Below are 459446 nucleotides of genomic sequence, written 5' to 3'. Positions count from 1 at the left end.
GCCGCCGGCGCGCGGCTGCTCGTCGGTCAGTGCCTGGAACTGGGCGAGGCCGGCCTGCCGTTCGCCCCGTTCGCCGCCGCGCTGCGCGACGTGCTGCGCCACGACGGGCCGGCCGCCTTCGCCGGCTACGAGTCGGAGTTCGCCCGACTGCTGCCGGAACTGGCCCGGATGCCCGCAGGTGTCGCCGCGCCCGCCGGGCCGGCCCTCGCCGACACCCCGCGCGGTTACCTGTTCGACCTGGTCGCCGACCTGTTCCGGCGGCTCGCCGAGGAACGCCCGCTGGTGCTGGTGATCGAGGATCTGCACTGGGCCGACCGGTCCACCCGCGATCTGATCGGCTTCGTGGTGCGGGCCGCCCGCGCCACCCGCCTGCTCGTCGTCTGCACCTACCGCACCGACGAGCTGCACCGCGGGCACCCGCTGCGGCCGTTCCTCGCCGAACTGGACCGGGTCCGCGGTGTGGACCGGATCGAGCTGGGCCGCCTCGACCGCGACGGCACCGCCGCCGTGCTGGCCGACCTGCTCGGCACCGAGCAGTACGCCCGGACCGTGGACGACGTGCACGAACGCACCCAGGGCAATCCGTTCTTCATCGAGGAGCTGACCGCCGCCGGTGGCCCGGTCGGCTGCGCGGCCATCCCGGAGACGCTGCGCGACCTGCTGCTGGCCCGCGTCGACCGGCTGCCCGAGCCGGCCCAGCGGGTGCTGCGGATCGCCGCCGCCGGGGGTACCCGGTTCGCCCACCAGCTGCTCGCCGAGGTGGCCGGCCTGCCCGAGGCCGAGCTGGAGGACGCGCTGCGCGCCGCCGTCGCCGGTCAGCTCGTGGTGGCCGACCCGGACGGCGACTACGAGTTCCGGCACGCGCTGGTCCGCGAGGCCGTGCACGACGACCTGCTGCCCGGCGAGCACGCGCGGCTGCACGCCCGCTACGCCGCCGCGATCGAGGCCCAACCGCACCTGGTCGCCGCCGGTCGCGCGCCGGCCGAGATCGCCCACCACTGGTACGCGGCGCACGACCACCCGCGCGCGCTCACCGCGGCCCGGTCCGCCGCCGAGGCGGCGGCCGAACGGTGCGCGTACGCCGAGCAGAGCCGGCTGCTGGAGCGCGTCCTCGAACTGTGGGAGCAGGTGCCCGACGCCGCCGACCGGCTCGGCGTGGACCACCTGCGGGTACTGGAGGACACGCTCACCGCGGCGGTCACCGCCGGAGACCTCAGCCGGGCGCTGACGCTCACCCGGGCCGCGCTGGCCGAGGTCGACTCCGACGCCGAACCGCTGCGCGCCGCCCGCCTGCTCGACCAGCGGGGCCGGCTGTTCGCGCTGCTCGGCAAGAGCGACGGCGCGCCGGAGCTGCGCGAGGCGTACCGGCTGGCGGCCGCCGCGCCGCACGGCCCGGAACGCCTCGGCGTGCTCGCCGACATCGCGTCGCACCTGATGAAGGTCGATCCCCGGGAGGCCGCCTCGGTCGCCGCCGAGGCCGCGGCCGGCGCGTCCGAGGTCGGCACCGATTTGGTGCTGCTGCCCACCCGGATCGCCCTGCTGCACCGCCTCGACGGCACCCCGGAGCGCGGGCTGGCCGAGCTGCGCGGGGTCGAGGCGCGGGCCCGCGCCGCGGGCGACTCCTGGGCCCTGGTCAGCGCGCTGGTCTTCCTCTCCGACGTGCTCTACGAGCTGGGCCGCTACGACGAGTCCGAACAGGCCGCCGCGGCCGGGGTGAGCGAGGCGCGCCGGGTCGGCATCAGCCGCTCGATCGGGGCGTACCTGCTGTCGAACCGGGCCGAGGCGCTGATCGCGCTGGGCCGCTGGGACGAGGCGGACGCCACCTGCGCCGAGGCGGCCCGCATCGACCCGCCCGGTGTGTCCGGGCTGCACTGGCTGCAGCTGCGCGCCGGGCTCCACCTGGCCCGCGCCCATCCCGCCGCCGACGAGGTCGTCGGGCGGGCGCTGGCGTTCCTGGGCCGGCCCTACCTCTGGCCGAACCACCGGCTGCCGCTGCACGAGCTGCGCGTGGAGGCCGCGCTCGCCGCCGACGACAAGCCGGAGGCGGTACGCGCGGCCCGCGCCGCCCTGGCCGACGCGCACCTGACCGACCTGCCCCGCGAGGGCTGGCCGGTGCTGAACGCGCTCGCGCGTACCGCCGCGCTGACCGGGGACGCGACGCTGGCCGCCGAGGTGTCCACGGTGGCCGCCGCGCTGCCCGCCCGGCACCCGGCCGAGCAGGCCCACGCCGCACACGTCACCGCGATCCTGGGCGGCGTGGCGCCGACCGCCGGCGCGCTCACCGCGTGGCGGGTGGCCGTGGCGGCGTGGCGGGCGGCCGGACAGCCGTACCCGTTGGGCCGGGCGCTGCTCGGGCTGGCCGAGGCAGCCGCGGCGGTGGGTGAGCGGGACGACGTGGCCGCCGCGGTACGGGAGACGGCCGAGTTGGCCGCCCGGCTGGGCGCCACCCCGTTGGCCGAGCAGGCGGCGACGCTGGCCCGCCGGGTCGGGCTGCGGGGCACCGGGCGACCCGGGCCGGACCTGCTGACCAGCCGGGAGCAGGAGGTGCTGCGGCTGGTCGCCGAGGGGCACAGCAACAGCCGGATCGCCGAGCGCCTGTTCATCTCGCCGAAGACGGCGAGCGTGCACGTGTCGCGGATCATCGCCAAGCTCGACGTGACCAACCGGGTGGAGGCGGCCGCGCTGGCCCACCGCCTCGGCCTGCTCGGCCGGCCGTCACCCGCCCCGGCCCAGCGTCGCGCCCGGTAGCGCGCCGGTCCGCGCCGGTCCGGTCCGCGCCGGCCGGTGACCGCGCCGGGTCCGGGTCAGCGGCGCGGCAGGTAGATCCGCCAGCCGGCCACCGCGACGACGTCGAGCGCCCCCGATTCGGCGCCGACGCGCTCGTCCAGCCGCGCGGCCAGCGGCGAGCCGACCGGTGCCACCCACGCCGCGTCCGGGTCGGCGGCCACCTCCCGCCGGTACGCGGGCAGCCTGTCGAAACCGGGGCTCAGGTCGTCGTCGACCACGGCGCAGACCACGTTCTCGCCGGTCGCGTAGGTGAGCCGGTTGCACGTCCAGTAGCCGCCGCGGACGTTCCGCACGTCGAGCGCGCCGAGCGTGTCCACGAGCGACCGGTGCCGGTCGGCCTCGGCGTGCACGGCGGGCGCGGTCCGCACCACGTCCACAGTGGCCGCCACCCCGGTGCCGAGCACCCCCGCGAGAACCGCCAGCGCCCCGACCCCCGCCATCCGGGCCCTCCTCCCGCCCGTCTCCTTGATCGACTCCACTTCGGGGGGATGGCGGTATCCGCCCTCCTCCGATGCCGCCACCTCGGCGAACTGGCGTTCGGCGGGTCGGTCCGATGCCGCCACCTCGGCGAACTGGCGACGCCCCGTCAGCCGGCGGGCGGCGAGCGGGCGGGCGGCCTGCCACAGTGGCCAGAGCAGGGCCGGCACGGCTACCGCCAGGCACGACAGGTAACGGCTGCTCTCGATCGGCGTCTGCCCGGCCGCGTTGCTCACCGCGTACGCGGCGAGGATCCCGGCCGCGCCGCCGAGCAGCGCCAGCCGCACCCCGGCCGACACCCGCTCCGCCGAGCCCGGACCGCCGGAAGGCCGGCGCAGGGTGTGCCACGCGGTGAGCGCGGCGAGCACCAGCAGCACCGGGAACGCGACAGCCCACCAGAGCTGCCAGGTGGCACACCGGCCGGGCGAGCAGAAACCCGTCGCCAGCGACGGACCGAGGACCAGCGCGCCGTGCAGCCGGTCCGACCAGTCCGCCGGCGCGTCCGAGCCACCGGCCGCCAGCACCGCGGTCGCCGGGTTGCGGCCGTGCCGGATGCTGTCCACGAGCATCGGCGCCGCGCCCAGCAGCAGCGCCCCGGTCAGCACCACCCCGGCCCGCCCGGCCAGTTCCCGGCCCCGCCGGGCCACCAGCAGCGCGCCGAGCGTCAGCACGTACGGCAGGATCAGCGGGTCCACCCAGAGCAGCACCCCGGAGATCAGGCCCCAGGCCGCCCAGCGGGGCAGCCGCGCACTCGCCCCGGTCACGCAGAGCCCGGCCGTCAGCAGCGCCAGCGCCGCACCGGCCGGGTTCAGCTCCGGATAGCCGCCACCGGCGATCAGCTGGTTCTTCACCACCCGGTCCGAGCCGAGCGCCAGCACGGCGACGACGAGCAGGGCGTACCAGCGGTCGCCGCCGAGCCGCCGGGTCAGCCGCCAGGACAGCAGCAGGAACAACGCGTACAGCGCCAGTGTGGGCAGCCGCAGCACGAGCACCGACGGCCCGGCCAGCGCGACCAGCGGCGCGGCCAGGTACGCCTCCAGCGTGCCCATGTACGCCTGGCCGTAGAACCACACCGGGAAGCCGTCGCCCCGGGCGATGTGCAGGGCGGCCAGCCCCATCGTCGCCTCGTCGCTGTTCGTGGGCGGAACGTCGGCGAACAGCAGCGCCAGCCGGTAGCCCACTCCGGCGAACCCGACGAGCAGGGCGAGCAGTGCCGGCAACGGCAGCCGCCGGGGCGTACGAGGGCGCGCTGTCTCGCGTGGCTCCTCGCGTACCCCGGCGGTCATGCCTGTGATCATGGCATCCGGCGGGTGGCCGACGGTGGGTGACGCGGCGGCCGGCGGGCCTCAGCCGGCGACGGCGACCTGCTCGCGGGCGGCGAGCGCCTGCTGGTAGAGCCGGCCCGCCCGGTACGACGAGCGGACCAGCGGGCCGCTCATCACGCCCGCGAAGCCGATCTCCTCGGCCTCGTCGCGCAGCTCGACGAACTCCTCCGGCTTGACCCAGCGGGTCACCGGGTGGTGCCGGGGGGAGGGCCGCAGGTACTGCGTGATGGTGATCAGCTCGCAGCCCGCCTCGTGCAGGTCGCGCAGCGCCTGGGACACCTCGGCGCGCTCCTCGCCCATGCCGAGGATCAGGTTGCTCTTGGTGACCAGGCCGTCGGCCCGCGCCTGGCGGATCACGTCAAGCGAACGCTCGTAGCGGAACGCCGGGCGGATCCGCTTGAAGATGCGCGGCACGGTCTCCACGTTGTGCGCCAGCACCTCGGGCCGCGAGCCGAAGACCTCGGCGAGCTGCTCGGGTACGGCGTTGAAGTCGGGGATCAGCAGCTCGACACCACAGCCGGACTGCAGCGCGTGGATCTGCCGGACCGTCTCGGCGTAGAGCCAGGCCCCGCCGTCGGGCAGGTCGTCGCGGGCGACACCGGTGATGGTCGCGTAACGCAGACCCATCGCCGCGACCGACTCGGCGACGCGCCGCGGCTCGTCGGCGTCGAACTCGGCCGGCTTGCCGGTGTCGATCTGGCAGAAGTCGCAGCGCCGGGTGCACTGGTCACCACCGATGAGGAAGGTGGCCTCCCGGTCCTCCCAGCACTCGTAGATGTTGGGGCACCCGGCCTCCTGGCACACGGTGTGCAGCCCTTCGCGCGAGACGAGCCCGCGCAACTGGGTGTACTCCGGGCCCATCTTGGCCTTCACCTTGATCCACGGCGGCTTGCGCTCGATCGGCGTCTCGGCGTTGCGTGCCTCGATCCGCAGCATGCGCCGCCCCTCCGGGGCGACCGTCGCGGGGCGCGCAGGCTGCTCAGTCGTCGGCGCGGATTGCTCGATCGTCACAAAACCGAGCGTACGCCGGTCGGCGCCGGTCGATGAACGGCGGGCGACGGCCGTCACGCCGGAATCGCTGTGACACCGGACACCAGGGGCGAAAAAACCCGGTCACAGCGTGGCGGGTGCGGTGCTAGCGTGCCGGGCAGAGCTGTGACGGAGCCGAGTAACGGGCCGATCCGCCAGTCGAGAGAGCCGCCGGTTGCTGCGAGGCGGTCTGGCGCCGGCCCGCGAAGACCCTCCCGAGCTGCGGGAAGAACGGCGCGTCGCGCCCAGTAGAGCCCGCCCGGCTGGCCCCGGAGAAAAGGCGACGAACGAGGCTCCCGCTTCGGCGGGGGCGAAGGTGTGGTGGCACCGCGAGGTTCCCGCTCGCCCACACCTCCCTGGGGATCGCGTTGCGATTGGTCAAGGAGGTAGTCGTCGTGCAACGCATCCTGTCCACCCAACTCCCCGCCCACGTGGGCGCCACCGTGCGGCTCGCCGGTTGGGTCCACCGCCGCCGGCTGCTCAAGTCGGTGGCCTTCCTGATCCTCCGCGACGCCGCCGGGCTCGCCCAGGTGGTGGTGGCCGCGCCCGCCGTGCGGGAGCAGATCGAGACGCTCACCGAGGAGACGGTCGTCGAGGTGGTCGGCACCGTGGTCGCGAACCCCGCCGCGCCCGCCGGGGTCGAGGTCGTCGAGCCGACGGTACGTCCGCTCGGGCCGCCCGCCGTCCCGCCTCCGTTCGACCTGTACCGGCCGGTGCTCGCCGCCACCCTGCCCACCCAGCTCGACCACGCGCCGACCGCGTTGCGGCACCCGAGCCGATCCGCCGCGCTGCGGATCTCGGCGGCGGCCGTGTCCGGCTTCCGGGCCACGCTCGACGGGCAGGGCTTCGTCGAGGTGCACACGCCGAAGGTGGTCGCCTCCTCCACCGAGAGCGGCGCGAACGTGTTCGCGCTGGACTGGTTCGGGCGGCCCGCCTACCTGGCCCAGTCGCCGCAGTTCTACAAGCAGCTCATGGTCGGCGTCTTCGAACGGGTCTACGAGGTGGGGCCGGTGTTCCGTGCCGAGCCGCACGACACGGTGCGCCACCTGGCCCAGTACACGTCGCTCGACGTCGAGCTGGGGTTCGTGGCCGACCACCGGGACGTGATGGCGGTGCTGCGGGACACCCTGGCCGGGATGGTGGCGACCGTCGGCGACCGGGCCGGCGGCGCGCTGGCCACGCTCGGCGTGACGGTGCCGGCGGTGCCGGCCGAGATCCCGGCGGTGCACTTCACCGAGGCGCTGAAGATCGCCGGAGCGCCGCCCGACGAACCCGACCTGGCGCCGGGGCACGAGCGGGCGCTGGGGGAGTGGGCACTCCGCGAGTACGGCAGCGACTTCCTCTTCGTCACCGGGTACCCGATGGCGAAGCGCCCCTTCTACACCCATCCGGACCCGGCCCGGCCCGCGTACTCGAACGGTTTCGACCTGCTGTTCCGGGGCGTGGAGCTGGTGACCGGCGGGCAGCGGCTGCACCGGCACGCCGACTACCTGGCCGCCCTGGCGGCGCGGGGCGAGCCGGTGGAGCCGTACGCCGGGTACGTGGACGCGTTCCGGCACGGCATGCCACCGCACGGCGGTTTCGCGATCGGGCTGGAGCGGTTCGTCGCGCGGCTGGTCGGCGCGGCGAACGTCCGGGAGGTGACCGCCTTCCCGCGCGACCTGCACCGCCTCACGCCCTGACGGCTGCGCGGCTTGCTCCGCGCCGGCCCCGGTGGCGGGCCTGCTCTGCCGGTCCCGCGATCTTGCACTTGAGGCCCTCACCGTCTGTATCGCAAGACAGGCATTCCGTTGTGTGGGATTCGTGGAGATCTTGGCAGGAAAAGGCCCATACAGGGGCCGTTTGGTTCCAAGATCTCTCCGAGCCGAGAGCCGGGAGCCGGCCGCGTGGTGCGGCGATCTTGGAGTTGTGGCGTCCTCCGGGAGCGGCTCGTTCTGGTCGCCGAGAGTTATGAGAGGTTGCTCAGCCCCGCGGCCACGCTCGGTGAGGATGGATCCGGGAGGGCTGGGATGCCCTGGGTGCCGGTGGATTGCGTTGAGCTGGGGTTATGGCGAAACGCCCCCGGGAGGGACGGAAGGGTGTCTCCGCACTTTGCTCTGCAGCCAAGAGCGCAACGGTCGACCGAGCGTGACCGTTGCGGATCCGGCTGCAGAGCAAAGTCGGCGCGAGGTTATCTGCCGCGGATGCGTGCCTTGTCACTCGCCGTGACCGAGGGTGGGGTGGGTGGTCGTGGTCCTGGGCCGGCGGCGATCCGGGCCGGACGGCCGCTGCGCACCGAGCGGATGCGCGGTGGGCGGGGGCGGGGGCACGCGGATGGACCAGGCGGCGGCGAGGAGAAGGGTGGGCGAGGACACGAGGGGAAGGGGAGCGGTCAGGCCGCGCCGAGTAGGTCCCAGGGGTTTCCGGCGATGTCGCGGAACACCGCGACCCGGCCGTACGGCTCGGTGCGGGCCGGCCGGACGAACTCGACGCCCGCGTCGAGCATCCGCCGGTACACCGCCTCGAAGTCGTCGACCTGGAGGAAGAAGCCCACCCGGCCGTGGGTCTGGTCGCCCACCGCGCCGGCCTGGTGCTCCCCGTCCGCCCGGGCCAGCAGCAGGCCGGTGCCGCCGTCCGGCGGGCGTACGACCACCCAGCGCTTGGGCCGGCCGTCGTTGGTCAGCGAGGGCTTGTCCTCGGCCAGCTCGAAGCCGAGCACCTCGGTGAAGAACGCGATGGCCGGGTCGTACTCGGCCACGACGAGCGTGACCAGGTCGAGCCGCACCTGGCTCAGACCCGCGTCAGCGTCGGCAGGTGCCGCTCGACCACGGGCAGCACGTCGGCGACGGTGATCGGCCGGCCCAGCTCGGCGCTCAGCGAGGTGACCCCGGCGTCGCGGATGCCGCAGGGCACGATCCGGTCGAAGAAACCCAGGTCGCAGTCGCAGTTGACGGAGAAGCCGTGCAGCGTGACCCCGCGGGCCACCCGGATGCCGATGGCGGCCACCTTGCGGGCCGGCCCCCTGTCGTCCTCCGGCACCCACACGCCGCTGCGCCCCTCGACCCGGCCGGCGGCCAGACCGAACTCGGCGCAGACGTCGATCAGCAGCTGCTCGGTGCGCCGGACGTACGCCACCACGTCGACCGGGTCGGGCAGCCGGACGATCGGGTAGCCGACCAGCTGCCCGGGACCGTGCCAGGTGATCTTCCCGCCGCGGTCCACGTCCACCACCGGGGTGCCGTCCATCGGCCGGTCCCACGGCTCGGTGCGCTTGCCGGCGGTGTAGACGCTGGGGTGCTCCAGCAGCAGCACCGTGTCGCCCTGCTCGCCGGCCACCACCGCCTCGTGCAGCCGGCGCTGCTCGTCCCAGGCGGCCTGGTAGTCGAGCAGGCCGGCGCGGACGGCGGTCAGCCCGGAAGTCGTCACGCTCACCCGTCCAGCCTAGTCCCGCCCTCCGGGAACCGGGCCCGTGAGCCTCGTCGCCATCGCGCCGCGGCGACGATCAGTCCGGCACCCGCCACAGCCAGACGTCCTCCACCCGCTCGGGCGGGCCGAGCAGCGCGGTGGCGGTGCGCCGCAGCGCCTCCTCGTCGACGTCGTACTTGGCGCCGTGCACCCGGTCCGGCAGCACGACCGCCCGTACCCCCCAGTAGCGCAGGTCCGCCCGGGACTGCTGAATGCTGCCGTCGGTGATGATCGGCACCAGCCCGGTCTTTCCGGCCTGGTCCATCAGCGAGTCGAAGGTGCGTGGCACCGGGCCGATCCGGCCCCGGCCCTCCGGCCCGCCCGGCCCGAGGAAGAAGCCGGCCGGGATGCGGAACTCACCCTGCCGGTGGGCGAGCGCGTACGCCTGCCACCGCTGCCCGTCCGGGTAGACGTCAACGGTCAGCGGCAGCGGGGTCAGCACCCCGTCGGGCGGGACGTAGCGCTGCCAGGCGCCGCTGGTGATGAACACCGGGATCGGTTCCCGGACGCTGGTCAGCAGCGGGGTGGGCACCAGCGGCAGCAGCGCGACGACGAAGCCGAGCGTCCAGGCGAGCCCGCCCACCCGGTGCCGTGGCGGCCGGGCGCGCAGCGTGTCGATCGCGTACGCCAGCAGCAGGCCGATGACCGGCGCGACGACGAGCGCCAGCCGGGACGGCAGTGCCGCGTTGATCACCGGCAGGTTGTCCAGCACCCCGAACGGCAGCGTCTGGTCGAGGCGGCGGCCGTTCCACTTCACCGTCGGCCCCCAGGACAGCACCGCGAAGACCACGGCGGTCACCCCGAGCGCGGCCAGCGTGGCCCGGAACGCCCGGTCCGCGCGCCACCACAGCAGCGCGAAGCAGGCGACGGCGAGCACGAGCAGCGGTACGCCGAAGAACGAGTTCTCCTCGGTCGGGTTGGGCGCCAGCGAGGTGCCCCACCCGGCCCAGCCGGCCAGCGACCGGCGCGGGTACGACCCGTACGCGGCGATGTCCTCGGAGTGGATCAGCGGGTCGAATCCGGTGCCGTGGAATCGTTGCGGTCCGAGGAAGTGCAGCCACAACGGGTACGCCAGCAGCGCCCCGGCGACGAGCGCGGTCACGCCGAGCCCGGCGGCCAGCCGGGGCAGCGCGGCACGTACCTCGGACCGGCGGGCCGGGTGCAGCGCCCACGCCACGAGGAACACGCCGAGCGCCAGCGCGGTGAAGAAGAGCCCCTCGGCGGCGATCGAGAAGGCGACCGCGACCAGCAGGCCGAGCACGATCCCGCCGGTGACCGCCCGGCCCGGACGGCGAAGCCGGAACACGCCCCAGACCAGCAGCGGCACCAGCCAGCCGGCGGTCCAGTTCAGGTGCGCGTTCGCGTGCGACACCATCGCCGGGCAGAAGGCGATGAACAGCGCGCCCACGCCGGCGGCCAGCCGGCTGCGCACCAGGTGCCGGCTGAGCAGCCAGTACCAGGCCACCGCCGTCGCGGCCAGGTTGAGCGTGAGGATCACCAGGAACGTCGCGGGCGGCCCGATCAGGTACGTCAGCGGCGCGAAGACCGCCGCGTACACGGTGATCGAGGTGTTGACCGCGAGGTTCACCCCGTCCGGGACGTTGATCAACGTGGTGTACAGCGGGTTCTGTCCGTGGGTCAGAGCGTGCCCGCCGAACGCCAGCAGCCACTCGAACAGCGCCTGGTCGCTGGAGTTGACGGTGATCGCGCGGCTGTTCGGATCCCGCCACATGCCACTCGTCACCCAGAGGGCCAGGGTCAGTGCGGCGAGCGTGACCAGCAGGTCGGCGCGCCGGTCGCGGACGCGCGCCGGCGCCGGGCCGGCGGCCGGGGACGGGGAGGAGGGCACGCAGCGGACGTTACCAACCGGACCTGGGCAGACCGCCCGGACACGGAACTCGCCGCACACTTCGGTGGCCGTGAATGTGTGAGTGGCGGCCATTCCGGTGTGACGAAACACAGCCGTAACGTCTCGGCAACTCGGAGGTGACTCAGTTCACATTCCACGATCGGGAGGTCCCCCGTGCCCCGCTCCTCATCCCTCATCGCCCGCGTCGCCGGGGCGGCGGCCGGGGTCGTGCTGGCCGCGGCCACCGCGCTGGTCGCCGCCCTTCCCGCCCAGGCCGCCTCACTGACCCAGGTCACCGGGTTCGGCTCCAACCCCGGCAACCTGGCCATGTACGCGTACCGCCCGGACGGCCTGCCCGCCGGTGCGCCCGCCGTGGTGCTGCTGCACGGCTGCGTGCAGAACGCCTCGACGTACGTCGCCAACTCCGGCTGGCAGAAGTACGCCGACCAGTGGAAGTTCACGCTCATCGCGCCGCAGCAGCCCAGCGGCAACAACGCCAACTCCTGCTTCAACTGGTTCGAGACCGGCGACACCGCGCGCGGCCAGGGCGAGGCGCTGTCGATCAAGCAGATGGTCGACTACGCCAAGAACACCTACGGCACCGACGGTGCCCGCGTCTACGTCAGCGGTCTCTCCGCCGGGGGCGCGATGAGCGCCACCATGCTCGCGACGTACCCGGACGTCTTCGCCGCCGGCTCGATCATCGCCGGCATCCCGTACCGCTGCGCCACCAGCATGATCAACGCGTTCAGCTGCATGAACCCGGGCGTGAACAAGACCCCGGCGCAGTGGGGCGACCTGGTCCGCGGCGCGTACTCCGGCTACTCCGGCAAGCGCCCCCGGGTGGCGATCTGGCACGGCACCAGCGACACCACTGTGGCCACCGCGAACGCCGTCGAGTCGCGGGACCAGTGGACGAACGTGCTGGGTGTCTCGGCCACCCCGACCAGCACGTCCACGCTGCCCGCCGGCACGAGCCTGGAGGTGTACGGCAGCGACCAGGTCCGCCTCTACCGGGTCTCCGGGATGGGTCACGGCACCCCCGTCGACCCGGGTTCCGGCGCGGACCAGTGCGGCGCCGCCGGGGCGTACTTCCTGGACACCATCTGTTCGACGTACCGGGACGCGGTCTTCTTCGGGCTCGGCGGTGGCGGCTCCTCGCCCAGCCCGACCCCGACGGCGACCGCGTCGCCCAAGCCGACCGCGTCGCCCACGCCTTCGCCCACGCCCACGCCGACCAGCGCGCCGGTCTGCGTCACCGCCAGCAACTACGCGCACGTCGTGGCCGGGCGGGCCTACCAGTCCGGCGGATACGCCTACGCGCTCGGCAGCGGGCAGCGGATGGGCCTCTACAACACCTTCTACACGAGCACGCTGAAGCAGACCGGACCCGCGTACTGGGTGATCGGCTGCTGATCCGCCACGCCGCGCCGCCCTCGCCGGGTCACTCGGCGAGGGCGGCGCGCAACGCGCCGGGCAGCTCCGGGTGCGTCCAGGAGAAGCCCGCCCTGCCGAGCACACCGGGCAGCACCCGCGCGCTGGTGAGCGCCTCCTGCGCGAAACCGCCGAGCGCCACCTTCAGCGCCACCGCCGGAATCGGCATGATCGCCAGGCGGTGCAGCTGCCGGGCCAGTTCCCGGGTGAACTCGGCGTTGGTGACCGGCGCCGGGCCGACCACGTTCACCGGGCCGGCCACGTCGCCGCGGGCCAGCAGGAACGTCGCGGCGTCGAGCCAGTCCCGCATCGAGATCCACGGCAGCCACTGCCGCCCGCTGCCCAGCTTGCCGCCGACGCCGAGCCGGAACGGCAGCAGTTGCGGCTTGAGCAGGCCGCCGTCGCGGTGCAGCGGCAGGCCGGTACGCAGCCGCACCACCCGTACCCCGGCGTCCTCGGCCGGCCGGGTCGCGGCCTCCCAGACCCGGCAGACGTCGGCGAGGAACCCCTCACCCGCAGGTGCCTCCTCGGTGACCGCCCGGTCGCCGGTGTTGCCGTACCAGCCGACGGCGGAGGAGTTCAGCAGCACCGTCGGCCGGTCGGCGGCGGGCAGGCCGGCGATCGTGATGGCGAGCGTGGTGGTGCTGTCCACCCGGCTGGTCCGGATCAGCTTCCGGTACTCGTCGTTCCAGCGCTTGTCGCCCACGCCCGCGCCGGCCAGGTTCACCACCGCGTCGGCGTCGGCGACGCACTGCGGGTCGAGCTGCGCGGCGGACGGGTTCCACTGCCGTTCGGCGGGGGTGCGTGGCGGGCGGCGGACCAGGCGGGTGACCTGGTGGCCGTCGCCGGTGAGGCGGTCGACCAGTCGGGTGCCGAGGAAACCGGACGCGCCGGCCATGAGGATCCGCATGCTCATATCTTCGAGTACGGAACGCGATTCGGATGCGTTGAGCGAAATCACTCACTCGTCACGCCCGACCGGTTGCGTACCGGCCGCCCGCCCTCAGCCGGTCGGCCTGCTGACCGGATGCAGGGTGATCAGACCGTCGAGCCCGAGGAAGTCGGCGGGGTTCGTGGTGTAGAGGGGAAGCGCGTTGGCGTGTGCGACGGAGGCGATCATCAGGTCGGCCACCCGGCGGCGCGTTCCCCGCCCGGCGGCGAGCACCGCCGCCGAGAACAGGCCGAAGGCCCGCGCCGCCTCGGCGTCGAACGGAAGCGGCTCGAACGTGGCCTCGACGTGTTGCAGGACGCTCATCCGGCGGGCGCGCTCGCGCGGATCGTCGGTGAGGTGAGGACCGGCCGAGAGCTCGGCAAGCGTGACCGCGCTGATGACCATCTCGTCGGGCAGTTGCGCCCCGTCGAGTCCGCCCAGATGGATGACGATGTTGGTGTCGATCAGTCCGCGGGCGGGGAGGTCACCAGTCACGGCTGGGCAGCTCCTGGTCGAGCGCGGCGTCGAGGTCGGCCCGGAAGCGTGCCTCGTCCAACCGGGGGGCGCTGGCGAAGGCCGCGAGAACCTCGGCTCGCGGCACGAACGTGCGCCGCCGGATCGGGATCAACCGCCCGATCGGCGTGCCGTTGCGGGTGATCGTGAAGGACTCTCCGCGCTCGACTCCGCGCATGATGGCGCCGGAGTCGTTGCGTAGCTCGCGTTGGGTGATCTCGCGGTGAGCGTGCTCGGCCACACCGGCAGCCTACCGCCTGTGTGCTACGAGGTGCTACAGGTCTGCGGTGGCTCGCCGGTGCGGCCGAGCCGATCAGGCGTCGGCCGGGGCGGTACGCAGGTCGGCGAGCAAGCGTTCCACCTCGGCGAACGCGTCCTGCGGCAACGGCCCGTACGCCAGCGCGCCGAGGTTCTCCTCCGCCTGCGCGACGGTGCGGCAGCCGGGGATCGGCAGGGTGTGCGGGCTGCGGGCGAGCAGCCAGCCGAGCGCGCCCTGGGCGAGGGTGCGGCCGTCGGCGGTCAGCGCCTCGCGGACCCGGGCCACCCGCTGCGCCCACTCGGCGCGCGGTACGCCACCGGTGAACCAGTCCAGCCACTCCGGGGCCACGCCGCGCACGTCGTCGCCGCCCCGGGCGGTGGGCGCGTCCTGGTACTTCGCGGTGAGCAGGCCCATCGCCAGCGGCCCCCGGTTCAGGGCGGCCAGGTCGAACTCCGCGCAGACCGCGAGCACGGCGGCGTTGTCCCGCAGCACCGACTGGTCGTGCTGGATCGCCGCGCAGTGCGGTCCCGCCTCGGCGAAGGCGCGCGCCGAGGCGGGGTCGTCGGTGCTCCAGCCGTACGCCCGGATCTTCCCCTCGGCGACCAGGTCCTCCAGGGTGCCGACGAGGTCCAGCGCCCGCGGCACCGGCAGGCCGCCCAGGTGGAGCTGGTAGAGGTCGACGTGGTCGGTGCCGAGCCGGCGCAGCGAACCCTCCAGGCTGCGCCGCGCGTAGTCCGCGGTGGCGTCCTCGCCGCGGGCCTGCCGGGTCTCCTCGTCGGTGGGGTAGCCGAACTTGGTGGCGATGACCGCCTGGTCCCGGCGGCCGGCCAGCGCCCGTCCGAGCACCCGCTCGCTGTGCCCGGCGCCGTAGTTGCTGGAGGTGTCGAACAACGTCGCGCCCAGCTCCAGGGCCCGGTGGACGGTACGCACCGACTCGTCGTCGTCCACCTCGCCCCAGCCGAGCGGTTGGGTGCCGTCCCAGAGCGGACCGCCGATCGCCCAGCAGCCCATGCCGATCGCGCTGACCTCGATGCCGCTGCGGCCCAGCCGTCGTGTCGTCGTCATGCGCCAAGTGTTCACTTTCGAGCGTGCTCGAAGTCCAGCTCTTTTCCCGCCAGTCGGGGCAGGAGCGGGGCGAGCGCCTCGACCGCTCCGGCGCGTACCACGAAGCGGGTGACGCCCCAGCGGCGCCGGTGCCCGGCCACCGCCGCGACGATCTCGTCGGGCGTCCCCGCCAGCACGAACGGGGTGGCCAGCACCTCCGCCGGGGTGAGCCCGGTCTCGGCAGCCGTCCCGGCGGCGGCCGCCCCCGCGTCGTCGGTGACGGCGACGTGCTGGACCAGCGCCTCCAGGACCGGCGGCGTCTCCCGGCCGGCCGCTCCGGCCGCCACCTGCGCGAGCTGCGCCTCGATCTGGTCGGCCCGCCACCTGACCTCGTGCTGGTGGCCGTCGGGCAGCGTACGGCCGAAGCCGGCCAGGCCGACCACGTCGGCGTGCCTCCCGGCCCAGCGCAGCAGCGTCGAGTTGGACGTGCCCACCGTCAGCGGGATGCGGTCCTGGACCGGCCGGGGCCGGTCGAGCCGTGCCGTGTACGCGGTCAGCTCCTCGGTGTCCACAGTGACCTCGTCACCGGCCAGCAGCGCCCGTACCGCCTCGGTCACCGCGACGCAGCGGCGGACCCGGCCGGCGACGTCCGGGCGCTCGCGCCCGACGGCCCGCCACTCGGCCGGCGTGTGACCGGCGCCGACGCCGAACCGGGCCCGCCCGCCGGAGACCACGTCCAGGGTGGCCACGTCGGCGGCGAGCAGGACCGGCTCCCGGACGCCGGCATTGGAGACGTACGAGCCGAGGCCCAGCGTGCTGGTCACCGCCGCCGCGGCGGCCAGCGCGACGAACGGCGACGCGCAGGCGCCGGGGTGGTCGGCCGCGAACAGCGCGTCGAAGCCGGCCGCCTCGACGGTGCGGGCCAGCTCGGTCCAGCTCGCCGCGTCGGTGGGCTGGGCCTGTACGGAGAAGGTCGCCATCGCCTCAGCATCGGCGCGCGTCAGGTCGCCGGCCACCCCGCACGCGCCGATTCTGCCGACGGCCGAACGGTAAGGAAGGGCCCCCTATTAACGCCTGAGGAGGTGAAAGGGCCCCTTCTTAACTCCTCACACGGCGTCGAGCCGGGCCAGGTCGGCGGGGGACAGGCGCAGCCCGGCGGCGGCGACGTTCTGCTCCAGGTGCGCCGGGTCGCCGGTGCCGGGGATGGCCAGCACGTTCGGGCCCCGGGCCAGCGTCCAGGCCAGCCGGACCTGGGCCGCCGTCACGCCGTGCTCCCGGGCCACCGCGTGCACCTCGGCGTGTTCCCCGCCGGTGGCGCCGGCCTCGCGGCCGCTGGTGACGATGGAGAAGAACGGCACGAAGGCGGTGCCGTGCGCCGCGCAGTCCCGGATCAGCTCGTCGTGCTGACGGCGGTAGCCCAGGCCGTACGAGTTCTGCACGCACACCACCGGCGCGACGGCGCGCGCCTCGGCGACCTGGTGCGGGCGTACCGCGGAGACGCCGAGGTGCCGGATCAGACCGGCGTCGCGCAGCTCGGCCAGCGCGCCGAAGTGCTCGGACAGCGGTTCCGGACCGTGCACCCGCAGGTTCACCACGTCCAGGTGGTCGCGGCCGAGCTGGCGCAGGTTCTCCTCCACCTGCCCACGCAACTGGTCCGGCCGGGCCGCCGGCAGCCACTGCCCGGACGGATCCTTGCCGGGGCCGACCTTGGTCACGATGACCAGATCCTCCGGGTACGGCCACAGCGCCCGGTTGATCAGCTCGTTGGCCGAGCGCAGCGGCGAGAAGTAGAACGCGGCCGTGTCGATGTGGTTGACGCCCAGCTCGACGGCGCGACGCAGCACGGCGACGGCCCGGCCCCGGTCCCTCGGGCTGCCGTCGGCGTTCGCGGTCAGCCGCATCGCGCCCAGGCCCATCCGGTTGACGGTCAGGTCGCCGAGCTGCCAGGTGCCGGCCGCGCCGGCGTGGACGGTGTCGATGGTCATGCGGTCCCCGTATCCCTCGTCTGCGGCCCCGGTGCGGGGCCGACAGGTACCACGGGGGCGGCGGGCGAGTGGTTCACCCGTTCTCATCGCGGTCCCCGGGTTTCTCGTGCCAGCGGGCCCGCCAGGCCGCCTCGTGCGCCTCGTGGCTGGTGCGCTCCTCGAAGACCAGCTTGCGCAGCGCCTGCCGGCTCTCGGCGAAGACGATCACCTCGACGGCCACCATACCCACGGTGACGGCGGTGAGTATGCCGAGCGCGGCCAGCCCCGGCACCCGTTCCGCGACCGGGATGGTCACGCCGAGCAGCAGCACCGTGCCGACCCGGGTCCAGCTCAGCGTGCGCAGGGTGCGGAGCTGGAACAGCATGTTGCCGCAGAGGTAGCAGATGACGCCGCCGTACAGCAGCGGCACGCCCGGACCGTGCGCCGGCTCGCCCGGCGGCACCTTCGGGTCGGCGATCTCGTGCACGATCGTCTCGGCGCCGAGCGCGAACAGGATGATGCCCGCGATCATCGGGAGGAACAGGTACGCGTACGCGTCGCGGGCCATCGCCACCCGGGGACCGTCCCGCGCCGCGTGCAACGCGATCCGGGCGGCGGGTCCGACCATGTCGTAGTGCGCCCACCAGAGCGCGGCGGTGAAGAAGATGCCGAGCACCGCCGCCGCCACGGCCGGCCAGGTGGGCGGCTGGCCGAGCAGATTGCTGCCCACGCCGACGGAGATGACCGATTCGCCCAGGGCGATGATCAGGATGAGGTCGTACCGCTCGGTCCAGTGTTCGGCCGACGCGACGCCCCAGCCCCAGGTGCCGGCGAGCATGCCGGTGCCGTACTGGAGCAGGACGACCCCGGCCCACAGCACGTCCCGGACCACCGCGGCCGAGAACAGGTCGTCGATCTTCGGTGGCAGCAGCGCGGCGACCAGCAGCAGCGCGGTGCTGCCGATCACCTCGGGAGCGAAGCGGATCAGTTGCCGGCGCTCGTTCGGGCTGTCCCGCACGGCGTGCCGGTACAGCAGCAGGTGCACCAGCCGCAGGACGGTGTAGCTGAGCGCCGCGACCATCGGCCCGGCCTCGTTGCCGCGCGGGTCGCGGAACGCGTGCGGCAGCGACAACGCGAAAGTGAACAGCGCGGCCATGCCGACGGTCATGAGCACCGGGACGAAGCCCTCGCCGAGGCGTACCCGGGTGGCGACCACGCTGTGCACCACCCACGACCACCAGAGCACGGCGAGGACCAGCAGCGCATGCAGCAGCGCCCCGCCGGTCACCTGGAGCGCGGTGGCCCGGGTGATGATGAAGAACGAGAAGACGAAGACCAGGTCGAAGAAGATCTCGAACCGGTCGACGCGGGCGCCCGGGGCCACCGGCACGGCCGGCCCCAGGCGCCCCCGCCACCCGTACGAGCCCACCGGCCGAGTCTGTCAGCGCCGGTCCGGGCCGGGGGCCGATTCCGGTCAGCCCGGCCGGTGCCGCAGCCCGTCCATCAGCAGGTCGAGCAGGCGTCCGGCCTGAGCGCGCTGGTCCGGCTCGCCGGCCACCAGGGAGATCCCGCTGAGGCTGGCGAGCACGTCGGTGGCGGCGACGTCGGCGCGTACGACGCTCGCGGCGGCGCCCGCCGCGAGCAGTTCCCCGAGCGCGGCGAGCAGCCGGTCGCGGCTCTGCGCGTACGGGTTGGCGCCAGAGGCGATGACCAGCCGCAGCGCGTCGGCCATGCCCCGCTTGGTGGCGAGGTAGCCGACGAACCGGTCCATCCAGGCGCGCAGCGCCGCGTCGGCGGGCTGGGCCGCGAGCAGTGCCGGGGCGGCGTCGCAGAGCTTCTCCAGCTCGTTGCGGTACGCCGCCTCGATCAGCGCCTCCCGGCTCGGGAAGTGGCGGTAGAGCGTGCCGATGCCGACGCCGGCCTCCTTGGCGACCCGGTCCAGCGTTATCTCCGGGCCGTCCTGGGAAAACGCCTGGACCGCGGCGTCCAGCAGCCGCTGCCGGTTACGCAGCGCGTCCGCGCGCAGCGGTCGGTCGGGCACTGGCCCTCCTCCTTCGACCGGGTCGCCGGCCCGGCACGGTGGTAACCGGAGGCTCCTCCGGTTGTGCTGGCGGAGTAACGGAGGATCCTCCGCTTCTCAGCGTAGCGGGCGGACACACCGGTCCGCGTCGCCGTCGACAAGGATGGACCATGACCAGCTCGACACCAGTCACCACCCCGTTCTCCGCCGAGACCACCGCCCTGGAGGTCGTCCGCGACCTGGACCTGACCGGCCGCCGGGCCGTCGTCACCGGCGGCGCCTCGGGGATCGGCGTGGAGACCGCCCGCGCGCTCGCCGCCGCCGGAGCGGACGTCACACTCGCCGTCCGCAACACCGACGCCGGTCAGCGCGCCGCCGACGACATCACCGGCACCACCGGCAACGACCGGATCCTGGTCGCGCCGCTCGACCTCGCCGACCTCGCCTCGGTGGCCGCGTTCGTCAGTACGTGGGACGGCCCGCTGCACATGCTCGTGAACAACGCCGGCATCATGGCGTCGCCCGAGATGCGCACCGAGCAGGGCTGGGAGATGCAGTTCGCGACCAACCACCTCGGGCACTTCGCGCTCGCCACCGGGCTGCGCCCGGCGCTCGCCGCGGCCGGCGGCGCGCGGATCGTCTCGGTCAGCTCGGCGGCGCACCTGCGCTCGCCGCTGGAGTTCTCCGACATCCACTTCCGGCAGCGGCCGTACGACCCCTGGCTGGCGTACGGGCAGTCCAAGACCGCGAACGTGCTGTTCGCGGTGGAGGCGACCCGCCGCTGGGCCGAGGACGGCATCTACACCAACGCGCTGATGCCGGGCGCGATCCGGACCAACCTCCAGCGCTACATCACCGAGGAGGAACTGGCCCGGATGCGTGCCCAGAGCGGCGGTGGCGCGGCGTCCTTCAAGACCCCGGAGCAGGGCGCGGCGACCTCGGTGCTGGCCGCCACCTCGCCGCTGCTCGACGGCGTCGGCGGCCGGTACTTCGAGGACTGCCAGGAGGCCGGTCCGAACCAGCCCGGCACGCGCACCGGCTGGGCCGTGTACGCCCGCGACCCGGAGGCCGCCGAGCGGCTCTGGACCGTCTCCGAGGATCACCTGCGCGGCTGACCCGCGGAAACGAGAAGGGGGCGCGCGGCCTGTCGCCGCGCGCCCCCTCGCCGTCTCGGATCTACAGACCCAGCTCGGCCTCGAAGTTGCCGCCCTCCAGCCGCTCCTTCACCGCGGTGAGGAAGCGGGCCGCGTCGGCGCCGTCGATCAGCCGGTGGTCGTACGACATGGCCAGGTAGACCATCGACCGGATCGCGACGACCTCACCCAGCTCCGCGTCGTTGACCACGACCGGGCGCTTCACCACGGCACCCGTGCCGAGCATCGCCGACTGCGGCGACGGCACGATCGGGGTGTCGAACAGGGCGCCCCGGCTGCCGGTGTTGGTGAGCGTGAAGGTCGCGCCGGCCATCTCGTCCGGGGTGATCTTGTTGGCCCGGGTGCGCTCGGCCAGGTCGGCGATCCGCTTGGCGATGCCGCCCATGTTGAGGTCACCGGCGTTGTGGATGACCGGCACGAGCAGCCCGCGCTCGGTGTCCACGGCGATGCCCAGGTGCTCGGCGGCCGGATAGGTGATCGTGCCGCCGTCCAGGTCCATGCTGGCCTGGATGATCGGGTACGTCTGGAGCGCCTCGATCGCGGCCAGCGCGAAGAACGGCAGGAAGGACAACTTCACGCCGTGCTTGGCCTGGAACGAGTCCTTGGCCCGCGCCCGCAGCTTGGCGACCTTGGTGACGTCGACCTCGACGACGGTGGTCAGCTGCGCCGTCTCGTGCAGCGACTGCTGCATCCGCTTGGCGATGGTGGCCCGGATCCGCGGCAGCTTCTCCGTGGTGCCCCGCTTGGCGCTCGGCTCCGGCTTGGCGGCCGGCTTGGCCGGGGCCTCGGCCTTGGCGGCCGGAGCGGCGGCGGGCGCCGCCTTGGCGGCCTTCGCCTTCTCGGCCGCCTCCAGCACGTCCTGCTTGCGGATGCGGCCACCCACACCGGTGCCCTTGAGCGAGCCCAGGCCCACGCCGTGCTCGGCGGCGAGCTTGCGCACCAGCGGCGTCACGTACCCGGCGGCGTCATCGCCGTGCTCGGCCGGGGCGCTCGGGCGCTGCTGCGGAGCGGTCGGCGCGGCCGGCTGCGCGGCCTCCTCGGCCTTGACCGGCTGCGCGGCCTGTTCCGCCTCGGCGGCCGGCTCGTTGTAGGACATGCCCGGGGTCGGCTCCTCGACCTTGGGCTCCGGCTTCGGCTCGACCTTGGGCTCGGGCTTTGCCTCCGCCTTGGGCTCGGCCTTCGGCTCCGGCGGCTCCGGCTTCGGCTCCGCCTTCGCGGGCGCGGCGCCGGCCACCCCGACGATCGCCAGTACGGCGCCGACGTCGGCGGTCTCGTCCTCGGCGACCTTGATCTCCTGCAGCGTGCCGGCGACCGGCGACGGGATCTCGGTGTCGACCTTGTCGGTGGAGACCTCCAGCAGCGGCTCGTCCACCTCGACGGTCTCGCCGACCTGCTTGAGCCAGCGGGTGACGGTGCCCTCGGTGACGCTCTCGCCCAGGGCCGGCATGGTCACCGGCGTGCCCTCGCCCGACGGCGCGGCGGGCTCGGCCGGCTCCTCGACGGCCGACTGCTCGGCCTCGGCGCCCGGCTCGGCGGCGGCCTCCTCGGCCTGCTCGGCCTGCTCCGGCTCGGGTCCGGTGCCCTCGGCGGCGGCCGTCGGCTCGGTGGCCGGCTCGGCCTTCTCGGTGGGAGCCGCGCCCGCGTCCTCGCCCTCGCCGGCGATGACCGCCAGCTCGCTGCCGACCTCGGCGGTCTCGTCCTCGCCGACCACGATCCGGCTCAGCACGCCCGCCGCGGGGGACGGGATCTCGGTGTCGACCTTGTCGGTCGACACCTCGAGCAGGGGCTCGTCGACCTCGACGGTGTCACCCTCCTGCTTGAGCCAGCGCGTGACGGTGCCCTCGGTGACGCTTTCGCCGAGCCGGGGCATGGTGACCGATACCGGCATGTTCTCCAGACTCCTTCATTCCCCTGGTGGGATCATCGCCCGTCGCCGGACGCCGCGGTTGTCGTGTCAGGCGTGCGCGTGCAGCGGCTTGCCGGCCAGGGCCAGGTGCGCCTCGCCCAGAGCCTCGTTCTGCGTCGGGTGGGCGTGCACGAGCTGCGCCACCTCGGCCGGGTACGCCTCCCAGTTGTAGATGAGCTGCGCCTCGCCGATCAGCTCACCGACCCGGGCGCCGACCATGTGCACGCCGACCACCGGGCCGTCGTCCACCCGGACCAGCTTCACGTGGCCGGCGGTCTTGAGGATCTGGCTCTTACCGTTGCCGCCCAGGTTGTAGTTGTAGGTCTTGATCTTGTCGGCGCCGTACTGCTCCCTGGCCTTCGCCTCGGTCAGGCCGACCGACGCCAGCTCCGGGTCGCAGTAGGTGACACGCGGGATGCCAGCCTCGTCGATCACGGCCGGGTTCTTCCCGGCGATCTCCTCGGCGACGAAGATGCCCTGCTGGAAGCCGCGGTGCGCGAGCTGCAGACCGGGCACGATGTCACCGACCGCGTAGACGTTCGGCACACTGGTGCGCAGCCGCTCGTCGGTCAGCACGTAGCCGCGGTCCATCTTGACGCCCTGCTCCTCGTAGCCGAGGCCGGCGGTGTTCGGGCCGCGGCCCACGGCGACCAGCAGCAGCTCGGCCTCGACCGTGTCGCCGCCGGAAATGGTCAGCTTCACGCCCTTGTCGGTCTTCTCGACCTTCTCGAACGGCTTGCCGACCTTGAAGTTGATCTTCCGCTTGCGGAACGCCCGCTCCAGCGCCTTCGACGACTCCTCGTCCTCGGCAGCGACCAGGCGGGGCAGCGCCTCGACGATCGTCACGTCCACGCCGAAGGACTTCCAGACGCTGGCGAACTCGACGCCGATCACGCCGCCGCCGAGCACGATCGCCGACGACGGGACGCGGTCCAGCGTCAGCGCGTGGTCGCTGGTGATGATCCGCTCGCCGTCGACGTCCAGGCCGGGCAGGCTCTTGGCGTACGAGCCGGAGGCCAGCACGACGTTGCGGCCGGTGTAGCGCTTGCCGTCGACCTCGACGACGTTCTTGCCGACCAGCTTGCCGGCGCCCGCCACGAAGGTGATCTTCTTGCTGCTGCCCACCAGGCCCTGGAGGCCCTTGTACAGACGGGAGATCACGCCGTCCTTGTACGAGTTGACCGCCTTCATGTCGATGCCGACCAGCTCGGCCTTCACGCCGAACTGCTCGGACTCACGGGTCTGGTCGGCGATCTCGGCGGCGTGCAGCAGCGCCTTGGTCGGGATGCACCCGTTGTGCAGGCAGGTCCCGCCCAGCTTGCTCTTCTCGATGAGGGCGACGGAGAGGTCCAGCTGGGCGGCACGCAGCGCCGCCGCGTAGCCGCCGCTACCACCTCCGAGGATGACGATGTCGAAGGTCGTGTCGTTCGGCTCGCTCACATCCAACTCCCAGGTCGCGTCACTGCATCGGGGGTTACGGCGAAGTAACAGGCACACCCCACCTCGGTCATCTTGTCACCACCACGGACCGAGCGCGTACCGAGGTGCCCAACGACACGTCGGCGACACGTACCCTTGGCACCGTCCTCGATGACGGCGGTGGGGGAGGAGTGGATTCGGTGGGGCTGTTCCGACGACGCAAGCGGGCGGTCCCGGCGAGCCGCGACCGCGCCGCCGACCGCGCCGATCTGGACCATCTGGAGAACTTCGTCCGGACCCGCAAGGGCGTCGAGGCGTACATCGAACCCCGCACGACGGTCACCGAGACCACGATCATGCTGATCGCCGACGACGGCGAGTGGACCCGGCGGCGCGTCGGCGGGCCGGACGAGGCCCGCCGCTGGGCGCACCGGATCGCCATCCCGATCTACGACGTGCGGCTGATGGGCTACCCCCAGCGCATGCGCGACTACAACGAGCGCCGCAAGCGCCGGCCCGAGCTGTTCTGAGCTACCTGAACCCAAGTGTTAAAAAGGGCCCCTTCTACAACGCCAGGCGTTAAGAAGGGGCCCTTCCTTACCCGTCAGCCGTGGGCGGCGACGTCCTCGACCAGGTGCAGCAGCGTCCGCACCGGCACACCGGTGCCGCCCTTGGTCCAGTAGCCGGTCGCCTCGCCCGAGTGGTAGCCCGGGCCGGCGATGTCGATGTGTGCCCACGCCACGTCGTCGGTCACGAACTCGCGCAGGAACACCCCGCCCTGGAGCATGTGCCCGGCCCGGTCCATCCCGGCGTTGACCTGCGAGATGTCCGCGACCTCCGACTCCATGCCCTTGCGCACGTCGTCCGGCAGCGGCATCGGCCAGGCCGGCTCGCCGGTCGCGTCACCGGCCACCCGCACCCGCTCGCACAGCTCCGGGGTACCCATCACACCGGCGATCCGCTTGCCCAGCGCGATCACCTGCCCGCCGGTCAGCGTCGAGGTCTCGAACAGGTAGTCCGCGCCGTCCGCGCAGGCCCGCGCCATCGCGTCGGCCAGCACCATCCGGCCCTCGGCGTCGGTGTTGAGCACCTCCACCTTCTTGCCGTTGAACATGCTGATCACGTCGCCCGGGCGGTAGCTGGTGCCCGACGGCATGTTCTCCGCCATCGGCAGGTAGCCGGTGACGGTCACCGACGGCTTGAGCGCCGCGACCGCCAGCATGGCCGCGCCGACGGCCGCCGCGCCGGCCATGTCCGACTTCATCTCCCACATGCCCTGCGCCGGCTTGATCGAGATGCCGCCGGTGTCGAACGTGATGCCCTTGCCGACCAGCGCGACCCGCTTGCCGTTGCCGCCGCCCTCGGGCGTCCAGGTGAGCTTCACCAGCCGCGGCGGGGCCTCGGAGCCCTGACCGACGGCGAGGATGCCGCCGTAGCCACCGGCCTTCAGCGCCGCCTCGTCCAGCACCTCGACCTCCAGTCCGGCCTCGCGGGCGGCGGCGGAGACGACGTCGGCGAACGCCGGGGGGCGCAGCTCGTTCGGCGCGGCGTTGACCCAGTCCCGGCTGGCCCGCACCGCGCCGGCCACCGCCTGCGCCCGCGCGATCTCGGCCTGGGCGGTCGCGTCGGCCGCGTCCGGCACCGCCACCAGCACCTCGGCCACCGGCTCGCGCCGGGCCGGCTGCGGCTTGGTCTTGTAGCCGGCGAACCGGTAGCCGCCCAGCAGCGCGCCCTCGGCGACCGCGCGCAGCGCGGCCGGGGCGTCGGCGTCGTCGGGCAGCGGCAGGGCCAGGGCGACGCGCGGGGCGCCGGCCAGCGCCCGCACCGCGGCACCGGCGGCCCGGCGCAGCGACTCCGGTGCCGGGGCGGCACCGGAGGGCTCCGGGCCGAGGCCGACTGCCACGACCAGCGGCGTGGACACGGTGCCCAGCGTGGCCAGCTTGATCACCTCGCCCGGGCCACCGGTCGCGCCGAGCAGGGCCAGCGTCTCGGTCAGCTTTCCGTCGAACGCGGCGGCGATGCTCTCCGCACCGCTCGCCAGCAGCAGGGCGTGGGCGGGTGCGCCGCTGCCCGGCTCGGTGGTCTGGCTGTGCACGCCGATCACGATCGCGTCGACTGCGAGTTCGGCGGGGTCGGTGTCGACCAGGCTGAGGGTGGTGCGGGGCGATGTCACGAAAGCTACTCCGGGCGGGCCGGGCCGGCCGCGTCGTCGCGTACCGGCGGTGAAGGTCTCTCCGGCGGCAACCTACCCGCCGGGAGACGTGGCTGTCCCGCCGATGCGTGCCGACGGGATCCCGCCGATGCTAACCACAGCGGTCCGGGCCGGTAAGTTGCCACCCATGACCGAGGTGACCTCCGACGCCGCCGAGACCCGGCTGCGCCGTTCCCCGCTGCACGAGCGGCACACCGCGCTCGGCGCGAAGTTCGCCCCCTTCGGCGGCTGGCAGATGCCGCTGGAGTACGCCGGTGGCGGCGTGCTCAAGGAGCACACGGCCGTCCGCGAGGGCGTCGGCGTGTTCGACGTCTCGCACCTGGGCAAGATCCGGGTCACCGGGCCGGGCGCGGCGGACTTCGTCAACTCCTGCCTCACCAACGACCTCGGCCGGATCGCGCCCGGCCAGGCGCAGTACACGCTCTGCTGCGACGAGGCCACCGGCGGCGTGGTGGACGACATCATCGCCTACCTGCACGCCGGCGACCACGTCTTCCTGGTGCCCAACGCGGCCAACACCGCCGAGGTCGCCCGCCGGCTGCGTGCCGGCGCGCCCGCGGGCGTGACGGTCACCGACGAGCACGAGGCGTACGCGGTGCTCGCCGTCCAGGGGCCGCGCTCGGCGGATCTGCTGGACGCGCTCGGCCTGCCCACCGGCCACGACTACATGAGCTTCTCCGCCGCCGGCCTGGACGGGGTGGAGCTGACCGTGTGCCGCACCGGCTACACCGGCGAGCTGGGCTACGAGCTGGTCGTTCCGGCCGAGCACGCGGTCGCCGTCTGGGACGCGATCTTCGCCGCGGCCGACGACGTACGGGCCTGTGGCCTGGCCGCCCGGGACACGCTGCGCACCGAGATGGGCTACCCGCTGCACGGGCAGGACCTGTCCCTGGAGATCACCCCGGTGCAGGGCCGCTCCGGCTGGGCGGTGGGCTGGGACAAGCCGGCGTTCTGGGGCCGGGACGCGCTGCTCGCCGAGAAGGCCGCCGGTCCGGCCCGTACGCTGCGCGGCCTCACTGCCGTCGACCGGGCCATCCCGCGCCCCGGCATGGCCGTGTACGCGGGCGACCGGCAGGTCGGCACCGTCACCAGCGGCACGTTCAGCCCGACGCTCAAGCACGGCATCGCGCTGGCGCTCGTCGACACCGACCCGAAGCCGGCCGACGGGGACGAGCTGGAGGTGGACATCCGGGGCCGCCGTGCCCGGATGCGCCTGACCAGGCCACCGTTCGTCGAGCCCTCGGTGCGCTGAGCCCGGAGGCGGGCCGGCTCTCGGCGTGCGGAAACCGCGCGGGTCAGTCCTCGCCGCGCTCACCGGCGTCGAGGACGGCCTGCGTCCAGCCGCCCTCCAGCACGCCGGTGCCGTCCAGCACGGCCCAGTCGACGACGTCCGACGCCTCCACCACCACGGGGGAGCCGATCCGCACACTCGGGTCGGTGTTGGCGTCGCTGGCGCTCGCGCCGACGATCCGTTCCGGGGTGTCCCACGAGGTCACCCCGGCCCAGACATACTCGGGGCCGTCGTCGCCGGGCAGGCCGTACTTGACCACGAGCTGGCTCTCCTCGGGCAGCCGCCCGGCCAGGAAGCGGGCCCGGATGTCGCCGAGCGCGGCGCGGGCGGTCTCCACCGCGCGGCTCATCGCGTCACCGGTGCGGGTGTAGCGCACGTCCGGCTGGATGCCGTTGAACAGCGTCGCGCAGGCGGCGGCGAAGTAGCGGCCGGGCGGCCCCGGATGCCCGGGCGGCGGGTTGAGGCTCAGGAACGAGTCGGCGTCCGGGTCGGTGGCCGGGTCCAGCTCCAGCCGCAGCAGCACCGGGGCGGTCGCGCCGTGCTGCTCCGGATTGCCGTACGCCACGGCGATGTCGTGCCCGGTCACCGTGGCCAGCACCGGAAGCTGCACGAAGGCGGGCACCTCCTCGCCGGCGAGCCCGTCGGTCCAGTCCCGCAGCAGCCGCCGGGCCGCGCCGGTCATCACCGCGCCCCACGCCCGGGTCAGGTGGTCCGGTACGCCCTGCGCCTGCAACTCCAGCAGCCCGAACCGGCGCAGCCCCTTCGTGGTGAACCACAGCCCGTCGGAGTCCGAGGAGTAGGGCACCAGCACCCAGTCGACGAGCCGGATCCGGCCCTGCTCGTCGGGCAGCGAGCGCAGCGCCGCCGCCGGGTCGAGGAACTGGAGCCCGAAGACGTCCACCACGTCCCCGCCGACCGTCTCGGCGACCGCCGCGGCCACCGCGCGGGCGGCCCACTCGTGCGCCGGCGGCCAGCCGGGCCGGTACTCGGCCTGCACCACGACCAGGTGGGTGGCGGCGGCCAGCCGGGCCAGCTGCTCCTCGGTCGCGCCGAACGCGGTGAGCAGGTCCGGCGGCAGCTCGGGGAACTCGTCGACGGTACGGGTGTCCACCGTCATCAGCGGGCTGTCGAGCATCTGCCGGGCCAGCCCGTGGACCGGTTCGGCGAGCCGGCCGGCCAGCCCCTCCACGGCGGTCTTCGGGCTCACCTTGGGTAGCCCGGTGATCGGTACCAGGTACGTCGCGTCGAGCGACTCGGGCACCGGTACCGGCAGGAAGTCGTCCGTGATGAGCATGCCGTCCCCCTCGACCGCGCCGGTGCACTCGCCCCGAACGCTACCCGCCCGGACCGGTGACGCTCAGCCGGTCAGCACCAGTCCCAGGTAGGACAGCGTGGTGACGATCTCCACGAGCGCCCCGAGCACGTCGCCGGTGATGCCGCCGAAACGGCGTACCAGGTGCCGGAGGAGCCCGGCCGCGACGGCGAGCGCGCCGAGCACGACGAGCGGCCCCTGCCACTGACGGTCCGGCACCGCGGGCACCGCCGCCAGCGCGACGGCGACCGCGCCGAGCGCCGGGGCGGCCCAGCCGACCGTGCCGGCGACGAGCGCGCCCAGGCCCTCGGGCCGGGCCGCCGGCACGCCGCGCCGGCAGGCCAGGCCGACCGCGAGCCGCCCGGCCGCGGTGGCCGCGACCACCGCGGCGAACGCGGCGAGGGCGTCCCGGCCGGCCAGCTCCGCGAGCACCGCGCTCTGGAGCAGGAGTACGACCACGAGCGCGACCACCCCGAACGGGCCGACGTCCGGCTGCCTCATGATCTCCAGCGCGGCCGGGCCGCGCCGGTACGAGCCGAGCGCGTCGACGGTGTCGGCCAGCCCGTCCAGGTGCAGGCCCCGGGTGAGCAGGGCGCCCAGCCCCACTGTCACCACGGCGGCGACGAGCGGTGGCGCGAGCGCGCCGGTGAGCAGCAGCACCCCGCCGAGTACGGCGCCGAGCAGCGCGCCGACCAGCGGGGCGAGCGCCATCGCGGTGCCGGCGGCGGCCCGGTCGACCCGGCCGGCGCGTACCGGGAGGGTGGTGAACGTGGTGAGCGCCAGCCGGATGCCGTCGGCGAGCCGCGCCTCAGTCGGCACGTCGGCCGGGGGGGACCGGCTCGTCGGCCCCGACGGTGGCCGGTCCCGGGCCGGTCGGCTCCGGCTCGGCGAAGTCCGGTCCGCCGCCGGTCCGGCCGTCGTCGGTGTCGCCGTCGTCGTCGGGCCCGCCCAGCGACGGGTGCACCGGCAGCGTGGCGGCGAGCGTCAGCGCGGAGCGCAGCAGCGGCAGCGCGGCCAGCGCGGTCGCCCCCTCGCCCAGGTCGAGCCGCAGGTCCACCAGCGGGGTCAGACCGAGCACGTCGGCGGCGAGCCGCACACCCGGACGGCCGCCGTGGTCGGGCAGCAGGCACCAGTGCCGGGCCTGGCCGGCCAGGTCGCGGCTGACCATGGCGGCGGCGGTGCCGACCGGGCCGTCCAGCAGCACCGGCACCTTGCGGGCGGTGGCGCCCAGCAGCACGCCGGTGGCCAGCGCGATGTCGCCGCCGCCCAGCTCGGCCAGCACGTCCTTGGCCTCCCGGGCGGAGCGCCGGGTGCGGTGCAGCGCGTCCCGTACCGTCGCGCAGCGGACCATCCACGCGGTGTCGTCGATCTCGCCCTGCTCGGTGACCACCCGGCCGAGCACGGTCGGCGGTTCCGCCCCCGCGGTGGCCGCGAGCACCGCCGCGGCGGCCGCCTCGGCGCCCGCGCCGCAGGCGGCGAGCACCAGCAGCTGCACCCCGGCGTCGGCGGCCTGTTCGGCGAGCCGCCAGCCGTAGCGCAGGGCCGCCTCGACCTCGTCGGCGGGCAGGGCCGGGCCGTCCTCCATCGGCGCCGAGACGGGCGCCTCGACGATCTGCAGGCCGGCCCGGTTCTCGGCGGCGAGCCGGGCCAGCGCGCCCCGGCCGGCGCGGGCCTGCCGGGCACGGCGGGCCGACTCGCCGGGCGTCGCGCCGGCCGACGCGCCCCCCTCGTGGTCGCCCCGGATCAGCAGGACGCGTACGGAGTCCCACGGACGCGGCGTCGAGGTGCTCTGGGTGGCGGCGGCGAAGCCGACCACCTGCTCCAGCACGCCGAGACCGGCACCGGGGATGTCGAGGGTGGCGAGCCGGTCGACCGCCTGCGGTCCGGTGTAGTCGTCGGGCATCGGCAGTTCCATGCCCGGCTGGATGACCAGGCCGGTGGCGATCATCGGCAGCGCCATGGTGGGTGCGGCCCAGTCGCCCGTACCCGGCGTGTCAGGGGTGGCCGGGGCGGGCACGGGGGCGGCGGCCGGGGGCAGCACCTCGGGGAGCGTCACGTCCCCGGCGCCGAGGTCGGCCGGTACGGCCTGAGCCGGCGCGGTCCGGTTCGCGGCGGCTCCGGTCGGCGCGGCCTGGTCCGGCGCGGGCCGGGGTGCCGTGGCCCAGGATGTCGCGACCTGGGGAGCCGCGTCGCGGCTCGGCTCGGCCTCGGGCGACGCGGCGGCGGGCGGCACGGCGTGGGCGGGGGCCGGAGCGGCCGGCTTGAGCCACGTGGTCTGACCGGCGACCACCAGCGCGACCGCGTCGCAGGCGTCGGCGACCGCGCGGTTGGCGGCGCCGAGCGCGTCGGTGAACGCCCGGCCGAGCGGCGTGGTGGGCACCAGGGACAGGCCCACCTCGGGGCTGACCAGCACCAGCCGGGCGGTGCTGGAGCGCACCGCCGCGGCCAGCTCGGCGATCGTGGCGGTGTCGTCGGCCGGCTGGTGGGCCGGGTCGAGCAGCACCGTCACCCAGCCGCCCAGGTCGTCCACGAGCAGCGTCTCGTTCGGCCCGGCGGCGGCGATCACCTCGACCAGTCGGCCCGGGTTCGCGGCCGTCTCCTCGGTGGTCCAGCTCCCCGGCCGGCGGGCGCGGTGCGTCGCGAGGCGGGCCGCCCACTCGGTGTCCTCGGGATCCCCGGCCGGGGCGGTCGCCACGTACCGGACTGTGGGCGCGTCGGCGACCAGCGACTCGGCGATCTCGGACTTGCCGGAGCGGATACCGCCGAGCACCAGGAGGGTGTGCCACCCGTCAACGGACATGCCCCGTACCTTAGATGCCGCCGCCCGGGCGGGGCAGTGAGAGGTGGTTCATCGCGGTCGGCGCTCGGGGGCCTCGAAGCGATAGTCGTTGGGATTCACGTCAACCGGCTTCGGATCCTCCTGCCAGGCTCCCTCGCCGGGGCGGGCGAGGAGCGCGTCGAGCAGCTCCTCCCGGTCCATCTCGTGGGCCGCCTCGATGCCGCCGCGTACCGCCATCGCCCGTACCTCCTCGGTGTCCATCTCCCGCAACGGCCGCATGGTGTCCTCCCTCGCCGACGACGTCCGGCGTGGATACCCCGCTGGTGACGGCCGAACCTTGCGGGCACCCGCGCGTCGGCCCGCGCCGGTCGAGGGGTGAAGCGTCGTGGGCGGGCGACTACGCTTGCGGAGGTTCGTCCCGGACGGGACGGCGGCGAGGGGAGACGCGCAGATGGCGTGGAGCTGGCGGTACGAGGGCACGAACGGCGACGCGGTCGACGGACCCGCCGAGTCGTTCACGAGCCAGGCGGACGCCGAGTCGTGGATCGGCCAGACCTGGCGGGAGCTCGCGGCATCCGGCGTCACCTCCGTCGCGCTGGTCGAGGACGACCGGGTGGACTACCGGATGAGCCTGCAACCTCCGGCCGAATGACCGGCTACGACCGACCGGGCGAGCCGCTGGTCCTCGGCGTTCCCCGGGTGGCGTTCCGGCCGAGCCCGATCTTCCTGGCCCTGGTGGCGCTCTTCGTCGCATCCGGGGTGATGACCTGGAACCGGTACGGCAACGTCGGCTTCGACGTGTTCCTCTTCGTCGTCTCGGGCTGGCTGGTCTCGCTGTGCCTGCACGAGTACGCGCACGCCGTGGTCGCGTACCGGGCCGGTGACCGGGACATCGCGCATCGGGGCTACCTCACGCTCAACCCGCTGAAGTACACGAGCCCGCTGCTGTCGATCGTGCTGCCGGTGGTCGTGGTGCTGCTCGGCGGCATCGGCCTGCCCGGTGGCGCGGTCTGGGTGGACCGGCACGCCATCCCCGGCCGGCTGCGCCACACGCTCGTCAGCCTGGCCGGGCCGGCCACGAACGTGCTGTTCACGCTGGTGCTGGTGGCGACGGTGGCGTGGGGGCCGGAACTGGGCGGGCCGCTGGAGTTCTGGGCCGGCGTCGGGCTGCTCGCGTTCCTTCAGCTCACCGCCAGCGTGCTCAACCTGCTGCCGGTGCCGGGCCTGGACGGCGGCAACATGCTCCAGCCGTGGCTCAGTCCCGCCTACCGGCGGATGTACGACCTGTTCGCCCCGTACGGCTTCATCCTGCTGTTCGCGCTGCTGTGGAGCCCGCAGATCAACCGGGTGTTCTTCGGCGCGGTCTTCGCCGTCGGCGACGCCCTCGGCCTGCCGCGCGAGCTGTACCAGATCGGCTACGCCCTGATCCGCTTCTGGGAGTAGCCGACCGGGTCGTTCCCGGGCCGGTGCGAGCCGGCCCGGGAACGGCACGACGTCACGGGCGCTGAGCCGGGCTCTCGGTCTTCGCCGGGTCCCGCTCGGTGACCGGCTCGACGATCTCGTCGATCGCCTTGAGCAGGTCGGCGTCGAGCTTCACGCCTGCCGCCTTCACGTTGTCGTGCACCTGCTCCGGCCGGGACGCGCCGACGATCGCCGAGGAGACGTTCGGGTTCTGGAGCACCCAGGCGACGGCGAGCTGCGGCATGGTCAGCCCGGCCTGCTCGGCCAGCGGCTTGAGCCGCTGCACGCGGGTGAGCACGTCGTCGGTCATGAACCGGGCGATGAACCCGGCGCCGGACTTCTCGTCGGTGGCGCGGGAGCCGGCGGGCGGCGGCTGGCCCGGCAGGTACTTCCCGGACAGCACACCCTGTGCCATCGGCGACCAGACGATCTGGCCGATACCCAGCTCCTCGCTGGTGGGGATCACCTCGGTCTCGATGACCCGCCACAGCATCGAGTACTGCGGCTGGTTCGAGATCAGCGGGATGCGCAGCTCACGGGCGAGCGCGTGCGCCTCGCGCAGCTGGGACGCCTTCCACTCGGAGACGCCGATGTAGTGCGCCTTGCCGGAGTGTACGACGTCGGCGAAGGCCTCCATCGTCTCCTCCAGCGGCGTGCTGTAGTCGTAGCGGTGGGCCTGGTAGAGGTCCACGTGGTCGGTCTGGAGGCGGCGCAGCGAGCCGTCGATCGACTCCATGATGTGCTTGCGGGACAGGCCGCGGTCGTTGCGGCCGGGACCGGTCGGCCAGTAGACCTTGGTGAAGATCTCCAGTCCTTCGCGGCGCTCGCCCTTGAGCGCCCGGCCGAGCACCGACTCGGCGCGGGTGCCCGCATACACGTCGGCGGTGTCGAAGGTGGTGATGCCGCTGTCGAGGGCGGCGCGGACGCACGCGACCGCCGCGTCCTCCTCGACCTGCGAGCCGTGGGTGATCCAGTTGCCGTACGAGATCTCGCTGACCATCAGGCCGGAGCGGCCCAGGTGACGGAATTCCATGCTCCCGACCCTAGACCCGCCCGGTCCCGGACGCCGTCCGGCGCTCACGCCCCCAGCAGCGCGTCGCGCATCCGGGCGGCGAGCCACCGCCGGAAACTCTCCTCCGGCCACCCGCACCGCTGCACCAGCGCCGCGTAGTGCGCCGGGTCGTTGTAGAACCACAGCGCGTCGACCGCGTGTCCGGTGCCCGCGTCCGGCCGGAGCGGGCCGTCCAGGGTGACTAGCCGGTCGACCACCATGGCGGCCCCCGCGCGGCGGTTGCGCAGCAGCGTCTCCCACAGCTCGGCCACCTCGGGCGCCTCGTCCGCAGCGCGGCGCACCGTCTCGAAGGCGCCGGCCGCGCGGTGGCCGATCAGCGTGCAGACCCCGGCGTACGCGTCGAGCACCGCGCCCTGGTCGGTCGCCTCCCAGACCGGCTGGAACCAGGGGCGGCGCGCCACCGGCACCGGCTCGTCGTCACCGGCGAGTGCCTCGTCGAGCACCTGGCGCAGCAGGGCGGCCTTGGAGCCGAACACGGCGAACACGGTGGGCCGGGCGACGCCCGCCTCGGCGGCCACGTCGGCCAGCGACGTCGCCGCGTATCCGCGCGTGACGAACAGGTCGGTCGCCGCCCGCACCACCGCCTGCCGGGTACGCCGGGCGCTCTCCTCGCGCACCGCCGAGCGGTAGGGGCGCGTCGGCTTGCCGTCCTTGACTCCAGCCATGACCTCGCGATACTAACAATATATTCACTAGACTCGTAGCTATCGAATGTTCTCGCATTCACTGAAATCGGAGGCCGCCCATGTCCGTCCGCCCTTACCTGCTCGGCCCCGACGACGGCGAGGCGTACTGGTTCCTCGGCAACCTGTGCACGTTGAAGGCCGGCGGCCGGCACACCCGGGACCGCCTCACCGTCGCCGAGTTCGTGAACCCGCCCGGCTTCGCCCCGCCACTGCACCGCCACCAGGTCGAGGACGAGATGTTCTACCTGCTCTCCGGCACCGCCCGGTTCCACTGCGACGGCGATACGCTCACCGCCGGTCCCGGTGACTTCGTCCTGCTGCCGGTGGGCCTGGCGCACACCTTCGTGGTCGGCCCGGACGAGCCGTTGCGCGCGCTCCAGATCACCACCCCGGCCGGGTTCGAGCGGTTCGCCGCGGAAGCAGGCGTACCCGCGCCGCACCGCCGGCTGCCCGACCCGGCGCCGATCGACCCGGCCGCGCTCGGGCACGCCGCCGCCCGCAACGGCATCGAGCTGCTCGGCCCTCCGCCGACGGCGTGAGCGGCCGGCCCGGGGGTGCCGGTCGCTGACGGGCCGGGTCGCCGCCGCTCCGGGGTGGCGCGCCGGGCGCGGGTCAGAGCACCGGGCTGGCGTCGGCGAGCAGCCGGTCGATCTCCGCGACGACCGCCGTGCGCCCCGGGTGCACCGGGTCGATGAGCGGCTCGCCGCGCCGGTCCAGCGCGCCCCACCGGCCCGACTCGGTGGCGACCAGGAACGCCACCGGGTGCACCACCACCGTCGGGTACGCCGGTGTCACCACCACCCGGCCGGCCCGGTCCACCACACCCCGGCGGCCGGCCAGCTCGACCACCGCCAGTCCGTCGGCGGTGAACCCGTCGACCTCCCGGCCGTCGGCCAGCGGCGTGCCGAGACGGTGGTAGCGGGTCGGCACCACCACCTCGCCGGTCAGGTCCACCGCGCCCCAGCCGCCGTTCTGCCGTACCGCCGCCAGGCCGTTGCGGAAGGGCCGCGCCTCCTCGTACCCGGGCGGGATCTTCACGATGTTCATCCGGTCGACGGCCATCCACCGGCCCTTGCCGTCCATCGACACCCAGGACAGCCCTTCCGAGAAGGGCACCACCGAGCGGTAGCCGTTGTTCGCCTCGATCAGCGCCGCGCCGGACGTGTCGATGAGCGCCCACCGGGAGGCCTCCGGCCGCCGTACCCAGGCCAGGCCCTCGTGGAACGGCTGCGCCTCGGCGTACCGGTGCGCGACGACCATCTCGCCGTCGGCGTTCGCGTACCCCCAGAGCTGCTGCTCCTCGTCGAACGTCGCCACCGGCAGGCGCGGGGTGCCGAGCACCTCCTCGGCTCGGCGCGGCGGCGGCCCGAAACCGTCCGCGGCGGCCCGCTCCGCGACCGCGTCCAGCGCCATCCCGATCCGGGCGTCGAGCTGCGCGTCCTCGCCGTGACGCAGGTCCAGCGCCCGCTCGAAGTGCAGGCACGCCTCGGTCAGCCGCCCCTGGTCGTAGCAGCACCGCCCGGCGTGCTCGTGCAGCAGCGCGCGCAGCCGGTCCGGCAGCTCCGGCGAGTTCGCCTCGGCGAAGAGCCGGTCCGCCTCCGCGTGGTCACCCCGCCACCGCAGCGCCTCGGCGAGGCGCGCGCGGGCCAGCGCGGTCCGCCGGAACTCGCCGGTGGCCTCCGCGTACGTGACGGCCAGCCGCGCGTCCCCGAGCGCGTCGTCCAGGTCACCGAGGATCCGGGACGCCACCGACCGCAGGCTGAGCAGCCGGGCCCGGCTCCGGTTGTCGAGCGTGGTGTCCAGTTTGCCGGTGAGCCCGTCCCGGATCACCCGCAACCGGGCCGGGTCGGGGGCCCGCTCGCGCAGCGTACGCGGATCCAGTTCCCAGCCGACCTCGGCGAGGGCCTGCTCCGGGTCCACCGGGGGCTGCGGTTCGGCGCCCGCCGCCGGGCCCGCGTCGTCGCCGGTTCCGGCGTCGGGGGTACGCGGTTCCCGCGCGTCGTCGGTGCCGGTCGGGGCCGGTCCGCCGTCGCCGGTGCGGGCCGGCGCCTGTCCCGGTTGCGCGGGCGTGGCGTGTTCAAGGTCGTCGGCGCGCTCTGGTCCGTCGCCGAGGGTGTCGCTGTGGCCGGTGCCGGTCGAAGGGATGCCGGCGAGCGGCTGTTCGGCCGGGGTGGTGCCGGTGCCCTCGGTGCCGGTCGGGGCGCTGACGTGCTCGGCGGGTGCGCTGCCGGGGACGGCGATCCCGTCAGCGGTGGGCGAGGGCTGCGCGGGCGCGGCGTCGGCCGCCGTGCCGACCTGCTGTGGAGCGGGCGGGGCGGACCCGGTGCGGTCGGCGCCGATGGTGCCGTCGATCGCTGTCGGTTCCTCGGCCGTGTGCTCGGCGGTGGTCTCTGGTGCCGTGTGGTCGGCGGTGGTCTGCGGTGCCGTGTGCTCGGCGGTGGTCTCTGGGGCCGTCTGGTCGGCGGTGGCCTGCGGTGCCGCGCTGTCCTGACGGACGTCGGCGGTGCCGGAGGAGGCGACATGGCCCGGCGCGTGTTCCCGGCCGGGACCGGGCAGGCCGGGCGTGGCCGCCACCGCGAACTGCGGCTCGGGATCGGCGGCCGACCTGTCTGGTTCGGCTGCGGGCGTGCCGGCCTCTGCCGTCGTCCGCTCGACCGCCGGGATGATCGGCGTGCCCACGGATGCGGCCGGTGAGCGAGTGGTCGCTGCAGCATCGGCCGCTGCGCCGTCGGCGGACGCGGTGACGACCCGTGCGGGTGCCGGTGCTGGTGCCGGGGCCGGGGCCGGCGGTGCGTCGAGGGTGCTCGTCGGTTCGCTGGAACTGGTGGGCGCGGGTGTGTCCGAGCCGGTGGCGGTGGCGGCTGCGGGGGTGGTGCCGGCGTTCGGCGCGGTCGACGTGCCGTTCGTGATGCCGGCGTCGAGTGGCGGGGCGGAGCCGGCCGGCAGGGCGGCGGCGCCGGTTGACGCGGCGGCCGGGAGCGGCGGGGCAGCGTCGCCCGGCGGGGTGGCGGTGAACGGCGCAGCTGCCGGAAACGGTCCGGTGTCGGGGAGGGGCGCGGCCGGGTCGGCGGTGGAGTCGTGGCCGGACAGAGATCTTGGTACGAAACGGCCCCCAGAGGGGCCGGAATCGTCCAAGATCTCCGGCGGCTCCGGTGCTTCTGGGGGCCGGGAGGGCTGGGCCGGCTGGAACCACGCCTCGGCGCCGGGGGAGGGCGGGTTGGCCTGCTCCGCCGAGTGGCCGTTCCCCGGCGGCTCGTCGCCCCGGTCCGGGGATGCCTCGGCTCCGAGACCGTCGGAGAGCGCGTCGGCTCCGGGGCGGCCGGTGTCCGTGTCCGGCGTGGGCCGGGTGGGCGCGTCGGCTCCGGGGCGATCCGTGCCTTGCGTGGGCCGGGTGGCCGCGTCGGTTCCGGGACGGCCGGCGTCCGTGTCCGGCGCGGGTCGGGTGCTCGTCCGGGGTGACGCGCCGACGTCGCGACGGCTGGCATCCGGGCCCGGGACGGGTCGGGTGCCGGTGGCCGGCACGGGTCCGGCGACCGTGTCGGTTCCGGGGCGGCCGGGCGTACCCGGTCGCGGCTCGTTGACGGACTGCGCGGCCGGTGCTTCCGGACGGGCGGGTTGCTCCGCCGGTTCGATCGGCGCGGTCGGCCGGGCAGGAGCGGGGCCGGGGTAGGCGGGCGGCGCGGGACGGGCCGGCGCTGCCCCGGTCGGCTGGACCGGAACGGCTGGAGCCGGGCCCTGCCGTTCTTCCGTCCGTCCCCGCGACGCCGTGGGGCGGGTGGGCTCCCCGCTTCGCTCCGCCCCTCCGGTGCCGATCGGAGTCTGCGTACCGTTGCTGGGCGTGCCGGCGAGCGGCGTGGCCGGACCGGGAACAGGCGCGTCGGCGCGCGGCATGCCCGGGACGGGCGCCCCGGAGACGGGCCTGCCGGAATCCGGCACGCCCGATACGGGTGCGCTGGTAGCCGGGCTCGCGGAAGCGGCCACGCCGGACGGGGAGTCCGAAGGTGTGCCGGCCGTCGGGCCCGCGGGCATGCCGGACGTCTGACCGGAAGGCGCATCGTACGGGTCCGGTGCCGGCCTCCGCTGCTGCTCGTCCGCATCGACAGGCGGCACGGGCCGCAGCGGGGCGTCGCCGGGGCGCACGGGCGGGCGCGGTGCAGCCGGCGGATCCGGCACCGCCGGGACGGGACGGGGACGGTCGTCGGCGCGCGGATGTCCGGTCGACTCGGCAGGGGCGGTGGCCCGGCTGTCGGTCCTGCGGACCGGACGAGCGTCGGGCCATTGCCCGGGCCGCGCCGTCCTCGGTGCGTCCGGCGGCGTTCGGCGCTCGTCCGGCCGCGCCGTCCCGGACTCGTCCGGGCGTGCGGCCGTCTGGTTCGGGGCCGCCGTGCGGGATCCGTCCGGGCGTGCGGCCGTCTGGTTCGGGGCCGCCGTGCGGGATCCGTCCGGGCGTGCGGTCGTCTGGTCCGGGGCCGCCGTGCGGGATCCGTCCGGGCGTGCGGTCGTCTGGTCCGGGGCCGCCGGCGGGCGCTCGTCGGGCCGTACCGGCCACTGCTGCGGCCGGGAATCCGGACGGGCGGCGTGTGGCTGAGTATGCGGACCGGTGCCGCCGGGCCGGGCGCCAGGACCGGCCGGCCGGGCGTCGCGCGGGTCCGGGCGAGGGGAACCGTCCTGCTCGGGACGGCGCGCGTCGGGGCGCGGCCCGTCGGCGGGCGGCATCGGGTGCCGGGACGGTACCGGCCGATCCACGGGCGGGCGGTGCCGCTCGTCCGGCCGGTGCGCGTCGGGCTCCGGCCGGGGGCGCGGCTCGACGATCGGCCACTCGCCTTGGTGCGGGCGGGGCCGGTCGGCCGGCGGGCGCTGCCAACGCTGGTCGGCGGCCGGGCCTGCCGGGGTGGTGGCTTGCGGGTCAGCCGGACGCTGTCCCTGCGGGACGTGGCGGTCGGGCTGCGCGGGCCGCCCGTTCTCCGGCGCCCGGCGCTGGGTGTCCGGGTACGCGGCGGCCTCGCGGCCCGGCGCGCGGTCGTCCCACCGGCCACCCGCCGGGTCACGCCGGTCCGCGGGGGGACGCGGGCCGGGCTCGCGCCAGCCGTCACGGCCGGGTTCACGCCGTCCGTCGCGGCCCGGCCCGGCCCAGCCGGGTTCCCGCCGGCTCGGCTCGCTCCAGCCCGGTTCACGCCGGCCCGGCTCGCTCCATCCGGCCGCGCTCCGCTCCGACGGTGGCACGGCGTCGTCGCGCCGGTCGAGGCCGGGACCACGCCGACCACGGCCGGGATCGTTCGGTGACGGCTCCACGACGGGGCGGTGGCGCCCCTCGGGCAGGGGTTCGCGACGCCCGCCGGGGGAGTGGTCCTGGTGATCGCCGGGCGGCGAGTCCCATCGTTCGCCGGAAGCCGCCGGACGACCGTCGGCCGGGGCGCGCCTGCCGCCCGCCGGGCGATCGGTCCAGCGCGGGGCCGGGTGCGGGGTCTCGTTCGGCTCCGGCATCCAGCCCGGCTGGGCGGCCCGGCGCGGGGGGCCATCGGGGTGCACCCAGCGTTGGTCGAGCCGCTCCGGCGGCGGACCGGCGTGGTGGGGCCCTCGGCCGTCCGCACCGGGGCCGTCGGGACGCCCGCGCCGCTCGCCCGGCCCCGCGGGGCGCTGTCCGCCGGGACCGGCGGAAGCGACCGGGTACGCCCCGCGCGAGGTGGCCGGCCCGTCCGAGTACGTGCCGCGTGGTCCTGCCGACCCGTCTGCGTGCCCGCCGCGTGGCCCTGCCGGTCCGTCCGGGTACGCGCCACGTGGCCCGGCCGGACTGGTCGGGTGTACGCCGGGCGGGGCCGCCGGGCTGGTCGGGTACGTGTCGCGTGGCGCCGCCGGGCCGGCCCGGCGCGCGTCGCGTGGGGTCGCCGGGCTGACCGGGTCCGCCCAGCGCGGACCGGCCGGGCTGACCGGGCGGGCGTCACGCGGACCGGCCGGACTCACCGGGTGCGTGTCCTCGCCGGGCGCGGGGCTGACCGGGCGTACCTCGGCGCGGCCGACCACGGCGCGCGGGCGCGGCGTCAGGTTCTCGATGCCGATGTCGCCGGGGTAGCGCTGCCCGGGGAACTGCGGCTGCCACTCGTGGGTGGGCTCGGCGGCCCAGGCCGGTTCGGCCGGCTCGCGCCAGCTGTCCCAGCCACTCATCGGCAACCCCTCCCGCCGCTCGCGTGGCACGGCCCCGGGGCCGGCTCGCGTCGCTCGCTCACGGCGGTGTCACCTCATTGGAAAATCTCGCGCTGGGCGCCGGACATGCCGGTACAGTCGCCCGGTCCAGCACGTCGTGGCTGCGGAAGGAGGGTAACGGCGTGGGCTCGGTCACCGCCACTGTGGCACCACCCACCGGCGCACACGTTACCCCATGGTTTCGGACATTCGGCGCGATCGTGGCGGCCGGGTTCCGGCGGCACGCGACCTACCGCCAGGCCGCCGTCGCCGGGCTGTGCACCAACACCGTGTTCGGCTTCATGCGCTGCTACATCTTCCTCGCGGCGACAGGCGCGGCGGGCACCGTGGCCGGGTACGACCGGGCGCAGCTCGCCACGTTCGTCTGGGCCGGCCAGGGTCTGCTGGCGGTCATCGCCATCTGGGGCTGGACCGATCTGGCCGACCGGATCCGTACCGGCGAGGTGGCCGCCGACCTGCTGCGGCCGGTGCACCCGGTGACCAGCTACCTCGCGACCGACCTGGGCCGGGCCGGGTTCGCGTCGCTGGCCCGGCTGGTGCCGCCGCTGGTGGTCGGCCCGTTCTTCTTCGCGGTGTACGTGCCCCGGCACTGGGCCACGGTGCCGCTGTTCCTGCTCTCCGCGCTGCTCGCGGTGGTGGTCTGCTTCGGCTGCCGCTATCTGGTCAACGCCACCGCGTACTGGTTGCAGGACGTCCGGGGCCCGATGATCCTGTGGACGCTCGGCTCGGGCGTGCTGGCCGGGCTCTACTTCCCGCTGGGCTTCCTGCCCGGCCCGCTGGAGGCGGTCCTGCGGTACGCCACGCCGTTCCCCAGCATCCTCCAGGTGCCGCTGGACGTGCTCGTCGAGCGGGAGCCGATGGCCACCGGTCTCACCCTGGTCGGGGTGCAGGCCGGCTGGGCGGTGCTGCTGCTGGCCCTGTGCCGGCTGGTCCAGCGCCGCGCCGAGCGCCGCCTGGTGGTCCAGGGTGGCTGATCTGGCTGAGTTGCGCGCGTACCGGGCGCTGCTCGGCGCGCAGGCGCGCTCGCAGGCGGCGTACCGCACGTCGTTCGTGGTGGACCTGGTCGGCAACGTGGGCGCCACCGTGTTCGACGTGGTCACCGTCCTGGTGATCTTCGGCGTGACGCGGGAACTGGGCGGCTTCACGCTGCGCGAGACGCTCGTCGTGGTCGGCCTGTCGTCGTGCGGCTTCGCCACCGCCGACCTGCTGGTCGGCAACATCGAACGGCTTCCCCGGTACGTGCGCACCGGCCTCTTCGACGCCGTGCTGGTCCGCCCGCTCGGGGCGCTGCCGCAACTGCTGCTGATGGATCTGCCGCTGCGCAAGCTGTCCCGGGCCGTGTTCGGGCTCGCAGTGCTGCTGTTCGCGCTCGTCTCGGCCGGCATCGAGTGGACACCGGGGCGGGTCGCGCTGGCGGTGGTCGCCCCGCCGGCCGCCGTGGTCTTCTTCGGCTCGGTCTTCGTCATGACCGCCACCGTGTCGTTCTACTGGGTCGATTCGGGCGAGCTGGCGAACGCGGTCACTTACGGCGGGCGCGACTTCACCACGTACCCGATCACCGTCTACGGCGGCTGGTTCCGCGCGCTGTTCGCGTACGGGATGGGGTTCGCCTTCGTCAGTTACCACCCGGCGCTGGCGCTGCTGGGCCGCGCCGACCCGCTCGGCCTGCCGTCCTGGACGGGCTGGGCCGCGCCGGGCGTCGCTGTGGTCGCGGCGGCGTTGGCCGCCCTGGCCTGGCGCGTCGGCGTCCGTCACTACCGGAGTACGGGGTCATGAGCGTCATCGAGATGGACGGGCTGCGCAAGGAGTTCACGGTCCGGGTGAAGGCCGGGCCGCTGCGGCGCGAGAAGCGGACGGTGACCGCCGTCGACGGGGTCGACCTGCGGGTGGAGCGCGGCGAGATGCTCGGCTACATCGGCCCGAACGGTGCCGGGAAGTCGACCACGCTGAAGATGCTCACCGGCGTGCTGACCCCGTCGGCGGGGCGGGCCCGGGTGTGCGGGCTGCGCCCGGTGGCCGACCGGACGCGGCTGGCGCTGCGCATCGGGGTGGTGTTCGGGCAGCGCTCGCAGCTCTGGTGGGACCTGCCGTTGCGGGACTCGTTCGACCTGTTGCGGCACGTCTACCGGGTGCGCGCCGGCGAGCACGCGGCCCGGCTGGCCCGCTGCCGGGATCTGCTCGACCTGGACGGGTTCCTGGACACCCCGGTCCGGCAGCTCTCGCTGGGTCAGCGGATGCGCGGCGAGCTGACCGCGGCGTTGCTGCACGGCCCGGAGGTGCTGTTCCTGGACGAGCCGACGATCGGCCTGGACGTGGTGAGCAAGCAGGCGGTACGCGGTTTCCTGGCCGAGCTGGGCCGGGCCGGGGACACCACGCTCGTGCTCACCACGCACGACCTGGCCGACATCGAGCGGCTGTGCCGGCGGCTCGTGGTGATCGACCACGGGCGGGTGGTGCACGACGGGTCGATCGCGGAGCTGCACCGCCGGTACGGCTCACGCCGGATGGTGATCGCCGAGCTGGACGCGGCGCTGCCCGAACCGCCGGTGCTGCCCGGCGCGCCGGTGCAGCGGGTGGAGGCGGACGGGCGGCGGCTGGTCTTCGCGCTGGAACGGGCGAGCGTCGCCGAGGTGGTGGCCGGGCTGGCCGGACTCACCACGCTGCGAGACATCTCGATCGTGGAACCGGATATCGAGGAGGTGGTGACCCGGCTCTACCGGGCCCCGGCCGAGACGTCCGCGGTCACGGGTGCTCCATGACGAGTACGGCGAAGGTGCCGGGGGCCAGCGCCTCGTACCGGTGCGGGGTGTCGCCCGGGAAGGTGGCGTAGTCGCCCGGCTCCAGCTCGACCAGCTCGGTCTCGGGGCCGACGCGCATCCGCCCGGCGGCGACCACGACGTGCTCGACGCTGCGCGGGGTGTGCGCCTCGGCGAGCCGTACCGCGCCGGGTTCCAGCTCCATCACGTAGACGTCCCGGCGGGCGTGCGGCGCTCCGGCGGCGAGCAGGGTGGCCGAGAAGTCGGCGTGCTCGGACCGGATCCGGGGTCCCTGCCCGGCCCGGACCACCCGGATCGCTGCGGTGGGCGGTTCGACCAGGCGGCTGAACGGTACGTCCAGCGCCACGCCGAGCGCCCAGAGCGTCTCCACGCTGGGATTGCCGGAGCCGGACTCCAGCTGGGACAGGGTGGACTTGGCGATCCCGGCGCGGCGGGCCAGCTCGGTGAGCGACAGGCCCGCCCGCTCGCGCTCGCGGCGCAGCGCGGCGGCGATGGTGGCGAGCGGGGGAGCGGGGTCGATCGCCATGTGTTCGCTCCATCGGTCGGTGTGTTCGGTTTGACGAACAGTGTGCTTGCGTTCAGGATAATGGACATGCGTACGGCATACCGAACGGGCGACGGCCGGGTGCTCCGCGACGTCGCCGCCATCGGCGCGGCGATGCTCGCCGTGGGCGCGTCGTTCGGCGCCGTGGCGGTGGCCGCCGGCCTGCCCGTCTGGGCCACGCTCGCCATGTCGGCGATCATCTACGCCGGGGGCGCCCAGTTCATGGCCGTCGGACTCGTCGCGGCCGGCAGCCCGCTTGCGGCGGTCCTCGCCGGCCTGCTCCTCAACGCCCGGCACCTGCCGTTCGGCCTGGCCCTCGGCGGCGCGCTCGGTCCGCGGCGCGCGCAGCGGCTGCTCGGCAGCCACCTGATGACCGACGAGGCGACCGCGTTCGCGCTGGCCCGCCCGGCCGGGCCGGAACGGCGGCGGGCGTTCTGGCTCGCCGGGGTGCTGCTGTTCCTGGCCTGGAACGCCGGCACCGCGCTCGGCGTGCTCGCCGGCGGCGCGGCCGGCGACCCGGCCGCCCTGGGGCTCGACGCCGCGTTCCCGGCCGGGCTGGCCGCCCTGCTGCTGCCGAGCCTGCGCGACCGGGAGACCCGCCGGGTGGCGCTCCTCGGCGCCGGCCTCGCCGTGCTGGCGACCCCGCTGCTGCCGGCCGGGCTGCCGGTGCTGCTCGCGCTCGCCGCGCTGACCCTGCCGCTGCTGGTCCGCCGCCGCTCACCCGCCGCGCCGGCCGACGTGAAGCCCGAGCCGCCCCACCGGGAAGCCGCCCCGGCCGGCCCCGACGCCGGGCCGCCCGATGCGGACGCCGCGCGGGGTGATGACCCCGGCCGCGGGCCGAACCCCGTGCCTGCCGGTTCCGGTGCCCCGCCGGAGGGGACCGGCGGACCGGTGGACGACGGCGGGGCCAGGCGGGGCGCGCGGGCGGGGGAGGTCTCGTGCTGATCGCCGTGATCCTCGCGCTGGCCGCCGGCACCTACGGCTTCCGGGTTGCCGGGGTGCTGCTACGGGACCGGCTCGACCTGCCGGAGTGGTCGCGCCACCTGCTGCCGGTCGGTGCCGCCACGCTGCTGGCCGCGCTCGCCGCCACCGCGGCGCTCACCGAGGCCGGCGGCTTCGCCGGCTACGCCCGGCCCGCCGGTGTGCTCGTCGGCCTGCTGCTTGCCTGGCGCCGGGTGCCGTTCGTGCTGGTCGTGGTCGCGGCGGCGGCCACCACCGCGGTGCTGCGCCTGCTCGGCGTGGCCTGAGTGCGGCATCGGCCCGCACCACATCGGCCCCTCACCGCCGGGGCGGGAGGGGCCGATTCGGGGCCGGTCCGGTCAGACCTGGTCGCCGATGTTCACCCGCGGCGCGGGCGCACGCATCCGGCGGAACGTGATCGACCGCATGATCGCGTAGAAGTAGAGCGAGCCGAGCTTCTCGGTGCTCTTCGGGAAGCGCTCGCGGACCAGCCGCTTGATCTTCCGAGAGATCAGGATCGAGTCGATCAGCACGCCGAGGGCCAGCGCACCCCAGAGCACGTTCGACAGCAGCCGCACGATCGGCGGCATGGCCTGGTTGGAGCCGAACAGCACGATCAGCGCACCGCCGAAGAACCAGGTGCCGATCGTCCGCCGGGAGTCGACCACGTTGCGGGCCAGCAGCCGCTCCGGGCCCCGGTCACGCGGGCCGCCCTCGCGGCGGAACTCCGCGGCGGCCTCGGCGCGGGCGGCACGGCGCTGCGCGCGGGCCTCCTCCTTGGTCAGCGGCTTGGCCGGCGCGGTCGGCCGGCGACCGGCGACCGGGCGCTTCGGCGTGACCTGCCCTAGTTCCTTCTTGCTGGGCGTGTAGCCCCGGGGGCGGGCGGCGGACTCCTCGTCGGTCGTCACAGTGGTGACGGACTCCTCGACGAGGTCGGCGGACTTGCGGCGAAACAGCGACGGCACGCGGCAAGGGTAGCCAACCGGCCGCGCCCGGTGCACATCACGGGTGCACCGGGCGCGGCCGATCGAAGGCGCGGAACGGTCAGGGGCGCTCGACGTGCGCGCCGAGGTCGGCCAGCTTGGCCTCGAAGTCCTCGTAACCGCGGTTGATCAGGTCCACGCCGTACACCCGGGAGGTGCCCTCGGCGGCCAGCGCCGCGATCAGGTGGCTGAACCCGGCCCGCAGGTCCGGGATGACCAGGTCGGCCGCGTGCAGCTTGCTCGGCCCGGCGATCACCGCGGAGTGCTTGAAGTTGCGCCGGCCGAAGCGGCACGGGGTGCCGCCGAGGCAGTCCCGGTAGACCTGGATGTTGGCGCCCATCGTGTTCAGTGCCTCGGTGTAGCCGAGCCGCTGCTCGTAGACCGTCTCGTGGACGATCGACAGGCCCCGGGCCTGGGTGAGCGCGACCACCAGCGGCTGCTGCCAGTCGGTCATGAAACCGGGGTGCACGTCGGTCTCCAGCGCCACCGCGTTCAGCTCGCCGCCCGGGTGCCAGAACCGGATGCCGCCCTCCTGGCCCGGGCTGCCGCCGCGCGGCGGGCGCAGGTCGGTGACCTCGTACTCGCCGCCGACCGACCGGAAGATGTTCAGGAAGGTCATCATGTCGGCCTGCTGGGCGCCCAGCACCTCGACGTGGCCGCGGGTCGCCAGCGCCGCCGCCGCCCAGCTGGCCGCCTCGATCCGGTCCGGGATCGGCCGGTGGGTGTAGCCGTGCAGCCTCTTGACGCCCTGGATCTCGATCACCCGGTCGGTGTGCACCTTGATGATCGCGCCCATCTTCTGGAGCACGCAGATGAGGTCGATGATCTCCGGTTCGACGGCCGCGTTGCGCAGCTCGGTGACGCCCTCGGCCATCACCGCGGTGAGCAGCACCTGCTCGGTGGCGCCCACGCTCGGGTACGGCAGCGCGAACTTCGTGCCGTGCAGCCCGTTCGGGGCGGACAGGTGCAGACCCTCCGGGGTCTTCTCGACGGTCGCGCCGAACTCGCGCAGCGCCTGAAGGTGGAAGTCGATCGGGCGCGGGCCGATGTGGCAGCCGCCCAGGTCGGGGATGAAGGCGTGGCCGAGCCGGTGCAGCAGCGGGCCGCAGAACAGGATCGGGATCCGGCTGGACCCGGCGTGCACGTTGATCTGGTCGGTGCTGGCGCTCTCGACGTTCGTGGGGTCGAAGACGAGCTCGCCCTCCTCGTCGCCGTCGCTGACCTTGACGCCGTGCAGGCCGAGCAGACCGCGGACCACCTCGACGTCACGGATGCGCGGCACGTCGAACAGCCGGCTGGGTGTGTCGCCCAGCAGGGCGGCCACCATCGCCTTGGACACCAGGTTCTTCGCGCCGCGCACGCGGATCCGCCCTTCAAGCGGAGTGCCTCCGTGTACGACCAGGACGTCGTCGGTCAACGCAACCTCCAGCGCGTTGGGTGCTGCCGTGTCTAGTGATGGGCGCACGAAGTTCATCGCTACCCGGAACGCGGTCATGGAAAAACGGGCCGCGTGTGTCGTCGCCCCGGCAGCATAGCCCTCCGTGACGGGAATGGAATCGGTCACATCGCCAGCGAGGGCACGAACCGGGGTGTCCGGTGCGTTCCCGTACCAGCGGGGTCACCGACGGTGATCAGGCTCCCGGAAGGGCGAGCATCTGGTCCAGCGCCGACCGGGCGTGTCGGGCGGTCTCCGGGTCGACGGTGATCTGATTGACGACGCGCCCGGCGACCAGTTCCTCCAGCGCCCAGACCAGGTGCGGCAGGTCGATCCGGTTCATCGTCGAGCAGTAGCAGACCGCCCGGTCGAGGAACATGATCTGCTTGTCCGGGTGGGCCAGCGCGAGCCGGCGTACCAGGTTCAGCTCGGTGCCCACCGCCCACGCCGAGCCGGCCGGGGCCGCCTCGATGGTCCTGATGATGAACTCGGTCGAGCCGACCAGGTCGGCGGCGTTCACCACCTCGTGGCGGCACTCCGGGTGCACGATCACGTTCACGCCCGGCACCCGCTCGCGTACGTCGTCGACGCTGTCGAGCGTGAAGCGGCCGTGCACCGAGCAGTGACCGCGCCACAGGATCATCTTCGCGTCGCGCAGCTGCTCCGGGGTCAACCCGCCGCCCGGCTTGTGCGGGTCGTAGAGCACGCAGTCGTCGAGCGAGAAGCCCATCTCCAGCACCGCGGTGTTGCGGCCGAGGTGCTGGTCGGGCAGGAACAGCACCTTGCGGCCCTGCTCGAAGGCCCAGTCCAGGGCCCGCTTGGCGTTCGACGAGGTGCACACCACGCCGCCGTTGCGGCCGACGAAACCCTTGATGTCGGCCGACGAGTTCATGTACGTCACCGGCACGGTCTCCGCCGCGATGCCCAGGTCGGTGAGCGTGTCCCACGCGGCCTCGACCTGCGTCAGCACCGCCATGTCGGCCATCGAGCAGCCGGCGGCGAGGTCGGGCAGGATCACCTTCTGCGCGTCCGAGGTGAGGATGTCCGCGCTCTCGGCCATGAAGTGCACGCCGCAGAAGACGATGTACTCCGCGTCCGGGCGGGCCGCCGCCTCCCGGGCCAGCTTGAACGAGTCGCCGGTCACGTCGGCGAACTGGATCACCTCGTCGCGCTGGTAGTGGTGGCCCAGGACGAACACCTTCGTGCCGAGGGCCGCCTTCGCAGCGGCGGCGCGGGCCACCAGATCGGGGTCGCTCGGCGCGGGGAGATCACCCGGACACTCCACGCCACGCTCGGTGGCGGGGTCGCTGCCGCGGCCGAGAAGCAGCAGCGCCGTGGCGGTGTTGGACGGCTCAACCCAGGTCGAAGTCACGCCCCCATGGTCCCACAACGCGACCATCGCGCAGCCGTCCGCGATGTGGCCTGCCACACTGCTGCGCATGCGCGTGCTGCTCTGCCCGGACAAGTTCGCCGGCACGCTGCCGGCCCCCGACGTGGCCGCCGCGGTGGCCGACGGCTGGCATGACGTCGCCCCCGGTGACGACCTGCTGGTCCGGCCGCTCGCCGACGGCGGGCCCGGCTTCGTCGACGTGCTCGCCGGGGCGCTCGGCGGGCGCCGGGTGCCGGTGCCCACGGTCGACCCGCTGGGCCGCCCGGCCGCCGGTGAGATCCTGCTCACCGACGACGGCACGGCGTACCTGGAGAGCGCGCAGGCGTGCGGACTGCACCTGCTCACCGCCGCCGAACGCGACCCCAAGGCCACCACCTCGTACGGGCTGGGGCTGCTCGTCGCCGCGGCGGTCGAGGCGGGCGCGCGGACGGTGGTGGTGGGGCTGGGCGGCTCGGCCACCAACGACGGCGGCGCAGGGATGCTCGTACCGCTGGGTGTCACGCCGCTGGACGGCGCCGGCCGGGCCCTGCCGTACGGCGGCGCGGCGCTCGCCGGGGTGGCCGCGCTCGACGGGGAGCCCCGGCTGCGCGGCGCGACGCTCGTCGCCGCCGGCGACGTGGACAACCCGCTGCTCGGGCTGCACGGCGCGAGCAGCGTCTTCGGCCCGCAGAAGGGCGCCGACCGGGCCGACGTGCTGCTGCTGGACGCCGCGCTGACCCGCTGGGCGGAGGTGCTGACGCAGCGGCTGCCGGGCTGCCCGGCCGGGCTGGGCGCGCTGCCCGGCGGCGGCGCCGCGGGCGGCCTCGGCGCGGCGGTGCTGGCGCTCGGCGGCCGGTGCGAGTCCGGCATCGGCCTGGTCACCCGCGCGGTGAGCCTGGACGCCGCGCTCGACGCCGCCGACCTGGTGATCACCGGTGAGGGTTCGTTCGACCACCAGTCGCTGCGCGGCAAGGTGGTCGCCGGTGTGGCCGGAGCGGCCCGGGACCGGGGCGTGCCCTGCGTGGTGCTGGCGGGACGGGTGAGCACCGGGCGGCGCGAGGCGGCGGCGGCCGGTGTCACCGAGGCGCACAGCCTCGTGGAGCACTTCGGCGGCGAGGAGCGCGGGGGAGTGGAGGCGGCGATGACCCGTCCGGCCGCAGGTCTTCGCGCGCTCGGCGCCCGCCTGGCGCGGCAGTGGAGCCGCTGACCGGTTCCGCTGGTCACGCCGCCGGGTGGTGACGCCGGAGGCGGCGTACGATCGAAAGACGGACCACACCGGGAATCACTGGCGGACGTGCGGCGTTGGCCAGGACGTCCGGACCTCATACCGCGCAGGGAGACTTCCACGTGACCACGCCAGCGCAGACCGAGTCGACCGAGGCCAAGGCCCCCAGCACCGTCGTCCTCACCGACGTCGCGGCGCAGAAGGTCAAGGCCCTGATCGAGCAGGAGGGCCGCGACGACCTGCGGCTCCGGGTCGCCGTGCAGCCGGGTGGCTGCTCCGGCCTGCGGTACCAGCTGTTCTTCGACGAGCGCTCGCTCGACGGTGACGTCGTCACCGACTTCGACGGTGTCGAGGTCGTCGTCGACCGGATGAGCGCCCCCTACCTGGCCGGCGCCACCATCGACTTCGCCGACCGGATCGACGCCCAGGGCTTCACCATCGACAACCCCAACGCGGGCAACTCCTGCGCCTGCGGCGACTCCTTCAGCTGAGTCGGCAGACCGACCGGAAGCGGCGGGCCGTCCCGGGTGGGGCGGCCCGCCGCTTCGTCGTACCCCGTGTCTGTGACGTCCGGATGTGCGCCGGCCGACCGGTTGGTGACCGACCGCCGTCCACCCGGCCCGGGGGCCGGTAGGCTGACCGCGCCGTGCTCCCGACCCCGAGGGTTGACATGAAGATCGCCGTGACCGGCTCGATCGCGACCGACCACCTGATGAGCTTCCCCGGCCGCTTCGCCGACCAGCTCATCGCCGACCAGCTCGACAAGGTCTCGCTGTCCTTCCTCGTCGACGAACTGGTGCTCCGGCGCGGCGGCACCGCGGCGAACATCGCCTTCGGCATGGCCCAGCTCGGGCTGCGCCCGGTGCTGCTCGGCGCGGTCGGCGCCGACTTCGCCGACTACCGCTCCTGGCTGGAACGCCACGGCGTCGACTGCGACTCGGTGCACGTCAGCGAGGTCGCGCACACGGCACGCTTCGTCTGCACCACCGACACCGACATGTGCCAGATCGCCTCCTTCTACGCCGGGGCGATGAGCGAGGCCCGCAACATCGAGCTGGCCCCGGTGGCGCAGCGCCTCGGCGGCCTGGACCTGGTGCTGGTCAGCGCCAACGATCCGGCCGCGATGATCCGGCACTCCGGCGAGTGCCGGGACCGCGGCTACTCCTTCGTCGCCGACCCGTCGCAGCAGCTCGCCCGCATGGACGGCGACGACGTGCTCGGCCTCATCGACGGCGCCGACTACCTGATGACCAACGAGTACGAGAAGTCGCTGCTGCAGAGCAAGGCCGGCCTCACCGACGAGCAGCTGCTGGACCGGGTCAAGGTGCGGGTCACCACGCTCGGCAAGCAGGGCGTGGAGATCGCCGGCCGGGAGATCGGCACGATCCGGGTGCCGATCGCGCGGGAGATCCAGGCGGTCGACCCGACCGGTGTCGGCGACGGCTTCCGGGCCGGATTCTTCGCCGCGCTCGACTGGGGCGTCGGCCTGGAGCGGGCGGCCCAGGTCGGCTGTCTGCTCGCCACGCTCGTGCTGGAGAACTTCGGCGGGCAGGAGTACGAGGTCCGCCGGGACCTGTTCGTGAAGCGACTCGCCGAGTCGTACGGTGACGCGGCCGCCGAGGACGTCCGGCCGCACCTGCTGTGACCGGCCCGGCGGTGCCGGCCGGCGGGGTGGACCCGGAGGTCCGCCCCGGCTCCGGCGGCCCGGTGCTCGTCGCGTTCGCCGGGCTGCCGGGCGTGGGCAAGACCACGCTCGCCGCCCGGGTCGGCGCCGCCCTGCGCGCCCCGGTCCTGCCGGTCGACCCGGTCGAGCGGGCCCTGCACCGCTACGGCCTCACCGGCGACGTACCCGGCATGGCCGCCTACGGCGCGGTCGCCGGGCTGGCCGAGGTGCAGCTCGGCCTCGGGCTCAGCGTGGTGGTGGACGCGGTGAACCCGGTCGCCAGCGCCCGGGGCCTCTGGCACGACGTGGCCGAACGGGCGGGCGTGCCGCTGCGGGTGATCGAGGTGCACTGCGGCGACGAGGAGGAGCACCGCCGCCGGGTCGAGGCCCGCCCGCCCGAGGAGCACGGCACCTGGGAGCAGACGCTGCGTCGCCGGGCCGAGTACGAGCCGCTGATCGGCCCGCGCCTGGTGGTCGACACGGCCGTGGCGACCGACCCGCTGCCCGGCATCCTCGCCTACCTGCGCTGACGCGCCGGGCGTTAACAGGGGGCCCTTCCTCTACCCGAGGCGTTAATAAGGGGCCCTTCCTTACACCCGGACGTCGTAGGCGGGGCCCTCGTGCGCGGCGAGGAACTCGTGGCCGCGCATCCGGCACCACGCCGGGATGTCCACCGCCGCGGCCGGGTCGTCGGCGAGCACCCGCACCACCGCGCCGGGCGGCAGGCCGGGCACCAGCCGGGCGAGATTGATCACCGGCAGCGGGCACCGCTGCCCCCGGCAGTCCAGCACCTCGTCCGGCTCGCTCACAGGTCGGTCACCCCCGCCTCCGCCCGCAGGTCCGCCACGATCCCGGGCAGCTCGGCCAGGAACCGCTCCACGTCCGCCTCGGTGGTCTCCCGGTGCAACGACACCCGCACGTTGCCGTGCGACAGCACCCCCATCGCCTCCAGCACGTGTGACGGGCGCAACGTCGAGGACGTGCAGGACGAGCCGGAGGACACCGCGAACCCGCGCCGGTCCAGCGCGTGCAGCAACGCCTCGCCGTCCACGTACAGGCAGGAGAACGTCACCAGGTGCGGCAACCGGTCCACCGGGTCGCCGACCACCTCCACGTCCGGCACCTCGGCCGCCACCCGCGCCCGGATCCGGTCCACCAGCGGACCCAGCCGGGCCGCCTCCGCCGCCGCCTCGGCCGCCGCCGCGCGCAGGCTCGCCGCCGCCGCGACCACCGCCGGCAGGTTGACCACGCCGGGGGTACGCCCCGACTCCCGCTCGTCGGCCGGGTACGGCGACTCCCACCGGGTGCCCTTGCGGACCACGAGCAGCCCGACGCCGGGCGGCCCGCCCCACTTGTGCGCGCTGGCGGTCAGCACCGACCAGCCCGCCGGCAGCGGAGCCCGGCCCGCCAGCTGCGCCGCGTCCACGTACAGCGGCACTCCCGCCTCGGCGCACAGCTCCGCCGCCGCGGGCACCGGCTGCACCGTGCCCACCTCGTGACTGGCCCCGATCAGGGCGGCGAGGGCCACGCCGGGCGCGGCCACCGCCGCCGCCCAGGCGTCCAGGTCCAGCCGGCCCGACCGGTCCACGGGTACGGACACCGCCGCGCCGCCACCGGCCGTGTGCCGCTGGGCGGCGTGCAGCACCGCCGAGTGCTCGATCGCCGAGTGCACGAGCGTCGCCCCGGCCCGCCGCCGCCCGGCCAGGCCACCGAGTACGGCGGCGTGTGCTGCCGCCGTACCGCTGGGGGTGAAGGACAGCTCGTCGGCGCGGCCGCCGAGCGTCTGCGCGGCGGCCTCCCGCGCGGCGTCGAGGAGCCGGCGGGCCCGGCGGGCCGGCGCGTACAGCCGGGCCGGGTCCGCCCAGCCGTCGTCCAGGGCGGCCAGCAGCGCCTGCCGCGCGACCGGATGCAGCGGCGCCGCGCTGGCGGCGTCCAGGTAGACCGGGGAGACGCTCATGAGGCTCCACGCTATCGCCCGGTTACGCCCATGATCCCCCCGATGGGGGTGGACAGCGACCCCAAGACGGCCTGGCCGGTCATGGTCGAGTAATCTGCGACCGTCGGTGACGCCTTTGCCGTCGGTGTCAGGGAGAACAACCGCCGCGGCGCGCTAGGGAGGCAGGACCAGGTGGTCGCAAGGAGTTCGGAGGTACGGCGCTCGGCCGTACGGCACAGCGCTTCCCCGGGGGCCGGTGGACGCCGGCGGCGTGGTGCTGGTCGAATCGCCGGGCTCGGTCTCGGCGCGGCGGCGCTGCTGGTCTCGCTCACCGGCTGTGACGTCGGCAAGACGTTCGGCGGCTTCGGCTGGCCGCAGGGCGGCATCACGCCCGAGTCGCACCGCATGTACGACCTGTGGATCGCGTCCTGCATCGCGGCGCTCGCCGTCGGCGTGTTCGTGTGGGGCCTGATCTTCTGGTGCGTGATCCGCTACCGCAAGCGTGGCAACGAGCTGCCGGTGCAGACCCGCTACAACCTGCCGATGGAGTTCCTCTACACCATCGCGCCGATCCTCGTGGTCTCCGTCCTCTTCTACTACACCGCTGTCGTGCAGACCGACGTGGTGAAGGAGTCGAGGAACCCGGACGTCACCGTCGAGGTCGTGGCGTTCAAGTGGAACTGGCAGTTCAACTACCGCGACGGCCAGGGCCGCGACGCCAACACCGTCGCCTCGGTGCTCGGCACCAGCGAGGTCATCCCGGTGCTGGTGCTGCCCAGCGGCCGCTCGATCCGGTTCGAGGAGACCAGCCGCGACGTCATCCACTCGTTCTGGGTGCCGGAGCTGCTGTTCAAGCGGGACGTCATGCCGGGCAACATCCGCAACACGTTCGAGGTCTCCAGCATCGACCAGGAGGGCGCGTTCGTCGGCCGCTGCGCCGAGCTGTGCGGCAGCTACCACGCCTTCATGAACTTCGAGCTGCGGGTCGTCTCGCCGGAGAAGTACGACCAGTTCCTGGCGGCCAAGAAGGCCGGCAAGTCGACCCAGGAGGCGCTCGGCGCCATCGGTGAGCCGGAGTACGCCACCGAGACCAAGCCGTTCGACACCCGGCGCGACGCGAACAACTTCAACCCGTCCGACGCGACGGCCGGCGCGGGAAGCTGAGGGGTTCGGCATGAAGACCGAGTGGAAGATCTTCACCGTCATTTCGGTGTTCCTGTTCGGCGCCACGATGCTCTACGGCCTGTGGACCTGGGGCGAGAGCGGCGCGGTCGAGTGGATCGGCACCGTGGCACTGATGCTCTCCGGCCTGCTCACCTCGATGTGCGGCGGCTTCTTCTGGTTCGTCTCCCGCCGTATCGACCTGCGCCCCGAGGACCGGCCGGACGGCGAGATCGCCGACGGCGCCGGGGAGGTCGGCTTCTTCAGCCCGGGCAGCTACTGGCCGTTCGGTCTGGCGCTGGCCGCCGCGATCGCCGGCCTCGGCCTGGTGTTCTGGCAGTTCTGGCTGCTGGGATTGGGCCTGGTGGCGGTCGTCTTCGCCACCTGCGGGCTGCTGTTCGAGTACTACTCGGGCACCCGCCGTACCGCCGAGCACTGACCCGAAACGCCGCCGCAGGCCCGCGCCCCGTATCCGGGGCTGCGGGCCTGTCGCGTCCCACCCCCGACGCGCTCTCCCGCCCTGGGCCTCGCCCCGCCGATCATGAAGTTGACGGCACCGGCGGTCCTTTTTGTCCCCGTCAACCTCATGATCACCGCCCGCGGGGTCGGCGCTCCGCCTCGGGGCGCGCGCCACTCGGCTCACGCCCGTTGGGCAGTTTCAATCACCGAGAGCGTCGTTCCACTTGCCGGGAGCGCAAGAGATCTTGGAAGGAAAGCGCCCCTATAGGGGCCGTTTCTTTCCAAGATCTCGCCCACTTGGCCTGCCGGCCCAGCGCCTGGCGCGTGCCGGCCGCCTCGTGCCCCCCGCCCCCGCCCAACCCTTGTTGATCAAGGAGTTTGGGGCAATTTCGCGCACCGTCAGAGACGCGAACTCCTTGATCACCGCCCCGGACGGAAGATCCCTCACCACCTCCCGACCACCAGGCGGTGATCAAGGAGTTCGTGTCCCCCGCGGTCGTCCAGGCGGACAGAAACTCCTTGATCACGAGCGGCGGACGGTTGGGCTGTCGGGCAGGGCGGGGCGGGGCGGGGCGGGGAGGGGAAGGGTGGGTGGCCGCGCGCGGCGCGGAGGCGCAAAAAGGCGCGGCGCGGCGCGGAAGGGGCGCGGCGGGAAAAGGGCGTCGCCGGGGGAGGGGAGCAGAGGTCAGGCGGCCCTGGGGTGGGACGGCCGGCGGGGCGCGCCGCGGGCGGCCAGGCGGGTCTCGCGGAACGCGAACGTGGCGATGACCACGGCCGCGCCGCAACCGGTGCAGATCAGTTCCGGGCAGTCGGCACCGTGCCCGTCGCCGCACGGCGGCGCCTCGAACAGCACGACGCCCTCGCAGGTGTCACAGTGCAGCTCGCGGTCAGACACGGGTGGCTCCTCTCGCTCCGGCACCGGCCGGGGCGGGGAGGCGCCAGCCGATGGACCAAAGACCGAAAACGGAAAATAACTCCCGTGTAGTTTGGCAGGCGGGTACGACAACCCCGCGCCAGGCCGTCGTCAGGCGGTGCGCGCCACCTCGAGCCAGCGCTCCAGCGCGGCCGCGGCGGCGCCCGAGTCGACCGCCTCGGCGGCCCGGTCCAGGTTGGCCCGCAGCACCTCGTACAGGTCGCCGTCGAGCGGGCCCTGGGTGGACAGCGCGACGGCGGCGTTGACCAGCACCGCGTCCCGTACCGGGCCGGTCTCACCGGCGAGCAGCCGGCGGACCACGTCGGCGTTGTAGACCGCGTCCCCGCCGCGCAGGTCAGCCAGGGTGGCCCGGGGCACGCCGAGCTCGGTGGCGTCCAGCACGGCCTCCGTGACGGTGCCCTGCTGCGCCACCCAGACCCGGGTGGGGGCGCCGGTGCTGAACTCGTCCAGCCCGTCCTCGCCGCGTACCACGATCGCGGAGTCACCCCGGGCCGCGAAGACGGCGGCCATCACCGGGGCCATCCGCTTGTCGAAACAGCCCACGGCACCTGCGCGGGGCCGCGCCGGGTTGGTCAGCGGGCCGAGGAAGTTGAAGGCGGTGGGTACGCCGATCTCGCGCCGGACCGGGCCGGTGTGCCGCATGCCGGGGTGGAAGCGGGCGGCGAAGCAGAAGCCGATGCCGGCCTCGGTCACGCAGCGGGCCACCTGCTCGGGTGCCAGGTCGAGGGGTACGCCGAGCTGCTCCAGCACGTCCGCGGTGCCGCAGGAGGAGGAGGCGGCCCGGTTGCCGTGCTTGACCACGCGGACCCCGGCCCCGGCGACCACCAGCGCCGCCATGGTGGAGATGTTCACCGTGTGGGCGAGGTCGCCGCCGGTGCCGACCACGTCCAGCGCGGTCGCGCGTACGTCCTCGGGCAGGTGCACCGGCACCGCGCGGGTCAGCATGGCTTCGACGAGACCGCCCAGCTCGGCGGGGGTCTCACCCTTTGTGCGCAGCGCCACGGCGAACCCGGCGATCTGCGCCGGGGTGGCCGAGCCGGCCATGATCTCGCCCATCGCCCACGCGGTGTCGGCGGTGGAGAGCTCCTCGCCGCGCAGCAGCGCGTTGAGCAGAAGCGGCCAGGTCCGTTCGCCCATGGCGGGCCTCCCGAGCGGCGTGAGGAAAGCGGTTGGGGCGCGCCACGGCCGCGTCGCCGTGGCGCGCGAAAGGCGGGCGGTCAGGCCGCGGCGTGGGTGCGGCGCAGCAGCTCCGCGACGGTGCTGCCGGCGATCACCGGGTCGAGCGGGTGGGTGAGCGTGGCGTCGACCTCGGCGTACGCGGCCAGCCAGCGGTCGGCGGCGCGGGCGAGCACCACGCAGGTCGGCGGCGCGTCGTCCCGGTCGTCCTTGATCTGGCGGGCGATGCCGATGCCGCCGCCCGGGGTCGCCTCGCCGTCGAGCAGGAGCAGGTCGATCTCGTAGTCGTCGACCAGCCGCACGCAGGCGTCGTAGTCGTCGGCCTCGACGAACTCGATCTCGATGCCGGGCGCCGGCCGGGTGCCCACGGCCAGCCGCATCCGGTCCCGGACCTTCGGGTCGTCGCTGTAGAGCAGGACGGTGCAAAGACGATCGCTCATCGTGACGTGACTCCCACCTCGTAGCTGCCCGCTGATCGTAGCGGTCGTCACATCCGGGTCGTCGCCCCGCCTGGGCGGGCTCGGGGCGTACCCGGACCGGGCCGTCAGGCGCTGGCCTCCGCGGCGCGCTCGCGGGCCTCCTGGCGGTCCAGCTCGCGGTCGAGCCGGCGGGCCTCGCGCTCGGACTGCTTCACCCACTGGACGACGAGGACGGCGAGCATGGTGACGCTGACGAACTCGCCGCCGGCCCACAGGATGCCGCCGGCCACCACCTGGTCGTTCCAGGGGTCGGACCAGGACAGGTTGAGCGACGGGTACCAGTCGCCGCCGAACAGCGTGGTGCTCTGCATGATGGTCAGGCCGAGGACGGTGTGGAACGGCACCGAGAGCAGCATGAGCAGCGCACGTCCCGGGTACGGCCAGCGGCCGGGCAGCGGGTCCAGGCCGAGCAGCGGCCAGAAGAAGACGCAGCCGGTGGCGATGAAGTGCGCGTGCACCAGTTCGTGCGCCCACTCGTGGCGCAGGGTGAACTCGTAGAGGTCGGTGAAGTACAGCGCGAACGGGTTCACCACGAAGATGGCGAACGCCACAAGCGGGAAGCTGTAGATCCGGATCACCTTGCTGTGCACGATCGCGAGCAGCCGCTTGCGGGGCCGCGCCGGCAGCGTGCGCAGCGCCAGCGTCATCGGGGCGCCGAGCGCCAGGAAGATCGGTGCGATCATCGACAGCACCATGTGCTGCACCATGTGCACCGAGAGCAGGGCGGTGTCGTACGCGCCGAGGCCGGTGAGCGTGACCAGCGCGATGCCGCCGAGGCCGGGGCCGAGGAACGACACGGTACGGACGACCGGCCAGCGGTCGCCGCGCAGGCGCAGCCGGTGCACCCCGTAGAGGTAGAGGCCGGCGGCCAGGACGATGCCCAGCGTGAGCCAGCTGTCCAGCCGGGTCTCGGTGAACACCCGGGTCACGGTGAACGGCGGCGGGGCGCCCTCGCCTCCCGCCGCCAGCGTCGCCGGAACAGCCGAGGTGACGGCGCGGATCTGATCGACGTGCAGCACGCTTTTCAGGGTAGGTCAGGCGAAGCGGACCACCACGATCGGGCCACGGAGAGGCCCGGTTTGGCACCCCGCTGATCGTCGGTCCCGGTCAGGGGCAATAATGACCGCGTGACTGCGGCCCCAGCCATTGACAAGAGCCGGATCCACTCCCTGACGCGGCCCAACATGGTCAGCGTCGGGACGATCGTGTGGCTCTCCAGCGAACTCATGTTCTTCGCGGCGCTGTTCGCGATGTACTTCTCCATCCGCGCGGCGGCGCCGGAGCAGTGGGAGAAGCACACCGAGGTGCTGAACGTCCCGTACGCGACCACGTTCACGGTGATCCTGGTGATCTCCTCGATCACCTGCCAGATCGGCGTGTTCGCGGCCGAGCGCGGCGACGTCCACGCTCTGCGCCGGTGGTTCACGATCACCTTCGTGATGGGTCTGATCTTCGTGCTCGGTCAGCTGAACGAGTACCGGACCCTGGTGCACGAGGGCGTGAAGATCAACGAAGACGGTTACGGGTCGATGTTCTACCTCACGACCGGCTTCCACGGTCTGCACGTGACCGGCGGTCTCATCGCCTTCGTGATCTTCATGATCCGTACCACGATGGGCCGCTTCACCCCCGCCCAGGCGACCTCGGCGATCGTCGTGTCCTACTACTGGCACTTCGTGGACGTCGTGTGGATCGGGCTCTACGTCATGATCTACTGGCTCCAGTGATCTTGGCGCGTCACGAACCGCGCCGCTGCTCCGTCCCCTGAGACAAGGTCCAACCGGTTAAGGACACAGGTCATGACTTCTGACAACGACCGCCGACGCGGTCTGCTCGCGCGCCTGCGCGGGCGGCCCGTTGCGCGCAGCAGGGGCCGCCGCCGGCTGGGTGCCGCGGTCCGGCTGTTCGCCGCCCTGATGCTGGCCGGCGGTGCCTACACCGTTTTCGCCCCCGGCGTGCAGGCGCAGGACAACCCTCCGTTGACCGCCGCAGGCAACGAGGGCAAGGCGCTGTTCGACGTGAGCTGTGTGACCTGTCACGGTCGCAACGCCCAGGGCATCGAGGGCCGCGGTCCGAGCCTGATCGGTGTCGGGTCCGCCTCGGTCGAGTTCCAGGTCGGCAGCGGTCGCATGCCGATGGCCCGCCAGGAGGCCCAGGCCATGCGCAAGCCGCCGGTCTTCACCGACGAGCAGGTGCGCCAGCTCGGGCAGTACATCCAGGAGCTCGGCGGCGGCCCGCAGGTCCCCGGCGGCGACCTGCGTGAGGGCGCCAACCTGTCCACCGGCGGCGAGCTGTTCCGGATCAACTGCTCGCAGTGCCACGCGTTCGGCGGTGGCGGCGGCGCGCTGTCCTCCGGCAAGTACGCCCCGAGCCTCGCGCCGGCCAGCGACCGGCAGATCTACGCCGCGATGCTGAGCGGCCCGCAGAACATGCCGGTGTTCGGCGACAACCAGATCACGCCCGAGGAGAAGGCGGACATCATCGCCTACATCCAGGAGACGCTGAAGCACGACGGCGACCCGGGCGGCTTCAACCTGGGCCGCTACGGCCCGTCGACGGAGGGTCTCGCGATCTTCCTGGTCGGCATCGTCGCGCTGGTCTTCGCGAGCCTGTGGATCGCGGGCAAGTCGTGACCGGACGAATCAACGCTTCCAGTGCTGTGGCGCCGACCCCCGGCGTCACCCGTAGCGAGGTGACGGCATGAGCACCCACACCGAGCACCAGGTCCAGCAGGGCCCGGAGCCGCTCGACGTGAACGACCCCCGGCTCTCCCGGTTCGACGTCGTCCAGGAGGGCGCGCGGCGGGACGACATCGAGATCGTCCACTACGAGCCGCAGGTGGCCCCCGGCAGCAAGGCCGAGCGCCGGCTGACCCGTACGGTCGCCCTGATGTTCCTGCTGACCGGCGCCTTCGCGACCGCCTTCCTGGTGGTCTACATCTGGTGGCCGTGGCAGTGGGAGCCGGGTACCGGCGGCGACAAGCTCTACACGCCGCTGCTCGGCGTGACCCTCGGCCTCGCGCTGCTGGGCATCGGCTTCGGCATCCTGACCTGGGGCAAGAAGCTGCTGCCCAAGGAGGTCTCGATCCAGGACCGGCACGACCAGGTCGACAACCCGGAGGATCGCAAGATCACCGGCGAGACCATGCTCTACCTGGCCGACGAGATGGGCGTACGCCGCCGGCCGCTGCTCGGCATCTCCCTGCTCGCCGGCCTGGCGCCGGTGGGCGCGGTGGCCGCGGCCCCGCTGATCGGTGGCCTGATCGAGCAGCCGCACAAGAACAACCAGATGTTCACCACCGGCTTCCACCCCGCCGAGGACGGCAAGAAGATCCGGCTGATCCGTGAGGACGGCCGCCCGATCCGCCCGGCCGACGTCAGCGTCGGCGGCCAGCTCACCGTGTTCCCGGGCATCGACGGCGGCGTGAGCAACCTGCACGCCGACTCGCCCACCCTGCTCATCCACCTGCGGGAGGACGACGCGCAGAAGTCGCGCGCCGCGAACGAGCGCGAGCGCCGCGGCGACTACATGTGGGGCAACTACGTCGCGTACTCCAAGATCTGTACGCACGCCGGCTGCCCGGCCAGCCTCTACGAGCAGCAGACCAACCGTCTGCTCTGCCCCTGCCACCAGTCCCAGTTCCTCATCACCGACAACGCCAAGCCGATCTTCGGCCCGGCGAACCGGCCGCTTCCGCAGCTGCCGATCGAGGTGGACGAGGAGGGCTTCTTCGTGGCGAGGTCCGACTACACCGAGACCATCGGTCCCGACTTCTGGGAGCGGCCATGAAGCGCCGAAAGTTTGATGCAGCAGCGCTGCCGGCCAAGAGCGCGCGGGCGGTGGACGACCGCTTCCAGGTGGCCACGCCCCTGCGCAAGCTGCTGAACAAGGTCTTCCCCGACCACTGGTCCTTCCTGCTCGGCGAGATCGCGCTGTTCTCGTTCGTCGTCCTGCTGCTCACCGGCGTCTTCCTGACGTTCTTCTTCGAGCCGGCGATGACCGAGGTCATCTACAACGGCAGCTACGCCCCGCTGCGGGGCACCCCGATGTCGGCCGCCTACGCCTCCAGCCTGGACATCTCGTTCGACGTCCGCGGTGGCCTGATCATGCGGCAGATGCACCACTGGTCGGCCCTGCTGTTCATGGCCGCGATCGTGGTCCACATGCTGCGGGTCTTCTTCACCGGTGCGTTCCGCAAGCCGCGTGAGACCAACTGGATCATCGGCTCGCTGCTGTTCTGGGTCGGCTTCCTGGCCGGCTTCACCGGCTACTCGCTGCCGGACGACGGCCTGTCCGGCACCGGTCTGCGGATCGCCTCCGCGATCATCCTGTCGATCCCGGTGATCGGTTCCTGGGTCAGCTCGTCGATCTTCGGCGGGGAGTTCCCCGGCACCATCATCATCAGCCGCTTCTTCATCGCCCACGTGCTGCTCATCCCGGGCCTGCTGGTGGCGCTGATCAGCGTGCACCTCGGCCTGGTGTTCAAGCAGAAGCACACCCAGTGGCCCGGCCCCGGCCGGACCAACTCCAACGTGGTCGGCGAGCGGATGTTCCCGCGCTACGCGCTCAAGCAGGGCGGCTTCTTCATGGTCGTCTTCGGCGTGATCGCGCTGATGGGCGGCCTGTTCCAGATCAACCCGATCTGGCTGTTCGGCCCGTACGAGGCGTGGGTGGTCTCGGCGGCCAGCCAGCCCGACTGGTACGTGATGTTCCTCGACGGCTCGACCCGGCTCATGCCGGGCTGGGAGATCAGCATCCCGATCGGCGACGGGTACGTCATTCCACCGTTGTTCTGGCCGACAGTGGTGCTACCCGGAATCCTGGTCGGCCTGTCGACGATGTATCCGTTCCTGGAGGCGCGCCGCCTCAAGGACTACAAGCACCACAACCTGCTCCAGCGGCCCCGGGACGTTCCGGCCCGGACCGCCGTGGGCGCCATGGCTGTCACCTTCTACATCGTGCTGACCCTCTCCGGCGCCAACGACGTCATCGCGGACAAGTTCCACATCAGCCTGAACGCGATGACCTGGGCCGGCCGGATCGGCCTGCTGATCCTGCCGCCGCTGGCCTACTACGTCACGTACCGGATCTGCCTGGGTCTGCAGCAGCACGACCGGGAGGTGCTGGCCCACGGCGTGGAGACCGGCATCATCAAGCGGCTGCCCGACGGCCGGTTCGTCGAGGTCCACCAGCCGCTCACCTCGGCCGACGGCCACGACGGTCACCCGCCGGCGCTGGACTACGTCGGCTGGGTGGTGCCGAAGAAGATGAACCGGCTCGGTGCCCTCGGCCCGGCGATCCGGGGCTTCTTCTACCCGATCGAGAAGCCGGCCGAGGCGCCGGTCTCGCCGGGGCACCCGCCGGTCGAGGCCCGGCCGGAGCGGGAGGAGATCGGCAGCGGCGAGAGCCGTCGCTGACCCTCCCCGGTACGACTGACAGTGGCGCCCGCCGGATCTTCCGGCGGGCGCCACTGCCGTTTCCGCCCCGGTCGTCCCGTTGCCTCCCGCGTGGGCCGGACGACCGGTGTGCCGACGGCCGTCGCCCCGGCACGGACGGGTGGGATCGCAGGAATAACCCCGGTCAGCCGGGTATCCGTGCGGTCCGACGTCTCATGGGGGAGGAACGAATGTTGGGAATCAAACGTCTGGGCCTGCTGGCCGCGCTGGTGGTCGTGGGGCTGGCGCCCGCCGCCGCGGCGCAGGCAGCGGCGCAGCCGTCGACGCAGGACACGCAGTACCTGCAGGCGGTGCACCAGGTCAATCTGTTCGAGATCACCGCCGGTAACCTGGCCCAGCAGAAGGGTCAGAACCAGCAGGTCAAGGACCTGGGCAAGATGTTCGTGACGGACCACACGCAGCTGGACCAGACGGTGCAGTCGACCGCGCAGCAGCTCAACGTGGAGTTGCCGGCCGACCCGACCGCCGACCAGCAGCAGGTCCTGGACGAGCTGAACAACCTCAGCGGGGCCGAGTTCGACAAGGCGTGGGTGACCGCTGAGCTCGCCGGCCACGTCCAGGCGATCCAGGCCACCCAGACCGAGATCTCGCAGGGCTCCGAGCAGTCGGTGGTGCAGCTCGCCCAGGACGCTCTGCCGGTCCTCCAGGCGCACTACGACGCGCTCGTGGCCCTGGCGCAGACCCTGGGCGTCCCGGTTCCGCAGACCAGTGCCAGCGGCACGCCCAGCCCGGGCGGCACCACGTCCCCGGGTGGCACCGAGTCGCCGGCTCCGGGCGGCACCGAGACCGAGGAGCCCGCTCCGGGCACCACGGAGACCCCGGTGCCCAGCCAGAGCTGACGTACCGCACGGTCGACGGTGGCCGGTTCGCCCGCGAGGGCGGGCCGGTCACCGGCTCGTGTCAGTCGGCGTTGGCCAGCCCGATCGCGAACGCCTCCTCCAGGTCGTGCTGGGAGTAGGCGCGGAACGCGATGTGCGACTCGGTGTCGAGCACGCCCGGCACCTTCGAGATGCTGCCGGCGATGACCTGGGCGATCTGCTCGAACTCCCGGACCCGGACCATGGCGATCAGGTCGACGTGCCCGGCCACGGAGTAGACCTCGCTGACACCGGGCAGGTTGGCCAGCGTCTCGGCCACCTCGGGGATGGAGTCGGTGGCGCAGTCGATCAGCACGATCGCGGTGATCACGGGACGGTTCTCCGTTCGTCGGCGACGAGGCCCATGCTAGAGCCCGCGCCCGTCAGCGCGCCGCCGGGACGGTCAGGTCGTCCCCGCCCCGGATCACCTCACGCAGGCGTTCCCCGGCCGCGACGGTCGCGCCCGGCCACACCACCGACCGGTCGACGTCGCCGTGCACCCGCGCGCCGGCGCCGACCACCGAACCGGTGACCCGGCCGGTCACCGTCGCGGCCGGGTCCACCAGGCCGCCCGGTCCGGCCGCGTGCAGGTTGGCGGCCAGGTAGTCGGCCGGGGTGCCGGTGTCGTAGAACGTGCCCCGGTAGGGCACCACTGTGAGCGCCCCGGCCGCCTCCGCCGGCCGCCACACCGCCCGCACCAGGTCGCCGAACGCGGCGGGCAGGTCGCGGACCAGCCGCCAGGGCAGCAGCGAGAAACCCACGAACTCGTGGCCGTCGAAGGTGCCGGGGGCGTCCGGGTCGCCGGCGGGCCGGCCGAGCAGGCGTACGCCGTGCCCGTCCCAGCCGTGCAGCAGCGCGGCGATGTCCGGCCCGGGCGGGGCCTGCGGGTCGGCCAGGTACGCGTCGGCGTTGCCGACCAGCACGCCCCGGCCGTCGATCCAGTCGCGCAGCCGGCCCACGCCCCCGGCGGTGCCCAGCGGAGCGTCCGGCTCGACCGACAGGTGGGCCCGGTCGCCCACCCGCGCGACCACCTGGCCGCCCAGGTAGCAGGCGTTCACCGCGACCCGCTCCGGGCCGGTCAGGCCGAGCCCGGCCAGCCGGGCCAGCGCCCGGTCCAGCAGCGGGACGTTACCGACCGGGCAGAGCGCCTTCGGCACCCGCTCGGTGAGCGGGCGCAGCCGGGTGCCCTCGCCCGCGGCCAGCACCACCGCGCACACCTCGACCCCCGGCGCCGGGCCGCCCGCGTACGGGGCGTTCACGGGGCCGGTGGGTGCTCGCCGGCGCGCGGGCCGATGCCGTAGTACCCGAGCAGGTTGGCGGTCGCGCGGCTGAGCCGGGGCAGGTCGTCGAGCGGATGGAACGCGGCCTCGAAGACCTCGGCACCGTCCACCTTCAGCTCGGTGGCCGACGCCGGCACCTCCGCCTCGAAGACCACGTCGACCCAGCCCTTGGCGTGCACCACCGCGTTCGGCACCGCCGGGCGCAGCGCGTCGGGGGAAAGGCGGACGCCGGATTCCTCGTACAGCTCACGGGCGGCGCCGACCACCGGGGCCTCGCCGCGTTGCAGCAGCCCGGCCGGCAGCGTCCAGCTGTAGCCGGGCGGCTGGCGCAGCAGCAGGATCCGGCCCGCGCCGGTGGCCTCCGCGTCCCGGACCAGCGTGACCGCGCCGACGATGTACTTCGGTACGGCCAGCCGGACCAGCCGCCGTCGCAGGGGGACCGGAAGCCGGTAGAAGATCTGGTAGCCGAGGGCCCGTCCGGTGGCACGCGCGCGGGGGATCATGCCGTCCAGGCTAGTGGTCCCGGCGCGGACCGGCTCCGTCTACTGCCGGTGGTCGACCAGATCGATCAGCTGCTGGACCACGGTGTCCGGCTCGACCGTGCGGTCGAAGACCGCCACCAGCAGCGTCTCCAGGTCGGGGTAGCCCAGTTCCTCGGACAGCCGCAGCAACGGCAGGTCGCTGGCCAGGCCCCGGTTGTGCTTGCGCAACGCCAGGCCGATCGACGCCCGGCCGAGCCGTACCTTGTCGGCGATCGAGATGCCCGGCTCGGTGTGCTCGGCGAACCAGCGGTTGATCTGCATCTGGGCGTGCGGGGACTTCACGAAGCCCAGCCACTCCCGGCGCGGGCCGCGCGGGGCCACGTCCGCCTCGAAGCCGCTCTCCGCGTCGTTCTCGGTGAAGATCTCCACCACGTCGCCCTCCTCCAGTTCGGAGGCCAGCGGCGCGAGGCGGCCGTTGATCCGGGCGGCCAGGCAGTGGTCGCCGCGCTCGGTGCCCAGCTCGTACGCGAGGTCGACAGGCGTCGCCCCGGCCGGCAGCACCACCTGCCGACCGTCGGCGACCACCTGGATCTGCGCCTCGGACAGGTCGCAGCGCAGCGACTCCATGAACTGGGTCGGGTCGACCGTCTCCTGTTCCCAGTCGAGCACCCGGCGCAGCCAGGCCAGCTCGTCCGCCCGGTCGGCGGCCCGCCCGGCGGCCCGGGGGAAGCGGTAGTGGGCGGCCACGCCATACTCCGCGGAGCGGTGCATCTCGGTGGTGCGGATCAGCACCTCGACGGTGCGGTCCTGGGGCCCGCAGACGCTCGTGTGCAGGGACCGGTAGAGGTTGTTCTTCGGAGAGGCGATGAAGTCCTTGAACCGGCCCGGCACCGGCCGCCAGAGCCCGTGCACGGCGCCCAGCGCGGCGTAACAGTCGGTCGCCGGACCGTCCACCACGATCGCGATGCGGGGCAGGTCGTACGGTGCGGCGTGGTCGCCCGCGACGGTGTCCTTCCAGATCGAGTAGAGGTGCCGGGGGCGGGGGGAGACGTCGGCGTCGACCCGGTTGCGGCGCAGCGCCGCCCGGGTGCGGGCCACCACGTCGGCCAGGTAGGCGTCCCAGCCGGGCCGGTCGTGCACGAACCGGGCGATCCGCGCGTGCTCCTCCGGCCGCAGGTGCAGCAGCACCACGTCGTCCAGCTCGCGTTTGAGCGTCTGGATGCCCAGCCGGTCGCAGAGCGGAACCAGCACCTCCTGGGTCTTGCGGGCGATCCGCTCCCGGGAGGCGGCCGAGCGGACGCCGAGCGTACGCATGTTGTGCAGCCGGTCGGCCAGCTTGATCACCAGCACCCGGACGTCCTTGCCGGCCGCCACGATCATCTTGCGGACGGTCTCCGCCTCGGCGGCCTTGCCGTAGAACGCCTTGTCGAACTTGGTCACGCCGTCGACCAGGTGGGCGACCTCGCGGCCGAAGTCCTCCTGGAGCGCCTGCAGCGTGTAGCGGGTGTCCTCCACCGTGTCGTGCAGCAGCGCCGCGACCAGGGTGATGGTGTCCATGCCGAGGTCGGCGCAGATCTGCGCCACCGCCAGCGGGTGGGTGATGTACGGCTCGCCGCTCTTGCGGAACTGGCCGCGGTGCATGTTCTCGGCGATCGTGTAGGCCCGGCGCAGCACCGAGGCGTCGGCGCTCGCGTGGATGCCCCGGTGGACCCGGACCAGTGCGGTGACCGGGTCGCCGTCGGAGGTCGGCCAGGTGAGCAGGGAACGCAGGCGGCGGGTGAGTGGCAGTTCGCCCTGGGCTGGAAGCGCGCCACCCAGGGCGGCGCCGTGTCCGGCGTCGACGTCCACCTGGGACACCTCCTCACCCCGGCCCTCGGCCGCCGGGAACCGGCGACCGGGAGCAGAGCCCGCGAATCGGGCAGGTCTGCACTCCTTCAACAGACTAAGGGAGTCGAGGTAGTCCGATCGGTCAGTTGGTCATGAGCGTTCGGTCGAGAGTTTGGCGGATCCGCCGTTCTCCGCCTTCGTCAGCAGGTCGCGGAAACGCCCGGCGCCCGCCACCGGGGAGGCCCATCCGTCGGTCGTCTCGACCAGCCGGGTCTCCGGTCGCTCCAACCAGGACAGGATCCGCTCGGTCTCCTCGGCGGTCGCGGCCGGCACCGGACCGTGCCCGGGCAGCACCGTCTCGGCGGTGGCGCGGATCGCGGTGATGGTGGGTCGCGGGTGGACACCCGGCGGGGACACCCCGGCCCCGGCCAGCCGGCCGTGCCGGATCAGCGCCAGCTCCCAGCCGCCCCGGGCGGCCGGCCGCGCGGCGGTCAGCTCGGCGATGCCGGTCAACGCGGCCAGCCGTTGCATCCGGACCGCCGCGCGCAGCACCGCCACCAGCCGGCCGCGCACCACCGCCGCCTCCTCGTACCGCCGGGCGGCCGACAGCACCTCGATGCGGGCGAGCAGCGCGTCCACCACCACACCGGGGTCGTCGCTGGTGGCGGTGCGGAACGGCGTCGCGGCGCGGTCGTCGTACTCCTCGGGGGTGATCCTGTGCTCGCAGGGCGCCGGGCAGCGACCCAGCTCGGCCAGCGCGCAGGCCGGCGTGGTGGTGCGCCGGGAGAGCCGGTGCGTGCACTGCCGCAGCGGCACCGCGTCGTGGAACCCGGCGGCGGCCAGCTCCGCCGCCTGCCGGGACCGGAACGGCCCCAGGTAGGCCGTGTCGGTGGGCGCGATGGCGCGCACGACCGACAACCGGGGGTACGCCTCGTCGGTGAGCTTCAGCCACACCTGGCGCTCCGGATACTTCGACCGGCGGTTGTACGGCGGCGCGTGCGCCGCGATCAGCCGCAGCTCGCGGACCTCCGCCTCCAGCGAGTGGGCGCACTCGACCGCCTCCACCCGCTCGGCGGCGGCGAGCATCTCGGAGATCCGGGCCCGCTTCTCCGCGGCGGTGAAGTAGCTGCGGACCCGGGTGGCGATGTCACCGGACGTGCCGACGTAGAGCGGCCGGTCGTCGGCGGCCCGGAAGATGTAGACGCCCGGCACCTTGGGCAGCCCGTCGGCGAGGTGCCGCTTGCGGCGCTGGGTGGGGGTGACCGCGCGGGCGAACTCGATCGCCTCGCCGACCGTGTCGACCCGGTGCCCGCCGAGGCGGCCGATCAGCCCGTGCAGCACGTCGACGGTGGCCTTGGCGTCGTCCAGCGCCCGGTGGGTGGGCTGGGTAGCGGTGCGGAAGTAGGCGGCGAGCGTGCCCAGCTTCCGGTTGGGCACCTCGTCGCGGGTGAGCACCCGCCGGGCCAGCGCGGCCGTGTCCAGCACCCGGAGGTTGGGCCAGCGGTAGCCGTGCTTCGCGCAGGCCGCCTTGAGGAAACCCACGTCGTACGGCGCGTTGTGGGCGACGAGCACGGCGTCGCTGACGAACTCCAGGAAGCTGGGCAGCACCTGCTCGATCGGCGGGGCGGGCAGCAGCATGGCCTGGGTGATGCCGGTCAGCACGGTGATGAACGGCGGGATCGGCACGCCCGGGTTGACGAGCGTGGCGAGCACACCCAGCTCCTCGCCGCCGCGGACCTTCACCGCGCCGATCTCGGTGATCCCGCCGCCGTCGGGCGCGCCGCCGGTGGTCTCCAGGTCGACCACCACGAAGGTGGTCGCGTAGAGCGGCAGCGCCGGGTCGACACCGCTGCCCGCCGGGTCCAGGCCGGCCAGCGACTCCTGGACGTACTCCGCTCGTGTCACCCGCGGGACGCTAGCGGCACGGTCCGACACTCCTGTCACTGCCGCCCCAGGAGATACCACGGGGGTACGATGAGAGATCGGCTCACTCACCGGGCGGTGGGCCCGTTCGGGGTGGGAGACTTGCCTCATGCCCCTCACCGAGCCGCACGACGACCGCTCCTCCGTGGAGGAGCCGGTGGTCGGCGTGCCCGCCGATGAGGACGCGCCACCCGCGATCGAGCCCGAGCCGGTGCTGCCCGAGCCGGTCCGGCAGCGGATCGTCACGCTGACCGCCGCCGTGCTGCCCGGCCTGCCCGCCGACGAGGTGCCGGTGCCGCTGCGGCGGGTCGCCAAGTTCGCCCCCAACCGCCGTGCCCGCCTCGGCGCGCCCGCGATCGCCGCCCAGCTCACCGCCGACCCGCTGTTCCGGCAGCGGATCACGTCCCGGGTGCTCGCCGACGCCGGTGACCTGGGCGCGGCGGTGGTCGAGGGCACCGCGCCGGCCGCCGCCGACCCGGTCGAGGTGGCCGCCCTGGCCTACCTGGCCCGGCCCCGCGGCTGGCGGGAACTGATCGAGGCCAGCGGCGAGGCGGTACGCGCCGAGGCCGACAGCGCGGTCGTGGCCGAACTGGTCCGCGAGGCCGAGCAGCGGGCCGCCCGCGCCGAGCACGACCGGGCGGTGGCCCGGGTCGAGGCGGAGAAGCTGCGCGACGAGCTGGCCCGGGTCCGGGAGGAGCTGGGTCAGCTCCGGGAGGAGGCGCGCCAGTTGGCCCGTACCCTGCGGGAGACCCAGGCCCGGGAGCGCAAGGCCACCGAGATGCTCGCCACCGAGCGGGGGCGGGCGGCCCGTGCGGCCGCCGACGCGGACGCGGAGCTGCGCCGCGCCCGGGCCCGGCTGGCCGAGGCGGAGTCCGCCGCCGGGGTGGCCCGGGCCAGCGCCAAGGAGGCCCGCTCGGTCGACGACGCGCGGCTGTGGCTGCTGTTGGAGACGATCGGCCAGGCCGCCGTGGGGCTGCGCCGCGAGCTGGCGCTCGACCCGGTGGACAAGCTCCCGGCCGACTTCGTCGCCGACGCGTTCGCCGAGCAGCCGGGCGCGGCAGCGGCCGGCCCGTCCACCCGGGCCCGCGACACCGACGACCCGGCCCGCCTCGACCAGTTGCTCGCGCTGCCTCGCGCGCACCTGGTGGTGGACGGCTACAACGTGACCAAGCGCGGCTTCGGCGAGATGTCGCTGGAGCAGCAGCGCAAGCGGCTCATCACCGGGCTGGGCGGGATCGCCGCGCAGACCGGGGACGAGGTCACAGTCGTCTTCGACGGGGCCGAGCGGATCCACGGGCTGCCTCCGGCGCCGCGTGGCGTGCGGGTGCTGTTCTCCCGCAAGGGCGAGACCGCCGACGAGCTGATCCGCCGGCTGGTCCGCGCCGAGCCGGCCGGGCGGCCGGTGGTGGTGGTCTCCTCGGACCGCGAGGTCGCGGACGGGGTACGCCGGCACGGCGCGTACCCGCTGGGCGCCGACTCGCTGCTGCGGCGCCTGGCGCGTTCCTGACGCCGTTCCTCCCGACCTGGGCAGCAGGCAGCAGGACCGTCAGGCGATCCGGCGGCGGGCGGAACGGCGGGGTGCCGGTGCCCGTGTCGGGGCGGGCGCCGCAGCCGGCGCGGGTGGCAGCACCTCCACCTCGAATCCGGCCCGCGCGAACACCTCGATCGCCCGGTGCTCGGCCGGGCCCAGGTCGGCCGGGTCGGAGTCGAGCAGGGCGGTCACCAGGCAGCCGGAGCAGCCGGCGCCGCGGTTGCCGCAGGTGTCGCAGTCGATGAGCATCAACGCCTCCTGACGGGTCGCCGGTGGCGGTCGGGGAAGGAGCACCACCGTCGGTCACCACGACGCTAACGCTGCGGTATGACAGAACCGGACAACGGGGCAGCACCCGTCCCGAAAACGAACCAGTACGCCGAAGTGGCGCGATCAGCACGTGCGCCTGCCGAGGTTCGGCTGACGACCCGAGGTCGTAGTGGCCGGGCGTGTCGCGACCGCCGAGATGCAAGCGGCGAGAGCGGTATGACTCAGAGTCATAGTTATGACCGAGAGGTATATCGATGTGCAGGTGGGTCATCCATTTGGGCCTCAGCCCTCAGCACCCGCCCGCCGGCGGCCACGGCCACCGACCGCACCGGACAACCGTCGAAACGTGCCGGCCGCCGCATAGCTGCGCCCGGAGCCGTGTCCGAGCGATGCCCGGCCACCGGCCGGAGTGCGGGTCGGGCACGGCCAACCCCGGCCGGGGCCGGGCAATAGGATGAGCGGTCACGGCGGGAGGGGATCGGCATGACGCGGACGCGGCACGACGGCGGGGCGGGCCGATGAGCCCGCGCGCCTGGACGCTGCTGACCCTGGGCGGCCTGGTGGTCGCGCTGCTCGTGGCGGTGGCGCTGCTGGTGCCCTGGAGCCGTCCGCCGGCGCCCCGCGCCGACCAGCTCGCGGCGCTGCGGGATCTCCCGGCCGAGCAGGTGACCCGGGGCCGGGCGTTCCACGGCGCGCTGCGCCCGGCGGCCTGGTCGGCGCTGGCGGTCGGGCTGGTGGTGGCGCTGCTGCTCGGGCTGACCCCGCTGGGCGGGCGCCTGGTCGAACTGGTCGGCCGGCCCTTCGGCGGGCACTGGGTCGCGCAGGCCGTGCTCGGCGGGCTGGTCGTCATGTTCCTCGCCGACCTGCTCACCCTGCCGTTCGCGGCCTGGCGCCGGACCGTGCTGGTCCGGTACGGACTCAGCACCCAGAGCTGGGGCGGCTGGGCGGTCGACCTGCTCAAGTCGTACGCGGTCAGCGCGGTGATCGGCGCGCTGGTCCTGCTCGGCTTCTACACGGTGGTCCGGCTCGCCCCGCGCTGGTGGTGGGCGTTCGGCGCGGCCGGGGCGGCGGCCCTGGTGGTGGTGCTGTCGTTCGTGCTGCCGGTGCTGGTCGAGCCGGTGTTCAACCGGTTCACCCCGATGGAGCCGGGTCCGCTGCGCAGCGAGCTGACCGCGATGGCCGCCCGGGACGGCGTACCGGTGCGTGACGTGCTCGTCGCCGACGCGTCCCGGCGCACCAGAGCGGTGAACGCGTACGTCTCCGGGCTCGGCCCGACGCGGCGGGTGGTCGTCTACGACACGCTGCTGCGCGAGGCGGAGCCGGCCGAGGTGACCAGCGTGGTCGCCCACGAGCTGGGGCACGCCAAGGACCGGGACGTGTGGACCGGCACGGTGCTCGGCGCGCTCGGCGCCGCCGCCGCCGTGGTGGCGCTCTACCTGATCGGCTCGTGGACGCCGCTGCTGCGGCTCGCCGGCGTCGACTCGATCGCCCAGCCGCGGGCGTTCCCGCTGCTGATCGCGCTGGTCACGGTCGCCGGCCTGCTCGCCACCCCGGTGCAGGCCCTGGTCTCGCGCCGGATCGAGGCACGCGCCGACGCCCACGCGCTGGCGCTCACCGGCGACCCGGCGACGTTCGAGGCGATGCAGCGGCGACTGGCCGGGGTCAACCTGGCCGACCCCGACCCGCCGCGCTGGGAGCGCCTCTGGTCGGCGACCCACCCGTCCACCGTGGAGCGGATGGCCGCCGCCCGCGCCTACGCCAGGGAGTCCGGCCGATGAGCCGTACCTTGCTGATCACCAACGACTTCCCGCCGCGCCCCGGTGGCATCCAGTCGTTCGTGCACAACCTCGCGGTGCGCCAGCAGCCCGGCTCGGTGGTGGTGTACGCGTCGAGCTGGCGCGGGGCGGAGAAGTTCGACGCCGACCAGCCGTTCGAGGTGGTCCGGGAGCGGACCCGGGTGCTGCTGCCCACCCCGCTGATCGCCCGGCGGGCGGCGCGGCTGGCGCGCGCGTACGACTGCGACACCGTGTGGTTCGGCGCGGCGGCCCCGCTGGGGCTGCTGGCCGGGGGCCTGCGGCGGCGGGCCGGGATCCGCCGGGCGGTGGCGCTGACCCACGGCCACGAGGTCGGCTGGGCAGCGCTTCCCGGCGCCCGGTCGGCGCTGCGCCGGATCGGCCGGGGCGTGGACGTGACCACCTACCTCGGCGAGTACACCCGGGCGCGGCTGGCCCGCGTGCTGGACGGGCTGACCGAGCTGCGGCGGCTCGCGCCCGGCGTGGACGTGGACACCTACCACCCGGACGTCGACGGCGGGCGGGTCCGGTCGCGGCTCGGGCTGGCCGACCGGCCGGTGGTGGTGTGCGTGTCGCGGCTGGTGCCCCGCAAGGGCCAGGACATGCTGATCCGCGCGCTGCCGGAGATCCGCCGCCGGGTGCCCGACGCCGCGCTGCTCGTGGTCGGCGGCGGCCCGTACCGCTCGACGCTGGAGAAGCTGGCCCGGCAGACCGGGCTGGAACGCGACGTGGTCTTCACCGGCTCGGTGCCCTCGGCAGAGCTGCCCGCCCACTACGCGGCCGGTGACGTCTACGCGATGCCGTGCCGCACCCGCAACCGGGGCCTGGACGTGGAGGGCCTCGGAATCGTCTATCTGGAGGCGAGCGCGACCGGGCTGCCGGTGGTGGCCGGCGACTCCGGCGGCGCACCGGACGCGGTCCGCGAGGGGGAGACCGGGTACGTGGTCTCCGGCCGGGACGTGGCCCAGCTCGCCGACCGGGTGGGCACGCTGCTCGCCGACCGGGATCTGGCCCGGCAGTTCGGCGCCGCCGGCCGCGCCTGGGTGGAGCGGGAGTGGCGTTGGGAGACGCAGGCGCAGCGGATGGCCGCCCTGCTGGCCGGCTGACCGCGCGCCGGCCGGGCCAGGGAGGCGGGGTCAGGAGGCCACGTCGACGTGGGCGGGCATCCGGCCCAGGTGCGGCGCGGCTGGGCCGGGACGGCCGAAGTGCCAGCCCTGCCCGGCGTCGCAGCCGATCGCGCGCAGCCGGTCCGCCTGGTCGGCCGTCTCCACGCCCTCGGCGGTGACGGTGAGGTCCAGCGCGTGCGCCAGCGACACGAGCGAGGCGAGGATCCGCTCGTCGGTACGGCTGCCCGGCGCACGCAGGCCGGTCACGAACTCGCCCGCCACCTTCAGCTCGTCGACCGGCAGATCCCGCAGGTACGCGAGGTTGCAGTAGCCGGTGCCGAAGTCGTCGATGGCGACCCGGACCCCGAGGTCGCCGAGCACCCGCAGGGCCCGCACCGGCTCGACCACCGTGCTCATCATGGTGCTCTCGGTGATCTCCAGTTGCAGCCGGTGCGGCGGCAGGCCGGTGCGCCCGAGCACACCGCGTACCTCGGTCACCAGGTCGGTGCGGTGCAACTGCCGGACCGCGAGGTTGACGCTGACGAACGGCGCGTCGCCGTCCGCGCCCGGCCAGGTGCCCGCCTCGCGGCACGCCTCGGCCAGCACCCAGCTGCCGAGCCGAACGATCAGCCCGGTCTCCTCGGCCAGCGGGATGAAGCTGTCCGGCCGCAGCACACCCAGCTCCGGGTGACGCCAGCGCACCAGCGCCTCCATGCCGAGCACCCGCCCGTCGCGCAACGACGTCAGCGGCTGGTAGTCGAGATAGAACTCGCCCCGGTCCAGCGCGGCGGGGATCGCCGCGGACAGCGCGTACCGGGCCAGGTCGCGGCGGTTGCGGTCGGCGTCGAACAGCGACCACCGGGCCCCGCCGGCGGCCTTGGCCCAGTGCAGCGTGCTGTCGGCCGCGCGCATCAGGTCCATCGGCGAGGTGCCCGTCACCGGGCGCTCCACGATGCCGACGCTGGCGGACACGGTCAGCTCGTGACCGTCGACGAGCGCCGGCTCGCGTATCGCGGCCAGCGCCGCCTCGGCGACCTTCACCGCGTCGTCGGTGCCGGCGGTGCGCTCGACCAGGATCACGAACTCGTCGCCGCCGAGCCGTGCGACCAGGTGTTCGCCGAGCGCCCGGTGCAGGCGCTGCGCCACTGTCACCAGCAGCGAGTCGCCGACCTGGTGGCCGAGGGAGTCGTTCACGACCTTGAACCGGTCCAGGTCGAGGAAGCAGACACCGACCCGGTCGGCGCCCCGCCCCGGCGCGGTGATCGCGGCGGTCAGCCGTTCGGTGAACAGCGTGCGGTTCGGCAGGCCGGTGAGCGGGTCGTGGGTGGCCTGGTGCCGGAACCGGGCCTCGCTGTCGCGCAGCGCCCGTTCCGCCTGCGCCCGGGCCATCATGGCGGCGCGGCGGATGGACTCCTGCTCGTCCAGCGTGCGGTCGCGCAGGGCACGGGCGTACCCGGTGGCGACGGTGGCGAGCAGCCGGGCCATCCGGTCCTCGACGTCGTCGACGACCAGGTCGAGATCGCGGACCAGGCGTAGCTGGATCACCTCGACGGTGCGGCCCAGCCCTTCCGCGGAGGCGATGTGCGCCTGCACCAGCTCCGCGCCGACCTGCTGGCCGATCCGCAGGTCGAACGGCTCGGCGCGCAACGCCTGGGCGAGCCGGTCGGTGAGTCGCTGCAGCATCTCCTCCAGCTGCGACTGCGTCATCGGCAGGTAGCTGGTGCCGGACACCGCCTTGGCCCAGGCCCGGGCGAAGACGCCGGGCCGGCAGCGGGTCGCGTCGTCACCCACCGAGCCGCCCGACCCCGCCCATGAACACGGCCCGCTCGGCGTTCTCCGCCTGGTCGGGGGAGTCCGGCCGCCACTGCGGCACCCACACCACACCCGGGTCGACCAGTTCGAAGCCGTCGAACAGTGCGGTCAGCTCGGATCGGCTGCGGACCCAGAGCTGGCTGTCGGTGCGCCGGTAGACCCGTTCCGCCTCGGCCCGTTCGCCGGTGCCGTCGCGGCCCTCATCGCTGGCCTGGGAGAGCACCAGGTGGCTGCCGGGTGCCAGCGCCCCGCGCAGCGTCCGGAGGATCTCCTCGGGCCGGTCGGCGTCCGGGACGAAGTGCAGCACCGCCACGATCATCACGGCGACCGGCCGGGTGAAGTCGAGCAGCCGGGTGACCTCCGGGTGGGCCAGGATCGCCTCCGGGTTGCGCAGGTCCTCCTGGAGCACCGCGGCGTGCGCGTTGCCGGCCAGGATCTCCTGGCTGTGCGCCACCGCCACCGGGTCCACGTCGACGTAGACCACGCGCGACTCCGGATCGATCCGCTGGGCGATCTCGTGCACGTTGCCGACGGTCGGGATGCCGGAGCCGATGTCCAGGAACTGGCGGATGCCGGCCTGGGCGAGGTACTGCACCGCCCGGCGCAGGAACGCGCGGTTGGCCTGGGCCATCAGCGGCGCCTCCGGCACCGCCTCCACCATCGCGCGGGCGGCCGCCCGGTCGGCGGCGAAGTTGTGCGAGCCGCCGAGGTAGTAGTCGTACATGCGGGCGACGCTGGGGCGCTCGATGTCGATGGTCTCGGGTGCCCAGTCCGGCCGCTGCATGTCCTGCCCCTCGGGTGTCGGCGACGCGCGGTCGTCACCGCCGCGCGGATCACCCGGGTATTCTGCCCCTCCGGCGTCGCGGTGCAAAGACCGCCGTCGCTGTGCGTCCGGCCGCTCGCCGTGCGCGACCACACCGGGGCCGGGAACGCCGAGAGGCCCGCGTCCGTGGTGGACGGGGCCTCTTCCGGCGGTACGCCTGTCAGAACTTCGGGGCGTCCGGGGCCTCCAGCAGCCCCAGCCGCAGCGCGGTCATCAGGGCCTGCGCCCGGTTGGCCGCACCCAGCTTCTCGTAGAGCTTCGAGATGTGGGTCTTGGCGGTCGACTCGCTGACGAACAGCTGCTTGGCGATGCCGGCCACGCTCATGCCGTCGGCGAGCAGGCGCAGCACCTGGCCCTCACGGGGGGACAGCTGCGGGCCGGACGGCGCAAGCCGGCGCTTCATCGCCTCGGCCAGGTCGGCGGCGGTGAACGCGCTGGGGGAGGAGGCGGCGTGCCGGGCGGCGGCCACCACCTCGTCGGCCGGGGCGGTCTTCGGCACGAACGCGCTCGCGCCCGCCTCCAGGGCGCCGAAGAGCTGGTCGTCGCCGGCGTACATGGTCAGCACGACGATGCCCATCGACGCGCTGGACTTGCGCAGGGCGCGGGTGGCCTCCAGGCCGCTGCCGTCGGGCAGGCGGAGGTCCATGATCACCACGTCGGGCTGGAGCGCACCGGCCTGGCGCACGCCCTCCGCCGCGGTGGCCGCCTCGCCCACGACCTCGAACTGGCGGTCCCGCTCGAACGCGTGACGCAGCCCTTTGCGGATGAGGTCGTGGTCGTCGACCAGGAGAACCTTGGTACGGGTGGCCGGTGTCGGACTGCTGGTCATCCTCGGGTTACTCCCCTTCTGCTGCTGCGGCGCTGCCGCGCACCTTATCGCGCCGGGGCGACGAACCGAGCACCACCGCCACAGTCGTCCCACTCGGCTGTCGCGGCCTGATCTCCAACCGGCCTCGGATACGTTCCGCCCTCTCGGCCATGATCGCAAGGCCATAGTGCCCGTCCGGGCGCTGGTCACCGATGCCGTGACCGTCATCCGACACTTCGATCCGGGTGTACGGGGGATCCACCTCGCACGTGACCCACAGGTTCGACGCGCCGGCGTGCTTGCGCGCGTTCGTCACCGCCTCCTGCGCGATGCGCAGCAACTCGGCCTCCGTGGCGGCCGGCAGCCGGGCGGTGGACTCGTCCAGCGACAGGTGCACCCGCAGGCCGCCGGACGCGCCGACGGTGCGGGCGTACTCGGCGATGGCGGCGGCCAGGCCACCGTGCCGGTCCACCTCGCTGCGCAGCTCGAACAGGCTCAGCCGCAGCTCGGTGATCACCCGGGTGACCTCCTGGCGCAACGTCCGCAGCGAGTCGGCGGTCTCCTCGGCGTCGTCGTGGACGGTGGCCAGCGCGTTGTCGATGCCGTACCCGACCATGACCAGCTCCTGGGCGACCCCGTCGTGGATCTCCCGGGCCAGCCGCTGCCGCTCCTCGTTCGTCGCCAGCGAGCGCACCTCGTCGAAGAGCAGCGCCGCCTCCAGCCGCAGCGCCGCCGGGCCGGTCAGCGCCGTCACCCGGGACACCACCGGCGGCGGGTACGCGGCGGCGGTGTCCGCCTCGATCACCACGAGGCCGACTGTGCGTACGCCCGCCACCAGCGGGACGATCAGCGCGGAGACCTCGCCGGAGTGCCGGGACCGGGCCTGCGAGCGGGCCGAGACGGTCGGCTGCTGGCTGGCCCAGGCGTCGGCGATGGCCGAGTCGGCGTCGAGCCTGGTCTCCCAGTCGATTCGGTCCGCGCCGATCTGCGCGAGCACCACGAGCCGTCCGCCGCCGCTGGCGGACAGCACCGCGCCCCGGTCGGTCTTGGCCACCACCCGCAGCTCCTCCAGCAGGTGCTCGGAGATGCCGCCCGGGTCCAGCGTGGCGCCGGGCAGCTGGCGGGCTACCGTACGGAGCTGGGTGAGCAGGCGGGTCGCCTCGGCGTACGGCTGGGGTTTGCCCTCGCCGCGCACCCGCATGACGCGCTGGAGCGTGCCGGCGGTGTAGAGGCCGAGCCCGGCGAGGATCAGCCACTGGGCGGAGATCGCGAGGTAGCCGACCTGGCCGAGCTGCGGCCCGCCGTCGACCTGGGTGAACGCGGCGCTGGCCAGCAGCGTCGCCGCCGCCACGGCGAGCAGCGCGGCGCCCTCGCGGAACCGGCGGCTCAGCGCGGTGACGGTGACCGGCACGGCGAGGTACGGCAGCACCGCCGAGGCGCCCACCCCGCCGGTGACGCCGGACAGGTGGGTGTCGGCGGCGACCTGGCTGGCGGCCAGCCCGAGCACCACCACCTCGGCGAAGCGGCTGATCGGGGCGAGCAGCCGGTGCTGGGGGGCGAGCACGGCGGGCAGGCCGGCGACGCCCAGCAGCGCGATCCACCAGAGCTGGGTGGCGTCACGGGTGGCGAACAGGGTCAGGGCGGCGACCAGCGCGAGGAGGACCGCGCGAGCCGCCGCGGCGAGGGGCTGCGTCGACGGCTGGCGGGATGTGGAGGCGGGCACGTGACGGATGGTAGTCAGCCCCGGTAGATCTCGGCGATCTCCGAGGCGTACGTCTTGTGCACGACCTGACGCTTGACCTTCAGCGACGGGGTCAGCTCGCCGGTGGTCTCGGTGAAGTCCTGCGGCAGGATCCGGAACACCTTGATCGCCTCGGCCTTGGAGACCGCCTGGTTGGCCTGGTCGACCGCGGACTGCACCTCGGCGCGCAGCGCCGCGTCCTCGCGCAGCTCGGCGATGCTCGTGGTCTCCGGGCGCCCCTGCCCGGCCAGCCACTTCGGCAGCGCCTCCTCGTCGATGGTGACCAGCGCGGCGATGAACGGCTGCCGGTCGCCGATGACCACGCACTGGCTGATCAGCGGGTGCGCCCGTACCTGGTCCTCCAGCACCGCCGGGGCGACGTTCTTGCCGCCGGCGGTCACGATGATCTCCTTCTTCCGCCCGGTGATGCTCAGGTAGCCGTCCTCGTCGAGCCGCCCGAGGTCGCCGGTGCGGAACCAGCCGTCGGCGGTGATCGCCTCGGCGGTGGCCGCATCGTTGTGCCAGTAGCCCTGGAAGACGATGTCGCCGGCGACGAGAACCTCGCCGTCGTCGTCGATCCGGATGGTGACGCCGGGCAGTGGGCGGCCGACGGTGCCGATCCGGGTGCCGGTGGGCAGGTTGGCGGCGGCGGCCGGGGAGGTCTCGGTGAGGCCGTACCCCTCGCAGATGGTCACTCCGACGCCGCGGAAGAAGTGCCCGAGCCGCGCGCCGAGCGGCGCGCCGCCGGAGATGGCGTCGCGGCACCGGCCGCCCATCGCCGCCCGCAGCTTGCGGTAGACCAGCTTGTCGAAGACGGCGTGCTGCGCGCGCAGCCTCAGGCCGGGCCCGCCGGGCAGTTCCTGCGCCTCGCTCCACGCGATGGCGACCTTCTCCGCGCGGTCGAAGATCTTGCCCTTCCCCTCGGCCTCGGCCTTCTGCCGCGCGCCGTTGTAGACCTTCTCGAAGACCCGGGGTACGGAGAGCACGAACGTCGGCTTGAAGTCCTGGAGCTCGGCGACCAGGTCCTTGGTGTCCGAGCAGTGCGCCATGGTGGCCCGGGCGTGCACCACGCCGACCTGGATGAGCCGGGCGAAGGCGTGCGCGAGCGGCAGGAACAGCAGGGTGGAGGCACCCTGACGGAACAGGTTCGGCAGCACCGGCACCGCGTTGGCGATGTCGGAGTAGATGTTGCGGTGGGTCAGCACGCAGCCCTTGGGCCGGCCGGTGGTGCCACTGGTGTAGATGATCGTGGCGACGTCGTCGGCCTTGAGCAGCGAGCGGCGCGTCTCCACCTCGGCCCGGTCCACCGCAGTGCCGGCGGCGACCAGGTCGTCGACCGCGCCCAGGTCGATCTGCCACACCTCGCGCAACTCGGGCAGCCGGTCCCGGACGCCGGCGACCAGGGTGGCGTGCGCGGTGCTCTCCACCACCACCGCGACGGCGCCGGAGTCGCCGAGGATCCAGGCGGCCTGCTCGGCGCTGGAGGTCTCGTAGATCGGCACGGTCACCGCGCCGGCCGCCCAGATCGCGTAGTCGAACAGTGTCCACTCGTAGCGGGTGCGGCTCATCAGGCCGACCCGGTCGCCGGGGGAGACGCCGGCGGCGATCAGGCCCTGCGCCACCGCCACCACCTCGTCGCGGAACTGGCGGCAGGTGACCTCCTCGCGCGCGTCCCTCCCCGCACCGGGGCGGACGAACTGCACGGTGTCCGGGGCGACCTCGGCGTTTTCCCAGACCGGGTCGGTCAGGGTGGCCGCGTCGCCGACGGTGACGATCGGCGGGACGGAGAACTCGCGCACCTGCACTCCCTCGTGCTCTACCGGCGGGGGCCGGCCTGGTCGGCTCTGTCGAAACCTACCCGCACACCCCGGGGGGCCTGCCAGGGAGGTTGCCCGCCCGGCTGGTGGGACGCCGTCCGGCGGGTGGTGCGGGACCGGTCGCGGGGCGGCCGGGTAGCCTCCCCCCATGGCGGACACCTCCACCCAGTCGATCATCATCGGCGCGTCACCGGACCGGGTGGCGGCGGTCATCTGCGACTTCCCGAGTTATCCCGAGTGGGCCGAGGCGGTACGCCGGGCCGAGGTGGTCGAGGAGTACGAGGACGGCTACGCCAGCCAGGTCCGGTTCACGCTCGACGCGGGCGTGATGGCCGACGAGTACGTGCTGGCCTACGAGTACGCCGAGGACGTCTCCCGGATCGAGTGGCACCTGGTCGCCCCGTCGAAGATGCAGCGCTCCCAGCGCGGGTCGTACGACCTGGTGGGCAACGCGGACGGGACGACCACGGTGACCTACACGCTCGAGGTGGAGCTGTCCGTGGCGATGCTCGGCATGTTCCGCCGCAAGGCCGAGAAAATGATCATGGATGCGGCGTTGAAGCAGCTCAAACGCCGGGTAGAAGAACCCGGTGCGGCGCAGGAGACCCGACCGTCGTCCCGGTAGTCACGCTGGAGGAGCCGAACCATGGGCACCACTGATCCGGGTTCGGCCCGGGAAGAGGCCGAGCGCCTCGTCGCCACACTGCTCGCCGGCGCGAAGATGGCCGCCGCCGCACCCGGCTCCGGTGCCTGGGGTCCGCTCGCTGGGATGCTCTCCGGTGTCCTCGGTCACACCCCGCCCGGCGCCGGCCCTGCCCCGGAGACGCCCGCGCCCGCCGGTTTCGCCACCGGCTCGCCGGAATGCTGTGTCTGCCCCGTCTGCCGCGGTATCGCCGCGTTGCGCGATCCGAGTCCGGAATTCGCCGAGCGGCTCGCCACCGGCGCCGGGGACCTGGCGGCCGGGGTGGCCAGCGTGCTGCGGGCGTTCACCCCGGCCGAGCCGGAGCGAACCGCCGACGCCGGCACCACCGCGCCGGACGGATCCGGGGACCACGTGTGGCGCGAGGCGACCCGTACCGGGCATGATTCTCAGCCGGCACCCGAGCAGGACGTGTGGTCCGCCGCCACCCGGGGGGAGGGCGCGGCCGAATCGGGTGCCGCCGCCGACGCCGCCGGGCCGCCGGAGCCGGCGACGAGCCGGCCACCGGCCGGCCGTCCCGTGGTGCCCGCCTCGCGGGCGTCCGGAGAGGTGGGCGCGGACGCACCAGGCGACGGGGCCTGACCACCGGACATCCCGGGACCGTACGGCCGGTTCGGCCGGTTCCCGGGCAGCACAGCAGAGGGGAGTGGCAGCGGTGACGCTGACCATCGGAGTCGACGTCGGTGGCACGAAGGTGGCCGGCGGTGTCGTGGACGACGCCGGCACGGTACTCGTGCAGACGCGACGGGACACCCCCGCCGACGACGTGGCCAAGACCCGCGACGTCATCATCGAGGTGGTCACCGAACTGGCCGCCGGTCACGCCGTGGAGGCGGTCGGCATCGGCGCCGCGGGCTGGATCGACGCCTCCCGCTCCACCGTGCTGTTCGCCCCGAACCTGGCCTGGCGGGACGAGCCGCTGCGCACGTACGTCGGCGACGCCACCGGCCTGCCGGTGATCGTGGAGAACGACGGGAACGTGGCCGCCTGGGCGGAGTTCCGCTACGGCGCGGCCCGCGACGCCGACGACTCGATGGTCATGTTCACCATCGGCACCGGTGTCGGCGGCGGCATCGTGCTCGGCGGTGGCCTGGTCCGTGGCGCCAACGGCATCGCCGCCGAACTGGGCCACATGCTCACCGTGCCGGACGGCCACCAGTGCGGCTGCGGCCGGCTCGGCTGCATCGAGCAGTACGCCAGCGGCAGCGCCCTGGTCCGCTTCGCCCGCGCCGCCGCCCGGCAGGAGCCGCACCGGGCGACCGCGTTGCTGGAGCTGGCCGGGGGCGAGGCCGAGACGATCACCGGCCCGATGGTGACCGCCGCCGCGAAGGGCGGCGACCCGGTCTCCACCGAGGCGTTCGCCCAGGTGGGCCGCTGGCTCGGCACCAGCCTCGCCGACATGGCGCAGATCCTCGACCCGCAGGTGCTGGTGGTGGGCGGCGGCGTGATCGACGCCGGTGACCTGCTGCTCGGGCCGACCCGGCGGTCGTTCGCCGACGCGCTGGCCCAGCGCAGCCGCCTGCCCGTCGCCGAGGTGCGTCCGGCCGAGCTGGGCAACACCGCGGGCGTGATCGGCGCCGCCGACCTGGCCCGGCGGATCTGACATGACTGATGCGGGTGTGCCGCTGCGGGTTCTGTCGTACAACATCCACAGCCAGCGTGACGACGCCGCCGCGCTGGCCGAGGTGGTCCGGACCGCCGCCCCGGACGTGGTGGTCGTCCAGGAGGGACCGCGCCGGTTCCGGTGGCGGCAGAAGTGCGCCGCGCTGGCCGAGTCGTTCGGCATGGTCGTGGCCGCCGGCGGCCTGCCGTCGCTCGGCAACGTGCTGCTGACCAGCCTGCGGGTGCGCGTCGTCGACACCAGGTGCCGGCGGTACCCGCTGACGCCGGGACGGCACATGCGCGGCGCCGCGTACGCGCAGTGCCGTGTGGGCGGCGTCGACGTGCTGCTGGCCGGGTCGCACCTGTCCACCGATCCGGCCGAGCGGCCGGCCCAGGCGGCGGCGTTCAAGCGGGAGCTGTCCGCGTCCACGCTGCCCGTGGTGGTCGGCGCGGACATCAACGAGGGCCCGGACGGGCCGGCCTGGCAGACGCTCGCCGAAGGGCTCACCGACACGGCACTCGCCGCCGACCGGGCCGACCGGCACACGTACTCCTGCGCCGACCCGCGCCGCCGTATCGACGCGCTGTTCGTCGACCCCCGGATCACGGTGGTCGACTACGACGTGGTGGACACCCCGGCGGCCCGCCGGGCCAGCGACCACTTCCCGGTCCTGGTCGACCTGCTGCTGCCCACCGCCTGACCGGCGCGGATCGCCGCCGTGGCCGGACGCCCGGACCGTGACGCACGGTCAGGTGCCGGGCGGCCGGCAGCGCCACCGCTTCGCCGCCTTTGCTCTGCCGCCACATACGCACCAGCTACCCGCCGTGACCGGCGGGTAGCGTCCCGGCCGGACTGCCGCGAGACATCCGCGCAGCTCGCGGTGGTGCTGCGTCCGTGGCGGCAGAGCAAAGGGCAAGCGAGGGTACGCCTCCGGCGCGGCCGGTCCACTCACGCTCGGTGATCGGCCCGGGGGTGACGCTGTGTGAGGCGGGCCGGGCGGGTGGGCGGCGCCGGATCCGGTGGCTGGACAACGGCGGGCATTCTCGGCAGGATTTCGCTCCGACCCGGCACGCGTGCCGCACAAAGGAGAATTCCCGGTGTCCTCCTCCACCGACCTCGGCCGCCCCGATCCGGACCGGACGGTCGCACCGAGCCGCGACGACCGCCCGGTCTCCGACCGGGGCGACACGGTCTGCGTCATCGGCGCCGGCGCCAGCGGCCTGACCGCCGTGAAGAACCTGCGTGAAGCCGGCTTCGGCGTGGACTGCTACGAGCGGGAGACGGGCGTCGGCGGCGCCTGGAACTGGCGGCACGACCGCAGCCCGGTGTACGCCAGCACCCACCTGATCTCGTCCCGGCCGTTCACCCAGTTCCCCGACTTCCCGATGCCGGACGACTGGCCGGACTACCCGCACCACAGTCAGCTGCTGTCCTACTTCGAGCGGTACGCCGACCACTTCGACCTGCGCCAGCACGTCTGGTTCGGCACCGAGGTGGTCCGCGTCGAGCCGGTCGAGGGGAACCGCTGGGACGTGACCACGCGCAGCACCGGCGGCTACGGCCCCGAGCGCACCTCCCGGTACGCCGCAGTGGTGCTCGCCAACGGCCACAACTGGTCGCCCAAGCTGCCCCGCTACGAGGGGCTGGAGGAGTTCCGGGGCGAGGTCATGCACGCCTCGTCCTACAAGGATCCGGCGCAGCTGCGCGGCAAGCGGGTGCTCGTGGTCGGGGCCGGAAACACCGGCTGCGACATCGCGGTGGAGGCGGCCCAGCAGGCGTCGCACTGCTGGCACTCCACCCGCCGCGGCTACTGGTACGCCCCGAAGTACGTCCTCGGCCGCCCCGCCGACCAGGTGAACGACACGCTGCTGGCGCTGCGGGTGCCGTTGCGCGTACGGCAGTGGCTCTACCACTGGACGCTGCGGCTGACCGTCGGCGACCTGACCCGGTTCGGCATGCCGAAGCCGGACCACCGGGTCTACGAGACGCACCCGATCGCCAACAGCCAGCTCGTCTACTACGTCGGCCACGGCGAGGTCACCCCGGTGCCGGACGTGGCCCGGTTCGACGACCGCGCGGTGGAGCTGACCGACGGCCGGCGGATCGACCCGGAGCTGGTCGTCTTCGCCACCGGCTACCTGCCGCGCTTCGAGTTCCTCAAGGGTCAGGTGCTCGGCGACGAGGACGGCTCCGGGCGGCCCCGGCTGTGGCTCAACGCGTTCACCGCCGGTCACCCCACCCTCGCCGTGGTCGGCCTGGTGCAGCCGGACTCCGGCATCTTCCCGATCTCGCACTGGCAGAGCGTGCTGTTCGCCCGGCTGCTCACGCTGCGCGCCACCCGGCCGGAGCGGGCCGCCGCGTTCGACAGCAAGGTCCGGGCCGGCCTCGGCGAGCGGTACTCGGCGAAGGTCAAGGACAGCACCCGACACTGGTTCGAGGTCGGGCACGCCGACTACCTGCGCGCCTTGCAGCGCGCGCTGCACGAGCTGGAGGGCACCAGGTGAGCGCGAGGAACGCAGCGCAGCGGAGTCCCGCAGTCGCGAACGAAAGGCAGGCACGGTGACGGCCGAGCGCGTGCGGGTGGTCCGGTCCTGGGAGTGGGCCCGGCCGGAGCGGCCCGCCCGCCGCGAGGTGCTCGCCGCCGTACCGGAGCGGGAGGAGGCGAAGCCGCCGCTGCTGTTCGTGCCCGGGTTCGGGCACGGGGCGTGGGCGTTCGCCGAGCACTGGCTCGGGCACGCCGCCGGTCGCGGCTTCCCGGCGTACGCGCTGAGCCTGCGCGGGCACGGCGGCAGCGAGCCGGCGCCGGAGGCGACGCTGCGGTCGTACACCCATGACGTGACGCAGGTGGCGGCGAGCCTGCCGCGGCAGGCGGTGCTGGTGGGGCACGGCGCCGGTGCCCGGGTCGTGGCGCACGCGATGGCCCGCTACCCGGCGCGGGCCGCGGTGCTGGTGGCGCCGGTGCTCGGCGGCTGGGCGACGTTCGGCACGGCGGTGCGGCGCAACCCGGCCGGTACCGTCCCGGCGGTCTTCGGCGCCGGGCTGCGGCTCAACCGGCGGCAGTTGTTCAGCCGGGAGCTGCCGGACGCCGACGCGCGGCGGCACCTGGCCCGGCTGGGCCGGGCCGGGCGGCGGGCGCAGTGGCAGCTGCTGACCGGCCGGGCACCGGAGCCGGCGGTCGGCCGGCCACCGGTGCTGGTGCTCGGCAGCCCGGACGACCGCGTGCTGCCGGCCACGGCGCTGACCAGGGCCGCCCGGCGGTACGCCTCGGCGCCGCTGCTGTTCCCCGGCATGGGGCACGACCTGATGCTCGACGCCCGCTGGCGCGAGCCGATCGACGCGATCCTGGACTGGCTGGACAAGGACCCGGCGCCCACCCACGGGTGAGCGCCGGGGCCCGGGTCACCGGGCGGCGGGGCGGCGGCCGGCGAGCGTTCCGCTCTCCTCCAGCGCGCTGAGGTAGGACGCCGCCCAGGCGTGGATGTCGTTGTGGGCCAGATGGTCCCGCATCGCGCGCATCCGGGCCGCGACGTCCTCCGGGCCGGCCCGCAGCGCGGCCAGCAACCCCTGCTTGAGGCCGTCGAGGTCGTGCGGGTTGACCAGGTACGCCTGTTCCAGTTCGGAGGCGGCGCCGGCGAACTCGCTCAGCAGCAGCGCGCCGGTGCCGTCGACGCGGGCCGCCACGTACTCCTTCGCGACCAGGTTCATGCCGTCGCGCAGGGGCGTCACCGCCATCACGTCCGCGACCCGGTAGAGCGCCACCAGCTCGGCGCGGTCGAACGGCTGCGTGAGGTAGTGGATCGCCGGCTCGCCGACCCGGCCGAACTCGCCGTTGATCCGGCCGACCTGGTGCTCCACCCGATCGCGCAGGATCTGGTACTGCGCCACCCGGTCGCGGCTGGGCACCGCCACCTGGACCAGCACCGTGTCACGGACCTTGATGTCGCCGTTGGCGAGCAGCTCCCGGTACGCCTTGAGGCGCTGCTCGATGCCCTTCGTGTAGTCCATCCGGTCGACGCTGAGGATCACGTGGTCGGGCCGGCCGAGATCCTGCCGCAGCCGGTGGGCCCGCTCGGCGACCTCGGGGCGGGCGGCGAGCGCTGACATCTCGGCGGTGTCGATGGCGACCGGGAAGGCGCCGATGCGCACCACCCGGCCGTCCACGCCGATCCGCCGGTCGGTGGCGGGCAGGCCGAGCACCTTGGTGGCGAGCTGGGCGAAGTTGTGGGCGGCCTGGGAGCGCTGGAAGCCGACCAGGTCGGCACCGAGCATGCCGCGCAGCAGTTCGGCCCGGCGGGGCAGCTGCATGAACAGTTCCGGCGGCGGGAACGGCACGTGCAGGAAGAACCCGATCCGCAGGTCGGGGCGCAGCTCGCGGAGCAGGCCGGGCACCAGCTGGAGGTGGTAGTCCTGCACCCAGACCAGGCCGCCCGGCTCGGCCACCTGGGCCGCGGCCTCGGCGAACCGCTGGTTGACCCGCTGGTACGCCTCCCACCAGCGGCGGTGGTACTCCGGCTGTTCGACGGCGTCGTGGTAGAGCGGCCAGAGGGTGGCGTTGGCGAAGCCCTCGTAGTGGTCGCGGAAGTCCTCGGCGCTCAACGGCACGGTGTGCATCCGGACGCCGTCCACGTCCGGCAGCTCGGGTGCGGGACCGGTGCCGCCGGCCCAGCCCACCCAGGTCGCGGGTGTGTGCCGCAGCAGCGGGTGCAGGGCGCTCACCAGGCCGCCGGGGCTGCGGCGCCATTCGAAGGCGCCGTCGGGCGCCACGCTGTCGTCGATGGGGAGGCGGTTGGCCACCACCACGAGGGGGCTCTGTCGCATCTCGGGCATTCCGCTCAGCAGGGGACCGGCGACCCGGAAGGAGACGCAAGCCGGACAGCCGGTGCGGGACGTGACGTTCGGCCTATTCCTACTGACTGTAAGTTACACGCTTGTTACGCCCCCGCCCAGGGCGGGCGGCGTCCCGCCATCCGGGCGGCGCCCCGGTGCGGCGTCAGACGACCGCGCCGTCGTCCGGGTCGTGGTCGTCCCGGTCGCCCGGGCGCAGTCGCCAGATCAGCATCACGAAGCCGGCCAGGATGCCGGTGAAGCCGAGCAGCGTGACCACCGACGGGTCGACCAGCGACACCACGGTGGGGGACAGGAACAGCAGGAAGCCGAGCACGATGCAGGCCACGCCGAGCACCGCGTACTTGGAGAAGCGGGGCAGCGGGGGCGGCGGGGGCGGGGTGTAGTGCTCCTCGTCCGACGCCTCGTCGGGCAGGTTCGTACCGAACGTGTCCAGGCCGTCGAGCAGCGAGGGCTCGTCGTGCCGGTCCCGGCTGAGTGAGACACCGGAGACGTCGGCGGCGTACGGCAGCCGGCGCACGTCGGTGGCGGTCGGGCCGGCGGGCTCCTCGGCCCGGCCGCCGGCGGCGGTGCCCGGCGCGGGCGGGTCGTCCACGTCCTCGGCGGCCGGCCAGGGGTTGCTGCCGGCGCTCGGCGCGGTGTGGAAACCGGCCACGATCTTCGCCCACTCGGCCTCGATGTCCGGCTCGTCGGCGCGCGGCGGGTCGCCCGCGCTCTCGTCGGCGAGCTGGGTGAGGTAGTCGCGGGCGGTGGTCAGGTGCGACCTGTCGACGTAGAGCCGGTCGACCGGGCGGGCCGGGACGGTGGTGGTGCGCGTCACCGGGTTCAGGTCGGCCGAGGGCTGGAGGTAGGCCGCGATGCCACCGGCGGCGAGCACGTCGAGCAGGTGCTCGCCGACGCGTGGATCGACGTCGCCCGCGACCGCGTACTCGGCCGCGTCGAGCCCGTTGTCCCGTCGTCCCCGACGGGGCCCGCCCCCTGACACCGGACACCCCCTTCGCCGATCCCTGCCCGTGCCCTGAATCGTGACACGTCCGCACCCGGTTCCGGGAGTGCGTTGTGGCGTGCCGCTCGTCGTTCGTACCCTCTTCCCGGACTCCCGTGTGCGCCGCCGGCGCCTCCGGGGCCACGCGGCGACCCGTCCGCCGCCACCGACACGGGAAGGACGCCGGTGCTGTACTGGCTGCTGAAGTACGTCGTTCTCGGCCCACTGCTGAGGTTGATCTTCCGTCCGCAGGTCGAAGGGCTGGAGCACGTTCCGGCCACCGGCCCGGTGATCCTGGCCAGCAATCACCTCTCCTTCTCGGATTCGATCTTCACGCCGCTGATCGTCAAGCGAAAAGTCACCTTCATCGCGAAAGCCGAATACTTCACCGGTAAGGGCCTCAAGGGCCGGCTCACCAAGATGTTCTTCGTCGGCTCCGGCACCATCCCGGTCGACCGCACCGGCGGGCGGGCCGCGCGCGCCGCCCTCGACACCCAGCTCTCGGTGCTGCGCGCCGGTGGCATCGCCGGCATCTACCCGGAGGGCACCCGGTCGCCGGACGGCCGGCTCTACCGGGGCAAGACCGGTGTGGCGCGGCTGGCGCTGGCCAGCGGCGCCCCGGTCGTGCCGATGGCGATGCTCAACTCCGACGCGATCCAGCCCACCGGCCAGATCATCCCGAATCTGGGCCGGGTGCGGATCCGCTTCGGACCGCCGCTGGACTTCTCCCGCTACGCCGGGATGGCCGGCGACCGGTTCGTCGAACGGGCGGTCACCGACGAGATCATGTACGAGCTGATGGAGCTGTCCGGCCGCGAGTACGTCGACACGTACGCCCAGAAGGCCAAGAGCGCCGCGGCACCGCAGCCGGTCCCGGTCTGACCCTCAGCCCGCCCCGGCGATCCGCAACAGCCCACCGGCGGCGTGCCGGCCGGCGAACGCGCGTACCCGGTGCAGCGTCGCCGCCGCGGCCGGCGGGTCCGCCTCGGTCAGCGGCCCCACCGCCAGCGCGGACGCGATCATCTGGTCGGTGACGTCGGTCATCTCCGCGTACCCCTCGGCGGCGGCGGTGAGCAGCCGGCCCGCCCGCCCGGCGTCCCCGTCGCCCCGGGCCAGCGCCGCCTCGGCCGACCGCCCGGCCTGCCGCGCCCACCGGGTCACCCGTGGCGAGTGGGCCAGCAGATCGCGCACCAGCACCGCGGCGTCGCCACCGAGCAGCGCGGCGACGTGACCGACCGCCGGCACCCACTCGGCGAACGGGATCATCGTGGTCTGCCGCCAGTCCTCGTCCAGCTCGGTCAGCAGCGCCATCGCCTCGTCCCGTCGGCCCTGCACCGCGCGGCAGAGCGCGGCGTGCGCCAGCGTGGAGCGCAGCACGCGCTGGAACCCGCTGCGCCGGGCCGCGACGAGCGCCTGATCCACCAGGTCCTCGCCGGTGCCCGGGCCGGCCGGGCCGTCGCCGAGCGCCCGGATCCAGCCGGACACGGCCACGATGTGCAGGTCCCACTCGTCGGTCGGGCGCCGGGTCGACCCCTCGGCCATCCGCAGCGCCGACGTCCAGTCCCCGCTGTAGTAGGACCGGGCCCACTGGTCGCTGAAGCTCACCGTCAGGGCGTGCTCGCCGGCCAGGTCCAGCGAGCGCTGCTCGTCGACCAGCCGCGCCGAGCCGGTCAGGTCGCCCTCCTCCTGGAGCACCCAGGCCAGGTTGTGCACCGCGCGGCGGCGGCTGGTCAACCGCTCCACCCGGCACTCCTCGGTCACGTCGGCCAGCTCGGCGTACGCCTCCTCGGCGCCGGCCTGGTAACGGACCACCGCGAGCGTGATGCGCGCGTTCGCCCGGGCCTCCCGCAGCTCCAGCCGCTCGGCCAGCTCGGCGGCGGTGCGCGCCGCCACGCACGCCGGCTCGGTCTCGGCGTCGAGCATGTGCGCCCGGGCCAGCTCCAGCAGCACGCCCACCTTGTCCTCGCTGTCCGGCAGCGAGGCGTGCAGCCCGATCGCCCGGTCCAGGCAGCGCATCAGCTCCGAACGGTCGGCCCGCGCGAACGCCGCGGTGGCCAGCAGCCGCCACGCCTTCGCCGCACCGGGCCGGTCACCCGCGTCGGCCAGCCGGCCGGCGAGCGCCGTGAGCAGCGCCGTGCCGCCGCCGTCGAGGAAGCCGTCCCGGTCCCGGTAGAACGCCAGCTCGGCCTGGAACAGCTCGAGCGCGGGGTCCGGACCGCACTCCACGCTCAGCGCGCGGTCCACCAGCGTGGCCGCGGTCTCCAGCGCGTGCAGGTCGTACGCCCGGCGCGCGGCCCGGTGCAGCGCGGACCGGGTCGCTGCGGCGTGCGGTGCCTGGTCCAGCCCGACCGTACGGGCGATCTCGTGCGCCGCCCACCTGTGGTTGGCCAGCACCTCGGCCAGGTCGTGCTGGCGGCCGTCGGCGAGCTGCTCCAGCCAGTCGGCGGTGCGCTGGTGCCGGGCGACCCGCTCGGCCCGGGGCAGCCGCTGATAGCAGACGTCCCGGACCAGCACGTGCCGGAACCGGTATTCCGCCTGGCCGGGCATGGTCGACACGGGCAGCTCGTAGACGAGGTCACGGCGCTGGAGGTGGTGCAGCGCGCGGTCGACCCACTCCGCCGGGCGGCCGAGCGCCAGCGCCACCGGCGCCGCCCAGAACTGCACGCCGACGACCGAGGCGGCCTGGAGCACCGCGCGGTCGGCCGGGTCGAGCAGGTCCAGCCGGTTGGCGATGACCGCCTGCACGGTGCGCGGCATCCCGGCGCCGCCGACGGGGTCGACGAGCGCGAGCGCGGCGGTCCGCTCGGCCAGCCCGCCGTCGAGCAGCATCCGCGCGTACTCCTGGGCGTAGAGCGGGTTGCCGTCGGCGAACTCGATCAGCGGTGCCCGCGCGTCCTGCGGCAGCGTGGCCTGGCCGAGCAGCAGCGAGTAGAGCGTGTCGATGTCCCCGTCGTGCATCGGCGGCACCGAGATGGACATCGCCCCGCTGATCGTGCCGGTCCAGGCGGGGTGCCGCTCGCGCAGTTCCGGCCGGGCGGTCGCGACGACCAGCAGTGGCACGTTGCGGGCCGCCGCGCCGAGCTGCTCGACGAAGGACAGCATCGCCTCGTCGGCCCAGTGCATGTCCTCGAAGACGAGCACGGTGGGACCGGTCGCGGCCAGGGTGAGCAGGAAGCGCCGCCACGCCGCCTCGGTCTCGGCCGAGGTGAGCCGTTCGCCGGAGACGCCGACGAGCGGGCCCAGCGCCTCGGCCAGCCGTACCGCGTGCGGGTCGGTGAGGTGGCCCAGTCGCTCGCGCAGCCGGTCCCGGATGGTGGCCGGGTCGTCGGCGCCGGTCAGCCCGGCCCAGCTCCGGACGATGTCGGCCAGCGCCGCGTAGGTGACGTTCTCCCCGAACGGCGGGCACTGGCCGGTCAGCCAGGTGACCCGGGTGCCGGGCAGGCTGGCGGCGTGCCGGGCCAGCTCGCGCAGCAGCCGGCTCTTGCCCACCCCGGCCGGGCCGAAGACGGTGAGCAGCTGCGAGGTGCGCTCGGTCAGCGTGCGGTGCAACGCACTGACCAGCAGGCCGCGCTCGTGGTCCCGGTCGACCATCGGGGTCAGCTCGGCGGTCTGGCCGTCGCGCCGGGGCCGGGCCCGTACGGCCAGCCAGATCCGGCTCACCGACGACCGGCCGCGCAACGTCACCGGTGGCTGGTCGTCGTACTCCATCTCGCGCCGGGTGGCCGCCCAGGTGCTCTCGTCGACCACCACGCCGCCGACCGGGGCGAGCCCCTGCAACCGGCTGGCGGTGTTCACCACGTCGCCGGTGACGAACGCCTGGCCGCCGTCGCGCGCCGCGGCCAGGTCGACCAGGGCCTCGCCGGTGGCGATGCCGACCCGGAACCCGAGCGGCGGATGCGGTCCGGCCGGCTGGCGGGCCAGGCTGCGTTGCAGCTCCAGCCCGGCGCGTACGCAGCGCAGCGCGTCGTTGTCGGTGGCCACCGGCGCGCCGAACAATGCCATGACGGCGTCGCCGATGTACTTCTCCACCACGCCGCCGTACTGGTGCACCAGCCGGCGCACCGTGGCGAAGTAGGCCTGTTGCAGGCTGCGGGCCTGCTCCGGGTCGGCCCGCTCGGCGAATGTCGTGAAGTCGACGATGTCGATGAAGAGCACGCTCACCTGGCGGCGGTCCTCCTGCACCGTGGCCGCGTGGTCGCGCAGCGGCTGACCGCAGTTGGTGCAGAAGTTGGCGCCGGTGTCGTTGGCGTGGCCGCAGCCCGGGCAGGCAGCCGCCAGCGGACGGCCGCACCCACCGCAGAAACGGTCGTCCGGCCCGGCGGTCCGGGAGCAGTGTCCACAGGTGAGGTCGATGTCCGGCTCCGTACGCGTGAGGTCCCCAGTGTCCCGCGCGGCCGTGCAGTCGGGTACCCGACGGGTCGGCGGGACGTCACGGCTGTTCGGCCGGGTCTAGTCTCCCCTAGCAGGAAGTCCCGTCGACAGGGAGATTGCCGTGCACGTCCGGCTGTCCGCCTCTTGGACCGATCCACGGGGGACGGTGTGGGCCGTCGGTGACACGGTCGACGTGGACGCTGTCACCCTCGCCGAACTGGAGGAAAAAGGCATGGTGGAGCAGCCCGCGGGTAGCGGATCGACCGAGACCACGACCACCACGACGACCCCGAAGAAGACCGACCCGTCGAAGATCGGCCCGTCGAAGATCGGCCCGGGTCCGAGCGCGCCCCCGGCCGACACCGAGAACGACTGACCGGGCGTACGACGAACTCGGCGGGGGCCGGCGGGACGACCGCCGGTCCCCGCCGTCGTCGGGTCAGCGGTCGTTCATGCCGGCCCGGCGGCGCAGCGCGGCCACGTCGGTGACCACGATGCGGCGCCCCTCGGTACGCAGCCAGCCCCGGCTGGCGAACGAGCCGATGGCCTGGTTGACGCTCTGCCGGGAGCCGCCCGCCATCTCGGCGAGCTGGCTCTGGTTCAACTCGATGGTGATCATCGGGGCCTGGCTCTCGCCGGCCAGCCGGACCAGCGTCTTGGCCACCCGGCCGGGCAGGTCGAGGAAGACGTGGTCGGCGTTCTGCTCGGTGAGCCGGCGGATCAGCTGGCCCAGCGAACGCATCACCGCGTCCAGGATGCGCGGGTTGGAGTGCACCAGTTCCATGAACGCGGGCCGCGACAGCGCGAGCGCGGCGCAGTCCTCGATCGCCTCGGCCGACGCCGAGCGGGTGGAGGCGTCCAACAGGGACACCTCGCCGAGCACGTCCGGGGGTCGGATCACCGACAGCACCGCGCGCTCGCCGGTCGGTGCGGTGCGGAACACCGCCACCGCGCCGCGGCGCAGTACGATCAGCGACTCGCCGGGGTCGTTCTCGACGAAGAGCAGCTGGCCCTTGCGGTACGTGCGCGGCACGGCCGCGGCGATGACACGCTGCCGCACCTCCGGCTCAAGCCCGGCGAACATCTCCACACCCGTGAGCGCGTCACCCGGCTCCGGCAGGCGAGACTCCACGGCTCAACCCCTCCCCGGTCAGAAGTCACGACTCGCACACCGGGTGAAGCTGTCAGTCCCGGTACGAGGCAGCTCAACCGGTTCGGCGCCCGACGGCGGTACACATCAGATCATGACGGTCTCGTCGCGTGCTGTACACCCCCGGAAACACTTCCGTGACCATGCCCGGCCGTCGCCGGCACGGCCGCCGACCTCGGCGGACGCCCCGGCGACCGGCCCGTGCCGGCGATGGGCGAGGATGGGGGCGATGGTCTACCGCTATTTCTACGACTGCGAATTCATCGAGGACGGCCGCATCGTCGACCTGGTGTCGATCGGCGTCGTCGACGAGTACGGCCGCGAGTTCTACGCGGTCTCCACCGAGTTCGACGACTCCCGGGCGGTGCCCTGGGTGCGGCGCAACGTGCTGGACAAGCTCCCGTCGCCGGCCGACCGGGCCTGGCGCTCCCGCGCGCGCATCCGCGACGACCTGCACGAGTTCCTGCTGGAGCCGGTGCGGGACCGGCCGGGCGAGCAGCTGGAGCTGTGGGCCTGGTACGCCGCCTACGACCACGTCGTGCTGGCCCAGCTCTGGGGCGCGATGCCGGCGCTGCCCCGGGAGATTCCCCGCTTCACCAAGGAGCTGCGCCAGCTCTGGGACGACCGGGGACGCCCCCGGCTGCCGGACGCCGAGGCCGATCGGCACGACGCGCTCGTCGACGCCCGGCACAACCTGGCGCGGTGGCGGGCGATGACGGCGCGGGAGGTTTGACCGGTTCCGCCCAGGGCACGGGAGCGGCATCTACGCCGATCCGAGACAGGAGTGCCCCATGAGCAATGAGCCGACAAACGCCACGGACGCCCGCCGCCGGGTCACCGAGCTGATCCGGGACGCCCGGATCTGCCTGCTCACCACCACCGGCGTGGACGGGCGTCTGGTGAGCCGCCCGATGGGGTTGCAGGAGGCGGACTTCGACGGCGACCTGTGGTTCTTCGCGTACGCCGACTCGGCGAAGGTGCGGCAGATCCGGGTGAACCCGCAGGTAAACGTCGGTTTCTCCGACCAGCGCCACCACGCCTGGGTGTCGGTCGCCGGCACCGCCACCGAGGAGTGGGATCCCGACCGGGCGAAGGAGTTGTGGAACCCGCTGCTCAAGGCGTGGTTCCCGGACGGGCTGGACACGCCCGGGATCACGTTGATCAAGGTGCACGCCGGGTCGGCGGAGTACTGGGACTCGCCCGGCAGCACCGTGGTCAACCTGCTCGGCTTCGCCAAGGCGGCGGTGACCGGCAAGCCGCCGAAGGCGGGGGAGAACCACGAGGTCAGCTACTGACGGGTAGCCCGTCCGCCGTCCGGAACGGCCCGGGGTGCGGTGTCGGCGGACGCCTGTGCCGACTACAGTGCGCAGTGACGGCCCGCCCCGGGCCGGCAACGGCGCCGATGGTCTGATCTGACACATATCCTGGGGCTTATCCGGGCTTTACCTGATGCTCCAGGAGGATGAGCAGATCATGCGTATCGGCGTGCTCACCGGCGGCGGCGACTGCCCAGGTCTCAACGCGGTGATTCGGGCGGTGGTCCGCAAGGGCGTCGCCACCTACGGTCACGAGTTCGTGGGTTTCCGGGACGGCTGGAAGGGCCCGCTCGAGGGCCTGACCAAGCCGCTCGGCATCGCCGAGGTGCGTGGCATCCTGCCCCGCGGCGGCACCATCCTCGGCTCGTCCCGCACCAACCCGTTCAAGATCGAGAACGGCGTGGAGCGGATCAAGGAGAACCTCGCCGCCCAGGGCGTGGACGCGCTGATCGCGATCGGCGGCGAGGACACGCTCGGCGTCGCCACCAAGCTGCACGAGCTGGGCGTCCACGTCATCGGCGTGCCGAAGACGATCGACAACGACCTCGGTGCCACCGACTACACGTTCGGCTTCGACACCGCCGTCAACATCGCCATGGAGGCGATCGACCGGCTGCACACCACCGCGGAGAGCCACCACCGCACGCTCGTGGTCGAGGTCATGGGCCGGCACGCCGGCTGGATCGCCCTGCACGCCGGTCTCGCCGGTGGCGCCAACGTGATCCTGCTGCCGGAGCGGCAGTTCGACGTCGAGCAGGTCGCCGGCTACGTCGAGAAGCGCTTCCAGCACCAGTACGCCCCGATCGTCGTGGTCGCCGAGGGCGCCCAGCCGCTGGACGGCCAGATGGTCCTGCACAACCAGGAGCTGGACGCGTTCGGTCACGTCCGCCTCGGCGGCATCGGCCAGTGGCTGGCCGAGCAGCTGGAGGCGAAGACCGGCAAGGAGGCCCGCACCGTGGTGCTCGGCCACATCCAGCGCGGCGGCACCCCGACCGCGTTCGACCGGGTGCTCGCCACCCGGCTCGGTCTCCAGGCGATCGACGCCGTGCACGAGGGCGACTGGGGCAAGATGGTCGCGATGCAGAGCACTGACATCGTCCGCGTCCCGCTGGCCGACGCCACCCGCGAGCTGAAGACCGTCCCGCTGGAGCGGTACGCCGAGGCCGAGGTCTTCTTCGGCAGCTGAGGTGTAAGGAGGGGCCCCTGCTTAACGCCTCGTGCAGAGCAGGGGCCCCTTTTAACAGTCGGAGAAGGGGGCACGGGTGGGCGGGCACACGGTCGCGGTGATCGGCGCGGGCAAGATCGGTGAGCTGATGCTCTCCGGGTTGCTGCGCTCCGGCTGGCCGGTGGAGCGGCTGCTCGCCACCGCGCGCCGGCCGGTGCGCGCGCAGGAGCTGGCCGACCGCTACGGCGTACGGGTGGTGGACAACCTGACCGCCGTGACCGAGGCCGAGGTGCTGGCGGTGTCGGTCAAGCCGCAGGACGCCGCCGCGCTGCTGGACGAGATCGGCCCGAAGGTGCCGGCCGACAAGCTGGTCATCTCGCTCTGCGCCGGTCTGCCGACCGCCTTCTTCAACCGCCGGCTGCCCGAGGGCACCCCGGTGGTCCGGGTCATGACGAACACCCCGGCGCTGGTCGACCAGGCGATGAGCGCCATTTCGGCGGGCGCGTACGCCACCGGCGAGCACCTGGCCCTGGCCGAGGAGATGTTCTCCCCGCTCGGCGCCACCGTCCGGGTGCCCGAGTCGCAGCAGGACGCGGTCACCGCGCTCTCCGGCTCCGGCCCGGCCTACTTCTACCTCCTGGTCGAGGCCATGATCGACGCGGGCATCCTGCTCGGCCTGCCGCGGCAGGTGGCGCACGAGCTGATCGTGCAGACCGCGATCGGCTCGGCGGTGATGCTGCGTGACTCCGGCGAGCACCCGGTGAAGCTGCGCGAGGCGGTCACGTCGCCCGCGGGCACCACCATCTCCGCGATCCGCGAGCTGGAGAACCACGGCGTACGCGCGGCCATGCTGGCGGCGCTGGAGGCCGCCCGGGACCGGGCCCGGGAACTGGCCGCCCAGGCCGACTGACGCTCAGCCGGGCCGTGACGCCGGTGCTGGGCGAGCGTGCCCCGTCGCCGCAGCGAAATGCGCTGTCCGGTCGGCCGGGCGCACTGGTAGAAAGCCGTCGTGCACAAGACCTTGACGTTCTCCGATCATCTGCGGCTCATCGACGAGCGGTCGACCGCCTTCCGCGCCGCGGTCGCCGCGGCGCCCAGCCTCGACATGCAGGCACCGAACCATCCGAAGCGGACGCTGTTCGACCTGGTCCGGCACGTGGGTACAGGCCGCCGCAAGACAGCCGCGATCGTCGCCGCCGGGCCCGCGGACGGACCCCCGGACAAGTCGGCCTGGGAGGACGGCACGGGCGCGCCCCGGGAACGCGAGGAACTGCTGACCTGGTGGACCGAGTCCGTCGATCTACTGACGAGCACGCTGCGTGAGGCCGGCCCGGATCGCCGTTGCTGGACGTGGTGGGACGACTCGCCGTCACCGCAGACCTCCGGTGCGTGGGCGCGGCGACAGGTTCCCGAGATCGCGGTGCACGCCTACGACGTCCAGCTCACGGTGGGCGCCCCGCAGCCACTGTCGGAGGAGGTCGCCCTCGACGGTTTCGACGACTGCCAGTTCACCCTGTGCGCGACGACTGTCGCCTGGCCGCACCAGCCCGCAGTGGTCGACTACCACGCCACCGAGGGCCGCTCCTGGCGTCTCCGGTTGTCCGCCGACGGGGCGCAGGTCACCCGCCTCACCTCCGCTGCCGCCCCGGACACGGCCGACGTCTCCGCCCGGGGCACGGCCAGCGACCTGGTCCTGTTCTTCTACGGCCGCATACCGCTGGATGCTCTGGAGTTCGAAGGCGACCGTCGCATCTTCGATCAGCTCATCGCCTGGGATCCGTCCGTGTAACCGGTCCATCGCCGTCTCGACCATCGAACAGCTCACCGACCGTCTTCGTGTCGATGAGCTGGCCGGCGCCGACGAAACGCTGTGCCACCAGGATGCCCGCCTCGTGTGCGGCCTGACCGCCGTGGCTGGCCGACGAGTCCGTGACCATCCATGGCGTCAGATCGCGCTCGAATGCGTCCACCGTTGATTTCAGCACGCAACTCTCGGTGGCCACGCCGCAGAACACCAGATCGGTCCAGCCCTCCCGAGCAGTCAGGTCCGTGCCCTCGCTCGTGAAGTACGAGTAGATGGGCTTGTCGAGAACGGCTCGTGCGCGAGCAGCGTGTCGGCGCAGTTCGGGCACAATCTCTGTCTCCGGCGCGTGCTGCATCTTCGACCAGTGGATCAGCCTTTCGAAAGGGCTGTCCGGATAGTTGTGGTAGCGCGTAAAGACGACCGGCCTGCCCGTGGCCTCCCACCGTTCGACCAGCTCCACGACCTTCGGGATGACATGCCGGCTTCGGTCGTTGATGAAGCCGTTCTGCATGTCGATGACGATCAGGGCCGCTCGCTTGCCGCTCATACCCCGACTCTTCCAGCCGTCGTTTCTGCTTCGCGAAGCGCCGCCTGGGCCTGCGTCAGGCGTTCGGGTAGGCCGCTGGTCGTTACGGCTGCCTGACGCATCATGCAGTGTTGCGCGGTCTCCTGCACACGTGCGGTGGTGAGTCGGGAGTGGGCAGCTCTCAGGAACCGCCAGCCGAAACCCGGGGATATCACCGGGTCTCGGCCGTTCTCCACCACGCGCTGGACTTGCCGACAGTAGGCCCAGAGCATTTGCACTTCGATCTCAAGCGAGACCAGTTCGTCGGCTGTAAGGGCTCGCTCCGGCGAGATTGCGTGGTAGGCGAGCCCGGACCAGGTTGCGAAGCCGACGGATACTCCGGCGATTCCGAACGGCACAGCTGCGGGCTCGTCGAATCCCTTGGTCAACAACGTCCGCTCGACGTGCTCGGGAACAGGCTGTGGTCGGGGTGCCGCATGACGGTTCACCAGCACTGACGGGAGACTCAACAAGCGGACGGCGTTGTTCAGTTCCTCGTGGCGGCACCCCATGTCCTGGGGAAGGTACATCGACATCACGTACTCCGGGACCACTTCTCGTCGGTCAAACTGATCCGACAGCAGCCGTTCGAGCTGCCGGGTCGCCCACGGTAGGTCGTCCCCGTAGCTGGCGTACCGCCAGGCGGCGAGTTCCGCCAGCCTTCTGAAGGTGAGTTCCTGCTGAAGGTGCAGCACCACCACGCCGCAGGCGAAGACGTGCGCTGTGCACTGTCCGTCTGGATGCGGCACATTGGTCGTTGATACGTGCAGCCACTCGTGCGGGCGGGGCTTCACCCGCGGTAAAGTGGCCAACTCCCGTGCTGCAGCCGCCCCGACGTGCGCCGGGATGAACTTGTGGGACTGAATGCGGTAGCCGGAAGTCACCGAAGCAACAGGGCCGGGAGAATCGTTCCCCATTGCTTGGCAGAACCTGGCTACCGCCTCATCGCTGGCTCTGACCAGAGCGGTGTCGAGCGCGGCCTGCATCTCCGGTCGAGGTTGCACCGCATCCCGGCCGGCCTCCCACTTCGAGACGGTGCGCTCGCTGACGCCGAGGTGTTCGGCGAAGTCGCGGATGCTCATTCGCAGCGCGTGCCGCAGCATCCGGGTTTCCCGCCCGGTCCACTTCTGCACGGTCGTCATCGGCTCGCCTCCGAGTGCGTCGAGACCGGCCGCCAGCAGCTTAGCGGCTCGACTTCAGAGCTGGTACAGCGCAAGTGCAGAGCGTAGTCGTACCCCGTGAGCCGCGAGCTGGCGAGGGTGGACGCATGGCCCGGGGCGGGTGCTGGGCTCCGGCGGGGCGTCACCCGAGCGCGTCCGCCGACCCCGCCCGCCCCGGTGCCGCTCAGAATCTCGACGGAAGGGCTCTTCATGGCGGCGGTGCTGGACGACTTCCCGGTGCTCACCCCGGTCAGCGACGAGGACGTGGCGCTTGCCGTACGCGCGGTGGCGGTGCATGTGCCGGAGCGGTGGCCGGCGGGTCCACTGTGCCGCAGCGAGCGGGTGCCACATCCGTGCCGGCTGGCCCGCTGGGGCCGCAGCACATTGCAGGCGGCCGGGCTCACGGAGGAGCGCGTGGACGAGTTGGTCGCCGCCGGCGACCCGGGCGCCTGGCCGTGGGCGTGACCGGGCTCGGGGCGTACCCGACGAAGAGCTGGCCCGGGTCGGCGGCGGTGCGCGAGGCGGTGGCCCGGTGGCTGCGGCTCGTGGCGGCGGACGCCGATCTGGCGCCGTACCTCGTCGGGGTTGATCAGGTCCGGCTCGCCGGACACCTGGCGCTCACTCTCACGGTTGCGCTCGGCGGGCCGGCGGGCGACATCGCCCGCCCGGCGGCCGGGGCGTGGCGCGGTCTGGGCCTGACCGAGGCGCAGCACCGCCGCGTGGCCGACTACCTGGCCGGGGTGCTCTGGGCGCTGGAAGTGCCGGCGGCCTCGGTGACAGCGGGCCGGCGGGCCTTCTCGGACGAGGCCGGCTCGTGACCGCCGCCCTGGCCGCGTCGTGGTCCGTCACCATGCGGTACGCCCGCGAGGCAGCCGACCACTTCTGGTGTGCGGTCGAGGACCGCTGCCCCGGAACGCTGCCGGAGCGGGAGGCGGCGGTGTTCCTCGCGGCATTCGGACGGCTGGTCAGCGGTGGCGACGATCTCGCCGGGCGGGCGGCGCTGTTGGCCGTGCTCGGTCGCGCCTGCCGCCGCTACCGGCTGGTGCCGCACCTACTCACCGTCGAGGCCGCGCTCGTCGCCACGGTGTCCCGGCAGGTGAGGTGGACACCGGAGCTGGCGGCGGCCTGGGCTGGGGCCGCCCGGCGGGCCACGGCGGCGGTGAGCCGTGCGGTCGAGCAGGCCGACGACGGCCCGCCCTGGTGGCCGGCGCAGGTCGTCGACCACGACCGGGTGGCCGACGGCATCGCCGTGGTGACCGTGCGCCCCTGGCGCCGTCTGGCGTTCCGGCCCGGTCAGGCGCTGCCCGTCTGCACCGAGCGCCGGCCCGGCCGGTGGCGTTGGTACTCGCCGGCCAACGCTCCGCGCGCCGACGGCACCGTCGAACTCCACGTCCGTGCCGTCGCCGCCGTCTCCCGCGCGCTCGTGCACCGGGGACGCCCCGATGATCGGATCTGGCTCGGTCCGCCCCGGTCGACCGGCCTGACCCTCGATCCGGCGTCGGATGCGGACCTGCTGCTCGTCGCCGGGGGCACCGGGCTGGCGCCGCTGCGCGCCCTGGTCGAGCAGGTCGCCACCGCGCCGGCCGGTCGCCGGGTCACACTGGTTGTCGGCGCCCGCACCTTCGCCGACCTCTACGATCCGATCACCCTGGACAAGCTCCAGAGCAGCAACGACTGGCTGAGCGTCGTGCCCGCGTTCTCGCACGATCCGGTGGCGGAGGCGGGCGAGCAGGGCGACGCGCTCACCGTCGCGCTGGGTCACTGGCGACCCGGTCAGGAGGTCTACCTGTGCGGGCCACCGTTGATGGTGGCCGGATCGCGGCTGCGATTGCTCGCCGGTGGGGTGCCGGCGGAGCGGATCCACCTGCAGGACGGGTTCGGCGTCTGATGGGCGTCTACCGCAGCCGCAACGCGCTGGCCAGCCCGCTCACCGCGGACCGGCTCAGCGCCGTCGAGCTGCCCCGCACCTCACTGGGCCGGCGCGGTTACCGGACCGAGGACGTCGATGCGCTGCTGCATCGGCTCGTCTACGAACTGGGGGAGCGGACCCGGCTGCTCGACGACACCCGGGGCGAGAACGACCGCATCAAGCGGGCCCTGCGCGCCTGGCAGGCCGAGGTGCGGGAGACTGCCGGCGTCGTCTGGTCTCCCGCGGCCATTCCAGACTCTCGTTACGGCCCTGACGGCCGACGTGCGGGGTGAGCGGTGACCCGGACGACACGGGTCGTGCCGCATACTGGCCCGGTGTTCACTCTCGCCCAGGCGCGACACCTGGTGGCCACGCTGCGGCCGCGCGTCGACGAGCTGATCCGGCTGCGGGCCGACCTGGCCGAGCTGCGGGTCGATCTGGCCGACCACGGCGTCAGCGCGCTCGGCGGGCTCGCCGAGGTCAAGGCGCTGGAGGCGCGGCTGCACGTGGTGGTGGACGAGTTCCACCAGCATGAGATCGCGGTCAAGGGGATCGCCCCGGTGCTGCTCGACTTCCCCGGTGAGCGCGACGGCCGGGCGGTGCTCTGGTGCTGGCTGGAGGGGGACACCGACATCAGGTGGTACCACCGGGTCGAGTGCGGTTTCGCCGGCCGCCGTCCGGTCTGATCCCGCGCCGTGGGTGATGTGCGCCGGGCGGTGCCGTCCGACGCCGGCGAGCTGGTGCGGTTGCGGGGGCTGATGCTCGCCGGCATGAGCGGGGCGCCGACGCCGCCGGGCCGCTGGCAGGACGTCGCCCGGGACAATCTGCGGACCTGGCTGGCCGAGCCGGACCCGTGGCTCGCCGCGTTCGTGGTCGACGCGCCGGGCGGCGCGTCACTGGCGGCCTGCGCGGTGGGCACTGTGGAGCGGCGGCTCGGCGGGCCGGACGACCCGAGCGGCCTGGTCGGGTACGTCTTCAACGTCAGCACCGACCCGGCGTACCGCCGGCGCGGCCACAGTCGAGCCTGCCTGACCGCCCTGCTGGTGTGGTTCCGGGACCGGGGCGTGCGCCGGGTGGACCTGCGGGCGTCGGCGGCCGGCCGGCCGCTCTACCGGGCTCTGGGCTTCCGGGAGACCGCTGACCCGGCGATGCGGCTGACATTGCCGGCGGAACAATCCTTCATCCCGCTAGGCGAAACCGGCAACGATTTGTCGGCGTAAGTCGCTATGCGCGCCCGGCCGCAAATCGGTGATCTTCCGTGCGCTGTGATCTTATTGATATCTATCTCTCACCACCACTTCACGCCCCCAGGAGTGCGACGTGCGGAGATCCCGTCTTGCCACCCTCGCCCTGACTCTGGCCGCTTCGGTCGGGGTCACTCTGTCTCTGGCCGCCCCCGCCCAGGCGGCCCCGTCCGACCGCTACGTCGCGCTCGGCGACTCGTACGCCTCCGGCGTCGGCGCCGACAGCTACACGTCCGAGAGCGGCAGCTGCCTGCGCAGCACGAAGGCCTATCCGGCGCTCTACAACACCAACATCAAGCCCGCGTCGTACCGGTCGGTCGCCTGCTCCGGCGCCACCACGGCCGATGTCATCAACAGCCAGCTCTCCGCGCTCTCCTCGACCACCACGCTGGTCAGCGTCACAGTGGGCGGCAACGACGTCGGCTTCGCCAACATCATGAGCACCTGCGTACTCCAGGGGGAGACCCAGTGCGTGGCGGCCGTGCAGTCCGCCATGAACGTGGCCCGCACCTCGATGCCGGGCCGCCTCGCCAACGTCTACAACGGCATCAAGAGCCGCGCGCCCTCGGCTCGCGTCGTGGTGGTCGGCTACCCGGTGTTCTACCAGCTCGGCACCACCTGCATCGGGCTCAGCGCGACGTCCCGGGCGAAGATCAACGAGGGCATCAACCTGCTCGACGACATCACCCGCACGGCCGCCGTCTCGGCCGGCTTCACCTTCGCCGACGTCCGCTCCATCTTCGTCGGCCACCAGCTGTGCAGCTACGGGACCAAGTGGCTGCACGCGCTGAACGTGCTGAGCCTGAGCAAGTCGTACCACCCGACGGCCGCCGGGCAGTCCGGCGGCTACTACCCGGTCTTCCGGGCCGCCGCGGGCTGACCCGGTCCACGGCAGCGGCACGCCTCCCGCGGAGGCGTGCCGCTGCCGCGTGCCCGGCGGCGGGTGCCGGTCAGGCCGGCAGGGCCTTCTCGATCGCCGCGCGCAGATCGGGGTCCTCGGGTGTGACCTGCGGGCCGAACCGGGCGGCCACCGTGCCGTCCGGCGCGACGAGGAACTTCTCGAAGTTCCAGCGCACGTCGCCGGTGTGCCCCTCGGCGTCCGGCGTGGACACCAGCTCCGCGTAGAGCGGGTGCCGGCCCGGCCCGTTGACGTCGACCTTCTCCGTCAGCGGGAACGTCACCCCGTAGTTGACCTGGCAGAACTCCTCGATCTCGGCGGCGCTGCCCGGCTCCTGGCCGGCGAACTGGTTGCACGGCACACCGAGCACCGTCAGCCCGCGTCCGGCGTACGTGTCGGCGAGCTCCTGGAGGCCCGCGTACTGCGGGGTGAGGCCGCAGCGAGAGGCCACGTTGACCACGAGCAGGGCGCGGCCGCGGTAGTGGCCGAGGTCGGCCGGGCCGCCGGTGAGGGCGTCGATCTGGACGTCGAAAACGGTCATGGGACGAGGGTACGGGCCTCCGGGGGTTCGGCGCTGCGACGACGAGCAGGTCGCGAACCGGTTGAGCCCGCAGGACAGAACTGTCTACGACGAACGGTAACGGCGCATCGACGCCGCCGAACGCGACGGTTAGGAGCCCGGTCGGGAGGCCGAGGCCGCCGAGGTCTGTGGTCTGACCCGCGGGCAGTCAGCGGAGATCACCGCGATCGACCGGGACGGGCGCCGGCAGAGCAGCGAGCAGGTGAAGCGAGTCAACGAGCTGAAGCACGGCGGCGGAGACGTCCTGCACCCGGTCCTGCCGCCGCCTGCTGGAGCAGCAGGCGGCGCTGGTGCGCGGGCTGACGCCGGCCGGCTTCGAGTCTTGGTCGACAGCTGTCCTACCTGGAGCCTCGCACCCATCGATCACCGGGCCTGCCACACCCGCCCCGAGCTGCAAGATCAGTTTGGAAAGGCTCAATGGACGAAAGCTGACGAGTCGCCCGCTCAACGCTGCCGCAGGTAGATGAGGGCTGCGACGCCGCCACCGCAGATCGCGTAGCCCAGCGATGCCGTGATCTTGACCCACTGCGACAGATTCGTCTGCCCGAGCAGCCAGCCCAGCGTCAGACCACCTACGCCGAACAACACGATGAACAGGAACAACATCTGTCCTACCCGCCTACGACTTACCGCCATGAGAGAACTCCTTCCCCGGGTTGCGGGACCAGCGAAGCTGGTCCCGCAACCTCACCTTAAGCGAAGAACAACGGCCCTGATTCGAGAGGAAGAACCAACCGAGCTCGGCCAGTACGAACAGTCTTAGGCCGCCAGCATCTGACTAGGGCGTGTCCTGCCGATCTTGTATTGGTTGGTCGTTGACGATGTGCCGGTGGTGCGTCGTGGTGAACTGACTGACGAGGCGTGGGCGGTGATCGCGCCGCTGCTTCCGGAGCCGGGTGGTGCGCGTGGGCGGTGGCGGGATCATCGCCAGGTCATCAACGGGATCCTGTGGAAGCTGCGTACGGGTGCGCCGTGGCGTGACCTGCCGGAACGTTTCGGGCCGTGGAAGACCTGTCACGAGCGGCTGCGCCGCTGGACTGCCGACGGGACGTGGGATCGGATCCTCGCTGCGGCGCAGGTCCATGACGACGGCACACCGGTGCAGTGGACGATCAGCATCGACTCGTCGATCGTGCGGGCACACCAGCATGCAGCTGGCGCCCGTAAAAAAGGGGCTCCCCAACAAGTCCGGCGACGCCTGGTGCGCAAGATGGCGAGGCCATCGGCCGATCCCGCGGCGGACTGAGCACGAAAATCCACCTGGCTGTCGATGGGCGTGGCCGGCCGCTGTCGATCCTGCTCACCCCGGGCCAGGCCGGCGACAACCCGCAACTCCTCGCGCTGCTGGACGCGATCCGGGTCAACGAGCCCGGACCGGGCCGGCCCCGCAAGCGGCCCGACGTGCTGATCGCTGACAAGGCCTACGCGCACGATTCCACCCGCCGAGCGCTGCGCCAACGCGGAATCCGACACGTCATCCCGGAACGCTCCGACCAGGTCGCCCGCCGCGCCGCCAGGGGCAGCGCCGGCGGGCGACCACCGGCCTTCGACAAGCAGGTCTACCGCAAGCGCAACGTCGTGGAACGCTGCTTCAACCGGCTCAAGCAGTGGCGTGACCTGGCCACCCGCTATGCGAAACGGGCATCTCTCTACCAGGCCAGCCTCGTCCTCATCGCCGCCATCATCTGGCTTCCATGATCGACAGGACAGGGCCTAGTCGCAGCAACAGCGAGTGAGCCCGCGATCCGCAGCGACCGAAGCACCAGGTGCCTGACCTCGGCGATTTCAGTCTCCCGCAAGGCAGAAGCCGAGTCCGGCCAGAGCGAGAACGCCGGCAACCGCACCTGTGCCCACGAGAACCGCGCCCATCCAAACTCCCATCCTTAACTATTCCGCAATTTGCCTCAGCTGCACATTGCACCCGGCACCCGTGCTCGCGCCGTCGTCCACTTCGCAGGAAGAGGTTTCACGGGCTTCACTACTTCTTCGTATGTAGTAGGCCGAGCACAGCCAGAAGAGCCAATCCGAGGAGAAAAACAAAAAGAAACGCAGTAGCGCGGGCCGACGTCGAAAGATTCTGGGTCGAGAGGAAAAAGACTCCCGTGCCGACTAGCCCAGCTAATGCCGCAGCGAGATATCTTTTAGCGTTCACAGACACGATAAACCCCTAAACGAAGCTTCCCGCGACTCCGAAGAATCCGCCTGTCATTCCTCCGAGCAGACCGGATTCCGCGTCTCCGCCTGTTACGAGAGCGGTAGCCCCCCAGCGAGTCCTCCGAAGGTCGCACCAGCAACCGCCCCGCCGAGCGCGCACACAGCCAGGGTAACGACGTTACCTGCGAGACACATTCCGATCACAGCGGCGGACGTGGTAGCACCGACTACCGCACCGACGGCCCCAGCGGCAAAGTCACCCGCTCCGTAGGCCAAGCCGGTGGGATCAATGAAGTTGACTGGGTTGCCGCCAGCGTAGGCGTAGCGGTTGCCGTGCCTAGGGTTGCCGATGAAGCTGAGGTTGTCCTGTTGGGTGAAGCGGCCCTGTTGGGGGTTGTACCAGCGCTGGCCGAGCTTGGTGAGTCCGGTGCTCTGGTCGTAGATGCCGCCGGTGTAGCGGACGATGTTGTTGGCGCCGAGGTTGTACTCGTCGGTGGTGGTGGCATTGCCGTAGGGGTCGTACTTGTAGGTGGCAGCGAGGGTGCCGTTGGCCTTGACGGCGGCGACGGGGGTGCCGAGTCCGTCGAGGACGAAGGCGGTGTCGGTGCCGTTGATCCGCAGGCCGAGTGGGGTGCCGAGGCCGTCGCGTTCGACATAGACGGTGGTGCCACCAGCGGTCCAGGACTGCAGCCACGGCATGCCGTGCTGGTCTTCGTAGCCGTACTGCAGGGTGGTGGTGCCGGCGCGGGTGAGTTCGACCTGGTCGGTGCCGGCGTAGGCGTAGGTGCCGGAGTTCGCGCCGGTCATCTGGTTGGCGCCGTTGTAGGTCATGGGGTTGACCGAGGGGTGGCTGGTTCGGGTCTGGTTGCCGCGGTTGTCGTAGGTGTTGTTGGTGGTGGTGACCTGGTTGGCGGTGTTGTAGGTCAGGGTCTGGGTGGTGGTGCCGTCGACCTTGACGGGTCTGCTGCACCGATAGGTGACAGGTTCAGTCACGCGGCCTGACTGGCCGGTGGGGTCATGATGGTCTCGTACTCGATGGGGGTCAACCGGGACAGGGATCGTTGGCGTCGGCGGCGGTGGTAGGTCCGCTCGATCCAGGTCACGATCGCGGTCCTCAGCTGCTGCCGGGTCGTCCAGGTTCGGCGGTCGAGGACGTTGTTCTGCAGCAGGCCGAAGAAGGATTCCATGGCAGCGTTGTCGCCGGCGGCGCCGACCCTGCCCATCGACCCGGTCATGTTGTGCTGGTTGAGGGCGTGGACGAATTTCCGGCTTCGGAATTGGGCGGATTCAACCGGTCCTCGCAACACCTCGTCGGAGAGGTGAAGCGATGGCTTATGGGCCGGGGCAGAAACGGGTTCGGGAGTATCGGGGGCAGATACCTTCGCCGGGACGGCCGACAGTGGCGTGGCGTCAGGACCGGGTCAAGTTCTGGGCTGCGATCCGTTCCGGTGTGATGACCGAGGACGCGGCCGCGGTGGCGGGTGTGTCGTCTCCGGTGGCCTTCCGGTGGTTCCGGCACGCTGGCGGCGTGAATCCTGCGTTGCCGCCGACGGTGTCGGGCCGCTATCTGTCGTTCAGCGAACGAGAGGACATCGCCCTGGCGCGAGCGCAGGGCTTGGGCGTGCGTGCGATCGCACGCCAGCTCGGGCGGGACCCGTCGACGATCTCGCGGGAGTTACGGCGCAACGCCTCGACCCGGACCTACCGGTTGGACTACAAGGCCACGACCGCGCAGTGGCATGCGGAACGCCGAGCCCGCCGGCCGAAGACCGCGAAGCTGCTGGCCAATGACCAGCTGCGAGAGTACGTCCAGCAACGGCTTGCCGGCGCGATCCGGACCCCGGACGGTCGACCGGTCACCGGCCCGCAGGGCCCGCAGTGGAAGGGCCGCAACAAGCCCCACCGGGCCGATCGGGCATGGACAACCGGGTGGAGCCCGGAGCAGATCTCCCGCAGGCTCAGGGCCGAGTTCCCGGAGGATGAGTCCATGCGCATCAGCCACGAGGCGATCTACCAGGCGCTCTATGTCCAGAGCCGGGGCGCCCTCAAGCGAGAACTCGTCACCTGCTTGCGGACCGGCCGGGCGCTTCGTGTTCCCCGAGCCCGCGCGAAGCAACGCGCGTGGGCCCACGTCACCAGCGGCACCCTGATCAGTGAACGGCCCGCCGAAGTCGCGGACCGGGCTGTCCCTGGGCACTGGGAAGGAGATCTGATCATCGGGTTGCAGCGCTCCGCGATCGGGACACTGGTCGAGCGGACCACGAGGTTCACGCTGCTGGTCCACCTGCCTCGTGAGGCCGGCTGGGGCGTGATCCCGCGGACGAAGAACGGCCCCGCCCTCGCCGGATACGGGGCTATCACGATGAGCAAAGCCCTCGCCGAGACGATCACCCAACTACCCGAACAACTGCGCCGGTCACTGACCTGGGACCGCGGCAAAGAGCTGTCCGCGCACGCACGCTTCACGGTCGAGACCGGCGTGCCGGTGTTCTTCGCCGACCCCCACAGCCCCTGGCAACGCGGCACCAACGAGAACACCAACGGCCTGCTGCGGCAGTACTTCCCGAAAGGCACCGACCTGTCCCGATGGAGCGCCGACGAGATCAACGCCGTCGCCCACGCCCTCAACAGCCGACCCCGGAAAACCCTCGACTGGAAGACACCAGCCGAAGCCCTCGATCAACACCTACAATCGCTCCAACAAGCTGGTGTTGCGAGGACCGGTTGAATCCGCCTTGCGACCCGCGGTCGGTGTGCAGCACGCAGCCGGCCACGTCACCGCGGCGGGCTACGGCGTTGTGCATGGCGTTGACGGCCAGCCTCGACTTCATCCGTGAGTCGATGGAGTAGCCGACGATCCGGTGGGACCACACGTCCTTGATCGCGCACAGGTAGAGCTTGCCCTCGCCGGTTCGGTGTTCGGTGATGTCGGCCAGCCACAACCGGTTCGGGCCGTCGGCGGTGAAGTCGCGGCGTACCAGATCGTCGTGCACTGGCGGACCGACCTTGCCGCCCTTGCCCCGACGCTTGCGCTTGCTGAACGCGCTCCACCAGCCCATGTGGGAGCAGATCTTCCAGGCGGTGCGTTCGACCATCGGCTGGCCGGCAGTGCGGGCCTCGTCGGCCAGGAACCGGTAGCCGAACTCCGGGTCGTCGCGATGCGCGTCGAACAACGCGTCCGCCCGATACGCCGCCACCAGCTCGGCGTCTGTGACACGGCGGGCAAGCCACCGGTAGTAGGGCTGACGAGCGATGGTCAATACCCGGCACGTCACCGCCACGGGGACCCCGTCAGCGGCCAGCTCGCTCACGAGCGGGTAGAGCCTTTTCCCGGCAGATGCGCCTGCGACAGGTAAGCCGCAGCCCGGCGCAGGACCTCGTTCTCCTGCTCCAGCAGCTTGATCCGCTTACGGGCCTCACGCAGCTCGGCTGACTCGCCGCCGCTGACACCCGGTCTGGTTCCGGCGTCGACGTCAGCCTGGCGCATCCACTTGAACAACGTCATCGGGTGGACTCCGAAGTCCTTGGCGATCTGCTCGACCGTCACGCCCGGATCGCGGTCACGGGCCACCCGCACGACATCGTCGCGGAACTCTCGGGGATAGGGCTTGGGCACAGCGACATCCTTCCAGCTCGCCGTCAGGGCAAGCCATCTCAGATGTCACCTATCGGTGCAGCAGACCCCGGCTTGATCAAGCGGAGCGGTCACCGAGCTGGCGTCGAGCCCACGGTGAAGCCCGGCGGTGGCCAACCTGGGCCGCGTCCGCCGGGCTTCTTCCGATAGCCGGGTCGCGACTCTCCGTCAGTCCGGTCGCCGGGCCACCACCGCCAGCGCCATGCCGAAGAACTTCAGCGGCGACCGCTCGATCGCGTCGGTCACCGGGCGGATCCGCTGACCGAAACCGGACCGGTCGAACGGCGGCATGATGTAGTCCACCGCCACCGTCTCCAACCCCGCCCGGCGAAGCTGCCCCGACAGGCCACGAGCGGTGAAGGAACGGGCGTCGGCCAGTCGCCGGTGCAGCGGGACGATCCACGGCAGGAACGGACCCCGCGCGGGCCGGTACCGCTTGCCGCGGATCAGGAAACCGTGGGTCTCGAACGGGAACCACCGGTTGGGAGTGGTCAACGCGAACCGGCCACCCGGCACCAGCACCCGGTGCACCTGCCGCAACGCGGCATCGAGATCATCGATGTGCTCCACCACCTCGATGGCGGTGACCAGGTCGAAACTCTCATCCGGGTAGTCCAGTTCGGTGGCAGACAGCTCCCGCACGTTGATCTTCTGCGCCGCCGCCGGGTTCTCGGCCAGCCGCTCCCGGAACAGCTCCAACCGGTCCTGCTGGATGTCGACCGCCTCGATCTGCTCGAACGCGTCGATCAGCCGCATCGTGTACGTGCCGTCCCCACAGCCGATCTCCAGCAGTCGCCGACCGCTGAGCGATGTGTACCGGCCGAGCGTTCCCAGTCTCTTCGCTACCCCTCGCTCGCCGAAAGCGCTGCCATGTCCCAGTCCCAGTTGCCGCGTGGCTTCAGTCACGGTCGCCGACTCTATCCACACCGGTCGTTGCGGTGGGGGCAGGACTGCAAGCCCTGCGTAGCGCAACCCTGGCTCGGGTCGCCGAGACTCGCCGACCTTGCGCCCGCCGCCTCAGTGTGTGGTGGTCGTGCACCGGCCGCCTGAGCCACCCAAAGCGCCCACCGTCGTGAGTAACCCAGGAAATCGATGCACTTGCATCTTGACGAAGTGGTGACGGCGTGAGTAGCGTCTCAGCAATCAATTTGGAAAGTTTCCTAACTATTGGAGGGACGCCGTATGAAGAGATCGCTCCGCCGGGCCCTGTGGGCCACCGGCGCCGTGGTCGCGCTCGCGGTCGCCGCGGTGCCCATGACCACCGCGTCGGCCGCCGGCAGCGTCACCGCCACGTTCGCCAAGGTGCAGGACTGGGGGACCGGCCACGAGGGGCGGGTGACCGTCACCAACGGCACCAGCTCCACCGTCAACGGCTGGCGCATCGAGTTCACGCTGCCCTCCGGCACCTCGATCAGCAGCTCCTGGGACGCCGACATCACCCGCAGCGGTGACCGCTACGTGGCGGTCAACAAGAGCTGGGCCGCGACGCTCGCCCCCGGTGCCAGCTTCAGCTGGGGCTACAACGGCACCGGCGCGTACAAGGCGCCGGTGAGCTGCACGATCAACGGCGGCACCTGCACCGGCGGCGGCACGCCGACGACCACCGCGCCGACCACGACGCCGCCGACCACCACGCCGCCCACCACCACGCCGCCGACGACCACCCCGCCGACCACGCAGCCGCCCACCACGCCGCCGCCCGGTGGCAAGAAGATCGTCGGCTACTTCGCCGAGTGGGGCGTCTACGGCCGCAACTACCACGTCAAGAACATCCACACGAGCGGCTCGGCCGCGAAGCTGACCCACATCCTGTACGCCTTCGGCAACACCACCGGCGGCCGGTGCAGCATCGGGGACAGCTACGCCGACTACGAGAAGGCGTACACCGCGGCGGACAGCGTCGACGGCGTCGCCGACACCTGGGACCAGCCGCTGCGCGGCAGCTTCAACCAGCTGCGCAAGCTGAAGAAGATGTACCCGAACCTGAAGGTGCTCTGGTCCTTCGGCGGCTGGACCTGGTCCGGCGGCTTCACCCAGGCCGCGCAGAACCCGGCCGCGTTCGCCGACTCCTGCTACTCCCTGGTCAAGGACCCGCGCTGGGCGGACGTCTTCGACGGCATCGACATCGACTGGGAGTACCCGAACGCCTGCGGCCTCCAGTGCGACAGCAGCGGCCCGAACGCGTTCAAGAACGTGATCTCGGCGCTGCGGAGCAAGTTCGGCGGAAGCTTCCTGGTCACCGCGGCGATCACCGCCGACGGCAGCAACGGCGGCAAGATCGACGCCACCGACTACGCCGGCGCCGCGAACAACCTCAACTGGCTGATGCCGATGACGTACGACTACTTCGGCGCCTTCAACGCCCAGGGACCGACCGCGCCGCACTCGCCCCTCTACTCGTACCCGGGCATCCCCCAGCAGGGCTTCTGGTCGGACGCGGCGATCCAGAAGCTGAAGTCCAAGGGCGTGCCGTCCAGCAAGCTGCTGCTCGGCGTCGGGTTCTACGGACGCGGCTGGACCGGCGTGACCCAGTCCGCACCCGGCGGCAGCGCCACCGGCGCGGCACCGGGCACCTACGAGGCCGGCATCGAGGACTACAAGGTGCTCAAGAACAGCTGCCCGGCCACCGGCACCGTCGGCGGCACGGCGTACGCCAAGTGCGGCAGCAACTGGTGGAGCTACGACACCCCGTCGACCATCGGCGGGAAGATGAGCTACGCCAAGAGTCAGGGCCTCGGTGGCGCGTTCTTCTGGGAGCTCTCCGGTGACACCAGCAACGGGGAGCTGATCGGCGCCATCAAGGGCGGTCTCGGCTGAGCCGAGGGCCGACGCACCACCCACCCGGCGGGGAGGGGCCGCACCGGCCCCTCCCCGCCCGCGTGCCGTCCTGGCCGTGCGCGCCGATCCGGGTCAGGATGGGGAGTCACCCGGCAACGCGGGCCGGGTGTGGCACACTCGCCGCTCGACGAGTCCACGACGGGAGGACAGATGGGTCGCAGCCACCGGGGCCGGTTCGCCGGGCTCGCCCTCCTCGCGCTCCTGCCGGCGGCCCTGGCCGCCTGCGGCTCGGGCGGCCAGGACGGCGGAGACACGCCGCCCAGCGGGAAGGCGCCGGCCGAGGAGGCGGCGGCCAAGAGCCGGGACCGCGTGCAGGCGTACCTGGACGCGCTCACCGCCCGCGACGCGGCCGCCGGTCGCAGCCAGCTCTGCGCGCCCATGCACGCCGCCTTCGACTCCGCCGCCACCGGCCCGAACGGCGACTTCGCCGACCACTTCACGGTGCCGCAGGCGACCATCACCGAGGTCCGCTCCGGGCCGAACGGCCAGGAGGTCAGCGCCTCGATCACTGTTGCCGCCGGCTCGCGCAAGGCCGTCCGGGCGCTGCTGTTCACCGTCACCCGTAGCGGCGCGGACTGGTGCATCTCCGGCGAGGTGCCCGGCGACGGGACGGTCGATCCGGACGTCAGCCCCTCGGGGCCGCCGCCGGTGCCCTCCCAGTGACCGGAACCATCCCCCTCGGCGGCGAGTGATCGCGACGGTCGCCGTACGCTTTCCTTCATGCGCCATGAGTGGCATCAGCTGAGTCACCCCGCCGTGGGCAGCCCTGGTCTGCAGACCAGCCGCCCGACCGCCGACTCCGCCGAGGACGCTGCCCTCGGTCTCGACCGCTGGCGGGAGCTGCCGCGCGCACAGACCCCACCCTGGGACGACCCGGCCCAGGTGGCCGAGGTCTGCCGGGTGCTCGACACGGTGCCCTCGGTGGTCGCGCCCTACGAGGTCGACCAGTTGCGGCAGCGGCTCGCGCTGGTCTGCGAGGGCAAGGCGTTCCTGCTCCAGGGCGGCGACTGCGCGGAGACCTTCGCCGACAACACCGAGAGCCATCTGCTCGCCAACGCCCGCACGCTGCTCCAGATGGCCATCGTGCTCACCTACGGCGCGTCGCTGCCGGTGGTCAAGGTCGCCCGGGTCGCCGGCCAGTACACCAAGCCCCGATCCCTGCCGACCGACGCCCGCGGCCTGCCCGCCTACCGCGGCGACATGATCAATTCCCTGGAGGCCACGCCGGAGGCGCGGGTCGCCGACCCGCAGCGCATGATCCGGGCGTACGCCAACTCGGCCGCCGCGATGAACATGCTCCGGGCGTACCTGGCCGGAGGGCTGGCCGACCTGCACGCCGTGCACGACTGGAACAAGGACTTCGTCCGGCGGTCCCCGGCCGGCGAGCGCTACGACGCGATCGCCCGCGAGATCGATCGGGCGCTCGCCTTCATCCGGGCCTGCGGGATGACCGACGACGAGGCGCTGCGCACCGTCACGCTGCACTGCTCGCACGAGGCGCTGGCGCTGGAGTACGACCGGGCGCTGACCCGGATCTCCAACGGCAGGGCGTACGGCCTGTCCGGGCACTTCCTCTGGATCGGTGAGCGGACCCGGCAGATCGACGGCGCGCACATCGACTTCATCTCCCGCATCGCCAACCCGATCGGCGTCAAGCTCGGCCCGACGACCACCCCGGACGAGGCGATCGAACTCTGCGAGAAGCTCAACCCGGACAACGTCCCGGGCCGGCTCACGCTGATCAGCCGGATGGGCAACCACCGGGTCCGCGACGCGCTGCCGCCGATCGTCGCCAAGGTCACCGCCGCCGGGGCGAAGGTCGTGTGGCAGTGCGACCCGATGCACGGCAACACGCACGAGTCCTCGAACGGCTACAAGACCCGGCACTTCGACCGGATCGTCGACGAGGTGCTCGGCTACTTCGAGGTGCACCGGGGCCTGGACACCCACCCGGGCGGCCTGCACGTCGAACTGACCGGCGAGGACGTCACCGAGTGTCTCGGCGGCGCCCAGGGCATCGAGGACCTCGACCTGCCCGACCGGTACGAGACCGCCTGCGACCCCCGGCTGAACACCCAGCAGTCGCTGGAGTTGGCGTTCCTGGTGGCGGAGATGCTCCGTGGGTGAGGTCATCGATCTGCGGACGGACACCGTGACCCGGCCGACGCCGGGGATGCGGGAGGCGATGGCCACCGCCGAGGTGGGCGACGACGTCTACGGCGAGGATCCGACGGTCACCGCGCTGGAGATCGAGGTGGCCGCGTTGTTCGGTCACGAGGCGGCGCTGTTCGCCCCCAGCGGCTCGATGGCCAACCAGATCGCGCTCCAGTTGCACGTGCCGCCCGGCGACGAGCTGCTCTGCGACGCCGACGCGCACGTGGTCACGTACGAGGTCGGCGCCGCCGCCGCGTACGGCGGGATCTCCTCGCGGACGTGGCCCGCGGTGGGCGCGGAGCTGGACCCCGACGTGGTCGCCGGGATGATCCGGCCGGACGGCTACTTCGCGGTGCCCACCCGGGCGATCGCGGTGGAGCAGACCCACAACCGGGGCGGCGGCGGGGTGATCCCGCTGCCGACGCTGCACCGGATGCGCGAGGTCGCCGACGAGCACGGGGTGGCGCTGCACTGCGACGGCGCGCGGATCTGGCACGCGCACGTCGCCGACGGGGTGCCGCTTGCCGAGTACGGCGTGCTGTTCGACACGCTCTCGGTCTGCCTCTCCAAGGGCCTCGGCGCGCCGGTCGGCTCGCTGATCGTGGGCGGCGCGGAGAAGATCGCCCGGGCGCGGTTCCTGCGCAAGCGGATGGGCGGCGGCATGCGGCAGGTCGGGGTTCTCGCCGCCGCGGGCCGGTACGCGCTGGCGCACCACGTCGAGCGGCTCGCCGACGACCACGTGAAGGCGGCCCGGCTGGCCGAGGCGGTCGCCCCGCACGGGGTGCTCGCATCGGTGGTGCGGACCAACATCGTGCCGCTGGACCTGACCAAGCACCCGCTGGACGCGCACGCGCTGGCGGCGGCCGCGCGGGCGGAGGGGCTGCTGATCTCGGTGCTCGGCCCGCGTACCGCCCGGCTGGTCACCCACCTGGACGTCACCGACGCGCAGATCGACCGCGCCGCCACCATCCTGGACACCGCCCTGCGCGCCTGACCCGCCCATCTCGGCGGTGATCAAGGAGTTCGTGTCCGGATCCGCGCCGTAGCGGGACGCAAACTCCTTGATCAACGGAGCCGTGCGGGGAGGGGAGTGGCGGGCGGAGCCGTCAGGGGTGGAGGCGCTTCAGGGTGGCGATGTCGGCGGCGTGGCCGATGTGCTTCTCCGTGGGGGTCTCCACCAGCACTGGCACCCCGGCGGTCGCCGGGTGGCGCATCAGCTCGGCGAACGCCGGCTCGCCGATGGTGCCCTTGCCGATGTTCTCGTGCCGGTCCCGGGTGGAGCCGCACAGATCCTTCGAGTCGTTCGCGTGCACCAGCCGCAGCCGGTCCGCCCCCACTGTGGCGACCAGCGTGTCGAGCGTGGCGGTCATGCCGCCCTCGGCGGCCAGGTCGTGACCGGCCGCCCAGGCGTGACAGGTGTCGAAGCAGACCCCGAGCATCGGGTGCCGGTCGACCGCGTCCAGGTAGGGACCGAGGTGCTCGACCCGGGACGCCAGTGACCGGCCGCCCCCGGCGCTCGGCTCGACCAGCAGCATCGGCCCGCCGGTGGCCGCGATCTCGTCGAGCAGCGGGAGCAGCGCCTCGCGGACCTGCCGCAGCGCCGCCTCGGCGTGACCGGCGTCGACAGAGCTGCCGGCGTGGAACACCACGCCCTCGGCGCCGATCGCCCGGCCCCGCCGCAGCGCGTGCGCCAGCGTCTCCGCCGACCGGGTCACCGTCGCCGGGGTGGGGGAGCCGAGGTTGACCAGCAGCGACGCGTGGATGAACACGGGCAGTCCGCGCTCACCGCACCCGTCGCGGAACGACGCGTCCTGCGCCGGGTCGCCGGCCGGCAGCGCCCAGCCGCGCGAGTTCGACACGTAGACCTGCACCACCTCGGACTCGGCCGCGTCCGCGTACGGGAGGGCCGCCCGGCCCAGGCCGCCGGAGGTGGGGGTGTGCGACCCCACCCGCCGGCGTCCGTCACCTGCGCTCACAGGCACGTCACAGTGACGGTCGTACCCGGTGGCACCGGCGTGTTCTCGGCCGGGTTCTGCAGCCGGGCGATGCCGTTCGGGTTGAGCTGGACGTTGACCGGGAAGCCCTGGCTCTCCAGCGTCTGCTTGGCCTGCTGGCAGGGCATGTCGATCACCCGAGGGACGGCCACCTGCGGCGGGCCCTTGCTGATCTCCAGCTTGACCTGGGCGCCCTTCTCCACACCGGTGCCGTCGGCCGGGCTCTGGCCGAGGATCTCGTCCTTCGGCTTGTCGGAGTCCTTGACGTTCTCCACCGGCTTCAGCCCGAGCTGCGCGAGGATCGTCCGCGCCTCGGCGAGGCTCTTGCCGACCAGGTCGGGCACCGTGACCGGTGCGCGACCCTTGCTGAGGATCACCGTCACCTTGGCCCCGGGCTTGACCACGGTGCCCACCTTCGGGTCGGTGGCCAGCACCACACCAGAGGGCAGCGTGTCGTCGTACCGGGAGGAGCCCTTGGCCACGACCAGGTTGGCGCCCTCCAGCTCGGCCTGGGCCAGCGCGTAGTCCTTGCCCACCACGTCCGGCACCGGCAGCCGCTCCGGACCGAGCGACAGGGTCAGCGTGATCGTGCCACCCTTGACGATTCGCGCGGCCGAGCCCGGAGACTGCCCGAGCACGGTGTCCTTGGGGACCTGCTCGTCGTGGCGCGGAGTGGCGTACTTCAGCGTGAAGCCGCCGCGCTGGGCCTGCGCCTCCGCGTCGGCCTTGGTCAGGCTCACCATCTGCGGCGCGACCGTGTAGCGGCCGACGCCGAACCACCAGCCACCCACCGCGGCGACCAGGCCGAGCACCACGACCGCCGCGGCGACGGCCAGCCGTCCGCGCGGCGAGCCCATGATCCGGGTACGCAGGGCGGCGAACCCGGTCCCCGGATCGTCCTCCTCCACGGCGCGGCGCCGGTGCGGGCGCTGCGCGGCGCCGCTCTCGGGCAGCCGGGCCCACGCGGGGCGCTCGACCGGCTGGAGCGCGGCCACCATCTGGGTCGGCTGGCTCAGGACCGCCGTGTCGTCGCTGAGCTGCGGCAGCACGGTGGTGTGCGCGTGCGGGTCGCCCAGCTGCTCGCGGGCGGCCTGCACCTCGCCCAGCAGCGCCGCGGCGTCGGCCGGGCGGCCGGACGGATCGCGCCGGGTGGCCCGGGCGACGAGCGCGTCGAGAGCCGGCGGCAGCGTCGGCACCAGCGTCGACGGGGCCGGTACGTCCCGGTCGACGTGCTGCCACGCGACCTCCACCGGACGGTCGCCGTCGTAGGGCACCCGGCCGGTGAGCATCTCGAACAGCACGATGCCGGCCGAGTAGACGTCGGTGCGCGGGTCCGCGTGGCCCTGGGTGACCAGCTCCGGCGCCACGTACGCCACAGTCGCCATGAGCTGGTTGCCGTTCTCGTCCTCGGCGCTGGCCTCGACGGCCCGGGCCAGCCCGAAGTCGGCCACCTTGACCACGCTGTCGACCAGGTTGCGGCTGCCGCCGGTGGGCACCTCGGCGACGAGCACGTTCTCCGGCTTGACGTCGCGGTGCACCAGGCCCGCCCGGTGCGCGGCGGCGAGCGCGGCGAGCATCTGCTCGGTGATCGCGAGTGCCTCGTCCGGGTTCAGCCGGCGGCGCTCGGCGAGCACGTCGCGCAGCGTGCGGCCGCGGACGTACTCCATCACCAGATACGGCAGGCCGGCGTGGATGCCCTGGTCGTAGACCGCCACCACGTTCGGGTGGGTGAGCCGGGCGATCGTCTTCGCCTCGTCGGTGAAGCGCTCGACGAAGCCGGCCATCCGGGCCCTGGCCTGCGGCGCCTGGGTCGGGTGAATGATCTTGACCGCCACGGTGCGCTCCAGGCGCTCGTCGGTGGCGGTGTACACGGTCGCCATGCCGCCGCGGGCGACGCGCCCGCGAATGCGGTAGCGCCCCTCGATCAGCGAGCCCAGCAACGTGTCGGCGACCTGTGTGTCCATCGGCAGGCAGTCTATGTGTCGGAAGGGTGAACGGAGAACAGGATGCTACCGCCGGGTCCGGACACGGGTGGACCGGCGCGCTGCGGGGGTGCCGTGCGCCGGTTCCGGCGGGCACGTGGCAGGGTGGTCGGGTGACCGATTCCGTACCCGCCGACACCGGCCCCGACCTGGCCGGACCGGCCGACCCGGCCGGCTGGCTGACGCTGCCCGACGTGGCCGAGCGCCTGGACCTGTCGATCAGCAAGGTGCACCAGATGATCCGCGACCGCGAGCTGCTCGCGGTGCGCCGCGACGGCGTCCGCCGGATCCCGGCCGACCTGGTGGCCAACCGCACCGTGCTCAAGCACCTGCCCGGCGTGCTCAACCTGCTCGCCGACGCCGGGTACGACGACGAGGAGGCGCTGCGCTGGCTCTACCGGGACGACCCCAGTCTTCCCGGCACCCCCGCCGTAGCCCTCGGCGGCGACCTGGCCCGAGAGGTCAAACGCCGAGCCCAGGCCGTCGCCTTCTAGCCCGCCCCCGCCCCCGGCTCCCGTTTTCGTCGATCATGAAGTTGGCGGCGAAGTCGATCTCCGAAAGTGCCGCGAACCTCATGATCGACCGCCGTGGGGGCGGACGGGGGCGGGGGAGGGGGAAGGGGGGTCAGGCGGGGCGGCGGGTGGCGGCGATGGCCAGGTCGACCAGGGCCTGGCGGGCCTCGGTGTCCAGGTCGACAGCGGTGAGCGCGGCCAGGGCGCTCTCGGTGAGCGCGGTGATGTGCCGCTCGGCCCGCTCCAGCGCGCCGCTCGTGGTGATCAGCTCACGCAGCCGGTCCACCCCGGCCGCGTCCAGGTCCGGTACCCCGAGCCCGGCCAGCAGCGCCTCCCGGCCGGCCGGGCCGAGCGTCTCCAGGGCGGCCGCCACCAGGTACGTCCGCTTACCCTCGCGCAGGTCGTCGCCGGCCGGCTTGCCGGTGCGCTCCGGGTCGCCGAACACCCCCAGCACGTCGTCGCGGAGCTGGAACGCCTCACCCAGCGGCAGCCCGTACGCCGAGTACGCGGCGTGCACCTCGGGCGGCGCGCCGGCCAGCGCGGCGCCCAGCAGCAGCGGGCGCTCGACCGTGTACTTCGCCGACTTGTACCGGGCCACCTTCGCGGCCCGGTCCAGCGAGGTGTCCCCGGTGGCCTGGGTCAACACGTCCAGGTACTGCCCGACGGTCACCTCGGTGCGCATCTCGTCGAAGACCGGCCGGGCCCGGGCCACGGTGGCCGGCGGCAGGCCGGAGGAGTGCAGCAGCTCGTCGGACCAGACCAGGCACAGGTCGCCCAGCAGGATCGCCGCGGCGTCGCCGAAGGAGTCCGCGTCGCCGCCCCAGGCGGCCGTGCGGTGCCGGGCGGCGAACCGCCTGTGCATCGCCGGCTCACCGCGCCGGGTGTCCGACCGGTCCATCAGGTCGTCATGGATCAGAGCGCTGGCCTGCACGAACTCCAGTGCGGCCAGGGTGGCGACCACTTGGTCGGAGTCGACCCCGCCCGCGCCCCGGTAACCCCAGTAGCCGAACGCCGGGCGCAGCCGCTTGCCGCCGCCCAGCACGAACGCCTCGATCGCTTCGGCGACGGGCAGCAGGCCGTCGTCGACGGCGGTCAGCCAGCCGCGCTGGCCGGCGAGGAACTCGGTGAGCGCCTTGTCGATCCGCTGGCGCAGGCCGGCACGGTCGACGGGGGATACGGGAGCAGCGTGGGTCACGCCACGACGCTAGCGGTTCACACCCGTTCCCGTCGTGCCCGGCGTCCCGGCGTGCCTCGTGGCTCACCCGCGCGGACGGTCGCGCAGGTGGCGGGCCACGCCGGACGGCAGGTACGGGCGGGCCGCGGTGAGCAGTCGCGCGTACCCCCTGGTGGCCGGACCGGGCGGCGCGTGCGCCAGGCCGCGGCGGAACGCGGTGAGCTGGCCGACAGCCCGGGGAGAGCCGGACCGGACCGCGTCGAGCAGCGCCTCCCCGGCCACCGCGCACGCTTCGGGCACCGCGCCCAGGCCCAGGTGACAGCGGGCCAGCCAGCCGCCGTACACGGCCGACCGGCGCGGGCGGCCCCGCGCGTCCACCACCGGCGTCAGCAGCGGCACGGCGGCGGCCGGACGGCCCAGCGCCACGAGCGTGCGCCCGGTCATCGCCGCCAGTTCGGCCGCGTCGACCCAGTAGAGCCAGGGCGGCTCCCGGCCGGGCTCCGGCGTGCCGGCCCGATCGGCACCGGCCAGCGCCTGCCCGGCGGCACGGGGACGCCCGGCGAGCGCGGCGGCGAGCGCCACCCGGTGCAGCAGCAGCGCGCGCAGACCGGGCGAGGCGGTGGCGCGGCCGGCGGCGTACCCGATCCGGGCCAGGACCAGCGCGCCGGCCGGGTCGCCGGCGTCGGCCAGCAGGTGACTGGCCGACGCGAGCACGTACCCGGCCAGCGGCGGCTGACCGGCGGCCACCGCCGCGCGCAGCGCCAGCCGGTACGCGTCCAAGCCCCCGCCGAGGTCGCCCGCGTCGGCGGCCAGCCACCCGGCGAGCTGCGCCGACTCGGCGAGCGCGGGCAGCATCGCACGCCGGCCGGCGGGCCCGGCGCGCCGGTAGCCGCGGACCGCCCGCCGCAGCCGGCGGGCACCGTGCCCGGCGAGGTCGCCGCCGCCGAGCAGGTCGTCCCAGCGCCGCAGCGTGGCGAGCGTCACCCCGTCGACCGGGAGGTCACGACCGGCACCGGCGGGGTCGTCCGGGCCGCGCGGGACGTCGAGCGACACGGGCTCGTCCGCGACGGGCCCGTGCTCGGCGTCCCGTCCGGGAGGGCCGGGCAGCGGCGGTGCGGCGGCGAACGGGCCGGCCGGCATGCGGCCGCCCGGGTCGGCCGCCCAGCGGTACGCGAGGGTGAGCAGGGCCAGCCGGGCACGGGATCCGGCCGGGCCGACCGCCGCGGGCACCACGCCCAGCCGGCGGCTGCGGGCGGCGGCCTCGGCCAGCAACTCGCCCGGCACCCCCAGGACCGTCGCCAGCCAGGCGGACCAGAAGTCGCCGGGAAGCCGCAGCTGGCGCTCCCAGCGGGACACCTCGTTGCGCGTCAGCGTGGGCACGCCGGAGGCGGCGCACAGCTCGGCGGCCAGCCGCTGCTGGCTCCAGCCACGGGCGGCCCGCAACTGCGCCAGCAGCGGCCCGAGCAGGCACGGGCCCGGTGGCGGGGACGGGATCATCGGAACCTCCGGGGCGACGGCGCGGATGGCGACGCGGACGCCCGGCCAGGTGGTGGCGCCGGCGCGTCGCCGTCGTGGCGACCCCCGCGCGGGCCCCCGGAACGGCCGTCGGCCGCCCCACCGCGCTGCCGTCTTTCTACCCCCGGGGTACGACGTCGCGGCGGGGCAGGTGTTCGCGGGCTGGGAAGATTCCCGATGCGGCATGACGTCCCGGTTACAGTCGGTCCGTGGCGCTCGGTCTTCCCTCGGTCCTTCCCAATCCCCAGCCGGCCATCGGGGAGCTGATCCGTGACGGCCGTCCCACGTTCTCCTTCGAGTTCTTCCCGCCGAAGACCCCGGCCGGGGAGAAGCTGCTCTGGCAGGCCATCCGCGAGCTGGAGTCGCTGCGCCCGTCGTTCGTGTCGATCACCTACGGCGCGGGCGGCTCGACCCGCGACACCACAGTCGCGGTGACCGAGCGGATCGCCACCGAGACGACGCTGCTGCCGATGGCGCACCTCACCGCGGTGAACCACTCGGTGGCCGAGCTGCGGCACGTGATCGGCCGGCTGGCCTCGGTCGGGGTGCGCAACGTGCTGGCCGTGCGGGGTGACCCGCCGGGCGACCCGGGCGGCGAGTGGATCGCCCACCCCGAGGGTGTCCGGTACGCCGAGGACCTGGTCCGGCTGGTCCGTGACAGCGGCGACTTCAGCGTCGGCGTGGCCGCGTTTCCGTACAAGCACCCGCGCTCGCCGGACGTGGACAGCGACACCGCGTACTTCGTCCGCAAGTGCCGGGCCGGCGCGGAGTTCGCGATCACCCAGATGTTCTTCGACGCCGACGACTACCTGCGCCTGCGCGACCGGGTGGCCGCCGCCGGCTGCGACACGCCGATCCTGGCCGGGGTGATGCCGGTGACCCAGATCGGCACCATCGAACGCTCGGTGCAGCTGTCCGGCGCGCCGTTCCCACCGGCGCTGGCGCAGCGGTTCGAGCGGGTGGCCGACGACCCGGAGGCGGTCCGCCGCCTGGGCGTGGAGCAGGCGAGCGAGATGTGCGAGAAGCTGCTCGACGAGGGCGTGCCGGGGATCCACTTCATCACGCTCAACCGGTCCACGGCGACCCGGGAGGTGTGGCAGCGGCTGCGCGCCGCCGCCCGGGTGTGACCACCCGCCACACGACACCCGCGCCGTGCTTCTACGGTTGAGCCGTGGTGGGCACACAGCTGAACTGGGACCAGTACGCGACCGCGTGGGCGCGGCTGCACGGCGGCTTCGACCCGCGTACCGCCGCGCCGGTGGTGCGTGCCTGGCTGCGCTTCGCGTACCACGTGGGCTACGTGCTGGGCCGGCTGCGCGTCGGCCCGACCCCGGTGACCGTGTTCGGGGTGCTGCTCTGCTTCTGCGTACCCCTGTTCGTGGAGCGGCCCGGCGACGGGCCGTTCCTGGGCGCGTTGTTCGTGCTGCTGGCGGCCGTGGCCGACAGCGTCGACGGCGCGGTGGCGGTGGCGACCGGCCGCACCACCCGGCTGGGCTACGTGTACGACTCGGTCGCCGACCGGCTCGGCGAGGTGGCCTGGCTGGTCGCGTTCTGGCTGCTCGGCGCGCCGGGCGCGCTGGTCGCGGCGGCCGGCGGCCTGTCCTGGCTGCACGAGTACGTGCGGGCGCGCGCGGTCTCGGCCGGGATGCGCGAGATCGGCGCGGTGACCGTGGGGGAGCGGCCCACCCGGGTCTGTGTCGCGCTGGTCGGGCTGCTGGTCGCCGGGCTCACCGGCCTGATCGACGCCGACCTGACCGCCGGCACGATCACCATGGCCACCACGGTCTGGGTGCTGCTCGCCGGGTTCGGCCTCGGTCAGTTGCTCTCCGCCGTCCGTCGCGCCCTGGTCGACGCCGACTGACCGCCGCGCGCTCGCGCAGCGGCCGCGCGGCGGTCAGCGCGGCGTTAAGAAGGGGCCCTTCCTCTACCGGAGGCGTTAAGAAGGTGCCCCTCCTTACACCATCACCAGGCCGGGCCGACCGCCTCGGCGACGATCTCCGCGGACAACGTGACCATGGGCAGGCCGCCGCCCGGATGGCTGGAGCCGCCGACCAGCCAGAGCCCGGCCGCCGGGCCCCGGTTGGCCGGGCGCAGCAGTCCGCCCGCGGTGCCGTAGATCGCCCCGCCCGGCGCGCCGGTGGCCGCGTCCAGATCGGCCGGGGTGCGGATCTCCCGGAACACCAGCCGGTCCCGCACGTCGGCCCCGCGCTCGGCCAGCACGTCGAGGATCCGGTCCGCGTACGCCTCGGCCAGGCCGGGCCGCCGCCAGTCCACAGCGCCCGCGGCGGTGCCGTGCCGGGGCGCGTTGACCAGCACGAACCACGCCTCGTGACCGTCCGGGCGGACCGCCGGGTCGTCGGCGGCGGTGACGAACACGGTCGGGTCGGGCGCCGGGCGGGCCCGCACCCCGCGACCCGGGTCACCGAACACGGCGTCGAACTCGGCGTCGTAGTCGCGGGGGAAGAACACGGTGTGGTGGGCCAGCCCGGAGTCGCCGCGTACGCCCAGCAGCAGCACGAACCCGGCCAGGCTGCGGTCGGTGAGCGCGGCCAGCCGGCGCGGGTCGGGCAGCAGATCCCGGTAGACCGTGAGCGCGTCCACGTTCGCCACCACCACGTCGGCCGGAACCGGCGTGGCCGACCCGGCCACGCGTACCCCGTGCACCCGCCCGCCCGCGGCGTCGATCCGGGTGACGGTGGCGTCGGTGCGTACCACCACGCCCAGGTCCAGGCAGCGCGACAGCAGCGCGTCGGCGAGCGTGCCCAGCCCGCCGCGCAGGTACCAGCCGCCGTACGCCAGCTCGGCGTAGGGGACGGCGACGAGCGCGGCCGGGGCGCGGCGCGGGTCGGCGCCGGTGTACGTGGCGTACCGGTCCAGCAGCATCCGCAGCCGCGGGTCGGACAGGTGGCGGCGGCCCAGCCCGCGCAGACTGCGGCCGGGACCGATGGCGGCCAGGTCGCCCAGCCGCCAGGCCAGCGCGGCCAGGTCGCGGGGCGAGTCGACGGTACGGCGCAGGATGTCCCGGTGCGAGGCCGCCCACACCCGGCCGGCGCGCCGCCACAGCCCGTGCCAGTCGGCGGCGGACCGGTCGCCGAACGCGGTGCCGATCCGGGCGGCGAACTCGTCCGGGTCGGCGCAGGAGTCGAGCGCCTGCCCGCCGCCGGGGAAGACGTGCCGCACGATCGGGTCCAGCGGGACCAGGTCGAGGTATTCGTCGAGCTTCGCCCCGGTCGCCTCGAACAGGTCGTGGAAGACCTGCGGCAGCGTGAACAGGCTCGGCCCGGTGTCGAAGTGCCACATCCCCTCCGGGGTGTGGTGGGCGTACCGGCCGAGCTTGCCCCCGACGGTGCCGGCCCGTTCGAGGACGGTGACCTCGTGCCCGGTGACCGCGAGCCGGGCGGCGGCGGCGAGCCCGCCCACCCCGGCGCCGATGACCACGATGCGCGCCATGGCGTGCCCCTCCTAGGTGACCGGGCGACCCCGCCAGGTGAGCCGGTGTCGCTTCCGCAGATGGTACGACCGGACGGTCAGCCAACCCAGGACCACGACCGACACGGGGTGGCCGAGCGCGTCGGGCCACGCCCGCCCGCCGGTGGCGCGGGCGCTGACCACCCGCCCGGCGACCCCGGCCAGGTAGGCCAGGAACGCCACGGCGGCCACCGCCGGCGCGCCGGCGAGCAGCGCCCCGAGAACCAGCAGCGGCGGCGCGACGTAGAGCGTGAACAGCAGCGCCAGCACGGCGGCCGCGGCGGCAGGGTGCCCGAACGTCGCCCACAGCGACTTGGTGTAGCCGTCGCGCAGCTGCGGCCAGGTGTCGTACATCCGGCAGGACGCCAGCCGGGATCCGTCGGCCAGCGCGATCCGGCCGCCGGCCCGCTTCACCGCCCGGGCCAGCTCGATGTCCTCCAGCACCTTGTCGGCCACCGCCGCGTGCCCGCCGGCCCGCAGGTAGCCGGCCCGGTCCACGACCAGGAACTGCCCGCCCGCCGCGGCCAGCGACGGCCGCCGCGAGCGTTCCATCGCGCGCAGCGGCAGGAACGTCAGCCACAACCACTGCAACAACGGCTGCACCAGCCGGTCGGCCGCCGTCCGCACCACGATCCGGGGGTACGGCGACAGCAGCGCCGCGTCAGCCGCGCGCAACTCGGCCACCGCCGCCGCGACCGCGTACGGGGTGAGCACCACGTCGGCGTCGACGAAGGCCAGCACGGCCGGTTCCGGGCCGGTCCGGGTGGCGAGCTGCCAGCAGGCGTGCGGCTTGCCCAGCCAGCCGGGCGGCGGGGCGACGCCGGTGAGCAGCGTGACCCGGGGATCGGCGCCGGCCACCGCGCGGACCACGTCGGCGGTGCCGTCGGCCGAGCCGTCGTCGAGTACCACGATCCGCAGGTCCGGCACGCCGCGCTGGGCCAGCAGCGCGCGCAGGCACGGGGTGACCCGCTCGGCCTCGTCGCGCAGCGGCAGCAGCACCGCCACCGGCTCGGTCACCTCGGCCGGGCCGGCGGTGGGACGGCGCAGCCAGGCGTACGCGTTGACGAGCGTGTGCCCGGTGAGCGCGGCGACCGCCACGACCAGCGTGAGGGCGGCGATCATGCCGGGGCGTCGACGCGCCGCGCCGGCTCCGGCGTGCCGGCCCGGTCCTGACGGGCCCGCCACAGCGTCACCGCCAGCGGCACCGCCGCCACCGCCATCCCGGCCGCTCCCCACAGCGCCGACGCGGGCAGCCGCAGGAACACCGCGTGCGCCAGCACGCTGGAGGCGTACGTCCAGAGGTAGAGCGCGAACATCGGGGCGTCCCGGCCGTCGACCCGGTCCGCCGACGGCCCGGCGAGCGGGCGCAGCGCGACTGCGAGCAGCACCGCGAAGCCCAGCCAGCCGAGGTAGTTGCTGACCGGGATGCCTGGTAGCCCGGGCAGCGCCGGGGTGGCGTCGAGCCAGGTCCAGTAGCCCTCGGCCACCATCTGCGGGTCGAGGAACAGGTCCCAGGCGGCCAGCCCGACCGCCGAGAGCGCGATCCGCGCGACTCGGGAGCGGACCAGCCGGACCGCGGTGAGCCAGGCCGGCCAGGCCATCCAGGTCCAGGCGAGCGGGATGATCAGCGGCACCCCGGCCAGCTTCGGGCCCAGCTCGCCGGAGTAGTCGTAGCTGCCGAACGGGAACCCGGTGGCCACGCCGATCGCCTCCACCGCGAACCCGCCGCCGGTGACGACCGCGACCAGTGCGACGGCGGTACGGACGCCACGGGTGAGCAGCGCGTGGCCGACCGAGAGCAGCCAGCCGAGCACCACGGTGGCCACGGTGAGCCCGGCCCGGGTCGCGCCGCCGGTGAGCGGGTAGCAGATCTGGGCGAGCACCAGCACGGCCAGCAGCGCCCAGGGCAGCCGGCCCTTCACTGCGCCGCCTTTCGTACGCGACTGCGGGGCTCGCAAACCCGGCTCACTCCTCGCGCTCACTGTGTCGCCCTTTCGTTCGCGACTGCGGGGCTCGCAAAACCGGCTCACTCCTCGCGCTCACGGGGCGTCCGGCGGGGGGAGCGGCAGGTCCCGGCCGAGCACGCCGAACGGCCGCTCGTCGCCGGGGAAGTGGAAGTGGCGCAGGACGTCGACGAAGCCGAACCGGCGGTACAGCCGCCAGGCCCGGGACTTCTCCTCGTCGGCCTCCGGGGTGGACAGCAGCGTGGTGTCACCCTCGGCCACGGCGAGCAGCGCGCGCAACTGGCGGGCGCCCAGGCCGTGCCCCTGCGCGGGCGGGCGGACGTGCAGCTCGACCACCTCGAACGGGTGGGTCAGCCAGCGCTGCCGGTCCTGCGCGTTCAGCGCCCGGTGCACCTGGTCGTGCCACCACTGCCCGGTGGCGCCCCGGTAGCCGTACCCGAAACCGGCCAGGTGCCCCTCGCTGGTCAGGCTGGCGACGGCGCGGAAGCCGGGCCGGCGGACGTGGGTGGCGATGTAGCCGCGGCGGGCCTCCAGCAGGTCGGGCCGGTAGCCCATCGCCTCGCCGTAGACGGCCACCACGTCGTCCAGCCGCCGGACCAGGTCGTCCGGTGTCCAGCGCACCAGCCTCATGCGTACCCTCTCGATGTTTCCGGGTCGCCGTCGGCGGCGGCCCAGCCGAGCACCGTACGGTCGCCGACCACGTCGCCCACCGCGAACCGCGCGAACAGTTCCTCCGCGTACCAGCCCTCGGCGGGGGTACGGGTGATCGCGGCGCGGTGCTCCGGGGAACGGTACGCGAACGCGACCAGGTCCGTCGGGTCGCGCCACACGCTCACCGTGCCCTGCCAGCCCAGCGGCGCCTCGCCGACGCCGAACCGGGCGAGCAGCCCGGGCGCGGTGTGCAGCGCGGCGGCGACCGGCGGGATCGCGCGCCAGAACGTGGCCGCGCGGCGGGCCCGCAGCCGGGCCCGGGTCAGCGCCAGCACCGGCCCGGTGACCCGTCCGCCGGACGGCGCGCCGAACGGCTCCCGGCCGGACCACTGGCCGCGGCTGGTCAGCGGGCGCAGGTCCACCCGTACCGCGGTGCGGGCGATCCGGGCCCAGGAGCGGGCGACCGGTGAGGTGTCGAAGCCGGCCGCGTCGGCGGGGGAGTCCCAGACCACGAGCGCGGCCCACCGGGTCAGGTCGGCGTCGCCGGGGCCGAAGCCGGTGCCGGTCCCGGTGCCGAGCAGCTTGGCGAAGCGCACGCCGGGCAGGCGGCGCAGCCGCGCCGGGTGGGTGGCCATCCGGGCCGGCACACCGGGTACGGCCCGGCGGGGCACACGCCACACGTGCAGCGTGACGAGTCCGGGGTTCACGCCACCTCGGCCGGGGTGCCGGTGGTGATCCGCAGCAGTTCCGCGTACGTGGTGGGGAACACCGCCCGGGGCACGCCGCCGGCCGCCCACACCTCGTCGTACCCGGCCAGGGCGGTGTCGACGACGGTCCGCAGCGGCGCGGGGTGGCCGACCGGGGCGACGCCGCCGATCACCTGCCCGGTGTGCCGCTTGACGAACTCCGGGGTGGCCCGGCGCAGGTGGGTCACGCCCAGCGTGGCGGCGAGCCCGGCGGTGTCCACCCGGTGCGCGCCGGAGGTGAGTACCAGCAGCGGCGCGTCGTCCGCGTCGAAGACCAGCGAGTTGGCGATGGCGCCGACGGCGACGCCGAGCGCCTCGGCCGCCGCGGCCGCGGTGTGCACCGCCTCGGGCAGCAGCCGGACGAGGCCGGCCCCGCCCGATCCGTTCCGCGCGCCCGCGTCGTCGAGCGCGCGCTGCACCGCCTGCACGTTCGGGTGTGGCTGCATGCACCCATTCTTCCCCCACCCCGGTACGGCCCCGCCGGGGGCCGTCGCCCTCCCGTGCGTCCCTGGCGCGTCACACGTTGCGTTTTCGTCGGTGGGGAGGTGTACTGTCAGGGTAGTTAGAACGAGTGTTCGATTCTGGTTCGGAGCCGATTCTGGTTCGGAGCCGATTCCGGCTCGAAGGGCAAGGCTCAGCTCCCCGGCTGGCCCGGCCTGATCCGAGCCGGTCGCGCACCCGTCGAACGCTCCGGAAGCGGTGTTTCGCGGCACCGGCTTCCGGGAGGTGCGGCACCGCGGGCCGCACCGGGTCTCGGACAGTCGCGAGTCCGGGCCCGTCAGGCAGGTCGTCGCCCGCCGCCCACGACCCCCGGGCGGCGGGCGACGGACCCGCCGGCACGCCGGCCGGGTGTGGGTGTGGGGAAGCGTCCACATCCGGCCGGCCGCCACCAAGGTGCGTCTTCCTCCGCACCGACCGCTCCGGGCGACCGGGCGACGTTCCCCGTCGCGCGACCGCCCGCCCCGGCCATACGCGGAGGAGAGACCCATGCCGACCAGTCCGGCCCAGGCGCCCACGGTGCCCGCGCACGTGCTGCCGCACCGCACCCCCGCCCAGTTGCTCGCGGTGGCCCGCGACGGGCTGGCCGAGGCCGCCCGCACCCGTCCCGACGGCCTCCGGTACGCCGCCGCCCACCTCGCGGCGCTACGCGCCGCCGCCGCCGTGCTCGCCGCCCGGGCCCGCCCCGCGCCGACCCGCCGGCACCGGATCACCAGCGTCTGGGTGCTGCTCGCCACCGTCGCCCCCGAACTGGACGAGTGGGCCGCCTACTTCGCCGCCGGCGCGAGCAAGCGGGCCGCCGCCGAGGCCGGCATCCCCCGCGTGGTCACCGCCCGGGAGGCCGACGACCTGCTGCGTGCCGCCGAGGAGTTCGTGACGGTGGTGGAGACGGCACTCGGCCTGGCACACCAGCCGGCGCTCGACGGCCTGCCCCGCCCGCTGCGGCTCGGCGTCTCCGGCACCCCGCCCGGCCCCGGAGCAGCCGCCGCCTGATTCGTGGCGCCCGGCCACCACCGGCGGGACCCCGGGTGGCCGGGCGCCGCACCCACGGCACACGCGTGCCGCGCACGACACGATCCACACAGCACCATCCACGGGCGAGGCCCGTGGCGAAACACGACGGGGGGTTGGTCCGATGGCGGGCCGCATGGTGGTCGGTTCCGCCGCCCTGGCCGACCTGGTCCGACCGGCGAGCGCGCCCGACCCGGCCGGCGGCCACCGGGTGCTGCCCGTCCGGGCCGAACTGACCGGGCTGCTGCCCAACCGCGGGCTGCGACGCGGCAGCACCGTCGCGGTCGGCGCCGGCCAGCCCCGGCGCAGCGGCGCCACCTCGCTGATCCTCGCGCTGCTCGCCGAGGCGTCCCGGGCCGGCTCGTGGTGCGCCGTGGTGGGCGTACCCACCTTCGGGGCGGGCGCTGCGGCCGAGGCGGGCATCGCCCTGGACCGGCTGGCCCTGGTGCCCGACCCCGGGCCGGAGTGGCCCACTGTGGTCGCCGCGCTCATCGACGGGGTCGACGTGGTGGTCACCGCCGTGCCGGCCACCGTCTCCGCCTCGGTCGCCACCCGGCTGGCCGCCCGGGCCCGGCAGCGCGGAAGCGTGCTCGTCCCGTACGGGCGGTGGGACGGCGCGGACGTCACGCTCCAGGTGGTCCGGGGCGTCTGGCAGGGGCTCGGCCCCGGTCGCGGCCGGCTGCGCCGCCGCGAGGTGACCGTCTCGGCCCGGGGCCGGGGCGCCGCCGCCCGCCCGAAGGAGATCAAGGTGTGGCTGCCCGGCGACGATCTGACCCGGGTGATCCCCCGATCGGCCGGGCTCGGTGCCCCGTCCGCCGCGCCGTCGCGCCGGCTGCGCGTGGTCGCCCCACCCGCCCGTACGCTCGCCGCGGCCGGTCCGGCGTGAGCGGCGCACCGCAGCGGACGCTGCTGCTCTGGTGCCCGGACTGGCCGGTCCTCGCCGCCGAGATCGTCGACGGGGTGCCCGCCACCGACCCGGTCGTGGTGCTGCACGCCAACCGGGTGATCGCCTGCTCCGAACGGGCCCGCGCCGAGGGGATCCGGCGCGGGCTGCGCCGCCGCGAGGCGCAGGGGCGCTGCCCGCACCTGACGGTGGTCGACCATGACCCCGGCCGGGACGTACGCGCGTTCGAGCCGGTGGTGGCCGCCGTGGAGGAGGTGGTCGCCGGTGTCGAGGTGATCCGGCCCGGCGCCTGCGCCACGGCGGCCCGGGGGCCGAGCCGCTACCTCGGCGGCGAGGAGGCGGCGGCCGAGCGGATCGTGGAGCACGTCGCGCAGGCCTGCGCGGTGGAGAGCCAGGCCGGCATCGCCGACGGGGTGTTCGCGGCCGGGCTGGCCGCCCGGGAGGGGCGGATCGTGGACCCCGGCGGCACCCGCGAGTTCCTGGCCGCCCGGCCGGTCGAGGCGCTCGGCCGGCCCGCCCTGGCCGACCTGTTGCGCCGGCTCGGCGTCCGCACGCTCGGCGAGTTCGCGGCGCTGCCGGCCGGGGACGTGCTGGCCCGGTTCGGCTTCGACGGGGCGCTGGCGCACCGGCTCGCCGACGGCCGGGACGACCGCCCGCTGGCGGTCCGGCAGCCGCCCGCCGACCTCACCGTCACCGCCGACCACGACGAGCCGATCGACCGGGTCGACGCCGCCGCGTTCGCCGCCCGCACGCTCGCCGAGCGGCTGCACGAGCGGCTGGCCGGGTACGGGCTGGCCTGCACCCGCCTCGGCATCGAGGCGGTCACCGCGCACGGCCAGGAGCTGCACCGGGTCTGGCGGCACGACGGCCTGCTCACCGCCACGGCCATCGCCGACCGGGTCCGCTGGCAGCTCGACGGCTGGCTCTCCGGCAGCAACGGCCGGGGCGGGACGCGCGCGGCCCGGCCCACCGCCGGGATCGTCCGGTTGCGACTGGTGCCCGACGGGGTGCTCGCCCAGGCGGGCCTGCAACCCGGGCTGTGGGGGGAGACCGGTGCGGAGCGGGAGCGGGCGCACCGGGCGCTGAGCCGGGTGCAGGGCATCCTCGGCCCCGAGGCGGTGGTCACCGCCGTGCTCGGTGGCGGGCGTTCCCCGGCCGACCAGGTGCGCCTGGTCCCGTGGGGCGACGAGCGGGTGCCCGCGCGTCCCGGCCCGCCACCCTCGCCGCCCGCCGCTTCCGCTCCGGGCGCCGCGTCCGCCTCGGTCGTCGTACCCGCTGGGGGTGGTGCGCGGCGGCGGGCCGGCCGGGGCCGGGCGGTGGCCGAGCCGCCGTGGCCGGGGCGGATCCCGCCGCCGTCGCCGGCCGTGGTGCTGCCCACCCCGCTGCCGGCCGACGTGCGTGACTCCGCCGGGGAACCGGTCGTGGTGAGCGCCCGGCTGGCGGTCAGCGCGGCGCCGGCCCGGCTCACCGTCGGCGTCGGGCGCCCGGCCGAGATCACCGGGTGGGCCGGCCCGTGGCCGGTGGACGAGCGCTGGTGGGCGCCGGCCGAGGCGCGCCGCCGGGCCCGGTTCCAGGTGAGCCTGGCCGACGGAGCCGCCCTGCTGCTCGCCGTCGAGGGCGGGCAGTGGCTGGTGGAGGCGATCTATGACTGAGCGGCGGGCCGCTGCTGGAAGATCTTGGTACGAAAGTGTCCCTCCGAGGGCCGTTCCGTACCAAGATCTCGGGCGGGGGAGGCGCCGGTGAGCTTCCACAACCCGAAGATGCCGTGGTCGAAGCTGGAGCAGGTGCTCTGCGGGCGGGCCAAGGGCGAGCGGCACCTGCACGTGGTCGACCCGCTCGCGGTCGACGCGGACGGGGGTGACTCACCGGCCTGGAGCCGCAAACGCCAGGAATACCAGCCGCCGGAGCTGGCCCGCCCGGACGGCGTGGTGCCCTACGCGGAGCTGCACGCGCACTCCAACTTCAGCTTCCTCGACGGGGCCAGCCACCCGGAGGAACTGGCCGAGGAGGCGGCCCGGCTCGGGCTGACCGCGCTCGCCGTCACCGACCACGACGGCTTCTACGGCGTGGTGCGCTTCGCCGAGGCGGCCCGCGCGCTGCGGCTGCCGACGATCTTCGGCGCGGAACTGTCCCTCGGGCTGCCCGGACCGCAGAACGGCGAACCCGACCCGCTCGGCCGGCACCTGCTGGTGCTCGCGCACGGCCACGAGGGGTACGCCCGCCTCGCCGCCACCATCTCCCGCGCCCAGCTGCGCGGCGGGGAGAAGGGCCGCCCGGTCTACGGCGAGCTGGAGGAGATCGCGGCGGAGCTGAAGGACCACGTGCTGGTGCTGACCGGCTGCCGAAAGGGGCCCGTGCCCGCGGCGCTGCTCACCGAGGGCGTCGACGCGGCGGCCCGGGAACTGGACCGGCTCACCGCGCTGTTCGGCGCGGAGACGGTGGCGGTGGAGCTGACCGACCACGGCCACCCGGTCGACGCCGACCGCAACGACGCGCTCGCCGAGCTGGCCGCCGCAGCCGGGTTGCCCACGGTGGCCACGAACAACGTGCACTACGCCACCCCGGGACGGCGGCGGCTGGCCACCACCGTCGCCGCGGTCCGGGCCCGGCGCAGCCTCGACGAGATCGACGGCTGGCTGCCCGCCGCGGCCACCGCCCACCTGCGCAGCGGCGCGGAGATGGCGGCGCGGTTCGCCGCGTACCCGGGCGCGGTGGCGCGGGCCGCCGAGTACGGGGCGGAACTCGCCTTCGACCTCCAGCTCGTGGCGCCGAAGCTGCCGGCGTACCCGGTGCCGCCCGGGCACACCGAGATGAGCTGGCTGCGCCGGCTGACCATGGACGGCGCCCGCGAGCGCTACGGCCCGCCCGAGGCGCACCCGGAGGCGTACGCGCAGCTGGAACACGAGCTGCGGATGATCGAAGACCTCGGTTTCCCCGGCTACTTCCTGGTGGTCTACGACATCGTCGCGTTCTGCCGCGCGCAGGACATCTACTGCCAGGGCCGGGGGTCGGCGGCCAACTCGGCGGTCTGCTACGCGCTGCGCATCACCAACGTGGACGCGGTCCGGCACCGGCTGCTGTTCGAACGGTTCCTCGCCCCGGAACGCGACGGCCCGCCCGACATCGACGTGGACATCGAGTCCGGCCGCCGGGAGGAGGTGATCCAGCACGTCTACGCCCGCTACGGCCGGGAGCACACCGCCCAGGTCGCCAACGTCATCTCGTACCGGCCCCGGTCGGCGGTGCGGGACGTGGCCAAGGCGTTCGGTTTCTCGCCCGGCCAGCAGGACGCCTGGAGCAAGCAGATCGACAGGTGGGGCTCGGTCGCCGCGGTCGACGTGGCGGACATCCCGGAGCAGGTGGTCGCGTACGCCAACGAGCTGCAGACGTTCCCCCGGCACCTGGGCATCCACTCCGGCGGCATGGTGATCTGCGACCGGCCGGTGATCGAGGTGTGCCCGGTGGAGTGGGGCCGGATGCCCGGCCGCAGCGTGCTCCAGTGGGACAAGGACGACTGCGCCGCCGTCGGCCTGGTCAAGTTCGACCTGCTCGGCCTCGGCATGCTGTCGGCGCTGCACTACGGCTACGACCTGATCGGATCCCGCCTCGACCTGGGCGACATGGACCTGGACGACCCCGAGGTCTACGACATGCTCTGCCGGGCCGACTCGGTGGGCGTGTTCCAGGTGGAGAGCCGCGCCCAGATGGCCACGCTGCCCCGGCTCAAGCCGCGCGAGTTCTACGACCTGGTGGTGGAGGTGGCGCTGATCCGGCCCGGCCCGATCCAGGGCGGCTCGGTGCACCCGTACATCCGGCGTAAGAACGGCCAGGAACCGGTCACGTACGCGCACCCGCTGATGCGTAACGCGCTGGAGAAGACGCTCGGCGTGCCGCTGTTCCAGGAGCAGCTCATGCAGCTCGCCATCGACCTGGCCGGGTTCGACGCGGCCGGCGCCGACCAGCTGCGCCGGGCCATGGGGGCGAAGCGGTCGGTGGAGCGGATGGCGCAGATCGCCGATCGGCTCTACGCCGGGATGGCCGAGCGGGGCATCAGCGGCGAGCTGGCCGACGACGTCTACCGCAAGCTCACCGCGTTCGCCAGCTACGGCTTCCCGGAGAGCCACGCGATGAGCTTCGCCTACCTGGTGTACGCCAGCTCGTGGCTCAAGCGCTACCACCCGGGCCCGTTCCTGGCCGCGCTGCTCAACGCCCAGCCGATGGGCTTCTACTCGCCGCAGACGCTCGCCGACGACGCCCGCCGGCACGGCGTGGAGGTGCGCCGGCCGGACATCAACGCCAGCGGCGCCAAGGCGGTGCTGGAGTCGACCCCGCAGACCCGGTGGGGCAGCGTGCCGGGCGAGCCGCCGCACGCCTGGGGGCTGAACGGCCCGGCGGTGCGGCTCGGGCTGGGCAGCGTCCGTACCCTCGGCGACGACGTGGCCGAGCGGATCGAGGCGGAACGCGCGGCGCACGGGCCGTACCGGGACATGCCGGACCTGGCCCGCCGCGTCGGTCTCACCGCCGCGCAGCTGGAGGCGCTGGCCACCGCCGACGCGTTCGCCTGTTTCGGGCTGACCCGGCGGCAGGCCCTCTGGGCCGCCGGCGCGGCGGCCCAGGACCGGCCCGGCCGGCTGCCCGGCACGGTGACCGGCGCGGACCCGCCCACCCTGCCCGGCATGGCCGCGGTGGACCGCCTGGTGGCCGACGTCTGGGCCACCGGCCTGTCCCCGGAGAGCCACCCGGCCCGGTTCATCCGGGATCGGCTCGACGAACTGGGCGCGGTGCCGATCGCCCGGCTCGGCCAGGTGCCGCCCGGGCAGCGGATCCGGGTCGGCGGGATCGTCACCCACCGGCAGCGCCCGGCGACCGCCGGCGGCGTCACGTTCCTCAACCTGGAGGACGAGACCGGGATGCTCAATGTCACTTGCTCCCCGGGGCTGTGGCAGAGATACCGTCGGATCGCCCGCACCAGCGGAGCACTTGTGGTGCGGGGGCGGCTGCAGCGGCACGAGGGCGTCACGAACCTCACCGCCGACCGGCTGGACGCGATCGAGCCCCCCGTCACACCGGCATCCAGGGATTTCCGTTGATGGAGTGATCCACATTACGGTTTCCGCGAGCCGGAGACGGGAGACTCCCGACGCGGGTGGGCAGAGTGGCTCACCCGGGGTATGGGGGATGAACGATGACCTTTCACCGCACGTACGCCGGTGGCGTGGCAAACGCCCGACGGACCCGCCTCGGCGCCGACTGGGCGCCCACCCACGAGGCCGAGCCGCGGGAATACCAGGTGACCGACGGCCCGGTGGCGAACGACCAGCGCTCCCGCGCCGAGGACGACCCCGCCGGCGGCGGCGAGTCCTGAACCCGGGCCGGGGGGTGACTAGGCTCGGCGCGTGGAGCAGATCCGAACCCTCACCCCCCGCACCGCCGTCATCTGGTCGGTGCTCCGGGCAGAGCTGGACCGGCGGGCCGGCGACCGACTCTCCGTGCTCGACGTCGGCGGCGGGACCGGCGGCTTCGCCGTCCCGCTCGCCGAGGCCGGTCACCGGGTCACAGTGGTCGACGCCAGCCCCGACGCGCTCGCCGCGCTGACCCGCCGGGCCGCCGAGGCCGGGGTCGCCGATCGGGTACGCGCGACCCAGGGCGACGCCGACGCGCTCACCGGACTGGTCGAGCCGGCCACCGTGGACCTGGTGCTCTGCCACTCCGTCCTCGAAGTGGTCGACGACCCGGAACCGGTGATGTCCGCCCTGGTCACCGCGTTGCGCCCCGGTGGCGCGGCGAGCGTGCTCGTCGCCGGGCGGGCCGCCGCCGTGTTCGGCCGGGCGATGAACGGGCAACTGGACGCCGCCGCCGCGCTCGCCGCCGACCCGCACGGAACCACCGGCGGCCGGGACACGCTGCGCCGCCGCTACGACGCCGCCGACGCGAGCGCGCTGCTCACCGACGCCGGCCTCGTCGTGGAGGAGATCCATGGGGTACGGGTGCTCGCCGACCTGCTTCCGGCCGCCGTGGCCGACGGACAGCAGGCCGCACTGGTGGAGCTGGAGCGCGCCCTCGCCGCCCGGTCCCCGTACCGCGATCTCGCCGCCCAGCTGCACCTGTTCGCCCGCCGCCCGGCATGACCGGCCCGGCTCCCGATCCGATTCCCGGCCCGGCTTCCGATCCGATTCCCGGCCCGGCTTCCGGCCGGGCTCCCGGTCCGCTCGACCGGGTGGCGCCGCGCTACGACGGCGGCAACCTGGCCGACGTGCTGCCCAGCGCGCTGGCGCTGCTCGGCGTACCGGGCGCGGCCGACCGGCTCGGCCTGATCCCGCGCCTGGCCGGGGTACGCCGGATCGCGGTGCTGCTCGTCGACGGCCTCGGCTGGTACCAGATCCCCACCGCCGCCCCGTACGCCCCGATGCTCGCCGGCCTGACCGCCACCGCCGGCCGGTCGCTCACCACCGGCTTCCCGTCCACCACCCCGACCAGCCTGGTCAGCCTCGGCACCGGCACCGGATCCGGCGCGCACGGCGTGCTCGGCTTCACCGTCCGGGTGCCCGGCACCGACCGGGTGCTCAACCACGTCGACTGGGCCGGCGACCCGGACCCGGCGAGCTGGCAGCCGGTGCCCACCTGGTACCAGCGGGCGCGCGCCGCCGGGGTCGCGGTGACGGTGGTCAGCCGCCCCGAGTTCGCCGGCAGCGGTTTGACGCTCGCCGCCAACCGGGGCGGCGACTACCGGGGCGCGGCCGGCGTCGACGCGCTCGCCGCCCGGATGCTGGCGTCGCTGGCCGCCGGGGACGGACCCGCGCTCGTCTCCGGCTACCACCCCGACCTGGACCGGCACGGGCACCTCAGCGGCGTGGACTCCGCGCCCTGGCGGGCTGCCGCCGCCGCTGTGGACACCCTGCTGGCCCGGCTCGTCGACGGGCTGCCGCCGGACGCCGCGCTGCTGGTGACCGCCGACCACGGCCAGCTCGACGTGCCCGCCGGACATCGGATCGACCTGGACGCCGACCCCCGCCTGCGGGCCGGGGTACAGGTGGTCGCCGGCGAGCCCCGGGTCCGCTACCTGCACGTCGAGCCGGGCGCCGAGGCCGACGTGACGGCCGCCTGGACCGAGGTGCTGGGCCCGGCCGCGCACGTGCTGACCCGGGCCGAGGCGGTGGCGACCGGCTGGTTCGGGCCGGTGCCCGAGGCACACCTGACCCGGATCGGTGACGTGGTGGCGGTCTGCCGGGACACGTACGCGGTGGTCGCCACCCGCTCCGAGCCGCCGATGGCGTCGCGGCTGGTGGCGTACCACGGTGCGGACACCGCCGCCGAGATGACAGTCCCGCTGCTGGTGGTCCGGGGCTGACCCGCTTCGTCAGTGCCCCTGCGTTGCCGTTCCGGGCCGGGCCCTGCCTCGTCCGGGGGCTGCGGGCGGTGGCTGCGGGCCTGGCCCTCGTCCGGTGCCGGGGTCGGCGGCGGGGTCGGGCCGACCCTGGCTCGTCCGGGTCCGGCGGGCGGTCGGCTGGGCGGCCGGGTTGTCGGACCGGCGGGCTAGCCTGCTGTCATGGGCCGTAGCCATTCGTTGCCCCGAGGCGGTGACCCGCGCTTCGGGCCGGACGCCGACGACACCGGCTGCACCATCCTGCACGTCGACATGGACGCGTTCTACGCCTCGGTGGAGGTGCGCCGCCGCCCCGAGCTGCGCGGCCGGCCGGTGGTGGTGGGCGGCGTCGGCCCGCGCGGCGTGGTCAGCTCCGCCAGCTACGAGGCCCGGCGGTACGGCGTCCGCAGCGCGATGCCCACCGCCCGCGCCCGGGCGCTGTGCCCCGGCGCGATCTACCTCCCGCCCGACTTCAGCGCCTACACCGAGGCGTCCCGGGCCGTCATGCGGATCTTCCGGGACGTCACCCCGCTGGTCGAGCCGCTCTCACTGGACGAGGCGTTCCTCGACGTGGCGGGCGCCCGCCGGCTGTTCGGCCGGCCCGCCGACATCGCCGCGCTGATCCGCCGCCGGGTCGCCGGGGAACAGCAGCTGACCTGTTCCGTGGGCGTGGGACCGAGCAAGTTCGTGGCCAAGCTCGGCTCCACCCGCGCCAAACCCGACGGACTGCTCGTGGTCCCGGCCGCCCGGGTGCTGGACTTCCTGCACCCGCTGCCGGTGTCCGCCCTGTGGGGTGTGGGGGAGCGTTCCGCGGACGCGCTGCGCCGCCTCGGCCTGCGTACCGTGCGCGACCTCGCCGAGGCGCCGTCCGGCCTGCTGCGCCGGGCGGTGGGTGAGGCGTCCGCCGCCCACCTGCACGAGCTGGCCTGGGGGCGAGACCCGCGCGGGGTCACGCCCGAGCAGGTGGAGAAGTCGATCGGCGCGGAGGTCACGTTCGACACCGACGTGAGCGACCCGGACGAGATCCGGCGGTCCCTGCTCGCACTCGCCGACAAGGCCGGCGTTCGGCTGCGGGCGGCCGGACAGGTGGGCCGTACCGTGTCGCTCAAGGTCCGCTTCGCCGACTTCCGGACGATCAGCCGCTCCCGCACGCTCGCCGTGCCCACCGACACCGCCCGGGAGATGTTCGACACGGCCTGGGCGCTGTGGGGCGCGCTCGCCCCCGGCGAGCCGGTTCGGCTGGTCGGTGTCCGGATGGAAGGTCTTGCTCCCGCGGGGGAGACTCCGCAGCAGCTCACCCTTGGCGCGCCCGAGCGAGGCTGGCGGGAGGCGGAGGCGGCGGCCGATGCGGCGGCTGCCCGATTCGGGCGGTCCGTCATAGGTCCGGCCAGTCTTCTCGGCCGTCGTGATACACGACAAGTCGAAAAACCGACCCGGCCATAGGTCGTCCCGCTTTCCGACGCGCGGGGGCCCTCGTAGACTTGCGGGTAAGCAGCCGGTTGGCTGCCACGGTCTGTCGGCCCGACCGGGCCGACCAACGTGACCGGGGAGGAGTGCCGTGCCGCTCTCGGAGCACGAGCAGCGGCTGTTCGAGCAGATCGAGCGGTCGCTTGCCGAGGACCCCAAGTTCGCCTCGGCCGTGCGCGCCAGCGACCCGCGTTTCCACGCGCGGCGTCGCGTGCTCGTCGCTGCCGGCGTGGTCGTCGCTGGTCTGGCCCTGTTGGTCTATGGCGTGGTGATTACGACTCCACTGCTGTCGGTGGCGGGTTTCGTCGTCATGCTGGCCTCGTTGGGCTACGCGGTGCAGTCGCACCGCCGATCCCAGTCGCCCGACCTGCACGTGGTCGGCGGCACAACGAGCCGGCGTCGTCCCCGTGGCCGCAGTGGTGGTGGTCGCCGGGGCTCCTTCCTCGACCGGATGGAGGACCGCTGGCGGCAGCGCCCGGAGGGCCACCGCTGACCGCGCCCCGCCCCTGACCCGGGGCGGGGAACCAGCGGCGCCTCCGTGACACCTCGGCGAGCGCCGCCGGGGTGACCTGCTGCCGGGGCGACGTGCCGCCGGTCGCCGTGGCAACGCGGGCGATGGCGCGCGCTCAGTCGTGCCCGCGATTCAAGTCGCCGTACCGCCGTCCGGCGCGCCCCTCGGTCCGCCTTCCTGCACACCGCACGTGCCTCGTCAGCACGTGCCGCCCGCGCCGCCCCGCACGTGAGCATGTGCACCGCGCCCGAGTCGCGGTAGAGCAGCTCACCCCGTCGTGCCGCCACGGCGAGCGCCTCCTCCTCGCTCACCAGCCCGTCCCTCCCGTCCCTCCCGCCCCTCCCGCGCGATCTTGCACTTTCGGCCCGAGGGGTGCCCCTAATGTCCCATTGGCCCGGGCACAAACTGCAAGATCGCCGGGGCGGGTGCGCCCAGCCTGTTTCTCGTCGTAGATCTTGGAGGGAAAGTGCCCCTGTGGGGGCTGTCATGTCCCGGGACATGTGTCAATGGGAAGTCCCGATAGATGTGTCATGGGTTGTGGATCATGGGGTGGGGGTGAGGGGGATGTAGTTCTTGTCGGGGTCGAGGTGGAGATAGCCGATGGGCTGGCCGTCGGGGTGGTAGATGGTGACGTGGTTGTTGTCGCGGATGGCGGTGACGGTGGTGCCGGTGTGGGTGGCGCCGACGCTGGTGCGGTGTCCGGCGATGGCGATGGCGCCGTTGCTGGCCACGGGGCAGTGGTGCAGGGTGGCGTCGGTTTGCAGGGGTGCGCTGGTGGGTCCGCCGAGGGTGGGTGCGTGGGTCCAGGCGTGGGCGGGTGTGGTGCGGCGGGGTAGGGCGCTGTGACGGCGTTGGGTGTTGTAGTAGCGGCGGTAGGTATCCAGGAGTGCTTGCAGGGCGGTGAGGGTCTGCGGTGGGGGTTGGGTGCTCAGCCATTTTTTGAGGGTTTGGTGGTGGCGTTCGACCTTGCCGCAGGTTTGTGGGTGGTAGGGGCTGGAGTTGATCGGGCGGGCGCCGTGGTCGATCAGGGTCTGCACGAAGGTGGAGATTGATCCGGGTCGGGTCCGGCGGCTGGTGAACGCGATGCCGTTGTCGCTGAGCACGATGGCTGGCACGCCGTAGGCGGTGAACGCCTGTCTGATCGCGGTGATCGCGGCTCGGGCGGTCTCCGCGGCGGCGGCGTGGCAGGCGACCAGGGTGCGGGTGCAGTCGTCCAAGACGTCGAAGACGACGACAGTGCGGCCGTCGGCGAGTTTCACTTCGGTGGCGTCGATCTGATAGCAGTCGCGGGGCCGGGCATAGCTGAAACGCCGCCACGAACTACGCGGTCGTTTAGCCGGAGTAACCACGAGCAGGTCATGTCGGGCCAGCACCCGGTTGACCGTCGAGCGTGACGGCACCGACCAGGACGCGTCGATGCGCCGGCGCACATCGCCCAACGCGTCTCGGATGAAGTCCGCCCCGTTGTCCGGGCCCAGTTCAACGCGCAGTTTGCAGATCCACGCGTCCACCTCCGGCGGCGTGACCCGCGGACTACTACGCGGACGCCGGGATCGTTCCTGCCACTGACCCTCGGCCCGGATACGTGCGCGGTGCCGGTACACCGTGCGCACCGACACCCCGTGCTCACGCGCGAACTCGGCCGCGTTCACCCGGACCCCCGCCGCCAGCTGCGCGTCCAGCAGGTTCATCACATGCCGCCGTGAAGCCATGCCCGGCAGCACATACCACCCGACCCAAGATCCCTACCACCTGACACATGTATCGGGACTTCAACACTGACAGATGTCATGGGACTGAACAGCCCCTGTGGGGGCCATTTCGTACCAAGATCTCGCGCGCACCCGGCCCAGAAGCGGTGATCAAGGAGTTTGTGTCTTCAGCGGGGCTGGATTCGGACACGAACTCCTTGATCACCGCCGAGGGCCGGGCGGGGAAAGGGCGGGGGTGGGGAAGGGGTGGGGGTGGGGAAGGGGCGGGGGTCAGCGGGCGGGGCGGTGGGCCAGGAAGCGGCGCGGGCTCCAGCGGGTCAGACGCTGCCGGACCTGGCCGCTCGTGGTCACCACCCGTGCCGACCGCTCAGCCAGGCCGGTGCGCCAACGCTGCAACACCGACGGGGGCAGCAGCGCGGCCAGCAGGCGGGTACGGCGGTCCGCGCCCGCCGCCAGCGCACCCCGGACCGTGCGCAGCGCCGGCTGCAACTCCGCGTCGGTCAGCGGGTCGCGGGCGTAGCGGGCGCGTTCCTCGGCGCGGCCGAGCAGGCGTACCCCGGTCGCGGCGTCCCCCTTCCCGGCGAGCGCCTCCCGGGCCAGCCGCTCGGCGGTGGCCCGGGGGTCTCCGTGCGGTCCACCCGGACGTGGAAGTCGACGAGCGTGTCGAGCAGCTCGTCCCAGGCGGCGTGCGCGTCGGCGCGCGCCGCCTCGGCGTCCACACCTACCACGACCTGCCGTGCCTCGCCGCGCTGACCCGGCACCGGCAGCGCGGTGGCTGCGGGCGTGACGGTCCGGACGCGCCGGCGGCGGCGCAGGGCGGAGCGGCGCAGGGCCGGTACGGCGAGCAGCGCCAGCAGCGCCAGCGCACCGGCCAGCCACCACGGCCAGACCGGGTTCTCCTCGGCGGGGCCGCCCTGGTCCAGGGTCAGGCCCTGGTCGGTGTCCTTGTCGAGCCGGTCCGCCTCGTTCGGTCCGGCCGACGGGCCGGCCGCGTCGGGCGCGCTGGTGCTGTCGGCCGAGGGGGTGACCTCCTCGGGGGCGTCGACGTCCGGCGCCCAGGCCGAACGGACCGAGCCCGTCACGGCCGCCGCCGGGGTGGCGTCGAACGGCACCCAGCCGATCCCGCTGAAGTTGACCTCGGTCCAGGCGTGCAGGTTGCGGTTGGTCAGCACGTACGTGCCGCCGTCGGCCTTGCTGCCGTTGGTGAACCCGACAGCGACCCGGGCCGGGATGCCGGCGGCCCGGACCAGCCAGGCCATCGCCGCGGCGTACTGCTGGCAGTAGCCGACCTTGGTGGCGAGGAAGTCGGTGATGTCCTCCCCGCTGCTGCCGTTGCGGGTGGACAGCGCGTAGGTGAAGCCGTTCTCCACGGAGAAGTAGTCGTAGATCGCCCGGACCTTGTCGTAGTCGTTCGACTTGCCCTTGACCAGCTCCGCGACAAGTTCCTCGACGGCCGGGACGGACGGCCGCTCGGTCTGCTGCCGCATCACCGGGCTGTCCGAGGGCAGCGACGGGGCCGCGCGCAGCGCCGCCGGGCTGAAGGTGGACCGGACGTAGTCGAACGAGTAGCTCTTGCCGCGGGCGTTGTCGCGGTTGGAGAAGACGACCTGCTGGTTCGGGTCGTACAGCCAGTTGCCGTTGAGGTCGTCGGTCTTGACCGGCTCGGCGTAGACCGGCAGCAACGGCATGTTCAGGTTCTTCGTCACCTCGACGGAGGCGCGGTAGCGCTGCTGGTCGACGCCGCGCGGGGCACGTTCCCCGGGATCGGGCAGCGGGCGGGTGACCGGCCGCCCGGTGGGCACACGCGCCTGGAAGCCACTGGGCCGCAGGTCGTCGACCACGCCCAGGCGCAGGTAGAACGGGGCCGTCTCGTCGGTGCTGACCTTGACCAGATCGGTCTCCTCGCTCTGGTTGAGCTGGCCGCTGAGCGCCGCGAACAGGTCCACCCGGCCCGAGTTGCCGCCCTGGCCCGGCCGCCCGTTGCCGTCGCCGGGCCCGGCGCCGACGTTGTTCAGCAGCCCGCCGGTCATCCCGGGCACGGCCAGCGGCAGCGCCACCGCCGCGATCACGCCGACGACGGCGAGCCGCCGTCCGGCCGCGGCGAGCGGAGACGCCTCCCAGACGTCCACGTCGCGGCCCTCGCCGGTGAACCGGCGGCCGAACCGGCGTACCCGGTCGACGTTGTCGGTGACCAGCAGCCAGAGGTAACCGGCGGCGCCCACCACGAACGGGGTGGCCGGGACGCTGTCCACGTACACCGCGACCGGAACCGAGTAGATGGCGAGCATCGGCAGGCCGGCCAGCGCCGGCCGGCGCAGCCCGACCGCGAGCACGTCCACCACCACAGCGACCGCGCCGATGCCGAGCACCGCGAGGAACAGCAGCGAGTCGACGTCCGGCACCTGCACACCGTACGAGCGCATGTCCTGCAACGACGCCTGGAGCAGGTCGCCGAAGTGGCCGAACGTGGCCGGGGTCGGCACGAACGCGAGCAGTTCGGTGCCGCCGGGGAAGACCCAGGTCAGGCCCAGGGTCAGCCCGGCCAGCATGGCCAGCACCTGCCCCCACAACGGCAGCCGGCCCAGCCGGCTCAACGCGGCCGAGCCGGCCACCACGGCGACCACGACGGCGGCCTGGATCAGCCAGGTCCAGCGTTCGAAGATCGCCGACAGCGGGGCCGCCGCCAGCAGCGTCGCCGCCGCGGCGACGAATCCGATGTTGCGGTGCGGGGTCACAGGACCATCCCTCCGGTCATCGTCGTCCGCCGGCCACCGTCTCGGCCATGGCCGCGCGCAGCGCGAAGCCCTGCGAGCCCCGTCCGGCCTGCGGCCACAGCACCGGCAGGCGGGTGCCGTGCTCCACCCCGATGACCCGCCAGCCGCTCTGCAGCAGCGCGAGCGCTGCGGCGCCGTGTGCCCGCTCCGCCTCGGTGCGGGCGTTCGGCGGCAGGTTGAGCCAGGTGTTGCTGTCGAGCAGGAACGCCACGCAGGTGGCGCCGTTGCCGCGCAACCCGGCCAGCAGCTCCGCCTCGGCGGTGCCGAGCGTGCCGAGCAGCGCGATGATCAGACCACCGTCGGCCCGCTGCCGGACCTGCTGCACCAGCGTGGTGATCTCGCCGCGCCGGTCGAGGTGCACGTCGGCGAGGTGGTCGAGCAGCAGTCCCTCGCCGCCGGCCTCGGTGGCCCCGACGTCGGCGCCGTTGCCGGTGACCAGGCGCAGCTTGTAGCCGGCCTCGCGCAGGTGCACGGCGATGCTGGCGGCGGCCGAGACCGCCCACTCGAAGCTGGCCGTCGGGCCCTCGCCCCGGTGCCCGGCGGCGCGGGTGTCGAGCAGCACCGTCGCCCGGCTCTCCCACGGCTGTTCCTCGCGGCGCACCATCAGCTCACCGGTGCGGGCGGTGGACTTCCAGTGCACCCGGCGCAGGTCGTCGCCCCTCCGGTACTCCCGGGTGGCGGCGTCGTCCTCGCCGTGCACCGCCACCGAGCGGGCCCGGCTGTCGCCGCTGCCGGCGTACTCACCCGGCAGCCGGACCGACGGCAGCGGGGTGACCTGCGGGATCACCGTGAGGTGGTCGGTGCTGGGGAACGACCGGGTCAGCTCGCACAGGCCGAACGGGTCGGTCAGCCGGATCACCAGCGGCCCCACCTCGTAGCGGCCGCGCACGTCCGCCCGGACCGTGTACGCCACCGAGCTGGCCTGGTGCGCGCCGAGCCGTTCCAGCACCACCCGGGGCCGGCTGCCCAGCGCGTACGGCAGGCGGTCCTCCAGCAGCAGCGTGCCGGTGGGCAGCCGGGACAGGTTCTGCAACCGGAGCACCACCCGGGAGCTGGCGCCGACCGGCACCCGGTGCGGCTCCAGCGACCGGTTACAGGCCAGCTTGTACCGGCTGCGTCCGACGTACGCGGCGGCCAGCAGCGGCAGCACGGCGAGCAGGACCGCCACCCGGAGCAGGTCCTTCTCGCCGAGGATGCCGGCGGAGATCGCCGCGGCCACCGCGGCCGCCAGGAAGGAGCGGCCGCGGGTGGTCAGCCCACGCAGGCCGTCACGCACGTCACGGCCTCCGCGGCTCGTACGGCCCGCGGCCGTTGTTGCCGCCGCCGGGCCGGGTGTCGTACGGCGACCGCTGCCGGTCGTGCGGCAGCGGCAGGCGGTGCACCAGCTCGGAGACGATCGCGTCGGTGGTGCGCCGGGCCAGCTGGGCGTCGGCGGTGGGGATGATCCGGTGCGCCAGCACCGGCACCGCGAGTACCTGGAGGTCGTCCGGCAGGACGTAGTCGCGGCCCTCCAGGGCGGCCACCGCGCGGGCGGTGCGCAGCAGCTGGAGCGTGGCGCGGGGGGACGCGCCGAGTCGCAGGTCGGGCGCCTCCCGGGTGGCGGTGACCAGGTCGATCGCGTACTGCTTGACGGCGTCGGCGACGTGCACCTGCCGGACGTGACCGATCAGCCGGCGGACGGTGGCGGCGTCGGAGACCGGCCGCAGCCCCGGCAGCGGGTCGACGCCGCCGTGCCCGTCGAGCATGGCCAGCTCGGCGCGCGGGTCCGGGTAGCCCATGGCGATGCGGGCGGTGAACCGGTCGCGCTGCGCCTCGGGCAGCGGGTAGGTGCCCTCCATCTCGATCGGGTTCTGCGTCGCGATCACCATGAACGGCGTCTGCAACTGGTAGGTGACCCCGTCGACGGTGACCTGCCGCTCCTCCATGCACTCCAGCAGCGCCGACTGGGTCTTCGGCGAGGCCCGGTTGATCTCGTCGCCGACGACCAGGTTGGCGAAGACCGCGCCGGGGCGGAACTCGAAGTCGTGCGTCTCCTGGTTGTAGACGCTGACGCCGGTGACGTCGCTGGGAAGCAGGTCGGGGGTGAACTGGATCCGCCGGACCGAGCAGTCGATGGACCGGGCCATCGCCTTGGCGAGTTTGGTCTTGCCGACGCCGGGCACGTCCTCGATGAGCAGGTGACCCTCGGCCAGCAGCACCGCCAGGGCGAGCCGGACGGTGGCGGTCTTGCCCTCGATGACCTGCTCGATGTTGGCCACGATGGCCTCGCTGGCGGCGCGGAACTCGTCGTGCGGCAGCAGACCGCCCACCTCGTCCCAGGTCTGTTGTGTCACGGGCCTCCTCCTCGTCGCCTGGACGGCAGCTCTTTATAGAGCACCTGGACCCGCCGTTGGGTTCGCGACGCCGAGCCTCGTCTGCCGCAGAAATCTCACTGGCCTCTCAGGCTAACCATGTTTGTCGTTACTGCCGACTCCCGCAGGTGGTCGGTCGGTTACGCCCGGAATATTCGCCGGACCGGGGGACCGGCCGCCGGGGACGGAACGGGCGCGCCACCGCCGATGGGTGCGAGGTACACTGCCTGCATGGCCGGGTTCTTCCTGCTTCTTACCGAGCCGTGTTGATGCGCTGAACGCGCGACAGCACGGCCGCCCCTCCTGCGCGAGGGGCTTTTTTGTGCCCGCAGCAGACCGCCCACAATTTTCGAATCGATCCGCGCCGAGGAGACGCCATGAGTGAGGCAGCCGCACCGGCGACCGACATCCCCCCGTTCCGGTACACCGCCGCCCTGGCCGACGAGATCGAGCACCGCTGGCAGGACACCTGGGCGCGGGAGGGCACCTTCCACGCGCCGAACCCGGCCGGTCCGCTGGCCGACCCGGGCCACCCGCGCGCGGGCGCCGAGAAGCTGTACGTGCTGGACATGTTCCCGTACCCGTCCGGCGCCGGCCTGCACGTCGGCCACCCGCTGGGCTACATCGGCACCGACTGCTACGCCCGCTACCAGCGGATGGCCGGGCGCAACGTGCTGCACGCGATGGGCTTCGACGCGTTCGGCCTGCCCGCCGAGCAGTACGCGGTGCAGACCGGCACCCACCCCCGGACCACCACCGAGGCGAACATCGAGCGGTACCGGGCGCAGCTGCGCCGGCTGGGGCTGGGCCACGACGAGCGGCGGTCGGTGGCGACCATCGACACCGAGTTCTACCGCTGGACGCAGTGGATCTTCCTGCAGGTCTTCAACTCCTGGTACGACGCGGACGCGCGCAAGGCCCGGCCGATCGCCGAGCTGATCGCCGAGTTCGAGGGCGGCACCCGGGCCACCCCGGACGGGCGTCCGTGGGCCGAGCTGTCCGTCGGGGAGCGGCGGCGCGTCGTCGACGACCACCGCCTGGCGTACGTCTCGGAGGCGCCGGTCAACTGGTGCCCGGGGCTGGGCACCGTGCTGGCCAACGAGGAGGTCACCGCCGACGGCCGGTCCGAGCGCGGCAACTTCCCGGTCTTCAAGCGCAACCTGAAGCAGTGGATGATGCGGATCACCGCGTACGGGGACCGGCTGCTGGAGGACCTGGACACACTGGACTGGCCGGAGCCGATCAAGCTGCAGCAGCGCAACTGGATCGGCCGGTCGACCGGCGCGCACATCGACTTCCCGACCGACGCGGCCCCGGTGCGGGTGTTCACGACCCGGCCGGACACCGTCTTCGGCGCCACCTACATGGTGCTGGCACCCGAGCACGAGCTGGTCGACGTGCTGACGCCGGCCGCCTGGCCGGAGGGGACGAAGGACGCCTGGACCGGCGGGCACGCCGGCCCGCGCGAGGCCGTCGAGGCGTACCGGAAGGCCGCCGCGGCCAAGACGGACGTGGAGCGTCAGGCGGACAGCAAGGAGAAGACCGGCGTCTTCGTCGGCGCCTACGCCACCAACCCGGCGACCGGCGGGCAGATCCCGATCTTCATCGCCGACTACGTGCTGGCCGGCTACGGCACCGGCGCGATCATGGCGGTGCCCGCCCAGGACGAGCGGGACTGGGACTTCGCCGAGGTCTTCGAGCTGCCGATCGTGCGGACCGTGGCGCCGCCGGAGGGCTTCGACGGCAAGGCGTACACCGGTGACGGCCCGGCGATCAACAGCGCCGCGCCGGAGCGCGGCATCGACCTGGACGGCCTGGGCGTGGCCGACGCGAAGGCCCGGATCATCGAGTGGCTGGAGGCCAACGGGCACGGCGCCGGCGCGGTCACCTGGCGGCTGCGCGACTGGCTGTTCTCCCGGCAGCGCTACTGGGGCGAGCCGTTCCCGATCGTGTACGACTCCACCGGCGCGCCGATCGCGCTGCCCGAGTCGATGCTGCCGGTCGAGCTGCCCGAGGTGGAGGACTTCTCGCCGAAGACGTTCGACGCCGACGACGCCGGCAGCAACCCGGAGACCCCGCTGTCGCGGCGGCGCGACTGGGTGGAGGTCGAGCTGGACCTGGGCGACGGGCCCCAGCGCTACACCCGCGAGACCAACGTGATGCCGCAGTGGGCCGGCTCCTGCTGGTACGAGCTGCGCTACCTGGACCCGACCGACTCGCAGCGCTTCGCCGACCCGGCGAACGAGGCGTACTGGATGGGGCCGCGGCGTCCGGGCGACTGCGGTGGCACCGACCTGTACGTCGGCGGCGCCGAGCACGCCGTGCTGCACCTGCTGTACGCGCGCTTCTGGCACAAGGTGCTGTACGACCTGGGTCACGTCTCGTCGTTCGAGCCGTTCCGCCGGCTGTTCAACCAGGGCATGATCCAGGCGTACGCGTTCGTCGACCCGCGCGGCGCGTACGTGCCCGCCGAGGAGGTCGTCGAGGTCGACGGCCGCTGGTTCCACGGCGAAACCGAGGTCCGGCGCGAGTACGGCAAGATGGGCAAGTCGCTGAAGAACGTCGTCACCCCGGACGACATGTGCGCGGCGTACGGCGCGGACACGTTCCGGGTGTACGAGATGTCGATGGGCCCGCTGGAGGTGTCCCGCCCGTGGGAGACCCGGGCGGTGGTCGGCTCGTACCGGTTCCTGCAGCGGGTCTGGCGCACCGTCGTCGACGAGCAGACCGGTGAGCTGCGGGTCACCGACGAGCCGGCCGACGAGGCGACCCGGCGGCTGCTGCACAAGGCGATCGACGGGGTCCGCTCCGACATGGACGGGATCCGGTTCAACACCGCCATCGCCAAGCTGATCGAGCTGACCAACGGTCTGACCCGGCTGGCGCGTACGCCGCGCGAGGTGGCCGAGCCGCTGGTGCTGATGGTCGCCCCGTTCGCCCCGCACATGGCCGAGGAGCTGTGGCGCAAGCTGGGCCACGAGACCTCGCTGGCGTACGCGGACTTCCCGGTCGCCGACGCGGCCCTGCTGGTGGCCGAGTCGGTGACCTATCCGGTGCAGGTCAACGGCAAGGTCCGGGGCCGGGTCGAGGTGCCGGCCGGCGCCGCCGAGGAGACCGTGCGCGCGGCGGCGCTGGAGGCGGTCGCCGGCGCGCTGGGCGGCAAGGAGCCGCGCAAGGTGATCGTGGTGAAGGGCCGGATGGTCTCGGTCGTCGTTTGAGGCCGGCAGGTGGGCGTGTCCACTTCGGGGGCACGCCCACCGGCGGTCAGGGCGCGCGGCGTCGCCGTTCGGCCCGCCACCAGCGGTGGATGAGCAGCGCGCTGGCGATCAGGCCGAGGCTGGCCGGTGCGGCCGCGTACCAGTTGATCGAACCGGGCGTGGTCACCGCCGCGCCGATCGCCGCGTAGCCGATGGCGGTGGGGGCGGAGGCGATCACGCTGCCGGCCAGGAACGGCATGACCCGGGCGGCGGTGGTGCCGTAGCCGTAGCTGACCAGTCCGAACCCGGCGATCGGCAGCAGCCGTACGGTGATCACGCCGAAGACGCTCTGCCGGGCGAACCAGCCGTCGAGGCGGGCCAGCCGGCCGCGTACCCGCTCGGCGACGAAGTCGCGGCCGAGCACCCGGCCGATGGTGAAGCCGATGGCCGCCGCGAGCAGCGCCGCGCCGAGCGCGTACGCGGCGCCCTGCACCGGACCGAAGATCGCGCCTGCGGCCAGCGTGACGAACGTCCGCGGCACCAGCGCCACCAGCAGCAGCGCGCCGCCGATCACCGCCGCGGGCGGGCCGTAGCCGCCCAGCGAGTCGGCGAGCCGGGGCAGGTCGGCCGGGTCCGGCCGGGGCACCAGCAGCAGCGTCACGCCGAACCCGGCGAGCAGGAGCAGGAGCAGCCCGAACCGGCGCGCCGAGGGCTGCCGCAGCAGCCCGGCGAGCCGGCGGGCCACCGGTCGCCGCCCCGGCCGGGCGGCGTCGGTCACGGCCTCGGTGCGGCGGCCACCGCGGTGCGGCGCTCGGAGCGGAGGCGGTCGGCCCAGGTGTCGTCGAGCGGCGGGAACTGGTGGATGCCGGTCGCCCAGCGCAGCAGCAGGTCGGCCAGGTCGGGGTTGCGCGCCAGTGCCGGGCCGTGCGAGTAGGTGCCGAGCAGCTTGCCCCGCCACGCGCCCTCGGTGGCCCCGTCGTTGCCGACCCCGGTGGTGACCCGGGCCAGCGGGGACACGCCCGGGCCGAGGTGGGTGCGGCCGCCGTGGTTCTCGAACCCGGACAGGTGCGGGATGCCCAGGCGCGGGTCTACCTCGCCGGCCAGTTCGCCCACCGCCCGGGTGGGGCCGCGGTCGGAGGAGAGGTCGAGCAGCTCCAGGCCGGCGCACCGGGTGCCCTTGGCGAAGAAGGAGGTGCCGAGCAGCTGGTAGCCGGCGCAGACGCCGAACACCACCGAACCCTGGGCCACCGCCCGGTGCAGGCCGCCGTCGGCGATCAGGCGCTGGGCGCCGAGCGCCTGCGGGCCGTCCTCGCCGCCGCCGATCAGGTAGATGTCGGCGGTGGCGGGCAGCCGCTGGTCGGAGCGGACCTCAAGCACCTCGACCGGCATACCGCGCAACTGGGCCCGGCGGGCCAGGATCAGCGCGTTGCCCCGGTCGCCGTACGTGGACAGCAGGTCGGGATAGATCCAGACGATGCGCAGGCTCTCAGTTGACACGGTCCAGCTCCGCTCGGATGTCCTGGAAGGCGGTGTAGTTGGCGATGACCTCCAGCCGGCCCGGCGGCACGGCGCGGACGGCCTCGTCGAAGCTGCGGACGTGCTGGAACGGCACGCCGTTGACCTCCAGCCGCACCGCCAGGTCGTACGCCCGATCGCCGGTGATCAGCACCTGCCGGCCGGTCAGCGGCGAGAAGTCCACGTCGAACAGCCAGGAGGTGTCCAGCCCGTCGGGGTCGCGGGCGTTGATGGACAGCAGTGTCGGCGCGACGTCGGCCATGTCGAACGCCTCCAGCCAGCTCGCCGGGTTCTTCGCCAGCAGCAGCCGGATGTTGCGCCCGTCGCGGTCCACCTGGGCGTAGCGGCCGGCCACCGAGGTGACGGTGCCGAGCCGGGACACCGCGTCCACCGGCCGTACGCCGAACTCGGCGGCGACGGCCAGCGCGGTGGCCGCGTTGCCGAGGTTGACCTTGCCGGGGAGCTGGAGCTGGATCTTGTGCCACGCGCCGGTGGGGTCCAGCACGCCGTCGTCCTCGACCGTCCAGTTCGGCTCGGGGCGGCGCAGCGGGCAGCCGGTGCACCACCACTGCTCGCCGGAGCGCTGGATGGTGGAGCCGCACTCGGGGCAGACCCAGGAGTCGTCGTGCCAGCGCTGCCCGGCGCTGAACCAGGTGACGTGGGGCGGCACGTGGCCCTGGGCCGGATCGGCCGGCGGGCAGGCGGCCCACACGACCATCGGGTCGTCGGCGTTGGCGACCACCCGTATCCGCGGATGCCGGACCAGGGCGGCGCGCCAGAGCTGCGCCATCATGGCGACCTCCTTGGCGCGGTCGAGCTGGTCGCGGGAGAGGTTGAGCAGCGCCACCACGTGCGGCTCGGTCGCCTCCAGCACCTGGGCCAGGTAGTGCTCGTCGACCTCCAGCACCGCGTACGGCGTGCTGCCGGCCTTGGCCAGCGCCGAGGTGTGGCCGGTGGGCATGTTCGCACCGAAGGAGTTGGTGGCGACCCGGCCCAGTACGCCGACCGCGGCGGTGGTGAGCCGGGTGGTGGTGGTCTTGCCGTTGGTGCCGGACACCAGGGCGATGGCGCGCCCGGCCGAGAGGTGGGCGAGCAGGTCCGGGTCGATCTTGAGGCCGATCCAGCCGCCGATCACCGAGCCGTCGCCACGGCCCGCGGCCCGCGACAGCGCCGCGGCGGTGCGCGACACGGAGCTGGCCACCTTCGCCCGCAAGGGCATCTTCGCGTCCGTCACTCGAGCGAGGTTACCGGACCACCACCTCCGCCAGATCGCCGCCGACGGCGAACCGTTCGGCCGGGGACGACCCGGCGGACGGCCGGAGCGCGCGGGGCCGGACGGCGGCGGTCGATGTCGGGTAGCGGACGCTGCGGGGGGCGCCCCACCCCCTCCACTCCGCCCCACCCGCGTTGACGTGCGGTTTTGCGCGCGGAAACGCCACGCCGCGCGGGCGATTCTGGTTGCAGGTGGAGGGAAGTGGAGTAGAGTGGGGCGCGATGGTGAGGCCGGGAGGGCCACACCGGCCCGGGGGGTCAGCGGCGCCGCGAACGCCGCTCAGGGCGAGGGGGTTGGGCCGATGTTCCTCGGCACCCACACTCCGCGCCTGGACGACAAAGGCCGGTTGATCCTGCCGGCCAAGTTCCGGGACGAACTGGCGGGGGGTGTCGTGATCACCAAAGGGCAGGAGCGCTGCCTCTACGTCTTCCCGATGCCCGAGTTCCAGCGGATCGCCGACCAGTTGCGCGCGCAGCCGATGACGAGCAAGGCGGCCCGGGCCTACAGCCGGGTCTTCTTCGCCAGCGCGCACGACGAGGTGCCGGACAAGCAGGGGCGGGTCACCATACCCGGCCACCTGCGGTCGTACGCGGCACTGGACCGGGATCTGGTCGTGATCGGAGCGAGCACCCGGGTGGAGATCTGGGACAAGGCGGCCTGGGAGGCCTACCTCGCGGAGAGCGAAGACGACTTCGCCGACATCGAGGAGGGGGTGCTGCCCGGCGGTCTGTAGGGCGTGACGGCGCCCGACGTACTGCGAGATCTCCAGCCGCTTTCGAGTTCCTGGCACCCCTTCCCCGGTGCCAGGCGCACGATCCGACACGGAGGGCCGCGGCCTCCGGCGGGCGGGAGCGGATGGGGATCTGGCGGTATGGCGAGGCGTCGTGGCGACGACGGACACGTGACGGAACGGTTGGCGAACGGGGTGGGGGTCGAGATGGGGGAGCTACGCGGCACGCACGTGCCGGTGCTGCTCGAGCGGTGTCTCGAGCTGCTGGCCCCCGCACTGGGCCGGCCCGGTCGCACCGTGCACGTCGACGCCACGCTCGGCCTGGCCGGGCACGCCGAGGCGGTGCTCTCGGCGCATCCGGACACGGTGCTGATCGGCCTGGACCGGGACACCGAGGCGCTCGCCCACGCGCGGGTCCGCCTGGCTCGGTTCGCCGACCGGATCCACCTGGAGCACGCCGTCTACGACGAGCTGCCCGAGGTGCTCGACCGGCTCGGTTACCCGGCGATCGACGGGGCGCTGTTCGACCTCGGCGTCTCGTCCCTGCAACTGGACGCGCCCGACCGCGGGTTCGCGTACGCGCAGGACGCGCCGCTGGACATGCGGATGGACCAGACCCGGGGGGTGACCGCCGAGGAGGTGGTCAACACCTACTCCCACCCGGACCTGGCCCGCCTGCTGCGGGTGTACGGCGAGGAGAAGTTCGCCGGGAAGATCGCCTCGGCGATCATCCGCGAACGGGAGCGCACCCGGATCACGTCGTCGGCCCGGCTGGCCGAGCTGGTCCGGGATGCCATTCCGGCACCCGCCCGACGAACCGGCGGACACCCGGCAAAGAGAACGTTTCAGGCTTTACGGATCGAGGTAAACAGAGAGCTGGCAGCGCTGGAGACGGCGCTGCCGGCTGCTCTGGACAAGCTCACAGTGGGCGGCCGCATGGTGGTCCTGTCCTACCACTCGCTGGAGGACCGGCTCACCAAGCAGGCGCTCGCCGACCGGGTCCGCAGTAAGGGCCCGGTCGACCTCCCGGTCGAGCTGCCCGGGTCAGGCCCGACGTTCCGGCTGTTGAGCCGGGGCGCCGAGCTGCCCGGGGAGGCGGAGGTGGCCGCGAACCCGCGTGCCGCCTCGGTGCGGCTGCGGGCAGCGGAACGGCTCGACCCGGAGGCGGCCCGGCAGGGGCGTACCGACCGCGAACGGTACCGCCGCCGGGTGAAGGCGATGCACCAACCGGGGACGGGGTCACCGGGATCCGGCAAGGATCCCGCGTCGGCCCCGGGGGACGCGAACGGGACGGACGAGGAGGGGGAGGGGACATGAACGTCGAGAAGCGCGACGGCCGGGGAGCCGTCGGGCAGCGCGCACCGCGGTCGGGGGGCCGGACCGCGGCGCAGCGCACCACGCGGGACACGACGGCGACCGGCCGCCGGGAGGCAACTCGCGCCCGGGGGGCGCGCGAGTTCCCGACGCAGGGCAGTGCCGCTCTGCGGCCGGCCGAGCGTACCCGGGTGACCGATGCGCCGGCGCCGCGCCTGCGGGTCGCCCCGCCGGCGCCGATCCGGGTGCCCCGTGCTCCGTTCGTCGCGCTGATCCTGGTGCTGGTGGTCGGAGGGGTGCTGGGCATCCTGGCGGTCAACACCAAGATCAACGAGAACGCGTTCAGGCTGGAGAAGCTCCAGCAGCAGCAGGCCAAGCTGGACGTGGACGAGCAGGAGCTGCGCAAGGAGATCGCCAAGCAGAAGGCGCCCGGCAACCTGACCGCCAACGCCAAGCGGCTCGGCCTGGTCGAGTCCGAGGACCCGGCCTACATCCGGCTGCCGGACGGGCAGACCATCGGGGTGCCGCACCCCGCGCAGGGCGCCCCGTCGGTCACCAGCCGGCAGGGCAACGGAGGCTGAGCGATGCCGCCGAGATCGGAGGATCCGCGCCGGGACGCCACGGGCTCCCGGCGCGGCTCGTCGCGGGGGTCGGAGCCGCGCGAGCCGGGCCTCGGCGGGATCTCCGACGCCCGCGCGTACACCCCGCGCGGGCGGACCGTGCGCGAGGGCGGCGGGGCCGAGCAACGGCGTACCCCCCGCAGCAACCGGTCCGGCGACCCGTTCCGGCCCGCGTTGCAGGTGCTCGACGGCGGCCGGGCCGGCCGCGCCGGCACGCGCGAGCCCGCGACCGACGGCGCCCGCTCCGGCCGCCGGTCCACCGCCACGGCCGGCCGGGCCGGCGTGGTCCGGACCGTCTCGTCCCGGCCCGTGCACGAACCGTTCGACGACGACGACGACGAGGACGCGCCGCCGCCGCGCCGCCGGTCCCCGCCGCGCCGCCCCGCCGCGCCGCCCCGCCGGCCGGTACGCAAGCCGCGCCGGCCGCCGCGACTCGGCGACCCGCGCCGGCGGCTGCGGCTCGGCACCGTACTGGCGCTGGCGCTGTTCGCCAGCATCGGCGTCCGGCTTGTCTACCTCCAGACCGCGGACACCCCGGCGTACGCCGACCGCGGCCTGCCCGACCGGCTCGCCGTGGTCGAGCTGCCCGCCCCGCGCGGGGCGATCCTCGACCGCGACGGCGAGCCGCTGGCGCACAGCGTCGAGGCCCGGTACGTGTTCGCCGACCCGACCCGGGTCAAGGACCGGTTCGCCACCGCGCGCCTGCTCTCCCCGCTGCTCGGCCTGCCCGTGTCCGACCTGGCCGAGAAGATGCGCAAGCGCACCCTGCCCGGCACCGACACCCCGTTGCAGTTCGTCTACCTGGCCCGGGGCGTGGAGATCGGCACCGCCAAGCGGATCATGGCGCTCGACCTGGCCGGCATCAACGTGCACCGCGACGAGCGGCGCGAGGTGCCCGGCGGTGACCTGGCCGCCAACCTGATCGGCTTCGTCAGCCAGGACATGAACGGCCTGGAGGGGCTGGAGGCCAAGTACGACGACGTGCTGCGCGGGCAGGCCGGCAAGCGGACCTACGAGGTGGGCCTCGGTGACCTGGCCGCGCCCATCCCGGGCGGCTTCAGCCTCACCACCCAGCCGAAGCCGGGCAGCTCGCTGAAGCTCACCGTCGACCGGGACCTCCAGTTCATGACGCAGCGGATCCTGGCCAAGCAGACGGCCAAGGTGAAGGGCAGCGTCGGCGCCGCCGTGATCATCGAGGTGCCGAGCGGCGAGGTGCTGGCCCAGGCCAGCCAGCCGACGTACGACGCCGCCAACCCCACCAAGGTCGGCTCCCCGTCGGACCGGGACGACGCGGCCACCACGTTCGTCGTCGACCCCGGCTCGATCCACAAGGCGATCACCTACGGCGCGGCGCTCCAGGAGGGCGTGATCACGCCGGACACCGCGTTCCCGGTGGCCAACACGATCGTCCGCGGCGGCGTGACATTCCGCGACACCCACCCGGTCGACGGCCGCACCATGAGCATCCCCGGCATGCTCGCCTTCTCGTCGAACGTCGGCACCATCGAGATCGCCGAGAAGCTGGGCAAGGACCGGCTGTTCGACTATCAGAAGCGGTTCGGGCTGGGCCAGGCCACCGGCGAGGGCATGCCCGGCGAGGCGGCCGGCCGGTTGCTGCCGCCGGACCAGTGGAGCGGCTCGGCGTACGGGTCGGTGCCGATCGGGCACAGCGTGGACGCGACGCCGCTGCAGATGGCCGCCGCGTACGCCGCCATCGCCAACAACGGCACGTACGTGCAGCCGCACCTGGTCAAGGAGACGATCGGCGCGGACGGTGAGCGCAGCCCCGCCGCGGCGCCCACCACCCGCTCGGTGCTCAGCCCGGCCAACGCGACCGCGCTGCGCCGGATGATGGAGGCGGTCACCACCGTCGACGGCCCGGACGGCCAGGCGACCGGTCTGGCCGCCGCCGTGCCCGGCTACCGCGTCGCCGGCAAGACCGGCACCGGTCTGCGCTACGACGGCGGCAAGCAGCAGCCCGGCGAGGTCGGCTCGTTCATCGGCATGGCACCGGCGGAGAACCCCCGGTACGTCGTCGCGGTGTTCGTCTGGAGCCCCGGCGGCGGGGGCGGTGCGGTCGCCGCGCCGGCGTTCCGGGAGATGATGGGCTTCACTCTCCGCCACTACCGGGTGCCGCCGTCGCTGACCGACAAGTCCCCGAAGTTCGAGGTCTTTCCGCGCTGAGCGGGGACGGCGGGACATCATCGGTGAGTGGCGACGAACCACCGGGGCGGCTGTGCGGTCGGAACCGGACGACCGGGTAGGGTCTGACGCCGTGCCCGGCAATCCACGTCCCACAACCGTGCGTCCCGTACGGCTCGGCGACCTCGCCGCCCGCGTGGCGGCGACCCCGCCGGAGGAGGCCGCCGAACTGGCCGTCACCGGCGTGACCCACGCCAGCCAGGAGGTACGCCCCGGCGACCTGTACGCCGCCCTGCCCGGCGCGCGGCGCCACGGCGCGGAGTTCGCCGCCGCCGCGGCGGAGGCGGGCGCGGTCGCCCTGCTGACCGACCCGGCCGGCGCGGCGCTGGCCGCCGGGACCGGCCTTCCCGTGCTCGTCGTCGACGACCCGCGCGACGCGCTCGGCGAGGTGGCCGCGACCGTTTACGGCGACCCGACCGCCGGCCTGACCGTGATCGGGGTGACCGGCACCGCCGGCAAGACCTCCACCAGCTACCTGGTCGAGTCGGGGCTGCGGGCCGCCGGCCACGTCACCGGGCTGATCGGCACCGTGGAGACCCGCCTCGGCGACCTGGTGATCGACAGCGTCCGGACCACCCCGGAGGCCACCGACCTGCACGCCATGCTCGCGGTGGCCCGCGAGCACGGGGTGGACACGGTGGTGATGGAGGTGTCCAGCCACGCCCTCGCCATGGGCCGTGTCGGCGGCGTCCGCTTCGACGTCGGCGGCTACACCAACTTCGGCTCCGACCACCTGGACTTCCACGCCGACGAGGCGGACTACTTCGCGGCCAAGGCCAAGCTGTTCGACGGCCGCTGCCGGGTCGAGGTGCTCAACCACGACGACCCGGCGCTGCGCCCGCTGTACAAGCCCGGCACCGTCACCTACTCGGCGGCCGGTGACCCCGCCGCGACCTGGTGGGCCGACGGCATCGACGGCGAGGGCTACGCGCAGCGGTTCACGCTGCACGGGCCGGACGGGCTGACGCTGCCCACCGGCGTGGCGCTGCCCGGCCGGCACAACGTGGCGAACGCGCTGCTGGCCGTCGCCCTGCTGGTCGCCGTCGGGATGGACCCGGAGACCGCGGCGCGCGGCGTCGCCGCCTGCGGCGGCGTGCCCGGGCGGCTGGAACTGGTCAGCGGCGACGCCCCGGTACGCGGGGTGGTCGACTACGCGCACAAGGCCAACGCGATCGAGGCGGTCCTGACCGCGCTGCGCGGCCTGACCGGGGGCCGGCTGATCTGCGTGCTGGGCGCCGGCGGCGACCGGGACCGGGGCAAGCGGCCGGTGATGGGCGGCGTGGCCGCGCGCGGCGCCGACGTGGTGCTGGTGACCGACGACAACCCGCGGACCGAGGACCCGGCCGCGATCCGGGCCGAGGTGCTCGCCGGCGCGTACGCCGCAGCGACCCCGGCCCGCGTCATCGAGGTGCCCGGGCGGCGGGCGGCGATCGAGGAGGCGGTCCGGGTGGCCGAACCGGGTGACGTGGTGGCGGTGCTGGGCAAGGGCCAGGAACGCGGACAGGAGATCGGCGGCGAGGTGCTGCCGTTCGACGACCGGGTGGAGCTGGCGGCGGCGCTGCGCGCCCGCTTCGGCGACCTGGTGGGTCAGCGGTGATCCCGCTGACGCTGGCCGAGGTGGCCGCCGCCGTCGACGGCCGGCTCGTCGGCGCCGACCCCGACGCCCAGGTCACCGGCACCGTCGAGTTCGACTCCCGCAAGGTGAGCCCCGGCGGGCTGTTCGTCGCCTTCCCCGGTGAGCGGGTGGACGGCCACGACTACGCGGCCGGCGCGGTCTCGGCCGGCGCGGTCGCGGTGCTCGGCACCCGGGAGGTGCCGGGCGTGCCGATGGTGCTCGTCGGTGACGCGCTCGACGCGATGGGCCGCCTGGCCCGCACGGTGGTGGACCGGCTGCCCGGGCTGACCGTGATCGGGCTGACCGGCTCGTCCGGCAAGACCACCACCAAGGACCTGATCGCCCAGCTCGCCGTCCGGCTCGGCCCGACCGTGGCGCCGCCCGGATCGTTCAACAACGAGCTGGGACACCCGTACACCGCGTTGCAGGCCACGCCGGAGACCCGCTACCTGGTGATGGAGAAGGGCGCCCGCGGGGTCGGGCACGTCCGCTACCTGTGCGACGTGGTGCCGCCGCGGATCTCGGTGGTGCTCAACGTCGGCGTGGCGCACCTGGGCGAGTTCGGCTCGGTGGAGGCCATCGCGCTCGCCAAGGGTGAACTGGTCGAGGCGCTGCCCGAAGACGGGCTGGCGGTGCTCAACGCCGACGACCCGCGGGTGGACGCGATGGCGTCGCGTACCCGGGCCCGGGTGGTGCGCTACGGCGAGTCGGAGCGTGCCGACGTGCGCGCCGTGGACGTGACAGTCGACGGCCGGGGACGGCCCTCGTACACCCTGGTCACCCCGGAGGGCAGTGCGCCGGTACGGCTCGGGCTGACCGGTCGGCACCAGGTCTCCAACTCGCTCGCCGCCGCGGCGGTCGGCCGGGAGCTGGGCCTGCCGCTGTCCGGCCTGGCGGCGGCGCTGAACGAGCTGGGCCTGGTCTCGACCCGGCGGATGGACGTCTTCGAACGTCCCGACGGGGTGACCGTGATCGACGACTCGTACAACGCCAACCCGGCCTCCACCGGCGTGGCGCTGCGGGCGTTGGCCAGCATGCGCGGCGACGGGCGTACCGTCGCGGTGCTCGGCTACATGGCCGAGCTGGGTGACTTCGAGCGGGAGGGGCATCAGCAGGTCGGCCGGCTCGCGGCCGAACTGGGAGTGGACCGGCTGCTCGTGGTGGGCGAGCCGGCGGCGCCGATCCACGAGGGCGCGACAGCGGTAGGTGACTGGGGAGGAGAGTCGGTGCTGCTCACCGATCAGGCGGCGGCCGTCGAGGTGCTGCGGAGCGAGCTGCGTCCGGGAGACGTGGTGCTGGTGAAGGGCTCCCGGTACCGGACCTGGGAGGTGGCCGACGCGCTGCGCGCGGACGCCCGGGAGGGTGCGACGGAGGGCGGCGCCGCATGAGGGCGGTCATCGTCGCCATCGGGGTCGCGTTCCTGATCTCGCTGTTCTGCACCCCGATCGCGATCAAGGTGTTCGCCCGGCTGAAGGCCGGCCAGCCGATCCGATCGAACCTCGGGCTCGCGAGCAACGAGGGCAAGAAGGGCACGCCGACGATGGGCGGTGTGGTCTTCATCCTGGCCACGGTCATCGCGTACGTCGCCGGGCACCTGGCCCTGACCACGCTGCCGGACGCGCAGATCGCCCAGGTCGAGCCGACCATCACGGCGCTGGTGCTGCTGGGGCTGATGGTGTTCTCCGGTGCGGTCGGCTTCATCGACGACTTCCTGAAGGTCCGCAAGCGGCACAGCGGCGGCCTCAACAAGCGGGGCAAGCTGGCCGGGCAGATCCTGGTCGGTGCCGTGTTCGGCGCGGTGGCCGTCTACTTCCCGTCGAGCATGACCGACGCCGGCGGCAACGCGACGAACACCGAGACGGTGGGCAGCACCACGCTGAGCTTCATCCGGGACATCCCGGCGCTGGAGATCGGCAAGATCGGCGCGGTGATCGTCATCATCATGGTGGTCATGGCGGCCACGAACGGCGTCAACCTCACCGACGGCCTGGACGGCCTGGCCACCGGCGCCTCGGTGATGGTGCTGGCGGCGTACGCGCTGATCGCGTTCTGGCAGTACCGGCACTGGTGCGCCGACCCGAACTACACCGAGTCGTACTGCTACACCGTGCGCGACCCGCTGGAGATCGCGCTGATCGCGGGCGCGGCGGCCGGTGCCTGCGTGGGCTTCCTGTGGTGGAACACCTCCCCGGCGCGGATCTTCATGGGTGACACCGGCGCGCTCGGGCTGGGCGGCCTGATCGCCGGCATGGCGATGTCCACCCGGACCATCCTGCTGCTGCCGATCCTCGGCGGCCTGTTCGTGATCATCACGATGTCCGTGGTCATCCAGATCATCTCGTTCCGCACCACCGGCAAGCGCGTGTTCCGGATGTCACCCTTGCAGCACCACTTCGAGTTGGCCGGCTGGAGCGAGGTCAACATCGTGGTCCGGTTCTGGATCATCGCCGGTATCGGCGTGGCCATCGCGCTGGGCCTGTTCTACAGCGAGTTCCTCGCCGCGGTGAGCTGACGCCCCGGGTGTAAGGAAGGGCCCCTTATTAACAGACGTCTGTTAATAAGGGGCCCTTCCTTCAGATCCGACACGCCGACCGGGCGGTTGCGCCACGGGCGGGCGGGTCGAACGGCCATGATGGGCCTGTGGGGGAGGGACGAGACATCCAGGTGACCAGCGACCCGCCGGCCCGTCGTGCGCCGGCGGCCACGCCACTGGCCGACCCGCCGGGGGCGCGCTGGGACCCGGCGGGTGGCCTGGCCGCGCTGCGCGGCCTGCTGGCCCGGCCGCTGGCCTCGTACTACCTGCTGCTGTCCAGCGCCGGCCTGCTGCTGCTGATCGGCCTAACCATGGTCTTCTCCGCCACGAGCGTGAAGGACTTCGCCGAGGGCGGTGACGCGTCCGCGTCGCTGACCAAGCAGGCCGTGTTCGCGGTGATCGGCATCGGCGCGTTCTGGGCCTGCCAGCGGCTGCCCGCGCGTACGTTTCGGGCGGTGAGCCGCCCCGCGCTCGGCGTGGCGGTGGCGCTGCTACTCACGCTCAACCTGTTCGTCGCGCTGAACTCGCTGTTCGGGGTGACGTCGATCGGGCCGCTGCGGGCCGAACTCCTCTCGCTGTCCCTCGGCCCGATCTCGCTGCAACCGGTCGAGGTGGCGAAGTTCGCGCTGGTGCTGTGGGCGGCGCACGTGCTGGCCCGCAAGGGCGCCGCGCTGGGCTGGTGGAAGGAACTGGCCACGCCGCTGTTCCCGGTGGTGGGCCTGCTGTTCGTGCTCGTCGGCTACAACGACCTGGGCAGCATGCTCTGCCTGCTCGCCCTGGTGGTCGGGATGCTCTGGGCGGCCGGCGTGCGGGCCCGGGTCTTCGCCGCGCTCACCGCCATCGGCCTGGCCGGCGTCGGCCTGCTGGTGGCAGCGGCCTCGCTCGGCGCCGGCTCCGGCTCCCGGGGCGCCGAGAACTACCGGCTCGGCCGTCTCACCATGTGGCTCGATCCGCCGGACCCGAAGACCTGCTTCGAGCTGGAGCTGCCGAACTGCTACCAGCTCGTGCAGGCCCGCTACGCGATCGGCAACGGCGGCTGGTTCGGCGTCGGCCTGGGCCAGAGCTCGCTGAAGTGGAACTACCTGCCCGAGGCGCACAACGACTTCATCTTCGCCATCGTCGCCGAGGAACTGGGCGTGGTCGGCTGCACCGTGGTCCTGGTGCTGTTCGCCGTGCTCGCGTACACCGGGATGCGGATCGCCCGCCGGGTCGAGGATCCGTTCCGCCGGCTCGCCGCCGCCGGCGTGACCGCCTGGCTGGTCGGCCAGGCCGTCATCAACATCGGTGGCGTGACCGGGCTGCTGCCGCTGACCGGCGTACCGCTGCCGTTCATCTCCGACGGCGGCAGCGCCCTGGTGGTGACGCTCGCCGCGATCGGCATGCTCGCCTCGTTCGCCCGCGCCGAGCCGGACGCGGCGCGAGCGCTGCATGCCCGTCCGCCCGCCCGATGGGTCCGACTAGTGTGGGCCCCGTTGCCGCCGCTTCCCGGCCGGCGCCGCAGACCGGCGCCGCCCCCGGCCGACCGAGGGTCCGTGCCCCGGTCCCGGCAGCGGCGGCAGGACGACCAGGCCGCGCCCCGAGGCGCCCGGCCCGACCGGGCGCGCGCCGGCGCGGCGAGCGAGAGGAGACGCTGATGGGTCCGCTGCGTTCGGTGGTGCTCTGCGGAGGGGGTACGGGCGGGCACATCTACCCGCTGCTCGCCTTCGCCGACTGCCTGCGCCGACACGACCCGAGCGTCCGGATCACCTGTCTGGGCACACCCAAGGGGCTGGAGAACGAGCTGATCCCGCCGGCCGGCTACGACCTGCGGCAGATCCCGGCGTACCAGCTTCCCCGGTCGGTGAACATGAGCCTGGTGCGCACCCCGGACCGGATGTGGAAGGCGGCCCGCGCCGCGGGCAAGGTGATCGACGAGGTCCAGGCCGACGCCGTGGTCGGCTTCGGCGGGTACGTCTCGGTGCCCGGTTACCTGGCCGCGTGGCGGCGGGAGCTGCCCATCGTCATCCACGAGGTCAACGTGCCGCCGGGCGTGGCGAACCGGCTCGGGATGAAGTTCACCAAGAACGTCGCGGTGGGCTTCCCGCACCAGCCGGCCCAGGCCGAGGCGCTGCGCGACGCCCGCGTGGTCGGCGTGCCGCTGCGCCGGGGCATCGCCGGGCTGGACCGGGCCGCGCTGCGCGACGCCGCCCGCGCCCACTTCGGACTGCGTCCCGACCTGCCGGTGCTGTTCGTCGCGGGTGGCTCGCAGGGCGCCCGCTCGATCAACCTGGCCGTCTCCGGCGCCGCGAAGGAGCTGGCCCGCAACGGCGTTCAGGTGCTGCACGTCATCGGCGCCCGCAACGAGCCGATCTCCGTGCCCACCGACCTGCCGGTGCCCTACGTCACGTTGCCGTACCTGTCCGAGATGGAGCTGGGTTACGCCGCGGCCGACCTGATGCTGGCCCGGGGCGGCGCGATGACCTGCGCCGAGGTGGCCGCGATCGGCCTGCCCACCGTCTACGTGCCCTACCCGCACAGCAACCAGGAGCAGAAGCGCAACGCGCTGCCGGTGGTGGAGGCGGGCGGTGGCCTGCTGGTCGACGACGCCGAGATGACCCCGGCCTGGGTGGAGCGGACGGTGATCCCGCTGATCCGGGATCCGCAGCGGCTGTACGCGATGAGCCACGCCGCAGCCGGCTACGGCCGCCGCGACGGCGACGTGGCGTTGCTGAACTTCGTCTACGAGGCGGTCTCCCGCTGATGAGGGAAATCGCGACGGGAAGGTACGTCTGATGAACACCGCGCAGTTCACGCCCGCCGGCACCATGACGGCGGAGGACCTGGGCCGGATCCACCTGATCGGGGTGGGCGGGGTCGGGATGGCCGGGCTGGCCCGGCTGTTCCTCACTCGGGGTCTGCCGGTCTCCGGCAGCGAGCTGCGGGAGTGGCCGTCGCTGGCCGGCCTGCGGGCGCTGGGCGGCACCATCCACTCCAGCCACGAGGTGTCCAACCTCGACGGGGTGGACACGGTGGTCTACTCCTCCGCCATCCCGCAGGACCACCTGGAGATGGTCGAGGCGCGCCGGCGGGGCCTGCGGGTGCTGCACCGCTCCGAGGCGCTCGCCGCCGCGATGACGGGCCGCCGTACGGTGGCGGTCGCCGGCACCCACGGCAAGACCTCGACCACCTCGATGGTCACCATGGTGCTCCAGCAGGCCGGCACCGACCCGTCGTTCGTGATCGGCGGCGAGATCTCCGAGGTGGGTTCCGGCGCGCACCACGGCACCGGCGAGCACTTCGTGGTCGAGGCGGACGAGAGCGACCGCTCCTTCCTCATCTACCGGCCGTTCGTGTCGATCGTCACGAACATCGAGGCGGACCACCTGAACACCTACGGCGACCTTGCCACCCTGGAGGCGGCGTTCGCCGAGTTCGCCCGGCTCACCGATCCGGCCGGTTTCGTGATCACCTGCGCCGACGACGCGGGCGGGCGCCGGCTGGCCGAGACGCTGCGCGCCGAGGGCCGCCGGGTCTGGACGTACGGCGAGTCCGCCGACGCGGACCTGCGGATGAGCGAGGTCGTGTCGTCCGCGCACGGGGTGCGCTTCCGGGCCGAGGTCGAGGGCCGGCCGCTCGGCGAGATCCGGCTGCCCGTACCGGGCCGGCACATGGCGCTCAACAGCGCCGCCGCGGTGCTCGCCGCGTACCTGCTGGAACTGCCGGTGGCCGCGGCGGAGGCCGCGCTCGGCGCGTTCCCCGGCGTGCGGCGCCGCTTCGAGCGCAAGGGCGCGGCGGACGGCGTGCTGGTCTACGACGAGTACGCCTACCACCCGACCTCGATGACGCTGGCGTTGCAGACGCTGCGCGAGGTGGCCGGCGACGGCCGGCTGATCGTGGTGTTCCAGCCGTACCGGCTCTACCGCACCCGGGACAACCAGGCGGAGATCGCCGCCGCGCTCGGCATCGCGGACGAGGTGGTGTTACTGGAGGTCTTCGGCCCCGGCGAGACGCGCCGTCCCGGCGAGGGCTCCGCCGCGCTGATCCAGGAGGTGCCGCTGCCGGCCGAGCGCAAGGTGTTCGTCGAGGCGTGGGACGACGTGCCGGGTGAGGTGGCCAGGCGGGCGCGGACCGGCGACGTGGTGGTGACCATGGGTGCGCCGCCGATCTCGCTGATGGGTGACCAGTTGCTCGACGCCCTGCTCGCCCGCTCCGCCGGGGGCGCGGGGCTGGGCGCCGGCGTCGACCCGGACGGCGCGACGACCCCGGCCGGATGAGTCCCGGTCCGGCCCGCGGCCGTACCCCCGGACCGGACGGCGGTGCCGGGCGGCGCAGCCCGTCCCGGCGCTGGCAGCTCGTGCGGGCGAACGCGGACGCCGTGCCGCCGTCGACCCGCCGGTTCATGGCCCGGGCCCGGCAGCGGCGGATGCGGGCCGCGCTGCCCTGGGCGGTCGCCGCCGCGGTGCTCGCCGTCGCGGGCCTGGTGGCGTGGACGGTGCTGGGCACCGGCCTGTTCGGTGTCCGCGAGGTACGGGTGGTCGGCGCGCGGCTGGTCACCCCGGTGCAGATCCGTGACGCCGCGGCGGTGCCGGACAACGCGCCGCTGGCCCGGGTCGACCTGGACGCGACCGCGCGCCGGGTCGGCACGCTGCCGCCGGTGGCGAACGCCACGGTGGAGCGGGAGTGGCCGGACACGCTGGTGATCCGGGTGCGGGAGCGCACCCCGGTGGCGGCGGTGCCGCAGGGCGACGGCTTCGTGGTCGTCGACGGCGCGGGCGTCGTCTTCCAGCGCCTGGACCGGGCGCCGGACGGGTTGCCGCAGGTCCGGGTCGCCCGGCCCGGCCCCGACGACCCGGGTACGCGGGCCGGGCTGGCGGTGCTGGCCGCGCTGGGGGAGAAGCTGCGCGCGGAGCTGGTCGCGGTGGACGTGGCCGGCCTGGCCCGGATCACGCTGCTGCTGCGCGGCGAGCGTCAGGTCTTCTGGGGCGACGCCTCCCGCGGCACCGACAAGTCGACAGTGGCCACCGCGCTGCTGAGCCGTAAGGCGGACCGGATCGACGTCAGCGCGCCGGACGTGGTCACGTTCGAGTGACCCGCGGCTCAGCGAGCGGGCGATGTGTCCCCTGTCGCTCGGTCGGCGACACGCCGGAACGGGTCCTTGGCTCCTGGCGCGGCGGCGCATACGTTGCCCCGAAGAGATCAGTGGTTGACATAACTCTAAGCCTCTAGTAGAGGGTGAGGGTTCAGCCGTCGGAGGCCGCTGATCCGGCCAAGCCGTGTGGGGTCGGCCCATGCCAATCTCGAAGGGAAAGGACCGGAGATGACACCTCCGCACAACTACCTGGCGGTCATCAAGGTCGTCGGCATCGGGGGCGGCGGCGTCAACGCCGTCAACCGGATGATCGAGGTTGGGCTCAAGGGCGTCGAGTTCATCGCGATCAACACCGACGCGCAGGCGTTGCTGATGAGCGACGCCGACGTCAAGCTCGACGTGGGCCGGGAGCTGACCCGGGGACTGGGCGCGGGCGCCAACCCGGACGTCGGCAAGAACGCCGCCGAGGACCACCGCGACGAGATCGAGGAGGTCCTCAAGGGCGCCGACATGGTGTTCGTGACCTGCGGCGAGGGCGGCGGCACCGGCACCGGCGGCGCGCCGGTCGTGGCGAACATCGCCCGCAAGCTCGGCGCGCTCACCATCGGTGTGGTCACCCGGCCGTTCTCGTTCGAGGGCAAGCGCCGGCAGGTCCAGGCCGAGGCGGGCATCGAGGAACTGCGCAACCAGTGCGACACGCTCATCGTGATCCCGAACGACCGGCTGCTCGCGCTCGGCGACCGCAACATCTCCATGATGGACGCGTTCCGCACCGCGGACCAGGTTCTCCTCTCCGGTGTCCAGGGCATCACCGACCTGATCACCACGCCGGGTCTGATCAACCTGGACTTCGCCGACGTGAAGAGCGTGATGAGCGGCGCCGGAAGCGCGCTCATGGGCATCGGCAGCGCCCGGGGCGAGAACCGTGCCGTCGAGGCGGCCGAGGCGGCCATCTCCAGCCCGCTGCTGGAGCAGAGCATGGACGGCGCGCGTGGCGTGCTGCTGTCCATCGCCGGCGGGTCGGACCTCGGCCTGTTCGAGATCAACGACGCGGCGCAGCTGGTCACCGACGCGGCCCACCCGGACGCGAACATCATCTTCGGCGCGGTCATCGACGACGCGCTCGGCGACGAGGTGCGGGTCACCGTGATCGCGGCGGGCTTCGACGGGGGCGCGCCGGCGTACAAGGCGGTCGAGCCGCCGCGCAAGAGCAACCAGAACCCGCCGGCCCAGCCGAGCGCGCCGGTGAACCCGCCGGCCACCATGCCGGCGCCGCAGCAGCCGTCGCGCCGGGTGCTCTTCGACGACGTCGACGTGCCCGACTTCCTCAAGAACGGGTCCTGAGCCGCGCCGATGACGGAGTCACAGACGGCGGTGCGGCCCGAGCGGCGTGACGAACTCGCGGCCGGCCTGGCCCGGGTGCGGGCCCGCATCGCCGACGCCTGCGCGGCGGCCGGGCGGCAGCGCGACGAGGTCACCCTGGTCGCGGTGACCAAGACGTACCCGGCGGCGGACGTGGTCGCGCTGGCCGGGCTCGGCGTGACCGACGTCGGGGAGAACCGCGACCAGGAGGCGGCGCCGAAGGCGGAGGCGGTGGCAGGCGCCGGCGCCGCGCCGCGCTGGCACTTCATCGGCCAGTTGCAGCGCAACAAGGCCCGCTCGGTGGTCCGGTACGCCGACGTGATCCAGTCGGTGGACAGCGTCCGGCTCGCAGCCGCGCTGGACGCCGCCGCCGGCGCGGTCCGGGACCGTCCGCTGGACGTGCTGGTGCAGGTGAGCATCGACGGCGACCCGGCGCGGGGCGGGGCGCTGCCCGGCTCGGCCGATCCGCAGCGAGGGCTCGACCCGGTGGCCGCGGCGGTGGCCGGCGCCGACGGTCTGCGGCTGGCGGGCCTGATGGCGGTGGCTCCGCTGGGCTGGGAGCCGGACCGGGCGTTCGCCCGGCTGGCCGAGGTGGCGGCGGCGCTGCGGGCCGACCATCCGGGCGCGACGGTGCTGTCAGCGGGCATGAGCGGAGACCTGGAGAGCGCTGTCGGTCACGGCGCGACACATGTCCGTGTCGGCAGCGCGTTGCTCGGAATGCGCCCTGCGCTGCGGTAGCCTCACCACGACGGAAGCAAATTACATCAGTGTTGTTCAGGACGGCGTTCCCGTAGCCGGGGGCCGTGACGGGCGGACCGCGAACCGCGCGTCAGGGGATTGCCGATCCGGTCCGGTGGGCATGATCGTCCACTCGTGATCAAGCGACACGGCACGGGGGCGCGTGCCGCACGGCGGACGGAAGGGCGCGGGGATGGGTGCACTGCGCAAGGCGGGGGTCTGGCTCGGTCTCGTCGAGGAGGACGACGAGCGGGCGTACGAGGACGGTGGCTACGACAAGGGTGGCTACCGGGACTCGTCGCGCTACCGGTCGAGCCGGTACGCCGAGGAGTTCGCCGACGAGGACGACGACGAGACCGAGGAGCCGCCGACGACGCGGAGCCGGATCGGCGACCGGGGCCGGCTGTCGGAGCGTGCCTCCAGCCGCGCGGTCGACGCCGACCGGGCCGAGTCCGAGCGCCCGGAGCGGGCCGAGCGGTCCAGCGTGCGGTCGATCACCCGGTCCTCTGCCGGTGACACCTCGGGCGCCCTGACCTACCACACCCGGGACAACCTCGCGCTCGCGCCGCAGGCCCAGCCGCGCGAGCGGGAGCGCATGGCCCCGGAGGACGAGCAGCGTTACCAGATCACCACGCTGCACCCGACCACGTACCGCGAGGCGCGGACCATCGGCGAGCACTTCCGCGACGGCGTACCGGTGATCATCAATCTCACCGAGATGGACGAGGCGGACGCCCGCCGGCTCGTCGACTTCGCCGCCGGGCTCGCGTTCGGTCTGCGCGGTACGATCGAGCGCGTGACCAACCGGGTGTTCCTGCTCTCACCGGCCAACGTCCAGGTCACCGCGGAGGACAAGGCCAAGATCGCTGAGGGCGGCTTCTTCAGCCTGAGCTGAGCCGCACGACCGAGGGACGTCGCCTGCCGTGTTGTCGATCCTGTTCCAGGTGCTCTACCTGCTGCTGTATTTCTTCCTCATTGTCCTTTTGGCGCGATTTGTTCTCGGGGCGGTGCTGGCCTATGGTCGCCGCTGGCAACCGGGACGGGGAGCGTCGGCCGGACTGGAAGTCGTGTGGAGCGTCACTGATCCGCCCCTGCGAGCGTTGAGGCGTGTGATCCCACCACTGCGAATTGGTACCGTGAGCATCGACCTGGCCTCCCTTGTGCTCCTGGTTATCCTGTTCGTGCTGATGGAGTTCGTGTTTAGGCGCCTGATCTTCGCGTTTGCCTGACCAGAGCGCTTTCGCGGCCGCAACTGACCCGAGGAGTTTCGATGCCGCTGACCCCGGCCGACGTCCACAACGTCGCCTTCAAAAAGCCGCCGATCGGCAAGCGGGGGTATGACGAGGAGGAGGTCGACGCCTTCCTGGACGAGGTCGAGCGTGAGCTGGCCCGTCTGATCGAGGAGAACAACGAGCTGCGCGCCCAGGTGGAGCGCGGCGGTCGGGGTGGCGCTCCCGCCGGCCCCGGCGGCGACGCCCGCCTCGCGGCGGAGCTCAACGACGTCAAGGCCCAGCTCGACCGCGTGCAGCGCGACAAGGCGGCCGCCGAGCAGGCGGCCCGCGCGATGCAGGCCGAGCTGGAGCAGGTCCGCGCGCAGGGCGGCCCGGCCGGCGTGACCGGTGACGGCGAGCAGCAGGCGCTGCGGGTGCTCATGATGGCCCAGCGCACCGCCGACGACCACGTCTCCGACGCCCGTCGCGAGGCCGACCAACTGCTCTCCGAGGCCCGCTCGAAGGCCGAGGAGGTCACCCGGGAGGCGCGCGCCAAGGCCGACGCCCTGGAGCGGGACGCCCGCCAGCGGCACCAGGAGGCCATGGGCGGCCTGGACGCCAAGCGCACCGCGCTGCAGAAGCACATCGAGGAGCTCAAGCAGTTCGAGCGCGAGTACCGCACCCGCCTCAAGGCGTACCTGGAGAGCCAGCTGCGTGACCTCGACGGTCGCGGCCAGGGTCTCGAGGTGGAGATGAACCGCGCCGAGGGCACCCGTGCCACCGGCAGCAACGGTCTCGCCGCGGCCGGTCTCGCCGGCTCCTACGGCGGTGGCCGCGCGGGCTCGCTCGAGTCCGGCCGCTGATCCCGCGTCGGTGGCCGTCCCCGTGACGGCCACCGGCCGCCCAGACCGACACGACGCGGCCGGGGGTGAGCCGTGGTAGCCGCCAGCATCCTGCTCATCCTCGTCGCGGTCGTGCTGCTGATCGCCGGCCTCGCCGGCGGATCCAGCCTCCTGCTCATCGTCTCGATCGCGGCCAGCCTGCTGTCCGCCGTCGCCTTCGTCGCGTTCGCCCGCCAGGCCGCCGCGGCGCGGGCCTCGGCCGGCCGGGAGGCCGGGCCGCGAACTCGGACCGCGCACACCGTCCCGTCCCCGGACGAACCGGTGAGCCCGGTCCCGCACCACACGTCCACGGTCGGCGCCGGTGGATCCGGGTGGCGGCAACCGCCCGGATCGCCGGTGACCGAGCCGGACGACGCCCCGCCGCCGGCCGCGTACTCGCCGCCGGCCGAGCCGTTCGACGCCGGGCCGTACACGACGGTGTCCGCCGGGCCGTACGGCACCGAGCCCGCCGGGCCGTACACGGCACCGGAGCCGGTGGTCGCGGACGCGGTTCCCTACTCGCCGCCGGGCCCGCGCGTACCGGAGACCGCCCGGCCCACCTCGCCCGCACCCGGCGAGGCGTTCGACGACGATCCGCCGGCCGAGTTCCTCTCCACCGGTGAGGTCGCCCGCCTGGTCCGGCTGCCCGGCGAGGTCGTGGTGATCGACGGCCGTCCCCGCTTCCACCTGCCCGGCTGCCCGCACCTGGTGGGCCGGGAGGACGAACCGCTGCCGGTCGCCGAGGCGGTCGCGCTGGGCTTCACCCCGTGCGCGCACTGCGCCGCCGCCACCATCCTGCTCGCCGAGGCCGGGCCGCGCTGACCATGACGATCGCGGACACCACACTCACCGTCGCGGTGCGGGTGAAGCCCGGGGCGGCCCGTGCCCGCGTGGGCGGGCGGTTCGACGGGCCGTACGGTCCCGCGCTCGTCGTCGCGGTGCACGCGCCCGCCGTTGACGGCCGGGCCACCGAGGCGGCCCGGCGCGCCCTCGCCGAGGCGCTCGGCGTCCGGCCGGTGACCGTGTCGCTGCGGTCCGGCGCGGCCAGCCGGGACAAGCTGTTCCTGGTGGAGCGCCCGCACGACGGGCTGCCCGAGGTGCTGCGCCGGCTGCGCGACGGCAGCACGGCGTGAGGCCCGGTCGGGCCGGCCGGCGATGACCCCGGGGCTCGACGTCGCGTTGCTCGTGGGCGCCGGCGTGCTGCTGGTCGCGGTGGGCGCGGTGCGGTTCTCCACCCGGCTCGGCGTACCGAGTCTGCTGGTCTACCTGGCGCTCGGCGTGCTGCTCGGCGAGGCCGGCATAGGCATCCGGTTCGACGACGTCGAACTGACCCGGGTGCTCGGCTTCTGCGCGCTCATCGTGATCATCGCGGAGGGTGGCCTGACCGCGAGGTGGAGCATGCTGCGGCCGGTGCTAGGCCTGGCCGCGGCGCTGTCCACGGTCGGCGTCGTGGTCAGCATCGTGGTCGTCGGCGTGGTGGTGCACCTGCTGCTCGGCCTGGACTGGCGGCTGGCGCTGCTCTACGGCGCGGTGCTCTCCTCCACCGACGCGGCGGCCGTGTTCGCCACGCTGCGCCGGCTGCGCCTGCCGCCCCGGCTGGTGGCCACGCTGGAGGCGGAGTCCGGCGTGAACGACGCACCGGCCGTGCTGCTCGTGTTGCTGCTGTCCCGCGCCGGGGTCGAGGCGGCCCACCCCTGGTGGTACGAGGTGCTGCTGCTCTGCTACGAGCTCAGCGCCGGTGCGGCGGTCGGTGTCGGCGCCGGGCTGGCCGGCCGGTACGCGCTGCGCCGGGCCGCGCTGCCGTCGGCCGGCCTCTACCCGATCGCGGTGGTCGGCTTCACCGTGCTGGCGTACGCGGCCGGCTCGGTGCTGCACGCCTCGGGCTTCCTCGCCGTGTACGTCGCGGGCGTACTGCTCGGCAACTCGCGGCTGCCGCACCGCCAGGCCATCCTCGGTTTCGCCGACGGGCTGGCCTGGCTGGCCCAGATCGGCCTGTTCGTGCTGCTCGGCCTGCTGGTCTCGCCGAGCCGGCTGGACGCGGCGGTGCTGCCGGCCGTGATCACCGGGCTGGCGCTGTTGCTGCTCGCCCGGCCGCTGTCGGTGGCGGTGTCCGCGCTGCCGTTCCGGGTGAAGCTGCGCGAGCAGCTCTTCCTGTCCTGGGCCGGGCTGCGTGGCGCGGTGCCGATCGTGCTGGCGACCATTCCGCTGTCGCTGCGCGTGCCGGGGGCGGACCGGCTGTTCGACGCGGTCTTCGTCCTGGTGGTGATCTTCACGGTGCTCCAGGCCGGGACGCTGGCGCCGGCGGCCCGCCGGCTGGGGGTGACGGCACCGGCCGAGGCGAGCGAGATCCTGCTGGAGACCGCCCCGCTGGAGCGGATGCGCGCGGACCTGCTCCAGCTGGAGGTGCCGGCCGGGTCGCGGCTGGCCGGGGTGCACGTGGACGAGCTGCGGCTGCCGGTCGGCGCGGCGGTGACGCTCGTGCTGCGCGACGGCGTCGGTTTCGTGCCGGGCGCTGACACCCGGCTCAAGGTCGGGGACAGCCTGCTCATCATCGCCACCGCCGGGGTGCGGGACGAGACCGAGCGGCGGCTGCGGGCGGTGAGCCGCCGGGGCCGGCTGGCGAGGTGGTTCGGGGAGTACGGCGAGGAGCCGGCCCACTGATCTGCTACCGTTCCTTTTGCCCCGATTGATGGCAGTCCGGGGTGGATACGTGGGATGACGGTGCGGCACGTTGTCGGACGCCTGTACGTTCCGTATCCTTGCCAACCTCCGGAGTGCACGGCGGGCCCGCTCGCCGTGCACCCTTCCGTACGCGGACGACGCCGACGACGGTGTCCCGCCCACGCACCGCTGACCGCCGCGCCACGCGGCTGAGGGAGCTGACGATGGCGAAGCCAGCCGACACCAGGACCGCCGGTCGCAAGCCGGTGGCGAAGGCCACCCGCAGCGCGGCGGAGACCGAGAAGATCCGGGCCGCCCTGGCGGCACGGCGGGACGAGCTCAACGCCGAGTACGATCAGACGCTGAGCGAGATCACCGAGCTGCAGCGCGACCGGCTGACCGACTCGGCCGGGGACGACCAGGCCGACACCGGCACCAAGACGTTCGAGCGGGAGCAGGAGATCTCTCTCGCCAACAGCATCAAGGAACGGATCACGCAGGTCGAGCGCGCGCTGGAGCGCCTCGACGAGGGTGGCTACGGCTGGTGCGAGCGGTGCGGCAACCCGATCCCGGTGGAGCGGCTCGCCGCGTTCCCGTCGGCCACCCTCTGCGTGACGTGCAAGCAGCTGGAGGAGCGGCGCTGATCACCGCTCCCCGGCGGCCGTACGGCAGACGGTGACCACGCCGTCGCGAGCGTCGATGGGGAGCAGATGACCGCAGCACCGCCCGCCGGGTCCGACACCACCGAGTCGGGTGCCGGCGCGCCCCGCCGCAGGGCCGTCGGCCTGCTGCTCGGCGTGTCCCTGTTCTCGCTGCTGGCGGATCTCGGCACGAAGCAGCTCGCGCTCGCCGAGCTGACCGGCCGGGAGCCGGTGTCGGTGCTCGGCGGCGCGGTCTACTTCAGCCTCACCCGCAACAGCGGCGCGGCCTGGAGCATCGGCTCCGACCACACCTGGATCTTCCCGATCATCACGTTCCTGGTGATCGGGTGGATCGCCTGGATGGCGCTGCGGCTGCGTTCGCTGCCGTGGGCGGTGTCGCTGGGCCTGGTGCTGGGCGGCGCGCTCGGCAACCTGATCGACCGGATCTTCCGCGCGCCGGGTCACTTCGTCGGCCACGTGGTCGACATGATCAGCCTCTTCGACCCGTACGGCCAGGTCTGGCCGGTGTTCAACCTGGCCGACAGCTCGCTGGTGTGCGGCGTGGTGCTCGCGGTCTTCCTGGAGCTGACCGGACGGCAGCGCGACGGCTCCCGGCTGCGCGACGAGAAGCGCGACGACGCCGCCCCGGCCGAGCAGCGGGAGAGCGCGTGACCTCCGCCTTCGCCGCCGGCGGCGACACCCGTTCCCTGCCCGTGCCGGACGGCCTCGACGGCATGCGCCTGGACCAGGCCGTGTCCCGCCTGTTCGGGCTCTCCCGCACGGCCGCCGCCGGCCTGATCGACGGCGGTGACGCGCTCGTCGACGGCGTGGCCCGGCCCAACTCGCACAAGGTCAGGGCGGGCGCGTGGCTGGAGGTCACGCTGCCCGCGCCGGCCGCGCCGCCCACCGTGGTGCCGCAGGCCGTGCCCGGCCTGACGGTGGTGTACGCCGACGACGACATCGTGGTGGTGGACAAGCCGGTCGGGGTGGCGGCGCACCCGAGCCCGGGCTGGACCGGCCCGACGGTGATCGGCGGGCTGGCCGGCATCGGCCACCGGATCTCCACCAGCGGCGCCGCCGAGCGGCAGGGCGTGGTGCACCGGCTCGACGTCGGCACCACCGGCATCATGGTGGTGGCCAAGAGCGAGCGCGCGTACACCGCGCTGAAGCGGGCGTTCAAGTTCCGCGAGGTGGAGAAGCGCTACCACGCCGTGGTGCAGGGCCACCCGGACCCGCTGCGCGGCACCGTCGACGCGCCGATCGACAGGCACCCGCACCACGACTACCGCTGGGCCGTGGTGTCCGGCGGCAAGCCGAGCATCACGCACTACGACACGATCGAGGCGTTCCCCGCCGCCAGCCTGCTCGACGTGCGGCTGGAGACCGGGCGTACGCACCAGATCCGGGTGCACCTCTCCACGCTGCGGCACCCCTGCGTGGGCGACCTGACCTACGGCGCGGACCCGACGCTGTCGGCCCGGCTGGGGCTGTCCCGGCAGTGGCTGCACGCCCGCTCGCTGAGCTTCGCGCATCCGGGCAGCGGCGACGAGGTGACGTTCGTCAGCGAGTACCCGGACGACCTGGCCCGGGCGCTGGAGATCCTGCGCGACTGACGTGAGCGACGATCCCGCGCCGCCGCGCCGGTCCCGGTCCGCCGCGCTGACCTGGCTCGCGCTGGTCTGCGCGCTCGTGGTGCTGGTGGCGGCGGTGGCGCAGCGCCGGGACACCCCGGTGAGCGACCGCACTGTGGGCGAGGTGACCCGGGTCGGCGTGACCGGCGGCGCGAGCATCCCGGCGTACCTGCGCGCCGCCGGGGAGGAACTGGCCCGCCTCGACGCGCCCGGCGGCTACGCGCTGGTGTCGTTCGACGGCTACCTGACCCCGGCGCGGACGGCCGCCGCGCTGGACGGCACGCGGGTCTCGGCGGTGGTGGCGCGGGTGCCGCTGCCCGGCCGGCAGACCGAGATCGTCCGGATCGCGGCGCTGCGCCTGCCGCAGGACGCGGTGGCCGGGATGGCCGGCGTCGCGACACGCAAGGACCGGGAGGCCGCCGACTACCGGTCCCGGGCCGCCGCGGCCACCGCCGACCCGGAGCTGCGCCGGGTGTACGACAGCGGCGCCGAGGTCGCCGCCCGCGAGGCGGAGGCGTACCGGACGGGCTGCGCCTGCGTCTACGCCGCGGTCGTCACCGCCGCGCCGGACGCCCTGCGCGCGCTCGCCGGTCGTCCGGGTGTGCGGGTGGTGGACCCGGCGCCCGAGGTGACCCGTCTGGACCGGACCGTGTTCACCCCGCCGCTGCCCGAGCAGCGTGACGTGGTCCGGCCGCCGGCCGACACCGGGCCGGCCCAGGCAGGCGGAATGGGCGATTCGTCGGAAGCCGCACGGACGGTGAGCGGACCTTCACCCACCGCCCCCGCGACCGTCGCCGGCTCGGGGGTGCCCAATCCCGCTCCCACCTCCTGAGACATCGGGGCAGGCGGCGACCGGGCCGATCCCATGGTGCGGCGGACCACCGGGCGATGTGCGGCGCGGGGAGTGGTCCGAATAGGGTTTCGTTCGTAGCCTGTCAGGCGGAGATCGATGGGCTGGGGGAGGGGCGAATCCTTGGACGGCAGCGAGACCGGCTGGGGTCGGCAGGGCGAGCCGGCACCGCGGTGGCGGGCGCTGCTCGACCGGGCCCGGCTCGGCGGTCGCGGCGCGGAGCACGCCGACGCCGACCGGCACGTCGAGGAGCAACCGGCGCCGCCGCCCGACCCGCTGCCCCGCCGTGGCGCGGGCACCGGGTGGACCGGCCGCGCCACCGCCGTCGGCCGCGCCCCCGACGGGTCGTACGGCGCCGAGCCCGGATACCGGGCCGAGGCCACGTTCCGGGTCGACCCGGCCTTCCGCGCCGATCCCCGGCACGACGGCGAGCCGGCCTACCGGGCCGAACCGGCGTACCGCAGCGATCCGGAGCCGTCCTGGCGTGCCGGGCAGACCTACCCGCCCGACCCGTCGTTCGCGCCCGAGCAGCCCTTCACCGCCGAGCCACGCCCGGAACCGTCCTGGCGGCCCGAGCCGGCCCGTCCGGAGCCGCGCGGCCGGGCCGAGGCGCCCGCCGAGTCCCGGTACTCCCTTCTCGACGGCGGCTACCGGCCCGCGCCGCCCCCGCCGGAGTCCCGCTACGCGCTGCTGGACCGGGGCCGCTACCGGCCGGAGACGCCGCCCGTCCCGGAGCCGGTGGTGCCGGCGCCCCGCCGCCCGCTGGAGGGCCGCTCCGGCCGGGTCGACGCGGCCCAGGTGCAGTGGCGCGCCCCGGAGCCGGACCCGGAGCTGGAACGGGCGACCAGCGTGCTGCGCCGCGAGCTGGGCACCCCGAGGGTGCTCGCCTTCGCCAACCCCAAGGGCGGGGTGCACAAGACCACCGCGACAGTGCTGGCCGCCGCGACGGTGGGCAGCGTACGCGGGCGTGGCGTGCTCGCCTGGGACGACAACGAGCTGCGCGGCACGCTCGGTCTGCGGGCCGGCAGCGCCCGGCACGCCCGCACCATCCGGCACCTGGTCCACGACCTGGCGCAGATCGAGATCCTCGAGGGCGACACGCTGCTGTCGCACCTCGACGACTACCTGCGGCACGCCTCCGACGGCTCGTACGACGTGCTGGCCGGCGAGGAGAGCCCGCGCTTCGCCCAGCGGCTCGACCAGTTCACCGTGAAGCGGGTGCTGGAGCTGCTGCGCCGCACCCACGAGGTGGTCTGCGTGGACACCGGCAACAACGTGGAGAGCCCCAACTGGCGCACCGTCATGCAGGCCGCCGACCAGCTCGTGGTGACCACGGTGCCGCGCGAGGACGCGGCGTTCAGCGCGGACTGGATGCTCGACCTGCTGCACGAGGTGGGCATGGGTGAGCTGGCCGACAACGCGGTCACGCTGATCTCCTGCCCCACGCCCGGGCGTACGTCGTTGCAGGACGACCTGGAACGGCACTTCGCCACCCGGACCCGGGCCGTCGCCGTGGTGCCCTACGACCCGGCGCTGGAGACCGGCTCCTCGATCGAGTACCACCAGCTCCAGGCCGAGACCCGCGACGCCTGGCTCAAGGCGGCAGCGGTGATGCTGGAACCGTTCGCGCGCTGAGCGGCGACCACCGCCCCGCGCCGTGCCCGGGCCTGAGAGGATCAACGGGTGAGTCCGGACACCCCTGAGCCCGAGCGGGCGCGCGAGCGCACCGACGGCACCGACGCACGGCCCGGCGAGGCGCTACGGCCGGGCGATGCCCCGCGTACCGGCGGCGCGTCGCCCGAGCGTGAGCAGCCGCCCGGCTGGCCCGGTGGCCTGCCGGTACCCGCCGGCACGCCGGTCACCGCGCCCGGCGCGGACCCGCTCGCCGGGCATCCCGGCGTGGTGGCGGAACTGCCCGGTGCCACCCGGTCCGGCCGCCCGCTGCTCACCGCGCTCGGCGTGGTCGCGCTGCTCACCGCGCTCGGCGTGCCGCTGGGGCTGCTGTGGGCATGGGCGGCGCCCGCCACCCCGGTGCGGCAGACCCCGGCCGGCGCGGTCTACGCCACCACCCAGCCGGAGCAGCCGATCGCCGCGGACGGCTGGTTCAGCCTCCTGACGCTCGGCTTCGGCGTGCTCGCCGCGGTCGCCCTCTGGGTGCTGCTGCGTCGCCGGCGCGGCCCGGCCGGCCTGCTCGCGGTGACGCTCGGCGGTCTCGGCGCGGCGGTGGTGGCCTGGCAGGTCGGCCGCCGGATCGGGCTGTCGGCGTTCCAGCGGCTGGTGGAGACCGCGCCGCCGGGCACCGCGTTCACCAAACCCGTCGACCTGCGTGCCGGTGGCGTCGACTGGTACGGCCCGCTGCCGGTGCCGCACGGGAACCTGCTGCTCGCCGCGTTCGGCGCGGCGGTCACGTACACGCTGCTGGCGGGCTGGTCGCGGTGGCCGTCGCTGCGGCCGGAGCCGGAGCCCGACGCGGCCTGGCCGCCTCCGCCCGGGTTCAGTTCGGCGCCGGGGGACCAGCCAGCTCGCTGAGCGGCACCGGCACCGCGCGAACCTGCCGCAGCAGCGCCGTCTCCCGGTTGAGCAGGCGCAGCTCGGCGCGCAGCCGGCCGGCGGTGTCGTCGACGGCGAGCAGCCGCTGCCGGTCGGCGACGGTCAGCGCGGCGGTCGCGGCGACCAGGTGCGACAGGACCGTGGGATCCTCCGGCAACTGCTCGGTGATCTCCTGCTGGTCCGGCCGGATCAGGCCGAGATACTGCCGGAACACCGAGATCACCCGGGCCGCCAGCAGGTCGGCGACCTCGTCCGGGCCGTCCGGCTCCGGCAGCCACTCCACCTCGGCGGTCAGGTAGGGCTCGGCGGAGTCGTCGACCTCGGCGACCCGGAAGCGCCGCCGCCCCACCGTGACGATGTCGAAGCCGCCGTCGGCCAGCTCGGTGACCTGCCGCAGCTCGGCGGTGCAGCCGACCTCGTGCAGCGTGACCTCGCCGGCGGCCGGCCCGGAACGCCCCGGCGGCCCGGCCGGCGCGACCTCCCAGCCGGCCTGGATCGCCACCACGCCGAACTCGCGCGGCGCGCCCTCGGGCAGCTCCACGAGGTGGCGCACCAGCGCCTTGTAGCGCTCCTCGAAGATGTGCAGCGGAAGGACCAGCCCGGGGAAGAGGACGGTCCCGAGCGGGAACACCGGCAGCCGTGCGCTCACGTGATCGAGCGTATCCCCAACCCGCCCGCCCGTGCGTGTCCCGGCTCACCGTCCCGGCGCGCGGGCGGGCCCGGCCGGTGGCACCGGCGGCGGCCTAGACTCGCAGGCGTGCTGAATCGGATCGACCTGCGCGGCGGGGCCCGTGACCCGCGCCGCCTGCTGCCCCGTGCCCAGCTCGACGTCTCCGTGGCGGTCGAGCGGATCCGCCCGCTCGTGGAGGCGGTCCGGGACCATGGGTACCCGGCGATCCGGGAGGCGAGCGAACGGTTCGACGGCGTCTCCCCGGAGCGGCTTCGGGTGCCGGTCGAGACGATCCGCGCCGCCGAGGGCGAGCTGGACCCGCAGGTGCGCGCCGCGCTGCTGGAGTCGATCACCCGAGCCCGCAAGGTGCACGCCGACCAGCGCCGTACCGACCACACCACCACCGTGGTGCCGGGTGGCACGGTGACCGAGCGGTGGGTGCCGGTCGACCGGGTCGGTCTCTACGTCCCCGGCGGCCTGGCCATGTACCCGTCGACAGTGGTGATGAACGTGGTGCCGGCCCAGGCGGCCGGGGTGCGCTCCCTGGTGGTGGTGAGCCCGCCGCAGAAGGACAACGACGGCCTGCCCGACCGGCGGGTTCTCGCCGCCTGCGCGCTGCTCGGCGTGGACGAGGTGTACGCGGTCGGCGGCGCCCAGGCGGTCGCCATGCTCGCGTACGGCGCGAGCGCCGACCCGGCCGGGGACGAGCGCTGCGAGCCGGTCGACATGATCACCGGTCCGGGCAACATCTGGGTCACCGCCGCCAAGCGGCTGCTGCGCGGCGTGGTCGGCATCGACGCCGAGGCCGGCCCGACCGAGATCGCGATCCTGGCCGACGACACCGCCGACCCGGCGCACGTCGCCGCCGACCTGATCAGCCAGGCCGAGCACGACCCGCTGGCCGCGAGCGTGCTCGTCACCCCGTCCACGGCGCTGGCCGACGCGGTCGACGCGGAGCTGGCCCGGCAGGCGCCGGCGGCCAAGCACGCCGAGCGGATCGGCACCGCGCTGCGCGGCGAGCAGAGCGGCGTGGTCCTGGTCGACGACCTGGAGGCGGGCCTGCGGGTGGTCGACGCGTACGCGGCCGAGCACCTGGAGATCCAGACCGAGAACGCCCGCGAGTGGGCGCTGCGGGTCCGCAACGCCGGGGCGGTGTTCGTCGGCGCCTGGTCGCCGGTGTCGCTCGGCGACTACTGCGCGGGCTCCAACCACGTACTGCCCACCGGCGGCTGCGCCCGGCACTCCTCCGGGCTGTCCGTGCAGTCCTTCCTGCGCGGCGTCCACCTGGTCGAATACACGCAGGACGCGCTGCGCGAGGTGGCGCCCCACGTGGTCACGCTGGCGACGGTGGAGGACCTGCCCGCGCACGGCCAGGCGGTCAGCGTCCGGTTCGGCGAGGGCGGCGCGTCGTGACCACGCTCGACGACCTGCCGATCCGCGACGACCTTCGCGGGCGGACGCCGTACGGGGCGCCGCAGCTCGACGTGCCGGTGCGGCTGAACACCAACGAGAACTCCTACCCGGTGCCGGAGCCGGTGGTGGCGGCGATCGGCAAGGCGATCGCCGCCGAGCTGCGCGACCTCAACCGCTACCCGGACCGGGACGCGGTGGCGCTGCGCGCCGACCTGGCCGCCTACCTCGGTCACGGGTTCACCGCCGACCACGTGTGGGCCGCGAACGGCTCCAACGAGATCCAGCAGCAGCTGCTCCAGGCGTTCGGCGGTCCCGGGCGCACCGCGCTCGGCTTCACCCCGGCGTACTCGATGCACCCGCTGCTGGCGCTCGGCACCGGCACCCGGTGGGTGCCCGCCCGGCGCGGCGATGACTTCGGGCTCACCGCAGGCGAGGCGGTGGCCCAGGTCCGCGAGCACCGGCCGGACGTGGTCTTCCTCTGCTCGCCGAACAACCCGACCGGCACCGCGCTCGACCCGGCCGTGGTCGCCGCCGTGCTGGACGAGGCGCCCGGCATGGTGATCGTGGACGAGGCGTACGCCGAGTTCGCCCGGCCCGGCACGGTCAGCGCCCTCGCGGTGCTGCCCGGCCACCCGCGGCTGGTGGTGACCCGCACCATGAGCAAGGCGTTCGGGTTCGCCGGCGGCCGGCTCGGTTACCTGGCCGCCGACCCGGCGGTGGTGGACGCGGTGCAACTGGTCCGGCTGCCGTATCACCTGTCCACGCTCACCCAGGCAGCGGCTCGCGCGGCGCTGGCGCACCGCGACGCCCTGCTCGGCACCGTGGCCGCGATCATGCAGCAGCGGGACCGGATCGTCGCCGAGCTGCGCGCCCGGGGCCACCGGGTGGCCGACAGCGACGCCAACTTCGTGCTGTTCGCCGTCGAGGGGGACCAGGCGGTGGCCTGGCGTACCCTGCTCGATGCCGGCGTGCTGGTGCGCGACGTCGGCCTGCCCGGCTGGCTGCGCGTCACCGCCGGCACCCCGACCGAGACCGACGCCTTCCTCACCGCGATGGAGACAGTTTCATGAGCCGGATCGCCCGGATCGAGCGGGTCACAAACGAGACGAAGGTGCTCGTCGAGATCGACCTCGACGGCACGGGCAAGGCCGACATCTCCACCGGCGTCGGTTTCTACGACCACATGCTCAACCAGATCGCCCGGCACGGCGGCTTCGACCTGACCGTGCACACAGTCGGCGACCTGGAGATCGACGCGCACCACACGATGGAGGACACGGCGCTCGCGCTGGGCGCCGCGTTCGACCGGGCGCTCGGCGACAAGGCGGGCATCCGGCGGTACGGCTCGGCCACCGTCCCGATGGACGAGGTGTTGGTCCGGGCCGCCGTCGACCTGTCCGGGCGACCGTACGTGGTGCACGAGGAGCCGGCGCTGGCCCCGTACATCGGGCCGGTCTATCCGACGAGCATGACCCGGCACATCTGGGAGTCGTTCGGCCAGTCGGCCCGGATCACGCTGCACGTGGACGTGCTGCGCGCGGCCCGTCCCGGCGGCCACCCGGACGCCCACCACGTGGTCGAGGCGCAGTTCAAGGCCGTCTCCCGCGCGCTGCGCGAGGCCACCGCGCTCGACCCGCGCAACGCGGGCGTGGTGCCTTCGACGAAGGGCGCTCTGTAATGAAGGTGCTGCCCACACTTCTGCTGATCCTGGCCGGCCTGCTGGTCGGCGGGACGTGGTCGCTGCTCAAGCAGGGCGCCCCCCGCGCCGCTGTGGTGATCACCGGCCTGCTGGCCGTGCTGGCCACCGTCGCCGGGGTGCTCTGGCTGCTGCCGGGGGAGAGCTGATGGCACGGGTGGTGGTGCTCGACTACGGCTCGGGCAACCTTCGCTCGGCCGAGCGCGCGGTGGCGCGCGCCGGCGCCGACGTGACCGTCACCGACGACCTGGACGCCGCCGCGTCCGCCGACGGCCTGGTGGTGCCCGGCGTCGGCGCGTTCGCCGCGTGCATGGCCGGGATCGAGGCGCTGGGCGCCGGGCCGGTCATCGCCGACCGGGTCGCCGCCGGGCGGCCGGTGCTGGGCATCTGCGTCGGCATGCAGATCCTCTTCGGGCACGGCGAGGAGCACGGCGTGGTCACCAAGGGGCTCGGGCTGCTGCCCGGCGGGGTGACCCGGCTGCCCGCGCGTCGGCTGCCGCACATGGGCTGGAACACGGTGCGGCCGCCGGCCGGCTCGGCGCTGTTCGCCGGCCTGCCCGAGGGCACCCGGTTCTACTTCGTCCACTCCTACGGGGTGACCGACCCGGCGGCGCTGGCCGAGGCGGGCGCCACGGTGACGACAGCGCACCACGGCGCGGACTTCGTCGCCGCGGTGGAGCGGGGGCCGCTCTCGGCCGCGCAGTTCCACCCGGAGAAGTCCGCCGACGCCGGTGCCGCGCTGCTGCGCAACTGGCTCGGCACGCTGTGACCGGCACGCGGGCGTCCGGGTGAGCAAGGAGCGGGCCCGCCGCCGCGCGGAGCGCGAGGCCGAGCAGGAGCGGGCGCGCGCCGTCCGCGCCCGCCGGGTGGCACGCCGGGAACGCCGTCGTTCCCTGGTACGCCGGCTGACGCCGTCGCCGCGGCGCGGCCGTACCGGCCGGTTGCGCCGGCACACCCGCCGCGAGCGGGCGACGATCCTGGTGCTCACCGCCGTGGCGGTGGTGGCCATCTGGAGTCTGGTGGACGACCTCGCGCTGCGGCTGGTGCTGGTCGTGTTGTTGTTGCTGGTCCTGCCGGCGATCGTGGTGATCGCGCTGGACCGTCGTTGAGGATCCGAGGAGAGAAGCGTTGAGCCTCACCCTGTTGCCCGCCGTGGACGTCGCCGACGGCCAGGCCGTCCGGCTCGTGCAGGGCGCCGCCGGTAGCGAGACCGCGTACGGCGACCCGCTGGACGCGGCAGTGGCCTGGCAGTCCGACGGCGCGGAGTGGATCCACCTGGTCGACCTGGACGCCGCGTTCGGGCGGGGCTCCAATGCCGCGCTGCTCGCCGAGGTGGTCGGCAAGCTGGACGTGAAGGTGGAGCTGTCCGGCGGCATCCGCGACGACGAGTCGCTGCGGGCGGCGCTCGGCACCGGGGCGGCCCGGGTCAACATCGGCACCGCCGCGCTGGAGGATCCGCAGTGGTGCGACCGGATCTGCGGCGAGTACGGCGACCGGGTGGCGATCGGGCTGGACGTGCGCGGCCGTACCCTGTCGGCGCGCGGCTGGACCCGCGACGGCGGTGACCTCTACGAGGTGCTGGCCCGGCTCGACGCCGCGGGCGCGGCGCGGTACGTGGTCACCGACATCACCAAGGACGGCACCATGCGCGGGCCGAACCTGGACCTGCTGCGCGAGGTGTGCGCCCGTACCGACGCCCCCGTGATCGCCTCCGGCGGCGTGTCCACGCTGGACGACCTGCGGGCGCTCGCCTCGCTGGAGCCGGTGGGGGTGGAGGGCGTGATCGCCGGCAAGGCGCTCTACGCGGGCGCGTTCACAGTCGCCGAGGCGCTGGCGGCGCTGCGGGCCGGCGCGTGACGGCCGAGCCGGCCGGAACGCCGGTGGACGCCGGGGTGGTGACCCGGCTCGGCTCGGGCGGCCCGTGGGAGGCGCTGTACGGCTACTCCCGGGTGGTCCGGGCCGGCACGACGGCGATCACGGCCGGCTGCACCTCCACGGTGGACGGACGGGTCGCGCACGCCGGCGACGCGGCGGCGCAGACCGCGCAGGCGATCCGGATCGGCCTGGACGCGCTGGCCGAGGTCGGCGCCGGGCCTGGTGACGTGGTGCGGACCCGGATGTACGTGACGGACCGGATCTACGCCGACGAGGTGGGCCGGGCGCACAACGCGGTGTTCGGCCCGGTGCGCCCGGTCGCCACGATGGTGGTGGTGGCCGGGCTGATCGACCCGGATCTCCTGGTCGAGGTCGAGCTGGAGGCGTACCTGCCGGACCGCTGAGCGGGCCCGCACTGGCCGGCGTCGTTCCGCGGCCCGATAAGTTGTGCACAACTTGATTGCGCGCTACGGTTCAGGACGTGACCGAGGATCTGGTACTGGGCCGTCAGGTGTGCTTCGCGCTCTACGCGGCGTCGCGCGCCCTGACCGACGTCTACCGGCCCATCCTCGACGAGCACGGCCTGACCTACCCGCAGTACCTGGTGCTGCTGGTGCTCTGGGAGCACGACGACGACGCCCCCACGGTCTCCGAGCTCGGCGCCGCGCTCCGGCTCGACTCCGGCACGCTCTCCCCGCTGCTCAAGCGGCTGGAGGCGGCCGGTCTGGTGGTGCGTACCCGCTCGGCGGCGGACGAGCGCCGGGTCGAGGTGGGCCTCACCGGCCGGGGCCGGGCGCTGCGGGAGCGGATGGGCGACGTGCCGCGCCGGGTGGGTGCCGCCACCGGGCTCACCGAGGCCGAACTGGTCTTCCTCCACGGCATCCTCACCCGGGTCACCGACACGATCCACCGACAGAAGGAGCAGTGACATGCAGGTGCACTACACCGCCTCCGCCCGCGCCACCGGCGACGGCCGCGACGGTCACGTCCGGACCTCCGACGGCACGGTCGAGGTGGACCTCGCCGTACCGAAGGAGATGGGTGGCGCCGGCGGCGCGGCCAACCCGGAGCAGCTCTTCGCGGCCGGCTACGCGGCCTGCTTCCACTCCGCGCTGCGCGTGGTGGCCCGCCAGGCCAAGGCGGACGTCTCCGGCTCCGTCGTGGAGGCCGAGGTGGGCATCGGCCCGAACGGCAGCGGCGGCTACGGCCTGGCCGTGACGCTCGTGGTGGACCTGCCCGCGGTCGAGCGCGCCGCCGCCGAGCAGCTCGTCGACGCGGCCCACCAGGTCTGCCCCTACTCCAACGCGACCCGTGGCAACGTCGAGGTGACCCGCACGGTCCGCGAGGCCCGATGAGCGGGGTGAACCGGGAGATCCACCTGGCGTCCCGGCCGGAGGGCTGGCCGACGCCGGAGAACTTCCGGCTGGTCACCACCGAGGTGCCGACGCCGGGCCCGGGACAGGTGGTGGTCCGCAACCGGTTCATGTCCGTCGACCCGTACATGCGCGGGCGGATGAACGACGTCAAGTCGTACGTGCCGCCGTTCGCGCTCGACGCCCCGCTGGACGGCGGCGCGATCGGTGAGGTGGTGGCCGGCGAGGCCGGGGGCGTCAAGCCCGGCGACACGGTGCTGCACGGGCTCGGCTGGCGCGAGTACGCGCTGGTGGACGCCAAGGGCGTACGCACTGTCGATCCCGGCCTGGCGCCGGTCACCGCGTACCTGGGCGTGCTCGGCATGACCGGGCTGACCGCGTACGCCGGGCTGCTCGACGTGGCGGCGATGAAGCCGGGGGAGACCGTGTTCGTCTCCGGCGCGGCCGGCGCGGTGGGCAGCATGGTCGGCCAGATCGCGAAGCTGCGCGGCGCCGGCCGGGTGATCGGCAGCGCCGGCTCCGCGGCGAAGGTGGAACGGCTCGCCGCGCTCGGCTTCGACGCCGCCTTCGACTACCACGACGGCCCGGTGTACAAGCAGCTCAAGGCCGCTGCCCCGGACGGCGTCGACGTGTACTTCGACAACGTCGGCGGCGACCACCTGGAGGCCGCGATCGGGGCGATGAACCTGCACGGCCGGGCCGCGATCTGCGGCATGATCTCGCAGTACAACGCCACCGAGCCGCAGGCCGCGCCGCGCAACCTGGCGCTGGTGATCGGCAAGCGGCTGACGCTGCGCGGGTTCCTCGTCGGTGACCACGGTCACCTGCGGGAACAGTTCGTGCAGGAGATGGCGGGCTGGCTGCGCGAGGGCCGGCTCTCGTACGACGAGACGATCGTCGACGGCATCGAGCAGGCACCCGAGGCGTTCCTCGGCCTGCTGCGCGGCGAGAACCTCGGCAAGATGCTGGTCCGTCTCTGACCGGCGCGAACGCATCCCACCGCGGGCGGTGGTGACCGGCCTCACCGGCGGGTCACCACCGCCCGCGCGTTCGTTAGGCTCGGGGCATGACGGTGGCGGTACGGGTCATCCCGTGTCTGGACGTGGACGCCGGGCGCGTGGTCAAGGGGGTCAACTTCCTCGACCTGCGCGACGCCGGTGACCCGGTGGAGCTGGCGGCGGCGTACGACCGGGCCGGCGCGGACGAGCTGACCTTCCTCGACGTCACCGCCTCGTCCAGCGACCGGGGCACGATGCTCGACGTGGTACGGCGCACCGCCGAGTCGGTCTTCATCCCGCTCACCGTGGGCGGCGGCGTCCGCCGGGTCGCCGACGTCGACACGCTGCTGCGTGCCGGGGCGGACAAGGTCGGCGTGAACACCGCGGCCATCGCCCGGCCGGAGCTGATCGCCGAGATCGCCGACCGGTTCGGCCGGCAGGTCCTGGTGCTCTCGCTGGACGTTCGCCGCGCCCCGGACGGCACGACGCCGAGCGGCTTCGAGGTGACCACGCACGGGGGCCGGCGGGGCACCGGCCTGGACGCGGTCGAGTGGGCGGCGCGCGGCGCCGAGTTGGGCGCGGGTGAGATCCTGCTCAACTCGATGGACGCCGACGGCACCAAGGCCGGGTTCGACCTGCCGCTGATCCAGGCGGTCCGCGAGGTCGTCGACGTGCCGGTGATCGCCAGCGGCGGCGCGGGCGCGGTGGCCCACTTCCCGCCGGCCGTCGGGGCCGGGGCGGACGCGGTGCTCGCGGCGAGCGTCTTCCACTTCGGGGAACTCAGCGTCGGTGAGGTCAAGGACGCGCTGCGCGGCGCCGGGCACCCGGTGCGCTGAGGCGGCGGTCACTGCCGCCCGGAGTGCCCCTCGGGGGAGCGGCGCGGCATCGGGATCGACCGGACCACGTACTCCTGCACGGCGGCGGCGTGGTCGTCCTCGCCGAGGCGCCACTCGGACTCGGCGGGCGGGTGCCGCCGGGTCAGCACGCCCTGCACCGTGTCCACTGTGGTGCCGAGACCGGCGCTGGGCCGGGTGCGCCAGAGCCGTTCACCGTCCGGCGTGACCCGGAACCAGCCGTCGGCGACGCTGACCAGGCCCGCGCCGACGAGTCGCCGGACCGCGCCCTCCACCTCGTGCCGCTCCGGGATGGCCTGGTTGAGGTGATCGGCGGTGGAGAGGACGTCGGCCAGCCGGACGCCTTCGGGGCGGCGTGTCGCGGCGGCCCGCCGGTGCCGGCCGGCGCCACTGGCGATGACCAACGCGACGAAGATCCAGGCGTCGCTCCAGCGCCATCCGTTCTCCCCCATGCAGGAATGATGCCCGCCCGCGACCGCGGAGGAAACACCTGGTTTTCCGCTTGTGCGTCGTCGCAGCTCAGCGCGTCGCGGTAGGGGGCCGGGTCGTGGCGGTCGGCCCGGCCGCGGTCACGTTGCGTACGCACCGGCCGCCGGACGTGCGGGCAGCGCGAAGACCGGGATGAAGAACTGGGCCAGCGGGCCGATGGTCAGCGCGTAGGCCACCGTGCCGAGGCCGACGGTGCCACCGAGCAGCCAGCCGAGCGCCAGCACGGTGATCTCGATGACGGTGCGGACCAGCCGGACCGAGAACCGGGGTTGGCGGGCGACGAAGCCGGTCATCAGCCCGTCGCGCGGGCCGGGGCCGAGCCCGGCGCCGAGGTAGAGGCCGGTGGCGGCGCCGTTGGCGACGATCCCGGCGACGAGCAGGGCCACGCGCGCCGGCATGCCCTCGCCGGGCGGCAGCACGGTCAGTGTGGCGTCGACGACCAGTCCGATCACCACGACGTTGCTGACCGTGCCGAGGCCGGGCCGCTGCCGTAGCGGGATCCAGAGCAGCAGCACGAGGGCGCCGACGGCGATGGTGACGGTGCCGAAGGACAGTCCGGTCTGCCGGGCGAGCCCCTGGTGGAACACGTCCCACGGGTCCAGTCCCAGCCCGGACCGGATCATCAGCGCCATGCTCACGCCGTACAGGACCAGCCCGGCGTAGAGCTGGGTGAGCCGTCGCACCGGTCGGTGCCGGAGATTGCCAAGCTGTGCCATGCATGCCACCCTAGAGGCCAATCGTGGGCCTCAAGGGTGCCAATTTCGGAGGTGTGGCCATGACCAGCCAGGTGCGCGGCGTCCAATTGGCGCGACTCCTCGGCCAGTGGCATGCCTTGCCGGGCCGTCGGCGCAGCCCCGACTACGCCGCGCTCGCCGGCGCCGTCCGCGGGTTGCTCGCCGACGGGCGGCTGCCCCTCGGGGTACGCCTGCCGGCCGAGCGGGAGCTGGCCGAGGCGCTGCGGATCAGCCGGACCACAGTCACCGCCGCCTACCGGGAACTGCGGGAGAGCGGCCACCTGGCCAGCCGCCGGGGCGCGGGCAGCTGGACCATGCTGCCCGGCGGGCACCGGGTGGCCAGCACCGGGCTGTGGACACCGCTCGACGACCGCGACATGATCGACCTCGGGGTGGCCGCGCTGTCCGCGCCCCCGCAGCTCGTCCCGGCCGCCCGGGCCGCGGCCGAAGACCTGCCCCGCTACCTCGGCGGCGCCGGCTACCACCCGACCGGCATCATCGAGCTGCGCGAGGCGGTGGCCCGCGCCTACACCGGACGCGGTCTGCCCACCAGCCCGGAGCAGATCATGGTCACCAGCGGCACCCAGCACGCGCTGGACCTGGTGCTGCGGCTGGCCCTGTCGCCCGGCGGCGGCGTGCTCGTCGAGTCGCCCACCTACCCCAACGCGCTGGCCGCGCTGTCCGCCCGGCGGGCCCGGATCGCCACGCACGGCCTGTCCGAGGACGGCTGGGACGCCGAACTCCTGCTCGGCAGCCTCCGGCAGACCCGGCCGAAGCTCGCGTACGTGATCCCCGAGTTCCAGAACCCCACCGGCCACCTGATGGCCGCCGATCTGCGCGAGCGGCTGGTCGGCGCGGCCCACGCGGCCGGCACCGACCTGGTGGTCGACGAGTCCTTCGTCGACCTGCCGCTGGACGACACCACGCTGCCGCCACCGGTGGCCGTCTTCGACAGGCACTCCCGGGTGATCAGCATCGGCGGCATGAGCAAGCCCTACTGGGGCGGGCTGCGGATCGGCTGGGTACGGGCCTCCGCGCCCCAGGTGCAGCGGCTGGCTGCGGCCCGGGTCGGGGTGGACATGGCCAGCCCGGTGCTCGACCAGCTCGTCGCCGTGCACCTGCTCACCGAGGCGCCGGCCATCGTGGCCGCCCGCCGGGCCCAGCTCGTCACCCAGCGGGACGTCCTGGTCGCCGCGCTCGCCGACCGGCTGCCCGACTGGCGGGTACGGGTACCGAGCGGCGGTGTCACGCTCTGGGCCGAGCTGGACGGCCCGATCTCCAGCGCGCTGGCCCGCGCGGCCGAGGAGGTCGGCGTACGGCTGGCGCCCGGACCCCGGTTCGGCCTGGACGGGACGCTGGAACGCTTCCTGCGGCTGCCCTTCACCCTGCCCGCCGACGAGCTGGTGGAGGCGGTCGGGCGCCTCGCGGCGGTCCGCTACGACCTGGACCGCACCAGCCGCCCGCAGTGGCGGGAGCCCAGCGTCATCACCTGAACCGGCCCGATCCGGTGGTGAAGGGTCCGAACCCCGGCACCGGCCGGACCGGCGCCCGCACACTGCCCGGGTGGGGAACGGAAGCGGTGTCCGACGGTCGTGGACCGTGCGGTCCGCGGCCCCGGGTTCCCGCACCACCCGGCTGGAGCTCTTCTACGACCTGGTCTTCGTCTTCGCGTTCCTGAGCGTCACCACGCTCACCGCATCGGAGCTCACCCCGGCCAACCTGTACCGCTTCCTGCTGGTGCTGGCGCTGCTCTGGTGGTCGTGGACCGGCTTCGCCCGGATGGGCAACTTCTTCCGCGCCGACCAGGGTGTGCTGCCGCTGGTCGGTGTCGTCACCGTGGCGGCGACGTTCCTGCTGGTGCTCAGCGCGCCCAGCGCGTTCGAGGACCTTCCCGGTGGGCTGCCCGGCCCGCTGATCTTCGCCGGCTGCTACTTCGTGATCCGGATGGCCCAGCTCACGGTCTTCGGCTGGGTGGACCGCGCCGACCTGGCCCGGCGCCGCCGGCTGCTGCTGCGGGCCGCGTTACCGGCCGTCGCCACCGTCCTGCTGGTCATCGCCGGAACCGTGCCGTCGTGGCTGCCGCACGAGCGGTTCGCGATCCCGCTGCAACTGTCGCTCTGGACGCTGGCGCTGCTCGTCGAGTACGTCGGCGGGGTCACGCTCGCCCGTCAGTGGTGGGTGGTCGTCTCGGCCGGGCACTGGGCCGAACGGCACGCGTTGATCGTGCTCGTCGCGCTCGGTGAGTCGATCATCGCACTCGGTCTCGGCCCCAAGCGCGGACTGCCGCTCACCGGCCCGGTGGCGGTGTCGGCTCTGCTCGGCATCGTGATCGTCGCGGCGCTGTGGTGGGCCTACTTCGACACGCTCGCCTTCGCGCTGGAGCAGAAGCTGCACCACGCCCGGGACGAGGCCACCCGGGTCCGGATGACCCGCGACGTCTACACGTTCATGCACCTGCCGATGGTCGCCGGGGTCATCCTCTACGCGCTCGGCCTGAAGGACCTGCTGGCCGAGGCCGCCGACCCCGAGTCGCCCTCCTGGGGCCTGCCACTGGGCGGCTTCTGGGGCGCGATCCTGTTCGGCGGGGTGGCGTTGTACCTGCTCAGCCTCGCCGGCTGCTGGTGGCTCGCGCTGCGCGAGGTGCACCGGCCGCTGCTGCTCGCGGTGCTGGCGCTGGCCGTGGTCGGCCCGTTCGTCTTCCGTGTCCCGGAGCTGATCGCGCTCGGTGTGCTCGCGGTGATCACGGGTGCCGGTGTCGCCTGGGAGACGCGCCGCGAGGACGGCCTCCGGCGCCGGGTCCGCCGGCTCGCGCTGGAGGAGCAGGTCGCCGCCGAGGCCGAGCAGAGCCACTGGCGGCAGCAGCACCTGTGACCGGCGCCGACGCGACCGGCCGTGCCCCGGGACGGTGGGGCACGGCCGGCGCGACCGTTCGGCGGTGCGGGTCACAGCTCGGCGAGCGTGCCCTCGTACATCTTGTCGATCTCGGAGGCGAAGTTCGTCTCCACGCTGCGGCGCCTGATCTTCAGCGACGGCGTGACCTCGCCGTCCTCGATGGTGAGGTCGCGGGGAAGGATCGTCACCTTCTTGATCGTCTCCCAGCGGTTGAGCTTGGCGTTCAGCTCGGCCACGTAACCCTCGACCATCTCCCGCGCCTGCGGCGAGGTGACGATCGTGGTGTAGTCGCTGCCCTCCAGCGGGGTGCCGGCGGCCCAGCCCTTGATCGCGTCCGGGTCCAGCGTCACGAGCATGGTGCAGTAGTTGCGCGCCTGCCCGATCACCACGGCCTGCGAGGTGTACGGGCACACCGCCTTGAACATGCCCTCGATGTGTGACGGCGCGACGTACTTGCCGCCGGACGTCTTGACCAGATCCTTCTTCCGGTCGGTGATGCACAGGTAGCCGTCTTCGTCGAGCGTGCCGATGTCGCCGGTGCGGAAGAAGCCGTCCTCGGTGAACGCGGCGGCGGTCTCCTCGGGCAGGTTGTGGTAGCCGCGCATGACCGGCTTGCCGCGCATCAGGATCTCGCCGTCGGTGTCGATCCGGCACTCCAGATCGCCCATGGCGCGGCCCACGCTGCCGATCTTCAGGCCGTCGGGCGGGTTCACGAACGCTCCCGCGCTGGTCTCGGTCAGCCCGTAGCCCTCGGAGATGGGCAGGTTGGCGGCGGCGAAGAAGGTGGCGATCTCCTTGCTCAGCGGTGCCGCGCCGGAGACCAGCACGCGCATCCGGCCGCCGAGCCGGGCCTGGAGCTTGCTGAACACGAGCTTCTCGGCCAGCGCGTACTTCATCCGCAGGCCGGCCGGGACCGGCTTGCCGGCCTGCTCCAGCGCGACCTTCTCCTTGCCGACCGTGACGCCCCAGGCGAAGATCTTGGCCTTGGCGCCGCCCGCGCCCTGCGCGGTGGTGACCGCCTTGTTGTAGACCTTCTCGAAGACCCGGGGCGCGCCGCACATGAGCGTCGGCTGCACCACGCCCAGCAGGTCGACGAGCTTGTCCACCCGGCCGTCGACGTAGGTCGGCAGGCCGACGTGGGTGGCGCCGCAGAGCAGCGTCTTGCCGAACGAGTGCGACAGCGGCAGCCACAGGTACTGCAGGTCGTCGACGCGCAGCAGGCCCAGCTCGGCCTGCGCCACGCCCTCCCAGCACCAGCCGCCGTGCAGCAGCTCCACGCCCTTCGGGCGGCCGGTGGTGCCCGAGGTGTAGATCAGCGTGGCCAGGTGGTCCGGGCCGATGCCGGCGACGAGCATGTCGATCAGGTCCGGCTCGGCGCTCAGCGCGGCGGCGCCGCGCTCCTCCAGCTCGGCCAGGGTGAGCTGCGGAACGGTCGCCGCCGGGTCGGGCGTGCCGTCGAAGAGCACCACGTGGGTCAGCGCGGGCAGGTCCGCCCCGGCGATCTTCGCCGCCTGGGCCGGGTTCTCCGCGAACAGCACCTTCGAGCCGGAGTCGGCGATGATGTAGACCGCGTCCTCGGGTTCGGTGGTGGGGTAGACGGTGGTGGTGGCCCCACCGGCGCACATGATGCCGAAGTCGGCGAGCACCCAGTCCAGGCGCGTATTGGCCAGGATCGCCACCGGGTTCTCCAGGCCGACACCGAGCCCGTGCAGCCCGGCGGCGATCGCCTTGGCGCGCTGCCCGACCTGCTCCCACGTCAGCCAGACCGGGCCCGAGTCGTCGGGTGCGGGGTGGGCGAAGGCGTGCCGGTCGGGGGAGTCCGCCACGCGCTTGAGGAACATGTCCGGTACGGAACGGTACGGTACATCGAGAGCCATCGCTGTAGCCGCCTTCAGGGGTGGAGGGACGTGACGGGGGTCACGCCGGTCTGCGGTTACCGAAGGGTATTGCCTGCACCCGGCCAGCGGCTAGCCCCGATCGGCCGAGTCGCCACCGGTCCCGCCTGCTGGAACCGGTTCAGGCGTACCGGCCGGCTGCGCGGGACCAGTCGTAGGTGGCCCGGATCCAGTCCCGGCGGGTGTCCAGGAACGCCCGCATCCCCTCGTCGGCCACGGCGCTCAGCGCCGCGTCCCGCTCCGCGTACGTGGCGAGGGCCTTGTTGAACCGGTCCGCCGCCGCGTGCAGCGCCGCCGACTCGTCCTGCCCGGTCTCGCCCGCGATCGTGGTGACCAGGTTGTGCGCCTCCGGGACGGTGCCGCGCTCCTTGCTGCCGCGCTCCTTGCCGTAGGAGAACAGGTCGTTGCACCAGCAGACCAGGTCGGTGGCGAGGGCGTCCAGCACGGTGAGCGCCGGCGCGACCCGCTGGTCGGCGCGGGGCGCGGACGGGCGGGCCAGGTCGGTCACCGTGAAGCTGGGACGCACCCCGCCGGTGTGGCGGCGCATCTGCATGTACTCGGCCACGCCCGGCACCCGCCGGCGCTCCCGGTTGGCGGCCTCCCAGAGCAGCGCCAGCAGGTACTCCCGCAACTGGCTGACCAGGCGCAGCAGATGCGCCGGCCGGCCCCGGTTCCGGGCCCGGCGGATCAGGTCGTGCAGCGCCACGGCGATCGGGCCGCCGTCGGCCGGCACGGGCACCTCCGGGTCGCCGTGCCGGTCGAGCACCGCCAGCAGGCCGGCCAGCGTGGGCGCCAGCAGTGTGGGCGCGGCGCCGAGCCCGTCGTCGTCGCAGGCGTCGTCCACCACGAACAGCCAGTTGATCAGGTCGGTGAGCAGGCGCAGGCCCGACGGCGACGCCTCGGGGCAGGCGCGTGCGGCAAGCTCCGCGGCGTGCGCCCCGGCCAGCCGCCGGCGTCCGGCCTGGTCCCCCACCAGGCCGAAGTCGCGTACCCAGGCGGCGCTCTGGGCGGCCGTCAGGTCGACGGCGGGGTGGCGCCGGGAGGGAAAAGGCGGCTCGTGCAGTGCCGAGAGGGCGAAGTCGCGCATCGTCGTCGTCCCCTGTCCGCCGCCCGCGAGGTGGGGCCGGTGCGCAGGAGCGTACGGGAGGATGTAACCGCTATCGATGTGCGGGTGTCCACTTTCCACTGTCCGGCCGCAGCCGGTCACACACTCTCGGTCACAAGCCCAGTCCGGCGGTACGCAGACGTTCGGCGGCGTCCGCCGGACCGTCCACCTGGACCCGGGCCACCCGCTGCCGTCCGCTGAGGAACAGCAGAATCTCGCCCGGCGCGCCCACCAGCCGCAGTCGTTCGCCGCCACCGCCGGCGCGCAGTTCGCCGTATTCCGGCGCCTGCACCAGCACCTCGGCCGGGAAGCGCCGCAGCGCCATCCGGGCCAGCAGGGCGACCCGCTTCCAGAGCACCGCCTGCTGCCCGGCCGGCAGGTCACGCGGCTGCCAGCCCGGCCGGGCCCGGCGGACGTCCTCGTGGTGGATGAAGAACTCCATCCCGTTCGCGATCTCGTCGGTGAGCGGGTTGCTCACCGGGCTCCACACCGGGGGACGGCGGACCCGGGCGATCAGGTCGGCGTACGGCCCGGCGGCGATCCGCTCGCGGACCGACTCGCCGTATCCGCGCAGCGGCGGCAGCAGGATGCCACCCGCCGCGTCCGGCCGGCGCTCCCGCACCAGCAGGTGCGCCGCCAGGTCGCGGGTGGTCCACCCCTCGTTCACGGTCGGCGCGTCCGGTCCCAGTTCCAGCATCAGGTCGGCGAGCGCCTCGCGCTCCGTTCGGGCGTACCGCGGCATGGCCCGATCGTAGGCCCGATCGGGCGGATCGGCGCGCCACGCCCGGCGGGATCGCGCCGCCGGGCCGCTTCCGGCCGCCCTCGGGCCCACGCGCGGCGGGAACGTGACGGCGGACATATCCCGGCCGGGTCGGCGGGAGCGGCGGCGAGCGGTAAGGATGGGGGAGAAAACTGTGGCTTACGGCGGGGGAGAGCGTGGCGAGCGGGACAAGTCGGGACGTGCTCGGCAGGGGGCTATGGGTGCTCGGCCGGGCCATCCGGGAACAGCCACGGATCTTCGCGGTCGCGGTCAGCGGCAGCGTGCTGTTCGGCCTCCTGGTGATCGCCAGCGCGTACGTGGTCGGCGCGGTGGTCGGGGAGGTGGTCGTGCCGGCCGTGGAGCGCGGCGAGGTGGCCGGCGGGGCGCTGGCGCTGGCGGCGACGGCGCTGTTCGGCATCAGCGTGCTGCGGGTCGTCGGCATCTTCGGCCGGCGGCTCGGCGCCGGTTACATGCAGTACCGGCTCCAGGCCGCCTACCGCCGCCGGGTCACCCGCCGCTACCTGGAACTGCCGCTGGCCTGGCACCACCGCAACTCCACCGGCACGTTGCTCTCCAACGCCAACTCCGACGTCGAGGCGGCCTGGTACCCGATCGCCCCGCTGCCGTTCGCGGTCGGCACGCTGGTGATGCTCGTCGGCGCGGTGGCCTCGCTGTTCTTCACCGACTGGGCGCTGGCCCTGGTCGGCCTCGCCGTCTTCCCGGCGCTGTTCGCGCTCAACGTGGTCTACTCCCGCCGGATGGCGCCCCGGCAGGCCCGGGCGCAGCGGCTGCGGGCCGAGGTCAGCGGCATCGCGCACGAGAGCTTCGACGGCGCGCTGGTGGTCAAGACGATGGGCCGCGAGGTGCAGGAGACCGCCCGCTTCGCCGCCCGCGCCGGCGACCTGCGGGACGCGCTGATCTCGGTCGGCCGGCTGCGCGGCGTGTTCGACCCGATGCTGGAGACGCTGCCCAGCCTCGGCACGCTCGCCGTGCTGGTGGTCGGCGCGATCCGGCTGCGGCAGGGCGCGATCACCGTGACCGAGCTGGTCAGCGTCGCGTTCCTGTTCACCGTGCTGGCCTTCCCGGTGCGCGCCATCGGCTGGGTGCTGGCCGAGCTGCCGCGCAGCGTCGCCGGCTGGGACCGGGTCCGCCGCGTGCTCGACGCCACCGGCGAGATGCCGTACGGCACGAGGACGCTCGACCCGGCCACCCGCACGCCGGCCACGCTCGCCTTCGACGACGTGCACTTCGCGTACGAGCCGGCCGAGGCGCACCTGCCCGGCGCCCAGGTGCTCGGCGCTGTGACGTTCACCGTGCCGGCCGGGAAGACGGTCGCCCTGGTGGGGCCCACCGGCGCGGGCAAGTCCACGATCGCGTCGCTGGCCGTGCGCCTGGTCGACCCGGGTGCCGGGCGGGTCACGCTGGACGGCGTGGACGTGCGGGAGCTGACCGCCGCCTCGCTCGCCGGCACGGTGGCGCTGGTGGCGCAGGTGCCGTTCGTCTTCGACGACACGGTCCGGGCCAACATCGCGCTGGACCGCGCCGGCATCGGCGACGACGAGGTGTGGGCGGCGCTGCGCCTGGCCGAGGCGGACGGCTTCGTGGCCGCGCTGCCGGACGGGCTGGACACCATGGTCGGCGAGCGGGGCACCTCGCTGTCCGGTGGGCAACGCCAGCGGCTGACGCTGGCCCGGGCGCTCGCCGGCCGCCCCCGGCTGCTGGTGCTCGACGACGCCACGAGCGCCGTCGACCCGCGCGTCGAGGCGGCCATCCTGGCCGGGCTGCGCGCCCCCGCCGACGGCGGCGCGCCGGCGTCGATCCTGGTGGTCGCGTACCGCCGGGCCACCATCGCGCTCGCCGACGAGGTGATCTACGTGGAGCAAGGCCGGGTGGTCGCCCGCGGCACCCACACCGAGCTGCTGGCCACCGTGCCCGGCTACGCCGACCTGGTCACCGCGTACGAGCAGGCCGAGCAGGAACGCGAGCAGAAGCAGACGTACGACGAGGTCACGCCGTTGCCGTCGGGCTTGGAGATCGAGGTGGACCGGTGAGCGCGAGGAGTGCAGCGCAGCGGAGCCCCGCAGTCGCGAACGGAAGGCGGGACCGGTGAGTACGACCACGGGTGAGACCGCCGAGGCCACCGAGTCGACCTGGCGGACGTTGCGGCGCGGGCTGGCGCTCTCCCCGGAGCTGCGCACCGGCTTCGCCGGCACGCTGGCGCTGGCGCTGGTCTACATGGTCGGCCGGGTGGCGGTGCCGGTGGCGGTGCAGCGCGGCATCGACCACGGCATCGTCGGCGGGCTCGACCTGAACGTCATCTCGCTGACGGTGGCGATCACCGCAGGCGTGCTGGTGATCACCACCGCCTGCGGGTACCTGATGATGCGCCGGCTGTTCACGGTGAGCGAGACCGCGCTGGCCGGGGTGCGTACCCGGGCGTTCCGGCACGTGCACGACCTGTCCATGCTGCACCAGCAGTCCGAGCGGCGCGGGTCGCTGGTCTCCCGGGTGACGAGCGACGTCGACCAGATCACCCAGTTCCTCCAGTGGGGCGGCGTGATCCTGATCGTCAACCTGGGCCAACTGGTGGTCACCACGGCGGTGATGCTCGCGTACTCCTGGCAGTTGACGCTCGTGGTGCTCGTTGCGTTCGCGCCGGCGGTGCTGGTGATCCGGCAGTTGCAGCGCCGCCTGGCCGGGGCGTACGGGCTGGTGCGGCAGCGCACCGGCACGCTGCTCGGCGCGATCGGCGAGAGCGTGGTGGGCGCGCCGGTGATCCGGGCGTACGGGATCGCCGGGCGGACCGCGCGGCGGCTGGACACGGCGATCGACAGCCAGCGGGTGGCCCAGCAGCGGGCGATCCGGATCAGCATCATGGGCAGCTCGGTGGGGGAGCTGGCGGCCGGGCTGGCGCTGGCCGGCGTGGTGGTGGTCGGGGTGAGCCTGGGCGTCGACCGCACGCTGTCGATCGGCCAGCTCACCGCGTTCCTGTTCCTGGTCACGCTCTTCATCCAGCCGGTGCAGATCGCCACCGAGGTGCTCAACGAGGCGCAGAACGCGATCGCCGGCTGGCGCCGGGTGCTGGACGTGCTGGACATCGAGCCGGACGTGGCCGATCCGGGCGAGCAGGGGCGGGACCTGCCCGCCGGCCCGCTCGACGTCCGGTTCGCCGGTGTGACGTTCGCCTATCCGGGCGGCCCGCCGGTGCTGCACGACGTCACGCTGGACATCCCGGCGAAGAGCCGGGTGGCGGTGGTGGGCGAGACCGGCAGCGGCAAGACGACGTTCGCCAAGCTGCTCACCCGGCTGATGGACCCGAGCGAGGGTGCGGTGCTGCTCTCCGGCGTCGACCTGCGGCAGGTGCGGTTCGACTCGCTGCGCGCCCGGGTGGTGATGGTGCCGCAGGACGGCTTCCTGTTCGACGCCACGGTGGGGGAGAACGTCCGCTTCGCCCGCCCCGACCTGACCGACGGGCAGCTCACCGCCGCCTTCGGCGAGCTGGGCCTGGCCGACTGGCTGGACGGGCTGCCGTCCGGGCTGGACACGCCGGTGGGGGAACGCGGGGAGGCGCTCAGCGTCGGCGAGCGGCAGCTCGTGGCGCTGGCCCGTGCGTACGTCGCCGACCCGGACCTGCTGGTGCTCGACGAGGCGACGAGCGCCGTCGACCCGGCCACCGAGGTCCGCCTGCAACGGACCCTGGACGCGGTGACCCGGGGCCGGACCACCCTCGCCATCGCGCACCGGCTGTCCACCGCGCAGGCGGCGGACGAGGTGATCGTGGTGGACCGGGGCCGGATCGTGCAGCGTGGCCCGCACGAGGAACTGGTCCGCGACGCCGACTCGGTCTACGCGCTGCTGTACGCGTCCTGGCTGGAACAGACCCGCTGATCTTGGCGGGTCCGCCAGGGCTGGAGCAGACCCGGTGAAGGGTCAGCGGGAGTAGAACTCCACCACCAGTTGCTCGTCGCACACCACCGGCACCTCGTCCCGGGCCGGTTCGCGTACCAGCGTGGCGCGCAGCTCGCCCGGCTGCGCCGACAGGTACGGCCGGGGCTGCGCGTCGGCGTGCGCGCCGGCGGCGGCGAGCTGGAACGGTGGCAGCGCGCGGCTGCGCTCGCGGACGCCGACCACCTGGCCGGGACGCAGCCGGTACGACGGCCGGTCGACCTTGCGCCCGTCGACTGTGATGTGGCCGTGCGCGACGAGCTGGCGGGCCTGGTAGACGCTGCGCGCCAGCCCGGCCCGCAGCACCACCGCGTCGAGGCGCCGCTCCAGCAGCGCGACGAGCGTCTCGCCGGTCTTGCCGGCACCGCGGGCGGCCTCGTCGAACAGCCGCCGGAGCTGGGCCTCGCTGACGTTGTACTGGTGGCGCAGCCGCTGCTTCTCCAGCAGCCGCACCTGGTAGTCGGAGGTGGTGCGGCGGGACCGGCCGTGCACGCCCGGGGGATAGGGGCGCCGCTCGAAGTACCGCACGCACTTGCGGGTGAGCGGGATACCGAGGGCGCGGGAGAGCCGGGCCTTTGGCCGGGGGTGGTTCACGTCGACGTCTCCGATCGTCTAGCCTGCTACTTAGGTAAGCCTAACCTATATTGAGGAGGTCGGGATCATGCGGCCCAGCCCGGCGGAGATCGTGCGAACCCTGGTCGCGGGCCGGTTGCCCGCCCTCGTCCACCTGGCCCGGCATCCCGGCCCGCACCAGGTCCGGCACGCCGTCGACCCGGACGGGCGGGTGCTGCTGCTCGTGCCGGTGGTCAGTGACCTCGCCGCGGCGCTCGTGCCGCCGGCTGACGACACCGACGTGGCGACAGTGCTCGACGTGCTCGACCTGCCGCCGGCGGCCGGGGCGCCCTCGCTCGGCCGGGCCTGGGTGTCCGGTTGGGCCGAGCGGCTGGACGGGGACGAGGCGCGCGACGCCGCAGTCGACTTCGCCGCCACCGACCCGGCCGGCGACCTGCTCGACGTGGGCAGGCGGTTCCACCTGCACCGCTTCGAGGTGGCCGAGGTCCGCTGGGAGCGCGCCGGGCGCACGCGCCGGATCGACCCCGAGGCGTACGCGGAGGCCGAGCCGGACCCGCTGCACCCGGTCGAGGCCGACCTGCTGGCGGACCTGGCCGACCACCACGCCGAGCAGGTCGGCGACTACCTGCGGCGGCGACTGGACCTGCCCGGCGACCAGATCCCGCGGGTGGTCCGGATCGACCGGTACGGACTGCTGGTCGCGCACGGGCGGCCCGGCGCGACCCGGCGGGCCCGGCTCGCCTTCCCCCGGCCCGTCGCCGACGTGGCGGAGCTGTCCCGCCTGCTGCACCCGATGCTCTGCCCGCGGGCGGCGGCCTGAGCAGCGCCGTCGCGGCCGTCGGAGGCCCGGGGACGGCTCAGGTGATGTCGCCGGTGAGGTAACGCTGGACCGTCGGGCCGATGGCGGCCACCAGCGTCGCCGGCTCGGCGGTGGCGACCGCGTCGAGGCGGAGCACGTACCGCATCATGGCCAGCCCGGCGAGCTGCGTGGCGACCAGGCCGCCGCGCAGCGCGCGCTGCCCCGGGTCGATGTCGAGCTGGTCGAGCACCCGGCGCAGCACCTGCGTGACCAGGAACTCGCGCAGCAGCCGGGCGGTCCACTCGTTGCTCACCGCCGAGCGCAGCAGTGCCACCGCGGCCGTGCCGGTGGGGGAGTCCCAGACCTCCAGGAACACCCGGACCATCCGCTCGCCGGCCGCGTCCGGGCCGCCGGCGAGCACAGCCGGCAGCAGCCGTTCCGGGTCGGCCGGGAACGCCGTCGCGGCCCGGAACAGCTCCTCCTTGCCGCCGAAGTAGTGGTGCACGAGCGCCGGGTCCACACCGGCCGCGGCGGCGATCGCCCGGATCGACGCGGCGTCGTAGCCACGCTCGGCGAACGCCTCCCGCGCCGCAGCGAGGATGGCCTCGCGGGTGTCCGGGCTGCCGGGCCGCCGCCCGGTGCGCCGCGCGTTCACCCGCTGCGCCGGCGCAGCGTCGCCGCGGCCAGCACCAGCGCCGCCACCGCCGCCCCGGCCACGATCGCCAGGTCCCGCCACATCGTCGCGGTCGGCTCGGCGTGCGCGCCGACCTCCTGCAACGCCTCGACCACGTACGACAGCGGCAGCGCGTCGCTGACCGCCTGGAGCCAGCCGGCCATCTGGTCGCGCGGCACGAACAGGCCGCACAGCAGCAGTTGCGGGGCCACCACCACCGGCATGAACTGGACCGCCTGGAACTCGGTGCGGGCGAACGCCGAGCAGAACAGCCCGAGCGCCACCGCGAGCACCGCGTTCACCCCGGCGATCAGCACGACCAGCCACGCGCTGCCCGCGGTCTCCAGGCCGAACACCCGGTACGCGACGATCGAGGCCACTGTGGACTGGAGCACCCCGGCCAGGCCGAACGCGATGCCGTACCCGAACAGCAGGTCGAGCTTGCCCAGCGGCGTGGTGAGCAGGCGCTCCAGCGTGCCGGTGGTGCGCTCGCGGAGCATGGCGATGCTGGTCACCAGGAACATGATGATGAACGGGAAGAAGCCCAGCATGATCAGGGCCACCCGGTCGAACGTGCTGGGCGCGCCGGGCGGGGCGGGCTGGTCGACGTACATGAAGTAGACGAGTGTGAGCAGCACCGACGGCACCAGCACGAGCAGCGCCACGGTCCGCCGGTCGTGCCGGAGCTGACGCAGGATGCGCCCGGTGGTGGCGGCCAGGATCCGTCCGTTCATCGCGCCTCTCCCTCGGCGTCGCGGATCAGGCGCAGGAACGCCTCCTCCAGGTCGTCGGTCCCGGTGGCGGCGCGGACCGCGGCCGGGGTGTCGTCGGCGACCAGCCGGCCCTCGCGGATGAGCAGCAGGCGATCACAGCGGGCGGCCTCGTCCATCACGTGGCTGGAGACCAGCAGCGTGGTGCCGTTCGCGGCCATGTCGTGGAACCGGGCCCACAGGTCGGCCCGCAGCACCGGGTCCTGGCCGACAGTCGGTTCGTCGAGCACCACCAGCTCCGGTTCGCCGACGAGTGCGCAGGCGAGCGAGGCGCGGCTGCGCTGGCCACCGGAGAGCGTGCCGACGAGCTGGTCGGCGGCGGTCGCCAGGCCGACGTCGGCCACCGCGCGGTCGGCCTCGGCGCGGCCCCGGCCCTGGAGCACCGCGAAGTAGCGGGCGTTCTCCCGCACCGTCAGGTCGGCGTAGACGCTCGGCGCCTGGGTGAGGTAACCCACCCGGCGGCGCAGGTCGGCCGAACCGGCGGAAAGGCCGAGCACGTCGACGGTGCCGGAACCGACCGTCTGCACGCCGACCACCGCGCGCATCAGCGTGGTCTTGCCGCTGCCGCTGGGCCCGAGCAGCCCGGTGACAGTGCCCCGGGGCACCCCGCAGCTGATGCCGTGCAACACCCGCCGCCCGCCCCGGTCGACCACCAGCTCGCGGACCGACACCGCGTCGTCCATGCTCGCCTCCGTCAATTCATCACTCGTTGAACTCAACGGTAGGTGAATTGTGCGCGAGTGGCAACGGGGACTTGACTTCGAGTGCGCTCGAACTGGAAGCCTGGGAGCGTGGACATCAGCACGCGGGAGACGAGCCTCACCGTGGGTGAGGCGGCGGAACGGGTCGGCCTGACCACCTACACGCTGCGCTGGTACGAGCAGGAGGGGCTGGTGGGCCGCGTCGGGCGGGACTCGTCCGGCCGCCGGCGCTACACCGAGTCCGACGTCAACTGGCTGTTCCTGCTCACCCGGCTGCGCCGCACCGGGATGCCGGTGCGCGACATGCGCCGCTACGCCGAACTGGCCCGGCACGGCGACAGCACACTCGGCGCGCGACGGGCGCTGTTCGAGGCGCACCGGGCCCGCGTACTGGCCCGGATGGCCGAACTGGAGGAGGACCTGAAGGTCCTCGAACACAAGATCGACGCGTACCGGCGGGCCGAGGAGGAATCAGCCTGAACGCCCCAGCGGCGGACAGTGGGTCCGGCAACGGTCATTGCGGTGAAGATCGGATTTGGGCACCATGACGCCGTGGGTCCAGCGCAGTTGCCCGACACCGCATTCCTCGACGACTGGGCCGCCCGCCTGCGGCAGGCCGCCGACCGGCCGGTCGTCGGGATCATGCTGCGCGGCAGCCACGCCCGGCGGGCCGCCACCGAGCACAGCGACGTGGACGTGGACGTGCTCGTGGTCGCCGACGACGGACGGGCGGTCGGCGCGGGGATCCGGCAGGCCACGTCCCGCCGCGGTACGCCGTACGCGGCCCGGCGGGCGTACCTGACCGAGTTCGCCGGCCGTCTCGTGCACGTGTCGGTGGCCGCCCGCGACGTCCGCTCCTGGGTACGCCGCCTCGGCCAGCCCGCCGACTGGGCGTTCGGGCTCCCGGTCACCGCGCCCGCCCGGCTGCTGTGGGCCGTACCGGAATGGCGTCGCCGGATCGACCTGCCGGTGCTCTGCCAGCCCGCCGGCGAGCCGCGCCTGGAGGAGCTGGTCGCGACGCTGGGCAAGGTCGCCGCGGCCCGCGTGGCCGACGACCCGGTCGGGGTCCGGCTCGCCGCGGCCGACCTGGCCCGGCTCTGCCCCTCGGTGCTGCGGCCGGCCAATCCGTCGGTACGCGTGGTGTCCCGCCGGGCCGCACTGACCGCCGCGCTGGACCTGCCGGTCGCTCCGCCCGGCTACCGCCACGACATGCTGCTCTGCCTCGGGCTGCGCGCCGGTGACCCGGCCGAGGTCGGCGCCGCCGCCGGACGGCTGGTCACCGGCATCCTCCCGCTGATCCGCCCGTACGCGGACGAGATCGCCGCCACCCACGGCGCGGACCTGGCCGAGGCGCTGGTCGACGGCCGGGTGGCCCGCTACCTCGGCGAGTTGGGCCGGGTGCTGAGGACGGTGACGCCCGCCTCCCGGGACACGTCGGCGGTGCCCGGGCCGCGTGCGGGAGAATGGTCAACCGTGCCCGCCCCTGACGCGCCGCTGACCGGCGCCCCCGCACCCGGACCGGCCCGTCCGTCCCGGCTCGACCCGGCCGTCGCGGCCAAGCTCCGCCGGACCCCGGACGGTCTCGTCGCCGCCGTGGTCCGCGCCCACGACTCGGGCGAGGTGCTGATGGTCGCCTGGATGGACGACGAGGCGCTGCACCGCACGCTCACCACCGGGCGGGCCACCTACTGGTCGCGCAGCCGCGGCGAGTACTGGGTCAAGGGCGCCACCTCGGGCAACCACCAGTACGTGCGCTCGGTGGCCCTCGACTGCGACGGCGACGCGTTGCTGGTCAGCGTCGAGCAGGTCGGCGCGGCCTGCCACACCGGGCAGCGCACCTGCTTCTTCACCGAACTGCCGGTCAGCTCCCCGGAGGCGACCCCGTGACCGACGGCACGGTCAGCCCGGACCGGTCCACCTTCGCCGACCTGGCCGCCCGCTGGCGGGTCGTACCGGTGACCCGGCGGCTGCTCGCCGACGCGGAGACGCCGGTCGGGGTCTACCGCAAGCTGGCCGGCGGTCCCGGCACGTTCCTGCTGGAGTCCGCCGAGCAGGGCGTCGGCTCGGCCGGCACGGCCTGGTCGCGCTACTCGTTCATCGGCGTCCGCAGCAGCGCCACGCTCACCGAGCACGACGGCGCGGCGAGCTGGACCGGCACACCACCGGCGGGCGTGCCCACCGGCGGCGACCCGGTCACCGTGCTCCGCGAGACAGTCGCCGCGCTCGCCGGTCCGGGCTGGGATCCGGCCGGTGACATGCCGCCGCTGACCGGCGGCCTGGTCGGCTACCTCGCCTACGACCTGGTCCGCCGCTTCGAGCGCCTGCCCGAGCTGACCGAGGACGAGCTGGACGTGCCCGAGCTGGGCATGATGCTCGCGACCGACCTGGTGGTCCTCGACCACTACGAGGGTTCCGCGATCCTGATCGCCAACGCGGTGCTGCCGCCGCTTGACGACAGCGGCCGGGCCGAGCGGGTCGAGGCCGCGTACCACCACGCCGTCGGCCGCCTCGACGCGATGACCACCGCGTTGTCCCGGCCGATTCCGCCCATGGTCTCGACCGTCGGGCGCCCCGGCGTCGGCGAGGTGGTCAGCCGCACCCCCGACGGCGGCTACCCGGAGGCGGTGGAGGCGGCCAAGGAGGCGATCCGGGCCGGCGAGTGCTTCCAGATCGTGCTCAGCCAGCGCTTCGAGCGCCCCACCGACGCCGACCCGCTCGACGTCTACCGGGTGCTGCGCACCACCAACCCCAGCCCGTACATGTACCTGCTGCGCTTCGACGGCTTCGACATCGTCGGCTCGTCACCGGAGGCGCACCTCAAGGTCAGCGCCGGGCCGGACGGGCGGCGGCGGGCGCTGCTGCACCCGATCGCCGGCACCCGTCCGCGTGGCGGCTCGCCGGACGGCGACGCCAAGCTCGCCGCCGAGCTGCTCGCCGACCCGAAGGAACGCGCCGAGCACGTGATGCTCGTCGACCTGGGCCGCAACGACCTGGGCCGGGTGTGCCGGCCGGGCACCGTCGAGGTGCCCGAGTTCGCCACCATCGAGCGCTACAGCCACGTCATGCACATCGTCTCCACAGTCGTCGGGGAGCTGCGCGACGACCGCACCGCGTTCGACGCGCTGGCCGCGACGTTCCCGGCCGGGACGCTCAGCGGTGCGCCAAAGGTGCGCGCCATGGAGATCATCGAGGAGCTGGAGCCGGTGCGGCGCGGCGTCTACGGCGGCACCGTCGGCTACTTCGCCTTCGGTGGCGACCTGGACATGGCCATCGCGATCCGGACCGCGCTGATCCGCGACGGCCGCGCCTACGTGCAGGCCGGGGCCGGGATCGTGGCCGATTCCGACCCCGCCGCCGAGGACCAGGAGACGCGGAGCAAGGCCGCCGCCGTCCTCGCCGCCATCGCGGCCGCCGAGACGCTGCGGGCGGCCCGGTGAACGCGCCCGGCACCACCGCGCCGGCGGCCCGCGGGCGGCGCGAACTCGCGTACGCGGTGCTGCTCTGCCTGGCCGGCGCGGGCCTGGCCTGCTGGGCGGTGACCCGGACCTGGGCGGTCGAGGTGACCGCGCGGGGGTCGCTGCCGTCCGAGCGCACCGGCACGGAGCTGCTGCCCTGGGTGCTGGCGCTGACCTACGTGGGACTCGCCGGCGGTGGCGCGGTGCTCGCCACCCGGGGCCGGCTGCGCCGGCTGCTGGGTGTGCTGCTGGTCGGCGTCGGCGTGGCCGTGGCGGCCGGCGGCGGGATCGGCCTGACCGAGGCCGGGGTGAGCCTCCAGTGGCCGGCGCTGGTGCTGGCCGGGGGCCTGGCCCTGGCGGCCGGCGGCGCGTCCACCGCGCTGCGCGGCGACGGCTGGCCGGCGATGGGCGCCCGGTACGAGCGGCGGTCCGCCCCGGCGGACGAGCCCGGCCGGCCGGCGGTCGAACGTGGCACCCGGGACGCGTGGGACGCGCTGGACCGGGGCGAGGACCCGACGGTCAGCTGACCGGCTGCGCCTCGCGGGCGTCGCGACGCTGCCGGGCCGCGGCCCGTGCGGCGGCCAGCTCCGCCACCAGCCGCTCCAGCTCGCGGCGCTGGGCGGCGCGGGCCCGGTCGGCGCAGACCGCCTCCCAGGCGTTGCCCCGGGCGGTACGCATCCGGCCGTCACCGGCCGCCGCGCGTTCGAGCGTGTGCACCACGCCGACGGCGAGCGAGGCGACGGTGCGGGAGATGGTGGTCAAGCCGATGGTCTGGGTCGGCCCGTTGGCGCTCATGGTCACCCCATCCGAGATCGTTGGCGACGGTCGGCAGCCGCCGGCGTCGAGTGTGCCCGACGGCGATGCTTCCGGGCGGACGTTTCGCCGCCGTGAAGCACAGGTCAACGCTGTCGCACCGGGGGCGACCTGGGCAGGGCCGGAGGTCCTTGAGCTTGGTCACAGCGGCCGCCGGAACCCGTCCTGCGGGCCCGGAACGATCGTGGTGAGATAGGGGATGGGTGACGGTCGATGCCAGCGGTGGCGCTGCGTGACATGGCGTTCACCGGAAGTCGGCCATCATGCCACAGCCCATGTCGTGAGGTGCGCCATACCCCCCGGCACTCGTCGCCAGGTGGCGCCCCCTAGCATCGGCCCATGACGCCCGGAGAGGGGAGTCCGTTGGTGACTGCTGAGCATGCGCACGCGGAGGGGGACGACGCCGCAGCGGCGCCGTCCGCAGGGGTGCTCGACGAGATCCTGGCCGGCGTGCGGGAGGACGTCGCCCGGCGCCAGGAGCAGGTTCCGCTGGAGCGGATCCGGGAACTGGCCGCCGCCGCGCCGCCGCCGCTCGACGCGTACGCGGCCCTGCGCCGCCCCGGCGTCGCAGTGATCGCCGAGGTGAAGCGCTCGTCGCCGTCGAAGGGACGGCTGGCCGAGATCGCCGACCCGGCCGACCTGGCCGGGGACTACGCGGCTGGTGGCGCGCGGGCGATCAGCGTGCTGACCGAGGGCCGCTGGTTCGGCGGGTCGCTCGACGACCTCGCCGCGGTGCGGGCCGCGGTGAACGTGCCGGTGCTGCGCAAGGACTTCGTGGTCTCCAGCTACCAGGTGCACGAAGCCCGCGCGCACGGCGCCGACCTGGTGCTGCTGATCGTGGCCGCGCTGGAGCAGAACGTGCTGGTCGGGCTGCTGGAGCGGATCGAGTCGCTCGGCATGACCGCGCTGGTCGAGGTGCACACCGAGGAGGAGGCGGACCGCGCCCTGGAGGCCGGTGCGCAGGTGATCGGCGTGAACGCCCGCGACCTGCGTACCCTGGAGGTCGACCGCTCGGTGTTCGAGCGGATCGCGCCGGGCCTGCCGAGTAGCGTCGTCAAGATCGCCGAGTCCGGGGTGCGCGGTCCGCACGACCTGATCCGGTACGCCTCCGCCGGCGCCGACGCCGTGCTGGTGGGCGAGGGCCTGGTCACCCAGAAGAGCCCGCGCGAAGCGGTCGCCGAGCTGGTCAACGCCGGTAACCACCCGGCCACGCCCCGCCCGGTGCGCTGAGCCGCCGGGCACCCGATCCGAGAGGACGCCCGCGATGAGCGCCGCACCCGCAACCGGCCAGGTTCCCGACGCCGCCGGTCACTTCGGCCGGTTCGGCGGCCGGTTCGTCCCCGAGGCGCTCGTCGCCGCGCTCGACGAGCTGGACGCGGCGTACCGGAAGGCGATGGGCGACGAGGACTTCCTCGCCGAGTTCGACGCGCTGCTGCGCGACTACGCCGGCACGCCCTCGCTGCTCTACGAGGCCCGGCGGTTCTCCGCGCGGGTCGGCGCGCGGGTTCTGCTCAAACGGGAGGACCTCAACCACACCGGCGCGCACAAGGTCCGCAACGTGCTGGGCCAGGCGCTGCTCACCAAGCGGATGGGCAAGCGGCGGGTCATCGCGGAGACCGGCGCCGGCCAGCACGGCGTCGCCACCGCCACCGCCGCCGCCCTGTTCGACCTGGAATGCGTCGTCTACATGGGCCAGGTGGACACCGAGCGGCAGGCGCTGAACGTGGCCCGGATGCGGATGCTCGGCGCCACAGTCGTCCCGGTGACGACCGGCTCGCGCACGCTCAAGGACGCGATGAACGAGGCGATGCGGGACTGGGTCGCCAACGTCGAGGACACCCACTACCTGATCGGCACCGCCGCCGGACCGCACCCGTTCCCGGAGATGGTCCGGGACTTCGTGCGCGGCATCGGCGAGGAGGCCCGCCGGCAGTGCCTGGACCTGACCGGCGCGCTGCCGGACGCGGTCGCGGCCTGCGTCGGCGGCGGCTCCAACGCGCTGGGCATCTTCCACGCGTTCGTGCCGGACACCGGGGTCCGGCTCTACGGCTTCGAGGCCGGCGGCGAGGGCGTCGGCACCGGCCGGCACGCCGCCAGCATCACCGGCGGCTCGTCCGGCGTGCTGCACGGCACCCGCACATACGTCCTCCAGGACGCCGACGGGCAGACCATCGAGTCGCACTCGATCTCGGCCGGCCTGGACTACCCGGGTGTCGGCCCGGAGCACGCCTGGCTGCACGACACCGGCCGGGCCACCTACCTGCCGGTCGACGACGCCGACGCGATGGCCGCGTTCGAGCTGCTCTGCCGCACCGAGGGCGTGATCCCGGCGATCGAGAGCGCACACGCGCTCGCCGGCGCCCGCGCGATCGCCCCCCGGCTCGCCGAGGAACTGGGCCGGGAGCCGGTGATCGTGGTCAACCTGTCCGGCCGGGGCGACAAGGACGTGCACACCGCCGGCGCGTACTTCGGCATCCTCGACAAGGAGTGACAGCGTGAGCCGCATCGGGGTCGCCTTCGACAAGGCGCGGGCGGACGGGCGGGCGGTGCTGGTCGGCTGCATGCCGGCGGGCTTCCCGACCGTCGAGGGCAGCATCGCCGCCATGAAGGCCATGGTCGAGGCGGGCGTGGACGTCATCGAGGTGGAGATCCCGTACTCCGACCCGGTGATGGACGGCCCGGTCATCCAGAAGGCGAGCGACATCGCGCTCGCCGGCGGCGTCCGCGTCGCCGACGCGCTGCGCGTCGTCGAGGCGGTCGCCGCGACCGGGGCGAGCGTGGTCACCATGACCTACTGGAACCCCATCGAGCAGTACGGCGTGGACGCGTTCGCCCGCGACATGGCCGCCGCCGGTGGCACCGGCCTGATCACGCCGGACCTGATCCCGGACGAGGCCGCCGAGTGGCTGGCCGCCTCCGACGCGCACGGCCTGGACCGCACGTTCCTGGTCTCGCCGTCCTCGACCGACGCGCGGCTGCGGATGACTGTCGAGCACTGCCGCGGCTTCGTCTACGCCACCGCGATCATGGGCGTCACCGGCGCCCGCGCGCAGACCTCCGAGGCGGCACCGGTCCTGGTCTCCCGGCTGCGCGAGGTCACCGACATCCCGGTCGGCGTGGGGCTGGGCGTGGGCACCGGCGCGCAGGCCGCCACCGTCGCCGGGTACGCCGACGCGGTGATCGTGGGCAGCGCGCTGGTGCGTTGCGTGCTGGACGCCCCGGACCAGGCCGCCGGCCTGACCGCGCTGCGCAAGCTCAGCGCCGAACTGGCCGACGGAGTCCGCAACCCGGCCCGCTGACCGCCGGCTCGCCATGCCCTTGATCGACTCCATTGCGCCGAGCTGACGTGGTCATAGACGCCAGGACCCCGCCACTTCGCCGAACTGGTGTCGATCATGCGTGAGCGGGAGGGTGGTCAGCGGCTACTGCTGTCGGCCTGCTCGGATGCGCGCTGGCCGGGCGGGGTGGGCGGCCCGTCGCCGGGTTCCGCAGCCGATTCGTCGGCAGCCGTGGTGTGGCGGAGCACGCCGGCGTGGCCGGCGAGCGCGTCCGCGATCGCCGCGCGCGTGGTAGGGGTCAGCACGTCGGGCAGTTCCTGCGGCGGCCACCACCGCGGCAGGCACCCGGCCGACGGTTCGCCGGGCGGCTCGACGCCGCCCGGCCCGGCGCGGAACACGTGCACCAGGACGTCCGGCCGCCCGCCGCACCGCCCGGCCGGCGGCGAAGGCGCCCGCGGGCCGGTGACCCGGTAGAGGCCGACCAGGCCGGTCAGTTCCACCGCCCAGCCCGTCTCCGCACGGACCGCCCGGACGGCGGCGTCCGCCGGGCTCTCGTCGTGGCGCAGCCGCCCGCCCGGCAACCCCCAGCGGCGGGCCCCCTCGGACCGGCGGCAGAGCAGCAGCCGGCCGGACCCGTCGGTGACGACAGCGGCGACAGCCCAGGTGAGCGGGCTCATGGACAAAGAGCCTACGACCGTGCAAACCAGAAGTCATCCGACCCGCGCGGCAGGCGGCCCGGGGTGCCGCACACACGGTCCGCACCGGTACCGTGTGCACCCGTGACCCTCGCCCCGATGACCCCACTGGCGGCCATGCCCAGCCCCAGCACCGCCGTCTGGCAGCTCGGTCCGGTTCCGATCCGGGCGTACGCGCTCTGCATCATCCTCGGCATCGTGGTGGCCTGCGTGGTCACCGAGTACCGGCTGCGCCGGCGCGGTGTGGCGCCGGGCGCGGTGCTCGACATCGCCGTCTGGGCCGTGCCCGCGGGCATCATCGGCGCGCGGATCTACCACGTGATCACCTCGCCGGAGAAATACTTCGGCGCCGGTGGTGAGCCGATCAAGGCGCTCTACATCTGGGAGGGCGGTCTCGGCATCTGGGGCGCGGTGGCCGGTGGCGCGGTCGGCGCGTGGCTCGCCGCGCGGCAGCTCGGCATCCCGTTCGCCGTCGTCGCCGACGCGCTGGCGCCGGGGCTGCCCCTGGCACAGGCCGTCGGCCGCCTGGGCAACTGGTTCAACAACGAGCTGTACGGCGGCCGGACCACGCTGCCGTGGGGACTGGAAGTGCACGTCATGGACCCGGACAACCCGGGTCACGCGCTGCGCGACGACGCCGGCAACCCGGTGCTCCAGCCCGGGCTCTACCACCCGACGTTCCTCTACGAGGCGCTCTGGAACGTCGGTGTCGCCGCGCTGGTGCTGTTCCTCGACCGCAAGCTGCGGCTCGGCCGCGGCCGAGCGTTCGCGCTCTACGTGATGGGCTACACGGCGGGCCGGTTCTGGATCGAGCTGATGCGCACCGACGAGGCGAACCTGATCCTCGGCGTACGCCTCAACGTCTGGACCGCCGCGCTGGTCTTCCTCGGCGCGCTCGCCTACTTCATCCGGGTCCGCGGGCCCCGCGAATACCTGGTGCCGCTGGGCGAGCCGGCCACCCCGGCCGCCCCGGCCGGCGACGTGTCCCAGGTCGACCTCTCCGCCCGGGAGGCCGCCGCACGGCCGGCCGCGCCCGAGGGCTACCGGGTGGTGACCGAGGAGCAGTTCGACGCGTACCGGACGACCGGTGTGCTGCCCCCGGCCGACGACGAACCGGCGCGGGCCGAGTCCGGCGGCGACGACGCGCCGGGCGGTGCGGACGGCGACGACAGCGCGAACGCCGACCGCGCGGACCGCGACGACACGGAGCCGGGGCGGGCGGACGCGGAGCGCACGAACGCCGGCCGGGCCGACGGCGGCGGGCGCCCGGCGGACCGGGACAGCTGAGCGGGGGAGTCATGCGCAGCGCGGTGGTGGTCGGCGCCGGCCTCGGCGGAATGGCGGCGGCCGGTGTGCTGGCCCGGTCGGGCTGGCAGGTCACGCTGCTGGAACGCGCCGACCGGGTCCGCCCGGAGGCGACCGCCGTGGTGCTCTGGCCCAACGGGGTACGCGCGCTGCGCGCCCTCGGGCTGGGCGACGGGCTGGACGCGATCGCCACCCCGCTGCCCGACGGCGGCGTGCGCCGACCGGACGGCCACTGGCTGGTGCAGGCCCGGTCCACGCCCGCCGAGCGGATGCCGGTGGTGGTGCACCGGGAGGACCTGCACGACGCGCTGATAGCGGGCCTGGGTGACCGGGTCGAGCTGCGGACCGGCGTGACAGTGCGGACCGTACGCGCGGTGTCGGGCGAGCGTCCGGCGGTGGGCGACGGCCGGCACACCTACGAGGCGGACCTGGTGGTGGCCGCCGACGGCACGGACAGCGAGATCCGCCGGCACCTCGCCCCGGAGACCGCGGTGGTCAGTTCCGGGTGCGCCGCCTGGCGGGCGGTCATCCCCTGGTACCGGGCTCCGCAGCTGCCTGACGACCAGCCGGTGCACGGCGAGACGCTCGGCGCCGGGTACCGCTTCCTGGCCGCCTCGCTCGGCGAGCGGGGCACGGCGGGCGCGTCCCGCCGGGGCGGCGTCTACTGGGTCGCCACGGCCGCCGGCGCGCCCCGCCCGGAACCGCCGGAGATCCAGCTCGCGCTGCTCAAACGCTGGTTCGCGGGCTGGCCCGCCCCGATCGGCACGCTGCTGGAGGCGACCGACCCGGAGGACGTGGTGCAGCAGGAGATCCGCGAGCTGCGCCCGCTGCCCAAGGCGTACGGCTTCCCGGCCGGCCCGGGCGGCGTGGTGCTGCTCGGCGACGCCGCGCACGCCATGCCGCCGCACCTCGGGCAGGGCGCCTGCCTGGCGTTCGAGGACGCGGCGACGCTGGCCGGGCTGCTGCGGGAGTCGCGGCTGCCGGACGCGGTGACCGCGTACGACAGGTTGCGCCGCCCCCGCGCGGCCACGATGGTCCGGCAGACCCGGCGGATGTCGGCGGTCCTCCAGGCCCGGGGCCGGCTGGCGCTGCGCGCCCGGGACGCCGCACTGGGCACGATCAGCCCGCGCCTGCGCAACACCGCCGCCGCGGCGGCCGCCGCCTGGCAGCCGCCGTCCTGACCGTGCCGCCGCGATCCGGCCTCTCGGCGGCCCGGTCTCCCGGCGGCCCGGTCTCCCGGCGGCCCGGCCCCGGCGGCGCGGGCTCGGGGGCACGTGGGCCGGGCCCGCGCTCAGATGACGGCGGTGGGCTCGGCGATGCAGGCGGTGCCCACCCGGCGGAACCCGACCCGCAGGTAGACGCGGGCGATGTCCTCGCTGCCGGCGCTCAGGAAGATCAGGTCGGTACCGGCGGCGCGCAGCTCCCGGGCGAGGGTGGCGGTCACCGCCGCGCCGAGCCCGCGCTGCCGGGCGGACGGCAGCGTGGCCACGCCGGCGATCTCCGCCACGTCGTCCACCCGCATCGCCATCCCGCTGGCGAGCGCGCCCTCCCCGGGCGCCTCGGCGAGTACCGAGATGCGCCGCCCGTCGGCGACCCGGGTCGCCTCCTCCTCCAGCGCGGCCACGTCCAGCTGGGCGAGGGCGGCGTCCCGCTCGGCCGGTCCGGCGTCGCCGCGCGCGGTGCCGCCGTTGGCGAAGCCGACCGCCGCGACGGCCCGCCGCAGCGCGATGTCCGCCGCGAAGCCGGGGTCGGCGGGGTCCAGCACCCGCACCGGTACGTCGGTGAACGTCCCCGGCTCGGGCAGCCGCTCCGGCTCCAGCAGCATCAGCGGCGCCTCCAGCACGCTGAGCCCGGCGGAGCGGGCCACCGCCAGCAGGTCGGGCTGGTGCTCGTGCACCCACTCGAACGCCTCCGGCAGGCCCAGCTCCCGCTGCCGGGCGCGGACCGCCGTCACGTCGGCGAGCGTGGGCGCCTCGGTGGCGTCGTGCCGGGGCCGGGCGTAGAACGGCCAGCCCGCCCCGTCCCGGACGAACAGCACCAGGGCGCCGTAATCCTCGGTCCGGGCCCCGTCGCGGGGCACCGCGTCGTAGAACCGCTCCAACCGGTCGAGTGCGTCAGCGCGTGCGAGATCCACCGCGCGAGACTACACGTCCCAGCATCTGGAAGTGTGATCAATCTGAACTGGCCTTGCGCCGGAAGCCCTAACGTAGACTCAATAAACCGCAGAGGGCCGACGTCGTCCCCATCATGATCCAACCTGAGTGACGACAGGAGGCCCGGTGGCCTTTCCGTACCCTCACAGCCCGCAGCCGGCCCCACAGGCGACCGGGCTCTACGACCCCGCGTACGAGCACGACGCCTGCGGTGTGGCCTTCGTGGCCGACCTGCACGGGCGGCGCTCGCACCAGGTCGTCGCGAACGGCCTCGGGGCGCTGTGCCGCCTGGACCACCGGGGCGCCCGGGGCGCGGAGCACAACACCGGAGACGGCGCCGGGATCATGATCCAGGTGCCGGACGCGTTCCTGCGCGCCACCGTCGACTTCCCGCTGCCCCCGGCCGGCCAGTACGCCACCGGCCTGGTGTTCCTGCCCGACGACGACGCGGCCGAGGCCCGCGCCCGCCAGGTGGTCGACAAGTACGCGCTGGTCGAGGGCGCCGACGTGCTCGGCTGGCGGGAGGTGCCGACCGACCCGTCCGGCCTGGGCGAGACCGCGCTCGCGGCGATGCCCCGGGTCCGGCAGCTGTTCGTGGCCGCGCACCGGCTGACCGGCTCGCCGGACGGCCCGGCCGGCTCCCCGCTGACCGGGCTCGACCTGGACCGGGTGGCGTTCTGCCTGCGCAAGCAGGTCGAGCGGGAGACCGCCGAGCGGGGCGTGCCGGCGTACTTCCCGTCGCTGTCGGGCCGCACGATGGTGTGGAAGGGCATGCTCACCCCGGACCAGCTCCCGGCGTTCTACCCGGAGCTGACCGACGAGCGGGTGGTCAGCGCCATCGCGCTGGTGCACTCGCGCTTCTCGACGAACACGTTCCCGTCCTGGCCGCTGGCGCACCCGTACCGGTTCATCGCACACAACGGCGAGATCAACACGATCCGTGGCAACCGCAACTGGATGCAGGCCCGCGAGGCCCTGCTCCGCAGCCCGAGCATTCCCGGCAACATCCGCCGGGTCTTTCCGGTCTGCACGCCCGCCGCGTCCGACTCGGCCAACTTCGACGCGGTGCTCGAACTGCTGCACCTGGCCGGGCGGAGCCTGCCGCACGCGGTGCTCATGATGATCCCCGAGGCGTGGGAGAACGACCCGGACATGCGCGCCGACAAGCGCGCGTTCTACCGCTTCCACGCCAGCCTGATGGAGCCGTGGGACGGCCCGGCGTCGGTCGCGTTCACCGACGGCGAGATCGTCGGCGCGGTGCTGGACCGCAACGGCCTGCGCCCGGGCCGCTGGTGGCACACCACCGACGGCCTGGTGGTGCTGGGCAGCGAGGCGGGCGTGCTCGACCTGGACCCGGCCACCGTGGTCGCCAAGGGCCGCCTCCAGCCGGGCAAGATGTTCCTCGTCGACACCGTCAACGGCCGGATCGTCTCCGACGACGAGATCAAGACCGAGCTGGCGGCCGAGCGGCCGTACCAGGAGTGGCTGCACGCCGGCCTGATCGAACTGGACGACCTGCCGCCGCGCGAGCACATCGTCTACACCCACGACTCGGTACGCCGCCGCCAGCAGACGTTCGGCTACACCGAGGAGGAGCTGAAGATCCTGCTCGGCCCGATGGCCCGCAGCGGCGCGGAGCCGATCGGCTCGATGGGTACCGACACCCCGATCGCCCCGCTGTCCACCCGGCCGCGGCTGCTCTACGACTACTTCCATCAGCTGTTCGCCCAGGTCACCAACCCGCCGCTGGACGCCATCCGGGAGGAGCTGGTGACCAGCCTGGCGTCCACCATCGGGCCGGAGGGCAACCTGCTCGACCCGGGCCCGGCGAGCTGCCGGCAGATCGTGCTGCCGTACCCGGTGATCGACAACGACGAGCTGGCCAAGATCCTGTCCATCGACGAGGACGGCGACCTGCCCGGCTTCAAGGCGGTCCGGGTCTCCGGGCTCTACCGCCTGCGCGACGGCGGCGCCGGCATCAAGGCACGGCTGACCGAGATCTGCCGGCACGTCTCCGAGGCGATCGAGGACGGCGTGCGCATCCTGGTGCTCTCCGACCGGGACTCCAACGCCGACCTGGCGCCGATCCCGTCGCTGCTGCTCACCGCCGCGGTGCACCAGCACCTGGTCCGCGAGCAGACCCGTACCCAGGTGGCGCTGGTCGTCGAGTCCGGCGACTGCCGCGAGGTGCACCACGCGGCCGTGCTTATCGGGTACGGCGCGGCGGCGGTCAACCCGTACCTGGCCTTCGAGTCGGTGGAGGACATGATCTCCACCGGCGTATTGACACGTGTGGACCAGGCTGAGCCGGATGAGCCGCCGTCAAAGATGGCGGCCAGGGCCGTCCGCAACTACGTCAAGGCGCTCGGCAAGGGCGTCCTGAAGATCATGTCCAAGATGGGCATCTCGACCGTGTCGTCGTACTGCGGCGCGCAGGTCTTCGAGGCCGTCGGCCTGGACACCCGCCTGGTCGACAGGTACTTCCGGGGCACGCCGAGCACGATCGGCGGCATCGGGCTGGCCGAGATCCACGCCGAGGTGGCGGCCCGGCACGCGCGGGCCTGGCCGGCGCCGGGCGTGCCGGCCGGCGCCCGGCTGGAGGTCGGCGGCGAGTACCAGTGGCGCCGCGAGGGCGAGCTGCACCTGTTCAACCCGGAGACCGTCTTCCTGCTCCAGCACGCCACCCGCAGCCGCCAGTACGACGTGTTCCGGCAGTACACCGCCAAGGTCGACGAGCTGGCCGCGCAGGCGGGCTCGCTGCGCGGGCTGTTCACGCTGCGCACCGGCGTACGCCCGCCGGTGCCGCTGGACGAGGTCGAGCCGGCCACCGAGATCGTCAAGCGGTTCGCCACCGGCGCCATGTCGTACGGGTCGATCTCGGCGGAGGCGCACGAGACGCTCGCCGTCGCGATGAACCGGCTCGGCGGCAAGTCCAACACCGGCGAGGGCGGGGAGGACGTCGAGCGGCTGCACGACCCGGCGCGGCGCTCCGCGGTCAAGCAGATCGCCAGCGGCCGGTTCGGCGTGACCAGCGAATACCTCGTCAACGCCGACGACCTCCAGATCAAGATGGCGCAGGGCGCGAAGCCCGGCGAGGGCGGGCAGCTGCCGGGCAACAAGGTCTGGCCGTGGATCGCCCGGACCCGGCACGCCACCCCGGGTGTCGGCCTGATCTCCCCGCCGCCGCACCACGACATCTACTCCATCGAGGATCTCGCCCAGCTCGTCCACGACCTGAAGTGCGTCAACCCGGCCGCCCGGGTGCACGTCAAACTGGTCAGCGAGGTGGGCGTGGGCACCGTCGCGGCGGGCGTGGCCAAGCTCAAGGCCGACGTCATCCTGATCTCCGGGCACGACGGCGGCACCGGCGCGTCCCCGCTCAACTCGCTCAAGCACGCCGGCACCCCGTGGGAGATGGGCCTGGCCGAGGCGCAGCAGACGCTGCTGCTCAACAAGCTGCGCGACCGGGTGACGGTGCAGGTCGACGGCCAGCTCAAGACCGGCCGGGACGTGCTGATCGCGGCGCTGCTCGGCGCCGAGGAGTTCGGCTTCGCCACCGCGCCGCTGATCGTCGAGGGCTGCGTGATGATGCGGGTGTGCCACCTGGACACCTGCCCGGTCGGCATCGCCACCCAGAACCCGGTGCTGCGCGAGCGCTTCACCGGCCGCCCCGAGTTCGTGGAGAACTTCTTCCTCTTCCTCGCCGAGGAGGTCCGCGGCTACCTGGCCGAGCTGGGCTTCCGTAGCATCGACGAGGCGATCGGCCACACCGAGCTGCTCGACGTGGCCGGCGCGATCGACCACTGGAAGGGCCACGGGCTCGACCTGAGCCGCGTGCTGCACCTGCCGGAGCTGCCCGAGGGCGCGGCCCGCCGGGGCGTACGCGCCCAGGACCACGGCCTCGACGTGGCGCTGGACAACCGGCTCATCGAGCTGGCCGGGCCGGCGCTGCGCGACCGTACGCCGGTCCGGGTCGAGGTCGAGGTCCGCAACGAGCACCGCAGCGTCGGCGCGATGCTCGGCGGCGAGGTGACCCGCCGCTTCGGCGGCGGCGGCCTGCCCGACGACACGGTCGAGTTCCTGCTGCGCGGCACCGCCGGCCAGTCGTTCGGCGCGTTCCTGCCGCGCGGTGTCACGCTGCGCCTCTACGGCGACGCCAACGACTACGTCGGCAAGGGACTGTCCGGCGGCCGGATCGTGGTCCGGCCGGACGCCGCCGCGCCGTTCGTCGGCGTCGACGCGGAGCCGGGCCGCCGCGCCGAGGACCAGATCATCGCCGGCAACACCATCCTGTACGGCGCCACCGGCGGCGAGGTGTTCCTGCGCGGCCGGGTGGGGGAGCGGTTCGCGGTCCGCAACTCCGGCGCCGTGGCGGTGGTCGAGGGCCTCGGCGACCACGGGTGCGAGTACATGACCGGCGGCACCGTCGTGGTGCTCGGGCCGACCGGGCGCAACTTCGCCGCCGGCATGTCCGGTGGCACCGCGTTCGTGCACCGGCTCGACCGGCGGCTCGTCAACGCGGAACTGGTCGACCTCTCGCCGCTGCGCGACGAGGAACGCGACCGGCTGCACGAGCTGGTCCAGCGGCACTTCGCCGAGACGGACTCGGCGGTCGCCGAGGACCTGCTCAAGCGCTGGCCGCAGGCGGTGGAGGAGTTCACCGCCGTGGTGCCCCGGGACTACCGCCGGGTCATGGAGATCATGCGGGCCGCCGAAGCCGCCGGCCGAGACGTCGACGACGCGGTGATGAGCGCCCTCTCCCCGGCGCCGTCCGCGCCCCTGCCGCCCGCGCCCCGGGCGGTCGCTCAGGAGGTGGCTCGTGCCTGACCCGAACGGTTTCCTGCGTTACGACCGGCGGCTGCCGGCCCGCCGTCCGGTGCCGGTGCGCATCTCCGACTGGCGGGAGGTGTACCCGCCGGCCGGCGAGGAGCTGATCCGCGAGCAGGCCACCCGGTGCATGGACTGCGGCATCCCGTTCTGCCACGACGGCTGCCCGCTGGGCAACCGCATCCCGGACTGGAACGACCTGGTCCGCACCGGCAACTGGGACGCGGCGGTGGAGTCGCTGCACGCCACCAACAACTTCCCCGAGTTCACCGGCCGGCTCTGCCCGGCGCCGTGCGAGGCGGCCTGCGTGCTCGGCCTCGGCGGCCAGCAGCCGGTCACCATCAAGCAGGTCGAGGTGGAGATCGCCGACGCGGCGGCGGCCCGCGACGGCCTGCGGCCCCGGCCCGCCTCCACCACGACCGGCCGGTCGGTGGCGGTGGTCGGCTCCGGTCCGGCCGGGCTGGCGGCCGCGCAGCAGCTCGCCCGCGCCGGTCACACGGTCACCGTGTACGAGCGCGACGACGCGATCGGCGGCCTGCTCCGCTACGGCATCCCCGACTTCAAGCTGGAGAAGCAGCACATCGACAAGCGGCTGGCCCAGCTCACCGCCGAGGGCGTGCGCTTCCGGACCGGTGTGCACGTCGGCGTCGACGTGACCGCCGAGCAGGTGCGCGCCGAGCACGACGCGGTGCTGCTGGCCTGCGGCGCGTTGCAGGGCCGGGATACGCCGGAGACGCCGGGCCGGGAGCTGCGCGGCGTGCACCAGGCGATGGCGCACCTGGTCGCCGCGAACCGCGTGGTGGCCGCCGCCGGGGACGGTCGGCCCGCTCTCGCCACGCTGCCCGACGGTACGCCGATCGACGCCGCCGGCAAGCACGTGGTGATCATCGGCGGTGGCGACACCGCCGCGGACTGCCTCGGTGTGGCGCACCGGCAGGGCGCGGCCGGCGTACACCAGCTCGACCTCTACCCGCAGCCGCCGTCGGAGCGCGACGCGGAGCGCGACCCGTGGCCGACCTGGCCGTGGCTGCTGCGCAACTACCCGGCCCACGAGGAGGGCGGCGAGCGGGTCTTCGCGGTCGCCGTGCAGGAGTTCGTGGACGACGGCACCGGCCAGGTCCGCGCGGTCCGGATCGCCGAGGTGACTGTGGAGAAGGTGGACGGTCGCCGCATCGTCACCCCGCTGCCCGGTTCCGAGCGGGAGATCCCGGCCGACCTGGTGCTGCTCGCCATCGGCTTCGAGGGCACCGAGGAACAGCCGCTGCTGGCCCAGTTCGGGGTGACCCGCAACCCCCGCGGCGCGGTTGACGCCCGGCCGGACTGGCAGGCTGCCGACGGCGTCTTCGTCGCCGGTGACATGCACCGGGGCGCGTCGCTGATCGTGTGGGCGATCGCCGAGGGACGCGCTGCCGCGGCGGCGATCCACACGTACCTCGGTGGGGTGGGCGACTTGCCCGCCCCGGTCGACCCGGCCCGCCAGCCACTCGCCGCGCGCTGAAAGGAAGGGCCCCCTCTTAACGCCTCGGGTAGAGGAGGGGGCCCTTCTTAACATCGCCGTCCGTGCGGCGGTCACGCCGCGCGCGCCGCACGGCGGTCGCGCCGCACGGCGGTCGCGCCGCACGGCGGGGCGCGCTCCGGCGTCGCCGGCAACCTGATCGACACGTGTGAACGAATCTTCCCCTGCTCGCCGAGCTCAGCTGTTCTATTTCTGCAAATGTTTCGATAGCATTACCGACCAGTAACAGCACTGATCCCTCGGCCACGCGCGCGGTCAACGGGCTCCACCACCCCTGCCCCGTGGAGGCTCTGCCATGTCCCGTCGCGTCCGTACCGCGCTCGCCGCCGTCCTGGCGGCCGTCCTCGGCGCCGTGCTCCTGCCCGGCGCCGCCCGGGCGGCCACCGTCAACTACGTCGCCCTCGGCGACTCCTACTCCTCCGGTGTCGGCGCCGGCCCGTACGACCTGTCCACCTGTCTGCGCAGCCAGAAGTCGTACGCCCCGCTGTGGGCCGCCGCCCACTCGGTCACCAGCTTCAAGTTCCCGGCCTGCGGCGGCGCGGTCACCGCCGACGTGCTGAACAACCAGGTCGGCCAGCTCAGCAGCAGCACCACGCTCGTCACCATCACCATCGGCGGCAACGACGCCGGTTTCGCCGACGTGATGACCAGTTGCCGGTTCGGCAGCACGTCCAGCTGCGAGAGCGCGGTCAACGAGTCCAAGGCGTTCGCCACCGCGACGCTGCCGGGCCGGCTCGACGCCACGTACACCGCGATCCGCAACCGGGCGCCGAACGCCCGGCTGGTGGTGCTCGGCTACCCCCGGCTGTTCGAGACCGGCTACTGCGGACTGTTCGCCATGAGCAGCTACAAGCGCACCATCCTCAACCAGGCCGCCGACACGCTCAACGGCGTCATCGCCGGCCGGGCCGCAGCGGCCGGCGGCACGTTCGTCGACGCACGGCCGGTCTTCACCGGTCACGGCGTGTGCGCCGCCGACCCGTGGATCCGTGACGTCAGCGGCGTCATCGAGGCGTACCACCCGAACGCCAGCGGCTACCGCTACGGCTACCTGGCCGCGCTGACCGCCGCGATCGGCTGATCCGCACGCGAGGGCCCCGCTCGACACCCCGTGTGTCCAGCGGGGGCCCTCGCGCCGGGTTGCATCGAGCGTCGACAATGGTGCGACACCCTGTGCCACCCGGAGGTGACGATGCGCGAACCGGTGACCCGGCCGCGGCCGGTCCGCGAGCAACTCCCGTCCGGCGGCCCGGAACTGCTCACCCTGCTGGCCCGGCTGCTGCGCCGACCACGCCGCGGCGACCGCCGGCTGCCGCTGCTCTGGCTGGTCCGGCCCACCGGGGACGGCGCGATCGCGGCCCTGCTGCGGCGTTTTGCGGCGCGCCGGGCCGGGCGACGGGTGCCGCACGCCGTGCTGGACCTGGCCGGCCGGCCCGCCGGCGACGACGTCGCGGCCGTCCTGCGCGAGCTGCACCGGCAGCTCTCCGTGGAGGCGTTCGGCGCTCCCCGGCTGCGGTTCCGGCACTACCCGCTGGCCGACTGGCTGATGCACCAGACGCTCGCCGTGGACCTGGACGCCGCCGACAGCGGCCGGGCCGCGCTGGTGCGCCGCCTGCGGGACTGGCGGGGACGGCGGGCCGGTGACGACCCCCAGGTCGGCGGCGACTCCGGCCTCGGCACCGCAGTGCATCTGCTGCTCTGGCTGCTGTGGCGGGCCGTGCCCAGCGTCGTGTTCCGGATCGCCGTCTCCGGCCGGGTGCCGCTCGTGGGCCGGCAGTACCGCTGGTTCATGCGCCAGCAGTACCTGGCGCCCCGGCAGTCGGTGACGTTCCTCGGCTTCGCCGAGCGGCTCACCGCCGGGTGGCGCGACGGCGAACACCCGGCCCAGGTGGAGAAGCTGCTGCTGCACGCGTTCCTGGAGGACCTGCGCCTGGCGTACCGGCGGCGGTTCTGGCGGCCGGGAGACTGGCGCCGCACCGCCTATCCGATGCTGGTGCTCGACGGCGCGCGCCCGGACAACGTCGGGCACACGCTGGTCCGGCTCGTCGACGAGGTGCGCAACGAGACCGGCCGCAACGACCCGCTGCTCGTCGTCGCGGTCGCCGCCGACCCGCCGCCGGAACCGGCCGCGGCCCGGCCGCTCACCCAGGCCGAGGAGGCGTACGAGGAGTGGGTGGAGGCGCTGCCGGAGAACCGCCGGCTGCGCCGCCCCGGCGCCTGGCTGATGCTGCTGGCGGCCGACGACCGGGACGTCGACGTCCCGGTGGGAGGCGTCCCGCCGGCCCTGGTCGCGCCCGACCCGCCCTGGTGGGCGCGGCGGTTCCTGCCCGCCGCGGTGGCCCTGGCGCTCGTCGCCGGGCTGGGCGTCTGGGCGCACGGGCGGTGGGCGCCGGACTGCCGTCCCTGGCCCGCCGACCGGGTCTCCGTCCGGCTCGTGGGCGGGGAGTGCGTCGGCTACAGCGACACCGCCGGACAGGTCTTCAACAGCGAGCCCGGGCAGGACCGGCTGCGCGCCGTGCAGCGGCGCATCTTCGCCCAGAACCGGGCCGCCGAGGAGGTGTGGCGGCGCAGCGAGCACCGCCGTCCCTACCTGACGCTGGTCTACCTGGGCAGCCTCACCGGCAACCGGACCCGGGCGGACGAGGAGTCCTACGTCTCCGAGCGGGAGGAACTGGAGGGCATGGCCACCGCCCAGTACGCCCTGCTTCAGGAGTCGGCGGCGGCGGACGACGCGGCGCTGCTGCACATCGTGGTGGCGAACGCCGGGCGGCAGATGCGGCACGCCGGCGAAGCGGTACGGATGCTGGAGGGGCTGGCCCGCGACGACCCCACGGTGCTGGGCGTGGTCGGGATGGTGGACAGCCGCGCCAGCACGGCGGCGGCGCTGCGCGAACTCAACCGGGTGGGCCTGCCGGTGCTCGCGCCCACCCTGTCGGCCGACCGGATGGACGCCAACTCCAGCCTCTACCTGGCCATGTCCGCGCCCAACCGGGATCAGGTCACGATGGTCGAGGCGTACGCCCGGCAGGTGCTGCGCGTGCGGGAGGCGCACGTCTACTGGACCACCGGCGAGGGCAGCTCGCTGACGAAGGACCTGTACGTCGCCACCCTCGTCGACGGGCTGCGGGAACGCTTCGGTGACCGGATCACCCGGCTCGAGGAGTGGCGCAGCGGACGGCGGCTCACCCAGGAGTGCGGCTACCCGGGGATGCTCTTCTTCGCCGGCCGCTGGTCGGAGTTCGACGGGTTCATGCGGGCGCTCAAGGAGTGCGGCGCGAATCCGCCCCGGCACCTGGTCGCCGACGACTCGGTGAACCGCTACATGGCCAACCCGGGGCTGCGCGCCAGCGCGCCGGGCAACCTGCCGGTCACGTACGTGTCGAAGGCCGCGCTGGCCACCTGCGCGGCGCTGCGGACCGCGCAGGCCGGGCGGGACGACGCCCGCGGCAGTTTCCTCACCTGGATCGGCGCGGACGGCCTGCTCGACCCGCCCCGCTGCCGCGCCGGGGCCGGCCCGCCGGTCGGCGAGCGGGTCAGCCTGGCCTACGACGCCACCATGATGACGGTGCGCGCGCTGGAGAGCCTCGCCGCCCGGCTGCGGCACGCCGACACCGGCCGCCGCTGGGAGCCCCGCTCGGTCAACCCGGTCGGGGTGCACGCCGAGGTGCTGCGGCAGAACGCCGCCGGCGGCTACCCGGGGGTCAGCGGCCTGATCCGGTACGCCCCGGACTCCGGCGAACCGGTGGCGAAGCGGCTGGCGCTGCTCACCGTGGCGAAGGTGCCCGACGTGGACGCCGCCCCGGTCGAGGTGTTCCACTGCGGCGTGGCCGACGCCGGCCCCGACCCCGGCTGCCGCGTCGCCCCACGCTAGGGCAGATCTTGGTACGCGCACGCCCCGCGAGGGGCGCGCCCGTACCAAGATCCTGAAAGGTCAGCGGTGCCCGTTGCCCGGCCGGCCCCACGGGCCGGTGATCGCGAAGACGTACCCCGGGGACTGGATGTTGGCGAACAACGTCCGCCCGTCCGCGCTGAACGTCGGCCCGGTGAACTCGCTGTCGTTGAGCTCGTTGCGGGCCAGCGGGTACGTCTTGCCCTGCTCGGTGACGCCCACCAGGTGCGACACGCCCTCGCCGTCCTCGGCCAGGATCACCCCGCCGTACGGGGAGACGGTGATGTTGTCCGGCCCGTCGTAGTTGCCGTTGTCGGCCTCCGGGTCGGTGTTCACCCCGAAGATGGTCTTCAGCGTCACCGTCTGCCGGCGCGGGTCGTAGAACCACACCTGGCCGTCGTGCTCGTTGGCGCTGCCGTCGTCGAGCCGGGCGTAGCTGGCCACGAAGTACGCGCCGCCGTCGCCCCACCAGGCGCCTTCCAGCTTGCGGCTGCGGGTCACCTCGGCGTCGGTGAACTGCTTGCGGACCGACACGGTCCGCGCGTCGCGGTCCGGCACCTCGACCCACTGGACCCGGTAGCGGGTGCCGGGCGTGGTGGCCTCGGACAGGTCGGCCACGTGGTCGTCGCCGCGCAGGCAGCGCATCGCGGCGAGGCTGCCGGCGGTCGCGCCGTCGGGCCGCTGGGCGAGCGCCCGCAGCGCGCCCTTGCCGGCCCGGAAGCCGGGCGGCGGCGTCCACCGGAAGTACAGGCCGTTGGGCCCGCTCGCGTCCTCGGTCAGGTAGATCGAGTGGGTGTACGGGTCGACCGCCACCGCCTCGTGGGAGTACCGCCCGAGGAACGTCAGCGGCACCGGGTCGGTGTTGGCGGACCGGTCGTGCGGGTCGACCTCGAAGACGTACCCGTGGTCCTTCAGGTACCGGCCGCCGGCCCGCTGCTCGGTCTCCTCGCAGGTCAGCCACGTGACCCACGGGGTGATCCCACCGGCGCAGTTGTTGTGCGTGCCGGCCACGCTGACGTACTCGCGCAGCCGCCGCCCGTGCTTGTCCACCTCGATGGTGGTGGTGCCGCCGCGGGCGCCCGGGTCGTAGGTGAGGCCGGGAAGCGCCGGCACCGGGTACGGCTCGTCGCCGCCGATCTCGTGGTTGTTCACCAGCACCGAGCCGCGCGGGCCGCGGAAGCAGCCGGTGCCGTCCGCGTCGCTCGGGGTGGGCTGCCCGGATTCCAGCAGCGTCGCGCCCGCCTGCGCGACGACCGTGTACGAGAAGCCCGGCGGCAGCGCCAGCAGGCCGGCCGGGTCCGGCACCAGGTCGCCGTAGCCGACTGCGGGGCGGCACGCGGGCCGGGCCGCGGCCGGTCCGGCGATGGCCTCCAGGCTGCCGGCCACCACGATGCCGAGTCCGCCGGCCACGCCGCCGCGCAGCAGGGACCGCCGGGGAAGAGGTGAGGTGGTCACGTCGTCGCCTTCCTGTGCACACGATTGCCTGGGGGAAGGCAAGCCGGGCCGGGGGAACGGCGGGCGGCGCGCCCGCCCGCCGGCGCGTGAACAGCTGACGAATCCCCGGTGCGGAACGCCCCGTGCCGGTGCGGCGCGCGTCCGTTAGGGTTCCCCTCGATCGCAAACGTCGGAGGGCGGACGGTGGGCAGACTCGCTGCGGCGTACCGGCAGGCGGTCGATCGGCATCGACGGGCGGTGCGGCACTGGGAGGCGGCCCGGCGGCTGCTGGGCGCCGCCGGCCCGGCGCCGGTGGGCAGCCCCGAGCTGGTCGCGCGGCTGGCCCGCCTCGGCGGTGAGCTGGCCGCCGCGGTGCCCGGCACCGCCCGCGTCGCGACCCACCCCGTTCCGGTACGCCTCGGCGCAGCGACCACAGTCGACGGAGCGTTTCCGGTGCTCGTGCCGGTGGGGGCGGGCGCGCACCTGGCCGTCGACGCGGACGCCCGCGACCCGCGCGTCGGCGAGCTGCTGCGGGCGGTGGTGGTGCGGCTGCTGACCGCCGCCCCGGCCGGCGCGATCCGGGTCGCCGGCATCGACCAGGCCGCCTTCGGCGCGGCGTTCCTGCCGCTGCGCCCGCTGCACGACGCCGGTGTGCTCGCCGCGACGGCGACCACGGAGGCGGAGACGACCGCCCTGCTCGACGCGGCCGAGCGGCACGCGCGTACCGCCCAGCGATCCGCGCCGGAGGACCGCGAGCTGCTGGTGGTGGTCGCCGCGTCCGCGCCGCCGCCCCGGGAACTGGCCCGCCTGGCCGCGCTCACCCATGCCGGCCCGGCCGCTGCGGTCTGCGTGCTGCTGGCCGGTCATCCACCGGCCGGGCCGTCCGCCGCGCCGCCGCTGGGCGCCACCACCCAGCTTCGCGTCACCGAGCGCTACACGCTCGTCGGCGACCCGCCCGGGCGCCCGTTCAGCACCGACGGCAGCGGGCTGGCCGCGCCCGTGGTGCTCGACGGCGACCCGTCGCACGCCACTGTGACCGCGCTGGCCCGCCGGTACGCCGAGGCCGCCGGCCAGGACGGCGTCACGTTCGCCGACCTGCTCCCGGCGCAGCGCTGGGCCGGGTCCGCCGCCTCCGGGCTGCGTACCGTCCTCGGCCGGGCCGGACGCCGTCCGCTGAGTGTGGCGTTCGACGACGTGACCCCGCACTGGCTGATCGGCGGGCGTACCGGCGCCGGCAAGACGGTCCTGCTGCTCGACGTGCTCTACGGGCTGGCCGCCCGCTACTCCCCGGCCGAGCTGCGGCTGATGCTGCTCGACTTCAAGGAGGGCGTCAGCTTCACCGAGTTCGTGCCCACCGACCGTGACCCGTCCTGGCTGCCGCACGCCGACGCGGTGGGCATCGAGTCCGACCGCGAGTACGGCGTGGCGGTCCTGCGCGAGCTGCGCGCCGAACTGGGCCGCCGCGCCGACCTGCTCAAACGGCACGGCGTCAGCCGGCTGGCGGACCTGCCGCCCAACGCCCGGCCGCCCCGGATCGTCACAGTGGTCGACGAGTTCCACGTGTTGTTCGCCGGCAACGACGCGCTCGCCCGGCAGGCCGTCGACCTGATCGAGGAACTGGCCCGCAAGGGCCGCTCGTACGGCCTGCATCTGGTGCTGGCGAGCCAGAGCACCACCGGCATCGAGGCGCTCTACGGCCGGGCCGAGGCCATCTTCGGGCAGTTCCCGCTACGCATCGCGCTGTCCGGCGGCGACGCCGTGCTGGACCCGCGCAACGACGCCGCACGCGGGCTCACCGTCGGCGCCGCCGTGGTGAACACCGGCGCGGGCGCGCCCGGCTCGGACGTCGAGGTGCGGTTCCCCGACGCGCACGCCGCCTCGGCCGACCTCGCCGCGCTGCGCCACGAGCTGCACGCGGCCCGCCCGGCCGGAGCGCGCCCGCCTGCCGTCTTCCGGGGGCACGAGACGCCGCTGCTCACCGACGACCCCGCCTGGACGGCGCTGACGCCCGGCGCCGACCCGCCGTACGCGCTCGTCGGCCGCGTGGTCGACGTCCCCGGCAGCCCGGCCGGGTTCGGGCTCGACGCCGGGCCGGGCCGGCACCTGGCAGTGGTCGGCACCGCGGCGGCCGGCGCGGACGTGCTCCGGTCGGCCACCCTGTCCCTGGCCCGCCAGCACGCCCCCGGCACCGCCCGGTTCCTGTTCGCGCCGCTGGCGCCGGGCACCACCGACGCCGCCGACGACCTGGCCATGACGCTCGCCGCCGCCGGGCACCCGGTCCGGCGCCTCGACGCCGGCGCGCTGCGCGCCCAGCTCGCCGAGGCCGCCACCGGCGACGCCCCGGCCTCCGGGCGCACCTACCTGGTGGTGTTCGGGGTGGACGCCGCCGCCACGACGCTCGCCGCCTCCGACCCGGCGACGTTCCGCTCCGGGTACGACGACCTGCGCGCCGTGCTGCGCCAGGGCCCCGCCCGTGGCGTGCACGTGCTCGGCTGGTGGCGCGGGCTGCGCCGGCTCGCCGACGACCTCGGCGGCAGCGGGCACCGCGACGACGTGACCGGCCTGGTCGCGCTCAACGTCCCCGCCGCCGACCTGGGCCTGCACCTCGGAGTGCACGACCTCGCGTACGTCCCGCGCGACGGCCGCGCCCTGCTCGTCGACCGGCACGAGCACCGCACCGCGCTGATCGTGCCGTTCGCCGCCGGGAGTGATATCACGTGAGCGCGAGGAGTGAGCCGGGTTTGCGAGCCCCGCAGTCGCGAACGGAAGACGGCTTTGTGAGCGCGAGGAGTGAGCCGGGTTTGCGAGCCCCGCAGTCGCGAACGGAAGACGGCCCAGCATGAGTGGATTCGACGAGTACGCGGCGCTGCTGCGGGAGCTGTCCACCCGGCAGCGGGGCGGGGAGCGGGAGATCGCCGCCGAGGCGGAGCGCCGCCGCGGCCTCCAGAGCGCCGTCGACTCGCTCGGGCAGCGCCTCGCCGCCCAGGGGCAACACCTGGACCGGCTGGGGCAGGCGATCGGCGTGCCGATGACGTCGGTCCCGGCGGAGGCCCCGGCGCCGGCGATGGTGGCCGGTGGGGGAGCGCCCGGACCCGCGCCCGGACCGGGGGACGGGGCGACTGGCGGCGCAGCCGGCGCGCCGGGGCGGCCGGAGGTCGGGGCGTACCCCTCGGGGGTTGTTCCGGCGCCGCGGGCCGGCGACCCGGCGGCGGAGCTGGCGGCGGCGGGCCGGCTCGCCGAGGAGGCCGACGGATACGGGCAGCAGGCGGACGTCTTGGCCCGCACGCCGGTGTTGCTGCCCACGTGGTCCGCGCCGGCCCGGGCGGTGGCGGTGTACGCGGGCTGCGCGCTCGCCGGTTCGCTGCTGATGCTGATCGCGATCGTGGGTTCGTCGACGCCGGTGTCCGGGCTGGACCTGGTGGCGGCGCTGTCCTGCGCGGGCGTGCCGCTGCTGTCCTTCGTGGCCGGTCAGGTCGTGCTCGCCCGCTGGGGCCGCCCGGCGCTGGAGGGCGACGCGCCGCCGCCCGGGCGGTACGTGCCGCTCGGCTTCGTGATCTGCGCGCTGGTGTCCCCGTCCTTCTTCTGCCTCTACCTCCTCCTGTTCCGCCTCCTCCGCTGACGCCGCCCCGCCTTCGCCCCCCCCGGGGCCCCACTCCGTCGATCATGGAGTTGCGGCCCGGCGAGTGCGGTATTCGTGGCTTTCGGACGGGCGGAAAGTGCAAGATCGCGAAGGCGGTGGGGCGGGACGGGGCGGTAGGGTGCGGGGGCGGGTGAGCTGGGGGAGGGCGTGTGAGCGCGGCGGAGATCATCGCCAGGCTGGCGGCGGCGGCACAGAAGCTGGACGAGGCCAAGGCGCGCACCGCCGCTGCCGCGCAGGACGCGGCCGAGGCGCGGGCGCTGGTGGCGGGCGCGCTGGAGGGAGCCACGGCGGGGCCGCTGATCGGGGTCATCGACTCCTACCGGCAGGCGCTGGCGCAGGCCGCGCAGGGCGGGGAGCCGGCCCGGCAGCACGTGCAGGAGACCATCGCGAAGGTTCAGGCGCTGGGCAACTGAGCCCGGTCCGGCATGCCGGTTTGCGCGCAGGGCGCGACAAGGGTTACCGCCGCGTAACTTTCCATTGACGTGTGTGAAATCGGACACGCATCATCGTGTCCACGATCGATCGGATCCCACCCGTCCCCTCCCGGGCCCGCCCGGGTGCCTCCCCCCGGAGGTGCAGCCCATGCTGCTCCGAACGATCCTGGCCGTCACCACCGCCGCCACCGTCCTGCTCGTACCGGCCGCCGCCCAGGCCGCCGCCGCGCAGCCCTCCGCCCCGTCGAACACGGCCGCCGCCGCGCAGCCCTCCGCCCCGTCGAACACGGCCGCCGCCGCCACCGCGGCGCAACGGGCCGCCGCCGCGGCCGCCGACCCGGTCATCGTGGTCGGTGGCCTGAGTGGAATCGCCATCGCCTACGGGCCGATCGCCGCCCGGCTGAGCGCCGACGGCTACCGGGTCTCGATCTTCCAGTTGCCGAACCTCGGTCTCGGCGACATCCGCGAGTCGGCCCGAGCGCTCTCGTCCTACGTGGACCGGGTGCGCGCCAGCACCGGCGCGGCCCGCGTCGACCTGGTCGGCCACTCCGAGGGCGGCCTGGTCAGCCGCTGGTACGTCAAGTACCTCGGCGGCGCGGCCACCGTCGACCAGTACGTCAGCCTGGGCAGCCCGCAGTACGGCACCTACGTCGCGAACCTTCTCGCCGTCCTGGGGCTGGGCAGCTGCGCCGGGGTGATCGCCTGCCAGCAGATGACCATCGGGTCGAGCTTCCTCGCCGACCTCAACGCCGGGGACGACACCCCCGGCCCGGTGCGCTGGGCCACCGTACGCACCTGGCAGGACGAACTGGTCCGGCCGGTCGACAACGCCGTGCTCGCCGACGGCGCCACGAACATCCTCGTACAGGCGTGGTGCCCGCTACGGGTCGTCGGCCACCTCGGGCTGGTGCTGGACGGCACCACGTACACGGCGGTGCGCCAGGTGCTCGCCGGTGCCCCGGTCCGGCCGAACTGCTTCGCGGTCTGACGTACGTGCCCGGGCCCGCCGTCGCGCGGGTCCGGGCCCGTCCGGCCGGGTGGTCCGGCGTCGGCCGGTTCCGGCACGCGCCGGTCAGCCCGCGTCCCTGATCACGTCGGCGGCCCGCCAGGCCAGCGCGGTCACCGGCGCGCTGGTCCAGCCGGCCACCATCACCGGCAGCACCGACGCGTCGACCACCCGCAGCCCGTCCACGCCGCGGACCCGCAGGTGCGGGTCGACCACGTGGTCGTCGCCGGTGCCCATCGCGCAGGTGCCGATCGCGTGGTAGCCGCAGTAGCCACGCGCCACCGCCGCCTCGACGATCTCCGCGTCGGTCGTGGTCGCCGTCCCGGGCACCGTCTCGGCCTTGATCCGCCTCGCGATCGGCCCGGTGCCGAAGAACTCCCGCATCCGGCGGAACAGGTCCACCGCCACCCGCCGGTCGTGCTCGGTGGTGAGGTAGTTCGCCACAATGGCCGGCGGCGTACGCGGGTCCGCGCCGGTGATCGTCAGGCTGCCCTCGCTGTCCGGCCGGGTGACGGTGCCCAGACACATCACGCCCGGCTCCCGTTCCAGTTCCAGCGCCTTGCCGGGGCGCGGCGGGGCGGCCGAGAACGGCGCCATCAGCAGGTGCGCGTCCGGGCGGTCCAGCTCCGGGCGGGACTTGAGGTGGGCCGCCACGTCCAGCACCGGCAGGGCGAGCGGGCCGCCCCCGGTGAGCAGCCAGCGCAGCGTCGCCCGGGCCTGCCCGAGCGGGCTGCCGATGGTCATGTTGTGGCCGCCGGGTTCGGCGAGGCGGTACTGGAGCACTATCGACCGGTGCTCGCGCAGCCCGGCGCCGACCCGGGGCCGGTCGAGCAGCACCGGCACCCCGGCGGCCCGCAGTGTGTCCGCCGGCCCGATGCCGGAGACCTGCAACAGGTGCGGGGTCGCGAGGGCGCCCGCGGCGAGGATCACCTCGCCGGCCGCCCGGTACTCGGTCTCCCGGCCGCCGTGCGCCACCCGTACCCCGGTGGCCCGGCCGCCCTCGACGAGCACCCGCAGGACGACGGCGCCCACCTCGACGGTCAGGTTGGGCCGGCGCCGGACCGGGTGCAGGAACGCGTCGGCGGCGCTGACCCGGCGTCCGGCGTGGATGGTGGCGGTGGGGTAGCCGATCCGCTCGTCGTCGTGGGCGTCCAGGTCGTCGGCCCGGCGCCAGCCCAGCTCGGCGCCGGTGGCCACCATCTCCTCGGCGAGCGGGTCGGTGCCGGTGGCGACGGACAGCCGCACCGGACCGCCCGTGCCCCGGTGCGGCGCTGGCCCGAGCGGGTGGTCCTCCAGTTGCGGGAACACCGCCCGCATCGCCGACCAGCCCCAGCCCAGCGGTTCCAGGGCGTCCCAGTCCCGGGCCGCGCCGCGGCTCCAGATCATGCCGTTCACCGACGTCGAGCCGCCGATCATCCGCCCGCGCTGCCAGATCTCCTGGCGGCCCGGCCCGGTGGTGGCCGGGTAGTGCCAGGCGGTGCGCTTGTCGTCCATCAGCCGGGAGAACGCCTTCGGCACCCGCACGTACGGGCTGCGGTCCCAGCCGCCCGCCTCCAGCAGCAGCACCCGTGTCCCCGGATCCTCGGTGAGGCGGTTGGCCAGCACGCACCCCGCCGCGCCGGCCCCCACGATGACGTAGTCGAACTCCTCCACAGCGGACCCCCACTCGCGAGAATCCCTCTGACAGTAGTTGCTCGATCACATTCCGCGAAAGGGCCGGGCGGCGTCCGGGTCAGGCGGCTTTGGCCAGCGCCTCGAACTCGTCGTCGGTCAGCTCCACCTCGGCCGCCGCCACGTTCTCCTCCAGGTGCGCCACCGACGACGTGCCGGGGATCGGCAGCATCACCGGCGACCGGCGCAACAGCCCGGCCAGCGCGAGCTGCGCCGGGGTGGCGCCGTGCGAGGTCGAGATCGCGTCGAGCGGGCCGCCGGGCCGGGCCAGGTTGCCGGTGGCGATCGGGAACCACGGAATGAACGCCAGGTCGTGGCGCTCGCAGTGCTCCAGCACGTCCTCGGCGCCGCGGTCGGCCAGGTTGTAGAGGTTCTGTACGGACACGACCGGCGCGATCGCCCGGGCCGCCTCGATCTCCTCGACGCTGACCTGGGACAACCCGATGTGCCGGATCTTGCCCTCCTGCCGCAGCAGCGCCAGCTCGCCGAGCTGGTCGGCCAGCGGCACCTTCGCGTCGATGCGGTGCAGCTGGTAGAGCGGGATGCAGTCCAGGCCCAGGTGGCGCAGACTCAGCTCGCACTGCTGGCGCAGGTACTCCGGGCGGCCCACCGGCCGCCAGTCGTCCGGGCCGGAGCGGGTCAGCCCGGCCTTGGTCGCGATGACCAGGTCGTCGGCGTACGGGTGCAGCGCCTCACGGATCAGCAGCTCGCTGACGAACGGCCCGTACGAGTCGGCGGTGTCGATGAACGTGGCGCCCAGCTCGTACGCACGGCGCAGCACCCGCACCGCCTCGGCCGGATCCTTCGGGTCGCCCCACACGCCGGGGCCGGTGAGCTGCATCGCCCCGTAACCGAGGCGGTCGACCGGCAGGTCGCCACCGATCCGGTAGCTGCCCGACGCCTTGGCGGGCTGAGTGCTGGTGCCCATTCGCGGTCCTCCTGTGCTCGTGCGTGCCTCGCGGAGCGGTGCTGCGCCCCGACCTCAGGACATTCCCCGAATCGTGACGGCGAAGCACTGTCAGTTGCGGCGAGCGGCCCCGGCGCACCGGGCCGCCGTGGGAGGCTGGGCGGGACGGTGGTCAGGAGGTGCGCATGGCCGCGACGCCACGGCTCGACTTCGCGCTGGACACGTACGAGTGCATCGTGCTCTACCCGGGGCCCTCGGGGCGGGCCCTGCCGGACGAGACGGTGCAGCGGTTGCAGGCCGAGCACCTCCAGCACATGCGGGCGCTGCAACGGCGCGGCATCGTGCTCGTGGACGGGTCGGTGGACGGCCCGGCCCGGGAGCCCGACCCGCCGATCGGCTTCGGCCTGGCCCGGACCGGCTCGGTGGACGACGTCCGCAGCGTCATGGAGGCCGACCCGGCGGTGCAGGCCGGGCTCTACCGGGTCGAGGTGCTCACGTTCCTCTGCCCGGCCGGCTCACTGGAGTTCCCGCTGGTGAAGACGGAGAGCTGAGCTCCGCGCGAGCCCGTGCGACGGCGTCGTCCGCTGCCGCGTACCCTCTGCCCGCCCACGGCCGTACGGCCGGGCGCGGCGGCCCGGCCCTGCCCCCGGCGGGCCCGTGACGGCGAGCGGTACGATTTCTCACCGCGCGGTCGCCGATGCCCGCCACACGACGTTCCGGTGCGGTACGCCTGACGCCCGCCCACGCGGTTGACGCGCGTCGTTGGACAACTGTTCCGCAGTCCGCAAGGGGTCGGCCGGGAGGCCGATCCGGAGGAGAGACTAGCCTGATGGGCGTGACACGCCGCGCGAAGATCGTCTGCACTCTCGGCCCCGCAACCGCGTCCCCGGAGCGTATCCGCGGGCTTGTCGAAGCCGGCATGAACGTGGCGAGGCTCAACTTCAGCCACGGCAGTCACGCCGACCACGAGTCGGTCTACCGGCTGGTCCGCGAGGCGGCCGAGGCGGCCGGCCGGCCGGTCGCCGTGCTCGCCGACCTCCAGGGGCCCAAGATCCGTCTCGGCCGGTTCGCCGACGGCCCGCACGAGTGGCGTACCGGCGACTCGGTCGTGATCACCGGCGACGAGGTGACGGGCACCAAGGAGCGGGTCTCCTGCACCTACCGCAAGCTGCCGCAGGAGGTGAAGCCGGGCGACCGGCTGCTGATCGACGACGGCCGGGTCGCGGTCGAGGTCAGCGACGTCACCGGCAACGACATCCGATGCCTGGTCACCGAGGGCGGTCCGGTCTCCAACAACAAGGGCGTCTCGCTGCCGAACGTCGCGGTGAGCGTCCCGGCCCTGTCCGACAAGGACGCCGAGGACCTGCGCTTCGCCCTCGGCCTCGGCGTCGACCTGGTCGCGCTCTCCTTCGTCCGCTCGCCGGAGGACATCAAGCTCGTCCACTCGATCATGGACGAGGAGGGCGTGCGCCGCCCGGTCCTGGCCAAGGTCGAGAAGCCGGAGGCGGTCGACCACCTGGAGGCGATTGTGCTCTCCTTCGACGGCGTCATGGTCGCCCGCGGCGACCTCGGCGTCGAACTGCCGCTGGACCAGGTGCCGCTGGTGCAGAAGCGCGCCGTGCAGCTGTGCCGGGAGAACGCCAAGCCGGTCATCGTGGCCACCCAGATGCTCGACTCGATGATCGAGAACTCCCGCCCGACCCGCGCCGAGGCCTCCGACGTGGCGAACGCGGTGCTCGACGGTGCGGACGCGGTGATGCTCTCCGGCGAGACCAGCGTCGGCAAGTACCCGGTCCTCACCGTCAGCACCATGGCGAAGATCATCACCACCACCGAGGCCGGCTCGATCGCCGTCCCCCGGCTGCAGCACGATCCGCGTACGCACGGCGGCGCGCTCACCGTCGCCGCCTCGTCGATCGCCCGGGCCATCGGCGCCAAGGCGATGGTCGCGTTCTCGCAGACCGGCGACACCGTCAAGCGGCTGGCCCGGCTGCACTGCGACCTGCCGCTGCTGGCGTTCACGCCGGTGCCGGAGGTGCGCAACCAGCTCGCGCTGTCCTGGGGCGTGGAGACGTTCCTGATGCCGTTCGTCGAGCACACCGACGACATGTTCCGCCAGGTCGACCAGGCGCTGCTCGGCCTCAACCGGGCCAACCCGGGCGACTACGTGGTGATCGTGGCGGGCAGCCCGCCCGGCACCCCCGGCTCGACAAACACGCTGCGCGTGCACCAGCTCGGTTCGCTGGTCGACGCCGCTTCGGCGCGAGCCCTCCAATGAGTGCTGTGGCGACCGGGCAGGCGGCGGTCGATCAGCTCCTGGAGGTGCTCGACCTCGCCCGTACCGGGGAGATGACCTTCCGGGGGATGAGCCCGCCGGTGGGCCCGCAGCGGGTCTACGGCGGCCAGGTCGCGGGCCAGGCCCTGGTCGCGGCCGGCCGCACCGTCGACGCGGAGCGGGCCGTGCACTCGCTGCACGGCTACTTCGTGCGCCCCGGCGACCCGGCCGAGCCGATCGAGTACCAGGTGGAGAACGTCCGCGACGGCCGTTCCTTCTCGGTTCGCCGCTCGGTGGCGTTGCAGCACGACAAGCCGATCTTCTTCATGTCGGCGTCGTTCCAGCGTCAGGAGGAGGGGCTGGACCACCACGCCCCGCTCCCGCCGGACGTACCGGGCCCGGACGACGTGCCGACCATGACCGACCGGCTCTCCCGCTACCCGGAGCGGCTCGGCATCTGGGGGATGATCCCGCGCCCGATCGACGTGCGCTACGTCGGCGAGCCCGGCTGGGTCCGCCCCGGCGACCGCCCGGCCGAACCGCACCAGCGGGTGTGGATGCGCCTGGACGGCAAGCTGCCGGACGATCCGCTGCTGCACGCGTGCGCCCTCACGTACGCCTCCGACCTGACGTTGCTGGACTCGGTGCTGTCGGTGCACGGCGAGGTGTGGGGGCCGGGCGGCGTGGTCGGCGCGAGCCTCGACCACGCGCTGTGGTTCCACAGGTCGTTCCGCGCCGACGAGTGGTTCCTGTACGACTGCTGGAGCCCGTCCGCGTCGGGTGCCCGCGGCCTGGCCACGGGCCGGATGTTCACCACCGACGGCCGGCACATCGCGAGCGCCGTCCAGGAGGGGCTGCTGCGGCGCGTCGGCGGCTGAACGCCCGATCGCTGATCGTCCGGGCGCGGGTCGGCGGGCCGGTCCGCGCCGCAGCGGACTAACCTGGCCCCATGCGTCTCTCCGCCCGGGTCGACTACGCGCTCCGCGCGGCCGCTGAGCTGGCCTCGGTCGCGGACGGGGGGACCACCGGGCGGAGCCGGCCGGTGACCGCCGAGCAGATCGCCCGCGCGCAGGACATCCCGCCGAAGTTCCTCGAGAGCATCCTGCTGCAACTGCGCCGGGGCGGCATCGTGCACGCCCAGCGTGGCCCCGAGGGCGGCTACTGGCTGGCCCGGCCGGCCGGGGAGATCTGCCTGGCCGAGGTGATCCGCGTCATCGACGGTCCACTCGCGCACGTGCGCGGGCAGCGCCCCGAACAGCTCGGCTACCAGGGTGCGGCCCGCGCGTTGCAGGACGTCTGGATCGCGTTGCGGGCCAGCGAGCGGGAGATCCTCGAACTGGTCACCATCGCCGACGTGGCCACCGGCGCGCTGCCCGGCCGGGTCAACGAGCTGGCCGCCGACCCGCGCGCCTGGAGCTGACCACACCGTCCGGCGTCTCCTACCAACCGGATGGGGGACTTGACCCGGGGCGCCTTCGTGCCGCATTGTCGACCAAGTCGATAGGAGATGCCGAAAAGTCAGGGGGCGCTCGTGCGCAAGCTGCTGATCCTCGCCCTCGTCGGGCTCGCCGCGCAACTCGTCGACGGCGCGCTCGGCATGGCGTACGGGCTGACCTCCTCGACGCTTCTCCTGTTCGCCGGCGTGGCGCCGGCCGCCGCATCCGCCTCGGTGCACCTGGCCGAGATCGGCACGACGCTCGCCGCCGGGGTCTCGCACTGGCGGTTCGGCAACGTCGACTGGAAGGTGGTCGGCCGGATCGCGCTCCCGGGCGCGATCGGTGCGTTCGCCGGGGCGACGTTCCTCAGCTCCATCTCCACCGAGGCGGCGGCACCGTGGATGGCCGCCATCCTGTTCACGCTCGGTGCGTACCTACTGGTGCGCTTCTCCCGGCCGCTGCGCGCCAACCGCGCCGCCGGCCGCCTGCGCAGCCGCTTCCTCGCCCCGCTCGGCCTGGTCGCCGGTTTCGTCGACGCCACCGGCGGCGGCGGCTGGGGGCCGGTCGCCACCCCGGCGCTGCTGGTCTCCGGCCGGATGGAACCCCGCAAGGTCATCGGCTCGGTGGACACCTCCGAGTTCGTGGTGGCCGGCGCGGCCAGCATCGGCTTCCTCATCGGCCTGGGCTCCGAGGGCTTCCTGCTGCCGACAGTGGCCGCTCTCCTGGTCGGCGGCCTGATCGCCGCGCCGATCGCGGCCTGGCTGGTCCGCATCGTCCCCGCCCAGCTGCTCGGCGCCGTGATCGGCGGTGTGATCGTGCTGACCAACGCCCGCACGCTGCTGAGCGCCGGCGGCGTGGGCGGCTCGGTGCCGGCGGTGGTGTACGTGCTGCTCGCCGGCGCCTGGCTGGTCGCCGTCGGGCTGGCGGTGCGGGCGCTGCGCCGTACCCGCCGGGCCCGCGCCACCGTCGACGCGGCCCTCGCCTCCGGTTCTGGCCCGGCGGGAGACCCTGCCGAGCCGGCGGAGCCCGCGGCGTCGAGGGATTCCGCCGAGGCGGCGGAGTCGCGGAAGCTCGCCGCCGCCGTCGAAGGCTGAGCCCTCGGGCTTCCCCGCGGGCGCGCCCCGCGCCCGCGAGGGGTGTTCCCCGGCGTGTCGCCCTCCGGCGACACACGACCTCCAACCGATATGCCTCTCGGTCATAAATATGACCGAGAGGCATATCGGTTGTCGGCTGTCTCTTTTCGCCGCCCGCCGCGACTCTGCCGTGCCGACCGCCGCCGCCCGCGACTGTGTCGCCGACCCGCCGACCCGCCGTGCCGCCGACCCGCCGTGCCGCCGACCCGCCGTGCCTGTCGCTGACCGCCGCGATGCCGGCCGCCACTGTGTCGGGACGGGATGGAGGCGTGCGACGTGCCTGGCGAGCGTCGGCGCTTGTGGGGGTGTCCGGCGTTGGCCTAGGCTGACGGAGCGCGGAGCCGAATCACCGACGTCGATGCGTTGACGTCGCCCCGTCGCGTCAGGGCACGTGTCCGCCGGTCCGGGCAGACCGGCCCCGCTCGCGTGCCTGACCTCCGCGAAAGGCATTCCCCGTGCACCCCATCATCCCTCGCCGCCGGATCGCGCTGTTCGCCGTGGCCTCGGCGGTCACCCTGTCGGCCGGCGCGCTCACCACGATGACGGCGGCCGCGGCGGCGGTCGCCTGCCGGGTCGACTACCGGATCACCAACCAGTGGAGCGGCGGCTTCGGCGCCGACGTGACAGTGACGAACCTCGGCGACCCGGTCGACGGCTGGACCGTCGGCTGGAGCTTCGCCGCCGGCCAGCAGGTCGTCCAGGCGTGGAACGCGACTGTCAGCCAGTCCGGCGCCCAGGTCAGCGCCCGCGACGCCGGCTACAACGCGGCCATCGGCACCGGCGGCACCGCGAACCTCGGCTTCAACGGCTCGTGGAACAACACGTCGAACCCGGTCCCGGCCGCGTTCACGCTCAACGGCACCGCCTGCACCGGCGCGCCGTCCACCACCCCGCCGCCGTCGACGCCGCCCCCGCCCACCACACCGCCGCCGACCACCCCGCCGGCCGGCGCGAAGCAGATGGAGGACCTCGACCGGGGCCTTGTCAGCGTCCGCTCCGGCAGCGGGAACCTGGTCTCCTGGCGGCTGCTCGGCACCGAGACCACGGGGGTGGCGTTCAACCTCTACCGCGGCGGCACCAAGGTCAACGGCAGTCCGATCACCGGGGCCACCACGTACCTGGACAGCGGCGCGGCGCCCGGCTCGCCGTACACCGTGCGGGCCGTGGTGAACGGCGCGGAGCAGGCGGCGTCGGCCCCGGCGCTCCAGTTCGCCAACGGCTGGCTGGACGTGCCGATCCAGCCGCCGCCCGGCGGCACCACCCCCGCCGGGGAGGGGTACGGCTACTCCGCGAACGACGCGAGCGTCGGTGATCTCGACGGCGACGGCCGCTACGAGTTCGTCCTCAAGTGGGATCCGTCGAACGCCAAGGACAACTCGCAGTCCGGCTACACCGGCAACGTCTACGTCGACGCGTACACGCTCACCGGCACCCGGCTGTGGCGCATCGACCTCGGCCGCAACATCCGCGCCGGGGCCCACTACACCCAGTTCCAGGTGTACGACTACGACGGCGACGGGGACGCCGAGGTGGCCATGAAGACCGCCGACGGCACCCGCTCCGGCACCGGCCAGGTGATCGGGAACGGCTCGGCCGACCACCGCAACTCCAGCGGCTACGTGCTCGCCGGCCCGGAGTACCTGACCATGTTCGACGGCCGCACCGGCGCGGCGCTGTCCACCGTCGACTACGATCCGCCGCGCGGCACCGTCTCGTCCTGGGGCGACTCGTACGGCAACCGGGTCGACCGGTTCCTCGCCGGCACCGCGTATTTGGACGGGCAGCGCCCCTCGCTGATCATGGCGCGCGGCTACTACACCCGGGCCGTCGTCGCGGCGTGGGACTTCCGCGACGGCACGCTGCGCAGGCGCTGGACGTTCGACTCGAACGCCTCCGGCAACGGCGCAGCCGCCGGCCAGGGCAACCACCAGCTCTCCGTGGCCGACGTGGACAACGACGGACGCCAGGAGATCGTGTACGGCGCCGCCACGATCGACGACAACGGCCGGCTGCTGTACTCCACCGGCAACGGCCACGGCGACGCCCTGCACGTCGGTGACCTCGACCCCTCCCACTCCGGCCTGGAGGTGTTCAAGGTCGACGAGGACGGCAGCAAGCCCAGCTCCTGGACGGCCGACGCGCGTACCGGGCAGATCATTTGGCAGACCGCGCCGAGCGGCGACAACGGCCGCGGCGTCTCCGCCGACGTCTGGGCCGGCAGCCCGGGTGCGGAGTCCTGGTCGTCAGCGGTCAACGGGCTGCTCGACACCCGGGGGCGGAACGTCGGGCGCAAACCGTCGTCGGCGAACTTCCTGATCTGGTGGGACGGCGACCCGGTCCGGGAACTGCTCGACGCCACGAAGATCGACAAGTACGGCACCGGAGGCGAGACACGGCTGCTCACCGGCAGCGGCGTCGCCTCGAACAACGGCACCAAGTCCACCCCGGCGCTCTCGGCGGACCTGCTCGGCGACTGGCGGGAGGAGGTCGTCTGGCGCACCTCCGACAGCACCGCGCTGCGGATCTACAGCACGCCCGTGACCACCGGCCTGCGGCTGCCGACGCTGATGCACGACCCGCAGTACCGGGTGGCGGTGGCCTGGCAGAACACCGCCTACAACCAGCCGCCGCACCCCGGCTACTTCCTCGGCGACGGCATGAGCACCCCGCCCGCGCCGAACATCTACCTGCGCTGAAACGGCAGGCACCGGGTCGCCGGCCGCGGAATCCGCTCCGCCGGCGACCCGGTGCACCACACCGCAGCATTCCCGACCCGTCCCGACCGGGAATGCCGTACCACCACCGGGGACAAAGTTATGCGTCCCGCGCGACGGCGCGGTGACGTGGCTATGAAGAGCGTGTTTCAGCCCTCCCGGCGCAGCCCGCCCGCCACCTTCTCGGCGATCAGCTCGAACGAGCGGACCCGGTCGGCCACGTCGTACACCATCGTGGTGAGCATCAGCTCGTCCGCGCCGGTGCGCTCCAGCAACCCACCGAGCTGCCGGGCCACCGTCTCCGGCGAACCGGTCGCCTGGCCGTCGCGGCGCTGGGCGACGAACTCCCGCTCGAACTCCGAGTACGGGTACGCCGCCGCCTCTTCCGGCGTGACCAGCGGCTCCGGCCGCCCCGACCGCAGCTTCAGGAACGACAGCCCGGCCGGCCCGGCCAGCCACTGCGCCCGCTCGTCGGTCTCCGCGCAGACCGCGTTGACCGCCACCATCGCGTACGGCCGGTCCAGCCACTGCGACGGCCGGAAGTTCTGCCGGTAGAGCTGCAACGCCGGGATCGTGTTCTGCGAGCTGAAGTGGTGCGCGAACGAGAACGGCAGCCCGAGCAGACCGGCCAGTTGCGCGCTGAACCCGCTGGACCCGAGCAGCCACACCTGCGGCGACTGGCCGCGGCCCGGCGTCGCGGTGATCGGGCCCGGCTCGGCGCCGGAGAAGTAGTTCATCAGGTCGGCCAGCTCACGCGGGAAGTGCTCCGCGGACAGGCCCTCCATGGTGCGGCGCAGCGCCAGCGCGCTCACCTGGTCGGTGCCGGGCGCCCGGCCGATGCCCAGGTCGATCCGGCCCGGGTGCAGGGCCTCCAGCGTGCCGAACTGCTCGGCCACCACAAGCGGCGCGTGGTTGGGCAGCATCACGCCGCCCGAGCCGAGCCGGATCGAGCTGGTGTTCGCCGCCAGGTGCGCGAGCAGCACCGCCGGGGCGGAACTCGCGATCGCGGGCATGTTGTGGTGCTCGGCCACCCAGAACCGGCGGTAGCCCAGCTCCTCGGTGCGGCGGGCCAGCTCCGTGGTGCACCGCAGCGCCTCACCGGCGTTGCCGGTCGCCGCCACCGGGGCAAGATCAAGAACAGACATCGGTACGTCGATCACAGCGTGGTGCAACAGGCCACGTGCCGGAATTGTTCCGCCGGGTGCGCTACCCCATACCCCGGGCCTGCTCGAAGATCAGGCTGGTCTGGGTGTGCTGCACCGCCGGATCGACAGCGAGATGATCGAGCACGAAGTCCCGCAGCGCGTCCCCGGAGGCGGCCCGCACGTGCAGCACGTAGTCCTCCGCGCCCGCCACGTGGAACACCGACACCACCCCCGGCAGCCGTACCGACCGGGCCCGGAACGCGTCCACGGCGGCCCGCTCGTGCGCGGTCAACCGCACCGAGACCAGCGCCTGCAACGGCAGGCCCACCGCCGCCGGGTCCACCTCGGCGTGGAACCCGCGGATCGCCCCGCACTCGCGCAGCGCCCGGGTACGCGTCAGACACGTCGACGGCGCCACCCCCACCCGCTCGGCCAGCGCGTTGTTCGGCAGCCGACCGTCGGCCGCCAGTTCGGTGAGGATCGCGCGGTCGGTGTCGTCCAGGCCGGAGAACGGCCGTACATCATTCGGTGCGGCAGGCATCGGACCATCCTTCACCGAATCGGAGCCGCACGGAAGTGCATCTTCCAGAATCTTGTTCGCTGCTCTTGCCTCCCGCCATCGTCATGTTCGACGCTTCCGGCATGACTTCCGTGGACACCGCAGCCGTACACGCCGGGCGCGCCGACCTCGCCGGGCTCGGCGTCCACGTCCCGCCGATCGACCTGTCCACCACCAACCCGCTGCCCTCGGTCGCCGGCGGCGGGGACGACTACGAGACGCTCGCCACCGGCGGCACCCTCCCGGCCGGCGGCAGCGCCGTCTACCAGCGCCTCTGGAACCCCACAGTGGCCCGGTTCGAGACCGCGCTCGCCCAGCTCGAAGGCACCGCCGAGGCCGTCGCGTTCGCCAGCGGCATGGCCGCGCTCACCGCCACCCTGCTCGCTGCCACCCGCGACGGCAAGCGGCACGTCGTCGCCGTCCGTCCCCTCTACGGCGGCACCGACCACGTCCTCGCCACCGGGCTGCTCGGCACGGAGGTCACCTGGGCCACCGCCGCCGACGTGGCCGCAGCGATCCGCCCCGACACCGCCCTGGTCGTGGTCGAGACGCCGGCCAACCCCAGCCTCGACCTGGTCGACATCGCCGCACTCGTCCACGCCGCCGGTGACGTCCCGCTGCTCGTCGACAACACAGTCGCCACGCCGGTGCTCCAGCAGCCCGCCCGCCACGGCGCCGCGCTCGTGCTGCACAGCGCCACCAAGAGCATCGGCGGCCACGGCGACGTCCTCGCCGGCGTCGTCGCCTGCGCACCCGAGTGGGCCGCCCGGCTGCGTCAGGTCCGCGCCGTCACCGGCGCCGTCCTGCACCCGCTCGGCGCGTACCTGCTGCACCGCGGCATCCAGACCCTGCCGCTGCGCGTCCGCGCCCAGCAGGCAGGCGCCGAGAAGCTCGCCGCCTGGCTCGCCGGGCACCCTGCCGTCGAGCGCGTCCACCACCCGTCGCTGCACGACCCGGCCGGGCTGGTCGGCCGTCAGATGTCCGGCACCGGCAGCCTGCTCGCCTTCGAGGTGCGCGGCGGCGCGCCCGCCGCGGCCGAGGTCGCCGGCGCCTGCGAGCTGATCACCCACGCGGTGTCGCTCGGCGGCGTCGACACGCTGATCCAGCACCCGGCGTCGCTCACCCACCGGCCGGTCGAGGGCGACGCCAAGCCGTCCGGCGGGCTGCTGCGCGTCTCGGTCGGCCTGGAGGACCCGGAGGACCTGCGGGCGGATCTCGCGCAGGCGCTGTCGCGGATCTGACGCCCGGCCGAGTCAAGACTTCGGGCCGACATGCCGGTCCAGCGCGGCGACGGCCTCCCGACGGGCTACGGACAGCGACCACGGCAGGTTCATCCGCCACGCGATGCCGAGCAGGTCGAGGGACCACTGGCACAGCGCCATGATGTCGGTGGAGCGGTTGGAGAACATGTAGCGGGGATAGACGTATTCCTTCCCGCGAACGACGACCCGGTTGGCGAAGCGGCAGCCGTCGGAGTGGAACAGACCCCGCAGCAGGTCGCCCGGCTGGGCCTCGACGATGGTGCGCTGCCAGTCGGCCAGGACGATCGGTCGCTCGTGTTTCTTGCCTGGCCCGTGCTGGGGAAACAGGCACGGCCAGTGGGCGGCGGTGCTCTGTACGGCGACACAGCCCCGCTTCTGGATGCGCTGCACCTTGTTGGCCAACACCGCCCGCATCGCGGCGTCGCACTTATCGATCAGGTTCGGCCAGGCGTCGGCACAGTAGACGCGGAGCACCGGCGTTCGGTCGGTGGTAACCAGGTGCCCGTCACCGAGATAGAGCCCGAGCAGGTAGGCGTAGGCGGCGGGATCAGGCGGCCCCTCCTGGTCGGGGCGGCAGCGGAAGCAGCGGACCGCGCTGCCGAAGACTGCCGGCTGGGGCCGGTCGACGCACCAGTGCCAGACCGTGGTGTAGGGCAGGGAAAGGCTGCGGGCCACCGAATGGATGTTGTGACCCCGGGCGCGAAGGGCGCGGGCTCGTGCCCGCATTTCGGGAGGATGCACAGCAACATCCTCGAACACGTGTATGACAAGAAGTGCCGGGAGCGGGATTCGAACCCGCAAGCCCTTTCGGGCAGAAGTGTTTGAGACTTCCGTGTATTCCGTTCCACCATCCCGGCGGGGTGCGGTAACTGTACCCGACTAGGCTCATGCGGGAGCATGGGTGGTGACCGTGCCGGGATCGATGGTGGGAGTGGCTCGTGGGCGAGATGCAGGCGGACGCCGAGCGCAAGCGCGTTCTGATCGCCGAGGACGAGGCGCTCATCCGGCTGGACCTGGCCGAGATGCTCGTCGAAGAGGGCTATGAGGTGGCCGGCGAGGCCGGTGACGGTGAGACCGCCGTCAAGCTCGCCGAGGAGCTCAAGCCGGACCTGGTCATCCTCGACATCAAGATGCCGATCATGGACGGGCTGGCCGCCGCCGAGCGGATCGCCGGCGCGCGCATCGCCCCGGTGATCATCCTGACCGCGTTCAGCCAGCGTGACCTGGTCGAGCGGGCGCGGGCGGCGGGCGCGATGGCGTACCTGGTCAAGCCGTTCCAGAAGAGCGACCTGGTGCCGGCGGTCGAGATCGCGCTGTCCCGCTACTCGGAGATCGCCGCGCTGGAGTCGGAGGTGGCCGGTCTCACCGACCGGCTGGAGATCCGCAAGACCGTCGAGCGTGCCAAGGGCGCGTTGATGACCACGTACGGGATGAACGAGCCGCAGGCGTTCAAGTGGATCCAGCGCACTGCGATGGACCACCGGATGACCATGAAGGAGGTCGCCGAGCGGATCCTCGCCGAGACCGCCGGCGGCGAGGTGGAACAGCCCACGCCCTGACCCGCCCGGGAGGCGTCCGATCGATAGGATCGGATCCATGTCTCCCGCGCGCGTCCGGCCGGTCCTCGTCGCCGCTGCCGCCGCGCTGCTGCTGGCGGCCTGTCACGCCACCCCGCGACCGCTGCCGCAGCCGGCGCCGGTGAGCCCGCGGTGGCAGCCCGTGGAGCTGGCCCTGCCCGCCGGCGCCACCGGACGGCCGGTGCCGCGCGACGCGGCGCGGTGCGCCGGCCGGTGGTACGTGGTGGGCGGGCTCGTCGACCCGGCGGGGGAGACCCGCCCGGCGGCGTGGTCCTCACCGGACGGCGTGACCTGGGCGCCGATTCCGGTACGGGCGCAGACGTTCTACGGCCGCCAGCACGTGCTGTACGCGGTGGCCTGCCGCGACGACGGGATGGCCGCGCTGGGCGCGAAGACCGGTGGCGTGCACGGCAATCCGCGTACCGGAACGTGGGTGTGGCGTGCTGGTGGGCCGCTGCGGGAGGTGCCGGCGGCGTTCGAGTCGTTCGGCGGCCCGCGCGCGGTGAGCGCGTCGCGGCTGGCGGCGGGTCCGGGCGGCTGGCTGGTCGCCGGGGCGCGCGCGGACGGTGCGGCGGTGTGGTCGTCGCCGGACGCGGAGGGGTTCGTCCTGCGCGAGGGGGTCGCGGAGTTGGCCGGTGACGGCCGGGGCCGGACGGCGGCGTACGACGTGGCGGCGGTGGGGCCGGGCTGGCTGGTGGTGGGGTCGCTGCTGCCGCCCGGCGGGACGGCCCGGACGCCGCTTTCCTGGTTCTCGGCAGACGGCCGGGTGTGGCGGCGGGTGGCTCTGCCGGTGCCGGCGGGTGCGGCCGGGGCGGCGGAGCGGGTGGTGGCGGCCGACGGCGGGCCGATGGCGGTCGGCCCGCTGGGTGACCGCTTCGCGGTGTGGCGCGGGCGCGACGACTGCGGCTCGCCGTCGGCCGGTTCGGCGGGTACGGGGCAGGGGTGGCGGCGGGTCGGCGGGTTCGGTTCGGCGGGCCCCGGGGTGTCGTCGGTGGACGCGCTCGCGGCGTCGGGTGGGCGGCTCGTCGCGGTGACCGGCGACGGGGCTCAGCGACGGCTCTGGATGTCGGGTGACGGCGGCGAGTCGTGGCTTCCGGTGATCACGCCGGTGCCGGTGCCGGACGGGGGTGACGCCGCGCTGGCGGTGGCTGTCCGCGACGACGGGCTGCTCGTGGTCGCCGATGACGGGAAAACGTCCCGTGCCTGGTGGGGGGCGTTGCCAGCCGTCGATCGGTAGCGGGTAAGACGGGCATCGCCCGTTACCGAGGAATAGTCGGCGAAAGCCTTGTCACGCCTACGGTTCTTACGGCGATCGGCTTGAATCCGCCACGGCGTGTAACGGTTCGGTCAACCAAGCTTTCCAGGTCTTACGCCACCGCTCGCGGTGGGATAACGTCCCGCCCCAGACCGGCGACGACGGTCTTGGTTCGTCCACCCCGCAAGGGCCAATCAGCGGCGGGTGGTTCGGATCATGGACGGAGGAGGGTTCGGGCCTTGAGGCAGAAGCTCGCACGCGTGATCGGCGGGGTCGCCATGCTGGCGCTCGTCGCCGGTGGCACCGCTTGTTCCAGCGGCAGCGACGATGAGGGTTCCGGGGGCAGCGCCTGCGGGAGCAAGATCGCTTTCTTCGGCGCGCTGACCGGTAGCTCGGCCGCGCTGGGCATCAACGAGAAGAACGGCGTCAAGCTGGCCGTCGACAAGTACAACAAGGAGAACCCGGACTGCAAGGTCGAGCTCGCCGAGCTCGACTCGCAGGGCAGCCCGGACCAGGCGCCGGGTCTGGCCCAGAAGGCGATCGACGACACCAAGATCCTGGGTGTCGTGGGTCCGGCCTACTCGGGCGAGTCCGAGGCCGCCGGTCCGCTGTTCAACGAGGCCGGCCTGGTCACCATCACCCCCTCCGCGACCCGTCCCAGCCTCGCCGAGCAGGGCTGGAAGACCTTCTTCCGCGCGGTCGGCAACGACCTGAGCCAGGGCCCCGCCGCCGGTAACTACATCAAGAACGTGATGAAGGCCGACCGGGTCTACGTCATCGACGACCAGTCCGCGTACGGCGCCGGCCTGGCCGACGAGGTCAAGAAGGTTCTCGGCGCCTCGGTCGTGGGCAGCGACAAGGTCCAGGGCGAGGGCAAGCAGACCGAGTTCTCCGGTGTGGTCACCAAGGTCAAGGCCGCCAACGTCAAGGCGGTCTTCTACGGCGGCTACTACCAGGAGGCCGGCCTGATCCGTAAGCAGCTCACCGCTGCCGGGGTCACCGCTCCGCTGGTCGCCGGTGACGGCGTGAACGACGGCGCGTACATCACCTCCGCCGGTGCGGCCGCCGCCGAGGGCACCATCCTCACCTGCCCGTGCCAGCCGTCCACCGAGGCCCGCGGCACCTTCGCCGCCGACTTCAAGGCGCTCAACGGCACCGACCCGGGCACCTACAGCGACACCGCCTACGACGCGGCGAACATCCTGCTGGCGGGCATCAAGGACGGCAAGACCACCCGCGCCGACCTGCTGGAGTTCGTGAAGGGCTACAGCGGCGAGGGCGTGGCCGCCACCTACAAGTTCGTCGAGGGCGGCGAGCTCGACCCGGCGCAGGTCAAGGTCTGGGCGTTCAAGGTGCAGGGCGGCAAGGTCGTCCCGGACCAGGAGATCCCCAAGTCCTGATCGGTCGATCGCTGGACTGGCGATTTGAGTAGTGATCGCGGGTGCGGCCGGGAGCTGGCTCCCGGCCGCACCCTCTTTTTCTCTTGAGCGACGGAGCGTCCCTCCCTTGGACTTCGACGGATTGTTCTCCAACTTCGGAGAACTCACCACGACCGGCTTGACGCAGGGCGCCATCTACGCCCTGGTCGCGCTCGGCTACACGCTCGTGTACGGCGTGCTAAGGCTCATCAACTTCGCCCACTCCGAGGTCTTCATCGCCGGCGCGTTCGCCGCGATCTGGACCTGGAACGGCTTCGGGCTCGACCAGAACTCGCAGGTCAGCGGCATCGGCTCGATCCTGTTCTACCTGCTGGTGGCGATGATCGTGGCGGCCATCGCCTCGGCGGGCACCGCCACGGTGATCGAGCGGGTCGCGTACCGGCCGCTGCGGAAGCGCAACGCGCCGCCGCTGGCGTTCCTCATCACGGCCATCGGTGCGTCGATCGCCATCTCCGAGGCGTTCGGCGTCTACACCCGCCGTCTGCCGGAGGGCGCGCCCATCCTGGTCAGCTCGAAGCCGCTGTTCCACATCGCCGGGGTGCCGATCGACGCGGTGCAGCTGCTCACCGTCGGTTCCGCGCTGGTGATGATGTTCGCGCTGGACCAGTTCATCAACCGCAGCCGTACCGGCCGCGGCATCCGCGCGGTGGCCCAGGACGCCAACACGGCGGCCCTGATGGGCGTCAACAAGGACCGCATCATCCTGATGGTCTTCATCGCCGGTGGCACCATGGCCGGCGTCGCGGGCCTGCTCTACGACGTGCGGATCCAGACGCTCACCTACAGTGTCGGCTTCCTGCTGGGCCTCAAGGCGTTCACCGCGGCGGTGCTCGGCGGTATCGGCAACCTGCGCGGCGCGCTCGTCGGCGGTCTGCTGCTCGGCGTCGTGGAGAACTACGCCGCGGGCCTGTTCGGTAGTCAGTGGAAGGACTTCGCCGCGTTCGCGGTGCTGGTCGTGCTGCTGATGTTCCGGCCGACCGGTCTGCTCGGCGAATCACTGGGGAGGGCACGCGCATGACGACCACCATCGACCCGCCGGAGCGGCGGGAGACGGCGGCGGACAAGCTGCGGCAGGGCCGGCACGCGATCTCGGAGCGCTGGCACCACGCGCCGCGCTGGGTGCGCTGGGTGTTGCTCGTCGCGGTCATCGCGTTCTTCTACGCGCTGCCGAACAAGGAGTTCTACCAGTACCTCGGGCCCATCCCGACTCCGGGAGCGAACTTCACCCAGGTGATGTTCACGGTCTCGATCTACGTGCTGCTGGCGGTCGGGCTCAACATCGTGGTCGGCTTCGCCGGGCTGCTCGACCTCGGCTACTTCGGCTTCTTCGCCGTCGGCGCGTACACGGTCGCGGTGCTGACCTCGCCGAGCAGCGACATCAAGACGCTGTGGCCGTGGCTGCTGGTGGTGCCGATCGCGATCGCCCTGACCATGGTCTCCGGCGTCATGCTCGGTACGCCGACGCTGCGCCTGCGCGGCGACTACCTGGCGCTGGTGACGCTCGGCTTCGCCGAGATGATCCGGATCGCGGCGGTCAGCTCCGAGTTCCTCAAGGGACAGCGCGGCTTCAACCAGATCCCGCACCCGCCCGGCGAGTACGCCGACGGCCGGCCGTGGTTCGGCGTGCTGGACGCCCGCCCGTACTACTGGCTGGTGCTCACGCTGATCATCCTGGTGGTGATCGGGGTGCGGAACCTGACCCACAGCCGGGTCGGCCGGGCCTGGATCTCGATCCGGGAGGACGAGGACGCGGCCCAGCTGATGGGCGTGCCGACGTTCAAGTTCAAGCTGTGGGCGTTCGCCTCCGGCGCGGCGATCGCCGGCCTGGCCGGCGCGTTGTTCGCCGGTAAGCAGAACTTCGTCAACTCGCAGAACTTCGAGCTGCTCAACTCGATCATCATCCTGGCCGCTGTCATCTTCGGTGGCTCGGGCAACATCGTCGGCGCGATCGTCGGCGGCGGCCTGGTGGCGTACATGATCGAGCGGTTCCGCGGCATCGAGCTGTTCGGCGTGGAGCTGTACGAGTACCGGTTCCTCTTCTTCGGTCTGGTGCTCGTGGTAATGATGATCTTCCGGCCGCAGGGCCTGATCCCGAACCGGCGACGGGCGGCGGAGTTCAAGGACCGCCGCAAGGAGGTGATCGTCGGTGAGTGACACCGAGCAGACCCCGGCCGTTCCGGCCCAGGCGGCGGCCCCCGCCGTCGAGACGGTCGACGAGCGGGAGCCGTTGCTGGAGGTCGACCACGTCACGCTGCGGTTCGGTGGCGTGGTGGCCCTCAACGACGTGGACTTCACCCTCTACAAGGGTGAGATCCTCGGCCTGATCGGCCCGAACGGCGCCGGCAAGACCACCTGCTTCAACGCGATGACCGGCATCTACCAGCCCAGCGAGGGGCAGATCCGGTTCCGGGGCCAGAAGATCAGTGGCAAGAAGCGCCACCAGATCACCCGGATGGGCATGGCCCGTACGTTCCAGAACATCCGCCTCTTCCCGGAGATGACCGCGCTGGAGAACGTCCAGGTCGGCGCGGACGCGCACCACAAGACGAGCGTGATCTCCGCGCTGCTGCGCCTGCCGCGGCACTGGAAGGAGGAGCGCGAGGGCCGGGAGAAGGCCGAGCGCCTGCTGGAGTTCGTCGGCATCAGCAACCGGATGCACGAGTTCGCCCGCAACCTGTCCTACGGCGAGCAGCGACGGCTGGAGATCGCCCGTGCGCTGGCCACCGACCCGGCGCTGCTCTGCCTGGACGAGCCGGCGGCCGGCTTCAACCCGGCGGAGAAGGAGGAGCTGCTCCAGCTCATCCGGCAGATCCGGGATCAGGGCGTCACGGTGCTGCTGATCGAGCACGACATGCGCCTGGTGATGGGCGTGACCGACCGGATCGTGGTCCTGGAGTTCGGAAAGAAGATCGCCGAAGGGCTGCCCGCCGAGGTGCGGGACAACCCGAAGGTGGTCGCGGCGTACCTGGGGGTGCCGGACGATGCTGCTTGAGATCGAGGACGTGAGCCTGCTCTACGGGCGGATCCAGGCGCTGCACGGCATCAGCCTGACCGTGGACGAGGGGGAGATCGTCGCGCTGATCGGCGCGAACGGCGCCGGCAAGTCCACCACCATGCGGGCGATCTCCGGCATCCGGCCGGTCGCCTCCGGCACGATCAAGTTCGCCGGTGAGGACATCACCAAGCTCCGGGCCGACCTGCGGGTCCGGCGCGGGCTGTGCCAGGCGCCCGAGGGCCGGGGCATCTTCCCCGGCATGTCGGTGCTGGAGAACCTGGACATGGGTGCCTACACCCGGCGCGACAAGGCCGGTATCGCCCAGGACCTGGCCCGGGTGCTGGACCTGTTCCCGCGGCTGGCCGAGCGGCGCAAGCAGGCCGGCGGCACGCTCTCCGGCGGCGAGCAGCAGATGCTCGCGGTCGGCCGGGCGCTGATGAGCCGGCCGAAGCTGCTGCTGCTCGACGAGCCGTCGATGGGTCTCGCGCCGATGCTGATCCAGCAGATCTTCACGATCATCACGGAGATCAACCAGCAGGGCACCACCATCCTGCTGGTGGAGCAGAACGCCCAGCAGGCGCTGGCGCGCGCCCACCGGGCGTACGTGCTGGAGACCGGCCGGATCGTCAAGAGCGGCACCGGCACGGACCTGCTGCACGACCCCTCGGTCAAAGAGGCATACCTCGGCGTGGCCTGACCGACCGACCCCTCGCACCTTAGGAGTACAGCCATGTTCCACCCCAACCCCGGACGGCGGGCGGCGCTCGGCGTCGCCGGTGCGGCCGTCCTGCTGCTCTCCCTCGCCGCGTGCGGCGAGGAGGAGAGCACCACGCAGCCCGGTGACGGCCCCAGCGTCTCGTCGTCGGTCGACGCCGCGCTGGCCGCGAAGGTCCCGGACGCGATCAAGTCGGACGGCAAGATCGTGGTGGGCACCGACTCCACGTATGCCCCGGCGGAGTTCCTGGACACCGACGGCAAGACCGTGATCGGCTTCGATGTCGAGCTGTTCACCGCCGTGGCGGCCAAGCTGGGCCTCGAGGCGGAGTTCGTCTCGGCGCCGTTCGGCGACATCATCAACGGCGTCAACTCCGGTAAGTACGAGGCCGGCGTCTCGTCGTTCACCATCAACGACGACCGCAAGGCCCAGGCCAACATGGTCAGCTACTTCCAGGTCGGCACCCAGTGGGTGACCAAGAGGGGCAACCCGGCCGGGGTCGCACTGGACAACGCCTGCGGCAAGAAGATCGCGGTCCAGAAGGACACGGTCCAGGTCGAGGACATCCGGAAGCGGTCCAAGGCGTGCACCGACGCGGGCAAGCCGGCGATCACCATCGACCAGTTCCCGGGTCAGGACGCCGCCACCGCCGCCGTCGTGTCCGGCAAGGACGACGCCATGCTCGCCGACTACCCGGTCGGCGTGTACGCGGTGACGCAGTCCAACGACGCCCTGGAGCTGCTGGACAAGCAGTACGAGGCGGCACCGTACGGCTACGTGCTGGCCAAGGAGCAGACGCAGCTGGCCGAGGCGGTGCGCGACGCGACCAAGGCCGTGATCGCCGACGGCTCGTACAAGCAGGTGCTCGACAAGTGGAAGGTGGGAGACGGCGCGATCACGGACCCCGCGATCAACCCGTGACGACATGACCACCGAGGAAGCGACAACCGCACGGGCACGGCCGGAACCGATCAAGGCCGTGCCCGTGCGGCACCCCGGACGATGGGTCGCGGTGGCGGTGCTCTCCGTCCTGGCCGCGATGTTCGTCCACCTGCTGGTCACGAACGAGGCCTTCAACTGGTCCTTCATGGTCGGCAGAATGTTCCGGCCGCCGATCATCGAGGGGCTGCTGCGCGGCACCGTGTTGATGACCGTCAGCGCAATGCTGATCGGCGTCACGCTCGGCGTGGTGATCGCGGTGATGCGGCTGTCGGACAACCCGATCCTGCGCGGCGTGGCCTGGCTCTACACCTGGTTCTTCCGGGCCGTGCCCCGGCTGGTGCTGCTGGCCGTCTTCGGCAACATCGGCATCCTGTGGAGCCGGGTCGAGTTCGGGGTGCCGTTCGACACCCAGATCGGCCAGCTGTTCGGCATCGACAACCTGCAACTGCGGCTGTTCGGGTTCTCGTCCCGGGACATCCTCACCGGCTTCATGGCCGGTCTGCTCGGCCTCGCGCTCTCCGAGGCCGCGTACATGGCGGAGATCGTCCGGGCCGGCATCCAGTCGGTGGACCCCGGCCAGACCGAGGCCGCCCAGGCGCTCGGCCTGAGCCGCGCCCAGCTGCTGCGCCGGGTGGTGCTGCCGCAGGCGATGCGGGTGATCATCCCGCCGACCGGCAACGAGACCATCGCCATGCTCAAGGACACGTCCCTGCTGCTCTACGTACCGGTGAGCGTGGAGCTGTTCTTCCAGCTCGACGCCGTCGGCAAACGGACTTTCCAGATCTTTCCGATGTACGTCGCGGCGTGCCTGTGGTACCTGTTCCTGACCAGCATCCTGCTGGTCGGCCAGTACTACCTGGAACGCCACTTCGGCAAGGGCTACGGCGTGAGCGGCCGGGCCCGGCTGAAGCTGCGGGGGATGACGGCCGAGACCGGCGGCGGCGCGGGGGTGGTGAAGTGAGCGAGCTGATCGTGCCCACGCAGACCACCGTGCCGGCGGCCGAGTCCGGGCTGATGGTGCGGGCCGAGCAGGTGCACAAGTCGTTCGGGCCGCTGGAGGTGCTCAAGGGCATCGACCTGGAGGTCCGCTCCGGCGAGGTGTGCTGCCTGCTCGGGCCCTCCGGCTCCGGCAAGTCGACGTTCCTGCGCTGCATCAACCACCTGGAGAAGATCGACGCCGGCCGGATCCGGGTCGACGGCGACCTGATCGGCTACCGGGAGCGCGGCGGCAAGCTCTACGAGATGCGGGACAAGGAGGTGGCCGCGCAGCGCCGCGCCATCGGCATGGTGTTCCAGCGGTTCAACCTGTTCCCGCACATGACGGTGCTGCAGAACGTCACCGAGGCGCCGGTGCTGCTGCGCCAGGCCAAGAAGGCGCAGGCCCGGGAGCACGCCGCGCAGCTGCTGGACCGGGTGGGGCTGGGCGACAAGCTCGGCGCGTACCCCGGTCAGCTCTCCGGCGGCCAGCAGCAGCGGGTGGCGATCGCCCGGGCGCTGGCCATGCGGCCGAAGCTGATGCTGTTCGACGAGCCGACCAGCGCGCTCGACCCCGAGCTGGTGGGCGAGGTGCTGGACACGATGAAGGACCTGGCCCGCGACGGCATGACGATGATCGTGGTGACCCACGAGATCGGCTTCGCCCGGGAGGTGGGCGACCATCTCGTGTTCATGGACGGCGGCGTGGTGGTCGAGCAGGGCGACCCGCGCGAGGTGATCTCGGCGCCGCAGCACGAGCGGACCAAGGCGTTCCTGGCCAAGGTGCTCTAGTCATCTCAGGGCGGACTGGTGAAATTCCTCCCAGTCCGCCCTGAGGTCAACTCTATCCGAACACTAAACTAGTTGATGGTGCAGACAGCCCCAACTCGCTGTTCCACGCAAGTTGCTGATTGGGCGTCTGTTATTTTCGTCCAGACATTGGCGCTTCGCTTTGTCCCGCCCGTGTAGTACCATCCGCTACTGTTTGTGTAGCCGTCGGCGTCCGCGATTCCAATATCCTTGCTCGATTTGTTGCTAGGCAGGCTGTATATGGTGCACTTCTGGGTGCCGGCGTTCCAGGTGGCACAACTGGATGTGCCGACGCCGAAACGCGCAACCTTGATGGAGTAGTAGCTGGGAAGGAAGTTCCAGACCGTCCCGCAAACGACGATCAGGGTGCATTCGCCGTACGGCCTGACGGATGAGTCCGGCGTCGGCATCACCGACGAGATCTCCGCCCTTCCTTGAAGCTGCTGTTCAGCCGCAGTTGCTGGAGTGCTCTGCAGTGACACTGCAAGTAAGCCTGCAATACTTGCGATGGCCAACTTTCCCCGCATGTTTCCTCCACTTCCTGGTGGTTGCTGATGAAGGTAGGGCGAGGTATTGGCCGGAGTCAACCTTGGGGCAGGGTTGTTGTTGAGGCGGAGATGCGGTATCCGCATTGCTATGGGCGCGAGTGGAGGGCAGCTCCGGTGGTCGTGCGGCCCAGAAAGCTGGGTGACGGAGTGTCACGTGTCGGGCCTTGTTGTTGTCAGCTCTGTCGGGCGTACGGACTAGAGTCGCAGCCGTGACAGCTACGACGCCGCGCCTGCTCCTCGTCGACGGACATTCCCTGGCATACCGGGCGTTCTTCGCCCTGCCTGTGGAGAACTTCTCCACCACCACGGGGCAGCCGACGAACGCCGTCTACGGCTTCACCTCGATGCTGATCAACGTGCTGCGCGACGAGCAGCCGACGCACATCGTCGTGGCGTTCGACGTCTCCCGCCGCTCCTTCCGCACCGAGAAGTACTCCGAGTACAAGGCCGGCCGCAGCGAGACCCCGACCGACTTCAAGGGTCAGGTCAGCCTGGTCAAGGAGGTCCTCGCCGCGCTGCGCGTGCCGGTGGTCGAGAAGGAGGGCTACGAGGCCGACGACGTCATCGCCACGCTCGCCTGTCAGGCCCGCGACCAGGGCATGGACGTGCTGATCACCACCGGCGACCGGGACGCGTTCCAGCTCGTCGGCGAGCGGGTCACGGTGCTCTACCCGCGCAAGGGCGTCTCCGACCTGGCCCGGATGGACCCGGCCGCGGTCGAGGCGAAGTACGGCGTCACCCCGGACCGCTACCGCGACCTGGCCGCGCTGGTCGGCGAGACCAGCGACAACCTGCCGGGGGTGCCCGGCGTCGGCCCGAAGACCGCAGCCAAGTGGATCAACCTGTACGGCGGCGTCGAGGGCGTGGTGGCCCGCGCCGACGAGATCAAGGGCAAGGCCGGCGACAGCCTGCGCGAGCGGCTGGCCGACGTGATTCGCAACTACGAGATCAACTGCCTGGTCTCCGACCTTGAGCTGCCGGTCCGCCCCGAGGACGCCCGCTGGCAGGGCTGGGACCGCGAAGCGGTGCACCAGGTCTTCGACACGCTCCAGTTCCGCATCCTGCGCGACCGGCTCTACCAATACCTCGAAGCGGTCGAGCCGGAGGCCGAGGCGGGCTTCGACCTGGCCGGCGAGGTGCTCACCGAGCCGGGCGCGCTCGCGGGCTGGCTCGGCACGCACGCACCGGCGGGCGCACCGGTGGGCCTGGCGGTGACGCTCGACACCGGCCCCAACCGCCGGCACGCCGCCACGGTGACCGGGATGGCGCTGGCCACCGCCGCCGGCGCGGGTGCCTGGTTCGACCCGAGCCGGCTGGACGCCGACGACGAGGCCGCGCTGGCCGGGTGGCTGGCCGACGCCGAGCGCCCGAAGGTGCTGCACGACAGCAAGCCGGCGGTGCTGGCGTTCGCCGCCCACGGCTGGGAGCTTCAGGGCATCGCCCGCGACACCCAGATCGCCGCCTACCTCGCCCGCCCCGACCAGCGCTCGTACGACCTGACCGACCTGGCGCTGCGCTACCTGCACCGGGAGCTGCGCGTCGACGCGCCGGAGACCGGTCAGCTCACCCTCGACGGGCTCGGCGACGAGGGTGTGGCCGAGCAGAACCTGATGCTCCAGGCCCGCGCGACGCTCGACCTGGCCGACGCGATCGACGCCGAGCTGTCCCGCGACGGCGAGCAGTCGGCGCGGCTGATGGCCGGGGTGGAGCTGCCGCTGATGCGGGTGCTCGCCACCATGGAACGCACCGGCATCGCCGCCGACACCGACTACCTCTCCGAGCTGGAGGCGCACTTCGCCGCCGAGGTGAAGGCCGCCGCCCAGGGCGCGTACGAGGTGGTCGGCCGGGAGTTCAACCTGGGGTCGCCGAAGCAGTTGCAGGAGATCCTGTTCACCGAGCTGGGTCTGCCCAAGACCAAGCGGATCAAGACCGGCTACACCACCGACGCCGACGCGCTCCAGTGGCTCTACGCGCAGACCGAGCACCCGCTGCTGCACCACCTGCTGCGCCATCGCGACGTGGCGAAGCTCAAGTCGACTGTCGACGGGCTGCTCAAGTCCGTCTCCGACGACGGCCGGATCCACACCACGTTCAACCAGACGGTGGCGGCGACCGGGCGGCTGTCCTCCACCGAGCCGAACCTGCAGAACATCCCGATCCGCACCGAGGAGGGGCGGCGGATCCGGCGCGCGTTCGTGGTCGGCGAGGGCTACGAGTGCCTGCTGACCGCCGACTACAGCCAGATCGAGATGCGGATCATGGCGCACCTGTCGTCGGACGACGCGCTGATCGAGGCGTTCAACTCCGGGCACGACTTCCACGCCGCCACCGCGTCCTCCGTCTTCACCGTCGAGGTCGGGGACGTCACCGCCGACCAGCGCCGCAAGATCAAGGCGATGAACTACGGCCTGGCGTACGGGCTCAGCGCGTTCGGCCTGTCCCAGCAGCTCGGCATCAGCGCCGAGGAGGCGCGCGGGCTGATGGAGAACTACTTCGCCGGGTTCGGCGGGGTCCGCGACTACCTCCAGGAGGTGGTGGCCCGCGCCCGCCAGGACGGCTACACCTCCACCATCCTGGGCCGCCGCCGCTACCTGCCCGACCTGGTCAGCGACAACCGGCAGCGCCGGGAGATGGCCGAGCGGATGGCGCTCAACGCCCCGATCCAGGGTTCGGCGGCCGACATCATCAAGGTCGCGATGCTGCACGTCGACAGCGCGCTGCGCGACGCCGGGCTGCGCTCGCGGATGCTGCTGCAGGTGCACGACGAACTGGTCTTCGAGGTCGCCCCGGGCGAGCGGGAGACGCTGGAGGCGCTGGTGCGCAAGCAGATGGGCGAGGCGTACCCGCTGTCGGTGCCGCTGGAGGTCTCGGTGGGCGACGGCCGCGACTGGAACAGCGCCGACCACTGACCCGTCCTGCTCGGTCAGAGACCGAGCAGGGCGGGCATCGCGTTGAGCGCCCCGTGCACCACGAGCAGCGGCCACATCCGGCGGTACCGGGACCACAGGTAGCCGAGGAACAACCCGAGCACGCCGTGGTTGACGACCACAGTGGCCAGGTCGACTCCGGGCCGTCCGGTGCCCTGGATGGCCACGTGCCAGGCCGCCCATACCAGCGACACGAGCACGATCGCCGGCCAGCGGCCCAGCAGCGACTCCCACCGGGTCTGCAGCCACCGCCGATAGAAGACCTCCTCCAGCAGCGCGTTCACCGCGAAGCCGGCCAGCAGGATGACGACGAGCGTCACCGGTCGGAACGTCCGCCCCCAGTCGCTGGCCGGCACGGCCAGCGGCGTCGCGTAGCTGAGCACCAGCCACACCGCCACCGGCAGTGCCGGACCCCACCGGTGGGCGGCGTCCGCCGGGGCCGGCCCCGGCCGCCACCGCGGCGGCCACCGGCGCGCGGCCAGGAACACCACCGCCGGTACGCCGAGCAGCAGCGCCAGCTTCACCACGGTGTACGCCGGTTCGCCGCCCAGCATCGGCATGACGGCGGCGAACGCGATCCCGGCCAGCAGCAGCGGCACCGCCTCGCGGTACGGCGCCACCGGGTCCGGCCACCTCGGATCGGCCGCGGGTGGGATCAGCCGGATCAGCGCGATGCCGGCCACCGCCGGGATCCACCGGCTCCACATCGGTACGGTGCCGTTGTGGTCGGCGCTGTACCTGATGCCGATGTTGCCGGTCGCCACCAGGAGGACCGCCGAGACGACGACGATCCCGAGGCCGGCCAGGAGGACCACCTGTCCGGCGCGGGGATGACGGCCGGCGGTCGAGACGTCTGTCGTCATCGCCGGCACGGTACCAACGCGCGGCGAACGGACCGGCGGCTCAGCCCTTGAGCGGGTCGTGCCCCCAGTTCATCAACGACCAGCGCCACCTGGTCTCCCGGACGTCGCCGGAGGGGCGTTGCGCCAGGTGGCGGTGCACGTACCCGATCACCTTGCGCATGTGCTTGTAGTCGGCGGCGGTGAGGTCGGCGCGCTTGCGGCGCAGCAGGTCGACGATCCGGCGGCCGGAGTCGTGCCCGACCGACTCGCCGCCCTTGGTGCCCTTCTTGTGCCAGCCGACGTGCTTGGACTCCTCGGTCTCCAGCCAGCGGGTCAGCTCGCCCGGCTTCATGTTCACCGCGTCGGTGAACTCCCGGTACGTCTGCTGCGGGTCCTCAGCGCGACTCATGGCGAAGCACCTCCGGGCGGTGGGCGACGTCGCGGCCCGAGTCGTCGTTGGTGATCCGGTACTGCGGCTGCTCGGGCGAGGCGTTCACGGTGTGCCCGCGTACGTGGGTGCGCTCGGTCAGCTTCTCCTTGACGACGCCGTACGCCCGGCCGCTGTGGCTGGCCCAGGAGACGTGGTCGCCGGCGCGGAACTCCTTCTCGGCCATGCCGCCCGGTTACCCGGAGTGGATACCGAGTAACGGCGTGGTCAGGGCCGGATCTCCGCGACCGGCAGCTTGATCGCGAAGGGCTCGGACAGCTCGATCACCTCGCTGCCGTCGTCCACCAGCTCGTACTGCCGCTCGCCGCCCGGGCCGATCCGATCACCGAGGCGGTACGCGTAGAGGTGCACCGGATCCTGCTCGATCCGCCAGTAGAACGGGATCCCGGCGGCGGCGTACTCGCCCGGCTTGGCGAACCGGTCGACCCGCCGGGTGCCGGGGGAGACGATCTCGACGGCCAGGACGACGTCCGCCGGCCGTAGCAGCCAGCAGTCGGACGGCAGTTCGGCGCGGTGGAGCAGGACGTCCGGTCGGCGGCTGGCGTCGACGTCCAACCCGACGCTCACCGCCTGGGTCGCACGCAGATGCGCCGGCACGTGGGATCGTAGCCACCAGGTCAGCAGGCCGGCGATGTCCTGGTGGTGGAGAGTAGGCAAGGGCGTCACGTGGATGACGCCGTCGACCAGTTCGACGCGGGGTGCGTCGGGCGGCAGCGTCAGCAACTCCTCCACCATGTGGTCGGCACACTGTTGCCGAAGCGGGTCCGGACGCCATGGAGAGGTTGGTGTGGCGATCGGCTCGGCGCTCACCAGGGCAGCATGGGGGCGTCACCGCCGGCCAGATCGCACCGCGCGTCCGTCCGGCGTCAGCGGGCCGGCTTCTCGGCCACGAAGATCGCGGTGCCGGGGAACAGCCTCCCGCGCAGCGGGCTCCACTGGCCCCAGACCCCCTCGTGCCCGGCCGGCCACTCCGGCTCCACCAGGTCCAGCAGGCGGAACCCGGCGCCGACCAGCTCCCGGATCCGGTCGCCCAGGGTGCGGTGCTGCTCGACGTACGTGGCCACGCCGTGCTCGTCCTGCTCGACGTAGGGCGAGCGGTCGAAGTACGAGTGCACGGCGGTCAGCCCGCCCTCGCCCGGGTCGTCCAGGAAGATCCAGCGCATCGGGTGGGTGACCGAGAAGACCCACCGGCCGCCGGGGCGCAGCACCCGGGCCACCTCGCGCATCGCCGCCGCCGAGTCGTCCACGAACGGGATCGCGCCGAACGCCGTGCAGACGGTGTCGAACGCCTCGTCGGCGAAGGGCAGCGCGAGCGCGTCGGCCTGCACCAGCGGCACGCGTACCCCGGTGCGGCCGGCGGCCTCGGCGGCGTGCCGCAACATGCCGGCGGACAGGTCCAGCGCGACCGGCCGGGCGCCCTGGGCGGCGAGCCAGCGGGCGGCGGCGGCCGCCCCGGCGCCAAGTTCGAGGATCCGCCGCCCGGCCACGTCGCCGAGCAGCCGGGCGTCGGACTCGCGCAGCCCTTCGGGGCACCAGACGAAGTCGGCGTCGCCGAGGAACGCGCCGTGCTCGGCCTGGTACGCGTCGGCGTCGGTGTCCCACCAGCCGCGGTTGGCGCGGCGGATCTCGCGCGCGTCGACCCGTCGGCGGGTCACCCTGTCGTCGTCCACCCGTCCACGCTAGGTCCGGCGGCGCCGGCCCGGTCGGGTGGGGTGGCGGTTGGGGCGCATGTGACGGACGAGACAGCTGTGGCACCTTACCGCGCAAAATCTCCGCTTTCGCAGCGGATGAGTTCGCACGGACCCGGGAGGGCTTGCACGCTGTGGTAATGCAGCGGGTAGGCTAGACGATGCGCTCGCGGATCGTGTGCCTCGGCAGGGAGCAGGTGCGCGGTCACCGGAGCCACTAATGATCTTCTTGCGTCGATCGTTCGGTGTGCCCGGCGACGGATCCGCTGGCGCGGAAGAGTCACCGCGACACCCATGCCCGCTGTGACAACCCATCCGACCGGAGCAACCGCCCACATGACGAGCAGCATCGAGGCCACCTCGAGCGCCAACAAGGTCACCCACGACGACCTCGGCTCTGAGGAAGCTTTCCTCGCCGCGATCGACGAGACCATCAAGTACTTCAACGACGGCGACATTGTCGAAGGCACCGTCGTCAAGGTCGATCGGGACGAGGTCCTGCTCGACATCGGCTACAAGACCGAGGGTGTCATCCCCTCTCGGGAGCTGTCGATCAAGCACGACGTGGACCCGGCCGAGGTCGTTTCGGTGGGTGACCACATCGAGGCCCTCGTCCTCCAGAAGGAGGACAAGGAGGGTCGGCTGATCCTCTCCAAGAAGCGGGCGCAGTACGAGCGGGCCTGGGGCACGATCGAGAAGATCAAGGACGAGGACGGTGTCGTCCGCGGCTCGGTCATCGAGGTCGTCAAGGGTGGTCTCATCCTCGACATCGGCCTGCGCGGCTTCCTGCCCGCGTCGCTCGTCGAGATGCGGCGTGTGCGTGACCTGCAGCCGTACGTCGGCCGCGAGCTCGAAGCCAAGATCATCGAGCTGGACAAGAACCGCAACAACGTGGTCCTGTCCCGCCGTGCCTGGCTGGAGCAGACGCAGTCCGAGGTGCGCACCGAGTTCCTCAACAAGCTCCAGAAGGGGCAGGTCCGCAAGGGCGTCGTCTCCTCGATCGTCAACTTCGGCGCGTTCGTCGACCTGGGCGGCGTGGACGGCCTCGTGCACGTCTCCGAGCTGTCCTGGAAGCACATCGACCACCCGTCCGAGGTCGTCGAGGTGGGCCAGGAGGTCGAGGTCGAGGTCCTGGACGTCGACCTGGACCGCGAGCGGGTCTCGCTGTCGCTGAAGGCGACGCAGGAGGACCCGTGGCGTCAGTTCGCCCGCACCCACGCGATCCAGCAGATCGTGCCGGGTAAGGTCACCAAGCTGGTGCCGTTCGGTGCGTTCGTCCGCGTGGACGACGGCATCGAGGGCCTGGTCCACATCTCCGAGCTGGCCGAGCGCCACGTGGAGATCCCGGAGCAGGTCGTGCAGGTCGGCTCCGAGGTCATGGTCAAGGTCATCGACATCGACCTGGAGCGCCGCCGGATCTCGCTGTCGCTCAAGCAGGCCAACGAGGGCTTCGTCGAGGGCGAGGAGCACTTCGACCCGACCCTCTACGGCATGGCCGCGACGTACGACGACCAGGGCAACTACATCTACCCGGAGGGCTTCGACCCGGAGACGGGCGAGTGGCTCGAGGGCTACGACAAGCAGCGCGAGACCTGGGAGCAGCAGTACGCCGAGGCGCGTCAGCGCTGGGAGGCCCACACCAAGCAGGTGCAGACCTCCCGCGCCGCCGACGCCGAGGCCGCTGCCAACCCGGCTCCGCCCGCCACCGGCGGCACCACCACCTCGACCTCGGCCCCGAGCCGTCAGGCCGAGGAGCCGGCCGGCACGCTCGCGACCGACGAGGCGCTCGCCGCGCTGCGGGAGAAGCTCGCCGGCGGCAAGTGACCGGACGCTGACGCCCGTTCGTCCCACCGGACGAACCGGCGACCGCCTCTGACGACGGGCCCCGTCCCCGCGTTCCGCACCAGCGGAGCGCCGGGGGCGGGGCCCGCGTCGTGTGCCGGGCGGGTTTGGCATGCGTGCGTCGGATCCGGTTGACTGTCCGGGTGCTGAAGGTGGGGCTGACCGGCGGAATCGGATCGGGCAAGAGCGCCGTGGCGAGCCGGCTCGCCGCGCTGGGCGCGGTGGTCGTCGACTCGGACCGCATCGCCCGCGAGATCGTCGCGCCCGGCACCGACGGGCTGGCCGAGGTGGTCGCCGCCTTCTCCGACAAGGTCCTGGACGCCGACGGGGCGCTGGACCGGGCCGCCCTCGGCGCGCTGGTCTTCGGCGACGAGGCCGCCCGCCGTACGCTCGAAGGGATCACCCACCCCCGGGTACGCGCGCGCAGCGCCGAACTGGTCGCCGCCGCCCCCGCCGACGCGATCGTCGTGAACGACGTACCGCTGTTGGTCGAGGTGGGACTCGCGCCGACGTACCACCTGGTGATCGTGGTGCAGACGGCCGTGCCGATCCGGATGGCCCGGCTGACCCGCGACCGGGGCATGGCCCCGGAGGAGGCGCAGCGGCGCATCGCCGCGCAGGCCGACGACGCCACCCGCGGCGCGGCCGCCGACGTGCTGCTGACGAACGACGGCGCACTCACCGAGCTGCACGCCGCCGTGGACGCCCTGTGGCGGGACCGTCTGCTGCCCTACGAGCGCAACGTCCGCGAGGGCCGCGCCGTCCCGCCTGACCCGGCGGCGCTCGGCGAGCCCGACCCGACGTGGCCCGAGCAGTACGCCCGGCTGGCCGCCCGGATCCGCCACGCCGCAGGCGGCGACATCCGGGTCGACCACGTCGGCTCCACCGCGGTGCCGGGGCTCGCCGCCCCGGACGTGATCGACATCCAGGTGACGGTGTCCTCGCTCGACGAGGCGGACGGGCCACTGGCACGGCGGCTGGCCGAGGCGGGCTTCCCGCGCCTGCCGGGCAAGTGGTGGGCCGCCCCGCGGCAGCCGGATCCGGTGCGCTGGGCCAAGCGGCTGCACGGCGGCGCGGACCCGGGACGTCCGGTTCGCCTGCACCTGCGGGAGGCCGGTTCGCCCGGCTGGCGGTACGCGCTGCTGATGCGCGACCACCTGCGCGCCGATCCGGCGCGGCGGGCCGACTACCTCCAGGTGAAGCGGGATCTGGCGGCGGCCGCGCCGGAGCACGCCGCCTGGGGCACGGTGACCGATCCCTGGTTCGACGAGGAACACCTGCGCGCCGAGGAGTGGGCCGCGCAGACCGGCTGGCGGCCCTGACCGGGCCGTCGGGACCGCGCCGAGCCCGGTTCAGCGGGCCGTCGAGGCCGCGGATCCGCCGCTGCCCGCCACGCGCCCCGGGGAGAGGCCGAGCCGGATCCACACCCCCGGCCCGGTCCGTAGTTCCAGCCGGTGCGGCAGGCCGCCCCGGTCCAGCCACCAGCGTCTGCCGCCCGGCACCTCGAACACGTCGATCGTCCGGTCGCCCAGCCGGTCCTCGCGGACCCGGACGGTGTCGCCGGCGGGCGCGCGCCGGGCCGCCCGCAGTGCCGCGTCGAGCAGCCGGTCCAGGTCGTCGCCGGGCGGGCGCGCGGGAGCCGCGAGCAGCGCGGCCGGCACCGGCGCCGGGGGCGTCGCGGGCCCGTCGGGGGAGCTCTGCACCTCGGCCACCCGGCCCGGCCGGACCCACCGCAGGGTACGCCGGCCGCTGCCCTCCTCGATCACCGCGAGGTACGCCGACGGGCTCGCCCAGTTCACCGTGCCGGTGGCCCGCAGGTTGGCCGACGGGGCGAGCGGGGCGTCCACCGCCACCGTCGCGCCGCGCAGCGCCCGGAGCCGGGCGGGCAGCGCGGCCAGGCGGGCGGTCTCGTCGTCGGTGAGCGCCCGGGGCTGCCCGGGCCGGCCGCCGAGGGCGTCCACCGGGTGAACCGTGGCCCGGTCGGCGCGGGTCAGGTCGACGGTGACGGGGGTGCCGTCGGCCAAGCGCCCGGTGAGCCGGTGCAGCCGGGCGTCCGCGTCCACCCACAGCGTCGGGCGCGGGTCACCGAGCGGTGCGAGGGGTGCCTGGACCACGTCCACCGGGACGCCGCCGGCCCGGTCGCCGCGGAGCCACCGGCCCTGGGTGGCGGGCGGATCGACCCGGTCGGCGCCGAGCCCGATCAGCAGGTCGCGTACCGCACCGAGGCTGTGCCCGCCGGCCGGGGACCGCATCCGCCACCGGTCCGCCGGCGGCACCGCCGGGGGCCGGGCCGGGGAGGGGAGCGCGCCGGGGTCGGGCCGCACCAGCAGCGCGGACGCGGTGGCCTGGACCAGGCCGCGGTCGCCGCCCGCGCCCGGACCGCCGACGTCGAGGTAGACCAGAGGGCGAGCCCAGTCGACCCAGCCGACCAGTTCGGTACGGGCGGTGCCGGCGCCGACGGTGACCCGGACGCCGGCGCGTACGTCGCGCAGGTTGGTGACCCGTAGCGCGGCCACCCGGTCGGCCTCGGCGGCGGTGAGCGGGCGTGCCGTCCTGGCCTCGCCGGTCCGGCCGGGGATCCAGGTGAGCAGGCCGGCGACGAGCGTCGCGGCGGAGATCGCGGCCGCCGCCACGAGCGCGGCGAGCGCGATCCGGCGCCGGTGCGGCCCGTCCGGTGGGTCGTCGGCGCCGTCCAGTTCGGGATCGCCGTCCGGCCGGGTGGTGAGCGTGGGGCGGCGGTCGGCGAGCAGGCCGGCCCGTCGGCGCCGGCCGGCCACGGTGGCGGGACGGGTCGGTGTGCTGGTGCGGCCGCGCCGGTGACCCCGGCCCGGTTCGCGGGGTACGGCCTGGTCGCCGTCGCCTCGCGCGGAGAGCCGGTGGGGGCGGCTGACGCCGCGCCGGCCTCCCGGCTCGTCGGCGGGCGGGGGCGTGCCGGTGTCGGGCTCGCGTCGCGGCCGGCGCTCGGGAGAGATCCCCACGAGTGGAGAACGCGAGAGCGGGGTTTCGGTGACGAGCAGGGGCGCTCGCGGCGGCCGGTCAGCGCTGCGCGCGACCACCGTCGGCGCGCACGCCGGTCGTCCCGGGTGCTGCGGCCCTGGCGCCGGGGGCGACCGGCCCCGCGTGGGGCGATCACCGGCCCGGTCGGCCGCCGCGAGCGGCCTACGGTACGAGGGTAGACCGGTGAGATGAACCACACAATGGGAATATCGAAGCTGATCACGGGCGGTCCGTGGTCGTGGCCGGAAGTGTCGGACCTCGGGCGTACCGTTGGTGTCATGGCGCTCGACATTCCCCGGCTCGACGGCCGCTTCCAGGTCGTCAGTGAGTTCCAGCCGGCCGGTGACCAGCCGACTGCCATCGACGAGCTTGAGCGTCGCGTGCGGCGCGGTGACCGCAACACGGTGCTGCTCGGCGCGACCGGCACGGGCAAGAGCGCCACCACGGCGTGGCTGGTCGAGCGGCTCCAGCGGCCGACCCTGGTGCTCGCCCCCAACAAGACCCTCGCCGCCCAGCTCGCGAAGGAGTTCGGCGAGCTGCTGCCGCAGAACGCGGTCGAATACTTCGTCTCCTACTACGACTACTACCAGCCCGAGGCCTACATCCCGCAGACCGACACCTACATCGAGAAGGACTCCTCGATCAACGAGGAGGTCGAGCGGCTGCGGCACTCGGCCACGATGTCGCTGCTCACCCGGCGGGACGTCATCGTCGTCGCCACCGTCTCGGCGATCTACGGCCTGGGCACGCCGGAGGAATACCTCGACCGGGCCGTGCGGGTCAAGGTCGGGCAGGAGCTGGACCGCGACCAGCTGCTGCGCCGGCTGGTCGACATCCAGTACACGCGCAACGACATGGCCTTCCAGCGCGGCACCTTCCGGGTCCGCGGCGATACGCTGGAGATCATCCCGGCGTACGAGGAGCTGGCGGTCCGGATCGAGCTGTTCGGTGACGAGATCGAGAAGCTCTACTACCTCAACCCGCTGACCGGTGACGTGGTCCGCGAGGTCGACAGCCTGATGATCTTTCCGGCCACGCACTACGCCGCCGGCCCGGAGCGGATGGAACGGGCGATCCGCGACATCGAGGCCGAGCTGGGCGAGCGGCTGGCCGAGCTGGAACGGCAGGGCAAGCTGCTGGAGGCCCAGCGGCTGCGCATGCGCACCACCTACGACATCGAGATGATGCGCCAGGTGGGCTTCTGTTCCGGCATCGAGAACTACTCCATGCACATCGACGGCCGGCTGCCGGGCAGCCCGCCGCACTGCCTGCTCGACTACTTCCCCGACGACTTCCTGACCGTGGTCGACGAGTCGCACGTGACCATCCCGCAGATCGGCGGCATGTACGAGGGCGACGCCTCCCGCAAGCGGATGCTCATCGACCACGGCTTCCGGCTCCCCAGCGCGGCTGACAACCGGCCGCTGCGCTTCGACGAGTTCCTGGAGCGGGTGGGCCAGATGGTCTTCCTCTCCGCCACCCCCGGCCCGTGGGAGCTGGAACAGGCGCAGGGCGAGTTCGTCGAGCAGGTGATCCGGCCCACCGGCCTGATCGACCCCGAGGTGGTTCTCAAGCCGACCAAGGGGCAGATCGACGACCTCATGCACGAGATCAAGCTGCGTACCGAGCGGGACGAGCGGGTGCTCGTCACCACGCTGACCAAGAAGATGGCCGAGGATCTCTCCGACTACCTGCTGGAGAACGGCATCCGGGTGCGCTACCTGCACTCCGAGGTCGACACGCTGCGCCGGGTCGAGCTGCTGCGCGAGCTGCGCAAGGGCGACTACGACGTGCTGGTCGGCATCAACCTGCTCCGGGAGGGTCTCGACCTGCCCGAGGTCTCCCTGGTGGCGATCCTCGACGCCGACAAGGAGGGCTTCCTGCGCAGCGGCCGGTCGCTGATCCAGACCATCGGCCGCGCGGCCCGTAACGTCTCCGGCCAGGTCCACATGTACGCCGACAAGATCACCCCGTCGATGGCGAGCGCCATCGACGAGACCAACCGGCGCCGGGCCAAGCAGATCGCGCACAACGAGGCGAACGGCATCAAGCCGGAGCCGCTGCGCAAGAAGATCCACGACATCCTCGACGACATCTACCGCGAGGCGGAGGACACCGAGAACAGCAACGTCGGCGGGGCCGTGCGGCAGCTCTCCCGGGGCAAGGCGCCGGTCAAGGAGACGCGCAGCCGCCGGGGCGCCGCGGCGACCCCGTCGCGGGAGGGGATGGCCCGGGCCGACCTGGCCAACCTCATCCAGGAACTCAACGACCAGATGCTCGCCGCCGCGCGCGAGTTGCAGTTCGAGCTGGCCGCGCGGATCCGCGACGAGGTCGCCGACCTCAAGAAGGAGCTGCGCGGGATGGACGCCGCAGGGGTCCGGTGACCGGCGCGACGGCCGAGGCGGCGCGATGCTGACCGAGGTCGTCATCGCGCGCCCCGATCCGCGGCTGCGCCAGTGGGTGGACCGCTACCTCGGCTACCGCGAGGAGGTGCCCGTCCCGCTGGTCCGGCGGGAGGCGGCGGGCGCGTTCGTGGTGCTGATCCTCGGCTGGGGCGACCCGCTGGACGTGACCGACCTGCGTGACCCGGCCCGGGGCGCGTACGCGAACGCCTTCCTGGCCGGCCCGTTCGACAGCTGGTGCGCCACCCGTACGACCGGGACCGGCACCGGTGTGCAGGTGCTGCTGACCGCCCCGGCGGCCCGTCGCCTGCTCGGGCTGCCGCTGGCCGAGCTGGCCAACCGGGCGGTGCCGGTCGACGCGGTGGCGAGCTGGCTCGTGCGGCTGCGCGACGAACTGTCCGGCGAGCCGGGCTGGCCGGAACGCTTCGCCCGGATCGACGCCGCCCTGGCCACACGGCTGGCGGCGACCGCGCCGGTGGATCCGCCCCTGCTGGCGGCCTGGCGGCGCCTGGACGGCAGCGGGGAAGGCGTCGGCGTGGCCACGCTTGCTCAGGAACTGGGGTGGTCCCGCCGCCACCTGTCGGTCCGGTTCCGGCGGGAGTTCGGCCTGCCGCCCAAGACGGTCGCCCGCCTGCTGCGCTTCGAGCGGGCGTACGCGAGCCTGGGCCGGACGCTGCTCACCGCGCAGGCCGCCGGGCCGGACGGCACCGGGTGGGCGGAACGGGCCGCCCGGTGGGGCTACTACGACCAGTCACACCTGATCCGGGACTTCCGCGAGTTCGCCGGTGCCACCCCGGCCGCGCTGGCCGGGCCGGGATCCCATTCGTCCAATCCGGCCTGACCGCCCCGGCGGCAGACTGACGGCATGCAGAGCGTTTATCCCGTCTTGCGGTATCCCGACGTGCGAGCCGCCGTCGACTTCCTCTGTTCCGCGTTCGGCCTGACCGTGCGGGAGGTGCACGAGTTGCCCGACGGCACCGTCGTCCATGTCGAGCTGGAGTTCGCGGGCGACTTGGTGATGCTCGGCCCGGGGCCGGCGCCGCGGTCCCGCCCGACCGACGACGACTACGTCATCTACCTGGCGATCGACGACGTCGACGCGCATCACGAGCGGGCCCGGGCGGCCGGTGCGGACATCGTCCGGGGGCCGTTCGACACCGACTACGGCTCCCGTGACTACGCCGCCCGCGACCTGATCGGGCTGGTCTGGTCGTTCGGCACCTACCGCCCCTGACAGGCCCGCCCGGGCGGTTGCGCTGTGTGGGCAAGGTATTGCCGAGCGTGACGGCGATGCGTACGCTCCCTCCCGGGAGGCGTGCATGCCGTTGTCAGCAAGTCCCGTGGTCCGGAGGGCGAGGCTCGGCGTGGAGCTGCGCCGGCTGCGCCGTCGCGAGTCGCTCACGCTCGAACAGGTCTGCGCCCGGCTGGGCTGGGCGTCCACCTCGAAGCTGTCCCGCATCGAGCTGGGGCAGAGCCGGCCCGACCTGGCCGACGTGCTCGACCTGCTCGACGTCTACCAGGTGCCGTCGCCGCAGCGCGACGAGCTGATCGTCATCGCCCGCGACGCCGCCACCGGCCGGGGCTGGTCGAAGGCGCTCGGCGAGATGGGGGAGCGCCAGCGGGCGTACGCCGAGCTGGAGGCGGGCGCGGCGCGCATCGTGGAGTACCAGTGCGTGCTCGTGCCCGGCCTGCTCCAGGCCCCGGCGTACGCCCGCCTGCGCGTGTCAGCCGGCGCGGCGCTGACCGGGGAGGTGGACGTGGAGGCCGACGTCCGCGCCCGCGTCGCACGCCAGGAGCTGCTGATCCGGCCGGATCCGCCGCACTACACAGCGCTGCTGGACGAGCGCGTCTGCGACCCGGACGGCCTGCCCGCCGACGTGTGGCGCGACCAGATGCGGCATCTGGCCGCGCTCGCCGAACGGCCTCGCGTCACGGTCCGGGTGTTGCCGTCCGCGGCGTCGGGCGGCGACGGGCCGCACCCGCTGGCGCCGTTCTCGTACTACGCCTACCCCGACCCCGAGGATCCGCGCACCGTACTGGTGGAGACGCTCACCACCGACCTGCGTCTGGTCGCCGAGGCGGAGGTGACCCACTACGAGCGCGTCATCGAACGGCTGCTGGCTTCGGCGCTGCCGGCGGACGCCTCCGCCGAGCTGGTGGCCCGGCGGCTCGGCGCGGCGCCGGTGCCCCGGCCGCGGGATCCGCACGAGCTGGAGTGAGCCGCGCGGTCCCGCCGCCGGCGGGCGCGACCACCGGGCCCGGCGCCCCCGATGCCCGTCGGGACCGGTGACCGCGCAGCGCGCAGGCTACGGCAGGGGTACGACAGTTCAGGCCGGAACGTCGATGAAGTGCTCGACCAGCGGCGGGCCGGCGAAGTGCGGCCCGATCAGGCCGCGCCACTGCGCGAACCGCTCGGTCTGGCGGAAGTTCACGTCGTGCGCCTCGACCGAGTCCCACTCGACGAGCAGCACGAACCGGGTGGGCGACTCCACGCCGCGGGTCATCCGCACGGAGCGGCAACCTTCGGCGCCGGCGAGGATCGGGCGCGCCTGCGCGTAGGCGGCGGCGAACTCGTCCTCGTGTCCGGGCGTGACATCGATCAGCGCGACCTCAAGAACCATGCTGGCAGCCTGCCATGCCGTCGCCCCGCGGGTACGTCTCGGGTGGCGTCCCGGACGGCGACGCCGAGGCGGATGGCTAGCCTCCTAGGACGCCCAGCGGGACGTGAGCCGGAGCACGTCGAGAGATCGATGAGCGGCCCGGAGATGCGCCATCTTGGTGCGATGGTGAACAATGGCGACCGAGGAGGGGAGTATTCCCCCGCGACGGAGTCGTCAGCACGGAAGAGCGCCGGCACCCCCGGTTGCCCGACCCGGCTCCGCGGTCGGGACCGGTCACCCGGGCTCCGGCGGAAGAGACCTCCGTCAGTCACCCCTTGTCAGTGTCGACGCACCCCGGCACCCCACCCGGCGTACGGTGTGTTCCGACGCAGCGTGTCTGCCGGAGGATGGATTTGAACGTGTCCGCATTGGTGTGGGCGGTAACGCTGATCGCGATGATCGCGATCCTGCTCGCCGACCTGTTCATCATCGGCCGGCGGCCCCACGAGCCCAGCGTCCGTGAGTCCAGCCTGTGGGTGGGCTTCTACGTCGGCCTGGCGTTGATCTTCGGCGGCGTGCTCTGGCTGACCGCGGGCGGCCGCGTGGCCGGCGAGTTCTACACCGGCTGGCTCACCGAGTACAGCCTCTCGGTGGACAACCTCTTCGTCTTCGTGATCATCATGGCCCGGTTCGGGGTGCCCCGGCAGTACCAGCAGAAGGTGCTTCTCGTCGGCATCATCCTGGCCCTGGTCATGCGCGGTGGTTTCATCGCGGCCGGCGCGGCGCTGATCTCCCAGTTCTCCTGGGTGTTCTACATCTTCGGCGCGTTCCTCATCTACACCGCGGTGAACCTGGCCCGGCAGGGCGAACCGGACGAGGACGAGTTCAGCGAGAACGTGCTGATCCGGTGGAGCCGCCGGGCGCTGCCGCTGTCCCGGGACTACGACGGAGCGAAGATCACCACCCGGGAGCACGGGCGGCGCCTGTTCACCCCGATGCTGATCGTCATGATCGCGATCGGCACGACCGACCTGATCTTCGCGCTGGACTCGATCCCGGCGATCTTCGGCATCACCCAGGAGCCGTACCTGGTCTTCACCGCCAACGTGTTCGCGCTGATGGGGCTGCGGCAGCTCTACTTCCTGCTCGGGGGCCTGCTGGACCGGCTCATCTACCTCAGCTACGGGCTGGCCGTGGTGCTCGGCTTCATCGGCGTGAAGCTGGTGCTGGAGGCGCTGGCCGACAACAAGTTGCCGTTCATCAACGGCGGGGAGCACGTCGGGTGGGCCCCGCACATCCCGATCTGGCTCTCGCTCGCCGTCATCCTCGGCACCCTGGCCGTGGCCACGGCTGCCAGCCTGGCGAAGTCGTCCCGGGACCGGCGCCGGGAACTGGTCGAGGCCCGCCGCTGACCCACCGGCACCGTCGGGGCGCTCCCGTTGCCGGGGGCGCCCATCGGCGCGTCCGAGGTCAGACGCGGTGGACGCCGACGAGGGTGGCGGTCCGGTCGGCCGGCAGCTCCTCCTCGACCACCCGGCGGGTCAGGTAGCAGGCGTGCAGCATCCGGCGCCGGCCGCCGCGCGGCTCGGCCGACACGATCCCGACGTGGTGGATGCGCCGGCCGGGCCGGGCGAAGAAGTAGAGGTCTCCGGGGCGTTCGGCGTCCAGCGGCACCCGCGAGGTCGCCGCCGCCTGGTCGTCGGCGTCGCGTGGAAGCGTGATCCCGTACCGCCGCCAGGCCAGGTGCACCAGCCCGGAGCAGTCGATGCCGTCGGTGGACATGCCGCCCCAGACGTAGACCAGATCGCGCAGCCGCTCGGCGACCGCGAGCACCTTCTCGGCCTCGGGGCGCTCGGCGGGCAGCGGCACCAGGTCGTCCTCCGTGGCCCAGAGCGGGTCGGGCCGCCCGGGTACGCGGACCGGACGCCTGCCGTCCACCGGAGGCCCGGCGGGAGTGAGCCGGGTGCCGAGGACCACGCCGGTGAGCGTGGCGTCGCCGTCCGGCTCGGCGCGCAACGCGGTACGGGCGACGTCGACGGTCAGCGGGCCGTCGGCGGCCGCCGAACCGGAGCCGAACGGACTGGTAGCGGCCGGACCAGGACCGGCCGGACCGGAGCCGGACGGGCTCGAACCGGCCGGACCAGGACCGGATGGGCCGATACCGACCGGCCCGGACGGAGCGGTGCCGGACGGAGCGGAGCCCGCTGAGGCGACGTCGGCCGGATCAGGGGAGGACGGGTCGGCGTCGGCCAGGTGGGCCGCGCGCAGCCAGCCCGGATAGCCGTCGGCGCCGAGCTTCGCCGCGGGCTGGCCCAGCGCCACCACCCGCACCCAGCCGTCCGGGCGGGTCTCGGTGACGCGCACCGGCTCACCGAGCAGCAGCTGGGTCAGGACGCAGTCACCGACGAGCTGGTCGCGGTCCATGCCGGCGATCCAGGCGGCGACGTCGGGGGAGCCGGCGAGGGCGGGGCAGTCGATCGGGCGTACCGCCTCGGGCGCGGTCCAGAGGGTCGCCACCGGTACCCGTACGACGGCCCGGCGGCCGGGCTGAGGCGCCACGCGTACCCCTCTCTGCGGTGGTCGTCGGGGCGACCATATGAAAAATTCTGACGATGCTCAAGCGCGTGTCTGAATTTTAGCTTCACGCGGGCCGGTGACGCCCAGACCCGGCGCGTCCGGCAGCAGCACGCTCGCACCCTCGTACCGGATGCCCCCGGCGACCGGCGACCAGGCCAGCCACCAGGCGGCGTCGAGGTCCGACACGGCCGTGGTGCCGTAGGCGGCGACCAGGCTGGCGGCGGCGCCGACCCCCACCGGGCCTTCCATCATCGAGCCGACGATGGTCCCCATGCCGTGCGCGGCGGCCAGGTCGAGCAGCGTGCGGGCCGGTTGCAGGCCGCCGCACTTGGCCAGCTTCACGTTGACCATGTCGGCGGCCCGCCGCCGGATCACCTCGACCAGGTCGCGCACGTCGAAGACGGACTCGTCGGCCAGGATCGGCAGGTCCACCCGCTCGCTGACCCAGGCCAGCCCGTCCAGGTCGCGGCGGTGCACCGGCTGCTCGACCAGCTCCACGTCGAGCCCCGCGTCCTCGATCGCGCGGATCACCCGCACCGCCTCCCGGGGCGTCCAGCCCTGGTTGGCGTCCAGCCGGATCCGCACGTCCGGGCCGACCGCCGCCCGCACCGCACGGACCCGGTCCAGGTCGCCGCGGGCGTCGGTGCCCACCTTGAGCTTGAGCACGGTGAACCCCTCGCCGCCGCGCCGCGCCGCCGTCGCGGCCAGGTCCACCGCGTCGCCGGCGGCCAGCGTGACGTCGGTCGGCACGCGCAGCGCCGTGCCGCCGAGCAGACGCACCAGGGGTACGCCGAGCCGCCGCGCCGCCAGGTCGTGCAGCGCCACGTCGACCGCCGCCTTCGCCGACTCGTTGCCCACCACGGCGCGGCGCACCAGGGCACAGGCGGCCTGGAGGTCGTCGGCGTCGCGGCCGATCAGCAGCGGCGCGAGCAGTTCGCGTACGCACGCCTCGGCGCCCGCCACCGACGCGCCGGTGACCTGCCAGACCTGCGGCGCCTCCCCGAAACCCGGGCGCCCGTCACCGTCGATCACTTCCACGACCAGCGTGTCCACGGCGGTGGTGTGGCGCAGCGCGGTGACGAACGGGGTGTGTAAGGGGGCCGAGAGCCGGTGGGTGCGTACCGCGGCGATCGTCATGTGGGGCACCCTATAGCCAACTGGCGGCGAGCAGGGGAGGGCCGATGGCCGGGCGGGAATGGAAGCTGGTGGGCGCGCCGAACGCGCGTGACCTGGGTGGACTGCCGACGACCGACGGGCGGCGGGTACGGGCGGGGCGGCTCATCCGCACGCCCGCGCTGGGCCGGCTCACCGACGAGGACCTGCCGGTGCTGGACAAGCTCGGCCCGGCCTGCGTGGTGGACCTGCGCGACGCCCACGAGCAGGCGGTGGCCCCGCCGGACCGGCTGGTGGGGGAGCCCCGCACGGTGCACCTGCCGGTCTACGACGCGGCCCACCCGGTGTTCACGTACGTCTCGGCGGTGTTGCAGGGCCACGACCTGGACGCGTACGCGGCACTGGCCCGCGAGGGCATGCCGGGGGCGATGACGGCGATCTACCGCTGGTTCGTCACCGGGGAGCCGGCACGGGCCGGGTTCGGCGCGGCGGTGCGGCTGGCCGCCGACGGGCCGAACCTGCCGCTGCTGTTCCACTGCTCGGCTGGCAAGGACCGTACCGGCTGGCTGTCGGTGGTGCTGCTGACCGCGCTGGGGGTGCAGGAGGAGGCGATCCGCGCCGACTACCTGGTGCACAACGAGCTGACCGAGAGCCTGCGCGAGGTGCTGCTGTCCGCGATGATCCAGCGCCGGACGGACCTGGACCCGGCGGTGGCCCGGCCGCTGCTGGAGGTGCGCCCGGAATACCTGGACGCCGCCTACGACGAGGTGCGCCGCGCGCACGGCTCGTTCGACGCGTACCTGCGGGACGGTCTGGGGGTGACCGACGCGGACCGCGCGGCGCTGCGTGAGCGGCTGCTGGAGTAGCCGGGTCAGCCGGCCAGCTCGTGCCGCGCGGCCCAGACCCGCTCGGAGACGTGCGCGATCAGCCGACAGGCATCGTCCTCGATTCCGTCGCCGTCCGCGCCGCCGTCGGCCAGGTCGGTGGTGGTGCAGACGACGATCGTGTACGGCGGCGCGTCGTCCGGGAACACCACGCCCGCGCCGTGGCGTACGCCGCGTACCCAGCCGTTCTTGTGCGCGATGCGGGTGCCGTCGGGCAGCCCGGCGGCCAGATCCTCGCGGTGCTCCTGGGCGACGAGCACGTCGAGCATGGCGGCGCAGCCGGCCGGTGAGGCGAGCGGGCCGGGCCGGGTCGCGCCGAGCGCCAGCTCACCGAGCAGGACGGCCAGGTCGGCGGCGGTGACCAGGTTGTCGACGCCGGAGTCGCGGGCGGCGAAGTCCTCGATGCCGCGGCCGGTGACGCTGTGCCGCGCCCCGGCGAGCGCCCACGCCTGTGCCACGGCGGGCAGCCCCACCTGGCCGATGCAGATGTTCGTGGCGAGGTTGCTGGACCGGATGATCATCCGTTCGGCCAGCCAGCGCAGCGGCGCCTCGCCGCCGACGCGGTCCCAGACCGCCTCGTCGTTGTCGTAGTCGCGGTCGTTGGCGAACCGGGGCGCGCCCGGCAGCGCGGAGTCGAACGAGTTGCGCACCGGCACCGGCGCGTCCAGGTCGAGCCGGCCGGCCTCGGCGGCGCGGAACAGCGCCACCAGCACGGCGAGCTTCATGGTGCTCGCCGCGTAGTGGGTGGCGTCGGCCCGCCGCGTCCACGCCTGCCGCGCGCCGGGGTGGCCGACGTACGCGGAGACGGTGCCGGGCACCCGGTCCAGGTGCGCGTCGAGGTCCTCCCAGATCATGACCGCACCGTAGCCGATCTTCGGGGCGTACGCGGGGCAGCGGCGACCACGGGTGCGGGGCTAGCGTGCGGAGATGACGACGCCGTTGTACGACGACATCGCCGACTGGTACGAGGAGTACGCCAGCGAGACCTCGTCGGTCTACATGGACCGGATCCGCTCCGTGCTGGCCGACCTTTTGGGTGACGGCCCGGGCCGGTGTGTGGACCTGTGCTGCGGCACCGGGGCGCACGCGGCCGAGCTGCGGCGTCTCGGGTGGACGCCGCTGGGAGTGGACCTGTCCGGCGGGCAGCTACGCCACGCCCGCGCCCGGCTGCCGGTGGCCCGCGCCGACGCGACCGCGCTGCCACTGGCCACCGACGCCGTACCGGCGGTGGTGTGCGTACTCGCGCACACCGACATGCCGGACTATCCGGCGGCGATCGCCGAGGCGACGCGGGTGCTGGCACCCGGCGGCCGGCTGGTGCACGTCGGGGTGCACCCGTGTTTCGTGGGCGCGTTCGCCGACCGGTCCGAGCCGGAGCGGATCGTGATCGACGGCGGGTACGCCTCGCGGGAGCGCACGGTCCGCTCGTGGAACGCCACCGGCGTCCGGGCCCGGGTCGGCGCCTGGCACCTGCCCCTGGCCGGCCTGCTGGACGCCGTGGCGGCGGCCGGCCTGCGGCTGACCCGGGTGGTCGAGTCCGGCTCCGGTCCGGTACCCGACGTGCTGGCCCTGGAAGCCACCAAGCCCCACTGACACCCCGGCCGTCCCGCCGCTTCGCGTCCGTCCCGTGGCGCCGTCTCGCGCCCGTGGCGCCGTCTCGCGTCCGCGGCGCCGTCTCGCGTCCGCGGCGCCGTCTCGCGCCCGTCCCGCCGTCTCGCGTCCGCGGCGCCGTCTCGCGCCCGTGGCGCCGCTTCGTGTCGGTCTGCCTCGTGTCCGTCTGGCTGCCGCCGGGCCGTGGCACTGCCGCGTCCGTAGCTCCGGCTCGTGTCCGTCGCGCCCGTTCCGCCGCTTTGTGCCCCGTCCCGCGTTGCCGGGCAGCCCTCCCCTCTCGCCCCCGGCCCACCGCTCCTGGCCCCGGCCTAATCCCCGCCCGTTCCCGAGAGTCGAGATCCCGCGTCCGTAAAACGGGACGTCCTGAAGATCTTGGAAGAAGCGCGCCCCTATGGGGGCCATTTCGTACCAAGATCTCGCACCCATCCCGTCGATCATGAAGTTGGCGGCGGATTTGATCTCCCGAACCGCCGTCAACCTCATGATCGACCGGCGTGCGGCGTGCGGCGTGCGGCGTGCGGCGTGCGGCGTGCGGCGTGCGGGCGGCCGGGTGACCGGCGTGCGGCGTGCGGGCGGCCGGGTGACCCGGGGACGGGTGGCGGGAGGCGGGAGGCGGGTGAGCGGGAGCGGTGACGACGGGAAAGGGGGAGCCCGGTCCGCCTGAGGGCGGGCCGGGCTCCGGGTGGGGCTGGTGAGCGGCTGGGTCAGCCGGCGTGCTTGCGGCGGGCGGCCATCCGGCCGCGCTGGGTCTGGTCCAGCACCACCTTGCGGATGCGCACCGCGGCCGGGGTGACCTCGACGCACTCGTCCTCGCGGCAGAACTCCAGCGCCTGCTCGAGGGACAGCTTGCGCGGCGGGATCAGCTTCTCGGTCTCGTCGGCGGTCGACGAGCGCATGTTGGTGAGCTTCTTCTCCTTGGTGATGTTGACGTCCATGTCGTCGGAGCGGGAGTTCTCACCGACGATCATGCCCTCGTACACCTCGGTGCCCGGCTCGACGAAGAGCTGGCCGCGCTCCTGGAGGTTGGTCATCGCGAACGCGGTGACCGACCCGGACCGGTCGGCGACCAGCGACCCGTTGTTGCGGGTGCGCAGCTCGCCGAACCACGGCTCGTACGACTCGAAGACGTGGTGCAGGATGCCGGTGCCCCGGGTCTCGGTGAGGAACTCGGTCCGGAAGCCGATCAGGCCGCGCGCCGGGACCAGCCACTCCATCCGGATCCAGCCGGTGCCGTGGTTGACCAGCTGCTCCATCCGGCCCTTGCGGGTGGCCAGGAGCTGGGTGATCGCGCCGAGGTACTCCTCCGGGGCGTCGATGGTCAGCCGCTCGACCGGCTCGCAGGTCTTGCCGTCGATCTCCCGGGTGACGACCTGCGGCTTGCCGACGGTCAGCTCGAAGGACTCGCGGCGCATCTGCTCGACCAGGATCGCCAGGGCCAGCTCACCGCGGCCCTGCACCTCCCAGGCGTCCGGCCGCTCGGTGGGCAGCACCCGCAGCGACACGTTGCCGACCAGTTCCTTGTCGAGCCGGTCCTTGACCATCCGGGCGGTGACCTTGGCGCCCTTGACCCGGCCGACGAGCGGCGAGGTGTTGGTGCCGATGGTCATCGAGATGGCCGGCTCGTCCACGGTGATCAGCGGCAGCGGCACCGGGTTCTCGGCGTCGGCGAGCGTCTCACCGATCATGATCTCCGGGATGCCGGCGACGGCGATGATGTCGCCCGGCCCGGCGGACTCGGCGGGCTTGCGCTCCAGGCCCTCGGTCATCAGCAGCTCGGAGATGCGTACCCGCTGGGTGCTGCCGTCGGTGCGGCACCAGGCCACGGTCTGGCCCTTGCTGATGGTGCCCTGGCGGACCCGGCACAGCGCGAGCCGGCCCAGGAACGGCGAGGCGTCGAGGTTGGTGACGTGCGCCTGCAGCGGCGCGCCCTCGTCGTACGCGGGCGCGGGGATGGTGTCCAGCAGCGTCCGGAACAGCGGCTCCAGGTTGCTGCTGTCGTCCGGGACCGCGCCGTCGGCGGGCTGGGTCAGCGAGGCGATGCCGTCGCGGGCGCAGGCGTAGACGATCGGGAAGTCGATCTGCTCCTCGTCGGCGTCCAGGTCGAGGAACAGCTCGTACGTGTCGTCCACGACCTCCTTGATCCGGGCGTCCGGACGGTCCACCTTGTTGATCACCAGGATGATCGGCAGCCGGGCGCGCAGCGCCTTGCGGAGGACGAACCGGGTCTGCGGCAGGGGGCCTTCGCTGGCGTCGACCAGCAGCACCACACCGTCGACCATGGTCAGGCCGCGCTCGACCTCGCCGCCGAAGTCGGCGTGACCGGGGGTGTCGATGATGTTGATGGTGACCGGTTCCGAGCCGTCCGCCGGCAGGTACCGCACGCCGGTGTTCTTGGCGAGGATGGTGATGCCCTTCTCGCGCTCGAGGTCCATCGAGTCCATGACCCGCTCGGTGGTCTCACCACGGGCGCCGTAGGCGCCGGCCTGCCGCAACATGGCGTCGACCAGGGTCGTCTTGCCGTGGTCGACGTGGGCGATGATGGCGACGTTGCGGAGGTCGGTGCGTAGCTGCATACCCTCCATACTCCTGTCTGCGGTTGCCGGGGCACGCCTCGGGGTCACCCCGAGATCGCCCGGATCTGCGTCGAAAGTGCTGTGCCGACCGTTCCAGCGACTGGCATGCTGACACCCGTGCGGGGTGTCCGATGCCTGACCTGCTGAGCTGGCTGCAGGAGCTGCCGCCCCTGCTGATCTACCTGGCCGCCGCGGCGATCGTCGCGGCGGAGACCGCGGTGATCGTCGGGCTGCTGATGCCCGGCGAGGCGACCCTGCTTCTGGTCGGCTTCCTAGCGTACGCGGGGACGCTGCGCCTCGCGCCCGTGCTGGTGGCGATGACCGCCGCCGCCGTGATCGGAGACACACTCGCGTGGCGGGCGGGCCGCCGGTACGGCCCCCGTCTGCGTGCCTCTGGCGTCGGCGCCCGGATCGGCGCGCACCGGTGGCGGCGGGCCGACTCGCTGCTGGAGCGCCTCGGCGGCCGGGGCGTGCTCGCGGCACGCTGGATCGCGTTCGCCCGCACGCTGGCGCCCCGGCTGGCCGGGTCGGCGGGGATGCCGTACCGGCGGTTCGCGCCCTGGAACCTGGCCGGGGTGGCGAGCTGGGTCGGCGCCTCGGTGCTGGTCGGCTACCTGGCCGGTGAGTCGTACGAGCGGGTGTCGAAGCTGCTCGGCCGGGCCACCGGGGCGGTGCTGGCCCTGCTGCTGTGCCTGCTCGCCGTGGTGCTCGCCGGCCGCTGGCTGGGGCGCAACCCGGACCCGGTGCGCGCGCTGGCCGCACGGGCCGCCGCACTGCCGCCGCTGCGCTGGCTGCGGGCCCGGTACGGCGTGCTGTTCTTCCTGGTCGCCATGCGCGCCGGCCCGGCCTGGAGCCTGCTGGTCAACCTGGCGCTGGGGCTCGCGCTGCTGTTCGTCGCCGGGCTCGCCGTGGCGGTCCTGCTGGAGGCGGTCGTCGCGCACAGCGGGCTGGGTGTCCTCGACGGGCTGGTCGCCGACTGGTTCGCCGCCCGGCGTACCCCAGGGGTGGTCGACACGGCGTTGCTCGCGGTGTCGGTGCTGCGCGGCTGGGTGCTGATCGCCGCGGTGGCGGTGGTGGCCGTGGTGGTGGCGCGGCGGGGGCGGGCGTGGCGGGCCGATCCGCTCGGGGTGCTGGGCACTGTCGGCGCCGCCGTGCCGCTGGTGTTGCTCGTCGTCGTCGCGGAGCTGACCGGCCCGGGTGGCCCGGACCGCCCCGGTGACCTGTTCCCGACACAGAACGCGGTGGTGACCGCGAGCTTCGGCACACTCGCCTGGCTGCTGTCGCGAGGCGCGCGCTGGCCGGTGGGCGCGGCGGTCTGGACGGTGGCGTCGGCGGCGGTGGTCACGGTCACCGGCGCGCGGCTCTACCTGGGTTTCAGCACGGCCAGCGGCACCGTCACGGCGGTACTGCTGGGCCTCGCGTGGACCACCGTGTTCGTGGTGGCGTGGGCGACCCGGGACCGGCTGGCGGACCCGGACGAGCGGCCGGCCGGCGTGGCCCCGGCGGAGTCGCCGCCCCGGCCCCGGCGGCGCCGGTCCGCGTCGGGGGTACCCCGCGAACCCGTCGATCCTTGCTAGGGTGCGCCGACGGGGGAAAACGGGGAGGTTCGATGCGGCGAGGACGCGCCCGCTGGGCCGTGACGGTGGTGGCGTTGCTCGCGGCGGCCACGCTCACGGCATGCGGCGAGCAGGAGCAGCCGGTCCGGGAGGTCGCTGTGGAGTTGCCCACGGCGGCCCCGGTGGACCAGCCACCGGAGGCGCCGGCCGACGCGCCGAGCGAGGAGCCGCCCGCGGTGGCGGCGATGGGCGTGCGGCCCAGCCCGAGCGCGTCGGCGAAACCGAAGCCGCGGGCCAAGCCGACCCGGACCTCCACGGCGCCGCTGGCCCGGCCGAAGCCGCCGACCGAGACCCAGGTGCCGCCGGCGCCGCCGAAACCGGCGGACGAGGGCTGCAAGCCGAGCTACCGGGGCACGAAGGCCAGCCAGAGCCAGGTGAAGGCGGCGCTCGCCGACGCCGCGGCGCGTACCTACTGGCCGACCTCGGCGCCGGACATCCGCATCCCGTCGGCGCTGCTGAAGGCCACTGCCTGGCAGGAGAGCGGGTGGCAGTCCAACATCATCGCCTGTGACGGCGGGGTCGGGCTGATGCAGGTCATGCCGGCCACGGCGGAGTGGATGAACCAGCGGTTCGGCCAGTCGTACGACATCGACGCCTACCGGGACAACGCCTACCTGGGCGGCACCTACCTGGCCTGGCTGACCAAGTACATCGGCGACATGTACTTCGAGTCCGACTACCGGCTCGACGCCTCACTGTGCACCGCGGAGCTGAACTCCTGCCTGCTCAACGCCGTGATCGCGGCCTACAACTACGGGCACGGCGCGGTGGCGCGGGAGGGTCAGCCGCTGACCGTCCCCAATCCGCAGTACGTGCGCAACGTGCGGGCGCTCATGACCGAGTGCGAGTGCTTGAGCTTCTGAGCGACCGGACGAAGGGGCGGGGGCCCGCGTGCGCGCGGGCCCCCGCCCCTTCGGTTCAGTCCCGCCTGGTGGGAGCGGGCTCGGTCGGCGTCGCGGTGGGCGCGTCGGCGTCCCGGGCGATCCGTCCGGGCCACCAGAACCGGTCACCGAGCAGGAACGCCAGAGACGGCACCAGGACGGTACGGACCAGCAGCGTGTCCAGCAGCACGCCGATGCAGACGATGATTCCGATCTGGGTGAGCGTGATCAGCGGCAGCACGCCGAGCACGGCGAACACCGCCGCCAGCAGGATGCCCGCACTGGTGATCACGCCGCCGGTGACCCGCAGCGCCGACAGCATGCCGTCGCGGGTGCCGGTGCGCCGGGCGTCCTCCCGGGCCCGGGTGACCAGGAAGATGTTGTAGTCGACGCCGAGCGCGACGAGGAACACGAACGCGAGCAGCAGCACCCCGCTGTCCAGCGCCGGGAAGTCCAGCACGTGGTCGAAGAGCAGCCAGGCCGCGCCGAGGCTGGCGAAGAACGACGCGATCACCGTCAGCACCAGCAGCAGCGGCGCCAGGATCCCGCGCAGCAGCAGCACCAGCACCGCACCGACCAGCAGCAGGATGAGCGGCAGGATCAGCTGGAGATCCTTGGTGTTCGCCTCGTTCGAGTCGTAGGTGGCGGCGACCGAACCACCGACCAGGGCGCCGTCGGGGGCGTCCGCGCCCGCCACGGCAGGCGGCGACGAGTCCGGTACGGCGGACACGGCGTCGCGCAGCGCCACCACGGCCCGGTCGGACGCGGCGCTGCCCGGCTCGGCGGTGAGCACCACGTCGATCTGGGCGACCCGGTCCCCGGCGGTGCCGGGGCGCGCCGAGGCGATCCCGTCGACGCCGCTCGCCGCGGCGAGGACCGCCTGGGCGGCCTGCGGGTTGGTGAGCACCGCGACCGGCTGGGTGCTGCCGGCCGGGAACGCCCGGGCGAGCGTCTCCGCTCCGGCGACCGCCTCGGGCTTCTCGCTGAACTGCTCGGTCTCGGACAGCCCGGTACGGATGCCCAGGCCGCCGAGCGCGAGGCCGGCGAGCAGCAGGACCGCCAGCGCGGCGACGGGCAGCGGCCGGCGGACGACCAGCTCGCCGAGGCGGCCCCAGATGCGGCCCTCACGGGCGGCGCTGCCGACGCGGGGGACGAACGGCCAGAACAGGCCCCGGCCGAACAGCAGCAGCGCGGCGGGGAGCACGAACAGGGCGGAGAGCATGGCGAGGATGACACCGGTGGCGCAGGCCAGGGCGAGCGCCCGGTTGGTCTCCTGCTGGGACAGCAGCAGCGTGAGCACACCGAGGACGACGGTGCTGCCGCTGGCCAGGATCGGCTCGGCGGTGCGGCGCAGCGCCGAGCGCATGGCGGCGAACCGGTCCTCCTCACGGCGCAGCTCCTCCCGGTAGCGGGCGATGAGCAGCAGCGCGTAGTTGGTGGCGGCGCCGAACACCAGCACGCTGGCGATGCCCGTCACCTGCCCGCTGGGCAGGTAGATGCCGAAGGCGGGGACGAGGGACTCCACCACGCGCAGCGTGATCTGCTCGGTGGCGCCCACCACCAGCAGCGGCACCAGCCACAGGAACGGGCTGCGGTAGGTGACGAGCAGCAGCACCGCCACCACGGCGGCGGTGACCAGCAGCAGCGTGGTGTCCGCACCCTGGAACACCTTGCCCAGGTCGGCGGTGAACGCGGGCCCGCCGGTGACCTCGACAGTCAGCTCGCCGGGCAGGTCACCGACCGCCTCGCGGAGCTTCTCCACCTCGTCGACCACCGCCGACGGCCCGCCCTCGGTGGACAGCGGCACCGCGACCAGTGCCACGGTGCCGTCGGGGGAGACCTGGGCGGGGGAGACCCTGCCGCCCACGGCGAGCGAGCCGAGTTCGCCGGAGATGCCGTCGAGCGTGCTGCGGTCCGCGCCGCTGAGCGGGGCCCGGTCGGCGCGGCTGACCACCACCAGGGCGGTCTGGGCGTCCTTGGAGGGCAACTGCTCCTGGAGCCGCTCGACCTGGGTCGACTGCCACTCCACGGACAGGCCGGTGTCGGAGACGGGCTCCGGATTGTCCGGCTTCGGTAGCCCGAAGGCGACCACGCCGACGACGAGTGCGGCGGCCAGCGTGAGCCAGGCGGCCAGCCGGCCCCGGACGACGCGGGTGAACAGAGACATCTGATGCCCTCACATATTGGTCGCGGGGGATTCTCTCTTGGCGAGTATCTTGATGAGCGAGATTATCCGGGGTGGTTCTATGCTGCAACCGGAACTGTTCGACAGGGGGTGGCGGCAAGCGTGGCGGCGCACAGGATGTATCGGCGACGCGACGACCCACGCGGTCGCATGGTCGCCGACATCACCAACGACCTGCGTCGTTACTCGGCCGACGCGCAGCACATCGGGCATGCGTTCGCCGGGCTGCACGGGCTCAACGCCACCGACCTGCACGCCCTGATCGCGGTCATGGAGGCCGAGCTGGTGGGCGACCCGATCACCCCCGGGCGGCTCGGCGAGGCGCTCAACCTCTCCTCCGGCTCGGTGACCGCGCTCGTCGACCGGCTGGAGCGCGGCGGCCACATCCGCCGCGACCGGGACACCGGCGACCGTCGCAAGATCCTCCTGCACTACGCCGACCGCGGCGCCGCGCTGGCACAGAGCTTCTTCGGGCCGCTGGGTCGCCGTACCGACGAGGTGATGGAGCGCTTCAGCGACGACGAGCTCGCCGTGGTGCACCGGTTCATGGCCGAGATGGTGCACTCCATGCGGACCCACCGGGACGAGATGCGCGCCGCACCCCGCCGCGGCGCCGCCTCCGGCCCGGCCGACTGATCATGCGGCTGGTCACCCGGGCCGCCACCGCGGCGCTGCGCCTGCCCGCCGCCCGCACCGGGCGGGTCACCGTCACCCGGGACATCCCGGTCCGCGTACGCGACGGGGTGACGCTGCGCACCGACCACTACGCGCCCGGCCTGTCCGCCGCGCCGTGCGTGCTGATCCGCACCCCGTACGGGCGGGGCGGGCCGATCCGGCTGCTGGGCCGCCTGATCGCCGAGCGGGGTTTCCACGTGGTGATCCAGTCCTGCCGCGGCACGTTCGGCTCCGGCGGCGAGTTCGCGCCGCTCGTGCACGAGCGTGACGACGGCCTGGACACGCTGGACTGGCTACGCCGCCAGCCCTGGTGGACCGGCACGTTCGGCATGTTCGGCGCCAGCTACCAGGGCTTCGTGCAGTGGGCGCTCGCCGCCGAGGCGGGCGAGGAACTGCGCGCGATGGTCGCCGTGGTGACCGCGTCGGCCACCCGCGACTCCACGTATGCAGGGGAGTCGTTCGCACTGGACACGGTGCTCACCTGGGCCGAGCTGCTCCAGGCGCAGACCGTGCCCTGGCTGGCCCGGCAGTGGGAGCTCAAGCGCGGCCAGCCCCGGCTCGCCCGCGCCCTGGCGCACCTGCCGCTGGCCGAGGCGGACCGGGTCGCCACCGGCGTGACGGTGCCGTTCTTCCAGGAGTGGCTGCGCCATCACACCCCCGACGCCGGCTACTGGCGTACCCGGGTCTTCGGCGACCGGATCGCCGAGGTCCGCGCGCCGGTCGCCATGGTCAGCGGCTGGCAGGACATCTTCCTGCCGGCCCAGCTCGACGACTACGCCCGCCTGCGGGCCGCCGGGGTGCGTACCCGCCTGGTCGTCGGGCCGTGGACGCACGGCAGCCCGGGGCTGCTCCTGGCCTCGCTGCGGGAGGGCCTGGACTGGCTCGACACCCACCTGGCCGGGCGGCCCGGGCCGCGGCGCGCGCCGGTGCGGGTGCACGTCGGCGGCGACGGCGGCGGCTGGCGTGACCTGCCGGAGTGGCCGCCACCGGCCACGCCCACGCGGTGGCACCTGCGAGCCGCCGGCGGGCTGTCCCCGCAACCGCAGGAGCACGGCGAACCGGACCGGATCTGGTACGACCCGGCCGACCCCACCCCGTCGCTCGGTGGCCCGCTGCTGGTCGCCCAGCGGGCCGGGGCGGTGGACAACCGGCCGGTCGAGGCCCGCCCGGACGTGCTCACCTACACCGGTGAGCCGTTGCGCGACCCGGTCGAGGTGGCCGGGCCGGTACGCGCCGAGATCCACCTGCGCAGCGAACTGTCGTACCTGGACGTTTTCGTGCGTCTGTGCGACGTGGACCGGCGCGGCCGATCCTGGAACGTCTGCGACGGCCTGGTCCGCGTCGAACCGGGGCGGTTCCCGCGTGATCCGTCCGGAGTGGTCACCGTGCCGGTGACGCTCTGGCCGACGGCGTACCGCTTCGCGCCCGGGCACCGGTTGCGGGTACAGGTCTCCGGTGGCGCCCACCCCCGCTACGCGCGCAACCCGGGCACCGGCGAGCCGCTCGGCACCGCTGTGACCCTCCGTGCTGGATGGCGAGAAATCATCCACGATCGTGAGCATCCTTCGGCGTTGGTGCTGCCGCTGGTGCCAGCACCGTCCACAGCGGGCTGATAGTTCAAAAAAGCGCTCCTGAGCTGGGCACTTGAGCCTAACAGTGGTTAAGCTCGGAGCAAGTGCCCGGTGCCGTGCAGTTTCCGGCGGGGCGCGTCCGCGGATCGCATGTCATCACGCGGTGTGATTGTCGTGTCCTCGCCGGTCATCGATCGGAGGGGGATCTGCCATGACGTCGGCCCCGGCGAACCTGCTGGCCGTTCGGAACCTGTTACTCACCTACCTCAACGTCGACAAGAAGGCCGTACGCGCCGACGACCTGGAGCCGGCGGAGGTGGGCATCGTCGGCGACGTCAACCACCGCGGCGGCTACCACTGCGGCTCCGACCGGGTCGTCAGGAACGACTACTCGGTGGTGGAGTCCAGCCGGGACCGGTCCGGGCTCACGCTGTACGCGTCAGCGCTGGACGTCGGCATGTTCTCCGTCCGCTCCGGCGGTGGCACGCACAACCTGCGCACCTTCTCCACCTGGATGGTGGCGCAGTGCGCGGCGAACGCGGCCGACACCCGGGACATCCGGGAGATCATCTACTCCTCGGACGGGCGGACGGTGCGCCGCTGGGACCGGCTGGGACGGCGGACCAGCGGTGACAGCAGCCACCTGTTCCACACCCACTTCAGCTTCTTCCGCGACTCCACAAAGGCGGGGCGGGACCAGACCCCGTTGTTCCGCCGCTACCTCACCGCGATCGGGATGATCGCCGTCGTGAAACCGGAGGACGACATGGAACAGACCGACAAGCTCATCAACGACACCGGCTCGAGTAACCGTACCGTCGGCAACGTCCTGGCCGACCTGCAGAACCTGCGCAACTGGCTCATCTCGCCGGTCGGCACCAGCGGGCTGGTCGGCCCGCCCATGCCGAACTCGCCGTTGCAGCAGATGCTGGCGATGCTGCGCGCCTGGCCGGCGTTGGTGGCGCAGGTGAACGAGCTGTCCGGCAAGGACTTCACCGACGAGGAGCAGATCGTCTCCGGGGTGCTGGCCGGGCTTCCGCCGGAGAAGATAGCCGAGGCCATCCCGCCGCAGATCGCCCGGGACGTGGCCGACGAACTGTCCCGCAGGCTGACCGCCTGACCACCCCGGCGCCGCGGCCGCCGTGTCGCGGCGCCCCGGTCCGGCCTATTCGGCAAGAGCTGTTGCGCAATACCTCTTGCCGATGCCAGACTCGCCGCATGGAACAGCATTCGGTCCGGCAGGTCACCGACTCGCGGGTGCTCGCCGCGCTCGCCCACCCCCTGCGCCGCCGGCTCATGGACGTGCTCAAGGTGTACGGCCCGTGCACGGTCGGCATGCTCGCCGAGCACACCGGCCAGGCGCCGGCGAACGTGAGTCACCACCTCAAGGTGCTCGCCGCCGCGGACCTGCTGGTCGAGGCGCCCGAGCTGGCCCGCGACCGCCGGGAACGCTGGTGGAAGCCGCGAAACCGGGGCGTGCGCTGGTCCGAGTCCGACTTCGGCGACGACCCGTCGACCCGGGTGGTCGTCGAGGCCGCCGGCTCGCTCAACCTGGAGCGGCACACCGAGCTGGTGCGGGCCTGGCACACCGCCTCCGACGAGACGCACGCCGCCTGGAACGACGCCCCGTTCAGTACCGACCACTGGCTGCACCTGACCCCGGACGAATTGGACGCGCTCGGCCGAGAGGTGATCGCCCTGCTCACCCGCTGGTCGGAACGGCCCGTTCCGGACGACGGACAGCGCCGCGAGCCGGTCTTCGTGTTCGCCCACGGCGTCCCGGGCCGGCCGTGACCGCCGGCCGCGTTCCGGCAGCCCCCGCGAGCGCCTCACCGGGACGCCCGTCGTGACCGCCCCCGCGCGGACGTCCGGACCGGTCGGCGCGCCGCCCGGCGGGCTGCTCCGGCACCGCGACTTCCGGCTGCTCTGGACCGGCCACACGGTCAGCGCCGTGGGCAGCAACATGACCGTCGTGGCGCTGCCGCTGGTCGCGGTCGCGGTGCTCGACGCGACCACGTTCCAGGTGGCGGTGCTCACCGCGGCGGCGTGGCTGCCCTGGCTGCTCGCCGGCCTGCCGGTCGGGGCGTGGGTCGACCGGGTCCGCCGCCGGCCCGTGATGATCGCCGCCGACCTGGTCGCCGCCGCGCTGTTCGCGAGCGTGCCGGTGGCCGCCCTGCTCGGACTGCTCACCGTCGGCCACCTGCTCGTCGTCGCGCTCGGCGCCGGGCTGGCCCGGGTCTTCTTCGAGACCGCCGACCAGGTCTACCTGCCCACGCTGCTGCGTCCCGAGCAGGTGCCCGAGGCCAACGCCCGGCTGCACGCCACCCACACCGCGAGCTACCTCGTCGGGCCCGGCCTCGCCGGTCTGGTCGCCCAGCTCGTCGGCGCGGTGACCGCGGTGGCGCTGGACGCGCTGAGCTTCCTGCTGTCCGCGCTGTGCCTGCGCCGCATCCGCGCGGCCGAACCAGGGCCGCACCGTCCCGCCGGGACGACGTCGCTGCGCCGGGAGGTCGCCGCCGGGCTGCGGTTCGTCGTCCGCGACCCGTACCTGCGGGTGCTGACGGTCTTCGGGGCGGCCAGCAACATCGGGCTCACCGGCTACCAGGCGGTGCTCGTGGTGTTCCTGGTCCGCTCGGCCGAACTGCCCGCCGGGCTGGTCGGCCTCCTGATCGGACTCGCCAGCCTCGGCGGGGTGATCGGCGCCGCGCTGGCCGCGCGCCTGTCCCGCCGGCTCGGCAGCGCCCGAACACTGCTGGTCGCCGGCGCCCTGACCGGCCCGCCCGCGCTGCTGATCCCGCTCGCCGGCCCTGGCGCGCGCACCGGCTGGCTGGTGCTCGGCGGGGTGCTGGTGAGTCTCGGCGTCGCCGTCGGCAACGTGGTCAAGGGCAGCTTCCGGCAGACGTACACGCCGCACCGGCTGCTCGGCCGCGTCACGGTGAGCATGCATCTGCTCAACTACGGCACGATTCCGCTGGCCGCCCTGCTCGCCGGGGCGCTGGGCGCGGCGTGGGGGCCGGGCGGCGCGATCCGGGCGATGACCGCCTGGCTGGCGCTGACCCCGCTGATCCTGCTGGCCGGGCCACTACGGAAACGGCGCGACCTGCCGGCCGCGCCGTCCTGATGATGCACTGCGGCGGCGGTCGGAGCCCGACCGCCGCCACCGGCACGCGTTACATCGGACGGACGTTGTCCGCCTGCGGGCCCTTCTGGCCCTGGGTCACCTCGAACTCGACCTTCTGGCCCTCGTTCAGCTCGCGGTAGCCACTGCTCTGGATGGCCGAGTAGTGGACGAACACGTCCGGGCCTCCGCCGTCCTGCTCGATGAAGCCGAAGCCCTTTTCCGAGTTGAACCACTTGACCGTGCCGGTTGCCATGCGTCTCTCCCTGTTCCAATGCGGGCGAGCATCGGCTCCACGGCCGGTGATCGCCCTGTACCACCCCGACAGTAACCGTCCGGACCGGAATCCGCTGCCGGAAGCGCGCGGCGCGCCCGTGAATACGTGCGCGACCGGAAAAAGACCCCGCCGTCGGGCCGGGCACGGCATGCTTGCCCCGATGAGCAGGCAGACGGCTCTGGCCGACCTGGAGCAGGAGATCGCGGCGCCCGGCGGGGGCCCGGACCGCCTGCGCCTGGTCGGCACGCCGTTCGTTCCGGAGGTGCGCCTGCACCTGGCCGAGGACGCCATCCTGTGGTGGGCCCGGATGGAGGCCGCCGCCGGACGGTCGCTGCCGCCGCCGTACTGGGCCTCGGTCTGGGCCGGTGGCCAGGCGCTCGCCCGGCACCTGCTGGACCACCCCGAGCTGGCCGCCGGGCGGCGGGTGCTCGACCTGGGCGCCGGATCGGGCCTGGTCGCCATCGCCGCCGCGCTCGCCGGCGCCGACGAGGTGGTCGCCAACGACATCGACCCGTACGCGGTGGCCGCGGTCACGGTCAACGCCCGGGCCAACCGGGTCCGGGTGACCGCCGACGGCGCCGACCTGCTCGACGGGGTGGCGGGCGCCGACCTGCTGGTGGCCGGGGACGCGCTCTACGACGCGGGCCTGGCCGCCCGGGTTCTGCCCTACCTGCGACGGTGCGCCGCGCACGGCGTGCAGGTGCTGGTCGGCGACCCGGACCGGGGTCACCTGCCGGCGGACGGGCTGGAACTGGTGGCCAGCTATCCGGTGCCGACCACGGAACCCTCGGTCGACTCCCCGGTACGCCGGGTGCAGGTGCTCCGGCCCCGGTGACCCGGCTGACCCTAGGGCCTGTTTCATAAGAACTGGCCCTAGGGGTCGCCCCGGCCGGGTGTCGGGGACCACTGGGGGATCATGCCCGATGTGCCGGCGTGCCGCCGCCGCATAGCGTGCAGCTCATGAACGAACTCGTGGCCGCCGCCGGTGAGCTGCCCACCACCCTGCTGATGGGGCTGCTCGGCGTGGTCATGCTCGCCGACGCCGTACCCCTGATCGGGGTGCTGGTGCCCGGCGACGCCGCGGTCCTGGCCGCGGTCGGCGCGGGTCGTCCGGCCGGAGGGGCGCTCACCGTCGCGGCGGTGGTAGCGGGCTGCCTGGCCGGCTGGTCGCTGAGCTTCTTCGCCGGCCGGCGCTGGGGCGGGCGGCTGCGGGACAGCCGGGTGGGCGGCTGGATCGGCGAGTCGCGCTGGGCCGCCGCCGAGACGCTGTTGCACCGCGGTGGCGGACGGATCGTGCTGGTGGCGCCGTTCCTGCCGGTGTTCAACGCGCTGTTGCCGCTGGCCGCGGGCGGGCTGCGGATGTCGTACCGGCGGTTCCTGGTCTGCGCGGCGGCCGGGGCCACCGCGTGGGCCGGGCTCTACGTGGCGCTGGGGCTGGCCGCGCGGGCGCTGACCGGCCTGCTGCCCGGGGCGCTCAACCCGACGGTGCTGACCATGGCGGTCGGGCTGCTGCTGGCCGGTCCGGTGCTGCTCGCCACCCGGCGCCGGCTGCGGGCGGTCACGGGCTGACCGCGCCCGGCCCGGCCGTCACGGGGGAGGCCGGACCGGGCGTGCTCACCAGCCGCGGGCGCGCCACTGCGGCAACGCGGGCCGCTCGGCGCCGATGGTGCTGTCCTTGCCGTGACCCGGGTAGAACCAGGTGTCGTCCGGCAACCGGTCGAAGAGCTTGGCCTCGACGTCGTCGACGAGCCGGCCGAAGCGCTCCGGGTCCTGGTCGGTGTTGCCCACGCCACCCGGGAAGAGCGAGTCGCCGGTGAACAGGTGCGGGATGCCGGCCGGGTCGCGGTAGAGCAGCGCGATCGAGCCCGGCGTGTGCCCGCGCAGGTGGATGACCTCCAGCGCGCAGTCACCGACCGGCACCGGGTCGCCGTCGCCGAGCCGCTCGGCCTCGATGGGCAGACCCTCGGCGTCGTCGGCGTGCACCAGCGCGCGCGCCCCGGTCTTGGCCACCACCTCCTCCAGCGCGACCCAGTGGTCCATGTGCTGGTGCGTGGTCACCACGGCGGCCAGCCCGCCGTCGCCGACCAGCTCCAGCAGGCGCGGCGCCTCGTTCGCGGCGTCGATCAGCACCTGCTCGCCGGTGGCGTGGCAGCGCAGCAGATAGGCGTTGTTGTCCATCGGGCCCACCGACAGCTTGGTGACGGTGAGCCGGTCGAGCTCGCGCACGGCCGGCGGACCGCCGGGCGTGACGTCTCCGGTGTAGGTCATGACGACGTTCAGATCCATTCCGGTGGGTTCGGCAGAGGGCCGTCGGGTTCGACGGTGAGCAACTCGCCCGCGCCCCGGCCGGTCAGCCAGGCGGCGAGTTCCGGCGCGGGGCCGGTGACCGTGGGGGCCCCCTCGGGGTCACCCACGACGAGTTCGGACGCCGCGCCGTCGAAACGCAGCACCATGGCCGGCGCGGCCGGGTTGCCGGCCAGCCCGGTCACCACCTCGTGCAGCAGCCGCTGCGCGAACGCCTCCGGCCAGTCCGCCGGCCGGTAGCCGGCCGCCAGGTCGACGTGGTGCACCTCGACCTCGCGCAGCCGGCCCCAGACCAGCATCGCCGCCGGCCACGGGCCGCGCCGGGTCTGCACCGTGGCGCCCCAGGCGTCCACCGGCATCGCCGCGACCGCCGCGTCGAAGCGCTGGCCGCTGCGGCGTACGTCGTCGAGCAGGTCGGCCGGGCCGCGCCCGGCGCCGGCGTCGATGTCGTCGGCACGGGCCTGCGCCGAGGCGTACATCGGGATCTCCTCGCCGGTGCGCGCCGAGGTGAGCAGGTTGACGAACCCGTCGGCGTTGCGGGCCAGGTGGGTGAGCACGTGCGCGCGGGTCCAGCCCGGCAGCAGCGAGGGCGCCGCGACGTCCGCGGCGGTCAGGCCGGACACGGTACGCAGCAGCCGGTCGTTCGCCTCGGCCAGCGCGCCGGTCAGCAGCAGGGGGTCGGCGGTCATCGCGTTCTCACGCGTCCGACCCTAGCGGGCCGGACCCGGCCGTGCCCGGGGGGAAATCGCTTTCGGCGCGTCGGCGTGCCACCTACCGTCGGGGCCGACGACATCGCCGCCGGCGCCGGACGCGCCCGGGTCCACGTCGTCGCGAACGCGGCACCGGGAGTCGGAGGGGAGGTGGTGCGCATGCCGGTCGCAGCGCGTGTGTTCCGCCGTACCTCCCCTCGACACCGATGAGGACACCATGACTCTCGATCTGACCGCCCTCGGCTGGGACGCCTGCTGGGCGGCCCATCTCGACCGGCGCGCCGGCCACCGTCACGGGCGGGTCGCCCGGGTGGACCGGGGCGTCTGCACCGTGCTGTGCCCGCAGGGGCCGGTGCGGGCCAGCCTCGGCGGCGGCGTGCTGTCCGCCGCCGCCCGCGACCTGACCGCGCTGCCCTGCGCGGGTGACTGGGTACTGCTGTCCACCTGGCCGGACGGCCCGGTCACGGTGGAGGCGGTGCTGCCGCGGCGTACCGCGCTGGTGCGGCGCACCGCCGGCAAGGACTCCAGCGGCCAGGTGCTGGCCGCCAACCTCGACGCCGCCGCGGTGGTCGAGCCGGTGCACCCGGAACCGGACGCCGCGCGGATCGAACGTCTGCTCTCCCTGGTGCACGAATCCGGGGCGGAGCCGCTCGTCGTGCTCACCAAGGCCGACCTGGCCGCCGACCCGGCGGCGGTGGCCCGGCAGCTGGCCGACCTCGCGCCCGGCGTGCCGGTGCTGCCGGTCAGCGCCGAGCGGGGCACCGGCCTCGCGCCGCTGCGCCGGCACGTCGCTCCGGGACGCACGCTCGGCCTGCTCGGCCCCTCCGGGGCCGGCAAGTCGAGCCTGGTCAACGCGCTGGCCGGGGCGGACGTGATGCGCACCCAGGTGATCCGCCGCGTCGACGGCAAGGGCCGGCACACCACCACCTGGCGGTCGCTGGTGCCGCTGCCGGGCGGGGGAGCGGTGCTGGACACCCCGGGCGTACGGGCGGTCGGCCTGCTCGACGGGGCGGCGGGCCTGGACCGGGCGTTCGCCGACATCACCGAGCTGGCCGCCGGCTGCCGGTACGCCGACTGCGCCCACGACGCCGAGCCGGGCTGCGCGGTGCGGGCCGCGCTGGACGAGGGCGCGCTGCCGGCCCGCCGCTGGGAGAGCTGGCGCCGGCTCCAGCGGGAGATCGAGTACGAGGGCGGTCGCCGGGCGGCCCGCCTGGCGGCCGAACGGCGGGGCGGCCGGCGCGGCGGGCGGCGACGCACCGGGCGTCCGGCGACCCCGCCTGCTCCCGGGGCATTCTGAGCCGGCCCGGGCCGGTCGGGTGGACCTGCGTGGTTCGCGCCCGACCGGCCTGAGCTGGGGGAATGTTCGCGCGACGGAAGTTGTCATACGTCGGGGCTAGAGTTGCCGGGGCGTCTTTTCTGCGCCCCGACAACCTGTGAAAACCACCCAGACCCGGCGTCTGGTGCACAGATCCGCCTCATATTCTTCTTCCGGGAGCACACGCACCGTGGCCGACCGACTGATCATCCGTGGCGCGCGCGAGCACAACCTGCGTGACGTCAGTCTCGACCTGCCCCGGGACGCCCTGATCGTCTTCACCGGGCTCTCCGGTTCGGGCAAGTCGAGCCTGGCGTTCGACACCATCTTCGCCGAGGGTCAGCGCCGCTACGTCGAGTCGCTGTCGTCGTACGCCCGGCAGTTCCTCGGCCAGATGGACAAGCCCGACGTCGACTTCATCGAGGGCCTCAGTCCCGCCGTCTCCATCGACCAGAAGTCCACCTCGCGCAACCCGCGCTCCACCGTCGGCACCATCACCGAGGTCTACGACTACCTCCGTCTGCTGTTCGCCCGCATCGGCGAGCCGCACTGCCCGATCTGCGGCGAGCGGATCTCCAAGCAGAGCCCGCAGCAGATCGTCGACCGCGTCCTGGCCATGGCCGAGGGCACCCGGTTCATGGTGCTCGCGCCGGTGGTGCGCGGCCGCAAGGGCGAGTACGTCGACCTGTTCGCCGAACTCCAGGCCAAGGGCTACGCCCGCGCCCGGGTCGACGGCGTCGTGCACCCGCTGACCGAGCCGCCGAAGCTCAAGAAGCAGGAGAAGCACACCATCGAGGTGGTGATCGACCGGCTCAGCGTCAAGCCGAGCGCCAAGCAGCGGCTGACCGACTCGGTCGAGGCCGCGCTCGGCCTGTCCGGCGGCCTGGTGCTGCTCGACTTCGTCGACCTGGCGGAGGACGACCCGGCCCGCGAACGCCGCTACTCCGAGCACCTGGCCTGCCCGAACGACCACCCCCTCGCCATCGAGGATCTGGAACCCCGGGTCTTCTCCTTCAACGCCCCCTACGGCGCGTGCCCGGAGTGCACCGGCCTCGGCACCAAGAAGGAGGTGGACCCGGAACTGGTCATCCCCGACCCGGAGCGCACGCTGCGCGAGGGCGCGATCCAGCCCTGGGCCACCGGCCACAACCTCGAATACTTCCTGCGGCTGCTGGAGGCGCTCGGCGAGGCCGAGCACTTCGACATCGACACGCCGTGGCGGGCGCTGCCGTCGCGGGCGCAGAAGACGATCCTGCACGGCTCCGACGACCAGGTGCACGTGCGCTACCGCAACAAGTACGGCCGCGAGCGCTCCTACTACACCGGCTTCGAGGGCGTGGTGCAGTGGATCGAGCGCCGGCACACCGACACCGAGTCGGAGTGGTCCCGGGAGAAGTACGAGGGCTACATGCGGGACGTGCCCTGCGCGGCCTGCGGCGGCGCCCGGCTCAAGCCGGAGGTGCTCGCGGTCACGCTGGCCGGCAAGAGCATCGCCGAGGTCTGCAACCTCTCCGTCGGCGAGGCGGCCGACCTGCTCGCCGGCATCGAGCTGACCGACCGGCAGAAGATGATCGCCGAGCGGGTGCTCAAGGAGATCAACGCCCGGCTGAAGTTCCTGCTGGACGTCGGCCTGGACTACCTCTCGCTGGACCGGCCGGCCGGCACGCTCTCCGGCGGTGAGGCCCAGCGCATCCGCTTGGCCACCCAGATCGGCTCCGGCCTGGTCGGCGTGCTCTACGTGCTCGACGAGCCGTCGATCGGCCTGCACCAGCGCGACAACCACCGGCTCATCGAGACGCTGCTGCGGCTGCGCGGCCTGGGCAACACGCTGATCGTGGTCGAGCACGACGAGGACACCATCCGGGTGGCGGACTGGATCGTCGACATCGGCCCGGGCGCGGGCGAGCACGGCGGGAAGATCGTGCACAGCGGGTCGGTGCCGGCGCTGCTGGACAACACCGAGTCGGTCACCGGGGCGTACCTGGCGGGGCGCAAGGCCATCCCGACTCCTGCCACCCGCCGGCCGCAGACCCCGGACCGGGAACTGGTGGTGCACGGCGCGCGCGAGCACAACCTGCGCAACCTCACCGTGAGCTTCCCGCTCGGCCAGCTCATCGCGGTCACCGGCGTCAGCGGCTCGGGCAAGTCGACACTGGTCAACGACATCCTCTACACCGTGCTGGCCAACCAGATCAACGGCGCCCGGCTGGTGCCCGGCCGGCACACCCGGATCACCGGCCTGGAGAACGTGGACAAGGTCGTCGGCGTGGACCAGTCGCCGATCGGGCGGACACCGCGCTCCAACCCCGCCACCTACACCGGGGTCTGGGACCACATCCGCAAGCTGTTCGCCGAGACCACCGAGGCCAAGGTCCGGGGGTACGGCCCGGGCCGGTTCTCGTTCAACGTCAAGGGCGGGCGCTGCGAGGCGTGCTCCGGTGACGGCACCATCAAGATCGAGATGAACTTCCTGCCGGACGTCTACGTCCCCTGTGAGGTGTGCAAGGGCGCGCGTTACAACCGCGAGACCCTTGAGGTGCACTACAAGGGCAAGACGGTCGCCGAGGTGCTGGACATGCCGATCGAGGAGGCGGCCGAGTTCTTCTCCGCCATCCCGGCCATCCACCGGCACCTCAGGACGCTCGTCGACGTCGGCCTCGGCTACGTCCGTCTCGGCCAGCCCGCGCCGACCCTGTCCGGCGGCGAGGCGCAGCGCGTCAAGCTCGCCTCCGAACTCCAGAAGCGCTCCACCGGCCGCACCGTCTACGTGCTCGACGAGCCCACCACCGGCCTGCACTTCGAAGACATCCGCAAGCTGCTGATGGTGCTGGAGGGCCTGGTCGACAAGGGCAACACGGTCATCACCATCGAGCACAACCTCGATGTGATCAAGACGGCCGACTGGCTCATCGACATGGGCCCCGAGGGCGGCCACCGGGGCGGCACCGTGCTCGCCACCGGCACGCCGGAGGAGGTCGCCGAGGTGCCGGAGAGCCACACCGGGCAGTTCCTGCGGCCGATCCTCAAACTCGACGGCGAGGCCAAGGGCGCCAAGGCGGCCACCACCCGGGCGGCCAAGGCCAACGGCAGCGCCAAGTCGCGGCCCCGCAAGGTCCCCGCCGGGGCGCGCTGAGCCATCCGGTACGCGTACTCGCAGGGCGGACCGACGGTGCCCGGTCTGTGACGCGCCAGTATGAACCGTGCGCCACGCTGGTGCGTGTTTCCGCAGTAAGCCGAGAGAGAGGCCGGACATGAGTGATGATCAGGCGCTGACCCGACCGGTCACCCAGAGCCGCCGTACCCTGCTCGCCGGAGCCGGGGCGATCGGCGCGGCCGTGGTGCTCGCGGGCTGCGGCGACGACGACGCGTCCCCGGGGCTCGCCCCGACCAGCGGCGGCCCACCCGGCGCGACCGCTACCGGCGACGCGGGCGGCGGTGACCGGGACGGCGGCAGCGCGCTGGCGCGCACCTCGGACATCCCGGTCGGCGGCGGCGCCGTCTTCGCCAGCCAGGGCGTGGTGATCACCCAGCCCGAGGCCGGCCAGTTCAAGGCGTTCGACCCGATCTGCACGCACCAGCGGTGCCCGGTGTCGAACGTCGACGGCGGCACGATCAACTGCACCTGCCACAACAGCCGGTTCTCCATCACCGACGGCTCGGTGAAGGGCGGCCCGGCCACCAAGCCGCTCGCGGCGAAGGAGATCACGGTCGACGGCGACCAGATCCGCCTGGCCTGACCGCGTCGACGCCCCCGCCCGGCGCTGCCCGGCGGGGGCGCGGCTACGGCCGGGTGTCAGGGGTGCGGACTAGGCTTGACACCGTGGCTGACCCCTCGACCTACCGTCCCGCGCCCGGCACCATCCCGGAGTCGCCAGGGGTCTACCGCTTCCGCGACGGCACCGGCCGGGTGATCTACGTCGGCAAGGCGCGTAACCTGCGCAGCCGGCTCAACTCCTACTTCGCCGACCCGGTCGGCCTGCACCAGCGCACCCGGCAGATGGTGTTCACCGCCGAGTCGGTCGACTGGATCACCGTCGCCACCGAGGTCGAGGCGCTCCAGCAGGAATACACCTGGATCAAGCAGTACGACCCCCGGTTCAACGTCCGCTACCGCGACGACAAGTCGTACCCCTATCTCGCGGTCACGCTCGACGAGGAATACCCCCGGTTGCAGGTCATGCGCGGCGTCAAGCGCAAGGGCGTGCGTTACTTCGGGCCGTACTCCCACGCCTGGGCGATCCGCGAGACGCTCGACCTGCTGCTGCGGGTCTTCCCGGCGCGGACCTGCTCGTCCGGGGTGTTCAAGCGGGCCGGCCAGGTCGGCCGGCCCTGCCTGCTCGGCTACATCGGCAAGTGCTCGGCGCCGTGCGTCGGCAGCGTCAGCGCCGACCAGCACCGGGCGATCGTCGACGGCTTCTGCGACTTCATGGCCGGCCGCACCGACACCATGGTCCGGCGGCTGGAGAAGGAGATGCTCGACGCCAGCGAGCAACTGGAGTTCGAGCGGGCCGCCCGGCTGCGCGACGACGTCGCGGCACTGCGCCGGGCGATGGAGAAGCAGACGGTGGTGCTCGGCGACGGCACCGACGCCGACGTGGTCGCCTTCGCCGACGACCCGCTCGAAGCCGCCGTCCAGGTCTTCCACGTCCGCGGCGGCCGGGTGCGCGGCCAGCGCGGCTGGGTGGTGGAGAAGACCGAGGAACTGACCACCGGCGACCTCGTGCACCACTTCTGCACCCAGGTGTACGGCGGCGAGCAGGGCGAGGCCGACGTGCCCCGCGAGCTGCTCGTGCCCGAGCTACCGGGCGACGCCGAGGCGCTCGCCGACTGGCTCTCCGCCCGCCGGGGCAGCCGGGTGTCGCTGCGGGTGCCGCAGCGGGGCGACAAGCGGTCGCTGCTGGAGACCGTCGGGCGCAACGCCAGGGACGCGCTGGCCCGGCACAAGCTCAAGCGGGCCGGTGACCTGACCACCCGCAGCCAGGCGCTCGACGAGATCGCCGACGCGCTCGGCATGGACACCTCGCCGCTGCGCATCGAGTGTTTCGACGTGTCTCAGATCCAGGGCACCGACGTGGTCGCCAGCATGGTCGTGTTCGAGGACGGGCTGCCCCGCAAGAGCGAATACCGCCGGTTCATCGTGCGTGGCGCCACCGACGACCTGTCGGCCATGTCCGAGGTGCTGCGACGGCGCTTCGCCCGCTACCTCGACGCCCGCGCCGAGACCGGTGAGCTGGGCGAGGAGACCGCCTCCGACCCGGACCGGCCCGGCATCGACCCGACCACCGGGCGGCCGCGCAAGTTCGCGTACCCGCCGCAGCTCGTCGTGGTGGACGGCGGCCCGCCCCAGGTCGCCGCCGCCGCGAACGCGCTCGCCGAACTGGGCATCGACGACGTGGCGCTGTGCGGGCTGGCGAAGCGGCTGGAGGAGGTCTGGCTGCCCGACGACGAGTTCCCGGTGATCCTGCCGCGCACCTCCGAGGCGCTCTACCTGCTGCAGCGCGTCCGCGACGAGGCCCACCGCTTCGCCATCACGTTCCACCGTCAGCGGCGCTCGAAGCGGATGACCGAATCCGCGCTGGACGACGTCCCCGGTCTCGGCGACGTACGCCGCAAGGCCTTGCTGCGGCACTTCGGCTCGCTGAAGCGGCTGTCGTCGGCCACGGTGGAGGAGATCACCGAGGTGCCCGGGGTGGGCCGGCGTACGGCCGAGGCGATCCTGGCCGCGCTGGACGACTCCACTACGACCGACGCCGCCCCGCGTCCCTGACTCTCCCTGCGCTCGTCCGCTGCTCGGCTTGCTCGGTGACGGGACGCGGCTGAGCTCGGAGGAGGGACACCGCGAGATCTTGGTACCGAATGGCCCCTATAGGGGCACTTCCGTACCAAGATCTGCCCTGGCATTCCGCGATAGCCCGGACCGGGCGCGTCGGGCGAGAGTTTCGGGGTTCGTGTCCGGTTCATGCCGCACTGGGATGGTGGTGGGGGCCACTGTCATGACGGAATCCGGGCCGGGCGTCGGGCGTTGTACATGGCTGACGGCCCGGGCGCCGGTTCGAGCGACGAGTCAGTGAGCAGGTCAGGGAATCGCCCCGGCCCGCCGGTCGTTACACCCCCGAACGCCGGAGCAACCCGTGGCTGGGTCGCCTGCTCCCGGGAATGACCCCGGCCCGGTCGTCGTTACACCTCCGAGCCGCGGAGCAGCCCCCCCGGGCCGCCCGCGCGCCAGCCCTGTTTCGACGGGCACCCCTCAAGACTTTCCCCCCTTTCGCGGCACCCCCGCCGCGTCATCCCCCATTTCAGGGAGGCAACCATCATGGCTACCACTCTGCTGCGCAAGACCGTTCTGACCGCTGCCGGTATCGCCGCCACCGCCGGAGGCATCGCCGGCCCCGCCATCGCCGCCCACGCCGCCCCCACCACCGGCACCACCAGCGTGGTGGCCGACCGTAAGGGGCACGGCGAGCGGGAGCTGGACGTGCGCTACGAGGCGCAGCCCAACTTCTACTTCTGCGGCCCGGCCGCGGCCCGTAACGCGCTGAGCGTGCAGGGCAAGAACATCGACGTGCACGCCATGGCCGAGGAGATGGGCACGACCGAGGCCGGCACCAACTCCATCAACGACATCACGCCGGTGCTGAACAAGGAGACCGGTAAGGACGTCTACAAGTCCACCGAGATCCCCGTGGACAAGGCCCGCGACCGCGACAAGGTCGAGAAGCTGCGCGCTGACGTGGTCAAGGCCGTTGACGACGGCCGTGCCGTGGTGGCCAACATCGCCGGCACCGCGACCGACACCGACGGCAACACCCACGCGTTCGAGGGTGGCCACTACATCAGTGTGGTCGGCTACCGCGACGGCGGGAAGGTCGTGACGATCGCCGACTCGGCGAACCCGGACCAGGCCTCCTACCGAATGGACGTGGACGAGCTCGCCCGCTGGATCGCCAGCCGCGGCTACAGCTCCTGACCGGACACCGAAAGGGCCCGACCCCACCACGGGGTCGGGCCCTTTCGCGTGCGTCAGGACTCGGCGAGGACGGCCAGGATCGCCTCGCCGTACTTGGCGAGCTTGTTCTCGCCGACCCCGTTGACCCGGGACAACTCGGCGAGGGAGGCGGGCGGCTCGGCGGCGATCTGCCGCAGCGTCGCGTCGTGGAAGATGACGTACGCCGGGACGCCCTGCTCCTTGGCGGTGGCCGCGCGCCACGCGCGGAGCCGCTCGAAGACGGGCGCGGCGGCGGGGGAGAGGTCGGCGACCACAGTGGCCGCGCCACGGGGCTTGGCGGACCGGCCGGCCGCCGGGCGCTCCGGCTCCTTGCGCAGCGTGACCGTACGGCGGCGGCCGAGCACGTCCGCGCTGGCCTCGGTCAGCGCCAGCGTGCCGTAGTCGCCCTCGACGGCGAGCAGCCCTTCGGCGAGCAGTTGCCGCACCACGCCACGCCACTCGGCCTCGCGCAGCTCGGTGCCGATGCCGAAGGTGCTCAGCGCGTCGTGGCCGTACTGGTCGATCTTGTCGGTGTGCTTGCCGAGCAGGATGTCGATGCTGTGCCCGGCGCCGAACCGCTGGTTGCGTTCGCGGTCGAGCCGGTAGACCGTGGACAGCAGCTTCTGCGCGGCGACCGTGCCGTCCCAGGACTCCGGCGGGTCGAGGCAGGTGTCGCAGTTGCCGCAGTCGGCCACCCCGGTCTCGCCGAAGTATTCGAGCAGCTGGGCGCGGCGGCAGCGGACCGTCTCGCAGAGCGCCAGCATCGCGTCCAGGTGGGCGGCGAGGTTGCGCCGGTGCGCGAGGTCGCCCTCCGACGTCTCGATCATCTTGCGCTGCTGCACGACGTCCTGGAGCCCGTACGCCAGCCAGGCCGTGGACGGCAGCCCGTCGCGACCGGCGCGGCCGGTCTCCTGGTAGTAGCCCTCGACCGACTTCGGCAGGTCCAGGTGGGCGACGAAGCGGACGTCGGGCTTGTCGATGCCCATGCCGAACGCGATGGTGGCGACCATGACCAGGCCGTCCTCGCGCAGGAACCGCTGCTGGTTGGCGGCGCGGGTCGCGGCGTCCAGCCCGGCGTGGTACGGCAGCGCGGCGATGCCGTTGGCGACCAGGAACTCGGCGGTCTTCTCCACCGAGGCCCGGGACAGGCAGTAGACGATGCCGGCGTCGCCCGGGTGCTCGTCGCGCAGCAGGCTCAGCAGCTGACGGCGGGGCTCCCGCTTGGGGACGATGCGGTACTGGATGTTGGGCCGGTCGAAGCTGGCCACGAAGTGCCGGGCCTCGGTGAGCCGTAGCCGGGTGGCGATCTCGGTGCGCGTGGCCCGGGTCGCGGTGGCGGTCAGCGCGATGCGCGGTACGTCCGGCCAGCGCTCGTGCAGCATCGACAGGTTGAGGTAGTCGGGGCGGAAGTCGTGCCCCCACTGCGAGACGCAGTGCGCCTCGTCGATCGCGAACAGCGCGATCCGGCCGCGTTCCAGCAGGCCCAGCGTGGACCGCACGGCGAGCCCCTCCGGGGCGAGGTAGAGCAGGTCGAGCTCACCGGCGAGGTAGGCCGCCTCGACCCGGCGCCGCTGCGCGGGATCCTGGGTCGAGTTGAGGAACCCGGCCCGCACACCGACCGCTGTCAGCGCGTCGACCTGGTCCTGCATGAGCGCGATCAGCGGCGAGACCACCACCGCCACGCCGTCGCGGACCAGCGCCGGGATCTGGTAGCACAGCGACTTGCCGCCACCGGTGGGCATGAGCACCAGCGCGTCGCCGCCGGCCACCACGTGCTCGACGATCTCCTGCTGGAAGCCGCGGAAGGCGTCGTACCCGAAGACCCGGCTCAGCACGTCGAGCGCGTCGCCGGTCGGTGGGGAGGTGGTCCGCTCGTCGGTGGGGGAGACCATCCGCGCAGTCTACGAGCGTCCCCCGACACCGCCTGCCCCGGCGAGCCGTCGTGAGCGCGGCGAGATGTTCCGGTCGTCACCCCGTGGAATCCCACGCCGGGTCGAAGCCGTTAGAGTCGCAGATTGACCATGCGCGGCCGACCGGCCGCGGCGCCACGGCTGGGGGTAGCGGGTGAGCGAGGCGCGTACAGCGGGTGACCTGGGGCCGACCGAGGCGGAGACGACGCCGGTACGACCGGTGGCGGCCGAGTCGGACACCTCCCTGGTGGTGGTGACCGGACTGTCCGGCGGCGGGCGCAGCACCGTGGCCCGGGCGCTGGAGAACGTCGGCTACTACGTGGTCGACAACCTGCCGCAGGCGCTGCTGCTGGACATGGCCGAGCTGGCGTTCAAGGCCGGCGGGGCGGCCCGGCGTACGGCGATGGTGCTGGACGTGCGCTCGCGCGCGTTCTCCACCGACCTGGCCGGGGCGATCCGGGAGCTGCGCGAGCGCGGCTTCCAGCCCCGGGTGGTCTTCGTCGACGCCGACGACGAGGTGCTGATCCGGCGGTTCGAGAGCGTGCGCCGCTCGCACCCGTTGCAGGGCGACGGGCGGCTGGCCGACGGCATCGCGGTCGAGCGGGCGCTGCTGGAGGAGGCCCGCGAACAGGCCGACGTGATCATCGACACCAGCCACCTGAACGTGAACCAGCTCCGGCGCCGGGTCGAGGAACTGTTCGGCGGTGAGGACGCCCGCCGGCTGCGGATCACCGTGATCTCGTTCGGCTTCAAGTACGGCCTACCGCCGGACGCCGACTTCGTGATGGACGCCCGCTTCCTGCCGAACCCGTACTGGGTGCCGGAGCTGCGCGAGCACACCGGCCGGGAGGAGGCCGTCAGCGCGTACGTGCTGGGCCAGGAGGGGGCCGACGCGTTCGTGGCCGGCTACGCCGACCTGGTCAACGCCACCACCGCCGGGTTCGAGCGGGAGGGCAAGCGCTACCTGACCGTGGCGGTCGGCTGCACCGGCGGCAAGCACCGCAGCGTGGCCATCGCCGAGGAGCTGGCCTCCCGGCTGCGCCACTCCGGCATCGCCGCCAACGCCCAGCACCGGGATCTGGGGCGGGAGTGACCCCGACCAGGGTGGTCGCCTTCGGCGGCGGGCACGGGCTCTCGGCGTCGCTGCGGGCGCTGCGTCACTGCGTACCCGAACTGGACCTGGACATCACCGCGGTGGTCACCGTCGGTGACGACGGCGGCTCCAGCGGCCGGTTGCGCGCCGAGCGCGGCGGCCTGCCGCCGGGTGACCTGCGGCAGGCGCTGGTCGCGCTGGCCGGTGACCACCCGGCCACCCGGCGCAGCGCGGCGTTGTTCCAGCACCGCTTCCCCGCCGCCGTGCCGCAGCCGCCGACGCTCGCCGCGCCGGTTCCGGTCGCGCTCGGTGACTCGCTCGCCGGCCACGCGGTCGGCAACCTGCTGCTGCACGGGCTCACCGAGCTGCTCGGCGACCCGGTGGCGGCGCTCGACCACGCCGGGGCGATGCTCGGCGCGGTGGGCCGGGTGCTGCCGATGTCCCGCCAGCCGGTGGGCATCGAGGCCCGGGTCCGCGGCGCCGACCCGGAGCACCCGGACGAGGTGTCCACGGTGCGCGGCCAGCACCAGGTCGCGGTCACCCCGGGCACCGTCGAGTCGCTGCGGCTCAACCCGTCCGCACCGGCCGCCTGCGCCGAGGCGGTGACGGCGGTACGCGCCGCGGACTGGCTGATCTTCGGGCCGGGGAGCTGGTACACGAGCGTGCTGCCGCACCTGCTGGTGCCGGGCCTGGCCGACGCGATCGTGTCCAGCCCGGCGCGGCGGCTGGTGACGCTCAACCTGGTGGCCGAGAAGGAGACCTCGGGGCTCTCCCTGCCCGACCATCTGGACACACTGCGCCGCTATCTGCCCGAGCTGAAGGTGGACCGGGTGCTCGCCGACTCCACGGCGGTGGGTGATCCCGCGGCGGTCGAACGTGCGGCAGAATCGCTGGGTGCCCGGCTGGTCCTCGCTCCCGTCGCCGTCCTGGACGGCACGCCCCGTCATGATCCAGCCGCACTGGGCGCCGCGCTGGTGCCTGTCCTGCGCGCCGATCGTTAGACACGTACGTAATCACCGGCGACACGCCGGAACCGGTCCGTGAGGGGGCGCACTATGGCGATGACGGCTGCGGTCAAGGACGAGCTGAGTCGGGTCGACGTGCCCAAGCCCTGCTGTCGCCGGGCGGAGATGGCCGCGCTGCTGCGTTTCGCCGGCGGCCTGCACATCGTGTCGGGTCGCGTCGTGGTCGAGGCGGAGCTGGACACCGGCGCGGTGGCCCGCCGGCTGCGGCGGGAGATCGCCGAGGTGTACGGCTACCCGAGCGAGATCCACGTGCTCGCCTCCGGCGGGCTGCGCAAGGGCAGCCACTTCATCGTGCGGGTGGTCAAGGACGGCGAGGCGCTCGCCCGGCAGACCGGCCTGCTCGACGTGCGGGGCCGCCCGGTGCGCGGCCTGCCGCCGCACGTGGTGGCCGCGAACGTCTGCTGTGCCGTGTCGGCCTGGCGGGGCGCGTTCATGGCGCACGGCTCGCTCACCGAGCCGGGCCGCTCCAGCGCGCTGGAGATCACCTGCCCGGGTCCGGAGTCGGCGCTGGCGCTCGTCGGCGCCGCCCGGCGTATCGGCATCACCGCGAAGAACCGCGAGGTGCGCGGCGTGGACCGGGTGGTGGTCAAGGACGGTGACGCGATCGCCGCGCTGCTCACCCGCATCGGCGCGCACTCCAGCGTGCTGGCCTGGGAGGAGCGCCGGGTACGCCGGGAGGTGCGCGCCACCGCGAACCGGCTGGCCAACTTCGACGACGCCAACCTGCGCCGCTCCGCCCGCGCCGCGGTCGCCGCCGCCGCCCGGGTGACCCGCGCGCTGGAGATCCTCGCCGACGACGCCCCGAACCACCTGACCTCGGCCGGGCGGCTGCGCCTGGAGCACCGTCAGGCCTCGCTGGAGGAACTGGGCGCGCTCGCCGAGCCGCCGCTGACCAAGGACGCCATCGCCGGCCGGATCCGCCGGCTGCTCGCGCTGGCCGACAAGCGTGCCCGTGACCTGGGCATCCCGGATACGGAAGCGGCAGTCACGCCGGACATGCTCGTGGTCTGATAGGACTCGGGCGGCAGCGCACCGCGAGCGGTATCACCACCCGCCGCAGCGCGACGCCGCGCGCTCGGATATGGTCGCTGCGTACGGCAAGGGGGCCGGAACAGGCGCTCCTCGCCGTGCTCACCGCCTCGGGCGGTCAGGTCTCCGTGACCGCGGCGGGGTGGCCGAGATGACATGTCGACGGCCGGCTCCAACGGTCGGCGCACACACCTCCGCCGGCCGCGGTCTGACGCCGGCGGACCAGAACGCGAGGAGATGGGACCTGTGACCATCCGGGTTGGCATCAACGGCTTCGGCCGGATCGGCCGCAACTTCTTCCGGGCAGTGCTGGCGTCCGGCGCTGACGTCGAGGTCGTGGCGGTCAACGACCTGACCGACAACGCGACGCTCGCCCACCTTGTCAAGTACGACAGCATCCTGGGCCGCCTCCCGCACGAGGTGAAGGCCAGCGCCGACGAGATCACCGTGGGCGGCAAGGCCATCAAGGTGTTCGAGGAGAAGGACCCCGGCAAGCTGCCGTGGGGCGACCTCGGCGTCGACGTGGTCATCGAGTCCACCGGGTTCTTCACCGACGCCACCAAGGCGAAGGCGCACCTCGACGGCGGGGCCAAGAAGGTCATCATCTCCGCTCCGGCGAAGAACGAGGACGTCACAGTGGTCATGGGCGTCAACCAGGACCAGTACGACCCGGCCAAGCACAACATCATCTCGAACGCGTCCTGCACCACCAACTGCCTCGCGCCGATGGCGAAGGTCCTGCAGGACACGTTCGGCATCAAGCAGGGTCTGATGACCACCATCCACGCGTACACGCAGGACCAGAACCTGCAGGACGCGCCGCACAAGGACATGCGCCGGGCCCGGGCCGCCGCGCTCAACATCGTGCCGACCTCGACCGGTGCCGCGAAGGCCATCGGGCTGGTCCTGCCGGAGCTCAAGGGCAAGCTGGACGGCTACGCGCTGCGCGTGCCGATCCCGACCGGCTCGGCCACCGACCTGACCGTCGAGGTCGGCCGGGAGACCACTGTGGACGAGGTCAACGCCGCGCTCAAGGCCGCCGCCGAGGGCCCGCTGCGGGGCATCCTCACCTACAACGAGGATCCCATCGTCTCCGCCGACATCGTGACCGACCCGGCGTCGTGCATCTTCGACGCGCCGCTGACCAAGGTGATCGGCAACCAGGTCAAGGTCGTCGGCTGGTACGACAACGAGTGGGGCTACTCGAACCGCCTGGTGGACCTGGTCAAGCTGGTGGGTCAGTCCCTGTGAGTGCGAGGAGCGAGCTTGCGAGCCCCGCAGTCACGAACGGAGGGCTAGCTCTGTGACGATCCGCAACCTCGACGACCTGCTCGCCGAGGGGGTGTCGGGTCGGCGCGTGCTGGTGCGCGCCGACCTGAACGTCCCGCTCGACAAGCAGACCGGGGACATCACGGACGACGGCCGGATCCGGGCCGTCCTGCCGACGCTGAGCGCGCTGGTGCAGGCCGGCGCGAAGGTGGTCGTCTGCTCGCACCTGGGCCGCCCGAAGGGCGCGCCGGACCCGCAGTTCAGCCTCCGCCCGGTCGCCGGGCGGCTCGGCGAGCTGCTCGGCGCCCCGGTGCACTTCGCCGAGGACACCGTCGGCGACTCCGCGCGGTCCACCGTGGCCGAGCTGGCCGACGGCCAGGTCGCGCTGCTGGAGAACCTGCGCTTCAACTCCGGCGAGACCAGCAAGGACGACGCGGAGCGCGGCGCGTTCGCCGACCAGCTCGCCGCGCTCGGCGACGCCTACGTCGACGACGCGTTCGGCGCGGTGCACCGCAAGCACGCCAGCGTGCACGACGTACCGGCCCGGCTGCCGCACTACGCGGGCCGGCTGGTGCTGCGCGAGGTCGAGGTGCTCAGCCGCCTGACCGGCGAGCCGGAGCGGCCGTACGTGGTCGTGCTGGGCGGTTCGAAGGTCTCCGACAAGCTGGCCGTGATCGAGGCGCTGCTGCCGACCGTCGACCGGCTGCTCATCGGCGGCGGGATGTGCTTCACCTTCCTCAAGGCCCAGGGCCACGAGGTGGGCACGTCGCTGCTGGAGAAGGACATGGTCGAGACCTGCCGCAACCTGATGGAGCGCGCGCCGGGCAAGATCATGCTGCCGGTCGACGTGGTGGCCGCCGACGCGTTCGCGCCGGATGCCGCGCACGACACCGTGCCCGCCGACGGCATCCCCAGCCACCGCCTGGGCCTGGACATCGGCCCGGAGACGGTGGCCGGTTTCGCCGCCGCGCTGTCGCAGGCGAAGACCGTCTTCTGGAACGGCCCGATGGGCGTGTTCGAGATGGCGGCGTTCGCCAACGGCACCCGGGGCGTGGCCGAGGCGATCACCAAGACCGACGCGTTCAGCGTGGTCGGCGGCGGCGACTCGGCCGCGGCGGTGCGCGCGCTGGGCCTGGACGAGTCCTCGTTCGGGCACATCTCCACCGGTGGTGGCGCCTCCCTGGAATACCTGGAGGGCAAGACCCTCCCCGGCATCGCGGCCCTGGAGAACTGAATGGCGAGCACGACCCGCCGGCCACTGATGGCCGGCAACTGGAAGATGAACCTGAACCACCTCGAGGCCAACCTGCTGGTGCAGAAGCTGGCCGCGAGCCTGAACGAGAAGCAGCTCACCGACGTCGAGTGCGTGGTGCTGCCGCCCTTCACCGCCCTGCGTACCGTGCAGACCGCCGTGGACGGCGACAAGCTGCTGATCGGCTACGGCGCGCAGGACCTGTCGCCGCACCCGTCCGGCGCGTACACCGGTGACATCGCCGGTCCGATGCTCGCCAAGCTGGGCTGCGGCTACGTGGTGGTCGGTCACTCCGAGCGGCGGCAGTACCACAAGGAGGACGACGCCCTCGTCAACGCGAAGGTGTCGGCGGCGCTGGCGAACGGGCTCACCCCGATCCTCTGCATCGGCGAGGGCCTGGAGGTCCGGGAGCAGTCGGGTCAGGTGCGGCACTGCTGCGACCAGCTCGACGGCGCGCTGAAGGGGCTCACCGCCGAGCAGGTCACCAAGGTCGTCGTGGCGTACGAGCCGGTCTGGGCGATCGGCACCGGCAAGACGGCGACCCCGGAGGACGCCCAGGAGGTCTGCGGCGCGGTGCGCAAGCGCATCGCCGAGACCTACGACGAGGGCACTGCCGAGCAGGTCCGGATCCTGTACGGCGGGTCGGTCAAGGCGTCGAACGTCGCCGCGATCATGGCGCAGCCGGACGTGGACGGGGCCCTGGTCGGGGGCGCCAGCCTGGACGCGGAGGAGTTCGCGCAGATCTGCCGGTTCCCGGAGCACATCGCCCGCTGATCGCTCGCTATCCTTGACGCTGCCCGTCCACCGGCCGGTGCCGCAGTGCCCGACAGGTCCGGGCAGTGATCGCAACGAGAGGACTGACCCCCGCCATGCCGATCTGGTTCGCCTACACGATGATCACGTTGCTGGTCATCACCAGCGTGCTGCTCGTCCTGCTGATCCTCCTGCACCGCGGCAAGGGCGGCGGGTTGTCGAGCATGTTCGGCGGCGGCGTCAGCTCCAGCCTGGCCGGTTCGTCGGTGGCCGAGAAGAACCTCGACCGCTACACCGTTCTGGTAGGAATCGTCTGGTTCGCGTGCATCGTCGGGCTCGGGCTCTGGCTGCGGCTGCAGATGGCCAGCGGCACCTGAGTCGGCGCTGAGAAGCGTACAATCTGCGCGCGGTCCGTCACGGACCGCGCGCAGTTTTGTTTCTCCGCACGTCGCCCGCCGCCCACCCCCTCCGGCGGCGGTCCCCTCCGACGACAGGGAGCGAGCAACCGTGCCCAGCAACAACGTCATCCGCGGCACCCGGATCGGGTCCGCCCCCGAGCGGTTCGACCAGCGGGTCGAGCCCGCGCCGCGCCGGCCGGTCGTCTACTGGTGCCGCCACGGGCACCGGGTCGAGTTCCTGATCGCCGCCGAGGCGGAGACGCCCGCCACCTGGGAGTGCCCCCGCTGCGGCGAGCCGGCCGGCCCCGACCCGGGCGACCCGCCGGGCCGCCAGCGCGCCGAGCCGTACAAGACCCATCTGGCGTACGTGCAGGAGCGGCGTACCCCGGAGGAGGGGGAGGCGCTGCTCGCCGAGGCCCTCGACGCGCTGCGCCGGCGTCGCGGCCGCGCCTGAGCCGAGGTGTTAAGAAGGGGCCCCTGCTCTACCGGAGACGTTAAGAAGGGGCCCTTCCTTACCGCTCAGCGGAGGCTGCGCAGGCGCGGCGGCACGTTCGCCGCCGCGGCCCGGTCGAGGAGCCAGAGAGTACGGGAGACACCCCGCACCCCGGCGGCCGGCAGCTGGACCGGCCCGGCCCCGGCCAGCGCCATGCCCACCGCCCGGGCCTTGTCCGCCCCGGCGGCGATCAACCAGACCTCCTCGGCCGTGTTGATCGTCGGCAGCGCCAGCGTGGTCCGCACCGGCGGCGGCTTCGGACTGCCCCGCACGGCGCTGACCGGCCGGTTGTCGTGGTGCACCGGGTGCTCCGGGAACACCGACGCCACGTGGCCGTCCTCGCCGACGCCGAGCATCAGCACGTCGAAGTGCGGCACGATCGCGTTCCCGGGCCGGGCGGCGGCGGCCAGCTCCCGGGCGTACCCGGCGGCAGCCGCCTCCGGGTCGTCACCCGCCGGGCCGTCCGACGCCGGCATCGGGTGCACCCGGGCCGGGTCCAGCGGCACCGTGTCCAGCAGCGCCGCCCGCGCCTGCGTCTCGTTGCGTTCCGGGTCACCGGCGGGCAGGAACCGCTCGTCCCCCCACCACACGTCGACCCGGGACCAGTCGACGGCGTCCCGGGCGGGCAGCTGCCCGACCGCCCGGTACACTGCCGCGGCGATCCGCCCGCCGGTCAGCACCACCGACGCCTGGCCGCGCTCGGCCTGCGCGTCGAGCAGCTTCACCACCAGCCGGGCCGCCACCGCCTGCGCCAGCAGGTCGGGGTCGGCGTGTACGGCGACACTCGCCTCAGTCATCCGTCGTGCCCTCGTGTTCCTGTGCTCCCGGCCGCCCGGTCCGGGCGGTCACTCGTTCGCGGTCGCGCCCGCGTGCGCGGTCACGCCGGCCTCGGCCCGCTGGGCGGTCGCCGGATCCTTCCACACGTGCACCCGCTGGGCCTGACGCTGGTCGAGGCCGGTGATCCCGGCCGCGGCGCCGAGCGCCTCCGCGTACACCTGGTCGGCGTCGAGGCGGCGCAGCTCCTCGGCCAGCTCGTCGCCGAGCGGCCGGCGGACCAGCGGCAGCGTGCGGTCCTCCTGTCCGGTACGCCGGAACACCGCGATGCTGTCGTCCCGGGTGAGCGTCAGCTCGTCGCCGTTGGCGCAGCGCAACTGCACCTGGCGCATCCGCGGGAACTCGTCGGTGGCGACCAGGACCGGGTCGATACCGAGCCGGGCGTTGAGCCAGCCGCGCATCAGCGCCGCCGTCGGGTCCGACGGGGGAGCCACCACACTCGCCTCGGTGACCCGGGCCTGGGTGGTGTCGAACGCGCCCGCCACGAGCGTGCGCCACGGGGTGATCCGGGTCCACGCCAGGTCGGTGTCGCCCGGGGCGTAGTCGCGGGCCCGCTGGCGCAGTGCGGCGATCGGGTCGGCGGCCTGCGCCGAGTCGGTGATCCGCCGGTCCGCCACCACGCCGAGGAAGTCGGTGGAGATCTCCTCCGGCGGCTCGCCGTGCCACCACGTCACCACCGGCACGTCCGGCACCAGCAGCGGCATCACCACCGACTCGGCGTGCAGCGCGAGCCGTCCGTACATCCGCGTCACCACCGCCTCGCACGGCCCGAGCCGGCCGCCCACGACGATCTCCGCGTCCAGCCGGTTGCGGTCGCGCTCCACGTCGGAGCGGACCACCACGAGCAGCCGGCACGGGTGTGCCGCCGCGGCGATGGTGGCCGCCGCCTCGGCCTCGCGTACCCGCTTCTCGTCCACCACCACGATCAGCGTGAGCGCCATGCCGCTGGCCACCCCGCCCGCGCTGCGCCGTTCCGCGGCCAGCGCCTTGACCACCTCGTTGCCGGTGGTGTCCCACAGCCCGATCAATGGAGCCTCCTGGTTCGCTCGCAGTGCTCGCTCACGCTCTTCGCCAAGCCCGGCCCTCGCGGGCCAGCATCTCGTCGGCGGCCCGGGGCCCCCACTCACCGGCCCGGTACGGCTCCGGGGTCGTGCCCTCCCAGGCGTGCTCCAGCGGGTCGACGACCTGCCAGCTCTGCTCCACCTCGGCGGCGTCCGGGAACAGCGTCCGGTCGCCGATCAGCACGTCCAGCACCAGCCGCTCGTACGCCTCGGGGCTGGACTCGGTGAACGCCTCGCCGTACTGGAAGTCCATCGCGATGTCGCGGACCTCCATCGTGGTGCCCGGCACCTTGGAGCCGAACTTCAGCACCACGCCCTCGTCCGGCTGCACCCGGATGACGAGCTGGTTGGGGCCGAGGGACTCCATGTCGGCGGCGTTGAACGGCAGATGCGGCGCCTTCTTGAACATGATGGCCACCTCGGTGACCCGCCGGGGCAGCCGCTTGCCCGCCCGGATGTAGAACGGCACCCCGGCCCAGCGGCGGTTCTGGATGCCCAGCCTCACCGCCACGTACGTCTCGGTGGTGGAGCCCTCCGGGACGCCCTCCTCCTCCAGGTAGCCCTTGGCGCGCTCGCCGCCCACCCAGCCGGGCAGGTACTGGCCGCGCACGGTGTCCTCGGAGACGTCGCGCGGCACGGTGATCGCCTTGAGCACCTTGAGCTTCTCGGCCCGGATCTCGTCGGCGTCGAAGCTCGTCGGCTCCTCCATCGCGACCAGGGCGAGCAACTGGAGCAGGTGGTTCTGGAGCACGTCGCGGGCGGTGCCGACGGAGTCGTAGAACGCCGCCCGGGTGCCGATGCCGACGTCCTCGGCCATGGTGATCTGCACCGAGTCGACGTACGTGGAGTTCCACAGCGGCTCGAACAGGTTGTTCGCGAAGCGCAGCGCCAGGATGTTCTGGACCGTCTCCTTGCCCAGGTAGTGGTCGATCCGGAACACGTCCTGGCGGGTGAAGACGTCGTCGACCAGGTCGTTGAGCGCCTTGGCCGAGGGCAGGTCGTTGCCGAACGGCTTCTCCACCACGACCCGCCGCCAGCCGCCGGACTTGGCGTTGTCCGCCATGCCGGTGCGGGCCAGCTGCTTGAGCACCACGGGGAAGGCCGCCGGGGGGATGGAGAAGTAGAAGGCGGCGTTGCCGGGGATGCCGTGCGTGTCGCGCAGCTCGTCGAGCGTGGCGGCGAGATGGTCGAACGCCGCGTCGTCGTCGAACGAGCCGCCGACGAACTTGATGTTGCCGGCGAGCCGGGCCCACACCTCCTCCCGCCACGGGGTACGGGCGTGCTTCTTGGCCGCGTCGTGCGCCACCGACTCGAAGTCGCCGTCACCCCAGTCGCGCCGGGCGAAGCCCAGGACCACGAAGCCGGGCGGCAGCAGCCCCCGGTTGGCCAGGTCGTAGACCGCCGGCAGCAGCTTCTTGCGGGCCAGGTCGCCCGTCACCCCGAAGATCACCAGGGCACACGGCTCGGGGATCCGGGGTAGCCGCCGGTCCTGCGGATCGCGCAGCGGGTTCACCGGGCCACCTCCTCCTGCGTCTCGGTCCGCTGATTCCAGGTCATTGATCGTCACGTGCGTGTCCGTCCGGCCGTGTCCAGGAGCTGGGCGACGCCCGCCGCCCGCTCGGTCAGGTGCAGTCGCAGCATCGGTCGCTCCCGGCCGGCCAGGGCCCGCCGGTCGCCGGCGGCCTGGGCCGCCTGGAGCTGCGCGAAGGTGTACGGACGGCCGGGCACCTCCAGATCATCGGTGACCGCACCGGTGATCTGGAGGTGCCGGCCGTGCGGGTCGGTGTGTTCCGGCCTGCGCGGTCCCCAGCCGAAGGTGACCGGGCGTCGGGCGGCCCGCACCAGCAGCGGGCGCAGCCCGGCGACCGCCGCGTCGGCGTGCCGGTCGAGGTACGCGGTCACCACGAGGTGCTCCCGTTCGCCCAGCCCGTCGAGCAGCCACCGCAGCGCGCCGGTCAGGTCGGCCGGGACGCCGCTCGGGGCGTACACCTCGATCGCGCCCTCGGACGACGACGGCGGCCCGCCCTCCGGCTCGTCGTCGGCCGGCGCGGCGGCGGGCGCCGCGAACGGGTCGGCCCGCAGCGTCACCGCGGCGGTCGCGGCCGCGTAGGCCCAGGCGAGCAGGTGCGCGCCGAGCGGGCCGTTCACCGCGACGTCGGCGGCCACGACCGGCCCGACGCCGGCGCCGAGGGCTCCGCCGAGACCGACAGTCAGCACGCCCGGACCGGTGGCGCCGGGCGAGCCGGGGGACTCCGCGACCACCGGCAGCAGCCGTCCACCGGTGGCGTCGGCGAGCAGCGCGCCGGCCCAGCGGCCCAGGCCGTCGAGGCCGGTGCCGTCGGGGACCAGCGCGACGGTGTCCCGGCCGGCTCCGGCCGCGGCGCCCAGGGCCGCGCCGAGCGCCAGGGCCGGGTTGTCCCGGTCCCGGTCCAGCGCGCCGGTGAGCGCCTCGGCCTCGTCCAGCACCTCGGCCACCGGCGCGCCGGCCAGCGCCGCCGGAACCAGTCCGAACGCGGTGAGCGCGGCCCACGGCCCGGCCACGCCCGGTTCGGCCGGGATCACCACCGCGCCCAGCTCGTCGGCGCGTGCCGCCGGTTCCGAGCCGGGCTCGGTGACCACCACGACGTGCCGGGCGGCATCGGGGCCCTCGTCCGCCCACGCCCGCCGGTAGGCGCGCAGGTGGGCGTCGGTGGTCCGGTCGAGGCCGTGCCGTGCGGCGAGCACCAGGAGGGTACGCGCCGGGCGGTCGGCGAGCGCGGCCCGCACCGGCCCCGGATCGGCGGTGTCGAGCACTGTCAGCGGCCGGCCCAGGCACTCGGCCAGCACCTCGGCGGCGAGCGTGTCGCCGCCGGCGCCGGCCAGCACCACGTGGTCCAGGTCGCCCAGCTCGGCGGACAGTTCGGCGAGCTGGGGGAGCAGGTCCCGGCTGCGCCGGTGGGCGTGCAGCCAGCCCAGCCGGGTGAGTGCCGCCGCCTCGGCGGCGGGGCCCCAGAGGGCCGGGTCCGCGGCGGCGAGCCGGGCCGGTACGTCGTGGGCGACGAGCGCGGCGCGTGCGGACCCGCCGACCGTGTCCGCGCCGCGCACGGCCAGCCCGGCGGCCATGTCCGCCCGCCCGGCCAGCAGATCACTCACGGCGCCAGCCCCGGCTCGCTCACGGCAACCACCTCACCCGTTCCACTCCTACGGCGCGACGCGTCCCGGGGCCGGGCCCCGGGACGCGTCGGACGCCGTCGGTCACGCGTTGCCGCCGGCCTGCTGCGCCGCCTGCGCGTTCTCCCCGGCGGCCCGGTGCGGGCTGCCCGAGCCCTTGGCCGCCTCGGTGAGGGACTTCTTGACCCCCTCCAGCAGCTCCACCCAGCTCGCCTCGAACTTCTCCACGCCCTCGCGCTCCAGCGTGGCGATCACGTCGGACAGGTCCACACCCACCGACTGGAGGTCGGCGAAGACCTGGCGGGCGTCGTCGTACGCGACGGTGACGGTGTCCGCCTTCGTCTCGCCGTGCTCGGCGTACGCGTGGATGACCGGCTCCGGCATGGTGTTGACGGTGCCGGGGGCGATCAGCTCCTCGACGTAGATGACGTCCCGGTAGTCCGGGTTCTTCGTCGAGGTGGAGGCCCACAGCGGGCGCTGCGGGTGGGCGCCCGCGTCGGCCAGCTTCTGCCAGCGTGCCGAGGAGAAGACCTCGCTGTAGCGCTCGTACGCCAGCCGGGCGTTGGCGACCGCGGCCTTGCCGCGCAGCGCCTTGGCCTGGTTGGAGCCGATCTTCTCCAGCCGCTTGTCCACTTCGCTGTCGACCCGGGAGACGAAGAACGAGGCGACCGAGCCGATCTTCGACAGGTCGTGCCCGTTCGCCTGCGCCTGCTCAAGGCCGGCCAGGAAGGCGTCCATCACCTGCGAGTACCGGTCCAGGCCGAAGATCAGCGTGACGTTGACGCTGATCCCCTCGGCGAGCGTCGCGGTGATCGCGGGCAGGCCCTCCTCGGTGGCCGGGATCTTGATGAACAGGTTCGGCCGGTCGACCAGCCACCACAGCGCCTTGGCCTCGGCGACGGTCTTCGCCGCGTCGTGCGCCGAGCGCGGGTCCACCTCGATCGACACGCGGCCGTCCACGCCGCCGCTGACGTCGTACGACGGGCGCATCACGTCGCAGGCCCACCGCACGTCGTACGTGGTGAGCATGCGGACCGCCTCCTCGACGTCCACGCCGCGTACGGCGAGGTCACGAAGCTGCCAGTCGTACTCGTCGGCGTCGCTCAACGCCTTCGCGAAGATCGTCGGGTTGGTGGTCACCCCCGCTACGTGGTTCTCCCGGCGCAGCTTGTCCAGCCCGCCGGAGCTCAGTCGTACCCGGGAAAGATCGTCCAGCCAGATCGCCACACCGGCGTTCTGGAGCTCACTCAGCCTGTCCGTCATGACGTCCACGCTCCCCTCAGTTGCCGGTCGTGAAACCGGTGATGTCGCCCACCCGGGTCAGCGCCGCGTGCGCGGCGGCCACGATCCGGTCGGGGGTGAACCCGAACTGCTCGAAGAGCACGGTGTGCGGGGCGCTGGCGCCGTAGTGCTCGATGCTCACGCACTCGCCGCTGTCGCCGACGATCGCGCGCCACGACATCGCGATGCCCGCCTCCACGCTCACCCGTGCCTTTACCCCGCGCGGCAGCACCGACTCCCGGTACGCCTCGTCCTGGGCGAAGAACCACTCCTGGCAGGGCATGGAGACGACCCGGGTGGGGGTGCCGTCGGCCTCCAGCCGCTCCCGCGCGGTGAGGCAGAGCTGCACCTCGGAGCCGGTGCCGACCAGGATCACCTGCGGCTTGCCGGTCGACGCCTCGGCCAGCACGTACCCGCCCTTGGCGACGCCCTCGGCACCGCCCAGGTCGGTGCGGTCGAACGTCGGCAGCGCCTGGCGGCTGAGCGCCAGCGCGGTCGGCCGGTCGGTGTGCTCCAGCGCCTGCCGCCACGCCCAGACCGTCTCGTTGGCGTCGGCCGGACGGACCACGTCCAGGCCGGGGATGGCGCGCAACGCGGTCAGGTGCTCGATCGGCTGGTGCGTCGGGCCGTCCTCGCCGAGGCCGATCGAGTCGTGCGTCCAGACGTACGTCACCGGCAGCTTCATCAGCGCGGCCAGCCGCACCGCCGGGCGCATGTAGTCGCTGAACACCAGGAACGTGCCGCCGTACGGGCGGGTGCCGCCGTGCAGGGCGATGCCGTTGAGGATCGCGCCCATGGCGTGCTCGCGGATGCCGAAGTGCAGCGTGCGGCCGTACTCGTCACCGGGGAAGTCCTTGGTGGCGTGCGCCGCCGGGACGAACGACCGCTCGCCCTTCATGGTGGTGTTGTTGCTCTCGGCCAGGTCGGCCGAGCCGCCCCACAGCTCGGGCAGCACCGGCGCGAGGGCCTCCAGGATCTTGCCGGAGGCGGCGCGGGTGGCGATGCCCTTGGCATCCGCGCCGAAGGTGGGCAGCGCGTCGGTCCAGCCGGTCGGCAGGGTACGGGTGGCCATCCGGTCCCACAGCGCCTTGCGCTCCGGGTCGGCCTGCGCCCACGCGTCGAACCGGGTGGTCCACTCGGCCTGCTCCTGCGCGCCGCGCTCCATCACCTGACGGGCGTGCTTGAGCACCTCCTCGTCGACGGCGAAGGTGCGCTGCGGGTCGAAGCCGAGGATCTCCTTGGTGGCCTTCACCTCGTCCGCGCCGAGCGCCGAGCCGTGGATCTTGCCGGTGTTCTTCTTGTTCGGCGCCGGCCAGCCGATGATCGTGCGCAGCGCGATGAACGACGGCCGGCCGGTCTCCGCCTTGGCGGCCAGCAGCGCCTCGTACAGCGCCTCCACGTCCTCGTGGTAGTCGCCCTGGTCGGCGTCGCCGCGGCGCCAGTCGACGGTCTGCACGTGCCAGCCGTACGCCTCGTAGCGGGCCGCCACGTCCTCGCTCTTGGCGATGCGGGTGTCGTCCTCGATCGAGATCTCGTTGTCGTCGTAGATCACGCAGAGGTTGCCGAGCTGCTGGTGACCGGCGAGCGCGCTGGCCTCGTGGGTGATGCCCTCCTCGATGTCACCGTCGGAGGCGATGCACCAGATGTCGTGCCGGAACGGGGAGTCGGCGCGGTCCGGCTCGGGGTCGAACAGGCCGCGCTCGCGGCGGGCGGCCATGGCCATGCCGACCGCGTTGCCGAGGCCCTGGCCGAGCGGCCCGGTGGTGGTCTCGACGCCGGGGGTGTGGCCGTGCTCCGGGTGGCCCGGGGTGAGCGAGCCCCACTGGCGCAGCGCCTTGAGGTCGTCCAGCGCCAGCGGGTAGCCGGAGAGGAAGAGCTGGATGTAGAGCGTCAGGCTGGAGTGGCCGGCGGACAGCACGAACCGGTCGCGCCCGGCCCAGTTCGGGTCGGCGGGGTTGTGGCGCATGACCCGGTTGAAGAGCAGGTACGCCACCGGGGCGAGGCTCATCGCCGTCCCCGGGTGGCCGTTGCCGGATTTCTCCACGGCGTCCATGGCCAGCACGCGGACCGTGTCGACGGCCCTGCGGTCGAGGTCGGACCAGTTGAGAGCGGGAAGCTCGGGTCGGTTGACAGCCACGATGGTTGTGCTCCTCGGCAGATGGGCGGAACCCTCACTGATGACCCTATCGAGCGGTGCTAAACGTCCGCCCGGGGATCTCAGCATGCTGTTCTGTACGGATCGTCGGCGTCCGGTCGTTCAACCCCAGGTGTGACGGCTCGCACCGTTGCCGGGTCCACGGGGCAGCCAAAACGACGCCGCGTAGTGTGTGGGGCGGTGTGTGGACCGGCAGCGGTCCGGGCCGAACGACCTCCCCCGCCGATGCCGGAAGGTGGCAATCCGTGAGCATGATCACCGAGCGCCCCGTCAGCAGTCCTGCCGGGCAGTCGCCGGTGGGCGCGGTGGCGGAGGCGCCGGCGGGCGGCCGGCGGGACGTACGCGCCGTGGTGGCGGCGTACGTGACGCTGACCAAGCCGCGGATCGTCGAGCTGCTGCTGGTGACCACGGTGCCGGCGATGATGCTCGCCCACGGCGGGATGCCGTCGCTGTGGCTGGTCGCCGTGGTGCTGGTCGGCGGGTCGCTGGCGGCCGGCGCGGCGAGCGTCATCAACTGCTACATCGACCGCGACATCGACCAGCTCATGCGGCGAACCAAGCGCCGCCCGCTGCCCGCGCACACCGTGTCGCCGCGCAACGCGCTGGTCTTCGGCCTGGTGCTGGCCGCCGTCTCGGTGGCGCTGATGGCGGCGGCGACGAACTGGCCGGCGACACTGCTGACGCTGGCCGCGATCGCCTACTACGACCTGGTCTACACGCTGTGGCTGAAGCGGACCACGGCCGCCAACACGTTCTGGGGCGGCATCTGCGGCGCCGCGCCGGTGCTGATCGGCTGGGCCGCTGTGACCGGCACGCTGGCGCCGGCCGCGTGGGGCCTGTTCGCGGTGGTCTTCTTCTGGCAGATGCCGCACTTCTACGCGCTGGCCATCAAGTACAAGGCCGACTACGCCCGTGCCGGGGTGCCGATGCTGCCCGTGGTGGCCTCGGTCCGGCGGGTCAACGCCGAGATCATCGGCTTCTCGTGGCTGACGGTGCTCTCCTCGCTGGCGGTCTGGCCGCTCGGGATGAGCCCGATCTACGGGGTGACCGCGCTCGTGGTCGGCGGGATCTTCCTCGTCGAGGCGCACAAGCTGTGCCGGCGCGCGACGCGTGGCGAGGCGGTCAAGCCGATGCGGCTGTTCCACTGGTCCACCACGTACCTCACGATCCTCTTCGCGGCCGTCGCACTCGACGCGCTCATCTGACCCGCCCGTCCGGCGGTTCATCAGAAGTTTTTTTCGGGATTTCCCGGGGGCTCAACCCGGACAGATTGTGACGATCCCCCCTGTCTGCTTCGCCCAGATATAAGCGACATGTACGGACTATTTACCTGTGGTTCTCCTTAAACCGGCGGGTAATTGGCATCACATTCAGTTCATGGTTCTCGCACATCCGGGTGGAACTCTGCTTAGGCTTCGCGTCATGGCAGATGGTTCCGATACGACGCTGACGGCTGACAAGACCGCCGAGCAGGCCCCCAACGGCCTGGTCGCGGGCATCAAGTCGTTCGCCGCCGGGCACGGCGGCGCGAAGGCGGTCATCGAGTACGTCGGCAAGCGCGGCGCACGGATCGTCCTCGTGGGTTCCGACGGGGTATGGGCAGACCAGTTCGCCGACGGCACGGACATCGCGCGGCAGGCCTGCGCGAAGGCCGGGGTCGACGTCGAGAACGCCTGGGAGCGTGAACTGATGGACCAGATGCGTCCGAGCAACGACCTGTGGCGGTCGATGGCCCGGCGCACGATGGCCCGTTGACATATACCGAATGACCGACCACCACCAGTCGACCCGGGGAGACCCCGGGTCGCTTTCGTCACCTGCGCCGAACTGCCCGGCCTCGACCCGGACGACCGGCTCGCGCTCGGCCCGCTCGCGGCCCGCGGCGTCACGGCCGAGATCGCGGTCTGGGACGACCCGGCCGTCGACTGGCCCGGGTACGACCTGGTCGTGCTCCGGTCCCCGTGGGACTACGCGCGGCGGCGGGGCGAGTTCGTGGCCTGGGCGCGTACCGTGCCGGCCCTGGTCAACCCGGCCGACGTGGTCGCCTGGAACACCGACAAGCGCTACCTGTCCGAGCTGGCCGCCGCAGGTGTGCCCACCGTGCCGACTCAGTGGGTCGAGCCGGGGCAGGCGTGGGCGCCGCCGGCCGGGGGCGAGTACGTGATCAAGCCGGCGGTCAGCGCGGGCAGCCAGGACACCGGGCGCTACGACCTGACCGACCCGGAGCACCGCGAGTTGGCGGTGGCCCACGTACGGCGGCTCTCCGGCGCCGGGCGCGTCACCATGGTCCAGCCGTACCTCGACGCGGTGGACACCGCCGGGGAGACCGCGCTGCTGTTCCTGGCCGGCCCCGGCGGCCTGACGTTCAGCCACGCGATCCGCAAGGGTCCGATGCTGACCGGGCCGGACCTGGGCGAGGCCGCGCTCTACAAGGAGGAGCGGATCGACGCCCGCTCCGCCACGACGGCGCAGCGCGCCGTGGCCGAGAAGGTGCTCGCGGTGGTGCCCGGCGGCCCGGACCGGCTGCTCTACGCCCGCGTCGACCTGATCCCCGGCCCGGACGGCGAGCCCGTGCTGGTGGAGCTGGAGCTGACCGAGCCGAGCCTGTTCGTCGGGTACGCCGACGGCGCCCCGGAGCGGCTCGCCGACGCGGTGCTCACCCACCTGGCCCGCCGCTGCTGACCCGTCCCGACTGGCTGTGGCTGTGGCTGTGGCTGTGGCGAGCGTGCCGGCCCTGGCGGCGTCCTGGCCTTGGCAGCGGGCCCGGGACCGCGACCCGCCCGGCCGCTGACGCAGCTCGCCGACCCCGACCGGCTGCCCGCCTGAGCGCCATGCCACCCACCCCGACCAGACAAAACACCCACCCGACGCGGTGCATGCAACGCCAGGCTGTCTCGGGGCTGTCCGAGGCACTCATGGTGTTCCACTCGCTGTCTGGCGGTGCCCCGGGTGGAACGGTATGGGTGTCTTCGGGGTGTCCAGGCACCCATGGTGTTCCACTCGCGGTCCGTCCGTGCCGTGAATGGAACGCCATGGGTGTCACGAGGTGGGGGCGTGTTCCACCCGGGCTGGCGGCGCGTTTGCCGCCCGTCGCCGCCATCGTGCTGTCAGCGGCTTTCGCCGGGGCCCACCCGGGCCGCGTCTTCGACGCCGTCAGCGCGCTGCTCGGCCTGCACGTCACCTGGCTGCTGCATCGCGACCGCGATCTCTGGTGCTGATCGTCGCGCACGCGGTCAGCACCGGCAGCCCGGTCGTGCTGCCGTCGCCACCGACGCCGGCCCGGCTGAACCGGAGCCGCCCGAGCGGCCGGGAGGTCAGTCGCGGTCGCTGTGGTTGCGCGCCCAGCGGCCGCCGATCGGCGGCGTGTCCAGCCGCATCGCGGCCTGGGTGCCGGCCAGGTCGTTGTCCTCGAACGCGCAGGAGACGCAACTGCCCGCCTCGGTGACCCAGATCCCGTAGGCCTGGGTGTCGGCGTCCCGGTGCCAGATCCGGTTGCCGCGCACGGTGGCCGAGTCGAACGGCGCGGCGATCGTGATGCCGCCGCACGCAGGCGGACCATCAGGCAGCTCGTACGCCGTGCCGGGCCCCGGTGTGGCCGCGTTCCACCCGGTGGAGCCGTCCGGGCGTACCTCGGCCAGGGAGAGCCGGTCGGCGCTGTTGTCGGACACCACGGCGTCGCGGGAGCCGACCCGCACCACCTTGCCCCGGTGCCCGCCGGCCGGCCAGTCGGCGTTGCCGTCGGTGACCTCGCGCGGGCCGTAGCGCACCGCGTCGCCGGAGCCGGAGGCGGCCGGCGCGGAGCGGTGACCGTTGTCCCGGATCCGGTTCCCCACGATCGACGTGTCGAGCATCGGGCGGTCGATCCGGATGCCGTCCAGTGCGTTCTCCCGGATGTCGTTGTCCTGGATCACCACGTCGGCCGCCGCGCCCCGGTAGCCGTGGCCCAGGTCGTGCTCGTGGTAGCCGAAACCGCCGTTACGGCTGATCCGGTTGCCCTGCACCGTGTACGGGCCGGGGGTGTTGCCCATGCTGATGCCATCGCCGACGTTGGCGTCGATCACGCAGCCGGTGAGCAGGCCGCCGCGCCCGGCGACCCCCGCGGTGCCGTTGCCGGACACGTCGAAGCCGGCCTCCAGGTTGTTGGTCATGGTGCAGCCGGAGACGATCAGCCCGTCCGCGCCCCAGTCCGAGATGCCGAACCGGTTGGCCTGGCTGTGGCAGCCGATGATCCGGAAGCCGCGCGGCGGGGTCCAGTAGTCCTTCTGCAGCTCCAGGAAGATGCCGTTGGTGCCGTTGCCGATGGTGGTGCAGTTGGCGATGGTGAGACGTTCCACGTCGCCCCAGCCGCCGATGCCGACGCCGATCCCGGCGCCGCCCATCTGGTCGCCGTTGTCCAGCCGGCCGCACCCCACCGCGACCACCCCGTCGATCAGGCCGTCCTGGAGGAAGTCGCAGCCCAGGCCGGTGGCGCCGGTGTGGTGGATGTAGAGGTTGCGGAACACGCCGCGCACCACGTACTGCAGGCCCAGCCCCTTGGCCAGGTAGTCGTAGGCGGTCTGGGCGACGCCGGAGCCGTCGATCTCGAAGTCGGCGAACGTGCAGTCGGCGATGTGCCGGTCCCGGTCCGCGCCGTGCTGCACCGTGGTCCAGAAGGCGAGCGGGACCGGTGCGCTGCGGTTGCCCTCGTTGCTGAGCAGGAAGCGGGTCGCCGCCGGCCCGGCGCCGAGCAGCGAGACGCCGCTGCGCCAGACAGTGCCGGCATCGCGGATCGAGTACAGGCCGGGCGGGCAGTAGATCACCCGGGCCCGGCCGTCGGCGTCGTACCCGGCGCCCAGGTGGTCCACCAGCGCCGCCAGGGCCGGCTGGTCGTTGGTGACCCCGTCGCCGGTCAGGCCGTGCTCGCGGGCGTCGCACCACAGCGGCGCGCCGGCGACCGGGGTCAGCCGTTGCGGGGTGGTGGTGGAGAGGCTCTTGCGCGACACGGGGATCTCCCTCGGGCGGGCGGTCGGTGGCCCGGACCGCTTTCCCGCTCCCGCCGCGCGGTAACGCCCCCGGTCAGGCGGCGGCGCCCACCCGTTGCGCGGCTGGCGCGGCCGGGGCCTCCGGGGTGGCCGGCAGCCGCTCCCGGGTCGCCCACAGCACGCCCAGGGTGGCCAGCAGCACCAGGCACGAGCCGAGCATGTGCGCGCCGACCAGCACGGCGGGCAGATTGGTGAAGTACTGGACGAAGCCGATCACGCCCTGACCCAGCTCGACCGCGATCAGCACCGCGGCGGCCCGCGCCGCCCGCGCCGCGCCGACCGCCCGGAACGCGAAGTACAGCGCCACCGACAGGCCGATCAGCAGGAAGACGCCGTCGGCGTGTACCTGGGAGATCGCCGCCGGATCCAGACCGTTGCGGGCCGCGCCGTGGTCGCCGGCGTGCGGTCCGCTGCCGGTCACCCAGGTGCCGACCACCAGCACCGAGGCGCTGACCGCCGTGGTGATCCAGGCGAGGGTACGCAGCGGCGCCGGCACGGTCGGCGTGACCGGCCCGTCCGGCTCCTTGATGCGCCGCCAGAGCGCGTACGCGGCGGCGATCACCACCATCGAGGCGAGGAAGTGCAGCCCGACCACCCACGGGTTGAGGTCGGTGAGCACGGTGATACCGCCGAGGACCACCTGCGCGGGGATGCCGAACAGCACGCCCACGGCCAGCGGCAGCGTCCCGCGGCGGCGGGGGCGGTGGGCCAGCACGGCCAGCACCACGGCGAGCGCGATGATCCCGACCGCGAAGGTGAGCAGCCGGTTGCCGAACTCGATCACCCCGTGCACGCCCATCTCGGCCGTGGTGGTGTAGGAGTCGTCGGTGCACCGCGGCCAGGTCGGGCAGCCGAGGCCGGAGGCGGTGAGCCGGACGGCCCCGCCGGTGACCACGATCGCGACGTTCGCGATGATCGAGGCGAGCGCGAGGCGGCGCAGCAGCGTGGCGGAGACCGGAAACCGGACGGATCGCTTCACGGAGCGAATCCTACGCACCGTAGTTGATCCCGATCGGGTGACTCCGGCGCCCCGGTGGTCGGAATCACCGGACCCGGGTTTGCGGGCCCTCCGCGAATTACGTAACGTTGCCGTTGTGAAAAACGCGGCGGCGCTCTCCCGAACGCCGGTGACCAGTCCGGTCGCCGGTGGTTCGCGCGCACGTCGCAGCGTACGGCGTGGGGAGCAGGAGGCCGCGCCGGCCGACCTGTCGACCCGCGACCGGGTCACCCAGCTGCTGCTGGAGCGTGGCGCCACCACCGCCGCGCAGCTCGGCTCGGCGCTCGGACTGAGCCCGGCCGCGATCCGCCGGCACCTCGACGCGATGCTCGCCGACGGTGACGTGGTCGCCCGCGACCAGACCGTGCGCGGCAGCCGCGGGCGTGGCCGGCCGGCCAAGGTCTTCGCGCTCACCGAAGCGGGCCGCGGTCGCTGCGGCACCCACCACTACGACAACATGGCCACCGCCGCGCTGCGGTGGATCGCCCGCACCGGCGGCACCGAGGCGGTCGCGGCGTTCGCGGCCGAGCAGGTCTCCGCGCTGGAGGCCCGCTGCCAGGCGGCCATGGAGGACGCCGGAGACGCCCCGCTCGCGCGGGCGGAGGCGCTCGCGGGCGCGCTGACCGCCGAGGGTTACGCTGCGAACGCGTCCACGATCGCCTCCGGCGGCCAGCTCTGCCAGCACCACTGCCCGGTGGCGCACGTGGCCGCCGAGTTCCCTCAGCTGTGCGAGGCCGAGACCGAAGTGATCTCCCGTCTGGTCGGCACTCACGTACAGCGCCTTGCCACCATCGCGCACGGCGACGGCGTGTGCACCACGCACATTCCCGCCCAGTCCGGTTCCACCGTCACCACTGTGAGGACAGATAGATGACCGAGCAGATCGTCCAGCCCCTGACCCAGGAGGAGCAGCTCGCGGCCCTCGGTCGTTACGAGTACGGCTGGGCCGACCCCGACGTCGCCGGGGCGTCCGCCCAGCGCGGCCTCAACGAGGCGGTGGTCCGGGACATCTCGGCCAAGAAGAACGAGCCGGCCTGGATGCTCGACCTGCGGCTCAAGGGCCTGCGCCTGTTCGACCGCAAGCCGATGCCGAACTGGGGCGCCGACCTCACCGGGATCGACTTCGACAACATCAAGTACTTCGTCCGGTCCACCGAGAAGCAGGCCACCTCCTGGGAGGACCTGCCCGAGGACATCAAGAACACCTACGACAAGCTCGGCATCCCGGAGGCGGAGAAGCAGCGCCTGGTCGCCGGCGTCGCGGCGCAGTACGAGTCCGAGGTGGTCTACCACCAGATCCGCGAGGACCTGGAGGAGCAGGGCGTCGTCTTCCTCGACACCGACACCGCGCTCAGGGAGCACGAGGACCTGTTCAAGGAGTACTTCGGCACGGTCATCCCGGTGGGCGACAACAAGTTCGCCGCGCTGAACACCTCCGTCTGGTCCGGTGGCTCGTTCATCTACGTGCCGAAGGGCGTGCACGTGGACATCCCGCTGCAGGCCTACTTCCGGATCAACACGGAGAACATGGGCCAGTTCGAGCGGACGCTGATCGTCGTCGACGAGGGCGCGTACGTGCACTACGTCGAGGGCTGCACCGCGCCCATCTACTCCTCCGACTCGCTGCACAGCGCCGTCGTGGAGATCATCGTCAAGAAGAACGCCCGGTGCCGGTACACGACCATCCAGAACTGGTCGAACAACGTCTACAACCTGGTCACCAAGCGCGCCGTGTGCCACGAGGGCGCGACCATGGAGTGGGTCGACGGCAACATCGGCTCCAAGGTCACCATGAAGTACCCGGCGGTGTACATGACCGGCGAGCACGCCAAGGGCGAGGTGCTCTCGGTGGCCATGGCCGGTGAGGGCCAGCACCAGGACGCCGGCGCCAAGATGGTGCACGCCGCGCCGCACACCTCCTCGACCATCGTGTCGAAGTCGATCGCCCGGGGCGGCGGCCGCACCTCGTACCGCGGTCTGGTGCAGGTGCTGGAGGGCTCGACCAGCAGCAAGAGCACGGTGAAGTGCGACGCGCTCCTGGTCGACACGATCTCCCGCTCCGACACCTACCCGTACGTCGACATCCGCGAGGACGACGTGTCGATGGGGCACGAGGCGACCGTCTCCAAGGTCAGCGACGACCAGCTCTTCTACCTGATGAGCCGGGGCCTGAGCGAGGACGAGGCGATGGCGATGATCGTGCGCGGCTTCATCGAGCCGATCGCCAAGGAACTCCCGATGGAGTACGCGCTGGAGCTCAACCGCCTGATCGAGCTCCAGATGGAGGGTGCGGTCGGCTGACCCGGCCGCCCTCCGGTTAATGACACCGTCGTCGTATAACAGACCAAGGAAGAGATGACTACCCAGGCTTCCGCGCCGCCCACGACAAACAAGTCGCAGGCGCTCCGCTCGTACGACGTCGCCGACTTCCCGGCCCTGACCGGCCTGGAGGAGGAGTGGCGCTTCACCCCGCTCAAGCGCCTGCGCGGCCTGGCCGCGCACGCGCAGGGCGCGACCGGCGCGGTCCGGCACGAGTACGGTGACCTGCCCGAGGGCGTCACCGTCGACCGGATCGGCCGGGACGACCCCCGGGTGGGTAGCGTCCTCACCCCGTTCGACCGGGTCAGCGCGCTCGCGTACGGCGGGGCCGACGGCGCGCTGCTGGTGCGCGTCGACCGCGACGCGGTGGTGGAGCGGCCGGTGCGCCTGCGGGTGGTCGGCGAGAACGCCGAGGCGCTCGCCTTCGGCCACACCTTCGTCGAGGTGGACCGGTTCGCCGAGGCCACCGTGGTGATCGAGCACGTCGGCTCGGCCACGCTCGCCGACAACGTCGAGGTGACTGTGGGCGACGGGGCGAAGCTGACCCTGGTGACCGTCGCCGACTGGGCCGACGACGCGGTGCAGGCGCAGCACCTCAAGGTGCGGCTGGGCCGCGACGCCCGGATCCTGCACGTTCAGGTCAGCCTCGGTGGCGACCTGGTCCGGCAGTACACGTCGGTGGAGTACACCGGCCGCGGCGGCGAGGCCGAGCTGTACGGCGTCTACTTCGCCGACTCCGGTCAGCACCTGGAGCACCGGCAGCTGGTCGACCACACCGTGCCGGACTGCCGCAGCAACGTCGGCTACCGGGGCGCCCTGCAGGGCGACGACGCCCACACGGTCTGGGTCGGCGACGTGCTGATCCGCGCCGAGGCGACCGGCACCGACACGTACGAGATCAACCGGAACCTGCTGCTCACCGACGGCGCGCGGGCCGACTCCGTACCCAACCTGGAGATCGAGACCGGTGAGATCGCCGGCGCCGGGCACGCCAGCGCGACCGGCCGGTTCGACGACGAGCAGCTGTTCTACCTGATGGCCCGGGGCATCCCGGAGGCCGAGGCGCGGCGCCTGGTGGTGCGCGGCTTCTTCGCCGAGCTGATCAACAAGATCCCGGTCGACGACCTGCGCGAGCGCCTGGGCGACGCCATCGAGGCCCGACTGGCGAAGGCCGGCGCCTGATGCTGAAGATCTGCTCCGCCGAGGACGTGCCGAAGGGCACCGCGATCAGCGCCGACGTGGAGGGCGTGCAGGTCGCGATCGTGCACGGCGAGGACGACGTGTTCTACGCGGTGCACGACGAGTGCTCGCACGCCGCCGTGGCGCTGTCCGAGGGCGAGGTCGAGGGCTGCACGCTGGAATGCTGGCTGCACGGATCCCGTTTCGACCTGCGTACCGGTGAGCCCACCGGGCTGCCCGCCACCGAACCCGTACCCGTCTATTCCGTCGAAGTCCGCGACGGCGACATCTACCTTTCCGTGGACGGCGACGGCCGTCCGCTGCCGAGCAATGGAGTGACCCGCTGATGAGCACCCTGGAGATCCGCGACCTGAAGGTGTCGGTCAAGCTGCCCGAGGGTGAGCTCAAGCCGATCCTGCACGGGGTCGACCTGACCGTGCGCTCCGGTGAGACGCACGCCATCATGGGCCCGAACGGCTCCGGCAAGTCGACGCTGGCGTACTCGATCGCCGGTCACCCGAAGTACGAGATCACCAGCGGTGAGGTGACCCTCGACGGCCAGGACGTGCTGTCCATGTCCGTCGACGAGCGCGCCCGCGCCGGTCTCTTCCTGGCCATGCAGTACCCGGTCGAGGTTCCCGGCGTGTCGGTGGCCAACTTCCTGCGTACCGCCAAGACCGCCCTCGACGGCGAGGCGCCGAAGCTGCGTACCTGGGCCGGCGAGCTGCGCGGCGCCATGGAGAAGCTCCAGATGGACCCGGCGTTCGCCCAGCGCAACGTCAACGAGGGCTTCTCCGGCGGTGAGAAGAAGCGGCACGAGATCGTCCAGCTGGAGCTGCTCAAGCCGAAGATGGCGATCCTCGACGAGACCGACTCCGGCCTGGACGTGGACGCGCTGCGCGTGGTCAGCGAGGGCGTGAACCGGGTGCGCGACACCGGCGACACCGGCCTGCTGCTGATCACCCACTACACCCGCATCCTGCGCTACATCAAGCCCGACTTCGTGCACGTCTTCGTGGCCGGCCGGATCGTCGAGCAGGGCGGCCGGGAGCTGGCCGACAAGCTCGAGGAAGAGGGCTACGAGCGGTACGTCGCCGGGGCCGGCGCGGCGCGGGCCTGAGACTCGACATGACCTCGATGGCCATCCCGGCGGGCATGCCGCAGTACGCCGACGTGCCCCGCTTCGACGTGGCGAAGGTGCGGGCCGACTTCCCGATCCTCGACCGGGAGGTCAACGGTCACCCGCTCGTCTACCTGGACAGCGCGAACACCTCGCACAAGCCGCGGCAGGTGCTCGACGTGCTCGCCGAGCACTACGCCCTGCACAACGCCAACGTGTCGCGCTCGGTGCACACGCTGGGCACCGAGGCGACCGAGGCGTACGAGGGCGCACGGGCCAAGATCGCCGCGTTCGTCAACGCGCCGAGCGTGGACGAGGTGGTGTTCACCAAGAACTCCACCGAGGCGATCAACATCGTGGCGTACGCGTTCTCCAACGCCTCGCTGCGCGCGGACGGCGACCCGAGGTTCCGGCTGGGCCCCGGCGACGAGATCGTGATCTCCGAGATGGAGCACCACTCGAACATCGTCCCGTGGCAGCTGCTGGCGGAGCGCACCGGCGCGACGCTGCGCTGGTTCCCGGTCACCGACCAGGGGCGGCTCGACGAGTCCGGCCTGGACGACCTGGTCACCGAGCGGACGAAGATCGTCTCGCTGGTGCACATGTCGAACATCCTCGGCACCGTCAACGCCACCTCGCGGATCACTGCGCGGGTCCGCGAGGTCGGCGCGCTGCTGCTGCTCGACTGCTCGCAGTCGGTGCCGCACCTGCCGATGGACGTGGTCGGCTACGACGCCGACTTCATCGTCTTCACCGGGCACAAGATGTGCGGCCCGACCGGCATCGGCGTGCTCTGGGGCCGGGGCGAGCTGCTCGCCGCGATGCCTCCGGTGATGGGCGGCGGCTCGATGATCGAGACGGTGACGATGGCGGGCTCGACGTTCGCCGCGCCGCCGGCCCGGTTCGAGGCGGGCACCCCGCCGATCGCCGAGGCGGTGGCGCTCGGCGCGGCGGTGGACTACCTCACCGCGATCGGCATGCCGGCGATCCAGTGGCACGAGAAGGAGCTGACGGCGTACGCGCTCGACGCCCTCGCCACAGTGCCCGGTCTGCGGATCTTCGGTCCGACGGTGCCGGTGGGCCGGGGCGGGACGATCTCGTTCGCGCTCGGCGACGTGCACCCGCACGACGTCGGGCAGGTGCTCGACTCGCTCGGTGTGCAGGTGCGGGTTGGCCACCACTGCGCCAAGCCGGTGTGCACCCGCTTCGGGGTGCCGGCCATGACGCGGGCGTCGTTCTACCTCTACACCACCACCGCGGAGATCGACGCCCTGGTGGCGGGTCTGGAGCAGGTGCGGAAGGTGTTCGACTGATGCAACTCGAATCTCTCTACCAAGAGATCATTTTGGACCACTACAAGCATCCGCAGGGCCGCGGCCTGCGGGAGGCCACGGACCCGGCCGCCCGGGTCGGCGAGGCGCACCACGTCAACCCGACCTGCGGCGACGAGATCACCGTACGGGTGGCGACCGACGGCAGCGTGTTCACCGACATCTCGTACGACGGGATGGGCTGCTCGATCAGCCAGGCGTCGGCGAGCATCCTGCACGAGCTGCTGCGCGGCAAGGCCGCGAGCGACGCCGCTGTGGTGCACGAGGCGTTCGTGGAGTTGATGTCCGGGCGTGGCCAGGTCACGCCGGACGAGGACGTGCTCGGAGACGGGGTGGCGTTCGCGGGTGTCGCGCGCTACCCGGCCCGGGTGAAATGCGCGTTGTTGTCGTGGATGGCGTTCAAGGACGCCGCGGCACGCGCCGGGGTGGGCGTGAGCCCGGAGGTGAAGGCATGAGCGAGGAGAGCATGACTCCCGAGGCCGGCGCGGTGGCGACGGACGGCACCGCCGTCAACGGAGCTGTTGCCGACGGCGCGGCCGCGGGTGCGGCGGCGCCGGCCGGCGGCAAGGCCGCGATCGGTGACATCGAGGAGGCGATGAAGGACGTCGTCGACCCCGAGCTGGGCATCAACGTGGTCGACCTGGGCCTGGTGTACGGCGTGCACGTCGACGACGAGAACGTCGCGACGCTGGACATGACGCTGACCTCGGCGGCCTGCCCGCTGACCGACGTGATCGAGGACCAGGCCCGGCAGGCGCTGACCACCGGTCCCGGCGGCGGCCTGGTCAACGACATCCGGATCAACTGGGTCTGGCTGCCGCCGTGGGGCCCCGACAAGATCACCGACGAGGGGCGCGACCAGCTCCGCTCGCTCGGCTTCAACGTCTGACCTTTCCGGTCACCGCTGCGGGCGCGGCACCCCTGCCAGGGGTGCCGCGCCCGCAGCGCTTCCCCGCCCCCCTCCCGGCGATCTTGCACATCCTGCCCAGGCGTACCGGGACATTCCGCCTTTCTTCGGGGCCCTAAGTGCAAGATCGCGAGGGAGGGGTGGGTGGGAAAGAGGTGGCGGGGTGGGGGAGGGAGTCGCAGGATGAGGCGGTGATCGAGGCGTACCCGAAGCAGGTCTCTGTCCGTGCGGCGATGGCCGCACGCCGACAGCGCGTCCTGCCGCCGGCCGCCTCGCCCCACCACCCGTCGTCGTGACCGGGGCGTTCCTCGCCGGCCTGATCGCCGGCTACGGCGTCGCGATCCCGGTCGGCGCGATCGCGATCCTCATCCTCGGGCTCAGCGCGCGTACCTCGTTCCGGGTCGGTTCGGCGGCGGCGCTCGGCGTGGCGACCGCCGACGGGCTCTACGCCGCGGTGGCGGCGCTCGGCGGCGCCGCGGTGGCGAGTGGGCTCGCGCCGTTCGCGGGTCAGCTGCGGCTGGTGGCTGCGGGGGTGCTGCTGACCCTCGCCGGACTCACCGCCCGGCGCGCGCTGCGCCCGCCGGCCACGACGCAGCAGCCGAGCGCTCGGGGTGGTCTGGACACGCCGGTGCGCGCGTTCGGCGCGGTGCTCGCGCTGACCCTGCTCAACCCGGCCACTGTGGTCTACTTCGTGGCGCTCGTCCTGGGCCGGGGTGGCGTGCTCGGCGCCGGACCGGCGGGCGCGGCCGCCTTCACCGCCGGGGTGTTCCTCGCCTCGGCGAGCTGGCAGGTGCTGATCGCCGGCGGTGGCACGCTGATCGGCCGGGCCCTCGCCGGTCCCCGTGGGCGGCGGATCACCGCGCTGCTGTCCAGCGCCGTCATCGCGGCCCTCGCGGTCGCCACCGTGCTCGGCGTCTGACCGAGGGGAGTGCCGGAGACGCTGATCCCGCGAGGCGCCGCGCCGCGTTCCCGGGTCCGTCGATGGCGTACCGTCGGGCCATGAGCAGCCGACCCGCAGCCGGAGGCGGCCGGTGGGTCGAGGTGGACCCGGCCCGCGTCACCCGCTGGGTGGAGGGCTTCGCCGACCGGCACGGCCCGCCCACCACCACCGCCCTGGGGTACGGATTGCTGCTCACCGCCCCGGACGGCGCCACCGCCGAGCTGCACACCCCGCCCGGCGCACGCCCCGCGCCGGACCTGGAGGCGTTCGCCGGCGTGGCCGCCGCGCCCCGCCGGCTCGGTCTGCTGCTGGCCCGCAAGGGCGCGGTCGCCCTCGGCGTCGCCGACGGCACCGACCTGGTGGTGTCGAAGGTGGACACCCGGTACGTGCAGGGGCGTACCGCGGCGGGCGGCTGGTCCCAGCAGCGGTTCGCCCGGCGGCGCGACAACCAGGCGAAGGCCGCCCTGGGCGACGCGTCCGAGCTGGCCGTACGCCTGCTGCTGCCGGAGGCGGGCACGCTGGCGGCGCTGGTGTGCGGCGGCGACCGGCGCGCGGTGGACACGGTGCTGGCCGACCGGCGGCTGGCCCCGCTCGCGGCGCTGCGCGCGCCGCGCCTGCTCGACGTGCCGGAACCCCGGCACGCGGTGCTGGTGGCCGCCGTCGCCGCCGCCCGGGCGGTCCACATCCTGGTCCGCTGAACCGGAAAGATCGGTCATCCTGCTCGCCGGTAGTGCATCGAATCGACTCGATGCATAGGGTCGGTGTCACGAAGCGGCGGGTCTCCGGGCGACCCGCAGGGCAGCTTCGCCTCCGCCATCACGCGCCGACATCGTTGGGAGAGAACAACTTCATGAGCGGATATCAGGACGGCCGGCTGCGGGCCCGGTGGCGCCGTGCGACGAGACTCCTCGTCGCGGCGGCGGCGATGAGCGCCGGAAGCCTCGTGCTCACCACCGCGCTCACGGCCGGTACGGCGAACGCGGCGGCCGGCCCGGTCGAGCGCGCCGCGCTCGCCGCGCCCACCGTCACCAGCGTCACCACGGGCGGCGCGCACACGTGCGCGATCAGCACCGACGGGGGACTGTGGTGCTGGGGCTCGAACTACGGCGGCCAGCTCGGCGACGGGACCACCACGAACCGCAGCGCCCCGGCGCGGGTCGGCACCGCCACCTGGACGAACGCCGACGCCGGCTCCGGGCACACCTGCGCGGTCCGCACGGACGGGACGCTCTGGTGCTGGGGCTCGAACTTCCGGGGCCAGCTCGGCGACGGGACCACCACCAGCCGCAGCGCCCCGGCGCAGGTCGGCACCGCTACGACCTGGGCCCGGGTCGACGCCGGCCCCACGCACACCTGCGCGATCCGCACCGACGGCACGCTCTGGTGCTGGGGCTTCAACCGGACCACCCAGCTGGGCGTCGGCGCCTCGCCGTACGTGGCGAACACCCCGTTGCAGGTCGGCACGGCGACCGACTGGGTGAGCGTCTCGACCGGCTTCGGGCACACCTGCGGTATCCGGACCGGCGGCACGCTCTGGTGCTGGGGGTCCAGCTCGGACGGGCAGCTCGGACTGGGCAACCTGGCGCCCCAGACGGTGCCCGCGCAGGTCGGCGCCGCGACCGGGTGGACCGGCGTCGCGGCCGGGTACGCGCACACCTGCGGGGTCCGGTCCGGCGCGCTGTGGTGCTGGGGTGAGAACGGATACGGGCAGCTCGGCGTGACCGGCTCGTACCGGACCGCGCCGGTGCAGATCGGCACCGTCACCACGTGGAGCCGGATCGCCGCGAGCAGCGACACGTCCTGCGCGTCGCGTACGGACGGCACCCTGTGGTGCTGGGGCAAGAACTCGGCCGGGCAGGTGGGGGACGGCAGCACCACCCACCGGTCCGCGCCCGCCCAGGTCGGCACCGCCGCCAGCTGGACCGGCGGCCTCGCGGTCACCGACCACGGCTGCGCGATCCGCACCGACGCCGGCCTGTGGTGCTGGGGTGACAACAGCGGCGGCCAGCTCGGCGACGGGACGACAGTCAACCGGTCCACCCCGGGTCAGGTGACAGTGCCCGCCTGACCGGTCTGAACGACGACATCGGCCCGCACCGCTGACCTCGTCAGCGGTGCGGGCCGATGCGCCCAGCGGGGATCAGGCCCCGGCGCCGAAGGTGTCGCAGGACTTCGGGTCACCGGTGGTGAAGCCCTTGGTGAACCACTGCTTGCGCTGCTCCGAGGTGCCGTGGGTGAACTCGTCCGGGTTCACCGGCCGGCCGGAGCGCTGCTGGATGGCATCGTCGCCGATCTTCTCGGCGGTGTCGATGGCCTGCGAGATGTCCTGCTCGGTGATGCTCTTGAAGATCTTCTGCCCGCGGTCGTCGGCGGTGCCGGTGGCGTTCTTCGCCCAGGCCCCGGCGTAGCAGTCGGCCTGGAGCTCCAGCTTCACCGACAGGGCGTTCGCGCTCTGCGGGTCGCGCTGCTGCTGGCGGCGCATCTGCGCCTCGGTGCCGAGCAGGTCCTGCACGTGGTGGCCGTACTCGTGGGCCAGCACGTACGGCTGGGCGAACTCGCCCTCGGCACCGAGCTGGTCGGCCAGCAGCCGGTAGAACGTCAGGTCGATGTAGACCTGGTCGTCGGCCGGGCAGTAGAAGGGGCCCACGCCCGAGTCGGCGGCGCCGCAGGCGGTGCTGACGTTCTGGCTGAAGAACACCGTCTTCGACGGCCGGTACTGCTCGCCGAACGCCTCCGGCATGGCGGTACGCCAGTACGCCTGGATCGAGTTGACGTAGAGCGTGTTGCGGCAGTCGAGCTGCTCCAGCGCGTCCTGCGCCGAGCACTTCTGCTCCAGCGAGGTGTTGTCGCCCTGCTCGGAACCGCCGCCGCTGGTGGCGGCGTTGAGGCCGAAACCGCCGCCCACCAGGGCGACGACCACGGCGATGATGATGCCCACGATCCCGCCCCGGCCGCCGCCGATCGGGATCGGAATGCCCGTCCCGCCGCCTCCGCCGGAACCCCGCCGGTCGTCCACCTGGCTGGTGTCGACCCGCGCGTTCTCGTTCAGCTCCATGTTGACCCCGATCACCGATGTGTCCGTTTGAGGTGGTTGCGGTACCGGACCGGGTCCGGACGGCGGATTCGGTACCCGATGATCTTGCTCGGTAATCCGGGCGAGGGGGCCCGCGCGGCCCGGTACACTTGCCCCGTGCTGCGCTGCGAAGGCTGAACGGCCCCGCGCCGACGGGAAGTCACCACCCGCCGGCGCTTTCGCGTGCCCTGAATCAGCCCTTCCGGACCCGAGAGCGAGTACTCCGAAATGATCACTGCCACCGGCCTGGAACTGCGAGCCGGTTCCCGGATCCTGCTGTCCGACACCACCCTGCGGGTGCAGCCGGGGGACCGGATCGGCCTGGTCGGCCGCAACGGCGCCGGCAAGACCACCACGCTCAAGGTGCTCGCCGGGGAGGGGCAGCCGTACGGCGGCCAGATCGAGCGGCGCAGCGCCATCGGCTACCTGCCGCAGGATCCGCGTACCGGTGACCTGGACGTCACCGGCCGGGACCGGGTGCTCTCCGCCCGTGGCCTGGACGTGCTGATGGCGCAGATGAAGGAACTGGAGGACAAGCTCGCCGAGGGCGCCGACGACGAGCGGCTGGTCCGCCGCTACGGCGCGCTGGAGGACCAGTTCGCCTCGCTCGGCGGCTACGCGGCCGAGGCCGAGGCGGCCCGGATCTGCGCCAACCTCGGCCTGCCCGACCGGGCCCTGGCGCAGACCATCGGCACGCTCTCCGGCGGTCAGCGCCGCCGCATCGAGCTGGCCCGGATCCTGTTCCGCGACGCCGGCGAGAACGGTGGCGGCATCCTGCTGCTCGACGAGCCCACGAACCACCTCGACGCCGACTCGATCACCTGGCTGCGCGGCTTCCTCGGCAACCACAAGGGCGGCCTGATCGTGATCTCCCACGACGCGTCGCTGCTGGAGGCGGTGGTCAACAAGGTCTGGTTCCTGGACGCCACCCGCTCCGTGGTCGACACGTACAACCTGGGCTGGAAGGCGTACCTGGAGGCGCGGGAGACCGACGAGCGCCGCCGCCGCCGGGAGCGCGCGAACGCGGAGAAGAAGGCCGGCGCGCTGATGGCGCAGGCGGACAAGATGCGGGCCAAGGCCACCAAGACCGTCGCCGCGCAGAACATGGCCCGGCGCGCCGAGCGCCTGCTCTCCGGCCTGGACGAGGTCCGCGTCGCGGACAAGGTCGCCAAGGTACGGTTCCCGAGCCCCGCGCCGTGCGGCAAGACGCCGCTGACCGCGACCGGCCTGTCCAAGTCGTACGGGTCGCTGGAGATCTTCACCGATGTGAACGTGGCGGTGGACCGGGGTTCCCGGGTGGCCATCCTCGGCCTCAACGGCGCCGGCAAGACCACGCTGCTGCGGATGCTCGGCGGGTTGCTGGAGCCGGACACCGGCGAGGTGCGCCCCGGGCACGGGCTGCGGCTGGGCTACTACGCCCAGGAGCACGAGACGCTCGACGTGGACCGGACGATCCTGGAGCACATGCGCAGCGCCGCGTCCGACCAGACCGACACCGACCTGCGCAAGATCCTCGGCGCGTTCCTATTCTCCGGGGAGGACGTGGACAAGCCGGCCGGGGTGCTGTCCGGTGGCGAGAAGACCCGGCTGGCGCTGGCCACGCTGGTCTGTTCCGGCGCCAACGTGCTGCTGCTGGACGAGCCGACGAACAACCTGGACCCGGTCAGCCGTGAGCAGGTGCTCGACGCGATCGCCCGCTACCCGGGCGCGATCGTGCTGGTCACGCACGACCCGGGCGCGGTCACCGCGCTCAAGCCGGACCGCGCCATCCTGCTGCCCGACGGCGACGAGGACGCCTGGTCCGACGACCTCCTGGAGCTGGTAGAGCTGGCCTGACCCCGCCCCCGCGCCGCCCGCCGGCCGTGCACCCGTCATCTCCGTGATCCACACCAGCTCGCCGAAGTGGAGGTACTCGGAGCGCGGCGATGCAGCCACTTCGGGGAAGCGGTGTCGATCATGCGGGAGGATGCGGCCACTTCGCCGAGGTGGCGCCGAAGGGTTCGTCCGGCGGGGCGGTACGGATCAGCCGGTCGGAAGGATCACTCTATCGGGAAGCTGACATTGCGTAGCGTGTCGGTTGGCGAATAGTTGATATCTGGCGCATGATCGTCCGAGGCGGTCTAATAGGTGGGACCGTATCCGAACCGCACAGTCTGGGACGTGAGGAATCAGCATGGCAGCCACCGGCACAGCCACCAGCACTGAGAAGGGTCGCCGGATCGTCGGGGCCGAGCGTCAGACGCTCGCCAAAGACCTGGTAAAGCGGTACACCGGCGGAGAGAGCATCCGTGCTCTGGCGGCCTCGACCGGCCGTTCCTACGGGTTCATCCACCGGGTGCTCACCGAGTCCGGGGTGCAGCTGCGCCAGCGCGGCGGCGCCCGGCGCCGGAAGAAGGCGTGACCCGCCCCCCAGCGTCGTCCACCAGCGCGCTCCGGGGCGTCCGGTGACCGCCGAGACGACCGGAGTGCGCTTCGACTGCGACGGGCCGGTCGCGACGGTGACGTTGTGCCGGCCCGACGTACTGAACGCCCAGACCCCGGCGATGTGGCGCGCGATGAGCGACTTCTCCCGCGACCTGCCCGGAGACGTGCGCGTCGTCGTCGTACGCGCGCAGGGGCGCGCCTTCTCCGCGGGCCTGGACCTGGCGGTCGCCGGCGCGACCGGGCCGGGCTCCTTCGCCGAGCTGGCCGCGCTGCCGGAGGCGGAGTGCGCCGACCGGATCGCCGCGTACCAGGACGGTTTCACCTGGCTGCACCGGCCGGACGTGGTGTCGATCGCCGCGGTGCAGGGCCACGCCATCGGCGCCGGCTTCCAGCTCGCGCTGGCCTGCGACATGCGGGTGCTCGCCGCCGACGCAAAGCTCTCGATGGCCGAGGTGACCCTCGGCCTGGTTCCCGACCTGGCCGGCACGCGCCGCCTGGTCGAGCTGGTCGGCTACTCCCGGGCGCTGGAGATCTGCGCCACCGGCCGGCGGATGGACGCCAGCGAGGCGGACCGGATCGGCCTGGCCACGCTCGTGGTGCCAAACGACGAGCTGGACGGGGCCGTGCGTGATCTGTCCGCCGGGCTCCTCGCGAACAACCGGGACGCGATCATCGAGATAAAGGCGCTGCTCGCGGGCGCGGCCGGGCGCTCGCACGCCGAGCAGCAGCGTGCCGAGCGGGAGGCGCAGACCCGGCGGATCCGGGACCTGGCCGGGCGGGGCGAATAGCCGGTACGGCGATTTCGTAAGGACCGTTCGGGAAGATCTGGGTTACTCGCGAGGTTGTCACAGGCGTCGGGAGAATGGACTCCGACGGTTGATGCTGCCCCGACGACCCGGAGGTGACGAGTGTCCCACCCGATGGCCGGCGGCGGCATGGGCGGCTGGAGCATGCTCCGGTCGCTGCGTAACCGCGACGAGGTCTCCGCCCACGAGCTCAAGCGCGGCACCGCCCGGCGGATCGTCGCGTTCGCCCGGCCCTACCGGCGCGACATCGTCGTCTTCCTGCTCACCGTGATCGTCGCCGCGGTGATCGGCGTGGCCACGCCGCTGCTCGCCGGCGACGTCATCGACGCGATCGCCGGGGCCGGCCCCGACGCCCGCTCGACAGTGGTCCGGCTGGCCCTGATCATCGCCGCGCTCGCCGTGGCCGACGCGCTGTTCTCCCTGGTCCAGCGGTGGTATTCGGCCCGCATCGGCGAGGGCATCATCCTCGACCTGCGCACCCGGGTGTACGACCACGTCCAGCGGATGCCGTTGCAGTTCTTCACCCGCACCCAGACCGGCGCCCTGGTCAGCCGGCTCAACAACGACGTGCTCGGCGCCCAGCGGGCGTTCACCTCGACGCTGTCCGGCGTGGTCAGCAACGTCATCCAGCTCGTGCTCACCGCCGGGGCGATGCTCGTGCTGTCCTGGCAGATCACCGTGCTGGCGCTGGTGCTGCTGCCGATCTTCATCATCCCGGCCCGCCGGGTCGGCCGGCGACTGGCCGAGATCACCCGCGAGTCGTACGACCTCGACGCCAAGATGAACGCGACGATGACCGAGCGGTTCGGCGTCGCGGGCGCGCTGCTGGTCAAGCTGTTCGGCGCGCCGGACGTGGAGGCCGACCGGTTCGCGCGCCGGGCCGAGCGGGTGCGCGACATCGGCATCCAGTCCGCGATGTACTCGCGGACGTTCTTCGTCGCGATGCTGCTCGTCGCGTCGCTGGCCCAGGCGCTGACGTACGGCGTCGGCGGCTGGCTGGCGGTCACCGGGGCGGTCAGCGCCGGCACCGTCGTCAAGCTGGCGCTGCTGCTGACCCGTCTCTACGGCCCGCTGACGGCGCTGTCGAACGTCCGGGTCGACGTGATGAGCGCCCTCGTCTCCTTCGACCGGGTGTTCGAGGTGCTCGACCTGCGCCCGGCCATCGCCGAGAAGCCCGGCGCGGTGCCGGTGCCGCGCGGCAACGGCCGGGTCGAGTTCCGCGACGTCCGCTTCCGCTACCCGAGCGCCGCCGAGGTGTCGCTCGCCTCCCTGGAGGAGGTCTCCACCCTCGACCGGACGGTCAACGAGCCGGTGCTCAGGGGCGTCTCGTTCGCCGTCGAGCCGGGGCAGATGGTGGCCCTGGTCGGCCCCTCCGGTGCGGGCAAGTCGACGCTGTCCATGCTGATCTCCCGGATCTACGACGTCAGCGACGGCCAGGTGCTGGTCGGCGGCGTCGACGTCCGGGACGCGACGCTCGCCTCGCTGCGCGACGAGATCGGCGTGGTCACCCAGGACTCGCACCTGTTCCACGAGACGATCCGGGAGAACCTGCGCTACGCCAAGCCCGACGCCACCGACGACGACATCTGGGCGGCGCTGGCCGGCGCGCAGGTCGCCGACCTGGTCCGGGCGCTGCCGGACGGGCTCGACACCACTGTCGGCGAGCGGGGCTACCGCTTCTCCGGCGGCGAGAAGCAGCGCATCGCCATCGCCCGGCTGCTGCTCAAGGCCCCGTCGATCGTGATCCTCGACGAGGCCACCGCGCACCTGGACTCGGAGAGCGAGGCGGCGGTGCAGCGGGCGTTGTCGGTGGCGCTGACCGGGCGTACCGCGCTGGTCATCGCGCACCGGCTCTCCACCGTCCGCGACGCCGACCAGATCCTCGTGCTCGACGAGGGCCGGATCGTGGAGCGCGGCCGGCACGACGAGCTGGTGGCCGTCGGCGGCCTGTACGCCGAGCTGTACCGCACCCAGTTCGCGGTCGCCGACTCGCCGGCACCCCACGCCGGGGCCGAGCAGCCGGAGCCGGTGGTGACCACGGTCCCGCTGGGCACCTACGTCGCCCACGAGGCCATGCCCCCGGCCACTGCCAACTAGCGGACCGGCGAGGGCGGCGTCTAGCCCGCGACGACCGCGGTGCGCAGCTCGGCGAACGCGGCGCCGAGCGTCTCCGGGGTGAAGTGGGCGTTCAGGCCGCTCGGGTTGGGCAGCACCCAGAGCCGGGCCGACCCGAGCGTCTCCGGCTGCGGCCCGAAACCGGCCTTCGGCCGGGCGAACCCGATCCGGTACGCGGTCACCCCGACCACCGCCACCCAGCGCGGCCGGTAGCGCTCGACCTTGGTGGTGAGCGTGGCCGCGCCGTCGACCAGCTCGCCGGCGGTGAGTTCGTCGGCGCGGGCGCTGGCCCGGGCCACCATGTTGGTGATGCCGAGGCCCAGCGCCGGAAGCGTGTCCTGTTCGCTGGGGTGCAGCAGGCGCGGCGTGAAACCGCCCCGGTGCAGGGCGGGCCAGAACCGGTTGCCCGGGCGGGCGAAGTGCCAGCCGGTGGCCGCCGACCACAGGCCCGGGTTGATGCCGACGAACAGCACGTCCAGTCCGGGCGCGATCACGTCGGGCAGCAGCCGGTCGGCCGCCGCGGCGAGCTGCTCCCGGCTGGGCCGGGGGTGGCGGCGGGCGGGCGTACCCGGTCCGGGCGCGGCCTCGGGCCGCCCACCGCCCGGCCGCCGTCGATCGCTCACCGGCCCACCGTCTCGCGTGACCGGTCCGCCGCGGGCGCGGCCACCCGCACCCGGCTCACCGGAGCCGCCGCCGCACCCACCGTCACAGCCCGCGCAGCGCGCCGCCGTCGACCGGAACGGTGATCCCGGTGACGTATCCGGCGGCGGGGGAGAGCAGGAAGGCGGCCACCTTGCCGAACTCCACCGGGTCGCCGATGCGCCCGAGCGGGATCGCCGCCTCGGCCTGCGCGCGGGCCCGCTCGGGGTCGCCGGAGCCGGCCAGCAGCTCCCGGTTGCGGTCGGTCATGATCCGTCCCGGCAGCAGGCTGACCACGCGTACGCCGCGCGCGCCGAACTCGTCGGCCATGTCCTTGGCCACGCCGGCGAGGCCCGGCCGCAGACCGTTGGAGATGCCGAGGCCGGGCAGCGGTCCGCGTACCGAGGTGGACAGCACCAGCCCGATCGCGCCGCCGTCGGTGAGCGCGCCGGCCACCGTGCGGGCGAGCCGGACGCTGCCCAGGAAGACCGTCTCGAACGACTCGCGCCACTGCTCGTCGGTGACGGTGGCGGCGGTGCCGGGCGGTGGGCCGCCGACGGAGATCAGCGCGCCGTCGAGGCGGCCGAAGTGTTCGCGGGCGGCGGCGACGAGACGCTCCGGCGTGGCGGGGTCGGTGAGGTCGGCGGTCAGGCCGATCGCCCGCTGCGGGTCACCGAGCGCCTCGATCGCGGCGGCCACCCGTTCCGGGGTACGCGCGGAGACGACCACCCGGGCACCGTCGGCGACGAGTTGTTCGGCGGTGGCGAAGCCGAGGCCGCCGGAGGCGCCGGTGAGCACGTACACCCGGTCGGCGAGTCCGAGATCCATGCACCGATCCTGCCGTACCTCCGGGTGGCTGTCAGCGTGGGGCGGGCCGAAGCAGGCGTACCCGGCCGGCGACCTGAACCGCGACGGCGCCGCCGGCCCGGGCGAGGGCCGGCAGCCGGCGTGGCCGGGGCGGGCGGCGTCCGTCGTAGCGGCTCGCGGCCTCGCGTTCGGCCAGCTCCTCCGCGCCCAGTGGCGGCAGCGCGTCCCGGTCGCGCAGGTCGCGGGCGAGGTCCCAGCCGTCACGCAGCGAACCGTTCGTGGGGCGGCCGTCGGCCCACGTGGTGAACGCGGCCGGCCAGGCCGGCCCGAGGCCGGCGGCGAGCAGCGGCCAGTGCCGGGCCACGTCGCCGGCCCGTTTGCGCAGCAGCGCCCGGCGGGCCGCCTCGACCGGCGCCGGGGCGAAGCCGGGCGGTAGCGGTCCACCGGCGACGAGCGCGGCGACCAGTTCGGCCTGCCGGGCCGCCAGGTCGCCGCTCACGTGACCACCGGGTGGCCGGAGGCGGCGGCCAGCGCGTCCAGCTCGCCGCGCAGCTCGGCGGCGGGCGGGTAGTGCCCGTCGCGTTCCAGCAGCAGCGCGGGCGGCCGGCGTCTGGCGCACAGCTCGCGGACCAGGTCCAGCACGGCTGCGGGCACCGGGTCGGTGTGCGTGTCGTGGTAGAAGCCGCCGTGCTCGGCGCCGCCCGCGACGTGCACGTAGGCGATGCGCTCCAGCGGCAGCCGGTCCAGCAGCGCGGCCGGGTCGCCGCCCCGGTTGCGGGCGTTGGCGTGCACGTTCGCCACGTCGAGCAGCAGCAGCGCCTCGGTGGCGTCGAGGATCTCAGTGAGGAAGTCCGCCTCGTCCAGCTCGTCGTCGGGCCAGTCGAACAGCGCCGCGATCGGCTCCAGGGCCAGCGGCACCGGCAGCTCCGCCTGCGTCCGCCGTACGTTCGCCACCACCGCTGCCACTGCCTCGCGGCTACGCGGCAACGGCAGCAGGTGACCGGCCTCCAGGCCGCCGGCCCGCACGAACGCGATGTGCTCGCTCACCAGCGGCGCGTCCAGGGCCGCGGCCACCCCGGCCAGGTGCGTCACCCGGGCCGGGTCGACCGGTTGCGCGCCGCCGAGCGACAGCCGCACCCCGTGGGGTACGACGTCGACGCCGCGTCCGCGCAGCTCGGCGAGCCCGCCCGGGAGCGGTCCGGCCGGGGCGACCGCCTCCGCGACCACCTCGACGAAGCGCAGTCCCGGCAGCCCGGCGACGAAGCCGGCGATCTCGGGACGCCAGCCGATGCCGACGCCGGACGGACCGGTCATCCGCCGCACCCGCCTCCGCCGCAGCCACCGCCCCCGCCGCAGGAGCTGCCGCCGCCGCACGAGGAGGTGCCACCGGCGGTGGAGCCCCCTCCGCACGAGGTGCCGGTGCTCGCGCCGCCCGTGTTGCCCAGCGCCTGCCGCTGGATCTCGGCCTGCTCCGCGAAGCCCGGATCCATCGTCCAGAGCGTGGCGGTGCCGAACAGCGCCACGCCCAGGGCCACCTCCGTCGGGCCGTACGTGGTGTACGCGGGCCCGGAGGCCGGCCGCAGCCAGGCGTGCCGGCGGCGCATGTCGTTCAGCGCGGCGGTGGCCGCCCCGGTACGCCACGGCACGCGGTTGAGCAGCACGAACGCGAGGCCGAGCGGGAACAGGCTGAGCAGCAGCCAGCCGGTGGGCCGGTCGTTCAGCAGCCCGGAGATCGCGCGCACGATGCCGATGGCCAGCAGGGCTCCGACCAGCAGCGCGCCACGCCGCAGCGTCCGGCGCCGCTCCTGGTCCAGTGCCAGGCCCCGGCGTACCAGGTCGTCGCGCAGCTCGTCGACCGCCCGCCGGACCCACTCGTCGGCGGCCAACTCCCGGGTGTGCAGGCCCCGGCTCGCCGCGTGGTGCACCGCCTGGTCCAGCGGGGTGGCCCCGGCCGGCAGCGGACCGCCGGTGGTGAGCCGCCGGTCCGGCCGTACGCCGACCGCGCCCGCGTGGCGCAGCCCGCCGAGCGCGGCCCAGACGGCGAGCTGGTCGCCGCCGTTGAGGAAGGCGACCTGCTGCGGCGCCAGTCCGCCGTGGACGGCCACCGGCGTGCCCTCCAGCATGCGGCGCCGGTAGATGATCGCGCCGACGACCAGGACGACGGCGAGCAGGAGATACCAGCGCAGGAATACGGGGCCGGGGATGCCCCAGGTATCGGAGGGGGTCATCGTCTGCTCCTGTCGCGAGGAGGTGTCGCGGCTCATTGTGGAGCAGGCGCGCCAGAGTCGATCTCCTGGAGGGGCGTAGTTACCGGACCGAGACCGGTGCCGGTTCAGTGCCGGCGGACGGCCTCCTCGACCAGGTCGAGCACCCGGGCCAGGTCGCCGGCCGGCCGGCCCATCGCCAGGTGCAGCACCAGCCCGTCGTAGGCCAGCTCCAGGAACTGGGCGAGGACGTCGATCGGCACGTCGTCGCGGAGCACGCCCGCTTCGCGCTGGCGCAGCAGGCGCTCCCGGGTGGCCGCGGCGATGGCCTCGGACCGCTCCGCCCAGCGCTTGGCGAAGGCGGGGTCGGTGCGCAGCCGGCGGGAGACCTCCAGCTGGCTGCCGAGCCAGCCGGTGGTGTCCGGCGAGACAGCCCGGGCCAGCAGGTCGCGCATCACCTGCACGAGACCGTTGCGGGCGACCGTCTCCACCATGGCGGCGGCATCGTCCTCGGCCACGGCGAGGAAGAGGGAGTCCTTGTCCCGGAAGTGGTGGAAGATCGCGCCACGGGACAGGCCGGTGGCCTCCTCCAGCCGCCGCACGGTGGCGCCCTCGTAGCCGTGCCGGGCGAAACACGCCCGTGCCGCCGCGAGGATCTCCTGCCGGCGCGCGTCGAGCTGGTCCTGACTTACTCTGGGCACGAACGGATCGTCGCAGGTGGAACGGGCCGATGCAAACCGTACGTACGGCTTGAGAGGCGATCCCGGAAGATCATCCGTCCGTCGCCGGGTGGTTAGGATCGGCGCGTGACAGCCCCTCCCGCGCGCCCGCTCACCGTCGCCGCCGTCCAGGCCCAGCCCGTCCCCGGCGACGTCGCCGGCAACGCCGGTGCCGCCGCCCGCCTCGTCGCCCGGGCCGAGGGCGCCCGCGTCGTGGTGCTGCCCGAACTGTTCCTGCCGGCGTACCACCCGCCGACGCTCGGCGCCGACCCGGACGGCACGGACGTGGCAGCCGACGCCGACGGCCGGGTGACCGACGTCCGGCTGGACCCGCTGCGCTCCGCCGCCGCCGACGCGGGCGCGGCAGTGGTGATCGGCGCCGCCGTCCGCCACCCCGACCTGCGGCGCACCATCTCCTCGCTCGTGGTGGACCCGGCCGGCACGGTCATCGCCGCGTACGACAAGCAGCAGCTCTGGAGCGGCGAGCGGGAACTGTTCGACGCCGGCCGCCGGGGCGCCACGATCGATGTCGACACGTGGCGGCTGGGTCTGGGCGTCTGCTACGACGGCTGCTTCCCGGAGCACGCGCGGGCCGCCGCCGGCGACGGCGCGCACGGTTACCTCTGCCCGAGTGGCTACCTGAGCGGCTCGGCGCACCGGCGCGACCTCTACTACGCCGCCCGGGCGCTGGACAACACGATGTACGTGGTGTTCGCCAACGCGGTCGGCGGCGCCGATCCGTGGCGGTTCAACGGCGGCGCTGCGGTGTACGACCCGGAGGGCCGGCCGCTGGCCCGGGGCGCCGACACCGGCGAGGACGTGCTGGTGGCCACGCTAAACCCGGACGCGCTGGCCGCCACCCGCGCGGCGCACACGATGCTGCGGGACCGCCCGCTCGACGCCGGGGCGGCGCGCGCCGTCCTCGTCGCCTGATCGCCGTGGCGGGGCCCTCGCCCCTGTCGGTGCTCCGGCCCTTCCCGTAGGGTGCCCAGGTGCCGTTGCTCCTGCTCGATCTGGACAACACCCTGCTGGACCGCGACGGGCCGTTCCGCGCCTGGGGAGAACGCTTCCTGGACGGCATCGGCGCGCCCCCGGCCGACCTCGACTGGTTGGTGTCCGTGGACGCTGACGGGCTGACCAACAGGTGGGACCTGGCGGACGCGATCCGCGACCGGTACGCGCTGCGCATCCCCTCGATCGACCTGGTCGACGAGCTGCACGACGGCGTGGTGGCCCACACGCGGCTGGACCCGCTGGTGGCATGCGCGCTGCGGATCGCGGCCGACGCCGGCTGGGTGCCGGTGGTGGTCACCAACGGCGCGTCCCGTCAACAGGACGCCAAGATCCGCAAGACCGGCCTGGACCGGTACGTCGCCGACTGGGTGATCTCCGAGGAGGCGGGCGTCAGCAAGCCCAACCCGAGGATCTTCGCGCTCGCCGCCCAGCGGGCCCGGATGCCGCTGCGCGGCGCGTGGGTGGTCGGTGACAGCCCGGAGGCGGACATCGGCGGCGCGACAGCTGTGGGCCTGCCCAGCGTCTGGCTGCACCGGGGACGCCGCTGGTCCGACCCGAGGTTCGCGCCCACCCGGATCGAGGACGGGCTGATCGCGGCCGTCGCGGCAGTGCTGGCCGGCTGACCGCTGCCGGCGGCGCGCGGGGCGGCGGCGCGGAAAAATCCGTTGACCTGCCCGGGGCGACGCACGAGCATGGTGCCGCGCGAGTGCGCAGCCGGGGTGTGCCCGGTCGAGGAGAGGAGGTCGGTCATGGCCGTTTTCGCAGGGTCGTCCCACCTGCCTCCACCAGCCTCGATCGAAGGACAGATCCACCCGTGCGCGATCACGACCTCCCGGCGCCGCAGCGCCGTGGCCGCGGCAAGAGCCGCTTCGACGACGACGAACCCGACTTCCTGAAGCGAGGGCGGCGCACCCCGCCGGCCCTCACCGACCCGGACGCCGAGCCCGAGGCGGAGGACCGGTGGTCCTCCTGGGATCAGGCCGTCCACGGCCCCGAGCCGCATCCGGACTGGCTGGTCACCGAACTGGCCGCCCGGGACACCGAGCTCGGGGTGCTCAAGACCGGCAAGGAGGCGGACGTCCACCTGGTCCGCCGCGCCGTGCCGGGCACCGACCGCGCCTGCCTGCTGGCGGTCAAGCGGTACCGCGACGCCCAGCACCGGCTCTTCCACCGGGACGCCGGTTACCTGGAGGGCCGCCGGGTACGCCGGTCCCGCGAGATGCGGGCGATGACCGGCCGCACCGCGTTCGGCCGGCAGATGATCGCCGGGCAGTGGGCGGCGGCCGAGTTCGCCGCGCTGTCCCAGCTCTGGGAGATCGGGGCCGCCTCCGGGCGGATCGCGGTGCCCTACCCGGTGCAGCTGCTCGGCACCGAGCTGATGCTGGAGTTCGTCGGCGACGCCGAGGCGGGGGAGGCCGCACCGCGGCTCGCCCAGACCCGGCCCGACGACGACGTGTTGCGCGACCTGTGGGACCAGCTCGTGGAGGCGTTGACGGTGCTCGCCCGGGCCGGGTACGCACACGGCGACCTGTCCCCGTACAACCTGCTGGTGCACGCGGGCCGGCTGGTGATGATCGACCTGCCGCAGGTGGTCGACGTGGTGGCGAACCCGCAGGGGGCCGACTTCCTGGCCCGCGACGTGCGGGTGGTGGCCGCCTGGTTCACCGCCCGCGGAATGCCCGCGACGGTGACCGACCCGGCGGCGCTGACCGAAGCGCTGCTGCGGGAGGCGGGCATCCGCTGACCGACGTGCGTCCCGGGCGGGAGACCGCCCGGGACGCCGGTCCGGTCCGGGTCACTGGAGGTAGCGCTCGACCTCCGGCACCGGGCGCTCGCCCTGGGCGTCCGGGTCGCCGTGCGCCTGACGGGCCGCCCGGCGGCGGCGCAGCAAATCCCAGCACTGGTCCAGGGACTCCTCCAGCGCGCGCAGCCGCTCCCGCGCCTCGTCGTCGGTGCCGGCCTCGTGCTGCTGCGCGTCGGCACGCAGGCGGTGCTCCTCGTCGACGAGTTCCGAGATCCGGCTGAGGATGGTCTTGTCGTCCATGCCCGAAGCTTGGCACAGCGGACGGGTCCGCGCCCGCGTTCTGCCGCCGTCCGCGCAGAGGTGAGCATTGCTCGCTCTCCGCAGCGGCCACTGTGTACGCGAGTGACGCACATCCCACGGGCTCCATTCTCGACAAAGAGATAGTTGTTACGTGAAATATCCTCCGACCTGCCTTTTGATCTGCCGCTCAGGATGGCATGCTCGCGGGCAACGTCACGGGTCGATACGGAGCCGCGACCCTGAGTCAACCGAGGGAGCGTTCAGGTGCCCGAACCAACGGACACACCGAGGCCCGCCGGCCGACCCCGGACCGTGCCGCTGCGGAAGATCCTGCCCGCGGTGCTCCGCGACCCCGCCCGGGCCCTCATCGACATCGGTAACCGTACCGAAGGCGAACTGGTCCGGCTCAACCTCGGCTCGTTCCGGCCGTACCTGGTCACCCACCCCCGCCACGTGCAGCACGTCCTGCGGGACCGGGCGGACAACTACGAGCGGGCCGGTGACGGGCTGTTCTGGCGCCCGGTCAAGCGGCTGTTCGGCGAGGGGATCCTCGGCGAGGGGCAGATCTGGTCGGCCAGCCGGCGGATGCTCCAGCCGATGTTCACCGCCAAGCGGGTCGAGGCGCTGGTCGACGGCATGGCCGACGCGATCCGCGACGCCGTCGGCGAACTGGACGAGCCGGCCCGCGCCGGGCAGCCGGTCGACATCGGCGTGGAGCAGGCGCGCATCGTCAGCCGGGCGATCATGAAGGTGCTCTTCGCCGACCGGATCTCGGTACCGGACGCGATGCGCGTGATCGAGGCGCAGGACCGGATCGCCACCGCCGTCATCCCCCGGATCATCGTGCCGTTCGCGCCGCTGTCCCTGCCGATGCCCGGCGACCGCACGTTCGCCCGCGCCGTCCGCATCGTCGACGACGTGCTGGTGCCGATCGTCCGCGAGACGCGGGAGTCCGCCGACCAGGGCGACGACGTCATCTCGACGCTCTGGCAGGCCCGCACCGACGACGGGCGGCAGCTCGACGAGCGGCAGGTCCGCAACGACACCGTGGCGATGTTCGCCGCCACCACGGAGACCACCATCAACGTGCTCACCTGGGCCTGGCCCCACCTGGACCAGCACCCCGAGGTGGCCGGGCGGCTCTACGCCGAGATCGACGAGGTGGTCGGCGGCGAGCCGGTACGACGCGAGCACCTGAGCCGGCTCACGTACACCCGGATGGTGCTGGACGAACTGCTGCGGCTCTACCCGATCGGGTGGATCATCCCGCGCCGCGCGGTCGCCGGGGACGTCATCGACGGCGTGCCGATCGAGCCCGGCGCGACGATGGCGGTCAGCCCGTTGATCACCCAGCGGATGCGGCAGTTCTGGGACCGCCCGGACGAGTTCGACCCGGAGCGGTTCCGCCCCGAGCGGGTCCGGGCCCGGCACCGGTACGCCCACTTCCCGTTCGGCGGCGGCCCGCACCAGTGCCTGGGCATGTACCTGTTCTACCTGGAGGCCCAGCTCATCCTCGCCACCATGCTCAGCCGCTACCGGTTCCGGCTGCACCGCCCCGGCGTACCCGGACTGCGGCTGGCCGCCGCGCTGCGGCCGCGCGAACGGGTCGAGCTGACGCTCGTCGCCGCAGAGCGGGCGGGGCGGGCATGACCGACGGGCCCACCCCCGATCCGCTCGCCGTCGCGGCGGAGCAGGGCCGGGTCTGCGCGCTCGCCGCGCAGGGCCAGCGCGGCCTGCGCAAGGCCGCCGCCGCGCACCCCGAGCTGTTCCCCGGCGACCCGTTCGACGCGACGCTGTTCAGCAGCATCGCGCAGGCGATGGCGTTCAGCGCCCCCTGGCACAACGCCGCCGAACTCGGGGTGACCAACCGCGCGGTGCTCTGGGGATTCGCCGTGGACTGGCTGGTCGACCACCAGGCCACCAGCCGGGCCGAGGTCGACCGGGTCACCGGCGTCTGCCTGGACGTTCTCGACGGCAGCGAGTCCGGCGACCCGCTGGGCCGGTTCCTCGCCGAGCTGCGCGACGACGTCGCCGCCGCGCCCGCCTACCCGGCACTGCGCGGGCAGTGGCGGGACACGATGGCACGCACGCTCGACGCGATGGCCCGCGAGTGGGACTGGCGGCACACCGGCCGCCCCACGCTCGCCGACTACCTCGCGAACGCCGACAACCTCGCCGCCACAGTGGTCAACGTGGCGCACTGGATCCACACCGGATCGGTGTCCGACGCCGCCACGCTGGCCCGGCTGATCGAGGTCAGCGACGAGGTCCAGCGGGCCCTGCGCCTGGTCAACGACCTCGGCACCCACCGTCGCGACGCCGAGTCCGGCGACCTCAACGCGCTGCTGCTGGTGGACGACCCGGCCGAGGTCGAGCGGCGCTTCGCCGAGCAGGTCGACCACTGCCGCGTCCTGCTGGCGAAGCTGGCCGGCGAGGTGCCGCGGGAGGCCGGCTTCCTGTCCCGGCAGCTCGGCTTCACCACCGGCTTCTACCGGAACACCGACTTCTGGGGCGTGCGGTGACGCTCACCGCCCGACCGGTGCCCGCCACCCGGTCCGGGACCGCGCACGACCTGATCACCGACCTCGGCGGCGGGCCGGAGGGGCAGACGTCACCGTCGGTCTACGAGACCGGACGGCTGGTCGCGCTCGCGCCCTGGCTCGACGGCCACGACCGGCGCGTGACCTGGCTGCTGGACCGGCAGCGCCCGGACGGCGGCTGGGGCGGCCCCGGCGGGTACGCGCTGGTGCCGACGCTGAGCGCGGTCGAGGCGCTGCTGGCCGTGCTGCACCACGACGGTCCGGCCGCCGCGCCGGCCGCCGCCGCGCACCGGGGACTGGCACATCTGGCCGGCGCGCTGCGCGACGGCGCCCCGCCGGACCTGCCCGCCACCGATCTGATCGTGCCGGCGCTGCTGACCGCTGTGGACCGGCACCTCGACGGTCCGGCCGGGCCGCCACCCGGGCTGGCCGAGTGGGCCGGCCGGGCCCGTCTGCCGCTGCCGGCCGGTCTCGATCCGGCCCGGCTGACCCGGGTACGCGGGCTGCTGGCCACCGGAAGACCGGTGCCGGAGAAGCTGGCGCACGCGCTGGAGGTGGCGGGCGAGCTGGCGTACCGCGCGCCCGGCGTACGTCCCTCGGCCAGCGGTGCCGTCGGCGCCTCACCCGCCGCCACCGCGGCCTGGCTGGGCAAGCCGGAGCCCGGTCCCGCGCTGGACTACCTGAACGCCGTCGCCCGGCCCGGTCCGGTGCCCTGCGCGAGCCCGATCACCGTGTTCGAACGGGCCTGGGTGCTCGGCATCCTGGTCCGGGCCGGCGTGCCGGTCGGCGCGCCCGAACCGGTGCTGACCGAGCTGCGCGCCGCGGTCGGACCGTCCGGCGCGGCCACCGCGCCCGGTTTGCCCGCCGACGCCGACACCACCGCCGTCACGCTCTACGCGCTGGCCCGGCTGGGTCGCGCGCCGGGCGTTCAGCCGCTGGCCGGGTTCGACACCGGACGGCACTTCTGCACCTGGCCGGGAGAGGACGGCGCGTCGCTGACCACAAACGCGCACGTGCTCGACGCGCTCGGCGAGCAACCGAGCGCGCCCGGCCTCATCGGCGCCCGGCGCCGGGTCACCGAGTGGCTGCTGGACCGGCAGGAGCCGGACGGGCGGTGGGAGGACCGCTGGCACGCCTCGCCGTACTACGCCACCTACGCGGTGCTGCTGGCCCTCGCCGACCACGCGCCGGACGGCGCGGCGCGTGCCGCTGTCGAGCGGGGGGTGGCCTGGCTGCTGGACACGCAGCGCCCGGACGGCTCCTGGGGACGGTGGGACGGCACCGCCGAGGAGACCGCGTACGCGGTGCTCGCCCTGGCCGACGCGGGCCGGCCCGGCGACCCCCGGATCACATCGGCGCTGGCGCGGGGGCGCCGTCGACTGTCCGAGCTGGACGGATGCGACGGCGAACCGGCACTATGGCACGACAAGGACCTCTACCGCCCGACGCGGATCGTGCGCGCCGCGGTGCTGGCGGCCTCCGGCCGCGCCGGGGCGGCCCGGACGGGGGCCGCACCTACCATGATCAGGATCGCTTGAATGAGGTTCACGACGGCTGCTAGCGTGCGCCGGAGTCGATCGGATTCCGAACCGACCGAAGACCGGGCCAGGACGGTGTGATGGGTTCCCGCAGTACGAATCTCCGTACGAAGATCATCGCGCTGCTGGCGTCGCTGATCGCGCTCTGGGCGTTCGCCGCGTGGGTAACCGTACGGGACGGATTCAACCTGCTCGGCGTGCAGACGCTCAACGCGCGCGTCTTCGAGCCGAGCGACCCGCTGCTGCAGGAGTTGCAGGCCGAGCGCCGCCTGTCGCTGCGCTACCTCGGCGAGTCCGATCCGGGCCGGTTGCAGGAGCTGGAGGCCCAGCGCGCGCGTACCGACGAGACCGCCGGCGCGTTGTGGCGCTCGGTGCGGGACTGGCGCACCGAGCTCCCCGCCAGCGAGGAGCTGATGAGCCGGCTCGACGAGCTGAAGACCGAGCTGGACCAGCTCGGCCAGGTACGCGCCGACGTCAGCCGCAAGACCATCGACCGGACCAGCACGCTGATCGCGTACGACGAGGCGGTCGACGGGATCTTCGCGGTCTTCGACGCCCTCGGCGGCCTCGACGACGACGAGATCGCCAAGGACACCGCCGCGCTCATCGACCTCAACCGGTCCCGGGAGCTGCTGTCCCAGCAGGACGCGCTGCTCACCGGCGCGATCGCCGCCAACCGGATCACCGTCGGCGAGCAGACCGCGTTCGCCCGCCTGGTCGGCGCGCAGTGGTTCCTCGCCGACCGTACCGCCCGGGAACTCGCCCCCGGCGACCGCGCCCGCTTCGACCGGATGGTCGAGGGCGACGCGTTCCAGCAGCTCCGCACGCTCCAGGACCAGGTGCTCGCGGCCAAGGGCGCCGAGGTGCGCCCGCCGGTGACCGCAGCCGCGTGGCAGGCCGCCGCCGAGAAGGCGATGGCCGACCTGCGCGAGGTGATCCTCGCCGGCGGTGAGGACATCGTCTCCCGGGCCACGCCGGTCGCTGTGGGCGTCATCGTGCGGCTGGTGCTCGCCGCCGGTCTCGGCCTGATCGCCGTCATCGCCTCCGTGGTCGTCTCGATCACCACGGCTCGGGCGCTCGTCCGCCAGCTCGAACGGCTGCGCGAGGCCGCCTTCAGGCTGGCGCACGAACGGCTGCCGAGCGTGGTGGAACGGCTGGGCCGCGGCGAGGAGGTGGACGTCGCCCGCGAGGCGCCACCGTTGCAGTTCGGCGACGACGAGATCGGCCAGGTGGGCAAGGCGTTCAACGTCGTCCAGGAGACCGCCGTCCGGACCGCCGTCGAGCAGGCCGAACTGCGCCGCAGCGTCCGCGACGTGTTCCTCAGCCTGGCCCGGCGTACCCAGGCGCTCGTGCACCGGCAGCTGACGCTGCTGGACGCGATGGAGCGGCGGGAACACGACGCCGAGGAGTTGGAGGACCTGTTCCGGGTCGACCACCTGGCCACCCGGATGCGGCGCAACGCGGAGAACCTGATCGTGCTCTCCGGCTCGACGCCGGGCCGGGCCTGGCGGCGCAACGTGCCAATGGTCGACGTGGTCCGCGGCGCGGTCGCCGAGGTCGAGGACTACACCCGGGTCACCGTGCGCCCGCTCGGCGAGGTGTCGCTGACCGGCCGCGCCGTCGGTGACGTGATCCACCTGCTGGCCGAGCTGATCGAGAACGGACTCTCCTTCTCGCCGCCGCAGACCACAGTGGAGGTCCGTGGCCAGCTCGTCGCAAACGGCTTCGCCGTCGAGATCGAGGACCGCGGCCTCGGCATGAGCGCCGACGAACTGGCCGCCGCCAACGCACGCATCGTCGACCGGTCCGAGCTGAACCTCGCCGACGCGGCCCGGCTCGGCCTGTTCGTGGTCAGCCGGCTCACCGAGCGGCACGGCGTGAAGGTGCAGCTCAAGGAGTCCGCGTACGGCGGCACGACGGCAGTGGTGCTGATCCCGCGTGAACTGATCACCGCCGCCGGCGCCGACGAGGCCGACGCCCTGCCCGCCCCCGGGACGGCCCTGCCCGCGACGCCCGCGCCGGACCCGGCACGGAGCACGCGCGACGGTGACGGGCCGGCGACCCCGTCCGGCCCGGACGACGGCGCCGAACCGGACCAGCCGGCCGAGCCCACCCCGCAGGTGCCGGAGCCGATGACGCAGGCGCCCCGGCTGACCCCCTCCGGGCTGCCCGCGCGTACCCGCAAGCGGCAGCCCGCGGTGGCGGGGCCCACCACGGAGCTGGCAGTGGTGGAGCGCCGGTCCGCCGCAACGACGGACGCGGCCGAGGCGTCGCTCGAGCCGGAGACCGCGCCGGTCACGGACGCGGGGCTGCCGGTCCGGGTACGCCAGGCCAGCCTCGTGCCGGAGCTGCGGCACGACCAGACCGCGGCGGACGACGACGCCGACGACGACACGGCGCGTGCACCGGAGCAGGTGCGCCGGATGATGAGCTCCTACCAGAGCGGTACGCGACGCGGCCGTACCGATGCCGCGCGTCTGCTCGGCGGAGCCCATGGGGCCGGCGGTGGGCCGGCCGACGCGGACGAGCAGGTTACCTGACCGGGACGTCGACGCGACGGAACCGGAAGCTGACGGCACACCAGCCGGGAAGATGAGGACGACGAGTGGCGCAGAAGACGGCTTCGAGCGCGGATCTGACGTGGCTGCTGGATGACCTGGTCGGCCGGGTCAAGCAGGCGGAGCACGCCGTGGCGCTCTCCACCGACGGCCTGTTGATGGCCTCGTCCCGCGAATTGAGCCGGGACGACGGCGAGCACCTGGCGGCCATGGCGGCGGGCATCCAGAGCCTGGCCCGTGGCGCGGGCAAGCGGTTCGGTGGCGGGCACGTGCAGCAGACCATCATCGAGATGCAGTCCTCCTTCCTGTTCGTCACCGCGGCCGGGCGCAACGCCTGCCTGGCGGTGCTGGCCTCGGAGGACGCGGACGTCGGCCTGATCGCGTACGAGATGGCCATGCTCGTCACCCGGGTCGGCCGGTTCGTCGCGTCACCGACCCGGGAACAGCCCCTCGGCGAGAACGCGGCACGATGACCGGCCGGGGGGACTCCGCGGAGCAGGAGTGGGTGGACGACCACGCCGGCCCGGTGGTGCGCCCGTACGCGGTGACCGGAGGCCGGGCCCGCCCGGTCACCGGCACGTTCGACCTGATCTCGCTGGTCACCTCGACCCGCACCGATGTCGGGTCGGAGTCCGGGCTGGGCCCGGAGCACGTGGCGATCGTCGGCCTCTGCCAGCGGATCCTCTCCGTGGCCGAGATCGCCGCCCATCTCGACCTGCCGGTGGGCACGGTCCGGGTTCTCCTCGGAGACCTGGCCGCCCGCAGCCTGGTACAGGTACGCGAGCCGCGCGCGACCACCGCCGGCCTTCCCGACGAGCACGTTTTCGAGGCGGTAATCAATGGACTACGGGCGCTCTGAGCGGCCGGCGGGCGCCGCGCCGCTGCCCACCGCGATCAAGATCCTGATCGCAGGCGGGTTCGGCGTCGGCAAGACCACAATGGTCGGCGCGGTCAGCGAGACCCGGCCGCTGCGCACCGAGGAGGTGCTGACCGAGACCGGGATCGGCATCGACGACCTGTCCGGCATCGAGGAGAAGTCGACCACCACGGTGGCGATGGACTTCGGCCGCATCACCCTCAGCGACGACCTCGTGCTCTACCTGTTCGGCACGCCCGGCCAGGACCGGTTCTGGTTCGTCTGGGACGAGTTGGCGCTCGGCGCGCTCGGTGCGGTGGTGCTCGCCGACACCCGCCGGCTGGCCGACTGCTTCCCGTCGATCGACTACTTCGAGGGTCGCGGCACGCCCTTCGTGGTGGCGGTGAACTGCTTCGAGGGCGCCAAGCAGTTCCGCCTGGACGAGGTGCAGGCCGCGCTCGACCTGGACCCGGGCGTACCCGTGGTGCTGTGCGACGCGCGCAAGCGGGAGTCGGCCAAGGAGGTGCTGATCACGCTGCTGGAGCACGCCATGAAACTGCGCGAGGCGCGCCGCCGCGCCGCCGAGGACTGACCGGTCACACATCGACGGGGGAGTGGGGATGACCGAGGTGACGGTCCGGGCGATGACCCCGGAGGAGTTCGACAGCTGGCAGGACGAGCTGGCCGCCGGCTACGCGCAGGAGCACGTGGCCGCCGGCAACTGGACTGCGGAGGAGGCGCTCGACCGGGCCCGGCGGGAGAGCGCCGCCTTCCTGCCGCAGGGCATGGCCACGCCCGGCATGCTCTTCCTGCTCGGTGTGCTGGCCGACGGTTCGCCGGTGGGGCGCCTGTGGATCGGCCTGACCCACCCGCGCGGTGTCGCGGGCTGCGCGTTCCTCTACGACATCGAGGTGGCCGCCGAGCATCGGGGCCGGGGCCTGGGGCGGGCGCTGCTCGCGGCCGGGGAGCGGGCGGCCCGGGAGCACGGCGCCGAGGCGCTCGAACTGAACGTGTTCGGCGCCAACGAGACGGCGCGCAGGCTGTACGAGACGTCCGGCTACCGCGTCGTCACCCAGCAGATGCGCAAGGACCTGCCCGCCTAGCGCCGCTACAGCCGGGTGGCGGTCCGGACCAGCGCGGCCAGTGCCCGCGACCGACTGTGCGGTGGCCAGGCGATCACGGTGGTCACCGCCGGCGCGTCCGGCACCGGCACGGCGGTCAGGTCGGCGAGCAGCAGCGACCGGACTGACTCCGGCAGCACCACCGCGGTGCGGCCCAGCGCGATGAGCTGGAACAACTGGGCGTGGTCCCGGACCTCGGGGCCCGGACCGTCCGGGTACGACCCGTCGGCCCGGGGCCAGCGCGGCATCGGCAGGCCGGGCAGCGTCTCCACCTCGGCCAGCAGCAGGTGCGGCCGCCGGGCCAGGGGATGTCCGGCCGGCAGGACCGCCACCTGCTGCTCGGTGACCAGTTCCTCGGTGTCCAGCCCCGTGGTCGAGTCGAACGGCAGGTGCAGCAGCGCCACGTCGGCCCGCCCGTCGCGCAGCAGCCGTTCCTGCTCGCCGATGCCGCACAGCAGCACCTCGACGGGGACGGCGTCCGGCTCGGCCGCGTACGCGTCGAGCAGTTTCGGCAGCAGCTCGCTCGACGCGCCCGCCTTCGTCGCCAGCACCAGCCCGGGGCCGCCGTTCGACGCCTCACCGGCGCGGCGGGTACGGCGGTCGGCGGCGTCCACGGCGTCCAGGGCGGCCCGGCCCTCGCGCAGCAGCACCGACCCGGCCGCGGTGAGCGCGACGCTGCGGCTGTCCCGTTCCAGCAGCGTCACGCCGAGGCGCCGTTCGAGTTGGCGGATCGCCCGCGACAGCGGCGGCTGGGCGATGCCCAGGCGGCGCGCGGCGCGACCGAAGTGCAGTTCCTCGGCGACCGCGACGAAGTAGCGAAGCTCCCGCGTCTCCATCCCGCCACCGTACCGCCGCATCGATACCCGTCGGGTATCGGTCGCTACCGAGGTGGTGTTGGAGGCCCGCGCGCCGCGCGGACAGGATCGAGCCCATGAGTGAACGGACGATCGCGCTGGTGACCGGCGCGAACAAGGGCATCGGGTACGAGATCGCAGCCGGTCTGGGCGCGCTTGGCATGCGGGTGGGTGTCGGCGCCCGGGATGAGCAGCGGCTCGCGGACGCGGTGGCGAAGCTGCGCGCGGGCGGCGTGGACGCGTTCGGCGTACCGCTGGACGTGACCGACGACGCGAGCGTGACCGCCGCCGCCCGGCTGCTCGAGACGGAGGCCGGCGGTCTGGACGTGCTCGTCAACAACGCGGGCGTGACCGGTGGCGTGCCCCAGCATCCGGGTGACGTGGACGTCGCGACCATGCGGGCCGCGGTCGAGGTGAACGTGATCGGGGTGGTCCGGGTGACCGAGGCGATGCTGCCGTTGCTGCGCCGCTCGGTCTCGCCACGGATCGTCAACGTCTCCAGCGGCGTCGGCTCGCTGACCCGGCAGAGCGCCTCCGCCGGGGAGGACCAGACCGGTCCGCTGTCGGTGGCGTACGCGCCGTCGAAGAGCATGCTCAACGCGGTGACCATCCAGTACGCGCGGGCGCTCGCAGGCACGAACATCCTGATCAACGCCGCCTGCCCGGGATTCACCGCGACCGACCTCAACGGCTTCCGGGGCGTACGGACCGTGCAGCAGGGCGCGGCGACCCCGATCCGGCTGGCGACGCTGCCGGACGACGGGCCGACCGGCGGCTACTTCGAGGACGCGGGCGCGATCCCGTGGTGACTCCGGTCAGCATCCGTTCGGGTGGCCCGGGGGCGTGCCCTCGAACCGCACGTGTTCGGGGCAACGAGACGGCGACGGCGCTCTGCCGGACTACTGATCGTCGGGGTGACTGAGCGTCATGCTCAGTGCGAGACACATTGCTGTCGAGCGGTATACCTCAGAGGCATATTCATGCCTCTGAGGTATACCGCTCTGAGGTGACGTCACTTCCCCCTGGGTTGCGTCCACGGGAGTGGTGTACGACTTGCCCGTGATGGGCGTGTTGCGTAGATGAGAGACGGCCATCGCGTCGATCCTTCAAGACGACCAAGTCAGAGAAGGAAGAGAGAACGCGATGGCCGCATCTGAGAGTGTGAGCCCTGTTGACCTGCTACGCGAGCAGATCGAGGGCGCGTCGCCGGACATGTTGCAGGCGATGATCAAGACGTTCGCGCAGGCGGTGATGTCCGCTGAGGCCGACGCGATCTGCGGTGCCGGTTACGGACAGCGCAGCGATGAGCGGGTGAATTCCCGCAACGGATACCGGGCCCGGGAGTGGGACACCCGCGCCGGCACGATCGATCTGGCGATCCCGAAGCTGCGGCACGGCAGCTACTTCCCGGAGTGGTTGCTGACGCACCGGCGGCGGGCCGAGCAGGCCCTGGTCTCGGTCGTGGCCACAAGCTATCTGCTCGGGGTGTCGACGCGGCGAGTGGAGAAGCTGGTCGAGCAACTCGGCATCCGGCAGTTGTCGAAGTCGCAGGTCTCAGAGATGGCCGCCCACCTCGACGCCCAGGTCGAGGCCTTCCGCAACCGGCCCCTGGACGCCGCCCACTACACGTTCGTGTGGATGGACGCGCTGACCATGAAGGTCCGCGAGCACGGCCGGACCGTCAACGTCCACGCCCTGATCGCCGTCGGGGTCAACGCCGACGGCGGCCGCGAAGTCCTTGGCATGGACGTGGCCTCGGATGAGGACGGCGCCGGCTGGCTGGCGTTCCTGCGCAGCCTGACCGCCCGCGGTCTGTCCGGTGTCCGCCTGGTCATCTCCGACGCGCACGCCGGCCTCGTGGCCGCGATCGGGGCGGCCCTGCCCGGCGCGACCTGGCAGCGGTGCCGCACCCACTACCTGCGCAACCTGCTGACGAAGGTGCCGAAGTCGGCGCAGCCATGGATCGCCACCCTCGTGCGCACGATCTTCGACCAGCCTGATGCCGATGCCGTCCACGCCCAGTTCCGGCGGGTCGTGGCCACGATCGAGGCGAAGTTCCCGGCCGCCGCTGAGCATCTCGACGCCGCCCGCGACGACCTCCTAGCCTTCACCGGCTTCCCCCGCGAGATCTGGCGCCAGATCTGGTCGAACAACCCGCAGGAACGCCTGAACAAGGAGATCCGCCGCCGCACCGACGTCGTCGGGATCTTCCCCAACCGGGCGGCGATCATCCGCCTCGTCGGCGCGGTCCTCGCCGAGCAGACCGATGAATGGACCGAGGGACGCCGCTACATGGGCCTGGAACTGCTCGCCAAAGCCCGTCTGATCACCGTCGACAGCAGCCAACACGACACCGACCACACCGACGCGGCACCGATCGCCGCATAACATCAGACCGGATCACGCGATGGCCGTCTCTTACACCACCAGCGCGGACGTGACCTCCCCCTGACGGCACGCTCGGACGTGCGGTGGTTCATCAGGGTGCGGCGCGGACCCGAGCGGTCCGGCTGGCGAGGGTGGCCCGTCAGCACCACATCACCGGGTTGCCGGTCGTCACCGACGCCGCGCACAGCCGGCGCAGCGGCTCCACGATGTAGGCGAAGTCGCCGCTCGACCGGCTGCAGGTCCGTACCGCGAGCCGTTCGGGCGGCGGCTCGCCGTGCTCGCCCACCGGCCGCTGGCCGAACCGAACGGCCCGGAACAGCGTCACCGGCGGGTCGGCGCGGTCGAGGACGAAGAAGCCGTCCGGATCGACGCCCGCCTGAAAGCCCGGCCCGAACATGAACACGCCGCGGTAGCTCTCGACGTACTGCATCAGGACCCGGCCGGTCGCCTCGTCGATCAGCTCCACCTCGTCGCTGATCCGGGCGGTGCCGGCGAACGCGTCCAGTTCGGCGAGCACGGCCGCTGCCCGGTCGGCGGGCAGCGAGCCGCCGTTGGCGTCCGGCAACGCGGCGGCGAGCGTCGGGAAACGGTGCTCGCCGGCCGCGCGCAGCGCCTGCTGGAACAGCCGTACGCCGGCCCAGTTGGACACGCCCTCGCTGACCAGCGCCATGTGCCGGTGCGCGCACGCGTCGCCCGACATCCAGGAGTAGAAGGCGTTGTCGGCGACCCCGTCGTACTCGCCGGTCCGCAACAGCGCCAACCAGCCGTCCTCGTCGTAGCCGACCGGGCCGATCGGACACGGCGTGGTGAGGTCGTCCTGCCAGCACCGGCAGTACACGAACGCGTCGAGTCCCACGCCGGCACGCTACCGGCGCCCGGACGGCGGAGCGCACCGGTTTTCGGCGGCTCAGGTTTCCGGCGGCTCAGGTGACGGCGAGCAGTACGGCGTCTCCGCGCGCCGCCGCGTCGCGGTAGAAGTCTCGCAGCGCGGTGAGGTTCGGCAGCAGGTAGTTGTCGAACTCGTCGACGCCGTCGTCCCAGATGTGCGGGTAGATCCCGGACTCCGACATGGCCTCCGGGTCGAAGCGGGCCCGCAGCGTCGCGTCGTCCACCGCGTCGAGCCCGGCGGCCACGGCGCGGACGGCGTCCGGCATGAGCAGCCGGGCCGGGCCCATGCCGAGATCCGGCCCGATCGGGTCACCACCCAGGACGGCCGGCCCGGCGTCACCCCGGACCTCGTACGCGTCGCCGGTCAGCAGGTAGTGCAGGCCGTGCCACGCCTTGTCCAGGTCGAGCTCGTCCGGGCCGCTGTGGAAGATCGTGACGACCGTGTCCGGCTCGGCGAGCACCGTCGCCAGTTCCTTGCCGGACAGCCGGCGTGCGGTGAACACCATGCCCATGTGGTCGTCTCCCGGGGTGTCGGTCGGAATCGGTGGCAGCGTAACGCGAGCGTCCGACAGGCGTGCCATCATCGGCGCATGGCCACGGAGTTCCGGCACCTCAGCGTCCACATCGACCGCCCGGCCGCGGAGGTCTACGCCTTCGCCGCCGACCCGGCGAACCTGACCCGCTGGGCGCCGGGCCTCGGCGGCTCGGTCGTCCTCGACGACGGCCACTGGTTCGTGGACACCCCGCAGGGGCGGGCGCGGCTGACGTTCGCGCCGGCCAACGAGTACGGCGTGCTCGACCACGAGGTGCTGACGCCCTCCGGCGAGAAGGTCTACGTGCCGCTGCGTGCCGTCGCCGACGGTGACGCCACGGAGGTGGTGTTCAGCCTGCGGCGGCAGCCCGGCATGAGCGACGCGGACTTCGACCGGGACACCGCCCTGGTGGGGGCGGACCTGGCCCGGCTCAAGGCCGTGCTGGAGAGCGCCGCCGGCTGAGAGGCGCGCGTGATCAGCCCGGCGTCCCTGTCCGCACTGCCGCCCGGATGATGGCGTCGAGGCCCTCCTCGAACAGCAGGTCGTCCCATCGGGTGTCGTCGAGATGGCCGGAGGCGCTCAGGGTCGGATGGGTGTCGGCGCTCGCGGCGATGTGGTCGCGGGCCGCGGCGCTCGCGTCCGGGTCCGCGGTCCGGCGCCACGTGGCCTCCGTGAGCGAGGCGCCGATGACGTAGTTGGCCAGCATTCTCGTGGCGACCGCGAGGTGAAGATCCTGACAGCCGCCGCGCACGAGCGCCGACTGCAGGAACTCGGTACGGGCCAGGACGTTGGGCCCGAGCATCGGACGTCCGATCAGCTTCGGTGCCCAGGGATGGCGCAGCATCGCGCCGCGCCAGGCCCGGACGAGGACGCGGATGTCCTCCGTCCAGTCGTCGCCGTCGTCCGGAACCGGCACGTCGCCGAAGATGTGGTCGACGGCCAGGTCCAGGACGTCGTCCTTCGTCTTCACGTGCCAGTACAGCGCGGTGGCGGTCACGTCGAGCCGTCGGGCGAGGCAACGCATCGTCAGGCCCTCGACGGGCAAGGAGGGTGCCATGCCCCTGCTGCGGATCCACCTCGACAGCGACTCCACGACCGCCCGCCGCGTCCTGCAGACGCATCGCGAGGGCGGTGTCCATCACGAGTCGCGGGAAGCGGCCCGGGAACAGGTGTGGCGCCAGGGCCGCACCCCGGCCGGTGACCCGGTCTTCGTCGGCATCACCAACGGCCGCCGCAACGTGCAACTGCTCTACGACGTCGAGGTCTACTCCGACACCGTTGCGTGAGGACTCGCCGGCACGCACGCCCCGCTTCGTATGGGAATTGCGCCCCGGGCTCGACCGGCGATCGTGAGCGGGAAGGAATTCGGCGCACGTGTGCGCCGGCGTTCGAATCCGGCCTACGCGATCCGCCGAGCGACCGGGCTCAGCGGCGGGTCGACGTCACGAACCGGGTCCACGCGGCCGGGGTGAAGGTGAGCACCGGACCGGCCGGGTCCTTCGAGTCGCGGACGCCGACCACACCGGGCAGGTTGCCGGCGACCTCGACGCAGTCGCCGCCGTTGCCGCCGCTGCGGGTGCTCTTGCGCCACCGGGCGCCGCTCAGGTCCATGCCGCCGCCACTTCCCTCAGCAGTTCCAGGGTCCGCGCGCGGGGGAGCGCCTCGCCCCGGATGCGTTCCCACCGACGCTCCAGGGTAGCAATCTCCGAGGGTTGCTCGATGATCTGCGCGCTGGCCTGGCTGTCCACATGCGCCACCCGGTTGCCGTCGCGCAACTCCGCGATGACGAACGGCCCGTCCAGCCCGGGATAGGTCGGCGTGTCCACCGGCACCACGTGGAGCTGCACGTTCGGCAGCTCGGCGCAAGCGAGCAGGTGGGTCACCTGCGCGGCCATCAGCGCCCGGTCGCCGGCGGGGGCGCGGCGCAGCACCTGCTCGTCGAGCACCACGACGTACAGCGGCCCGCGCGGCCGGGTGAGGATGCCCTGCCGGTCCAGCCGGGCGGTGACCAGGTAGGTGACCTCGTCGGCGGTCACCGGGTGGTGCTGCCGCTGACCGGCCACCGCGCGTGCGGTCCGGCCTGGCGCTGCGACCGCTGCGGCGAGCCCTGGCCGTGCCCGACCCTGCGGGCCGCGCCCACCGACGCGGCCCGCCGCGCCACGATGATCCCCGAGTTCTCCCGGCTCACCCGGCATGCCATCCGCGACCTACGTGGGCAACCCGGCGGCCCGGACCCGATCGCGATCGTGCGGCGCTTCCTGTGGTTCCTGCCGCTCACCGACTCCGAGGCGCGCGCCGTCGCGCTCCGCCTCCGCTGGAAGTGTAAGGAAGGGCCCCTTGTTAACGCCTGCGGTAGAGGAAGGGCCCCTTTTTAACAGTGAGCTGTTAAGAAGGGGCCCTTCCTTACATCCGAGATCAGTTGGCGATCATGCGGCGCAGCACGTACTGCAGGATGCCGCCGTGCCGGTAGTAGTCCGCCTCACCCGGGGTGTCGATGCGGACCACGGCGTCGAACTCCACGCCGGTGTCGGTGGTGACCTTGACCGTCCGCGGGGTCTCGCCGTCGTTCAGCGCGGTGACGCCGCTGATCGAGAACGTCTCGGTGCCGGTCAGGCCCAGCGACTCGGCGGTCTCGCCGCCCGGGAACTGCAGCGGCAGCACGCCCATGCCGATCAGGTTCGAGCGGTGGATCCGCTCGTACGACTCGGCGATGACCGCCTTCACGCCCAGCAGCATGGTGCCCTTGGCGGCCCAGTCACGCGACGAGCCCGAGCCGTACTCCTTGCCGGCCAGGATGACCAGCGGGACGCCCGCCTCCTGGTACGCCATCGAGGCGTCGTAGATCGAGGTCTGCTCGCCGGTCAGGTGGTTGACGGTGAAGCCGCCCTCCACGCCCGGGACGAGCTGGTTGCGCAGCCGGATGTTGGCGAACGTGCCCCGGATCATCACCTCGTGGTTGCCCCGGCGGGAGCCGTACGAGTTGAACTCGTGCCGGGCCACGCCGTGCTCGGCCAGGTACTTGCCGGCGGGGGAGTCCGCCTTGATCGAACCGGCCGGGGAGATGTGGTCGGTGGTCACCGAGTCACCCAGCTTCGCCAGGACGCGCGCGTCCGCGATGTCCTGCACCGGCGCCGGCTCCTGCTGCATGCCCTCGAAGTACGGGGGCTTGCGCACGTAGGTCGACTCGCCGTCCCAGGAGAACGTGTCACCGGTCGGCGTCGGCAGCGACTGCCAGCGCTCGTCACCGGCGAACACGTCGGCGTACGCGGCACTGAAGCCGGTCGCGCCGATCGCCGAGGCGATGACGTCCTGGATCTCGGCGCTGTTCGGCCAGATCTCCCGCAGGAAAACCGGGTTGCCCTCGGCGTCCTCGCCGATCGGCTCGTTTGCGAGGTCGATGTCCATGGTGCCGGCGAGCGCGTACGCGACCACCAGCGGCGGGGACGCCAGGTAGTTCATCTTGACGTCCGGGTTGATCCGGCCCTCGAAGTTGCGGTTGCCGGACAGCACCGACACGACCGCCAGGTCGCCCTCGTTGACGGCGGCGGAGACCTCCTCCGGCAGCGGGCCGGAGTTGCCGATGCAGGTGGTGCAGCCGTAGCCGACCAGGTTGAAGCCGAGCTTCTCCAGGTACGGCGTGAGGCCGGCGCGGTCGTAGTAGTCCATGACGACCTTCGAGCCCGGCGCGAGGGTGGTCTTCACCCACGGCTTGCGGGCCAGGCCCTTGTCCACCGCGTTGCGGGCCAGCAGCGCGGCGCCGATCATCACCTGCGGGTTCGAGGTGTTGGTGCAGGAGGTGATCGCGGCGATCACCACGGCGCCGTGGTCCAGCTCGTACTCGACGCCGTCGGTGCCGGTCACGCGTACCGGATTGCTCGCCCGGCCGCCCGCGCCCACCGCGGCGGTCTCCAGGTCGCGCGGCGCGTCGGCCGGGTCGTTCACACCGTTGGCGGGGGAGTCGCTGGCCGGGAACGACTCGGCGGACGCCTCGTCGGCCGGGCCGTCGGCGCCGAACGGCTTCTCCTGCTGCGGCACGCCCGGCTTGCGGTCCGGGTCGCCACCGGTCTCGTCGGCGGCCACGTAGTCGCTGAGCGCGGCGCGGAACAGCGTCTTGGCGCTGCCCAGCGGCACCCGGTCCTGCGGGCGCTTCGGACCGGCCAGCGACGGCTCGATGGTGCCGAGGTCCAGCTCCAGGCGCTCGGAGTACTCCGGCTCGCGCTCCGGGTCGTGCCACAGGCCCTGCTCCTTGGCGTACGCCTCGACCAGCGCCACCTGAGACGCGTCGCGGCCGGTCAGCTCCAGGTAGCGGACGGTCTCGGCGTCGATCGGGAAGATCGCCACGGTCGAGCCGTACTCCGGCGACATGTTGCCGATGGTGGCGCGGTTGGCCAGCGGCACGGCGCTCACGCCCGGGCCGTAGAACTCGACGAACTTGCCGACCACGCCGTGCTTGCGCAGCATCTCGGTGATGGTCAGCACCAGGTCGGTGGCGGTGGTGCCGGCCGGCATCTCACCGGAGAGCTTGAAGCCGACGACCCGGGGGATCAGCATGCTGACCGGCTGGCCGAGCATCGCGGCCTCGGCCTCGATGCCGCCGACGCCCCAGCCCAGCACGCCCAGGCCGTTGACCATGGTGGTGTGCGAGTCGGTGCCGACGACCGTGTCCGGGTACGCCTGGCCGTTGCGCTCCATGATCGTACGAGCCAGGTACTCGATGTTGACCTGGTGCACGATGCCGGTGCCCGGCGGGACGACCTTGAACTCGTTGAACGCGGTCTGGCCCCAGCGCAGGAACTGGTAGCGCTCCTTGTTGCGCTCGTACTCCAGCTCGACGTTGCGCTCGAACGCGTCCTCGCGGCCGAACAGGTCGGCGATGACCGAGTGGTCGATGACCAGCTCGGCCGGAGCGAGGGGGTTGACCTTGGTGGCGTCGCCGCCGAGGTCGCGTACCGCCTCGCGCATGGTGGCCAGGTCGACCACGCAGGGCACGCCGGTGAAGTCCTGCATCAGCACCCGCGCCGGGGTGAACTGGATCTCCACGCTCGGGTCGGCGGTGGCGTCCCACGCGCCGAGCTGCTGGATGTGGTCGGCGGTGATGTTCGCGCCGTCCTCGGTCCGCAGCAGGTTCTCCAGCAGGATCTTCAAGCTGTAGGGCAGCCGCTCGTGGCCCTCCACCTTGTCGATCCTGAAAATCTCGTAGCTCGCGTCTCCGACGCGTAGCTGGGTCTTCGCACCGAAGGTGTCGAGGCTCGCCACGTCGTACTCCTTCACACCAGCGACCGTGAGTAGTCCTGAGCAGTTTGTCGCACCGACCGGGGCGCTGCCGTGCTTAGGCAACACTTACCTACGTCGGTCTCTACAAAACCGTACGTCCGTCTTGCTATTCGCGCAACCTCGTGCCACGCTGCGGGACGAGGAGGTGCCACCATGATCCATCACGTCCTGCTCGCCTGCCCCCGCGGCTCCGAGGATGTCTCGCGCTCCTTCTACACCGGCCTGCTCGGGCTCACCGAGAAGCCCAAACCCCTGGCCCTCGCCGCCCGCGGCGGTTGCTGGTTCACCGGGTACGACGCCGAGCTGCACCTGGGCGTCGAGGACGACTTCCGCCCGGCCCGCAAGGCGCACCCCGCGTTGCTGCGCCCCGACCTGGACGAGCTGGCCGCCCGCCTGGACGCCGCCGGACACACCGTGACCTGGGGCGACGACGAGATTCCCGGCATGCGGCGGTTCCACACGTACGACCCGCACGGCAACCGGCTGGAGTTCCTGGCCCCCGCAGGCTGACCGGCGCCCCGCCCCATCTCGTCGATCATGAAGTTGGCAGGGTTTTGTGACTGATTTGTCCCGGTCAACTTCATGATCGACGCGGTGGGGGGTGGTTGGGATCTTGGTACGAAAAGGCCCTTCCGGGGGCCATTTCGTACCAAGATCTTGTGCGGTGCCCGGCTTGTGGGACAGGGGTGTTGGGAAGTGGGACTGGGTGCGGGGGAGGTGGGGGTGGCCGGCGGTCAGGGGGCGGTTAGCAGGGCGAGCAGGGTGTCGCGAGCGGTGCGGACGGCGGCGCGGGACTCCTCGGTGTGGTCCAGCGCATCGAATCCGTGCTGTCCGTTCGGCACGTCCACCACGCGCAGCGGGATGCCGCGCCGCCGCGCGACCACCGTGAACGCCTCGACGGTGGGGGCGACCTCGGGCCGTTCCCGCCCCGCCCGGGTCAGTACGAGCGTCGGCCGTGCTGCACCCGCCGTCTGCGGAGCCTCGACGCCCGGGCCCGCCGTCTGCGGGGCCTCGCCGCCGGTGGGCAGGTCGAGGGCGTCCAGCGGGCGGAAGCGCGGGTCCACCGGGGGCCACCCGGGCAGCGGTGCCAGCAGGGGATAGGTAGCGGCCACGCCGCGCAGCCAGGCGGGCGGGTCGCGGAGCCAGTCGCCGAGCAGCAGGCCGGCGCCGGAGAAGAACCAGAGGCCGAGCCGGTCGGCGTCGACGCGCGGGTCGGCGCGGAGCAGTTCGGCGGCGGCGGCCACCCGGGCGGCGACCGTGTACAGGTCGTCCGGGCTCGCCACGGTGAGCCGGGGGACCGCGGCGAGCACGCCCGCCTCGGCGAGCAGCGCGCCGTAGCCCCGGTAGAGCGGCCAGTCCCGCGCGTCGGGGGCCTCGGGCGGTCCCGGTACGCCGTGCACGACGACGACCGCGGGATGCCGGCCGTCGCCGGCAGGCACGTGCAGGTCGACGTCGCCGTGCCGCTCCACGGCGGCCGGCGGGGGATCGAGGACGAACGGGCTCTCCCAGAAGACGGTTCCCATCCTGGCGATGGTAGGAGAATCCGCCGCCCGCGACTGTCCGTTCAGGACGACGAGGCCTTGGCGTGCCGTTCGCGCAGCCGGTCCCGGATCTCCTCCGGGGTGTACGCCCGGCGCCGCCGCTCGGCCCGCGCCACCACCACGCCGGTCGCCGCGACGCCGGCGAGACCCGCGAGACCGAGTACCTTCCACCACCGCATCCGTTGCCGCATCCGCATAGGGTAGTCCTCCATGAGCATCAGCCTGGACGAGGCCGTGGAGCTGACCCGCACCGGCGATCTGTGGGTGTTCCGCGGACGCAGCGTGCCCGACCGGGCCATCCAGCTCACCACGAACAGTCCGGTGAACCACGTGGGCATGGCCGTGGTGCTCGACGACATGCCGCCGCTGATGTGGCACGCCGAGCTGGGGCGTTCGCTGCCGGACATGTGGACCGGCACCCACCAGCGCGGCGTGCAGCTGCACGACCTGCGCGACGCGGTCTGCGTCTGGGCCAACCGGTACGGCCAGCGGGGCTGGCTGCGCCAGCTCGAACCACCGGCCGACACGGCGATGGAGGAGGCGGTGCTGCGTACCGTGGCCCGTCTGGACGGGACGCCGTTCCCGTCCACCGCGCAGCTCGCCTGGCGGTGGGCCCGGGGCCGGCTGCCGCACCCGCGCCGACTGAGCCTCGGCGGCCTCCGGGGCAGGACCGGCGACCGGAACCAGGTCGGCATCCTGAGCAAGATCATCGACAGGGGTGAGACCGGCAGACAGGGCAGGGCCGGCGATTCAGGCGACAGGCGCGAGGCGGGCGGGACCGGCGACACCGGCAGGGTCGGCGAAACCGGCAGGACCGGCGAAACCAGCAGGACCGGCGAAACCAGCAGGGAGAACGCCGCGGCGCTGGAGACGGCGTACTGCGCCGAGGTGGTCGCGGTGACCTACGAGGCGATGGGCCTGCTGCCCGAGGGGCGACGGCCCAACTGGTACGACCCGGGGCGGTTCTGGAGCGGCGACGACCTGGCCCTCAGCGGCGGCGCGCACCTCGGCGCGGAGATCGAGGTGCGGATCCCGCCGCGCTGAGGAAGGTTTGCCGCCGGGGCGGGCCGGTAATGAGGAGCGTCGTGACGGCTTCCACCGACCTCGACACGCTCACCGACTTCTTCGACCGGTACGGCGTGGCGCTGACCACCGCCGACGTGCCGGCCATCGCCGGGTGCTACGCCCTGCCCGGGCTGGTGGTCGCCGACACCTACAGCTTCTCGTTCACCTCGCCCGCGGCGGTGGCGCTCAGTTTCGTCGGCGCCGCGCCGGACTACCAGGAGCGGGAACTCGTCGCCGCGAACGCGCAGATCGAGGACGTGCAGCAGATCTCGGCGCTGCTCACCGAGGTGGCCGTGCGCTGGGAGTTCCTGGACAGCCAGGGCGGCGCGGTGCCCGGCGAGCGCTACCGCTACCTGCTGCGCACCACCGAGGACGGCCCGGTCATCTGCACCGTCATCCGTACCGCCTGATCGTGGTGGTGCGGCGGCCGGTCCGCGTGGCCGGCCGCCGCACCCACGGGCGTCAGCGGTGGTGGGCGCCGGCCCAGCGGTCGGCTTCGGGGGCCGGGTGCAGGCCGGGCTCGTGTAGGCCCTCCTCGGTGACCTGGCCGATCCGGCGGTACGTCTCCGGCCGGCTGGTACGCAGGATCGCGCCCCAGATCAGGCCGACCACGCCCGCCGCCACCGGGATCGCCGGCAGCAGCCACTTCAGGTAGCTCGCGGTGCCGGGGGCGAGCAGCGCGTCGAAGTTGAACAGCAGCACCAGCAGCACGGCGGTGAGCAGGACCGTGCCGAGCGCCGGGGCGATCGCCCGCTGCCACGCGCTCTCCGGGCCGGGACGGCCCCGGAAGAAGCCCACCACGGAGGCGGAGGTGAGCGTCATCAGCAGCACGACGCCGACCGCGGCCGCGCCGGACAGCCAGGTGAACAGGTCGATGACCGGGTCGCGGCCGGTCATCGCGAACGCCAGGAACACCACCACTGCCAGCACGCTCTGCACCAGCGAGCCCGCGACCGGGGCGCCGCTGCGGCTGGAGGTGGCGCCGAGGAAGCCCGGCAGCACCCGCTCGCGGCCCAGCGCGAACAGGTAGCGCGCCACGCCGTTGTGGAACGACAGCAGGGCGGCGAGGACGCTGGTGATGAACAGGACGTTGGCGATGTCGGCGACGACGACACCGGTGTACTGCTCGAGCGCGCCGAAGACGATGCCCGGTCCCGCCTCGGCACTGGCCGCCGGGGCGTTCTCCGGGCCGGTGAGCACCGTGAGCGCCCAGGCGGAGAAGGCGTAGAACAGGCCGGTGAACGCGACGGCGATGTAGGTGGCCCGGGCCACGGTGCGACGCGGATCCTTGACCTCCTCGCTGTAGATGGCGCCGCTCTCGAAGCCGGTGAAGGAGGCGATGGTGAACGCGAGCACCGCTCCGAAGCCGGCGCCGAACAGGTGCCCGGGGCTGATGCCGGCGGCGGTGACGGTACCGCCGTCCGGGTTGGCGAAGGCGACCAGGTCGAAGATCAGCACGACCACGCACTCGAGGACGAGCAGCACGGCGAGGACGGTGGCGTTGAGGTCGATGCGCAGCACGCCGAGCGCGCCGATGAACACCCAGGCCAGCAGCGCCCAGACCCACCAGTCGAGCTCGATCCCGGTCTTGGCGGCCATGAAGTCGCCCAGGATCGCGCCGAGCAGGCCGTACAGACCGATCTGGATCGCGTTGTAGGCCGCGAGCGCGACCGCCGAGCCGGCCACCCCGCCGGCCCGGCCGAGGCCGTTGGCGATGTACGCGTAGAACGCACCGGCGTTGGCGACGTACCGGCTCATCGCGGCGTAGCCGGTGGCGAAGACGGCGAGGACGGCGGCGAGGAGCACGTACCCGAGCGCGGCGCCGGTGTTGCCGCTGACCGCGTACATGGTGGTGACACCACCGCCGAGAACGGTCAGCGGGGCTGACGCGGCGACGGTGAAGAACACGAGGTGGGCGGTGCCGAGACGACCGCGGCGCAGCCCACCGTCGGAGAAGAACGGATCGGAGGACAAGGCTTCTCCAGGGGAGGGGGTGAGGGGATTGATGTGTCTACTTCGGAACAACCTGAAGCAGGGTATTGGTGATCACTGATCGTGACAACCCCGCTTCGATATCGATTGGGGCGTGCGTGATCGACCGGAATTGAGCTCTGCGTGGTCATGCCGTACCGTCCCGTGGCGACGATCACGGCCACCGTTCGAGGATGGACCATGACCTACCCCGGGGCGCAGGCCACATACCGGCTTGCGGATGCGCTGTTCCTTATCGGACACGACGAGTTCACCGGCAAGCCACACGTCGCCGTCGACCGGCTGGAGTGCGGGCTGGCCGGCGCCGCGCTCGCCGAGCTGATGTTCGAGGGCCGGATCGCCCTCGACGGAGGGGGGATCGCCGCTGTCGATCCGCGGCTGTGGCAGGAGCCGCTCACCGACCTGCTGATCACCGAGATCCTGCGCCGCGAGGGGGCGCATCCGGCCCGGCTGTGGATCCGCTACCTGCGGACCCAGCTCAACATCAACGAACGCGTGGGCACCCGGCTGGTCACCGCCGGTGTGCTCCGGCGCGAGCAGGGCAAGCTCATCGGCCGGACGGTGCGCTGGCCGGCCATCGACCCGAACCAGGCGGCCTCACCACGGGTGCGGCTGACCGCGATGCTGATGCACTCGTCCCCGGCCGAACTGGACCCGGGCACGCTGCTGCTGGCGACCCTCGCCGAGGCGGTCGGGCTGGCCGCGCACATCTTCGACCCGCAGGTGGCCACGCGGATGCGCGACTGCCGCCGGTTCCTGCCGGCTCAGCTCGAAGGGCTGCTCGCCGCCGTCGTGGGCGCGCTCGACGTCACCACCACGACGGTACGGCGATGACGTCCCGCCCCGGGCGCAGCCGGGGCGGGACGGTTCGCGATCACGCCGGGTCGCGCCACATCGGATAGAGGCTGGGGCCCTCCGGCAGGTCCAGCGTGGTCGGGCGGCGCCGGAATCCGAGCCGCTCGTACAGTGCGGCGTTGCGGGGCGTGCTCGCCTCCAGGTACGCCGCGGTGCCGGCCTGATCCAGCTCGGCCAGCTTGTTACGCAGCAGCGCCGAGCCGACGCCCTTGCCGTGATGGTCCGGGTGCACCGCGATGAAGGGCAGGTACCAGTGCGGCTCGGCCGGGTGCCGGGCGCTCATCATCTCGTCCAGCACGCCGAACCGCTTCATGGCCTCCGTGCCGATGGCGGCCTCCATGCCGTCGAACTCGTCGCCCTCGTCGGCGTCGTGTCCTTCGCCGGTGGGCAGCCAGAGCGTGGCGCCCAGACCGTCGCCGGCGACGTGTACCTCACCGGTGCGCAGCGCCAGCGCCACGAACGGCCCGAAGAAGCCGGGGTGGACCCGGGCGCGGTGGTCGTCGGTCGGGAAGATCCAGCCGCTCACCGGATCCCGCATGAACGCCTCGGCGAGGATCGCGGTCACGACGGCGGTGTCCGCCGTGGACGCCCGCCGGATGTTGCCCTGCCACTCAGTCACTGGCCAACCGTCCTACCGGCTCGACGAGCCATTGTGGTCATTGATCGGCGTGCAAGGTATCAGGTGTCCACGGCCGTGCGGCAGGGGTCGGTCGCTGTCGTTCGCCGCGACCCGTCCGTCTGGCTAGGCTGGCCCGAACCCCGACAGGAGGACAATGTCCCGCTCGCGTCGTCCCGGCCCGCAGCCCGGGGCCGCCATGACCTCGTCCCCCTGGATCCTCGTCGCCGCGGGCGTCGTCGTGATGGTGGTCCTGCTGGTGGTGGCGCTCGGTTCGGTGCGGGGCCGGCGTACGTTCCCGGCGGCCGGTCCGGCGGATCCGGTGATGTCGCTGCCGCAGGCCCCGCTGACGCCTGCGGCGGTCACCGCGACCGGCCCGTCGCCGGTGTCCGCAACCGCTGCGGTGGTGCCGGGACTGTCGCCCCGGTCCACGGTGCTGCCCGCCCGGCCGACGTCGGCCGCGCCGACCCCCGGTCCCCGGGGCGTGGCCCGGCCGGCTCCGCCCCCGCCGCCTCCCGCGCCGCCGTCGGCGGTGACCGGTCGGTACAGCGTGCCGAACGCCTTCGACGGCGGCTTCATCGGTGAGGTGCTGCTGGTCAACACCGCGGGTACGCCACAGGGCTGGACGGTGCGCGCCGAGTTCCCCGGTGGCCGGCTGGTCACCGCCTGGGTCGAGGGCGCCGAGCAGGGCGTGTTCGACTTCGCCGACGGCGTGTTCACCTACCGCAGCGGTTTCGACCTGGCGCCCGGGCAGTCCGTGCCGGTGCGGTTCCACATCGAGCGGGCCGGTACCCGGCCAGTGAGCTGCACCGTCGACGGCTCGCCCTGCGCCGGGCGGTAGATCCGGCGCCCCGGGCCGGGGCCGCAGCGCACGCCTCCTCTTGCAAGGTGTCTGCTTTGTTGCGGCAGGGTTTGCAAGGTATTGCAGAATGTTTCGGCAAGGGCTAGCGTGCGGGCGAATCAGCGACCAGAGAAAGGCCGTCGATGAAACCCCCGCCGATATCCCCCAAGGCGCTGCTCGCCCTGGTCACCTCCCTCGTACTGACTCTCGTCGGCGTGCCGGTGGCCCTCCACCAGCTCGGCGCCGACGCCACCGCCCCGGCCGCCACCCCCGACGTCCTGGCCGCCGGCAACGCTCCGCAGTGGAACCGCGAACCGTCCCCCGACGCGCTGCTCAGGGCCGGCACCAGAACCGAGAAGGCCGAGCAGTTCTACTTCGTCCTGCCGGACCGGTTCGCCAACGGCGACAGGCGCAACGACACCGGTGGCCTGAAAGGCGGCCGGCTCACCACCGGCCTCGACCCGGCCGACAAGGGCTTCTACCACGGTGGCGACCTCAAGGGTCTGATCGACCGGATGGACTACATCCAAGGTCTCGGCACCACCGCCATCTGGCTCGCGCCGATCTTCAAGAACCGGCCGGTGCAGGGCACCGGCGCGGACGTCTCGGCCGGCTACCACGGCTACTGGATCACCGACTTCACCCAGGTCGACCCGCACTTCGGCACCAACGCCGAGCTGAAGAAGCTGGTCGACCTGGCCCACCGCCGGGGGATCAAGGTCTACCTCGACATCATCGTCAACCACACCGCCGACGTCATCCGGTACGCCGAGGACAAGTACGGCTACGTGGACAAGAAGACCGCCCCCTACCGCGACGCGCAGGGGCGGCCCTTCGAGGACCGCAACTACGCCGACGGCACGCGGAAGTTCCCGGCGGTGAACTCGACGTCGTTCCCGTACACCCCGGTGTTCGCCACCCCGGCCGACGCGAAGGTCAAGGTACCGGCGTGGCTCAACGACCCGACCATGTACCACAACCGCGGTGACTCCACCTTCGCCGGGGAGAACAGCGAGTACGGCGACTTCTTCGGCCTCGACGACCTGTGGACCGAGCGTCCCGAGGTGGTCCGCGGCATGACCGACATCTACGCCCAGTGGATCGGCAAGGCCGGCGTGGACGGGTTCCGCCTCGACACGGTCAAGCACGCCAACCTCGACTTCTGGCCGCAGTTCGCCCGCGGCATCGACGCCGCCGCCGCGAAGGCCGGCAAGAAGGACTTCTTCATGTTCGGCGAGGTCTACAGCGCCGAGCAGGAGATCCAGTCCAGCTACGTGCGGCAGGGCGGGCTGCCCGCCACGCTCGACTTCTCGTTCCAGGAGGCGGCACGCGGGTACGCCGCCGCCGACGGCTCGGCCAAGGCGCTCGCCGACGTCTACGCCAAGGACGACCTGTACTCCGCGCGGGACACGAACGCCAACCGGCTCACCACGTTCCTGGGCAACCACGACATGGGCCGGATCGGCTCGTTCGTCGCCGCCGCCGGCGGGGACGACGCCACCCAGCTGAACCGCAGCCGGCTCGCCCACCAGCTGATGTTCCTCACCCGCGGCCAGCCGGTCGTCTACTCCGGCGACGAGCAGGGCTTCACCGGCCCGGGCGGCGACAAGGACGCGCGGCAGGACATGTTCGCCTCGCGGACCGCCGACTACCTCGACGACGACCTGATCGGCACCACCCGTACCCACGCCGTCGACCAGTACGACACCCGCCACCCGCTCTACCGGACCATCGCCGAGCTGGGCGAGCTGCGGACGGCGCACCCGGCGCTGCGCGACGGCGTGCAGGTGACCCGGTACGCCGCCGACGGACCGGGCGTCTTCGCGTTCTCCCGCGTCCTGCCCGCCGACCGGATCGAGTACGTCGCAGCGGTGAACAACGCCGCGACGCCGCAGACTGTCCCGGTGGACACCTGGTCGGCCGGCGCCCGCTTCACCGGCGTGTACGGCGGCGTCGCGGGCGCGACGGCCGGCGCGGACGGCAAGCTGAGCGTCACCGTGCCGGCCATGTCGGCGGTGGTGCTGAAGGCCGACCGGGCGATCCCGCAGGCCGGGGCGCCGAAGATCACGATCACCGAGCCCGGCGACGACCCGGTCCCCGGCAAGGCCGCCGTCACCGCCCAGGTGACCGGCGACCCGCTCGCCACCGTCACGTTCGCCGCCCGGGTCGCGGGCGGCAAGTGGACGCTGCTGGGCACCGCGCACCGCGCGCCGTACACCGTGCATCACGACCTGACCGGCCTGCCCGGCGGCACCCGCGTGGAGTACAAGGCGGTGGTCCGCGACGGCAAGGGCCGTACCGCCACCGCCCGCGCCACCGGCACCGTCGGCACCCCGGCGCAGGGCGCCTCGCGGGACTGGGCGATCGTGCACTACCAGCGCCCGGCCGGCGGGTACGACGACTGGCGGCTGTACGCCTGGGGCGACATCGACCCGGCGTACGTGACCGAATGGCCCGCCGGGCAGCCGTTCGCCGGTGAGGACTCGTACGGCCGGTTCGCCTGGGTCAAACTCAAGCCCGGCGCGAAGACGGTCGGTTTCCTCGTGATCGACGGCGACGGCAACAAGGACGTCGCCGCCGACCGCACCATCGACGTGACTGCGACCGGCGAGGTCTGGGTCAAGCAGGGCGACCCGGCGGTCTACCCGACGCGGCAGGCCGCCACCGGTGAGCCCGACCCGCCCGTCGCCCAGGACACCGCGCTGATCCACTGGCGCAAGGCCGACGGGAACTACGACGGCTGGGGCCTGCACCTGTGGGACGGCGCGGCGAACCCGACCGACTGGGCCGCCCCGCTCGAGCCGGAGAAGATCGACGCGTACGGCGCGGTGTTCCGGGTGCCCCTCGCTGCCGGAGCGACCGGACTGAGCTACATCATCCACCGAGGCGACGAGAAGGATCAGCCCGAGGACCAGCGGCTCGACTTCGCCTCCGCCGGACGCGAGGTGTGGCTGCTGGCCGGCGTCAAGGGACGGCTGCTGCCGACCACCACGTCCGGCGCCGCCAAGGACCTCGACCTGACGAAGCAGAAGGCGCAGTGGATCGACAGGTCCACCGTCGCCTGGGCCACCGGGCCGACCGACGGCAGGCGGTACGCGCTCGCCGTCGCCCCGGCCGGCGGGATCGGCCTCGCCGACGGCGAGCTGACCGGCACGTACACCACCATCGGACTGCGGGCGCAGCGCAACGGGCTGACCGAGGCGCAACGGCAGGCGTACCCCCATCTCTGGGCCTCGCGCGCCTTCACGCTGGACCGCGCCGACCTGGCCAAGGTGCCGGCGGCGCTGCGCGGCCAGCTCGTGGTCACCGAGCGGGACGCCGAGGGCGCGCTGCTCGCCGCCACCGGCGTGCAGATCCCCGGCGTGCTCGACGACGTCTACGCGGCGGCGACCCGCGCGAAGCTCGGCCCGACGTTCGCCGGCCGCGTGCCCACGCTGGCGGTGTGGGCGCCGACCGCGCGGACCGTGTCGCTGGAGCTGTTCGACTCGCCCACGGCCCAGCCGGCCACCGTGGCGATGCGCCGCGACGACCGCACCGGCGTCTGGTCGGTGCGCGGCACGAAGGCGTGGAACGGCCGCTACTACCGCTACCGGGTGCAGGCGTGGCAGCCCGCCACGCAGAAGATGGTCACCGCGTCGGTGACCGACCCGTACTCGGTGGCGCTCGCGCCGAACTCCACGCACAGCCAGATCGTCGACCTGAGCGACCCGGCGCTCGCGCCGGCCGGCTGGTCGAACCTGCGCAAGCCGGCCGCGCCGCCGGCCTCGAAGGTCCAGATCTCCGAGCTGTCGGTGCGGGACTTCTCCATGGCCGACACCACGGTCCCCGCCGAACGGCGCGGCACCTACCTGGCGTTCACCGACCCGGGCACGGCGGGCATGAAGCACCTGCGGTCGCTCGGCGACGCCGGGGTCAACCACCTGCACCTGCTGCCGGCCTTCGACTTCGCCACCATCCCGGAGAAGCGGGCCGACCAGGCCCGGCCGAACTGTGACCTGGCCGCGCTGCCGCCGGACTCCGACGAGCAGCAGAAGTGCGTCGCGGCGGTGGCCGGCACCGACGGCTACAACTGGGGGTACGACCCGCTGCACTACACGGTGCCCGAGGGCGGGTACGCCGTCGACCCGAACGGCGCGAAGCGCACCACCGAGTTCCGCCAGATGGTCGCGGGCGTGAACAAGGCCGGCCTGCGGGTGGTCATGGACGTGGTCTACAACCACACCTCGGCCGCCGGCGCCGACCCGAAGTCGGTGCTCGACCAGGTGGTGCCGGGCTACTACCACCGGCTGCTGGAGGACGGGACCGTCGCCAACTCCACCTGCTGCGCCAACACCGCCCCGGAGCACGCCATGATGGGCAAGCTCGTGGTGGACTCGCTTGTGACCTGGGCCAAGGCGTACAAGGTCGACGGGTTCCGGTTCGACCTGATGGGCCACCACCCGAAGGCGAACATCCTGGCCGTACGGGCCGCGCTGGACAAGCTCACGCTCGCCCGCGACGGCGTGGACGGCCGGAGGATCCTGCTGTACGGCGAGGGCTGGAACTTCGGCGAGGTCGCCGACGACGCCCGGTTCACGCAGGCCACCCAGGCCAACATGGCCGGCACCGGCGTCGGCACGTTCAACGACCGGCTCCGCGACGCGGTGCGCGGCGGCGGCCCGTTCGACGCCAACCCGCGGGTGCAGGGCTTCGCCTCCGGCCTCTACACCGACCCCAACGGCGACGAGGTGAACGGCTCGGCCGCCGAGCAGCGGGCCCGGCTGCTGCACCAGCACGACCTGATCAAGGTGGGCCTGACCGGGAACCTGCGCGGCTACCGGTTCACCGACTCCACCGGCAAGCGGGTCACCGGCGCGCAGGTCGACTACAACGGCTCCCCGGCCGGGTACACCGCCGCGCCGGGCGAGGCGGTCACCTACGTCGACGCGCACGACAACGAGATCCTGTACGACGCGCTGGCGTACAAGCTGCCGCAGCGGACCTCGGCACAGGACCGGGCCCGGATGCAGGTGCTCGCGCTGGCGACCACGGCGCTCGGGCAGGGTGCCGGGTTCGTGACCACCGGTACGGAGCGGCTGCGCTCGAAGTCGCTGGACCGCAACTCGTACAACTCCGGTGACTGGTTCAACCAGATCCGGTGGGACTGCGCCCAGGGCAACGGTTTCGGCGCCGGCCTGCCGCCGGAGGCCGACAACAAGGACAAGTGGCAGTACGCGAAGCCGCTGCTGGCCGATCCGTCGTTGGTGCCGGACTGCGCGGCGATCGAACTGGCCGACGCCCGGTACGCGGAGCTGCTGCGCGTCCGCCGGTCCTCGCCGGTGTTCGGGCTCGACACCGCGGAGCAGGTGCAGAAGCGGGTGGCGTTCCCGCTGTCCGGGACGAAGGAGACCCCGGGCGTGCTCACCATGACCCTCGACGCGCGAGGGCTGGACGGGAAGTGGAAGTCGGTGACCGTCGTCTTCAACGCCACCCCGGAGACGGCGAAGCAGACAGTCACCGGGCTGCGCGGGGCGAACGTGGCACTGCATCCGGTGCTGCGGAACTCGGCCGACCCGGCGCTGCGTACCGCGTCGTTCGACCGGGCCGCCGGCACGTTCACCGTGCCCGCGCGCAGCGTGGCGGTGTTCGTCCAGAGCTGACCGCACAGCCGACCGGCCCCCTGCCACGTCACGTGGCAGGGGGCCGGTCGCGTACCGGTGGCCCGTCAGGTCAGTTGAAGCAGTCCTCGACGGTGTTGGCGCAGTTGGTGGGGTCGTTGTTGCTGATGAGGGACTTGTCGTCGAGCTTGACGCGTCCTTCGTTGTTGAGGACGCCGCCGGCGACCCGGTGGAGCTTGCTGGAGTCGGTGGCGGTGTTCTTGGTGACGTGGGTCTTGGTCAGGGTGATCTTCGCCTTGTTGTTGAAGATGCCGCCGCCGTTGAGGGCGGTGTTGCCCTTGATGTCGGTGTCGCGGATGGTGAGGGTGGCGTTGTGGTCCTCGTCGCGCTCGCGGGGGACGAAGCCGTCCTCGATCTTGACGAGCCACTCGCCGTTGTAGATGCCGCCGCCGAAGCGGCCGGCGGTGTTGTCGACGATCTTGCTGTCGGCGATCGTGGCGCTGGCGTGCTCCTTGTTGCTCGGGTAGCCCCAGTGCTTGCCGCCGGTGACCACGACACCGCCGCCGTTGCCGTCGGCGTGGTTCTTGGCGACGTGCACCTTGTCCAGGTCGAGGTCGGTGTTCTCGGCGTAGACGCCACCACCGTTCTCGCAGGCGGTGTTGCCCGTGATCGCGGTGAAGGAGACCGTGACGGTGCCGCCGCTGCTGAACAGACCGCCGCCGTTCTTGCCGGCGCGGTTGTCGGACAGGCTGGACTTCACGCCGTCCTTGCCGTGGTCGGAACCGTAGATCTCGACGATGCCGGCGTCGTGGTGCTTGCCCTTCTTGTCGCCGCCCTTCGGCGCGGCGGAGGCCGCCGGGCCGTGCCCACCGGACAGGCCGCTGCCGTTGGCGATGCCGCCGCCGTTGCCGGCTGCGGTGTTGTCGTCGACGTGGGTTTCCTCGACCTTGAGGATGCCCTCGTTGTAGACGCCGCCGCCGTCGCCCTGGGCGTGGTTGCTGACGACCTTGCTCTCCTTGAGCCAGGTGCGTCCGTAGTTGGCGATCGCGCCGCCGTCGCCCTCGGCGCTGTTGTCGACGAGCTTGACGTTGTCCAGGTAGGCGCTGCCGCCGCGTTCGACGAGCAGCGCGCCGCCGTCACCCTCGGCCCGCTTGTCGTCGTCCTTGCCGTCGTTCATGCCGTCGGTGACGGTCGTGGCGGCAGCTGCCGTGGTGGCGGTGGTCGCCGCGGCCGGAGCCGCGACAGCCGCAGCCGGGGCTGCCACCGCCGGGGCGGCAGCCGGAGTGGGCGGCTGGCCGTTGCCGGGCGCCGGGGCGGGGCCGCCGTACTTGAACTCGTTGGCGTTGCCGCCCTTGACCGTCAGGTCCTTGAGGGTGAGGTCGCCGCCGTCGACGACGCGGAAGATGCGGAAGGTGTCTTCGGCGTCGCGCTTGATGGTGGAGTGGTTGCCCTTGATGGTGACGTCCTGCTTGATCTCGGGCAGGGCGGAGCCGAACTTGCGGTCCTTGACGCCGAGTTCGTAGGTGCAGTTCTCGGCGAGCTTCAGGGTGCCGCCGTGGTCGCGGTTGGCCAGTTCGAGGGCGTCGAGCAGGGCGTCGTCGTCGCAGGGAACCTCGTGGGTCTTGCCGTGGTCGTCCTTGCCGTCCTTGCCCTTGTCCGGGCCCCACTCGCCGCGGTCGCGGCCTTCCTGGCCACGGTCCTTGCCGTACCCGTCCTTGTCGTACCCGTCCTTGTCGTACCCGTCCCGGCCGTACTCGCCCTTGTCGCCGTGGTCGCCGTCGCTGAGCTGCTGCGTGGTCGACCACTTGACGTCGGCGAGCCGGTGCGGGCCGGTGACCCCGGTGGTCGCGTAGGCCACGCCGGCGAGGCTGACCGCTCCGGTCAGGCCCACGACGCCGGTGGCGAGCCACATCCGGCGACGCCGGAGCGGGGAGATGGTCTTGCTGGTGGCGTCATTGTTATTGCGAAGGTAGTTGGACATCGGAGCTCTCTGCCCTCTCCTTGTACCTGACAAGGTCGCTTCGCCCTGGCGAGGCGGCCTTCGCTACAAATCGGTTGTAGCTGCTGAAGATGACCGTATGAGAACCTTCTTCGCCTCGCGGTCATATACGAAAAAAACCCGCATAAAGGTGCGGGTGGGATGGGCGGGCGTAGCGCGGTCCGGATGCCCCGGCGGGGGACACCACGGCCAGGCGGGCTGCTCCGGGGAGGTAGCCCTCCTCGCGCCACGGCGCGAGGAGGGCTACCCGGTTATGTGGTGGTGCCGTCAGTTGAAGCAGTCCTCGACGGTGTTGGCGCAGTTGGTGGGGTCGTTGTTGCTGATGAGGGACTTGTCGTCGAGCTTGACGCGTCCTTCGTTGTTGAGGACGCCGCCGGCGACCCGGTGGAGCTTGCTGGAGTCGGTGGCGGTGTTCTTGGTGACGTGGGTCTTGGTCAGGGTGATCTTCGCCTTGTTGTTGAAGATGCCGCCGCCGTTGAGGGCGGTGTTGCCCTTGATGTCGGTGTCGCGGATGGTGAGGGTGGCGTTGTGGTCCTCGTCGCGCTCGCGGGGGACGAAGCCGTCCTCGATCTTGACGAGCCACTCGCCGTTGTAGATGCCGCCGCCGAAGCGGCCGGCGGTGTTGTCCACGACGGCGCTGTCGGCGATCGTGGCGCTTCCCTTGGGTCCGTCCTTCTCGGCGCCGTTCCCGGCCCAGTCCCGCCCGCCGGTCGTCACCACGCCGCCACCGTTGCCGTCGGCGTGGTTCCCGGCCACGTGGACCTTCTCCAGCCGCAGGTCGGTGTTCTCGGCGTAGACGCCACCACCGTTCTCACAGGCGACGTTGCCGCCGATCGCGGTGAACGAGACGGTGACCCAGCCGCCGCTGCTGAACAGGCCACCACCGTTGTGACCCGCCCGGTTGTGGCTCAGCGTGCTCAGCGAGGCGTCCTTGCCCTCGTGTGCCCCGATGATCTCGACGGTGCCCGCGTGGTGCTTGCCGTGCTCGCCCTTCTCCGCCTCCATGGCCGAGGCGAGGTCGACCGGCCCGTCGTGGTGCTCACCGCCGCCGTTGGCGATGCCGCCGCCGTTGCCGGCTGCGGTGTTGTCGTCGACGTGGGTTTCCTCGACCTTGAGGATGCCCTCGTTGTAGACGCCGCCGCCGTCGCCCTGGGCGTGGTTGCTGACGACCTTGCTCTCCTTGAGCCAGGTGCGTCCGTAGTTGGCGATCGCGCCGCCGTCGCCCTCGGCGCTGTTGTCGACGAGCTTGACGTTGTCCAGGTAGGCGCTGCCGCCGCGTTCGACGAGCAGCGCGCCGCCGTCACCCTCGGCCCGCTTGTCGTCGTCCTTGCCGTCGTTCATGCCGTCGGTGACGGTCGTGGCGGCAGCTGCCGTGGTGGCGGTGGTCGCCGCGGCCGGAGCCGCGACAGCCGCAGCCGGGGCTGCCACCGCCGGGGCGGCAGCCGGAGTGGGCGGCTGGCCGTTGCCGGGCGCCGGGGCGGGGCCGCCGTACTTGAACTCGTTGGCGTTGCCGCCCTTGACCGTCAGGTCCTTGAGGGTGAGGTCGCCGCCGTCGACGACGCGGAAGATGCGGAAGGTGTCTTCGGCGTCGCGCTTGATGGTGGAGTGGTTGCCCTTGATGGTGACGTCCTGCTTGATCTCGGGCAGGGCGGAGCCGAACTTGCGGTCCTTGACGCCGAGTTCGTAGGTGCAGTTCTCGGCGAGCTTCAGGGTGCCGCCGTGGTCGCGGTTGGCCAGTTCGAGGGCGTCGAGCAGGGCGTCGTCGTCGCAGGGAACCTCGTGGGTCTTGCCGTGGTCGTCCTTGCCGTCCTTGCCCTTGTCCGGGCCCCACTCGCCGCGGTCGCGGCCTTCCTGGCCACGGTCCTTGCCGTCCTTGCCGTAGCCGTCCTCGCCCTTGTCGCCGCCCTTCCCGCCCTCGGCGCGGGAGTCGTCACCGGCGTTCTGCGGCGCGGCGGCGTGGTTCTCCGCCACCTGTTCGGTGCCGGACTTGTCGTCGCGGGCGGCGAGACCGCCGAGTGCCGCCAGCCCGACGACGCCGGTCAGCCCGGCCACGCCGGTGGCGACCCAGAGCGCCCGCCGCCTGTTCGTCCGCGGCGGAGGCGCCATCGGAGCGCCGCCGTCGGGTGTGGTTACGTCGTTCGACATGAGAGCCCTTTCGGTTCTTCCCAAACGGGTCGCCCCGCCCCAGGTCGGGCGACCAGCTACAAACCGGTTGTAGCCTCTGAACAGCACCGTATGAGAAGGTTCCTCGCGAGGAAGACTTATCCGAAAAAAGCCCGCATTCCTCCCACGAACGGCGGTCGGTGACCAACCGCGTGAGCGGGACGGGAACGGCCCGGACGGCGGCGGGCCCCACCACCCGCCGGAAAGGCACGGTGGTGGGGCCCGCCGGACGTCGTCGCGGCCCGCCGGATCAGCCGGGCAGGCGGGGGCCCGCCTCACGCTGCTCGGCCAGCCAGGTCTCCACCTCGGCGGAGGCGCGCGGCAGACCGGCCGACAGGTTCACCGGGCCGTCGGCGGTGACCAGGATGTCGTCCTCGATCCGCACGCCGACGCCCCGCAGCTCCTCCGGGACCAGCTCGTCCTCCGGCTGGAAGTAGAGCCCCGGCTCGACGGTGAGCACGTACCCCTCGCCGAGCGGCCCCTCGCGGTAGATCTCCTTGCGCGCGTTGGCGCAGTCGTGCACGTCGATGCCGAGCATGTGGCTGGTGCCGTGCAGCGTCCACCGCCGGTAGACGGTGGAGGCCGGATCCATCGCCTCGTCCACGCTCACCGGCAGCAGCCCGAGATCCTTCAGCGCCTCGGCCAGCACCCGCATCGAGGCCAGGTGCACGTCCCGGAACGCCACGCCGGGCCGGCACATCTCGATGCCGGCCTGCTGCGCGGCGTACACCGCGTCGTAGACCTGACGCTGCAACGGCGTGAACCGGCCGTCGACCGGGAACACCCGGGTCACGTCGGCGGTGTAGAGGTTGCGGTTCTCCACGCCCATGTCCATCAGCAGCAGCTCACCCGGACGGGTGGCGCCGTGGTTGTGCACCCAGTGCAGGATCGTGGCGTGCTCGCCGGCCCCGACGATCGAGCCGTAGCCGACGTCGTTGCCGTCGTGCCGGGCGCGCAGCGCGAACACGCCCTCCAGCAGCCGCTCGGAGACCCCGCGGTCGGCCGGCAGCGCCCGCGCCACGTCCTCGAAGCCGCGCACCGTGGCGTCGCACGCCTCCTGGAGCTGCGCGATCTCCCACTCGTCCTTGACCAGCTTCAGCTCGGAGATCGCGATCGCCAGCTCCCGGTCGCGGCCGGGCTGCCCCTCGGCGCGCGCGCCGTCGTACCGACGGACCGCCGCGTCCACCCGGGCGTCGAAACCGCGCAGCACCCGGGTACGCCCCGGGGCCAGCTCGGCCAGCGCCGCGTCCAGCTCGCTCAGGTCGGCCGTCGGCAGGCCCAGCTCGGTGGACTTCTCCCGCAGCGTCGGCCGGCGGCCCACCCACAGCTCACCGTGGCGGCTGCGGAAGAATTCGTCGGTCGCCCGGGACGACCGGGGCCGCATGAACAGGGTGGCCTCGCCGCCCGGCCGCAGCACGAGGACGCTGTCCGGCTCCAGGTCGCCGGTCAGGTACGCGAAGTCGCTGCCCGGCCGGAACCGGTGGTCGGTGTCGTTGGCGCGTACCTTCTCGTTGCCCGTGGGGATGACCAGCGTCTCGCCCGGGAAGGCATCGGCCAGCGCGGCCCGCCGCTTGGCGTGGTTTGGCACCTCCGGGCGCGGGGTGACCGGCAGTTCGGTGTCCCGCCAGCCCTGCCGCATGAAGGACAGGAACGCCTCCGGGAAATCCGGGTCGTGCGACTCCGTGCCGTCCGCCGCCTTGCCCTGCCGGGTCCGCTCCTCGGCCATGATCCGCCCCTCCCTGAGCCTCGTCGCTGGTCCCGACGGTACCGCGCGCACGACAGCGGGAGGTGCCTGCGGTGCCGCGACGGTGGCTTCCGGCGCGTGGAAAGATGGCGGCCATGTGCGGACTCCTGGCCTTCTTCAGCGCGCGCGGCGACGCCGCCGCCCACCGCGACAACATCGCCGGCGCACTGGAGTGCCTGCACCACCGTGGCCCGGACGAGACAGGGGTCGAGGTGGTCGGCGACGCCTCCGGCCGGTACGCGGACGGCGTGTTCGCGCACAAGCGCCTGGCGATCATCGACGTGGCGCTGAGCCACGAGCCCCTGCCGTACGCGGGCGGGCGTTACCTGCTCACCTTCAACGGCGAGATCTACAACTACATCGAGCTGCGCGAGGAGCTGATCCGCGACTACGGCGCCCAGTTCGCCACCAACGGCGACGGCGAGGTGATCGTGGCCGGCTACCACTACTGGGGTGAGCAGGTGCTCACCAAGCTGCGCGGCATGTTCGCGTTCGTGATCTGGGACCGGCAGGAGCGGCGGGCCTTCGGCGCGCGGGACTACTTCGGCATCAAGCCGCTGCACTACCTGGAGACCCAGGACGGCCTCTACCTCGCCTCGGAGAAGAAGGCGCTGCTGCCGTTCGCGTACTCGGCGTACCAGGGCGACGCGGGCATCGACACCGCCAACCTGAGCCACTACCTGACGCTGCAGTACGTGCCGGAGCCGGGCACGCTGCACAAGGGGATCAGCCGGATCGGCTCGGGGGAGTACCTGACCTGGACCCCGGGTGGCCGGATCGAGGTGCGCCGCTGGTACCGCCCGGTGTTCCGCCCGGCCCCGGTCTCCGACGAGCAGCGGCTCTACCACGACATCCGGGAGACGCTGCGCGAGAGCGTCCGGATGCACATGCGCTCGGACGTGCCGGTCGGCTCGTTCCTGTCCAGCGGCATCGACTCCACCGCGGTGGTGGCGCTGGCCCGCGAGTTCAACCCGAACATCCTCACCTTCACCGTCGGCTACGACGTGCCCGGCTACTCCGAGATCGACGTGGCCCAGGACTCGGCCCGGCACCTCGACGTGACCACCATCCCGACCAAGATCGGGCCGCAGGACATGATCGAGGCGCTGCCGAAGATCGTCTGGCACCTGGACGACCCGGTCGCCGACCCGGCCCTGGTGCCGCTCTACTTCGTGGCGAAGAAGGCCGCCGAGCACGTCACCGTGGTGCTCTCCGGCGAGGGCGCGGACGAGTTCTTCGGCGGCTACACGATCTACCGGGAGCCGCTGTCGCTCAACGCGGTCAACAGCCTGCCCGACGGCGTGCAGAAGGGCCTGCGCGCGGTGTCCAAGGCCATCCCGCAGGGCGTCAAGGGCAAGAGCTTCCTGGAGCGCGGCACCACCCCGATCGAGCACCGCTACTACGGCAACGCCCGGATGTTCACCGAGGAGGAGAAGCAGCACCTGCTGCGCCGCTACGACCCCTCGGTGCGCTACACCGACGTGACCGCCCCGATCTACGCCGAGTGCACCGAGCTGGACGACGTCACCAAGATGCAGTACGTCGACCTCTACACCTGGCTGCGCGGCGACATCCTGGTCAAGGCCGACCGGATCTCGATGGCGCACTCGCTGGAGGTGCGGGTGCCGTTCCTGGACCGGGAGGTGTTCAACGTCGCCGCCGGCATCCCGGTCGACCTGAAGCTGCCGCCCCGCTCCGAGGCCACCAAGTACGCGATGCGCCAGGCCCTCCAGGGTGTCGTGCCACCGGCCATCGTCAACCGCAAGAAGCTGGGCTTCCCGACCCCGACCCGCGTCTGGCTGCGCGGCGAGATGTACGAGTGGGCGCGGCACGTGCTGGCCACCTCGGGCGCCGGTGACCTGATCGACCTGTCGTACGCGATGCGCCTGCTGGACGAGCACAAGCGGGAGGAGGCCGACCACTCCCGCAAGGTGTGGACCGTGCTGATCTTCTGCATCTGGCACGCCATCTTCGTGGCCAAGACGCTCGACCCGGGCATCCAGCGCAACCAGTCCGCGCTGCTCACCAAGCCGGTCGTCGGCAGCATGGTCCGCTGAGCCGACCGTGACGGAGGAGGGCCCCCGGGGTACACCCCGGGGGCCCTCCTCACTGCGGGATCACCTGCCGGTGCAGGTGACAGTGGGCAGGGAGTTGGTGCCGGAGAAGTTCGCGGTGAAGCCGAACGTGGTCCGGCCCTCCGGTGGGACGCTGCCGTTGTAGGCGGCGTTGGAGACGCTCACCGACGCCCCGCTGCCGCTCAACGTGCCGTTCCACACCTGGTTGATGGTCTGGCCGCTCGGCCAGGTCCAGTTCGCCGTCCACCCGGCGTACGTCCGGGTGCTGTGGTTCATGATCTCGACCTCGCCCTGGAAGCCGCCCTGCCAGGCGCTGACCACCTTGTAGACCGCCATGCAGTCGCCGCTGCCCGGCGGCGGCATGGTCGGGCTCGTCGTCGGCGCGGGCGTGGTCGGTGCCGGCGTGGTCGGCGCCGGCGTGGTCGGGGCGGGCGTGGTCGGCGCCGGGGTGGTCGGGGCGGGGCTGCTGCCCGAGCCGATCCCGGTCACCTCGCCGTTGCCGCCGTCGAACGTCACGTCGGAGCAGCCGAAGAAGTTCTCCTGGCTGTCCGAGCGGACCCAGCGCGAGTAGATGATGTGCCGGCCGCTCTTGTTCGACGGCAGGTTGCCGCTGAAGTAGTAGTGGCCGTCGTTGGTGCCCACGGCGCCGCGCTGCGGCGGGTTGGTCACCTGCAGGAACGGCTGCTCCTCCAGGTCGCTCCAGGCCAGCGGCCGGTTCGGGCTCCAGCTGTCCTTGGTCACGTAGAAGTAGAACGTGCCCGGGTGGTGGGCCCAGTTGCTGTACCGGAACTCGATCGACCGGCCCGCGGTCAGGTGGGTGACCGGCCAGTCGTTGCGCGCCGCGTCGTACCCGCTGAAGCCGGGGTTGCCGCCGCTGCACAGCTTGCCGTCGGGGATGTACCCGACGGTCCGCCCGCCGGCGTCGGAGCGCAGCACGCTGAACCAGTTGTACAGCGAGTTCGCCCCGCTCGTGGCCACCGCCGACGAGCAGGCGGGGTTGTTCGGCCGGATCTCACCGGTTCCGGTGAGGCCGTCCTTCCAGCACAGGTAGGTGCGGGCGCCCGGCGTCATGGCCGCGCCGTGCGCGGCCGCCGGTCCGGAGTTGGTGGCCAGGGCGAACGCGCCCAGGGCCAGGGTGGCGGCCGCGGTGAGCAACGCGGCCGTACGGAATCGGTGCACGGGGATCTCCTGACTCGCGGAGCGTGGCCAGGTCCGGCCCGCCCCGCTGCGACGAGCGGATGCGACGATCGCGGTGCCCGCGCCCGGTCGGCGTGCGGCCGGGGCCGTCGGCGGGCGCGCACCGCCTGCGGTCCGTTGTCACGGACCGTGGATGCCCTCGCGTCGGCTCGACCCGGCGGCCGGCGACGCGGCAGCCCCCCGCGTCGTACCCGGCATCGCCATCCCACCACGTCCGGCCGCCCGTCGCAATAGGTGCTGCTCGATGTCCGGGTCGCGGCGCGCCGCGACCCCGGCATGCGCCAGGATCGGGGGAGGGACGACGAGGGGAGCCAGGATGGGTTACGCGGTGGTGCTCGGCGAGGCACTGGTGGACCTGCTCGACGCCGAGCACGACGGGGAACCCGTCTACCGGCAGGCCATCGGCGGCGGTCCGCTCAACGTGGCGGTGGCGACCGCCCGGCTCGGCGGGGACGCGCGGTTCGTCGGGTCGCTCGGCGACGACGTGCTGGCCGGCCGGATCCGCGCGTTCCTCACCGGCGCGGGTGTGGACGTCAGCGGGACCGTGACGGTGCCGGCGCCGACCGCGCTCGCCGTGGCCACGTTCGCCGGTCCGGAGCCGGACTTCCGCTTCTACGGCGAGCCCCGCTCGTACGCGCTGCTCGGCCCGGACGACCTGGACGTGGCGCTGGTCGAGGGCGCTGACGTGCTCTACTGCGGGTCGGTCGTGCTGCTCGACCCGCCGGTGCTGGCCGCCGCCCGCCGCGCCTGGTCGATCGCGGGCGCGCTGCGGGTGTTCGACCCGAACGTGCGGCCCCGCCTGCTCACCGCGCCGGGCGCGCTGGACGGGCTGCGGGCGGTGGTCGCCGAGTTCGCCGCCGCCGCGCACCTGGTCAAGCTCAGCGCTGCCGACGCGCGGCTGCTCTACCCGGACGAGCCGGTCGAGGGCGTCGCCGCGTACCTGCGGGAGCTGGGCGCGAGCACCGTGGTGGTCACGCTCGGCGCGGACGGCGCCCTGGTCGCCGCCGCCGACGACGTGGTACGCGTACCCGCGCCGAAGGTGGACGCGGTGGACGCCACCGGCGCGGGCGACTCGGTCATGGGCGCGCTGGTGGCCGACCTGCTGGCCGCCGGTGAGCCGGCCGACCCGGCCGGCTGGCGGGAGCGGGTCGCGTTCGCGCTGCGGGTGGCGGCGGTGGTGTGCGAGTCACCGGGCGGCGCCACCGCCATGCCCACCCGCACCGCTGTCGAAACCCGCTTCGCGGGGTAAGGAAGGGCCCCTTGTTAACGCCTCCGGTAGAGCAGGGGCCCCTTCTTAACACCCGCCCTCCCGCGCGCAGGCGGGCTCAGGCGCGCGTGCGGGCCAGCGTCACGACGGCGGTCAGCGACAGGAACGCGGCGCCGGCCAGGACCACCGCCATCGGCAGCGCGCTGCCCTCGCCGCCGAGCCCGACCAGCGGCGCGGCCAGCGCGCCGACCACCGACTGGAGGCCGCCCATCAGCGCGGCGGCGGTGCCCGCGTGCCGGGCGTGCGCGTCCAGCGCCAGCGCGGTGCTGTTCGGCATCACCATGCCGAGCGAGCCGACGAAGGCGAACAGCGCCACCGCCGTCACGGCCAGGCTGCCGGCCAGCGCGCCGGTCAGCACGCCGGCCGCCGTGACCAGGCCGACCACGAGCGTGGTGACCAGCAGCCGGCGCGGCGTGAACCGGTCGAGCAGCCGGGCGTTCGCCTGCCCGACCGCGACCAGGGCGAGCGCGTTGACACCGAAGATGACGCTGAACACCGCCGGGGAGACGCCGAAGACGTCCTGGAACACGAACGACGACCCGGAGATGTACGCGAACAGTCCGGCGAACGCGAAGCCCTGCGTCAGCGCGTACCCGAGGTAGACCCGGTCGGCGAGCAGCGACCGCATGGTCCGGACGGTGGCCCCCAGGCCGCCGGTGCTGCGGCGCTGCGGCGGTAGCGTCTCCGGCAGGCGCAGCGCGACCGCGACGGCGAGCACCGCCCCGATGACGGCGAGCGTCACGAAGACGGCCCGCCACGAGCCGAACCGCAGCACCAGGCTGCCCACGCTCGGCGCCGCCACCGGCGCCACCCCGAAGACCAGGGTGAGCCGGGAGAAGTACTTCGCGACGTCCCGTCCGGAGTAGAGGTCGCGGACCACCGCGCGGGCGACCACCACGCCCATGCCGCCGGCGACGCCCTGGGCGAACCGCGCGGCGGCCAGCAGCGGGGCGTTCGGCGCCGCGGCGCACGCCAGCGCCAGCACCGTGTACGCGACCACGCCGACCAGCACCGGACGGCGGCGCCCCCAGCGGTCGCTGAGCGGACCGGTGACGAGCTGACCCACTGCGAGGCCGATCAGGCAGGTGGTCAGCGAGAGCTGGATGCCGGCCTGGTCGGCGCCGAGGTCGCGGGTCATGGCCGGGAACGCCGGCAGATACATGTCCAGCGACAGCGGGCCGATCGCGGTGAGCGTGCCGAGCAGCACCAGCAGCGTCACGCCGCCGGTGGACGCGGTGGCGCGGTCGGCGGCCGGGCGCGCGGCGGTCGGCGCGGCGTTGCTCACGAGCGGTACCCCCTGGATCCGGTGCGTCCGGGTACCTTACATCTGTAGTCAGAACTGTTGCGATGTGAGGCGGGTGGCCCCGTGGCGACGAACGAGCAGGTCGCGCGCGTCGGAGCGGTCGTGGGGGAGCTGCACCGCCTCCTGCGCCGCCGGACCGGGGCGCGCGTCGGACGAGACCCGCTGCCCGAGGCCCAGGTGGAGTTGCTCCTGCTGGTGCGGGAGACACCGGGGATCAGCGGCAAGGAGGTGGCCCGCCGCCTCTGCACCGCCCCCAACACGGTGAGCACGCTGGTCCGCGACCTCACCGACGCCGGGCTGCTGGCCCGGGACCGCGACCCCGGCGACCGCCGCGTGCTGCGGCTGCGTGTGACCGAGGCCGCCCGGGCGCGGATGGCCGACTACGAGACCAACCGGGCCGCGCTGCTCGACGAGGCACTGGCCGAACTGGACCCGGCGGCGCGGGCGGCGATCCTGGCCGCCGCCCCGCACCTCGACGCGCTGCTCGGCACCCTGCGGGGCCGTGCCCGGCCGGAACCGCCTGGGCGGGCCGCCGGAAACCCGGTGGCCGCCGCGCCCTCCCGCCCCGCATGATCACCGGATGGCGTTGCACCAGGACGAGATACCGGTGGACGAGGAGATTGTCCGGGCGCTGCTGACCGGCCAGCGCCCCGAGTGGGCCGCGCTGCCGCTGACGCCGGCCGGCGCCGGGACCGACAACACGATGTACCGGCTCGGCGACGACCTGCTCGTCCGGCTGCCCCGGACCGCGGAGAAGGCCGGTGCCCTGCGCAAGGAGCAGCAGTGGTTGCCCCGGCTCGCGCCGCTGCTGCCGTACCGGGTGCCCGAACCGGTGTACGCCGGCGGCCCGGCCGGCGCCTTCCCACTGCCGTGGTCGGTGCAGCGGTGGATACCGGGCGACGAGGTCCGGCCCGGCACGGTCCAGGACTGGGCCGCCCTCGGCGCCGACCTGGCCGTGTTCGTCCGCCGCCTGCACGCGGCCGACCTGCTCGGTGCGACCCGCGCGGGCGCGCTGAACGGATACCGCGGTGGCAGCCTCCACCCCTGCGACACCTGGATCTCGGCGGCGCTGGAGGACTGCCGGAGCTACATCGGCGACGAGACGGACGTCGACACCCTGGTCCGGCTCTGGCGGGACGCCCTCACCCTGCCCGAACCCGCGGGCCCGCACGTCTGGCTGCACGGCGACCTCAAGCCCACCAACCTGCTGGTGCACGACGGACGGCTGCGGGCGGTCATCGACTTCGGCGGCCTGACCGTCGGGCACCCCGACGCCGAACACGCGCCGATCTGGGACCTCCCGCCGCAGGCCCGGCACGCCTACCGGGAGGCGCTCGGCGTGGACGACGTGACCTGGGCGCGGGCCCGCGCCTGGGCGCTCGGCGTGGCGGCCAGCGGCGTCTCGTACTACTGGGACACGTTCCCGGCGTTCGTCGCCGAGTGCCGCAACCGCCTCGGCGAGATCCTGGCCGACCCCGGCTGAGCCCGGCCGCCGGTCAGGCCGTGCCGTCCAGCTCCGCGTAGCCGCGGCGGGCAGCGATCAGGCCCGGCCGGGCGCCGAACGGCGACTCGGCCGCCACCCGCTCCGGCGGTGCGCTGCCGGTGTGCCCGGCGCGGATCAGCCACGCCTGCCGCGCGAGCTGCGTGTGCTGCTCGCGGACGAAGTCCACGCCGACCGGCTCGCCGTGACCGGGCACCACCACCGTCGCGGGCGTGGTCAGCCGCAGCAGGTCGGCGAGCGCGTCCGGCCACCGCAGGGGGTACGACTCCTCGAACGCCGGTGGCCCGCTCTGCTCCACCAGGTCGCCCGCGACCACCACGTCCGCGTCGGGCACGTGCACCACCAGGTCGGCGTCGGTGTGCCCGTGCCCGGGATGGCGCAGCACCACCCGCCGGCCGCCCACGTCGAGCACCGTCTCCTCGTGCACCTCGTGCGTCGGCGCCCGCAGCTCGGTGCGCGCCAGCTCCTCGGCGAGCGCCGGATGCCCGGCGCGCATCTCCTCGTACGCGGCGCGGCGCACCGCGTCGGACCGGTCCCGCAGCGCCGCCGCGGCCTGGGCCTGCGCGTAGATCGCGGTGTCCGGCCCGGCGAGCGTGGCGTTGCCGAAGCAGTGGTCGAAGTGGTGGTGCGTGTTCACGATCGTCCACGGGTACGGCGTGACCGCCCGCGCCGCCTCCGCCAGCTCCCGGGCCTGCCCGGCGGTGGAGAGCGTGTCGACGAGCAGCGCCGCGCCGTCACCGACCACCAGCACGACGTTCACCGCGAGCACCGGCTCGCGCCGCACGTGCACCCCGGCGGCGACCTCCGTGAACCCGGCGGTCATGACTGGCGCACGGCCCGCTCGACGAAGCGCTGCCGGTCGACCAGCGCCCGCTCGACGCGCCCCTGCGCCGCCACTGTCGGGCCGTCGGTGACTGTCACGTCGAAGACGAGCCGCTTCCCGTCGACCTTCACCAGCTCGGCGTGGGCCGTCACGGTACGCCCCACCGGTGTGGCCGCGCGGTGCTCCAGCTCGACCCGCACGCCGACGGTGGTGAACCCGGACGGCATCCGGGTCGCGGTGGCGGCCACCGTCGCCGCCTCGGCCAGCGCCAGCACCCGCGGTGTGCCGAGCACCGGCACGTCCCCGGAGCCGACCGCCTGCGCGGTGTCGGCGTCGGCCACTGTGAGCTCGACCCGGGCGGTCAGGCCCGGCGTGAAGGGCGACTCCGGCTGCTCCTGCATGCGGCCGAGCCTAGTGCAGCCGACCCGCGGCCGTCCGGCGTCCGGGCCGCCGCCGGCCCGGTCGTCACCGCCCGCCCGCAGGGCTGCCGGTCGCCCGCCGTTAACCTTGACCACGATGGCCGAGCAGACACAATCTCCGACCCCCGCCCCCGCCGCGACCACCGAGTCGCCCGACGGCGGGCGCCGCCGTGTGATCGCGATGACCGTCTGGGGCGTCGCGTTCGTCGTCGCGTGGCTCGGCATCGGCCTGCCCACCGACCCGGCGTACGCGTTCCTGTGGATCTGGGCCGGCACGGTCGCGTGGAACTCGGCCCGCCCGTGGCGCAGCCACCTGCGGTTCGCCCGGGACTGGATCCCGGTGGTGCTGCTGCTCGCCGCGTACAACCTGTCCCGGGGGTTCGCCGACAACGGCGCCACCCCGCACGCGATGGAGCTGATCGTCGCCGACCGGTTCCTCACCGGCTGGCTCACCGGCGGCGAGGTGCCGACGATCTGGCTCCAGGAGCGCCTGTACGACCCGGCCGAGGTGCGCTGGTGGGACGTGCTGGTGAGCTGGATCTACTTCTCGCACTTCGTGGCGACGTTCGCCGCCGCGGCCGTGCTCTGGATGCGTAACCGCCGGCGCTGGATCGCGTACATGTCCCGCTGGGGCTTCCTGTGCGCGGCCGGACTGGTCACCTACTTCGCCTACCCGGCCGCGCCGCCGTGGTGGGCGGCGCAGAACGGCCTGCTGACCGAGGTCGCGCGGATCTCCACCCGGGGCTGGAAGGAGATCGGTATGCACGGCGCGGGCAATCTGCTCAACGCCGGGCAGATCGCCTCCAACCCGGTGGCCGCGATGCCGTCCCTGCACACCGCGTTCGCGCTGTTCGTGGTGCTCTTCTTCATGCGGTCGGTGCGCAAGCGCTGGTGGCCGCTGATGCTCGCGTACCCGCTGGCCATGACGTTCACGCTGATGTACAGCGGCGAGCACTACCTGATCGACGTGCTGGTCGGCTGGGCGTACGTGGGCATGACGTTCCTGGTGGTCGGCCTGGCCGAGCGCTGGTGGGCGGCGCGGCAGGCCCGGCGGGCCGGCGCGCCCGCCGCCGCGCCCGTCGACGGCGACACCGCCGCCGAGACCCCGGACCGGGCGGCCGGCGACCGGGACGCGGTGCCCGCCGAGCGCCGGTAGGCCCTCGGCAGTCCGCCGACTCCCCGGCGGACCGTGCCGTCGCCGTCACCGCGGTGGCGACCCGACCCGATCCGACCCGATCCGATCCGATCCGACCCCGGCCTGGTCCGGCCCGGTCCGGTTCGGCCCGGCGGTCAGTGGTCGCTGTCGCTCCGGCGGGCGGTCCGCGACCGCTCGGTCAGTTCCGCGGCCAGCTCCCACGCGTCGGCCAGGTCCCGGTGGACGGCCGCCGCCCCGGCCCCACCGGCGGTGTCCGCGTGCACGGTGGCCAGCCGCAGCAGCCGCTGCACCGGACCGCGGGTGACGCGCACGCTCTGGATCCGGGCGTACGGCACCAGCGTCACCTGCCTGGTCAGCAGCCCGGAGCGGGCCACGAAGACCTGCTCGTCGAGACCCGCGCCGACCACCTTGCGGCTCAGCGGGTGCAGCCACCGGGCCCGCGACGGGGGTGGCGTGGCGGGCAGCGCGTCCAGTCGTACGCCGGGCAGCACCTCCGCCACGACCATCGCGCCGGTGCCCGCGTCGCCGACCGGCAGCAGCCGGTCCGGACGGTTGCGGTCCTCGAGCTCACCGGCCGAGTAGCCGGCCACCTCCAGACGCAGGCGCAGCCACCCCTTCATCCGCCACAGCAGCGGCCAGGTCGCCCGTACCGTCTGCACCCGGCGCAGCGGCACGGTCTGCATCCGCGTCTCCAGCAACCCGTTGTGCACGCGCAGCGTGCCGTCGTCCCGGTCGAGCCGGAAGCCCCAGTCGTCGAGCACCCGGCGGATCGGTTGCAGCACCACGCCGGCCATCGCGGTGAGCGTGCTGGCCACCGCGATGAACGACCACGAGCCCTCGGACAGGAACTGGGCGCCGACGAACACCAGGCCGACCGGCAGCAGGAACGCCTGCGGCGTGAGCAACTGGCTGATCAGCAGATCCTGGTTGCGCACGGCGTGCAGCCGGCGACCTTCCGGCACGGGCGCGGCCGGTGCGCCGGGCTCGGCCGCCGGAGCCGGCGCCGGTGCGGAGCGGCCGGCCACCGCGAGCAGCCGCTGCCGCAGCGCGGTGGCCTCGGCCACGCTGAGGTAGGCCAGCGGCGCCTCGGTCTTGCCCCCGCCGACCACCTCCAGCCGCAGCTCGGCCAGGCCGGTGAGCTGGGCCAGCAGGGGCCGGACCACCTCCACCGCCTGCAACCGCTCCAGCGGGATGGCCCGGGTACGCCGCCACAGCAGACCCTCGTACACGCGCAGCTCGCGGCCCACCAGGTGGTAGCCGGTGTTCCACCAGCTCACCACCGACAGCACGGTGGCGCCGAGCACGAAGACCGTGACCAGCACCGCGAACCAGCCGAACCCGACCCGCGACAGCGTCGACCAGGAGAGCCCGGCGATCACCACGACCAGCGACTTCGCGCCGTGCAGCGCCGGGCTGAGCGGATGCAGCCGCTGCCGTGGCTCCTCACCACCGGCGGGCGGCCCGGCCGCCGGACCCCACGGACCCGGGTACGGCGGCAGCGGCGCGGGCCACGGCCCGGGTGCCGCGTCGGGTCCGGGCGGCGGGCCGTATCCGGGTGCCGTCGAGCCGGGCGGCCCGTAGCCGGGTGGCGGTGCGTACCCGGGAGGTGGCCCGTATCCGGACGGCGGTCCGTATCCGGGTGGTGGCCCGTATCCGGGCGGTCCGGGGACGGACGGCGCGGCGGGCGGGCCGTAACCCGGCGCCGGCGGCCACTGATACCCGTTGGCGGGCTGTCCCGGCCCGGGCTGTCCCTGAGCCGGCGACTGTTCCGGCGCAGGAGGCTGCGCCGGGCCGGACGGCGCCGGCCGGCCCGGCGCCGGGTCGGGCCGGTCCTCGGAGGGCGGCGGGGCGCCGGAGTCGCTCCGTTCGCTCACAGGCCCTCCGCCCGGTCCTCGCCCAGCGCGGTCAGCCGGTCGCGCAGGCGGGACGCCTCGGCCGGACGCAGCCCCGGCACACGGGCGTCGCTCGCGGCGGCGGCCGTGTGCAACTGCACCGTGGCGAGGTCGAAGGCGCGCTCCAGCGGACCCGCGCTCACATCGACGAACTGCATCCGCGAGTACGGCACGATGGACAGCCGCCGCACCAGCAGGCCGTGCCGCACGAGCAGATCGTCGTCGCGCTCGGCGTACCCCCAGGCGCGGACCGCGCGCACGATCGTGATCGTCCGCCAGACGCCCAGCAGCAGCGCCCCGCCGACGGCGGCGCCGAGTAGCCAGTGCCCGGCCAGCGCCCAGGCCACGCCGAGCACCACGAGTGCCACCGCCAGCCCGATGCCGAGCCGGATCAGCTCCACCCAGATCAGGTCGCGGGAGATCGGCTGCCAGCGGACCGTGTCGGGCCAGGGCTCCAACGCGCTGCGCGAGGCGGGCGGGAGGCCGGCGGGGCCGTCACCGCTCACCGGGAGGACCTGCCGTGCTCGCCGCCGGTACGGGCTCGGTTCGTCTGCTCGCTCACGCTTCGAGCGTAGGCGATCAGGGAAGCGGGACCACCTCGCGGAGGAAGCCGCGTGCGTCGAGGAAGTCACCGAGGGAGCCGCGGTGGTCCGGGCAGGCCAGCCAGGTCTTGCGCCGGTCGGGCGCGTGCAGGCGGGGATTGTGCCAGCGGAGCTGGTACGCGGCGGGTGCGCGACACCCCCGCGCCGAGCAGATCAGCGTCTCGTCCGGGGTGGTGGGAGTCGTCACCGGGGCGAGTCTAGAGGCCGCACGCCGGGAGTTTTAGCGCCGGGCGGCCACGGGGGGAGCCGCCCGGCGACGGGGTGAATCGTACACACCGCGTACCCCTTGTTGTCCACCCGTGTTCAGCGTTTTCCGCGCGGCGGGACGGCGTGGCCGGACGGCGCGGCGAAAATCGTGTCTCTCCCACCCTCGGCTCTCAGCAAGGCATGACAGTCTTGATACGCACCACGCCGCGACGACGACCCTGCTGTGGAGGACCGGTGGCCCAGCCGACCACGCCCGACGTGCCGAACCCGACCGAGGTGGCGCCGGACGCGCCGCCCCCGGCGGGCACCACCCCGGCACAGGACGCCACGCTGCTGGAGCGGGCGCTGTTCGAGACCAAGCGGGTGATCGTCGGTCAGGACCGGATGGTCGAGCGGATGTTCGTCGCGCTGCTGGCGCGCGGTCACTGCCTGCTGGAGGGCGTGCCGGGCGTGGCCAAGACGCTGGCCGTGGAGACCCTGGCCCGGGTCGTCGGTGGCTCGTTCGCCCGGGTCCAGTTCACCCCCGACCTGGTGCCCGCCGACATCATGGGCACCCGGATCTACCGGCAGTCCAGCGAGAAGTTCGACGTCGAGCTGGGCCCGGTCTTCGTCAACTTCCTGCTCGCCGACGAGATCAACCGCGCGCCGGCCAAGGTGCAGTCGGCGCTGCTGGAGGTGATGAGCGAGCGGCAGGTCTCGATCGGCGGCGAGAGCCACCGGGTGCCGGACCCGTTCCTGGTCATGGCCACCCAGAACCCGATCGAGCAGGAGGGCGTCTACCCGCTGCCGGAGGCGCAGCGGGACCGGTTCCTCATGAAGATCGTCGTGGGCTACCCGACCGACGCCGAGGAGCGCGAGATCGTCTACCGGATGGGTGTGGCCCCGCCCGAGCCGGCCCGGGTGTTCGACACCCCGGACCTGGTCTCCCTCCAGCACAAGGCCGACCAGGTGTTCGTGCACAACGCGCTCGTCGACTACGCGGTCCGGCTGGTGCTCGCCACCCGGGCGCCGGCCGAGCACGGCATGCCCGACGTCGCCCAGCTCATCCAGTACGGGGCCAGCCCGCGCGCCTCGCTCGGCCTGGTCCGGGCCACCCGCGCGCTGGCGCTGCTGCGCGGACGGGACTACGCGCTGCCGCAGGACGTGCAGGACATCGCGCCGGACATCCTGCGCCACCGGCTGGTGCTCAGCTACGACGCGCTCGCCGACGACGTACCGGCCGACCACATCGTGCACCGGGTGATGTCGACCATTCCGCTGCCCGCCGTCGCGCCCCGCCAGCAGGCCACACCGCCGCCACCGGCCGTCCCGCACAACGGATGGCCCGGGCAGCGGCCGTGATCCAGCCCACCCCGCTGAGCGCCGCCGGCGACCGCTCGGGGGCCGTGCTGGCCCGGCTCCAGCTCATGGTCACCCGCAAGCTGGACGGGCTGCTCCAGGGCGACTACGCCGGGCTGCTGCCCGGACCGGGCAGCGAGGCGGGGGAGTCCCGGGAGTACCGGCCCGGCGACGACGTACGCCGGATGGACTGGCCGGTCACCGCCCGCACCACGATGCCGCACGTCCGGCGTACCGTGGCCGACCGTGAACTGGAGACGTGGCTGGCCGTCGACATGTCGGCCAGCCTGGACTTCGGCTCCGGGCGGTGGCTCAAGCGGGACGTGGCGGTCGCCGCGGTCGCCGCGCTGGCCCACCTGACCGTGCGGGGCGGCAACCGGATCGGCGCGGTGGTCGGCACCGGCGGGCCGGGGACGATGCTGCGGCTGCCCGCCCGCTCCGGCCGCAAGGAGGCCCAGGGGCTGCTGCGGGCGGTCGCCGGCGCCGAGATCCGGCCCGGCCGCAGCGACCTCGGCGCGCTCGTCGACATGCTCAACCGGCCGCCCCGGCGGCGCGGCGTGGCGGTGGTGATCTCCGACTTCCTCGCGCCGCCGCAGCAGTGGGGCCGGCCGCTGCGTAAGCTGCGGGTCCGCCACGACGTGCTGGCCGTCGAGGTGGTCGATCCGCGGGAACTGGAACTGCCCGACGTGGGGGTGCTGCCGGTGGTCGACCCGGAGAGCGGTGAACTGCACGAGGTGCAGACCGCCGACCCGGGCCTGCGCCGCCGGTACGCCGAGGCGGCGGCCGCCCAGCGTGGTGCGATCGCCGCCGAGCTGCGCGCCGCGGGCGCGGCCCACCTGCGCCTGCGTACCGACCGAGACTGGCTGCTGGACATGGTGCGTTTCGTCGCCGCGCAGCGGCACGCCCGCACCAGAGGGACGACTCGATGATCCGTTTCATGCAACCGTGGTGGCTGCTGGCCGTGCTGCCGGTGCTCGCCCTCGCCGCCGCGTACGTCTGGCGGCAACTGCACCGCCGGCAGTACGCGCTGCGGTTCACCAACGTCGACCTGCTGCGTACCGTCGCGCCGAAGGGACTGGGCTGGCGGCGGCACATCGCGGCCACCGCGTTCCTGCTCTGCCTGCTGGTGCTGGCGACCGGGCTGGCCCGGCCGGCGATCGACACCCGGGAGCCGCTGGAACGGGCCACCGTGATGCTCGCGATCGATGTGTCGTTGTCGATGCAGGCCGACGACGTGTCACCGAACCGCCTGGAGGCGGCGCAGGAGGCGGCCAAGCAGTTCGTCGGCGAGCTGCCGGAGAGCTACAACCTGGGGCTCGTCTCGTTCGCCAAGTCGGCGAACGTGCTGGTGCCGCCGACCAAGGACCGGGCCGCCGTCACCACCGCGATCGACGGGCTGGTGCTGGCCGAGGCGACCGCCACCGGCGAGGCGGTCTTCACCTGCCTGGAGGCGATCCGCTCGGTGCCGGCCGACGGCGCCGCCGGTATCCCGCCGGCCCGGATCGTGCTGCTGTCCGACGGCTACCGCACGTCGGGCCGCTCGGTGGAGGAGGCCGCCGCGGCGGCGCAGGCGGCGAACGTGCCGGTGTCCACCATCGCGTTCGGCACCGACTCGGGGCAGGTGGACATCGGCGGGCAGCTCCAGCGGGTGCCGGTGGACCGCACCGCGCTGTCCCAGCTCGCGGAGACCACCCAGGGCTTCTTCTACGAGGCCGCGTCGGCCAGCGAGCTGAAGCAGGTCTACCAGGACATGGGCAGCTCGATCGGCTACCGCACCGAGCCGCGCGAGATCACCCAGTGGTACGCGGGGATCGCGCTGCTGCTGGCGCTGTGCGCGGGCGCGCTGAGTCTGCTCTGGACGTCCCGGCTGGTCTGAGCCGGAAACCGGCCGGCGGTGGTCAGTGACCGCCGCCGGCCAGCACGAACAGGACCGCCACCCAGACGGCGGCGAGGGTGAAGCCCAGCGGGGCGACGTAACGGCTCATGAGTGTGCTCCGTGGCGACGGTCGGCCCGGTGCGGGCCGTGGGGGGTCGGGACGTACGCGCACGAAGTCGTGACCGGGTGCTCCGCCGCGCGGCAGGCCACGCCCCGGCGTGTCAGCCGGAGAGGGATGCGGTGCGGAGGGCGGGAAGCGGGTCAGCCGCGTCGACCGAGCCGTGGCTCAGCGGGGCTGACGGTGGGCCCGGCCACGACTGGGAGGATCGCTATCTCGCACAGCGATCACCTCCTGCGGTCGGCGGAGCCCGGAGCGGGCACGGAGCGGCCCGCAGACGCGATGATCGTACACCCGGGGGTGTGGGTGTCGCACGCGCGGCCGCCGGTCCCGCGGACCCCGGCCGCGGCGGCGCTGTGACCTGCGCGGGTTAGCGCTTACCTGTCGGTAACCCCTAGGCTCCGACCGACCGAGAGATCACTGGAGCAGAGGGGGATCCGTGGCCCGAACCGTGCTGGTGACCGGCGGGAACCGGGGGATCGGCCTGGCCATCGCGCAGGCGTTCGCCAAGCAGGGCGACCGGGTGGCCGTCACGTACCGCAGTAGCGGAGCCCCAGGTGCCGGCGCAGCCGAGCCGGGGTTTGACGCAGGCGGAGCCGGCGGTCAGAACGGCCTGTTCGGGGTGCGGTGCGACGTGACCGACGCCGAGTCGGTCGACGCCGCGTTCACCGCCGTCGAGGCCGAGCTCGGCCCGGTGGAGGTCCTGGTCGCCAACGCCGGCATCACCGACGACACGCTGATCATGCGGATGTCCGAGGAGCAGTTCGCCCGCGTCCTCGACACCAACCTGACCGGTTCGTTCCGGGTCGCCAAGCGGGCCTCGACGAAGATGCTCCGCGGCCGCTGGGGCCGGATGATCTTCATTTCCTCGGTGGTCGGCCTCGCCGGCGGCGCGGGCCAGGTCAACTACGCCGCCAGCAAGGCCGGCCTGGTCGGCGTGGCCCGCTCGATCACCCGCGAGCTGGGCACCCGCAACATCACCGCGAACGTGGTGGCGCCCGGCTTCATCGACACCGACATGACCGCGGGCCTGTCCGAGGAGCGCAAGGCGGAGATCCGCAAGTCGATCCCGGCCGGCCGGATGGCCACCCCGGACGAGGTCGCGGGCGTCGTCACCTGGCTCGCCTCGGACGCGGCCGGATACGTCACCGGCGCCGTCATCCCGGTCGACGGCGGCCTCGGCATGGGTCACTGAGCAGAGCACGGAGGAGACACGCAATGTCCGGACTTCTCGCCGGTAAGCGACTGCTGGTCACCGGCGTCATCACCGACGCCTCGATCGCCTTCTCGGTGGCGAAGCTCGCCCAGGAGAACGGCGCGCAGGTCGTGCTCACCGGCTACGGCCGGCTCTCCCTGGTGGAGCGGATCGCGAAGCGGCTGCCCGAGCCGGCGCCCGTGATCGAGCTGGACGTCTCGAACGAGGACCACCTGGCCGGGCTGGCCGACAAGGTGCGCGAGCACGTCGACGGCCTGGACGGCGTCGTGCACTCGATCGGGTTCGCCCCGCAGAGCTGCCTCGGCGGCGGCTTCCTCGACGCCCCGTGGGCGGACGTGGCGACGGCGCTCCAGGTCTCCACCTACTCGTACAAGTCCCTCGCCATGGCGGCGCTGCCGCTGATGTCCGCCGGCGGTGCCGTGGTGGGTCTCACGTTCGACGCCACCAAGGCGTGGCCGGTCTACGACTGGATGGGCGTGGCCAAGGCCGGGCTGGAGTCCGCCTCCCGCTACCTGGCGCTGCACCTGGGCAAGCAGGGCATCCGCAGCAACCTGGTCGCGGCCGGCCCGCTGCGGACCATCGCGGCCAAGTCCATCCCCGGCTTCGACCAGTTCGAGGACGCCTGGACCGAGCGGGCCCCGCTGGGCTGGAGCCTGACCGACTCCGAGCCCGCCGCCCGGGCCTGCCTGGCGCTGCTGTCCGACTGGTTCCCGGCCACCACCGGCGAGATCGTCCACGTCGACGGCGGCTACCACGCCATCGGCGCCTGAGATGTAAGGAGGGGCCCCTTCTTAACGCCTCGTGCAGCGGAAGGGGCCCTTGTTAACACGCCGCGGCCCGGGTGGTCACCGCCTCGACCAGGGGGCGTCGCCACGCCGTGACGGCGGGCGGGGAACAATGGCCCCATGGCGTACGACGCGTTGGTGCTGGTCTCCTTCGGTGGCCCGGAACGGCCCGAGGACGTTCTCCCGTTCCTGCAGAACGTGACCCGGGGGCGGGGGGTGCCCCCGGAGCGGCTGGCCGAGGTCGCCGAGCACTACATGCACTTCGGCGGGGTGTCACCGATCAACCAGCAGTGCCGCGACCTGCTCGCGGCGATCCGCGAGGACTTCGCCGCCAACGGCGTCGACCTGCCGGTCTACTGGGGCAACCGCAACTGGGATCCGATGCTCGCCGACACCGTCGCGCGGATGCACGACGACGGGATCACCCGGGCGCTGGCGTTCGTCACCAGCGCGTACGGCGGCTACTCGTCCTGCCGCCAGTACCAGGAGGACATCGCCTCGGCCCGCGCCGCGGTCGGCCCGGACGCCCCGCTGATCGAGAAGCTGCGCCAGTTCTGGGACCACCCCGGCTTCATCGAGCCGCACGTCGACGCGGTCCGTGCCGCGCTGGCCCAGCTCGACCCGGCGAAGCGGGACGGCACCCGGCTGGTCTTCACCGCGCACTCGGTGCCGATGTCGGCGGCCGCCACCGCCGGCCCGCACGGCGGCCGCTACACCGCCCAGATGGAGGAGGTCGCCCGGCTGGTGCACGCCGCGGCCGCGCCCGACCTGGCGTACGACCTGGTGTGGCAGAGCCGGTCCGGGCCGCCGCAGGTGCCGTGGCTGGAGCCGGACGTCAACGACCACCTGGCCACCCTGCCCGAGCAGGGCGTGACGAGCGTGGTGGTCAGCCCGATCGGCTTCGTCTCCGACCACCTGGAGGTGGTGTGGGACCTGGACACCGAGGCGCTGGAGACGGCCAAGCAGCTCGGCCTGGACTTCGTCCGCGCCGGCACACCCGGGGTCGACCCGCGGTTCGTGGCGATGGTCCGCGAACTGGTCCTGGAGCGCACTGCCCCGGACGGCGAGCGGCTGCGCCGCCGGCTCGGCGAGCTGCCCGCCTGGGACATCTGCCCGGCGGTGTGCTGCGTGCCCCCGGCCCGCCGGCCCTGAGCCCGACCCGACGACACCCCTGGGGACGACACGATGCTTGACCGCAAGCCGGTGCAGAGCTGGCTCACCGACATGGACGGCGTGCTGGTGCACGAGGGGCAGCCGGTGCCCGGCGCCCCGGAGTTCGTCAAGAAGCTGCGCGCCTCCGGCAAGCCGTTCCTGGTGCTGACGAACAACTCCATCTACACCCCGCGTGACCTCCAGGCCCGGCTGGCCCGGATGGGGCTGGACGTGCCGGAGGAGGCGATCTGGTCCTCGGCGCTCGCGACCGCCCAGTTCCTGGCCGACCAGCGGCCGGGCGGGACCGCGTACGTGATCGGTGAGGCCGGCCTGACCACGGCGCTGCACGCGGTGGGGTACGTGCTCAGCGACTTCGCCCCTGACTACGTGGTGCTGGGGGAGACGCGGACCTACAGCTTCGAGGCGATCACCAAGGCGATCCGGCTGATCAACGACGGCGCCCGGTTCATCTGCACCAACCCGGACGCCACCGGCCCGTCGATGGAGGGCGCGCTGCCGGCGGCCGGCTCGGTGGCGGCGATGATCTCGAAGGCGACCGGGGTCGACCCGTACTTCGTCGGCAAGCCCAACCCGATGATGATGCGCTCGGCGCTGAACACCATCGACGCGCACTCCGAGTCGACCGCGATGATCGGCGACCGGATGGACACCGACATCCTGTGCGGCCTGGAGGCCGGGCTGGAGACGATCCTCGTGCTCACCGGGATCAGCAGCCGGACCGAGGCGGAGCGGTACCCGTACCGTCCGTCGCGGATCGTCGACTCGGTGGCCGACCTGATCGACGAGGTCTGAGCCGGGGCGCGGCCGGGGCCCGCTAGATGTAATGCCCATGAGGGTTGTTGACGGCGTGGCGGCTTGAGACGAGGCGAGACCTCCGGCGAGGTGTGAGGTGCTGACGCCCACACGGAACCGGAGGTCTCATGGCCCACCGTAATGCCCGGCTGACCATCCACGGCCGGCGGCTGCTCATCACGCGTGTCGTTGACCAGGGTCGGCCGGTGGCCCACGTCGTGAAGGAACTGGGCTGTTCTCGGGCCACCGGCTACAAGTGGCTGCAGCGGTGGCGGGCCGAGGGCGACGCTGGTCTGCGGGATCGATCCAGCCGGGCTCACCACCAGCCGCACAAGACGTCCGCCCAGTTGGAGGCGCGGGTCTGCCAACTGCGCCAGGAACGCAAACTCGGGGCTCGCCGGCTCGGACCGTTGCTCGGGATGCCGGCCTCGACGGTGCACGCCGTTCTGACGCGGCACGGTCTACATCGCCTGGCCTGGCTCGACCGGCCCACCGGTCAGCTCATCCGCCGCTACGAGCGCGACCGGCCCGGCGAGCTGATCCACGTCGACGTCAAGAAACTCGGCCGGGTTCGCGACGGCGGCGGCTGGCGCATCTTGGGCCGCGACAGCCTGGAACACCGCCGTGCCCGCAACGCCAGCCGTGTCGGCTTCGACTACGTGCACTGCGCCATCGACGACCACACCCGTCTCGCCTACGCCGAGATCCACCCCGACGAGAAGACCGACACCTGTGCCGGCTTCCTACGCCGCGCTGCCGAGCACTTCGCCACCCACGGCATCACCCGCGTCGAACGCGTCATGACCGACAACGCATTGGCCTACCGCCGCGGCCGAGCCTGGCACCAGGCCCTGACCGACCTCGGTGCCACCGCCCGCTTCACCCGCCGCTACCGACCACAGACCAACGGCAAAGCCGAACGCTTCAACCGCACCCTGTGCGACGAATGGGCCTACGCCCAACCCTTCACCAGCAACCAGCAACGCGCTGACGCTCTACCCGCCTGGTTGCACACCTACAACCACCACCGCAACCACACCTCACTCGGCGGCAAACCACCCATCAACCGCGTCAACAACGCTGCTGGGCATTACAGCTAGAGCCGCAGCGGCGCGTTGCAGGCGGCCACCAGGGCCTGCCGGCACGCGGTGGTGAGCGGCCGCAGCGCCGCGTCCCGCTGCTGCGCCTCGTAGGTGTTCACCGCGCCGCCCGGCGCGCTCTCGCCGGCCAGTGCGAGCACGCGGTCCAGCACCGCGGCGCGGGCGAACAGGCGGCGGGCCCGTGGGTCGAAGCCGGGGGGCAGGTCGGTGGCGCCGTCCGGGCGGCGCAGCGCGGCGAGCGCACCGGCCAGCTCCGGCCGCCACTGCGCGACGTCCAGCCGGGTCAGCATCGCGGTGGTCTCGGCCAGCACGGCGGCGAGTTCGGCCTCGGCCTCCGCCGCGCCCGGCGTGGCCAGCGACGCCTTCGGCGCGTCCGTCGGCAGCGGATGGACTCGCCAGAGCACCGTCTCCCAGGTCATCCCGGAGCCGGAGGTGTGGGTACGGACCTCGGGCACCAGCCCCATCCCGCTCGCCACCACCGCCTCGCCCGCCACCAGCGCCGCCCCGGCGAACGCGCCCGGACCGGGCAGGCCGCGCGGGTCGCCGGGCGCGGGCAGGACCAGGCGGATGTCGTCGGGTGAGTGCTTGGCGAGGCTGGGCAGCGCCTCCCGCAGCGACACGTCGGTCCAGGTGCCGGGGGCGTCGGCGACGAGGTGCTCCTCGTCGCCGGCGACGGCGTCGGCCACCTCGTCGAACGGCACGAGACCGGCTCGCCAGGCACGCACCCAGGCGACGAACCGGCTCGACCGGCGCGGAGCCAGCGTGGCCGCGCCCGTTGCGGGGGAGGACATGCGGAAAGGGTACGTGCTCCGCGCCGCTGCTGTCTCGGCTGCCGCTCCGGCGGCGCGACCTGGCCCCAACTGCCCCCTTCGCACCGGTTCGTGCCGACGGATGACGGCCCGGTCGGCGCGTCGCCGGGCGACACGCCGGGGCGCTGGCTAGCGTCTGCGGCATGGCGGGGCGATACGACGGGGACGTGCTGGCCGGCGACTGGCGACGACGGAAGGTGACCCCCGAGGTCGACGCCGAACCCGACCTGGTGGTCGAGGACGCCGACTCCGGGTTCTGCGGCGCAGTGGTGGGATTCGACTCCGGCGCGGTGGTGCTGGAGGACCGGCACGGGCGGCGACGCAACTTCCCGCTGCGGCCCGCCGCGTTCCTGCTCGACGGCGAGCCGGTCACGCTGCGACGGCCGGCCCGCGCCCCGGTGCCCGCCGCGCGCCGGCGTACCGCGTCCGGCTCGGTCGCTGTGGACGGCGTACGGGCGCAGGTCGCCAAGGCCAGCCGCATCTGGGTCGAAGGGGTGCACGACGCCGCGCTGGTCGAGCGGATCTGGGGCGATGATCTGCGCATCGAAGGCGTGGTGGTGGAACCGCTGGACGGTATCGACGCGCTCGCCGACGAGGTGCGCGCGTTCGCGCCCGGACCCGGCCGCCGGCTCGGTGTGCTCGTCGACCACCTCGTGCCCGGCTCGAAGGAGAGCCGCATCGTGGCCCGGGTCACCTCGCCGCACGTGCTGGTCACCGGGCACCCGTACGTCGACGTGTGGCAGGCGGTACGCCCGGCGGCGCTCGGGATCGCGGCGTGGCCCGTGGTGCCTCCGGGTCAGCCCTGGAAGGAGGGCGTCTGCGCGGCGCTCGGGGTGGCCGAGCCGGCCGACATGTGGCGGCGCATCCTGTCCCGGGTGGACAGCTTCGCCGACGTGGAGACGCCGCTGATCAACGCGATGGAGCGCCTGATCGATTTCGTCACCGAGCCCGGGTGAGTGGTGGCCGCTCGGTCGTGGTTGCTGTCAGGGCTGCTCGGCCTGCGGCCGAAGTGGTTGCGGTTGCGGCCCGGGGGTGGTTGCGGTTGGGCGCCCAGGGCAGTTGCGGTTGAGGGCCGGGGGGACCGTGCCCGGCTCCGGGCGTTCAGGCTTGATCCCTGCGCCGGTCACGGTCCCCCCCCGGCCCCGCCGTGCGCCGGCTCCGCCCGCCCCCGAACCCCGGAACCCCCGTCCTGCCCGAGCTCCCCGCCCCGGGCTCCCTTCCAGACCCCGTCCCCGGCACCCCTCGCCTGGTTGATCAAGGAGTTTGTGGGCGTGCTGGAGATCAACGCCGACACAAAGTCCTTGATCACCGCGGTGAGCGGTGTGGATGAGCGTCGATCATGGAGTTGTGGTCCCTGTGGATCGGGCAAAGCGGGGTGAAATGGGGGCTACAAGTGCAAGATCGGCGAGGCGGGGGCGGGGGCGGGGGCGAGGGCGGGGCGGGGGTTAGGGGGTCTGGTCGGGGGAGCGGGTCAGGACGAATGTGGCTATGTCGAGGGCTACCGGGGTGCCGGAATCGTCGCGGATCACCGTGAGGATCTCGCCGTCCTGGGAGCCGGAGCGGCCCCGCCACCGGTCCGGTCCCTCGGGAGTGAACCGGAGCAGTGGCTTGCCCACAAGGCCGCCGACCAGGTCACCGGAGGCGTCGACGCGGAACTCGTACTCGCCGCCCATCCACCACCAGCGGCCGGTCAGCGCGGCCACGTCGGCGGCGGGCGGGTCGGCCGGGCGCCAGGGGGCGGGCGCGGCTGGTTCGGCGTCCAGCACCAGCGTGAGCGCCTCCCGGCCGAGCGCGCCGATGTGGTGGCCGCGCAGCCCGTACGCGTTGGCGAAGTTGACCACGGCGGTGCGGGTGGGCCGGTGCACGGCCAGGCCGGCGACGTAGCCGGGCATGGAACCGCCGTGCCCGACGTACACCCGGTCGCCGACCCGGTAGAGCTCCACGCCGAGGCCGTGCCCGCCGGTCCACGAGTCCAGATCGTTGATCACCATGGGCGCGCACATCTCGGTGAGCGTGGCCGGGGAGAGCAGCGCCGGGTCCGGGTCGGCCAGGAACGCCGCCCAGCGGCCCAGATCCTCGACAGTCGACCAGAGCTGCCCGGCCGGGGCCATCGCGCCGGTGTCGGTACGCGGCTCCTCCCGCAGCGTCTCGTCCCAGGGGTGCACGACGTAGCCGTGGGCGTACGGCTGGGACGGGTGGTACGTGGTGCGGCGCATGCCCAGCGGCGTCAGCAGCCGCTCGGTCAGCAGGTCCGCCCACGGGGTGCCGGTGGTCCGTTCCAGCATGGCGCCGAGCAGCCCGTACGCCAGGTTCGAGTAGTGGTAGACGAAGTGCGGCGGGTGGGCGATCTTGTCCGGCGTCAGCCCGGCCAGCAGTGTGGCCAGGTCCGTGCCCTCGGCGCGCTCCCACCAGTCGCCGTCCGGCTCGCGTTGCAGGCCGCTGACGTGGCCCAGCAGTTGGCGCACTGTCACCGCGCCGACCGGGGTGCCGGGCAGGTGGGCGTCCAGCGGGTCGTCGAGCGCCAGCCGACCGGCGTCGCGCTGCTGCATCACCAGCACCGCGGTCATGGTCTTGGTGATCGAGCCGACCCGGTACTGGAGGTCGCCGTCCGGGCGGGGCGTCTCACCGGCGGCCGCCAGGTGCGCCAGCCGGCCGTCGCGGACCACGCCGAGGGCGAGCGAGGGACCGCGCCCCTCGGCCTGGGCACGGGCGACCAGCAGGTCCACCTGACGCGCGGTCTCGGGCAGCAGGGACATGTCGTCCTCCTCGTCGTCCGGGGGGCGCGGAACGCCGTGCGAATCCTAGCGATCATGACAGTTCGATGACACGTGCGCGGACGTGTCAGGATTGTTCTCGTGGACGCCGTGTTCTGGATCGTTCTGGGTGTGGTATTCGCGGTCGCCGAGATCTTCACGACGACGCTCTTCCTGATCATGTTCGGGGTCGGGGCGTTCGCCGCGGCCGGTGCCGCGGCGCTCGGTGCGCCGGTGGCGCTCCAGGCGGTGGTCTTCGCGGTGGTGTCGGCGCTGTCGGTGGCGGTGGTCCGTCCGGTGGTCCGGCGGCACGCCCGGCCGTCGCTGGAGACCGGGGAGCAGCCGTTCGGGGTCGAGGCGCTGGAGGGGGCCACGGCTGTGGTCCTGGAGCCGGTCGACGCCGACCGGGGCATGGTCAAGATCGGTGGCGAGCTGTGGACGGCCCGCTCGTACGACGTGACGCGCACGTACGCCGAGGGTGAGCGGGTGCAGGTGATCAAGGTCCGGGGCGCTACCGCCCTGGTATGGCAGGACGACATTTCCACCCCGGGCGAGTTGCCCGAAGCGAAAAGGTGAACGGTATGGAGTTTCTGGCGATCCTGATGATCGCGGTGGCGTTGATCGGTGTGGTGACGCTGTTCAAGGCGGTGCGGATCGTGCCGCAGCAGCGTCAGGACGTGGTCGAGCGACTGGGCCGGTACAAGCGCACGCTGAACCCGGGCCTCAACCTGCTGGTGCCGTTCGTCGACGCGGTGCGCACCAAGGTCGACATGCGCGAGCAGGTGGTCAGCTTCCCGCCCCAGCCGGTGATCACCTCTGACAACCTGGTCGTCTCGATCGACACGGTTCTCTACTTCAAGGTGGTCGACTCGGTTCGCGCCACCTACGAGATCTCCAACTTCCTCCAGGCCATCGAGCAGCTCACCGTCACCACGCTGCGTAACGTGATCGGCTCGCTCGACCTGGAGCGCGCGCTGACCAGCCGTGAGGAGATCAACCGGCACCTGTCCGGCGTGCTGGACGAGACCACCGGCCGCTGGGGCATCAAGGTGACCCGGGTCGAGATCAAGGCGATCGAGCCGCCGCCGAGCATCCGCGACTCGATGGAAAAGCAGATGCGCGCGGAGCGGGACCGCCGTGCCGCGATCCTCAACGCCGAGGGGCACAAGCAGTCGCAGATCCTCACCGCCGAGGGTGAGAAGCAGGCCGCCGTGCTGCGAGCCGACGGTGACCGGCAGGCCCGGATCCTCCAGGCGGAGGGTCAGGCCAAGGCGATCCGTACCGTCTTCGACGCGATCCACACCGCCAACCCGAGCCAGAAGGTGCTGGCCTACCAGTACCTCCAGGCGCTGCCGCAGATCGCCAACGGCACTGCCAACAAGGTCTGGATCGTTCCGACCGAGCTGACCAAGGCCCTGGAGGGCATGGGCGGCGCGCTGGGCGGGCTCGCGAACATGGCCGGCGACGTGCCGTCGCCGGAGGCCGCCAAGAGTGCCGGCGAGGTCGAGCGGGAGGCCGCCGAGGCCGCCCAGGCCGCGGCCGTCGCGGCCCAGGAGATCCACGACGAGGTACGCGTGGCGGAGGCGCAGGCCACCGGCGGCACCAACCCGAAGGGTCTGCCCGCGCCGGAGCCGGTGTCGCCGGCGAGCCTGGTGAACGACCCGGCGGACCAGCGCGAGCGGGGCTGACCGCCAAATCCGAGAATCCCTCATACGGCGCTCCGGCGGCTGCCACCATCGGTCTTGAGGACGGGTGGTGAGCAGGGCCGGAGCGCCGTTGCGCGTCCCGGGCCGCCCGCGGCGCGAACGAGGTGAGGCATGAAGGACCCGGCGAACCGGCTGTTCTCCCGTACCCCCGTCCCCGGCGCGCACGACCCCGCCGGTCCGATCGGATCCCGGCGTGCCGGTGGGGGCTTCGGGGTTCTGCCGTTCGTCTCCGAACCCGGCCGGGGAGCGCCTGCGACCGACGCGACCTGGGCCTGGTCGATCCGCCGGTTCGCCCGCGCGGCGGTCTGGCTGCTCCCGGCGTACGCGGTCCTCTACGGCGTGGTGGCGATGGCCAGCGACGGCGGGGTGGGCAACGACCCGTACCCGGCCGACGGCCGCCCGCTCTACCTGGTCGGCTGGGTCGCCTCGGTGTGGCTCGGCCTGCTCGCCCTGCTCGCGCTCACCGGCCTGCTCGCCGCCACCCGCTGCCGCCGTGTCGCGCTGGCCGGGCTGCTCGCGAGCATCGGCGGGATGGTGCTGATGCTGCCGTTCGCCGGGCTGGCCGAGCAGACGCCGGTGTTCGGCGTGACCGCGCGCGGCATCGTGCTGTTCGGCGCCACCCTGTACAGCGTGGGCTGGTTCCTGACCGGCTGGTCGGTCGCCCGGTCCGGCATGTTCTCCTACGGCGACGGGACGATGCTGATGATCGCTGCCCCGCTGCTCGGCCTCGGTGGCGCGCTGATCGGCTCGCTGCAGACGTTCGGCGCGCTCTTCGTGCTGGTCGCCGGCATCGGCATCGGCTACCGCAGCGGCCGCCTGGTGCCCGAGACCATCGCCCGGGACGCGGCCGCCGCCAGCGTCGCCGCCGCACCCCTGCCGCCCGCGTCACCGAAGGGCCCACTCGGGGCGGGCTGACCGTTTCTTCAGCTGGGCGGTCGCCGTGAAGTAACTGACAGTTGCCTGGGGAGGTGGCCGGTAGGCGGCTTTCGTGGCAATCCTTGCGTCCATGCCGTCTCCCAGGTCGCCGCTGTCGCGGCTGTTCACCGTGCTGCTGGCCGGCCTGCTCGCCGGGCTCGTCCTCGCGCTCGCCGCGCTTCCCGGGGGCCTGCTCGGCGGGTTCGCCGCCCGGGCCGCGCTCGGCGCGTACGCGGACCTGCCCGACGCGCTGCGCACCCCGGTGCAGCCGCAGCGCTCCTACCTCTACGCCAACGACGGCAAGACGCTGATCACCACGTTCTACGACGTGAACCGCACCGACGTGTCGCTGGACGAGATCGCCCCGGTGATGCGGCAGGCGATCATCGCGGCCGAGGACCGGCGGTTCTACTCGCACGGCGGCGCGGACCTGCGCGGCATCGCCCGCGCGCTGGTGGCGAACGTCTCCGGCGGCGGCACCGAGCAGGGCGGCTCCACGCTGACCATGCAGTACGTCCGCAACGTGCTCAAGACCGACCCGAACCGCACCCCCGAGGAGCGGCAGGCCGCCACCGAGCAGACCGTCGGGCGCAAGCTCCAGGAGATCCGGTACGCGAACGCGCTGGAGGAGTCGCTGTCCAAGGACGAGATCCTCAACCGCTACCTCAACATCGCGTACTTCGGCTCCGGCGCGTACGGCGTCGCCGCCGCGAGCCAGCGCTACTTCGGCAAGGCCCCGGCCGACCTGACCCTGGGCGAGGCGTCGCTGCTCGCCGGACTGGTCCAGTCGCCCGACGCGTACAGCCCGATCGACGGCGACAAGGACCAGGCGCTGGCCCGGCGCGGGTACGTGCTCGACGCGATGGCCGAGACCGGCGCGATCACCGCACAGCAGGCCGCCGCGGCGAAGGCCGAGGCGCTCACGCTGCGCCCGACCGCCCAGCCCAACGGCTGCACCGCCACCGCCCAGGACCACGACGGCTGGGGCTTCTTCTGCGACTACCTGCGCCGCTGGTGGCTCACCCAGCCGGCCTTCGGCAGCACGCCCGAGGAGCGGGAGCAGGCGCTGCGCCGGGGCGGCTACCGGGTCGTCACCACGCTCGACGCGAAGATCCAGGAGACCGCGCAGGAGCAGGCCACCGAGGTCTACGGGTACGGCGACAAGCGGGCGCTGCCGATCGCGGCGGTCGAGCCCGGCACCGGCCGGGTACTCGCCATGGCGGTGAACCGGCACTACAACCTCGACGACAACCCGGACGGGCAGACCAACCACCCGAACACGGTCAACCCGTTGATCTCCGGCGGCGCCAGCGTCGACGGCTACCAGGCCGGGTCGACGTTCAAGATGTTCACCATGCTGGCCGCGCTGGAGGCCGGCAAGCCGCTGGCCACCGGCTTCGACGCCCCCAGCCGGCTGCCCACCCGGTACGCCTCGGACGACGAGGGCAACTGCGACGGCACGTGGTGCCCGGCGAACGCCAACCCGCAGTGGATGGACGGCTACCGGATGATGTGGGACGGCTTCGGCCGCTCCGTCAACACGTACTTCGTCTGGCTGGCCGAGCAGGTCGGCGAGGACAAGGTGGTGGAGATGGCGCAGCGCCTCGGCATCACCTTCCGGGCCGACTCCGACGCCGCGTTCGCCCGCGACGACGCCGCGAACTGGGGCGCGTTCACGCTCGGCGTGGCCGCCACGACCCCGCTGGACCTGGCGAACGCGTACGCGACGGTGGCCGCCGAGGGCACGTACTGCACGCCGTTGCCGGTGGTCTCGGTGACCGCGCCCGACGGCGACGCCGTGGACGTGGCGCAGCCGTCCTGCAAGCGGGTGCTCGAACCGGACGTGGCCCGCGCCGCCACCGACGCGGCCCGCTGCCCGGTCGGCCAGCAGTCCGCGTTCGACCAGTGCAACGGCGGCACCGCCACCGCCGTCGACCGGATCGTCGGCCGCCCGGTGGCCGGCAAGACCGGCAGCTCGGAGCGCAACGCCACCGAGACGTTCGTCGGCTACACCCCGCAGGTCGCGGTCGCTGGTATCGCCGCCAACCCGGACGACGTCACCGACCTGGTCGGCTCCGCGGTGCAGGCGAAGGTGATCGACGCGGTGGCCCGGACCATCAAGACGGCGCTCACCGGCAAGCCGGTGGCCGACTTCACCGCGCCGAGCCGGGCGCTGGTCGGCGACCCGCAGCGCCCGCAGCCGCCCCGCCGCACCGAGCCGGACCGGCGCGAGCAGCGCCAGGAGAGCGAGCTGCCCTCCGACGTGCTCCGCTGGCTGCGCGGCCGCGGGTAAGGAAGGGCCCCTTCTTAACGCCTCAGGTAGAGCAGGGGCCCCTTCTTAACGCCCGCCACGGTCCGGGGCCATCGCCGCCGCGCGCACCGTCGCCTCCAGCGCCGGATAGACGGTACGGCCGAACAGCGCCACGCCGTCGGCGCGGCCGAGCGCCCGGGCCAGCCGGTTCCGCCGCCCGCCGGCGTTCTCGAAGTACCGCGCCGGGACACCCCGCTCGCGCAGCCGCGCCGCGAGCGCCCTGGCCTGGGTCGTCTTGCCGGAGCCGTCGACGCCGATCAGGGCGATCATCACGGGGCGGATCACGCCCGGAGGCGAGCCGGAAATCGACGCCGCCGGGCTGTCGGATCCGCCCGGCCGGCTCCGACCCACTGGCGAGCGCGCCCGTTCCGGGGGCGCCGTGCGAAGCGGAGGAACACATCATGGGCAAGCTCGTCTACGGGGTGCACACGTCGGTCGACGGCTTCATCGAGGGGCCGAACGGCGAGTTCGACTGGCCGGAGATGGGGGAGGAGCTGTCCGCGTACTCGATCGGTCTGTCCGAGCGGGCCGCCGCCTTCGTCTACGGACGGCGGGTGTGGGAGATGATGTCCTCCTACTGGCCGCAGGCCGAGTCGATCTCCGACCACCCGCACGACCTGGCGTTCGCGCCGATCTGGCGGCGTACCCCGAAGGTCGTGGTCTCCCGCACGCTCGCCGAGGCTTCCCACGGCGCCGTGGTGGTCGGCGGCGGCGACCTGGCCGAGGAGATGGTGGAGGTCCGCGAGCGGTTCCCCGGTGACCTGCTGGTCACCGGCGGCACCGGCGCGGCGACGGCGCTGGCCGCGCTCGGGCTCGTCGACGAGTACGAGGTGATCGTGCACCCGGTGGTGCTCGGGGGTGGCCGGCAGGTGCTGCCCGACCTGGCCCGGCAGCAGCTGCGGCTGGCCGAGACGCGCACGTTCGACGGGCGGTCGGTGCTGCTGCGCTACGCGCGGACCTGACGCCTCAGCGGCCCCGGCGGCGGGGCCGGTACGTGGCGAGCGCGGCCGGTACGCCGCGCCGCGACGCCGAGGTCATGCCGTTGATCCCGTCGCCGGGATAGCCGTGGTAGCGGTGCACGCCCCACTCGGCGAGCCGGGCCACCAGGTAGTCGGCGACGGTGGCGTCGCTGGGGAGGTCGCCGTCGTGATCCGCGCCCATGGTGGTCCCGCCGTCGCCGTCGGCCGTCCGGCTCCGTTCCCCGCTCGGGACGGCGGAAACCCGGCCCGCGCCGGAGCGGCCGGGCGGGCCGGGCAGAATCGCCTGGTGCCCGTCCACGAGATCACCGACCCCGACGACGACCGGATCGCCGACTACCGCGCGCTCACCGACGTGGAGCTGCGTACCCGCTGGGAACCGCCGCACGGGCTGTTCATCGCCGAGGGGGAGCTGGTGCTGCGGCGGGCGCTGCGGGCCGGCTACCCGGCCCGGTCGTACCTGGTCGACGCCAAGCGGGTCGACCAGCTCGCCGACCTGGACACCGGTGACGCGCCGGTGTACGCGGCCTCGCCGGACGTTCTTCAGCGCGCCACCGGCTTCCACGTGCACCGGGGCGTGCTCGCGTCGTTCCACCGCAAGCCGCTGCGCTCCGCCGACGAGGTGCTGGCCGCGGCCGGGCGGGTGGTGATCCTGGAGGACGTCAACAACCACACGAACCTGGGTGCGATCTTCCGGGGCGCCGCCGCGCTCGGCGTCGACGCGGTGCTGCTGTCCCCGACCTGCGCCGACCCGCTGTACCGGCGCAGCGTACGGGTCAGCATGGGCGAGGTGTTCGCAGTGCCGTACGCCAAGCTCGACAGCTGGCCGGAAGGGCTGGACCAGGTCCGGGCGGCCGGGTTCACGGTGCTCGCGATGACGCCCGCGCCGGATGCCGTACCGATGCAGCGGCTGACCCCGGCGCAGCGGGAGCGGGCGGCGTTGCTGCTGGGTGCGGAGGGGCCGGGGCTGACCGCGGCGGCGCAGGCGGCCAGCGACGTGCGGGTGGTGATCCCGATGCGGCGCGGGGTGGACTCGCTGAACGTGGCGGCCGCCGCGGCGGTGGCGTTCTGGGAGCTGGGGCGCGCGGACCCGATCTGAGGAGCAGGTTGCATGACCATGCGAGGCGGTGCATAATCTTCCTTGTGTCCAAGGTTCTCACCTCCCTGCCCATCGGCGAACGTGTCGGCATCGCCTTCTCCGGCGGCCTCGACACCTCGGTAGCCGTCGCGTGGATGCGCGACAAGGGTGCCGTCCCCTGCGCCTACACCGCTGACATCGGCCAGTACGACGAGCCCGACATCGCCTCGGTGCCCGGCCGCGCGCTCAGCTACGGCGCCGAGGTCGCCCGCCTCGTCGACTGCCGCGCCGCCCTGGTCGAGGAAGGGCTGGCGGCGCTGACCTGCGGCGCCTTCCACATCCGTTCCGGCGGGCGGGCCTACTTCAACACCACGCCGCTGGGCCGCGCCGTGACCGGCACGCTCCTGGTCCGCGCGATGATCGCCGACGACGTGCAGATCTGGGGCGACGGCTCGACGTTCAAGGGCAACGACATCGAGCGGTTCTACCGGTACGGCCTGCTGGCCAACCCGCAGCTGCGGATCTACAAGCCGTGGCTGGACACCGACTTCGTCACCGAGCTGGGCGGTCGCACCGAGATGTCGGAGTGGCTGCTGGAGCGCGGCCTGCCCTACCGGGACAGCACCGAGAAGGCGTACTCCACCGACGCCAACATCTGGGGCGCCACCCACGAGGCCAAGACGCTCGAACACCTGGACACCGGCATCGAGACGGTCGAGCCGATCATGGGCGTCAAGTTCTGGGATCCGTCCGTGGAGATCCCGGCCGAGGACGTCACCATCGGCTTCGACCAGGGCCGCCCGGTGACGATCAACGGCAAGGAGTTCGGCAGCGCCGTCGACCTGGTGCTGGAGGCCAACGCCATCGGCGGCCGGCACGGCCTGGGCATGTCCGACCAGATCGAGAACCGGATCATCGAGGCCAAGAGCCGGGGCATCTACGAGGCCCCCGGCATGGCGCTGCTGCACGCCGCCTACGAGCGGCTCGTCAACGCCATCCACAACGAGGACACGCTCGCGAACTACCACAACGAGGGCCGCCGCCTCGGCCGCCTCATGTACGAGGGTCGCTGGCTGGACCCCCAGGCGCTGATGCTGCGCGAGTCGCTGCAGCGCTGGGTCGGCACGGCGGTCACCGGCGAGGTCACGCTGCGGCTGCGCCGGGGCGAGGACTACTCGATCCTCGACACCACCGGCCCGGCGTTCAGCTACCACCCGGACAAGCTGTCGATGGAGCGCACCCAGGACTCGGCGTTCGGTCCGGCCGACCGGATCGGCCAGCTCACCATGCGCAACCTCGACATCGCCGACTCCCGGGCCAAGCTGGAGCAGTACGCCTCCGTCGGCATGGTCGGCGGCGGCGCACCGCAGCGGGTCGTCGGCGCCGCCCAGGCGGCCTCGACCGGGCTCATCGGAGCCATGCCGCAGGGCGGCGCGGAGGCCATCGCCTCCCGGGGTGTCCCCACCGCCGAGGACGAGGCGCTCGACCGGGCCGCGATGGAGTTCGGCGTCGACTGATCGCCGCCGTCCGCGCACCGTCGCCCCACCGGGCAGCGGTCCGGCTCTCGGCAATGGTGGTGACGCAGGGTAGCGTGTCGCCCGTGTTCCCTACCGTGCGTGAGGTGCTGGACCTGGTGCCCGTGCGCAACGGCGCGCCGCGCCTGGTCGCCGGGACCGCCGGGCTGGACCGGCCGGTGCGCTGGGTGCACATCGCCGAGGTGCCCGACATCGCCACCCTGCTCGGCGGCGGGGAACTGGTCCTCACCACCGGGATCGGCCTGCCGGGCGACGACGCCGGGCTCCGCGAGTTCATCGGCGCCCTGGCCGATGTCGGCGTCTCCGGGCTGGCAGTCGAACTGGGCCGCCGCTACGTCAGCGGAGTACCCCGGGTGATGGCCGCCGCCGCCGAACGCCGCCGCCTGCCCCTGATCGAGCTGCGCCGGGGCACCCCGTTCGTCCGCATCACCGAGGCGGTGCACGCGCTGATCGTGGACGCCCAGCTCACCGAGCTGCGCGCCACCGAGGAGATCCACCAGCGGTTCACCGAGCTGTCCGTGGAGGGCGCCGAACCCGGCGAGGTGCTGCGGCAGGCCGCCGAGCTGGCCGGCTGCCCGATGGTGCTGGAGAACCTGTCCCGGCAGGTGCTCGCGTACGACCCGGCGGGGGAGAACGCCCAACTGCTGCTGGACGGCTGGGAGCGGCACTCGCGGCAGATCCGCCCGGCCGGGCGCACCGCGTACGACCCGGACAGCGGCTGGCTCGTCACCACTGTGGGCGCGCGCGGACAGGACTGGGGACGGCTGCTGCTGCGCTGGCCGGTGACCGAGTCCACCCCGCCGACCCGGCTGACCATCCTGATCGAACGGGCCGCCTCCACGCTGGCCCTGGGCCGGCTGATCCGCCGCGACGCCGAGGGCCTGGAACGGCAGATCCACCGTACGCTCCTGACCGCCCTGATCGACCACACCCGCCCGGTGGACGAGGTGGCGCTGCGCGCCAAGGCGCTCGGCGTCGTCCTGGACCGCCGGCACCTCGTCGGCGTGGTGGTCCGGTACCGCGCCGACGAGCCGTCCGGTGACGCGGGCACCCCCGACGACGAGCCCGCCGCCGCCCGGCGCGGCGGACGCCGCGACACCGACCCCGAGGGCCCGGAAGCCGGCCCGGCCCGGCTGCGCGACCTCGCCGAGGCGGTCAGCCAGGCCGTCCGGGACGCCAAGCTCACCGCGCTGACCAGCCCGCTCGACGACCAGGCCGTGGGCGCGCTGCTGGCGCTTCCCGACCCGGCCGCCGAGGAGAAGGCACTGTCCGCGTTCGCCGCGGCATTGCGCCGGGTACGCCTCGACGCCGCCCCCGCCCGCCCTCCGGCGTCCCGCCTGTCGGAGTCGCCTGACCGGCCCGCCGGCCGGGCCGTGACGTCGGGGAGCGCGCGACCGGCCGACGCGCCGCCCCGGGCCGCGATCGTGGTGGCGGCCGGGTCCGGCGTGGGCAGCCTGCGCGAGGCGCGCCGGTCGCTGATCGAGGCGCGGCAGGTCGCCGAGGCGGCCCGGCGGGATCCCCGGGATCTGCCCTGCTACCGGCTGCCGCACGTGGGGCTGGCCGGGCTGCTGCACCTGCTACGCGACGAGCCCCGGTTGCAGACGTTCGTCGAGCGTGAACTCGGGCCGCTGCTCGCCTACGACGCCCAGCACCCGCGGGAGCAGTTGCTCGGCACGCTGCGGGCCTATCTGGAGCAGGGGCGGAACAAGTCGGCCGGTGCCGCCGCCGCACACCTGTCGCGGCCGGCGTTCTACGAGCGGCTGGCCCGGATCGGCCGCATTCTCGACGCCGACCTCGACTCGGTCGACAGGTGCCTCTCCCTGCACGTGGCCCTGTTGGCCCTGGACGCCATCCGCACTCCCTGACGCGGCCCTGTCACGCCGGTCCCGGCGAGCTCGCCGATCTTGCAGTTGTGGCGCCCGGAATGCCCAGGAAGCGAGGTCTGCGCGGTGCCACAACTCCAAGCTTGATGAGACGCGAGCGTTGATCATGAAGTTGAGCCGGTGTTTCGCCCGAATTCGCACCGTCAAGTTCATGATCGGCGGGGGCGGGGGCGGGGGCGGGGGGGCGGGGGCGGGTCAGGTCAGGGCGGTGAGGGTCTTGGCGTAGAGGGCGGGGACGTAGTTGTCGCCGCCGGGGGTGAACACGTCGGAGGTCGCCGCCGCCTGCCAGGCGGTGTCGGGCAGCGCCGCCACCAGCGCTCGTACCACCGGGGCGTCGCGCCACTGCTCCTGCTGGGCGAGCAGGCTCAGCGCGACCACCGACTCCTCCACCTCGCCCACGCACTCGAACGGCTTGTGCCCGTCGATGCCGAGCAGCTCCCGGTAGCCGGGGATCTGGGACTCGTCGGCCAGCAGATCACCACCGAAGATGCCGGTCAGCCGCTCCCGGGGCATGAACGGCGCCATCGCCAGGAACACGAACCGGCACTTCGGGCAGTCGCGGCACCAGCGCTCGCTCGCATCACGCAGCTTGAACGCGGCGTTGCAGCTGGTCACCACCGCGTCGTACCGGTCGATCTCGGCGAACAGCCGGGCGATGTGCAGCTCGGACAGGGAGCGCAGCAACGAGAAGTACGGCTCGGTGAGCCCGGCGTGCTCGGCCAGCGCCGCGCGCAGCAGCCCTTCGGCCTCGACACCCTTTGACCACTGGTGGTTGATCTCGTGGCCGTTCCAGATCAGGTTCGGGTCGGACGCGGACCGCTCGTTCGACATCACCACCGGGCCGAGCCCGTGCAGCACCGCAGTGGCCACGGCGATCAGCGAGTTGATCGCGGTGACCGGGATGTGACCGTTGCGCGCGCCGGCCGCGTTCAGCTCGAACAGCACCGGATCCAGCCGCCTGCGGGCGGCCAGCGGCACCATGTCGGACGCCACGTTCACCGACACGATCACGTGGTTCGGGTTGACCGAGAACGGCACCGGGTCGAGGCCGGCGCGGCGCAGCGCCTCCAGCGTGACGATCGAGTCCTTGCCGCCGCCCACCGCCGACAGCGGACGACGGTCGGAGTTGTCCACCGGCTCCGCCGGGTCCACGGTGCCGGATGGTACCTCGGGACGCAGTTCCAGCACGTGCGGCAGCTCGTTGCGGTACGCGTACTCGGCGAGGCCCTTGGTGTAGACGGCGGTCACCAGCTCGACGGCGGCGGCGCCCAGCGGTGCGGGCAGCACCAGCCGGGGCGGTGCGGCGGCCTTGTAGTAGCTGACACCGGCGACCACGTGCAGCAGCTCCAGCACCCGGGCCAGGGTGGCCGCGGTGGCGTCGGAGACCGGCTCGGCCGGCAGCGGAAGCGTGATCACCTCGGTGAACCGCTGCTCGCCGTCGGGACCGGTCAGGGCGTAGTCGAACAGGACCTCGCCGGTGGCGAAGTCGATCGAGTAGGACGGGAAGGTGAAGGCGTCCATCCGCCGCAGCTGCTCGTTGGGCACACGCCATACTAGGCCCTGGTTCGTCCGTCCGTGTCCGGCTGGGCCGGACCCTGCCCGCCGTGCGTCGACCGAGTCCGAGGAGTGCCCGTGCGCCTGTCTGATCTGCGCGGACGTCATGTCGCCGTCTGGGGCGCCGGTCGCGAGGGCCGGGCCGCGGTGACAGCGATCGCCGCGCACGGGCCGGCCGGCCTGGTCGTGGTCGACGACAGCGCGAACTTCCTCACGCTGCCCTGGGACGGTCCGCTCGCCGCCGCGGCGCCGCTGGTCACCGGCGAGGAGGGCTTCGAGCGCCTGGCCGCCGCCGACCTGGTGGTCCGCTCACCGGGCGTGCCGAACACCCACCCGTGGATGGTGGAGCTGCGCCGCCGGTCCGTACCGGTCACGCAGGGCAGCGCGCTGTGGATGGCCGACCACGCGGACCGGACCGTCGGGGTGACCGGCAGCAAGGGCAAGAGCACCACGTCCAGCCTGATCAGCCACCTGCTCACCGCGATGGACCGGCCGAACGTGTTCGGCGGCAACATCGGGGTGCCGCTGCTGGACCTGCCCGAGGCGGAGCTGTACGTGCTGGAGCTGTCCAGCTACCAGTGTTCCGACCTGACCGACTCGCCGCGGGTGGCGGTGGTGACCGCGCTGTTCCCCGAGCACCTGGACGCGCACGGCGGCGAGCGGGAGTACTACCGGGACAAGCTGAACCTGATCGCGCACGGCCCGCACGCCGTGGTGGTCAACGGCGCCGACCCGCGCCTGGTGGCGGAGCTGGGCGACCGGGCGGCGATCCGGGCCGGCTCCCCGGACACCACGCACGTGGCCACCGGGCCGGACGGCACACAGTGGTTCCACCAGCGGGACACGCCGCTGTTCCCGCGCGCGGTGCTGCCGCTGGTCGGGCGGCACAACGAGGGCAACCTCTGCGTCGCCCTCGCCGTGCTGGACGCGCTCGGCGTCGACGTGGTGGCGCGCAGGGACAGCCTCGCCGTGGCGGTCGCCGAGTTCCAAGGTCTGGCGCACCGGCTCACCGAGATCGCCGATCCGTCCGGGCTCACATTCGTCGACGACACGCTCGCCACCAGCCCGTACGCGGCCATGCACGCGATCGACGCGTACGAGGGACGGCCGCTGACCGTGATCGTCGGCGGCGCCGACCGGGGGCTGGACTACAGCCCGCTGCGCGCGCACCTGGCCGGCCGGGAGATCACCGTGATCGGCGTGCCGGACAGCGGCCCCCGCATCGTGGAGGCGCTGTCCGGGCTGCCGTCGGTGCGTACCGAGCTGGTCGACGACCTGGTTGCCGCCGTCGGGCTGTCCCGCAAGCTCACCCCGGCCGGCGGGGTGGTGCTGCTGTCCCCGGCCGCGCCGAGCTACGGCCGGTTCCGCAACTTCGAGCACCGCTCCGAGGTGTTCGCGCAGGCGGTCGCGGACACCGCCCGCTGAGTCAGCTTCGGCACCGCACGCCGGTTTCAGCCGGCCGTCAGCGTCGCGTGCAGCGCGCGCATCGACCGCAGCGCCGACCGGATCTCCTGCAGGTAGCGGCCCGGCGTCAGGGTGGGCTCCGGTACGGCGACCGCGGCGCGTGCGGCCGGGTCCACCCCGACCGTCTCGATGCCGCACCCGTACGGCACGGCGAGCGTCCGCAGCGCGTCGCAGTGCTGGAAGGGTACGTAGATCGGGGCGGTCACCATCAGCACCTCGTCGCCCGCGCGCAGCCGCACGTGCTCGGCCCAGAACCGCTGTGTGTCGGCGGTGTGCGCGCGACGGCGGTCCGGTTCGCCGGACGGCGCGGCGAGCACCCGTACCGGAGGCAGCCCGTCCGGCCGGTAGATGCGCGAGGACCAGGCCCGGTGCGGATGACCGGCCGGGTCACCGCTCTCGTCGTCCGGCTCGGCCACCCCGAACGCCAGCCGGACCCCGGCGTCGAGGACGTCCACCTCGGTGGCGCAGCCGGACAGGCCGGCCGCGTCGAGCGTGCGGCACTCGGCCGCGGACAGCGGCCGGAAGCTGCCGAGCACGGCCACCTCGCCGGTCACCTCGGCCGCCGCGCGGGTCAGTGCCGCCGCGTACGCGGTGCGCCGCAGGCAGGCGTGCGCCAGTCCGCCGAGCACCAGCAGGTGCGCGTACCCGGATCGGGCCGGCGCGACGGCGCGGACCAGGCCCAGCGCGGCGGCGGCGTTCAGCACCAGCCCGGCGGTGGCCGGGTCGAACGCCGGCTCCCGGGCGTCCGGGCGTTCCCGTCCCTGCCGGAAGTCCCAGCGGCGGGCGGAGAACGCGTCCAGTCCGGCCAGCACCGCCGCCAGGTCGCCGTCGGGCCAGTCGCCGCCGAAGTGCGCCACGAGACGCCGCACCGGCGCCGACTCCACCCAGAACCTGACCCCGGTCAGGAGTCGCTCCCGTGTCGTCCCCGCCGCGCCGTCCGGCAGCGTCACCTGATCCGTCCGCACCCGGCGGATGCTACCGCCGGGCGCCGGCCGGACCCGGCGGGGCGCGGGTCACGCAGCTCTTGTCCCTGCCCGGCCGTGGTGGGAACGTGCGGGGATCCACCTCCGCTGAAGGGTACGCCGATGACCTCCGACGACCTGCTGGCCCGGCACCGGGCCGTGCTCCCGTCCTGGATGCCGCTCTACTACGCCGAACCGCTCGAACTGGTCGCCGGTTCCGGCCGCCGGGTCACCGACGCGGCCGGCCGGACCTATCTGGACTTCTTCGGCGGGGTGCTGACCACGATGGTCGGTCACGACATCCCGGAGATCCGGGAGGCGGTCGAACGGCAACTGCGGACCGGCCTCGTGCACACCTCCACGCTCTACCTGATCCGCGGGCAGGTCGAACTGGCCGAGAAGATCGCCCGGCTCTCCGGCATCCCGGACGCCCGCGTCTTCTTCACCAACTCCGGCACCGAGGCGAACGAGGCCGCGCTGCTGGTCGCCACGAACCACCGGCGCTCACACCAGATCCTCGCGGTCCGCAACAGCTACCACGGCCGGTCGTACGCGACGATGGGCGTCACCGGCAACCGCGGCTGGTCGGCCAGCGCGCTCAGCCCGTTGCGGGTGGCCTGGCTGCACTCCGGAGAACGGCTGCGCGGGCTGCTGGCCCGGCTCGACGCCGCCGACCGGGTCGACGCGGCGGTCGAGGATCTGCGCGAGGTGCTCGCCACCCAGACCGCCGGCGACGTGGCCTGCCTGATCGCCGAGCCGGTGCAGGGCGTGGGCGGCTTCGTGCACGGCCCGGACGGGCTGTTCGCCGCCTGGAAGAAGGTGCTCGACGAGCACGGCATCCTGCTGATCAGCGACGAGGTGCAGACCGGGTGGGGCCGGACCGGCGAGCACTTCTGGGGTTACCAGGCACACGGCGTGACGCCGGACCTGCTCACCTTCGCCAAGGGTATCGGCAACGGTTTCGCGCTGGCCGGTGTGGTCGGCCGGGCCGAGGTGCTGGAGTCGGTGCCGGCGATCAGCTTCTCCACGTTCGGCGGCAACCCGGTCTCCACCGCCGCCGGCAACGCGGTGCTCGACTACCTGCTCGACCACGACCTCCAGGGCAACGCCGCCCGGGTCGGCGCGATCCTGGGCGACGGCCTGCGCGCGGCCACCGCCGGGCTGGACCAGGTCGCCGAGGTACGCGGCAAGGGCCTGATGCTCGCCGTCGAGTTCGTCCACCCGGGAACCGTCGAGCCGGACGCGGCGCTGACCACCCGCGTCTTCGAGGCGTGCCGGGCCGGCGGCCTGCTGGTGGGCAAGGGCGGCCTCTACGGCAACGTGATCCGGATGGGTCCGCCGCTGACGCTCACCGAGGACGAGGCCCGGGAGGGTCTGGCGATCATGGTCGAGGCGATCCGCGCCTCGATCGGGGCGTGAGCGTCGACCCGCCCGGCGGCGCGCTGCCCGCCCGGTGGCCGAGCACGACCATGGTGACGGCCGGCGCCCGGCGCAGGTCGATGTAGCGCTCCCGTCCCGGCGGCGTGCGTCGCGCGAGCTGCCGCAGGCGGCGCACGGGCCCGGGCCGGGCCGGCCGGGCCCGACCGGTACGGATAACGGATCGGTCGAGAGGTCTTGTGGTCCCCGTCGCACTGTCGTAGAAATTCTTCATTGGAAGTGCTTCCTGTGAAGACAAGCGACAGGGTGCTCACCGCGCGTACCCGGACCGAGGAGATGCGATGAACAGGCGTGAGATCCTGCGGCGCAGCGCCGCCGCCGGTCTGCTGGCCACCCCCGCCGCCGGGCTGCTCGCCGGCTGCGCCACCTCAGGCGGTGGCGACGAGGGCGACAAGGGCGCGTACAAGGGCACCAAGAGCGAGCAGAACCCGCTCGGCGTGGCCGAGGACGCCCCGCTGGAAGTGGTGATCTTCAACGGCGGCTTCGGGGAGGACTACGCCAAGGCCCACGAGGCCATGTACAAGGAACGCCACCCCAAGGCGGAGATCAAGCACTCGGCCACCGCGGAGATCAGCAAGACGCTCCAGCCCCGCTTCGTCGACGGCAGCCCGCCGGACGTGGTGAACAACTCCGGCGCCGGCCAGATCGACTTCAACGGCCTGGTCTCCCAGAACGCGCTCGCCGACCTGGGCGAGCTGCTCGCCGCGCCGAGCCTGGACACGCCCGGCAAGACGGTCAAGGACACGCTGCTGCCCGGCACCGTCGAGGTCGGCTCCTACGACGGCCGGTTCCTGGTGCTCAACTACACCTACACGGTGTACGGCATCTGGCACTCCACCAAGCTGTTCGCCGACCGGGGCTGGGAGGACGCCAAGACCTGGGACGACCACATCGCGCTCTGCCGCCGGATCAAGGCCGCGGGCATCGCGCCCTGGACGTACGCCGGTGTGCACCCCCGCTACATGAGCTGGCCGCTGATCTCCACCGCGATCAAGCTCGGCGGGCCGTCGGTCGCGCTGGCCATCGACAACCTGGAGCCGAACGCCTGGAAGTCGGACGCGATGAAGACCGCCGCCGACGCCTGGCACCAGATCGTCAAGGACAAGTTCATCCTCGACGGCTCCCCGGGCCTGGACCACAAGCAGTCCCAGACCGCGTGGTGCCAGGGCAAGGCCGCGTTCATCTCCTGCGGCTCCTGGCTGGAGAGCGAGCAGAAGGACGTCACCCCGCCCGGCTTCAACATGACCGTCGCGCCGACGCCCAGCCTGGGCAGCGGTGACAAGCTGCCGTACGAGGCGATCCGCGGCACCGCGGGCGAGCCGTTCATGGTGCCGGCGAAAGCGCGCAACGTCGCAGGCGGGCTCGAATACTTCCGGACCATGCTCTCCCGCAAGGGCGCCCAGGACTTCACCAAGAAGGTCGCCAGCCTGCCCGTGGTCGCCGGCGCCACCGAGGGCATCGACCTGCCGTACGGGCTCAGCACCGTGGTCGAGGCGCTCGACGCGTCCGGGTCCAACGGCTTCAACTGGGTCTACAACAACTACTACCGCAAGCTGGAGCGCAACCTGGTCGACGCGGCCTGCGGCGAGTTCTTCAGCGGCCGGATCTCCCCGGCCGAGTTCCTCGACCAGTGCCAGAAGGGCGCCGACTCGATCGCCCAGGACAGCTCGGTCAAGAAGTACAAGCGGTCCGCGTGATGCGACAGGGCCGCCTCCCCCTGATCCTCACGTTCCTGCTCCCACCACTGGCGTTGTACGGCATCTTCGTGCTGTCGCCGTACCTCCAGGCTTTTCAGATCTCCACCACCGACTGGATGGGCTACTCCGCGCAGGCCGACCCGGTCGGCCTGGCGAACTTCCGCACGCTGCTGAACGACGGGTACGTGTGGAACGCGTTGAAGAACAACGCGATCCTGCTCGCCGTGGTGCCGGTGGTGACGATCGGGCTCGGCCTGTTCTTCGCCAGCATGCTCACCATGGGCGGTCGCAAGGGCCGGGCCGGTGTGACAGGGGTGCGGGGCACCTCGGTCTACCGGCTCGTCTACTTCTTCCCGCAGGTGCTCTCGGTGGTGATCATCGCGCTGCTGTGGAAGGAGATCTACAGCCCGACGAGTGGCCTGCTCAACGGCGCCCTGCGCGCCGTCGGGCTGGCCACCCCGGCCTGGCTCGGCGACCCCCGCTTCGCGTTCTGGTGCGTCCTGGCGGTGATGGTGTGGAGCAACGTCGGTTTCTACGTGGTGCTCTTCGGCGCCGCCATGCAGGCGATCCCGCGTGACATCTACGAGGCGGTGCTGCTCGACGGCGCGTCCCGCACCACGATGCTGCGGAAGATCACCATTCCGCTGCTCTGGGACACCATCCAGGTGGCCTGGATCTACCTCGCCATCGCCGCGCTGGACGGCTTCATCCTGGTCCAGCTCATGACCAACGGCGGACCGAACTTCTCCTCCGACGTGATCGGGCTGCGGATGTACGACACGTCGTTCGGCAGCGAGAACAAGTTCGGGTACGCCTCGGCGATCGGCGTGGCGATGTTCTTCCTGACCCTCTCGGTGGCGGTGCTGGCGCTGCGCACCGCCCGGCGTGATCGGATCGAGTACTCGTGACCACTGTGGATCCCGGTGCGGCGGCCGGCGCCACGACCGGTGCGGCCGGTCCGGCCGACGTGACCCGCCCGGCCGACCCGCCGCCGCGCCGCGAGCTGGGCGTGGCGAACGTCTTCTCGCACGGCTTCCTGCTGCTCTGGGCGGCGATGACGGTCCTGCCGCTGGCCTGGATGGTGCTCAGCTCGCTCAAGACCAACGGCGAGATCATCGCCGAGCCGTGGGGGCTGCCCGAGGCGCTGCGGTTCGACAACTGGACCCGCGCCTGGACCACCGCCCACATCGGCCGGTTCTTCTTCAACAGCCTGGTCGTGGTGGCGGGCTCGCTGAGCCTGACCATGCTGCTCGGCGCCACCGCCGCGTACGTCTTCGCGCGCTACGACTTCCGCGGCCGGCAGGTGGTCTACTACCTGTTCGTCGGCGGCATGATGTTCCCGGTCTTCCTGGCGCTGGTGCCGCTGTTCTTCGTGGTCCGCAGCGTGGGGCTGCTCGGCACCTGGCCGGGCCTGATCCTGGTCTACACCGCGTACTCGCTGCCGTTCACCGTGTTCTTCCTGACGGCGTTCTTCCGGACGTTGCCGACGTCGGTGGCGGAGGCCGCGCTGATCGACGGCTGCGGGCACTTCCGGCTGTTCTTCCGGGTGATGCTGCCGATGGCGAGACCGGGAATGATCAGTGTCGGCATCTTCAACTTCCTCAGCCACTGGAACCAGTTCCTGCTGCCCCAGGTGCTCCTGCCCGGCGACGGGCAGGATCGGATGCTCGCCCAGGGACTGAGCTCGCTCGCGGTGAGCCAGGGCTACGCCGGTGACTACGCCCAGTTGTTCGCCGGCCTGACCATCGCGGTGCTGCCGGTTCTCGTGGTGTACGTGGCGTTCCAGCGTCAGGTCCAGTCCGGACTGACCGCCGGGCAGCTCAAGTGAGGTGGTTGCCACGGGCAACGGGGCAGTGGGGAGGATCGAGCTGACCTAGGGTGAGCCGGCACGCTCATCTATCGACAGGAATCTCATGTTCTTCCTCCTCTACACGCTGTTGCTGCTACTCGGCGGCATCGCGATGATCGCCGTCGGTGTGGCCGTCAAGGAACAGGGGACCGGCTCCCGGATCCTCAACGTGGTCATCGGCCTGGCCTTCTTCGGGTACGGCTTCTACCTGCTGTTCCTCCACGACGGCGACAGCTACCGGATCTTCTTCTACGTCTTCGTGCTGCCGATCCTGTTGATCGTGCGCGCCGTCAAGGCCCGCAAGGAGGCCCGCGAGCAGGCCGCCGCGCCGCAGTTCGCCGGTGGGCAGCAGTACCCGGGCGGGCAGCAGCAGTTCGCGGGCGCACCGCATTACCCGGGCGGGCAGCAGCAGCCCGGCATGTACCCGGCGGCGGGGCAGGGTCAGTCCGGTCCGGCGGTCCCGCCCGCCCCGGGGCAGCCCGCACCGTACGGCGCCGCGCCGCAGGCCCACCCGGGCCAGCCCGCCCCGCAGAGCTGGCACCAGGCTCAGCCGAACTCGCAAGACCGATCCTGACCAGCCGGAGTGCCCGGCTCGCGCCGAGAGCCGCCGGAAGCGGCGGGTGGAACGTCATGGGTGTCAAACCGGTGTTTTGACACCCATGGCGTTCCACCCAACGGCCGAGCGCCGCAGCACTGCGCAGGGCGGCGGTATGGGGCGGCGCGGCGGGCGGGTCAGGCGGGCGGGGGCACCAGGCGGGCGTGCAGCGCCGCCGGGTCGGTCACCTCGGGCAGGTTCCGGGCGGCCAGCCAGGCGGCGGCGGCCGCCCCGTCCCCGGCGCCGTGCAGCGGTGTGCCCGGCCACCGTTCGGCCAGTTCCGCGCGGACCGTGCCGGCCAGCGGGGTGTCGCCGGTGAGCAGCCCGCCGCCGAGCACCACCGGATCGGTCGCGCCCGGCGGGCGGATGCGGGAGACGCTCTCCGCCAGCAGCGCCGCGGCCTCGGCGATCAGCGCGACGGCAGTGGGTTCCCCCTCGCGGGCCGCCGACACCACGAGCGGGGCGAGCCGGGCCAGTTCCACCGGCTGTCGCCGCGTCACCGCCTGCACCACGGCTCCGGCGGTGGCGCGCGGTCGAGCGTCCACCTCGGTCGTGCCGGTCAGCTCCGCCAGCACCAGGCGTCCCAGGCCGCCGGGGGTGTCCGCGCGGTCCAGGTCGGTCAGCAGCCGGCGGACCGCCTCCCGGCCGAGCCAGAACCCGGAGCCCGCGTCGCCGAGCAGCCAGCCGTGGCCGTCGGCGGTGCGGTCCAGCCGCAGGTCGCGTACCTGGGCGGCGATCGCGCCGGTGCCGGCGACGAGCACCGTGCCGTCCGGGGCGGCGGTGCCGGAGGCGTAGGCGACGAGCGCGTCGCCGTGCACGGCGTACGGGCACCGCAGCCCCGCCTGCGCCCACGCGCTGTCGAACGCGTCGCGGCCGTGCGGGTCGGCCAGGAGGCGGCCGGCCCCGGCGAGGCCGATGACGCCGGCGCGTACCCGACCTGGGTCGATGTCGGCGAGCGCCGCGCGCAGGGCGGCGAGCAGTTCGGCGGCGGCCCGCTCGGCGCCGTGGCTGGTGGGGTTGCCGCCGCCGGCCCGGCCGGCGCCCAGGCGCGTGCCGTCGAGGCTCAGCGCGGTCGCGCGGGTGGACGTGCCCCCGACATCGAGGCCGAGCACGACGGTGTCCGACATGGTTCTCATGCTCGTCGGCCGCGTCGCCGGGCGCAAGATCGCGTGGGTGCGCCAGGTAACAGTTTGAAAACTTCGCCCACGCCCTTGACACGGAGGGGCCTTCAGTAAGAACTTTTACCACTAACAGTTAACACTCTTTCCGAAAGGCTTCCGCCGATGGCCGAGCACGAGGTGGAGACTTCCGCGGCGACCGCGGTGGTCGATGCCGTTCCGGCCGACCGGCTGGGCGCCGACGGGGTGCTGGCCCGGGTGCGGGCCGGTACGGGAGAGTTGACCGGTGCGCTGCGCCGGGTCGCCGAGCACGTGCTCAGCGACCCGGAGGCGGCCGCCCGGGCGACCATCGTCGAGCTGGCCGAGCGCAGCGGCACGTCACCGGCGACCATCACCCGGTTCTGCCGGGCGATGGGCTTCGAGGGCTACGCCGACCTGCGACTCGGCATCGCCGCCGAGACCGGGCGGGCCCGCTCGGCCGGCTGGACCGTCGACATCGGACGGGAGATCCAGCCCGGCGACCCGCTGTCCCGGGTGCTCGACCAGATCATGGCCGCCGACACGCGGGCCATGCACGACACCGCCGCGCTGCTCGACCTGCACGAGGTGGAACGGGCGGCGGTCGCCATCGCCGGGGCCAGCCGGGTGAACATCTTCGGCGCCAGCGGCAGCGCCCTGGTCGGCGAGGAGATGCAGTTCAGCCTGCACCGCATCGGCGTCGCCGCCTGGGCCTGGAGCGACGTGCACGAAGGGCTGGCCAGCGCCGCGCTGCTCGGCGCCGGCGACGTCGCGCTCGGCATCTCACACACCGGCCAGACCCGGGAGACCATCGAGCTGCTCGCCGAAGCGGGCAGCCGCGGGGCCACCACGGTCGCGCTAACCGGCTTCCCCCGCTCGCCGCTGGCCGAGCTGGCCGACATCGTGCTGGTCACCGCCAGCCAGGCCACCACGTTCCGGCCCGACGCGCTCTCCGCCCGGCACCCCCAGCTCGTCGTGCTCGACCTGCTCTACATCGCGGTGGCGCAGCGCACCCACGACCGCGCTCACGCGGCCTTCCGGCGTACCGCCCAGGCCGTCGACGGGCACAAGGCCGCGAAGGGGGCCCTCTCATGATCAGTGCCCAGCGGTACGCCGACGCGGTCCGCCCGGTGCTCGACCGGCTGGTGGACAGCCAGGCCGTGGCGGTGGACCGGGCGGCCGACCTGATCGCCTCCGGGCTGCGCGCGGGCGGCGTCCTCCAGGCGTTCGGCGCCGGCCACTCAGAGGCGTTCGCCGCCGAGCTGGTCGCCCGGGCCGGCGGCCTGGTCCCCGCCAACCGGCTCTCCCTGCACGACCTCGTGCTGCACGGCGACGCGCCCCGCGACGTGCTCGCCGACCCGAAGCTGGAACGCGACCCGGCCGTGGCGCACCAGCTCTACGCCCTGGCGGCGCCGCAGCCGGAGGACGTGTTCGTGGTCGCCTCGCAGTCCGGCATCAACGGCTCGGTGGTCGAGCTGGCGACGCTGGTCAAGCGCGGCGGCCATCCGCTGATCGCCGTCACCTCGGTCGAGCACACCGCCCGGGTAGCTCCTCGGCACCCCTCCGGGCACCGGCTCGCCGACCTCGCCGACGTCGTGCTGGACAACGGCGCGCCGTACGGCGACGCACTGCTGCCGCTCGAGGGCGGCGGCGCGGTCTGTGCGGTCTCGTCGGTCACCGCGGCGCTGCTGGCGCAGCTGCTGACCGCCGAGGTCGTACGACGGTTCCACCAGGCCGGAGAGGTACCCCCTGTCTACCTCTCCGCCAACGTCCCCGGTGGGGACGAGCACAACCTCGCCCTCGAGTCGCGGTACGCCGGGCGTCTCCGGCGTACCGCCTGACCCGACCCACAAGGAGAGACAAGATGTCGGTTTCCCCCGAGAAGTTCGGCGACGTCAGCCGGCGGACGCTGCTGCGGCGGGCCGCGGCGGCCGGTCTGCTGGCCGTACCGGCGGCGGGTCTGCTGAGCGCGTGCGCCGGCAGCGAGCCGAGCAAGTCCGACGACGGCGGCGCGGCCAAGAGCAAGGACAACCCGTTCGGCGTCAAGGACGGCAGCGCGGTCAAGGTGGTCGTCTTCAACGGTGGCCTGGGCGACCAGTGGGCCAAGGAAGACAAGGTCATCTTCAACGCCAAGCACCCGAACATCACGGTCAACATGTCTTCGACCCAGAAGATCAAGACCGAAGAGCAGCCCAAGATGGCGACGCAGCCGAGCGACCTGGTGATGAACTCGGGCGCCGACATGATGGACCGCAGCACGCTGATCAACGAGGGCGCGATCGAGCCGCTGGACGACCTGCTCACCGCGCCGGCCTGGGACAGCGAGGGGACGGTGGCCGACAGCCTGCTGCCGGGCACCGTCGCCGACGGTACGCAGAACGGCAAGTTCTACGTGGTCAACGTGGCGTACACGGTGTGGGGCAACTGGTACAACGCGGCCCTGTTCTCCAAGGAGGGGTGGACGGCGCCGACCACCTGGGACGAGTTCTTCGCGCTCGCGCCGAAGATCAAGGCCAAGGGCATGGCACCGTACGTGCACGACGCGGTGCACGGTTACTACCCGCGCTGGGCGCTGTTCGCCAGCATCTGGAAGGCGGTCGGCAAGCAGGCCGTCGTCGACATCGACAACCTGAAGGACGGTGCCTGGAAGGCCGACGGCATCGTCGCGGCGCTGGAGCCGTGGGAGAAGCTGGTCAAGGACAAGCTGCTGCTGCCGGGCAAGCTCGACCACACCCAGTCGCAGCAGGCGTTCCTGGACGGCAAGGCGGCCTTCATCCAGGTCGGCACGTGGCTGAAGAACGAGATGGCCGCGACCATCCCGCCGGGCTTCGAGATGACCATCTCCGACTACTGGAGCAAGAGCGGGGACAAGGCGGCCAAGGATGTCTTCGCCTCCTCCGGCGAGGGCTTCGTGGTGCCGAGCAAGGCGCCGAACAAGGAGGCCGCGAAGGAGTTCCTGCGGGCCATCCTCTCCAAGGCCGGTTCGGCGAAGTTCGCCGAGCTGACCAAGTCGCTGGCCTCCACCAAGGGCTCCGGCGACAACGTCCAGGACACCGCGCTGGCGTCGGCGAACTCGCTGATGAAGAACGGCAGCTCGGACCTGATCTCGGTGAAGTTCCCGGACTTCTACGCCGACCTGGACAAGGAGAGCCAGAACCTCTCCGAGGAGCTGATGGCCGGCCGCCTGACCGCGCAGCAGTTCGTCGACAAGATGCAGGCGGCCGCCGACAAGGTCGCCAAGGACTCGTCGATCAAGAAGCAGACCCGCACCGCCTGATCACCGCGAGGAAGTGAGTCCAATGCGGCACGGAGTCGCGCGTTTCGTCACGGGCTTCCTGGCCCTGCCCGTCGCGCTGTACCTGTTCTACGTGGTGTGGCCGTTCGCCCAGGCGGCGGGATACTCGCTGACCGACTGGGGCGGGTACTCCGATTCCCAGCGTTTCGTCGGGCTGGACAACTACGTCCGGCTGTTCTCCGACGAGCTGATCCGGAAGGCGTTCTGGCACAACGTGTTCTTCCTGGTCACCGTGCCGCTGTTCACGATCGCGCTGGCCCTGTTCCTCGCGTTCCTGCTCAACGTGGGCGGACGCGAGGACAGGGCCGGCATCCGCGGGGTGTTCGGCTCCGGGATGTACAAGGTCATCTTCTTCTTCCCGCAGGTGCTGTCGCTGGTGGTCATCGCCGTCATGTGGCAGCAGATCTACCGCACCGACGGGCAGGGCCTGATCAACGGCCTGCTCATCAAGATCGGGCTGGTCGACGCGGACAACCCGATCGCCTTCACCGCCGACCCGGAGCCGTTCCTCGGCGTGCCGGCGGTGCTCTGGTGGCTGCTGTTCATCGCGGTGTGGAGCGGCGCCGGTTTCTACATGGTGCTGTTCTCCGCCGCGATGCAGTCGATCCCGAAGGACATCTACGAGGCCGCGATCCTCGACGGCGCGGGCCGGTTCCACACGTTCTTCAGGGTGACCCTGCCGCTGCTGCGGGACAGCGTCTCGGTCGCCTGGGTCTATCTGGGCTTCATCGCGCTGGACATGTACGCGCTGGTCTTCGTCATGACGCCGAGTCAGGGCGGGCCGAACCACGCCAGCGAGATCTTCGCCTCGGTGATCCAGTTCAACGCGTTCCAGAAGGGCCAGTTCGGTTACGCCTGCGCGATCGCCGTCGCGCTGGCCATCTTCACCATCCTGCTGGCCGCGCTCCAGCTGCGGATCACCCGCCGTGAGCGGATCGAGTACTGAGGAGGTCTGGACGATGAGCACGGTGACCCACACCTCCGGCCCGGCCCGGTCCGACACGGCGCCGCCGGACCGGCCGCCCGCGGACCGGCGGGACGTCGGCAACGGCTTCGGCGGCCGGATCTTCAACGGCTTCTCGCACCTGTTCCTCGCGGTCTGGGCGATCATGGTGGTCTACCCGCTGCTGTGGGTGGTGATGTCGGCGCTCAAGACCGACTCCGAGGTGATCCGCGAGCCGCTGTCGCTGATCCCCGACGCGTTGCAGTGGGACAACTTCGCCCGCGCCTGGACCGCCGGGATCGACAGCTTCTTCCTGAACACGCTGCTCGTGCTCGTGTTCAGCGTGACGCTGACGATGCTGCTGGGCTCGATGGCCGCGTACGCCCTGGCGCGCTACGAGTTCCGCGGCAACCGGCTGATCTACTGGATGTTCCTGTCCGGGCTGACGCTGCCGATCTACCTGGCCGCGGTGCCGCTGTTCAAGGGCGTCTACAACACCGGGGTCAGCCTGCCGCTGCTCGGCCCGAACAAGCACCTCATGCTGATCCTGGTCTACGTGGCCTGGTCGCTGTCGTTCACGATCTTCTTCATGCACTCGTTCTTCCGGACGCTGCCCGACTCGATCGCCGAGGCGGCCCAGGTCGACGGGGCCTCGCACACCCGCACGTTCTTCAGCGTGATGCTGCCGATGGCCAAACCGGGCCTGATCAGCATCGGCATCTTCAACGTGCTCGGCCAGTGGAACCAGTGGTACCTGCCGACGCTGCTCATGCAGTCGGTCTCCGGCGAGCCGAAGAACCAGGTGATCGCCCAGGGGCTGATCGAGCTGTCGGTCAACCAGGGCTACAAGTCCGACTGGTCCGGACTGTTCGCCGGCGTCACCATGGCGATGCTTCCGGTGCTGATCGTGTACATCGTCTTCCAGCGCCAGGTCCAGTCCGGCCTCACCGCCGGCGTCAGCAAGTAACCCTCCGGATGTAAGGAAGGGCCCCTTGTTAACACCCGGTGTTAACAAGGGGCCCTTCCTCTACCGCAGGCGTTAACAGGGGGCCCTTCCTTCCACGCGGAGCGTGTCAGGGGCACCGGGCAGAATCGAGTCCGTGCTGGTGGCGGTGGAGGCGGACGAGCGGGGCGGCGGCGTGCTGCAACCGCTGCACGCCGACGGCACCCCGTCCGGCCCGGCCGAGGAGGTGGCCGACCTGGCCGCCGCCGTGGCCGCCCGGGAGTCCGCCGGGCACCCCCGCTGGCTGTGGGCCGCCTGGGCGGGCGTCTACCCGGCGCTGCTGCGGTCCGGGGTGCGGCTCGACCGCTGCCACGACGTCGAGCTGACCGAGGCGCTGCTGCTCGGGCACGCGGGCCGGTGGGGTGAGCCACGCGCGCTACCGGCCGCCTGGGCCCGCGTGACGGGCGCGCCGGTCCCGCCGGACCCGGCGCCCCGCGCGCCCGAGCCGCCCGGCCACGCCCAGGCCGCGCTGTTCGCGCCGCCGTCCGGCCCGCCCGGTCCGGGCATCACGGCGTTGACCCGGGTGTACGCCGACCAGCTCGCCCGGATCGCCGCGACCACCCACCCCGGCCGGTTCCGGCTGCTGGTGGCCGCCGAGTCGGCGGGCGCGCTGGTGGCCGCCGAGATGGGCGCGGCCGGGTTGCCGTGGCGCGCCGACGTGCACGACGCGATCCTGGCCGACCTGCTCGGCGAGCCGTCCCCGGTCGGCGGGCCACCGCGCCGGCTGGCCGAGTTGCAGGCCCGCATCGCGGACGCGTTCGGCGTACGCCAGGTGCACGCCGACTCGCCCGCGGAGCTGTTGCGGGCATTCGCCCGCGCGGGCGTGGACCTGCCGAACACGCGCGCCTGGGTGCTGCGCGGGGTCGAGCACCCGGCCGCGCCGCTGGTCCTGGAATACAAGGTGCTGTACCGGATCTGGACGGCGCACGGCTGGGCCTGGCGCGACGCCTGGGTCTCGGGCGGCCGGTTCCACCCGGAGTACGTACCAGGCGGCGTGGTCTCCGGCCGGTGGGCGACCCGGGGCGGCGGGGCATTGCAGATCCCGAAGGTGATCCGGCGGGCGGTGGTGGCGGACCCGGGCTGGACGTTCGTGGTGGCCGACGCGGGTCAGCTCGAACCCCGCGTGCTCGCGGCGGTCTCCGGCGACGAGCGGCTCGCCGCGGCGGGTGGCGCCGGTGACCTGTACGCGGCGCTGGCCCGGGACGCGTTCGCCGGTGACCGGGCGAGGGCCAAGGTGGCCCTGCTCGGGGCGATGTACGGGCAGACCGGCGGGGCGGCGGTGCCGGCGCTGGCGGTGCTGCGGAAGAACTATCCGACCGCGTTCGGCCACGTCGAGGCGGCGGCGCGCACGGGTGAGGCGGGCGGGCTGGTCCGGTCGTGGCTGGGGCGCACCTGCCCACCCGGGTCGGTGGGGTTCGCCGAGGGGGAGGAGCCGATGCCCGACGGCGGAGCCGACCCGCACAGCCCGTCGGCCCGGGCGGCCCGGTCGCGGGGGCGGTTCACCCGCAACTTCGTCATCCAGGCCACGGCCGCCGAGTGGGCCTCCACGCTGCTGGCGACGCTGCGCACCGAGCTGGCCGGTACGGAGGCGGAGCTGGTCTTCTTCCAGCACGACGAGGTGATGGTGCACTGTCCGGCCGGGCAGGCGGCGGCCGTCGCCGAGGCGGTCACCGCCGCCGGTGCGCGGGCCACCCGGCTGCTGTTCGGCGACACCCCGGTCCGGTTCCCGCTCGACCTGTCCACTGTCGACTGCTACGCGGACGCGGCATAGTCACGCAATTTTCCGTTTTGCCCCGCTACCCGCCCTCGGTCGCGCTCGTTGGGTCCGGTGTGCGTACGACGGGACGGACCGGGCGGCTGTGCCCGGTCCGTCCCCAGATCGAGGGGGCACCGCTGAACCGGATCGCTGCAATGATCATCGCCGCCGGTGGCGGCCGCCGCATCGGCGGACCCGAAGCGCTGCTGCACCAGGGTGAGAAGCCGCTGGTCAGCCAGATGATCGACACGATGGCCGAGGCGGGCTGCGCGCAGGTAGTGGTCGTCCTGGGCGCGGCGGCCGAGCAGGTGCGGCAGACCACCGACCTGAGCGGCGCCACCGTCGTGGTCAACCGTGCCTGGGGCACCGGCGTCGGCTCCTCGATCCGGGCCGGGCTCGCCGCGCTCACCGACGACGACATCGAAGCGGTGGTCGTGGTGCCGGTGGACATGCCCGGGCTCACCGCGACCGCGGTCCGCCGGGTCGCCGCGCTGCCGTACCCGGACGTGCTGGTCTGCGCCACCTACGACGGGCTGCGCGGCTACCCGATGCTGTTCGGCCGCCGCCACTGGTCCGGCATCGCCACGCTGGCCAGCGCCGACGTGGGGGCGCGGCCGTACCTGCTGGCGCACAAGGACCAGATCGTCGACATCGCCTGCGACTCGGTGGCCGACGGCAGCCGGATCGACAGCCCTGAGTTGATGGCGCTCTACGGCCTGTCCATCCCCGAACAGCGCGTCGGCGCCTGACGCGCGCCCGCTGTCGGACCCGGATGCCACGATGCCGTCATGGCCTACGACGAGGACCTGGCGAACCGGGTACGGGAACGCCTCGGGCGCGAGCCCGGCATCACCGAGCGGCGCATGTTCGGTGGCCTGGCGATGATGCTGCGCGGCAACATGGCGGTGGTCGTGCGTGGCGCAGGCGGTCTGATGGTCCGGGTCGACCCGGCCGGGGCCGAGCGCGTGCTCGCCGAGCCCGGCGCCGAGGCGACAGTCATGCGGGGCCGGGAGATGCGGGGCTGGGTCACCGTGTCGCCCGCCGCCTGCGAGCGCGACGCCGACCTGGCCCGCTGGGTCGACCGGGGCGTCCGCTTCGCGTGCACGCTGCCGGCCAAGTAACGCGACAGCGCGGCGTCGCGGGCCCTGCCCGGACGTGGGGAAATCCGGCTGCGCGGCCGGACCCGCCCGGCCTACGCTCCGGACCTGCCGACGATCGGCGGCGGGGATCGGAGACGGGCGGATGGCGGTTCACCTCTACGCGGTCAGCCTCGACGCGGACGACCCGCGGCGGCTCGCGCGGTTCTGGTCCGGGGTGCTGGGCCGGGAGATCATCGACGACCCGCACGAGGGCGTGGCGCTGGGCGGCGACGCCCACAGCGACCTCCGCGTCCGGTTCCTGCCCAGCGATGCGCCGAAGACGGTGCAGAACCGGATCCACTTCGACCTGACCAGCGCGTCGGCGCAGGCCCAGCGGGACACGGTCGACCGGGCGCTGGCGCTGGGCGGGCGGCACATCGACATCGGCCAGGGCCCGGACGACGACCAGGTCGTGCTCGCCGACCCGGAGGGCAACGAGTTCTGCGTCATCGGGGCGGGCAACACCTTCCTCGCCGGCTGCGGCCCGGTCGGCGCGGTCAACTGCGACGGTACGCGGGCGGCCGGCCTCTTCTGGAGCGAGGCGCTGGGCTGGCCGCTGGTCTGGGACCAGGACGAGGAAACCGCGATCCAGTCTCCGCGCGGAGGCGCGAAGGTCACCTGGAGCGGCCCGCCGCTGATGCCCGACGGAGGCCGGGACCGCCTGCACCTCGACCTGGTCGCGGCCGGTGACCGGGACGCGGAGATCGACCGGCTGCTCGCGCTCGGCGCGAGCCGGGCCGGTACGGGCCGGCACACCGCCGACGACGTGGTGCTCGCCGACCTCGACGGCACCGAGTTCTGCCTGCTGACTCCCCGCTGAGGCGGGTGCGGCCCCCGGGGACCGCACCCGCACCGGTCAACGCAGCCGCAGGCCCCGCTCCAGCGTGACCTCGAACGGCCGGTCCCACGGAACCTCGACCCGTACCGCCGTGACCCGGTCCAGCGTCGCGGTGAACGTCTTGCGTCCTCTCCTCATCGATGCTCCTTCCTCTCCGGCGCGCTCGCCGCCCGAGGGGTGGCCGGTACCAGCCGGCGGGTGATCCACAGCGGTGAGGTGACGGCGTTGCCCATCACCACCGCGTGGGCGCCCGCCTCGAAGGCCCGGCTGATCTGCTCCGTGGTCCGGTAACGCCCTTCGGCGATCACCGGCACGGGCAGCAGCGCGGCGAGTCGCGCCACGAGCCCGAGATCGGGCCCGTCGATCGGTGGGCCGGCCGGCGTGTAGCCGGACAGCGTGGTGGCGACCGCGTCCGCGCCGGCCTCGACGGCGGCGACGCCCTCGGCCACCGTGGCGACATCGGCCAGGACCAGCGCGTCGGTCTGCTCGTGGACCGCACGGACGGTGTCGGCGAAGGTCCGCCCGTCGGGCCGGGGGCGGTCGGTGGCGTCCACCGCGACGACGTGCGACCCGGCCCGCGCCGCCGCGAGCGCGTGCCCGGCGGTCGGGGTGATGAAGACGCCCTGCGTGCCGTGCTTGTACAGCCCGATCACCGGCACGCCGACGGCGGCGCGTACCGCCCGCACGTCGTCGGGGCCGTTGACCCGGACGGCCACCGCGCCGCCGCGGACCACGGCGGCCGCCACGTGGGCCTGGACGTACGGGTCGCGCATCGGGTCGTCCGGGTCGTCGGGCAGGGGCTGGCAGGACACGACCAGCCCGCCGGCCAGTTCGTCCAGGACACTCACGTGCTGGTCCCTCCGTCGTGGTGGATCGGTGCGGTGGCGAGCCGGGCGGCGCCGACCACCACCGCGTCGGCGCCCAGGGCCGCCGGAAGCAGTGGCACGTGCGCCCAGCCGCCTGGCAGCTCCGCCCGGTAGGCGGTGGTCGCGGCGGGGAGCAGGGTGCCGGCGGCGCCGCCGGCGACCACCACCGCCTCCGGGTCGAGCAGAGCGACCAGCCCGGCCAGCGAAGCGCCGAGCGCGGTGCCGGCCCGGTTGACGACCTGCCGGGCGGCTGCGTCACCGGCCGCCGCGCGTCGCGCCACCTCCCGGCCGGTGACCGGGTCACCGCCGGTGAGCGCGTACGCGGCGGCCAGGCCGGTGCCGGAGGCGATCGCCTCCAGGTGCCCGTACCGGCCGCACCCGCAGCGCAGCCGGTGCGCGTCCGGGACCGGCAGGTGCCCGAGCTGACCGGCCGCGCCCCGGGCGCCACCGTCGACCCGTCCGTCGCGGACGATCGCGCCGCCCAGCCCGGTGCCGACGGCGGCCAGCAGCACGTGCCCCCGGCCCCGTCCGGCGCCGGCCCAGCACTCACCGAGCGCCGCCGCGGCGACGTCGTTCGTGACGCGTACCGGCCGGTCCAGCCGCGCGGCCAGCTCGTCGGCCACCGGGGTGCCGGACCATCCGGGAAGGCTGCCGGTCGCGTACCGGATGGCGCCGGTGGCCGGGTCGACGGTGCCCGCGGTGCCCACCCCGACCGGCCCGGGGCCGGCGGCGGCGAGCAGGTCGGCGGCCAGCCCGGCGGCGGTGTCCAGCACTGCGGCCGGCCCGCCGCGCGCGGGGGTGGGCGCCTCCCGGCGGCCGAGCACCCGCGCGCCGGGATCGACGAGCGCGGCGGCGGTCTTGGTGCCGCCGATGTCGATCCCGACGACCGGCGCGGTCATCCCTTCAGGCCGGTGTGCGCGAGTCCCTCGACGAACTGCTTCTGCGCGATGACGAACACCGCCAGCACCGGCAGCGCGGTCATCGACGCCGCCGCGAGTTGGACGTCCCACATCGGACCGCCGTACGCGTCGACGAACTGGGTGAGCGCCTGCGGCAGGGTGAACTTGTCCGGCGAGGACAGGAACACGATCGGTTCCAGGTACAGGTTCCAGCTGTGCAGGAACGTGAAGATGGCCACCGCGCCGAGCGCGGGCCGGGACAGCGGCAGCGCGATCTTCCAGAACGTGGCGAAGCGTCCCAGTCCGTCGACCCGCGCCGCCTCCTCCAGCTCACCGGGGAGGCTGATGAAGAACTGCCGCATGATGAACGTCGCCAGCACGCTCGGCGCCCCGAAGATCGGCACCAGGATCAGCGGCCAGTGGGTGTCGATCAGGTCGAGCTTGAAGAACATCTGGAACAGCGGCACGATCGTCACCTCGCTCGGGATGAGCAGGCCCGCGAGGACGACCAGGAACAGCACGTTCTGCCCCCGGAACCGGATCCGCGCGAACGCGTACCCGGCCAGCGACGCCACGGCCAGCGTGCCGACGGTGACCAGCAGCGCGATGTAGAGGCTGTTCAGGTACTGCTGCCCGAACGGCTGCAGCTCGAACACCCGCTGGTACGCGTCCAGCCGCGGATCGGTCGGCAGCAGCTGCGGCGGGAAGGAGAAGATGTCCGCCACCGGCTTCAGCGACGAGGTGACCATCCACCAGGTGGGGAACACGAACGGGACGGCCAGGACCATCAGCACTCCGTAGAGCACAAGCTTGGTCCGCCGGGACAGGTCACGATTCATGGAAGACCCACCTCTTGCGCATCTGCCACTGCAGCACGGTCAGCGCGAGCACGATGACGAACAGCAGGATCGACAGCGTCGCGCCGTAGCCGAAGTGATGGAACTGGAAGGCCTGCTGGTAGAGGTAGTAGACGAGCACCGTGGTCGAGGTGCCGGGCCCGCCCTGGGTCAGCACCGCGATCTGCGCGAAGACCTGCAACGAGCCGACCACCGTGATGATCGACGTGAGCATGATCGTCGGGCTGATCAGGGGAACGGTGATCCGCCAGAACTGGCGCATCCGGCTCGCGCCGTCGACCTCGGCGGCCTCGTACAGGTCGGCCGGCACGCCCTGGAGCGCGGCCAGGAACAGCACCATGTTCAGGCCGACGTTCTTGAACACCTGCACGACGATCACCGACAGCATCGCCGTGCCCTCGCCGCGCAGCCAGTTGGGGCCGTCCACGCCGAGCGTGTCGAGCAGGCCGTTGACGCCGCCGTTGTCCTGCAGCAGGAAGCCCCAGACGATGGTCCACGCGACGAGCGAGACCACCACGGGGGAGAAGAACAGGGTGCGGAAGACGATGGTCCCGCGCAGCTTCTGGTTGAGCAGGACGGCCAGCAGCAACGCCAGGCCGAGGTTGAGCACGACCAGGCCGATCGAGAACACGCCGGTCGACCGCAGCACCGCCCCCAGGTTGGGGTCGTCGGCGAGCGCGGCGTAGTTCTCGGCGCCGATGTAGTCGAAGCTGCCGGCCAGCACGTTCCACTCGTGCAGGCTGTACCAGACCACGAGGACCAGCGGCAGGATCACGAAGACCGCGGTGCCGAGCAACTGCGGGGTGATGAACAGGTATCCGGTGAGCTGGTCCCGGCGGCGGGTGGTCCAGAACGGCCGGGCCCGGCCCGGGGTGGGCCCGGCAGCAGCCGGGCCCACCCTGGTGTCCGTCTGGGTCATGATCCTCGGCCCTACTTCGCCAGCAGCGGCTGGATCTTGGAGCAGACGCCGTCGAGTACGCCCTTGACGTCCGCGTCCGCCTTCCACAGCGGGTCGAGCGCGGCGCGCACCTGCTGGCTCAGCTCGGCCTGCCCGGCGTGGCTGGGCTTGACCGTGCCGTTCGTGATGCCGTCGATGACGACCTTCTGCAGCTGCTCCGGCTTGAGCTTCGGGTTCGTCTTGGCCAGTGTCTCGGCGGTCAGCTGGGACTGCCGCGGCGGCGGGAAGAACTGGGCGAGCTTCGCCGAGTTGGCGGGGTTGGTGAAGAAGGCCAGGAAGTCGGCGGCCTGCTCGGCGTGCGGGCTCTTCTTCATCACGCCGATGCCGGCCTGGCCGACCACCGCGTACGGGCCCTTCGGGCCGGCCGGCAGCGGGACCAGGTCCCAGTCGAAGCCGTTCTCCTTCAGCAGCGAGGCACGGGAGATCTGGGTGACGGTCATGGCCGCGTCACCGGCGAAGAAGTCGGCAGTCGTACCCGGCCCGGGCAGTGCCTTGCCGGTGAAGATCGCCTTGTGCAGCGTGGTCATCGCCTCGACCATCTCCGGGCTGTTGAACCCGCAGCTGCGGCCGTCCTCGCTCCACGCCTGGGCGCCCCAGCCGGTCCAGAACGTGGCCAGGTTGTCCCAGCCCTTGTAGTCGAAGTCGCGGACCACGAGCCCGGCCTTGCCCGACTTCGCCGCTGTCGCGCCGGCCGCGGCGAGCGCGGTGTCCCAGTTCCACTGCCCGGCCGCGATCAGCTCGGCCGGGGTCTTCTGCCCGGCCGCCTTGAGCATGTCGTTGTTGACGAACACGCCGAACGGCGAGGTCGAGAACGGGTACGCGAAGAGCTTGCCCTCGTTCTGCCAGAGCTTCAGCGTGGCGGGGGAGAGGTCGTCGTACTGGTAGCCGTCGGCCTTCTTGAGCGTGTCGTCGAGCGGGCTCAGCGCGCCGGAGGCGACGAAGTCCGGAGCCGAGTTCTCGAAGATCCACGCGAGGTCCGGCGCGTTGCCGCCGGCGATCTGCGTGGTCAGCGTCGTGGTGTAGTTCTCGAACGGCAGCGGATCGAACTTGATCTCCGCGACGTCCGGGTTGTTCTTGCGGTACTCGTCGGCGATCTCGTTGAACAGCTTCAGGTGCGCCTCGTTGGCCGACCAGACGGTCATCCGCAGGCTGGCCGGACCGTCGTCCTTGGCCTCGCCGCCACCGCCGCAGGCGGTCAGGGCGAGCACACCGGTCATGGTCGCCGCGACCAGGCCGGACAGTCTTCCGTATCTCACTTTCTTCTCCTCACCGGGGGTTCAGTAGCCCGCGATCTGCGGCCAGCGGCATTCCACGCCGGCGGCCGTGATGCGGTCCGTGAATTCGGCCAGCAGGCGGGGGGTGCCGCGGACCGCGCGCGGGGACTCGCCCCGCGCAAGGCAGAAGTCGGCCAGCAGGCCGGCGACCTCACCGACGTTCCACTCGACCGGGTGCAGCCGGTAGCTGCCGTTGGTGATGTGCGTGGTGCCGATGTTCTTGCCGGCCGGCAGCAGGTTCTCCATCCGCTGCGGGATGAGCGCGCCGAGCGGGATCTCGAACGGGCAGGAGCCGACGTCGATGTAGTTGTCGCCGCCGGTCGACGGGTGCAGGTCGATGCGGTACATGCCGACGCCGATCGAGTCGCGGTAGCTCACCGCGCCGTGCTCGCCGCGTACCGCGAGGGAGAGGTCCTGCTCGACCACCGTGTACTCGGCGCGGATGCGGCGCGACTCCCGGATGTAGGGTGCCTGCGCCAGCCCGTCGGGGCTGCCGGTCACGTCGCCGCGCAGCCGCAGCCCGGGGTAGCCGGTGCCGCCGTCGGGGCGGGGCGCCTCGGTCTGGAGCCAGTACAGGACGGAGTACGACAGCTCGCGCGCCTGGGACAGGTGCCAGGACGCGTTCGGCACGTCGATGACCGGGCCCTCGAAGTAGTCGATCATCGGCCAGTTGACGAGCGTGATGTCGCTGCCGTACGCCCCGTCGGCGAAGTTGCGCCGCGCCGCGATGCGCCGGAACGTCCACAGGTTGCCGTCGCCCGGGTTGAGCCGCTGGTCGGCGTTGACGCCCAGCGGGTCGTCGTCCGGGTTCGGCGTGAAGCTGCGCTCGACGATCTCCAGCGTGCGCGGGTGCGGCGACCGCCAGGACAGCAGCCGGTCGCCCCAGAAGTCCGGCTTGTAGTCGCGCCAGAAGTCGTAACCGGCGGGCCGGTCGATGGTGTGGTCGCCGTCGACGTGGTCCAGCGCGAAGCAGACGGACACCGCCTGCATGTTCAGCGGCTGCGCCTCGGCGGGCGCGCTCGGCTCACCGGTCTGCGCCTGCGACTCGAATCCGGTCACGTACTCGGTGCCGGTCAGCGGCAGCAACTCGCCGGTCTCGGTGGCGTCCAGGACGTACGGCGCCTGCACCTCGATCCGCTCGTCGCGGTCCCGGTGGGCGAGCGTGACGCCGGTGACCCGGTCGCCGTCGGTCTCGGCCGCGACCGGCCGGTACGGCTGGAGCACCGTCAACCGCCCGGACCCCCGGTACGGCGCGAGCATCTGCTCCAGGACCGCGACCGCGACCCGGGGCTCGTGGCAGAGCCGGCTCACCCAGCCGGCGCCGGGGTTCAGGTCGGTCCACGCCCGGGACCGCTCGGTCAGCGGGTAGTGGCGGCGGTAGTAGTCGCGGATGCCGTCGCGCAGTTCCCGGTAGCTCGCGGTGGCGCCGAACTGCTCGATCCAGGAGTGCTCGTCCGGCGGGACCGCCTGGCTGGTGAGTTGCCCGCCGAGCCAGTCGAACTCCTCGGTCAGGATGACGGACCGCCCGGCACGGGCCGCGGCCAGCGCCGCGGCGACACCGCCCAGTCCGCCCCCGACGACGAGGACGTCCGCACGCATTAGTACCACTTGCTTCCTTCCAGTTGCGCGGCCGGGCGTGTCAGCGCCGGTCGGCCGCCGATCCAGGGACGCCGAGGGTGTCGCCCTCGACGAGTTCGCAGGGCAGGAGCCGTTGCTGGAGGCCACCGGCGCTGCCGTCGATGACGCCGGTGAGCACCTCGACGGCCTGTCGGCCCATCTCCTCGCGCGGGATGCGGAACCCGGTGAACGTGATGTCGGTGGGCACCGGCACGGTCGGGTCGCCGAGGGTCACGACGGACAGGCCACCGGGCACCGTCAGCCCGCTGCGCCGGGCGGCCGACTCCAGCGCGACGGCGGTGGCGAATTCCTCCACGAAGACCACGGTGCTGCCGTCGGCCCGCAGGTCGTCCACAGTGACGTCGGCGGTCTGGGCCGTCGCGGTGATCTGGCGGGCGCTCTCCGCCCCGGCCGCGCCCGCCTGGAAACCGCTGCGCCGGTCGTGCGAGGACTCGGCCGCGGTGCCCATGCCCACATAGGTCAGGCGCCGGTGTCCCAGGTCCAGCGCCCGCTCGGCCAGCCGGTGGACCGCGCTGGCGTAGTCGGCGCCGACGTAGGGCACCGGCCCGCCGGCGTCGTCGCGACGCCCGACGGCGACGTAGGGGAACCCGTCGCGGTTGAGCCGGAGCAGCTCCGCGCCGTCGATCTCCCGCCCGAGCAGGATGCATCCGTCGGCCAGGCGCAGCCGGTTGTCCTGGTGGAAGATGCGCCGCCGGCCGTCCACCACCGGGGCGCTGGTGAACAGCAGCAGGTCGCAGCCGACCCGTTCGGCGTACTCCTCGATGCCGAGCAGGAACGGGTGGAAGAAGTCCCGGCTGCCGCTGGGGAAGGCCGGCTCGTAGGTGAAGACGCCGATGATCCGGTTGAACCCGGAGGCGAGGCGGCGGGCGGCCGGGTCGGCGGCGTACCCCGTCTCGGCGATGACCTGCAACACCCGGTCCCGTGTCTCCGGCGCGATCCGGACGTCGGCGTCGGTGCGGTTGTTGAGCACCAGCGACACGGTCGCCTGGCTGACGCCGGCCATGCGTGCGATGTCACGCTGGGTGACACGCCTGGGGGGAGGGGTCACGTCGTTCCTTCCACTGCCGCTAATGCGTATTAGCGATCGGTTGGCATGGAGCCTCGCTGCTGTTCCGACCTCCTGTCAAGGGGTGGCCGGCAGATTTCTGTTCGATGAACTCCCTGGAGTAATGCGCATTAGCCGCCGGGTACACCGCTTCCCGGCAGTCCGTCCGCGTGGAAACCTTGACAAGGCGGACCGGGGCGCGCGACAGTAGGCGAACCCCGGCGCTAATGCGCATTAGCTAGTCGTGACTCGCCCGTTCCGGCGAGCGATGACGCCCGCTTCCCTACCCACAGTGACACCGGGTCTCGGCCCTGCCCGCCGCCGCCCCGACGCCGGGAGGCGCTACCGTTCCGACAGGACGGTCGTGGCGTCGTCCGCACGGGGAGGGGTCAAGTTGGGCACCACTGTCGCTCGTCACCTCGCGGGAGCCGCGGCGGCCTGGCTCGTCGTCGTCGCGGAGGCGGTCCTCGGCTACCTCGGCCTACTGGCGTACGCGCTGGTCACCGGCGCCGACCCGGGCGGCCCGCTGGCCGGCCCGCTGCTCGTGCTGATCGCGGCGTTGCTCGGCGTGGCCGCGCTGCCGCTGCTGTTCGCGCCGGCCGTCGCGCTCGGTGAGGCGGCGGGCCGGGGACGGCCCGGTCCGGCGCTCGCGTTCGCCGGGCTCGTCGCGGTCGTGCTGGTCACCGGGTACGCCGCCGCGGTGGCGGTCGCCACGGACGTACCGGGCACCCGGTTGCCGCTGGTGGCCGGGACCGCCGCGCTGCTGGTCCTCCCGCCGACGGTGGCGTACGCGTTCACCGCCCGCGGCGTGGGGTGGACGGCCCGGCTGGTCCGGCACCGGGTGGCCGGCGCCCGTGCGGTGCGCGCCGAGGCGGGCTGACCTACACCTGGATGTCGAAGCGTTGCAGTACCGAGGGCGCGACCAGGCCCACCGCGGCCAGCACGGCCAGGATCGTCATCGCGGTGCGCAGCACCACCGTCTCGGTCTTGCTGCCGGTGCGCAGGGCGATCTTGTTGGGCAGGCCGATCATCGTCCACATCCGGCGTCTGATCGGGATGGGCCACAGGATCGGCACCCCGGCCCGGGTGATCATGTCGCCGAGGATGTGCACGAAACAGCCCACGCCGACGGCGAGCCCGATCATCGGATAGCCCCGGTCGCCGGGCAGGTTCGCGAACGTGAACCAGGCCGCGGCGGCGGACACCAGCGTGACCACCACCCAGCCGGCGCGCTCGGCCCACTCGTCGAACAGCCCACGCAGTGCCAGGCCGATCATGAAGAAGAGGATGCCGACCACCGCCCACTTGCCGTAGTGGGCGCAGAGCGCGGTGGTGCCCCAACCGACGAGCACGGTGAACGGGATGGTGTGGGTCAGCGTGCGGTGCCCGTTGCTGCGGCGGGGATCCTTGCTGAGCTTGGTGGCGTAGTAGACGCCGAGCGAGATCTTCTCCATCACCTCGGCGACGAACAGGCTGACCACACCGAACGTGCGGGCCACAGTGGCGCCGCCCTGGTTGCGGGTGACCTTCCCGGACAGGTCGAGGTCGGGGAAGAGCGCCCCACCGGCGCAGACCGCGGTGCCCACCGCCAGGGCCAGCGGTGTCTGGTGGTAGTCCGCGAACTGGGCCATCGCCCAGGAGCCGGTCAGCCACGCGGCCGCGCCCGAGAGCGCGTGGGACGGTCCCATCATCTCGGCTCGCCCTTCCCGAAGATCTTGATCCACAAAACTACGCCACTGTAGTCAGCCCGTACGACAGCGGGGCATCAGCCGGACGGTCCACTGGGGAAGGGTGCCGCACGGCCCGGTTCAGCCCGCGGTACGGGTGGGCCGGACCGTGCCGAGGCTCGCGCGGATGACGGCGAACTGCTTCGAGGCGGCGGGCCAGTCGGCGTCGGAGGTGGTCCAGCCGAGCGTCCAGCCGGCCCGTTCCCCGGGCAGGACGCGCAGCGCGCGCATCCGCTCCCCGTAGGGTGCGGTCCAGCGGCACTCCCACACCGCGCCCGGACCGTCGGACTTCAGCCGGACCTTCTGGTAATGCGGCAGCCGGCCGGCCGAGGTCAGATCCCGCTCGGACGACTTCAGCCGGCCGACCGGATCACCGCCCGGGTACGGCTCGACGCCCAGGATGCGCCGCGTCTGCGGATCCTGGAAGCAGGTGGTGTCACCGGAGCGCAGTTGCAGCCAGCCGGCGGGCAGGGCGATGCGGAAGCCGCCGGTGTCGGCGGGCCAGACCCAGCCGGTCGGAACGGTCACCGGCGGGTCGTCCGGGGGCGGCCCCTTGCGGACCGGTGTGCCGGCCACGTCGGGCCGGACGCAGGGGAACGGCGGAGGCGGCACGCCCGGCCCGGGCGGGCGGTCCCAGGGGCGGGCGACGGCCTCGGTGGAACCGCCCGTCTGCGGCGTCTCGTCGCGACCACCGGTGATCGCCAGCGCGGTGCCCACCCCCGTCGCCAGGGCCAGCACCACGGCTCCCAGCATCAGTCCCCAGCGGTGCAGCGGGTTCCCGTCGCCGGAGGTGAGCGGTGGGTCGGCGGGGCGGGGAACCCCGGCGGGCCGGGGCGGGGCGGGATGCACCGCGCCGCTGTCGATCGGCCCGCTGTGGGCGACCGGGGGAGGCTTGGTGACCGGCGCGGCGCCGGGGCCGGCGATGTGCACCGGGCTGAGGGCGTCGGCGCGGGGCGCCGACTCGGGGCCGGCCGGGCTGCCCGGGTCGACGAAGCTGGTGAGGACAGTCGGACCGAGGCTGACCGGACCCGAGCCACCGAGCCCGGCCGAGCCAGCGGCCGCGGTCGCGCCGCCGCCTGCCTTCGGGCCGCCGCCCGCGGCCGGGTCGCCGATGACACCCGAGCCGCCGACCGCACCCGAGCCGCCGCTCGCGTCCGGACGGCGGGTCGCATCCGACCGGCCCGTGGGGGACGAGGAGCCGTCTGCGTCCACGGGCCCGACCGCCCCCGAACGGTAGGCCGGGGACGACTGATTCCCGGCCACCGCGTGAGTGGCCGGGACGGAGCGGCCGGCCGTACCGGAAGGGGCCGGGCCGGGGACGCGGGTCGGACCAGCGGCGCCGGCCGTGTCCCCGGACGGTGGCGCGCGGTCGCCCTCGGCGGGCGGGGCCCACTCGTTGCGCTTCGCCGCCCGGCTCCACGCGCGGGCGGCGGCGGCCGGCGGCATCAGGTCCGGGTAGATGCCGCCCGCAGCCGCCGGTGACCCCGGCTCGTCACCCGCCGGTACGTCGGCGTCGCGGCCACCGGCCGGCCGGTCGGACGGCGCGGCGGTGGCCCGCCCCGCGGACCCGGCGGCCTCCGCGTCGGCCTCCGACACCGCTGCGACGCCGAGCAGGCGGGCCGTCTCGCGGTGCCCGAGCCGGGTACGCGGATCGCGCCGCAGCAGTCCGGCCAGCACCGGCGTCAGCGGGCCGGCGTGCGGGGCCGGGTCGGGCGGCCGGGTGGCGAGCGCGGCGAGCGTGGCCATCGCGGTGCTGCGCGCATACGGCGAGCGGCCCTCCACCGCGGCGTGCAGCGTGGCGCCCAACGACCACATGTCCGCCTCGACGCTCGACACGCCCTCGGCGGCCCGCTCCGGTGCCACGTACTGGGGGGAGCCGAGGACCAGGCCGGGCCGGGTCATCGCGCCGTCGCCGCCCTGGAACACGGCCAGCCCGAAGTCGGTGAGCAGCACCCGCCCGTCGCGGGCCAGCAGCACGTTCGCGGGCTTCACGTCCCGGTGCAGCACCCCGGCGTCGTGCGCGGCGCGCAGCGCGGCGAGCACCGACAGGCCGATCTCGGCGGCCCGGCCGGGCGGCAGCGGCCCGTCGGTCTCGATGATCTCCTGGAGCGAGCGGGACGGGACGTACTCCATGATCAGCCAGGGTTCGCCCTGGACCCGGACCACGTCGTAGACCCGGACCACGTTGGGGTGGTTGAGTCGCGCGGCCGTCCGCGCCTCGCGCAGCGTACGGGCGCGCAGCTCGTCCTGCTCGGTCTCGGCGAGCCAGTTCGGCGGCACGACCTGCTTCACCGCGACCTCGCGCTGCAGCTCCTCGTCGCGCGCCCGCCAGACCTGGCCCATCCCGCCGCGGCCGACCAGTTCGAGCAGGCGGTACCGCCCCGCGATCACTACCTCCCGCACCGCACTCCTCACCGCTGGTCAGTGGTCCACAATAGCCAACGGATCGGACGGTACCTATCGCATGGCAGCGCTAACTTGCCGCGCCGGCGAGCAGGTTGCCCTCCGGGACCGCGATCGGGGCCCGGCCGCCGGCCAGCAGGGCGGCGGCCCGGCGGGCCTGGAACGCGTCGTGGTCGCGGCGGGCGGCGGCGTAGCTGCCGGCGGTCCGGGCGGCGATCGCGGACCAGGTGTACCGCCGGCTGACCATGGTCCGGGCCTTGCGCGCCACCCGCCGGGCGAAGACCTCGTCACCGAGCAGCCGGTCGACGGCGCCGGCCAGCGCGTCCGGGTCGCCGTGCGGGAACGTCACCCCGGTGACGCCGGGCTCGACGATCTCGGCCAGCCCGCCGGTACGCGCCACCGCCAGCGGCGCACCGGCCGCCGCCGCCTCCAGCGCGATCATGCCGAACGGCTCGTAGAGGCTGGGGATCACCGTGGCGTCGGTGGCGGCGAGTACCGCGGGCAGCTGGGTGGCGTCCAGGAAACCGGCGAACCGGACCGTGTCCCCGAGGTGCAGCCGCCGCGCCTGGTCCACCAGCTCGTCGCGGTACGGCCCGTCCCCGGCGATCACCACCCGCAGGCCGGGGTGCCGTTTCGCCAGGTGCGGCACGGCGTGCACCAGGTGCTGCACGCCCTTCTCGTAGACGAGACGGCCGGCGTACCCGACGAGCGGCCCGCCCGCGGCGAAGCGCGCCCGGGCGGAGGCGACGGCGTGCGGCCGCGCCCGCCAGGCCCGGTCGTCGACGCCGTTGGCGACCACGTCGATGCGCCCGGCCGGTACGCCGAACAGCCGGGCCACCTGGTCCCGCATGTACCCGGAGCAGGCGATCACCCGGCCGGAGGCGTTGCTCAGCCAGTGCTCGACGCCGTGGATGGTCCGGTTCATCTCCTCCGGCAGCCAGCCCTGGTGCCGGCCCGCCTCGGTGGCGTGGATGGTGGTCACGAGCGGCACGTCGAGGTGCTCGGCCAGCGTGACAGCGGTGTGCGCGACCAGCCAGTCGTGGGCGTGGATCACGTCGTAGGCGCCGGATTCGGTGGCACGCAGCGCGGCCCGGGTCAGCGTGTGGTTGAACGCCATGGTCCAGGCCAGCAGTGATGAGGTGGCGAGGGGGAACCGGACCGGATCCTCGGCGGCGCGGACGACGCGGACGCCGTCGGCGTACTCCTCCAGGGGGGCACCCTCGGCGTGGCGGGTGACGACCGTGACCTCGTGCCCGGCGGCGGCCAGGGCGACCGACAGCGCGTGGACGTGGCGGCCGAGGCCACCGACGAGCACCGGCGGGTACTCCCAGGAGAGCAGCAGCACCCGCAGGCGCCGGGCGGGCTGGATGTCGATCACTTCGGCGTCAGCTGACACGCGGCCCCCTTTGAGTTGTGGCGTCCCCACCCGAGGCGGCGTCGCCGCGGTGTCCGGTGGGGTCGCCACCCATCCTGCCGAGGGGTCGATAACCGGGGGCGACGCGCCGGTTGCCGGTCTGTAACGCGTTACCGGCGCATCCGCCGCGCCCGCAGCAGCTCGGCCACCGACCACGCCTGGAACGGGCATCCGGTGGCCGCGTGCGGCGCCGCGCCGTCGGCGGTCTCGCTCACCGAGCCCAGGCCGTCCTCGGCGAGGTGGCCCACCAGACCCACCAGCAGGTCGTCGGTGGGCAGCCCGGCCCGGCGGTACGCGTCCAGCAGCGGCCCGGTCAGCCACGGCCAGACGGTGCCCTGGTGGTACGCGGAGTCCCGGTCGGCAGGCCCGCCCCGGTGCCGGCCGGTGAAGCCGGGGGAGTCCGGGGCGAGGCTGCGCGGCCCGAGCGGGGTGAACAGCGCCTCGGTGATCCGGCGCAGCGTGGCCTCGTCCGGCTCCAGCGGGGCGTGCGGCAGGGACCAGGCGAGCAGCTGGTTGGGGCGCAGCAGGTCGTCGTCGTGGTGCGCGGCCCCGCCCAGCGGATACGCGGGCGCCGGGGCGTCCACCACGTCGTGCAGCCAGCCCGCCGGTGCGGGGAAGCGCTCCCGGAACGCGGTGACGGCCCGGTGGTGCAGGTCGTGCAGCCCCGCGGCGTCGCGTCCGGCCAGCTCGGTCAGCTCGGCGAGCCCGGCCAGTCCGTTGATCCACAGCGCGTTGACCTCGACCGGCTTGCCGGTACGCGGGGTCACCGGCACCCCGTACACCCGGGCGTCCATCCAGGTGAGCGCCACGTCCGGCGGGCCGCCCTGGGCCAGGAGCCCGTCGGCCGGGTCGACGCCGATGCCGTACCGGGTGCCCGCCACGTGCGCCTCCACCACGCGGTGCAGCGCGGGCAGCAGCTCGTCGCCCAGGTCGGTGTCGCCGGTGACGGTGACGTGCCGGTGCACCGCGTGCAGGAACCACAGCGTCGCGTCGACGGTGTTGTACTCGACCCGGCCGGTGTCGGCAGTGTTCGCCAGCATGCCCTCGTTCAGCGTGGCCGCGTACGCCCGCAGCAGGTTCCGGCCCTCGCCGGCCCGGTTCGTGCACAGGAACAGGCCCTCGTAGGAGATCATCGTGTCCCGCGACCAGGCCCCGAACCAGGGGTAGCCGGCGACCACGTCCGGGCCGGTGGCGGTGCGCACCACGAACGCGTCGGCGGCCAGCGCGAGCGTCGCCTCGACCGCGTCGCCGGGCTTCGCCGCGGCCACCACGGCCCGGCTGCGCCGCCGGGCCGCCTCGACCACGGCGGTCGCCGGTGGCGGCTCCTCGGCCAGGTCGTCCGCCCAGGCCAGCACCCACACGGTCGCGCCCGGCTCGTCGAGCGCGCCGGTGAACCGGCCCGCGTACCAGAGGTCCTCGTCCGGGTGCAGGCCGCGCTCGGCCTCGGTGCGGTGGCGCACCCCGTGCCACCACTGCCCCTCCGGGGTCCAGTCCGGCCCGGCCAGGCGGTACGCGCCGTCGACCACCGCGCCGCCGGCCGCCGGTTCCAGCCGGGGCGCCGGGCCGTCGGCGCGCCGCTCGCCGTGCGCGTCGCGCCAGGTGCAGGCCGCGGCCAGGTCCAGCCGTACCGGGCCGCCGGAGATCAGCCGGTGCACCACCGCCACGCAGGAGCGGCCGTACGTCATGGCGATCTCCCGCTCGATCACCACGTCGCCGACGCGCCACCGCCAGCGCGGCACCCCGTCGGCCAGGTCGAAGTGCTCCAGCAACTCGAAGCCGCGCGGGTCGACCACGCCGGAGGACCACTCGTGCGCGCCGAGGCGGACCTGCCGCCCCGAGGGCAGGGTCACCGCCGGGTCGAGGCTCACGAGTCCCACCTTGCGGGACGCCGGCGTGTCTCCGGCCACCACGAGCAGCCCGTGGTACCGGCGGGTGCGCAGCCCGGCGACGGTGCCCATGGCGTACCCGCCGCGCCCGTCGGTGACCAGCCATTCCCGCGCGGCGGCGGTGGGCAGCTCGCCGCAGACCCGCGGCCCGAAACGGATGTCGATCAACTTTCCTCCACCGGCAGCGAGGTGTGACATGCCACGGCGACAATGGCCGCTGTGGAGAAGTACCCGGGCGGCGTCGAAGATGTGCCAGTGATCACCGACCGGTCGACCTCCGCGTCCCCCGACCCCGAGCGGCACCGGCTCGCCCAGGCCGACGCCGGCGAGCAGGACTGGCGCGCATGGGGCCCCTATCTGTCCGAGCGGGCGTGGGGGACGGTACGGGAGGACTACAGCGAGCACGGCACGGCGTGGGACTACTTCCCCCACGACCACGCGCGGTCCCGAGCGTACCGGTGGAACGAGGACGGCATGGCGGGCGTCTGCGACGACCGGCAGACGTTCTGCTTCGCCCTCGCGCTGTGGAACGGGCGCGACCCGATCCTCAAGGAGCGGATGTTCGGCCTCGGCGGCGACGGCGGCAACCACGGGGAGGACGTCAAGGAGTACTGGTGGTACCTCGACAGCACCCCGACGCACTCCTTCATGCGCTGGCGCTACCACTACCCGCAGGCCGCCTTCCCGTACGACGAGCTGGTCGCGGTGAACGCGCTGCGCGGCCGGGATGACACCGAGTACGAGCTGGTCGACACCGGCATCTTCGACGACGACAGGTACTGGGCGGTCACCGTCGACTACGCCAAGGCGTCCCCGACGGACATGTGCGTGCTGGTCACCGTGGCGAACCGGGGCGACCGGGACGAGACGCTGCACGTGCTGCCCACGCTGTGGTTCCGCAACACCTGGGCGTGGGGGCTGCCCGGCACCGACCGGATGCCGAAGCTGACCGGCGAGGCGGCCGGGGAGCGGGCCGGCGCCCGGCTCGTCGGTGACCACTGGGTGCTCGGGCAGCTCCTGCTGGAAGGCGACGGCGACCCGGTGCCACTGCTGTGCGACA

At 73.3% G+C, this 459446-nt stretch carries 415 protein-coding genes, 1 tRNA gene and 5 pseudogenes (2 of these 421 cut by a window edge); 254 read left to right on the top strand and 167 right to left on the bottom strand.

The features are described 5' to 3' along the window. A protein-coding gene (locus tag KSK32_RS03440) for a helix-turn-helix transcriptional regulator (protein WP_289256486.1) crosses the window boundary here: on the top strand, positions 1-2748 show its 3' portion. 171 nt of this gene lie to the left of the window's left edge; 2748 of the gene's 2919 nt are visible here — the last part of the coding sequence; its start codon lies off the left edge, out of view; the stop codon is at positions 2746-2748. Positions 2749-2804: 56 nt separating this feature from the next. Here KSK32_RS03440 and KSK32_RS03435 read toward each other — a convergent pair whose 3' ends face one another. Both KSK32_RS03435 and lipA read right to left on the bottom strand, forming a co-directional pair. Next, on the bottom strand, positions 2805-4550 hold the full coding sequence (locus KSK32_RS03435; protein WP_254186927.1) for a DUF423 domain-containing protein: 1746 nt from the start codon (positions 4548-4550) through the stop codon (positions 2805-2807). Between the two features lie 60 nt (positions 4551-4610). After that, positions 4611-5657, bottom strand: a complete 1047-nt coding sequence (gene lipA / locus KSK32_RS03430; RefSeq protein WP_216928387.1) for a lipoyl synthase — start codon at positions 5655-5657, stop codon at positions 4611-4613. Between the two features lie 356 nt (positions 5658-6013). Here lipA and aspS point away from each other — a divergent pair, with 356 nt between their 5' ends. Then, positions 6014-7300, top strand: coding sequence for an aspartate--tRNA(Asn) ligase (gene aspS / locus KSK32_RS03425; RefSeq protein WP_216928385.1), 1287 nt, complete (start codon positions 6014-6016; stop codon positions 7298-7300). Between the two features lie 689 nt (positions 7301-7989). Here aspS and KSK32_RS03420 read toward each other — a convergent pair. From KSK32_RS03420 to KSK32_RS03410, 3 genes are all read right to left on the bottom strand, one after another. Continuing rightward, positions 7990-8382, bottom strand: a complete 393-nt coding sequence (locus KSK32_RS03420) for a VOC family protein (RefSeq protein WP_216928384.1) — start codon at positions 8380-8382, stop codon at positions 7990-7992. 5 nt (positions 8383-8387) lie between these two features. Next, a complete protein-coding gene (gene lipB, locus KSK32_RS03415) occupies positions 8388-9029 on the bottom strand; it encodes a lipoyl(octanoyl) transferase LipB (protein ID WP_216928383.1) in 642 nt (213 codons plus the stop codon). A 70-nt stretch (positions 9030-9099) separates the two neighbouring features. Beyond that, entirely contained in the window at positions 9100-10911 is a 1812-nt protein-coding gene (locus KSK32_RS03410; protein ID WP_216928382.1) for a DUF2079 domain-containing protein, read from the bottom strand. Between the two features lie 174 nt (positions 10912-11085). On the opposite strand from KSK32_RS03410, the gene KSK32_RS03405 reads away from it, so the two are divergent. Further along, positions 11086-12327, top strand: a complete 1242-nt coding sequence (locus KSK32_RS03405; protein WP_216928381.1) for a PHB depolymerase family esterase — start codon at positions 11086-11088, stop codon at positions 12325-12327. Positions 12328-12355: 28 nt separating this feature from the next. Here the strand turns inward: KSK32_RS03405 and KSK32_RS03400 are convergent, their stop codons facing one another. The 8 genes from KSK32_RS03400 to KSK32_RS03365 form a co-directional block, all read right to left on the bottom strand. Continuing rightward, positions 12356-13255, bottom strand: coding sequence for a TIGR01777 family oxidoreductase (locus KSK32_RS03400; protein WP_216928380.1), 900 nt, complete (start codon positions 13253-13255; stop codon positions 12356-12358). 93 nt (positions 13256-13348) lie between these two features. Then, positions 13349-13771, bottom strand: coding sequence for a type II toxin-antitoxin system VapC family toxin (locus tag KSK32_RS03395; protein ID WP_216928379.1), 423 nt, complete (start codon positions 13769-13771; stop codon positions 13349-13351). Beyond that, a complete protein-coding gene (locus KSK32_RS03390; RefSeq protein WP_289256485.1) occupies positions 13761-14030 on the bottom strand; it encodes a type II toxin-antitoxin system Phd/YefM family antitoxin in 270 nt (89 codons plus the stop codon). The genes KSK32_RS03395 and KSK32_RS03390 overlap by 11 nt, the downstream gene beginning before the upstream one ends. A 72-nt stretch (positions 14031-14102) precedes the next feature. Then, a complete protein-coding gene (locus KSK32_RS03385; RefSeq protein ID WP_216928378.1) occupies positions 14103-15113 on the bottom strand; it encodes an aldo/keto reductase in 1011 nt (336 codons plus the stop codon). Between the two features lie 11 nt (positions 15114-15124). Next, positions 15125-16072, bottom strand: a complete 948-nt coding sequence (locus KSK32_RS03380) for an LLM class flavin-dependent oxidoreductase (RefSeq protein ID WP_216928377.1) — start codon at positions 16070-16072, stop codon at positions 15125-15127. Positions 16073-16198: 126 nt separating this feature from the next. Further along, positions 16199-17077 (bottom strand): oxidoreductase, encoded by an 879-nt coding sequence (locus KSK32_RS03375; protein WP_216928376.1) that lies wholly within the window; start codon positions 17075-17077, stop codon positions 16199-16201. A gap of 73 nt (positions 17078-17150) precedes the next feature. After that, positions 17151-18485, bottom strand: coding sequence for a low temperature requirement protein A (locus KSK32_RS03370; RefSeq protein ID WP_216928375.1), 1335 nt, complete (start codon positions 18483-18485; stop codon positions 17151-17153). Between the two features lie 45 nt (positions 18486-18530). Beyond that, positions 18531-19097 carry a TetR/AcrR family transcriptional regulator gene (locus KSK32_RS03365; RefSeq protein ID WP_216928374.1) on the bottom strand — a complete coding sequence of 189 codons (567 nt, stop codon included), beginning with the start codon at positions 19095-19097 and terminating at the stop codon, positions 18531-18533. A gap of 149 nt (positions 19098-19246) precedes the next feature. Between KSK32_RS03365 and KSK32_RS03360 the strand changes: the two genes are divergently transcribed. Beyond that, positions 19247-20191: an SDR family NAD(P)-dependent oxidoreductase gene (locus tag KSK32_RS03360; RefSeq protein ID WP_216928373.1), complete on the top strand. Its 945-nt coding sequence runs from the start codon at positions 19247-19249 to the stop codon at positions 20189-20191. A gap of 61 nt (positions 20192-20252) precedes the next feature. Here the strand turns inward: KSK32_RS03360 and sucB are convergent, their stop codons facing one another. Beyond that, positions 20253-22118 (bottom strand): 2-oxoglutarate dehydrogenase, E2 component, dihydrolipoamide succinyltransferase, encoded by a 1866-nt coding sequence (sucB, locus tag KSK32_RS03355; RefSeq protein WP_216928372.1) that lies wholly within the window; start codon positions 22116-22118, stop codon positions 20253-20255. Positions 22119-22184: 66 nt separating this feature from the next. Beyond that, positions 22185-23576 carry a dihydrolipoyl dehydrogenase gene (gene lpdA, locus KSK32_RS03350; protein ID WP_216928371.1) on the bottom strand — a complete coding sequence of 464 codons (1392 nt, stop codon included), beginning with the start codon at positions 23574-23576 and terminating at the stop codon, positions 22185-22187. A gap of 179 nt (positions 23577-23755) precedes the next feature. On the opposite strand from lpdA, the gene KSK32_RS03345 reads away from it, so the two are divergent. Beyond that, positions 23756-24085 carry a hypothetical protein gene (locus KSK32_RS03345; protein ID WP_018785383.1) on the top strand — a complete coding sequence of 110 codons (330 nt, stop codon included), beginning with the start codon at positions 23756-23758 and terminating at the stop codon, positions 24083-24085. A gap of 74 nt (positions 24086-24159) precedes the next feature. Here the strand turns inward: KSK32_RS03345 and KSK32_RS03340 are convergent, their stop codons facing one another. After that, positions 24160-25728, bottom strand: a complete 1569-nt coding sequence (locus tag KSK32_RS03340; protein ID WP_216928370.1) for a leucyl aminopeptidase — start codon at positions 25726-25728, stop codon at positions 24160-24162. Between the two features lie 166 nt (positions 25729-25894). Here KSK32_RS03340 and gcvT point away from each other — a divergent pair, with 166 nt between their 5' ends. Beyond that, positions 25895-27019, top strand: coding sequence for a glycine cleavage system aminomethyltransferase GcvT (gcvT, locus tag KSK32_RS03335; RefSeq protein ID WP_216928369.1), 1125 nt, complete (start codon positions 25895-25897; stop codon positions 27017-27019). A gap of 43 nt (positions 27020-27062) precedes the next feature. On the opposite strand, the gene KSK32_RS03330 is transcribed toward gcvT, so the two are convergent. The 4 genes from KSK32_RS03330 to KSK32_RS03315 form a co-directional block, all read right to left on the bottom strand. Next, positions 27063-28352, bottom strand: a complete 1290-nt coding sequence (locus KSK32_RS03330; RefSeq protein ID WP_151013767.1) for a DUF2314 domain-containing protein — start codon at positions 28350-28352, stop codon at positions 27063-27065. Between the two features lie 63 nt (positions 28353-28415). Beyond that, positions 28416-29189: an adenosylcobinamide-GDP ribazoletransferase gene (gene cobS / locus KSK32_RS03325; protein WP_216928368.1), complete on the bottom strand. Its 774-nt coding sequence runs from the start codon at positions 29187-29189 to the stop codon at positions 28416-28418. Then, complete coding sequence (locus KSK32_RS03320; RefSeq protein ID WP_216928367.1) at positions 29179-31170, bottom strand: bifunctional adenosylcobinamide kinase/adenosylcobinamide-phosphate guanylyltransferase; 1992 nt, start codon at positions 31168-31170, stop codon at positions 29179-29181. Before KSK32_RS03320 ends, cobS begins: the two co-directional genes overlap by 11 nt. Before the next feature lie 48 nt (positions 31171-31218). Continuing rightward, positions 31219-31428, bottom strand: coding sequence for a hypothetical protein (locus tag KSK32_RS03315; protein ID WP_030500114.1), 210 nt, complete (start codon positions 31426-31428; stop codon positions 31219-31221). A 172-nt stretch (positions 31429-31600) separates the two neighbouring features. Here KSK32_RS03315 and KSK32_RS03310 point away from each other — a divergent pair, with 172 nt between their 5' ends. Continuing rightward, complete coding sequence (locus tag KSK32_RS03310) at positions 31601-31801, top strand: hypothetical protein (RefSeq protein WP_216928366.1); 201 nt, start codon at positions 31601-31603, stop codon at positions 31799-31801. Then, a complete protein-coding gene (locus tag KSK32_RS03305) occupies positions 31798-32592 on the top strand; it encodes a site-2 protease family protein (RefSeq protein ID WP_216928365.1) in 795 nt (264 codons plus the stop codon). The genes KSK32_RS03310 and KSK32_RS03305 overlap by 4 nt, the downstream gene beginning before the upstream one ends. Before the next feature lie 52 nt (positions 32593-32644). Here KSK32_RS03305 and KSK32_RS03300 read toward each other — a convergent pair whose 3' ends face one another. Both KSK32_RS03300 and KSK32_RS03295 read right to left on the bottom strand, forming a co-directional pair. After that, a complete protein-coding gene (locus tag KSK32_RS03300) occupies positions 32645-33643 on the bottom strand; it encodes an aldo/keto reductase family protein (RefSeq protein ID WP_216928364.1) in 999 nt (332 codons plus the stop codon). 44 nt (positions 33644-33687) lie between these two features. After that, positions 33688-34347 (bottom strand): TetR/AcrR family transcriptional regulator, encoded by a 660-nt coding sequence (locus KSK32_RS03295; RefSeq protein ID WP_216928363.1) that lies wholly within the window; start codon positions 34345-34347, stop codon positions 33688-33690. Between the two features lie 80 nt (positions 34348-34427). Here KSK32_RS03295 and KSK32_RS03290 point away from each other — a divergent pair, with 80 nt between their 5' ends. After that, positions 34428-34907: a cupin domain-containing protein gene (locus KSK32_RS03290; protein WP_216928362.1), complete on the top strand. Its 480-nt coding sequence runs from the start codon at positions 34428-34430 to the stop codon at positions 34905-34907. A gap of 73 nt (positions 34908-34980) precedes the next feature. On the opposite strand, the gene KSK32_RS34490 is transcribed toward KSK32_RS03290, so the two are convergent. Continuing rightward, entirely contained in the window at positions 34981-37047 is a 2067-nt protein-coding gene (locus KSK32_RS34490) for a WG repeat-containing protein (RefSeq protein WP_254188910.1), read from the bottom strand. 3644 nt (positions 37048-40691) lie between these two features. Here KSK32_RS34490 and KSK32_RS03280 point away from each other — a divergent pair. The 3 genes from KSK32_RS03280 to KSK32_RS03270 are packed head-to-tail and all read left to right on the top strand — an operon-like array spanning position 40692 to position 43328. Next, positions 40692-41543 (top strand): ABC-2 family transporter protein, encoded by an 852-nt coding sequence (locus tag KSK32_RS03280; protein WP_216928361.1) that lies wholly within the window; start codon positions 40692-40694, stop codon positions 41541-41543. 1 nt (position 41544) lies between these two features. Then, positions 41545-42345 (top strand): ABC transporter permease, encoded by an 801-nt coding sequence (locus tag KSK32_RS03275; protein WP_216935768.1) that lies wholly within the window; start codon positions 41545-41547, stop codon positions 42343-42345. Then, positions 42342-43328 (top strand): ATP-binding cassette domain-containing protein, encoded by a 987-nt coding sequence (locus KSK32_RS03270; RefSeq protein ID WP_216928360.1) that lies wholly within the window; start codon positions 42342-42344, stop codon positions 43326-43328. Before KSK32_RS03275 ends, KSK32_RS03270 begins: the two co-directional genes overlap by 4 nt. Here KSK32_RS03270 and KSK32_RS03265 read toward each other — a convergent pair. Next, the gene (locus KSK32_RS03265; RefSeq protein WP_216928359.1) at positions 43312-43872 is read right to left on the bottom strand and encodes a helix-turn-helix domain-containing protein; all 561 of its coding nucleotides are present in this window, start codon (positions 43870-43872) and stop codon (positions 43312-43314) included. The two genes, KSK32_RS03270 and KSK32_RS03265, sit on opposite strands and share 17 nt — an antisense overlap. 66 nt (positions 43873-43938) lie before the next feature. On the opposite strand from KSK32_RS03265, the gene KSK32_RS03260 reads away from it, so the two are divergent. Both KSK32_RS03260 and KSK32_RS03255 read left to right on the top strand, forming a co-directional pair. Continuing rightward, on the top strand, positions 43939-44835 hold the full coding sequence (locus tag KSK32_RS03260) for an AzlC family ABC transporter permease (protein ID WP_254186925.1): 897 nt from the start codon (positions 43939-43941) through the stop codon (positions 44833-44835). Then, entirely contained in the window at positions 44829-45137 is a 309-nt protein-coding gene (locus KSK32_RS03255; protein ID WP_216928358.1) for an AzlD domain-containing protein, read from the top strand. The genes KSK32_RS03260 and KSK32_RS03255 overlap by 7 nt, the downstream gene beginning before the upstream one ends. A gap of 72 nt (positions 45138-45209) precedes the next feature. Here KSK32_RS03255 and KSK32_RS03250 read toward each other — a convergent pair whose 3' ends face one another. The 3 genes from KSK32_RS03250 to nadA form a co-directional block, all read right to left on the bottom strand. After that, positions 45210-45815, bottom strand: a complete 606-nt coding sequence (locus KSK32_RS03250) for a DUF3043 domain-containing protein (protein WP_216928357.1) — start codon at positions 45813-45815, stop codon at positions 45210-45212. A gap of 79 nt (positions 45816-45894) precedes the next feature. Then, the gene (gene murA, locus KSK32_RS03245) at positions 45895-47250 is read right to left on the bottom strand and encodes a UDP-N-acetylglucosamine 1-carboxyvinyltransferase (protein WP_036345331.1); all 1356 of its coding nucleotides are present in this window, start codon (positions 47248-47250) and stop codon (positions 45895-45897) included. Positions 47251-47464: 214 nt separating this feature from the next. Continuing rightward, positions 47465-48640, bottom strand: a complete 1176-nt coding sequence (gene nadA, locus KSK32_RS03240) for a quinolinate synthase NadA (RefSeq protein ID WP_216928356.1) — start codon at positions 48638-48640, stop codon at positions 47465-47467. Positions 48641-48683: 43 nt separating this feature from the next. Between nadA and KSK32_RS03235 the strand changes: the two genes are divergently transcribed. The 4 genes from KSK32_RS03235 (at position 48684) to KSK32_RS03220 (ending at position 52055) form a co-directional block, all read left to right on the top strand. Next, on the top strand, positions 48684-49844 hold the full coding sequence (locus KSK32_RS03235; RefSeq protein ID WP_216928355.1) for a glycerate kinase: 1161 nt from the start codon (positions 48684-48686) through the stop codon (positions 49842-49844). Positions 49845-49984: 140 nt separating this feature from the next. After that, the gene (erpA, locus tag KSK32_RS03230; RefSeq protein ID WP_013287705.1) at positions 49985-50353 is read left to right on the top strand and encodes an iron-sulfur cluster insertion protein ErpA; all 369 of its coding nucleotides are present in this window, start codon (positions 49985-49987) and stop codon (positions 50351-50353) included. Positions 50354-50532: 179 nt separating this feature from the next. Continuing rightward, entirely contained in the window at positions 50533-51507 is a 975-nt protein-coding gene (locus KSK32_RS03225) for a carbohydrate kinase family protein (protein WP_216928354.1), read from the top strand. Further along, a complete protein-coding gene (locus tag KSK32_RS03220; protein ID WP_216928353.1) occupies positions 51504-52055 on the top strand; it encodes an ATP-binding protein in 552 nt (183 codons plus the stop codon). Before KSK32_RS03225 ends, KSK32_RS03220 begins: the two co-directional genes overlap by 4 nt. A 60-nt stretch (positions 52056-52115) precedes the next feature. Here KSK32_RS03220 and KSK32_RS03215 read toward each other — a convergent pair whose 3' ends face one another. Together KSK32_RS03215 and KSK32_RS03210 are read right to left on the bottom strand one after the other, a co-directional pair. Continuing rightward, on the bottom strand, positions 52116-52334 hold the full coding sequence (locus KSK32_RS03215; RefSeq protein ID WP_216928352.1) for a sulfurtransferase TusA family protein: 219 nt from the start codon (positions 52332-52334) through the stop codon (positions 52116-52118). Then, positions 52331-53482, bottom strand: coding sequence for a cysteine desulfurase family protein (locus KSK32_RS03210; RefSeq protein WP_216928351.1), 1152 nt, complete (start codon positions 53480-53482; stop codon positions 52331-52333). Before KSK32_RS03210 ends, KSK32_RS03215 begins: the two co-directional genes overlap by 4 nt. 171 nt (positions 53483-53653) lie before the next feature. On the opposite strand from KSK32_RS03210, the gene coxB reads away from it, so the two are divergent. Beyond that, complete coding sequence (gene coxB / locus KSK32_RS03205) at positions 53654-54625, top strand: cytochrome c oxidase subunit II (RefSeq protein WP_216928350.1); 972 nt, start codon at positions 53654-53656, stop codon at positions 54623-54625. Between the two features lie 10 nt (positions 54626-54635). Beyond that, positions 54636-55061 (top strand): cytochrome c oxidase subunit 4, encoded by a 426-nt coding sequence (locus KSK32_RS03200; protein ID WP_216928349.1) that lies wholly within the window; start codon positions 54636-54638, stop codon positions 55059-55061. A 705-nt stretch (positions 55062-55766) separates the two neighbouring features. On the opposite strand, the gene KSK32_RS03195 is transcribed toward KSK32_RS03200, so the two are convergent. From KSK32_RS03195 to KSK32_RS03180, 4 genes are all read right to left on the bottom strand, one after another. Beyond that, positions 55767-55976 (bottom strand): hypothetical protein, encoded by a 210-nt coding sequence (locus KSK32_RS03195; protein ID WP_216928348.1) that lies wholly within the window; start codon positions 55974-55976, stop codon positions 55767-55769. 129 nt (positions 55977-56105) lie between these two features. Further along, a complete protein-coding gene (gene trpD, locus KSK32_RS03190; RefSeq protein ID WP_216928347.1) occupies positions 56106-57152 on the bottom strand; it encodes an anthranilate phosphoribosyltransferase in 1047 nt (348 codons plus the stop codon). 80 nt (positions 57153-57232) lie between these two features. Next, positions 57233-57631 (bottom strand): hypothetical protein, encoded by a 399-nt coding sequence (locus KSK32_RS03185; RefSeq protein WP_216928346.1) that lies wholly within the window; start codon positions 57629-57631, stop codon positions 57233-57235. A 104-nt stretch (positions 57632-57735) separates the two neighbouring features. Then, positions 57736-58689, bottom strand: coding sequence for a cytochrome c oxidase assembly protein (locus KSK32_RS03180; RefSeq protein ID WP_216928345.1), 954 nt, complete (start codon positions 58687-58689; stop codon positions 57736-57738). 108 nt (positions 58690-58797) lie between these two features. Between KSK32_RS03180 and KSK32_RS03175 the strand changes: the two genes are divergently transcribed. The 5 genes from KSK32_RS03175 to KSK32_RS03155 all read left to right on the top strand — a co-directional run bounded on the left by KSK32_RS03175 (position 58798) and on the right by KSK32_RS03155 (position 63965). After that, the gene (locus KSK32_RS03175) at positions 58798-59397 is read left to right on the top strand and encodes a heme-copper oxidase subunit III (RefSeq protein ID WP_216928344.1); all 600 of its coding nucleotides are present in this window, start codon (positions 58798-58800) and stop codon (positions 59395-59397) included. 72 nt (positions 59398-59469) lie between these two features. After that, positions 59470-60303, top strand: a complete 834-nt coding sequence (locus KSK32_RS03170) for a cytochrome c (RefSeq protein ID WP_018785347.1) — start codon at positions 59470-59472, stop codon at positions 60301-60303. 67 nt (positions 60304-60370) lie between these two features. Next, positions 60371-61459, top strand: coding sequence for a ubiquinol-cytochrome c reductase iron-sulfur subunit (locus KSK32_RS03165; protein ID WP_216928343.1), 1089 nt, complete (start codon positions 60371-60373; stop codon positions 61457-61459). Beyond that, positions 61456-63087 carry a cytochrome b N-terminal domain-containing protein gene (locus tag KSK32_RS03160; RefSeq protein WP_216928342.1) on the top strand — a complete coding sequence of 544 codons (1632 nt, stop codon included), beginning with the start codon at positions 61456-61458 and terminating at the stop codon, positions 63085-63087. Before KSK32_RS03165 ends, KSK32_RS03160 begins: the two co-directional genes overlap by 4 nt. A gap of 209 nt (positions 63088-63296) precedes the next feature. After that, positions 63297-63965 (top strand): DUF4142 domain-containing protein, encoded by a 669-nt coding sequence (locus KSK32_RS03155; protein ID WP_216928341.1) that lies wholly within the window; start codon positions 63297-63299, stop codon positions 63963-63965. Between the two features lie 61 nt (positions 63966-64026). On the opposite strand, the gene KSK32_RS03150 is transcribed toward KSK32_RS03155, so the two are convergent. From KSK32_RS03150 to KSK32_RS03130, 5 genes are all read right to left on the bottom strand, one after another. Further along, a complete protein-coding gene (locus tag KSK32_RS03150) occupies positions 64027-64314 on the bottom strand; it encodes an Lrp/AsnC family transcriptional regulator (RefSeq protein WP_216928340.1) in 288 nt (95 codons plus the stop codon). Positions 64315-64366: 52 nt separating this feature from the next. Further along, a complete protein-coding gene (locus tag KSK32_RS03145; protein WP_216928339.1) occupies positions 64367-65242 on the bottom strand; it encodes an NTP transferase domain-containing protein in 876 nt (291 codons plus the stop codon). Next, positions 65239-65766: an NUDIX domain-containing protein gene (locus KSK32_RS03140; RefSeq protein ID WP_091050218.1), complete on the bottom strand. Its 528-nt coding sequence runs from the start codon at positions 65764-65766 to the stop codon at positions 65239-65241. Before KSK32_RS03140 ends, KSK32_RS03145 begins: the two co-directional genes overlap by 4 nt. A 39-nt stretch (positions 65767-65805) precedes the next feature. Then, the gene (locus tag KSK32_RS03135; RefSeq protein ID WP_216928338.1) at positions 65806-67593 is read right to left on the bottom strand and encodes a bifunctional (p)ppGpp synthetase/guanosine-3',5'-bis(diphosphate) 3'-pyrophosphohydrolase; all 1788 of its coding nucleotides are present in this window, start codon (positions 67591-67593) and stop codon (positions 65806-65808) included. 129 nt (positions 67594-67722) lie between these two features. Beyond that, positions 67723-69477: a DEDD exonuclease domain-containing protein gene (locus KSK32_RS03130; protein WP_216928337.1), complete on the bottom strand. Its 1755-nt coding sequence runs from the start codon at positions 69475-69477 to the stop codon at positions 67723-67725. Positions 69478-69604: 127 nt separating this feature from the next. On the opposite strand from KSK32_RS03130, the gene KSK32_RS03125 reads away from it, so the two are divergent. Further along, on the top strand, positions 69605-71002 hold the full coding sequence (locus KSK32_RS03125) for an NYN domain-containing protein (protein WP_216928336.1): 1398 nt from the start codon (positions 69605-69607) through the stop codon (positions 71000-71002). A 39-nt stretch (positions 71003-71041) separates the two neighbouring features. Here KSK32_RS03125 and KSK32_RS03120 read toward each other — a convergent pair whose 3' ends face one another. Then, the gene (locus tag KSK32_RS03120) at positions 71042-71275 is read right to left on the bottom strand and encodes a hypothetical protein (protein WP_216928335.1); all 234 of its coding nucleotides are present in this window, start codon (positions 71273-71275) and stop codon (positions 71042-71044) included. A gap of 539 nt (positions 71276-71814) precedes the next feature. Here KSK32_RS03120 and KSK32_RS03115 point away from each other — a divergent pair. After that, the gene (locus KSK32_RS03115) at positions 71815-73074 is read left to right on the top strand and encodes a M48 family metallopeptidase (RefSeq protein WP_216928334.1); all 1260 of its coding nucleotides are present in this window, start codon (positions 71815-71817) and stop codon (positions 73072-73074) included. Beyond that, a complete protein-coding gene (locus KSK32_RS03110; protein ID WP_216928333.1) occupies positions 73071-74195 on the top strand; it encodes a glycosyltransferase family 4 protein in 1125 nt (374 codons plus the stop codon). The genes KSK32_RS03115 and KSK32_RS03110 overlap by 4 nt, the downstream gene beginning before the upstream one ends. Positions 74196-74225: 30 nt before the next feature. Here the strand turns inward: KSK32_RS03110 and KSK32_RS03105 are convergent, their stop codons facing one another. From KSK32_RS03105 to KSK32_RS03085, 5 genes are all read right to left on the bottom strand, one after another. Next, on the bottom strand, positions 74226-75902 hold the full coding sequence (locus KSK32_RS03105; protein ID WP_254187412.1) for a bifunctional diguanylate cyclase/phosphodiesterase: 1677 nt from the start codon (positions 75900-75902) through the stop codon (positions 74226-74228). Positions 75903-75978: 76 nt separating this feature from the next. Beyond that, positions 75979-76791, bottom strand: coding sequence for an SAM-dependent methyltransferase (locus KSK32_RS03100; RefSeq protein ID WP_216928331.1), 813 nt, complete (start codon positions 76789-76791; stop codon positions 75979-75981). 199 nt (positions 76792-76990) lie between these two features. After that, a complete protein-coding gene (locus KSK32_RS03095) occupies positions 76991-77659 on the bottom strand; it encodes a response regulator transcription factor (RefSeq protein ID WP_013287678.1) in 669 nt (222 codons plus the stop codon). 7 nt (positions 77660-77666) lie between these two features. Next, a complete protein-coding gene (locus KSK32_RS03090) occupies positions 77667-79361 on the bottom strand; it encodes a GAF domain-containing sensor histidine kinase (protein ID WP_216928330.1) in 1695 nt (564 codons plus the stop codon). Between the two features lie 14 nt (positions 79362-79375). After that, a complete protein-coding gene (locus KSK32_RS03085) occupies positions 79376-81178 on the bottom strand; it encodes a long-chain fatty acid--CoA ligase (RefSeq protein WP_216928329.1) in 1803 nt (600 codons plus the stop codon). 166 nt (positions 81179-81344) lie between these two features. Here KSK32_RS03085 and KSK32_RS03080 point away from each other — a divergent pair, with 166 nt between their 5' ends. The 6 genes from KSK32_RS03080 to KSK32_RS03055 all read left to right on the top strand — a co-directional run bounded on the left by KSK32_RS03080 (position 81345) and on the right by KSK32_RS03055 (position 86883). Further along, positions 81345-81821, top strand: coding sequence for an SRPBCC family protein (locus KSK32_RS03080; RefSeq protein WP_216928328.1), 477 nt, complete (start codon positions 81345-81347; stop codon positions 81819-81821). A gap of 21 nt (positions 81822-81842) precedes the next feature. Next, the gene (locus tag KSK32_RS03075) at positions 81843-82478 is read left to right on the top strand and encodes a hypothetical protein (protein ID WP_216928327.1); all 636 of its coding nucleotides are present in this window, start codon (positions 81843-81845) and stop codon (positions 82476-82478) included. Between the two features lie 73 nt (positions 82479-82551). Further along, on the top strand, positions 82552-83499 hold the full coding sequence (locus KSK32_RS03070) for an ROK family glucokinase (RefSeq protein WP_026267860.1): 948 nt from the start codon (positions 82552-82554) through the stop codon (positions 83497-83499). A 1-nt stretch (position 83500) separates the two neighbouring features. Next, on the top strand, positions 83501-84199 hold the full coding sequence (locus KSK32_RS03065; protein WP_216928326.1) for an endonuclease/exonuclease/phosphatase family protein: 699 nt from the start codon (positions 83501-83503) through the stop codon (positions 84197-84199). 397 nt (positions 84200-84596) lie between these two features. Continuing rightward, positions 84597-86003 (top strand): NAD(P)/FAD-dependent oxidoreductase, encoded by a 1407-nt coding sequence (locus KSK32_RS03060; RefSeq protein WP_216928325.1) that lies wholly within the window; start codon positions 84597-84599, stop codon positions 86001-86003. Between the two features lie 55 nt (positions 86004-86058). Beyond that, the gene (locus KSK32_RS03055; RefSeq protein WP_216928324.1) at positions 86059-86883 is read left to right on the top strand and encodes an alpha/beta hydrolase; all 825 of its coding nucleotides are present in this window, start codon (positions 86059-86061) and stop codon (positions 86881-86883) included. Between the two features lie 15 nt (positions 86884-86898). On the opposite strand, the gene KSK32_RS03050 is transcribed toward KSK32_RS03055, so the two are convergent. Both KSK32_RS03050 and KSK32_RS03045 read right to left on the bottom strand, forming a co-directional pair. Beyond that, positions 86899-88317 carry a trehalose-6-phosphate synthase gene (locus KSK32_RS03050; protein ID WP_216928323.1) on the bottom strand — a complete coding sequence of 473 codons (1419 nt, stop codon included), beginning with the start codon at positions 88315-88317 and terminating at the stop codon, positions 86899-86901. 172 nt (positions 88318-88489) lie between these two features. Beyond that, positions 88490-89329, bottom strand: a complete 840-nt coding sequence (locus KSK32_RS03045; RefSeq protein ID WP_216928322.1) for a DUF308 domain-containing protein — start codon at positions 89327-89329, stop codon at positions 88490-88492. A gap of 186 nt (positions 89330-89515) precedes the next feature. Here KSK32_RS03045 and KSK32_RS03040 point away from each other — a divergent pair, with 186 nt between their 5' ends. Further along, a complete protein-coding gene (locus KSK32_RS03040; RefSeq protein WP_216928321.1) occupies positions 89516-90211 on the top strand; it encodes a 1-acyl-sn-glycerol-3-phosphate acyltransferase in 696 nt (231 codons plus the stop codon). 3 nt (positions 90212-90214) lie between these two features. On the opposite strand, the gene KSK32_RS03035 is transcribed toward KSK32_RS03040, so the two are convergent. Continuing rightward, entirely contained in the window at positions 90215-93682 is a 3468-nt protein-coding gene (locus tag KSK32_RS03035; protein WP_216935766.1) for an AAA family ATPase, read from the bottom strand. Between the two features lie 139 nt (positions 93683-93821). Here KSK32_RS03035 and KSK32_RS03030 point away from each other — a divergent pair, with 139 nt between their 5' ends. After that, on the top strand, positions 93822-94076 hold the full coding sequence (locus KSK32_RS03030) for a hypothetical protein (RefSeq protein ID WP_216928320.1): 255 nt from the start codon (positions 93822-93824) through the stop codon (positions 94074-94076). 63 nt (positions 94077-94139) lie between these two features. On the opposite strand, the gene KSK32_RS03025 is transcribed toward KSK32_RS03030, so the two are convergent. Continuing rightward, positions 94140-94832, bottom strand: coding sequence for a Crp/Fnr family transcriptional regulator (locus KSK32_RS03025; protein ID WP_013287664.1), 693 nt, complete (start codon positions 94830-94832; stop codon positions 94140-94142). 247 nt (positions 94833-95079) lie between these two features. Here KSK32_RS03025 and KSK32_RS03020 point away from each other — a divergent pair, with 247 nt between their 5' ends. The 5 genes from KSK32_RS03020 to KSK32_RS03000 all read left to right on the top strand — a co-directional run bounded on the left by KSK32_RS03020 (position 95080) and on the right by KSK32_RS03000 (position 99120). Further along, entirely contained in the window at positions 95080-95583 is a 504-nt protein-coding gene (locus tag KSK32_RS03020; RefSeq protein WP_013287663.1) for a polyadenylate-specific 3'-exoribonuclease AS, read from the top strand. Between the two features lie 58 nt (positions 95584-95641). After that, positions 95642-96145, top strand: coding sequence for a pyridoxamine 5'-phosphate oxidase family protein (locus KSK32_RS03015; RefSeq protein WP_216928319.1), 504 nt, complete (start codon positions 95642-95644; stop codon positions 96143-96145). 178 nt (positions 96146-96323) lie between these two features. After that, on the top strand, positions 96324-97352 hold the full coding sequence (locus KSK32_RS03010) for a 6-phosphofructokinase (protein ID WP_091050286.1): 1029 nt from the start codon (positions 96324-96326) through the stop codon (positions 97350-97352). Positions 97353-97428: 76 nt separating this feature from the next. Next, the gene (proC, locus tag KSK32_RS03005; protein ID WP_216928318.1) at positions 97429-98241 is read left to right on the top strand and encodes a pyrroline-5-carboxylate reductase; all 813 of its coding nucleotides are present in this window, start codon (positions 97429-97431) and stop codon (positions 98239-98241) included. Between the two features lie 99 nt (positions 98242-98340). Beyond that, a complete protein-coding gene (locus tag KSK32_RS03000) occupies positions 98341-99120 on the top strand; it encodes a maleylpyruvate isomerase family mycothiol-dependent enzyme (RefSeq protein WP_216928317.1) in 780 nt (259 codons plus the stop codon). On the opposite strand, the gene KSK32_RS02995 is transcribed toward KSK32_RS03000, so the two are convergent. Next, the gene (locus tag KSK32_RS02995; RefSeq protein WP_216928316.1) at positions 99095-99682 is read right to left on the bottom strand and encodes an isochorismatase family cysteine hydrolase; all 588 of its coding nucleotides are present in this window, start codon (positions 99680-99682) and stop codon (positions 99095-99097) included. The genes KSK32_RS03000 and KSK32_RS02995 overlap by 26 nt on opposite strands. Continuing rightward, positions 99679-100842 (bottom strand): DNA-binding transcriptional regulator, encoded by a 1164-nt coding sequence (locus KSK32_RS02990; RefSeq protein ID WP_216928315.1) that lies wholly within the window; start codon positions 100840-100842, stop codon positions 99679-99681. The genes KSK32_RS02995 and KSK32_RS02990 overlap by 4 nt, the downstream gene beginning before the upstream one ends. Before the next feature lie 228 nt (positions 100843-101070). Here KSK32_RS02990 and KSK32_RS02985 point away from each other — a divergent pair, with 228 nt between their 5' ends. From KSK32_RS02985 to KSK32_RS02955, 7 genes are all read left to right on the top strand, one after another. Continuing rightward, positions 101071-101325 (top strand): hypothetical protein, encoded by a 255-nt coding sequence (locus tag KSK32_RS02985; RefSeq protein ID WP_216928314.1) that lies wholly within the window; start codon positions 101071-101073, stop codon positions 101323-101325. After that, positions 101316-101678: a hypothetical protein gene (locus KSK32_RS02980; RefSeq protein ID WP_289256483.1), complete on the top strand. Its 363-nt coding sequence runs from the start codon at positions 101316-101318 to the stop codon at positions 101676-101678. Before KSK32_RS02985 ends, KSK32_RS02980 begins: the two co-directional genes overlap by 10 nt. Next, positions 101675-102748 carry an FAD-binding oxidoreductase gene (locus KSK32_RS02975; protein WP_289256482.1) on the top strand — a complete coding sequence of 358 codons (1074 nt, stop codon included), beginning with the start codon at positions 101675-101677 and terminating at the stop codon, positions 102746-102748. Before KSK32_RS02980 ends, KSK32_RS02975 begins: the two co-directional genes overlap by 4 nt. Then, positions 102748-103062, top strand: coding sequence for a DivIVA domain-containing protein (locus KSK32_RS02970; protein WP_216928313.1), 315 nt, complete (start codon positions 102748-102750; stop codon positions 103060-103062). The genes KSK32_RS02975 and KSK32_RS02970 overlap by 1 nt, the downstream gene beginning before the upstream one ends. A gap of 42 nt (positions 103063-103104) precedes the next feature. Next, on the top strand, positions 103105-103455 hold the full coding sequence (locus KSK32_RS02965) for a DUF2203 domain-containing protein (protein ID WP_041784221.1): 351 nt from the start codon (positions 103105-103107) through the stop codon (positions 103453-103455). 9 nt (positions 103456-103464) lie between these two features. Beyond that, on the top strand, positions 103465-103989 hold the full coding sequence (locus tag KSK32_RS02960) for a GNAT family N-acetyltransferase (RefSeq protein ID WP_216928312.1): 525 nt from the start codon (positions 103465-103467) through the stop codon (positions 103987-103989). Between the two features lie 100 nt (positions 103990-104089). Beyond that, positions 104090-104893, top strand: a complete 804-nt coding sequence (locus KSK32_RS02955) for an SGNH/GDSL hydrolase family protein (RefSeq protein WP_216928311.1) — start codon at positions 104090-104092, stop codon at positions 104891-104893. A 70-nt stretch (positions 104894-104963) separates the two neighbouring features. On the opposite strand, the gene KSK32_RS02950 is transcribed toward KSK32_RS02955, so the two are convergent. Both KSK32_RS02950 and KSK32_RS02945 read right to left on the bottom strand, forming a co-directional pair. Further along, a complete protein-coding gene (locus KSK32_RS02950) occupies positions 104964-105452 on the bottom strand; it encodes a glutathione peroxidase (protein WP_216928310.1) in 489 nt (162 codons plus the stop codon). Positions 105453-105935: 483 nt separating this feature from the next. Further along, positions 105936-106097 (bottom strand): hypothetical protein, encoded by a 162-nt coding sequence (locus KSK32_RS02945; protein ID WP_216928309.1) that lies wholly within the window; start codon positions 106095-106097, stop codon positions 105936-105938. Between the two features lie 226 nt (positions 106098-106323). On the opposite strand from KSK32_RS02945, the gene KSK32_RS02940 reads away from it, so the two are divergent. Continuing rightward, a protein-coding gene (locus KSK32_RS02940; RefSeq protein WP_216935760.1) for an IS5 family transposase occupies positions 106324-107189 on the top strand; the annotation gives its coding sequence in 2 pieces (ribosomal slippage) (positions 106324-106663 and positions 106663-107189; 867 coding nt in all). Between the two features lie 546 nt (positions 107190-107735). Here KSK32_RS02940 and KSK32_RS02935 read toward each other — a convergent pair. Beyond that, a complete protein-coding gene (locus tag KSK32_RS02935; protein ID WP_289256481.1) occupies positions 107736-108638 on the bottom strand; it encodes an RHS repeat-associated core domain-containing protein in 903 nt (300 codons plus the stop codon). Further along, positions 108635-108928: pseudogene (locus KSK32_RS02930) on the bottom strand (integrase core domain-containing protein); the annotation flags it as partial. The pseudogene KSK32_RS02930 and the gene KSK32_RS02935, both read right to left, overlap by 4 nt. Positions 108929-108972: 44 nt before the next feature. Here KSK32_RS02930 and KSK32_RS02925 point away from each other — a divergent pair. Further along, positions 108973-110373, top strand: coding sequence for an IS30 family transposase (locus KSK32_RS02925; RefSeq protein WP_216927923.1), 1401 nt, complete (start codon positions 108973-108975; stop codon positions 110371-110373). On the opposite strand, the gene KSK32_RS02920 is transcribed toward KSK32_RS02925, so the two are convergent. The 3 genes from KSK32_RS02920 to KSK32_RS02910 form a co-directional block, all read right to left on the bottom strand. Further along, positions 110270-110956 carry a DDE-type integrase/transposase/recombinase gene (locus KSK32_RS02920; protein WP_216928308.1) on the bottom strand — a complete coding sequence of 229 codons (687 nt, stop codon included), beginning with the start codon at positions 110954-110956 and terminating at the stop codon, positions 110270-110272. The two genes, KSK32_RS02925 and KSK32_RS02920, sit on opposite strands and share 104 nt — an antisense overlap. Then, a complete protein-coding gene (locus tag KSK32_RS02915) occupies positions 110953-111261 on the bottom strand; it encodes a transposase (protein ID WP_216928307.1) in 309 nt (102 codons plus the stop codon). The genes KSK32_RS02920 and KSK32_RS02915 overlap by 4 nt, the downstream gene beginning before the upstream one ends. Positions 111262-111447: 186 nt before the next feature. After that, on the bottom strand, positions 111448-112185 hold the full coding sequence (locus KSK32_RS02910; protein ID WP_216928306.1) for a class I SAM-dependent methyltransferase: 738 nt from the start codon (positions 112183-112185) through the stop codon (positions 111448-111450). A gap of 276 nt (positions 112186-112461) precedes the next feature. On the opposite strand from KSK32_RS02910, the gene KSK32_RS02905 reads away from it, so the two are divergent. The 4 genes from KSK32_RS02905 (at position 112462) to KSK32_RS02890 (ending at position 117265) form a co-directional block, all read left to right on the top strand. Further along, complete coding sequence (locus KSK32_RS02905; RefSeq protein ID WP_216928305.1) at positions 112462-114096, top strand: glycosyl hydrolase family 18 protein; 1635 nt, start codon at positions 112462-112464, stop codon at positions 114094-114096. Positions 114097-114267: 171 nt separating this feature from the next. Then, complete coding sequence (locus KSK32_RS02900; protein WP_216928304.1) at positions 114268-114780, top strand: hypothetical protein; 513 nt, start codon at positions 114268-114270, stop codon at positions 114778-114780. 57 nt (positions 114781-114837) lie between these two features. Beyond that, positions 114838-116244, top strand: a complete 1407-nt coding sequence (locus tag KSK32_RS02895) for a class II 3-deoxy-7-phosphoheptulonate synthase (protein WP_216928303.1) — start codon at positions 114838-114840, stop codon at positions 116242-116244. Then, positions 116237-117265, top strand: a complete 1029-nt coding sequence (locus KSK32_RS02890) for a low specificity L-threonine aldolase (RefSeq protein WP_216928302.1) — start codon at positions 116237-116239, stop codon at positions 117263-117265. The genes KSK32_RS02895 and KSK32_RS02890 overlap by 8 nt, the downstream gene beginning before the upstream one ends. 112 nt (positions 117266-117377) lie before the next feature. Here the strand turns inward: KSK32_RS02890 and KSK32_RS02885 are convergent, their stop codons facing one another. Together KSK32_RS02885 and KSK32_RS02880 are read right to left on the bottom strand one after the other, a co-directional pair. Then, positions 117378-118247, bottom strand: a complete 870-nt coding sequence (locus KSK32_RS02885; protein ID WP_216935758.1) for a deoxyribonuclease IV — start codon at positions 118245-118247, stop codon at positions 117378-117380. Beyond that, complete coding sequence (locus KSK32_RS02880; protein ID WP_216928301.1) at positions 118244-120229, bottom strand: Stk1 family PASTA domain-containing Ser/Thr kinase; 1986 nt, start codon at positions 120227-120229, stop codon at positions 118244-118246. The genes KSK32_RS02885 and KSK32_RS02880 overlap by 4 nt, the downstream gene beginning before the upstream one ends. Positions 120230-120360: 131 nt before the next feature. Between KSK32_RS02880 and KSK32_RS02875 the strand changes: the two genes are divergently transcribed. Next, positions 120361-120741 (top strand): Rv2175c family DNA-binding protein, encoded by a 381-nt coding sequence (locus KSK32_RS02875; protein ID WP_216928300.1) that lies wholly within the window; start codon positions 120361-120363, stop codon positions 120739-120741. A gap of 130 nt (positions 120742-120871) precedes the next feature. Here KSK32_RS02875 and KSK32_RS02870 read toward each other — a convergent pair whose 3' ends face one another. Next, the gene (locus tag KSK32_RS02870) at positions 120872-121954 is read right to left on the bottom strand and encodes a polyprenyl synthetase family protein (RefSeq protein ID WP_216928299.1); all 1083 of its coding nucleotides are present in this window, start codon (positions 121952-121954) and stop codon (positions 120872-120874) included. 63 nt (positions 121955-122017) lie between these two features. After that, positions 122018-123430, bottom strand: coding sequence for a helix-turn-helix transcriptional regulator (locus KSK32_RS02865; protein ID WP_216928298.1), 1413 nt, complete (start codon positions 123428-123430; stop codon positions 122018-122020). A 227-nt stretch (positions 123431-123657) separates the two neighbouring features. Between KSK32_RS02865 and metF the strand changes: the two genes are divergently transcribed. Both metF and KSK32_RS02855 read left to right on the top strand, forming a co-directional pair. Next, complete coding sequence (gene metF / locus KSK32_RS02860; RefSeq protein WP_216928297.1) at positions 123658-124575, top strand: methylenetetrahydrofolate reductase [NAD(P)H]; 918 nt, start codon at positions 123658-123660, stop codon at positions 124573-124575. 44 nt (positions 124576-124619) lie between these two features. Continuing rightward, positions 124620-125309: a CDP-alcohol phosphatidyltransferase family protein gene (locus tag KSK32_RS02855; RefSeq protein ID WP_216928296.1), complete on the top strand. Its 690-nt coding sequence runs from the start codon at positions 124620-124622 to the stop codon at positions 125307-125309. Between the two features lie 101 nt (positions 125310-125410). On the opposite strand, the gene KSK32_RS02850 is transcribed toward KSK32_RS02855, so the two are convergent. The 6 genes from KSK32_RS02850 to KSK32_RS02825 all read right to left on the bottom strand — a co-directional run bounded on the left by KSK32_RS02850 (position 125411) and on the right by KSK32_RS02825 (position 130723). Further along, positions 125411-126898 carry an NAD(P)/FAD-dependent oxidoreductase gene (locus tag KSK32_RS02850; protein WP_216928295.1) on the bottom strand — a complete coding sequence of 496 codons (1488 nt, stop codon included), beginning with the start codon at positions 126896-126898 and terminating at the stop codon, positions 125411-125413. Positions 126899-126910: 12 nt separating this feature from the next. Continuing rightward, complete coding sequence (locus KSK32_RS02845; RefSeq protein ID WP_216928294.1) at positions 126911-128038, bottom strand: glycosyltransferase family 2 protein; 1128 nt, start codon at positions 128036-128038, stop codon at positions 126911-126913. Beyond that, positions 128035-128838 (bottom strand): carotenoid biosynthesis protein, encoded by an 804-nt coding sequence (locus KSK32_RS02840; RefSeq protein ID WP_216928293.1) that lies wholly within the window; start codon positions 128836-128838, stop codon positions 128035-128037. The genes KSK32_RS02845 and KSK32_RS02840 overlap by 4 nt, the downstream gene beginning before the upstream one ends. A 117-nt stretch (positions 128839-128955) precedes the next feature. Continuing rightward, positions 128956-129510, bottom strand: a complete 555-nt coding sequence (locus KSK32_RS02835) for a GNAT family N-acetyltransferase (protein ID WP_208577003.1) — start codon at positions 129508-129510, stop codon at positions 128956-128958. Continuing rightward, positions 129507-130238, bottom strand: a complete 732-nt coding sequence (locus tag KSK32_RS02830) for a monooxygenase (RefSeq protein ID WP_216928292.1) — start codon at positions 130236-130238, stop codon at positions 129507-129509. The genes KSK32_RS02835 and KSK32_RS02830 overlap by 4 nt, the downstream gene beginning before the upstream one ends. Continuing rightward, positions 130235-130723, bottom strand: coding sequence for a YbaK/EbsC family protein (locus KSK32_RS02825; protein WP_216928291.1), 489 nt, complete (start codon positions 130721-130723; stop codon positions 130235-130237). The genes KSK32_RS02830 and KSK32_RS02825 overlap by 4 nt, the downstream gene beginning before the upstream one ends. 541 nt (positions 130724-131264) lie before the next feature. On the opposite strand from KSK32_RS02825, the gene KSK32_RS02820 reads away from it, so the two are divergent. The 9 genes from KSK32_RS02820 (at position 131265) to KSK32_RS02780 (ending at position 142013) form a co-directional block, all read left to right on the top strand. Beyond that, positions 131265-131768 carry an SAV_6107 family HEPN domain-containing protein gene (locus KSK32_RS02820; RefSeq protein ID WP_216928290.1) on the top strand — a complete coding sequence of 168 codons (504 nt, stop codon included), beginning with the start codon at positions 131265-131267 and terminating at the stop codon, positions 131766-131768. 142 nt (positions 131769-131910) lie between these two features. After that, the gene (locus tag KSK32_RS02815; RefSeq protein WP_216928289.1) at positions 131911-132672 is read left to right on the top strand and encodes a hypothetical protein; all 762 of its coding nucleotides are present in this window, start codon (positions 131911-131913) and stop codon (positions 132670-132672) included. After that, the gene (locus KSK32_RS02810) at positions 132669-134342 is read left to right on the top strand and encodes a DNA polymerase Y family protein (protein WP_216928288.1); all 1674 of its coding nucleotides are present in this window, start codon (positions 132669-132671) and stop codon (positions 134340-134342) included. The genes KSK32_RS02815 and KSK32_RS02810 overlap by 4 nt, the downstream gene beginning before the upstream one ends. Before the next feature lie 87 nt (positions 134343-134429). Then, a complete protein-coding gene (locus KSK32_RS02805) occupies positions 134430-137780 on the top strand; it encodes an error-prone DNA polymerase (protein ID WP_216928287.1) in 3351 nt (1116 codons plus the stop codon). A gap of 95 nt (positions 137781-137875) precedes the next feature. Then, positions 137876-138055, top strand: a complete 180-nt coding sequence (locus KSK32_RS02800) for a hypothetical protein (protein WP_030500224.1) — start codon at positions 137876-137878, stop codon at positions 138053-138055. 31 nt (positions 138056-138086) lie between these two features. After that, complete coding sequence (locus tag KSK32_RS02795; protein WP_216928286.1) at positions 138087-138818, top strand: methyltransferase domain-containing protein; 732 nt, start codon at positions 138087-138089, stop codon at positions 138816-138818. Next, entirely contained in the window at positions 138815-140038 is a 1224-nt protein-coding gene (locus KSK32_RS02790; RefSeq protein ID WP_216928285.1) for an alkaline phosphatase family protein, read from the top strand. The genes KSK32_RS02795 and KSK32_RS02790 overlap by 4 nt, the downstream gene beginning before the upstream one ends. Positions 140039-140236: 198 nt before the next feature. Then, positions 140237-141496, top strand: coding sequence for a DNA polymerase IV (locus tag KSK32_RS02785; RefSeq protein WP_216928284.1), 1260 nt, complete (start codon positions 140237-140239; stop codon positions 141494-141496). Between the two features lie 115 nt (positions 141497-141611). Then, complete coding sequence (locus tag KSK32_RS02780; protein ID WP_018785274.1) at positions 141612-142013, top strand: DUF3040 domain-containing protein; 402 nt, start codon at positions 141612-141614, stop codon at positions 142011-142013. A gap of 560 nt (positions 142014-142573) precedes the next feature. On the opposite strand, the gene KSK32_RS02775 is transcribed toward KSK32_RS02780, so the two are convergent. The 4 genes and pseudogenes from KSK32_RS02775 to KSK32_RS02760 form a co-directional block, all read right to left on the bottom strand. Beyond that, a complete protein-coding gene (locus KSK32_RS02775; RefSeq protein WP_216928283.1) occupies positions 142574-143743 on the bottom strand; it encodes a DDE-type integrase/transposase/recombinase in 1170 nt (389 codons plus the stop codon). A gap of 270 nt (positions 143744-144013) precedes the next feature. Next, positions 144014-146478 (bottom strand): annotated as a pseudogene (locus KSK32_RS02770) (DUF3488 and DUF4129 domain-containing transglutaminase family protein). Positions 146479-146494: 16 nt separating this feature from the next. After that, positions 146495-147793: a DUF58 domain-containing protein gene (locus KSK32_RS02765; protein WP_216928282.1), complete on the bottom strand. Its 1299-nt coding sequence runs from the start codon at positions 147791-147793 to the stop codon at positions 146495-146497. 1 nt (position 147794) lies between these two features. Beyond that, positions 147795-148850 (bottom strand): MoxR family ATPase, encoded by a 1056-nt coding sequence (locus KSK32_RS02760; RefSeq protein WP_216928281.1) that lies wholly within the window; start codon positions 148848-148850, stop codon positions 147795-147797. 395 nt (positions 148851-149245) lie between these two features. Between KSK32_RS02760 and leuS the strand changes: the two genes are divergently transcribed. Beyond that, entirely contained in the window at positions 149246-152086 is a 2841-nt protein-coding gene (leuS, locus tag KSK32_RS02755; RefSeq protein ID WP_216928280.1) for a leucine--tRNA ligase, read from the top strand. Positions 152087-152132: 46 nt separating this feature from the next. Here the strand turns inward: leuS and KSK32_RS02750 are convergent, their stop codons facing one another. The 3 genes from KSK32_RS02750 to KSK32_RS02740 are packed head-to-tail and all read right to left on the bottom strand — an operon-like array spanning position 152133 to position 154799. Further along, entirely contained in the window at positions 152133-152843 is a 711-nt protein-coding gene (locus tag KSK32_RS02750) for a TVP38/TMEM64 family protein (RefSeq protein WP_216928279.1), read from the bottom strand. Next, a complete protein-coding gene (locus tag KSK32_RS02745) occupies positions 152840-153562 on the bottom strand; it encodes a type 1 glutamine amidotransferase (protein ID WP_216928278.1) in 723 nt (240 codons plus the stop codon). The genes KSK32_RS02750 and KSK32_RS02745 overlap by 4 nt, the downstream gene beginning before the upstream one ends. Further along, the gene (locus tag KSK32_RS02740; RefSeq protein WP_091421964.1) at positions 153552-154799 is read right to left on the bottom strand and encodes a MurT ligase domain-containing protein; all 1248 of its coding nucleotides are present in this window, start codon (positions 154797-154799) and stop codon (positions 153552-153554) included. Before KSK32_RS02740 ends, KSK32_RS02745 begins: the two co-directional genes overlap by 11 nt. 355 nt (positions 154800-155154) lie before the next feature. Between KSK32_RS02740 and mraZ the strand changes: the two genes are divergently transcribed. From mraZ to KSK32_RS02615, 25 genes are all read left to right on the top strand, one after another. Continuing rightward, complete coding sequence (mraZ, locus tag KSK32_RS02735; protein WP_013287610.1) at positions 155155-155586, top strand: division/cell wall cluster transcriptional repressor MraZ; 432 nt, start codon at positions 155155-155157, stop codon at positions 155584-155586. Positions 155587-155790: 204 nt separating this feature from the next. Further along, positions 155791-156900 (top strand): 16S rRNA (cytosine(1402)-N(4))-methyltransferase RsmH, encoded by a 1110-nt coding sequence (gene rsmH, locus KSK32_RS02730; protein WP_216935757.1) that lies wholly within the window; start codon positions 155791-155793, stop codon positions 156898-156900. Beyond that, the gene (locus tag KSK32_RS02725) at positions 156897-157478 is read left to right on the top strand and encodes a hypothetical protein (protein WP_216928277.1); all 582 of its coding nucleotides are present in this window, start codon (positions 156897-156899) and stop codon (positions 157476-157478) included. The genes rsmH and KSK32_RS02725 overlap by 4 nt, the downstream gene beginning before the upstream one ends. 3 nt (positions 157479-157481) lie before the next feature. After that, positions 157482-159701, top strand: coding sequence for a penicillin-binding protein 2 (locus KSK32_RS02720; protein ID WP_216928276.1), 2220 nt, complete (start codon positions 157482-157484; stop codon positions 159699-159701). A gap of 52 nt (positions 159702-159753) precedes the next feature. After that, positions 159754-161316 carry a UDP-N-acetylmuramoyl-L-alanyl-D-glutamate--2,6-diaminopimelate ligase gene (locus tag KSK32_RS02715; RefSeq protein ID WP_216928275.1) on the top strand — a complete coding sequence of 521 codons (1563 nt, stop codon included), beginning with the start codon at positions 159754-159756 and terminating at the stop codon, positions 161314-161316. Further along, on the top strand, positions 161313-162722 hold the full coding sequence (gene murF / locus KSK32_RS02710) for a UDP-N-acetylmuramoyl-tripeptide--D-alanyl-D-alanine ligase (protein WP_216928274.1): 1410 nt from the start codon (positions 161313-161315) through the stop codon (positions 162720-162722). The genes KSK32_RS02715 and murF overlap by 4 nt, the downstream gene beginning before the upstream one ends. Next, positions 162719-163846, top strand: a complete 1128-nt coding sequence (mraY, locus tag KSK32_RS02705) for a phospho-N-acetylmuramoyl-pentapeptide-transferase (protein WP_091331122.1) — start codon at positions 162719-162721, stop codon at positions 163844-163846. Before murF ends, mraY begins: the two co-directional genes overlap by 4 nt. A 239-nt stretch (positions 163847-164085) precedes the next feature. Beyond that, entirely contained in the window at positions 164086-165501 is a 1416-nt protein-coding gene (locus KSK32_RS02700; RefSeq protein ID WP_254187379.1) for an FtsW/RodA/SpoVE family cell cycle protein, read from the top strand. Then, positions 165501-166607 carry an undecaprenyldiphospho-muramoylpentapeptide beta-N-acetylglucosaminyltransferase gene (gene murG / locus KSK32_RS02695; RefSeq protein WP_121684257.1) on the top strand — a complete coding sequence of 369 codons (1107 nt, stop codon included), beginning with the start codon at positions 165501-165503 and terminating at the stop codon, positions 166605-166607. Before KSK32_RS02700 ends, murG begins: the two co-directional genes overlap by 1 nt. 31 nt (positions 166608-166638) lie before the next feature. Next, on the top strand, positions 166639-168120 hold the full coding sequence (gene murC, locus KSK32_RS02690; protein ID WP_216928273.1) for a UDP-N-acetylmuramate--L-alanine ligase: 1482 nt from the start codon (positions 166639-166641) through the stop codon (positions 168118-168120). Next, positions 168117-168935, top strand: a complete 819-nt coding sequence (locus KSK32_RS02685; protein ID WP_216928272.1) for a cell division protein FtsQ/DivIB — start codon at positions 168117-168119, stop codon at positions 168933-168935. Before murC ends, KSK32_RS02685 begins: the two co-directional genes overlap by 4 nt. A 228-nt stretch (positions 168936-169163) precedes the next feature. Further along, positions 169164-170279: a cell division protein FtsZ gene (gene ftsZ, locus KSK32_RS02680; protein ID WP_216928271.1), complete on the top strand. Its 1116-nt coding sequence runs from the start codon at positions 169164-169166 to the stop codon at positions 170277-170279. A 9-nt stretch (positions 170280-170288) separates the two neighbouring features. Continuing rightward, positions 170289-171035 (top strand): YggS family pyridoxal phosphate-dependent enzyme, encoded by a 747-nt coding sequence (locus tag KSK32_RS02675; protein WP_216928270.1) that lies wholly within the window; start codon positions 170289-170291, stop codon positions 171033-171035. Between the two features lie 193 nt (positions 171036-171228). Continuing rightward, positions 171229-171930, top strand: a complete 702-nt coding sequence (locus KSK32_RS02670) for a cell division protein SepF (protein WP_216928269.1) — start codon at positions 171229-171231, stop codon at positions 171928-171930. A 28-nt stretch (positions 171931-171958) separates the two neighbouring features. Continuing rightward, a complete protein-coding gene (locus KSK32_RS02665; protein ID WP_216928268.1) occupies positions 171959-172264 on the top strand; it encodes a YggT family protein in 306 nt (101 codons plus the stop codon). Positions 172265-172305: 41 nt separating this feature from the next. Beyond that, entirely contained in the window at positions 172306-173109 is an 804-nt protein-coding gene (locus KSK32_RS02660; RefSeq protein WP_135241278.1) for a DivIVA domain-containing protein, read from the top strand. Positions 173110-173409: 300 nt separating this feature from the next. After that, on the top strand, positions 173410-173949 hold the full coding sequence (locus KSK32_RS02655; protein ID WP_308163780.1) for a hypothetical protein: 540 nt from the start codon (positions 173410-173412) through the stop codon (positions 173947-173949). Between the two features lie 2 nt (positions 173950-173951). Next, complete coding sequence (locus KSK32_RS02650) at positions 173952-174260, top strand: DUF167 domain-containing protein (protein WP_216928266.1); 309 nt, start codon at positions 173952-173954, stop codon at positions 174258-174260. A 22-nt stretch (positions 174261-174282) separates the two neighbouring features. Continuing rightward, complete coding sequence (locus KSK32_RS02645) at positions 174283-175788, top strand: potassium/proton antiporter (protein ID WP_216928265.1); 1506 nt, start codon at positions 174283-174285, stop codon at positions 175786-175788. A 224-nt stretch (positions 175789-176012) separates the two neighbouring features. Next, entirely contained in the window at positions 176013-176432 is a 420-nt protein-coding gene (locus KSK32_RS02640) for a TraR/DksA C4-type zinc finger protein (RefSeq protein ID WP_018785248.1), read from the top strand. 66 nt (positions 176433-176498) lie between these two features. After that, entirely contained in the window at positions 176499-177101 is a 603-nt protein-coding gene (gene lspA / locus KSK32_RS02635; RefSeq protein WP_216928264.1) for a signal peptidase II, read from the top strand. After that, positions 177098-178042 carry an RluA family pseudouridine synthase gene (locus KSK32_RS02630; RefSeq protein ID WP_216928263.1) on the top strand — a complete coding sequence of 315 codons (945 nt, stop codon included), beginning with the start codon at positions 177098-177100 and terminating at the stop codon, positions 178040-178042. Before lspA ends, KSK32_RS02630 begins: the two co-directional genes overlap by 4 nt. 1 nt (position 178043) lies before the next feature. Next, positions 178044-178892 carry a hypothetical protein gene (locus tag KSK32_RS02625; protein WP_216928262.1) on the top strand — a complete coding sequence of 283 codons (849 nt, stop codon included), beginning with the start codon at positions 178044-178046 and terminating at the stop codon, positions 178890-178892. A 117-nt stretch (positions 178893-179009) separates the two neighbouring features. Beyond that, positions 179010-180545: an ATPase gene (locus KSK32_RS02620; RefSeq protein ID WP_216928261.1), complete on the top strand. Its 1536-nt coding sequence runs from the start codon at positions 179010-179012 to the stop codon at positions 180543-180545. A 48-nt stretch (positions 180546-180593) separates the two neighbouring features. Further along, positions 180594-181439 carry a DUF2567 domain-containing protein gene (locus KSK32_RS02615; RefSeq protein WP_216928260.1) on the top strand — a complete coding sequence of 282 codons (846 nt, stop codon included), beginning with the start codon at positions 180594-180596 and terminating at the stop codon, positions 181437-181439. On the opposite strand, the gene KSK32_RS02610 is transcribed toward KSK32_RS02615, so the two are convergent. Then, positions 181405-182109: an LON peptidase substrate-binding domain-containing protein gene (locus tag KSK32_RS02610; RefSeq protein WP_216928259.1), complete on the bottom strand. Its 705-nt coding sequence runs from the start codon at positions 182107-182109 to the stop codon at positions 181405-181407. The two genes, KSK32_RS02615 and KSK32_RS02610, sit on opposite strands and share 35 nt — an antisense overlap. Positions 182110-182217: 108 nt before the next feature. Here KSK32_RS02610 and hisD point away from each other — a divergent pair, with 108 nt between their 5' ends. From hisD to hisF, 12 genes are all read left to right on the top strand, one after another. Then, the gene (gene hisD / locus KSK32_RS02605; RefSeq protein WP_216928258.1) at positions 182218-183543 is read left to right on the top strand and encodes a histidinol dehydrogenase; all 1326 of its coding nucleotides are present in this window, start codon (positions 182218-182220) and stop codon (positions 183541-183543) included. Beyond that, a complete protein-coding gene (locus KSK32_RS02600) occupies positions 183540-184613 on the top strand; it encodes a histidinol-phosphate transaminase (RefSeq protein ID WP_216928257.1) in 1074 nt (357 codons plus the stop codon). Before hisD ends, KSK32_RS02600 begins: the two co-directional genes overlap by 4 nt. Next, positions 184610-185221: an imidazoleglycerol-phosphate dehydratase HisB gene (gene hisB, locus KSK32_RS02595; RefSeq protein ID WP_216928256.1), complete on the top strand. Its 612-nt coding sequence runs from the start codon at positions 184610-184612 to the stop codon at positions 185219-185221. Before KSK32_RS02600 ends, hisB begins: the two co-directional genes overlap by 4 nt. A 5-nt stretch (positions 185222-185226) precedes the next feature. Next, a complete protein-coding gene (locus KSK32_RS02590) occupies positions 185227-185388 on the top strand; it encodes a hypothetical protein (RefSeq protein ID WP_216936508.1) in 162 nt (53 codons plus the stop codon). After that, on the top strand, positions 185388-186008 hold the full coding sequence (hisH, locus tag KSK32_RS02585; protein ID WP_194801233.1) for an imidazole glycerol phosphate synthase subunit HisH: 621 nt from the start codon (positions 185388-185390) through the stop codon (positions 186006-186008). The genes KSK32_RS02590 and hisH overlap by 1 nt, the downstream gene beginning before the upstream one ends. 19 nt (positions 186009-186027) lie before the next feature. Further along, positions 186028-186348 (top strand): hypothetical protein, encoded by a 321-nt coding sequence (locus KSK32_RS02580; RefSeq protein WP_216928255.1) that lies wholly within the window; start codon positions 186028-186030, stop codon positions 186346-186348. A 19-nt stretch (positions 186349-186367) separates the two neighbouring features. After that, positions 186368-187096 carry a bifunctional 1-(5-phosphoribosyl)-5-((5-phosphoribosylamino)methylideneamino)imidazole-4-carboxamide isomerase/phosphoribosylanthranilate isomerase PriA gene (gene priA, locus KSK32_RS02575; RefSeq protein WP_216928254.1) on the top strand — a complete coding sequence of 243 codons (729 nt, stop codon included), beginning with the start codon at positions 186368-186370 and terminating at the stop codon, positions 187094-187096. Beyond that, positions 187093-187518, top strand: coding sequence for a Rid family hydrolase (locus KSK32_RS02570; RefSeq protein ID WP_216928253.1), 426 nt, complete (start codon positions 187093-187095; stop codon positions 187516-187518). The genes priA and KSK32_RS02570 overlap by 4 nt, the downstream gene beginning before the upstream one ends. Positions 187519-187595: 77 nt before the next feature. Further along, positions 187596-188042, top strand: coding sequence for a MarR family winged helix-turn-helix transcriptional regulator (locus tag KSK32_RS02565; RefSeq protein ID WP_216928252.1), 447 nt, complete (start codon positions 187596-187598; stop codon positions 188040-188042). A 1-nt stretch (position 188043) separates the two neighbouring features. Then, the gene (locus KSK32_RS02560) at positions 188044-188469 is read left to right on the top strand and encodes an organic hydroperoxide resistance protein (protein WP_216928251.1); all 426 of its coding nucleotides are present in this window, start codon (positions 188044-188046) and stop codon (positions 188467-188469) included. After that, positions 188466-189467, top strand: coding sequence for an NADP-dependent oxidoreductase (locus KSK32_RS02555; RefSeq protein ID WP_216928250.1), 1002 nt, complete (start codon positions 188466-188468; stop codon positions 189465-189467). Before KSK32_RS02560 ends, KSK32_RS02555 begins: the two co-directional genes overlap by 4 nt. 86 nt (positions 189468-189553) lie before the next feature. Next, a complete protein-coding gene (gene hisF, locus KSK32_RS02550) occupies positions 189554-190321 on the top strand; it encodes an imidazole glycerol phosphate synthase subunit HisF (protein WP_216928249.1) in 768 nt (255 codons plus the stop codon). Positions 190322-190329: 8 nt separating this feature from the next. On the opposite strand, the gene KSK32_RS02545 is transcribed toward hisF, so the two are convergent. Further along, positions 190330-190791 (bottom strand): hypothetical protein, encoded by a 462-nt coding sequence (locus tag KSK32_RS02545; protein ID WP_216928248.1) that lies wholly within the window; start codon positions 190789-190791, stop codon positions 190330-190332. A gap of 117 nt (positions 190792-190908) precedes the next feature. Beyond that, positions 190909-191544: a YitT family protein gene (locus tag KSK32_RS02540; protein WP_216928247.1), complete on the bottom strand. Its 636-nt coding sequence runs from the start codon at positions 191542-191544 to the stop codon at positions 190909-190911. A 59-nt stretch (positions 191545-191603) separates the two neighbouring features. Between KSK32_RS02540 and KSK32_RS02535 the strand changes: the two genes are divergently transcribed. Then, entirely contained in the window at positions 191604-193055 is a 1452-nt protein-coding gene (locus KSK32_RS02535) for a PLP-dependent aminotransferase family protein (RefSeq protein WP_216928246.1), read from the top strand. A gap of 106 nt (positions 193056-193161) precedes the next feature. After that, the gene (locus KSK32_RS02530) at positions 193162-194433 is read left to right on the top strand and encodes a low temperature requirement protein A (RefSeq protein ID WP_216928245.1); all 1272 of its coding nucleotides are present in this window, start codon (positions 193162-193164) and stop codon (positions 194431-194433) included. A 71-nt stretch (positions 194434-194504) separates the two neighbouring features. Here KSK32_RS02530 and KSK32_RS02525 read toward each other — a convergent pair whose 3' ends face one another. From KSK32_RS02525 to KSK32_RS02515, 3 genes are all read right to left on the bottom strand, one after another. Next, positions 194505-196331, bottom strand: a complete 1827-nt coding sequence (locus KSK32_RS02525; protein WP_216928244.1) for a long-chain fatty acid--CoA ligase — start codon at positions 196329-196331, stop codon at positions 194505-194507. 139 nt (positions 196332-196470) lie between these two features. Further along, positions 196471-197436, bottom strand: coding sequence for a terpene synthase (locus tag KSK32_RS02520; RefSeq protein ID WP_216928243.1), 966 nt, complete (start codon positions 197434-197436; stop codon positions 196471-196473). Positions 197437-197566: 130 nt separating this feature from the next. Beyond that, positions 197567-198196: a TIGR03085 family metal-binding protein gene (locus tag KSK32_RS02515; RefSeq protein WP_216928242.1), complete on the bottom strand. Its 630-nt coding sequence runs from the start codon at positions 198194-198196 to the stop codon at positions 197567-197569. A gap of 194 nt (positions 198197-198390) precedes the next feature. On the opposite strand from KSK32_RS02515, the gene KSK32_RS02510 reads away from it, so the two are divergent. Both KSK32_RS02510 and KSK32_RS02505 read left to right on the top strand, forming a co-directional pair. Next, positions 198391-200265 (top strand): ABC transporter ATP-binding protein, encoded by a 1875-nt coding sequence (locus KSK32_RS02510; protein ID WP_216928241.1) that lies wholly within the window; start codon positions 198391-198393, stop codon positions 200263-200265. Between the two features lie 55 nt (positions 200266-200320). Beyond that, positions 200321-202102, top strand: coding sequence for an ABC transporter ATP-binding protein (locus KSK32_RS02505; protein ID WP_216928240.1), 1782 nt, complete (start codon positions 200321-200323; stop codon positions 202100-202102). Positions 202103-202144: 42 nt separating this feature from the next. Here the strand turns inward: KSK32_RS02505 and rpsD are convergent, their stop codons facing one another. Further along, entirely contained in the window at positions 202145-202753 is a 609-nt protein-coding gene (rpsD, locus tag KSK32_RS02500) for a 30S ribosomal protein S4 (protein ID WP_216928239.1), read from the bottom strand. A gap of 67 nt (positions 202754-202820) precedes the next feature. Between rpsD and KSK32_RS02495 the strand changes: the two genes are divergently transcribed. Further along, complete coding sequence (locus tag KSK32_RS02495) at positions 202821-203552, top strand: DUF2470 domain-containing protein (RefSeq protein WP_216928238.1); 732 nt, start codon at positions 202821-202823, stop codon at positions 203550-203552. 37 nt (positions 203553-203589) lie between these two features. Here KSK32_RS02495 and KSK32_RS02490 read toward each other — a convergent pair whose 3' ends face one another. The 3 genes from KSK32_RS02490 to KSK32_RS02480 are packed head-to-tail and all read right to left on the bottom strand — an operon-like array spanning position 203590 to position 205657. Next, on the bottom strand, positions 203590-204186 hold the full coding sequence (locus KSK32_RS02490; RefSeq protein ID WP_216928237.1) for a TetR family transcriptional regulator: 597 nt from the start codon (positions 204184-204186) through the stop codon (positions 203590-203592). Further along, positions 204183-204938: an ABC transporter permease gene (locus KSK32_RS02485; protein ID WP_216928236.1), complete on the bottom strand. Its 756-nt coding sequence runs from the start codon at positions 204936-204938 to the stop codon at positions 204183-204185. The genes KSK32_RS02490 and KSK32_RS02485 overlap by 4 nt, the downstream gene beginning before the upstream one ends. Further along, positions 204935-205657, bottom strand: coding sequence for an ABC transporter ATP-binding protein (locus tag KSK32_RS02480; RefSeq protein ID WP_216928235.1), 723 nt, complete (start codon positions 205655-205657; stop codon positions 204935-204937). The genes KSK32_RS02485 and KSK32_RS02480 overlap by 4 nt, the downstream gene beginning before the upstream one ends. A gap of 108 nt (positions 205658-205765) precedes the next feature. Between KSK32_RS02480 and KSK32_RS02475 the strand changes: the two genes are divergently transcribed. The 5 genes and pseudogenes from KSK32_RS02475 to KSK32_RS02460 all read left to right on the top strand — a co-directional run bounded on the left by KSK32_RS02475 (position 205766) and on the right by KSK32_RS02460 (position 209657). After that, on the top strand, positions 205766-206155 hold the full coding sequence (locus KSK32_RS02475) for a MerR family transcriptional regulator (protein WP_216928234.1): 390 nt from the start codon (positions 205766-205768) through the stop codon (positions 206153-206155). A gap of 162 nt (positions 206156-206317) precedes the next feature. Then, positions 206318-206968: pseudogene (locus tag KSK32_RS33165) on the top strand (phosphoribosyl-AMP cyclohydrolase); the annotation flags it as partial. Between the two features lie 180 nt (positions 206969-207148). After that, positions 207149-207562 carry a phosphoribosyl-AMP cyclohydrolase gene (hisI, locus tag KSK32_RS33160; RefSeq protein WP_030271963.1) on the top strand — a complete coding sequence of 138 codons (414 nt, stop codon included), beginning with the start codon at positions 207149-207151 and terminating at the stop codon, positions 207560-207562. Then, positions 207559-209112, top strand: coding sequence for an anthranilate synthase component I (locus KSK32_RS02465; RefSeq protein WP_216928232.1), 1554 nt, complete (start codon positions 207559-207561; stop codon positions 209110-209112). The genes hisI and KSK32_RS02465 overlap by 4 nt, the downstream gene beginning before the upstream one ends. After that, entirely contained in the window at positions 209109-209657 is a 549-nt protein-coding gene (locus KSK32_RS02460; RefSeq protein ID WP_216928231.1) for a Trp biosynthesis-associated membrane protein, read from the top strand. Before KSK32_RS02465 ends, KSK32_RS02460 begins: the two co-directional genes overlap by 4 nt. Here the strand turns inward: KSK32_RS02460 and KSK32_RS02455 are convergent. Beyond that, a complete protein-coding gene (locus KSK32_RS02455; protein ID WP_026267833.1) occupies positions 209650-209925 on the bottom strand; it encodes a hypothetical protein in 276 nt (91 codons plus the stop codon). The two genes, KSK32_RS02460 and KSK32_RS02455, sit on opposite strands and share 8 nt — an antisense overlap. Before the next feature lie 444 nt (positions 209926-210369). On the opposite strand from KSK32_RS02455, the gene trpC reads away from it, so the two are divergent. Genes trpC through trpA form a run of 3 tightly spaced genes read left to right on the top strand, consistent with a single transcriptional unit; the run spans position 210370 to position 213242 of the window. After that, entirely contained in the window at positions 210370-211173 is an 804-nt protein-coding gene (trpC, locus tag KSK32_RS02450) for an indole-3-glycerol phosphate synthase TrpC (protein WP_030271968.1), read from the top strand. Between the two features lie 34 nt (positions 211174-211207). After that, complete coding sequence (trpB, locus tag KSK32_RS02445) at positions 211208-212434, top strand: tryptophan synthase subunit beta (RefSeq protein ID WP_216928230.1); 1227 nt, start codon at positions 211208-211210, stop codon at positions 212432-212434. 4 nt (positions 212435-212438) lie between these two features. Next, positions 212439-213242, top strand: a complete 804-nt coding sequence (gene trpA / locus KSK32_RS02440; protein ID WP_018785208.1) for a tryptophan synthase subunit alpha — start codon at positions 212439-212441, stop codon at positions 213240-213242. A 116-nt stretch (positions 213243-213358) separates the two neighbouring features. Here the strand turns inward: trpA and KSK32_RS02435 are convergent, their stop codons facing one another. Then, positions 213359-213898 carry an NUDIX hydrolase gene (locus KSK32_RS02435; protein WP_216928229.1) on the bottom strand — a complete coding sequence of 180 codons (540 nt, stop codon included), beginning with the start codon at positions 213896-213898 and terminating at the stop codon, positions 213359-213361. A gap of 102 nt (positions 213899-214000) precedes the next feature. Between KSK32_RS02435 and lgt the strand changes: the two genes are divergently transcribed. Further along, positions 214001-215203, top strand: coding sequence for a prolipoprotein diacylglyceryl transferase (gene lgt / locus KSK32_RS02430; protein WP_216928228.1), 1203 nt, complete (start codon positions 214001-214003; stop codon positions 215201-215203). 11 nt (positions 215204-215214) lie between these two features. Further along, positions 215215-216402, top strand: coding sequence for an NAD(P)/FAD-dependent oxidoreductase (locus tag KSK32_RS02425; RefSeq protein WP_216928227.1), 1188 nt, complete (start codon positions 215215-215217; stop codon positions 216400-216402). Positions 216403-216512: 110 nt separating this feature from the next. Here KSK32_RS02425 and KSK32_RS02420 read toward each other — a convergent pair whose 3' ends face one another. Beyond that, positions 216513-217355, bottom strand: coding sequence for a GNAT family N-acetyltransferase (locus KSK32_RS02420; RefSeq protein WP_216928226.1), 843 nt, complete (start codon positions 217353-217355; stop codon positions 216513-216515). A 145-nt stretch (positions 217356-217500) separates the two neighbouring features. Here KSK32_RS02420 and gltB point away from each other — a divergent pair, with 145 nt between their 5' ends. From gltB to KSK32_RS02400, 4 genes are all read left to right on the top strand, one after another. Further along, positions 217501-222201 carry a glutamate synthase large subunit gene (gene gltB / locus KSK32_RS02415; RefSeq protein WP_216928225.1) on the top strand — a complete coding sequence of 1567 codons (4701 nt, stop codon included), beginning with the start codon at positions 217501-217503 and terminating at the stop codon, positions 222199-222201. Continuing rightward, on the top strand, positions 222194-223699 hold the full coding sequence (locus tag KSK32_RS02410; protein WP_216928224.1) for a glutamate synthase subunit beta: 1506 nt from the start codon (positions 222194-222196) through the stop codon (positions 223697-223699). Before gltB ends, KSK32_RS02410 begins: the two co-directional genes overlap by 8 nt. Positions 223700-224012: 313 nt before the next feature. Further along, positions 224013-224798, top strand: a complete 786-nt coding sequence (locus tag KSK32_RS02405; protein ID WP_216928223.1) for an SGNH/GDSL hydrolase family protein — start codon at positions 224013-224015, stop codon at positions 224796-224798. A 111-nt stretch (positions 224799-224909) separates the two neighbouring features. Beyond that, entirely contained in the window at positions 224910-227588 is a 2679-nt protein-coding gene (locus KSK32_RS02400) for a hypothetical protein (RefSeq protein ID WP_216928222.1), read from the top strand. 60 nt (positions 227589-227648) lie between these two features. On the opposite strand, the gene KSK32_RS02395 is transcribed toward KSK32_RS02400, so the two are convergent. After that, positions 227649-229061 (bottom strand): alkaline phosphatase PhoX, encoded by a 1413-nt coding sequence (locus KSK32_RS02395; RefSeq protein ID WP_216928221.1) that lies wholly within the window; start codon positions 229059-229061, stop codon positions 227649-227651. 183 nt (positions 229062-229244) lie between these two features. Between KSK32_RS02395 and KSK32_RS02390 the strand changes: the two genes are divergently transcribed. The 4 genes from KSK32_RS02390 to KSK32_RS02375 all read left to right on the top strand — a co-directional run bounded on the left by KSK32_RS02390 (position 229245) and on the right by KSK32_RS02375 (position 234102). Beyond that, complete coding sequence (locus KSK32_RS02390; protein ID WP_216928220.1) at positions 229245-231761, top strand: FtsK/SpoIIIE domain-containing protein; 2517 nt, start codon at positions 229245-229247, stop codon at positions 231759-231761. Positions 231762-231879: 118 nt separating this feature from the next. Further along, a complete protein-coding gene (locus KSK32_RS02385; RefSeq protein ID WP_216928219.1) occupies positions 231880-232659 on the top strand; it encodes a hypothetical protein in 780 nt (259 codons plus the stop codon). Positions 232660-232829: 170 nt separating this feature from the next. After that, positions 232830-233093 carry a DUF6244 family protein gene (locus KSK32_RS02380; RefSeq protein WP_013287536.1) on the top strand — a complete coding sequence of 88 codons (264 nt, stop codon included), beginning with the start codon at positions 232830-232832 and terminating at the stop codon, positions 233091-233093. 169 nt (positions 233094-233262) lie between these two features. Next, entirely contained in the window at positions 233263-234102 is an 840-nt protein-coding gene (locus KSK32_RS02375; protein WP_216928218.1) for an alpha/beta fold hydrolase, read from the top strand. An 84-nt stretch (positions 234103-234186) separates the two neighbouring features. On the opposite strand, the gene KSK32_RS34485 is transcribed toward KSK32_RS02375, so the two are convergent. Both KSK32_RS34485 and KSK32_RS02365 read right to left on the bottom strand, forming a co-directional pair. Next, the gene (locus KSK32_RS34485) at positions 234187-235773 is read right to left on the bottom strand and encodes a GMC family oxidoreductase (protein ID WP_216928217.1); all 1587 of its coding nucleotides are present in this window, start codon (positions 235771-235773) and stop codon (positions 234187-234189) included. A gap of 79 nt (positions 235774-235852) precedes the next feature. Further along, positions 235853-236719, bottom strand: a complete 867-nt coding sequence (locus KSK32_RS02365) for an aldo/keto reductase (RefSeq protein WP_216928216.1) — start codon at positions 236717-236719, stop codon at positions 235853-235855. 164 nt (positions 236720-236883) lie between these two features. Here KSK32_RS02365 and KSK32_RS02360 point away from each other — a divergent pair, with 164 nt between their 5' ends. The 6 genes from KSK32_RS02360 (at position 236884) to KSK32_RS02335 (ending at position 244238) form a co-directional block, all read left to right on the top strand. Further along, a complete protein-coding gene (locus tag KSK32_RS02360; RefSeq protein WP_013287532.1) occupies positions 236884-237249 on the top strand; it encodes a YciI family protein in 366 nt (121 codons plus the stop codon). Between the two features lie 278 nt (positions 237250-237527). After that, a complete protein-coding gene (pyk, locus tag KSK32_RS02355; RefSeq protein ID WP_216928215.1) occupies positions 237528-238976 on the top strand; it encodes a pyruvate kinase in 1449 nt (482 codons plus the stop codon). Beyond that, on the top strand, positions 238973-239851 hold the full coding sequence (locus KSK32_RS02350) for an acyl-CoA thioesterase II (RefSeq protein WP_216928214.1): 879 nt from the start codon (positions 238973-238975) through the stop codon (positions 239849-239851). Before pyk ends, KSK32_RS02350 begins: the two co-directional genes overlap by 4 nt. A gap of 71 nt (positions 239852-239922) precedes the next feature. After that, positions 239923-240393 carry an Rrf2 family transcriptional regulator gene (locus KSK32_RS02345; protein WP_216928213.1) on the top strand — a complete coding sequence of 157 codons (471 nt, stop codon included), beginning with the start codon at positions 239923-239925 and terminating at the stop codon, positions 240391-240393. 111 nt (positions 240394-240504) lie between these two features. Continuing rightward, the gene (locus tag KSK32_RS02340) at positions 240505-241503 is read left to right on the top strand and encodes a sulfite exporter TauE/SafE family protein (protein WP_216928212.1); all 999 of its coding nucleotides are present in this window, start codon (positions 240505-240507) and stop codon (positions 241501-241503) included. A 494-nt stretch (positions 241504-241997) separates the two neighbouring features. Beyond that, positions 241998-244238 carry a cellulose binding domain-containing protein gene (locus tag KSK32_RS02335; protein WP_216928211.1) on the top strand — a complete coding sequence of 747 codons (2241 nt, stop codon included), beginning with the start codon at positions 241998-242000 and terminating at the stop codon, positions 244236-244238. A 167-nt stretch (positions 244239-244405) separates the two neighbouring features. On the opposite strand, the gene KSK32_RS02330 is transcribed toward KSK32_RS02335, so the two are convergent. Further along, positions 244406-245401, bottom strand: coding sequence for an LLM class flavin-dependent oxidoreductase (locus KSK32_RS02330; protein ID WP_216928210.1), 996 nt, complete (start codon positions 245399-245401; stop codon positions 244406-244408). Positions 245402-245462: 61 nt separating this feature from the next. After that, the gene (locus KSK32_RS02325; protein ID WP_216928209.1) at positions 245463-245942 is read right to left on the bottom strand and encodes an Lrp/AsnC family transcriptional regulator; all 480 of its coding nucleotides are present in this window, start codon (positions 245940-245942) and stop codon (positions 245463-245465) included. Positions 245943-246025: 83 nt separating this feature from the next. Here KSK32_RS02325 and KSK32_RS02320 point away from each other — a divergent pair, with 83 nt between their 5' ends. Beyond that, a complete protein-coding gene (locus KSK32_RS02320; protein ID WP_216928208.1) occupies positions 246026-247201 on the top strand; it encodes a PLP-dependent aspartate aminotransferase family protein in 1176 nt (391 codons plus the stop codon). 12 nt (positions 247202-247213) lie between these two features. Here the strand turns inward: KSK32_RS02320 and KSK32_RS02315 are convergent, their stop codons facing one another. Together KSK32_RS02315 and KSK32_RS02310 are read right to left on the bottom strand one after the other, a co-directional pair. After that, entirely contained in the window at positions 247214-247897 is a 684-nt protein-coding gene (locus KSK32_RS02315; RefSeq protein ID WP_289256477.1) for a transcriptional regulator, read from the bottom strand. Between the two features lie 99 nt (positions 247898-247996). Then, positions 247997-248079 (bottom strand) — tRNA-Leu (locus tag KSK32_RS02310). A gap of 81 nt (positions 248080-248160) precedes the next feature. On the opposite strand from KSK32_RS02310, the gene KSK32_RS02305 reads away from it, so the two are divergent. The 10 genes from KSK32_RS02305 (at position 248161) to KSK32_RS02260 (ending at position 257912) form a co-directional block, all read left to right on the top strand. Continuing rightward, the gene (locus KSK32_RS02305) at positions 248161-248781 is read left to right on the top strand and encodes an ANTAR domain-containing response regulator (RefSeq protein ID WP_216928207.1); all 621 of its coding nucleotides are present in this window, start codon (positions 248161-248163) and stop codon (positions 248779-248781) included. A gap of 37 nt (positions 248782-248818) precedes the next feature. After that, complete coding sequence (locus KSK32_RS02300) at positions 248819-250036, top strand: hypothetical protein (protein WP_216928206.1); 1218 nt, start codon at positions 248819-248821, stop codon at positions 250034-250036. Positions 250037-250293: 257 nt separating this feature from the next. Continuing rightward, positions 250294-251454: a branched-chain amino acid ABC transporter substrate-binding protein gene (locus KSK32_RS02295; RefSeq protein WP_216928205.1), complete on the top strand. Its 1161-nt coding sequence runs from the start codon at positions 250294-250296 to the stop codon at positions 251452-251454. Positions 251455-251560: 106 nt separating this feature from the next. After that, positions 251561-252511, top strand: coding sequence for a branched-chain amino acid ABC transporter permease (locus tag KSK32_RS02290; protein ID WP_216928204.1), 951 nt, complete (start codon positions 251561-251563; stop codon positions 252509-252511). Further along, on the top strand, positions 252508-253647 hold the full coding sequence (locus KSK32_RS02285; protein ID WP_216928203.1) for a branched-chain amino acid ABC transporter permease: 1140 nt from the start codon (positions 252508-252510) through the stop codon (positions 253645-253647). Before KSK32_RS02290 ends, KSK32_RS02285 begins: the two co-directional genes overlap by 4 nt. After that, positions 253640-254485, top strand: coding sequence for an ABC transporter ATP-binding protein (locus tag KSK32_RS02280; protein WP_374226690.1), 846 nt, complete (start codon positions 253640-253642; stop codon positions 254483-254485). Before KSK32_RS02285 ends, KSK32_RS02280 begins: the two co-directional genes overlap by 8 nt. After that, entirely contained in the window at positions 254475-255185 is a 711-nt protein-coding gene (locus KSK32_RS02275; protein WP_018785174.1) for an ABC transporter ATP-binding protein, read from the top strand. The genes KSK32_RS02280 and KSK32_RS02275 overlap by 11 nt, the downstream gene beginning before the upstream one ends. Before the next feature lie 33 nt (positions 255186-255218). Next, a complete protein-coding gene (locus KSK32_RS02270; RefSeq protein WP_216928202.1) occupies positions 255219-256124 on the top strand; it encodes an ABC transporter substrate-binding protein in 906 nt (301 codons plus the stop codon). 4 nt (positions 256125-256128) lie between these two features. Beyond that, positions 256129-257106 carry an amino acid ABC transporter permease gene (locus KSK32_RS02265; protein ID WP_216928201.1) on the top strand — a complete coding sequence of 326 codons (978 nt, stop codon included), beginning with the start codon at positions 256129-256131 and terminating at the stop codon, positions 257104-257106. A 53-nt stretch (positions 257107-257159) separates the two neighbouring features. After that, complete coding sequence (locus KSK32_RS02260) at positions 257160-257912, top strand: amino acid ABC transporter ATP-binding protein (RefSeq protein WP_196806696.1); 753 nt, start codon at positions 257160-257162, stop codon at positions 257910-257912. A gap of 68 nt (positions 257913-257980) precedes the next feature. Here KSK32_RS02260 and KSK32_RS02255 read toward each other — a convergent pair whose 3' ends face one another. Continuing rightward, positions 257981-258457, bottom strand: coding sequence for a hypothetical protein (locus KSK32_RS02255; RefSeq protein WP_184975548.1), 477 nt, complete (start codon positions 258455-258457; stop codon positions 257981-257983). 230 nt (positions 258458-258687) lie between these two features. Between KSK32_RS02255 and polA the strand changes: the two genes are divergently transcribed. Beyond that, entirely contained in the window at positions 258688-261387 is a 2700-nt protein-coding gene (gene polA, locus KSK32_RS02250) for a DNA polymerase I (protein WP_216928200.1), read from the top strand. 14 nt (positions 261388-261401) lie between these two features. On the opposite strand, the gene KSK32_RS02245 is transcribed toward polA, so the two are convergent. The 5 genes and pseudogenes from KSK32_RS02245 to KSK32_RS02225 all read right to left on the bottom strand — a co-directional run bounded on the left by KSK32_RS02245 (position 261402) and on the right by KSK32_RS02225 (position 264365). Then, positions 261402-262268: a CPBP family intramembrane glutamic endopeptidase gene (locus tag KSK32_RS02245; protein ID WP_216928199.1), complete on the bottom strand. Its 867-nt coding sequence runs from the start codon at positions 262266-262268 to the stop codon at positions 261402-261404. Between the two features lie 43 nt (positions 262269-262311). Beyond that, positions 262312-262656, bottom strand: a pseudogene (locus tag KSK32_RS02240) (DUF3140 domain-containing protein); the annotation flags it as partial. Continuing rightward, the gene (locus KSK32_RS02235) at positions 262643-262861 is read right to left on the bottom strand and encodes a DUF2945 domain-containing protein (RefSeq protein WP_030503817.1); all 219 of its coding nucleotides are present in this window, start codon (positions 262859-262861) and stop codon (positions 262643-262645) included. The gene KSK32_RS02235 and the pseudogene KSK32_RS02240, both read right to left, overlap by 14 nt. A gap of 41 nt (positions 262862-262902) precedes the next feature. After that, the gene (locus KSK32_RS02230; protein ID WP_216928197.1) at positions 262903-263430 is read right to left on the bottom strand and encodes a Uma2 family endonuclease; all 528 of its coding nucleotides are present in this window, start codon (positions 263428-263430) and stop codon (positions 262903-262905) included. A gap of 131 nt (positions 263431-263561) precedes the next feature. After that, positions 263562-264365 (bottom strand): class I SAM-dependent methyltransferase, encoded by an 804-nt coding sequence (locus tag KSK32_RS02225; protein WP_216928196.1) that lies wholly within the window; start codon positions 264363-264365, stop codon positions 263562-263564. Between the two features lie 312 nt (positions 264366-264677). Here KSK32_RS02225 and rpsA point away from each other — a divergent pair, with 312 nt between their 5' ends. Together rpsA and coaE are read left to right on the top strand one after the other, a co-directional pair. Continuing rightward, a complete protein-coding gene (gene rpsA / locus KSK32_RS02220; protein WP_216928195.1) occupies positions 264678-266207 on the top strand; it encodes a 30S ribosomal protein S1 in 1530 nt (509 codons plus the stop codon). 161 nt (positions 266208-266368) lie between these two features. Then, a complete protein-coding gene (gene coaE / locus KSK32_RS02215) occupies positions 266369-267547 on the top strand; it encodes a dephospho-CoA kinase (protein WP_216928194.1) in 1179 nt (392 codons plus the stop codon). A 30-nt stretch (positions 267548-267577) separates the two neighbouring features. Here the strand turns inward: coaE and KSK32_RS02210 are convergent, their stop codons facing one another. Continuing rightward, positions 267578-269203 carry a hypothetical protein gene (locus KSK32_RS02210; RefSeq protein WP_289256476.1) on the bottom strand — a complete coding sequence of 542 codons (1626 nt, stop codon included), beginning with the start codon at positions 269201-269203 and terminating at the stop codon, positions 267578-267580. Positions 269204-269500: 297 nt separating this feature from the next. On the opposite strand from KSK32_RS02210, the gene uvrB reads away from it, so the two are divergent. The 4 genes from uvrB (at position 269501) to KSK32_RS02190 (ending at position 273843) form a co-directional block, all read left to right on the top strand. Further along, complete coding sequence (uvrB, locus tag KSK32_RS02205; protein WP_216928193.1) at positions 269501-271606, top strand: excinuclease ABC subunit UvrB; 2106 nt, start codon at positions 269501-269503, stop codon at positions 271604-271606. 25 nt (positions 271607-271631) lie between these two features. Further along, entirely contained in the window at positions 271632-272465 is an 834-nt protein-coding gene (locus KSK32_RS02200; RefSeq protein ID WP_216928192.1) for an AraC family transcriptional regulator, read from the top strand. Positions 272466-272489: 24 nt separating this feature from the next. Continuing rightward, positions 272490-272858 carry a VOC family protein gene (locus KSK32_RS02195; RefSeq protein ID WP_216928191.1) on the top strand — a complete coding sequence of 123 codons (369 nt, stop codon included), beginning with the start codon at positions 272490-272492 and terminating at the stop codon, positions 272856-272858. Between the two features lie 85 nt (positions 272859-272943). Then, positions 272944-273843 carry a DUF5753 domain-containing protein gene (locus KSK32_RS02190; RefSeq protein ID WP_216928190.1) on the top strand — a complete coding sequence of 300 codons (900 nt, stop codon included), beginning with the start codon at positions 272944-272946 and terminating at the stop codon, positions 273841-273843. A 108-nt stretch (positions 273844-273951) separates the two neighbouring features. Here KSK32_RS02190 and KSK32_RS02185 read toward each other — a convergent pair whose 3' ends face one another. Then, positions 273952-274245, bottom strand: a complete 294-nt coding sequence (locus KSK32_RS02185) for an antibiotic biosynthesis monooxygenase (RefSeq protein ID WP_013287496.1) — start codon at positions 274243-274245, stop codon at positions 273952-273954. A 392-nt stretch (positions 274246-274637) separates the two neighbouring features. Between KSK32_RS02185 and KSK32_RS02180 the strand changes: the two genes are divergently transcribed. After that, positions 274638-275636, top strand: coding sequence for a TerC family protein (locus tag KSK32_RS02180; protein WP_216928189.1), 999 nt, complete (start codon positions 274638-274640; stop codon positions 275634-275636). A 58-nt stretch (positions 275637-275694) separates the two neighbouring features. Here KSK32_RS02180 and KSK32_RS02175 read toward each other — a convergent pair whose 3' ends face one another. Together KSK32_RS02175 and KSK32_RS02170 are read right to left on the bottom strand one after the other, a co-directional pair. Next, positions 275695-276783, bottom strand: a complete 1089-nt coding sequence (locus KSK32_RS02175; protein WP_216928188.1) for an NlpC/P60 family protein — start codon at positions 276781-276783, stop codon at positions 275695-275697. Between the two features lie 57 nt (positions 276784-276840). After that, a complete protein-coding gene (locus tag KSK32_RS02170) occupies positions 276841-277938 on the bottom strand; it encodes a mandelate racemase/muconate lactonizing enzyme family protein (RefSeq protein WP_216928187.1) in 1098 nt (365 codons plus the stop codon). 44 nt (positions 277939-277982) lie between these two features. Between KSK32_RS02170 and KSK32_RS02165 the strand changes: the two genes are divergently transcribed. Beyond that, positions 277983-278780 carry a tyrosine-protein phosphatase gene (locus tag KSK32_RS02165; RefSeq protein ID WP_216928186.1) on the top strand — a complete coding sequence of 266 codons (798 nt, stop codon included), beginning with the start codon at positions 277983-277985 and terminating at the stop codon, positions 278778-278780. Positions 278781-278785: 5 nt separating this feature from the next. Here the strand turns inward: KSK32_RS02165 and KSK32_RS02160 are convergent, their stop codons facing one another. Then, the gene (locus KSK32_RS02160) at positions 278786-279652 is read right to left on the bottom strand and encodes a serine hydrolase (protein WP_216928185.1); all 867 of its coding nucleotides are present in this window, start codon (positions 279650-279652) and stop codon (positions 278786-278788) included. A 73-nt stretch (positions 279653-279725) separates the two neighbouring features. Here KSK32_RS02160 and KSK32_RS02155 point away from each other — a divergent pair, with 73 nt between their 5' ends. Beyond that, positions 279726-280391, top strand: a complete 666-nt coding sequence (locus KSK32_RS02155; RefSeq protein WP_216928184.1) for a class I SAM-dependent methyltransferase — start codon at positions 279726-279728, stop codon at positions 280389-280391. 722 nt (positions 280392-281113) lie between these two features. On the opposite strand, the gene typA is transcribed toward KSK32_RS02155, so the two are convergent. Continuing rightward, positions 281114-282982, bottom strand: a complete 1869-nt coding sequence (gene typA, locus KSK32_RS02150) for a translational GTPase TypA (protein ID WP_216928183.1) — start codon at positions 282980-282982, stop codon at positions 281114-281116. A 131-nt stretch (positions 282983-283113) separates the two neighbouring features. Here typA and KSK32_RS02145 point away from each other — a divergent pair, with 131 nt between their 5' ends. Both KSK32_RS02145 and KSK32_RS02140 read left to right on the top strand, forming a co-directional pair. After that, positions 283114-284559, top strand: coding sequence for a DedA family protein (locus tag KSK32_RS02145; RefSeq protein WP_216928182.1), 1446 nt, complete (start codon positions 283114-283116; stop codon positions 284557-284559). Between the two features lie 32 nt (positions 284560-284591). Next, complete coding sequence (locus KSK32_RS02140; RefSeq protein WP_216928181.1) at positions 284592-285461, top strand: lytic transglycosylase domain-containing protein; 870 nt, start codon at positions 284592-284594, stop codon at positions 285459-285461. Between the two features lie 55 nt (positions 285462-285516). Here KSK32_RS02140 and KSK32_RS02135 read toward each other — a convergent pair whose 3' ends face one another. After that, entirely contained in the window at positions 285517-287646 is a 2130-nt protein-coding gene (locus KSK32_RS02135) for an MMPL family transporter (RefSeq protein ID WP_216928180.1), read from the bottom strand. A gap of 135 nt (positions 287647-287781) precedes the next feature. On the opposite strand from KSK32_RS02135, the gene KSK32_RS02130 reads away from it, so the two are divergent. The 5 genes from KSK32_RS02130 (at position 287782) to KSK32_RS02110 (ending at position 293031) form a co-directional block, all read left to right on the top strand. Next, a complete protein-coding gene (locus KSK32_RS02130) occupies positions 287782-288300 on the top strand; it encodes a MarR family winged helix-turn-helix transcriptional regulator (RefSeq protein WP_216935748.1) in 519 nt (172 codons plus the stop codon). A 2-nt stretch (positions 288301-288302) separates the two neighbouring features. Next, positions 288303-289952: a CocE/NonD family hydrolase gene (locus tag KSK32_RS02125; RefSeq protein ID WP_374226689.1), complete on the top strand. Its 1650-nt coding sequence runs from the start codon at positions 288303-288305 to the stop codon at positions 289950-289952. 169 nt (positions 289953-290121) lie between these two features. Continuing rightward, positions 290122-291030 carry a hypothetical protein gene (locus tag KSK32_RS02120; protein ID WP_216928179.1) on the top strand — a complete coding sequence of 303 codons (909 nt, stop codon included), beginning with the start codon at positions 290122-290124 and terminating at the stop codon, positions 291028-291030. A gap of 98 nt (positions 291031-291128) precedes the next feature. Further along, on the top strand, positions 291129-291704 hold the full coding sequence (locus KSK32_RS02115) for a helix-turn-helix transcriptional regulator (protein ID WP_216928178.1): 576 nt from the start codon (positions 291129-291131) through the stop codon (positions 291702-291704). A 52-nt stretch (positions 291705-291756) separates the two neighbouring features. Then, complete coding sequence (locus tag KSK32_RS02110; RefSeq protein WP_216928177.1) at positions 291757-293031, top strand: MFS transporter; 1275 nt, start codon at positions 291757-291759, stop codon at positions 293029-293031. Between the two features lie 49 nt (positions 293032-293080). Here the strand turns inward: KSK32_RS02110 and KSK32_RS02105 are convergent, their stop codons facing one another. Beyond that, on the bottom strand, positions 293081-293284 hold the full coding sequence (locus tag KSK32_RS02105) for a cold-shock protein (protein ID WP_013287480.1): 204 nt from the start codon (positions 293282-293284) through the stop codon (positions 293081-293083). A 181-nt stretch (positions 293285-293465) separates the two neighbouring features. On the opposite strand from KSK32_RS02105, the gene KSK32_RS02100 reads away from it, so the two are divergent. Both KSK32_RS02100 and KSK32_RS02095 read left to right on the top strand, forming a co-directional pair. After that, on the top strand, positions 293466-294140 hold the full coding sequence (locus KSK32_RS02100; RefSeq protein WP_216928176.1) for a methyltransferase: 675 nt from the start codon (positions 293466-293468) through the stop codon (positions 294138-294140). 125 nt (positions 294141-294265) lie between these two features. Next, complete coding sequence (locus KSK32_RS02095) at positions 294266-294874, top strand: DedA family protein (RefSeq protein ID WP_216928175.1); 609 nt, start codon at positions 294266-294268, stop codon at positions 294872-294874. Positions 294875-294919: 45 nt separating this feature from the next. Here the strand turns inward: KSK32_RS02095 and KSK32_RS02090 are convergent, their stop codons facing one another. After that, complete coding sequence (locus KSK32_RS02090) at positions 294920-295573, bottom strand: MBL fold metallo-hydrolase (protein WP_216928174.1); 654 nt, start codon at positions 295571-295573, stop codon at positions 294920-294922. Between the two features lie 8 nt (positions 295574-295581). Continuing rightward, positions 295582-296298 (bottom strand): maleylpyruvate isomerase family mycothiol-dependent enzyme, encoded by a 717-nt coding sequence (locus KSK32_RS02085; protein ID WP_216928173.1) that lies wholly within the window; start codon positions 296296-296298, stop codon positions 295582-295584. Between the two features lie 238 nt (positions 296299-296536). On the opposite strand from KSK32_RS02085, the gene rsgA reads away from it, so the two are divergent. From rsgA to KSK32_RS02060, 5 genes are all read left to right on the top strand, one after another. After that, positions 296537-297616: a ribosome small subunit-dependent GTPase A gene (rsgA, locus tag KSK32_RS02080; protein ID WP_216928172.1), complete on the top strand. Its 1080-nt coding sequence runs from the start codon at positions 296537-296539 to the stop codon at positions 297614-297616. 208 nt (positions 297617-297824) lie between these two features. Continuing rightward, positions 297825-300767 (top strand): excinuclease ABC subunit UvrA, encoded by a 2943-nt coding sequence (gene uvrA / locus KSK32_RS02075; protein WP_216928171.1) that lies wholly within the window; start codon positions 297825-297827, stop codon positions 300765-300767. 118 nt (positions 300768-300885) lie between these two features. Continuing rightward, entirely contained in the window at positions 300886-301371 is a 486-nt protein-coding gene (locus KSK32_RS02070) for a Rieske (2Fe-2S) protein (RefSeq protein ID WP_216928170.1), read from the top strand. Between the two features lie 83 nt (positions 301372-301454). Then, entirely contained in the window at positions 301455-303401 is a 1947-nt protein-coding gene (uvrC, locus tag KSK32_RS02065; protein ID WP_216928169.1) for an excinuclease ABC subunit UvrC, read from the top strand. Positions 303402-303947: 546 nt separating this feature from the next. Next, complete coding sequence (locus KSK32_RS02060) at positions 303948-304601, top strand: C39 family peptidase (RefSeq protein WP_216928168.1); 654 nt, start codon at positions 303948-303950, stop codon at positions 304599-304601. 53 nt (positions 304602-304654) lie between these two features. Here the strand turns inward: KSK32_RS02060 and recQ are convergent, their stop codons facing one another. Then, positions 304655-306511: a DNA helicase RecQ gene (gene recQ, locus KSK32_RS02055; protein WP_216928167.1), complete on the bottom strand. Its 1857-nt coding sequence runs from the start codon at positions 306509-306511 to the stop codon at positions 304655-304657. Between the two features lie 199 nt (positions 306512-306710). Here recQ and rapZ point away from each other — a divergent pair, with 199 nt between their 5' ends. The 8 genes from rapZ (at position 306711) to KSK32_RS02015 (ending at position 313802) form a co-directional block, all read left to right on the top strand. Then, positions 306711-307622 (top strand): RNase adapter RapZ, encoded by a 912-nt coding sequence (rapZ, locus tag KSK32_RS02050; protein WP_216935730.1) that lies wholly within the window; start codon positions 306711-306713, stop codon positions 307620-307622. Next, positions 307619-308623, top strand: coding sequence for a uridine diphosphate-N-acetylglucosamine-binding protein YvcK (yvcK, locus tag KSK32_RS02045; RefSeq protein ID WP_216928166.1), 1005 nt, complete (start codon positions 307619-307621; stop codon positions 308621-308623). The genes rapZ and yvcK overlap by 4 nt, the downstream gene beginning before the upstream one ends. 54 nt (positions 308624-308677) lie before the next feature. Then, positions 308678-309658 carry a DNA-binding protein WhiA gene (gene whiA, locus KSK32_RS02040; protein WP_018788213.1) on the top strand — a complete coding sequence of 327 codons (981 nt, stop codon included), beginning with the start codon at positions 308678-308680 and terminating at the stop codon, positions 309656-309658. A gap of 264 nt (positions 309659-309922) precedes the next feature. After that, positions 309923-310927, top strand: coding sequence for a type I glyceraldehyde-3-phosphate dehydrogenase (gene gap / locus KSK32_RS02035; RefSeq protein WP_216928165.1), 1005 nt, complete (start codon positions 309923-309925; stop codon positions 310925-310927). 52 nt (positions 310928-310979) lie between these two features. Then, the gene (gene pgk, locus KSK32_RS02030) at positions 310980-312179 is read left to right on the top strand and encodes a phosphoglycerate kinase (RefSeq protein ID WP_216928164.1); all 1200 of its coding nucleotides are present in this window, start codon (positions 310980-310982) and stop codon (positions 312177-312179) included. After that, positions 312180-312971: a triose-phosphate isomerase gene (gene tpiA / locus KSK32_RS02025; protein WP_216928163.1), complete on the top strand. Its 792-nt coding sequence runs from the start codon at positions 312180-312182 to the stop codon at positions 312969-312971. It abuts the gene before it with no gap. Between the two features lie 95 nt (positions 312972-313066). Continuing rightward, entirely contained in the window at positions 313067-313327 is a 261-nt protein-coding gene (gene secG / locus KSK32_RS02020) for a preprotein translocase subunit SecG (protein ID WP_018788217.1), read from the top strand. A gap of 130 nt (positions 313328-313457) precedes the next feature. Continuing rightward, positions 313458-313802, top strand: a complete 345-nt coding sequence (locus tag KSK32_RS02015) for an RNA polymerase-binding protein RbpA (RefSeq protein ID WP_018788218.1) — start codon at positions 313458-313460, stop codon at positions 313800-313802. Between the two features lie 65 nt (positions 313803-313867). Here KSK32_RS02015 and pgl read toward each other — a convergent pair whose 3' ends face one another. From pgl to tkt, 6 genes are all read right to left on the bottom strand, one after another. Then, complete coding sequence (gene pgl / locus KSK32_RS02010; protein ID WP_216928162.1) at positions 313868-314638, bottom strand: 6-phosphogluconolactonase; 771 nt, start codon at positions 314636-314638, stop codon at positions 313868-313870. Between the two features lie 48 nt (positions 314639-314686). Next, a complete protein-coding gene (locus tag KSK32_RS02005) occupies positions 314687-315703 on the bottom strand; it encodes a glucose-6-phosphate dehydrogenase assembly protein OpcA (protein WP_216928161.1) in 1017 nt (338 codons plus the stop codon). Between the two features lie 31 nt (positions 315704-315734). Next, positions 315735-317249: a glucose-6-phosphate dehydrogenase gene (zwf, locus tag KSK32_RS02000; RefSeq protein WP_216928160.1), complete on the bottom strand. Its 1515-nt coding sequence runs from the start codon at positions 317247-317249 to the stop codon at positions 315735-315737. A gap of 50 nt (positions 317250-317299) precedes the next feature. Further along, positions 317300-318868 carry a glucose-6-phosphate isomerase gene (locus KSK32_RS01995; RefSeq protein ID WP_216928159.1) on the bottom strand — a complete coding sequence of 523 codons (1569 nt, stop codon included), beginning with the start codon at positions 318866-318868 and terminating at the stop codon, positions 317300-317302. 102 nt (positions 318869-318970) lie between these two features. Next, positions 318971-320149 carry a transaldolase gene (gene tal, locus KSK32_RS01990; protein ID WP_216928158.1) on the bottom strand — a complete coding sequence of 393 codons (1179 nt, stop codon included), beginning with the start codon at positions 320147-320149 and terminating at the stop codon, positions 318971-318973. A 16-nt stretch (positions 320150-320165) separates the two neighbouring features. Next, positions 320166-322304 carry a transketolase gene (tkt, locus tag KSK32_RS01985; protein ID WP_216928157.1) on the bottom strand — a complete coding sequence of 713 codons (2139 nt, stop codon included), beginning with the start codon at positions 322302-322304 and terminating at the stop codon, positions 320166-320168. Between the two features lie 263 nt (positions 322305-322567). On the opposite strand from tkt, the gene KSK32_RS01980 reads away from it, so the two are divergent. The 3 genes from KSK32_RS01980 to KSK32_RS01970 all read left to right on the top strand — a co-directional run bounded on the left by KSK32_RS01980 (position 322568) and on the right by KSK32_RS01970 (position 325004). Further along, the gene (locus KSK32_RS01980; RefSeq protein WP_216928156.1) at positions 322568-323527 is read left to right on the top strand and encodes a heme o synthase; all 960 of its coding nucleotides are present in this window, start codon (positions 322568-322570) and stop codon (positions 323525-323527) included. A gap of 217 nt (positions 323528-323744) precedes the next feature. After that, positions 323745-324077, top strand: coding sequence for a hypothetical protein (locus tag KSK32_RS01975; protein WP_216928155.1), 333 nt, complete (start codon positions 323745-323747; stop codon positions 324075-324077). A gap of 3 nt (positions 324078-324080) precedes the next feature. After that, positions 324081-325004, top strand: a complete 924-nt coding sequence (locus KSK32_RS01970) for a RimK family alpha-L-glutamate ligase (protein ID WP_216935728.1) — start codon at positions 324081-324083, stop codon at positions 325002-325004. A gap of 632 nt (positions 325005-325636) precedes the next feature. On the opposite strand, the gene KSK32_RS01965 is transcribed toward KSK32_RS01970, so the two are convergent. After that, a complete protein-coding gene (locus KSK32_RS01965) occupies positions 325637-327304 on the bottom strand; it encodes a right-handed parallel beta-helix repeat-containing protein (protein WP_216928154.1) in 1668 nt (555 codons plus the stop codon). Between the two features lie 73 nt (positions 327305-327377). Then, positions 327378-328340 (bottom strand): heme A synthase, encoded by a 963-nt coding sequence (locus KSK32_RS01960; RefSeq protein ID WP_216928153.1) that lies wholly within the window; start codon positions 328338-328340, stop codon positions 327378-327380. Positions 328341-328437: 97 nt separating this feature from the next. Between KSK32_RS01960 and KSK32_RS01955 the strand changes: the two genes are divergently transcribed. The 11 genes from KSK32_RS01955 to KSK32_RS01905 all read left to right on the top strand — a co-directional run bounded on the left by KSK32_RS01955 (position 328438) and on the right by KSK32_RS01905 (position 338204). Beyond that, on the top strand, positions 328438-329214 hold the full coding sequence (locus tag KSK32_RS01955) for a metalloregulator ArsR/SmtB family transcription factor (RefSeq protein ID WP_216928152.1): 777 nt from the start codon (positions 328438-328440) through the stop codon (positions 329212-329214). Continuing rightward, positions 329211-330641, top strand: a complete 1431-nt coding sequence (gene sufB, locus KSK32_RS01950) for a Fe-S cluster assembly protein SufB (protein ID WP_216928151.1) — start codon at positions 329211-329213, stop codon at positions 330639-330641. The genes KSK32_RS01955 and sufB overlap by 4 nt, the downstream gene beginning before the upstream one ends. A gap of 54 nt (positions 330642-330695) precedes the next feature. Then, a complete protein-coding gene (sufD, locus tag KSK32_RS01945; RefSeq protein WP_216928150.1) occupies positions 330696-331841 on the top strand; it encodes a Fe-S cluster assembly protein SufD in 1146 nt (381 codons plus the stop codon). After that, complete coding sequence (locus KSK32_RS01940) at positions 331841-332185, top strand: non-heme iron oxygenase ferredoxin subunit (protein ID WP_216928149.1); 345 nt, start codon at positions 331841-331843, stop codon at positions 332183-332185. The genes sufD and KSK32_RS01940 overlap by 1 nt, the downstream gene beginning before the upstream one ends. After that, positions 332185-332958, top strand: a complete 774-nt coding sequence (gene sufC / locus KSK32_RS01935) for a Fe-S cluster assembly ATPase SufC (RefSeq protein ID WP_216928148.1) — start codon at positions 332185-332187, stop codon at positions 332956-332958. The genes KSK32_RS01940 and sufC overlap by 1 nt, the downstream gene beginning before the upstream one ends. Positions 332959-332966: 8 nt before the next feature. Then, the gene (locus KSK32_RS01930; protein ID WP_216928147.1) at positions 332967-334271 is read left to right on the top strand and encodes a cysteine desulfurase; all 1305 of its coding nucleotides are present in this window, start codon (positions 332967-332969) and stop codon (positions 334269-334271) included. Beyond that, the gene (gene sufU, locus KSK32_RS01925) at positions 334271-334744 is read left to right on the top strand and encodes a Fe-S cluster assembly sulfur transfer protein SufU (protein WP_216928146.1); all 474 of its coding nucleotides are present in this window, start codon (positions 334271-334273) and stop codon (positions 334742-334744) included. The genes KSK32_RS01930 and sufU overlap by 1 nt, the downstream gene beginning before the upstream one ends. Continuing rightward, positions 334741-335178: a metal-sulfur cluster assembly factor gene (locus KSK32_RS01920; RefSeq protein ID WP_216928145.1), complete on the top strand. Its 438-nt coding sequence runs from the start codon at positions 334741-334743 to the stop codon at positions 335176-335178. The genes sufU and KSK32_RS01920 overlap by 4 nt, the downstream gene beginning before the upstream one ends. A 310-nt stretch (positions 335179-335488) precedes the next feature. Then, complete coding sequence (locus KSK32_RS01915) at positions 335489-336115, top strand: LysE family transporter (protein WP_216928144.1); 627 nt, start codon at positions 335489-335491, stop codon at positions 336113-336115. An 80-nt stretch (positions 336116-336195) separates the two neighbouring features. Then, positions 336196-336834, top strand: coding sequence for an acVLRF1 family peptidyl-tRNA hydrolase (locus KSK32_RS01910; RefSeq protein ID WP_254186916.1), 639 nt, complete (start codon positions 336196-336198; stop codon positions 336832-336834). A 152-nt stretch (positions 336835-336986) separates the two neighbouring features. Next, positions 336987-338204: a hypothetical protein gene (locus KSK32_RS01905; RefSeq protein WP_216928143.1), complete on the top strand. Its 1218-nt coding sequence runs from the start codon at positions 336987-336989 to the stop codon at positions 338202-338204. A gap of 72 nt (positions 338205-338276) precedes the next feature. Here KSK32_RS01905 and KSK32_RS01900 read toward each other — a convergent pair whose 3' ends face one another. Continuing rightward, on the bottom strand, positions 338277-339191 hold the full coding sequence (locus KSK32_RS01900) for a neutral zinc metallopeptidase (RefSeq protein WP_216935704.1): 915 nt from the start codon (positions 339189-339191) through the stop codon (positions 338277-338279). Between the two features lie 246 nt (positions 339192-339437). Here KSK32_RS01900 and KSK32_RS01895 point away from each other — a divergent pair, with 246 nt between their 5' ends. From KSK32_RS01895 to KSK32_RS01880, 4 genes are all read left to right on the top strand, one after another. Next, a complete protein-coding gene (locus tag KSK32_RS01895; protein WP_216928142.1) occupies positions 339438-341045 on the top strand; it encodes an ABC-F family ATP-binding cassette domain-containing protein in 1608 nt (535 codons plus the stop codon). 337 nt (positions 341046-341382) lie between these two features. Continuing rightward, positions 341383-341610 carry a helix-turn-helix domain-containing protein gene (locus KSK32_RS01890; protein ID WP_007072022.1) on the top strand — a complete coding sequence of 76 codons (228 nt, stop codon included), beginning with the start codon at positions 341383-341385 and terminating at the stop codon, positions 341608-341610. A gap of 43 nt (positions 341611-341653) precedes the next feature. Further along, on the top strand, positions 341654-342421 hold the full coding sequence (locus tag KSK32_RS01885) for an enoyl-CoA hydratase/isomerase family protein (protein ID WP_216928141.1): 768 nt from the start codon (positions 341654-341656) through the stop codon (positions 342419-342421). A gap of 132 nt (positions 342422-342553) precedes the next feature. Continuing rightward, positions 342554-344536 (top strand): ABC transporter ATP-binding protein, encoded by a 1983-nt coding sequence (locus KSK32_RS01880; RefSeq protein WP_216935702.1) that lies wholly within the window; start codon positions 342554-342556, stop codon positions 344534-344536. Between the two features lie 20 nt (positions 344537-344556). Here KSK32_RS01880 and mug read toward each other — a convergent pair whose 3' ends face one another. The 6 genes from mug to KSK32_RS01850 form a co-directional block, all read right to left on the bottom strand. Further along, positions 344557-345177, bottom strand: a complete 621-nt coding sequence (gene mug, locus KSK32_RS01875) for a G/U mismatch-specific DNA glycosylase (protein ID WP_216928140.1) — start codon at positions 345175-345177, stop codon at positions 344557-344559. A gap of 82 nt (positions 345178-345259) precedes the next feature. Beyond that, positions 345260-346021 carry an SDR family oxidoreductase gene (locus KSK32_RS01870; RefSeq protein WP_216928139.1) on the bottom strand — a complete coding sequence of 254 codons (762 nt, stop codon included), beginning with the start codon at positions 346019-346021 and terminating at the stop codon, positions 345260-345262. Between the two features lie 31 nt (positions 346022-346052). Continuing rightward, positions 346053-346499: a hypothetical protein gene (locus tag KSK32_RS01865; protein ID WP_216928138.1), complete on the bottom strand. Its 447-nt coding sequence runs from the start codon at positions 346497-346499 to the stop codon at positions 346053-346055. Continuing rightward, a complete protein-coding gene (locus KSK32_RS01860; RefSeq protein ID WP_216928137.1) occupies positions 346496-347314 on the bottom strand; it encodes a DUF692 domain-containing protein in 819 nt (272 codons plus the stop codon). The genes KSK32_RS01865 and KSK32_RS01860 overlap by 4 nt, the downstream gene beginning before the upstream one ends. Beyond that, complete coding sequence (locus KSK32_RS01855; protein ID WP_216928136.1) at positions 347311-348228, bottom strand: TIGR04222 domain-containing membrane protein; 918 nt, start codon at positions 348226-348228, stop codon at positions 347311-347313. The genes KSK32_RS01860 and KSK32_RS01855 overlap by 4 nt, the downstream gene beginning before the upstream one ends. A gap of 104 nt (positions 348229-348332) precedes the next feature. Beyond that, a complete protein-coding gene (locus tag KSK32_RS01850) occupies positions 348333-348905 on the bottom strand; it encodes a TetR/AcrR family transcriptional regulator (RefSeq protein ID WP_194803152.1) in 573 nt (190 codons plus the stop codon). A 105-nt stretch (positions 348906-349010) separates the two neighbouring features. Between KSK32_RS01850 and KSK32_RS01845 the strand changes: the two genes are divergently transcribed. From KSK32_RS01845 to KSK32_RS01835, 3 genes are all read left to right on the top strand, one after another. Further along, positions 349011-349856 (top strand): carbon-nitrogen hydrolase family protein, encoded by an 846-nt coding sequence (locus tag KSK32_RS01845; protein ID WP_216928135.1) that lies wholly within the window; start codon positions 349011-349013, stop codon positions 349854-349856. 59 nt (positions 349857-349915) lie between these two features. Further along, positions 349916-350560, top strand: a complete 645-nt coding sequence (locus KSK32_RS01840; RefSeq protein WP_216928134.1) for an HAD family hydrolase — start codon at positions 349916-349918, stop codon at positions 350558-350560. A 191-nt stretch (positions 350561-350751) separates the two neighbouring features. Further along, positions 350752-351681 (top strand): serine protein kinase RIO, encoded by a 930-nt coding sequence (locus tag KSK32_RS01835; RefSeq protein ID WP_216928133.1) that lies wholly within the window; start codon positions 350752-350754, stop codon positions 351679-351681. Positions 351682-351732: 51 nt separating this feature from the next. Here KSK32_RS01835 and KSK32_RS01830 read toward each other — a convergent pair whose 3' ends face one another. Continuing rightward, the gene (locus KSK32_RS01830) at positions 351733-351981 is read right to left on the bottom strand and encodes a DUF2630 family protein (protein WP_013287422.1); all 249 of its coding nucleotides are present in this window, start codon (positions 351979-351981) and stop codon (positions 351733-351735) included. Positions 351982-352293: 312 nt separating this feature from the next. On the opposite strand from KSK32_RS01830, the gene KSK32_RS01825 reads away from it, so the two are divergent. From KSK32_RS01825 to KSK32_RS01790, 8 genes are all read left to right on the top strand, one after another. Then, the gene (locus tag KSK32_RS01825; RefSeq protein WP_216935700.1) at positions 352294-353631 is read left to right on the top strand and encodes a cytochrome P450; all 1338 of its coding nucleotides are present in this window, start codon (positions 352294-352296) and stop codon (positions 353629-353631) included. Further along, positions 353628-354503 (top strand): terpene synthase family protein, encoded by an 876-nt coding sequence (locus tag KSK32_RS01820; protein WP_216928132.1) that lies wholly within the window; start codon positions 353628-353630, stop codon positions 354501-354503. Before KSK32_RS01825 ends, KSK32_RS01820 begins: the two co-directional genes overlap by 4 nt. Next, positions 354500-356059: a prenyltransferase/squalene oxidase repeat-containing protein gene (locus KSK32_RS01815; RefSeq protein WP_216928131.1), complete on the top strand. Its 1560-nt coding sequence runs from the start codon at positions 354500-354502 to the stop codon at positions 356057-356059. The genes KSK32_RS01820 and KSK32_RS01815 overlap by 4 nt, the downstream gene beginning before the upstream one ends. 80 nt (positions 356060-356139) lie before the next feature. Next, positions 356140-358599: a nitrate- and nitrite sensing domain-containing protein gene (locus KSK32_RS01810; protein ID WP_216928130.1), complete on the top strand. Its 2460-nt coding sequence runs from the start codon at positions 356140-356142 to the stop codon at positions 358597-358599. A gap of 65 nt (positions 358600-358664) precedes the next feature. Continuing rightward, positions 358665-359090, top strand: coding sequence for a roadblock/LC7 domain-containing protein (locus KSK32_RS01805; RefSeq protein WP_216928129.1), 426 nt, complete (start codon positions 358665-358667; stop codon positions 359088-359090). Then, positions 359087-359476 carry a DUF742 domain-containing protein gene (locus KSK32_RS01800; protein WP_013287416.1) on the top strand — a complete coding sequence of 130 codons (390 nt, stop codon included), beginning with the start codon at positions 359087-359089 and terminating at the stop codon, positions 359474-359476. Before KSK32_RS01805 ends, KSK32_RS01800 begins: the two co-directional genes overlap by 4 nt. After that, on the top strand, positions 359457-360065 hold the full coding sequence (locus tag KSK32_RS01795; RefSeq protein ID WP_216928128.1) for an ATP/GTP-binding protein: 609 nt from the start codon (positions 359457-359459) through the stop codon (positions 360063-360065). Before KSK32_RS01800 ends, KSK32_RS01795 begins: the two co-directional genes overlap by 20 nt. Positions 360066-360093: 28 nt before the next feature. Further along, a complete protein-coding gene (locus tag KSK32_RS01790) occupies positions 360094-360576 on the top strand; it encodes a GNAT family N-acetyltransferase (protein ID WP_216928127.1) in 483 nt (160 codons plus the stop codon). A gap of 5 nt (positions 360577-360581) precedes the next feature. Here KSK32_RS01790 and KSK32_RS01785 read toward each other — a convergent pair whose 3' ends face one another. After that, positions 360582-361430, bottom strand: coding sequence for a LysR family transcriptional regulator (locus KSK32_RS01785; RefSeq protein WP_216928126.1), 849 nt, complete (start codon positions 361428-361430; stop codon positions 360582-360584). Between the two features lie 95 nt (positions 361431-361525). Here KSK32_RS01785 and KSK32_RS01780 point away from each other — a divergent pair, with 95 nt between their 5' ends. Then, positions 361526-362257, top strand: coding sequence for an SDR family oxidoreductase (locus KSK32_RS01780; RefSeq protein WP_216928125.1), 732 nt, complete (start codon positions 361526-361528; stop codon positions 362255-362257). A gap of 334 nt (positions 362258-362591) precedes the next feature. Further along, entirely contained in the window at positions 362592-363836 is a 1245-nt protein-coding gene (locus KSK32_RS01775) for an IS256 family transposase (RefSeq protein WP_216928124.1), read from the top strand. A gap of 139 nt (positions 363837-363975) precedes the next feature. On the opposite strand, the gene KSK32_RS01770 is transcribed toward KSK32_RS01775, so the two are convergent. Both KSK32_RS01770 and KSK32_RS01765 read right to left on the bottom strand, forming a co-directional pair. Continuing rightward, positions 363976-364692 (bottom strand): hypothetical protein, encoded by a 717-nt coding sequence (locus tag KSK32_RS01770; RefSeq protein ID WP_216928123.1) that lies wholly within the window; start codon positions 364690-364692, stop codon positions 363976-363978. Between the two features lie 67 nt (positions 364693-364759). Continuing rightward, entirely contained in the window at positions 364760-365236 is a 477-nt protein-coding gene (locus KSK32_RS01765) for a YfbM family protein (protein WP_216928122.1), read from the bottom strand. A gap of 78 nt (positions 365237-365314) precedes the next feature. Here KSK32_RS01765 and KSK32_RS01760 point away from each other — a divergent pair, with 78 nt between their 5' ends. Further along, entirely contained in the window at positions 365315-365719 is a 405-nt protein-coding gene (locus tag KSK32_RS01760; RefSeq protein ID WP_216928121.1) for an SRPBCC family protein, read from the top strand. 13 nt (positions 365720-365732) lie between these two features. Here KSK32_RS01760 and KSK32_RS01755 read toward each other — a convergent pair whose 3' ends face one another. Continuing rightward, positions 365733-366314: a TetR/AcrR family transcriptional regulator C-terminal domain-containing protein gene (locus KSK32_RS01755; RefSeq protein ID WP_216928120.1), complete on the bottom strand. Its 582-nt coding sequence runs from the start codon at positions 366312-366314 to the stop codon at positions 365733-365735. Here KSK32_RS01755 and KSK32_RS01750 point away from each other — a divergent pair. Continuing rightward, positions 366313-366543 (top strand): hypothetical protein, encoded by a 231-nt coding sequence (locus KSK32_RS01750; RefSeq protein ID WP_216928119.1) that lies wholly within the window; start codon positions 366313-366315, stop codon positions 366541-366543. The two genes, KSK32_RS01755 and KSK32_RS01750, sit on opposite strands and share 2 nt — an antisense overlap. Positions 366544-366682: 139 nt before the next feature. On the opposite strand, the gene KSK32_RS01745 is transcribed toward KSK32_RS01750, so the two are convergent. The 4 genes and pseudogenes from KSK32_RS01745 to KSK32_RS01730 form a co-directional block, all read right to left on the bottom strand. After that, complete coding sequence (locus tag KSK32_RS01745; RefSeq protein WP_135241137.1) at positions 366683-366868, bottom strand: DUF397 domain-containing protein; 186 nt, start codon at positions 366866-366868, stop codon at positions 366683-366685. Further along, positions 366859-367293 (bottom strand): annotated as a pseudogene (locus KSK32_RS01740) (DUF5753 domain-containing protein); the annotation flags it as partial. The pseudogene KSK32_RS01740 and the gene KSK32_RS01745, both read right to left, overlap by 10 nt. Beyond that, positions 367290-367445, bottom strand: a complete 156-nt coding sequence (locus tag KSK32_RS01735; protein ID WP_216928118.1) for a hypothetical protein — start codon at positions 367443-367445, stop codon at positions 367290-367292. The gene KSK32_RS01735 and the pseudogene KSK32_RS01740, both read right to left, overlap by 4 nt. Before the next feature lie 227 nt (positions 367446-367672). Continuing rightward, the gene (locus tag KSK32_RS01730) at positions 367673-370528 is read right to left on the bottom strand and encodes an aconitate hydratase (RefSeq protein ID WP_216928117.1); all 2856 of its coding nucleotides are present in this window, start codon (positions 370526-370528) and stop codon (positions 367673-367675) included. A gap of 156 nt (positions 370529-370684) precedes the next feature. Here KSK32_RS01730 and KSK32_RS01725 point away from each other — a divergent pair, with 156 nt between their 5' ends. Beyond that, positions 370685-371041 (top strand): VOC family protein, encoded by a 357-nt coding sequence (locus KSK32_RS01725; protein WP_216928116.1) that lies wholly within the window; start codon positions 370685-370687, stop codon positions 371039-371041. 224 nt (positions 371042-371265) lie between these two features. Here the strand turns inward: KSK32_RS01725 and KSK32_RS01720 are convergent, their stop codons facing one another. Beyond that, on the bottom strand, positions 371266-372054 hold the full coding sequence (locus tag KSK32_RS01720; RefSeq protein WP_216928115.1) for a hypothetical protein: 789 nt from the start codon (positions 372052-372054) through the stop codon (positions 371266-371268). A gap of 41 nt (positions 372055-372095) precedes the next feature. Then, on the bottom strand, positions 372096-372284 hold the full coding sequence (locus KSK32_RS01715; protein WP_141708223.1) for a hypothetical protein: 189 nt from the start codon (positions 372282-372284) through the stop codon (positions 372096-372098). Here KSK32_RS01715 and KSK32_RS01710 point away from each other — a divergent pair. Together KSK32_RS01710 and KSK32_RS01705 are read left to right on the top strand one after the other, a co-directional pair. Beyond that, complete coding sequence (locus tag KSK32_RS01710; protein ID WP_216928114.1) at positions 372283-373116, top strand: hypothetical protein; 834 nt, start codon at positions 372283-372285, stop codon at positions 373114-373116. The genes KSK32_RS01715 and KSK32_RS01710 overlap by 2 nt on opposite strands. A gap of 41 nt (positions 373117-373157) precedes the next feature. Then, positions 373158-373547, top strand: coding sequence for a hypothetical protein (locus KSK32_RS01705; RefSeq protein WP_030274248.1), 390 nt, complete (start codon positions 373158-373160; stop codon positions 373545-373547). Between the two features lie 52 nt (positions 373548-373599). On the opposite strand, the gene KSK32_RS01700 is transcribed toward KSK32_RS01705, so the two are convergent. Beyond that, positions 373600-375111: an APC family permease gene (locus KSK32_RS01700; RefSeq protein ID WP_216928113.1), complete on the bottom strand. Its 1512-nt coding sequence runs from the start codon at positions 375109-375111 to the stop codon at positions 373600-373602. A 198-nt stretch (positions 375112-375309) separates the two neighbouring features. Here KSK32_RS01700 and KSK32_RS01695 point away from each other — a divergent pair, with 198 nt between their 5' ends. After that, positions 375310-375963, top strand: a complete 654-nt coding sequence (locus KSK32_RS01695) for a GPP34 family phosphoprotein (protein ID WP_128137146.1) — start codon at positions 375310-375312, stop codon at positions 375961-375963. Between the two features lie 40 nt (positions 375964-376003). Here KSK32_RS01695 and KSK32_RS34480 read toward each other — a convergent pair whose 3' ends face one another. Continuing rightward, a complete protein-coding gene (locus tag KSK32_RS34480) occupies positions 376004-376603 on the bottom strand; it encodes a GNAT family N-acetyltransferase (RefSeq protein WP_216928112.1) in 600 nt (199 codons plus the stop codon). A gap of 196 nt (positions 376604-376799) precedes the next feature. Between KSK32_RS34480 and KSK32_RS01685 the strand changes: the two genes are divergently transcribed. Beyond that, positions 376800-377441 (top strand): cellulose binding domain-containing protein, encoded by a 642-nt coding sequence (locus tag KSK32_RS01685; protein ID WP_289256472.1) that lies wholly within the window; start codon positions 376800-376802, stop codon positions 377439-377441. Between the two features lie 143 nt (positions 377442-377584). Next, on the top strand, positions 377585-383080 hold the full coding sequence (gene pulA, locus KSK32_RS01680) for a pullulanase-type alpha-1,6-glucosidase (protein ID WP_216928110.1): 5496 nt from the start codon (positions 377585-377587) through the stop codon (positions 383078-383080). Positions 383081-383150: 70 nt separating this feature from the next. On the opposite strand, the gene KSK32_RS01675 is transcribed toward pulA, so the two are convergent. The 3 genes from KSK32_RS01675 to KSK32_RS01665 form a co-directional block, all read right to left on the bottom strand. Beyond that, the gene (locus KSK32_RS01675; protein ID WP_216928109.1) at positions 383151-385019 is read right to left on the bottom strand and encodes a hypothetical protein; all 1869 of its coding nucleotides are present in this window, start codon (positions 385017-385019) and stop codon (positions 383151-383153) included. 285 nt (positions 385020-385304) lie between these two features. Then, complete coding sequence (locus tag KSK32_RS01670) at positions 385305-387182, bottom strand: hypothetical protein (RefSeq protein WP_216928108.1); 1878 nt, start codon at positions 387180-387182, stop codon at positions 385305-385307. A gap of 268 nt (positions 387183-387450) precedes the next feature. Next, positions 387451-388926 (bottom strand): aminopeptidase P family protein, encoded by a 1476-nt coding sequence (locus KSK32_RS01665; protein ID WP_216928107.1) that lies wholly within the window; start codon positions 388924-388926, stop codon positions 387451-387453. A gap of 113 nt (positions 388927-389039) precedes the next feature. Here KSK32_RS01665 and asnB point away from each other — a divergent pair, with 113 nt between their 5' ends. Then, positions 389040-391001: an asparagine synthase (glutamine-hydrolyzing) gene (gene asnB / locus KSK32_RS01660; RefSeq protein ID WP_216928106.1), complete on the top strand. Its 1962-nt coding sequence runs from the start codon at positions 389040-389042 to the stop codon at positions 390999-391001. 60 nt (positions 391002-391061) lie between these two features. Here the strand turns inward: asnB and KSK32_RS01655 are convergent, their stop codons facing one another. After that, on the bottom strand, positions 391062-392198 hold the full coding sequence (locus KSK32_RS01655) for a lytic polysaccharide monooxygenase (RefSeq protein WP_374226688.1): 1137 nt from the start codon (positions 392196-392198) through the stop codon (positions 391062-391064). Between the two features lie 334 nt (positions 392199-392532). On the opposite strand from KSK32_RS01655, the gene KSK32_RS01650 reads away from it, so the two are divergent. Further along, positions 392533-393465: a carbohydrate kinase gene (locus tag KSK32_RS01650; RefSeq protein ID WP_216928105.1), complete on the top strand. Its 933-nt coding sequence runs from the start codon at positions 392533-392535 to the stop codon at positions 393463-393465. A gap of 76 nt (positions 393466-393541) precedes the next feature. Here the strand turns inward: KSK32_RS01650 and KSK32_RS01645 are convergent, their stop codons facing one another. Then, positions 393542-394768 carry a multidrug effflux MFS transporter gene (locus KSK32_RS01645; RefSeq protein WP_216928104.1) on the bottom strand — a complete coding sequence of 409 codons (1227 nt, stop codon included), beginning with the start codon at positions 394766-394768 and terminating at the stop codon, positions 393542-393544. 81 nt (positions 394769-394849) lie between these two features. Between KSK32_RS01645 and KSK32_RS01640 the strand changes: the two genes are divergently transcribed. Both KSK32_RS01640 and KSK32_RS01635 read left to right on the top strand, forming a co-directional pair. Then, positions 394850-395359 carry a MarR family winged helix-turn-helix transcriptional regulator gene (locus tag KSK32_RS01640; protein WP_216928103.1) on the top strand — a complete coding sequence of 170 codons (510 nt, stop codon included), beginning with the start codon at positions 394850-394852 and terminating at the stop codon, positions 395357-395359. Positions 395360-395366: 7 nt separating this feature from the next. After that, positions 395367-396269, top strand: a complete 903-nt coding sequence (locus KSK32_RS01635) for an aminoglycoside phosphotransferase family protein (RefSeq protein WP_216928102.1) — start codon at positions 395367-395369, stop codon at positions 396267-396269. A 13-nt stretch (positions 396270-396282) separates the two neighbouring features. Here KSK32_RS01635 and KSK32_RS01630 read toward each other — a convergent pair whose 3' ends face one another. Together KSK32_RS01630 and KSK32_RS01625 are read right to left on the bottom strand one after the other, a co-directional pair. Next, positions 396283-397110: an MBL fold metallo-hydrolase gene (locus KSK32_RS01630; RefSeq protein WP_216928101.1), complete on the bottom strand. Its 828-nt coding sequence runs from the start codon at positions 397108-397110 to the stop codon at positions 396283-396285. Further along, complete coding sequence (locus KSK32_RS01625; RefSeq protein ID WP_216928100.1) at positions 397107-397511, bottom strand: thioesterase family protein; 405 nt, start codon at positions 397509-397511, stop codon at positions 397107-397109. Before KSK32_RS01625 ends, KSK32_RS01630 begins: the two co-directional genes overlap by 4 nt. A 115-nt stretch (positions 397512-397626) precedes the next feature. Here KSK32_RS01625 and KSK32_RS01620 point away from each other — a divergent pair, with 115 nt between their 5' ends. Then, the gene (locus tag KSK32_RS01620) at positions 397627-398685 is read left to right on the top strand and encodes a phosphatase PAP2 family protein (RefSeq protein WP_216928099.1); all 1059 of its coding nucleotides are present in this window, start codon (positions 397627-397629) and stop codon (positions 398683-398685) included. A 134-nt stretch (positions 398686-398819) separates the two neighbouring features. Here the strand turns inward: KSK32_RS01620 and KSK32_RS01615 are convergent, their stop codons facing one another. The 3 genes from KSK32_RS01615 to KSK32_RS01605 all read right to left on the bottom strand — a co-directional run bounded on the left by KSK32_RS01615 (position 398820) and on the right by KSK32_RS01605 (position 401366). Further along, a complete protein-coding gene (locus KSK32_RS01615; protein ID WP_254187327.1) occupies positions 398820-400184 on the bottom strand; it encodes a PH domain-containing protein in 1365 nt (454 codons plus the stop codon). 371 nt (positions 400185-400555) lie between these two features. After that, on the bottom strand, positions 400556-401083 hold the full coding sequence (locus tag KSK32_RS01610) for a PH domain-containing protein (protein WP_216928098.1): 528 nt from the start codon (positions 401081-401083) through the stop codon (positions 400556-400558). Between the two features lie 73 nt (positions 401084-401156). Next, the gene (locus KSK32_RS01605) at positions 401157-401366 is read right to left on the bottom strand and encodes a hypothetical protein (protein WP_018788370.1); all 210 of its coding nucleotides are present in this window, start codon (positions 401364-401366) and stop codon (positions 401157-401159) included. A 254-nt stretch (positions 401367-401620) separates the two neighbouring features. Between KSK32_RS01605 and KSK32_RS01600 the strand changes: the two genes are divergently transcribed. The 8 genes from KSK32_RS01600 (at position 401621) to KSK32_RS01565 (ending at position 409784) form a co-directional block, all read left to right on the top strand. After that, on the top strand, positions 401621-402727 hold the full coding sequence (locus tag KSK32_RS01600) for a MoxR family ATPase (protein ID WP_216928097.1): 1107 nt from the start codon (positions 401621-401623) through the stop codon (positions 402725-402727). After that, the gene (locus KSK32_RS01595; RefSeq protein ID WP_216928096.1) at positions 402706-403653 is read left to right on the top strand and encodes a DUF58 domain-containing protein; all 948 of its coding nucleotides are present in this window, start codon (positions 402706-402708) and stop codon (positions 403651-403653) included. The genes KSK32_RS01600 and KSK32_RS01595 overlap by 22 nt, the downstream gene beginning before the upstream one ends. Next, positions 403650-404600 carry a VWA domain-containing protein gene (locus tag KSK32_RS01590; RefSeq protein WP_216928095.1) on the top strand — a complete coding sequence of 317 codons (951 nt, stop codon included), beginning with the start codon at positions 403650-403652 and terminating at the stop codon, positions 404598-404600. The genes KSK32_RS01595 and KSK32_RS01590 overlap by 4 nt, the downstream gene beginning before the upstream one ends. A 557-nt stretch (positions 404601-405157) precedes the next feature. Then, positions 405158-405913, top strand: a complete 756-nt coding sequence (fabG, locus tag KSK32_RS01585; protein ID WP_216927941.1) for a 3-oxoacyl-[acyl-carrier-protein] reductase — start codon at positions 405158-405160, stop codon at positions 405911-405913. A 23-nt stretch (positions 405914-405936) separates the two neighbouring features. Further along, a complete protein-coding gene (gene fabI, locus KSK32_RS01580) occupies positions 405937-406704 on the top strand; it encodes an enoyl-ACP reductase FabI (RefSeq protein WP_216927942.1) in 768 nt (255 codons plus the stop codon). A gap of 135 nt (positions 406705-406839) precedes the next feature. Then, positions 406840-407871 carry a ferrochelatase gene (locus KSK32_RS01575; RefSeq protein ID WP_216927943.1) on the top strand — a complete coding sequence of 344 codons (1032 nt, stop codon included), beginning with the start codon at positions 406840-406842 and terminating at the stop codon, positions 407869-407871. A 33-nt stretch (positions 407872-407904) separates the two neighbouring features. Beyond that, a complete protein-coding gene (locus KSK32_RS01570; protein ID WP_091048117.1) occupies positions 407905-408684 on the top strand; it encodes an HAD-IIA family hydrolase in 780 nt (259 codons plus the stop codon). Between the two features lie 128 nt (positions 408685-408812). After that, positions 408813-409784, top strand: coding sequence for an IS481 family transposase (locus KSK32_RS01565; RefSeq protein ID WP_216928094.1), 972 nt, complete (start codon positions 408813-408815; stop codon positions 409782-409784). Here the strand turns inward: KSK32_RS01565 and KSK32_RS01560 are convergent. Continuing rightward, positions 409781-410575 (bottom strand): hypothetical protein, encoded by a 795-nt coding sequence (locus tag KSK32_RS01560; RefSeq protein WP_216928093.1) that lies wholly within the window; start codon positions 410573-410575, stop codon positions 409781-409783. The two genes, KSK32_RS01565 and KSK32_RS01560, sit on opposite strands and share 4 nt — an antisense overlap. A gap of 161 nt (positions 410576-410736) precedes the next feature. Here KSK32_RS01560 and KSK32_RS01555 point away from each other — a divergent pair, with 161 nt between their 5' ends. Continuing rightward, positions 410737-411549 carry a DUF3097 domain-containing protein gene (locus tag KSK32_RS01555; protein ID WP_216928092.1) on the top strand — a complete coding sequence of 271 codons (813 nt, stop codon included), beginning with the start codon at positions 410737-410739 and terminating at the stop codon, positions 411547-411549. Positions 411550-412038: 489 nt separating this feature from the next. On the opposite strand, the gene KSK32_RS01550 is transcribed toward KSK32_RS01555, so the two are convergent. Further along, positions 412039-413349 (bottom strand): serine hydrolase, encoded by a 1311-nt coding sequence (locus KSK32_RS01550; protein WP_216928091.1) that lies wholly within the window; start codon positions 413347-413349, stop codon positions 412039-412041. A 99-nt stretch (positions 413350-413448) separates the two neighbouring features. Between KSK32_RS01550 and KSK32_RS01545 the strand changes: the two genes are divergently transcribed. The 4 genes from KSK32_RS01545 (at position 413449) to KSK32_RS01530 (ending at position 418260) form a co-directional block, all read left to right on the top strand. Continuing rightward, entirely contained in the window at positions 413449-413922 is a 474-nt protein-coding gene (locus KSK32_RS01545; protein ID WP_216928090.1) for an NfeD family protein, read from the top strand. 5 nt (positions 413923-413927) lie between these two features. Beyond that, entirely contained in the window at positions 413928-415034 is a 1107-nt protein-coding gene (locus KSK32_RS01540; protein WP_216927954.1) for an SPFH domain-containing protein, read from the top strand. A gap of 129 nt (positions 415035-415163) precedes the next feature. After that, on the top strand, positions 415164-415967 hold the full coding sequence (locus KSK32_RS01535; protein ID WP_216927953.1) for a hypothetical protein: 804 nt from the start codon (positions 415164-415166) through the stop codon (positions 415965-415967). Between the two features lie 91 nt (positions 415968-416058). Continuing rightward, on the top strand, positions 416059-418260 hold the full coding sequence (locus KSK32_RS01530; protein WP_254186915.1) for a transglycosylase domain-containing protein: 2202 nt from the start codon (positions 416059-416061) through the stop codon (positions 418258-418260). 45 nt (positions 418261-418305) lie between these two features. Here the strand turns inward: KSK32_RS01530 and KSK32_RS01525 are convergent, their stop codons facing one another. Then, positions 418306-418563 (bottom strand): hypothetical protein, encoded by a 258-nt coding sequence (locus KSK32_RS01525; RefSeq protein ID WP_289256471.1) that lies wholly within the window; start codon positions 418561-418563, stop codon positions 418306-418308. Between the two features lie 116 nt (positions 418564-418679). Between KSK32_RS01525 and KSK32_RS01520 the strand changes: the two genes are divergently transcribed. After that, a complete protein-coding gene (locus tag KSK32_RS01520) occupies positions 418680-419240 on the top strand; it encodes a dihydrofolate reductase family protein (protein WP_216928088.1) in 561 nt (186 codons plus the stop codon). 4 nt (positions 419241-419244) lie between these two features. On the opposite strand, the gene KSK32_RS01515 is transcribed toward KSK32_RS01520, so the two are convergent. Beyond that, the gene (locus tag KSK32_RS01515) at positions 419245-419556 is read right to left on the bottom strand and encodes a hypothetical protein (RefSeq protein ID WP_216928087.1); all 312 of its coding nucleotides are present in this window, start codon (positions 419554-419556) and stop codon (positions 419245-419247) included. On the opposite strand from KSK32_RS01515, the gene KSK32_RS01510 reads away from it, so the two are divergent. The 3 genes from KSK32_RS01510 (at position 419542) to KSK32_RS01500 (ending at position 423733) form a co-directional block, all read left to right on the top strand. After that, positions 419542-420354: an RNA methyltransferase gene (locus KSK32_RS01510; RefSeq protein ID WP_254187322.1), complete on the top strand. Its 813-nt coding sequence runs from the start codon at positions 419542-419544 to the stop codon at positions 420352-420354. The genes KSK32_RS01515 and KSK32_RS01510 overlap by 15 nt on opposite strands. 44 nt (positions 420355-420398) lie before the next feature. Continuing rightward, positions 420399-421850, top strand: a complete 1452-nt coding sequence (gene argG, locus KSK32_RS01505; protein WP_216928085.1) for an argininosuccinate synthase — start codon at positions 420399-420401, stop codon at positions 421848-421850. Between the two features lie 74 nt (positions 421851-421924). After that, positions 421925-423733, top strand: coding sequence for a PucR family transcriptional regulator (locus tag KSK32_RS01500; protein ID WP_374226687.1), 1809 nt, complete (start codon positions 421925-421927; stop codon positions 423731-423733). A gap of 213 nt (positions 423734-423946) precedes the next feature. Here the strand turns inward: KSK32_RS01500 and KSK32_RS01495 are convergent, their stop codons facing one another. Next, positions 423947-425296, bottom strand: a complete 1350-nt coding sequence (locus tag KSK32_RS01495) for a hypothetical protein (protein ID WP_216928083.1) — start codon at positions 425294-425296, stop codon at positions 423947-423949. 87 nt (positions 425297-425383) lie between these two features. On the opposite strand from KSK32_RS01495, the gene murD reads away from it, so the two are divergent. Further along, positions 425384-426730 carry a UDP-N-acetylmuramoyl-L-alanine--D-glutamate ligase gene (gene murD, locus KSK32_RS01490; RefSeq protein ID WP_216928082.1) on the top strand — a complete coding sequence of 449 codons (1347 nt, stop codon included), beginning with the start codon at positions 425384-425386 and terminating at the stop codon, positions 426728-426730. Between the two features lie 26 nt (positions 426731-426756). On the opposite strand, the gene KSK32_RS01485 is transcribed toward murD, so the two are convergent. Then, positions 426757-427719: a hypothetical protein gene (locus KSK32_RS01485; protein WP_216935695.1), complete on the bottom strand. Its 963-nt coding sequence runs from the start codon at positions 427717-427719 to the stop codon at positions 426757-426759. Between the two features lie 135 nt (positions 427720-427854). Here KSK32_RS01485 and KSK32_RS01480 point away from each other — a divergent pair, with 135 nt between their 5' ends. The 5 genes from KSK32_RS01480 to KSK32_RS01460 all read left to right on the top strand — a co-directional run bounded on the left by KSK32_RS01480 (position 427855) and on the right by KSK32_RS01460 (position 433288). Then, positions 427855-429150, top strand: coding sequence for an aspartate aminotransferase family protein (locus tag KSK32_RS01480; RefSeq protein ID WP_216928081.1), 1296 nt, complete (start codon positions 427855-427857; stop codon positions 429148-429150). Positions 429151-429449: 299 nt separating this feature from the next. After that, the gene (gene ngcE, locus KSK32_RS01475) at positions 429450-430865 is read left to right on the top strand and encodes an N-acetylglucosamine/diacetylchitobiose ABC transporter substrate-binding protein (protein ID WP_216928080.1); all 1416 of its coding nucleotides are present in this window, start codon (positions 429450-429452) and stop codon (positions 430863-430865) included. After that, positions 430865-431773 carry a carbohydrate ABC transporter permease gene (locus KSK32_RS01470; RefSeq protein ID WP_216928079.1) on the top strand — a complete coding sequence of 303 codons (909 nt, stop codon included), beginning with the start codon at positions 430865-430867 and terminating at the stop codon, positions 431771-431773. The genes ngcE (KSK32_RS01475) and KSK32_RS01470 overlap by 1 nt, the downstream gene beginning before the upstream one ends. Continuing rightward, positions 431770-432693, top strand: a complete 924-nt coding sequence (locus KSK32_RS01465; protein ID WP_216928078.1) for a carbohydrate ABC transporter permease — start codon at positions 431770-431772, stop codon at positions 432691-432693. The genes KSK32_RS01470 and KSK32_RS01465 overlap by 4 nt, the downstream gene beginning before the upstream one ends. An 85-nt stretch (positions 432694-432778) precedes the next feature. Further along, positions 432779-433288, top strand: coding sequence for a hypothetical protein (locus KSK32_RS01460; protein WP_254186913.1), 510 nt, complete (start codon positions 432779-432781; stop codon positions 433286-433288). A 158-nt stretch (positions 433289-433446) separates the two neighbouring features. Here the strand turns inward: KSK32_RS01460 and KSK32_RS01455 are convergent, their stop codons facing one another. Then, positions 433447-434436 carry an N-acetylglucosamine kinase gene (locus KSK32_RS01455; protein WP_216928077.1) on the bottom strand — a complete coding sequence of 330 codons (990 nt, stop codon included), beginning with the start codon at positions 434434-434436 and terminating at the stop codon, positions 433447-433449. 156 nt (positions 434437-434592) lie between these two features. Between KSK32_RS01455 and KSK32_RS01450 the strand changes: the two genes are divergently transcribed. The 9 genes from KSK32_RS01450 (at position 434593) to KSK32_RS01410 (ending at position 443401) form a co-directional block, all read left to right on the top strand. Continuing rightward, the gene (locus tag KSK32_RS01450) at positions 434593-435540 is read left to right on the top strand and encodes a MurR/RpiR family transcriptional regulator (RefSeq protein WP_216928076.1); all 948 of its coding nucleotides are present in this window, start codon (positions 434593-434595) and stop codon (positions 435538-435540) included. Continuing rightward, a complete protein-coding gene (locus KSK32_RS01445; protein ID WP_018788343.1) occupies positions 435537-436286 on the top strand; it encodes an SIS domain-containing protein in 750 nt (249 codons plus the stop codon). The genes KSK32_RS01450 and KSK32_RS01445 overlap by 4 nt, the downstream gene beginning before the upstream one ends. A 23-nt stretch (positions 436287-436309) precedes the next feature. Then, a complete protein-coding gene (gene ngcE, locus KSK32_RS01440; RefSeq protein ID WP_216928075.1) occupies positions 436310-437722 on the top strand; it encodes an N-acetylglucosamine/diacetylchitobiose ABC transporter substrate-binding protein in 1413 nt (470 codons plus the stop codon). A gap of 22 nt (positions 437723-437744) precedes the next feature. Then, positions 437745-438686 carry a carbohydrate ABC transporter permease gene (locus KSK32_RS01435; RefSeq protein ID WP_216928074.1) on the top strand — a complete coding sequence of 314 codons (942 nt, stop codon included), beginning with the start codon at positions 437745-437747 and terminating at the stop codon, positions 438684-438686. Between the two features lie 13 nt (positions 438687-438699). Further along, positions 438700-439650 carry a carbohydrate ABC transporter permease gene (locus KSK32_RS01430; RefSeq protein WP_216928073.1) on the top strand — a complete coding sequence of 317 codons (951 nt, stop codon included), beginning with the start codon at positions 438700-438702 and terminating at the stop codon, positions 439648-439650. A 133-nt stretch (positions 439651-439783) separates the two neighbouring features. Beyond that, positions 439784-441457: a bifunctional 3'-5' exonuclease/DNA polymerase gene (locus KSK32_RS01425; RefSeq protein ID WP_216928072.1), complete on the top strand. Its 1674-nt coding sequence runs from the start codon at positions 439784-439786 to the stop codon at positions 441455-441457. Between the two features lie 140 nt (positions 441458-441597). Then, positions 441598-442191 carry an NTP transferase domain-containing protein gene (locus KSK32_RS01420; protein WP_216928071.1) on the top strand — a complete coding sequence of 198 codons (594 nt, stop codon included), beginning with the start codon at positions 441598-441600 and terminating at the stop codon, positions 442189-442191. Positions 442192-442230: 39 nt separating this feature from the next. Beyond that, positions 442231-442563 carry a TfoX/Sxy family protein gene (locus tag KSK32_RS01415; protein ID WP_216928070.1) on the top strand — a complete coding sequence of 111 codons (333 nt, stop codon included), beginning with the start codon at positions 442231-442233 and terminating at the stop codon, positions 442561-442563. Positions 442564-442684: 121 nt separating this feature from the next. Then, positions 442685-443401, top strand: a complete 717-nt coding sequence (locus KSK32_RS01410) for a VOC family protein (RefSeq protein WP_216928069.1) — start codon at positions 442685-442687, stop codon at positions 443399-443401. 152 nt (positions 443402-443553) lie between these two features. Here the strand turns inward: KSK32_RS01410 and KSK32_RS01405 are convergent, their stop codons facing one another. The 7 genes from KSK32_RS01405 to KSK32_RS01375 are packed head-to-tail and all read right to left on the bottom strand — an operon-like array spanning position 443554 to position 450959. Next, positions 443554-444267, bottom strand: coding sequence for an N-acetylmannosamine-6-phosphate 2-epimerase (locus tag KSK32_RS01405; RefSeq protein WP_216928068.1), 714 nt, complete (start codon positions 444265-444267; stop codon positions 443554-443556). Then, on the bottom strand, positions 444264-445184 hold the full coding sequence (locus KSK32_RS01400; protein WP_216928067.1) for an ROK family protein: 921 nt from the start codon (positions 445182-445184) through the stop codon (positions 444264-444266). The genes KSK32_RS01405 and KSK32_RS01400 overlap by 4 nt, the downstream gene beginning before the upstream one ends. After that, the gene (locus KSK32_RS01395) at positions 445181-446023 is read right to left on the bottom strand and encodes a carbohydrate ABC transporter permease (protein ID WP_013287328.1); all 843 of its coding nucleotides are present in this window, start codon (positions 446021-446023) and stop codon (positions 445181-445183) included. Before KSK32_RS01395 ends, KSK32_RS01400 begins: the two co-directional genes overlap by 4 nt. Continuing rightward, a complete protein-coding gene (locus KSK32_RS01390) occupies positions 446013-446960 on the bottom strand; it encodes a carbohydrate ABC transporter permease (RefSeq protein WP_216928066.1) in 948 nt (315 codons plus the stop codon). The genes KSK32_RS01395 and KSK32_RS01390 overlap by 11 nt, the downstream gene beginning before the upstream one ends. 11 nt (positions 446961-446971) lie before the next feature. Then, positions 446972-448255, bottom strand: a complete 1284-nt coding sequence (locus KSK32_RS01385) for an ABC transporter substrate-binding protein (protein WP_216928065.1) — start codon at positions 448253-448255, stop codon at positions 446972-446974. 21 nt (positions 448256-448276) lie between these two features. Further along, positions 448277-449872 carry an FAD-dependent oxidoreductase gene (locus KSK32_RS01380; protein WP_216928064.1) on the bottom strand — a complete coding sequence of 532 codons (1596 nt, stop codon included), beginning with the start codon at positions 449870-449872 and terminating at the stop codon, positions 448277-448279. Between the two features lie 40 nt (positions 449873-449912). Then, positions 449913-450959, bottom strand: coding sequence for a LacI family DNA-binding transcriptional regulator (locus KSK32_RS01375; protein WP_216928063.1), 1047 nt, complete (start codon positions 450957-450959; stop codon positions 449913-449915). Between the two features lie 391 nt (positions 450960-451350). On the opposite strand from KSK32_RS01375, the gene KSK32_RS01370 reads away from it, so the two are divergent. Next, positions 451351-451836 carry a hypothetical protein gene (locus KSK32_RS01370; protein WP_216928062.1) on the top strand — a complete coding sequence of 162 codons (486 nt, stop codon included), beginning with the start codon at positions 451351-451353 and terminating at the stop codon, positions 451834-451836. A 1-nt stretch (position 451837) separates the two neighbouring features. On the opposite strand, the gene KSK32_RS01365 is transcribed toward KSK32_RS01370, so the two are convergent. The 4 genes from KSK32_RS01365 to KSK32_RS01350 all read right to left on the bottom strand — a co-directional run bounded on the left by KSK32_RS01365 (position 451838) and on the right by KSK32_RS01350 (position 458554). Then, positions 451838-452647 (bottom strand): metal-dependent hydrolase, encoded by an 810-nt coding sequence (locus KSK32_RS01365; RefSeq protein WP_216928061.1) that lies wholly within the window; start codon positions 452645-452647, stop codon positions 451838-451840. A gap of 117 nt (positions 452648-452764) precedes the next feature. Further along, on the bottom strand, positions 452765-455086 hold the full coding sequence (locus KSK32_RS01360) for a serine/threonine-protein kinase (RefSeq protein WP_216928060.1): 2322 nt from the start codon (positions 455084-455086) through the stop codon (positions 452765-452767). 70 nt (positions 455087-455156) lie between these two features. Next, positions 455157-456482, bottom strand: coding sequence for a glycosyltransferase family 4 protein (locus tag KSK32_RS01355; protein ID WP_216928059.1), 1326 nt, complete (start codon positions 456480-456482; stop codon positions 455157-455159). Between the two features lie 128 nt (positions 456483-456610). Then, on the bottom strand, positions 456611-458554 hold the full coding sequence (locus tag KSK32_RS01350; protein WP_216928058.1) for an amylo-alpha-1,6-glucosidase: 1944 nt from the start codon (positions 458552-458554) through the stop codon (positions 456611-456613). A gap of 42 nt (positions 458555-458596) precedes the next feature. Here KSK32_RS01350 and KSK32_RS01345 point away from each other — a divergent pair, with 42 nt between their 5' ends. Then, a protein-coding gene (locus KSK32_RS01345; RefSeq protein WP_216928057.1) for a glucosidase crosses the window boundary here: on the top strand, positions 458597-459446 show its 5' end (the start). Its footprint extends 1871 nt past the window's final position; the window shows 850 of its 2721 coding nt (coding positions 1-850); the start codon lies at positions 458597-458599; its stop codon lies beyond the right edge, outside the window.

This window comes from Micromonospora sp. WMMB482 (assembly GCF_019038635.1).
In the GTDB taxonomy this organism is placed as follows: Bacteria; Actinomycetota; Actinomycetes; order Mycobacteriales; family Micromonosporaceae; genus Micromonospora; species Micromonospora marina.
This window is presented reverse-complemented; position numbering and strand designations above follow the sequence as displayed.

What these genes read in the sequence shown, in the direction of transcription:
- KSK32_RS03435 (WP_254186927.1), bottom strand. Translation starts at nt 4,550, where the DNA reads ATGACCGCCGGGGTACGCGAGGAGCCACGCGAGACAGCGCGCCCTCGT.
- KSK32_RS03400 (WP_216928380.1), bottom strand. Translation starts at nt 13,255, where the DNA reads ATGCGGATCCTCATGGCCGGCGCGTCCGGTTTCCTCGGCACCCGACTG.
- KSK32_RS03385 (WP_216928378.1), bottom strand. Translation starts at nt 15,113, where the DNA reads ATGACGACGACACGACGGCTGGGCCGCAGCGGCATCGAGGTCAGCGCG.
- KSK32_RS03380 (WP_216928377.1), bottom strand. Translation starts at nt 16,072, where the DNA reads ATGGCGACCTTCTCCGTACAGGCCCAGCCCACCGACGCGGCGAGCTGG.
- KSK32_RS03375 (WP_216928376.1), bottom strand. Translation starts at nt 17,077, where the DNA reads ATGACCATCGACACCGTCCACGCCGGCGCGGCCGGCACCTGGCAGCTC.
- KSK32_RS03360 (WP_216928373.1), top strand. Translation starts at nt 19,247, where the DNA reads ATGACCAGCTCGACACCAGTCACCACCCCGTTCTCCGCCGAGACCACC.
- sucB (WP_216928372.1), bottom strand. Translation starts at nt 22,118, where the DNA reads ATGCCGGTATCGGTCACCATGCCCCGGCTCGGCGAAAGCGTCACCGAG.
- gcvT (WP_216928369.1), top strand. Translation starts at nt 25,895, where the DNA reads ATGACCGAGGTGACCTCCGACGCCGCCGAGACCCGGCTGCGCCGTTCC.
- KSK32_RS03330 (WP_151013767.1), bottom strand. Translation starts at nt 28,352, where the DNA reads ATGCTCATCACGGACGACTTCCTGCCGGTACCGGTGCCCGAGTCGCTC.
- KSK32_RS03320 (WP_216928367.1), bottom strand. Translation starts at nt 31,170, where the DNA reads ATGTCCGTTGACGGGTGGCACACCCTCCTGGTGCTCGGCGGTATCCGC.
- KSK32_RS03315 (WP_030500114.1), bottom strand. Translation starts at nt 31,428, where the DNA reads ATGCGGCCGTTGCGGGAGATGGACACCGAGGAGGTACGGGCGATGGCG.
- KSK32_RS03310 (WP_216928366.1), top strand. Translation starts at nt 31,601, where the DNA reads ATGGCGTGGAGCTGGCGGTACGAGGGCACGAACGGCGACGCGGTCGAC.
- KSK32_RS03305 (WP_216928365.1), top strand. Translation starts at nt 31,798, where the DNA reads ATGACCGGCTACGACCGACCGGGCGAGCCGCTGGTCCTCGGCGTTCCC.
- KSK32_RS03300 (WP_216928364.1), bottom strand. Translation starts at nt 33,643, where the DNA reads ATGGAATTCCGTCACCTGGGCCGCTCCGGCCTGATGGTCAGCGAGATC.
- KSK32_RS03295 (WP_216928363.1), bottom strand. Translation starts at nt 34,347, where the DNA reads ATGGCTGGAGTCAAGGACGGCAAGCCGACGCGCCCCTACCGCTCGGCG.
- KSK32_RS03290 (WP_216928362.1), top strand. Translation starts at nt 34,428, where the DNA reads ATGTCCGTCCGCCCTTACCTGCTCGGCCCCGACGACGGCGAGGCGTAC.
- KSK32_RS03270 (WP_216928360.1), top strand. Translation starts at nt 42,342, where the DNA reads ATGAGCGTCATCGAGATGGACGGGCTGCGCAAGGAGTTCACGGTCCGG.
- KSK32_RS03265 (WP_216928359.1), bottom strand. Translation starts at nt 43,872, where the DNA reads ATGGCGATCGACCCCGCTCCCCCGCTCGCCACCATCGCCGCCGCGCTG.
- KSK32_RS03260 (WP_254186925.1), top strand. Translation starts at nt 43,939, where the DNA reads ATGCGTACGGCATACCGAACGGGCGACGGCCGGGTGCTCCGCGACGTC.
- KSK32_RS03235 (WP_216928355.1), top strand. Translation starts at nt 48,684, where the DNA reads ATGTGGCCTGCCACACTGCTGCGCATGCGCGTGCTGCTCTGCCCGGAC.
- KSK32_RS03225 (WP_216928354.1), top strand. Translation starts at nt 50,533, where the DNA reads ATGAAGATCGCCGTGACCGGCTCGATCGCGACCGACCACCTGATGAGC.
- KSK32_RS03210 (WP_216928351.1), bottom strand. Translation starts at nt 53,482, where the DNA reads ATGAGCGTCTCCCCGGTCTACCTGGACGCCGCCAGCGCGGCGCCGCTG.
- KSK32_RS03200 (WP_216928349.1), top strand. Translation starts at nt 54,636, where the DNA reads ATGAAGACCGAGTGGAAGATCTTCACCGTCATTTCGGTGTTCCTGTTC.
- trpD (WP_216928347.1), bottom strand. Translation starts at nt 57,152, where the DNA reads ATGGGCGAACGGACCTGGCCGCTTCTGCTCAACGCGCTGCTGCGCGGC.
- KSK32_RS03185 (WP_216928346.1), bottom strand. Translation starts at nt 57,631, where the DNA reads ATGAGCGATCGTCTTTGCACCGTCCTGCTCTACAGCGACGACCCGAAG.
- KSK32_RS03170 (WP_018785347.1), top strand. Translation starts at nt 59,470, where the DNA reads ATGACTTCTGACAACGACCGCCGACGCGGTCTGCTCGCGCGCCTGCGC.
- KSK32_RS03165 (WP_216928343.1), top strand. Translation starts at nt 60,371, where the DNA reads ATGAGCACCCACACCGAGCACCAGGTCCAGCAGGGCCCGGAGCCGCTC.
- KSK32_RS03160 (WP_216928342.1), top strand. Translation starts at nt 61,456, where the DNA reads ATGAAGCGCCGAAAGTTTGATGCAGCAGCGCTGCCGGCCAAGAGCGCG.
- KSK32_RS03155 (WP_216928341.1), top strand. Translation starts at nt 63,297, where the DNA reads ATGTTGGGAATCAAACGTCTGGGCCTGCTGGCCGCGCTGGTGGTCGTG.
- KSK32_RS03140 (WP_091050218.1), bottom strand. Translation starts at nt 65,766, where the DNA reads ATGATCCCCCGCGCGCGTGCCACCGGACGGGCCCTCGGCTACCAGATC.
- KSK32_RS03125 (WP_216928336.1), top strand. Translation starts at nt 69,605, where the DNA reads ATGCCCCTCACCGAGCCGCACGACGACCGCTCCTCCGTGGAGGAGCCG.
- KSK32_RS03120 (WP_216928335.1), bottom strand. Translation starts at nt 71,275, where the DNA reads ATGCTCATCGACTGCGACACCTGCGGCAACCGCGGCGCCGGCTGCTCC.
- KSK32_RS03115 (WP_216928334.1), top strand. Translation starts at nt 71,815, where the DNA reads ATGAGCCCGCGCGCCTGGACGCTGCTGACCCTGGGCGGCCTGGTGGTC.
- KSK32_RS03110 (WP_216928333.1), top strand. Translation starts at nt 73,071, where the DNA reads ATGAGCCGTACCTTGCTGATCACCAACGACTTCCCGCCGCGCCCCGGT.
- KSK32_RS03105 (WP_254187412.1), bottom strand. Translation starts at nt 75,902, where the DNA reads ATGACGCAGTCGCAGCTGGAGGAGATGCTGCAGCGACTCACCGACCGG.
- KSK32_RS03100 (WP_216928331.1), bottom strand. Translation starts at nt 76,791, where the DNA reads ATGCAGCGGCCGGACTGGGCACCCGAGACCATCGACATCGAGCGCCCC.
- KSK32_RS03095 (WP_013287678.1), bottom strand. Translation starts at nt 77,659, where the DNA reads ATGACCAGCAGTCCGACACCGGCCACCCGTACCAAGGTTCTCCTGGTC.
- KSK32_RS03080 (WP_216928328.1), top strand. Translation starts at nt 81,345, where the DNA reads ATGGCGGACACCTCCACCCAGTCGATCATCATCGGCGCGTCACCGGAC.
- KSK32_RS03075 (WP_216928327.1), top strand. Translation starts at nt 81,843, where the DNA reads ATGGGCACCACTGATCCGGGTTCGGCCCGGGAAGAGGCCGAGCGCCTC.
- KSK32_RS03065 (WP_216928326.1), top strand. Translation starts at nt 83,501, where the DNA reads ATGACTGATGCGGGTGTGCCGCTGCGGGTTCTGTCGTACAACATCCAC.
- KSK32_RS03050 (WP_216928323.1), bottom strand. Translation starts at nt 88,317, where the DNA reads ATGCGACAGAGCCCCCTCGTGGTGGTGGCCAACCGCCTCCCCATCGAC.
- KSK32_RS03020 (WP_013287663.1), top strand. Translation starts at nt 95,080, where the DNA reads ATGGTCTACCGCTATTTCTACGACTGCGAATTCATCGAGGACGGCCGC.
- KSK32_RS03015 (WP_216928319.1), top strand. Translation starts at nt 95,642, where the DNA reads ATGAGCAATGAGCCGACAAACGCCACGGACGCCCGCCGCCGGGTCACC.
- KSK32_RS03010 (WP_091050286.1), top strand. Translation starts at nt 96,324, where the DNA reads ATGCGTATCGGCGTGCTCACCGGCGGCGGCGACTGCCCAGGTCTCAAC.
- KSK32_RS02995 (WP_216928316.1), bottom strand. Translation starts at nt 99,682, where the DNA reads ATGAGCGGCAAGCGAGCGGCCCTGATCGTCATCGACATGCAGAACGGC.
- KSK32_RS02990 (WP_216928315.1), bottom strand. Translation starts at nt 100,842, where the DNA reads ATGACGACCGTGCAGAAGTGGACCGGGCGGGAAACCCGGATGCTGCGG.
- KSK32_RS02985 (WP_216928314.1), top strand. Translation starts at nt 101,071, where the DNA reads ATGGCGGCGGTGCTGGACGACTTCCCGGTGCTCACCCCGGTCAGCGAC.
- KSK32_RS02970 (WP_216928313.1), top strand. Translation starts at nt 102,748, where the DNA reads ATGGGCGTCTACCGCAGCCGCAACGCGCTGGCCAGCCCGCTCACCGCG.
- KSK32_RS02950 (WP_216928310.1), bottom strand. Translation starts at nt 105,452, where the DNA reads ATGACCGTTTTCGACGTCCAGATCGACGCCCTCACCGGCGGCCCGGCC.
- KSK32_RS02945 (WP_216928309.1), bottom strand. Translation starts at nt 106,097, where the DNA reads ATGTTGTTCCTGTTCATCGTGTTGTTCGGCGTAGGTGGTCTGACGCTG.
- KSK32_RS02925 (WP_216927923.1), top strand. Translation starts at nt 108,973, where the DNA reads ATGGCTTATGGGCCGGGGCAGAAACGGGTTCGGGAGTATCGGGGGCAG.
- KSK32_RS02905 (WP_216928305.1), top strand. Translation starts at nt 112,462, where the DNA reads ATGAAGAGATCGCTCCGCCGGGCCCTGTGGGCCACCGGCGCCGTGGTC.
- KSK32_RS02900 (WP_216928304.1), top strand. Translation starts at nt 114,268, where the DNA reads ATGGGTCGCAGCCACCGGGGCCGGTTCGCCGGGCTCGCCCTCCTCGCG.
- KSK32_RS02895 (WP_216928303.1), top strand. Translation starts at nt 114,838, where the DNA reads ATGCGCCATGAGTGGCATCAGCTGAGTCACCCCGCCGTGGGCAGCCCT.
- KSK32_RS02880 (WP_216928301.1), bottom strand. Translation starts at nt 120,229, where the DNA reads ATGGACACACAGGTCGCCGACACGTTGCTGGGCTCGCTGATCGAGGGG.
- KSK32_RS02865 (WP_216928298.1), bottom strand. Translation starts at nt 123,430, where the DNA reads ATGATCCCGTCCCCGCCACCGGGCCCGTGCCTGCTCGGGCCGCTGCTG.
- KSK32_RS02850 (WP_216928295.1), bottom strand. Translation starts at nt 126,898, where the DNA reads ATGGCGCGCATCGTGGTCATCGGCGCCGGGGTGGGCGGGCTCGCCGCC.
- KSK32_RS02845 (WP_216928294.1), bottom strand. Translation starts at nt 128,038, where the DNA reads ATGATCGCCGCCCTCACGCTGGTCGTGGCGGTCGCCGCGCTCACCGGG.
- KSK32_RS02835 (WP_208577003.1), bottom strand. Translation starts at nt 129,510, where the DNA reads ATGAGGCTGGTGCGCTGGACACCGGACGACCTGGTCCGGCGGCTGGAC.
- KSK32_RS02825 (WP_216928291.1), bottom strand. Translation starts at nt 130,723, where the DNA reads ATGCAGCCACACCCGAACGTGCAGGCGGTGCAGCGCGCGCTCGACGAC.
- KSK32_RS02820 (WP_216928290.1), top strand. Translation starts at nt 131,265, where the DNA reads ATGCCGACCAGTCCGGCCCAGGCGCCCACGGTGCCCGCGCACGTGCTG.
- KSK32_RS02815 (WP_216928289.1), top strand. Translation starts at nt 131,911, where the DNA reads ATGGCGGGCCGCATGGTGGTCGGTTCCGCCGCCCTGGCCGACCTGGTC.
- KSK32_RS02800 (WP_030500224.1), top strand. Translation starts at nt 137,876, where the DNA reads ATGACCTTTCACCGCACGTACGCCGGTGGCGTGGCAAACGCCCGACGG.
- KSK32_RS02790 (WP_216928285.1), top strand. Translation starts at nt 138,815, where the DNA reads ATGACCGGCCCGGCTCCCGATCCGATTCCCGGCCCGGCTTCCGATCCG.
- KSK32_RS02785 (WP_216928284.1), top strand. Translation starts at nt 140,237, where the DNA reads ATGGGCCGTAGCCATTCGTTGCCCCGAGGCGGTGACCCGCGCTTCGGG.
- KSK32_RS02775 (WP_216928283.1), bottom strand. Translation starts at nt 143,743, where the DNA reads ATGGCTTCACGGCGGCATGTGATGAACCTGCTGGACGCGCAGCTGGCG.
- leuS (WP_216928280.1), top strand. Translation starts at nt 149,246, where the DNA reads ATGAGTGAGGCAGCCGCACCGGCGACCGACATCCCCCCGTTCCGGTAC.
- KSK32_RS02740 (WP_091421964.1), bottom strand. Translation starts at nt 154,799, where the DNA reads ATGCCCTTGCGGGCGAAGGTGGCCAGCTCCGTGTCGCGCACCGCCGCG.
- mraZ (WP_013287610.1), top strand. Translation starts at nt 155,155, where the DNA reads ATGTTCCTCGGCACCCACACTCCGCGCCTGGACGACAAAGGCCGGTTG.
- rsmH (WP_216935757.1), top strand. Translation starts at nt 155,791, where the DNA reads ATGGGGGAGCTACGCGGCACGCACGTGCCGGTGCTGCTCGAGCGGTGT.
- KSK32_RS02725 (WP_216928277.1), top strand. Translation starts at nt 156,897, where the DNA reads ATGAACGTCGAGAAGCGCGACGGCCGGGGAGCCGTCGGGCAGCGCGCA.
- KSK32_RS02720 (WP_216928276.1), top strand. Translation starts at nt 157,482, where the DNA reads ATGCCGCCGAGATCGGAGGATCCGCGCCGGGACGCCACGGGCTCCCGG.
- mraY (WP_091331122.1), top strand. Translation starts at nt 162,719, where the DNA reads ATGAGGGCGGTCATCGTCGCCATCGGGGTCGCGTTCCTGATCTCGCTG.
- murG (WP_121684257.1), top strand. Translation starts at nt 165,501, where the DNA reads ATGGGTCCGCTGCGTTCGGTGGTGCTCTGCGGAGGGGGTACGGGCGGG.
- murC (WP_216928273.1), top strand. Translation starts at nt 166,639, where the DNA reads ATGAACACCGCGCAGTTCACGCCCGCCGGCACCATGACGGCGGAGGAC.
- KSK32_RS02685 (WP_216928272.1), top strand. Translation starts at nt 168,117, where the DNA reads ATGAGTCCCGGTCCGGCCCGCGGCCGTACCCCCGGACCGGACGGCGGT.
- ftsZ (WP_216928271.1), top strand. Translation starts at nt 169,164, where the DNA reads ATGACACCTCCGCACAACTACCTGGCGGTCATCAAGGTCGTCGGCATC.
- KSK32_RS02675 (WP_216928270.1), top strand. Translation starts at nt 170,289, where the DNA reads ATGACGGAGTCACAGACGGCGGTGCGGCCCGAGCGGCGTGACGAACTC.
- KSK32_RS02670 (WP_216928269.1), top strand. Translation starts at nt 171,229, where the DNA reads ATGGGTGCACTGCGCAAGGCGGGGGTCTGGCTCGGTCTCGTCGAGGAG.
- KSK32_RS02660 (WP_135241278.1), top strand. Translation starts at nt 172,306, where the DNA reads ATGCCGCTGACCCCGGCCGACGTCCACAACGTCGCCTTCAAAAAGCCG.
- KSK32_RS02650 (WP_216928266.1), top strand. Translation starts at nt 173,952, where the DNA reads ATGACGATCGCGGACACCACACTCACCGTCGCGGTGCGGGTGAAGCCC.
- KSK32_RS02645 (WP_216928265.1), top strand. Translation starts at nt 174,283, where the DNA reads ATGACCCCGGGGCTCGACGTCGCGTTGCTCGTGGGCGCCGGCGTGCTG.
- KSK32_RS02640 (WP_018785248.1), top strand. Translation starts at nt 176,013, where the DNA reads ATGGCGAAGCCAGCCGACACCAGGACCGCCGGTCGCAAGCCGGTGGCG.
- lspA (WP_216928264.1), top strand. Translation starts at nt 176,499, where the DNA reads ATGACCGCAGCACCGCCCGCCGGGTCCGACACCACCGAGTCGGGTGCC.
- KSK32_RS02620 (WP_216928261.1), top strand. Translation starts at nt 179,010, where the DNA reads ATGGGCTGGGGGAGGGGCGAATCCTTGGACGGCAGCGAGACCGGCTGG.
- hisB (WP_216928256.1), top strand. Translation starts at nt 184,610, where the DNA reads ATGAGCCGGATCGCCCGGATCGAGCGGGTCACAAACGAGACGAAGGTG.
- hisH (WP_194801233.1), top strand. Translation starts at nt 185,388, where the DNA reads ATGGCACGGGTGGTGGTGCTCGACTACGGCTCGGGCAACCTTCGCTCG.
- KSK32_RS02560 (WP_216928251.1), top strand. Translation starts at nt 188,044, where the DNA reads ATGCAGGTGCACTACACCGCCTCCGCCCGCGCCACCGGCGACGGCCGC.
- KSK32_RS02555 (WP_216928250.1), top strand. Translation starts at nt 188,466, where the DNA reads ATGAGCGGGGTGAACCGGGAGATCCACCTGGCGTCCCGGCCGGAGGGC.
- hisF (WP_216928249.1), top strand. Translation starts at nt 189,554, where the DNA reads ATGACGGTGGCGGTACGGGTCATCCCGTGTCTGGACGTGGACGCCGGG.
- KSK32_RS02545 (WP_216928248.1), bottom strand. Translation starts at nt 190,791, where the DNA reads ATGGGGGAGAACGGATGGCGCTGGAGCGACGCCTGGATCTTCGTCGCG.
- KSK32_RS02540 (WP_216928247.1), bottom strand. Translation starts at nt 191,544, where the DNA reads ATGGCACAGCTTGGCAATCTCCGGCACCGACCGGTGCGACGGCTCACC.
- KSK32_RS02535 (WP_216928246.1), top strand. Translation starts at nt 191,604, where the DNA reads ATGACCAGCCAGGTGCGCGGCGTCCAATTGGCGCGACTCCTCGGCCAG.
- KSK32_RS02525 (WP_216928244.1), bottom strand. Translation starts at nt 196,331, where the DNA reads ATGGCTCTCGATGTACCGTACCGTTCCGTACCGGACATGTTCCTCAAG.
- KSK32_RS02520 (WP_216928243.1), bottom strand. Translation starts at nt 197,436, where the DNA reads ATGCGCGACTTCGCCCTCTCGGCACTGCACGAGCCGCCTTTTCCCTCC.
- KSK32_RS02515 (WP_216928242.1), bottom strand. Translation starts at nt 198,196, where the DNA reads ATGCCGCGGTACGCCCGAACGGAGCGCGAGGCGCTCGCCGACCTGATG.
- KSK32_RS02495 (WP_216928238.1), top strand. Translation starts at nt 202,821, where the DNA reads ATGCGGCCCAGCCCGGCGGAGATCGTGCGAACCCTGGTCGCGGGCCGG.
- KSK32_RS02485 (WP_216928236.1), bottom strand. Translation starts at nt 204,938, where the DNA reads ATGAACGGACGGATCCTGGCCGCCACCACCGGGCGCATCCTGCGTCAG.
- KSK32_RS02480 (WP_216928235.1), bottom strand. Translation starts at nt 205,657, where the DNA reads ATGGACGACGCGGTGTCGGTCCGCGAGCTGGTGGTCGACCGGGGCGGG.
- KSK32_RS02455 (WP_026267833.1), bottom strand. Translation starts at nt 209,925, where the DNA reads ATGAGCGCCAACGGGCCGACCCAGACCATCGGCTTGACCACCATCTCC.
- trpB (WP_216928230.1), top strand. Translation starts at nt 211,208, where the DNA reads ATGAGCGCCGCACCCGCAACCGGCCAGGTTCCCGACGCCGCCGGTCAC.
- KSK32_RS02435 (WP_216928229.1), bottom strand. Translation starts at nt 213,898, where the DNA reads ATGAGCCCGCTCACCTGGGCTGTCGCCGCTGTCGTCACCGACGGGTCC.
- KSK32_RS02425 (WP_216928227.1), top strand. Translation starts at nt 215,215, where the DNA reads ATGCGCAGCGCGGTGGTGGTCGGCGCCGGCCTCGGCGGAATGGCGGCG.
- KSK32_RS02405 (WP_216928223.1), top strand. Translation starts at nt 224,013, where the DNA reads ATGTCCCGTCGCGTCCGTACCGCGCTCGCCGCCGTCCTGGCGGCCGTC.
- KSK32_RS02400 (WP_216928222.1), top strand. Translation starts at nt 224,910, where the DNA reads ATGCGCGAACCGGTGACCCGGCCGCGGCCGGTCCGCGAGCAACTCCCG.
- KSK32_RS02385 (WP_216928219.1), top strand. Translation starts at nt 231,880, where the DNA reads ATGAGTGGATTCGACGAGTACGCGGCGCTGCTGCGGGAGCTGTCCACC.
- KSK32_RS02375 (WP_216928218.1), top strand. Translation starts at nt 233,263, where the DNA reads ATGCTGCTCCGAACGATCCTGGCCGTCACCACCGCCGCCACCGTCCTG.
- KSK32_RS02365 (WP_216928216.1), bottom strand. Translation starts at nt 236,719, where the DNA reads ATGGGCACCAGCACTCAGCCCGCCAAGGCGTCGGGCAGCTACCGGATC.
- KSK32_RS02360 (WP_013287532.1), top strand. Translation starts at nt 236,884, where the DNA reads ATGGCCGCGACGCCACGGCTCGACTTCGCGCTGGACACGTACGAGTGC.
- pyk (WP_216928215.1), top strand. Translation starts at nt 237,528, where the DNA reads ATGGGCGTGACACGCCGCGCGAAGATCGTCTGCACTCTCGGCCCCGCA.
- KSK32_RS02350 (WP_216928214.1), top strand. Translation starts at nt 238,973, where the DNA reads ATGAGTGCTGTGGCGACCGGGCAGGCGGCGGTCGATCAGCTCCTGGAG.
- KSK32_RS02345 (WP_216928213.1), top strand. Translation starts at nt 239,923, where the DNA reads ATGCGTCTCTCCGCCCGGGTCGACTACGCGCTCCGCGCGGCCGCTGAG.
- KSK32_RS02330 (WP_216928210.1), bottom strand. Translation starts at nt 245,401, where the DNA reads ATGTCTGTTCTTGATCTTGCCCCGGTGGCGGCGACCGGCAACGCCGGT.
- KSK32_RS02325 (WP_216928209.1), bottom strand. Translation starts at nt 245,942, where the DNA reads ATGCCTGCCGCACCGAATGATGTACGGCCGTTCTCCGGCCTGGACGAC.
- KSK32_RS02320 (WP_216928208.1), top strand. Translation starts at nt 246,026, where the DNA reads ATGTTCGACGCTTCCGGCATGACTTCCGTGGACACCGCAGCCGTACAC.
- KSK32_RS02300 (WP_216928206.1), top strand. Translation starts at nt 248,819, where the DNA reads ATGTCTCCCGCGCGCGTCCGGCCGGTCCTCGTCGCCGCTGCCGCCGCG.
- KSK32_RS02285 (WP_216928203.1), top strand. Translation starts at nt 252,508, where the DNA reads ATGACGACCACCATCGACCCGCCGGAGCGGCGGGAGACGGCGGCGGAC.
- KSK32_RS02275 (WP_018785174.1), top strand. Translation starts at nt 254,475, where the DNA reads ATGCTGCTTGAGATCGAGGACGTGAGCCTGCTCTACGGGCGGATCCAG.
- KSK32_RS02270 (WP_216928202.1), top strand. Translation starts at nt 255,219, where the DNA reads ATGTTCCACCCCAACCCCGGACGGCGGGCGGCGCTCGGCGTCGCCGGT.
- KSK32_RS02265 (WP_216928201.1), top strand. Translation starts at nt 256,129, where the DNA reads ATGACCACCGAGGAAGCGACAACCGCACGGGCACGGCCGGAACCGATC.
- KSK32_RS02260 (WP_196806696.1), top strand. Translation starts at nt 257,160, where the DNA reads ATGGTGCGGGCCGAGCAGGTGCACAAGTCGTTCGGGCCGCTGGAGGTG.
- KSK32_RS02255 (WP_184975548.1), bottom strand. Translation starts at nt 258,457, where the DNA reads ATGCGGGGAAAGTTGGCCATCGCAAGTATTGCAGGCTTACTTGCAGTG.
- KSK32_RS02245 (WP_216928199.1), bottom strand. Translation starts at nt 262,268, where the DNA reads ATGACGACAGACGTCTCGACCGCCGGCCGTCATCCCCGCGCCGGACAG.
- KSK32_RS02235 (WP_030503817.1), bottom strand. Translation starts at nt 262,861, where the DNA reads ATGGCCGAGAAGGAGTTCCGCGCCGGCGACCACGTCTCCTGGGCCAGC.
- KSK32_RS02230 (WP_216928197.1), bottom strand. Translation starts at nt 263,430, where the DNA reads ATGGTGGAGGAGTTGCTGACGCTGCCGCCCGACGCACCCCGCGTCGAA.
- rpsA (WP_216928195.1), top strand. Translation starts at nt 264,678, where the DNA reads ATGCCCGCTGTGACAACCCATCCGACCGGAGCAACCGCCCACATGACG.
- uvrB (WP_216928193.1), top strand. Translation starts at nt 269,501, where the DNA reads ATGGCGCTCGACATTCCCCGGCTCGACGGCCGCTTCCAGGTCGTCAGT.
- KSK32_RS02200 (WP_216928192.1), top strand. Translation starts at nt 271,632, where the DNA reads ATGCTGACCGAGGTCGTCATCGCGCGCCCCGATCCGCGGCTGCGCCAG.
- KSK32_RS02195 (WP_216928191.1), top strand. Translation starts at nt 272,490, where the DNA reads ATGCAGAGCGTTTATCCCGTCTTGCGGTATCCCGACGTGCGAGCCGCC.
- KSK32_RS02190 (WP_216928190.1), top strand. Translation starts at nt 272,944, where the DNA reads ATGCCGTTGTCAGCAAGTCCCGTGGTCCGGAGGGCGAGGCTCGGCGTG.
- KSK32_RS02185 (WP_013287496.1), bottom strand. Translation starts at nt 274,245, where the DNA reads ATGGTTCTTGAGGTCGCGCTGATCGATGTCACGCCCGGACACGAGGAC.
- KSK32_RS02170 (WP_216928187.1), bottom strand. Translation starts at nt 277,938, where the DNA reads ATGACGATCGCCGCGGTACGCACCCACCGGCTCTCGGCCCCCTTACAC.
- KSK32_RS02165 (WP_216928186.1), top strand. Translation starts at nt 277,983, where the DNA reads ATGGCCGGGCGGGAATGGAAGCTGGTGGGCGCGCCGAACGCGCGTGAC.
- KSK32_RS02160 (WP_216928185.1), bottom strand. Translation starts at nt 279,652, where the DNA reads ATGATCTGGGAGGACCTCGACGCGCACCTGGACCGGGTGCCCGGCACC.
- KSK32_RS02155 (WP_216928184.1), top strand. Translation starts at nt 279,726, where the DNA reads ATGACGACGCCGTTGTACGACGACATCGCCGACTGGTACGAGGAGTAC.
- typA (WP_216928183.1), bottom strand. Translation starts at nt 282,982, where the DNA reads ATGCAGCTACGCACCGACCTCCGCAACGTCGCCATCATCGCCCACGTC.
- KSK32_RS02145 (WP_216928182.1), top strand. Translation starts at nt 283,114, where the DNA reads ATGCCTGACCTGCTGAGCTGGCTGCAGGAGCTGCCGCCCCTGCTGATC.
- KSK32_RS02140 (WP_216928181.1), top strand. Translation starts at nt 284,592, where the DNA reads ATGCGGCGAGGACGCGCCCGCTGGGCCGTGACGGTGGTGGCGTTGCTC.
- KSK32_RS02135 (WP_216928180.1), bottom strand. Translation starts at nt 287,646, where the DNA reads ATGTCTCTGTTCACCCGCGTCGTCCGGGGCCGGCTGGCCGCCTGGCTC.
- KSK32_RS02130 (WP_216935748.1), top strand. Translation starts at nt 287,782, where the DNA reads ATGTATCGGCGACGCGACGACCCACGCGGTCGCATGGTCGCCGACATC.
- KSK32_RS02125 (WP_374226689.1), top strand. Translation starts at nt 288,303, where the DNA reads ATGCGGCTGGTCACCCGGGCCGCCACCGCGGCGCTGCGCCTGCCCGCC.
- KSK32_RS02120 (WP_216928179.1), top strand. Translation starts at nt 290,122, where the DNA reads ATGACGTCGGCCCCGGCGAACCTGCTGGCCGTTCGGAACCTGTTACTC.
- KSK32_RS02115 (WP_216928178.1), top strand. Translation starts at nt 291,129, where the DNA reads ATGGAACAGCATTCGGTCCGGCAGGTCACCGACTCGCGGGTGCTCGCC.
- KSK32_RS02105 (WP_013287480.1), bottom strand. Translation starts at nt 293,284, where the DNA reads ATGGCAACCGGCACGGTCAAGTGGTTCAACTCGGAAAAGGGCTTCGGC.
- KSK32_RS02100 (WP_216928176.1), top strand. Translation starts at nt 293,466, where the DNA reads ATGAGCAGGCAGACGGCTCTGGCCGACCTGGAGCAGGAGATCGCGGCG.
- KSK32_RS02095 (WP_216928175.1), top strand. Translation starts at nt 294,266, where the DNA reads ATGAACGAACTCGTGGCCGCCGCCGGTGAGCTGCCCACCACCCTGCTG.
- KSK32_RS02090 (WP_216928174.1), bottom strand. Translation starts at nt 295,573, where the DNA reads ATGACCTACACCGGAGACGTCACGCCCGGCGGTCCGCCGGCCGTGCGC.
- KSK32_RS02085 (WP_216928173.1), bottom strand. Translation starts at nt 296,298, where the DNA reads ATGACCGCCGACCCCCTGCTGCTGACCGGCGCGCTGGCCGAGGCGAAC.
- rsgA (WP_216928172.1), top strand. Translation starts at nt 296,537, where the DNA reads ATGACTCTCGATCTGACCGCCCTCGGCTGGGACGCCTGCTGGGCGGCC.
- KSK32_RS02070 (WP_216928170.1), top strand. Translation starts at nt 300,886, where the DNA reads ATGAGTGATGATCAGGCGCTGACCCGACCGGTCACCCAGAGCCGCCGT.
- KSK32_RS02060 (WP_216928168.1), top strand. Translation starts at nt 303,948, where the DNA reads ATGGCTACCACTCTGCTGCGCAAGACCGTTCTGACCGCTGCCGGTATC.
- recQ (WP_216928167.1), bottom strand. Translation starts at nt 306,511, where the DNA reads ATGGTCTCCCCCACCGACGAGCGGACCACCTCCCCACCGACCGGCGAC.
- whiA (WP_018788213.1), top strand. Translation starts at nt 308,678, where the DNA reads ATGGCGATGACGGCTGCGGTCAAGGACGAGCTGAGTCGGGTCGACGTG.
- tpiA (WP_216928163.1), top strand. Translation starts at nt 312,180, where the DNA reads ATGGCGAGCACGACCCGCCGGCCACTGATGGCCGGCAACTGGAAGATG.
- secG (WP_018788217.1), top strand. Translation starts at nt 313,067, where the DNA reads ATGCCGATCTGGTTCGCCTACACGATGATCACGTTGCTGGTCATCACC.
- pgl (WP_216928162.1), bottom strand. Translation starts at nt 314,638, where the DNA reads ATGACTGAGGCGAGTGTCGCCGTACACGCCGACCCCGACCTGCTGGCG.
- tal (WP_216928158.1), bottom strand. Translation starts at nt 320,149, where the DNA reads ATGACGGACAGGCTGAGTGAGCTCCAGAACGCCGGTGTGGCGATCTGG.
- KSK32_RS01975 (WP_216928155.1), top strand. Translation starts at nt 323,745, where the DNA reads ATGGCAGATGGTTCCGATACGACGCTGACGGCTGACAAGACCGCCGAG.
- sufB (WP_216928151.1), top strand. Translation starts at nt 329,211, where the DNA reads ATGACCGAGCAGATCGTCCAGCCCCTGACCCAGGAGGAGCAGCTCGCG.
- sufD (WP_216928150.1), top strand. Translation starts at nt 330,696, where the DNA reads ATGACTACCCAGGCTTCCGCGCCGCCCACGACAAACAAGTCGCAGGCG.
- KSK32_RS01940 (WP_216928149.1), top strand. Translation starts at nt 331,841, where the DNA reads ATGCTGAAGATCTGCTCCGCCGAGGACGTGCCGAAGGGCACCGCGATC.
- sufC (WP_216928148.1), top strand. Translation starts at nt 332,185, where the DNA reads ATGAGCACCCTGGAGATCCGCGACCTGAAGGTGTCGGTCAAGCTGCCC.
- KSK32_RS01930 (WP_216928147.1), top strand. Translation starts at nt 332,967, where the DNA reads ATGACCTCGATGGCCATCCCGGCGGGCATGCCGCAGTACGCCGACGTG.
- sufU (WP_216928146.1), top strand. Translation starts at nt 334,271, where the DNA reads ATGCAACTCGAATCTCTCTACCAAGAGATCATTTTGGACCACTACAAG.
- KSK32_RS01920 (WP_216928145.1), top strand. Translation starts at nt 334,741, where the DNA reads ATGAGCGAGGAGAGCATGACTCCCGAGGCCGGCGCGGTGGCGACGGAC.
- KSK32_RS01910 (WP_254186916.1), top strand. Translation starts at nt 336,196, where the DNA reads ATGAGCAGCCGACCCGCAGCCGGAGGCGGCCGGTGGGTCGAGGTGGAC.
- KSK32_RS01905 (WP_216928143.1), top strand. Translation starts at nt 336,987, where the DNA reads ATGAGCGGATATCAGGACGGCCGGCTGCGGGCCCGGTGGCGCCGTGCG.
- KSK32_RS01900 (WP_216935704.1), bottom strand. Translation starts at nt 339,191, where the DNA reads ATGGAGCTGAACGAGAACGCGCGGGTCGACACCAGCCAGGTGGACGAC.
- KSK32_RS01895 (WP_216928142.1), top strand. Translation starts at nt 339,438, where the DNA reads ATGATCACTGCCACCGGCCTGGAACTGCGAGCCGGTTCCCGGATCCTG.
- KSK32_RS01890 (WP_007072022.1), top strand. Translation starts at nt 341,383, where the DNA reads ATGGCAGCCACCGGCACAGCCACCAGCACTGAGAAGGGTCGCCGGATC.
- KSK32_RS01880 (WP_216935702.1), top strand. Translation starts at nt 342,554, where the DNA reads ATGGCCGGCGGCGGCATGGGCGGCTGGAGCATGCTCCGGTCGCTGCGT.
- KSK32_RS01870 (WP_216928139.1), bottom strand. Translation starts at nt 346,021, where the DNA reads ATGGATCTCGGACTCGCCGACCGGGTGTACGTGCTCACCGGCGCCTCC.
- KSK32_RS01860 (WP_216928137.1), bottom strand. Translation starts at nt 347,314, where the DNA reads ATGACCGGTCCGTCCGGCGTCGGCATCGGCTGGCGTCCCGAGATCGCC.
- KSK32_RS01855 (WP_216928136.1), bottom strand. Translation starts at nt 348,228, where the DNA reads ATGACCCCCTCCGATACCTGGGGCATCCCCGGCCCCGTATTCCTGCGC.
- KSK32_RS01830 (WP_013287422.1), bottom strand. Translation starts at nt 351,981, where the DNA reads ATGGACGACAAGACCATCCTCAGCCGGATCTCGGAACTCGTCGACGAG.
- KSK32_RS01820 (WP_216928132.1), top strand. Translation starts at nt 353,628, where the DNA reads ATGACCGACGGGCCCACCCCCGATCCGCTCGCCGTCGCGGCGGAGCAG.
- KSK32_RS01810 (WP_216928130.1), top strand. Translation starts at nt 356,140, where the DNA reads ATGGGTTCCCGCAGTACGAATCTCCGTACGAAGATCATCGCGCTGCTG.
- KSK32_RS01800 (WP_013287416.1), top strand. Translation starts at nt 359,087, where the DNA reads ATGACCGGCCGGGGGGACTCCGCGGAGCAGGAGTGGGTGGACGACCAC.
- KSK32_RS01795 (WP_216928128.1), top strand. Translation starts at nt 359,457, where the DNA reads ATGGACTACGGGCGCTCTGAGCGGCCGGCGGGCGCCGCGCCGCTGCCC.
- KSK32_RS01790 (WP_216928127.1), top strand. Translation starts at nt 360,094, where the DNA reads ATGACCGAGGTGACGGTCCGGGCGATGACCCCGGAGGAGTTCGACAGC.
- KSK32_RS01785 (WP_216928126.1), bottom strand. Translation starts at nt 361,430, where the DNA reads ATGGAGACGCGGGAGCTTCGCTACTTCGTCGCGGTCGCCGAGGAACTG.
- KSK32_RS01780 (WP_216928125.1), top strand. Translation starts at nt 361,526, where the DNA reads ATGAGTGAACGGACGATCGCGCTGGTGACCGGCGCGAACAAGGGCATC.
- KSK32_RS01775 (WP_216928124.1), top strand. Translation starts at nt 362,592, where the DNA reads ATGGCCGCATCTGAGAGTGTGAGCCCTGTTGACCTGCTACGCGAGCAG.
- KSK32_RS01765 (WP_216928122.1), bottom strand. Translation starts at nt 365,236, where the DNA reads ATGGGCATGGTGTTCACCGCACGCCGGCTGTCCGGCAAGGAACTGGCG.
- KSK32_RS01760 (WP_216928121.1), top strand. Translation starts at nt 365,315, where the DNA reads ATGGCCACGGAGTTCCGGCACCTCAGCGTCCACATCGACCGCCCGGCC.
- KSK32_RS01750 (WP_216928119.1), top strand. Translation starts at nt 366,313, where the DNA reads ATGCCCCTGCTGCGGATCCACCTCGACAGCGACTCCACGACCGCCCGC.
- KSK32_RS01755 (WP_216928120.1), bottom strand. Translation starts at nt 366,314, where the DNA reads ATGGCACCCTCCTTGCCCGTCGAGGGCCTGACGATGCGTTGCCTCGCC.
- KSK32_RS01745 (WP_135241137.1), bottom strand. Translation starts at nt 366,868, where the DNA reads ATGGACCTGAGCGGCGCCCGGTGGCGCAAGAGCACCCGCAGCGGCGGC.
- KSK32_RS01725 (WP_216928116.1), top strand. Translation starts at nt 370,685, where the DNA reads ATGATCCATCACGTCCTGCTCGCCTGCCCCCGCGGCTCCGAGGATGTC.
- KSK32_RS01720 (WP_216928115.1), bottom strand. Translation starts at nt 372,054, where the DNA reads ATGGGAACCGTCTTCTGGGAGAGCCCGTTCGTCCTCGATCCCCCGCCG.
- KSK32_RS01710 (WP_216928114.1), top strand. Translation starts at nt 372,283, where the DNA reads ATGAGCATCAGCCTGGACGAGGCCGTGGAGCTGACCCGCACCGGCGAT.
- KSK32_RS01715 (WP_141708223.1), bottom strand. Translation starts at nt 372,284, where the DNA reads ATGGAGGACTACCCTATGCGGATGCGGCAACGGATGCGGTGGTGGAAG.
- KSK32_RS01695 (WP_128137146.1), top strand. Translation starts at nt 375,310, where the DNA reads ATGACCTACCCCGGGGCGCAGGCCACATACCGGCTTGCGGATGCGCTG.
- KSK32_RS01685 (WP_289256472.1), top strand. Translation starts at nt 376,800, where the DNA reads ATGACCTCGTCCCCCTGGATCCTCGTCGCCGCGGGCGTCGTCGTGATG.
- pulA (WP_216928110.1), top strand. Translation starts at nt 377,585, where the DNA reads ATGAAACCCCCGCCGATATCCCCCAAGGCGCTGCTCGCCCTGGTCACC.
- KSK32_RS01675 (WP_216928109.1), bottom strand. Translation starts at nt 385,019, where the DNA reads ATGTCCAACTACCTTCGCAATAACAATGACGCCACCAGCAAGACCATC.
- KSK32_RS01670 (WP_216928108.1), bottom strand. Translation starts at nt 387,182, where the DNA reads ATGTCGAACGACGTAACCACACCCGACGGCGGCGCTCCGATGGCGCCT.
- KSK32_RS01665 (WP_216928107.1), bottom strand. Translation starts at nt 388,926, where the DNA reads ATGGCCGAGGAGCGGACCCGGCAGGGCAAGGCGGCGGACGGCACGGAG.
- asnB (WP_216928106.1), top strand. Translation starts at nt 389,040, where the DNA reads ATGTGCGGACTCCTGGCCTTCTTCAGCGCGCGCGGCGACGCCGCCGCC.
- KSK32_RS01650 (WP_216928105.1), top strand. Translation starts at nt 392,533, where the DNA reads ATGGGTTACGCGGTGGTGCTCGGCGAGGCACTGGTGGACCTGCTCGAC.
- KSK32_RS01635 (WP_216928102.1), top strand. Translation starts at nt 395,367, where the DNA reads ATGGCGTTGCACCAGGACGAGATACCGGTGGACGAGGAGATTGTCCGG.
- KSK32_RS01630 (WP_216928101.1), bottom strand. Translation starts at nt 397,110, where the DNA reads ATGACCGCCGGGTTCACGGAGGTCGCCGCCGGGGTGCACGTGCGGCGC.
- KSK32_RS01625 (WP_216928100.1), bottom strand. Translation starts at nt 397,511, where the DNA reads ATGCAGGAGCAGCCGGAGTCGCCCTTCACGCCGGGCCTGACCGCCCGG.
- KSK32_RS01620 (WP_216928099.1), top strand. Translation starts at nt 397,627, where the DNA reads ATGGCCGAGCAGACACAATCTCCGACCCCCGCCCCCGCCGCGACCACC.
- KSK32_RS01595 (WP_216928096.1), top strand. Translation starts at nt 402,706, where the DNA reads ATGGCCCGGGCAGCGGCCGTGATCCAGCCCACCCCGCTGAGCGCCGCC.
- KSK32_RS01590 (WP_216928095.1), top strand. Translation starts at nt 403,650, where the DNA reads ATGATCCGTTTCATGCAACCGTGGTGGCTGCTGGCCGTGCTGCCGGTG.
- fabI (WP_216927942.1), top strand. Translation starts at nt 405,937, where the DNA reads ATGTCCGGACTTCTCGCCGGTAAGCGACTGCTGGTCACCGGCGTCATC.
- KSK32_RS01575 (WP_216927943.1), top strand. Translation starts at nt 406,840, where the DNA reads ATGGCGTACGACGCGTTGGTGCTGGTCTCCTTCGGTGGCCCGGAACGG.
- KSK32_RS01570 (WP_091048117.1), top strand. Translation starts at nt 407,905, where the DNA reads ATGCTTGACCGCAAGCCGGTGCAGAGCTGGCTCACCGACATGGACGGC.
- KSK32_RS01565 (WP_216928094.1), top strand. Translation starts at nt 408,813, where the DNA reads ATGGCCCACCGTAATGCCCGGCTGACCATCCACGGCCGGCGGCTGCTC.
- KSK32_RS01560 (WP_216928093.1), bottom strand. Translation starts at nt 410,575, where the DNA reads ATGTCCTCCCCCGCAACGGGCGCGGCCACGCTGGCTCCGCGCCGGTCG.
- KSK32_RS01555 (WP_216928092.1), top strand. Translation starts at nt 410,737, where the DNA reads ATGGCGGGGCGATACGACGGGGACGTGCTGGCCGGCGACTGGCGACGA.
- KSK32_RS01550 (WP_216928091.1), bottom strand. Translation starts at nt 413,349, where the DNA reads ATGTCCCTGCTGCCCGAGACCGCGCGTCAGGTGGACCTGCTGGTCGCC.
- KSK32_RS01540 (WP_216927954.1), top strand. Translation starts at nt 413,928, where the DNA reads ATGGAGTTTCTGGCGATCCTGATGATCGCGGTGGCGTTGATCGGTGTG.
- KSK32_RS01535 (WP_216927953.1), top strand. Translation starts at nt 415,164, where the DNA reads ATGAAGGACCCGGCGAACCGGCTGTTCTCCCGTACCCCCGTCCCCGGC.
- KSK32_RS01530 (WP_254186915.1), top strand. Translation starts at nt 416,059, where the DNA reads ATGCCGTCTCCCAGGTCGCCGCTGTCGCGGCTGTTCACCGTGCTGCTG.
- KSK32_RS01520 (WP_216928088.1), top strand. Translation starts at nt 418,680, where the DNA reads ATGGGCAAGCTCGTCTACGGGGTGCACACGTCGGTCGACGGCTTCATC.
- KSK32_RS01480 (WP_216928081.1), top strand. Translation starts at nt 427,855, where the DNA reads ATGACCTCCGACGACCTGCTGGCCCGGCACCGGGCCGTGCTCCCGTCC.
- ngcE (WP_216928080.1), top strand. Translation starts at nt 429,450, where the DNA reads ATGAACAGGCGTGAGATCCTGCGGCGCAGCGCCGCCGCCGGTCTGCTG.
- KSK32_RS01470 (WP_216928079.1), top strand. Translation starts at nt 430,865, where the DNA reads ATGCGACAGGGCCGCCTCCCCCTGATCCTCACGTTCCTGCTCCCACCA.
- KSK32_RS01460 (WP_254186913.1), top strand. Translation starts at nt 432,779, where the DNA reads ATGTTCTTCCTCCTCTACACGCTGTTGCTGCTACTCGGCGGCATCGCG.
- KSK32_RS01455 (WP_216928077.1), bottom strand. Translation starts at nt 434,436, where the DNA reads ATGTCGGACACCGTCGTGCTCGGCCTCGATGTCGGGGGCACGTCCACC.
- KSK32_RS01450 (WP_216928076.1), top strand. Translation starts at nt 434,593, where the DNA reads ATGGCCGAGCACGAGGTGGAGACTTCCGCGGCGACCGCGGTGGTCGAT.
- KSK32_RS01445 (WP_018788343.1), top strand. Translation starts at nt 435,537, where the DNA reads ATGATCAGTGCCCAGCGGTACGCCGACGCGGTCCGCCCGGTGCTCGAC.
- ngcE (WP_216928075.1), top strand. Translation starts at nt 436,310, where the DNA reads ATGTCGGTTTCCCCCGAGAAGTTCGGCGACGTCAGCCGGCGGACGCTG.
- KSK32_RS01435 (WP_216928074.1), top strand. Translation starts at nt 437,745, where the DNA reads ATGCGGCACGGAGTCGCGCGTTTCGTCACGGGCTTCCTGGCCCTGCCC.
- KSK32_RS01430 (WP_216928073.1), top strand. Translation starts at nt 438,700, where the DNA reads ATGAGCACGGTGACCCACACCTCCGGCCCGGCCCGGTCCGACACGGCG.
- KSK32_RS01420 (WP_216928071.1), top strand. Translation starts at nt 441,598, where the DNA reads ATGATCATCGCCGCCGGTGGCGGCCGCCGCATCGGCGGACCCGAAGCG.
- KSK32_RS01415 (WP_216928070.1), top strand. Translation starts at nt 442,231, where the DNA reads ATGGCCTACGACGAGGACCTGGCGAACCGGGTACGGGAACGCCTCGGG.
- KSK32_RS01410 (WP_216928069.1), top strand. Translation starts at nt 442,685, where the DNA reads ATGGCGGTTCACCTCTACGCGGTCAGCCTCGACGCGGACGACCCGCGG.
- KSK32_RS01400 (WP_216928067.1), bottom strand. Translation starts at nt 445,184, where the DNA reads ATGACCGCGCCGGTCGTCGGGATCGACATCGGCGGCACCAAGACCGCC.
- KSK32_RS01395 (WP_013287328.1), bottom strand. Translation starts at nt 446,023, where the DNA reads ATGAATCGTGACCTGTCCCGGCGGACCAAGCTTGTGCTCTACGGAGTG.
- KSK32_RS01390 (WP_216928066.1), bottom strand. Translation starts at nt 446,960, where the DNA reads ATGACCCAGACGGACACCAGGGTGGGCCCGGCTGCTGCCGGGCCCACC.
- KSK32_RS01380 (WP_216928064.1), bottom strand. Translation starts at nt 449,872, where the DNA reads ATGCGTGCGGACGTCCTCGTCGTCGGGGGCGGACTGGGCGGTGTCGCC.
- KSK32_RS01365 (WP_216928061.1), bottom strand. Translation starts at nt 452,647, where the DNA reads ATGATGGGACCGTCCCACGCGCTCTCGGGCGCGGCCGCGTGGCTGACC.